We start from the raw sequence: 446635 nt of genomic DNA, 5'->3' as shown, positions 1-446635 counted from the left end.
TCCGCCCTCCGAGAAAGTCGTAGAGATACAGCCCGAGCCGCACGAGCCACCACGGCCGCACCGCATTCTCGTGCGGCAGCACGAAGCGCATCGGGCGGATGATGTGCGGCGCGGCCTTCACCAGCCGCTCGCGCTCCTTCAACGCCTCGCGGACGAGCGCGAAATCGTAATATTCCAGATAGCGGATGCCGCCATGGATCAGCTTCGACGACGCGGACGAGGTGTGGCTGGCGAGGTCGTCGCGCTCGACCAGCAGCACCCGCTTCCCCAGCAGCGCGGCTTCGCGCGCGATCGCGCAGCCGTTGATGCCGCCACCGATGACCAGAAGGTCGTATGTCAACGTTGTCATGGCATCCAGTCTTAACGGGTGACGATAGGCCTAGGAAACCCTATCTCGACATAATGCGAAAACCCAAGGTCGGGCTCCCGACGCGCCAGCAGATCCTCGATTTCATCGCGTCGTCCGCGGACCCGGCGGGCAAGCGCGAGATCGCGCGCGCCTTCGGCCTGACCGCGCAGGAAAAGATCGCGCTCAAGGCGCTGCTCAAGGACATGGGCGACGAGGGACTGATCGACAGCGCCCCCGGCCGCGCCTTCCATGCGATGGGCGGCCTGCCCAAGGTGACCGTGATCCGCGTCGCGGACGTCGACGACGGCGGCAACATCTGGGCGGTGCCCGAACGGTGGGACAGCGACGCGCCGGTCCCGCGGATCCGCGTGCGCGAGCGCAAGCGCGGCTCGCTCGGCGTCGGTGCGCGCGTGCTGGCGCGGACCGAGGAGGCGGGCAGCGGCTGGATCGCGCACCCGATGAAGGTGCTTCCCGCTTCGTCGGAGCAGATCATCGGCGTGCTGCGGCAGGAGGGGGATCGCCTCTGGCTGCAAGGCGTCGACAAGAAGGAGCGGCGCGACTATCTCGTCTCGGACGCGGGCGACGCCGAGGCGGGCGACCTGGTGCTCGCGGAGAAGGCCGGGCGGCCGCCGCGGATCACCGCCAAGGTGGTCGAGCGGCTGGGCGATCCGTTCGCGCCACGCAGTTTCTCGCTGATCGCGATCCACAAGCATGAGATTCCGCACGTGTTCGCGGCGGAGGCGCTGGAGGAAGCGGAGCGGGTCGCGCGCCTGCCGCTGGGTGACGCACGCGAGGACCTTCGCCACCTGCCGATCGTCGCGATCGACCCTGCGGACGCGCGCGACCATGACGACGCGGTCTGGGCCGCGCCCGACGACGATCCCGCCAATCCGGGCGGATGGAAGGCGCTGGTCGCGATCGCGGACGTGTCGTTCTACGTGCGCCCGGGTTCGGAGATCGATCGCGAGGCGCGGCGGCGGGGGAACTCGGTGTATTTCCCCGATCGCGTGGTGCCGATGCTGCCAGAGATCCTGTCTGCGGATGTGTGTTCGCTGAAAGAGGGCGAGGATCGCGCGGCGTTGGTGTGCCATCTCCAGGTGGAGAAGGGCGGCGCGCTCAAGACGTGGCGCTTCACCCGCGCGGTCGTGCGGATCGCGGCGAACATCGCGTACGAGGATGCGCAGGCGGCGATCGACGCGGCGACGTCACCCCGGCGAACGCCGGGGTCGCCCACCGAGAGCGAGCCCCCCGTGGCGGAAGATCCCGGCTTTCGCTGGGATGACGGTCTGGTCGAAACCGCGCTCCGTCCCCTCTGGGACTGCTGGCGCGCCCTCGGCAAGGCGCGCGACACGCGCCAGCCGCTCGAGCTCGACTTGCCTGAACGGCGCGTCGTGCTCGACGAGAAGGGCCGGATCATGTCGGTCGCGCCGCGCGAGCGGCTCGATTCGATGCGGCTGATCGAGGATTACATGATCGCCGCCAACGTCGCCGCCGCCAAGGCGCTGGAGGCGAAGAAGGCGCCGTGCATGTACCGCGTCCACGAACCGCCCAGCCGCGAGAAGCTGGTCGCGCTCAAGGACTATCTCGAGACGTTCGGGGTGAAGTTCGCGCTGGGGCAGGTCGTCACGCCGCAGACGTTCAATCACATCCTCGACCGCGTCGGAGACGCCGATTTCCGTCCGCAGGTGATGGAGCAGGTGCTGCGAACGCAGACCCAGGCCTATTACGCACCGCTCAACCACGGGCATTTCGGGCTGGGGCTCGGCAGCTATGGCCACTTCACCTCGCCGATCCGCCGCTATGCCGATCTGGTCGTCCACCGCGCGCTGGTCGCGGCCTACGGGCTGGGGGAGGGCGGTCTCGCGCCCGAGCCGGCGGAGATGGAACGGATCGGCGAGAGCATCAGCAAGCTCGAACGTCGCGCGATGGAGGCGGAGCGCGACACGATCGATCGCTATGTCGCCGCGTTCCTGGCGGAGCGGACCGGTGAGATCGTCGACGTGCGCATCACCGGCGTCACCAATTTCGGCTTCTTCGCCACCGTCGAGGGGATCGGCGGCGATGGGCTGATGCCGGTGCGCGATCTGGGCGGCGAGTATTTCAAGTTCGACGAGGGCGCGCGCACGCTGACCGGCGAGCATAGCGGCGAACAATATGCACTGGGGATGACGCTCAAGCTGCGGCTGGCGGAGGCGAACCCGGTGTCGGGCGCGCTGCGCTTCGAGATGCCGGAGGGCAAATACGCGGCCGGGGGCGAAACCCGAAAGGCGCCGCGCGTCATCAAGCATCGCGGGCGGCCCGCGAACATCCGCCATCAGGGGAAGAAGCGGCGATGAACGTCGAAACCATGACCGATGCAGAGATCGCGCTGCGCCCGCACCGGGTCCGCGGCGTCGTCGCGCCCGCGCTGCTGGAAGCGCGCGCGATCACGGAAGGGGAGGCGACGCGCTACGTCCCCGCCACGCCCAATGCGATCCGCGAGCTGGAGCGACTGCGCGCCGACGGAATCGTCCGCACGACGACCGACGGGCGCATCTGGTACGACCTGCGGCGGCATTATGCGGTCGCTGCGCAGCGCCGGGCGCGGCGGGTGCCGATCGTGATCGTCGTGTGCGTGATCGTGGCGGTGCTGGTGACGTTCCTGTATCAGGGCTGAAAGAGGAGTCCGCATCCATGTCCGGAGCCGCCATAGCCGTCCTCGTCGCCCGCGCCCGCGCGCGCATCATCGACCATTTCGTCGAGGCCGGCGCCACGTCCGCGCCCAAGGCGATCGCGTTCACCCCGCGCGACCACCGGATCGACCGCCGCATGTTCGCGCGGATGCTCGCGTTCGGCGCGGTGCGCGAGATCGAGAAGGGGCCGGGGAAGGGCACCTACTGGCTCGACGAGAAGCGCGTCGTCGACTTCCGCAAGGAGTCGCTAGCGCGGGTGCTGGGGATCCTTGCGATCGCGGGGTTCGCCGCGGCGGGCGCGATCGCGTTCGGGGGGTAGCTTCCACTTTTCGTCACCCCGGACTTGATCCGGGGTCCCGCTTCTTCTCGACGCCGGCGCAAAAGCGGGACCCCGGGTCAAGCCCGGGGTGACGGGGGGAAGCGAATTCACCCCACCGTAAACGTCAGCCCGGCCTTCGCCACCAGCCGCTCGCGCAACTGCGGGCCCATCAGCGCCCCCGGCGTCCAGATTCCGCCGTCGCCATCCACGTCCTGCACCAGGCACAGCGCGCTTTCCGCGAGCATCTTGGAGGTCGAGCCGTAGCCGGGATCGCGATCCCCGGTCACGACCGCGTCGATCCGCGTGCCGTCGGGCATCAGCCCCGCGAACAGCAGGTCGTAATGGCCCGCGTCGCGCTCTTCCTTCGACGGGCCCTCGCCGGGCTTCGGCCCCTTGTCGCCCGTGAGCGGGTTGAGCCTGGCGAGCGCCTCCGCCGCGGCGCGCCCGATGTCGCCGAGCCCGGCGACGACCATCTCGTCATAGACGAAGTCCGCGCCGTACCGCGCGCCGAGCAGGTGATTGGTACGGTGGACGTTCTTGGTGTTGATCGGCGCCATGATGAACGGTGCGACCCACGCCCCGATCGTCGAGTCGTACTCGGGGATCATCCCCATCGGCTGGTGCGGCCCGGTGAACCCCGGCGTCAGGGCGAACGGGCTGGTCAGCAGCTTGACGAGCGACGGATCGCGCGCCGCGGCGGCCAGCGTCGCCTTCAGGCTGGCGGCGGTCCCGCCTGAGAACCCGCCCTTCATCGTGCGCACCCGGCCTTTCACGCGCGGGCAGGGCACGCCGAACCGCGCGATCGCCGCCTCCTGCAACGTCAGCACGCCGAGGTCGAACGGGATCGAATCGAACCCGCAGCTGAAGACGATCCGCGCCCCGCTCGCCTTCGCCGCGCCCTCGTGCGCGTCGATCATCTGGCGCATCCAGGCAGGCTCGCCGCACAGGTCGACATAGCCGGTGCCGGTCGCCGCGCACGCGGCGACCAGGTCGCTGCCGTAGAGCTGGTATGGCCCCACCGTCGAGATCACGACGGTCGCGCGCTCGCACATCGTTCGCAGGCTCGCGGGATCGTCGGCGTCGGCGGTGACGAGTGGCACCTCGGCGGCGATTCCCATCGCGGCGCGAACCTCCTCCAGCTTCGACAGCGAGCGCCCCGCCATCGCCCCAGTCACCCCGGACGGATAGGTCGCGCCGAGATACTCCGCGACGAGCCGCCCGGTGAAGCCGGTCGCGCCATAGACGATGATGTCGAACTCGCGGGCCATGGGCGCTCTCCTCGTGTTTTGCGGGAGCCTAGCGCGGGGAAGGGAAACCGCCAAACCCTCCGTCATCCCTGCGCGCCCCGTTATCCCCGCGAAGGCGGGGATCCAGCTCTCACGGTTCGGTCACACGATCACGGCTGCGATCATCTGTACGGCAGGGGCTGGATCCCCGCCTTCTCGGGGATGACGGGTAGGACTGATGGACGTCAGGCGTCGTGGAACTGCAACCCCGCCAGCCGCGCGTACAGCCCGCCGGCCGCCATCAGCGTCGCATGCGTTCCCTGTTCGGCGATGCGACCCTGATCCATCACCACGATCCGCCCCGCCGCGCGGACGGTGGCGAGGCGGTGCGCGATGACGAGCGTGGTGCGTCCCGTCATCAGTCGCTCCAGCGCCTGCTGCACCAGCTGCTCGCTCTCCGCGTCGAGTGCGCTGGTCGCCTCGTCGAGCAGCAGGACGGGGGCGTCGCGCAGCAGTGCGCGCGCGATCGCGACGCGCTGGCGCTGCCCGCCCGACAGCCGCGCGCCCCCCTCGCCCAGATAGGTGTCGAGCCCGTCGGGCAGCGCGCGCAGGAAGGTCGCGGCATTGGCGGCTTCGGCTGCTGCCCACAAGTCGTCGTCATGCGCGTCCCACCGACCGTAACGCAGGTTGTCGCGCGCCGAGGCGCCGAAGATCACCGTATCCTGCGGCACCATCGCGATCCGCGCGCGCACCTCGGCCGGGTCCGCGCTGCGCAGGTCGACGCCGTCCATCGTCACGCGCCCGGCATCGGGATCGTAGAAGCGCTGGATCAGCTGGAACAGCGTCGTCTTGCCCGCACCCGACGGGCCGACGACCGCGACCGTCTCGCCCGGCGCGATCGACAGGTCGAAATCGTGGAGCGCGGCGACGTCGCGGCGGGTGGGATAGCGGAACTCGACCCCCTCGAACGCCAGCGCGCCGACCGCGGGTACGGGCAGAGCGGCGGCGCGCGCAGGCGCGGTGATCTCAGGCCGCTCGGCGAGCAGCTCCGCCAGCCGGCCCGCCGCGCCCGCGCCGCGGAGCAGGTCGCCATACACCTCGGTCAGCGATCCCGCCGCGCCCGCGACGATCCCGCCGGTCAGCACGAACGCCGCGATCGATCCGCCGCTGATCCTCCCCGCGGCGACGTCGATCGCGCCCTCCCACAGCACCAGCGTGATCGATCCGAAGACGAGGCCGATGACGATCGCGGTCATGATCGCGCGCAGCGCGATGCGGCGGCGCGCCGCGGCCATCGTCGCCTCGACCGCGCCGGCGAAGCGCTCGCCCTCGCGGCGTTCCTGCCCGAACGCCTGGACGATCTTCATCGCGCCCAGCGTTTCGGTCGCGATCGATCCGACATCGGCGATCCGGTCCTGCGAGGTGCGCGAATGCTGGCGGACGCGCCGTCCCAGCAGCGCGATCGGCAGGATGATCGCGGGGATGCCCAGCGTCAGCATCCCCGCCAGCTTGGGCGAGATCACGAAGAGATAGATCAGCCCGCCCACCGTCGTCAGCAGGCTGCGCAGCGCGACCGACACGGTCGAGCCCACCACCGTCTCGATCTGCGTCGTGTCCGACGTCAGCCGCGAGGCGATTTCGGACGGGCGGTTCTCCTCGAAGAAACGCGGGGTAAGCGTCATCAGGTGGCGCTGGACGCTGGTGCGGATGTCCGCGACGACCCGCTCGCCCAGCCATGAGACGAAGTAGAACCGCACCGCGGTGCCCAGCGCCAGTACGACGACGATCATCAGCATGTAGTGGAACGACGAGGCCACCGATCCCGCCGCGTCGCCGCCGCCCCCGGAGATCCCGCCGGTGAAGCCGCGATCGATCACGCGCTTGAAGCTGTAGGGGATCGCGATCGTCGCTGCGGACGTGACCGCGAGCGCGCTCCAAGCCGCGGCGATCTGCCACGGGTAGCGGCGCGCATGTCGCCAGACGAGCGCGAGGCTGCCAAGCTTGCGCGCGGGGGGCGTTTCCGGCTCGCCGGATACGGATGGGATCGAAACGGAAGCGGCCATGTCCGCGCCGCGTAGCAGCGCTGCGGGCGGCGCTCAACGGCGCGCGGGAAACCTGGGGTACGGGGCGTGCCCAAGCTCGTGCCCAAGCTCGTGCATTGTGCTATGCAGCAAATGCGTTAGAGTGTGTGCAACCTTGGCGTGGTACAGGATACCCGATGCTCTATAACGCATATGAATTCCAGCGCTCGATGCTCGCCAGCGCCAGTGCGATGGCCAATTTCGGCGTGGGCCTGCTGAACAATCCGGCAAACCCGTTCTCCTATTTCGGCGGCGGCAAGGTGATGGCCTCCGCGCTCGACGTGTTCGCGCACGCCGCCGCGCCGCGCGGCAAGCCTGCATTCGGCCTCGACACGACCGTGATCGACGGGCGCGAGGTGGCGGTGCGCGAGGAGATCGTGGTCCGCAAGCCGTTCGGCCAGCTCAAGCGCTTCGTGCGCGAGGGTGTCGAGGGCGGGCCGAAGCTGCTGATCGTCGCGCCGATGTCCGGGCATTACGCGACGCTGCTGCGCGGCACGGTCGAGCGGATGCTGCCGAGCTGCGACGTACACATTACCGACTGGCGCGATGCCAAGCTGGTCCCGACATCGGCCGGCAAGTTCGATCTCGACGACTATGTCGACTATCTGGTCGCGTTTCTGGAGGCGATGGGGCCGGGCAGCCACGTGCTCGCGGTATGCCAGCCCTCGGTGCCCGCCTATGCGATGGCGGCGCTGATGAGCGCGGACAGGCATCCGTGCAGGCCGAAGACGCTGACGATGATGGGCGGCCCGGTCGACACGCGCGAGGCGCCGACCGCGGTGAACCTGCTGGCGACGAAGCGCCCCTATGCGTGGTTCGAGCAGAACGTGATCGCGACCGTCCCGATGGTGCACCCGGGCGCGGGCCGCCGGGTCTATCCCGGCTTCCTCCAGCTTACCGGGTTCATGACGATGAACCTCGGCAACCACATGATGAGCCATTTCGAGATGTTCAAGCATCTCGTCGACGGCGACGGCCAGAGTGCGGACTCGACCAAGGAGTTCTACGACGAGTATCGATCGGTCTGCGACATGACCGCGGAATTCTATCTCCAGACGATCGACGTCGTCTTCCAGGCGCATGCGTTGCCCAACGGCACGATGACGCACCGGGGGCGGCCGGTCGATCCCGCCGCGATCACGGATATCGGCATCCTCGCGATCGAGGGGGAGCGCGACGACATCTCCGGGATCGGCCAGACGAAGGCGGCGCTGACGCTGGCGTCGTCGCTGGCAGAAGGAAAGAAGAAATACCTGATGGCCGAAGGGGTCGGCCATTACGGGATCTTCAACGGCTCGAAGTGGCGCGACCGGATAGCGCCGGTGCTCGAGGACTGGATCGCCGCGAACGCGTAGGCGGCGCGGTCGAACGCGGTTGCGCAGATCGTGATCGTTAATCCGGAGTCCCGCTTCTCGGGCACGCGTGTCTATCAAAGAAGGCAGCGGGATCCCGGATCAAGTCCGGAATGACGAAAAAGGGTGAGCCGGTATCACCGACCCACCCCTTGCACTTCAGGCGTCGTGTCGTCGAAACGATCAGGCCACGCTGTCGACCACCGCATGGCTGCCGGCCTCACTGCCCTTGATCGTCCCGCCGAACAGCATCTTGAGCTTACCCGTCAGCGACACGTCGCTCTCCCACATCTCCGCCGAATCGATGTCGAACCGCAGCAAGGCGAGGTTCGGATCGCTCTTGCCGCCGGGGAACCACGCCTCGACCTGATTGCTCCACAGCTTGTCGATCTGCGCGGGGTCATTGTCCTGGCTCAGTCCGCCCGACAGGCACGCGAAGAAGTCATGCCCCTTCGACACGAACTGGATCATGGCCGCGCCGCCGCCGGCCGCGCGATTGTCCTTGCCCGCGAAGAAATAGAGCGTGTTGGGGCGATCGTCGTCGATCTGCGCGGTCATCGGCTCGGAATGCTCGCCATTACCCTCGAGCCCGACCATCACGAACGGACTCGACTTCAGCTTCGACAGAAAGGTCTCGGCGATTTCCTGCGGGGAATCCTGGGCCATGCGCGCATCTCCTGTTTGCGTTGTCCGGGAGAACGAGTGCGCGGCGGGTTGGTTGCGCGAAGGTTTGAAGGGGGAAGGCATATCTCAACCGTCGGTTGCTTGTTCTTTGGCGTGACGTCGCCATGATCCGCGGTGACGGCAATCCTGCCGTCCTATCAAGGAGTAGAGCATGACACTTGCAAGCCTTTGCTCGATCCTTGGATTGCTCATCGCCTTCGCGATCTTGGTTCTCAAGATCGTCGAGGTGTCGCGGTCCAAATAGGGCAGACGGGAGGGGCTCGGCCTGCCAGCCGGGCCCCGAACGAAAATGGGCTCCGATCGCTGCCACGACCGAAGCCCACATATCAGGAGCGTTTCGCTACTGACACTTGCAGGACGTCATATACGCCGAGACGTCAGAATAATCAATCAACCTTACAGCACCTCGAACAACCCCGCTGCGCCCATGCCGCCGCCGATGCACATCGTGACGACGACATACTTGGCGCCGCGCCGCTTGCCTTCGATCAGCGCGTGGCCGGTCATACGCGCGCCCGACATGCCGTAAGGGTGGCCGATCGAGATCGCGCCGCCGTTGACGTTAAGGAGTTCGTCGGGGATGCCGAGTTTGTCGCGGCAGTACATCACCTGGACCGCGAACGCCTCGTTCAACTCCCACAAGCCGATGTCGTCCATCTTGAGGCCATTGCGCTCAAGCAGCTTGGGGATCGCGAAGACCGGGCCGATGCCCATCTCGTCGGGCGCGGTGCCCGCCACCGCCATGCCGACATAGCGGCCAAGCGGGGTCAGCCCCTTCGCCACCGCGACCTTCTCTTCCATCAGCACGCTCGCCGACGCGCCGTCGGACAGCTGCGAGGCGTTGCCCGCGGTGATCGTCATGTCCGGCCCCATCACGGCCTTCAGCGACTTCAGGCCCTCCAGCGTGGTGTCGGCGCGGTTGCCCTCGTCTTTGGCGAGCGTGACCTCCTTGTAGGAAACCTCCTTGGTTTCCTTGTTCACCACCGCCATCGTCGCGGTGACGGGCACGATCTCGTCGTCGAACTTGCCCGCGGCCTGCGCGGCGGCGGTGCGCATCTGCGACTGGTAGCCATATTCGTCCATCGCATCGCGCCCGATACCATAGCGCTTGGCGACCACCTCTGCGGTCTGGAGCATCGGCATGTAGATGTCCTTGTGCATCGCCAGCAGCTCCTTGTCGGGCGCGACGCGCATCTCGGGGGTCTGGACCAGGCTGATGCTCTCGACGCCGCCGCCGATCGTCACGTCCATCCCGTCGACCACGATCTGCTTGGCCGCGGTGGCGATCGCCATCAGCCCCGATGCGCACTGGCGGTCGAGCGACATGCCCGACACCGTCGTCGGCAGGCCGGCGCGCAGCAGCGACGTCCGCGCGATGTTGCCCGCCTGATGCCCCTGCTGGAGCGCGGATCCGAACACCACGTCGTCGACCGACGCGCCGTCGATCCCTGCGCGCTCGACCGCGGCCTTGATCGCGTGGCTGGCCAGCGTCGGCGAAGGGAGGTTGTTGAAAGCACCGCGATAGGCGCGGCCGATGGGGGTGCGGGCGGTGGAGACGATGACGGCGGAACGCATGGGATTTTTCTCCCCCCTCCCGCTTGCGGGAGGGGCTGGGGTGGGTGCCCGGCTGATTGCGGGCAGGATCCCGGGGCTGAGCGCGAGCCCGCTCCCGGCCCCTCCCGCAAGCGGGAGAGGGAAATTCACGTCAGACGAAGATCTGTGTGATCCATTCCGCGATCATGGCTGGCTTGTCCTGGCCTTCGATCTCGATCGAGAATTCGCTGGTCTGCTGGATCTGGCCGGCGCGCTTCTCGTCGAACTCGATCAGCTTCGAGCGGCCGCGCACCTTCGAGCCCGAGCGGACGGGGGTGAGGAAACGGACCTTGTTGCCTCCGTAATTCACGCCCATCTTCACACCGTCCAGATGCGGCATGTCCTGCATCTTCGACATGAGCACGGGCAGCAGCGACAGCGTCAGGAAGCCGTGCGCGATCGTGCCGCCGAACGGAGTCAGCTTCGCGCGCTCGGGATCGACATGGATGAACTGGTGATCGCCGGTCGCGTCGGCGAACTTGTCGATCATGTCCTGCGACACGACGATCCACTCGCTGACCCATTCCGAGCCCAGCTTGCCCTTCATCTCGTCGATGCTGACGGTGCCCACGCGCGTGCCTCCCGGTTGTTCGCAGCCCCTCTAGGCCGGACGCGGCACTTTACGCAAGGGTCAACCGACCTGAAACAGGAAAGCTCGTTCTTAACGAGGGATGCAAGCGAACCCGAACCTCGAAAACCGCTGGCCGGTCAGGCGAAGGGCCGGTCGTGCGACACGTCGTGCACCGGCTGCACTTCGGGATAGGGCATGATGAGCGTACCATCTGGCGCGGCGGTGTAGGCGGTCTGGATCGGGTAGGGCAGGCTGATCTTCTCGTCCGCGAACCGGCGCAGGATGGCCAGGCCCACCTTGTGGCGCGCGTCGTAGCTGTGCTGGAAATCGGGGTGAGGACTGTCGAACTCCAGCTCGAAATCTAGCGTCGACGCGCCGAAATTGACGAACCCCGCGCGAACATAGACCAGATCGCACCCGTTCACGACGTCGCGCAGCATCGCGGGAACCCGTTCCAGCGTGTCGACCGGCGTCTCGTACGCGATGCCGAGCGTGAACTTGGTCCGCCGCCGGTCGCGCTGCGTGTTGTTCTGGATCTCCTTGTTGAGGAGATTCTTGTTCGAGATGATCCGCTCCTCGCCGTTCACCCCGCGGATGCGCGTCGATTTCAGCCCGATCTCCTCGACCGTGCCCGACGACTGGTCGTACTGGATCGCGTCGCCGCGGCGGAAAGGCCGGTCGAATATGATCGCGAGCGCCGCGAATAGGTCCGCGAAGATCCCCTGTGCGGCGAGACCGATCGCGATGCCGCCGACGCCGAGACCCGCGACCAGACCGGTGACGTTCACCCCCAGATTGTCGAGCACCACGATCAGCGCGATCGCGAACACGACGAAGGTGACGAGAAGGCGGATCAGCCCCATCGCGTTCATCAGCGCCTCGCCGGAGTAATTCTCCGAGGCGGTCCGGTGCTCGATCGCGCCCAGGATCAGCTCGCGCGCCCAGACCGCGGCCTGGAACACCGCGGCGACGGTGAACAGGAAGGTGACGGTCTGGCGCACCGCCTCGGGCGCGCCCGCATAGCCGACGACGAGCTGCGCGGAGAGCATGACGATGAAGAAGCTGCCGGTCCGCTGGATCGCGCGGCCGAGGATCGCGGACCAGCCCTTGCCGCTGCGCGATCGCCGCGCCAGCTTCGGCCCCAGGTTGCGCAGCCAGAACAGCCCGAGCGCCAGCGCGGCGCCGACGCCGATCGCGATCAGGATGTTGAGCCAGTGCGTATGGATCCACACGCCCGAACTGCTCGCCAGCTCCTGCAACTGGTCCTGCACCTTGTCGGGATCGATCGCCGGCGGTTTCGCGGCGGCGCTGTTGTTGGTCGTCATGATACTCTTTTCGAAACGATCAGGCCGCCTTGGCGACCGGCGTCTCTGACTTGGCGACCTTGGCGGTCGCGGGGATGCCGGTGTCGAGGAACGCGATCAACCCGCGCTCGACCCGGCTGAGATACTGCGCCTTGCGCGGCAGGCGAAGCGCTTTTCGGAATGCGGACTGCCCGGTCTTCACCAGTGCGATCAGCATGGGGTGGACATAGGATTTGCGCGCGATCGTCGGTGTGTTGCCCAGCTTGGCGGTGACGGGCTCCAGCATCGCCTTCAGGCTCAGGTCGCGCTCCGCGCTCGCCAGCGCCTCGAACGCGACGACGCTCGCGCCCCAGGTACGGAAATGCTTGGCGGTGAAATCGCCGCCGGTCGCCTCGCGGATATAGGCGTTGACGTCGGTGGAGGTCACCGGCCGCGCCTCGCCGTCGTCGTCGATCCACGCGAACAGGTGCTGCTCGTCCAGCTCCGAACACGCGCGCACGAAGCGGCTGAGCGACCGGTCGGTCATCGTCAGCGTGCACAGCTTGCCCGACTTCGCCTTGAACTGGAGCCGGAGCGTCGAGCCCGCGATCTTCGCGTGCCGCTTGCGCAGCGTCGTCGCGCCGAAGCTCTTGTTCGACTGGGCGTAGGCTTCGTTGCCGACGCGGATGTGCCCGGTGTCGAGCAGTCGGACGACCGCCGCCACCGCACGCTCGCGTCCCATGCCGCGCCTGCGCAGATCCGCCTCGACCTGTTTGCGCAGCTTCGGGAGCGCGAGGCCGAACTCGCCGCACCGCTCGTATTTCGCGGCGTCCTGCGCCTCGCGGAAGCCGGTGTGATAGCGATATTGCTTTCGACCCTTTTCGTCCCAGCCGACCGCCTGGATATGCCCGCTGGCGCTCGGGCAGAACCACGCGTCGGTATAGGCGGGCGGCAGGCCGATCGCATTGAGCCGGTCGATCGCGTCGCGATCGGTGATCCGCTCGCCCCTGGCATCCCAATAGCTCCAGCCGTTTCGCATCTTCCGGCGCGTGATGCCGGGCTTGCTGTCGTCGCAATAGATGATCCTGGCCAAGCGCGACCTCCTTCGAACGCCTGAAAATGCGCAGGGGTATGGCTTCGTTCCGGGAACGTCGCGGCGTCGCGAGGGGTTGAGCGCGCGTAATTCTCCACAGGAGTTTCCGACATGGCCGACCTTTCCCCCGACCTTTCCAAGGCGCGCGTCCTCATCCTCGCGACCGACGGGTTCGAGGATTCGGAGCTGTTCGACCCGCGGCAGGCGCTGCTCGACGCGGGCGCGACCGTCTCGCTCGCCTCGATCGCCACCGATCCGATCCAGGGCGTGAAGAACGACAGCGAGCCTACCCGCACGATCACCCCGGACCTGACGATCGAGGACGTCGATACCGACGATTACGACATGCTGCTGCTGCCCGGCGGCCTGGGCAACCCCGACAAGATGCGGCTCGAGGATCGCGCGATCGACATCGTGCAGGAGTTCATGGAGGACGAGAAGATCGTCGCCGCGATCTGCCACGCGCCGTGGCTGCTGGTCGAGGCGGACGTGGTCGACGGCCGCCGCGTGACGAGCTGGCCCTCGGTCCGCACCGATCTGGAGAATGCGGGGGCCGAGGTGGTCGACGAGGAGGTCGTCGTCGACGAGCACCTCATCACCAGCCGCAAGCCCGACGACATCCCCGCGTTCAACAGGGCGATCCTCGCCGCGCTGGAAGCCGAACTCGCGGACGAGCCGGTCGGCTGATCCGCGACTATCCGTACGCGGCGCCGGTCCGGCGGGCACCCAGCCCGTTGAGCCAGCGCTGCGCCGGACGCTCGACGAGGTGATAGAGTCCGACCGAAGCGACCATCACGAGCGTCAGGTAGGCAGCAACCGCGGGCACGCCCAGCATCGGCGACGGCATCGCCAGCTTGAACGCGAAGAACAGTAGGAAATGCGACAGGTAGGTCGCGTAGCTGACCTCGCCCAGATACTGCACGGCGTGATATCCGAGCGGGCTGCCGCCATCGGTCAGCGTAAGCATCAGCAACAATGCGGCGAACGCGGCCGGCACCGCGAGTGTCTCGGGCAGCACGCCGCCCAGCCAAAGTCCGGCGGACACGGCAGCGAACACCGCGACCGGCAACGCCCGTGCCCGGCCTCCCGGTTCTCGCCACCGCATCCAAAGCGCGCAGACGATCGTCCCCGCGCCGAACTCGAACAGGCACCGTACCAGCCCGAACCGCGCGATCTCATGCCCCAGTGTCGGCGCGCCCCGCATCGCGAGGTGCAATGCCATGAGCAGCATGGCCAGCACCGCGATCAGCACCGGCGTCGCCACGCGTCGCCAGTCGACCGCGACTACCAGCAACGGAAACGCCAGATACGCCGCCAGCTCGCAGCTGATCGACCAGGCCGGGTCGTTCCACGCCAGCCCGTCGGTGAACCCCCAGTTCTGGATCAGCAGAAGGTGAAGCGGCAGTTGCGCGACATCGAACGTCACTGGCAGCGGTCGCCCCGTCGCCGCGAGCAGCCCCGCCAGCGCCACCGCGAACGCCAGCATCACGCCGTGCAGCGGCCAGATCCGCGCGATGCGCCGCCGCAGGAACCCCGGCACCCCGGCCAGCCCCTCGCGCCGCAACCGCGCGTTCCACGCCAGCCAGATCACGAACCCGCTGAGCAGAAAGAAGAAATCGACCGCCAGATACCCCTTGGCCAGCACCCGCTCCGCCCAGCCCGGCAACCCCGCGATGCTCCCGCGGATATGGTAGAGCACGACCAGCCACGCCGCGACGCCGCGCGCGCCGGTCAGCGAGCGCAGCTCGCTCACGCCGCCGCCGGGGCAGGGCGGGGGCGGCGCACGGAGCGGAAGGCCCCCCCCTTGGCGATACGCGCCAGATAGGTGTCGAGCCCGATCTGCGCGCCGATCAGCATGAAGATGAACGGCTGGAACGCGATCGCGATGAACGCGGCGCCGACCAAGTAGGTGAGGTGTCCCATCTGGAGCGCGCTGGCGAGCGGCGCGATCCACGCCTCGCCCGCATCCGCCGACTTGCGGTAGCGGCGGCGCAGCGCCTCCATCCGCCACAGGCCCGCGACGTTGATCCCAAGCCACAGCAGCAGCCCAGGATAGCCCTGTTCGCCCAGCATCTCGAAATAGGCGCTGTGATAGGCGCGCGCGGCGTCCACCTCGCGCGTCTTACCCGCGCCCGCCTTGCCGTCGAGATCGTAGCTGATCTTGTTCTGGCGATACGCCTCGAACCCGCCGCCGAACGGATGCTGCTTCGCATACGCCATCGTCCACTGCCACACCGCCAGCCGGGTCGAGGCGCTCTCGTCCGCCTTGTAGGTCTTGATCGTCGACATCCGGTCGGTGAAGGCGGACGGCAGGAACGGCACCGCCGCCACCCCCATCAGCGCCATCGCGCCCAGATACAGCATCGGCCGCTTCACCTCGCGCAGCATCAGCAGCGCGAGCAGCGCGATGCAGACGAGGCCGGTGCGCGTCGAGGTGCCGACGGGGATCAGCAGGCAGGCCAGCACCAGCGCATAGCCGAACCCCTTCACCTTCCAGTCGGGCACGAAGATCGTGCCGTGCCGCGTGAACCACAGGATCAGCGGGATGATCGCGATCGCGACGGTCGAGATCGTCGAGCCCTCGTACAGCCCGGTGTTCGAGTTCACCATCAGGTCGAGCGAGCCGTATCCGCCTCCCGACAGCGCGGTCTTGATCCCGCCGACGATGATGATCGAACTCGCCGACAGCACGAGGAACAGCAGCAGTGCCTCGATCCTCAGCTTCGTGCGCAGCGTCAGCGGCAGGAAGATCGCGAAGGCCAGCGCCTTCCACACCCAGTCCCACTTCTCCTTCGCCTCGACAGGGAAGTCCGCGGCCATCGTCGTCAGCCCGCAATAGATCAGCAGCACCAGCAGCGCGGCCTGCCGCGGCGCGAACCGGCTGTCCTGCTTCGCATCGAGAAACAGGTATCCGCCGACGCACGCCGCCGCCGCGATCATCGACACGGGCACGCTGTTGAGCAGATAGTAGGACAGCTGCTGCGGCGAGACGTTGTCGATATAGACGTACGTCAGCACCAGCAGGAACGGCCGCTTCAGCCCGCCCGCGAACATCGCGGCGAGGAAGGCGAGGAAGACGAGATCACGCACGGGGGCGCGGCTTTCGTGCCCGGTCGGGCGCCGGCCCCTCGCGGTCGAGATCGGGGCGGCGCAGCAGCAGGAACGCCGCGAGCAGCATCAGCCCGTGGCTGACGACCAGGCCGAACGTGTCGATCATCGTCCGTGCCCCATCACCGTTCGTGCTGAGCTTGTCGAAGCACTGCCCTTCTTCGCAACCGTCGAAAAGAAGGACAGCACCCTTCGACTGCATGCCTGCGGCAGGCGCTCAGGACAGGCTTCGACAAGCTCAGTGCCGACGGATCGGGGGCAGGGCGCATGCGAAGTCATCATCCCCCCGCGCTACACCCGCGCGGTTGACGCCGCGTTAAGCCCTGTCGTGGCAAGCAGCGCGGCAACGATGCGCATCCTCCACATCCTCGATCACGGGCTGCCGCTCCACAGCGGCTACACCTTCCGCACCCGCGCGATCCTCACCGCGCAGATGGCGCTGGGCTGGCAGGTCGCGGCGGTGACGGGGCCGCGGCAGGGCGCGACGGAGAACGCGTTCGAGACGGTCGACGGGATCGACTTCCACCGCACCGTGCCGCCGCGCGCGCTGCCAGCGCCGCTGGGCGAACTCGCCGAGATCCACGCCTTCGCGCGCCGGATCGACGCGGTGGTGGCGCGATTCCGCCCCGATATCCTCCACGCGCACTCGCCGGTGCTGGGTGCGCTCGCCGCGCTCCGGGTGGCGCGTGCGCGCAGGCTGCCGCTGGTCTACGAGATCCGCGCGTTCTGGGAGGATGCCGCGGTCGGCAACGGCACCGGGCGCGAGGGCTCGCTCCGCTACCGCGCCACCCGCGCGCTCGAAACCTGGGCGGTGCGCCGCGCCGATGCGGTCGCGGTGATCTGCGACGGGCTGAAGCGCGACCTCGTCGCACGCGGCATCGCGCCGGCCAAGATCATGGTGTCGCCCAACGGCGTCGACCTCACCCTGTTCGGCGACGCCCCGCCGCGCGACGTCGCGTTCGCCGAATCGCTCGGCGTCGCGGACGCGGACGTCGTCGGGTTCATCGGCAGCTTCTACGATTACGAAGGGCTCGACGATCTGATCGCCGCGATGCCCGCGCTGGTCGCCGCACGTCCGAAGGCGAAGCTGCTGCTGGTCGGCGGCGGCCCGATGGAGGCGGCACTGCGCGCGCAGGCCGCCGCCTCGCCGGTGGCCGGGCATATCGTCTTCGTCGGCCGCGTGCCGCATCACGCGGTCGAGCGCTATTACGGCATCGTCGACATTCTCGCCTATCCCCGCAAGGCGATGCGGCTGACCGATCTGGTCACGCCGCTCAAGCCGCTGGAGGCGATGGCGCAACGCCGGCTGGTCGCCGCGTCGGACGTCGGCGGGCATCGCGAGCTGATCCGCGACGGCGAGACGGGCACGCTCTTCACCCCCGATTCGCCGCCCGCGATCGCCGCCGCGCTGGCCGGACTGTTCGCGGATCGCACGATGTGGGATGCTCGCCGGGTGCGGGCGCGGGCGTTCGTCGAGGCAGAGCGTAACTGGTCGTCAAATGTTTCTCGCTATGCCCCGGTGTATCAACGGCTTGTACATGCCGCGGAAAGGGATCCTGGATGTTTGCGTTTCCCCGTATCCCACGCATGAGTCTGCGTGGCCTCACCCTCGTCTCCGCGGTGGCGGGAGTCGGCATCGGCGCGCTCGTCGCGATGCTGCCTGCGACGACGCTGGGCATGGCGATCGAATCGACCGGCTTGCCCCGTGTCTGGCACGCCGCCACCCCGCCGCTGGGCGATACCGCACGGATGCTGCTCGCGGCCGGCGGCGCGGTGGCGGGCGGGGCGGTGATCTGGGCGCTGCTCGTCCTGCTGATCGGCCCGCGCGAAACGGCGGCGGCGGAGCCCGGCGTCCCCGTCCTGCGCCGCGCGGACGCGCATCCCGATGCACCCGCGCGACGCCCGATCCTCGCCAGCCAGGATCTCGACGCCGCGGTGCCGCTGCCCCGGATCGCGCCCGAGCCCGGCCCGGAGCACCGGATCATCGAGCGCGAGGTGCCGGCCGATCTCGACCAGCCGCTCGCCGCGTTCGACGCATCCGCGATCCCCGAGGTCCCGCTCGCGCCCGTTCCCGCGGTCGAGCCGCTGGCGCGCCGCCCGCAGACGATCGATCCCGGCGAGCGGTTCGAGACGTTCGAGCTGACCCCCGTCATCCGCAAGGGCAATGACGAGGATACGCCGCCCCCGCCCCCTACACCGCCCGCGCCCAGCCTCACCTCGCTGATCGAGCGGCTGGAACGCGGCGCGCAGCGTCGCGAGCCGCCGTCGCGCGGGATGGAGGACATGCTCGGCCGGCTTCGCGGGCTTGCGGTCTGACGTCGGGCCGCTCGATCTTCGGCTATTGTTGCCGGCGACACCTGCCAAACCCGTCACCCCGGACCTGTATATCGGTTGCGGATACGTGGACCCCGGAACAGGTCCGGGGTGACGAACAGGACAGCGTACCATGCTGAATGTCGCTCTGCTCTACGCCACCTCAACCGTAAGCGCCGCGATCACCAGCGTGTCGCCGTCCGCCGCGACGCTGATGTCCGCGACCAGATGCCCCGCCAGCGTGAAGTCGACGCCGGGCAGTCGCCGCGCCCAGTCGGCATGCGCCGTATCGCACGGCATCCGCCATGCATGCCGCGCGCCCACGTACGTCGCGCTCGCCCAGGGCGTCGAGCCCGCTGGCTCCAGCGCCGCCATGATGCCGCAGGCCGCGGCATCGCGCACCAGCGCGCGTTCGAGCAGCGCGCCCGCGTCGCGCCTCACCGCGTCCGCTCGAAGAGCAGTGCCTCGACCCGCCGTCGCGTTGCCTCGCGCAGTTCGCGCCCGCGACGCAGGTCGCCGATCAGTCGCGGATCGTTGACGGCGCGGCGACCGAACGTGGTCGGCGCTTCCCCCGTACGGCGCAGATACCTCTCGATTTCGATCAACAGCGACATCCACGCTACCCTCCGTTCGCAACTCAATGTTCGCGATCTGTTCTCATATTTCCAACTTGTCTAGGAAATTTCCTGCGCGTACGAGGTCGGTCATGGATGCGGCGCGACGGACCCTGGAAGCGCTGGCGCTCGACGCCGGGCAGAGCCTTGCCCAGCTGTCGGTCGCGCTCGGGCGCAACTCCGCCTATCTGCAGCAATATCTTCGCCGCGGATCGCCGCGGACACTCGACGAACGCGACCGTCGCTTCCTCGCCGCGCATTTCGGGGTCGACGAGGCGATGCTGGGGGGCGAGCCGCGCGCACCGGCGGCGACGGTCGCGGTGCCGTGGCTCGATGTGTCCGCCTCTGCGGGCACGGGCACCGCGATCGGGCGCGAGGCGCGGTTGGGCGCGCTGGACCTGTCCGCCGCGCTGCTCCGCGAGGCGGGGGTGGCGCCGCGCGCCGCCTCGATCGTCGCGGCGCGCGGCGAGTCGATGGCGCCGACGGTCCTCGACGGCGACCGGCTGCTGGTCGATTCGGCGGACCGGCGCGTCACGCGCGACGGCGCGATATACGTCGCGCGGCGCGACGACATGGTGGTGGTGAAACGCCTGTCGCTCGCGCCTGCTGGCATCCGGGTCGTCAGCGACAACCCGCTATGGCCCGACGAGGTCCGCACCGACGTGATGGTGATCGGCCGCGTGAAGCTCCTGATCCGCACGCCGCGCTAGCAAGCTACCGTCGCCGGTCGATCGCCCAGATCGCCAGCGCCATCCCGATGCCCGACGCCATCCCGATCAGGAAGCCCGGCGTCGCCTGCCCGACCGCAAACCCGATCCCCGCTCCCACGAGCGGCGACAGGGCGAGGAGGAACCCGCCGGCTGCGGGCGACTTGGACGGCGGGCGGGTAGGGGGAAGCGTCATCGCCCGAAGCCCTGCCATGTCCCGCCGCGGGACGCCAGTGTCCCCCGCCGGGACGCGCGGGACGGTCCGGCGGGCATGGCGGAGGGGGCGTTTACCACCGTCATCGGCACGCATCGGTCGAAACCCGATCGTGGCACGCGATGTGGAAGAGATATCACGTCTTTTTCTCCAGGTCCGGAAACCGCCGCATGCTCCAGATGCCCTATCTCGCCGATCGCGGCGCGATCGCCGACGCCGATGCGCTGATCGCGACCTATGGCGACGATGCGGGGTTCGAGGCGGCGTCGCGCGCGGACCGCAGCCGCGATCTGGGCAACCACATCCATTTCTGCCGCTGGCGCCAGGTCGAGCGGCTGATCGTGCTGCTGTCGGTCGAGGAGGCGATCGGCACGGTGCACTGAGGCGCGGCAGCGCCGGTCTGCGCATTTGCCACTGTCGCTTCGCGCGGGGCGCGGCTAAGCCCTTGGCGATGATGGCGAGGCGGGTGTGGTTTGGCGCGGTGGTCGGCGTCGTCGCTGGCGTCGCCACAGCGCCGCTCGCCCGCGCCCAAAGCGCTCCCGACCAGGCCCAGCCGACGCTCGACCCCAACTCGCCGATGGCGGAGCTGCCGGGCATCGGCGTGGCCTGGCCGGATCTTGCGACCGCGCCCGACGCGCCCACCGCGGCCTCGATACCCCAGGTCGCGACCGAGACGCGCTACACCTACCGCGTCGACGGCATCGATGCGGTCGCGACTCCGCTGCTCCGCCAGCGCTTCGACGACCTGTCGGTCCTGAACCAGCATGACGGCGAACCCTCCAACGCCGCGCAGCTCGACCGGCGCGCCCGCGAGGATTCGGACCTGCTCGTCTCGCTGCTGCGCGGCGAGGGCTATTACGACGCGCAGGTCTCGACCGCGGTCGAGACCGGTACGGCGAAGCGCCCGGTCGTCGTCCTCACCGCGGAGCCCGGCGCGCTCTACCGCTTCGGCAGCGTCACGCTGGCGGGCGTCGCGGCGGCGGGGGACCGTGCGACGCCGCTGACCGAGGCGTTCGCGATCAAGCCCGAGGACGCGGTCAACGCCGATGCGATCGTCGCGGGCGAAGCGGCACTGCGCGCACGGATCGGCGAGGAGGGCTTCCCCTTTGCCAAGGTCGGCGAACCCGAGATCGTCGTAGACCGCGCCGCGCGCACCGCGACACTGACGGTCGCGGTCGATCCCGGCAGCCAGCGCCGCTTCGGCCGGATCACCGCCAATCCGGACAACCATGTTTTCGACGCGCGCCATGTGCAGGAAATCGCGCGCTTCGTCCCCGGGCAGGAGTATGACGCCTCCGCGCTCGACGACCTGCGCCGCGCGCTGATCCAGACCGGGCTCGTCTCGACCGCGGACGTCAAGCCGGTCGAGGGCGCCACCCCCGGCACCGTCGACGTCGCGGTCAATCTCGCGCCCGCGCCGCCGCGCACGATCGCGGGCGAGCTCGGCTACGGCACCGGCGAGGGCGCGCGCGCCGAGGTCAGCTGGACGCACCGCAACTTCCTGCCGCCGGAGGGGGCGCTGACGCTGCGCGGCGTCGCGGGCACGCAGGAACAGCTCGCCGCGATCGTCTTCCGCCGCAACAATTTCCGTGGCCGCGATCGGGTGCTGACGTTCCAGATGGCGGCGGCCAACCTCAACCGCACCGCCTATCAGGCCAAGACCTTCTCGCTGTCCGGCACGCTGGAGCGGCAGACCAACATCTTCTTCCAGAAGGCGTGGACCTGGTCGCTCGGCGCCGAGCTGCTCGCATCCGACGAGCGCGACGTGATCGTGTCGACCGGGGCCCCGCGCGAGCGCACCTTCCTGATCGCCGCGCTGCCGTCGAACCTGATCTACGACGGGTCGGACGACCTGCTCAACCCGACGCGGGGGTTCCGGCTCGGCGGGCGGCTGAGCCCGGAGCTGTCGTTGCAGGGCTCGGCGTTCGGCTATGCGCGGATCCAGGTCGACGCCAGCGGCTATTATCCCGTCAGCGACCGCGTGGTGATCGCGGGGCGCACCCGGCTCGGCACGATCGCGGGTGCGCCGCGAGACCAGATCGCGCCGTCGCGGCGCTTCTACGCGGGCGGCGGCGCGTCGGTGCGCGGCTACAGCTATCAGGCGATCGGCCCGCGCGACGCGAACAACGATCCGATCGGGGGACGCAGCCTTACCGAATTCTCGCTGGAGGCGCGGGTGCGCGCGTTCGGCAGTTTCGGCATCGTGCCGTTCTTCGATGCGGGCAACATCTACACCTCGCCGCTGCCGGGCTTCACCAAGTTCCAGTACGGCGCGGGCGTCGGCGTGCGCTATTACTCCAACTTCGGCCCGATCCGCATCGATGTCGGCACGCCGCTCAACCCTCAGCGGAACGATCCGAGGATCGGCGTCTACGTCTCGCTGGGACAGGCGTTTTGACGCGCGTCGCCCGGTGGATCGCGGCGGGGGTCATTGCGCTGCTGGCGATTTTCGGCGCGGCGATCCTGATCGTCGATACCGATCCCGGGCATCGCTGGGTCGCGGACCGGATCGCGGCGATCCGCACCGCCAACGGGCTGCGCTTCGCGATCGGGCGGATCGACGGCTCGCTCTACGGCAAGGCGGTGCTGGTCGACGTCCGCGTCTACGATCCGCAGGGGCTGGTCTTCTCCACCCCGCGCGCGGATCTCGACTGGTCGCCGATGCGCTGGTTCGCCAACCGGCTCGACATCACCGCGCTCCTCATGGCGCAGGCGACGCTCCATAAACTGCCCGAGACGACGCCGACCGCGACGCAGGGCCCGCTGCTCCCCGATTTCGACATCCGCATCGGTCGCCTTGCGGTCGACCGGTTGATCGTCGCATCGCCCGTTACCGGGACCGCGCGTACCGGCCGCATCGCCGCGCATGCCGACATCCGCAAGGGGCGTGCGCTGGTCGATCTCGCCGCGATCGTCGCTGGCACCGACAGGCTGGCGATGCGGATCGACGCCGAGCCCGATCGCGACCGCTTCGACCTGGGCGTCCGCGCGCACGGGGCCGCGAACGGCGTGCTCGCGAAGCTCACCGGGCTGAGCCGAGCGATCGATCTCGACGTCTCGGGGGACGGCCGCTGGGCGCAGTGGCGCGGGCATGCACGCGCACAGGTCGGCGGCGCGCGCGTCGCCGATCTCGCGCTGGCGGCGCGATCGGGCGCGTATACCCTCGCGGGCACGCTCGTCCCGTCCACGATCGCGCGCGGCAAACTCCAGCGGCTCACCGCCCCGCGCCTTCTCGTCAATGGCGCCGCGACCTATGCGAACCGCCGCGTCGCCGGCACGCTGTCGCTCCGCTCGCCCGCGCTCGCGATCGAGACGACGGGCGCGATCGATCTCGCCACCAGCGCCTACCGCAACGTCCGCATCAAGGCGCGGCTCCTGCGCCCGGGCGCGCTGTTCCCCGACATGAGCGGGCGCAACATCGAGCTCCGCGCGATCCTCGACGGCGCGTTCGCCACCGCACGGTTCGACTATCGCCTGTCCGCCGACCGGGTGGTGTTCGCCGACGATGGTCCCGGCGACGATACCGGGTTCGATCGCGTGCGGATCGCCGGGCGCGGGCGCGTGTCGAGAGGACCGCTGCTGCTGCCGATCCGCGTCACCGCGGACCGCGTCACCGGCGTCGGCGACGTCGCGGGTGGCATCCTGCGCAACCTGTCGGTCGACGGCGTGCTGCGCATCACCCCTGCGCTGCTGACCGGGGACGACCTGCGCGTCCGCTCGGACAAGCTTACGGGGCGCGTCAATCTCACGCTCGATCTCGATACCGGGCGCTACGACATCGGCGTCAACGGCGCGCTTGGGCGGTATCTGATCCCGGGGCTCGGCGTGGTCGACGTCAGGACGATGCTGCGCGTCGTCCCCGGCGCGGGCGGCAAGGGCACGCGCGTGGTGGGGCAGGGCAGCGCGAAGGTGCTGCGGCTAGACAACGCGTTCTTCCGCAGCCTCGCGGGCGGCCTCCCGCGGATCGCGACCGGGCTGGAGCGCGGCGTGGACGGCATCCTCTATTTCCGCAACCTCGTGCTCGTTGCGCCCGACATCCGGCTGGCGGGCAACGGCTTCCGCCGTCGCGACGGCACCTTCCATTTCGAGGGCGCGGGGCGGCAGGCGGATTACGGCGCGCTGACGCTCAGGCTCGACGGCGATATCGAGAGGCCGACGATCGACCTCGTCTTCGCCGCCCCCAACGCCGCGATGGGGCTGAGCGACGTGCGCGCGCATCTCGATCCGACGCCGCAGGGGTTCGCATTCACCGCCGCGGGCGGGTCGCGGCTGGGCGCGTTCTCCGCGGCGGGTGCGATCCTGCTCCCCGATGGCGGCACCGGGCAGGTCCGCATCGACCGCCTCGACGTGTCGGGCACCCGCGCGGCCGGCACGCTCGACATCGTCGATGGCGGGTTCGCGGGGCGGCTGGCGATCGCGGGCGGAGGCCTGGCCGGCGAACTGCTGCTGCGCCCGGTCGGCGAGGTCCAGCGGATCGAGGCGCATATCGACGCACGCGACGCGGCGCTGGCCGGCGCGACGCTGCGGCGCGGCCGCCTCGATCTCGTCGCGCTGCTCGATCCCGCGGGCACGTCGATCGACGCGACCGCGACCGGTGCCGGGCTCAAGCGCGGCGGGCTTATGCTCGCGCGGTTCGCGGGCAATGCGAAGCTGCGCGGCGGCGTGGGCGAGATCCGCGCCTCGATCTCCGGCGCACGCGGCCGCGCGTTCGACATCCAGACCGTCACGCAGGTGACCCCCGACAGCTACCGCATCGTCGCGCAGGGAAGCGTCGATCGCCGCCCGATCCGGCTCGAAACCCCCGCCTTCGTCACGCGCGACGGTGATGGCTGGCGGCTAGCGCCGACGACGCTCACCTTCGCGGGCGGAAGCGCCCGGATCGGCGCGCGCTATTCCAGCGCGGCCACCACGATCGATGCGACGCTGGCACGGATGCCGCTCGCGGTGCTCGATATCGCTTATCCCGGTCTCGGCCTCGCGGGCAGCACCTCGGGCACGGTCGCGTTCCAGACGACGTCGGGCAGCGCGCCGACCGGGCGCGTCGACCTCACGATCCGCGGGCTCTCGCGCTCCGGCCTCGTCCTCAGCTCGCGGCCGATCGACGTCGGCGTCGCAGGCGTGCTGTCCGCGGACAAGGCGGCGGTACGCGCGGTGATGGCCTCGGGCGGGCAGACGATCGGGCGCGCGCAGGCGCTGCTGTCGCCGCTTCCCGCGGGCGATCTCGTCACGCGGCTGTCGACCGCGCCGGTGTTCGGGCAGCTGCGCTATTCCGGCCCGGCGGACACGTTGTGGCGGCTCACCGGGGTCGAGCTGTTCGACCTGTCGGGGCCGGTCGCGATCGGCGCGGACGTCGGCGGACGGGTCAACGATCCCACCATCCGCGGCGTCGTCCAGGCCAATGGCGCGCGGATCGAGAGCGCGACGTCGGGCACCGTGCTGACGAACGTGCAGGCGACCGGGCGGTTCGGCGGCTCGCGGCTGGTGATCGACCGGTTCGGCGCGGACGCCGGCAAGGGCGGGCGGGTCACGGGCATCGGCCGGTTCGATTTCGCCGCGGTGCGCGGGTTCGGAATCGACCTGTCGCTCCAAGCCGCCAACGCCGCGCTCATCAACCGCGACGACATCGCCGCGACCGTCACCGGCCCCCTCACGATCCGCTCCGACGGCGCGGGCGGGACGATCGCGGGCGACGTCGTGCTGGACCGCAGCCGCTATCGCCTCGGCCAGGCGACCGCCGCCTCCGCGGTGCCCCAGCTCAACCTGCGCGAGATCAACGTCCCCGACGGCGGCGTCGAGGACGATGCGCCCGCCACCCCGTGGAAGCTCGACATTCGCGCCCGCGCGCCCGGGCAGCTGATGGTGTCCGGCCTCGGCCTGCGCAGCGAATGGTCGAGCGATCTCCGGATCGGCGGCGCGCCCGACAACCCCGCCATCACCGGCCGCGCGACGCTGATCCGCGGCGACTACGAGTTCGCGGGCCGCCAGTTCGATCTCGCGCGCGGCGTGATCCGCTTCGGCGGCGAGGTGCCCGCCAACCCCGCGCTGGATATCGAGGCGAACGCCAACGTCACCGGGCTGAACGCGACGATCCGCGTGACCGGCGTCGCGCTCAAGCCGGAGATCGCGTTCACCAGCGTCCCCGCGCTGCCGCAGGACGAGCTGCTCTCGCGGCTGCTGTTCGGCACCTCGATCACCAACCTGTCCGCGCCCGAAGCGCTCCAGCTCGCCGCCGCGGTCGCCGCGCTCCAGGGCGGCAAGGGCGGGCTCAACCCGATCAACGCGGTCCGCCGCGCCGCCGGGCTCGATCGCCTGCGCATCCTGCCCGCCGATCCGCAGACCGGGCAGGGCACCTCGGTCGCCGCCGGCAAGTACATCACGCGGCGCTTCTATGCGGAGATCGTCACCGACGGCCAGGGCTACAGCGCGACCCAGGTCGAGTTTCAGGTCACGCGCTGGCTGTCGCTGCTGTCGAGCATCTCGACGCTGGGGCGGCAGAGCGCCAACGTGCGGGTGTCGCGGGATTATTGAGGGGGAAAGCCCTTTGCTCGCTGTCTTTTCGTTCGCCTGGCCCCCGCCGAAGCGCCATCGCTCGTTCCGATACCGGAGCAACGGCAGGCGCTCCCGGACGTCCCGCGCGGTGCCGGTGCGGAAGGCCACGGCCGGACCCGCGGCGCTGCTGCCTTTGCCAGAATGGATCGAGTCGACGGTGCGATGACCGCCGACCATCTAAGGCCCGACCTACGCCGATCCAGCTTTCCCAAAAACGATCCAGAGCGGGAAGGTCGTGACGCTCGTTGCGCTCCGGGCCGTCTGCAACATCCTCTTTCCCGAAATCGTCACGCGGAGATGGAGGAAAGGCAACGATCACGCGGAACCAATGACTGCGTTTCAACGGTCCCGATCGCGCGTCCGCTATAGGGGCTTGGTCGTCGGGTCGATGGTTGGTCCAGCGGCCGTCCGTTGATACCGCAACTGTCCTACATCATACCGGCCGGTGTAGTCCTCAATGATGATGGCCAGAACAGGCACCCCTTCCTCATTGATCGACAGGGGCGATCACGTGCGATCGAATTGCCAACCCGGCGTAGCGGCACCTTTGACAACTTCCGCGCATCGCGCACGCGGAAATGGCGCGGCCTTCGCGACCTTCCGCGCACGAAAAAGGGGCCCGCGACGCCGCGAGCCCCATCCCGAATCACCCCCGGGTTCAGCCCGGCGCGCCGACCACCGTCTTCACTTCCATGAAATCGGTCAGCCCGTATTTCCCGTTCTCGCGCCCGTTGCCCGATTGCTTGTAGCCGCCGAAGGGGGCGGCGATGTCCGGGCTCCACGAATTGATCGTGACGAGCCCGGCGCGCAGCTTCGGCGCGACTTCCGCCGCCTTCGCCGGATCGCCCGAGATCGTCGCGGACAGGCCGTAGGGTGTGTCGTTGGCGATCCGCACTGCGTCTGCCTGGTCGGTGTAGGTGGTGATCGTCGCGACCGGCCCGAACGTCTCCTCCTGTGCGATCCGCATGTCGGGGGTCACGTCGGCGAACAGCGTCGGCTGGATGTAGAAGCCCGCATTGCGCCCGTCCGGCCGCCCGACCCCGCCGGTGACGAGCGTCGCGCCCTCGTCGATCGCGGACTGGATCAGCGCCTGGATCTTCTCGTACTGCGCCTTGTTGACCACGGGGCCGATATGTTGGCCGACCTCGGCGGGATCGCCGACCGTCGTCTGCTCCATCATCGACTTCACGATCGCGGTCGCCTCCGCGACCTGGCTCTCATGGACCAGCAGCCGCGTCGGCGCGATGCAGCTTTGCCCCGAATTCGCGAGCACGCCCGCCACCGTCGGCGGCAGCACCGCCTTCAGGTCCGCGCCCTCCAGCACCAGGTTCGCCGCCTTGCCGCCCAGTTCCTGATGGACGCGCTTGACCGTCGCCGCGGCGGCCTGCGCGATCGCGATCCCCGCGCGGGTCGATCCGGTGAAGCTGACCATGTCGACGTCGCGGTGCGCACTCAACGTCGCGCCGACCCCGGGCCCGTCGCCGTTGACGAGGTTGAAGACGCCTGCAGGCACCCCCGCCTTGTCGAGGATCTCGGCCAGGATCACCGCGCAGCCCGGCGCTTCCTCGCTGGGTTTCAGCACCATCGTGTCGCCCGCTGCCAGCGCGGGCGCGACCTTCGCGCAGATCTGGTTCAGCGGCCAGTTCCACGGCGTAATCATCGCGACGACGCCCAGCGGTTCGTGGACGACCTTGGCGCGGCCCACCGTCTCCTCGAACACGAACGCGTCGAGCGCTTTCAGCGTCGCGGCGAAATGCGCGAGCCCGGTGGGCGCCTGCGCGGCCGAGGCCAGCGCCATCGGTGCGCCCATCTCCACGCTCATCGCCTTGGCGAGATCCGGGATGCGCGTCTTGTACTCCTCGATGATGCGCGCGAGCAGCGCCTTGCGCTCGTCGAGGCTGGTCTGCGACCATGTCTCGAACGCGCGCCGCGCCGCCGCGACCGCCTTGTCGGCATCCGCCTTCGATCCCAGCGTGATCTCGGTGCAGGGCTGCTCGGTCGACGGGTCGATCACCTCGTGGCGCGTGCCGCCCTCGCTCTCGACCCAGGCGCCGTCGATATAGTGTTTCAGGTAGCTCTGCATCGTATCCACTCCGCTGGTTCGCACGCCACGATTCGAAGATCGGGTTCGGCCCGAACCTTGGGCGAGAAGGGGTGTGGGTTGCAAGGCGAAACGGGTCGGCTTGCCGGTGTCCCGCGGCGGGACGGTCGGCGTGCGCGTCAACGTCTGTACGGTGCGAAACCCGCGGTTAACCCCCTTTGCGGGTCGACGCACGCCTCGCGCGAGCGGCAGATGGCGGCATGCACCGCCTGATCCCCCTCGTCGCGCTCGTCGCTACGCTGCCCGCCGCGACCGCGCCCGCCCCGTTCACCGTCGTTGAGACGGGCCGCGGCTATCGCCACCTCCAGGAGGCGGTCGACGCGGTGCGCGACGGCGACGCGACGATCGCGATCGCGCCGGGCACCTACCGCGAATGCGCGGTGCAGGCGGGCGGGCGCATCACCTATCGCGCGGCGACGCCGGGCAGCGCGATCTTCGAACGCGCGGTGTGCGAGGACAAGGCCGCGCTGGTGCTGCGCGGGCGCGGGTCGATCGTCGACGGGCTGGTGTTCCGTGGCTACCGCGTCGCCGACGGCAACGGGGCGGGCATCCGCACCGAGATGGGCGACCTGAGCGTGACGCGCTCGATGTTCCTCGACAGCCAGGAAGGCATCATCGGCGGCGAGCCGAGCGGCCAGCGGATCGCGGTCGATCGCTCGACCTTCGCCGGGCTCGGCCAGTGCGACGAGGCGCCGAACTGCTCGCACGCGATCTACGTCGCCAACAAGGGCGTGGTCACCGTCACGAACTCGCGATTCGAGCGCGGAACGGGCGGCCATTACGTCAAGGTGCGCGCGCCCACTGTCGAGATCGCGGACAACAGCTTTGACGACACCGCGGGCCGCAAGACGAACTACATGATCGACCTGCCCGAAGGCGCGACCGGCACCGTGACCCGCAACACCTTCGTCCAGGGCAACGGCAAGGAGAATGGCGGCGCGCTGATCGTCGTGGGCGCGGAGGCGAAGACGTATCGCTCCGCCGGGCTCCGGATTGAGGGCAACACCGCTTCGCTCGCACCGGGGCAACGCGAAACCCCGGCGTTCGTCGCGGATTATTCGGGCGAGCGGCTGGCGATCGGCGCGAACACGCTGGGCAAGGGGATCAAGGCGTTCGAGGCGCGGTAAGTAGGGACGCTTGCCGGTCACCCCGGGACCTGATCCGGGGTCCGCCAACCTTGGCCTGCCCGCCCGGCAAGAAGCGGGACCCCGGATCGAGTCCGGGTGACGGGGGTGGTTGAGATCTAACGCCTTGACCGACTCACCCGCAGGTGTCGCCCGCGCCCAGATCCAGATCGAGGCATCGCCCGTCGAGCCCCTTGACCGGCAGCTTTAGCGTCGCCGCCAGCGTCGGCACGATGTCGACCGTCTCGATCGACAGCGGCTGTTCGAACCCGGTCATGCCCTTGCGCCAGAACAGGACCGGGACGCGCCGGTCGTAATCCCACGGGCTGCCGTGCGTCTCGACATAACCGATGCCGGGCTTGGCAATCGTCGTGATGCGCGGCTTGAGCAGGACCAGCAGGTCGCCTGATCGCTCGGGGTCGAACGAGGCGCGGGCGCGCTCCAGCAGCGTCCAGCTTTCGGGCGGGGTCGTCGCGAACGGGGTCGCCATGATCTGGTCGCGGGTCAGCGCGGCGGCGACCTGCGGCATCGCGGCATAGCGTTTCTGCGCCTCGGCGAGCACTGCCTTGCGCTTCGCCGCCGGCACCGTGTCGGCGATGTAGACGTCGCTCTCCGGCCCGAGCAGCACCGGCCCCGCGATTCCCAGCGCCGTGCCGATCGCCGCGCCGACCGCCCTGGCCTGTACCGTCGGGTCGACATGCGCCTCCATCGGCATCGCGCGCTGCTGCTGGCGCTCGGTCATGTCGTGCGCGCCGTGGTCCGCGGTCAACACCACCTCGTAATCGACGCCGGTCGCGTCGAGCACGTCGAAGAAGCCGGCGAGCGAGCGGTCGAGCTCGTTCATCTGGATGCACATCTCGGTGCCCTGCGTACCGGTCGCGTGGCCGATATAGTCGGTGGCCGACAGGCCGATCGCGATCAGGTCCGGCGCGGTGCCCTGGCCCAGCTTCATGTCCTGGACGAAGCCCGCGGCCATCGCAAGCACCGCGGCGTCGGCGGCGGGGGACGTGCGGAACGCCTTGGCGTCGCCCGCGGCGCGTTCGAACCGGCCGGTGCCGAGCACCTGTTCACCGATCTGGATCGGGCGGTCGAGCCCCTTGCACCAGCCCGGCAGCGGCATCGCGGCCTGTGGTGCCGCGAGCAGGTCCGTGACCGCCTTGCGGGTCCGCGCGACGACGCCCGGCACCGGGCGGTTGCCGAGCGTGACATAGGTCTTGCCGTCCCAGAACCAGATCTCGTCGGTCCTGTGCCCGCCCATCATGATCGCGGCGCGGTCCTTGCCGGCGACCGAGACGACGCGGGTGGCGGGGTTCGCGGCCTTCATCATCTCGCCCAGCGTCGGGACCTTCAGGTGCAGGTCGGAGGCGGTGTATTTGTCGTGCGTGCTGTCGGGCGCGCTCTCGTCCTCCGCGCAATAGACCAGCTTGTCGGGACGACCGACGCGCTGGTCGAGCCAGGTGTTGGCGACGATTCCGGTATGCGCGGGGCGCATCCCCGTCAGGATCGTCGAGTGGCCGGGGCAGGTCTCGGTCGCGGCGTGGCTTTGATAGCCGGACGGGAAGACCGCGCCGGTCAGCAGTCGCGCCATCCCGCCGGTGAAATGATTGCGATATTGCGCGAACAGGTCCGCGGAGAACTGGTCGACCGAGATCGCGACGACCAGCTTGGGCGGCGTGGCGAGGACGGCCGGGGCGGGCGCTGCGACCGGCGCGGGCGTTGTCTGGGCCATGAGCGGCGCGGCGGCGAGGGCTGCGGTGGCGGCGAGCAGGCGCTTCATGGACGTCCTTCGTGCATATCGGTTGCGCGCCAGCTATGGGACGGCGCGATGAGGCAGGCAAGGTCGGCGATGCGGGTGGTATTTTACTGGGTGATGACGGTGCTGGCGGCGATGTCGCTGGTGCCCGCGGCGTCGGCCGACTCGCTAGCGCCCGGCACGCAACATGTGGCGCTGGCGCTGGTGCCCGAAACCGCGACGCCACGCGCGGGCTCGACGATCGCGCTGGCGATCGCGGCGACACCCGAGGCGAAGTGGCACGGCTACTGGATCAACCCGGGCGATGCGGGGTTCGCCGATAAATTCATCTGGACGCTGCCGAAGGGCGTGGCGACCGGCGCGATCGCCTATCCGGTGCCGCAGCGGCTGCTGATCGCCGGATTGATGAATCATGTGTACGAGAAGCCCTATGCGCGGCTGACGACAGTGACGATTCCAGCGGGGCTGGCGGCGGGGACGATGCTGCCGATCGCGCTGAAGGCGGATTACCTGGTCTGTACCGATACGCTGTGCGTGCCCGAGACCGCGCAAGTGACGACGACGCTGACGATCGGCGACGGTGCTGTGTCGCCCGAGGCGAAGGCGAGGTTCGCCGCGTGGCGCGCGACGTTGCCGTCCGCGCCGGTCGCGGCGCGGTTCGCGCTGGCTGGCGAACGGATACGGATCGCGATCCCGGCGGGCGAGGCGGCGGACGCACATTTCTTCCCGCTGACCACCGGCGCGATCGACAACGCCGCGCCGCAGATCGTCACGCGCGCGGGCAACGACCTGATCGTCGAGACGAAGGCGACCGGCAAGCCCGAGGCGATCGAGGGCGTGCTGGCGACCGGCGACGGTCGCGGCATCGGCGTGCGTGCGACGCCGGGGACGGTGCCTAGCGCGCGGGATGCCGCCACCGGCGGCGCGAGCGCGGGCTGGTGGCCCGCGCTGCTGGCGTTCGCAGGCGCGGTGCTGGGCGGACTGATCCTGAACATCATGCCGTGCGTGTTTCCGATCCTGAGCCTGAAGGCGCTGAGCCTCGCCAAGAGCGGCGGGAGCGAACGTGCGGCGCGGGCGGAGGCGCTGGCGTATACCGCGGGGGTCGTGCTGGTGTGCCTGGCGCTCGGCGGGCTGTTGCTGGCGTTGCGCGCGGCGGGGAGCAGTGCAGGGTGGGCGTTCCAGTTGCAGGATCCGCGCGTCGTCGGCGTGCTGCTGGTGCTCGTCACCGGGATCGCGCTGAACCTCGCGGGACTGTTCGAACTGCCGACTCCGCAGTTCGCGGGGTCGACGGGAACGACGGGTGCGTTCGCGACCGGCGCGCTGGCGGCGTTCGTCGCGACGCCGTGCACGGGGCCGTTCATGGGGGCGGCACTGGGTGCGGCGCTCGTTCTGCCGACGGTCGCGGCGCTGCTGGTGTTCGCGGGACTGGGACTGGGGATCGCGCTGCCGTTCCTGCTGCTGGGATTCGTGCCCGCGCTGCGGCGGCGGTTGCCGAAACCGGGGATGTGGATGGCGACACTGCGCCGCATCCTGTCGCTGCCGATGTTCCTGACCGCGCTGGCGCTGGCGTGGGTGCTCGGGCGGCAGGCCGGGGTCGACGGGATGACGGTGGGGCTGTTCGCGGCGCTGGTCGCGGCGGCGGGGCTGTGGTGGACCGGGCGGCGGCAGCTGGCGGGCAAGGGGCGGGCGTGGTGGCCCGCGCTGGCCGCGATCGTGCTGGCGTGCGTCGCGGTCGTGATGGTCCGGCCCGCGACCGCGGCACCTGCGCAGGTCGCCGGGACCGAGCCGTTCTCCGAGAAGCGTCTCGCGGAGCTGCGTGCGGAGGGGCGGCCGGTGTTTGCCTATTTCACCGCCGACTGGTGCCTGACGTGCAAGGTCAACGAAAAGGCCGCGATCGAGACCGAAGCGGTCGCCGCCGCGTTCAAGGCGAAGAACGCCGCGGTGCTGCTGGGCGACTGGACCGATGGCGATCGCACGCTGGGCCGGTTCATCGAGGCGCACAACCGCGCGGGCGTACCGCTGTACCTGTGGTATCCCAAGGGCGCTGCCAGACCGCAGGTGCTGCCACAGGTGCTGACCAAGGCGACGTTGACCGAATTGCACTGATCCGATTGCGCGAACCCGTCACGCGCCCCTTGTGCAACGCAACAAAGCGTTGCAGCATGGAACCGTCAATGTTTGGGGGGCTTTAACGCTTAGATGGGGAATATGCCGGCGTTCGACGAAATCAGGGGCGCTGGAGGCGAGGCGGATGCCACGCGTCCCGAACTCGCGGCGCTCGGGCGCTGGCTGGAGGAAACCCCCGACGGGGAGCTTCGTCGTCGGCAACAGTCGGCCGAGACGACGTTCCGGCAACTCGGCATCACCTTTGCCGTCTATGGCGATAGCGATGCGAGCGAGCGGATCATTCCGTTCGACATCGTGCCCCGCGTCTTTCTTGCGGATGAATGGGCGCGGCTGTCCGAGGGGCTCGTACAGCGCGTACAAGCGATCAACGCCTTCCTGAACGACATCTATGGCGAGCGCCGGATCCTCGCTGAAGGCGTGCTGCCGCCCGACCTGATCCTGGGCAATGCGCAGTTCCGGCCCGAGATCGCGGGCATCCGCCCCCCGCATGACGTGTGGGCGCATATCTGCGGGATCGATCTGGTGCGCACCGGCCCCGACGAGTTCTTCGTGCTCGAGGACAATGCGCGGACGCCGTCGGGCGTCAGCTACATGCTCGAGAACCGCGAGGCGATGGTGCGGCTGTGCCCGGAGCTGTTCCGCGAGTTCCGCGTGGCGGCGGTCGACAGCTATCCTGATCGGCTGCTGCAAACGATGCAGTCGGTCGCCCCGCATAATTCGGGGCAGAGCCCGATCTGCGTCGTGCTGACGCCGGGGCACTTCAACTCCGCCTATTACGAGCACAGCTTCCTGGCCGATTCGATGGGGGTCGAGCTGGTCGAGGCGGCGGATCTGGTCGTCGATGACGATATCGTCTGGATGCGGACGATCGCGGGGCGGGTGAAGGTCGACGTGATCTATCGCCGGGTGGACGACGATTATCTCGATCCGCTGGTGTTCCGCGCGGATTCGATGCTGGGCGTGCCGGGGCTGATCGCGGCCTATGCCGCGGGCAATGTCGCGATCCTCAACGCGCCCGGGAACGGCATCGCCGACGACAAGGCGATCTACAGCTACATGCCCGAGATCGTGAAATTCTATTCGGGCGGCGAGGCGAAGCTGCCCAACGTCGAGACGTACCGATGTCGCGAGCCCCAAGCGCTGCAATACACGCTCGACAACCTCGAGAAACTCGTCGTGAAGCTGGTCGACGGATCGGGCGGCTATGGGATGCTGGTCGGTCCGACCGCCTCGCGGCAGGAGATCGAGGACTTCCGCGCCGCGCTGATCGCCGAGCCACAACGCTATATCGCGCAGCCGACATTGGCGCTGTCGACCGTGCCGACGCTGGCGGACAGCGGGCTGGCGCCACGGCATGTCGATTTCCGGCCGTTCGTGCTGACCGGATCGAAGGGGGTGCAAGTCGTGCCCGGCGGGTTGACGCGCGTCGCGTTGCGCGAGGGATCGCTGGTGGTGAATTCGTCGCAGGGCGGCGGGACGAAGGACAGTTTCGTGCTGCTCGACGGAGGCATGTCGCAGATGCAGGGATCGGGCGCGCAATCGCAGACGCTCGGCGGGATGACGCAGTCGCAGCGGGTGCCGGGCTGATGCTGTCGCGCACCGCCTCCTCGCTCTACTGGCTCGGCCGCTATGTCGAGCGCGCGGACTTCATCGCACGGCTGGTCGAGGCGACCGTGCGGCTCGACGTGCTGTCGTCCCGGCCGGCCGGGGAGGCCGCGTGGCAGTCCGCGCTGTCGGTGACCGAATCGGAAGAGGCCTATGCCGCGTCCGGTGCGGGAGTGACGCAGCAGGAGGTCGCGCGCTTCCTGACGCTCGACGGGTCGCACCCCGGATCGATCGTCCGGTGCCTGGACATGGCGCGGATGAACGCCAAGGCGGTTCGTACGGCGCTGACCCGCGAGGCATGGACCGCGATCAATCGCGCGTGGCTGATCTTCGACAATCGATCCAGTCCGGGCAACACGATGGCGACGTTGAGCCTTGTCGATTCGGTCAAGACCGAGACTCGCGGTTTCGAGGGTGCGGTGCACCGGATGCTACGCAACCAGACGACATGGTTCATCCGGTTGGGACAGGCGATCGAGCGGGCCGACAACACCGCGCGGCTGATCGACGTGAAATACCATATCCTGCTGCCAGAGGGCGAGACCGTCGGCGGTGTGGTCGATCGCGACCAGTGGACGACGATCCTGGCGACAGTGTCCGCAGTGACTGCGTATCGCTGGCTCTATTCCGAAGGGTTGCAGCCCGCCAACGTGATCGACCTGCTGATGGCGCGTGCGGAATTGCCGCGCAGCCTGGCGGCGTCGTCGGAAGAGGCGGTCGACGTGCTGAACCTGCTGGCCAAGCGCACCGGACATCACGGCGAGGCGGACCGGATGGCGCGGCAGCGGCATGCGCGGACCAGCCGGACCCGTTCGGGCGAAGTCATCGCGCAGGGGCTGCACCAGCATCTGCAAAGCTACATCGCCGAGAACGACCGGCTTCACGCCGCGATCGGCCGGCAGTTCAAGTTCGTCTGATGCGGCTGGTCGTAGAGCATCGCACGACCTACCGTTTCACCGCCCCGCAGGCACGCCTCGTCCAGATGCTCCGGGTGACGCCGGAGAATACGCACGACCAGACGGTAGCGTCATGGCGCGTCGACGTCGATTGCGACGCAAACATGCGCCGGCATCGCGACGGCTTCGGCAACTGCACGACGATGCTGTATGTCGAGGGCCCGATCGATTCGATCGAGATCGCGGTGTCCGGCGAGGTGTTGACCAGCCATTCGGACGGCGTGCTCCACGGCACGCACGAGCCGCTGCCGCCCGCGCTGTTCCTGCGGACAACGTCGCTGACCGAGGCCGACGAGGCGATCGCGACGTTCGCGCGCAAGGTCGGCGGGCCGGGGAGTGCGCTCGACCGGCTCCATCGGCTGAACGATGTGCTGAACACGCGCTTCCGCGTCGACCGCGGCGTGCCGGTGGCGGGGCGTACGGCGGCGGAGGCGTTCGCGCTGGAGAGCGCGACGCCGCGCGATCTGGCGCATGTGTTCGTGGCGGCGGCGCGGGCGCTGGGATCGCCCGCGCGCTATGTCAGCGGTTATTGCGGCGGGCTGTTCGCGGACGAGCATCGGCCGACCGCGCATGGCTGGGCGGACGCATGGGTCGAGGGGATCGGTTGGATCGGGTTCGATCCGAGCTTTGCGCTATGCCCGGAGGAGAATCATGTCCGGGTCGCGGTGGGCCTTGATTCCGCCGGGGCGGCGCCGGTCGCGGGATCGCGGCTGGGCGAAGGGCGCGAGATCATGGACGTCGACCTGACGGTGCAGCGCGAGGATTAACGCGCCGACCGAACCTCGATCCGTTGGCCCCGAGCCTGTCGAAGCCTGTCCTGAGCTTCGCAGAAGCGGGCTGTCTTGTCTTCGAGGCGGCAGAGAAGAAAGACAGTGCTTCGACAAGCTCGGTATAAGCGGTACTGATTATCGCGGCTTTACCCACAACCGGAGCCCGTCCTTGGGACGCAGTGTCAGTCGGCTGATCGGTTCGGGAATGTCGCCCTCGACGGGGGCAAGCGCGAAGGCGCGGACGACGCTGGCGATCACCACCATCGCTTCCTGTGTCGCGAAGCCCGCGCCGACGCAGATGCGCGGGCCTTGGCCGAACGGCAGCCACGCGTCGCGAATCATCGCGCGGTTGGCAGGGTCCTCGAACCGGTCGGGATCGAAGGCGTGGGGGCACACCCAATTGTCCTTGTTGCGCTGGATCAGCCATGGCGACACGACGAGCATCGCACCCTGGGGCAGGTGCTTGTCGCGCATCTGCGTGGGGCACAGCGTCTCGCGGGGCAGGAAGCTGACCGGCGGGTAGAGCCGCAGCGTCTCGCGGACGATGTTGCGGTCGAGCGTCATCTTCTTCAGCGCGTCGGGGGTGAACGGCGCATCGCCCGCCTGTTCGGCGATCTCGGCGAGCAAGTCGCGTTGCGTATCCGCGTCGGCGGCGACGCAGAACAGCGCCCAGCTCATCAGGCTCGCCGACGTCTCGTGGCCGGCGAGGAAGATCAGTGCGACCTGCTCCATCACGCCTTGGAAGGTGAAGGGCTCACCCGTTTCGGGGTGCTTCGCCTCGAGGAAGCCCTGGAGGATGTCGTCGTGGAGCGTCTCGCCCGCGCCGTGCCAGCGATCGTAGCGGTCGCGCACCAGCGGCTCGAACACCGCGTGGATCGCCTTGCCCGCGGTGCGCGCACGCGCCTCGTAGCCCAGCCCGGGGAGGCGGTAGAGCCGCAGCATCGAGGCGGAATGGGCGTAGCGCTGGAACCGGTTGAAGGTGCGGTGGATCACCGCGCTGCCGTCCTCGCTGAGCGGGACGGAGAAGATCGTACGGAAGATGATGTCCGCGGCGACATGCGTGGTCAGCGGATCGACGTCGATCGGCCTCGTCGTGTCCATGCCCGCGATCCGCGCGACGAGATCGTCGGCGGCCTCGCGCATCATCGCGAAGGTGCGGCCCAGCGCAGTGTGCTGGAACACCGGGTTTATCATTGCGCGCTGCGTCTGCCAGTCGTCGCCGTTCGCGTTGAACGTCGAGTGGCCGATCGCGGGTTCCAGCGTGCGGACCATCATCGCGTGCTTGGGGTAGGTCTTGGCGCCGTCCATGATCGTCTTCACGAGGCTGAGCTCGTTGGCGATATACATGTGGAGCCCGGGCGTCTTTATCTCGCCCATCTTCATCGTGTAGCTCTTGTCGAAGAGCACATGGATCCACGAATGCCAGCCGCGCAGGAAGCGAAAGAGCAGCGAAGATTTTTTCGGATACGGATCGGGATAGGGGGGGACGAGGTGGCCTTCCTCGCGCGGCAGATCGAGCATCAGATCGCCTTGAACGCGGCGACCGATGCCTCGATCGGGCGGTCACCCGCGATCAGGCTGGGATAGTCGATCGGGGAGACCCGGTCGCCCACGCGCAGGTAATCGAAGTGGATCTCGTACTTGTTGGCATAGCCCTTGTGATACGTCGCGGGGTCGTAGAACAGGTGGAAGCGCGGAGAGAGCAGCTCGATCCGCGGACGGCTTTCCTCACCGACGAGCAGCATCGGGTTGACGCCGAAAAACGCCGCGCCGTCGGGGGGCGAGCCGATGTCTATCCAGCGGAAATCGTGGCGTGCGACGTCGCGGAGCTGGTCGTGGAACCACGTCGCGTCGCGGCGCTTGCCGAACAGCGGGATGCAGTGGCCGAGCGTCACCAGCGCGAATTTTTCGGGCAGGACCCCGCCGCGCAGTGCGAGCAGCTTCACCATCAGCGGGATCGCAAGGATCGAGCCGTTCGAATGGGTGACGAGCAACACCTCGTCATGATCGCCGTCGAGCGCGGCGGCGATCTCGGCCGCGAACAGGTCGAGCCGCGCTTCGATCTCCTCGCGGCCGACGCCTTCGCTGAGTTCGGAATTGAATACGAAGAAGCGCAGCAGCCACGGCGCATGGATCTTCACCAGCAGCGGGCGCGCGGCGATCGCGGCGACGACGATGCCTGAGATCAAGGCCCCCCACCACGGCAGCAGGATCGCAGTCAGCCCGAACACCGCCAGCGCGATCAAGAGCGGGATCAGGATCGCGAGGATCGGCGGATAGAACAGCGTGATGAGAGGCCCTGTCGCGAGCGTCTTGATCGCGGCGATGTCGAGAAACTTGAGATAGTGGCTGTATGCGCGGGCGGCGCGCTTCGCGAGCGTCACCGGACTCTTGATCCAGGCGCGCTGGACGATGTCTTCCCAGCGCAGGAAGCTGAACTCGGTCGTCGTGCCGTTGCTGGCGTTGTCGATCATCCAGTCCGCGCGGATCGGCGAGACGCTGCGCCGCCGCGTCACCGCGATCGCGTCGCCCGTCTTGTCCGCATAGCGCGCGACCTCGTCGCGCATCATCTGGTGATAGTGCCGCACGCCGCGGGGATCGAACCCGCCGACATAGAACATCCTGCGCTTGAACCCCGCCATGCGGCAACGGGTAGGCGCTGGCGGCGGGCGAGGCAACGCGCGTTGTCAACAATCGGGTTCGTCGGCTAGGGAATCGCGATGCCCCAGCCCGCCCGCGACTATTGCCACTTCCTCGATCCGACGAAGTACAACCGCAACCGCGGATGCCGGCTGCACGACAACGCCTATGGCATCAACGGCGGCGGCGGCGAGCGTGATAGGTGGCGCGCGGATCGCGACTTCTATCGGCACATGCGCGGCGAGGGCGATCCTATGGCGATCCCGTCCTGGCTGGCCTGCACGCTGCTCGGCTGGTTCTTCTGGAACTATCATCCCGGGCGATGGCTGTGGCGCGGGCAACTGGTCCGCCGTTTCGCGAAGGCTCCCGAATGATCGATTCCAAGAGCGTGACCGTCGGTGACGTCACCTTCGCTGCTGACCGTCCGTTCGTGCTCATCAGCGGACCGTGCCAGATCGAATCGCGCGACCACGCCCTGATGATGGCGGAGCGCCTCGCCGCGATCGCGCGGGAGGCAGGCGTGCCGTTCGTGTTCAAGGCCTCGTACGACAAGGCGAACCGGACGTCGCTGGGCGGACGGCGCGGGGTAGGGATCGACGAGGGGTTGCGGGTCCTGTCGGATATTCGAGGCACGCTCGGATGCCCGGTCCTGACCGATATTCACAGCGCGGAGCAGGCGGCGGTGGCGGCGCAGGCGGTCGACATCCTCCAGATCCCCGCGTTCCTGTGCCGACAGACCGACCTGTTGCTGGCGGCAGGCGCGACGGGAGCGGCGATCAACGTGAAGAAGGGGCAGTTCCTGGCACCGTGGGACATGGCAGCGGTCGCCGCCAAGATCGCATCGACCGGCAACGAGCGCGTCATCCTGACCGATCGCGGGACGACGTTCGGCTACAACGCATTGGTCAGCGATTTCCGGGGTTTGCCGATCATGGCGGACACCGGATATCCGGTCGTGTTCGACGCGACGCACTCCACCCAGTCACCCGGCGGGCAGGGCGCCTCGTCCGGCGGGGACCGACGGTTCGGGCCGGTGCTTGCGCGCGCGGCGGTCGCGGTGGGGGTCGCAGGCGTGTTCGCGGAGGCGCACGACGATCCCGACAACGCGCCGTCCGACGGGCCGGTGATGCTGCCGATCGAATGGATGCCGGGGTTGCTGGATACGCTGAAGCGGATCGATGCGGTGGCGAAGGGGGAACGTACGGCTGGCCGTTCGGGCTGAGCTTGTCGAAGCCCTGTCCTTCTTTCCGGCGCCGCAAGAAGAAGAGCAGCACTTCGACAAGCTCAGTGCGAACGGTACTTGGTTCAACCGTACCGAGCCTGCAGCACCGCATAGGCCGCGCGCAGGCCGTATGCGTCGCCGCCCTTGGGACGCCCTGGCTTCGCCACTGGACGCCACGCGAAGGTGTCGAGATGCGCCCAGGCGATGTCGCCGGGCACGAAGCGGCGGAGGAACAGCGCCGCGGTGATCGCGCCTGCGAGGCCGCCCTCGGGCGCGTTGACCATGTCGGCGATGTCGGAGCGGAGCATCTCTTCATAGCCGTCCCACAAGGGCAACCGCCACAGCGGATCGTGCTCGGCGATGCCCGCGGCGAGCAGGTCCGTGGCGAGCGCTTCGTCGTTGGCGAAGGTGGCGGGCAGATCGGGGCCCAGCGCGACGCGCGCCGCGCCGGTCAGGGTCGCGAAATCGAGGATCAGCGCGGGTGCGCCTTCGACGGCCTTGGTCAGCGCATCGCCGAGGATCAGGCGGCCTTCGGCGTCGGTGTTGGTGTTCTCGACGGTCAGCCCCTTGCGCGTCGCCAGCACGTCGCCGGGGCGGAAGGCATTACCGGCGATCGCATTTTCCACCGCCGGCACAAGCAGATGCAGCCGGACCTTGAGACGCGCTGCCATCACCAGCCCGGCCAGCGCCAGCGCGTGCGCCGCGCCGCCCATGTCCTTCTTCATCAGCCGCATCCCCGCCGACGGCTTGATGTCCAGACCACCCGAATCGAAGCAGACGCCCTTGCCGACGATCGCGACGCGCGGGTGGGCGGCATCGCCCCATTCGAGCTCGATCAACCGCGGTGCGCGCTCGCGCGTGGCGGCCTGGCCGACCGCGTGGATCATCGGATAGCCGGTGGCGAGCGGGTCGCCGCGGGTGACCGCGAGCGTCGCGCCATGCGCCCTGGCGAGCGCCTCGGCTTCGGCTTCGAGTTCGGCGGGGCCGAGGTCGCTGGCGCCGGTGTCGACGAGGTCGCGCACCGTCGCGGTGGCGTGGGCGAGGCGCACGGTCTCGTCGATCCGCGCGGGCTCGGCGGTCAGGAGGATGCGGGGGCCGGTCGCGTCGCCCTTGCGGTAGCGGGTGAAGCGGTGCTGCGCGAGCATCCAGCCGAGCCCGGCGGCGCCGACCTCGCCGGACGCCAGTCGATAGGTTCCCTCGGGCAGCGACGCGCCGAGCGAGGCGATCCGCCACGGCGAGGTCGTCGCCTCGTTGCAGACGAGGAGCATCGCCCAGTCGTCCGCGCCGTCGCCGGGAAGGATCGCGCGGTCGCCGGGTTTGCCGGTCAGGCGGTGCGCGGCGACGGTTGTGCGGGTGCGCGCGGGCTGCGCGGCGAGCCAGGCGGGATAGTCGTCGGGGTGGACGACGTGGATCGTGCGCGCGGGCTGGCCGCGATCGGGGGCGAGGAGGGCGCGAAAATCGGTCATCGTGCCGTCAAAGCAGGTGTCGCCGGGCGGCGCAACGCGCGAGGCGGTTCCAAAATCGCGGCGTCACCCCTACATGACGGCTCGATTCCCCATCTCGCGGATATTGTCATGACCACCCACACCACCCGCATGCTCGTCCTCGGTTCCGGCCCGGCGGGGCTGTCCGCCGCGATCTATGGCGCGCGCGCGGGGATGGCGCCGATCGTGGTGCAGGGGATCCAGCCGGGCGGACAGCTGACGACGACGACCGATGTCGAGAATTATCCCGGTTTCGCGGACGTGATCCAGGGCCCTTGGCTGATGGAGCAGATGCAGAAGCAGGCCGAGCATGTCGGCACGCGGATGATGTGGGACACGATCGTCGAGGTCGACCTGTCGCGGCGGCCGTTCCGGCTGACCGGCGACGGCGGCGACGTGTACGAGGGTGAGGTGCTGGTGATCGCGACCGGCGCGCAGGCCAAGTGGCTGGGCATCGACAGCGAGGAGGCGATGAAGGGCAAGGGCGTGAGCGCGTGCGCGACGTGCGACGGATTCTTCTATCGCGGGAAGAAGGTCGCGGTGATCGGCGGGGGGAACACCGCGGTCGAGGAGGCGCTGTACCTGACGAACCATTCGGACGACGTGACGCTGATCCATCGGCGCGATTCGCTGCGTGCGGAGCGTATCCTGCAGGAGCGGCTGTTCGCGCATCCGAACGTCACGGTGCTGTGGAACAAGGAAGTGCGCGAGTTCGTGGATGGCGGCGGGGTGTCGGGATTGGTCGCGCTCGACCTGCTGGATACGGTGACCGGCGAGCATTCGCGACTCGATGTCGATGGCGGGTTCGTCGCGATCGGGCACCATCCGGCGACCGAGCTGTTCCGCGGGCATCTCGATCTCGACGACGACGGGTATCTGAAGGTGGAGGTCGGGTCGACGCGGACGTCGGTGCCCGGCGTGTTCGCGTGCGGGGATGTGCAGGACAAGATCTATCGGCAGGCGGTGACCGCGGCGGGGACGGGGTGCATGGCCGCGCTGGACGCCGAGCGGTTCCTGGCCGAGGCGGAGTTCGCCGAGATGCAGCAGGCGGCGGAGTGACGCGCGGCTAGAGGGCGGCGCGGATCGCGCGTTCGAGGGACTGCTGGTCCTCGGTTCGCGCAAAGCTGTGCGAGCCGGTGTCGATCGTGATCGTGCGGGTGGGAGCGCTGCGGGCGGCGACGGCGTAGGCGATTGCGGTGGCATCGTCGCGCGCGAGGATGACGGTGGCGGCTGCGCCCCATTGCGCGATCCCGGCGAGGGTTCTCGCTGCGAGATCATCGTCGCGTGTCGTGTGAGCGATGCGACGCAAACCTCTGACGAGCTTGAAGAGATCGACACCACCGCGCGCCAGTCGCCACCATGCGCGCGGATCGCGGAGGCGCGACAGGTAGCGTGCGCGGATCGCGGCGGGGGGCGGGAGGTCGTCGGGGGTTTCCACGACCCACGGGTTGGCGAGGATCAGCGCGTCGATCGCGCCGTACGGAGCGAAGAGCGCGAGTGTGGTCGCGGCGTCGCAATTACCGAAGGCGACGAGGCGGGTGAGCCCAGGCGCTGCCGCGCGGAACGCGGCGATCGCGGCGGCGAGATCGGGGGCGGCGCTGGCATAGCCGCGATTGTCGCCGCTCGAATCGCCGACACCGCGGCGGTCGTAGCGGAACACCGGAATGCCATCGGCGGCGAGACGGGCGGCGAGGAGCGCCATGCCGCGGTGCGCGCCGGCGCGGACTTCGTTGCCGCCGGAGACGATCAGCAGCCCGATGGAGCCCACGGCCTCGTCGAGCGTGCCGACCAGCGTCTCGCCCTCGCAGGGGAAGGCGATCAGGCGGCGCATCGGGCGATCCAGTCCGCGATATCGTCGGCGAGGAGCGCGGCGAGCGGGCGGTCGTCGGTCGGCTCGGCGGCGCGCCAGAGGGGGACGCCGGGGGCCTTGCGGTCGGCGGTGCGCGGGTCGCTGTCGAGGCGGACGGTGCGTGTCGGGCCGTTGGCGGGGGGCGCGGTGGCGAGGTCGGCAAGGAGGGCGCGGGAGATGCGGTTGCCCGCGATCTCGACCGGGTCGGTGTCGCCGGGAGCGCCGGAGAGCGCGGCGACGCGCATCAGGTCGCGGACGATCGCTGCGCCATCGGCGGGCGACAGCCGCCAGCTCGGGACGGCATGGCCGTCGAGCAGCGCGCCGCCGCGCAGCGATACGATCGCGACGGGGCTGACGAGGGCGACCACCGCGGCGACCGCGTCACGCCAGGCGGCGAGCGTCGCGCGTTCGGTCGGCCATTCGCTCTCGCCTTGCCCCGGAAGGTCGGGGATCGCGCTGGCGATGCCGTGCCCGGCAAGCGCGCGCGCGATCGAAAGGGTGAAGGCGCGGGTGCGGTTGGCTTCCTCGAACAGCGCGGGGAGGATGACGACGCGGCGATCGCCGTTGCCGACATGAAGCAGAGATTCGCGCCCGCCCGCCCAGTCGTACTGGTCGACGCGGAGCGCGGGGCCTGTCATCCCCGCGCGGCTGCTCAGGCCGCGACCTTGGACGTCGCGAAATCGACGAGCGCGCCGAACGTCTCGAGCATCTCGCCGTCGACCTCGTCGTCCTCGATCAGGATGCCGAGGCGATCCTCGACCTCGGTCAGCACGCCCGCGACCGCCATCGAATCGAGTTCGGGGAGTGCGCCGAACAGCGGCGTCGCGTCGTCGAACCCGGCGACCTGCGCCTCGCTCAACCCCAGCACGTCGCGCAATACCCCCCGTACCGTCGCGTCGATCTCGCTTCGTCCCGCCAAAGGCCTGTCCCCGTTTGGTCTTCCCGTTGGCATCTGCGGTAGAACGAGGGGATGAAATCCGCAACGTCTTGGGGCAAGGCCGTGTCCCGATGACGGATAGCGATCCCGTACCCGCGGCCCAGCCGATCGATCATGTCCTGTGCGGGCATGCGGACGCGGCTGCGTTGATCGACCGGGCGGGGATGATGACCGTCGCCGCGGTCGAGGCGGCGGTGGCGGGCTTGGCGGGGTGGCTTGCCGGGTTCGGGCTGGCGCCGGGATCGCGGGTGGCGTCATGGCTGCCCAAGACGCGCGAGGCGTGCCTGTTGCCGCTGGCGGCACCACGCGCGGGACTGGTGCATGCGCCGATCAACCCGGTGCTCAAGCGCGCGCAGGTCGCCCATATCCTGGCGGACAGCGGTGCGGCGGTGCTCGTCACGCAGCCGGGGCGGGCTGCGACACTGGAGGCGGGGGACGTGCCCGCCGGGTGTGTCGTGCACACGGGCGTCGATGTCGGAAGGCCTTTGCCGCGATCGTCGGCGGACCCCGACGGGCTGGCGGCGATCCTGTACACCTCGGGATCGACGGGGCGGCCCAAGGGAGTGATGCTGAGCCACGCCAATCTGTGGCTGGGGGCGGTATCGGTCGCGCGATATCTGAAGATCGTGCCGGAGGATCGCGTACTGGGCGTGCTGCCGTTGGCGTTCGATTACGGGCAGAACCAGCTGTTCTCGACCTGGATCGCGGGCGCGGCGGTCGCGCCGCTCGACTATCTGACGCCGCGCGACGTCATCAAGGCGGTGGAGCGCGTGGGGGCGACGTCGCTGGCGGGGGTGCCGCCCTTGTGGGTGCAGTTGCTGGAGGCGGAGTGGCCTGAGGAGACCGCGGCGCGGTTGCGGCGGCTGACCAATTCGGGGGGCGCGCTGACGCCGCGGCTGGTGCGGGGATTGCGCGAACGGTTCCCCGCGGCGGACCTGTATCCAATGTACGGGCTGACCGAGGCGTTCCGGTCGACCTACCTGCCGCCCGCGCTGGTCGATGCGAATCCCGAATCGATCGGCCGCGCGATCCCGTTCGCCGAAGTGATGGTGGTGCGCGCGGACGGCAGCGCGGCGGCGGCGGGGGAGGCGGGGGAACTCGTCCATGCGGGGCCGCTCGTCGCGCAGGGCTATTGGCGCGATGCGGAGCGGACCGCGCAGCGGTTTCGCCCGGCGCCGGCGTTCTCGCGTTATGGCGGCATGGCGGTGTGGTCCGGCGATACGGTGGTTGCGGATGCGGAGGGGCTGCTGCGGTTCGTGGGGCGCGACGATGCGATGATGAAGGTGGCGGGCAATCGGGTCAGCCCGACCGAGATCGAGGATGCGGTGACCGCGGGCGGCGAGGCGGCGGAAGCGGTGGCGATCGGGGTGCCCGACGCGCGGCTGGGTCAGGCGATCGTGGTGGTCGCGCGGGGGGATGCGTCGGCCGAGCCCGCGTTGCGCGCGCGGTTGCAGCGGGAACTGCCCAATTTCATGCAGCCTTCTCGGATCGAGTGGCGGGTGGAGCTGCCGCGCAATGCGAACGGGAAGCTGGATCGGGTGGCGGTGGCGCGGGCGCTCGTTTCCAACGGTGGTGGGTTGGTCGAAGCGCCTTCCGGGCTTCCGGAGGCGGGGCGGGCTTCGACAGGCTCAGCCCGAACGGATGAGGGGACTGTGACGCCATGAAGCCGTTCGGGCCGTTGCCTCCCGAGTTCGCCGGTCAGACCGGTGCGCTGACGATTGCAGGCCGCTCCGCTGCGGACTGGATGGCGGGGCGGGACGGGCCGGTCTTCGTCTACGATCCGGCGATCGTCGCGGCGCGGGTGGCGCGGTTCCGGGGGGCGTTTGCGGGCGTGGACCTGCACTATGCGATCAAGGCGAACCCGCTGCCCGCGTTCCTCGCGCGGGTCGCGCCGATGGTCGACGGGCTCGACGTCGCGTCGGGGGGAGAGCTGGCGACCGCGCTGGTCGAGAAGCCGGCTGGGGCGATCAGCTTCGCGGGGCCCGGCAAGCGCGATGCGGAATTGTGCGCGGCGATCGTCGCGGGGGCGACGATCAATGTCGAATCGGCGGGCGAAGCGGCGCGCGCGCTGGCGATCGGCGACGCGACGGGGGTGACGCCGCGGCTGGCGGTGCGGGTCAACCCCGATATCGAGCTGCGCGGATCGGGAATGAAGATGGGCGGGCGCGCCTCGCCGTTCGGCATCGATGCGGAGCATGCGGCGGACGTGGTGCGGACGATCGTGGCGGCGGGCGCGGACTGGCGGGGGTTCCATATCTTCGCAGGCTCGCAGGCGCTGGGCACCGACGCGGTGATCGAGACGCAGGCGGCGACGCTGGCGCTGGCGGCGCGGCTGGCGGATGCGGCGGGAGCGGTGCCGCCGCTGGTCAATCTGGGCGGCGGGTTCGGAATCCCGTATTTCGCGGGCGATACGCCGCTGGACGTGGCGGCGGTGGGAGTGGCGCTCGGCGACGCGCTGGCGGCACGTGCGGACGTGCTGGCGGGGTCGCGGTTCGCGATCGAGCTGGGGCGGTGGCTGGTCGGCGAATGCGGTGTGTATCTGACGCGTGTCGTCGATCGCAAGGCAAGTCGGGGCGAGGTGTTCCTCGTCGTCGATGGCGGGCTTCACCACCAGCTGGCGGCGAGCGGCAATTTCGGAACGGTGGTGAGGCGCAACTATCCGGTTGCGATCGCGCACCGGGTGGGGGCTGCGGCGGAGGAAACGGTGTCGGTGGTGGGGTGCCTGTGCACGCCGCTCGACCGGCTGGCGGACCGGGTGGCGCTGCCGCGTGCGGACGTGGGCGACGTGGTCGCGATCTTCCTGGCGGGGGCCTATGGGGCGAGCGCCAGCCCGACGCGGTTCCTGGGGCACCCGGCGCCGGTAGAGATCGTGGGTTGAGCTAAAATCTTCCGTTCGTGTTGAGCCTGTCGAAGCACCGTCCTTCTTTCGGCGTGCAAAAGAAGGACGGGCTTTCGACAAGCTCAGTGCAAAGGGTTTGAGAGGACGGTGATCGTTTCCGGGTTGCGCGCGCTTGAGGTAGCTGAACGACCACCCCCTTACGACGTTCCTAACGCTATCTTCACCTGTTGCCAGCATAGCCGACCCTGACTCGCGACCACAATTCCGGTCGCGCCGATGGAGGGTTAGCGCATGCGTTTCGGGCACGGATCCAGGGCAGTAGCGACTGCGGCGGTCGCGGCGATGCTCGCGGGGTGCGCCTCGGGCGGGGGTCGGCAGGACCTGCCGCCGGCGTCGTTCGTCGCCAGCAAGGAAGTGCCGGGTGAGGAATATGTGATCGGGCCGCTCGACCAGCTCAACATCTTTGTGTGGCGCAATCCCGAGCTGTCGTCGAAGGTGCAGGTGCGCCCCGACGGCCGGATCACCACGCCGCTCATCAACGACATGCCCGCGGTGGGCAAGACTCCGGCGATGCTGGCGGACGACATGAAGCTGGCGCTTGGGCAGTATATCAAGGACCCGATCGTGTCGGTGATCGTGGAGAATTTCTCCGGCACCTACAGCCAGCAGATCCGCATCGTCGGCGCGACCGCGAAGCCCGCGTCGCTGCCATATCGTGCGAACATGACGCTGCTCGACGCGATGATCGCGGTGGGGGGGCTGAGCGAATATGCCGCAGGCAACAAGGCGCGGCTGATCCGGTTCGACCGCGCGACGGGCAAGCAGCGCGAATACAATCTCCAGATCGGCAGGCTGCTGAAGAGCGGCGATCCGTCGGCGAACGTCCGGCTGGAGCCGGGCGACGTCATCATCATCCCGGAGAGCATGTTCTAGTGGGCAGCCTGTACGAAGAGGCGCGGATCGCGGTGCATGCGGTCTGGACGCGCCGCTGGCTCGCGCTGGCGGTGGCGTGGGGGGTGTGCGTGCTCGGCTGGCTGGTCGTGTCGCAGATCCCCAGCCGCTACGAGTCGCGCGCGCGCGTCTTCGTCCAGATGCAGCAGCTGATCGCGCCGACGCCGAACCAGCTGCCGGTCGACCGCGCGTCGCAGTCCGACACGATCCGGCAGACGCTGACCTCCGCGGTGAACCTCGAGAAGGTGGTCCGCGGGACCGATCTGGCGCAGACGGTGTCGAGCGACCGCGACGTCGCGGACCGGGTCGCGGGGCTCCAGCTGGCGATCAAGGTGACCGCGCAGCAGGATAATCTGTTCGAGATCGTGACGACGGGCGCGAGCCCCAAGCTGGCGCGGACGATCACGCAGAAGCTGATCGACGTGTTCGTCGAGCAGAACCTGTCGAAGGATCGCCGCAGCAGCCGGCAGACGCTGGCGTTCCTCGATGCGCAGCTCGAGACGCGGCAGAAGCAGTTGCAGGATGCCGAGGCGAAGCGCGCGGACTTCCAGAACCGCTATCTCGGCTCGCTGCCGGGAACGGGATCGGTCGCGGACCGGATCGGCGCGGCGCGCACCCAGATGAGCCAGGTCGACGGCGATCTGGCGGCGGCGCAGTCGAGCCTTGCGGCGGTGTCGGGGCAGATGGCGGGAACGCCCGCGACGGTATCGACCGGCGGCGGGGGAATCGCGCCCGGGATGGGGCCGGCGCGTGCGCGCGTCGTCGCGATCCAGGGGCAGCTCGCGGATGCGCGCGGGCGGGGCTATACCGAGGGGCATCCCGACGTGGTCGCGCTCAAGGCGCAGCTGACGCAGGCGATGGCGGCGGCGCGCGGCGAGCCCGCGGGCGCGGCCTCGGCGGCGGGAAGCTCGCCCAACCCGCTCTACCTGTCGCTCCAGTCGATGCAGGCGGACAAGCAGGCGCAGGTCGCCTCGCTCCAGATGCGCAAGCGCCAGCTGCAGGGCGACCTGGACCAGCTGAGCGAGAAGCTGGCGGGCGATCCGACGGTCGCGGCCGAGCAGGGGCAGATCGACCGCGACTATCAGGTGATGAAGGACTCGTACGACCAGCTGCTGGCGCAGCGCGAGCAGGCGAGCCTCCAGAGCCAGGCGCAGACGCAGACCGACGCGATCAAGTTCAGCGTGATCGATCCGCCGACCTCTCCGCGCGCGCCGATCGCGCCGAACCGGCCGCTGCTGCTGACGGGCGTGCTGCTCGTCGGACTGATCTCGGGCATCGGCGCGGCGTTCGCGTTGAGCAAGCTGCAGGGGACGTTCGCGACCGCGCAGCGGCTGGAGAGCGTGTCGGGCATGCCCGTGATCGGGCAGGTCGGCGAGATGCTGACGCAGTTCCAGGACGAACAGCGGCGGCGGCAGTTGAAGTGGCTGGCGGGAGGTGCCGGGGGACTGGTGGTCGCGTGGGTCGCGCTGCTCGGCGTCGAGATGCTCCAGCGGGGGATGGCGGCATGACGATATCGACCCGCAAGCCGGTGGCCGGGCGAGAGCCCTCGCTGATCGAGCGTGCCGCGCTGGTGTATGATTTCGACGCGCATCTGCGCGGGCGGGGGGCGGAGGCGCCGCTGCCGGTGTTCGTGGCGGAGGGGGCTCCGGCTCCGGCCCCGGCTCCGGCGCCGGCACTCGATCCGATCGTCGATGACGAAGCGTATCGCGACCGGCATCCGACGCGCGAGCGGACCGCGCTCGAGAAGCTGATGGATGCGCAACCGCGGATCCTGCCCGAGCCCGCCTTCGTCGCGACGCCCGCTGGCATGGCGGCGATCGACCGGGTGATGCTGGCGCAGAAGGGGATGCTCGTCCCCGGTGCGCCGATCGGGGCGCTGGCGGAGGAGTTCCGGCTCATCAAGCGCGCGCTGCTGTCGACCGCGAAGACGGTGCAGGCGGGGCCGCTGGGCGACCGATCGCGCACGATCCTCGTCGGCTCCGGCAAACCGGGCGACGGCAAGACCTTCTGCGCGATCAACCTCGCCATCTCGCTGGCGGCCGAGCGCGACGTCGAGGTGGTGCTGGTCGACGGCGATTTCGCCAAGCCCGACCTGATGGAGACGCTGGGACTCGAGGATTCGACGGGGATGCTCGACATCCTGGCCGACGACCGAATCGATCCCGAGACGTGCATCGTGCCGACCGACGTGCCGCAGCTGTCGCTGCTGCCCGCGGGCAAGCGCAGCCATTCGGATACCGAACTGCTCGCGAGCGCGCGGACGGGGATGGTGATCGACACGCTGCTGGCGGCGAACCCGAAGCGGCTGATCGTGTTCGACACGCCGCCGACGCTCGCCGCCTCGCCCGCATCGGTGCTGGCGACGCTGGTGGGGCAGGTGATGCTCGTCGTCCGCGCCGACCGCACGACCGAGGCGGACGTCCGCGAGTCGGTCGCGCTGCTCGACGGGTGCGAGCACATCCAGCTCGTGCTGAACGCGGTGTCCTACGAACCCGGTCGCGGCCGGTTCGGCAGCTATTATCGTCAGGAGAATTGACGTGAACCGGGCCCTTTTCGGGACTCTCGCCGCGGCCACGATGCTGGCCAGCCCCGCTGTCGCGCAATCGCGCCGCACATGGGTCGCGCCCTATATCGAGCTGGGGCAGACCGTGACCGCGGACCTGTCGCGCAGCGACGACGTGCTGACCTATTCGTCGGTCGCGGCGGGCATCGATGCGGGCATCAACACCGCACGCGCCGAAGGGCAGATCAGCTATCGCTACGAGCGGCGGATCGCGTGGGACGACCGCGTCGGCGACGACGACGTGCATTCGGGGCTGGCGCGCGGATCGTTCCAGGTCGCGCGCGGGGTGTCGATCGACGGCGGCGCGCTGGCGACGCGGACGCGCTCCGACATTCGCGGCTCCGCGCCGGGCGTGCTGGCGGGCAATGTCGACAACATCACGCAGGTCTACTCGGCCTATGTCGGGCCGAGCGTGTCGACCAATGCGGGCCCGGTGCAGATCAACGCGGGCTACCAGTTCGGCTATACCAAGGTGGAAGTGCCCAACGCGACCGGCGTGCCGGCAGGGCAGCAGCGGCTGGATTATTTCGACAGTTCGACCGGGCATGTCGCGACCGTCTCGGCGGGCGTGGCGGCGGGGACGGTGCTGCCGGTGGGCGTGACCGTCAGCGCGGCGTACGACCGCGAGGATGCGAGCCAGCTGAAGCAGCGCTACGAGGGCAAGTTCGTGCGTGGCGACGTGATGGCGCCGGTGACGCGGACGCTCGCGCTGCGCGGGGGCATCGGCTACGAGAAGATCACGACCAGCCAGAAGGACGCGGTGGTCGACGTGGTGGGCAACCCGGTGCTCGACGGCAATGGCCGCTTCGTCACCAACGAGGCCTCGCCGCGGCGGATCGCGTACAATACCGACGGGCTGATCTATGACGCGGGCGTCGTGTGGCGGCCCAACACGCGGCTGGAGGCGCAGGCGGGCGCGGGCTGGCGCTATGGCGGGCGGACCTATTTCGGATCGCTGGCGTACCGGATGTCGCGCGACGTGGGGCTAAACGTTCAGGTCTATGACGGCGTGCAGACGTTCGGGCGGCAGTTGCGGCAGGGCCTGCAGAACCTGCCGACCGGGTTCGTCGGCACCGCCGATCCGTTCGGGCAGCAGTTCAGCGGGTGCGTGTTCGGCAGCCAGCCGGGCGGATCGGGGACGGGCGCGGCGGGCGGATGCCTGAACGACGCGTTCCAGTCGGTGACGACCGCGAGCTATCGCGCGCGCGGGATCGACGGCGTCGTCACCGCGACGCGCGGGCGCACGACGTTCGGCGCGGGTGCGGGCTATGCCAACCGCAAGTTCTACGCGCCGCAGACGGTGTCCGGCGTGACGCTCTACGGCACCGAGGACGAGAGCTATTACGGCCAGCTCTTCTGGTCTCGCGCGCTGAGCCGGACCGCCAATCTCGACGCGAACGTCTATGCGCAATATTCCGAAAGCGGGGTGGCGAACGTGGCCGGATCGTCGGGCGGGGTGTTCGGCGCGGGGGCGACGACGTCGCTGACGAAGACGTTCGGGCGGCTGGGAACGCTGGCGTCGCTGGGCGTCTACATGTCGGACGTCGAGGGCGCGGACGAGGATTGGGTGGGGCAGGCGCTGATCGGCGCGCGCTACACCTTCTGACGGAACGGGAACGACAGGAATGTACGAGGATCATTTCGGGCTGACCGAGCGGCCGTTCCAGCTGACGCCGGACGCGCGCTACTGGTTCGACACCGTAACGCACAGGAAGGCGATGTCCTATCTGGGCTATGGCCTGGCGCAGGGCGAGGGCTTCATCGTCATCACCGGCGAGATCGGCGCGGGCAAGACGACGCTGGTCGGGCATGTGATGGGCAAGGTCGACCCCGCGCGGCTGCACGCGATCAAGATCGTGTCGAGCGCGATCCACGCCGACGACCTGCTGCGGATCGTCGCGGGCGGGCTGGGCCTCCCTTCCGAAGGGCTGAGCAAGGCCGAACTGCTGACGACGATCGAACGCGGGCTGCACGCGATCGCGCGGACCGGGCGGCGGACGCTGCTGGTGGTCGACGAGGCGCAGGCGTTGCCGATGTCCGCGCTGGAGGAGCTGCGGATGCTCTCCAACTTCCAGGCGGGGGGGCATGCGATGTTGCAGATCTTCCTGCTGGGCCAGCCCGAGTTCCGCGACCGGTTGCAGGGCACCGACGCGCTGGAGCAGCTCCGCCAGCGGGTGATCGCGACGCATCATCTCGATCCGATGGGCGCCGACGAGGTCGAGGCCTATGTTGCGCACCGGCTGTCGCTGGCGGGGTGGCAGGGGCAGCCCGACTTCGCGGATGACGCGTTCCCGTTGCTCCACGCCGCATCGGCGGGGATCCCTCGGCGGCTGAACCAGGTGATGAACCGCGTGATGCTCCACGCCGCCATCGCCGACGTGCGGCTGATCGACGCGGCGACGGTGGCGACCGTGCTGGCCGACGTCGCGAACGAGGGGGTGACGCCGGGGGCTGGCACCGCCGATCCGGTGGTTTTGGCTGCCGACACCGATCCCGCGATCGCGGAGCGATTCGCCGAGCTGGAAGCACGCGTCCAGGAGCAGGACGCCGCCCTGCGCCGCGTGCTGACGCTGCTGGTCGACTGGGTGGAAGGCGACCAGCGCTGGCCCGATGCGGACGACACGCGGGAGGCGGCGCGGAGCGCCGCGGCCTGAGGTGACGCTCAACGGCCTGTCGGTCGATGTCGAGGAATGGTTCCAGGTGGGGGCGTTCGAGACGACGATCGACCGGGGCGACTGGGACGGGCTGGGCAGCCGCGTCGAGGCGAATACCAGCGTGGTACTCGACCTGTTCGCGGAAAGCGGGGTGAAGGCGACGTTCTTTACGCTGGGCTGGGTGGCGCACCGGCATCCGGCGCTGATCCGGCGGATCGTCGACGAAGGCCATGAGATCGCGAGCCATGGCTGGGACCATGCGCGGGTGTTCACGATGGATGCGGCGACGTTTCGCGCCGATCTGGCGAAGACGCGTGCGGCGCTAGAGCATGCGGGCGGCACGGCGGTGACGGGGTATCGCGCGCCGAGCTTCTCGATCGATACGCGGACGCCCTGGGCGCACGCGGTGCTGGCGGAGGCGGGGTATCGCTATTCCTCGTCGGTCGCGCCGGTGCGGCACGATCATTATGGCTGGCGCGAGAGCCCGCGGTTCGCGTGGAAGCCGCTGGGGGACAGCGACCTGATCGAGCTGCCGGTGACGGTGGCGGAGGTCGCGGGGCGGCGGCTGGCGACGGGGGGCGGGTTCTTCCGCCTGCTGCCCGCCGCACTGACCGACTTCGCGGTGCGGCAGGTTAATGGGCAGGACGGGCGGCCGGCGGTGTTCTATTTCCATCCGTGGGAGGTCGATCCGGCGCAGCCGCGGGTTCGCGACGCGCCGTTGCGATCGAAGCTGCGGCATTATTCCAGGCTCGGGGCGATGGCGGGCAAGCTGCGTGGGCTGATCGCGCGTCACGATTGGGGACGCGTCGACGCGGTGGTCGCGAACGAGGCGGCGCGGGCGTGATGCCGCTGATCGCGATGCCGCTCGGGATCCGCGAGGCGGACCTGCGCGACGTACGGGAGGCGGCGCGGATCGACGCGTTCGTGCGCGAGACGGCGGAGGCGACGCCGTTCCACCTGACCGGATGGACGCGCGCGGTGGAGCGCGGGTGTGGGCAACGTGCGCGGTATCTGGTCGCGGAACGCGCAAACGGCGCGCTGGCGGGCGTGCTGCCGCTGACCGAGATGCGATCGCCGCTGTTCGGGGGTGCGCTGGTGTCGGCGGCGTTCGCGGTCGATGGCGGCGTGCTGGGCGAGGGCGTCGAGGCGCTGGCAGCGGGGGCGTGGGCGCTGGCGGAGCGCGTCGGATGCCCAGGCGTCGAACTGCGCGGGGGCGCGGTGCCGGAGGGCTGGGCGGTCGACGACGCGACCTATGTCGGGTTCGCGCGCGCTCTGGCGGCGGACGACGCGGCGGAGCTGGCAGCTGTGCCGCGCAAGCATCGCGCCGAGGTGCGCAAGGCACTGGCGGCGGATCTCTCGATCGAAACCGGGCGCGACGCGGCGATGCTGGCGGCGCACTATCGGCTCTATGGCGAATCGGTGCGCAACCTGGGGACGCCGGTGTTTCCGCGCGCGCTGTTCGCGGCGGCGATCGAGGAGCTCGATGCGGACGTGCTGACGGTGGCGGCCGGGGGGACGCCGGTCGCGGGAGTGTTGAGCTTGTATTTCGGCGGGACGGTCTATCCCTATTGGGGTGGTGGCGGGCGCGCGGCGCGGGGGCTGCGTGCGAACGAGGCGATGTACTTCGCGCTGATGCGGCATGCGCGCGAGCGGGGCTGCGTGCGGTTCGATTTCGGGCGGTCGAAGGCCGGGACCGGGGCGGCGGCGTACAAGAAGAACTGGGGCTTCGTCGCGCGGCCGCTGGTCTATGCGCGGCGGAGCGCGGGGGCGGGGCGCGTCGTCAATCCGCAGAGCGCGAAATATGCCGCGATGGTGGCGGCGTGGAAGCGGCTGCCGCTGCCCGTCGCGAACCTGATCGGGCCGTGGATCGCGCGCGGCGTCGGCTGATGGCGCTGCTGTTCCTGGCGCACCGCGTGCCGTTCCCGCCCGATCGCGGCGACAAGATCCGGAGCTATCACGCGCTGCGGCATCTGGCGGCGAGGATGCCGGTGCACCTGGTGGCGTTCGCGGAGGATCCGGCGGATCGCGATCCGCCCCCGGCGTTCGTCGATGGGCTGGCGAGCTGCACGATCGTGCCGCGGACGAAGTCGCGGGTGCGCGCGGGTGTCGAGGCGCTGGCGACGGGGCGGGCGATCTCACTGGCGGCGTTCGACGACCGGGCGATGCGGGCGGCGGTGGCGGAAACGATCGCGGCGCGCGGGATCACGACGGTGTACGCGTTTTCGGCGCAGATGGCGCAGTATGTCCCCGCGGGCGTGCGGTTCGTGATGGACTTCGTGGACGTCGATTCGGCGAAGTTCGCGCATTACGCCGACGATGCGCGTGGGCCGATGCGCCGGGTGATGCGGCGCGAGGCGCGGCTGTATGCGGCGTGGGAGCGGCAGGTCGCGGCGCGCGCGGACGCGAGCCTTTTCGTCAGCGAGGCGGAAGCGGCGCTGTTTGGCGGGGGCGCGCGGGTGCAGGCGGTGGCGAACGGGATCGATGCGGTGGCGTTCGATCCTACCGCGGGGTTCGCCAAGGTGGATGCGCCGACGCCGCTGATCGTGTTCACCGGGCAGATGGACTATCCGCCCAACATCGCGGCGGTGAGCTGGTTCGTGCGCGACGTGCTGCCGTGCGTGCCGGGCGCCGCGTTCGCGATCGTCGGGCGTGCGCCGACGCGCGAAGTGCGCGCGCTCGCGGGCGAACGGGTGATCGTGACGGGAGCGGTCGACGATGTGCGCGGATGGCTGGCGGCGGCGGATGCGTGCGTCGCGCCGCTGATGCTGGCGCGGGGTATCCAGAACAAGGTGCTGGAGGCGATGGCGATGGCGCGGCCGGTGGTCGCGAGCGCGGCGGCGGCGGAGGGGATCGATCATGGCGGGACGCTGATCGTCGCCGAGGGCGCGGCGGGGTTCGCGGATGCGATCGCGGGCGTGCTGGCGGACCCGATTTCGGCGGCGCGGCTGGGCGCGGCGGCGCGGGCGCGCGTGCTGGCGCGGTACGACTGGGAGGCGCGGCTGGCGCCGCTCGCCGGGCTGGTGGGCGCGTGACGGTCGCGATCCCGCCGGCGCAGTGCGTGCGCGCACGGTCGCGCTGGGCGCTGCATGGCGGCGTGCTGGCAGTGGTCGCGGTGGCGATCCTGCTGCTGTTCCGGCGCGACGTCGGCGACATGACGGCGATCTGGTGGACGAATACGACGTTCGGGCATTGCCTGTTCATCGCGCCCGTCTTGGCCTGGCTGGTGTGGACGCGGCGGGGCGAGCTGGCGCAGCTGACGCCGGTGGCGTGGTGGCCGGGCGTTGCGCTGGTCGCGGCGGGCGGGGCGGGATGGCTGCTCGGCGAGGCGGCAGGGGTGCATTTCGCGCGGCAGCTGGGCGTGGTGATGATGCTGCAGGGTGCGGCGGTAACGTTGCTGGGGCCGATGGTGACGCGGGGACTCGCGTTTCCACTAGGCTATGCGGTGTTCCTGGTGCCGTTCGGCGAGGCGCTGGAGCCGCCGTTGCAGGCGGTGACGGTCGCGCTCGTGATGCCGATGCTGCATGCGGCGGGGATCCATGCGGTGGTCGACGGGGTGCTGATCCACGCCGACCGCTACTGGTTCGAGGTGGCGGAGGCGTGTTCGGGGGCGAAGTTCGTCATCGCGATGCTCGCCTTCTCGGTGCTGGTCGCGAACACCTGCTTCGCATCGTGGCGGCGGCGCATCGCGTTCGTCGCGTTCGCGCTGGTGGTGCCGGTGCTGGCGAACGGCGTGCGCGCGGCGGCGACGATCTGGTACGCGGTGGAGACCAGCGTCGAGCGCGCGACGGGGTTCGACCATATCGTGTTCGGCTGGGTGTTCTTTGCGCTGGTGATGGCGCTGGTGATGGCGGCGGGGTGGCGCTGGTTCGATCGCGCGCCCGACGATGCGGCGTTCGATCCGGCGGGGTTGCAGGCGGTGCCGGGCCGGACGCTGGCGCTGGTGCCCGCGGCGGCGCTGGTGCTGGCGACCGCGGCGGCGTTTCCGTTGTGGAGCGCGGCGGTCGCGGAACGCGCTGCGGCGCTGCCCGGGCGGATCGACCTGCCCGAGGTGCCGGGCTGGCGACGTGCGCCGCTGAGCACGACCGCGGCGTGGACGCCGAACCATCCCGGCGCGGACCATCGGTTGATCGGGCGCTATGTCGATGCGCGGGGCGATGCGGTGGACATGGCGGTGGCGGTGTTCGCCAGCCAGTCCGAGACGCGCGAGCTGGTCGGGTTCGGGCTGGGCGTGCTGCGGGAGAACGACCGCTGGGTTCGGGTGCGCGACGAGGCGGATCTGGCGGGGGGCAGCGTGATGGCGATCGTCGCCCCGGGGCCGGTGGAGCGGACGGTCGCGACATGGTATCGCGTCGGCACCATGACGACAAACGACCCCGCCCGCGTGAAGATCGAAACCGCGCGGGTGCGCCTGCTGGGCGGCGCGCAGCGCGCGGTGGCGGTACACCTGTCGTCCGAGGGACCGCACGCGCGCGCGGCGATCGCGCGGTTTGCAGCGGCGATCGGGCCTGTCGGCGCGCTCGCGGATCGCATGGCCGGCGTACGCTGAGATGTGCGGGATCGCCGGGATCTTCTACCCGGCCACGCCCAAGCCCGTCGATCCCGCGCGCATTCGCGCGATGGCGGACGCGCAGGCGCATCGCGGGCCCGACGGCGCGGGCGTGTGGACCGCGCACGGCGTAGGGCTGGGGCACCGGCGGCTGTCGATCATCGACCTCGCGGGATCGCCGCAGCCGATGGCGGATGCCGAGGGCGAGATCACCGTCACCTACAATGGCGAGATCTATAATTTCGCGGCGTTGCGCGCGGAGCTGTCGGCGCGGGGGGCGGTGTTCCGGACCGCGGGCGATACCGAGGTGCTGGTGCATGGGTGGCGGCACTGGGGCCCGGCGATGCTCGACCGGCTGGTGGGCATGTTCGCGTTCGCGATCCATGATGCGCGGACGCAGACGCTGTTCCTCGCGCGCGACCGGCTGGGGGTGAAGCCGCTTCATTATGCCGAACTGTCGGATGGCGCGCTGGCGTTCGCGTCCGAGCTGAAGGGGCTGCTGGCGCATCCGATGCTGCGGCGTGTGCCCGACATCCGGGCGGTCGAGGATTATCTGGCGTACGGCTATGTTCCCGACGATGCCTGTCTGGTCGCGGGGGTGAGGAAGCTGCCGGCGGGGCATTTCCTGCTGGTCGAGCGCGGTCGGGGTGTCGGCCGGCCGCGCGAGTACTGGGATGTCGACTTCTCCGCGCGCGCGAGCGGGTCCGCGGCGGCGCTGGGCGAGGACCTTGTCGGGCTGATGCGCGAGGGGGTGCGATCGCGGATGGTGGCGGACGTGCCGCTGGGGGCGTTCCTGTCGGGCGGGGTCGACAGCTCGTCGGTGGTCGCGCTGATGGCGGAGGCGAGCCCGGACGCCGTCAGGACCTGCACGATCGGGTTCGACGAGGCGGGGCATGACGAGCGCGCGCATGCCGAGGCGGTGGCGCGGCGGTTCGCGACCGACCACCGGACGCGCGTGGTGCGCGCGGACGATGTGGGCGCGGTCGACACGCTGGTCGCGGCGTTCGACGAGCCGTTCGCGGATGCCTCCGCGCTGGCGACCTATCATGTGTGCGCGCTGGCGCGCGAGCAGGTGACGGTGGCGCTGTCGGGCGACGGCGCGGACGAGGCGCTGGCGGGGTATCGCCGCTATCGTTTCCAGGCGGCGGAGGAGCGGGTGCGCGGGGTGCTGCCCGCCGATCTGCGGCGGCGCGTGTTCGGGCGGCTGGGGGCGCTGTATCCCAAGGCGGACTGGGCGCCGCGGCCGCTGCGCGCGAAGGCGACGTTGCTGTCGCTCGCCGGGGATGGCGACGTCGCCTATGCGCGATCGGTGGGGGTGACGACGCCGGAGTTGCGGTCCACGCTGTTCTCCGAGGCGGCGAAGCGCGCGCTGGCGGGGCATCGCGCGGAGGACCGGTACGTCGCGGCGATGCGCGACGCGCCGGCGCGCGACGCGCTGGGGCGCGCGCAATATGCCGACATGAAGATCTGGCTGCCCGGCGACATCCTGACCAAGTCCGACCGGACGAGCATGGCGGTGGGGCTGGAGGTGCGCGAGCCGCTGCTCGACCACCGGCTGGTTTCGTTCTGCGCCAGCCTGCCGCCGTCGATGCGGCTGCGCGGGGGGGAGGGCAAGTGGCTGATGAAGCGGGCGATGGCGCCCTATCTGCCGGGCGAGATCCTGTACCGGCGCAAGATGGGGTTCGTGACCCCGGTGGGCGCCTGGTTCCGCGGGGCGCTGGCGGGCGAGGCGGCGGCGCTGGCGACCTCGCGCACGCTGGCGGCGACGGGATGGTTCGACATGGCCGCGATCGGGCAGGTGGCGGAGGCGCACCGATCCGGGCGGGCGGAGCATGGGCGGACCTTGTGGCAGTTTCTGATGCTGGAGCGGAGCCTGGTGCGGTTGTTCGGGTAGGGGGGCATTTCGCCTTTCGTTCGTCCCCCCGCCTTGAGCCGGGTCCCGCTTCCTATCGAGCGGCGGCAAAAGCGGGGCCCCGGATCAAGTCCGGGGTGACGGGAGGTGAATGTCCAGCGTGTCGCCGCCCTCCTACCGCAGCTTCGCGATACTCAGCCCGTCGGCCTTGGCGCGATCCTTGGTCGATTCCTCGCTGCGGGTGAGCGCCTTGGCGATCGCTTTCAGCGCCATGCCCTTCTTGGCCAGCGTGTGGAGTTTCTGCACCTCGTCCTGCGTCCAGGGCTGGCGGTGGCGTTCGAAGCCTTCTCCCTTCGCCATCAGAACACCTTCATCGAGGCGTGGAGCGTGAGCGCGATGAGCGCGAACGACGAGGAGAGGAAGAGCATGAGGCGGATCGATACCTTGTTGACGGTGACCTGGACGAGGCTGTGGAGGATGCGCAAGACGACATAGGCCCAGGCGATCGCGGCGTTGACGCCGTCGCCCGTGCCGGTGAACGCGATGACGAGGCAGACCGCGTAGAACAGCGTGGGCTGTTCCATCAGGTGGTTGTAGTTGTGCGCCTTCCACTGGATGTGCGGCGGCAGCGCGCGATCGGCGTCGGCCGCCTTCGAGCCGGTGAGCGTACGCATGTCGACGCCGAGCGCGCGCATTGCGGGGATGCGGGTGGCGAGCATCCAGACAAGCATGACCAGCGTCCATGCGATCAGGACGACGACGGGTCGCAGGATTTCGCTGTGCATCGCTTGGTCTCCCCCCGGTTCGTGGCGAACGTGGACCGGCGCGTGGGCGAAGGCAATGATGCGATGCCCGTTCCGCGGTGGGGGCCGGGGTTCCGGATGCCGACGTCGTGTTTCGATCGCGGGAGATCCCAGCTTTCGCCGGGATGATGGATGGGGCTTATCTTGCGCGTGCCGGCACGAACTGGTGGACCATGCGCACTTCGATCGCGGTGGCACCCTTCGCACGCGCGGCGGGGTCGGCGGGGGTGGTGCGGATGAGGTAGAAGGCCTCGGCCGAGCCGTCGGCGGCGAGCTTTTGTGCGCCGGTCGCCTGCATGCGCAGCCCGTTCATCGTGCGATCGAACGCGGGCATCGGGGCGAAGCCGCCGCCGGCGCGGGCCTTTGCAGCGTCGACCGCGGTAGCGAGGCGAGCGTCGTCGACGAGACCGTTCGAGGTCATGGTGCGCAGCGCGCAGGCGCGGATCGGCGCGGATTCGATCGTGAGCACGTAGGCGGCGGACCCTTTGGGCGAGCGCCAACCGCGGCCGGGATCGTCGCGGAGATAGACCTTCACCTCGTCCGGCGTGAGCGGCGTCCAGCCGGCCTTGCCGAGCGCCGCGGCGGCCTTGGCGTCGTCCGGGAAGATGTGCAGGCAGAGCGTGTCGAAGATCGCGACCATCGCGGGTGTGCGCGCGTCGGGGCGCGGGACGGGAGTGGCCGGGGCGGGCAGCGCCTGGGATGCGAGCGCCAGAATGACGTGGGAAATCATCGGGCTGTCTCCTTTGTAGGAGGGTATCGCATGGTGGCGGACCAAACGCCACCGTACTCCGGCGGAGGGTGGGGTCCAGTCTCGGCGCGCGACGCCGATCGCGCTGTCGCACGAGTCTTTGCGACGGGCTGGACCCCGGCCTCCGCCGGGGTACGGCTAGTCTCAGTCCTTGAACAGCGTCGCCCATTTGCGGACGGGCCGGTCCTTCCAGTGGCCGCGGTGATACGCGTCGCTGGCGAGGAGCGGCATGACCGAGCCGGCCTCCGCGAACACCATCTGCTCGATCCCGGTGTTGACCTTGCCCCAGCTTGCGGCCTCCTGCAGCGTCGAGGACGAGCAGGCGCCGTCGCGGACGTCGGCGACGGTGATCTGGACCGCGTACTTATGCACCTCGACATCCTCGTGGCCGAGGATCTCGGCGCACACGACAGTGTCCTGAATGAAGTTCTTCGGCACGCCGCCGCCGATCATCAGCAGACCGGTGGTGCCCGCCGCGATCTTGATGTCGGTCAGCTCGCGGAAGTCCGCGACCGCGTCGATCATCAGGTAGGGCTTGCCCGCCTTGGCATTGTCGACCTGGTGCTTGACCAGCCCGAACCCGGCCGAGGAGTCGACGAACGCGGGGCAGAAGATCGGCACGTCATGCTCGTAAGCGAGCTTGACGAGGCTGTTCTCCTTCTTGCCGTGCTCGGCGAGGTAGCGGCCCATTTCGCGAATGAAGGCGCGCGACGAATAGGCCTTGGGGGGCAGCTCGTTCGCGATCTTGTTGATCGTGAAGTCGCAGTCCTGCAGCTGCTGCTCGTCGATATAGGTGTCGTAGATGCGGTCGATGTAGAGCGAGCGCAGCGTGTCGTCGTCGGGCACCTCGAGGGCCTGATAATGCTTGTGGCCGAGCCCCTCGAAGAAATCCATGTCGACGATCGTCGCGCCGGTGGCGACGATGCAGTCGACCATGTTGGAGCGGACGAGCTCCGCATACAGGTCCATGCAGCCGCCCGCGCTGGTCGAGCCCGCGATGACGAGGACGACGGTGCAGTCCTTGTCGGCGAGCATGTCGTTGTAGATCTTCGTCGCGCGGCCGAGATCGCGGCTGGTGAAGCTCATGTCGGACATGGCGTCGACGATCGGGCGCGCGTCGAAGCTCTTGATGTCGATGTGCCTGACCTGCTTCGACAGAAGCTCCGCCTTGCGGGTATCGTTGATCGGCGCGTTGGCGCCGGCGGTCTTGGTGAGGGTGTCGGTCATGGGATACTCCGATAATCCCCCTCCCGCCTGCGGGAAGGGTTAGGGGAGGGAATGTCGGGTCGGCGAAGCGTGTGCTCCGACAACAGGCCCTCCCCCGACCCCTCCCGCAAGCGGGAGGGGGGAAGAAGGCGGCTATGCGATCAGGCTGTTACAGCTTGACGACGTTCGACGCGAGTTCCTGCGCGTCGTCGAGGTACAGCGACACCATCGGTTCGTCCGCGACGATGATCGTCTCGTCGGATCCGAAGCCGTTGAACGCGGTGCGCATCGCCGAGCCGTAGGCGCCGAGCATCCCGATCTCGATATAGTCGCCCGCCTGGACGTCGGCGGGCAGCTCGAACGGGCCGGCCATGTGATCCATGTCGTCGCAGGTCGGGCCGTAGAACGAGAAGGGGTGATCGCGGACGGTCGATTCCGGCTCGCGCAGCAGCGTGACGGGGAAGCGCCAGCCGATATGCGCCGCATCGAACAGCGCGCCGTATGCGCCATCGTTGATGTACAGCTCGTTGCCGCGCCGCCGCTCGACGCGCACGACGAGCGAGGCGTATTCGGCGCACAGCGCGCGGCCCGGCTCCGCCCACAGCTCCGCCGAATAGCTGATCGGCAGCGATTCGAACGCGCGGTGGATCGCGTCGAAATAGCGATCGAGCGGGGGCGGCTCCATGCCCGGATAGGACGACGGGAAGCCGCCGCCGACGTCGATGACGTCGACCGTGACTGCCGCTTCGACGATCGCGGCGCGCACGCGCTCCATCGCCTCGGTATAGGCCATCGGCGTCATCGCCTGCGAGCCGACATGGAAGCAGATGCCGAGCGCGTCCGCAGCCTGGCGCGCGGCGAACAGCAGCGGCTTGGCCTCGTGCGGGGCGACGCCGAACTTCGAGGCCAGGCTCAGCTTGGAGTGCTCCGATGACACGCGCATGCGGACGCACAGCGTGAGATCGGTCGCGTCGCCGGTGGCGCGCATGATCTTCTCGAGTTCTTCGAGGCAATCGAGCGAGAACACGCGGACGCCGTGCGTGGCATAGGCCTCGCGGATCGCCTCCTCGGCCTTGACCGGGTGCATGAAGCACAGCGTGGCCTGAGGCAGCGTGCGCGCGACGAGGCGCACCTCGGCGATCGAGGCGACGTCGTAATGCGTGATGCCGCTGTCCCAGAGCGTGCGGAGCAGCTCGGGGGAAGGGTTCGCCTTGACCGCATACATCGAGCGCCCCGGGAACCTCTCGACGAAGTACCGGGCAGCGCGCGCAGCGGCGTGCGGGCGAATCAGCGTCACCGGCTCGACCGGCTGGCGCTTGGCGATGTCGATGCCGCGAACCTCCGGGATGGAGGAGACGGCGGTCGAGAGGGGCGCTAACCCCAACGCGTTATGATGCTGGTGCAACTCAAGGGACCTCCAAGTGGCTTTCGCCGAACGGTTGAAACACTGCCTTGCGGTTGGAAGTCCCATGGGGCAGCGGAGGCGCGAAATATGGGCGGCGGACCGCGATGTAAAGCGGTTTACGCAAGCAGCACGGGTACGGGGGGACGGACTGTGACGATTTTGCGACAGCCGACACGCGCGGGCGTCCGCGACGCTGCCGCCAAGGTGGCGCAGATCCTGCCGCCGACGCCGCTTTTCGTCCACGAAATCAACGGGGTGCGCGTCGCCTTCAAGGCCGAGTCGCTGCAACCGGTGGGCGCGTTCAAGATCCGCGGGGCGTGGCATCGGCTGACCGCGCTGGATACCGAGGCGCGGGCGCGGGGCGTCGTGGCGTTCTCGAGCGGCAACCATGCGCAGGGCGTGGCGTGGGCGGCGAAGCGACTCGGCGTCGCAGCCACGATCGTGATGCCCGCGGACGCGCCGCGTGCGAAGGTGGAGGGGACACTGGCGCTGGGCGCGGAGGTGGTGAGCTACGACCGCGCGACCGAATCGCGCGAGGCGATCGCCGCGCGGCTGGCGGAAGCGCGCGGGGCGACGCTGGTGCCGAGCTTCGACGATGCGTGGGTGATCGAGGGGCAGGGGAGCGCCGGCGTCGAGGCGGCGGTGCAGATGGCGGCGGCGGGGCTGGGCGCGCCGCGGCATGTCGTGGTGCCGTGTGGCGGGGGCGGGCTGGCGGCGGGCCTCGCGCTGGCGCTGCCCGAGGCGCGGGTGACGGTGGTGGAGCCCGAAGGGTGGGACGACATGCGGCGCTCGCTGGAGGCCTCGTGGATCCTGCCGGTGGGCGACTCGCCCCCGGTGACGGCTTGCGATGCGTTGCAGACGAAGCTGGTATCGCCGCTGACGTTCGATGTGCTGTCGCGTCGGGATGCCGTCGGGGTGGCGGTGAGCGAGGCGCAGACCGCGGCGGCGCAGCGCTGGGCGGCGGAGCGGTTGCGGCTGGTGGTGGAGCCGGGCGGGGCGGTGGCGCTGGCGGCTCTGCTTGGCGGGTTGGTGGCGGTGGAGGACGGGATGCTGGTGGTGCTGTCCGGGGGGAATGTGGATCTGGCGGATTATGCGGGGATGTTGGCGGGATAAGTACTCATCCCCGGCACGGGGAGGGGGCAGCTTTGCGGATGGAGGGGGATTGCCGCATATGTCGGCGTCTGTGGAGCCTCCCCCTCCACCACGCTTTGCGCGGTCCCCCTCCCCGTGCCGGGGAGGATCATGTAGGGCTTTCGTATGAACCCCATCCTCGTCTCGATCGGCAATGCCGCGCCTGCGATCGCGATGGTCGCCGCGTTCGCGTGCGCGATCGGGGGCGGCGTGCTGATCGCCAAGCAACGGGACCGGCGCAAGGGCGTGCTGATGCTGGTGATGGCTGTGGTGCTGGTGGGGAATGTGGTGGTGTGGACGATCTGAGGGGATTGGAGGGGCGTGCCCCGTCCGCCCGAACATCCGCGATCGGTCCGGCATTGACAGCACCCTATCGTTCATGAAATGTTCCGATCGACAGGGAGAGTGTCGATGCGGGGAAGCTGCTGTTGTGGTGCCGTTCGGTTCGAACTGACGTCAGCGCCGGAGATGATGGGGACGTGCCATTGTTCGCGATGCCGAAAGGTCGGCGCGAGCACTTTTGTGTTCGTGAAGGCCGAGGATCTGCGGTGGCTGTCGGGGCGCGACCGGGTTCGGCGTTACGAGCCGTCCCCGCCTTACAAATACGCGCGGTGTTTCTGCGACACATGCGGAACCGCGCTGGGCGAGATCCTGTCCGACCAGCCGAGTTTCCCGATCGCGGCGAACGCGCTGGATGACGATCCCGGCGTACGGAATCGCTTTCACGAGTTCGTTGCGGAGAAGCCGGACTGGTACGGGATCTGCGACGGCGCGAAGCAGTTCGAGGGCCACCCGGTTCCGGGATGAGGGCGGAAGGGGCGGCGTTGGCTGGCTTTCGGAAAGGTTGATGGAATGCTGGATCCGGGCATGGGCGAAGCCCATGCCGTCGGCCGGCGCTTTTGGCGCCGCCGGCCGGGCTGGATCCTAAATCACCGTATCGGTGAGTTCGGATCCAGCCGCATATCCAGATACTTGTCCACGCTGCCCATCAGCTCGGGCATTTCATGCTCGAAGAAATGGTTCGCCTTCGGGATCGTGTCGTGGTGGATCGTGATGTGCTTTTGCGTGCGCAGCTTGTCGACCAGCTTCTGAATCGCGAGCGGGGTCGCGACCTCGTCGTTCTCGCCTGCCACGATGATGCCGCTGGCGGGGCAGGGCGCGAGGAAGGTGAAGTCGTACATGTTGGCGGGCGGCGCGACCGAGATGAAGCCGCGGATCTCCGGGCGGCGCATCAAGAGCTGCATGCCGATCCACGCGCCGAAGCTGACGCCCGCGATCCACGTCGTCGACGCCTCGGGATGGAAGCTCTGGACCCAGTCGAGCGCCGAGGCGGCGTCGGAGAGTTCGCCGATGCCGTTGTCGAACGTGCCCTGGCTCTTGCCGACGCCGCGGAAGTTGAAGCGCAGCGTGGCGAAGCCGCGGCGCTGGAACGTCTTGTAGAGATCCTGGACGATGCGGTTGTTCATCGTGCCCCCCGAGGCGGGGTGCGGATGGAGGATCATCGCGACGGGCGCGCGCGGCTTGGGACCGGGGATGAAACGCCCCTCGAGGCGGCCTTCGGGGCCGGGAAAGATGACTTCGGGCATGGCGGCCTGTTCTTGTCTGGTGCACGGGTGATCCGTGGCGGATGGCGCGCTATATAGGCGCTGATGCGGATTATGGAACGATTTTGACCGGACGTATCTATCTGGACCACGCGGCGACCACGCCGATGACCCCCGCGGCGCGCGCGGCGGTGGCGGAAGGGATGGCGCGCTGGGCGAATCCGTCGTCCCCGCATGCCGAGGGTCGTGCGGCGCGCGCGGCGCTGGAAGCGGCGCGCGCGGCGATCGGCGCGGCTTATGGCTGGCGGCACGAGGCGCTGCTGACGGGCGGGGCGAGCGAGTCGCTGGCGATCGCGCTGGGGCGGGCGCAGGTGGTAAACGTGGCGGTGTCGGCGGTCGAGCATGATGCGGCGCTGCGCGTGGCGGGGCCGGCGGCGACCATCCCGGTCGAGGCAGATGGCGTCGTGCGGTTGGGCGCGATCGCGGCGGGGACGCTGGTCGCGGTGCAATGGGCGAACAGCGAGACGGGCGTGCGCCAGCCGATCGCGGCGGTGGCGGAGGCGGTGCATGCGGCGGGCGCGCTGCTGCTGGTCGATGCGGCGCAGATGCCGGCGGGGGCGGATGCCGACGTCGCGGCGCATGCCGATTTCGTCGCGCTCTCGGCGCACAAGCGCGGTGGGCCGCCGGGCATCGGCGCGCTGCTGGTGCGCGATCTGGCGACGCTGATGCCGACGGGCGGGCAGGAGCGCGGCTATCGGCCGGGCACGGAGAATCTGCCCGGCGCGCTGGGCTATGCGGCGGCGCTGGCGGAGGCTGAGCCGGATCATGCGGGGCTGCGCGGGGTGCTCGACGATGCGATCCGGCGGTCTGGCGGTCAGGTGGTGGCGGACGGATCGGTGCGGCACGCGGCGATCGGGGCGTACCGGATGCCCGGCGTCGCGGCGACGACGCAGCTGATCCGGTTCGATATGGCCGGCATCGCGGTGTCGGCGGGGAGCGCGTGCGCGAGCGGGAGCATGAAGCCGAGCCACGTGCTGCGCGCGATGGGCTGGGGCGAGGAGCTGCGCGAAGTGGTGCGGGTGAGCTTCGGGCGGACGACGACCGCGGCGGAGGTGGAGGCGTTCGTCCGGCAGTGGCGCGACATCGGCCGCGCGGCACGGCGACTGACGTGACGGGGGCGACATGACGTATCTGGACTACCAGGCGACGACGCCGCTGGCTTCGCAAGCCTTCGAGGCGATGCTGCCGTGGCTGCGCGATCAACATGCCAATCCGCATTCGGCGCATCGCGCCGGGCGCGCGGCGAAGGCGGCGGTGGAGGTGGCGCGGGAGCAGGTGCTCGACATGATCGTACCGCCGGCATCGGGGCCTGCGCCGTCGACGGTGGGACTGCATCCGACGACGGCGGGATTGCTCGATCGGATCGAGACGGAGATCGCGGGGCGTCGCGATCACGGGCGGGATAGCGGTGCGCTGTATTTCACGAGCGGCGCGACGGAGGCGCTCAACTGGGCGATCCGCGGGACGTTCGAACGGGTCGGCACGACTCGACCGAAGGTCGTGACGATCGCGACCGAGCATGCCTGCGTGCTCGATAGCGTGCGCGATCTTGCGCGGTTCGGCGCGGACGTCGTGGTGCTGCCGGTCGAGGCGAACGGCTTCGTCGATCGAGACGCGGCGCGGTCTGCGATCGACGATCGGACGGCGCTGGTGGCGGCGATGCTGGTGAACAACGAGATCGGGACGATCCAGCGCATCGGTTTTCTGGGCGAACTGGCGCAGGCGAGCGGCGCGACGATGATCTGCGACGCGGTGCAGGGGGCGGGGCGGGTCGGGGTGCCGCTATGGGCCTGCGATCTGGTCGCCGTGTCCGGACACAAGATTCATGGCCCCAAGGGCGTGGGCGCGCTGTGGGTTCGCAAGGGATACGAACCGGCGCCGTTGCTGCTGGGCGGCGGGCAGGAGGGCGGCGTTCGATCGGGTACGCTCAGTCCCGCACTCTGCGCGGGCTTCGGGGTGGCGGCTGCGCTGATGCGAACCGAAGGCAATGGCGATCTCGAGGCCTTGTGGCGGATTGCGCGCGAGCGATTGCGCGGGCCGGACTGGCTTCTGAATGGCGACCGGGTGCAACGGTACAAGGGCAACCTCAACGTGCGGCGGGCGGGGCTCGACGTGAACCGGTTGATGTCGGATTGCCGCGATATCGCGTTCTCGGCGGGGTCGGCGTGCGCGAGCGGGTCGGGGCGGTCGAGCCATGTGCTGCGCGCGATCGGGCTGGGCGAGGCGGAGGCGCGGTCGTCGATCCGGATCGGGTTCGGGCGGTATACGACCGAGGCGGAACTGGCGGCGGCGCTCGACCGGATCATCGCGGCGGCGGATTCTCAGAGGATGACGGCATGAAGGTGCGGTTCGTCGCGCGCGACGGCGGCGTGATCGAGGCGGTGGCGGCGGCTGGTGAGGTGCTGCTGGCGGTGGCGCAGCGCGTCGACCAGCCGCTGGAGGGGACGTGCGAGGGCGAGATGGCGTGCGGGACGTGCCACGTGATCGTCGAGCCGCAAGATTTCGCGCGGCTGCCGCGCGCGGTCGAGGAGGAGGAGGACATGCTCGACCTGGCGTATGGCGCGACGCGGACGAGCCGGCTGGCGTGCCAGATCGTGCTGACCGAGACGCTCGACGGGCTGACTGTACGCTTACCGGGCGGTTCACGGAACATGCAGGGGCGCTGACCCATTATCCCCGACGTCCCGCGTATCGGGGCGAGTATCGGGAGTAGACGTCATGAAACTGATCGCATTGACCGCGGCGGGAATTCTGGCCGCGACCGCCGTGACGCCGGTGCCGGCGGAGGCGCAGCGCCACGGCTGGCATGGGGATCGCGGCTGGCATGGGGATCGCGGCTGGCACGGTGGCGGCCATGGCTGGCGCGGCGACCGGCGCTGGGACCGCGGCCGTGGCTGGCAACGCGGGCCGGGCTGGGACCGGGGCCCGCGCGGGCGCTATTTCCAGGGCGGCTATGGCTATGACCGCGGGCCGCGCTGGGCGGGCCGGACGGTGTGCCGGTGGGATCGCGGCTATTACGGGCGCGTCCGCAACTGTTATCGCGTCCGCTATTGACGGCACGCATGCGACGGGCGCGCGACCGATGGCCGCGCGCCCGCGTGTTGTAACGACGACCAGCGCCGCCGGGATCGTCCGGGGCGATAGAGGAGAATCTGCATGCTCAAGGCCCTGATGGCATTCGCGTTGATCGTCGGATCCGCGGTCGCCCCCGTCGTCGTCGCGCCGGCGGACGCGCAGCGGCGCGAGATCGTGCGCGAGCGGACAGTGGTGCGGACGGTGCCCGACCGGCGCTATCGCGACCGGCGCGTCTATCGGAACGACCGCGGGTTTCGGAACGACCGGCGCTTTCGTGGCGACCGCGGGTATCGCGGCCATCGCGGATGGGCGTCGCGGCGGGTGTGCGATCGCCAGTGGCGGGGTGGCCGGCGCGTCACTGTGTGCCGGACGGTCCGCTATCGGCGCTGAGACCACCCCAAAGCGGGGTTGAACACGCCGCCCGGCTCCGCCATAGGGCGCGCGGGAGTCGGGCGGACGTGGTCGTCGCCAACCTGGTCAGATCCGGAAGGAAGCAGCCACAACGATTCCGCCACGGGTCGTCCCGGCTCCCACCGCGAAGCGAGAAAGAGCGCTGCGACGCAGCCACATTCTCGCGAGCGCGGCCGGCGGTGCGCCAAGCACCGTTCGACGACGCGGCTTTGCCATGGCGCATCTTCGGTGTTTCTTTGATATGAGCGCAGCGCCTTAGCGCGCTGCTTCGATACGAGCCCTCGATACGCCGCTGCGCGGCTACTCGGTCTCTACTCAGCATGAACGGGGGGATGGGGAGCGTGGGCGAAGACAAGCAGGGTTGTCGATACCCCGCGCGTCCCCCTACATGGCGGGCGATGTCCGACTCCTTCGATCTCGGCGACGTGCCCCAGCCAAAGGCGACGGGTGCTGCCTATCGCGTGCTGGCGCGCAAGTACCGGCCGCAGACGTTCAGGGAACTGATCGGGCAGGATGCGATGGTGCAGACGCTGGGGAACGCGATCCGGCGCGACCGGCTGGCGCATGCGTTCCTGCTGACCGGGGTGCGCGGGGTGGGCAAGACCTCGACCGCGCGGCTGATCGCCAAGGCGCTCAACTGCATCGGCGCGGACGGCACCGGCGGGCCGACGATCGATCCGTGCGGGGTGTGCGAGCCGTGCCGCGCGATCGCGGAGGGGCGGCACATCGACGTGATCGAGATGGACGCGGCGAGCCATACCGGCGTCGACGACGTGCGCGAGATCATCGACGCGGCGCGCTATGCCGCCGTCACCGCGCGCTACAAGATCTACATCGTGGACGAGGTCCACATGCTGTCGAAGAACGCGTTCAACGCGTTGCTCAAGACGCTGGAAGAGCCGCCGGGGCATGTGAAGTTCCTGTTCGCGACGACCGAGGTGAACAAGGTGCCGGTGACGGTGCTGTCGCGGTGCCAGCGGTTCGACCTGCGGCGCATCCCGGCGGAGCTGCTTGCGGAGCATTTCGCGCGGGTCACCGAGGCGGAGCAGGTGCAGGCGGAGCCCGAGGCGCTGGCGCTGATCGCGCGCGCGGCGGAAGGGTCCGCACGCGACGGGCTGTCGATCCTCGACCAGGCGATCGCGCATGCCGATCTGGAAGGATCGGGGGTGACCGCGGCGGCGACGCGCGAGATGCTGGGACTGTCCGATCGCGGCGCGATGCGCGACCTGATGGCGCTGGTGCTGGCGGCGGATGCGCCGGGGGCGCTGGCGGCGCTGCGGCGGCAATATGACCATGGCGTCGATCCGCAGGCGGTGCTGCGCGCGCTGCTGGAGACGGTGCACGGGGTGACGCTGACGAAGGTCGGCGCCGCGCCCGATGCGGCGCAGCCGGCGGAGGAGCGCGCGGCCTATGCCGAGTGGGCGGGGGCGCTGTCGTTCCCGGCGCTCCACCGGCTGTGGCAGCTGTTCCTGAAGGGACACGACGAGGTTTCGAAGGCCGCGCTGCCGATCGAGGCGGCGGAGATGGCGCTGCTGCGCGCGATCCACGCGTCGACGCTGCCCGATCCGGGCGAACTGGCGCGGATGATCGCGGGCGGGCAGCCGATGCCGGCGGTCGCGGCGCCGGTTGCGGCGGCGGTCGCTCCGGCTCCGGTGGCGGACGCGCGCGGAGCGCTGCCGGGCGACTTCGCGGCGATGGTCGCGCTGCTAGAGGACAAGGGGCATCATGCGATCGCGGCGCGACTGCGCTATGGTGCGCGCGTCGTCGACTATGCGCCGCCCGAGGTGACCTTCAGCGGCGCGCGGCCGATCGCGGCGGACACGCTGACCGAACTGGCCGCGGCGCTGAAGGGCGCGACGCAGACGGTGTGGAAGATCGCGATGGTCGACGCGCCGGGCGCGCCGACGATGAAGGAGGCGATCGACGCCGCCGACGCGGCAGACCGGCAAGCGGTGCTGGATACGCGGATCGTCCAGGAAATCCTGTCGGCCTTTCCCGGCGCGGAACTGGAATGGCCCATGAAGAGGAACGTGTGATGAAGGACTTGAACGACATTCTGGCGATGGCGCAGAACGTCCAGGCCGAGCTGGAAAAGGCGCAGGCCAATCTCGACACGCTCGAGGTCGAGGGTGTCGCGGGCGGCGGGATCGTCAAGGTGAAGGCGTCGGCCAAGGGGCGCATCATCGGCGTGTCGATCGACGATTCGCTGATGCAGGTTTCCGAGAAGCAGATGCTGGAGGACCTGATCGCGGCGGCGCTGAACGATGCGCGCGCGAAGGCGGATGCGCTGTCGGGGCAGGAAATGGCGAAGATGACGAGCGGGATGCCGCTGCCGCCGGGGTTCAAGCTGCCGTTTTGAAGTATCTGGTTTCATGATAGGGTCGAACCATGAAATACTCGATCAAACACGACGGTCGTTCGGGTCGATACATGGCGGTGAAGATCACCGACAAGGGAACCGTCGTCACGAAGAGTGGCGACATGGACGTCCGTGTGACCAATGAATCTTTCAGTCGCGCCAAACGCGCGGCCAACACGTCGCTAGAAATGCTCGAGCGTAAGTAATAACTCACAACTCGCTGTTCGAGCGGTTTTACGACGACGATGAAGATCAGGTTCGCGGCCTGATCGCCTATGGTCTTTATAAAATCGCCAAGCGCGAGTGGGTTCAGCGGGATTCAAAAGGTGGCCAGCCGTCCACCTCCGACGAATTGGAAGCCTATCACGAAACGTGGACGCCGGCGAACGTCGCGAGCAAGCGAGCGGAAGCAAATGAGGTTCTGCGTGCCTATTCCGAAGCTATCATTGCGCAGGAGCGCCCTCGCATCATTGAGGAAGCGCTCAAAGGCAGTTTCTTGAAATCCGTTGTGACGAATGTCGTATCAGGTTTCATTTATACGTTGATCCTGATCGCGATCGTCGTTGTCCTGCGTTGGTCAGGGGTCGATCTTCTTTCGATCGCCGGGACGCCTTAAAGCAAGCACGCGTCCAGCCCGTCGCGGCGGACGATGCCGACGCGCCTGGCGATCGCGTTGCCGTGGCGGCGGGTGAAGCCGTGGGGAGCGACCGCCTCGCGCTTCTTGGGGAGCGGGAGGACGGCGGCGATGCGGCCGGCCTCGGCGGGGGTCAGATGGTCCGCGTCGTGGTTGAAATAGCGGATCGCGCCGGCCTGTGCGCCGTAGGTGCCGATCCCGGTTTCGGCGACGTTGAGATACACCTCCATGATGCGGCGCTTGCCCCAGATCGCCTCGATCAGGACGGTGAAATAGGCCTCGAACGCCTTGCGGACATAGCCGCCGCCCTGGAACAGGAACGCGTTCTTCGCGGTCTGCTGGCTGATGGTCGAGCCGCCGCGGATCCGGCCGCCCTTGGCGTTGCGTACCGCCGCGCCCGCGATCGCGCGGAAGTCGAAGCCGTGGTGAAGGCAGAAGCGCGAATCCTCGCCCGCGATCGCGGCCCGCGCCATGTTGGGGTCGATGTCGTCGAGCGGGGTCCAGTCCTTGGTGACCGAATGGCCCGAGAGCAGGTCGCCAAGCATCGTGAAGGTGAAGGGCGGGGGGACGAAACGGTAGACGCCGACCCACAGGACCGAGACGAGGACGAACCATGCGGCGACCTTGCCGACGATGCGGAGCGAGCGGAGGAGCATGTCCGTGCCGTAGCGGAGGGCGGGGGGCGCGGGCAATGCCCAGGACGCGCTAGATGCGCAGGGAAGCAGGACCCCGGATCAAGTCCGGGGTGACGGGGAACAGACCTTGGCGTACCCCGGCGCAGGCCGGGGTCCAGTCTCGGCGCGAAGCGCCAAATGCGCTGCCGCGCATGACTATGCCTTGGGCTGGACCCCGGCCTTCGCCGGGGTACGGCACGCGCGTAGTAGCTGCCGTGGCGGCCTAAGCCGTCAGCAACCGCTTTTCGCCGGCGATCTTCATCATCGCCTTTTGCAGCTTCTCGAACGCGCGGACCTCGATCTGGCGGACGCGTTCGCGCGAGACGCCATAGACCTGCGACAATTCCTCGAGCGTCTTCGGGTCATCGGTGAGGCGGCGCTCGGTGAGGATGTGCTTCTCGCGGTCGTTGAGGTCGTCCATCGCGTTGACGAGCATGTCGTGGCGGACGTCCGCCTCCTGCGCGTCGGCAACGACCTTGTCCTGCAAGGGCGCGTCATCCTGCAGCCAGTCCTGCCACTGGCCCTCGCCGTCCTCGCGCATCGGCACGTTGAGCGAGGTGTCGCCGCCCATCGCCATGCGACGGTTCATGCTGGTGACGTCCGCCTCCGACACGCCGAGATCGGTCGCGATCTTGGCAAGGTGCTCGGGGCGCAGATCGCCGTCCTCGAACGCGTCGAGGCGCGCCTTCATCCGGCGCAGGTTGAAGAACAGCTTCTTCTGCGCGGCGGTGGTGCCCATCTTCACGAGCGACCAGCTGCGCAGGATGAATTCCTGGATCGAGGCGCGGATCCACCACATCGCATAGGTGGCGAGACGGAAGCCGCGATCGGGCTCGAACTTCTTCACGCCCTGCATCAGCCCGATATTGCCCTCGCTGATGAGCTCGGACACGGGCAGCCCGTAGCCGCGATAGCCCATCGCGATCTTGGCGACGAGGCGCAGGTGCGAGGTGACGAGCTGTGCCGCCGCCTCGGTGTCGCCATGCTCCTGGAAACGCTTGGCAAGCATATACTCCTGCTCGGGCGCGAGGATCGGAAACTTCTTGATTTCCGACAGGTAGCGATTGAGGCTCTGCTCGCCGCCAAGCGCCGGAATCGTCGCGGGCAGGTTGCTGCGGGCTGCCATGATCCTGAAAACTCCCTTCTGGGACAACCGCGCGGCCCGCGATCGGGCGGTGCATCGGTTCTCCGAACCTATACGTGAAGCTGGCTGAACAGTTCCTGCATGTCCGCAGGCATATCGCTTTCGAACGCCAAAGCGGTGCTTTTCACCGGATGGATGAACCCGAGATGCGCGGCGTGCAAGGCCTGGCGCCGGAAACCGAGCGTTTCGAGCAGCGCCTTCTGCCCGGCCTTCGTCTTGCCGTAGACCGGATCGCCGAGCAGCGAATGCCCGATCGAGGCCATGTGGACGCGGACCTGGTGCGTGCGCCCCGTCTCGAGCCGGCATTCGACGAGCGCGGCGTCGCGCAGCCGCTCGATCGTCGCATAGTGCGTCACCGCGCGCTTGCCGCCCTGGACGATCGCGATCTTCTTGCGGTTCTGCGGGCTGCGCGCAAGCGGAGCGTCGACCTTGCCCGCAGGCGGCATCGGCTGGCCCGACGTGATCGCACGATAGCGGCGGTCGATGCTGTGATCGTGGAACTGGCGTGCGAGGCCTTCGTGCGCGCGATCGGTCTTGGCGGCGACCATCAGTCCGGAGGTGTCCTTGTCGATGCGGTGGACGATGCCGGGGCGCGCGACGCCGCCGATCCCGGAGAGCGAGCCGCGGCAATGGTGGAGCAGCGCGTTGACGAGCGTGCCGTCGAGATTGCCCGCGGCGGGATGGACGACGAGCCCGGCGGGCTTGTCGATCACGATCAGATGCTCGTCCTCGTATGCGATGACGAGGGGGATATCCTGCGCCTCGTTGTGCGGCGAGGTGGGGATCGGGACGGCGACCGCGAAGACGTCGCCGGCTGCGGCGCGCTTGGCGGGATCGCGCGTGAGGAGGCCGTCGCGCGAGACGTTGCCGGCGGCGATCAGCACCTTCAGCCGTTCGCGCGAGAGCGTCGGCACCGCGTCCGCCAAGGCACGATCGAGGCGCCAGCCATCGGCGCTGCCCGCGATCGTCGCTTCGAAGATGGAAACCCCCCGGTCCATGTCGTAGCGATGTGGCGATGGACTGTCGGATTTCAAGCGCGCTGTGCGACCGGATCCTGCGCGAGGCGACTGCGTCGCCGGGGCGGGAAGTCTGCGGGCTGCTGTTCGGCGCGGGGACGAGGGTGACCGAGATCGAGCCGTGCGCGAACGTCGCGGCGGACCCGGCGCAGGCGTTCGAGATCGATCCGGTCGCGCTGATCGCGGCGCACCGGCGTGCGCGGGCGGGCGGGCCGGCAATTATCGGCCATTATCATTCGCATCCGACGGGTGACGCCATGCCGTCGCCCCGCGATGCCGCCGCGTCTGCGGGGGACGGCGCGCTGTGGCTGATCGCGGGCGGCGGCGCGTTGCGCGCATGGCGGGCGGTTCGCGACGGAACGGTCCACGGTCGCTTCGATCCGGTCGCGATCCGCGATGCATCGCCTTGCGCGGATTCGCGCGAATCGCCAGAAGGAAGCGGTTGCGAGTAAGCGTGTTTTGTTTGGGGGAATGCCATGACGACCAGCCCGGTGGATTTCGCGAGCCTGTTGTGCTCGCGGCTGTGCCACGACCTGCTGTCGCCGGTCGGTGCGCTCAACAACGGGCTGGAGCTGCTCGCCGACGAGACCGATCCCGACATGCGCCAGCGCTGCCTCGACCTGCTGAGCGAGAGCGCGCGGACATCGGCCAGCAAGCTGAAATTCTTTCGGCTCGCGTTCGGCGCGGCGGGCGGGTTCGGCGATTCGATCGACACGCGCGAGATCCGCGCGGCGATCGAGGGGCTGATGGCGGAGGCGAAGCGGACGACATTGGGCTGGCACGTCGAAGGCGCGGCGCTGCCCAAGCCCGCGGCCAAGACGCTGCTCAATCTCGCGATGATCGCCAACGACGCGCTGGTGCGCGGCGGGACGCTCGACGTGGGCGCGGAAGAGAATGGCGGGCGGTACGAGATCGTGCTGCGCGCGGAAGGGCCGCGGACGGTGCTGGATCCCGAACTGCGCGCGACTTTGGTCGACGGCGAGCAGGCGGGCGGCGTCTCGGCGCGTGCGGCGGCGGCGTTCCTGGTGCACCAGCTGGTGGCCGACAGCGGCGGATCGGTGATGGTCGACGATGCGGCGGGCGCGGGGACGAACGGCGTGCTGATGTTCGGGGCGGTGTTGAACGCGGCGGATTAGCACCGCCTTAACCTCGTTCCGCGCAGGGTGACGTCAAGTCACTCTCGCTTGCGGAACCTCATGGACGACCTGCTGCAGGAATTCATCGCCGAAACGCGCGAGACGCTCGAGGCGCTCTCGGGCGAGATCGTGGCGTGGGAGGCGAACCCGACCGACCGGGCGCGGCTCGATTCGATCTTCCGCTTCGTCCACACGGTGAAAGGCAGCTGCGGGTTCGTCGACCTGCCGCGGCTGGAGCGGCTGAGCCATGCCGCCGAGGACGTGCTGGCCGCGGTCCGCTCCGGCGAGCGGGTGCCCGATACCGCGCTGGTCAACGCGGTGCTCGCGATCGTGGACCGGATCGGCGAGATCGTCGAGGCGATCGAAGCGGGCGTGGGGCTCGACGACTCGAGCGAGGACCTGCTGATCGCGGCGCTCGAAAAGGATGCCGCGGCCGCGGCCGTCGTCCATGGCGGCGCGGCGCAGCGTACCCCCACGCGCAGCGTCCGGCTGTCGGTGGACCTGCTCGACCGGATGATGAGTGGCATGTCCGACATGGTGTTGGCGCGCAACGAACTGGCGCGGACGATGCGCGACGATGCGATGGTGCCGCAGGTAGAGGCCGCGCTGGAGCGCCTGTCCGCGACGGTCGCGGAGATGCGCGACACGGTCACGCGGACGCGGATGCAGCGGATCGAGGCGCTGTTCTCGGCTGTCCCGCGGCTGGTGCGTGATACCGCGGCGGCGACCGGCAAGGCGGTGAACCTGAAGATCGACGGCGCGGACGTCGAGCTCGATCGCGAGATGATCGAGATGATGCGCGATCCGCTGGTCCACATGATCCGCAATTCGATCGACCACGGCATCGAGACGCCCGCGCAGCGCCGCGCGGCGGGCAAGCGCGAGACGGGGCAACTGACGCTGAGCGCCCGGCAATCGGGCAACCGGATCCTGATCGACATCGCCGACGACGGTCGCGGGATCGACGTCGCACGGCTGGTCGCCAAGGCGATCGCGCAGGCGCCGCACCGAGAGGCCGAGTTCGCCGACGCGACCGAGCGCGCCAAGCTCGACCTGATCTTCGAGGCGGGGCTTTCCGCCAACGATACCGTCACATCGTTGTCCGGCCGCGGCGTCGGGATGGATGTGGTTCGCGCCAATATCGAGCAGATCGGCGGGCGGATCGTGCTGGACAACCGGCCGGGCCGCGGCCTGACGGTGGCGATCCAGGTGCCGCTCACGCTGTCGATCCTGCCCGCGGTGACGGTAACGGTGGGCAAGGACCGGTTCGCGATCCCGCGCCAGGCGATCGAGGAGATCGTGTCGCTGGCGAGCGCGCAGACGCTGCGGATCGACGAGATCGGCGGCGCGCGCGTGCTGACGCTACGCGAGCGGCGGCTGCCGTTCGTCGACCTCGCGACGCTGATGGGAACGCGCTTCCCGGGCGACGAACCGCAGATGGCGATGATCGTCGACGTGCCCGATGGCGCGTTCGCGCTGGGGATCGATGCGGTGCACGATACCGAGGAACTGGTGGTGAAGCCGGCCGCACCCGCGGTGATGGCGGCGGGATTCTATGCAGGGCAGACCTTGCCCGACAGCGGGCTGCCAATGCTGCTGCTCGACTGTTCGGGGGTCGCGGCGCGCGCAGGGCTGCGGTTCGACCGCATGGTCGCGACCGACGAGGCCTGCGTCGCGCAGGCGGAGGCGGCGATCCCGGCGCTGCTGTTCGACGATCTGGACGGCGTGCGCCGCGCGATCGTGCTCGCCGCGATCGACCGGATCGAACAGGTGCCCGCCCATACCGTCCGCGCGAGCGGGGGGCGGCTGCGGCTGACGGTGGGCGACCGCGCGATCCCGCTGCTGGCGAGTGCGGCGGTGCCCGCAGGGGCGACGTGCGCCGTGCTGCGGCTGCACGACGACGACGTGGAACTGGGGTATGTCATCGCGGAGGCGATCAACATCGTCACGCTGCCTGTGGGGCTGGCGCCCGCGGTTGCGACGGGGCTGGTCGCGGGCGTGGCGGTGATCGACGGCGAGCCGGTCGAGCTGCTCGATCCGCTGCGGCTGTACGCCGCGGCGGCGGAGACGGGCGCGGCGTCGACCCAGGGCGCGCCGCTCTGCCTGCTTCAGGGCAGCGACACCGCCTGGATGGAGGCGTTCCTGAAGCCCGTCGTCGAGGCCGCGGGATACCGCGTCGCGACACGGCTGACCGACGGCAGCGTCCCGATGGTGGTGCTGGCGATGGATGACGACGCGCTGGTGCCGCGCGCGGGCGTGCCGACGGTGCGGCTGAGCCGGACGCGCGGGCAGGGGCTTCACCGGCTGGACCGGGTCGCGCTGCTCAAGGCTCTGAAGGATCCCGCCGGACTGGAGAGCGCAGCATGAGCGAACGCCTGTATCTCGTCGCGCACATCATGGGGCACGGCGTTGCGATCGATGCCGAGCAGGTCGCCTCCGTCGTCGACATCGGGCAGGTGGTGCCCGTACCCGGTGCGGGCAAGGCCGTGCGCGGGCTGGCGGCGCTGCGCAGCCGCGTCGTCACCGTGATCGACACCGCGGTGGTGCTGGGGCTGCCGCGCCACCGCGACGTATCGACGCGTGCGGTCATCACGTATCTCGACGGGCAGGCCTATGCGATCATGGTCGATACGCTGGAGGACATCGCGCCGTTCACGATGCAGTCGCTGTCCGCGGGCGTCGCGCTCGACGGTGGCTGGCGGGCGATCGGGCGCGGCGTGGTCGAGCGCGACGGCGAGCCGCTGCTCGTCATCGATCTGGCGGCGCTGCTGCCCGAGCATCAGGCGGCGGCGTGACGGTTCGGGCGATGTCGGCCCGACAAGCAGAAACCCGAGGATTAACCCGGCGCTTACAGGTGCTGGTGCAAAGCGGGTTTTACGAAACGATCCCAACGGGGTGTACCGCGTGATGAAGACCTGCCTGGTAGTCGACGATTCGAAGGTGATCCGAAAGGTCGCCCGCCATATCCTGGAGACGCTGGATTTCGCCGTCGCGGAAGCGGCGGACGGGCGCGAGGCGCTCGATGCGTGTCGCGCGTCGGTGCCCGACGTGATCCTGCTCGACTGGAACATGCCGGTTATGAGCGGGATGGATTTCCTTCGGGCGCTGCGCGAATCGGACGTGGCGCCGCGCCCCAAGGTGGTGTTCTGCACGACCGAGAACGGCATGGCCTATATCCGTGCGGCGATCGAGGCGGGGGCGGACGAATATGTCATGAAGCCGTTCGACCGCGAGACGCTGGAAAGCAAGCTCCAGATCGTCGGCGTGGCCTGAGGCCCAGCCCGTGACGCTCGCTCCCCTGCGCAGCATCGGCGAGAGCGACACCCGCGCAACGCCCACCCGCGTGCTGATCGTCGACGATTCGGCGGTCGCGCGGGCGGTGATCTCGCGGATCGTCGCGGCGGCGGACGGGTTCGTCGTCTCCGGTGCGGTGGCCAACGTCCGCGCCGCGCTGGCGACGCTGGAGCGCGACGCGGTCGACGTGATCCTGCTCGACCTGGAAATGCCCGACATCGACGGACTGACCGCGCTGCCCGACCTGATCGAGGCAGGGCGCGGCGCGCGCATCCTGGTGGTGTCGTCGAGCTGCGACGAGGGGGCCGCGGCGACGATCCAGGCACTGGCGCTGGGCGCCGCCGACACGCTGGTGAAGCCCGAGGCGGGTGCGCTGGCGGGGCGGTTCACCGACATCCTGATCGAGCGCCTTTCGCGGGTCGCGGGACCGCGCGTCGCGAAGTCCGACGTTGCGGCACGCACGATTCCGCCCCGATCCGATTTCGACGTCGTCGCGATCGGCGCGTCGACCGGTGGCATCCACGCGATGGGGCAGGTGCTGCGCGCGCTGCCCGCCGATTTCGACCTGCCGATCCTGGTGACGCAGCACCTGCCGGCGTCGTTCAGCCCCTATTTCGCGGCGCAGATCGCGTTGCTCGCCGGGCGCCCGTGCGACGTCGCGGTCGACCGGATGCGGATTCGTCGCGGTCGCGTGATCGTGGCGCCGGGCGACGCACATATGTCGATCGTCAGCCTCGGCGAAGGGGGCGCGGCGGTCCGGCTGACCCAGGAACCGATGCCCAGCGGCTGCATGCCGTCGGTCGACCCGATGCTGTCATCGCTCGCCACGGTGTACGGCGCGCGGGCGCTGGCCATCGTGCTGAGCGGGATGGGACGCGACGGCTTCGAAGGCGCGCGCGCGCTGTCCGCGGCCGGCGGCACGATCGTCGTGCAGGATCGGGGATCGTCCGTCGTCTGGGGCATGCCCGGCGTGATCGCGTCGGCGGGGCTGGCGAACGCGGTGATGACGCCCGACCGGATCGGCGCGTTCCTGGCGATCCGGCGGCGGGTGGCGGCGTGACCGGGGACCTGGCCGCAAGCGCGGCACCCACCGGCGCGATGGCGGTGATCGCGACCCTGTTCGAGGTCCGTACCGGCCAGCATCTGGCGGCGAACCGCAGCTGGCGGCTCGACACCGCGTTGAAGCCGCTGCTGCGCGATCGCGGACTGGAGACGATCGACGCGCTGGTCGTCCAGCTGCTCGACGGAAAGGATTCGAAGGTGGGCGACCGGATCGTCGAGGTGCTGCTGAACCAGGAAACCAGCTTCTTTCGGGACGGCCCGGTCGTCGATGCCGCAGTCGAGGCGATCGCGGCGCTCGAGCCATATCGTCCGGGGATGCGCCAGCGCATCTGGTCCGCGGGCTGTTCGTTCGGACAGGAGCCCCTGTCGCTCGCAATGGCGTTCGCCGAGCGCGATGGCGCGATGCCGGAAATCCTTGCGACCGACCTGTCCGACGGTGCGATCCAGCGCGCACGCAGCGGGCGGTTCACGCAGTTCGAGATCCAGCGCGGCCTGCCGATCCGCCGCATGATGCGCTGGTTCGACGGCGAGGGCGAGGAATGGACGGCCAAGGCCGAGCTGCTGCGCCACGTCTCGTTCCGACGGCAGAACCTGGTCGCGGATCGGCCGCCGGCCGGGCCGTTCGACGCGGTGTTCTGTCGCAACGTCCTGTTCTACCTGACGCCCACGCATCGGGCGCAGGTGCTGCGATCGATCGCATCGGTGCTGCGGCCCGGCGGTCTGCTGGTGCTGGGTGCGGGCGAGACGGTGCTTGGACAGACCGAGCTGTTCGAACCGAGCCGGCGCTTCCGCGGGTTGTACGAGACGATCGTTCCAGCCGCGGCGGTACGGCGGGCGGGCTGACGCCTGCACGCCGGACCGATGGCGGCATCCGCCGTTTCGAAACCATCACCGTGGCGACATTCGCCGCACCGTGGATCCCCGGACAAGCGCGGGATGACGACGTGTTCGTGGACCTGGTTTTCGAGAAGGCGAGATCGTCGGCCCGAAGCCTGACCGGCGCTGCGCGACGGACCGGCCGAGGTTTACTTTCGGTGCCCGCGCGGCCACGCAGGGCATGATGACGGCGGATGTCCCCAGGTTCGTGCGGTTCGGCGCGGTCGACCTTATGGTCGTGCTCGCGATGAACGTGCTGTGGGGACTCAACATCATCGCGGTGAAGATGGCGGTGACCGAGATCGCACCGCTGACCGCGGCCATGCTGCGGCAGGGGATCGTCTTCGCCGTGTGCGCGACCTGGTTGCGCGTGGTGCCCGGGCGGACGCTGCTGCTCGCCGCGCTGGGCGTGCTGATGGGCGGGCTGTTCTACGTCGCGATCAACCTGTCGCTGGCGGTATCCGACAATGTCGGCGCGCTGGCGATCGCGGGGCAGCTGGGCGTGCCGTTCTCGCTGATGCTCGCGATCCTGGTGTTCAAGGAGAAGATCCATGCGCCGCGGATGATCGGGATCGCGCTGGCGTTCGCGGGGGTCGCGCTGCTGGTGTTCGATCCGGCGGCGGCGCGCGAGGGGCCGGGGATCGCGCTGACCGCGGTGGCGAGCGCGATCTGGGCGATTGCCTCGCTGATCCAGCGCAAGCTGATCGGAACGCCGGTGCTGACGATCTATGCGTGGATCGGGCTGATGGGGACGCTGACGATGGTGCCGCTGGCCTGGGCGTTCGAACCGGCGGCGGTCCGCGCGATCCCGGCGCTGCCGCTGGGGACTCTCGGCTGGGTGGCGTTCTCCGCGATCGGATCGACGGTGCTGGGACAGGGCGCGATGTCGTGGCTGATCCAGCGGCATCCGATCTCCACCGTCACCCCGCTGACTTTGGCGGCGCCCGTGGTATCGGTGTTCGCGGCGTCGTGGTGGTTCGCCACGCCGCTGACGTGGCCGATGCTGGCGGGCGGCGGGGTGGCGATGCTGGGCGTCGCGATCGTGTCGGTCCGCACCGCGCAGGCGCGGGAGGTATCGGCGGGAACCGCGCACGCGCGGCCGGGTGCAGGGGAGGGGATCCGCAAGGCATGAGTTTCGTCGACACGCCATCACCCAATTGCGACGCGCGCACCCAGCCGGTCCAGGCGATCGTGCTCCATTATACCGGCATGGAAACCGCGCAGGCGGCGATCGACCGGCTGTGCGACCCGGCGGCCAAGGTATCGTGCCACTATCTGGTCGACGAGGATGGCACGGTGCACCGGATGGTCCCGGAGGCGCAGCGCGCGTGGCATGCGGGCGTGTCGCACTGGCGCGACTGGGATGCGCTGAACGACGTGAGCATCGGCATCGAGATCGTCAATCCGGGGCACGAGTTCGGCTATCGCCCGTTCCCCGATGCGCAGATCGACGCGGTGATCCGGCTGGTGTCGAAGGTGAAGGACGATCACGAGATCACGCGCGGCAACGTCGTGGGCCATTCGGACATCGCGCCGACGCGCAAGCGCGATCCGGGCGAGCTGTTCCCCTGGCATCGGTTGTCGCGGCTGCGCCTCGCGTTGCCGCGGCCGACCAAGAAGCTCGTAGACCCGTTCTGGAGCGAGGCGGGGTTCTGCCTGGCGCTCGAGCGGTTCGGCTATGACGTCAGCGACCGGATGGCGGCGATCATGGCGTTCCAGCGCCGCTTCCGCCCTGAGCTGATCGACGGCGAGATCGATGCGGAATGCCGGATGATCCTGCTCGCATTGCTGCTTCCCAAACCCCAAGGCGACGAGTAGGACCCCGCCCGCCAGAGGATCGGGCGGCCGCGTCGTGCAGCAATGCGCGCCGAGGAAAGTCCGGGCTCCAAGGAACGACGGTGCCGGGTAACGCCCGGCGGGGGCGACCCCAGGGAAAGTGCCACAGAGAGCAGACGGCGAAGGCTTCGGCCCCGCCACGGTGAAAGGGTGCGGCAAGAGCGCACCGCGCGCCCGGCAACGGGGGCGGCACGGCAAACCCCACCGGGAGCAAGACCAAATAGGGGCGGCGCACGGTGTGTTCCCACCAGTCGCCCGGGTTGGTTGCTAGAGCGCGTCGGCAACGGCGCGCGTAGAGGAATGGTCGCCTATCCTCCGCAAGGGGGTGGACAGAACCCGGCTTACAGATCCTCTGGCGAACTTCTGACGTCATTCCGGCGAAAGCCGGGATCGCGTCGAACGGGCGTCGCGCTTCCGGGCGGAGCGACCCCAGCGTTCGCTGGGGTGACGGGAGCGTTTTACACCAGCACCTTTTCCGGGCGGCCGACCTCGTCGAGCTTCGTCGTCGCGTCGATTTCCATCAGCGGCTTCAGCAGGCCGTCGCGAATGTCATAGACCCAGCCGTGGAGAATCAGCTCCTGCCCGCGCGCGAAGGCGCCCTGGACGGCTTCGGTGCGTGCGAGCTGGAGAAGCTGGTCCCGCACGTTGACCTCGACCAGGCGGTTGACGCGGGCCTCGCCCTCGGGCTGCGCGTCGATCTCTTCGCGGTGGTTCGCCAGCACATCGCGTGCGTTGTCGAGCCACTTGTCGACCGGACCGCTGACCCCGCCCGACAACGTCGCCTTGATCCCGCCACAGCCGTGATGGCCGCACACGACGATGTTGGGCACGCCCAGAACGTCGACCGCATATTGCAGGACCGACATCAGGTTGAGATCCTGCGGGTTCACCAGGTTCGCGATGTTGCGGTGGATGAACATGCCGCCGGGCTGAGACTGAGTCTTCTGTTCCGGGCTGACGCGGCTGTCGGAACAGCCGATCCACAGGAACATCGGCTTCTGGCCGACGACCTGACGGCTGAAGAAATCGGGATTCTCGTCGGTGAGTTCGGTCGCCCACGCCCGGTTGGAGAGCAGGAGCTGCTTGTCTTCCCTCATGCGTAACGGACCTCGGTGGTGGGGGCGTTGATGAGCGGGGTGGTGCGCTGCGCGACGTCCCCGCGGATGATGACGCTGATGTCGCGATACTCGGCGCCCTTGATGAAGGCGTTGATGACGTCGATGTTGTCGAGATCGACATAGTTGGTCGACGACAGGTCGATCATCAGGTTGGCGCCGTCGGGCACCAGCGCCAGATCCTTCTGCAGTTCGTACTTGTGGATGAAGTACAGGTTGCGGCGCGCGCGCAGCAGCCAGTCGTCACCGTCATGCGCCACCGTGATCGCCATGCGGAAGTTGCGCGCAATGACGAAGCCGAAGCCGACGACCATCCCGATCATGATCCCCTCGAGCAGATCGGTGAACAGGATCGCGACGACGGTGACGACGAGCGGCACGAACTGCGTGTAGCCCTGCTTCCACCGTTCGAGGAACATCTTGGGCTTGGCGAGCTTGTAGCCGGTCGCGATCAGGACCGCGGCCAGCGCGGAGAGCGGGATCAGGTTCAGCAGCGTGGGAATCAGCGCGACCGACAGCAGCAGCCACATCCCGTGGAGGATCGTCGACAGCTTGCTGTCCGCGCCCGAATCGACGTTCGCCGAGGAGCGGACGATCACCGACGTGACGGGCAGGCCGCCGATCAGCCCGGAGACGATATTGCCGCCGCCCTGCGCCATCAGTTCCCAGTTCTTGTCGGTGCGGCGACGCTTGGGATCGATCTCGTCGACCGCCTTGACGCTGAGCAGCGATTCGAGGCTGGCGACGATCGCAAGCGTGGCAGCGACCACCCACACCGTGCTGGTGCCGATCGCGGTGAAATCGGGCAAGGTGAACAGGTTGACGAATCCGGTGACGCTGTCCGCGATCGGGACCTGGACGAGGTGCGTGGTGCCGAGCTGCCATGCCGGCGCGACCGCACCGAGGATCATGTTGCCGACCACGCCGATCGCGACGACGACGAGCGGGCCGGGGACGAAGCGCAACGGCCCCGTCTTCGGCCGCGCCGCATCCCACCAGAACAGGAAGGCGAGACTGGCGAGCGCAATCACGACCGCGCCTGGGCGGATGTCGCTGGTGATGCTGGTGAACAGATCGGTGAAGGTGTTCCCGCCGTCGCGACGCGCGAACTCGAAGCTGCCCTCGAAATCGCCGTCATAGCCGACCGCATGCGGGATCTGCTTCAGGATCAGGATCAGGCCGATCGCCGCAAGCATCCCGGTGATGACCGAGGACGGCACGAATTCCGACAGGATGCCCGCCTTGGTGAACGAGAAGGCGAGCTGGAGCACGCCCGCCAGCATGACCGCGAGCGCGAACACCTGGAAGCTGGGCAGCGATTCGATCGCGCCGAGGACGATGACCGTGAGGCCCGCGGCAGGGCCGCTGACCGATAGCGGCGACTTGGACAGCGAACCGACGACGAGGCCGCCGACGATCCCCGCGATGACGCCCGCGAACAGCGGCGCGCCCGAGGCGAGCGCGACGCCGAGGCACAGCGGCAGCGCAACGAGGAAGACGACGATCGACGCCGGCAAATCGGTGCGCCAGCTCTTGAGAAGGGTTTGGGGAGAAAGCACCTCGGCTCCTGCGGTTCGGGGTCGGGGATTTGGATTCGGGGCCGGAACGGACCGAACTGATGTCTGCGTCTAATCGATTTCTAATGCGCGATCCATGCCACCCGCGGGAGAGAAAGCGACGAGCCGTTGTTCTCTTGCGTTATTGCGAGACAGTCTCACTGTCTCATGCGGGGCGGAGTGTTCGAAGCCGTTGCGAACTGCGGCGATCGGCCTATGTCGCACCGATGGCGCGCCCGACTTCCCGCAACAACGACTGGGGCTTTCCCCGCTGGCGCGGCTATGGATCGGGGCGCGCGGCGCAACAGGTACGGATCTGCGACCGCCATGGCTGTGACGAACCCGGCGACTGTCCCGCGCCGAAGTCGCCGAACAGCCCCGATCGCTGGTATTTCTGTCAGCCGCATGCCGCCGAATATAATCGCGGGTGGAACTACTTCGAGGGGCTGGACGCCGAGGAGGCCGCCGCGCGCGAGGCCGACGAGACGCGCGATGCGTCGGGTTTCACCCAGTCGAAGCATCACGCCTGGGCGGGGCCGGGCGACGGCACGCGATCGCGCGACGAGATGCGTGCGCTCGAGGTGCTCGATCTGGAGCCCGATATCGACTTCGACGGCGTGCGCGCGGCGTGGCGGCGGCTGGCCAAGGCGAACCATCCCGACGTGCGCCCCGGCGACAAGGATGCCGCGACGCGGTTCCAGGCGATCCAGGCGGCGTACGAGGTGTTGCGCACCGCCGAAGAGGCGCGCGAGTATCGCCCGAAGTGAAGGTCGCGACGTCGCAGTGGCAGGCCGCGATCCTGGTGTGCGGGAAATGCGGAAAGAAGGCGGGCGGCGGGTTCGACGCGGGCGGCAAGGTTCCGCTCGCCAAGGCGCTGCGCAGGCGCGACGGGTTCGGGAAGGGTCGCAAGGCCGCGATTGGGGTGATCGAGACGAAATGCCTGGGGCTCTGCCCGAAGAACGCGGTCGCGCTGGTGGACACCGCGCGGCCGGGGACGTGGCTGGTCGTGCCGGTGGGGACGGATGTCGATGCGCTGGCGGCGCGGTTGCGGGCGGAGGGCTCCTGATCGTTCGGGCTGAGACTATTCGCCGTCACCCCGGACTTGATCCGGGGCCCCCCTTGTTTCTGCGGTACGAGAAGTAGCGGGACCTGGATCGAGTCCGGGGTGACGAAGCGGGTGCTCGTCCCTCAGGCGTAGCGTGCGGCGGTCTCGCGGATCAGGGCGATCATGTTGGGAATGCCCTGCGTGCGGTTCGAGCTGAGCTGTGCCTTGAGGTCGAAGGGGGCGAGCGCGGCGTCGATCTCGGTCGCGCGGATGTCGGCGGGCTGGCGATCCTGGACCGTCGCGAGGACCAGCGCGATGATCCCCTTGGTGATCGCGGCGTTGCTGTCCGCCAGGAAGTGAAGCGTGCCGTCGTCGCGCCGCGTGGGATAGACCCATACCGAAGCGGAGCAGCCGCGGACGAGCGTGGCGTCGGTCTTGAGCGCGTCGGGCATCGGCTCCAGCGCGCGACCCAGTTCGATCAGCAGGCGATAGCGATCGTCGGCGTCGAGGAACTCGTATTCGTCGCGGATGTCGTCGAGGGTGGCCATGCGCGCGGCTATAGCGGGTCGGGCGGCGGTGTGAACCCGGGGCCTGATCCCGGCCCGCGCCGGGACGACGAGGGTCCTACAGATCGACCCCGGCGGCGATCGCCTCGAGCTTGCGAATGCGTTCCTTGAGATCGGCGATCTCGATCCGCGAGCCGGCGGAGGGCGGGGCGGGGGCCTGGAAATCATGCGCCATCGCCAGCTGCTGCTGCTTGAGCGAGAGCCAGCCGCGAAAGCCGGTGAGCGCGGCGAAGGTGGTCATGCCGAGGCCTGCCAGCGCGGTCGAGGCCATCACGAGGTAAAAATTGGGATCGGACATCGTATCCATCCTTCTCTTAGCGATCGCGCAGCTGTTCGATCTGGCGATCCAGATCGACGCTGCCGTGACTGTCGGTGATGACGCGCTCCAGCACCTGGACGGGCTCCTTGAGCTGGCGGATCTCGTCGCGGGCGCGCATCGTGTCGGCGCTGTCGACGGGGGGATGCGGAGCTTCGCGGCCCAGCGCGCGGTAGCGTTCCTGCAGGACCTTGCCGACCATCGCGATGAACACGATCGCGACGACCATCGAAAACGGACCCATCGATACTCTCCTGAAAACTTTGTGGTGCGCGGATCAGTCGGTGCGGTCGCGCAGCGCTTCGATCTCGGCGGCGGTGCGGGTGGCGGGGTCTGTGGCGATCCGCTCGAGCACCCTCAGGCGCTCCTCGAGCCGGCCGACCTGGCCCGTCAGCTTCTCGTTCTCGTTGCTGAGCAGCATGATCTTGCGCTCGGCTTCCAGCGTGTCTCCGCCATCGGCGGTGCCGGCGTCCCACCCGCTCCACTTGCGCATCCGGCGACGCATCTTGTCGGTGCGGTAGTCGTCGATCGGGTAGCCGTGCTTCGCGCGGACCCAGGTGGAGAAGGCCCAGCTGAGCGGCCCTGCCGTGATGGCCGCGATCGGGATGAGGAGTGCCCAGTTGTTCACGTGTCGTGTCCCCTGTTCGTCTGTCGAGGCGCGGGTCTAGCGCAGGCTCTCGATCTCATTGGCGAGCGCGCTGTTGCGGCTGGTGTAGTGCGTCTCGATATCGGCGAGGCGCCGGTCGAGCTCACGGAACTTGCTGCGGACCTCGGTGGTGGAGCGCTTCGGGTTCGAGCGCACGCCCTGCCAGAATTTGGCGTCCTCGGGCGTCTCGTACAGCCCGATCGGCTTGGCCTCCGCCATCCAGGCGACGAGGCCGTAGGCGATCAGCGTCCAGGGGAAGCCCCCGGCCAGCGTCAGCAGGATCATCGCGATGCGGACCCAGATGACCTCGATCCCCGTGTAGTCGGCGATCCCGGCGCATACGCCCTTCCACTTGGCGTCCTGCTTGTCGAGGTAGAATTTGGTGCGGCTGTCGGACATCAGTTCCTCCGCTCGTTATGGCGCTCACCAGGGGCGTCGAGGCGATAGTCGGGGGTCGAGCGATAGTCGGCCAGACCCGGCTTGAAATCGGGATTGTCGGCGGCGACGATGCGTTCGACGGTGTTGACGCGATCCTCGAGGCGGCGGGCGAGATTGAACATCTCGTCGAGCAGCCGCTCGTCTTCCGCGGTGATCTTGGGCGACTGCTTCCACTTGGTGACGTAGTGGAACACCAGCCAGGGAAGGCCGATGAACAGCATCCCGACGACGAAGATGGGGACCAGGATATCTTCCATCTCAATTGTCCTTTTTCAGGCGCGCTTTCAGCGCTTCGAGTTCGGCGTCGACCCGGTCGTTCGACCGCAGTTCCGAGATCTCCTCGTCGAGCGTCTTGGGGCTGGCGCCGAGGCCCAGCGCCTCCGCCCGGCCCTCGGCTTCGTCGACGCGGCGCTCGAGGATGTCGAACCGGCTGAACGCCTCGTGCGTCTTGGGGCCGTTCCACATCTCGCGCAGGCGGCTGCGGTTGTTCGCGCTTTCGAGCCGGGTGGCGATGTTGTTCTGCTTCGCCCGGGCCTCGCGCAGCTTGCCCTGCAGCTTGGCGATGTCCTCTTCCGACGCGCGGAGCGCATCGTCGAGCACCTTAACCTCGGCGCGGAGCTGATCGGCCATGTCGGTCGCCTTGCGGCGCTCCACCAGCGCGGCCTTGGCGAGATCCTCGCGGTCCTTCGACAGTGCCAACTCGGCCTTCTCCGTCCAATTGGCCTCGAGCCCTTCGAGCTTGGTGACGTGGCGGCGCATTTCCTTGCTGTCCGCGATCGTGCGGGCGGCGGATGCGCGAACCTCGACGAGCGTTTCCTCCATCTCGAGGATAATCATGCGGACCATCTTCGCGGGGTCTTCCGCCTTGTCGAGCAGCTCGGCCATGTTGGCGGCGACGATGTCTCGGGTTCGCGAGAAAATGCCCATTCAATGCACTCCTGAATATCGGGCCCTTTTAGATGGCGCAGCGCGGGGAGGGAATGACCCGCGCTGCGCCTGGCGCTCACGCTACGGTGCGAGCGATCTGCGTCGTGCCCAGCGCCTGGGCCGGACCGACCGCGCCGACGATCATCGTCGTCGAGAACAGGACGGCGCAGACGAGGGCGGCAGCGGTGCGAGCGATCTGGGCGGTGAACATGGAAACCTCCGTTGAAACCTTGTGATCCGCCATTGCAGCGGTATGCAAATAGCATTGCAGGCGTCGTGCCAGTTTAGAAATCTGTTTTATTACAAGGGCATGTGAGATCGTTTCGGGCGTATCGTCGAATCCGGGTTGCGAAGGGTTGGGATTTTCCGCCAAGGATTGGCAATGGAGCGCACGACGCAGGTCATCGGCCAGTCAGGGGCCTTTCTCGATGCGCTCGAACGCGCCAGTCGCGCGGCCCAGCTCGACCGCCCGGTCCTGGTGATCGGCGAGCGCGGGACGGGCAAGGAGCTGGTCGCCGAGCGTCTCCACCGGCTGTCGCAGCGGTGGGACCATGCGCTGGTGGTGATGAACTGCGCGGCGCTTCCCGAGACGCTGATCGAGGCGGAGCTGTTCGGGCACGAGGCGGGCGCATTCACCGGCGCGACCAAGGCGCGGGTGGGACGGTTCGAGGAGGCGGATGGCGGCACGCTGTTCCTCGACGAGCTGGGAACGCTGTCAATGGGCGCGCAGGAACGGCTGCTGCGCGCGGTGGAATATGGCGAGATCACGCGGATCGGCTCGTCGCGCCCGCTGCGCGTCGACGTGCGGATCGTCGCGGCGACCAACGAGCACCTGCCCGACAAGGTCGACCGCAACGAGTTCCGCGCCGACCTGCTCGACCGGCTGTCGTTCGAGGTGGTGACGCTGCCGCCGCTGCGCGCGAGGCGGAGCGACATCATGGTGCTGGCGGACCATTTCGGGCGGCGGATGGCGGCGGAACTGGGGTGGGAGCGCTTTCCTGGGTTCGGCGCGGGGGCGATCGACGCGCTGCGGGAGTATCGCTGGCCAGGCAACGTGCGCGAGCTGCGCAACGTCGTCGAGCGCGCGGTGTATCGCTGGGACGCGGACGACCCGATCGAGAATATCGAGTTCGATCCGTTCCAGTCGCCGTACCGGCCGGGGCGATCCGCGCCGAAGCCCGCGGGGGGGGCGGACGAGGCCGCGCCGGTCGAGCCGGAGGCGGACGACGAGGTGACCGCGTGCGAGGTGGGGCCGTCCGACTTCAAGTCGCGCGTCGCGCGGTTCGAGCGCGAACTGCTGGCCAAGGCGCTGGCTGACCACCGATTCAACCAGCGCGCGACCGCGGAGTCCTTGGGACTGAGCTACGACCAGCTGCGCCATGCGCTGCGGCGGCACGACCTGATCGGAGCGGTTGCGTAACGATCGCGTTGGAGCCATTTGGGCTGCCTGGCGTTAGCCCGACAGATCCAAAGGAGACTTCCCATGGCTTTCGAACTGCCCCCGCTGCCGTACGACTATGATGCGCTCGAGCCCGTGATCTCGAAGGACACGATGCACTTCCATCACGACAAGCATCATGCGGCCTACACCAACAAGCTCAACGAGTTCGTCGCGGCGGACGAAACGCTTCAGGGCAAGACGATCGAGGAGATCCTGGGCGTGATCTCGTCGCAGTCCGCAGGCGTCCGCAACAATGGCGGCGGCTACTGGAACCACGATTTCTTCTGGCAGATCATGGGGCCGAAGGGTTCGACCCAACCGTCGGGCAAGCTGAAGGAGGCGATCGACGCCTATGGCGGGCTCGACAAGCTGAAGGAGGACTTCAACGGCAAGGGCGCCGGGCAGTTCGGGTCGGGCTGGGCATGGGTGATCGCGGATTCGTCGGGCGCACTGAAGGTGACGTCGACGCCTAACCAGGACAACCCGTTGATGGACGACGCCAAGGAGCCGGGCACCCCGGTGCTGGGCAACGACGTGTGGGAGCACGCCTATTACCTGACCTACATGAACGACCGGCCGGGCTATCTGAAGGCGTGGTGGGACGTGGTCAACTGGGACGAGGCGGGCAAGCGCTACGAGGCGGCGTTGGGCTGAGGAACGACGAGCCGATAATCTGATCCGTTCGTCATTTCGGCCGTCATCCCGGCGAAGGCCGGGATCCAGAGGTCCCCAAGCTCGACATGCGTTGTGCGCGGGGAGGAATGGATATCGCCTGCGCCGGGATGACGGTTAGGTGGTGGTTGGCCCTTCTACTCCTCCGGCGGCACGGTCTTCGGCGCATCGGCGCTCTGGAGGCCGTGCCGCATCAGCATCGGCACGTTGGCGACCGCGAAGACGAGCGTCAGCGGGATCGCGCCCCAAAGCTTGAACGCGACCCAGACATCCCACGAGGTCGAGCGCCAGACCGCCTCGTTGAGCACCGCCATGAAGACGAAGAACAGCGCCCAGTTGCGCGTCAGCTTGAGCCACCCTTCCGCGGTCAGCCCCGGATAGGCGGTTTCCAGCAGCGACTGGAGCAGCGGTCGGCCGGTCGCGAGGCCGAAGGCGAGGATCGCGGCGAACATCGCATAGACGATCGTCGGCTTCATCTTCAGGAACGTCTCGTCGTGGAAATAGAGCGTCAGCCCGCCGAAGACGAGGACGAGCGCACCCGACATCCACAGCATCGGCGCGATCCGTCCGAGCTTCCACTTGCTGACGATCATCGCGATCACGGTCGCGACCATGAACGCGCTGGTCGCGGCGAGCACGCGGACGATCGGCACGCCCGGGGTGAGGAAGTTCGCAGCGAAGAACACCGCGAGCGGGCCGAAATCGATGCCGAGGCGGATCGCGGGGGAGGGGGGGGGACTGATAGCGTTCACACCATAACCGTTCGTCTCGAGTAGCCATCGAGCCTGTCGAGATGGCGTATCGAGAGGCCAGTACCTCGATACGAGCTCTCGACAAGCTCGGTCTCTACTCGGCACGAACGGAGTAGCGACCACAAAACAGGAAGCTCTCTACTTCCGCGTCTGTTCCACGCCGGCGATGATCCGGCTGACCTCGTTGGCGTCGAACGGGCGCAGGTCTGTCATGCCCTCGCCGACGCCGATCGCGTGGATCGGCAGGCCGTAGCGTTCGGCCGCCGCGACGAGAACACCGCCGCGCGCGGTGCCGTCCAGCTTGGTCATGACGAGCCCGGTGACGCCCGCGACTTCCTTGAAGACCTCGATCTGCTGAAGCGCGTTCTGCCCGGTCGTCGCGTCGAGGACGAGGACGACGTCGTGCGGGCTCTCCGGGTTGATCCGGCCGAGGACGCGGCGGATCTTGGCGAGCTCGTCCATCAGCTCGCGCTTGTTCTGGAGCCGGCCGGCGGTGTCGACGATGAGGACGTCGATGCCCGTCTCGGTCGCTGTCTTCACCGCGTCCCACACCACGCCCGCCGCGTCGCCGCCTTCGGGGCCGGTGACGATCGGGACGCCGACGCGCTCCGCCCAGGTGCGCAGCTGGCCGATCGCGGCGGCGCGGAAGGTGTCGCCGGCAGCGAGCATGACGCCGTAATCCTGTTCCATGAACAGATGCGCGAGCTTGGCGATCGTGGTGGTCTTGCCGCTGCCGTTGACGCCGATAACGAGGATCACCTGCGGGCGCGGAAAGGCGTCGATCTCGATCGGGCGCGCGACGGTGGCGAGGACCTTTTCGACCTCCTCGGCGACGACGATGCGGATGCCGAGTTCTTCCATGTTGCGCTCGAAGCTGCCGTCGGCGAGGCGGTCGCGGATCTTCCCCGCGGTCTGCGGGCCGAGATCGGACGCGATCAGCGCTTCCTCGATATCGTCGAGCGTCGCGTCGTCGAGCCGCGCGGTGCCGAGCCCGGCGAGGTTGCCGACGAGCCGGTCCGAGGTGCGCTTGAAACCGCCGAGCAGCTTGTCGTGCCAGGATGTGGGGGGATTAGCCATCAATGGACTCCGTCACCCCCGCGACGGCGGGGGTCCCGCTATGCGCAGTGGGTGGAAAGGCGGGATCCCCGCGTTCGCGGGGATGACGGGAAAAGAGGGTCGAGCCGTCGACATCGTTGATGTGGACCGGAGTTATCGATCCAACCTCGACCGGGGCGGGGAGGCGGACTTCGGCGAAGGTGGGGGTGTGGCCGCGGTCGCCGGGCTTCTCGACCAAGATGGATTGCGTGGTGCCAACCAACGTCTTGACCATGCCGCCTTGCGCGTCGCGGCGGCCTCGCGCAGCCGTGCGGCTCGGTCGCGGCGAACCTCGGGCGTGACCTGCGGCATCCGCGCGGCCGGCGTGTTCTCGCGCGGCGAGTAGGGAAAGATGTGCGCGTGGACGATGTCGCAGTCGTCGATCAGCGCGAGCGTGTTGGCGAAGGCGGCGGCGTCTTCGGTCGGGAAGCCTGCGATCAGGTCCGCGCCGATCGCAGTGTCCGGGCGGGCGGTCTTGAGACGTGCGACCATGCGGACCGCGTCGGCGCGCAGGTGCCGGCGCTTCATGCGCTTCAGGATCAGGTCGTCGCCTGCCTGGAACGAGAGGTGGAGGTGCGGCATCACGCGCGGCTCCTGCGTGACGAGCGCGAAGAGATGATCGTCGATCTCGATCGAATCGAGCGAGGACAGGCGGATGCGTTCGATCGCGGTGCGCGCGACGATCGCCTCGACCAGCGCGGCGAGCGAGGGGGTGTAGCTCGTCAGGTCGACCCCAGTCAGCACGATCTCGCGCCGGCCGGCGGCGACCAGCGCCTCGACCTCCGCGACCACCGCTTCGATGCCGGTCGAGCGACTGGCGCCCCGCCCCGCGGGGATCGTGCAGAAGGTGCAGCTATGGTCGCACCCGGTCTGCACCGCGACGAACGTGCGCGATTGGAGCGGGCGGGCGGGGAGCGGGGCGGCGGACCCCCAGTGCGACGGGGCGAGCTTCGTCAGGTTATCGACGACGCGATCAACCTCGGGCATCGCGGCGAAAGCGATGGGGTCGATCTGCAACGCGCAGCCGGTGACGACCAGTTCGGCCGAAGGGCGCAGGCGACGGGCGCGACGGATCGCGGCGCGGGTGTCCTTCACCGCCTGGTTCGTCACCGCGCAGCTGTTGACCACGACCATGTCTCGACCCGCCGCGAGCGCACGGATCGTTTCGCTTTCGGCGATGTTGAGTCGGCAGCCGAGGGTAAAGACCTCGGGCTGAGGAGATGACGACATGACGGGCGATCTAGGCACCGCGGGAGCGGAAGTCCACGCCGAGGCGACCGAGATCCTCGACTTCTGGTTCGCGATGACGACGCACGAGCATTTCGCCAGGGACGAGGCGGTCGATCGCGCAATTGCCGCGCGGTTCGGCGCGATGCGCGATGCGGCGCTGGCGACACGCGCGAAATACTGGCGCGAGTCGCCCGACACGCTGTTGGCGGCGATCATCCTGCTCGACCAGTTCTCGCGCAACATCCATCGCGGCGAGGCGGAGGCGTTCGCGGCGGACGATCTGGCGGCGGCGCTGACGCTCCACGCGATCGAGATGGGGTGGGAAATGCGCTATACGCCCGAGCGGCGAGTGTTCCTGTACATGCCGTTGATGCACGCCGAGGACCTGCCGCTCCAACGGTTGAGCGTCGAGAAGTTCGAGGAACTGGGGATCGCGGAGAACATCGCGTTCGCGCGCGACCATGCGGACGTGATCGCGCGCCATGGCCGGTTTCCGTCGCGCAACGCGGCGCTCGGGCGGACATCGACGCCCGAGGATGAGGCGTATCTCAGCCGGCCCGACGCAGGCTGGTGACGCCTGGGTCCGATGGCCCCGCGCCGCGGCTCGTCGTCAGCAGGCGGCGTTCGGCCAGGAGGCGACGGGCGTTGGCGACGCCGAGCGGCCGTCCGTAAAGATAGCCCTGCCCCTTGCCACAGCCCATCGCGCGGAGCCGGTCCTCGGTCGCGGCGTCCTCGATTCCCTCGGCGGTGACCGGGAGGTTGAGACTCTCGCCGAGGCGGACGATCGCGCCGACGATCGCGGCGCTGTCCGCGCTGTCCGCTATCGACATGACGAAGCTCTTGTCGATCTTGATCCGGTCGAACGGAAGCGCGCGCAGATGCGCGAGGCTGGAGTAGCCGGTGCCGAAATCGTCGAGCGCGAGCCGGACACCCTGATTCTTGAGGCTGCCGACGATCGACTGGGCAAGCGCCAGATTGTCGAACAGCGCGCTTTCGGTGATCTCGATCTCCAGCCGGCTGGCGGGGAAGCCCGTCTCGGTCAGCAGCTTGATGATCTTCTGCGCCAGCCACGGATCCCTGAGCTGGATCGGCGAGATGTTGACCGACAGCGTCAGCGATCCGTCCCAGTCGCGCGCGGCGGCGAACGCCTGGCGCATGATGGACAGCGACAGGTCCCCGATCATCCCGGTTTCCTCCGCCACGGGGATGAAGCGTTCGGGCCCGATCAGCCCGCGCAGCGGGTGTTCCCACCGCGCGAGGACCTCGAACCCGGCGAGGCGACCGGTGGCGAGATCGATCTGCTGTTCGAAATGGGGCACGATCTGTCCTGCGGGAATGGCGGCACGCAGCCCGTTCTCGATCTCGTTGCGCGCCTGCAACTCGCGCTCCATCGACGGATCGAACCAGGCGTGCCGGCCGCGACCGCCGTTCTTGGCGGCGTACATCGCGATGTCCGCGGCGCGGATCAGCGCGTCGATCGAGGCGCACGCGATGTCGGACCGCGCGACGCCGACCGAGGCATTGATGTGGAGCAGGAGCCCCTCGACCTGGAAGGGGGCGGCCATCCGCGCGACGAGGCGCTCCGCGATCCGGTCGACCACGTCGGGCGCGACCGCGTCGAACGGGAAGGCGCACGCGAATTCGTCACCGCCGAGGCGGGCGGTGAGTGCGGACGGGGGCATGATCGCGGCGATTTCGGTGGCGACGCGGCGGAGCAGCGCATCGCCGACGGCGTGGCCGTGCATGTCGTTGACGCTCTTGAAGTGATCGAGATCGAGCATCAGCAACGCCATCGCCTTGCGGCGGCGATGCGCGCCGACGAACATCGCCGCGCCGTCCTCCGCGAGTGCGCGGCGGTTGAGGAAGCCGGTGAGCGGATCGTGCGAGGCGAGCTGGTTCGCGCGCGCCTCCGCGGCGGTGCGCGACTGGACCTCTTCGGCGAGGCGGCGGTGGCGACGCCAGCCGATCAGGATGAGCGCGATGTTGAGCAGCAGCGCGACGAGCAGGATGCGGTCGAACGGCGTCGTCGAATCAAGCGGCGCGCGGACCGCGTTGCCCAGCACGGTCCCCGCGATCGCAACGAACAGCAGGATCGCCGCCGCGGTCACGCCGCCGGTCACCGAGATGCTGGCGACGCCGAAGTGGCGCGGCGTTGCGGGGGCCGTCGCGGCGGATGACTGTCCCGGCACTGGCACTCCTCTCACGCGCTCACAAGAAAGCGAGGATCCGGATCGCACGGCGCGCGTGTAGAAGATGTTAATGCGGGTGACCGGGGCGGGGAGAGGCGGGGTGGCTGCTTGCGTTTCGCCGCGCGCTGCGCTAACCGCCGCGCCACGTTCCGACGAGGAATGCGATCGACACGTACCCGCAGGCACTGTCCGGGGTGCACGCTGGCCGGCGAGGTTTCGCCCGCCGGCGCTTTTGCGTTTGGCGTGTCGGGGCCTTGGAGTGTGTCGATGTTCGAAAGCCTGAGCGATCGTCTTGGCGGTGTGTTCGACCGGTTGCGTGGCCGCGGCGCGCTGACCGAGGCGGACGTGCGCGCGGCGATGCGCGAGGTGCGGATCGCGCTGCTCGAGGCCGACGTCGCGCTGCCCGTTGCGCGCCAGTTCGTCGATGCGGCGACCGAGAAGGCGGTGGGCCAGAACGTGCTGCGCTCGGTCACGCCGGGGCAGCAGGTCGTCAAGATCGTCAACGACGCGCTGGTCGAGATGCTGGGCGGCGAGAATGCCGAAGCGGCGGAGCTGGAGCTGGGCGTCACGCCGCCTGCCGTCATCATGATGGTCGGCCTGCAAGGGTCGGGCAAGACGACGACGACCGCCAAGATCGCGAAGCGGCTGGCGGGCGGGCAGATGGGCCGCGACCGCAAGAAGGTGCTGATGGCGTCGCTCGACGTCAACCGCCCCAACGCGCAGGAACAGCTGGCGACGCTGGGCACGCAGGTCGAGGTGGCGACGCTGCCGATCGTGGCGGGGCAGCAGCCGGTCGACATCGCCCGGCGCGCGATGCAGGCGGCGAAGCTGCAGGGCTTCGACGTGCTGATGCTCGACACCGCGGGCCGGCTGCACGTCGACCAGGCGCTGATGGACGAGATGAAGGCGGTGGCCGAGGTCGCGCGCCCGCAGGAGATCCTGCTCGTCGTCGATGCGCTGACCGGGCAGGACGCGGTCAACGTCGCGGAGAGTTTCTCAGGCCAGGTGCCGCTGACCGGCGTGGTGCTGACGCGGATGGACGGCGATGCGCGCGGCGGCGCGGCGCTGTCGATGCGCGCCGTCACCGGCAAGCCGATCAAGTTCGCAGGGACCGGCGAGAAGCTGGATGCGCTGGAGGCGTTCCATCCGGGCCGCGTCGCGGGGCGGATCCTGGGAATGGGCGACGTCGTCTCGCTGGTCGAGCGCGCGGCGGAGTCGATCCAGCAGGAAGATGCCGAGCGGATGGCGGCGAAGCTGGCCAAGGGCCAGTTCGACATGGACGACCTGCGCGGGCAGCTGGCGCAGATGCGCCGGATGGGTGGTCTCGGCGCGCTGGCGGGCATGATCCCCGGCATGAAGAAGGCGCAGGCCGCGATGGCGACCGGGGCGGTCGACGAGCGCATCCTGCTGCGGATGGACGCGATGATTACGTCGATGACGCAGAAGGAGCGGACCAAGCCCGAGCTCATCAACGCCAAGCGCAAGATCCGCATCGCCAAGGGCTCCGGCACCACGGTGCAGGACGTCAACAAGCTGCTCAAGATGCATCTCGAAATGTCGACCGCGATGAAGAAGATCCGGAAGATGGGCGGCCTGAAGGGCATGATGGCGATGCTCGGCAAGGGCGGCCCCGGCGGCGGCATGGCGGGGCTGGGCAACGCGCTGGGCGGCGCGGACCTGGGCGACATGCTCGGCAAGGTCGGTGGCCCCGGCGGGGCGGGCGGACTGCCGGGATTGCCCGGCGGCGGACTACCCCCCGGGTTCAAGGGTTTCGGTAAGAAGTAATTCGTTTTCAAGCATCTGGAAGGAAGAGTTTACAATGGCACTCAGCATTCGTCTATCGCGTGGCGGCTCCAAGAAGCGTCCTTATTATCGCATCGTCGTCGCCGATGCGCGTAGCCCGCGCGATGGCAAGTTCATCGAGAAGATCGGCAATTACAACCCGCTGCTCGCCAAGGATGACGAGAAGCGCGTCATCCTCGACGGCGAGCGCGCGAAGCACTGGCTGAGCGTGGGTGCGCAGCCGACCGACCGCGTCGCGCGCTTCCTCGACGTCGCGGGCGTCAAGGAGCGTCCCGCACGCAACAACCCGAACAAGGGCAAGCCGGGCGAGAAGGCCGTCGAGCGCGCCGAGGAACGCGCCGCCGCCGCGACGGCCGCCGAGGAGGCCGAGGCCGCCAAGCGCGCAGAGGCCGAGGCCGTCGTCGCGACCGAGGTCGAGGCAGCCACCGAAGAGCCGACCGCGGAGGCCGAGCAGGTCGCCGAGGCGACGTCGGAAGAGACGCCCGCCGCCTGACGGCACTGGCGCGGGTCGTCATGCGTTTCCTTTCCCGCAATCGCAGGAGAGCTTCGCATGACGACCCCCGCTGTTATTTCCACGCCCGATCCGAGGACGGCGCCCGATGACAAGGCCACCGAGGACGCGGGACACACGCCCGCCAACCGCGGCGTCTCTGCAGAAGAGCCCGCCGAAGGCAGCGACGACGCCCCCGCCGGCGCCGAAGGCTCGCCCGCGGGCTGAGCCGGCGGCGGGCACGGTCGTGCTTGCCGCGGTGATCGGCGCGCACGGGATTGCGGGTGAGGTGCGGCTGAAGGTGTTCGCGGAAGACCTTTCGCCGCACACATCGTTCAACGACGGGGCGCTGACGCTGACGTCGCTGCGGGACGGTACGATCGCGCGCTTCGCGGAGGTGAAGGATCGCACCGCTGCGGAGGCGATGCGCGGGACCGCGCTGACCGTGCCGCGCTCGGCCCTGCCGCCGCTCAGCGACGGCGAATATTATCATGCGGACTTGCTGGGCCTGCCGGTGGTGTCGAGCGAGGGCGACGCGCTCGGGCGGGTCGTGGCGATCGACAATTTCGGCGCGGGGGACGTGATCGAGATCGAACGCGCCGCAGGCGAGGACGGGAAACCGGGCAAGCGATTCATGGTGCCGATGACGCCGGCGGCGGTGCCGGAGTGGGATGCGGTTCGAATGGTGGTAGACGCGGCGTTCGTGGAGTAATCACTGTCGTCGCCCCGGCCCTGTGCCGGGGGCTACGTCTGACCGGGCGATCCCGCCCATTACTTCATTGATGCCCGGCCTCGCGGTGGCCCCGGCACAAGGCCGGGGTGACGAGGAGGAAATGCTCCGGTATCGTAAGGCTCGGCTTTCGGAAGGGGGTAGGATGCGCAGGCTCTTTACGGTCGCGGCGGGCGTTTCGCTGCTGACGACTACCGTCGCAATCGGCCAGACCGTATCCGCGCCCACGCAGGCCGCTCCGCAATCGGTCGCCACGCTCACCCCGCAGATCGAGGCGCTGTTCGAAACCTGGGCGCGCGAGCAGCATGTGCCAGGACTAGTCTGGGGAATCGTGCGGGACGGGAAGCTGGCGGTGGTGCGCGGCATCGGGGTGAAGGACCCCGGAAGCGCGGCGACGACGCCGGTCGATGCGGACACGCTGTTCCGGATCGCGTCGATGTCGAAGGCGTTCACTGCGCTCGCGATCCTCTACCTGCGCGACCAGGGCAAGCTGTCGCTCGACGCGCCGGCCGAAACCTATGTGCCCGAGATGCGCGGCTGGACCTATCCAACGAAGGATTCGCCGAAGATCCGGGTGCGCGACCTGCTGAACCACGTGGCCGGGTTCGTCGACGACAATCCGTGGGGGGACCGGCAGCAGCCGATGCCGGAAGCAGAGTTCACCGCGCTGTTGAAGCAGGGCGTGCCGTTTTCGCGCGTGCCGCAGTCGGCGATGGAATATTCGAACTTCGGCTATGCGACGCTCGGGCGGATCGTCGCGAACGTGTCGGGCAAGCCGTATCAGGATTATATCCGCGCGCGCTTCATGGCGCCGCTGGGGATGGCGTCGACCGGATACGACATCGCCGCGGCCCCGGCGGAACGACGCGCGATCGGGTATCGCTGGGAGGGCGAGCGGTTCGTGCGCGAGCCGGACATGGCGGACGGCGCGTTCGGGGCGATGGGCGGGGTGCAGACCAGCGCGAACGACTATGCGAAGTACGTCGCGTGGCTGTTGTCGGCCTGGCCCGCGCGCGACGATGCGGAAGGCGGGCCGCTGAAGCGATCGACGATGCGCGAGATCGTGCAGGGATCGAACTTCACCGTCGTCGGCGCGCGGCGCGCGGGGCTGGGGGCGGCGTGCCCGTCGGCGAACAGCTATGCGATGGGGTGGCAGGTCGTCGCCGACTGCGACCTGTCCTACGTGACGCATACCGGGGGGTATCCGGGATACGGATCGGTGGTGATCCTGATGCCCGAGGCGGGGGTAGGCATCTTCGCGTTCGCGAGCAGGACCTATGCCTCGCCGGTGCCGCCCGCGTACAAGGCGCTGCTGGCGATGAAGGCGGCGGGCGTGCTGGCGCCGCGCGCGGTGCCGGTGAGCGCGCGTGTGCTCGACGGCTATGCCGCGGTGGGTGCGATGTGGAGGGCGGGCGACGTCATGGTGGCGAAGGACCGGCTGGCGATGAACGTCCTGATGGATCGCTCCGCCGAACTCCGCGCGCAGGACATGGCCGCGATGAAGGCGCAGACCGGCGCGTGCGACACCGCCGCGCCGATCGAGGCGACGACCGCGATGGCGGGGCGGTTCCGCTGGCGGTGCGAGAAGGCGGTGGTGGCGGGCAGCCTGCTGCTCGCGCCGACGCAGCGCACGACGCTGCAGGAATGGCGGCTGCGCGTCGAGCCGCCGACGCCGTGACCTTTGCCGCGACGGTCCTCACGCTCTACCCCGATGTGTTTCCGGGGCCGCTGGGGCACAGCCTGGCCGGGCGGGCGATGGCGGAGGGGCGGTGGTCGCTGGGTGCGGTCAACATTCGTGACTTCGCGGAGGACAGGCACCGGACGGTGGACGATACGCCGGCGGGGGGCGGCGCGGGGATGGTACTGCGCGCCGACGTGGTCGCGCGGGCGCTCGATGCGCAAGGTTCGGGACGACCGGTGCTGGCGATGACCCCGCGGGGGCGGCCGTTGACGCAGGCGCGGGTGCGCGGGCTGGCGACGGGGCCGGGCGCGGTGATTCTGTGCGGGCGGTTCGAGGGATTCGACGAGCGGTTGTTCGACGCGCGCGACATCGAGGAGGTGTCGATCGGCGACTATGTGCTGTCGGGCGGGGAGATGGGCGCGCTGGTGCTGCTCGACGCTTGCGTTCGGCTGCTTCCCGGCGTAATGGGCGCGGCTTCCAGCGGGGACGAGGAAAGCTTCGAAAGCGGCCTCCTCGAATATCCGCACTACACCCGCCCCAATGAATGGGAAGGGCGCACGATCCCGCAGGTGCTGCGATCGGGGGATCATGCGAGGATCGCGGCGTGGCGCAAGTCACAGGCCGAGACCGATACACGGCTAAGGCGGCCGGACCTTTGGGAGCGCCATGAGGGCGCTCGGGTCCAGTCGCCCTCTGGCGCGCGGCGCGAAGAAGGTACGAAGACATGAACCTGATCCAGCAGCTCGAAGCCGAGCAGATCGAAAAGCTGACCGCCAAGCGCGAGATCCCCGAATTCCGCCCCGGCGACACGCTGAAGGTGGGCGTGAAGGTGATCGAGGGCGAGCGCACCCGCGTCCAGAACTACGAAGGCGTGTGCATCGCGCGGTCGAACAAGGGCATGGGCTCGTCGTTCACCGTCCGCAAGATCTCGTTCGGCGAGGGCGTCGAGCGCGTCTTCCCGCTCTATTCGCCGAACATCGAGAGCATCGACGTGGTCCGCAAGGGCGCGGTGCGGCGTGCGAAACTGTATTACCTGCGTGGCCGCACCGGCAAGTCGGCGCGTATCGCCGAGCGTCGCGACACGCGTCCGGCGAAGGGCACCGTCGCCGCCGAGTGACCGGCGTTCGGGCCTGAGGCTTGAAAGAGGCCGCGGACGGGATGCCGTCCGCGGCCTTTTTTTCGTGTCTGGAGGATCTGCCTCGAGGTCGTCATCCCAGCGGAGGCCGGGATCTCTCGCGGAGGTGGGTAAGTCGGTTGCTGCGCGGGATCGACATACGGCGATGATGGTGGCCTCTCTCCTCTCCCGTCACCCCGGATCAAGGCCGGGATGACGGCAGTGGGGGCCTGCGAGCCCTATTTCAGCGCTGCCAGCTGCGTGACCAGGCGCGTGTTGGCGAGTGTCGCGGCCTTGATCGCGCCGTCGCGATAGGCGTCCTTCGCGGTGAAGGTGAACGTCTTGCTCTTGCCGAACTTCAGGCCGCCGAGGCCACCGAACGCGCCGATCACGCCGCCCGCGATGTTGCTCGCCTTCTGGAGCCCGGCGTCCTTGGTGGTGTCTTCGCGCGTCGCGAAATCGCCTTCGACCGCGACCGCCTGTTTCAAGGTGATCGTCGCGGTCTTGCCCTCGGCGGAGATCAGGGTGAGCCGGGAATAGTCATCGACCACCGCCATGCCGGAGTTCACCTCCAGCCCGCCGAAGCTGAACGCGCCGGGACGCTTCAACTGCGAGAAATCGATCAGATAGACGACATCGACCACAGCCTGCTTCGCCTGCGCGGCGTATTGCGACACCTTGTACGCGTTCTGCGCGACCGACATGTTCATCCCGATCCCGCCGAAGCCGTCGAGCGTGATGTCGCCCGGCAGGAACACCAGTCCGGGTATCGCGCTGGGCTTGTAGTAGGTCGCCTTGCCGCTGCTCTTCTTGTCCAGCGTCACCTTGGTTTCGTACGGCGCCGGAAAGGTCTTGGCGGCGAAGCCGGTATGGGAGAACATCGTGTCGGCGGGAACGATCGTGAAGCCGCCGGCCGCCATACGGGTGGCGAAATCGGCGTAGGCGGCGTCGGTGATCGCCTGCATCGTCGCGGGCGTGACGCCGGTCAGGACGCTCTTGGCCTTCGTCGTGCCGCCGAACGCGCCGATCATCCCGCCGGTGGCCTTGCCGTTGTCGACCGATTCGAAGATGAAGCCGACCGTGAAAGCGCCAACGACGACGCCCTGCGTGCCCTTGACGGCTTGCCCCGAGGCGACCTTGACCGGCGGATCCTCCGCCAGCGCGGGCGCGGGGATCGCGGCGCCTGCAATCAGCGCGGACAACAGCATGAATCGCATGGAAAATCCTCCCGGTCGTTCGAGACGACACCGAACCGGGGGCGCTACCTGGCTCATGATGGAAAGATCGACCCTCGTTGCCGGCCTGGTTCGCGCCCATGGCCGGCGCTTTTGCTTTACGCGATCGGGCGCGGCGGCGATACCGCGCGTTTGCGGCGCCCGCCGCGACCCTGTCGGAGATGTCGATGCCGAAGTTCTGGCTGCTCGCAAGCGCGGTCGCGCTCCTGTCGGGAGGGCCGTCGATGGCCGCTGATACGCCGGCCCAGGCGCCCCAGACGCTGACGCTGGAGCGGGTCTATGCGAGTCCGGACCTGAGCGGCGCGCAGCCGCAGTCGCTCAAGCTGTCGCCCGACGGCACGCTGCTGACGTCGGTGCGGCCGCGCACGGACGAGCGGACGCGGTTCGATCTGTGGGCGCTCGACACGCGGACCGGCCAGTCGCGGATGCTGGTCGATTCGAAGCGCGTCGGCAGCGGCGCGGACTTGTCCGAGGCCGAGAAGATGCAGCGCGAGCGCGATCGCTCGCTGACGGGCAAGACGGGGATCGTCGGATACGACTGGGCGCCCGACGGGCGGACTTTGCTGGTGCCGATCGACGGCGAGCTGTACCTCGCCAATGTCGATGGGACCACGCGCAGGCTGGAAGGGACGAAGGGTGCACTGAACCCGGTCGTGTCGCCGCGGGGCGGGTTCGTCACCTTCGTGCGCGACCAGAATCTGTGGACGCAGCCCTTGGCTGGTGGCGCTGCGGCGACCGCGGTGACGCGGAACGGCGGCGGAACGGTGCACTGGGGCGAGGCCGAGTTCGTCGCGCAGGAAGAAATGGATCGTCGCACCGGATACTGGTGGTCCCCCGACGAGCGCTACGTCGCGGTCGAGCGGTTCGACGAGGCGCCGGTGCGGGTGTTCACGCGCGCGGCGATCGGCGCGGCGGGGACGAGGACGTTCGAGCAGCGCTATCCCGCCGCGGGCACCCCCAACGTGCTGGTCGAGCTGCATGTGATGCGGCCCGACGGCAGCGGAGCCGTGAAGGTCGACCTGGGCAGCGACCCCGACATCTATCTGGCGCGGGTCAACTGGGCCCCGGACGGCTCCGCGCTGTACGTCCAGCGGCAGAACCGCGCGCAGACCGTGCTGGACCTGCTGCGCGTCGATCCCGCGACGGGCAAGGCGACGGTGGTGTTCACCGAGAAGGCGGCGGCGAAGAGCTGGGTGAACCTCTCCTCGTCGCTGCGCGTGATGCGCGACGGATCGCTGCTGTGGTGGTCCGAGCGCGACGGGCACGGGCATCTCTATCGCTGGGCAAAGGGCCGGTTCACCCAGTTGACGAAAGGCGACTGGGAGGTCGCGCGCATCGCGGGTGTCGACGAGGCGCGCGGGCGCGTCTATTTCGAGGGCAACAAGGACGGCGTGCTCGAACGCCACGTCTACCGCGTCGACCTGGCGAAGCCGGGGGTGGTCGAGCGGCTGACCGAGCCGGGGTGGTGGAACACCGCGTCGATGGACGGATCGGCAACGCGGATGATCGTGACGCGCTCCAACGAGACCCAGCCCGCGCAGGTCTATCTGGCGGACGAGACGGGCAGGCGGCTGTCGTGGATCAACGAGAATGCGGTGACGGGCGCGCACCCGTACGCGCCGTACATGGCCGCGCATCGCCCGACGCAGTTCGGGACGATCAAGGCCGACGACGGTACGCCGCTCCATTACGAGATGATTACGCCGGTGCTGGAACCGGGCAAGCGCTACCCCGTGTTCTTCCAGCATTATGGCGGGCCGCATGCGCAGACCGTCAGCAAGGCGTGGGGTGCGCCGCTCCAGCAATATCTGGCGTCGCGCGGGTGGATCGTGTTCCAGCTCGACAATCGCGGCTCCGCCAATCGCGGCGTCGATTTCGAGCGCGCGATCTGGCACGCGATGGGCAGCGTCGAGGTGAAGGACCAGCTGGCGGGCGCGAAGTATCTGAAGACGCTGCCCTTCGTCGATCCGGCGAAGATCGCGACCTATGGCTGGTCTTACGGCGGATACATGTCGCTCAAGATGCTCGAAGCCGATCCGGGGGTCTATGCCGCCGCGATCGCGGGCGCGCCGGTGACCGACTGGTCGCTGTACGACACGCATTATACCGAGCGGTACATGGGCGATCCGCGGACCGACGCGAAAGCCTATGCCGCGTCGGGTGCGGTGGCGGATGCGGCGAAGATCCACGATCCGCTGCTGCTGATGCACGGAATGGCGGACGACAACGTGTTCCTCGACAACTCGACGAAGGTCGCCGCCGAGATGCAGGCGAAGAACGTGCCGTTCGAGATGATGTTCTACCCCGGCAAGACGCACGGCGCGGTGCGCGACGTGCATGTGTGGACGACGATCGAGCGATTCCTCGACACGCACGTGAAGGCACGTACCGCGAAGTAAAGCATGCTGGCTTTTCGAAAGTTACGACGCTAACCCGCGCCGCGAACATAGCGTGCGCCGGATCGGCGCTTGAAGGGACGTAGCATGGGGTATCGGATCGTGGTCGCGGGCGCGACGGGCAATGTCGGGCGCGAGATGATCAACATCCTCGCCGAGCGCGAATTTCCCGCCGACGAGATCGCGGTGGTCGCCTCTTCGCGCTCGACGGGCGAGCATATCGAGTTCGGCGAGACGGGCCGCAAGCTGACCGTGAAGAACATCGAGCATTTCGATCCGACCGGCTACGACATGGCGCTGTTCGCGATCGGAAGCGAGGCGACCCAGGTCTATGCGCCCAGGTTCGCCGCGGCGGGCTGCACCGTGATCGACAATTCGTCGCTCTACCGGATGGAGCCCGACGTGCCGCTGATCGTGCCCGAGGTGAACCCGGAGGCGATCGACGGCTATCGCGCGCGCAACATCATCGCCAATCCCAATTGCTCGACCGCGCAGATGGTGGTCGCGCTCAAGCCGCTGCACGACGCGTTCGGGATCAGGCGCGTCGTCGTGTCGACCTATCAGTCGGTTTCCGGCGCGGGCAAGCAGGGGATGGACGAGCTGTTCGAGCAGACGCGGGCGATCTTCATGCCCGCGGGCGAGATGAACGACCCGCAAAAGTTCACCAAGCAGATCGCGTTCAACGTGATCCCGCACATCGACAGCTTCCTGGACGACGGATCGACCAAGGAAGAGTGGAAGATGGTGGTCGAGACGAAGAAGATCATGGACCCGAAGATCAAGGTGACCGCGACGTGCGTGCGCGTGCCCGTGTTCGTCGGGCACAGCGAATCGATCAACATCGAGTTCGAGCGCGAGGTGTCCGCCAAGGAGGCGCAGGATATCCTGCGCGAGGCGCCCGGCGTGATGCTCGTCGACAAGCGGGAGAACGGCGGATACGTGACGCCCATCGAATGCGTCGGTGAGTATGCCACCTTCGTCAGCCGCGTGCGTGAGGATTCGACCGTGGAGAACGGGCTGAACCTGTGGTGCGTGAGCGACAATCTGCGGAAAGGTGCGGCGCTGAACGCTGTGCAGATCGCCGAACTGCTCGGGCGGCGGCATCTGAAAAAGGCGGCGTGAGGTGACGATCGCGGGCGGGTGTCGATGCGGGGCGGTGCGTTACACCGTGGCGCGCGACACGCTGCCCGCGGCCTATGCGTGCCACTGCACCGATTGCCAGACCTGGTCGGGCAGCGCGTTCACGACGCAGTTCTTTATGTCGGCGGACGCGCTCTCGGTCGTCGGCGACGTGGTGGAGTATGCCTTCGTCAATCCGATGGGGCGGGTGTCGACGCAACGCTTCTGCCCGGTCTGCCATACCCGGCTGTACAACAGCAACGCGGTGCGGCCCGGGCTGGTGAACATCCGCGCCGGGACGCTCGACGACAGCGCGCGGCTCGACGTGCCGCTGCATATCTGGGTGCGGAGCAAGCAGCCGTGGCTGGCACTTCCCGAGGGGGCGGAGACCTATCCCGAGGCGGCGCCGATGGAGGCACTGGCGCGGCTGGCGGCGATGACCTCGAGCTGACCGCGCCGATCAGTGCGCGATGTAGAAGCCGGGGCGGTGCCAGGCGATCAGCATCAGGCTGATCGCGACGGTGCTGATCGCGGACCAGGCGAGCGCGCTCGCATCGAGCACCGTCGCGGCGACGCCGAGGATGACGACATCGAAGGCGACCTGTGTGAGGCCGGCGTTCCAGCCGCGGGTGCGTTGCAGCCATAGCGTCAGCACGCCGGTGCCGCCGATCCCGGCGTGATGGCGCGCGAGCGCGAGGATGCCCATCCCGATCACCGTGCCCCCGACGATCGCGGCGAAGGCGGGGTTCATCTCCGCGATCCGGATCGAGACGCGGCCGAGCGTCGACAGGGTCGCGATACCGATGTTGACGAGCATCGTCTTGATCGCGAACCGTCGCCCCATCGCGCGCCACGCGAACGCGAAGAACGGAATATTGACGATCGTGAACAACAGCCCCGCGGGCAGCGGCACGACATAGGACAGTAGTAGGGCAACGCCGGCGATCCCGCCGGTCGCCAGCCCCGCGGCCTTCAGGAACATCAGCCCGACGACGATCAGGACGCAGCCGATCGCGAGGCCGTAGGCGTCCTCGATCAGGCTGTGGGGTCGGCCGGTTCGGATCGGATTCTGGACGGTGGCGGTCAATTGGGGCTCCCGGGTGGGTGGCCCTTTCCGCATCCTCGCCGTCTTTCCGCCCGTTCGTGCCAAGCTTGTCGACGCATTGTCCTTCTTTGTGCCGGATGGAAAGAAGAACGGCACTTCGACATGCTCGGTGCGAACGGACCGGGGCTTTCTTGGCCATGCTGCCGGGCGATCCATCGTATTTCTACCCCATCCCGAAGGGCGGGCGTTACGGTGATGCGAGGCGCGGCTCGACACCGGGCCGCTTCCACGGCAACGCGGTCGGGACACCCGACCGGTGTCGATGCGATGGATGGACGCCCGTGGCCAGCACCCCGACCCAGACGAATTTCTTCGAGAGTTTCGACGGCACGCGGATCGCGTGGCGCGAGATGGGCGAGGGGCGCGCAGTAATGCTGATCCACGGCTATTTCTCCGACGCGCAAACCAACTGGATCAAGTACGGCCATGCGGCGGCGATCGCGGCGGCGGGCTTCCGCGTGATCCTGCCGGACCTTCGCGCGCATGGGGAGAGCGCGAAGCCGCACGAGGCGGAGGCCTATCCTCCCGACGCGCTGGCGAAGGACGGGCATGCGCTGATCGCGCATCTGCGGCTCGAGGACTATGATCTGGGCGGGTATTCGCTGGGCGCGCGGACGACGTCGCGGATGCTGGCGACGGGGGCGACGCCGCGGCGGATCGTGTTTTCGGGCATGGGGCTTGACGGGCTGACGCGCGCGGATCGACGCGGCGAGCATTTCCGCAACATCCTGACGAACCTGGGGCATCACGAGCGCGGATCGCCCGAGTGGATGGCGGAGGCGTTCCTGAAGACGACGGGGGGCGATCCGGTCGCGCTGCTGCATGTGATCGACACGTTCGTCAGCACGCCGCTGGAGACGGTGAAGGGGTTTTGCCAGCCTGCGCTGGTCGTCAATGGCGTGGACGATTTCGACAACGGATCGGCGAAGGATCTCGCCGCCGCGCTGCCAGACGCGCAGCTGGTCGAGACGCCGGGCAATCACATGAGCGCGGTCGTCGACAAGGCACTGGGGCAGGCGATCGCGAGGTTTCTGGCGGGTTGACCGGGGCTGGTGGCGCGACCACTCTGGCGGGGTAACTCGTTCAGATTTGAGGTCTCATGTCGCCTACCGCCATTTCGTCCGTCGCGCTCGCCGCGGCAATGGTGTCCATGCCCGTCGCCGCGCAGACCGCGCCGCCGGCCGTCACCGCGACTCAGGCCGATGCGTTCGTCGCGTCGGCGGAGAAAGAGTTGGCGGACAAGTCCGTCGATGTCGCGCGGATCGGCTGGGTCAATGCGACCTATCTGACCGACGACACCAACGCGCTGTCGGCGAAGGCGGGCGGGGCGTTCACCGAATTGCAGGTGCGGCTGGCGACAGAGGCGGCGCGCTATCGCAAGGCGAGCGGTCTGTCCGCGGACACCGCGCGCAAGCTCGATCTGCTGGTCGGATCGATCTCTCTGCCTGCGCCGTCGCGCAGCGGGGCGGCGGAGCAGCTGTCGACGCTGCTGACGAAGATGTCGTCAGCCTATGGCAAGGGGCGCGGGACGCTCGATGGCAAGCCGGTCAACGGATCGGACATTGAGGCGGCGATGGGCGAGGTGCGCGATCCGGCGAAGCTGAAGGAGATGTGGACCAGCTGGCACGACAGTGTCGGCGCACCGCTGCGCGGCGATTTCCAGCGCTCGGTCGGGCTGGAGAACGAGGGTGCGCGAGGGCTGGGGTTCAAGGATACCGGCGCGCTGTGGCGATCGGGCTACGACATGGCGCCCGACAGGTTCGCCGCGCTGACCGACCAGCTGTGGAAGGAGGTGGAGCCGCTCTATCTCTCGCTCCACACCTATGTCCGCTGGAAGCTGAACGAAAAGTATGGCGATGCGGTGCAGGCGAAGACCGGGCCGATCCGTGCGGACCTGCTGGGCAATATGTGGGCGCAGGAGTGGGGCAATATCTATGATGTCGTCGCGCCGAAGGGCGCGGGGGACCTGGGATATGATGTCGGCGCGTTGCTGAAGGCGAAGCAGTATGACGCGGTGAAGATGGTGAAGCAGGGCGAGGGGTTCTATTCGTCGCTGGGCTTCGCGCCGCTGCCATCGACGTTCTGGGAGCGATCGATGATCGTGAAGCCCGCGGATCGCGAAGTGGTGTGCCACGCCAGCGCGTGGGACGTCGACAATGTCGACGACCTGCGGATCAAGATGTGCACCAAGGTGAACGCGACCGACTTCGTGACGATCCATCACGAGCTGGGGCATAATTACTACCAGCGCGCCTATAACCGGCAGCCCTATCTCTACAAGGGCGGCGCGAACGACGGGTTCCACGAGGCGATCGGGGACTTCGTCGCGCTGTCGATCACGCCCGACTATCTGGTGAAGATCGGGCTGCTCGACCAGGCGAAGGTGCCGAGCGCGGACAAGGACATCGGGCTGCTGCTGCGGCAGGCGATGGACAAGGTGGCGTTCCTGCCGTTCGGGCTGATGGTCGATAAATATCGCTGGGGCGTCTATTCGGGCGCGATCCCGGCGAGCGGATACCAGGCGGGGTGGGACGCGCTGCGGTTGCAGTATCAGGGCATCGTCCCGCCGGTGAAGCGCGACGAGACGAAGTTCGATCCGGCGGCGAAATATCACGTCGCGGCGGGCGTGTCGTATACGCGGTATTTCCTCGCGCGGATCCTGCAGTTCCAGTTCTATCAGGCGGCCTGTGCGCAGGCGGGGTGGACGGGGCCGCTTCACCGCTGTTCGTTCTACGACGACAAGGCAGTGGGGGCGAAGCTGGATGCGATGCTGACGATGGGGCAGTCGAAGCCATGGCCCGACGCGCTGGCAGCGTTCACCGGATCGCGCGAGATGTCGGGGAAGGCGATGATCGCCTATTTCGCGCCGTTGAAGGCGTGGCTGGACGAGCAGAACGCGGGGAAGACGAGCGGGTGGTGAGGAGATGAAGCCACGATACGGTGGCCCTGCGTCTTGCATGACCCGCTAATAATGGTGCGCCCTGACCTCAGTCGCCGCCCCCGCCTTAAGCCGGCGTCTCGCGTCCAGCCATAGCCTGAGAAGAAGCAGGACCCCGGATCAAGTCCGGGGTGACGGTCTTCGGGTGCAATCAGCCGTTGTCGGGAATCGTGTTCTCATCCGCGATGCCGGCCGTGAACGACTTCGACGCGTCGGTGCCATCGGCGGTGTGCGCGCTCTTAGCGTCCTTTGGTGTCGAGCCGCGGAGCGACAGGAGGGCGGCGGTGGCGGCGGCGCCGATCGCAGCGAGACTGCCGACGACAGCGGCCTTGCCCCATTTTCCAGACGTCTTGTCGGCAGGCTTCGTCGCCTTGCCGGCGGACTTCGCCGCCGGCTTGCGCGCCGCGGGCTTCGGGGTGGCGCGCTTCGACGAGCGGGGCTTGGGCGTCGCCGCGCGCTTCGGCGCGGGCTTGGCTGCCGGCCTGGCGGCTTCGGGGTTCACCGCTGCCGGCTTCGGTGCCGCGGCCTTGGTGGCGCGTACGGGTGCCTTCGCCGTCGTGGAGGTGGCACGGGGCGCACGGCGCGGGGTGGCTTTCGCCGGCGTCTTGGCGGCGGGCTTGGGCGTTTCGGGCGTGTCGGCCATTCAGGGTTCCTCGACGTGTTCGCCGGATAACGCGCGGCGCGGGGATGGTTTCCTTACCGAAACGGTGGCTCGTTGAAGGCGCGCAGTTTTCGGCTGTGGAGCTTTGCGCCTTCGCGGCGGAGTTCCTCGCAGGTCTCGATACCGATCTTCATATGCTCGGCGATCGCGCGTTCGTAGAAGCGGTTCGCCTGGCCGGGCAGCTTGAGTTCGCCGTGGAGCGGCTTGTCCGACACGCACAGCAAGGTGCCGTACGGGACGCGGAAGCGATAACCCTGCGCTGCGATCGTCGCCGACTCCATGTCGATCCCGACCGCGCGCGAGAGCGAGAAGCGCAGCGCGGACTTCGAATAGCGCAGTTCCCAATTGCGATCGTCCGTGGTGACGATCGTGCCGGTGCGCAGCCGACGCTTGAGCTCGTCGCCATTCTGCCCCGACACCGTCTCGGCGGCGCGGGCCAGCGCCTGCTGGATCTCGGCGATGGCGGGGACCGGAATTTCAGGCGGCAGCACGTCGTCGAGGACATGGTCGTCGCGCAGATAGGCGTGCGCGAGGACATAGTCCCCGATCCGCTGCGAGGGGCGCAGGCCGCCGCAATGGCCGATCATCATCCATGCCTCCGGCCTCAGCACCGCGAGGTGATCGGTGATCGTCTTCGCGTTCGACGGGCCGACCCCGATGTTGACGAGCGTGATCCCGGTGCGGTCCTCCGCCATCAGGTGATAGGCGGGCATCTGGAGCCGGCGCCACGTCGTGTCCTCGAGCATCGCGGGATCGCTGCCAGGCTCGAACAGGATGCCGCCAGGGCCCGACAGCGCGGTGTAGCGCGACGCGGGGTCGCCGACCTGTTCTGCACCCCAGCGGACGAACTCGTCGACATAGCGATGATAGTTGGTGAACAGGACGTAGCGCTGGACATGCTCGGGCGGCGTGCCGGTATAGTGACGCAGCCGCGCCAGGCTGAAATCGGTGCGCAGCCCGTCGAACAGCGCGAGCGGGCGGATCGAATCGACCGAGGCCCAGATCCCGTCCGCAATCTCGTCGCCGATATGCGCCAGCTCTGTCGCGGGGAACCAGCGCGCAAGCTCTGCGGCGGATACCTCGTCGAGGCTGAGGGCGTGACCGGGATCGAGCACGTAGGGGAAGGGAATCTCGGTACGGCCTGGGACCGCCTCCACCTCGACATCGTAATCCTCGATCAGGAGAGTGAGCTGTTCGGTAAGATAGTCGGCGAAGATCGCGGGCTTGGTCACGCTGATCCGGTATTCGCCCGGCGCGGTCAGTCGGCCGAATGACCGGGTGGGCGCGGGACGACTCTCGCCACCACGGAAACGCAGGCGGATCTCGGGATAAGTGAAGAGGCCGTGGCGCCGTTCCTCGCGATCAGGCGTGGTGCCGTCGGAGAGGTAAAGCGTGAGCGCTGCCTGGAGCCGGGCGACAGCGGCGGCATAGAGGCGATCGAGTTCTGCGACGATGTCTGATGCGGTCATCGCAAAGGGGTAAGACGCGATCGTTACGCTGGCAAGACGTCGTTGCCACCCCCGTACTGGCGGGGATGGCGACGCAGGATCATTTCCCGGTTTTCGGCTTCGGCGTATCCTCGCGCAGCTTCGTCGCGGCGTAGGCGCCGCCCGCAACCGCGGCCGCGACTCCTGCCGCGATTCCTGCGGCGGCATAGGGGTGCTCCTTCGCTGCCTCGATCGTCGAGGTCGCCGCGGAAGATACCGCGTCGCGTGTCGTCGTCGCGGCGGAAGCGACCTTGTCCTTCGCGGTGGCGGCTGCGGCCTGGGCGCGTTCACCCAGCGTCTTGTCGGTGTCGGGAAGGGTGCCCAGCTTGGTATCGGTCATGACGCAACTCCTCTTCGAATGCTGCCGGATCAACGCGCCCTGCGCTGGACCGTTCCGCAACCGAACCGGTTCGCGGAACGGTCCACGGAAGCGTTACAGCGTCTCGAGCAGGTGATCCGCCGAGCTGACCTTGAACTCGCCGGGTGCCTCGACGTTGATCGATTCGACGACGCCGTCGTTGACGACCATGGAGTAGCGCTGGCTGCGCTGGCCCATGCCGAACTTCGACCCGTCCATCGTCAGCCCGACCGCCTGCGCGAAATCGCCGTTGCCGTCGGCGAGCATCGTCACCGCGGCTGCGTCGTTTGCCTTCGACCACGCGCCGAGGACGAACGCATCGTTGACCGAGGTGCAGACGATCTCGTCGATTCCCTTAGCCTTCAAGGCGTCGCCCTTTTCGATGAAGCCCGGCAGGTGCTTGGCCGAGCAGGTGGGCGTGAACGCGCCGGGCACTGCGAAGAGCGCGACCTTGCGCCCCGCAAAATAGCTTTCGCTGTCGACCTGCTCGGGGCCGTCCGCGGTGACCTTGACGAGGTTGGCCTGGGGCAGCTTGTCGCCGACGCTGATCGTCATGGAATTCTCCTGATGCATGCCGCGGTGCGCGGTCAGCAGGCTACGTCGCAAGCCCGGTCGCCGATTTCAAGCGTGGCGGCGGACGCGCTGAGCCTCTATCGTGTGACGCTTATGGAGACAGCCGCCTTCCTGACCGGACAATATCTGCTCGCAATGCCCGGCATCGGCGACGCGCGCTTCGACCATGCCGTGATCGCGATGTGCGCGCACGATGCGGACGGCGCGCTGGGCATCGGCATCGGCGCGACGATCGCCGGGCTGACGTTGCACGATGTGCTGGAGCAGTTCGAGATCGCGCCGGGCGACGCGCCCGACGCGCCCGTGCATTTCGGCGGACCGGTGGAGACGCGGCGCGGGTTCGTGCTGCACACGCTCGACTGGCAGGGGCAGGACACGATCGAGGTCGCCGGGCGCTGGGCACTGTCGGGAACGGTCGACATCCTGCGCGCGATCGCCGCGGGGCGGGGGCCGGCGCGGTGGCTGGTGGCGCTGGGCTATGCGGGGTGGTCGGCGGGGCAGCTGGACGGCGAGATGACGCGGCACGGATGGCTCAACGTGACCGACGACGCAGCGATGCTGTTCGATACGCCGGCTGCCGGGCGCTGGACGCGCGGGTTCGCCGCGGCGGGGGTCGACCCACGGTTGCTGGCGAGCGAAAGCGGAACGGCATGAGGATGGGAACGAGCCTCATATAAAGATTTCTTTATATTTGATCCGGAAGCGTCCAGCCGCTAAGGGCCGGAGCATGTCGATCGGCGCGGGTGCGCCTTGGTCGGCCAAACGTTCTGGAGATTGCCCGTGGCGACCGCCCCCGTTCTCGACACCAAAGACCATGTCATCAAGGACATCTCGCTCGCCGATTTCGGCCGCGCCGAGATCCGCATCGCCGAGACGGAGATGCCCGGCCTGATGGCGCTGCGCAGCGAGTTCGGCGCGTCGCAGCCGCTGAAGGGCGCGCGCATCACCGGATCGCTCCACATGACGATCCAGACCGCGGTGCTGATCGAGACGCTGACCGCACTGGGCGCCGATGTCCGCTGGGCGACGTGCAACATCTACTCGACGCAGGACCATGCGGCCGCGGCGATCGCGGCGACGGGCGTGCCGGTGTTCGCGGTGAAGGGCGAGACGCTCGCCGAGTATTGGGACTATGTCGGCGACATCTTCTCGTGGGACCATGACGTGGACGGCCAGACCGCCAACATCATCCTCGACGACGGCGGCGATGCGACGATGTTCGCGCTGTGGGGCGCCAAGCTGGAGGCGGGCGCGACCTTCGGCGAGCCCGAGAATGACGAGGAAGTCGAGTTCCAGCGCTCGGTGAAGGCGTTCATCGCGAAGAAGCCGGGTTACCTGACCGAGACGGTCAAGAACCTGAAGGGCGTCAGCGAAGAGACGACGACGGGCGTGCACCGCCTGTATGAGATCGCGAAGAAGGGCGAGCTGCCCTTCCCCGCGATCAACGTCAACGACTCGGTGACGAAGTCGAAGTTCGACAATCTGTACGGCTGCAAGGAATCGCTGGTCGACGCGATCCGTCGCGCGACCGACGTGATGCTGGCGGGCAAGGTCGCCTGCGTCGCGGGCTTCGGCGACGTCGGCAAGGGCTCGGCGCAGTCGCTGCGCAACGGCGGCGCGCGTGTGATGGTGACCGAGGTCGACCCGATCTGCGCGCTGCAGGCGGCGATGGAGGGCTTCGAGGTCGTGACGATGGAAGAGGCGGTGAAGCGCGCCGACATCTTCTGCACCGCGACCGGCAATGCCGACGTCATCACCGCCGATCACATGAAGGCGATGAAGCCGATGTCGATCGTCTGCAACATCGGGCACTTCGATTCGGAGATCCAGATCGCGGCGCTGAGCAATTATGCGTGGACCGAAGTGAAGCCGGGCACCGACCTGGTCGAGTTCCCGGACGGCAAGCAGATCATCGTGCTGGCCAAGGGGCGGCTGGTGAACCTGGGCTGCGCGACGGGGCATCCCTCGTTCGTGATGTCGGCGAGCTTCACCAACCAGACGCTGGCGCAGATCGAGCTGTGGACCAAGAGCGAGAACTACAAGAACGAGGTCTATGTCCTTCCCAAGCATCTCGACGAGAAGGTGGCGGCGCTGCATCTCGAAAAGCTTGGCGTGCAGCTGTCGACGCTGACGCCGAAGCAGGCGGGCTATATCGGCGTGCCCGTTGAGGGGCCGTTCAAGCCGGATCATTATCGCTACTGACGATCCCGGACGGATCACAAGCGAAAGGGGTGTCCGAGTTTTCGGACGCCCCTTTTTCTGTTTTGCGGCATGTCGTTGTACGCGTGAATGAACGGGACTGTTGCCGGCCCTCATGATCGCTTAGAGATCGGAACGAGCCGCGTTCGGGCTCTGGCGGGGACAGGGTGACGCGCGGATTTCCAGCCATCGATGACGTGGGGCGGCGGCGGTGATCTCGATCGGGACGCTGAGCGCGGTTCTGTGCGGCATCGTGCTGGCGGTGCTTGTCGGCGGCGCGGGCTATGCGCTGTGGAGCGGGCTGCGGATCCGCTTCGCCTCGACCGAATCGGATGTCGCGCGGGGGCGGCTGGAGGCGCTGCTCGCCTCGGCGCCCGCACAGGCGATGGTGGTGCGCGGCGACGGGCGACTGGAGATCACCGAACTGCTCGCGCGCTGGTTCGGGTTGGCGGTGACGCCGGGCTATGTCAGCGAACTGACCGCGCCCGATGGCGGGCTGGCCGCGGAGGACGTGCTGGCGCTGGGCGAGGCGGTGGCGGCGACGCAGCGATCGGGGCGTGGGTTCGCGCTGCCGGTGACGCCCAAGGGGTCCGCACGCGCGCTGATGCTGCGCGGAGAACGTGCGCCGGCGGGGCTGATGGCGCCGAACGGCGTCGTCGTGTGGGCGTTCGACGCGACCGAGGCGCAGGGACAGATCGTCGCGCTGAACGGCGAGGTTGCCGAATTGACCGCGGCGTTCGACGCGCTGACCGGGCTGATCGAGGCGGCGCCGCTGCCGATGTGGTATCGCGGCGCGGACCTGCGGCTGGCGATGGTGAATTCGGCCTATGTCGATGCCGTCGAAGGCGCGGATGCGTCCGATGCCATCCAGCGCGGGCTGGAACTGATCGAGGGCAGCGGCGCGGGCGGGCCGCTGGCGGGCGCGGCGGCGGCGCGCGACGCGAAGCGCCCGCACGACCAGACGGTGCCGGTGACGATCGGCGGCGCGCGACGGATGTTCCGTGTGATCGACGTACCGCTGCCGACCGGAGGCGTCGCGGGGTTCGCCCTCGATATCGAGGATGTCGACCAGGCGCGGGTGGGACTGAAGCGCTTCGGCGAGGCGCAGCGGACGATGCTCGACCGGCTGTCCGCGGGTGTCGCGCAATTCTCGAGCGACCGGGGCCTCGTCTTCTGCAACCAGCCGTTCCGGCGGATGTTCGCGATGCGCACCGAATGGCTCGCGGACCGCCCCGAGTTCGAACGCGTGCTGGAGCGGATGCGCGAGGCCAACCGGCTGCCCGAGGTGCGCGACTTTCCGGGCTGGAAGGCGGAGCGGCGCGACTGGTTCGTCGAGACCGGCGGCGCGGTGGAGGAGAACTGGCACTTGCCCGGCGGCGCGCATATCCGCGTGCTGGCGCAGCCGCTGCCCGACGGCGGGCTGCTGCTGATCTTCGAGGACCGGACCGAGCAGGTGCAGCTGGCGAGCGCGCGCGACACGCTGCTGCGCGTGCGGACCGCGACGTTCGACAATCTGTTCGAGGCGCTGGGGGTCTTCGCGGCGGACGGGCGGCTGCAGCTGTGGAACAACCGGTTCCGCGCGCTGTGGGGGTTTGAGGAGGAGTTCCTGTCGGGGCATCCGCGCGTCGATGTCTTCGGGGCCGAGGCGGCGGCCAAGCTGGCGAACCCGGCGCGCGCGAAGCTGATCGCGGATCTCGTCCGATCGGCGACGCTGGACCGGCAGCAGCGCGGAGGGCGGGTGGCGTTCGCGGACGGGCGGCATTTCGAGTTCGCCGCAGTGCCGCTGCCCGACGGCAACGCGCTGTTCACGATGCTGGACATCACCGACAGCCGGCGCGCGGAGCAGGCGCTGCGTGATCGCAACGAGGCGCTGGAGGCGAGCGACGCGGTGAAGACCGCGTTCGTCGCCAACATGAGCTACGAGTTGCGCACCCCGCTGACCTCGATCAGCGGATTCGCGGAGATGCTGCACGGCGGTTATGCGGGCAAGCTGACGAAGCAGGCGGACGGCTATGTCGAGGCGATCCTCGATTCGGTCGAGCGACTGGGGCTGCTGATCGACGACGTGCTCGACCTGACGCTGGGCGAGGGCGATTCGACGATCGAGCGCGGCGACGTCGATCTGGCGGCGGCGGGACGCGCGGCGGCGGAGACGGTGCTGCCGAGTGCGAAACGCAAGAAGCTCGACTTCGCGGTGGAGATCGATCGATCGGCCGGGCGCGTGAGCGGCGATGCGAAGCGGCTGCGCGAGGTGATGGAGCACCTGCTGCGCCACGCGGTGTCGACGACGGCGGAGGGCGGGCGGATCCTGCTCCACCTCGACGGGAATGCGACGCGCGCGCGGATCGTGGTGTCCGACGATGGCCACGGGATGGACGCGGCGGCCGCGGCGCATGCGTTCGACCGGTTCGCGCAGCCCGGTGCGACCGCGGGCGGGGAGCGTGCGCTGGGGCTGGGCCTGCCGCTCGCGCGCCAGTTCGTCGAGGCGCATGGCGGGACGATCGCGCTGGTGAGCGAGCCCGGGCAGGGGACCCTGGTGACGGTCGAGGTGCCGCGACGGTGAGGGTTTTTGTAGGCTTTCGGGGCTCGATCTGTCCCCTTCCGTTCGCACTGAGCTCGTCGAAGTGCTGCCTTTCTTCTGGCCTGGAAAGACGGGCAGAGCTTCGACGGGCTCACCCCGAACGGGGTGAGGTCTGGCGCTCCGAATATCGAGTGACGGATGCGGCTCGCTGATACCGACGCAACCGAGGCGATCGGGGCCTCGCTGGCCGCGGTCGCGCGGCCGGGCGACGTCATCGCGTTGACGGGCACGCTGGGCGCGGGGAAAACGAGTATCGCGCGCGGGTTCCTTGCCGCGCTGGGGCTCGAGGGGGAGGCGCCGAGCCCGTCCTTCGCGATCGTCCAGCCCTACGACCCGCCCGAGGTGCGCGTGAGCGTCGTGCATGTCGATCTGTATCGGATCGAGGATGCTGCGGAGATCGAGGAGCTGGGCCTCGACGATGCGCGATATGATTCCGTCCTGGTGGTCGAATGGCCCGAGCGTGCGGGAGCGGGCGCGTGGCCCGATGCGCTGCGGCTGCACCTGACGATCGAACCGGACGGCGCGCGCGGCTTGACTTGGGACGCCCCCCCGGCTTGGGAACGGCGATGGCGACCGACATGATTCCGCCCGCCGGGGCCGCGGCCTTCCTCCACCTGCATGGCTGGGGTGCCGCGCAGATCCTGCCGCTGGCGGGGGATGCGTCGTTCCGGCGCTATTTTCGCGTGGTGGACTCGTCGAGGGATGGGGCGGATCGCAGCGCGGTGTTGATGGATGCGCCCCCGCCGCACGAGGATCCGCGACCGTTCGTGTCGGTGGCGACGTGGTTGTCCGAACGCGGGTTCGCGGCACCCCGGATCCATGCGGCGGACCTGACGCAGGGCCTCGTCCTGCTCGAGGATTTCGGCGATGCGCGGATGCGTGAGGCGATCGATGCCGAGCCCGGCGACGCGATGGCGCTGTACGCACGCGCGGTCGACCTGCTGGTCGCGCTGCGGGCGCATCCGGCCGGCGAACTGCGCGCTTACGACCGGCCCGAGCTGCACCGCGAGGCGGACGTGCTGGTCGAATGGTATTGCCCGGCGGTGGGGCTGGCGGTCGACGCGGCGGGGTATCGCGACGCCTGGGCGACGGTGCTCCATTCGGGGCTGGCGGAGCGGCCGGTGACGGTGCTGCGCGACTATCATGCCGAGAACCTGATGCTGGTGGGCGAGGATCGCGCGCAGCTGGGACTGCTCGATTTCCAGGATGCGCTGGCGGGGCACCCCGCGTACGATCTCGTGTCGCTGTTGCAGGATGCGCGGCGCGAGGTCGATCCGTCGGTGGAGCAGGCGATGCTGGCGCGGTATCGCACGGCGACGGGCGAGGGCGAGGCGTTCATGGCGGCGTATCACGTGTTGGGTGCGCAGCGGAACGCCAAGATCCTGGGCGTGTTCGCGCGGCTGTGGCGGCGTGACGGCAAGCCGAAATATGCCGCCTTGTGCCCCCGCGTGTGGGGCTATCTGGAGCGCGACCTGTCGCAGCCCGCGCTGGCGCCGGTGGCGGCGTGGTTCGACGACAATATCCCGCCCGAATTGCGCGGCGACCCGCTGGTGATCGCGGGCGCGAAAGCGTGACGCGCGCGCTGGCGATCCGGCCCGATCCGGGTGGGCGCGTGCCGAAGACTGCGATGGTGATGGCCGCGGGGTTGGGCAAACGGATGCGGCCGCTGACCGCGACCCGGCCCAAGCCGCTGATCGAGGTGGCGGGCCGACCGCTGCTGGATCACGTCTTCACGCGGCTGCGCGCGGCGGGCGTCGAGCGGGTGATCGTCAACGTCCATTATTTCGCGGACGTGATCGAGGCGCATCTGGCGGGGCGCGACTGGGGGATGGAGGTGATCGTCTCCGACGAGCGCGGGGAGCTGCTCGAAACCGGTGGCGGGCTGGTCAAGGCGAAGGCGTTGCTGGGCGACGATCCGGTACTGGTCGTCAATGGCGACAGCCTGTGGATCGACGGGCCGGTCGACGCGATCAAGCTGCTCGCATCGCGCTGGGACGCCGCCGAAATGGACGCGCTTCTGCTGATGGTGCCGTTCGCGCGGGCGCATCATCTGGGCGGCATGGGGGACTTCCATCTGGGGCCCGACGGGCGGATCACGAGCCGGCGCAGGCGCGCGCGGGTGGCGCCGTTCGCGTATATCGGGGTGCAGATCCTGAACCCCGCGATCCTGGTCGACGCGCCGGCGGGGGCGTTCTCGACGAACCTGTTCTGGGACCGCGCGATCCTCGCCGGGCGGGCATACGGTCAGGTGCACCAGGGGCTGTGGTTCGAGATCGGGACGCCGGCCGCGATCCCGCGGACCGAGGCGATGCTGGCGGATGGGTGAGGCGCGCAAGCCACGCGTCTACACGATCCCCGCGCACCGGGCGTTCGCGGATGCGCTGGCGGCGGGGCTGATCCGGCGGTTCGGCGGCGGGGACGGGATGCGGCTGGCGCGCGGGCTGGTGCTGCTGCCCAACCAGCGATCGAAACGCGCGGTGACCGATGCGTTCGTGCGCGCGAGCGGCGGGGCGCTGTTGCTGCCGCGGATCGTCGCGATCGGGGATGCGGATCTTGGCGAAGGGGTGGATGCCGCGCTCGATCCTGCTGACGCGGCAGCGGTGCCGCCTGCGGTCGCCCCGCTTCAGCGGCGGATGATCCTCGCGCGGCTGGTGGGCGAGGCGCGGGCGGCAGCAGGGCGCGCGGTCGATGCGGCGGAGGCGGTGCGGCTGGCGGGGGATCTGGCGCGGACGCTCGACCAGCTGACGGTCGAGGGCATCGATGCCGCGGCGTTGCGCGCGCTGGATCTGGGGGCCGAGCTGTCGACGCATTGGGATCAGGCGCTCGAGCTGTTCGCGATCATGATCGATCGCTGGCCGGGCGCGCTGGCGCGTCTGGGGCGGATCGACGCGACCATGCGGCGGGCGATGCTGCTGGAGCGGCTGGATGCGCGCTGGCGCGTGGCGCCGCCGGGCGGATTCGTGTGCGCGGCGGGGGTGACCGATCCGGCGCCCGCGGTGGCACGGCTGCTGCGGTGCGTGTCGGAGCTGCCCGAGGGGATGATGGTGCTCGCGGGGCTGGCGACGACGATGCCCGACGAGGAGTGGGACGCGCTGGGGCCGCACGAACCCGATGCGGTGACCGGGCGGCGGCGGCGCGCGATCGAGACGCATCCCCAGTTCCACCTGAAGCTGCTGCTCGATCGGATGGGGGTCGCGCGCGGCGAGGTCGATCCGTGGCGCGGGGGGAGCGAGCATGACGCGACCGCCGCACGCGGGCGCGCGATCGCCAATGCGCTGGCACCGGCCGCGTTCACGGGCAAGTGGACGACGTTGGCGGCGGAGGACCGGCGCTTGGCGGGCGTGGCCGCGGCGGAGTTCGCGACGCCGGCGGACGAGGCGCAGGGGATCGCGCTGGCGCTGCGCGAGGCGCTGGAGACTCCGGGGCGGACCGCGGCGCTGGTGACGCCCGACCGCGGGCTGGCGCGGCGGGTGGCGGCGCATCTGGCGCGCTGGGATATCGCGGCGGACGACTCCGCGGGGCGGCCGCTGTCGATCCTGCCGCCCGGAACGCTGCTGCTCGCGATCGTGGAGGCGGCGGCGCAGGGGTTTGCGCCACTGGGGGTGATGACGCTGTTGAAGCATCCGCTGGTGCGGAGCGGTGCGGGGCGGCTGGCGTGGCTCGACGGGGTGCGGCTGCTCGACCGGGCGCTCCGGGGGCCGCGGCCGGCGCCGGGGCTGGCGGGCATCGACGCGCATCTCGCGGAGGGGCCGGAGCGCGAGCGGCGGGTTCGGGCGGCGGCTGCGGATTGGTGGGCCGGGATGCGGGACGTGCTGGAGCCGTTGGCGGACGGGCTGCGCGGCGAGGACCTGTCCGCGATGATCGCGTGCCTGCGCGAGACGGCGACCGCGCTGGCGGGGGATGCGGCGTGGAGCGGGCCGGCGGGACGCGCGGCGGCGGACCTGCTCGGCGAGCTGGAGAGGGAAGCGGGGAACGGGCCGCAGGCGGTGCCGCTCGCCGCGCTCGCGCCGTTGCTGCGGACGCTGATGGACGAGGTGGCGGTGCGGCCGCAGCAGGGCGGGCACCCGCGGGTCGCGATCTATGGGCAGATCGAGGCGCGGTTGCAGTCCGCGGACCTGATGATCCTGGGCGGATTGAACGAAGGGACGTGGCCGGGGACACCCGCGCCCGATCCGTGGCTGGCGCCGCGGATCCGCGCCGAGCTGGGGCTGCCGGGGCTGGAGCGGCGGATCGGCGTGGCGGCGCATGATTTCGGGCAGGCGCTGGGCGCGCCCGCGGCGCTGCTGACGCGGAGCCGGCGCGGGGCGAGTGGCCCGGCGCTGGCGTCGCGCTTCTGGCTGCGCCTGGAGGCGATGGCGGGGGACCGGTTCGAGCGGGCGCACGCGCTGGAGACATGGGTGCGCGCGGTCGACGATCCGGGCGAGCACGCGCCTGCCGACCGGCCCGCGCCGGTGCCGCGCGCGGACCTGCGGCCGACCGCGATCTCCGTGACCGAGGTCGATCGGCTGAAGGCGGATCCTTACGCCTTCTATGCGCGGCGCGTGCTGAAGCTGTCACCGCTCGACCCGGTCGATGCGGATCCGACCGCGGCGTGGCGGGGGACCGCGGTGCACGCGGTGCTGGAGGACTGGTGGAACGATCACCGGTGCGCGCCCGACGCTCTGATGCCGCTCGCGCTGGCGATGCTGGTGGATCCGGGGACGCATCCGCTGCTGCGCGCACTGTGGGAGCCGCGTCTGGTGAAGGCGATCGCGTGGATCGCGGAGACGACCGCGATGCACGCGGCGGCGGGGCGGCACGTGCTGGCGGCGGAGGGGCACGGCGCGATCGCGCTGTCGGGGGTGACACTGTCGGGGCGGTTCGACCGGGTCGACCGGCTGGCGGAGGGGGGGCTGGCGATCATCGACTACAAGACGGGCAAGCCGCCCTCGGTCGCGGCGGTGCGCGACGGGTTCAGCCTGCAGCTGGGGTTGCTGGGGGCGATCGCGGAGGGCGGCGGGTTCGATATTCCGGGGGGGGGACTGGAGGGCGCGGCGCGGGGGTTCGAATATTGGTCGCTGGCGAAGAAGGGCGATGCGTTCGGCCAGGTGGCGACGCCGGTCGCCGACGATGGCGGGCGCGGGCGGATCGTGACGGGGCGGTTCGTCGAACTGGCGCGCGAGAAGTTCGCGGAGGCGGCGGGGCGGTGGCTGACGGGGGACGAGGCGTTCACTGCCAAGCTGGTGCCGGAATATGCGCCGTACGCCGAGTATGACCAGCTGATGCGCAGGGACGAGTGGTATGGGCGCGATCGGTAGTTCGCCGTCATCCCCGCGGAGGCGGGGATCCATCTCCTGGGGTTGGGTTGGTCGCGGCGGTGGCGATCGGGACTGGCGATGGGAGATGGGTCCCCGCCTTCGCGGGGATGACGGCAAGGGGGGGCGTGATGTCGGCTTCTAATATCCTCCGCCCGCTGCCGCCGCTCAAGGATGCGCAGGCGCGCGCGTCCGATCCGTCAACGCATGTGTGGCTGTCCGCATCGGCGGGGACGGGGAAGACGCAGGTGCTGACCGCGCGGGTCTTCCGGCTGCTGTTGCAGGGGACCGATCCGGGGGCGATCCTGTGCCTGACATTCACCAAGGCGGGCGCGGCGGAGATGAATGCGCGGATCGCGCAGCGGCTGGCGGCGTGGGTGCGGATGCCCGATGCGGCGCTGTCCGCGGATCTCGTCGCGTTGGGCGAATTGCCGACGCCGCCCTTGCGTGAGCGGGCGCGGACGCTGTTCGCGCGGGTGCTCGACGCGCCTGGCGGGGGCCTGAGGATCCAGACGATCCACGGCTTCTGCCAGGCGCTGCTGGCGGCGTTCCCGGTCGAGGCGGGGCTGGTGCCGGGGTTCCGCCCGCTTGAGCCGCGCGAGGAGGCGCTGCTGGCCCGCGAGGCGCTGTCGGACCTGCTGGTCGCGGCGGATCGCGAGGGGCGGCGCGGCGTGATCGAGACGATCGGGCGGCTGAGCGTGCGGTTGGGCGAGGGCGGCGCGGAGGCGTTCCTGCGCGAATGCGCGCGCAAGGGCGATGCGCTGGAGGCGGTGCCGGCGGGGGTGCAGCCGTGGCTGCGGCGCGCGCTCGACCTGCCTGCGGGCGACGTCGACGCGGAAATCGCGGCGCGGTGTGCGGCGCTGGACGTGTCGGCGATCCGGCGGATCGGGGCGGCGAACGCGGCATGGGGGACCGCGACGGGGCTGGCGGCGGCGGATGTGGTGGCGGCGTGGCTGGCGGGCTCTCCCGAGGCGCGGGCGGCCGGGCTCGAGGACCTGTCGCTGGTGGTGCTGACGGGCAAGGGCGACGCGCGCAAGGTTTCGAAGAAGCTGGTCGATGCCGAGGCGGATTACGAGGATCTGGCGCGCGAGCTGGGGGCGGCGTGCCTCGATCTGGTGTCGATGCGCGGCCGGGCGGCCTATGCGGACCTGCTGGCGGCGGGTCTCGATGTCGGCCGTGATTATGCGCGCGCGGTGACGGCGGCGAAGCGGCGGGTGGGGGCGGTCGATTTCGACGACCTGATCGCGAAGACGGTCGACCTGCTCGAGCGGCCGGGGATCGGCGAATGGGTGCGCTTCAAGCTCGACCAGACGACCGAGCATGTCCTGATCGACGAGGCGCAGGATACCAACGCGGCGCAGTGGCGGATCGTGCGGGCGCTGGCGGACGAGTTCTTCGTCGGGCGTGGCGTCTATGCGCCGTCGGTGCGGACGCTGTTCACGGTGGGGGACTACAAGCAGGCGATCTTCGGGTTCCAGGGGACCGATCCGATCAACTTCGCGGCGGCCGAGCGCTATTTCTCCAGCCGCGCGGCGGAGGTGGCGGGGGACGACCTGATGCCGCCGGAGGAGCGCGGGCTGCCGTTCGACCGGCTGTCGCTGACGCATTCGTTCCGCTCGACGCGGCCGGTGCTGGAGTTCGTCGACGCGGCGATCGCGGATCTGGGCGCGGAGGGGCTGGGCGTCGTCGAGGAGGTGGGCGCGCATCGTTCGCTGGTGCCGGGGCCGGGGACAGTGATGCTGCTGCCGCCTGTGTGCGCGGGGACCGACGACGCGGACGGCGAAGGCGGCGAGGAAGGCTGGATCGAAGACGAGGTGCGCGAGAATGCGCGCCGGATCGCGGCGCTGGTGCGCGATTGGACCAATGGCGGGATGCGGCTGGAGACGCAGGACCGCGCGCTGGCGCCGGGGGATGTGATGATCCTCGTCAAGCGGCGCGGCGACCTCGCGCGGCTGCTGGTCGCGCGGCTGTATGCGGAAGGGGTGCCGGTCGCGGGGGTGGACCGGTTGCGGCTGAACGCGCCGCTGGCGGTGCAGGACCTGCTGGCGGCGATCCGGTTCGTGTTGCAGCCCGGCGACGACCTGAGCCTTGCCAGCCTGCTGGTGTCGCCGCTGATCGGGTGGACGCAGGACGACCTGCTCGCCGCCGCGGCGCCGCGCGACGGGAGCCTCTGGGCGCATCTCCAGCGGACGCAGCCGCCGGAGCGCCTCGCGCCGCTGGCGGCGATGCTGGCGGGGGCGGACCTGTCGACGCCGTACCGGTTCCTGGAGGACATGCTGTCGGGCGCGCTGGACGGGCGGCGCAAGCTGCTGTGGCGGCTGGGCGAGGAGGCGCGCGATCCGATCGACGAACTGCTCGCGGCCGCACTCGATTTCGAGACGGGGTCGACGCCGTCGCTGCAGCGCTTCCTCGACTGGTTCGATCGCGGCGAGGTGGAGATCGTGCGCGACGCCGCGCAGCCGCAGGATGCGGTGCGGGTAATGACCGCGCACGCCGCCAAGGGCTTGCAGGCGCCGCTGGTGATCCTGGCTGACGCGACGGTCGATCCCGATGCCGCGCCGCGATCGATGCTGGCGTGGACGCCCGAGGGGTTCGAGGGCCCGCTGCCGATCTTTCGCCCGCGCAAGGCCGAGGCGGGCGGCCCGCTCGCCGACGTGCTGGAGCTGGCGGCGGAGCGCGAGAAGGCGGAGCATTGGCGGCTGTTCTACGTCGCGGCGACGCGCGCGGAGGAGCGGCTGGTGATCGCGGGATCGCTGGGGCCGCGCGCGAAGGGCGTGCCGCCGGTGTCGAGCTGGTACGCGCTGGCGGCGCGCGCGCTGACGGCGCTGGGGAGCGAGGCGGTCGAGGGGATGCGGACCTTCGCGGGGACCGAGGTGACGGTCGCGACGAAGCGACGCGCGGTGCCGGCGGTGGCGACCGCGCCGGTCGCGCCGCTGCCGGTATGGGCGCACGCGGCGGCGCCGGTCGAGGCGCGGCCGCCGCGTCCGCTCGCGCCGTCGTCGCTGGGTGAGGATGCGGTGGTCGATCCGCCGCCCACGCCCGCGATGCGCGTCGCCGCGGAGCGCGGGCGGATGATGCATGCGCTGTTCGAGCGGCTGCCCGCGGTTGCGCCCGAGGCTCGCGCGGCGGCGGCGGATCGCTGGCTGGCGGGAGCCGGGGCGGTGACGGATTCGGGCGTCCGGGCGGCGATCGCGGCACCGGTGCTGGCGATCCTGGCGGACCCGCGCTTTGCGGACGTGTTCGCAGGCGACGCACTGACCGAGGCGCCGATCGCGGCGGTGCTGGGCGACGGGATCGTCGTGTCGGGAACGGTCGACCGGCTGCTGGTGACCGACACGCGGGTGCGGCTGGTCGACTTCAAGACGGGGCGAAGGGTGCCGGAGGACGTCGAGAACGTGCCGACCTATCACCTGCGGCAGATCGCGGCCTATGCCGCGGCGCTGGCGGCGATCTTCCCGGACCGGGCGGTGGAGGCGGCGCTGCTGTACACCGAAGGGCCGGTGCTGATCGCGCTGCCGCCCGGAATCCTGGCGCTGCACAAGCCGCGCTACGTCGCGACGGAGCAAAGCTTGCGCGATGGCGGTTGAGTGGGGCGGACCGGCTGCCTAGATTGGCGGTCAACAAGGAGACGACATCATGGCCACCAAGCAGATCACCGACGCCAGCTTCGCTACGGACGTCCTGGGCGCCGACAAGCCGGTTCTGGTCGATTTCTGGGCCGAATGGTGTGGCCCGTGCAAGATGATCGGACCGAGCCTGGAGGAGTTGAGCGAGGAGCTGGGCGAGCAGGTGACGATCGCCAAGCTGAACATCGACGAGAATCCCGATGCGCCGGGCAAGTACGGCGTGCGCGGAATTCCGACGATGATCCTGTTCAAGGGCGGCGCGCCCGCGGCGACCAAGGTGGGTGCGGCGCCGAAGGGGCAGATCAAGGGCTGGCTGGAGGGCGAGCTTGCCTGATCGGGACGTCGCCGGACGATAATCCGGCGCGATTAATCCGCGCTTAGCCATCCGGCTCTATAATGGCGGGATGCGATCGGAAAGACATTCGGCGAACGGGGGGGCGAGGCGGATCGGCGCGGCCGTATCGGCGTCGTCCGTTCATATGTTGCGGCTCGTCGGGTTGGCGCGCGGTGCGGACATGTTGCCCGACGACCTGATCGCCGCGCAATTGAAGGCGGCGCGCGAGGGGGTGCCGGGGACGCTGGTCGCGACCATGCTGGCGACATTCGTGTTGCTCGCGACGATGTACGGCGAGGCGCATTTCGGTGCCACCGTGCTGGCGGCGCTCGTCCTGCTGACCGTATCTTTCGGAAACTTCATGATGTTCTGGCGGCAGCGTGCCTCCGGCTGGCGATTTGCGAAGCCGCGGCGTGCGATCCTGGCCGCGGCGGCGATCGCTTTCGTGACCTCGCTGGCATGGGGGCTGATGCTGGGGACGGCGACGGCGGGGGCGGATACGAGCCGGCAGTTGCTGATCGTGTGCGTAATCCTGGGGGTGACCTGCGTCGGGGTGCTCAACGTCGCGACGGTGCCGCTCGCCAGCCTGGCGTTCCTGAGCGGATCGTTGATGACGGTGACCGTCGACATCGTCGCGCTGACGGACCTGCCGTATGAGGTCTTCGTCCTGATGAGCGTCTTTGTCGCGCTTCTGGCGCGATCGACGCTGCAGCAATCGGGATTGTTCGTTGCTCATTATCGTGCCGGTGCGGACCTGATCGATGCGTCGCGCGAGCGGGAGGTGGCGTCGCGCGAGCGCGACGAGCAGGTGGCGATCGCGGATACGGAGCGTCAGCGCGCGCTGCTGGCCGCGGAAAGCGCGCGGCAGGACGCGCGCGGGCGACTGGTGGAGGCGCGCCGCGCCGAGATGGTGGCGCTCGCGGAGCGCTTCCAGACGAGCGTCGGGGATGCGGTGGCGGCGCTGGCGAATGCGGCGGACACGACGCGGCAGACGGCGCGGACGCTGGCGCAGGTGGGCATCACCAACGCGCGCGACGCCGGGGAGAGCGCGTTGCAGGCGCAGGAAACCAGCGAGGCCGCGGACACGATGCGCGAGACGAGCGCGGCGCTGTCCTGTTCCGCGCGTGCGGTGGCGGCGCAGGTGGCGGAACAGGCGACGCTGACCGCCGCGGTCGAACGCCAGTCGCGCGACAGCGAGATCGCGATCGCGGCGCTGGTCGAGCATGCCGACGATATCGGCAAGGTCGTCGCGGTGATCGACAGCGTGGCGCAACAGACCAACCTGCTGGCGCTGAACGCGACGATCGAGGCGGCCCGCGCGGGGGATGCCGGGCGCGGCTTTGCGGTGGTGGCGGGCGAGGTCAAGTCGCTGGCGCAGCAGACGCAGCGCGCGACGCACGACATCGCGATGCGGATCGATTCGGTCCAGCGTGGCGTGGCCTCCGCGGTGGAGAGCATGCGCGAGGTGACCGTCCAGGTGCGGCAGGTCGCAGGGATCGCAGGCGCGATCAGCGCGGCGATGACCGCGCAGACCGCGATCACCGGATCGATCGGCGCGGATGCGGAGCGTGCCGCGCACGGCACCGCGGGACTGCGCGCGGGTGTCGAGGAAACCGCGCGGATGTCCGACCGGATGCGGGCGCTGACCGCCGAAGTGGCGGGCGCGACCGCGACGATCGACGAGCGGGTGGCGACGCTCGCGGAGGCGACGCTGACGCTGCTGGGGGATCTGCGCGCGGCCTGAGGGCTGGGTCTGCAGGCGAAGGCCGCGATCGCGCGTGCTTTTCAACACGATACAAGCGTCCGCCGGGGTGACGCTTCGACGGATCAGCTGCGATAGTCGGCGTTGATCGAGATGTAGCCGTGGGTGAGGTCGCAGGTCCACACCGTCGCGGTGCCGTCGCCGAGGCCGAGGTCGACGCCGATCTCCACCTCCTGCCCCTTCAGGTGCGCGGCGACGGGGGCCTCGTCATAGCCCTCGACCGCGAGGCCGGCTTCGGCGACCTGCGTGGTGCCGAAGCGGATCGCGAGCCGGTCGCGCTCGGCGGGTTCGCCCGCCTTGCCGACCGCCATGACGACGCGGCCCCAGTTCGCGTCCTCGCCGGCGATCGCGGTCTTGACCAGCGGCGAGTTGGCGATGCTCATCGCGATGCGGTGTGCGCTGTGGTCGCTCTCCGCGCCGGTCACCGCGATCTCGATCAGCTTGGTCGCGCCCTCTCCATCACGGACGACGAGGAGCGCGAGCTGGCGGCACAGGTCCGCGAGTGCGGCGCGGAACGCGTCGGCGCCCGCGCTGTCGTCGTCGGCGAGGACCGCGTTGCCCGCGGCGCCGGTCGCGAAGGCGAGGACGGTGTCGCTCGTCGAGGTGTCGCCGTCGACGGTGATGCACGAGAAGCTGGGCGCGTTGGCAGCGGTCAGCGCGCGTTGCAGGAACTCGGGCGCGACCGCTGCGTCGGTGAAGACGAAGCCGAGCATCGTCGCCATGTCGGGCGCGATCATCCCCGAGCCCTTGATGATCCCGGCGAGCGTGACGCTGCGCCCATCGACGATCGCGGTGGCGACCGCGCCCTTGGCGTAGGTGTCGGTGGTGCCGATCGTTTCGGCGGCGGCTTCCCAGTCGCAAAGGTCTGCGGTGAAGGCGGCGTCGAGCCCGGCTTCCGCCTTGTCGATCGGGAGCGGCACGCCGATCACGCCGGTGGAGGCGACGAAGACGTCGGAGGGGTTGCAGGCCAGCGCGGCGGAGGCGCGCGCGGCGATCGCCTCGACCGCGGCGCGGCCGCGATTGCCGGTGAAGGCGTTGGAATTGCCCGCATTGACGACGAGCGCGCGCGCCTGGCCGAGGACGAGCGCCTTGCGGCACCATTCGACCTCGGGGGAAGGGCATTTGCTGTTCGTCAGCACGCCCGCCACCGTCGTGCCTTCGGCGAAGGTGGCGAAGGTGAGGTCGCAGCGATCCCATGTCTTGTACCGCGCGCGGGCGACGCGCAGCTCGACGCCGGCGATCGGGGGGATGGCGGGGAAGGGGGTGGCGAGGGGGGATGTGGACGTGGTCATGTGACGTTGCCATAACTCCGTCGGGTTCGATCGTCATGGGGGTACGTGGAATGAAGGCCGGCTTGTGGTGGGCGTTTGTCCTGATCGCGGGCGGGGGCGTCGCGCCAGCATCTGCGAAGGATGCCATGCAAGCCATCCCGGTCGGCGATTCCGCATCGTGGTTTTCTTCAAACGATTATCCGGGCGAAGCGATCAGGGCCGGACGGCAGGGCAGGGTTTTAATTAACGTGGGCGTCGATTCGACGGGCAAAGTTGTTTCCTGTACCGTCGCGGAAACGAGCGGGACGACGGTTCTGGATGACGCGGCCTGCAGCTTGGCGATGTCCAAGGGCACATTCAATCCGGCGCGGGATTCGTCGGGTAGGCCGATCGCGAGCGTCGTACCCATGCCTGTCCGCTGGATATTGCCTTCCAGCCCCACGCCGCGCGCGATCGAAGGCTTTAAAGTGGACGAGACTTTAACGGTCGAGGTCCGTGTGAGTGAAGAAGGCCGGACCATCTCTTGTCGCGTCGTCGAGCAGCCGATCGAAAGTCGTAACCTGAACTTTTGCAAGCCGTATCCGGTTGGAGAGATGTTCGGAAATCGATGGACGAAAGCGGGCCAGCCCATCGCCGCCACAGTACGAATAACTCGCGCAACCCGGGTGAGCGTCGAGGAATGATCCGATGTTCGCGGCCTGCCAATGGCGACAGTCGCCCATAGCTGTTTTGATTCGACGATGGACGCTCGCCGCCGCACACCCTATGTCCCGCAGCGCATGAACCTGTTGCTGCTCCTCTCCGCGTTGCTGTCGGCCCTGACCGGGGTCGGGTCGGTGCGTGGGCCGCAGGCGGCGCGGACGGTGGCGGAGCGGGTGCAGGCGGTGTCTGCCGCCGCGACGCGGGTCGCTACAGTCACTACGCGTCCGGTGCAGGCGGTCGCTGCGTTGGCCGTGGTCGCGCCGATCGGTGTGCTAGCCGCCTCGCCCGTCGTGCGCGACGTTCCCGCATGGGCGTCTCGCCGGCGCGAATAGCGTGGCTGCCGGTGCGTCGTGCGCCGGCTATTTCGATCATCCCCGTTTTGGCGTGGCCCCGCGACGAGCGGCGCTGCGCACGCTTCAGTATCAGGAACCTCGCCCATGTTCGGTGGCATCGCCAAGTCGCTCTTCGGATCGTCCAACGACCGGTATGTAAAATCCCTCAACCCCATCATCGCGAAGATCGCGTCGTTCGAGCCGACGCTGCAGGCGATGGACGACCCGACGCTGTCGCACCAGACGGTGCTGTTCCGCGAGCGGCTGGCGGCGGGCGAGACGCTGGATGCGCTGCTGCCCGAGGCGTTCGCGACGGTGCGCGAGGCGGCGCGGCGCGTGCTGGGCCAGCGGCATTACGACGTGCAGATGGTAGGCGGCATCGTGCTCCACCGTGGCGAGATCGCGGAGATGCGGACCGGCGAGGGGAAGACGCTGGTCGCGACGCTGGCGACCTATCTCAACGCGCTGCCGGGCGACGGCGTCCACGTCATCACGGTCAACGACTATCTCGCGGCGCGCGACGCGGCGTGGATGGCGCAGGTCTATGGCTTCCTGGGCCTGACCACCGGCACGATCATCCCGAACCTGACCGACGAGCAGCGCCGCGACGCGTACAATGCCGACATCACCTATGGCACGAACAACGAGTTCGGGTTCGATTACCTGCGCGACAACATGAAGTACGAGCGCACGTCGATGGTGCAGCGCCCGTTCGCGATGGCGATCGTCGACGAGGTCGATTCGGTGCTGATCGACGAGGCGCGCACGCCGCTCATCATCTCGGGCCCGACCGACGACAAGTCCGACCTGTACCTTCAGGTCGATGCGGTGGTGAAGCAGTTCCTTCCCGAGGATTACGAGAAGGACGAGAAGCAGAAGTCGATCATCCTGACCGAGGACGGCACCGAGCGCGCCGAGCGGATGCTGGAGGCGGCGGGGCTGCTGGAGGGCGAGAATCTCTACGATTTCGAGAACACGCAGGTGGTGCATCACCTGAACCAGGCGCTGCGCGCGAACATGATGTTCAAGGCGGACACCGATTACATCGTGAAGGACGGCAAGGTCGTCATCATCGACGAGTTCACCGGGCGCATGATGGACGGGCGGCGCTGGTCCGACGGGCTCCATCAGGCGGTGGAGGCGAAGGAGGGCGTGACGATCGAGCCCGAGAACCAGACGATGGCGTCGATCACCTTCCAGAATTATTTTCGCATGTATCCCAAGCTGGCGGGGATGACCGGCACCGCGGCGACCGAGGCGGCGGAGTTCTTCGACATCTACAAGATGAACGTCGTCACGATCCCGACGAACGTGCCCGTCCAGCGCGTCGACGAGGAGGACGAATTCTACAAGGACACGCAGGACAAGTTCCGCGCGATCGCCAAGCGGATTCGCGAGCATGCCGAAAAGGGCCAGCCGGTGCTGGTCGGCACCGTCTCGATCGAGAAGAGCGAGCTGCTGAGCGAGTTCCTGAACCAGGAGGGGGTCGACCACTCGGTGCTGAATGCGCGGCACCACGAGATGGAGGCGCATATCGTCGCGCAGGCCGGGCGGCTGAGCGCGGTCACGATCGCGACCAACATGGCCGGGCGCGGGACCGACATCCAGCTGGGCGGCAATCTGGAATTCCGCACCAACGACGAGCTGGCGGGGATGCCCGAAGGCCCCGAGCGCGACGCCGCGATCGCGCAGATCAAGGCGGAGATCGCGGCCGAGAAGGCGCGCGTGCTGGAGGCGGGCGGCCTGTTCGTGCTGGGCACCGAACGGCACGAGAGCCGGCGGATCGACAACCAGCTGCGCGGGCGCTCCGGGCGGCAGGGCGATCCGGGGCTGAGCCGGTTCTACCTGTCGCTGGACGACGACCTGCTGCGAATCTTCGGGCCCGACACGCTGTTCGCCAAGATGATGCGCAACAACATCGGCGACGGCGAGGCGATCGGCAGCAAGTGGCTGTCGAAGGCGATCGAGACCGCGCAGAAGAAGGTCGAGGCGCGCAACTACGACATCCGCAAGCAGGTCGTCGAATATGACGACGTGATGAACGACCAGCGCAAGGTGATCTACGAGCAGCGCGCCGACATCATGGATGCCGAGACGGTCGGCGACGTGGTGGTCGACATGCGCGCGGAGACGGTGAACGCGGTGGTGGGCGCGGCGTGCCCGCCCAACAGCTATCCCGAGCAGTGGGATATCGCAGGGATGAAGGAGCAGTTGAACGAGCTGCTGAACCTGGCGCCGCCGATCGACGACTGGCTGACCGAGGAGGCGATCGATCCCGAGCTGGTGACCGAGCGCGTCCAGGCCGAGGCGGACCAGATGGTCGCGGAGAAATCGGGCGAGCTCGATCCCGAGACGTGGACGCAGGTGGAGAAGTCGATCCTGCTCCAGAGCCTCGACCATCACTGGAAGGAGCATCTGTCGACGCTCGATGCGCTGCGGCAGGTGGTGCACCTGCGCGCCTATGCGCAGAAGACGCCGATCAACGAGTACAAGCAGGAGGCGTTCAGCCTGTTCCAGCGGATGCTGGAGACGATCCGCGAGGACGTGACGCGCACGATCGCGCACGCGCAATTCCAGATGCAGGCGCTGCCCGAGCTTCCCGAACTGCCCGACTTCATCACGACGCATTTCGATCCGTTCTCGGGCGAGGACAATTCGAACGACGTGGATGCGGGCACGCTGGGACTGGTGACGAGCCAGCTGCCGCCGATGCAGATCCCGCAGCCCGATCTGGGCGACGATCCCGCGGCGTGGGAGGGCGTGGTGAGTCGCAACGCGCCGTGCCCGTGCGGGTCGGGGCGCAAGTACAAGCATTGCCATGGGGCGCTGGTTTGAAAGCTGGCCCTTCCTTCCGTTCGTGCTGAGCCTGTCGAAGCACTGCCCCTCTTTTTCGACGGTAGAGAAGAAGGGCAGCACTTCGACACGCTCAGTGCAAACGGGTTTGGGAAAGGGCCCTGGATAGAAAAGGCCCCGCCATCGCTGGCGGGGCCTTTTCCTGTCTCGGGTGATGCCGGGCCTTACGGCTTGGGCAGCACCACCGTCGGCCCGATCGAATCGGCGACCGCGCGGGCGTTGAACGCCTTGACGTTGCCGCGCTCGGGCGTGCCCTTGAACATCACGATCTCGGCAGAGGCTTCGTAGCGGTCGACGGTCTGGACGTCGGCGCCGCCGCCGCCCCAGCCCCACGGGCTGCCCCAGAACGGATCCCAGGCGCGATAGCCGAAGCCGCGGCCGTAGAACCCCCAGCGCGGGCCCCAATAGCCGCCACCCCCGAAGCCCAGGCCGCCACCGCCCCAGCCGCCGCCCCACGCGCCCGGCGTCGAATAGGTGCGCGCCTGGCGATCGGTGTCGCGATCCGCCATGACGAAATAGTCGTAGCCGTTCTGCAGCGTCAGTTCGGCCGAACGAAACAGGAGGTAGCGCTCGACCACGTCGCGATCGGTGATCGTGTTGCCCGCGAAGGTGACGCGGTAACGATTGGGCTCGATCCGCGTGTCGGTATAGCCGGTGCGATAGAAGCCCTGTCCGGTGGCGGGGCGATAGGTGGTTGGGGTCGCGCAGCCGGCGACCAGCAGTGTCGCCGATCCCAGCGCTGCCAGCAAGATGCCGCGACCCAGCCTTGGTACTGTCATGTCAGGTCTCCGTGTCCGCCCGGGCGGCGAAACGCTACCGCGTCTAGGCGCATAAGGTGGAACGGTCGATGAACAGCTTGGCTCCCGATCGCATCGGTCTGTCGCAAAGCCGTGGGAAAGGGCGGGCCGTGCCTGCCGCGTCGCTGGTGACCCCTACGAGAATCGAACTCGTGTTTTCGCCGTGAGAGGGCGACGTCCTAACCGCTAGACGAAGGGGCCGTTGAGCGGAAGCGCGCCTCTACGGGGCGGGGGGCTGGGCGTCAAGGGGGGTGTTGGGGTGGCGGACGAGAAGGGGGCTGGGCGCGCCGAAGACGGCGTTGCGCGCGCGCATCATATATTCGAGGAACGGCATGCGCATCGCGTGGACGCGGCGCGGCGTGAGCCCGAGGATCATCTGCGCGTCGCGCAGGAAATGCGACGCGTCGTGATACTCGTCGCCCATCCGCGAATAGTCCGCCGCGCCGCCGCCCGCATAGACGCGCGCAAAGGCGCGCAGGAAACGGGCGCGGATCAGCAGCGTCTTGGGCGGGAAGCCGAGATGGCGGATCGTGGTCCGTCGCAGGCGGGCGCTGTCGATGCCGAGCCGCGCCTCCACATCGGCGACGTCGATCAGATGTTCCTCCGCGGCGAGCGCGATGAAGGCGGCGATGATCGGCTCGTCGGGATGCGGCGGGCCCAGCGCGCGCGCCAGAAACGAATCGAAGATCGCCTTGACGTCATGGACGGTGGACTCGCGCAGCAGCGCGGCGGTCGCATCGATCGCCTCCGCGCCGATCCACATTTCGTCGCGCGCATGCGTGATGTGGTTGCGCAGCGTGTTGGCGGGGCGGCGGACCAATCGCGACCATGCCAGCGGCCCAAAAGTGATGCCGACCGAGTAACCGCCGTTCGACAGGATCTTCGTCGCGACGTTGCTGGGGCCGTACAGTCCGTCGACCGGGATACCGGGATAGCGACGCCGGCCGATCGTCATCGTGACCGGCGCATCGAACATGCGGAACCGCAGAAAGCCATTGTGCGGCAGGCCCCAGGTTTCGAGGCCCATCGCTTCCGGTCCTTCGGAATCGACCATGACATAGTCGCTGGCGACGCCGGCGAATGCCGGATCGGGACGCTCCAGCCGCATCGCGATGCCGGGCGGCATCACGAAGGCGGCCGGATCGACCCCTGGTGTGTCCGTCCCGCTCTCGATCACGCGGCCTTGCGCCGCTCTTTCAGTTCCTGATTGAGCATCTCGGCCAGCAGGAAGGCGAGTTCGAGGCTCTGGCTGGCGTTGAGGCGCGGGTCGCAGTGGGTGTGGTAGCGATCCGCCAGGCTCTGCTCGGTGACGTCGACCGCACCGCCGGTGCATTCCGTCACGTTCTGCCCCGTCATCTCGGCATGGATGCCCCCCGCGAAGCTGCCTTCCGCGCGGTGTACCGCGAAGAAGCCGCGGACCTCCGCGAGGATGCGATCGAACGGTCGCGTCTTGTAGCCGTTGGCGGCCTTGACGACGTTGCCGTGCATCGGATCGCACGACCAGACGACCGGATGCCCCTCGCGCTGCACCGCGCGGACGAGCCTGGGCAGTCCGGCCTCGATCTTGTCGTGGCCGTAGCGGGTGATGAGCGTCATCCGCCCCGGCACGCGCGCGGGGTTGAGCGTGTCGAGCATGCGCAACAGCGCGTCCGGCTCGAGGCTGGGGCCGCACTTCATGCCGATCGGGTTGCCGATGCCGCGCAGATACTCGACGTGCGACGAGCCCTCGAACCGGGTGCGGTCGCCGATCCACAGGAAGTGCGCGGAGGTGTCGTACCAGTCGCCGGTCAGCGAATCCTGGCGCGTCATCGCCTGTTCGTAGCGGAGCAGCAGCGCCTCGTGGCTGGTGTAGAAGCTGGTGCCGTTGAGCTGGGGTACGGTCTCGGGATCGATCCCGCACGCCGCCATGAAATCGAGCGCCTCGCCGATCCGGTCCGCGGTTTCGCTGTACTTCTTGGCCCACGGGCTGCGGCCCATGAAATCGTGCGTCCAGCGATGGACCTGATGGAGGTTCGCATACCCCCCTTGCGCGAACGCGCGGAGCAGGTTGAGCGTCGCCGCCGACTGCGAATAGGCGCGTACCATCCGCTGCGGATCGGGGATCCGCGATTCGGGGGTGAAGGCGATGTCGTTGACGTTGTCGCCGCGGTAGCTGGGCAGTTCGACGCCGTCGATCGTCTCGGTCGGGGTCGAGCGCGGCTTGGCGAACTGGCCCGCCATCCTTCCGAGCTTGACCACCGGCATCTTCGACCCGTGGGTGAGGACGACCGCCATCTGGAGGATGACGCGGAAGGTGTCGCGGATATTGTTCGCGCTGTGTTCGGCAAAGCTTTCCGCGCAGTCGCCGCCCTGGAGCAGGAACGCCTTGCCCTCCGCCACCTGCGCCAGATCGGTCGTCAGGTTGCGCGCCTCGCCCGCGAAGACGAGCGGGGGATAGCTTTCGAGCTGCGTCGTCGCGGCGTCGAGCGCGGCGGCGTCGGGATAATCGGGCATCTGGCGCGCCTCGTGGCGAGTCCAGCTATCGGGGGCCCAGTTGGCGGCCATGGTCACGGTGCTTTCGGTGGTCGGAAATGCGGCTGCCAATGCGCGAAAAGGGCGATGCGCGCAATAAACATCCGCTTTGGGGCGGGGCGGCGGATCGGGTGTGTCGCCGCTACAGGACGCCCGGATAGGCGCCGCCGTCCATCAGCAGGCTCTGGCCGGTGATGTAGCCGGCATGCGCGGAGCACAGGAAGGCGCAGGCGGCGCCGAATTCCTGTGGCTCGCCGAAGCGGCGCGCGGGGATGCGGTCGCGGTTCTTCGCTTCCGCTTCGTCGGGGGTTATCGACTGCGCCCTGGCGGCGAAGGCGTGGACGCCCTCCAATCGGCGCGTCGCGAACAAGCCGGGGAGGAGGAAGTTGATCGTCACGCCCGCATGCGCGACCTGCCGCGCGACCCCTGCGAGGAAGCCGGTGAGCCCGATCCGCGCGCCGCTCGACAGGTCGAGCCCGCCGGTGGGCGACTTCACCGAGGCGGAGGTGATGCAGACGACGCGGCCGAAACCGCGTTCGACCATGCCGTCGATCACGTGCTGCACCATCGCTATGGGCGTGACCATGTTGGCGTCGAGGCCGGCGTGGATCGCCGCCGAATCGAGCTGGCGGAAATCGCGCAGCGGGGGGCCGCCATTGTTGTTGACGAGGATGTCGACGACGCCGTCCGCCGCGTCGACCAGCGCCTGCTGGATCGCTGCGTCGCCGATGTCGCCGGCGACGGTGCGGACGTCGGCGCCGGTTTCCTCACGGATTGCGGCGGCGGTTGCGGCGAGCGCGTCGGCGTCGCGTCCGTTGAGCACGAGGCGGACGCCCGCGCGCGCGAGTTCGGTGGCGCAGGCGCGGCCTAGGCCGTGGCTCGATGCGCAGACGATGGCGGTGCGGCCGCTGAGTCCCAGATCCATGGCGGCGTCATGCACGCTCTGGCGGTGCGTTGCCAAGCGCGGTAGCGCGCGGGGATGTCGATGTTCCTTTTGTCGCTGGCGCTGGTCGCGCCCGATCCGCAGCTCGAGCTGCTGCGTTCGATCGACCTGCGGCTGGCGACGATCGGCGACCGGCTGGCGCGGGGGAACGTCGCGCTGTGTCGCGAACGGGCGCCCGCGGCGGGGATGATCGTGCAGTCGCTCGCGATGTATGCGCCGGAGCAGCGCACGGCGGCGCGCGCGACGTTCGGGTTCCCGGCGCCGGTGGCGGTCGAGGGCGTCGTGCCGGGCAGCGCTGCGGCGCTCGCGGGGGTGCGGGCGGACGATGGGCTCGTCGCAGTGGACGGCGTGGCGGTGGCGGCGACGGATCCGGGGGCGGGGGCGCCGTCCACCGTCGAGCGCGATGCGGCGGTGGCGTTGCTCGCGCGGCAACCTGGCGTGGCGCCGTTGCGGCTGACGCTGGTGCGGGACGGTGTGCGGCGCGAGGTGATGGTGGCGGCGCCGGCGGGATGCCGCGTAGGGTTCGAGACGGTGCTGGGCGAGGCGATGACCGCGCAGGCCGATGCGGGCGCGGTGCAGATCGGGGTGCGGTTCTTCGAGCGCTATCCCGACGAGATGACCGCGGCGGTGGTGGCGCACGAGTTCGCGCATGTGGTGCTGGCGCATCGCGCGCGGCTGGAGGCGGCGGGGGTCAAGGGCGGTCTGCTCGCGGAGATCGGGCGGAACGGGCGGATCGCGCGGACCGTGGAGACGCAGGCGGACCTGCTGTCGGTGCACCTGCTGCGCAATGCCGGGTATGATCCGCGCGTCGCGGTACGGTTCTGGCGCGAGCATGGCGGCGATGTGGACGGCGGCCTGTTCCGCAGCCGGACGCATCCGTCGTCCAGGGCGCGGGCGGCGGCGATAGCGGCGGAGATCGCAGGCATACCGGCGGGGGCGGGGGTGCCTTATGTGCCGGCGGTGCTGGCGACGCGGGATCTGCCGCTGGAGTGAGGCCGCCGATCGGGAGTGGTTTCAGGCTTTCCCGTTCGCTTCGAGCGTAGTCGACAAATGCCGCAGCGTTCGTGACACGTTTCTCGACTACGTTCGAAACGAACGGATTTTTTTGGGGGAGTCGCCCCGGCTTTCGCCGGGTGACGGGGTCGGCTCAGTACCCCGCGTCGAGGTCGGCGACGTTTTCCATCGGGCGGCCGGCGCGGAAGGCGTCGAGGTTGCGGAGGAACAGCGCGGCGCCGCGCTGGAACATCTTCGTCTGGCTGCGGCCCGACAGGTGCATCGAGATCATGCAGTTCGGCGCATCCCACAGCGGGTGATCGGCCGGGAGCGGTTCCGGGCTGGTGGGGTCGAGGAAGGCACCAGCGATCGTGCCCGATCCGAGCGCGGCGATCAGCGCATCGTCGTCGATCATGTCGCCGCGCGCGATATTGACGAGCCACGCGGAGGACTTCATCGCGGCGAGCTCGCGCGCGCCGATCATCGTCTTCGTCGCATCGGTCGAGGGGGCGGCGAGGATGACCCAGTCGAACTCGCCGAGCCGCGATGCCCAGGAATCGGGCGTGATCGTGCCGTCGCGGCCCGAGCGGGTGACGCCGGTGACGTCGACGCCGAACGCTTCCAGACGCTCCCCGATCAGCTTGCCGATCGCGCCATAGCCGATGACGAGCGCCTTGGTGCCGAACAGCTCGATCTTGCCGGGGGCGTCCTTTGGCCATTCATGCGCGTCGTGCGCGCGGACGACATGGTCGAAACGCTTGGCGGCGACGAGCACCGCCATCACCGCATATTCGGCGACCGCATAGGCGTTGATCCCGGCGCCGTTGGTGATCGTCGCCTGCTTCGCGCGGAGGACGTCGAGCGGGAAGGCGTCGAGCCCGGCATAGATGGTCGACACCCATTTCAGGGTCGCCCCGGCGTGGCGGATCGCCTCTGCGACGCGCTCGGTCGGCTGCATGTCGACCCAGGCGATGTCCGCGTCGGCGATCGCGGCGTTGGCCTCGGCAGGGGTCGCGAACCAGGTGACGTCGAGATCGACGGGGAGCTTCGGTTCGAGCAACGCGCGGGCGGCGGCGGGGAGGACGGCCTTCATAGTTTCCAGTCCCATCCCAGCGGATCGCCGTCCATCACCTCGACCCCGACCCCCGCGAGCGCGTCGCGGATCGCGTCGGAGCGGGGAAAGTCCTTCGCCAGCCGGGCCTCGCGGCGCTCGGCGAGCTGCGCGACGATCTCCGAGCCGTCGATCTGCGCGTTCGCCGGGCTGATGCGCAGGTCGGCGCGCTCGAGCGTGGCGAGCTGGAGGCCGAGGACCTCGTCGAAATCCTTGAGCGCGGCGAGGCGATCGGCGGGGGAGACGCGCTTGTCCGCCAGCATCGCGTCGAGCGCGATCAGCGCCTTGGGCGTATTGAGATCCTCGCCCATCGCGGCTTCGAGCTGGTCGCGATACGCCGCGGCGGAGCCGGTAGGGGGGGCCTCGGGACGTTCGCGCAGCGCGACGACGGCCTGGAGCGTGCGCTTCAGGCGGGTCGAGGCGGCGGCGAGCGTCTCCCACGAGAATTCGAGCTCCGACCGGTAATGCGCCTGCAGGCACAGCATCCGGTAGGCGAGCGGATGATAGCCGCGATCGACGACCGCCTGGAGCGTCAGGAACTCGCCCGAAGATTTCGACATCTTTCCCGCGCGTTCGACAAGGAAGTTGTTGTGCATCCACAGGTTCGCGCCGGTATCGGCACACTCGCAATGCGCCTGGTTCTGCGCGATCTCGTTGGGGTGGTGGATCTCGCGGTGATCGATCCCGCCGGTGTGGATGTCGAACTGCGCGCCGAGATATTGCTTGCTCATCACCGAACATTCGAGATGCCAGCCCGGCGCGCCGCGGCCCCACGGCGAATCCCACTCCATCTGGCGATGCTCGCCGGGAGCGGAGGTGCGCCAGATCGCGAAATCCTGCGGATTGCGCTTGCCCGCGACGGGATCGATCCGGCTCTCGCCCGCATCGTCCCGCGCGCGTGCGAGGCGGCCGTAATCGGGGACGGTCGACACGTCGAAATAGAGCCCGCTGTCGAGCCGGTAGCAATGGCGCTCCGCGATCGCCTCGCCAAACGCGATCATGCCCGCGATGTGATCGGTCGCGAGCGGCATGTGCGTGGGCGTGCGGATGCCGAGATCGGCGAGGTTACGCCTGAACGCATCGGTATAGTGGCGCGCGATCGCCCAGATGTCCTGCCCGGCAGCCTTCGCGGCGGCCTCCATCTTGTCGTCGCCCGCGTCGGCGTCGGAGGTCAGGTGGCCGACATCGGTGATGTTGAGGACATGGGTGACGTCATGCCCGGTCCAAGTGAGGGTGCGCGACAGCGTGTCGGTGAAGACATAGGCGCGCAGGTTCCCGACATGGGGGTAGTTGTAGACCGTCGGCCCGCACGAATAGATGCCGACCGCGGGCGGCGCGATCGGGCGGAAGGGTTCGAGCGAGCGGGTCAGGCTGTTGTAGAGCGTCAGCATCGCGGGGGTCTTTAGACCTGCATGCCGGCCGGATCAAAGAAGTTCGCGTGCGGGGAAAGGGTGCCCCGACCGGCCTGGGCAAACCGGCCGGGGCGGCGCGAGCGACAGGGTAGCGCCGCGCCATCTCGGGAAAGGGGTTCGGATCGCAGGAGTCCATCTTTCCGTCGTCGTGCCGGACTCGTTCCGGCATCCATGGCTCCGCAAATTCGAGAGAATTTTTCTCGCGGAACGGTGGGCCCCGGAACACGTCCGGGGTGACGGAGCGGGTTGTACGTCCGTTGCGACCCTAAAAGCGCTAAATGGCGATCATTCCTAGCGCGCCACGCCGATCAGCGCGGTGGCGGTGTAGCCGGCCGCGACGCTGCCGGTGACGGCGGGGGTCTGCTGCGCGATCTGGGCGGAGCTGTTGTCCGCGAAGACATTGTCGCTCGCCAGCGAGATGCGCGCGTAGTTGGTCGCGCTGGAGGGATAGAGCGCGGTCTGCGCGTAGACGGTGCTGTTCGCGGACGTGGGCATCGCGAGCTGCGAGGTGAGGATCGCGTAGCGGCCGCCCAGCGCGTTGGCGAGGCTGGAGAAGACCTCGAAATGCATGTGTGGCCAGCGGCCATCGTAGCAGCCGGGATAGATCGTGGTGAAGGTGACCTGCCCGTTGGCGTCGGTGACCTGGACGCCGCGCAGATAGCTCTCCGCCGATGCGGTGTAGAGCGAATAGTTGCCGAGCCGGTCGCAGTGCCAGAGATAGACCGCATAGCCCGCGAGCGGCGCGCAGGCTGCGTTGACGTTCACCACCGTCAGCGTGATCTTGAGCAACACGCCGGTGGCGACCGTCGTCGAGGCGATGAAGCTGGGGCGGATGTCCGAGCGAAAGATGCCGGTCGCGGTCAGCACGTTCGAGGTCGAGCCGCTGGCGCTGTTCGTGCCGTCGGCGGGGTAGGGGCCTGCGGTTTCGGTCGGGTCGACGAGGCAGCCGGTCGCGGTCGATGTCGCCGCGGGGGTCGGGGTCGCGGTGGCCGTTGGGGTCGGGGTAGGCGTCGCGGTGGCGTTGCTGCCGGTGACGACCGACACGCCCGAGGACGCGCTCTCGCCGCCGCAGCCCGCGATCATCGCGGCTGTGCCGGCCCCGGCGAACCATTTCAGCGCGCGGCGGCGGGCGACGAGGCGCTCCATCGCGACGAGGTCCTCGGCCAGGCTGTGGCCGTGGTTCCCGGCATGGGGATCCTCGGCGTGGGTGTCGTGATGGTGCGGCATGCGGGGCTCCCGGTGGTCTCGGGAGCCTGTCTGGCGGTGGCGAATCACCGGCGTATGTCGCGACGTGAATGCTGTGTGTCGGAATGTTTCAGCGCGCGAGCGGGAGCCGGACGGTGGCGATCGCTCCGGGCTGGTCGCCGCGATTGGCGAGCGTGGCGGTGCCGCCGTGGCGCGTCGCGATCGAGCGGACGATCGCGAGGCCTAGCCCGGTGCCCCCGGTGGCGCGGTTGCGCGAGGGGTCGCCGCGGACGAAGGGCTCGAACAGGCGCTCGGCCTGGGCGGGATCGATGCCGGGACCCGCGTCGCTTATGGTGACGATCGCGTGGGTGCCGTCGGTCGCGCAGCGGACCTGCGCGCGGTCGCCGTAACGAACCGCGTTGCCGACGAGGTTGGCGAACAGGCGGCGCAGCGCGCGTGGATCGCCGCGCACGACGGTGCGTGTGCTCGCCTCGATCGCGATGGCCGCGCCGCCGACCGCCATGTCCTCGACCAGGCTGTCGAGGAGCGACGACAACTCGACCAGCGTGGCGTCGCGCTCGCCCGCCTCGTCGCGCGCGAATCGCAGCGTGTCGGCGATCATCGCGCGCATCTCGTCGATGTCGGCGGCGGCGCGGTCGCGCGCGGGGTCGGGGAGCTGCTCGACCCGGAAGGCGAGGCGCGACAGCGGGGTGCCGAGATCGTGCGCGATCGCAGCGAGCATGCCGGTGCGCGCCTCGGCATGATGCGCCAGCCGGTCGTGCATCGCGCCGACCGCGACGGAGAGTGCGCGGACCTCCGCCGCGCCGCCCCCGGGGAAGCGCGGGCGGGTCGCGCCGGCGCGTGCCTGTTCGGCGGCGCGCGCGAGCTGGCGGAGCGGGCGCGCGATCGCGCGGGCGAGCGCCCAGGCGACGAGCGAGAGCGCGGCGATCGTCGCGAGCATCGCGGCCAGCGTCGTCATGTGCCACGCGGTGAAGAAGGGCAGGCGTGGGCTGGCGACGACTCGCCATGCGGTGCCGTCGCGCCACGCGAACGCGAACCGGCCGATGAAGACGGTTTCGAGATCGGGCCGGCGAAAGTCGGGGGGCGCGTCGAATCCCTGCGGGAGCGGCATCGGTCGCAGGCCGCGGGGGGACAGGCGGCGGTCGGTCAGCGCGACGATGTCGGTAGCGGGTACGCCGAGCCGGGCGGCGAGCGCGGCGGCGGCGGCGGGGTTGGCGCGCAAATCGTCGTCCGCGACCGGCGGTGCCTTCCCGACCGACAGGATCAGCGCGCGGTCGCGCGCGTCGGGCTGGCGGAGCGTACGGAGCGCATAGGCGATGCTCTCGACGCGACGCGGGCGCTCCATCGGCGGCGGGCCGTTGAAGGTGACGAGGAAATACACCGCGGTCGACACCAGCACGGTGCCGACGACGAGCGCGACGATGGAAGCCGCGAGCGGGCGGCCCCGCGAGGCGGCGGAGCGGGGCATGTCAGCGCCGCTGACGGAGCGGGGCATGTCAGCGCCGCTGACGGAGCGGGGCATGTCAGCGCCGCTGACGGAGCGGGGCATGTCAGCGCCGCTCCACATCGGCGGCGAACATATAGCCTTCGTTGCGGACGGTGCGGATCAGCTCCCCCGTTTCGGCCCGACCGTCGTCGCGGGTGAGCTTGCGGCGCAGGCGGCTGATCTGGACGTCGATCGCGCGATCGAAATGCTCCGCGTTGGTGCCGCGCGAAAGGTCGAGCAGCTGGTCGCGCGTCAGCACGCGGCGCGGATGTTCGACGAGCGCCAGGAGCAGGCGGAACTCGCCGTCGGACAGGTTGATGACGACGTCGTCGGGATCGAACAGCTGGCGCCCGGTCGCGTCGAGTCGCCAGCCGACGAAGCGGAGATAGTCGCGGTGGCCGGGACGCGGCGGTGCGCCGGCGGCGGTGTTTCGGCGCAGGACCGAGCGCACGCGGGCGAGCAGCTCGCGCGGGTTGGCGGGCTTTGCGACATAATCGTCCGCACCCATCTCCAGCCCGACGATCCGGTCGACCTCCTCGCCGATCACCGACAGGATGATGACCGCCGGGCTGGTGGCGCGATCGAGCGTGCGCAGGATCGTCAGCCCGTCCTCGCCGGGCATCATCACGTCGAGGACGATCAGCGCATAGTCGTGGCGCGCGAGTGCGGCGCGCATCGTGGCGCCGTCCTGCGCCGTGTCGACGACATAGCCGTGCGCGGCCAGGAACGCGGCGGTCAACTCGCGGATACCGGGATCATCGTCGACGATCAGGAGGCGGGTGGCGAGGTCCACGGATTCGGCGAGCTGAAGCATGTCCCTGATCGTGGTGATCCCACGTATCGCGCAGGTTTCACCGCTGCAACATGCGTCGAATATGGCGCGGTGTGTCACTTCGGCAACGGTGTGGAGGAGGACGGCCGGGGGGTGGCTGTCGGGTTGCAATGGGGTTTGGGCGCTGCTAGGGGCGGCGGGTTCACGGCGCGGACCATCGGTTCGCGGCCGCAATAGCCATTAGACCCAAATCTGGCCGGAGCCATTCGAGTTTATGCAGATCATCGTCCGCGACAACAACGTCGATCAGGCCCTTCGCGCGCTCAAGAAGAAGCTGCAGCGCGAAGGCGTGTACCGCGAGATGAAGCTGCGCCGGCACTACGAGAAGCCGTCGGAGAAGCGCGCGCGCGAGCGTGCTGCGGCGGTTCGTCGTGCCCGCAAGCTCGAGCGCAAGCGCGCCGAGCGCGACGGCGCACGGTAACATTCAAGCGACGCGCCGGTAGCGGGACGTGATCCCGGTGCCGGTGCGCGTGTTTCTCTTGCGCGGCGGTCACGCGTCTGCCGGCGGCCCCGTGCGAACAGGTTCTTGCAAGGGGTTGCCATGTCGACCGTGACCGCCGTTCCGATTCCGCCCACCCGTCGCCGCTATCTCGTCTGGCTGTGGGCCGGGATCGCCGCCGCCTTCGTGGCGGCCGCCGCGCTCGCCTTCCAGGGCGACGACTTCCTGGCGCGCAACGCGCGCGCCAAGGGCGTGGTGACGACGCCGTCGGGGCTGCAGTACAAGGTGATCGCGCCGGGTGCCGGCGCGAAGCCGACCGACACCGACGTGGCGCTGGTGAACTATGAGGGCAGGTTGCTCGACGGCACCACCTTCGACAAATCGCAGCAGCCGACGCCCTTCCCGATTTCCAGCGTGGTCAAGGGCTTCTCCGAAGGCCTGAAGCTGATGCCCAAGGGCGCGAAGTACCGGTTCTGGATCAAGCCCGAGCTCGGCTATGGTGCGAAGGCGGCCGGACCGATCCCCGCGAACTCGATCCTGGTGTTCGATGTCGAACTGCTCGATTTCATTCCGGAGACCGTGCTGCGCCAGATGCAGATGCAGCAGCAGATGATGGGGCAGGGCGCCGGTGGCCCAGGCGGCGCGCCGGGGGCCGGGATTCCGGGCGGTGCGACGAACGGTGGGAACCCATCGCCACGTTGATCGTCATGACCGTAGCGCCCGCCGTAATCGGCGGCAAAACGGGTTGCCTGGCTGATTTCGCTGTGCAATAGGCTTGCAAGCTCTTCGAGTTTCTAAAGGGAGTATTTTTGATGGGCGTTTTCAAGAACGCGGTAGTTTCGGCGATCGCGCTGTCGCTCACGGCGGTCCCCGCCGTGGCGTCGGCCGATGCGGCCAAGCTGTCGCTCGCGAAGTCGGCACGCGTTGCCGCTCCGCAGGCGAAGAAGGAAAAGCTGTCGGGCGGTGGCGTTATCGTCGCGATCCTCGCAGCGGCTGCGGTTGTTGCCGGCATCGTGATCGTCGCCGACAACAACGACAAGCCGAACAGCCCGTAAGTCTCTTTTTCAAGAGCTTGATGTTCAAGACGGGGCGTCTTCCTTCCGGGGAAGGCGCCCCTTCTACGTGTGCGCTGCAGCTGGGTGGATGTTGGCGGGTCGGATTTCCGCACGATCGGCAAGAAGGTTCCATGCCTTGGGGTCGGCCCGGACATGTTTGGATTGGAGTCGAGGTTCGTTTCGGCCGTCCCTTCGATAAGAGGCTGGCCCCGGATCAAGTCGAGGCCTCTGCGACGTGGCGGTGTCTGGGTGTGCACCGTCGAGTGGCCTGTCGGGAGGGGCGGGTGTGTGGCCCTACGGCCGGCACACAGCCTGCACGATGCGGTTTGGCACGTGGGCCTCAGCGCGCGGGCGTGGCTGCGGCGCGGTTGAAATTGTAGGCGATTGAGGCAAGGTCAACGCCGCGATCCGCTCCGGATGCGCATTGCGTCCCAAATCCGCGGGCAAGAACGACTCTCCACCAAACCAAGCTGCTCCGACATCACACGATCCGCTTTCCAACAGAGAATCATATCTCGACTGTCCGAGTACCCACTTTCGCAGAGGCCTCGATCAAGTCCGGGGCGATGACACAGTGGCAGGCCCCGGCGTCGGACGCCCGGCGCTTTTCTCGATCGCGCAGAACGGGTAGGGCGCGTCATCGTCGTTCCGTGCGGCGGTGCACTAGCGAGCTAACCCCCTGTCGGTGAGTAAAATGGCGTTGGCATTCGACCTGTCGCGATCGGGCGGCTTCGCGGCGTTGCGCAGGCAGCCGCTGGTGTTGCTGGCGCTGATCGCGGTGGTGGCACTGGCGGGGGGGAGCGCGCGCGCGGATTCGTTCGGGCAGATCGTCGTCCGCGTGGCGAGCGTGCTGGCGATGGCCGCGTGGCTACTCGATCCGCACGCGGCCGGACCGGCGCGGGCGTTGCGGCCGGGGTTCGTCTTCCTGGGGCTGTGCGCGGCGGTGATCGCGATCCAGCTGGTGCCGTTGCCGCCCGCCATGTGGGGAGCGATGCCGGGGCGCGCGGTGCTTCTCGACAGTGCGACGATCGCCGGCATCGCGCAGCCGTGGCGACCGATCGCGATGGTGCCCGACCGGGCGTACAGCGCGCTGTTCTCGCTGCTGGTGCCGCTCGCGATGCTCGTCGGGATGTCGCGGGTGTCGTCCGCGCGGCGGGCGCAGTTGGTGCCGATCGCGATCGTGCTGGTGTTCGCGAGCGGGTTCGTCGGGCTGGCGCAGGTGTCCGGGGGAACGGACAGCGTGTTGCGGTGGTACGCGTTCACCAACGAGGGATCGGCGACGGGCTTCCTGGCGAACCGCAACCATCAGGCGCTGCTGCTGGCGGCGGGCATGCCGATGCTGGCGGCATGGGCGTCGATGCCGGGGCTGCGGACCGACCAGCGACGGTTCCGCGGCTGGGCGGCACTGGCGCTGGGCGGGTTCCTGATCCTGATGCTGCCCACGACCGGATCGCGCGCGGGGATCGTCCTGGGCATCGTCGGTGCGGCGGCCGCGCTGGCGATCGCGATGCCCGCGCTGCGCGACCGCTATCGCGGGGCGCCGCGGCGCGACCGGTGGCGGATGCTGGGCATCGGCGCGGCGGCGACGGTGGGGCTTGCGGTGGTGCTGGTGCTGTTCGGGCGCAACGAATCGTTCCGCCGGCTCTCGACGCTCGACGCGACGCAGGACCTGCGTGCACAGACGCTGCCGACCGTGGTCGACATGACCGCAAGCGTGTTTCCGGTCGGCTCGGGGTTCGGATCGTTCGACGCGCTGTACCGCCGGTTCGAGCCGTTCGACATGCTGTCGACGCAATATTTCAACCAGGCTCACAACGACCTGCTCCAGCTGGTGCTGGAGGGCGGGGTGTCGGCAGGGCTGCTGCTGGTCGCGTTCGTCGTCTGGTGGGGAATCGCCAGCGTGCGCGCGTGGCGCGCGCCGGTTTCGGCGCAGGCGCTGGCGGCGCGCGCGGGATCGGTCATCCTGTTCATGGTGCTGGGGGCCAGCGCGGTCGACTATCCGGCGCGTACGCCGCTGATCCTGGTGCTCACCACGATCGCGGCGTGCTGGTTGCTGACGCCCGCCTCGTCGGAGGCTCCATCGGAGTCCGGGCGCGACGACTGATCGTCGCTTTACGCTGTTCGCCCATCCCGGTATGCGCGTCGGGGAGGGCATTAGTCATAATCTGGAAGGCTTGGATGATCCGACCGTTGTTGCCGGTCCTGTGCGGCATTCTCCTGCTGGGGGCATGCGGCAAGCGCGAGCCGCTGGTATCCACGCCGACCCTGCAGGTGATCGAGGCCGCCGAGCTGCCGACGCCGTCGCGGACCGATCTCGTTTATCCCGACCGGCCGAGCTATATCGGCCCGCTCGACACGATCAACGTCGAGGTGTTCGGCGTGCCCGAGCTGACGCGCGACGTGACCGTCGACAGCGGCGGGCGCGTGGCGATGCCGCTGGTCGGGACGATCGATGCGAACGGCATGACCGCCACCGAGCTGTCGCAGAAGATCGACGCGACGCTGCGCGGCAAATATGTCCGCAACCCGCAGGTGACGGTGACGATCAAGGGATCCGTCAGCCAGACCGTGACGATCGACGGATCGGTATCGAAGCCCGGCCAGTATCCCGTCACCAACGGCACCACGCTGATGCGCGCGATCGCGGCGAGCGGCGGGCTGGGCGAGTTCGCCAAGCTGGACGACGTCGTCATCCTGCGCACCGTCAACAACAAGAAGATCGCGGGGCTCTACAACCTGGGCCAGATCCGGCGCGGCGCCTATGTCGATCCGATGATCTATCCCAACGACATCGTCGTCGTCGGGGACTCGCCGGCCCGCCGCATGTTCAAGGACTTCGTCTCGGTCGCCCCGGTGCTCGCCGCACCGCTGGTCGCGATCATCCAGTAAGGCGCGCGCACGATCATGACCACCGACACCATCGTCCGCCGCAACCCGGTCCCCGCAGGCGGCGCGCCCCGCCCCGGCGAGGCCGAGCCGACGCCGTTCCTGCGCTATGTCCTGCGCCTCGCCTTCCGCTGGAAGAAGGTGCTGGGCGCGATCATCGGCACGTGCCTGCTGATCGGGCTGGTCATCACGCTGTTGATGACGCCGCAATATACCGCGACGACGACGGTCGAGATCGCGCGCGAGAGCGACAAGATCGTCAATATCCAAGGCGTGCAGGCCGAAGCGAGCGACGCCGACCAGGAATTCTACCAGACGCAGTACGGCCTGCTGAAGTCGCGCTCGCTCGCCGAGCAAGTGGCGACACAGCTCAAGCTGGTCGACGACCCCAAGTTCTTCGAGATGTTCAAGCTGTCGAACGACAGCCCCATCTTCATCCCCGATCGCAGCGGGCGCCTGCCCGCCGCGGGCCGCGACGTGCGGCTGCGGATCGCGGGGGCGACGCTGCTCAAGAATGTCGACGTGTCGCCGTTGCGGTCGTCGCGGCTGGTCGACGTCAGCTTCGAGAGCCCCGATCCGGCGCTGTCGCAGAAGGTGGCCAATTCCTGGTCGCAGAGCTTCATCGAGGTGACGCTGGCGCGGCGCTATCAGGCGAATTCCTATGCGCGCGACTTCCTCGAGAAGCGGCTGGTGCAGCTGCGCCAGCGGCTGGAGACGTCCGAGCGCGACCTCGTCAACTACGCGTCGAGCCAGCGCATCATCAACCTGCCCAATGCGGGCGGGGCGGGTGAGCGATCGATCGTGTCGGACGACCTGAACGCGTTGAACGTCGCGCTGGGACAGGCGACCGCGGACCGGGTGCAGGCGGAGGCGCGGTATCGCGCGACGACCGGGCGCGGCGGGCAGGCGACCGAGGCGCTGGGCAACAGCGCGATCAACTCGCTGCGCGGCAAGCGGGCCGAGCTGGCGGCGGACTATCAAAAGCTGATGACGCAGTTCGAGCCGGATTATCCGCCGGCCAAGGCGCTGAAATCGCAGATCGACCAGATCGACCGCAGCCTGTCGGGCGAGGAAGGCCGGATCTCCGGCGCGCTCGAACTGGCCTATCGCGAGGCGGCGGGGCGCGAGGAAGGGCTGAAGTCGCGCGTCGAGGGGCTGAAGGGCAGCATGCTCGACCTGCGGCGGCGCAACATCCAGTACGCGATCTACCAGCGCGAGGCGGACACGAACCGCCAGCTGTATGACGCGCTGTTGCAGCGCTACAAGGAGATCGGCGTCGCGGGCGGCGTGGGCGTGAACAACGTCGCGATCGTCGATCCGGCGGACATGCCATCGCGCCCGTCGAGCCCGCGGCTGGTGCTCAACATGCTGCTCGCGCTGGTCGCTGGCTGCGCGCTGGGCGGCATCGCGGCGTTCCTGCTGGAACAGGCGGACGAGGCGATCGCGGACCCGACCGAGGTGGAGCGAATGACCGGCCTGCCGCTGCTGGGCAGCGTGCCCAAGCTGCTCAACCGGACGCCGGTGGAGGCGCTGGCGGATCGCAAGTCCGACATGGTCGACGCGTATCTGGCGGTACAGACGAACCTGTCCTTCTCGACTGAGCATGGCGTGCCCGATTCGATCGCGGTGACGTCGACGCGGCCGGCGGAGGGCAAGTCGACGACGTCGCTGGCGCTGGCGACCTCGCTGGCGCGCGCGCAGAAGCGCGTCGTGCTGGTCGACGGCGACATGCGATCGCCTTCGGTCCACCAGCTGATCGGGACGGATCACCAGCGGGGGCTCAGCAACTTCCTGGCGGGCGACGACGAAATCGACGCGCTGTTGCATGTCGTGCCCGAGTTCGGCTTCTCGGCGATCACCTCCGGCCCGATCCCGCCCAATGCAGCGGAGCTGCTGACGAGCGACCGGCTGCGCGTGCTGATCGCGCAGCTGCTGACGCGGTTCGACCATGTCGTGATCGATTCGCCGCCGGTGATGGGTCTGGCCGACGCGCCGCTGATCGGGAGCCAGGTGGAGGGCGTGATCTATGCGGTCGAGTCGCACGGCATTCGGTCGAGCCTGGTGCGGACCGCGCTCAACCGGCTGGGCAGCGCCAATGCGCGCGTGCTGGGCGCGGTGCTGACGAAGTTCGAATCGCGGCGCGGGACGAGCGGCTATGGCTATGAATATGGCTATAGCTACGGGCGCGAGAAAAAGGCGCGGACGTGATCGCGGGCGTCGCGGCGCGCCTGCGCCGGCCCGCGGTGGCGGCGGCGCTGATCGTGCTGCTGGTGACCGGGGTGTGTGCGGCGCGCAACGGCGCGGGGCTCGCGCTGGCGACACGGCAGCCCGACGCGGCGCTGCGCGCGAATGGCGAGAACGCGATCGCGCAGGCGCAGATGGCGCTGGTCAAGGTGCAGGCGGAGGATGCGTCGGGCGCGGCGCGGGGTGAGGCGCTGGCGCTTGCGAAGGCGTCGATCGCGCGCGATGCGCTGAACCCGACAGCGCTTGCCGTCGTCGGGCTCGCGAGCGGGGAGGACCGCGCGGCGTTGCGCGCGTTCACCGCGTCGCAGGCGCTGTCGCGGCGATCGCTGCCCGCGCAGCTGGGTCTGATCGAGTATTCGGTCGCGCGGGGCGATGTCGCGGAGGCGCTGCGGCACTATGACATCGCGCTGAGGACCTCGGGCACCGCACCGTCGCTGCTGTTCCCGGTGCTGGTCGAGGCGGCGACCGATGCGACGCTGCGCCCCGAACTGGCGCGGACGCTGGCGCGGCGACCGGCCTGGGGCGGGCTGTATCTCCAGCAGCTGGCGCAGAGCGGGCGTGATCCGGCGTCGACTGCGGCGCTCTATGTCGACCTGCTGCGCTATGGCGTCGATCCCGGATCGGCGGCGACGGGCGCGCTCTATACGCGGCTGGTGGCGGCGGGGGCGTACGACACCGCGTGGTCGGTCTATGCCGCGGGTAATCCCAAGGCGGTTCGCGGCGGGGTGCGCGACGGCGCGTTCGCGGCGGCGCCCGACGCGCCGACACCGTTCGACTGGGTGCCGAGCGATGCGGCGACCGCCTCGGCGCGGATCGAGCGCGAGGATGGCGGCGGGCGGCTGGTCTTCACCGCGGCGGCGGGCGAGGGAGGCGAGGTGGCGCGGCAGCTGCTGGTGCTGGCGCCGGGCGTGCACCGGGTGGCGGTGGCGAGCGAGCGGGTCGATGCGCCCGCGGAGGCGCGGCCGTATCTGCGGGTGACGTGCGCGGCGGGCGGTGCGGAGCTGGGGCGGGTGACGCTGGCGGGCGATGCGGATCGGGGCGGACGCTCTGCAGGATCGGTGACGGTGCCGTCGGGATGCGGGGCGCAGTGGCTGACGCTGGTGGTGCCGGCGCCGCCTTCGATGGAGGCGATCGGGGGGACGGTGACGCGGGTGACCGTGGGGTAGGGACGGGAACCCGGCGACCATTCGCCCGGAGCTTGTCGAAGGGCGTTCGACTTCATGGCAACGCGTACGGGTCGAGGCGGCGGGCCGCCCTTCGACAAGCTCAGGGCGAACGGATGGGATGTGCCGCTTGCCGCACGATCCGCTCCTCCAAGGCAAGAGGATGCTTCAGTCCGCCCCGCTCTGCAGGAACCAGCGGTCCTCGCCTTCCAGTCCGATCGCGGTGAGGATGCCGTGGACATAGGCGCCGGTGTCGATGCCGATGCGGTTGGGGTGGACATCGACGTCGCGGGTGATGGTGTGGCCGTGGACGATCATCGCGCCGTGATCGGCACGCGACTGGAGGAAGGTCTGGCGGATCCAGCGCAGGTCTTCGGGCTTCTGCGCGTCGAGGGGGATGCCGGGGCGGATGCCCGCGTGTACGAACGCGTAACCGCCGACGCGGTGGCAATCGATGCCGGACGCCATCAATGCGAGGTGCTCCTCGGGCACCGTCTCGCGGATCAGCGCGCCGACCTGGTCGAGCGCGGCGTGATCGTACGCCGCCGCATCGACGCCGTAGCTGAGCAGCGTCTCGCGCCCGCCGACCTTGTCGAACAGCGACAGCGCCTGGCGCTCGCCGCGCGCGGCGGTGAGGAGGATCTCCTCGTGATTGCCCATCAGCAGGACGGTGCCGGGGCGATCGCGCATCATCTCGCCGACGCGCGCGACGACGCCCGCGGAGTCGGGGCCGCGATCGACGAGGTCGCCGAGCAGGACCAGCGAGGTCTCCGCGGGGCCACGCGCGGCATCGTCGGCGTCGATCGCGGCGAGCAGCGCGTCGAGCCGGTCGAGACGGCCGTGCACGTCGCCGATCGCGTAGACGCGTCGCCCGGGCGGAATCATCGGCACTGCGAGAGGCTTCTTGCGGAAAAGGGTTCTGAGCACTGTGTGTTACCGGCGGGAGCGCGGCGCTATATCGTGGGGCGCGCTCCCGCTCAACCGTGGCGAGGGCGCCCCGCGAATTGCCTCGCGCCGCGCGCGCGCCTATGACGCCATCGGCGGCGGGCGTTCCGGCCGCGGCGTACACCGCAACTGGCGATCCACAAGACACGCATCATGGCAACGAGTTCGGGCGACCTCCCGCAGCGTGGGCATCTCCACCGGCTGCGCTTCCAGCTTGGCGGCTGCCTGCTGTTCGCGGCGTTCCTGCCCTATGTGATCCGCGCGGCGACGCTGCCCGATACGATGCAGCTCCAGCCGATGACGAACGGCCTGTACGGCAGCGTGATCGCGATCTTCGTCGGCACGTGGCTGTTCCGCAACGTCAGCACCTATCCGGGGATCGAGAAGACCGCGTACGTCCTGCCCGCGTTCACGCTGTCGTACACGCTGCTGCTGCTGTTCTTCATCGTGAGCCGGCTGGATTACAACCGCACGATCCTGCTCGCGGGATACATGGTGAGCGTGGTGTGGTTCCTGGCGATCCACTCGCGGCTCCAGCGGCGATCCGAGCTGCGCGTCGGGGTGCTGCCGTTCGGCGACGACGCGCCGTTGTTGCAGCTGCCGGGGGTGACGTGGGTCCGGCTGGGCGATGCCTCGGAATGGCCGACGGGGCTCGACGCGGTGGCAGCCGATCTCAGGATCGACCTGCCGAGCGACTGGGACCGGCGGCTCGCCGACTTCGCGCTGGCGGGGCTGCCCGTCTATCATACAAAGCACCTGATCGAATCGCTGACAGGGCGCGTCGCGCTGGAGCATCTGTCGGAGAACAGCTTCGGTTCGCTCGCGCCCGTTTCCGCGTTCATGTCGATCAAGCGCGCGGTCGACTGGGTGACCGCGCTGGCGGCGGGCGTCGTGCTGCTGCCGGTGCTGCTGGGAATCGGGCTGGCGATCCGGCTGACCTCGCCGGGCCCGGCGCTGTTCCGGCAGCAGCGCGTCGGGTACAAGGGCGTGCCCTTCATGGTGTACAAGTTCCGCACGATGACGGTCGCGTCGCACGCGTCCGACGCGGCGCGCGATCATGCGATGACGCAGCCCGACGACGTGCGCGTGACGCGGCTGGGGCGGTTCCTGCGGACGACGCGGATCGACGAGCTGCCGCAGATCGTCAACATCCTGAAGGGCGAGATGAGCTGGATCGGCCCGCGCCCGGAGGCGGAGGTGCTGTCGCGCTGGTACGAGGCGGAGATCCCCTTCTATCGCTATCGCCACATCGTCCGGCCGGGGATCGCGGGATGGGCGCAGGTCTGCCAGGGACACGTCACCGCGATCGAGGACGTGCAGAGCAAGCTCAACTACGACTTCTACTACATCAAGAATTATTCGGCGTGGATCGACCTGCTCATCATCGTGCGGACGGTGCGGACGGTGTTGACGGGATATGGGTCTCGGTAACGAGGGTGGGACGTGTGTCGCCTCAGGCGATGCCTTTTCCTCACCCGTCACCCCGCTCGATCCGGGGTCCAGCTTTTGGCCGGCGCTCAGAGAAAAGAAGAAGCGGGACCCCGGATCAAGTCCGGGGTGACGGGGGGATTTTCTCTTTGAGCAACGCCGCGACCGCCTCGGTGAGGCGGGCGTGGAAGGCGGCGGGGGAGAAGTGGGTGTCGAATGCGCGGCGGGCGGCGGTGCCGATGGCGACGGCGTCGGGCTGGCGGGCGAGGGCGGTTCGGAACAGCGTGGCGATGCCCTCCGCCGACGTGGTGTCCGCGACGAGCGAGTCGGTGTCGGGGGTGAGCCAGGCCTTCGTGCCCACGCTGGGGACGAGGAGAAGCATCCGCCCGAGCCCGAGCGCATCGATCGAGACGATCGGCAGCGTGTCGTCGCGCGAGCTGACGAGGACGGCGTCGGTGGCGCGCATGGCGGCTTCGTAACCGTCGCGGTCGAGCTCGCCCGCGAGCGTGACGCCGAGGGCGGCGGCGTCGCGCGCCACGGTGGCGGCGAAATCGGGGACGAGCGTGCGGCCGTAGAGGGTGAGCGCGATGCGGGCACGGTCTTCGGCGGAGAGCAGCGCGTAGCCGGCGACGGCGAGGTCCTGCCCCTTGCGGGGTTCGATCGAGCCGAAGACGCCGACGCGTAGCGGCGCGGCGGGCGTGGCCGTCGGGGGATCGCCGAGCGGGGTGACGCCGTAGGGGACGATCGTGACGTCGGCGCGGACGGGGGCGAGCAGGTCCGCGCACATCGCGCTGCCGGCCCAGACCTGCGCGACTGCGGCGATCGCGGCGCGGACCACTGGATCGGGCAGGCGGGCCTCGAGCAGCGAGACTTCGTGGAGATACCACAAGGTCGGCACGCGCAGGGCGAGCGCGGCGGCGACCGCGGCGGTCTCGATCGTGTTGCACAGCGCCAGCGTGGCGAGGTCGGCGAGCGTGCGCAGCCAGGCGGGCGCGGTGGCGATGGCGGGGTCGACCAGCACCGGGACGCCGATGGCGCGTAATTCGCCGCCGAACGGGCCTTCCGTCGGGGAGACGACGATGGGGGCATAGCCGTCCTCCCGGAGCAGGCGTGCAATCTCGAAGACGAGGAGCGGCGCGCCGCTGCGGCTGAGATCGTGCGTGGCGAGCAGCGCGATCGGGCGCGTCTCGTGGGCGATGCGGGCGAGCGCGGCGCGCCGGAGCGCGGCGTGGCCGTGGCGTGCGATGCGGCCGGGCAGACGCGAAAGGACGGCGTCGCGGAGCCAGCGGGCGGCGGTGGGTTCGATCGGGGCGGTCATCGCGCCGCCTTGGCGAAGACGGTGCGCGTTTTGAAGCCCGGTCTTCGCCTTGCGGTCATGCGCGACGCCGCCTACCGCCGCGGGTGATGACGACGGGGCCTCACTAGATGTCGGTACGCAGGGCGTTCGCGTGGTCGCTGGCGGGACAGTTGCTGTCGTTCGTCGCGACGTTCGGGACGACGGTGGCGCTGGCGCGGATCCTGTCGCCGCGCGAGGTGGGGATCTATGCCGCCGGCCTTGCGGTGGTCGGGATGCTCCAGGCGATTTCGGCATTCGGGGTGGGCACCTTCATCGTCCGCGACCGCGACCTGCATGCGGGCACGCTGGCGACCGCGTTCACGATCAACGCGGGCGTCTGCGCGCTGCTGGCGGCGATCGTGTTCGCGGCGAGCTGGTCGCCATGGGTGACCGCAGGGGAGCCGGCGGTGGGGCAGGTGCTGCGGCTGCTGGCGCTGATCCCGCTGCTGGGCGCGCTCGAGTTCCGGCCGGCGACGATGCTCCAGCGCGAGATGGGGTTCCGCGCGATCTCGCTGGTGACGATCGCGCGGACCGTGGCGAGCGCGGTCGTCAGCGTCGCCGCCGCGCTGATGGGGGCGAGCGCGCTGAGCGCGGCCTATGGGGGGCTGGCCTATGCGATCGTCGGCGTCGTCGGGTTCGGCGTCGCCGCGCGCGGGCATGTGTCGCTGGCGATGTCGGTGCGCGGGTGGCGGACGATGGTGGCGTTCGGGCTGAAGACGCTGGCGATCGGGGGTGTCTCCGTCCTGACGATGCGGCTGTCGGATTTCCTGCTGGGGCGGATCCTGGGATTCGCGCCGCTGGGCTATTATTCGCGCGCGAGCGGGCTTTCCAACACGGTGTTCCAGAACCTGTACGGCAGCGCGGCGCGGGTGCTGTTCGCCAAGCTGGCGGACGACGACCGGGCGGGCGCGGGGCTGCGGACCGCATATCTGCGCGGGCTGGACGTGATCCTGGCGCTGATGTGGCCCCTGCTCGCCGGGATCGCGGTGCTGGCGGGGCCGGTGACGCTGGTGCTGTTTGGCGAGCGGTGGCTGCCCGCCGCCGCGCCGCTGGCGATCCTGATGGTGGCGCAGATGCTGGCGCTGGCGTTCGCGATGAACCACGAGCTGTTCGTGCTGCGCGACCAGGTGGGGCGGCAGGGCAGGCTGGAGGCGATCCGATCGGTGATCGGGCTGGCGGCGTTCGCCTATGGCTGCACGTACGGACTGGCGGGCGCGGCGGCGGGGCGGGTGATCGATTCGCTCGTCGGGGTAGCGCTATACGTACCGATGCTCTCCGGCCTGTCGGGGGTGCGCAAGCGCGAGCTGCTGGTGGTGTATGCGCGTGCGGGGTTGCTGACGGTCGCGGCGGTGGCGCCTGCGGCGGCGCTGATGCTGCATTTCGACTGGGCGGCGGCGGTGCCGTTTCGCGCGATCGCGGTATCGGTGGCGATGGGCGTCGCGCTGTGGGCGGCGCTGCTGCGGCTGACGCGGCACCCGCTGGTCGATGAGATCGCACGGGTGGTGGGGGCGACGCGGATGCGCGCGCTGTGGACGCCGCTCTCGACACCTCCGTCATGATCGCATAGCCCGCCGCTTATAGGTATCGAGATCCAGTCGCTGAGGCTGTTGTTGCGCGTGCGCCGGACGGGCGTCGATTTTTCGAACACGCTGACGATCGGGCGGCAGGACCTGCTGGTCACGCCCGAGCAGGTTTCCGACGTCTTCGCGCGCTTCGGCGAGACGATCGATCCGGCGGAGGCGGGGACGATCGCGGGCACGGCCGACGGATTCGGCAACGCGCTGTTCGCGCGACTGGGCGCGGCGACGGTCGACGCGATGGACATATCGGACTTCGAAGGCGCGACCGTGATCCACGACCTGAACCAGCCGCTGCCGGCGGGGGCGGGCGGACGCTTCTCGCTGGTGTTCGACGGCGGGACGCTGGAGCATGTGTTCTCGTGCCAGACCGCGCTGGCGACCTATATGGCGCTGCCGAAGGTCGGCGGGCACCTGATCGTCGCGGTGCCGTCGAACAACGAGAACGGTCACGGCTTCTATCAGTTCAGCCCGGAGTTCTTCTTCCGCACGCTGACCCCCGCGAACGGCTATGCGATCGAGGGCGTGTATCTGGTGCCGATGTTCGTCGACGCGGACTGGCTGGCGGTGCGCGATCCGGCGGAGGTGGGCGGCCGCGTGGGGCATAACGCCTCGCGGCGATCGACCTATATCTTCGTCGTGGCGAAGCGGATCTCTGACGTGGTGCCGTTCGCGCGGATGCCGCAGCAGAGCGATTACGTCGTGGACTGGGAAGCGGGCACCGCGCGGCAGACGGGGCCGCACCGGTTGCGTGGCGGGATGGCCGCGCGCGTGGCGCGATTGCTGCCCGCCGGGATCGTCGAGACGCTGCTCCAGCTGCGCGCGGCGCGGGCGCGCCCGGATGCGCGGATGCTGACGCGGTTCGTGCCCGAGCGGGGCTGACGGCTACAGCGCCTTCACCGGATAGTCTCGGGACTCGAGCAGCGCGACGATCTCGTCCCGGTCATATTCCTGCGCGAACTTGCCCAGGAGCGAACGCTTGAGGAACGGGAAGCCGGCGGCGACCATCGGCACCGGAAGCTGGAGCGTGGGATCGACCGCGGCCTTCGCATCGACATAGGCGAGTGCGCCGACCGACATCGTCGCGCTGGCGATGCGGGCGAAGCGCGTTTCCTGGTTCACCACCACCTGCCAGAACCTGTCGTAGGCGAAATCGCGGGGGAGGATCTCGGCGAGCGCCTCCATCCGTGCCTGGGTGACCGCCTTCAGGTGGAAGGCGTAGCTCTGGATGTGGTTTTCAAGGTTCGAGGTGGCGGTGAAGCCGGTGAGGTCCCAGCGCATCCGCCGGAGCCACGACGTCAGGTCGCCGAACGGGCCGTAGATCGAATCGTTGAGGACGAGCGCGTCGCTGCCCGGCGCGTGCTCGGCGAGCGTCCAGAGCCCGGCGGCATAGGCGGAGAAGTCGAAACCGGGCAGATCCTTCCAGACCAGCGCGTCGGCGGCGGCGATGACTTCGGCCGGGATCGCTTCGGGCGAAGGCGCCGCGCAGACGACGAGGAGCGGGCGGCCAAGCGCGCGCAGCCGGGCGAGCGTCTCGCGCTGCGGCGGGGCGAGCGTGCCGTCAGGGCTGAAGGCGAACCAGAGCGTCCAGGCGGCGACCGTCGCGGGGGCCTTCAGCACAAGCTGCGCGGGCGGCGGGGCGCGGCGCAGGAGCCGGTCGCGGATGCGGAACAGACGCGCGGGGAGCGGCGGTGCGCTGGGGCGGTAGGTCCAGTCGTGCTGGATCAGGTCGAGGCCGGGCGTGGCGGGTGTCGGCATGGCGTCCGGTCATAGAGGCCATGCGGGCGGTGTCGAGCCGCGGTGTTTTGCGGGTGGCGCAAACCCGCCCCGGAAGGCATATCGCCGCGGATGGCCGAGATGATTTCCGACGCTGGCACCGGGGCGCCACCGACCATGGCCGTGCGTGCGCGTGCCGACGTGATCGTCGTCAACTGGAACGCGGGCGTGCAACTGGCGGACTGCCTGCGCTCGGTCGCCGCGCATGACGCGGGCGAGGTCGATCGGGTGATCGTGGTCGACAACGGATCGACCGACGGGTCTGCCGACGTGACGGTGCCAGGCATCGCGCTGGAGGTGATCCGGGCGGGGCGCAACCTGGGATTCGGGCGTGCGTGCAACCTGGCGGCGAAGGGCGCGCGGGCGCCCTTCCTGCTGTTCCTCAACCCGGATGCAGAAGTGGGCGAAGGGACGATCGCGCAGGCGCTGGCGGCGATCGCCGCGCCGGGCAACGAACGCGTCGGCGTGGTCGGGATCCGGCTGGCGGGGCGCGACGGCGTGGCGCACCGGCATACCGCGCGGTTCCCGACATGGCGCAGCTTCATCGGCAACTCGCTGGGGCTGACGCGGATCGCGCGGGCGTGGTTTCCGCCGATCCTGATGCTGGAGTTCGACCATGCGACGTCGCGCGAGGTGGCGCATGTGATGGGCGCCTTCTACCTCGTCCGCCGCGCGGTGTTCGAGGCGGTGGGCGGGTTCGACGAGGATTTCTTCGTGTACCTTGAGGATCTGGACCTGTCGCGGCGGATCGTGAAGTCCGGCTGGACGATCCGCTACGAGGCGGGGCCGGTCGCGTATCACGCGCAGGGGGGCACCTCCGATCAGGTGAAGGCGCACCGGCTTTGGTATGCGCTCCAGAGCAACATCATCTACGCGTTCAAGCACCTGCCGCGGGCGCAGGCGTACGGGATCGCGGGGGTGACGCTGCTGGTCGAGCCGGTGTCGCGGATGGGGCGGGCGCTGTTCCGGCGATCGGCGACCGAATTCCGCTTCACCGTCGAGGGGTTCGCGATGCTGTACCGCGCGCTGCCGACGATCCTGGCGACCGTCCGGCGGACGATCGCGACCGGCCGGGGGCACCGCTGACATGGCGTTCGCCCGTCCCGCCCCGGTGATCCGCCATGAGGCTGAGGATGCGCTGGCGTCGCTCGTGCGCTTCTTCCTGTTCGTGTCGCTGGGGTTCGCGGCGGTGCTGCCGCACACCTTCCAGGCGCTGGAGGCGGGGCTGTTCGTCCTCACGTCGCTGTTGTGCCTGACGCTGATCCGGCGCGACCCGTATCTCGACAAGGTGATGGTAACGTACTTCGCAGGCGTGGTGCTGACCGCGATCTATGTGTGGGTCGGCTATGTCAACGGCGCGCCCAAGCCTGCGTCGAACCAGATCCTGTTCGTCTATGTCGTCTCGCCGTTGATGTGGATCGCGATGTCGACCGCGCTGTTCCAGTATGTCGGGTTGGCGAGGGTGACGCAGTGGCTGATCCTGCTGACCGGCGTCTCGGTCGTCTCGGTCGCGCTGTTCTTCTATGCGTTCCTGAGCTTCGGGGCGAGCGCGGTGTCGTTCCTGTCGTCGGACGTGAACGTGAACGTCGCGGACGGCTATGCGGGCGCGAACTTCCTCGTCTACGGATCGATGATCTTCCTCGCGGGCGGGCTGTTCGCGCAGCCGACGCTGGTGCGGAACCGGTGGCTGCGGTTCGCGCTGCCGATCGTCGTCCTGCTGGCGGCGATCACCTCCGGGCGGTCGGCGCTGATCCTGTCGATCCCGATGGGGGTGTTCGTCGGCGCGCTGCTGCGAAGCCGGCTGGGAATCGCGGACCGATCGAGCCGATCGATCCTGCTGCCGACGATCCTGCTGGGGGTGGCGGGGCTGATCGTGATCGTCGTGCTGACGACGGTGTTCTCCACGGTCGACGTCAACGTGATCTACAAACGGTTCATGGAGAAGCTGACGAGCGGGGGCGGATCGGAGCGCAGCGAGCAGACGGTGGCGCTGTGGAACGGGTTCCTCGACAGCTATGGCATCGGCGTGGGCCACGGCGTGGGCGTGCCCTATATCCGCAACATGCTGTTCCCTTGGCGGTACGAGGTGATGCCGCTGGCGACGCTGTTGCGCGTCGGGGTGATCGGCACGCTCGTCTATATGTCGACCTTCTTCCTGTATGGCGGCGCACTGATCTCGCGGCTGTCGCGGCGGGAGATGGCGCCGGAGGACATCTACATGGCCGGCGGGTTCGCCTCGGTCGCGCTGGCGGTGTGGACGAACCCGTATATCGAGTCGTTCGTGTTCCAGTGGATGTATTTCCTGCCGGTGATGAGCATCGGGATCGCGATGCGGCGGCGGGGGGCGTAACCGCGGCTGGCGGATGAATAAGCGGGACCTCGGATCAAGTCCGGGGTGACGGGGATTACTTAGCCGCCGTGCCGAGCACGTCCGCCAGCGTTGGTGCTGGGAAGGCGATGTCGTTCTGTGTCAGGCTGAGCCCGGCGCGGTCGATGCGGGCACCGTCGAATACGGTCGCGGCCTGCGCCATGCGCCCGGTTGGAGAGGCGAAGCGGTTGGCCGTGAGCGTCAGGCGGCGGGCGGTGCCGGCGACGAAGGCGATGGCGGTGCCCTTGCGCTGGCCGGGGGTGCCGATGTCGATGAAGCTGTTGCGCGCGACCGTGAGGCCGACGCTGTCGCGGACCCACAGCGCGAACCATGAGGCGGCGCTGCCGCTGCGGGTGAAGACGTTGTCGGCGAGCGTGACATCGGCGATCGTGGCGGCATAGCCGAGCTCGGCATGCCCCGCGCAGTCGGTGAAGCGATTGCGCGCGATCGTCGTACCGCGGATGCCGTCGATCAACAGCGGCTTGTCGACGCGGGTCAGCGTGTTGCCGCGGATTTCGATATCATAGGGCAGCGCGACGGTGGCAGCGCGATCACCCTTCTGCCCGAACGCCTGTATGCCGCCGACGCGGTCCTCGACGATGTTGTCGAGGATGCGGATGCCGCGGTGCGGGGTGGTGACGCGGCCGTTCTGTCCGAGCATCAGCGCGACCGCATAGCCGCCGCCGCCGGTGAAGCGGTTGCCCCGGATCGTGATGTCGCGGACGATCGCGAAGCCGTCGCCATTGGGCTCGATATCGATCGCGCCGGGCGCGCCGAGCCCGGTGCGCGGGTTCATCGGGTCGCCGGCACCTGCGCTGCCGTCGCCGTAGCGGGTGACGTTCAGGAAGTGGCTGCGCTCGATCACGATGCCGTCGCCGTCGATGATCGAGATCGCGTTGCGGTTGTTGGCGTTCACCCCGTCGAACACGCAGTCACGGACGGTGACGCGCTGGTTGTGGCGCTCGGCGCCGAGCGTGGTGCCGCTGCCCAGGTGGAGCCCGTCGCCACGGAAGCCGCGGAATGCGACGCGTTCGAACAGCGCGTCGGTGACGCCGTTGAGCATCACCAGATAGGCGAACTCCTCGAACCCGCGTTTGGCGACTTCGTCCTCGAAGGTGAGGTCGCGGATGACGAGGCCGGTGAGGTTCTTCGCGACGTCGGCGCTGCCGCTGTCATGGAACAGGATGAAGGGTTTGGGCGCGCGGTACGAGCGGGCGAAGACGGTGCGGCCGATGCCGTCTCCCGTCAGTGTTGCGCGCGGGGGGAGCGAGGCGGTGCCGTCGTTGCCAACGAGGTAGCGGCCCGCAGGCGCGTGGACCGGGCGGCCGGTCGCAAAGGCGCGGGCGAGCGCGGCGGTGTCGTCGAGGTCGCCCGGGCGGCGATAGTCGGGGAGCGACACCGCGCCCGCCGCCTGCGCCGCGCATCCGGGCGCTGCGACCAGCGCGGGGGCGAGGGCCGCGATCCGCAACAGGTCGCGGCGGGAGGGGCGGGGCAGCGTCACCGCTCGCGGAAGGCGGTTTCCGACAGGCGCGAGATCGGGGTGAGGAGGTAGCTCATGATCGTACGCTTGTCGCCGATCAGGTTGACGTCGGCGATCATGCCCGGGCCGATCGGCAGGCGCTGGCCGTTGTTCTGATCGGTCAGCGCATCGCCCTGCGTGCGGACGCGGACGGTATAATAGCTCTCGCCCGTCTTCTCCTCGAGCACCGAATCGGGGGAGATGCCGATCACCTTGCCCTCGAGCCCGCCATAGATCGAATAGTCGTAGGCGGTGATCTTCACGAGCGCGCGCTGGTTCATGCGGACGAAGGCGATGTCGGACGGCTTGACGCGCGTCTCGATCGTCAGCCCGCGTTCGGCGGGGACGATCTCCGCGATCGGCTCGCCGGGGCGGATCGTGCCGCCGACGGTCGAGGTCATCACGCGGTTGATCCGGCCGGCGAGCGGCGCGCGGACGATGGTGCGGTCGACGCGGCTTTCGAGCGCGGGCATCGTGCGCTGCTTGGCGGCGACCTCGGCCTGCGCGGCGGCGAGTTCCTGTGCGGCCTTGGCGCGCCAGTCCTGCCGGATCTGGCTGAGGCTGGAGCGCGCTTCGACCACCGCGGCGCGGGCGCGCGAGATCGCCTCGCTCGCGCCGATCGCCTGGCTGGCGGCGACCGAGGCCTGGCGATCGGCCTGGATCAGCGACACGCGCGGTTCGATGCCGTTGGTGACGAGCGGGCGGAGCATGTCCGCCTGCTGCTTGGCCGAATCGCGCGAAGTGATCGCGGCGGCGCGGTTCGCCTCGGCCTCCGCGACCGCGCGTTCGGCCTGCGACAGGCGTGCGCTGGCGGCGCCGGTGAGCCCGATCAGCTCGGACTGGCGCGAGGCGTAGACCGAGCTTTCGATCGCGATCTGCGAGGCGAGCGCGGCATCGCTGGCGGCGGGAAAGTTCGGCGCGCGACCCGCGAGCTCGGCCTCGAGCCGGGCGATCTTCACCTGGAGGCTGGCGGTGGCGGACTGGCTGCTGCCGAACTCGGCGCCGAGCAGCGTCTGGTCGAGCCGGACGAGCGGATCGCCCGCCTTCACGACGTCGCCGGGGCGGACGAGGATCTGCTTGACGATCCCACCCTCGAGATTGGACACGACCTGCAACTGCGCGGTCGGCACGACGCGGCCCGCGCCGTGGACGGTCCGGTCGAGCTCGGTGAACAGCGCCCAGACCAGGAACAGCGCAAAGAAACCGACGATCGCCCACAGCAGCAGGTTCGATGCGTCGCGTGGCTTCACGCGTCCGGCGAAATCCTCGATCGCGGCGTGCGACATGTCAGGCGGCCTTGGGCTGGTTGGTCATGCGGCGCAGGACCTCGTCGCGCGGGCCGTCGGCGATGATCCGGCCTTCGCGGATCAGGACGATGCGGGTCACGAGCTGGAGCAGCGACATGCGGTGCGTGATGAGGAGCAGCGTGCGATCGGCGAGTTCGGGGGCGAGGCGCTGCATCAGCCCCGCCTCGTTCTCCGAATCCATCGCGCTGGTGGGTTCGTCGAACACGACGAGCTTCGGCTTGCCGGCGAGCGCGCGGGCGAGCGCGATCGTCTGGCGCTGGCCGCCCGACAGGCTTTCGCCGCGATCGGCGAGCGTCAGGTCGTAGCCGTTGGCGATCCGGCCCATGAAATCATGCGCGCCGGTGAGACGGCTTACGCGCAGCATCTCCTCGTCGTCGACGGTGTCGCGCGCGAGCGTGATGTTGTCGCGGACGGTGCCGGTGAGCAGCACGCTGTCCTGCAACGCCACGCCGATCTTGTCGCGGACGGTGGGCAGGTCGACCTGGCGCAGGTCCGTCCCGTCGAGCAGGACGAGGCCGTCGGCGGGCTGGTAGAGCCCGAGCGCAAGGCGCGCGATCGTCGACTTGCCCGAACCGACCTTGCCGAGCAGCGCGACGCGTTCGCCGGGATTGATCGTCAGGTTGATCGCGTGGAGCGCGTTCTCGGTCGCGCCCGGATAGCGGAAGCTGACGTTGCGGAATTCGATATGGCCGTCGACGCGCGCGGGCTTGAGGGGCACGCCCTGCGGCACCTCGCTCGACTGCGTCATGAACCCGTCGAGCTGGCGATAGGCGGTGCGCGTGCTGGTGAGCCGCGACAGCAGCTGCGCGATCTGCGCGAGCGGCGCGACCGCGCGGCCACCGAGCAGCGAGCAGGCGATGAGGCCGCCCATCGTCAACTCGCGCGCCTCGATCATGTATACGCCGAGCACGATCGTGCCCGCGTAGGACAAGGTCTGCGCGGTGTTCGCGATGTTCATGCTGATCGTGCTGATGAGCCGCTGGCGCATCGCACCGTCCGAATGGAGATCGATCGCGTCGAGCCAGCGGCGGCGCAGCAGGTTGCCCGCGCCGGACGTCTTGACCATCTCGATCCCGCCGATCGTCTCGACCAGCACCGACTGCTTCGTCAGGCCGTGCTTCATCGCATCGGTCGAGAGGCGGTCCATCGCGGGATAGGTGAGCACCGCGCCGAGGACGACGACCGGGATCATCGCGAGTGGCACGAGCACCAGCTTGCCGCCGATCGCGGCGATCACCGCGAGGGTCACGAAGATGAACGGAACGTCGATCATCGCGGTGAGCGTGGCGGAGGCGAGGAACTCGCGGATCGTCTCGAGCTCGCGCATGATCGCGGCGAGCGAGCCCGTCGAGCTGCGCTTCATGTCGAGGCGGAGCGCCAGCAACTGCGAGAACGCGCTGCCGCCGATCGCGCGATCGACGTTCGCGCCCGCGATATCGACGAAATAGGCGCGTAACGTCCGCAGGATGAAATCGAAGACGAGGACGATCATCAACCCGATCGTCAGCCCGACGAGCGAGGCGATCGCGTTGTTCGGCAGCACGCGATCATACACCGTCATCGAGAACAGCGACGAGACGAGCCCGAAGACGTTGATGAGCGCGGCGGCGACCGCGACCTTGGTATAGGTCGCGCGGTTGCGGCGCATCGGCTCCATCAGCCATTCGGCGAACCGCGGCTTGGCGCCGTGGATGATATCAGTCATTGGCGGACCCGATCATAGGCGCTCTCGATCCGGAGTGCGGGCAACAGCCGGCCGGTGCGCGCGAGCACGACATAATGCGCGGCATCGCGATCGGCGAGGCTTTCGACATAGGCGGTAGCGGCGCCGAAATAGGCATCGTTGGCGTCGATGACGTCGAACAACGTGCCGCGCGAGACGCGGAAGCGCTCCTCGATCGTGTCGCGCGAGAGGCGCGCGGCGATGTAGCTCTGTTCCAGCGCCTTCGTCTGTTCGTTGAGCGCCTCGAGATCGGTCCAGGCGATCGCGGCGTCGCGCGCGGCCTCCTCGGTCACGCGGGCGGAGCGGGCGCCGGCGCCGGCTGCGCGTGCGCGGACCTGGTCGAGCCGCGCGTCGAGTCCGCCGAAAAGGCGCTTGCGGATCGTGAGGCGCGCGCGGATGTCGTAATCCGGGCGGTCCTGGAGCACGCCGTAACGGCCGGCATCGATCCCGGCGCTGAAATTGGGGAAGGTGTCCGCCTTCGCGGCCTGAGCGTCGCGGCGCGCCGCGTCGGCCTGTTCGGCGACCGCGCGGACGGCCGGAACCGATCCCGCCGCGACGCGGGCGTCGTCGAGCGAGCGCGGCAGGTTGCCCAGATAGGGTGCGCGCGACAGGTTGGCGGGGACCGGACGGCCGGTGAGCTGGACGAACCGCGCCTCCGCATTCGCGACCTCGCGGGTGAAGCGCGCGAGGCGGGTGTTGAGGCTGGCGACGCTGCTGTCGAGCCGCGCGACGTCGACCGAGGCGTTGTACCCCTGGGCCACGCGCTGCGCGAACTCGTCGCGGCGCTGCCCCTGGGCGGCGAGATAGGTGCGGCCGATCGCGATGAGCGTGCGATAGGTGAAGACGTCGTACCACGCGCCGATCGTCCGGAGCGCGACCTGTGCGGCGGTGTCGTCGAGCCCCGCCGAGGCGGCACGCAGGCGTGCGCCGGCGGCGGCGATCCGATCGGTGGTGGCACCGAAATCGAGAAGCGTCTGGCTGACCGAGGCCTGCGCGTCGATGCGCTGGCGCGGGCGCGAGCGCTCGATGATGTTGTCGGGGTCGTTGCCGAACTCGCGCGACACCGTCTTGAAGCCGGTGGCATTGAGATCGACCGTCGGGAACAGCCCGGCGCGCGCCTCGCGCCGCTGGCCCCGGGCCTCGTCCGCCTGCGCTTCCGCCTCGGCGAGCGAGGGATTGCGATCGACGGCGGCGACGATCGCGTCGCGGAACACCGGCCCGGAGCCGGCCTCGCGACCGAGCGCGAGGACCGGGTCATTGCCGATGTCGACCGAGAGCGGGCGTTCGACGGGGGCGGGTAGCGCGCCGGGGCCGGCGGGCGGTGCGCTTCGACGGGTCGACGGCATCGGACCGCCGCGCGCGGTCGAAGGCAGCGGCAGGGGGCGTGCCTCGATCGATGGAATTGCCGGAGCCGATGGCGACCGATCCGCGATCGGACGGTCGAGCGGGTTAACGGCGGTGACCGGACCGGGCTGCGGCGCGAACGCGGAAGAGGGTGCGGACGTGACGGGGCCTGGAACCTGTGCCTGTGGCGGCGTGGCGACGGTCTGCGCCTGCACCGGGATCGCGGGCGCAAGGGATGCGATCGACGCGAGGAGGGTCCGAAAGTGGTTCTGCATCGTATGCGGGGCCTGCCGGGTTGTCGCCCCTGCCTGCGGCGCGGGCTTAATCGACGCCACCATCATCGTCCACTCAATCTTGGTGACAATTTGTTCATCGGTTTCCGGCGGGGCGGGGGTAGCGATCCTGGGAGTGGTGCCGCGATCGGCGGGGTCGGTCGAAGTTCCGGCCAAGGCATCGACGGACCGTCGGGGCATGCGGTGTCCGGGTTCATGCTTGCAATCCCACTCGCACGGTTCCGGGCTGCCTGATGGCGAGGCGGTGGCCGGGGAGGGGGCTCCCCGAGAGCCGCGATGCCTGCGCAAAAGGAAAGGGCCCCCGTCTTGCGACGGAGGCCCCGGCCTTTCGATCCGTGGATCGCGAAGAGCTGCTTACGCAGCTGCGATCGCGGTCGTCGGGGTCGTGTTGATCGTGAAGTCGTTGAACCCGAGCACGGTGCCCGCCCCGACGTTCGCGAAGAGGACCGCCGCACCCGAACCGGTGCCGTCCGCATCGTAGAACACGTTACCGGTCGCCTGGTCGTACAGGACCTGGGCGTTGGCAGCCGTGGCGGTCGTGCCGGCGACGAACTCGTTCGAGTCGAAGGTCGCGCCGAGCGCTGCGAACGGCGTACCGCCGAGCGAGAGACGGTCACCAGCCGCGAAGTCGGTGATCGTATCGACGTTGGTCGTGGCGTTCAGCGCGGTGTCGAAACCGAAGATGTCGTTGCCGCCACCACCGGTCAGCGTGTCGTTGCCTTCGCGGCCGGAGATGATGTTGTCTCCAGCGTTGCCGACGATCGTCTGCGCAAGGTCGTTGCCGGTCAGGCGATGCGGCGCCGTCGAGGTGTTGCCTTCGGCAACCAGGAACTCGACCGAGGTGCCGTTACGCAGCTGGTACGAACCCGGCGTCGCGCTGTTGAACAGCACGGTGTCGGTGCCCTCGCCAGCATTCTCGCGAACGACGTCGGCCTGGCTGTACACGCGGTAGCTGTCGTTGCCGAGCAGACCGATGAGCGTATCGCCAGCGACGGTGCCGCTGAGATTGCCGCCGGTGCGCGTGTCGTTGTCGCCGTCGAGAACGTTGTTGCCGTAGTTGCCGACGATCGTCTGGGCATATCCGTTACCGGTCAGATTCAGGTTCTCGGTGCCCTGGCCATTGGCCGCGGCGAGAACTTCGATCTGGGTGCCGCCGGTGATCGCCGCCGCACCCGGAGCCGCCACGTAGGAAGCCGAAGCCGCCAGGTCGTAGCTTACCGTGGTGAAGACCGAGTCGTTGTTCGTGGCCGTGCCGCTGCCTGCAAGCGCGTCCTCGACGACGACCTGGTTCTGCGCGGTGACGAGGTACGAATCCGAACCCGCGCCGCCGACGAGCGTGTCGGCACCGCCGCCGCCGTTCAGCGTATTGGCTGCCGCGTTGCCCGAGATGAGCTGCGCGAACTCGTTGCCGGTGATGCTGATCGCGTTGTTGCCGGTGGCGTAGATGAACTCGACTTCCGACAGGGCATTGATCCCCCAGAAGCTGTCGCCCGATCCGTCGAGGTTGACGTTCACCTGATCGGTGCCCTCGCCGACATTCTCGTTCACCGTCGTGTTACGCGAGTTGACGTTGTACGTGTCGTTCCCGCGCAGACCGGTCAGCTGGTCGAACTGACCACCCGCCGAGGTGCCGCCACCCGTCAGGATGTTGGCGCCGTAATCGCCGATCAGGATGTTGCCATAGGCGTTGCCCGTGAGGTCGATACCGCGCGCACCGGCGTTCGACGCCTGATCCGCCGCCGAGACGATCTCGATCTGGCTGGCGCCAGTCAGGAAGGTCGCGCCGTTGGTGCCGGTGCCGTTGAGCGTCGCGCCCAAGGCGTTCGTGTCATTGACCGTCAGGTCGTAGCTCGCACTGGTGTAGATGAAGTCGATGCCACCGTTCGAATCCTCAACCACGACGTCGGTCTGGTTGTAGACACGATAGGTGTCATTGCCTGCGCCACCGACCAGCGTGTCGGCATTGGCACCGGTGCCGTCACCATTGACGCCACGGAACCCGTTCAGGATGTTGCCGCCCGCATCGCCGTACAGCGTCTGCGAGAAGTTGTTGCCGACGATGAAGTTCGACGTCGCCGTCGTGTTCAGCGCGTTCAGATCGAACGTGCCGTCACCCTGCTGGGTACGCGTGCCGAGCGCAGCGCCACCGGTCGCAGTGCCCAGAGCGAGAATCTCGATCTCGGCATTCGGCCCGATGTAGAAGCTGGTGCCGACTGCGTTGACGCGATCCACACCCTCGCCAGCGTTCTCGACCACCTGGGTCGAACCGGTCGAGACGTTGTACGTGTCGCCACCAAGGCCGCCGACAAGCGTATCGACGCCGCCGCCACCGGTGATGGTGTTGGCCTGGTCGTTACCGATGATCGTCTGATCGATCGAGCCACCAACAATGTTGATGCCTGCCACGCCAGTCGATGCTGCCGCGGTGATCGTCTCGATCGGCGCGGTGACCGTGTAGGTGCCCGCGGTGCCCGCAGCCGCCGCATAGCCGGGGCCGGCCGCATAGCCGATGTTGACGGTATCGGTGCCGGTCGTGTCGTTGATGACGGCGGTGTTGGCCGTGATGTTGTACACGTCGTTGCCGCCGAGGCCGCTCAGCGTGTCAGCGCCGCCATTGCCGACGAGCACATTCGCGCCCGCGTTGCCGGCGATCGACTGCGCATAGCTGTTGCCGATCAGGGTCAGCGCCTGCGTCGAGGTCGCGTCCGAAGCGAGAAGGTTCTCGACGTCGGCGTTGGCGGCCTGCAGCGCATAGCTGGTGAAGGTCGAGCTCGCGACGACGAGGACGGTGTCGACGCCGAGCGCGGTTCCCTCAGTCACGACGTCCGAAGCGTTGCGCACGATATACGTGTCGTCGCCGCCCAGACCGACCAGCGTGTCGGATGCCGCCGTCGTCTCCACGCCGCCGTCGAGGACGTTGGCGAAGCCATTGCCGTCGATTTCCTGCGCGAACTCGTTGCCGGTAAGGTTGATCGCGCCGCCGCCGAACTGCTGCGTGAAGGCGTTGAAGCTGCCTGCGCCGCCAGCCGCCAGGAACTCGATCTCCGAGCCGCCTGCGAGCGTGTAGGAAATGGTCGAGACGACCTGATCCGCGGTGCCTTCGCCAACACTCTCGATGACCTGGTCACCAGCGTCGTCGACGATGTAATTGTCGTTGCCGGTGCCGCCGATCAGAAGATCCGCGCCCGCCAGGCCGTTGATGGTGTCGTCGCCCGCGAGACCGAAGATCGTGTCCGGCGATGTCGTGCCCGAAAGGCTGTCGTTGCCTGTCGTACCCTGAATTACAGCCATGAATTTACTCCCTTACCGTGCATATCGATCGAGGCCCGGGCGGTGCCGGAGGCCCCAGTTTGTAACCAATTCTAACGGGTGCTGCGTGGACGCAAGCCTTGGCCCCCCGTTTTACGTCCACCCGCTCCAACCTCCCGGGCCTAGAATCCTCCCTCTAGAGCTGCGCTTTTCACTTAGCGCGACCTCCGATCCATTGGCAAGCCTTCGTGGCTGGCGGAATAACCATGTAGGTCGTTATTTTATCCACTGGGCCGGTCGGTTTTCGAAATGCTTGTGTCCTTATGGCCGCAAGTCGTTCCGTTTCGGCCTGAAGTCGGTGTCATCGACGCGTGGCCAGAAGTGTCAGCGCGGGGCCGCTGGGGTGGTCCGGCTGGGCCTCGCCGAGCTCGACCGCGTAGCCGTGGCGTTCGAGGAGCGCGATGACCTCGGCGCTTTCCATCCACACCGCCGCGGACTCTCGCCCGCCACAGAACTTGCCGATGCGGTGCGTGCCCAGATAGCTGCGGACATGGTAGGTCAGCCGCTCGCCGGCGCGCTTTGCGACGCGCACCTCGCCAGTCATCGGGCGGCGTCGCGGATCGCCCGCGGGCATCGCGTCGGCGTCCGCGAAATGGCTCCAGATGAAGATCCGGTCCGACACGCGGATCATGTTGAGCAGCGTAGCGAGCGGATCGGCGAGGTGATAGAGGACGCCGCTTGCTACCAGCAGGTCGTAGCGCGCGTCGGTGGTCGCGAGCACCGCGTCGAAATCGCCGAGGCGGAAATCGACGCGTTCGAGCTTGAGCAGCTGCTGGACGACGAGGCATTTCAGATAGCCCGATTTGTTGCCCTCGATCGCGGTGATCGAGGCGACCCCGGCGCGTTCCAGCATCGCGGTGTGGCCACCCTCGAGCGGCCCGAGTTCCAGCACGTCGAACCCCGCGACCGAGCCGACGCGGTCGAGCAGCCACGCGATGCGGCTGTCCTCGAACAATCCGGCCTCGCCCGATACGACGCCGTCGATCGGCAGCCGCGAGGCCCAGTCGCCCTTGAAGATATCCACGGTCTGTTGCGCCGAGGGGGCGGCGGAGACGTAGGTGTCGTTGGCCTCCCACCGCGCGCCGCGGCCGAGGCCAAGGCGGAGCGCGACCTTGCGCGCGACGGTGGTGGCCTTTTCGGCGAGGGGCATCGGGACTCCGGGGAACAGCTTCGTGGTTGCCGCGCGGTGTGCCGGGCGCTCGCGACAAGTCAAGCCGCGCGCGCATCCGGCCGCCTGGAGATTTGACAAACCGGTCGTGCGCTGGCTGTGAGCGCGACATGCGCATCCTCTTCGTGCACCAGAACTTCCCTGGCCAGTTCAAGCATCTCGCCCCGGCGCTCGCAGCGCGGGGCGACGAGGTGGTCGCCACGTGCATGCGCGAGCCCGTGCAGATGCCCGGCGTCCGCATCGTCCGCGCGAAGGGCGCGTGCAGCACCGCGACCGACGGGCACCCGTGGTCGCGCGACTTCGATTCCAAGGTGATCCGCGGCGAGGCGACGCTGCGCGCGGCGATCGCGCTGCGCGACGAGGGGTTTTTGCCGGACGTGATCGTCGCGCACCCGGCCTGGGGCGAACCGCTGTTCCTGAAGCGGGTCTGGCCGCAGGCGAAGCTCGCGCTGTATTGCGAGATGCTCTATGTCGAGAAGGGCGGCGACGGCGATTTCGATCCGGAGTTCCTGACCCCGGTGGAAGAGGCGACCGAGCGTGCACGGCTGTGGCTGCGGTGCATGCCGCAGGCGCTGCTGTTCGACCAGGCGGCTGCGGGCATCTCGCCGACCGCGTTCCAGGCGGCGACTTTTCCCGAGCCGATGGCATCGAAGATCAGCGTGATCCACGACGGCATCGACACCTCGGTGGTCCATCCGGCGCGCGCGCAGCCGATGAAATCGGGCAACGGCACGATCTTCGCGCCCGGCGACGAGATCATCACCTTCGTCAACCGGAACCTCGAGCCGATGCGCGGCTATCACCGTTTCATGCGCGCGCTGCCCGAACTGCTGCTGCGGCGGCCGAACGCGCAGGTCATCATCATCGGCGGCGACGGGGTGAGCTATGGCGCGGCGCCGCCGTCGGGGGCGTCGTGGAAGCAGGTGTTCCTCGACGAGGTGCAGGACCGGATCGACATGCGCCGCGTCCATTTCGTCGGGCAGGTGCCGTACAATGTCTATCTCAACATTCTGCGGCTCTCGCGGCTGCACGTCTACCTGACCTATCCGTTCGTCGCGTCGTGGAGCCTTGCCGAGGCGATGGGGGTGGGCGCGCCGATCCTGGGCAGCCGCACCCCGCCGGTGACCGAATTCGTCGCGGAGGGCGAGACGGGGCTGACCTTCGACTTCTTCGACGCCGACGAGATGGTCGGGAACGCCTGCAGGTTGCTCGACGATACCGGGCTGGCGGCGCGGCTGGGGGCGAACGCGGCGGCGCTGATCCGCGAACGCTACGACTTGAAGACGGTGTGCCTGCCCGCGCAACTGGCGTGGCTCGACCGGGTGGCGGCGGGTGGCTGAACCTGCAAGGCGAGACCTGGAGGGCAAGCGCATCCTGATGCTCCCGCGCTATACGATGCGCGGACCGAGCAGCCGGGTGCGGATGGGGGCGTTCGTGCCGATGCTGGAGGCGGCGGGCGCGTCGGTGCGGGTGGAGCCGTTCTTCGACGACGCGTATCTCGATGCGTATTTCATGCGGGGCGAGAAGCCGCTGTCGAGCGCGCTGTCGGCATACGCGCGGCGGGCGGGGGTGCTGGCGACAGCGCGCGCCGATCTGGTGTGGGTGGAGAAGGAGCTGTTCCCGTTCCTGCCTGCGCCGATGGAGCGCGTGCTGACGCTGCGGGGGCTGCGGTACGTCGTCGATTACGACGATGCGGTGTTCCATAGCTATGACCGGCATCCGCGCGCCCTGGTGCGCCGGGCGTTGTCGGCGAAGTTCGATCCGTTGCTGCGCGGGTCGGCGGCGGTGACGGCGGGCAATCCGTATCTCGCGGCCTATGCGCGCGAGCATGGTGCGCGGCGGGTGGTGCAGGTGCCGACCGTCGTCGATCCGGCGCGCTATCCGGTGGTGCCGGCGCCGGCGGGCGACCGGCTGCGGATCGGGTGGATCGGGACGCCAGCGAATGCGCGCTATCTGGCGCCGGTGATCGCGGCGCTTCGGAAACTCGGCGACCGGGTGCCGGCGACGCTGGTCACCGTGGGGGCGGACGCGATCGCCGACCTGCCGGTTCCGCAGGAAATCCATGCGTGGAGCGAGGCGAGCGAAGGCGCGCTGATGGCGAGGATCGACGTGGGGGTGATGCCGCTGGTCGACAGCGATTTCGAGCGCGGCAAGTGCGGATACAAGCTGATCCAGTACATGGCGGCGGGGCGACCGGTGATCGCGTCGCCGGTGGGGGTGAACGCCGATATCGTGACGCCCGAGGTGGGGATGCTGGCGTCGTCGGTGGAGGACTGGGCGGCGGCGATCGTGCGGCTCGCGGACGATGCGGGATCGCGCGCGCGGATGGGCGCGGCGGCGCGGGCGCGGGTGGAGGCGGACTATTCGACCGAGAGCGCGGGGCGGACGCTGCTGGCGCTGTTCGCGGAGGTGCTGGCGTGACGCGGGTGGCGATCGTCACCAATGACGGATTCACGGTGGCGAACTTCCGCCGAGATCTGGTGCGCGAACTGGTGGGGCGGGGCGTCGAGGTGGTCGCGCTGGCGCCGAACTGGACTGCGGAGACGCGGGCGCGGGCGGAGGCGATCGGGGCGGGGACGGTCGACATCTCGCTGAGCCGGACGGGGATGAACCCGGTGCGCGATCTGCGCGACGTCGCCGCGCTGATCGCGACGCTGCGGCGGGTGAGGCCGGACGCGGTGCTGACCTATTTCGTCAAACCCAACATCTATGGCAGCATTGCTGCGCGGCTTGCGGGGGTGCCGAGGCGCGTCGCGATGGTCGAGGGGCTGGGGTTCGTGTTCGACGCGGGCGAGGGGGGCTCTTTCAAGGGCCGGGCGCTGCGGGCGGTGACGAAGGCGCTGTATCGCATCGCGTTCGCAGGCGTCGACCGGGTGCTGTTCCTCAACCGCGACGACGAGGCGGTGTTCCGAGACCAGGGGATGGTCGCGGCGGACAAGGCGGTGAACATCGGCGGGATTGGCGTCGACCTCGAGGCCTTCGCGCCCGCGCCGCCGGTGACCGATCCGGTGACCTTCCTGCTGATGGCGCGATTACTGCGCGGCAAGGGGATCGTGGAATATGCCGAGGCTGCGGCGAGGGTGAAGGCGGCGCATCCGCGCGCGCGTTTCGTGTTGCTGGGCGATATCGACGCCAACCCCGAGTCCCTGCGCGCGGCGGATATCGCGCCGTGGGTGGAGCGCGGGGTGATCGAGTGGCCGGGGCATGTCGACGACGTGCGCGGCGCGATCGCGGGGTGCAGCGTGTTCGTCCTTCCTGCCTGGGCGCGCGAGGGGCTGCCGCGGAGCACGCAGGAGGCCTGCGCGATGGCGAAGCCCGTCATCACCACCGACGGCGTGGGATGTCGCGATACCGTCGAGCATGGGGTGAACGGGCTGATGATCCCGCGACGCGACGTGGATGCGCTGGCGGCGGCGATGACGTGGTTCGTCGAGCATCCGGAGGCGATCGCGACGATGGGCGCGGCGAGCCGGCGGATCGCGGAGGCGCGGTATGACGGGGCGGCGAAGAGTCGGGTGGTGGCGGATCTGTTGTTGGGGTGATCCGAGCGCTGGGTTGCCGGTTGGGGGGTGTTCAGCTCGCCAGTCGCAACCCGGTCGCCGGCGTAGTACGCGGCTGGTCGGGCCAGAGGCCGCGGGTGTCGAGGACGGCCTTGCCGGCGCGTTCCTCGAGCGGGATCGAGCGGAAGACGTCGTGGTCGACCAGGACGATCATGATGCCGCACGTCTCGATCGCGGTGTCGACATCGATCAGCGTCGCGCCGGTGCCCGAGAAATCCTGCGGCAGCGCGTGAGCATAGGGCTCGACGATGTTGATCCGGTTGCCGAATTTCGTCGCCAGTTGAGACGCGACCTTAAGAGCGGGGCTTTCGCGGAAATCGTCGATATTCGCCTTGAAGGCGAGCCCCATGCACGCGACCGCGACGCCGGGCATCGCCTCGATCAGCGCGCTCGCCCTGGCGATGACGTGATCGGTCTTGCCGTCGTTCACTTCACGCGCGGTGCGGATCAAGGGGGTCTGGTCGGGTGCGGCGTGGACGAGGAACCAGGGGTCGACGGCGATGCAGTGGCCGCCGACGCCGGGGCCGGGGGACAGGATATTGACGCGCGGATGGCGGTTGGCGAGGCGGATGACCTCCCACACATCGACCCCCATCGTATCCGCGACGAGGCTCAGTTCGTTGGCGAAGGCGATGTTGACGTCGCGGAACGCGTTCTCCGTCAGCTTCGTCATTTCCGCGGCGCGCGCGGTGGTGGTGACGCAGGCCCCGCGCACGAAGCGGCGATAGAAGGCGAGCGCCTTGCGTGCGCAGCGCGGGGTGATGCCGCCGATGACGCGATCATTGTCGATCAACTCGACGAGGATGCGGCCGGGCAGGACTCGCTCCGGGCAATAGGCGATCGCGATATCGGCCTGCTCGCCGGTCCTGCCGGGGACGCGCAGGTCGGGGCGAAGCTTTGCCAGCAGGTCGCGGACCTGTTCGGTGGTGCCGACGGGCGAGGTCGATTCGAGGATGATCGTATCGCCCGCCTTCAGGACGGTCGCGATCGTCGTCGCGGCCTGGAGGACGTAGCCGATATTGGGGGCGTGGCCTTCGGAGAAGGGCGTGGGCACCGCGATCACGAAAACGTCGGCGGTCTCGATCGTGGTGGAGGCGCGCAGCGTGCCGCGTGCGACGACGCCCGAGACGAGGCCGTCGAGATCGACCTCCTCGATATGCACCTTGCCCGAATTGACCGTCTCGACGACCGAGGGCGTGACGTCGACGCCGAGCACGCGTGCGCCCGTCCGCGCGATCACCGCGGCGGTGGGCAGGCCGATATAGCCCAGTCCCAGGACGACGACGCTCAGATCAGTTTCGGAAGCCATCGGCGATTACCTTCGCAATGCGTGTCGAGGCGTGGCCGTCGCCGAACGGATTGTGGGCGCGGGCCATCGCGGCATGCGCGGCCTTGTCGTCGAGAAGCGTGAAGACTTCGGAAACGATGCGGTCTTTGTCCGTCCCGACGAGCCTTGCGGTGCCGGCCTCGACGCCTTCGGGGCGCTCCGTCGTGTCGCGCATCACCAGGACGGGCTTGCCGAGCGAGGGCGCTTCCTCCTGCACGCCGCCCGAATCGGTGAGGACGAGGGTGGAGAGGTCGAGCGCGCGGATGAAGTGGGGATAGTCGAGCGGATCGATGCGCGCGACGTTGGCGCGGTCGCCGAGGATCCGGTCCATCACCGCGCCGACATTGGGGTTGGGGTGGACGGGGAAGAGGACCGCGACGTCCGCGCGCGCGGCGACGCGCGCGATGGCGCGCGCGATCGCTGCCATCCCGTCGCCGAAATTCTCGCGGCGATGGGTGGTGACGAGGATCAGGCGCTTGCCCGCGAAGCGAGCGGCGATTCCGTCGAGGCCCGAGGCGAGCGTTGGGTCGGCGGCGATGCGGTCGCGCGTCCAGTGGAGCGCGTCGATCACGGTGTTGCCGGTGACGTGGACGCCCGTGGTGACGGTTTCGCGCGCGAGTGCGTCGGCGGCGGTCTGCGTCGGGGCGAAGTGGAGATCGGCGATCGGGGCGACGATGCGTCGGTTCACCTCCTCGGGCCAGGGGTGGTAGATGTCGCCCGAGCGCAGCCCCGCCTCGACATGCGCGACGGGGATCCGGCGGTAATAGGCGGCGAGCGCGCCGGCCATCGCGGTGGCGGTGTCCCCCTGGACGACGACGCGGTCGGGACGTTCGGCGTCCATCACCTCGCCGAGCCCGGTGAGCAGGCGCGCGGTGAGCCGGTCGAGCGTCTGGCCCGGCTCCATCAGGTCGAGGTCGATGTCGGGGGCGATGCCTGCGATCGCGAGGACTTGGTCGAGCAGCCCGCGATGCTGCGCGGTGACGCAGGTGCGTACCGTAAGCCCCGGCGCATCGGCGAGCGCGCGGATGACGGGGAAGAGCTTGATCGCCTCGGGCCGGGTGCCGAAGATGACGAGAATCTTTGCCATATCGGATGCGATAGCGCGGGGCATCTTTAGGAGGCGCTAACGCCGGACGGGCGATTGCTCGACCGGGGCGAGGTGGGTAAGCCGCGCTGTCTGTTCAGGAGTAGCTCGATGACGTTCAAGCCGGTGCGCAAGGCCGTGTTCCCCGTGGCAGGCCTCGGCACGCGCTTCCTGCCTGCGACCAAGGCGATGCCCAAGGAGATGCTGACCGTGGTCGACAAGCCGCTGATCCAGTACGCGGTGGAGGAGGCGCTGGAGGCGGGGATCGAGCAGATCATCTTCGTGACCGGCCGCGGCAAGGGCGCGCTCGAGGATCATTTCGACATCTCGTACGAACTGGAGGCGGTGATGACCGCGCGCGGCAAGTCGCTGTCCGCGATCGAGGGGATCCGCCAGCGGCCGGGCAGCCCGGTCTATATCCGCCAGCAGGAGCCGCTGGGGCTGGGCCACGCGGTGTGGTGCGCGCGCGATATCGTCGGGGACGAGCCGTTCGCGGTGCTGCTGCCCGACGAGCTGATGGTGGGGACGCCGGGGTTCCTGACGCAGATGGTCGCGGCGTACGAACGCGTCGGCGGCAACGTGATCGGCGCGCTGGAGATCGACGCGGGCGAGACGGACAAATACGGGATCATCACGCCCGGCAAGGTGGACGGTGCGCTGACGGAGGTGATCGCGGTAACGGAAAAGCCCGCGAAGGGCACCGCTGCGTCCAACCTGATGACGCCGGGGCGCTACATCCTCCAGCCTGAGGTGATGCGGATCCTCGACGCGCCGGTGAAGGGCGCGGGCGGCGAGATCCAGCTGACCGATGCGATGGCACAACTGATCGGGAAGCAGGCGTTCCACGGCTATACCTTCGACGGTCAGCGCTACGATTGCGGCGACAAGGCCGGGTATATCCAGGCGAACCTCGCGCTGGCGCTGGCGCGCGACGATATCGGGCCGCAGGTGCGCGCGTTCGCGGCGGCGTTGCTGGGGTGACGATCCTCGTGACCGGTATCGCCGGGTTCATCGGGCATCATGTCGCGATGCGGCTGGCGGGGCGCGGCGAGCCCGTGATCGGGGTCGACGACCTCAACGCCTATTACCCGCCGGCGCTGAAGCGCGCGCGGCTGGCGGAGCAGGCGCGGGTACATGGCGACCGGGTGCGGTTCGTCGAGTGCGATTTCGCGGACGGGGCGGCGCTGGCGGCGGCGGTCGCGGGGGCGGACGTCGACCGCATCGTCCATCTGGGCGCGCAGGCGGGGGTGCGCTATTCGATCGAGAATCCGCGCGCCTATGTGCGCGCGAACGTGGCGGGGCATCTGGAGATCCTCGAACTCGCCCGCGCACGGGGCGTGGGGCATGTCGTCTATGCCTCGTCGTCGTCGGTCTATGGCGGGAACGATGCGATGCCGTTCGCGGTGGGGGACAGGGTGGATCACCCGGTGTCGCTGTATGCCGCGACCAAGAAGACCGACGAGTTGATGAGCGAGACCTATGCGCATCTCTACCGGACGCCGCTGACGGGGCTGCGTTTCTTTACCGTCTACGGCCCGTGGGGGCGGCCCGACATGGCGGCGTGGCTGTTCGCCAGCGCGATCCTGGAGGGGCGCCCGATCAAGGTGTTCAACGAGGGGCGGATGCGGCGCGACTTCACCTATATCGACGACATCGTCGACGGGGTGGTGGCTGCGCTCGATCGACCGCCTTCCGACGACGGCGCGGAGAAGCCGGGGGGGAGCCGGGCGCCGCACGCGGTCTACAATCTGGGCAACAACCGGCCCGAGGAGCTGGGGCACCTGATCGACGTGATCGAGACGGCATGCGGGCGGCGTGCGATCCGCGAGATGCACCCGATGCAGCCGGGCGACGTGCCCGCGACCTATGCCGACATCGCCGCGACGACGCGCGACCTGGGGTATCGGCCGAAGGTTTCGATCGAGGCGGGGATCCCCCGGTTCGTCGACTGGTATCGGCGCTATACCGGGGCCTGAGCGCCGCAGGACCGGCAGCCGGGATCCTTGGGGAGCGTCAACGTGCGGAAGCGCATCGCGAGCAGGTCCGCGATCATCACCCGCCCGGCCATCGGCTCGCCGAACGGGGTGATGCAACGCAGCGCCTCGAGCGCGGCCATGCTGCCGAGCACGCCGGTGACGGGACCGAGCACGCCGTCCTCCGCGCACGTTCCGCCGTCGCGCGCGGGGGCGTCGCCGACGAAGCAGCGATAGCAGGGCTGGTCCGCCTCCCAGCCGCGGAACACGCCGAGCTGGCCCTCGAACTGGCCGACCGCGGCGGAGACGAGCGGGATGCGGAGCGCGAGCGCGGCGTCGGCGACGGTCAGCCGCGTGGCGAAGCTGTCGCTACCGTCGATCACCACGTCGGCGCCTGCGAGGAGGATCGGGGCATTGGCGGCGTCGAGGCGGACGGGCTGGACGGTGACCGCGACGTGCGGGTTGAGCGCGGCGACGGCCGCGGCGCTGGCATCGACCTTCGCGCGGCCGATATCGGCGGTGGCGAACAGGATCTGGCGCTGGAGGTTCGAGGCGTCGACGGTGTCGTCGTCGATCAGGATCAGGCGGCCGACGCCAGCGCCCGCCAGATACTGGATCGCGGGCGCGCCGATGCCTCCCGCGCCGACGAGCGCGACGGCGGCGCGTGCGATCCGGCGCTGCCCCGCGCCGCCGACATCGCGCAGCACGATCTGCCGCGCATAGCGCGCGAGTTCGTCGGCGGAGAGCGCGGTCATTTCAGCGCGAAGGTGAAGGCGGCGTGATACCAGGCGTCGACCGGGACGGCGGGCGCGATCAGGTTGTCGCGCGCATAGCGCAGGACGAGGCCCGAGGCATATTGCTCGACCGTGGGGCAGCCGATCGCGCGCGGCGCGATGCGGCGGATCGTGCCGGCGCGATCGATGAAGACCGCGAGTTCGATCGGCAGGGTCACGGCCTCGACCGCGACCGCGCAGCGCCCGGCGGCGATCTCCGCGCGAACGAAGACCGACAGCGTATCGGGAGTCGCGAACCGGCGCAGATACGGGACGTCGGGCAGCCCCGCCCAGGCCGCGACGGGGGGCGGAGCGGGCACAGCGGTGGTGACCGTGGCTGGGACGCCCGCCTGTGCCGAGAGCGCAGCGAGGAAGACGGTGACGCTCATCGTCCGGTCGACCCGAACCCGCCCGCGCCGCGAACGGTGTCGTCGAGCGTGTCGACGAGATCGAAGGTCGCGCGAAGGACGGGTGCCGGGACGAGCTGCGCGATGCGCTCGCCACGGACGATCGCGAACGGTTCGGTGCCGAGATTGGCGAGGATCACCTTCACCTCGCCGCGATAGTCGCTGTCGATCGTGCCGGGGGTGTTGAGGCAGGTGACGCCATGCTTGAGCGCGAGGCCCGAGCGCGGACGGACCTGAACCTCGTAGCCGGCGGGAATCGCGATCGTGTAGCCGGTGGCGACCGCGGCGCGCGCGCCGGGGGCGAGCGTCAGCGTCTCTGCGGCGACGACGTCCATGCCGGCGGCGCCTGCGGTGGCATAGGCGGGGAGCGGGAGCCCCTCGCCGTGCGGAAGGCGGCGCAGGCGGATGGCGATGCTGTCGGTCATATACGCTGTCATAACGGGTGGTGCGGCGAGTGCGAAGGGGGGATGGGCCTGGGCGGGGGAAAGCCGGGGTGGAGTGGGCCGGTCCTGCGACCACCGCCGCCTTTCGATCGGCATGGCGATGTACCGGATTGGTAAATGGATACCATGCCCGCTGATTGGATCGTCCGCAGCTGGGACGGGCGTCGATCCGCAAGCGCCATGGACGCATGTGGTGTCGCTGTATTGTTTCGTGCGCGTTGCAACCAGCATTTGGAGCGAAGTTTACTCGGGTGACCCATTTCGGCGACTAGTTGCGTTGTGGCAGGGTAACCGTCGCACTAACCCTTCGGTTCGTCGCCTCGGCGCGCGTGTCCTGCTGGCCCGTTGGCCGGCCGTTTCAAACCAAAAGGGTTCATCCATGCTCAGAGCAGCGGCACGTCTCGGTGCCATCGGTTGTCTTGCGTTCGGCACAACCGTTCCTGCGGTCGCGGCACCGCAGTGGAATCCGTTTGCGGCCAAGCCCGCTCCCGCCCCCGTGGGACCCGAATATCAGGTGCAGCTGAGCCGGATCTACGCGGTCATGCCGTCGCAGGGCGATGTGATGAACGTCAAGGGTGCGATCGCCGCGGCGATCCCGATCCCGGTGGTGGGCTATATCGACGAGCAGCTCGGCAAATCCGTCGCGCTGACGTCCGACCAGGTGGCGGGAAAGCTCAAGACCTACAAGAACGACCCCTCCGCGAATGGCGGTTCGGTGCGCCTGCTGGACTTCATCAAATGGGCGCATCTGGACCGACCGAAGACGCTGGAGCAGGAGCTCTCGTCGCGGCTGAAAAACATGGCACGCGGCGATATCGTCACGAACATGGTCTACGGCGGCAATCGTCCGCCCGACCAAGTGTACCTCAGCTATGACGGCCCCAAGGCGCGGACCTACTGCTCGATGCCGGATCAGAACTGCGGCGACAAATATTACAGCATGAGCGAGGGCACGCTGAAGGATCTGAAGAGCCTGCCGGGCTCGCTCGGGCCGACGAACCGGGCGCTGACCTATTATCTGTGGGATGCGAACCCCTGGCCCATTCCCGACAAGCAGCTCGGCAAGTTCGAGATGGATCCGGCCGCGGAAGCCGGCAAGGGATGGAACGTGGTCGCGATCGACGGCGGCACCGAGACGGGCAGCTCGCTGTATCTGATCGAGTATTGCGTGGTGAAGAAGGGCGATCCGATCCCGCCGCAGTAGTTTACGTCCAGTGATCCCGGTTCAGTGATGGGCTGACCATCGATGGGAGGCGCAGGCCCGGCGATACCATGGCGTATCGTCGGGCCGTGTCGTCGCAGGGCGATGGGGGTCGTCGGTATCGTCGGGGCGTTCGAAGAAGCGGGACCCCGGATCACGTCCGGGGTGACGAAGCGGGGTCGGATCGATCGTCGGCTGGCGAAGCCAGCGCGGCCGCGATCCGGTGCGCGAGGCGTTCGGCGACCGCGTCTTTCGGCAGCGTTTCCCAGCTCTCGACGCCGGCGTCGGTGACGAGGTGGACGGTGTTGGCGGTGCCGCCCATGACGTCGCCCGAGACGTCGTTGGCGACGATCCAGTCGGCGTTCTTGCGAAGGCGCTTGGCGGTGGCGTGCTCGATCACGCGCTCGGTCTCCGCGGCGAAGCCGACGAGGAGCGCGGGGCGGCGGGGGTCGCGGGCGAGGGTGGCGAGGATGTCGGGGTTCTCGACCAGCGCGAGCGCGGGGGCTGCACCGGATTTCTTGATCTTCTGCGCGCCCGAGGACTCGACGCGCCAGTCGGCGACCGCGGCGACCATGATCGCGGCGTCGGCGGGGAGGGCACGGCCGACGGCGTCGGCCATCTGCTGCGCGGTTTCGACGTCGATGCGATCGACGTTCGCGGGGGTGTCGAGCGCGACCGGGCCGGCGATCAGCGTGACGCGGGCGCCGAGCGTCGCGAGCGCGGCGGCGATCGCGAAACCCTGTCTGCCCGACGAGCGGTTGGCGATGTAGCGGACGGGGTCGATCGGTTCGTGGGTGGGGCCGGCGGTGACGAGGATGTGCCTGCCGGTCAAACGGCCCGTTTGCCCTGAGCTTGTCGAAGGGCTGTTCTTCTTGGGTGTTGGAGAAGAGAAGAACGGGGCTTCGACAAGCTCAGCCCGAACGGTGTTGGGGCGGTCCAAAAACGTCTTGATCGCGCGCATGATCGCGGCCGGCTCGGGCAGGCGGCCGGGGCCGTATTCGCCGCAGGCCATCGCACCTTCGTCGGGAGCCATCACGGTGATCCCATCGGCGCGCAACTGTGCGATGTTGCGCTGCGTCGCGGGGTGGAGCCACATGCGGACGTTCATCGCGGGCGCCGCGAGGACAGGGGTGTCGGTGGCGAGCAAGAGCGTCGTCGCGAGATCGTCGGCGAGGCCGGCGGCCATCCTCGCCAGCAGGTCCGCGGTGGCGGGGGCGACGACGATCAGGTCAGCCTCGCGGCTCAGCTGGATATGACCCATCTCGGCCTCGTCCTTCAGGTCCCACAGCGTGGTGTAGACCTTGTCCTCGCTGAGCGCGGCGAGCGTCATCGGGGTGACGAAGTGCGATGCCCCCTCCGTCATCACGCATCGGACATGGTGGCCCGCCTTGCGGATCAGGCGGACGAGCTCGCAGGCCTTGTACGCGGCAATGCCGCCGCCGACGATCAGGAGGACGCGTTTCATCGCGCCACCCTTGTCACGGTGATGCGCCGCCTGTCGAGCGCACGCAGCGTCAGGTCGCGGATGGCGTCGGGCGCGAAGACGAGGCCGATGGGCAGGATCGGCGCGATCAGCAGCGCCCAGTAATAGGTGTCGGTGCGGCAGAAGAGGGCGAGGAGGAGCGCGTAGCCGATCAGTACGGCAAGCGCGCGGGTGGCGAGCGGGTCGTCCCACGCGGCCCAGCCGATCAGCGCGACGCCGACGAGCGGGGCGGCGATCCACAGCGGGATCTGCGAAAGCGCGGTGGCGAGCGTCATCACCTTCACGAAGAAGCCGAAGCCGAGCAGACCGGTCCACCCCTGCGACGCATCGTCGAGCGGGCGGACGACCTGCGCGACCGCGTGCGCGTGGAAGCCGACGACGATGAGGAACAGCGCGAGCGCGGCGGCCCAGCCGACCGTCTCGCGGCGGCGGCCCTCGATCAGCGCGATCGCGGCCATGATCGCGCAGTAGAGCGCGGCGGTTTCGCGGATCAGCATCGCGCTGAGGCCGATCGCGATCGCGGCGGTGGCGTTGCCCGGGCGCCAGAGCGCGAGCGAGAGCGCGATGAGCGGGCCGGCCCACACCTCGTGGAAGGTGACGAGATCGCCGCGGACGAAGGACGACATGCCGCCGACGAGCAGGATCACCGCGACGAGACGCGGCGCCGGGCGGTCGAAGGCGGGGCTCAACCGGCGGAACCAGGCCCAGAGCGTGCCGAGCGCGAGCGCGTAGAGCAGCCCGACGGTGACGAGATCGGGCAATGCCGCCTCGACCATCGCGAGCGTGGGCAGGCGGAAGGTGACGAAGGGCTTGAGCGGGTAGGGCCCCTGGCGCAGCGCGTCGGCGGCGGTGGGATAATAGGCGGCGCCGTGGCGGACGCCCGCGATGATCGTTTCGTAGAGGATCACGTCGGCTCGGTCGCTGGCGCGCTCCGAGGTGTCGTGGGAGGCGGGCGGCGGGCCGGGCGCGGGGAGCGCTGCGAAGCAGGCGACGACCAGAGCGACCGCGAGCGTGACCGCGGCGAGCGCGTTGCGGTGCGAGAGGGTCGCGAAGCGGGTGGGGCTGGTGAGCCAGAGGCGGGACTGCATCAGGAGCTGCCGGCGAGATATACTTCCGTTCGTGTCGAGTAGCCGTCGAGCGAAGTCGGGACGGCGTGTCGAGATACGCGACCGCACGCTGGTCTCTCGATACGGGCTCTCGGCTTCGCTCGATCCCTACTCGAGACGAACGGGGGTGGGGGCGTGGGACAGTTCATGCCCTAGCCCCAGACCACCGCGAGCGTCGCGGCGATACCGCCCGCCGCGGCGAGCAGCGCGACCGCGGCGTAGCGCCAGCCGCCGCCGAGGCGGACGACCTCGATTTCCCTGAGCGGGGGCGCGGGCGGGGCGCCGCCGGGGGCTGGGTAGCGCGCCTCGATGCGGCGGACGAGATCGGGAAGCCGCGCGAGCGTGCGGAAATCGAGGACGAGGCGATCGGCCAGCGCCGCCTCCGGCCCGAGCTCGGTGCGGATCCACTCCTCGACGACGGGTTGCGCGGTGTCCCACAGGTTGATGTCGGGATCGAGCGTGGTCGCGACGCCCTCGACCATCACCATCGTCTTCTGGAGGAGGAGCAGGTGCGGCTGCGTCTGCATCTCGAAATCGCGGGTGATCGTGAAGAGCGAATCGAGCATCATGCCGATCGACATTTCCTTGACGGGCAACCCGCGCATCGGCTCGCCGACCGCGCGCAGGGCGGTCGCGAATTCGGCGACGTCGTGGTGCGCGGGGACGTAGCCCGCCTCGAAATGGATCTCGGCGACGCGTTTGTAGTTGCCGGTGATGAGCCCGTAGAGGATTTCCGCGAGCCAGACGCGCGCGCGGCGATCGATCCGGCCCATGATCCCGAAATCGATCGCGGCGATCTGCCCCTGCCCGTTGGCGCCCGGGAGGACGAAGAGGTTCCCCTGGTGCATGTCGGCGTGGAAAAAGCCTTCCGCGATCGCCTGGCGGAGGAAGGCGTGGACGAGCGTCTGCGCGAGCGCGGGAAGATCGTGGCCCGCGGCAACGAGCGCGTCGCGGTTCGACATCTTGATGCCGTCGATCCATTCGAGCGTCAGCACCTTGCCGGTGGTGCGCGGCCAGTCGATCGCGGGGACCTGGAAATTGGGCTCGGCGGCCATCGATTCGGCGAGTTCGGACGCCGATGCCGCTTCGCGGCGCAGGTCGAGCTCGCGCGCGGTCCAGCGCTTGAAGGTGGCGATGACGAGGCGGGGGCGGAGGCGCGCGAGCTCGCCGCCACGGGCCTCGATCTGCGCGGCGGCCCATTCGTACGTGTCGATCGCGCGCGCGAAATCCTCCTCGACGCCGGGGCGCAGGACCTTGACCGCGACGGGGACGCCCTCGGTCGTGATCGCGCGGTGGACCTGCGCGATCGAGGCGGCGCCGACGGGGACGGGATCGATGCTCGCGAACAGATCGCTGACGGGGCGGCCGTAGCTGGCGGTCATCGCCGCCTCGATCACCGCGAAGGGGACGGGGGGAAGCTGGTCCTGGAGGCGGAGCAGATCGGTCGCGGCGGCGTCGCCGACGATGTCGGGACGGGTGGCGAGCGTCTGGCCGAGCTTGATCGCGGCGGGGCCGATCGCCTGGAACGCGTCGGCATAGCGCGGGATGGCGGGGACGCGCGCGCCGATGCGGGCGATGCGGCAGAGGCGGCGGACCGCGGGCGGCGCGTTGGGATCGCGCTCGATCCCCTTGAGCGCGCCGTGGCGGGCAAGGATGCGGCCCCAGCGCAGGAGCCGCCAGAGATGCGTGGCGGGCTGGGTCACAAGGTCCTCCCCGGCGCGGTGAGGGGGGCCAGCGCAGGCGGCGGAGGGGGCAGGCCACGGGTGAGGCGCTGGCGGCGCTCCCCCTCCACCAGCTGCGCTGGTCCCCCTCCCCGTGCCGGGGAGGATCCGGTCCGGAGCATCAGATCTTCCAGCCCGAGTGGATCGCGACGAGGCCGCCGAGCATCGGCTCGACCTTCGTGCGGACGAAGCCGGCGTCGCCGATCATGCGTTCGAACGTCGGCATGTCGGGGAAGCGGCGGATCGATTCGATCAGGTAGCGATAGCTGTCGGCGTCCTGCGCGAGGAGCTGGCCGAGCTTGGGGACCAGCTTGTGCGAATAGCTGTCGTACACCTCGGCGAAACCGGGCCACAGCGTGGTCGAGAATTCGAGGCAGAAGAAGCGCCCGCCGCGGCGCAGCGTGCGATGCGCCTCGCGGAGCGCCTTGGGGATGTCCGTCACGTTGCGGATGCCGAACGCGATCGTGTACGCGTCGAAGAACCGGTCGGGGAAGGTGAGCGTCTCGGCGTTCGCCTCGGTCCAGACCAGGCCGTCTATCCCGCGCTTGGCGGCGCGTTCGATGCCGACTTCGAGCATCTGCGGATTGATGTCCGCGACCGTCACGCTCGCGCCCGATTCGGCGAGGCGGAACGCGATGTCGCCGGTGCCGCCCGCCATGTCGAGGATCTGCTCGCCCGCGCGCGGCTTCACGCGGCGGACGAAGCGGTCCTTCCAAAGGCGGTGCATGCCCCCCGACATCGCGTCGTTCATGATGTCGTAGCGGGACGCCACGCTGCTGAAGACCCCGCCGACGCGGCGCGTCTTCTCGTCGGGGGCGACCTCTTCGTAGCCGAAGGAAACGGTTTCGCTCATGGTCGCGAGCCCTGCCTTGTGGACGGGGCAAACGCAACCTAGCTCGGTGCGTGCCCGGCCCGAACCGGGTGAGGCACGCCCAACGATAAAGGACCCTTCGTGCCCGAACTCCCCGAAGTCGAGACGACCGTGCGCGGGCTGGCGCCCGTGCTGGAGGGCACGCGGCTGGTGCGGGTGGAGGCGCGGCGGGCGGACCTGCGGCATGCGTTTCCGGTCGACCTGCGGCAGCGGCTGACCGGGGCGGTGGTGACCGGGCTCGGGCGGCGCGCGAAATACGGGCTGATCGACACCGATCGCGGCGACACGATGATCTTCCATCTGGGCATGTCGGGGCGGTGGCGGGTCGATCCGTCCGACGTGATGACGCACGATCACCTGCTGCTGGAGACCGATGCGGGGCGGACGCTGGCGCTGAACGATGCGCGGCGATTCGGGTTCGTCGATCTCGTCGCGACGACTGGACTTGCCGCGTATGCACCGTTCGTCGCGATGGGGCCGGAGCCACTAGGGTCGGAGTTCACCGCGGAGCATCTGTACGCGGCGCTGGCGGGGCGGGCGGCGCCGATCAAGGCGATGCTGCTCGACCAGCGAATCGTCGCGGGGCTGGGCAACATCTATGTGTGCGAGGCGCTGCATCTGGCGCGGATCGCGCCGTCGCGCGTGGCGGGGCGGATCTCGCTGTATCGGCTCGAGCGGCTGATCGCGGCGGTGCGGACGGTGCTGACGGCGGCAATCGCGGCGGGCGGGTCGACGCTGCGCGATTATGCGCGGCCCGATGGCGAGCTGGGCTATTTCTCGAAGCAATGGCGCGTTTATGGGCGCGAGGGCGAGCGTTGCGACTGCGGCGCGATCGTGCGGCGGCGGACCGAGCATGGCCGGTCGACCTTCTGGTGCGCGGCGTGCCAGAGGAGTTGATGGCCAGAGGAGTTGATGGCCAGAGGAGTTGATGACCAGAGGAGTTGACCTGAACCCCCGCCGTCGTTAAGGGGCGCACCTTCGAAAGGACGCACGGGGTGAGCCCGGTGGCCTTTTTCCACAGATCCAGACAAGTTCGAGGGCATACATGGCGAATACGCCTCAGGCAAAGAAGCGCATCCGTCGCAACGCGCGTCGGGCGGAAGTGAATGGCAACCGCGTCGGCCGCATCCGTACCTTCGTCAAGAAGGTCGAGGCCGCGCTGGCTTCGGGCGACAAGACCGCGGCGGCTTCCGCGCTGGCGCAGGTGCAGCCCGAGCTGCAGCGTGGCGTCGCCAAGGGCGTGCTCCACAAGAACACCGCGAGCCGCAAGTTCTCGCGCCTGACCAAGGCCGTGACCGGGCTCGCCTGAGCCCGTCGACGCGGCCCCTGTCGGGGCAGGTCTATGAAAGCCCGTCGGGATTTCCCGGCGGGTTTTTTGCTGTCCGCAGGGGAACCGCGGGGCGGTTTCGGCAAACCCAGCTTTGACCACGATTCGGGATCGCGGGCTCGGATAAGATGAACGGCTCTCTCGAGTAAAAACCATATAATTCAGAGACTTGTAAGTTTTTCGACGCATTTGCGTGGCTGGCTGGGTGTCAACCCGCTTTATTTCAAAAATGCGACACGCACCGGACTTGATCGACTCGCGGGCTTCTTCATAACTGCCCGACGTCGCAGCGGCGTCCGCCGGTTGCGCCCATGATATAGCGTTGGCCGATTTGCGGCGGGGGCCGCATCGGGGGAATGTTTTTGTCGTCGTAAGACTGCGCCCGCGACCGTGTCGCCGGGCATCGGAGAGGTGTGCGTGGCGTTGATGCAGGGTCGGTTCGTGGGGGAGGGGAGCGACGTGGCACGGGCCTGGGCCCGCGTCCGCACCAACCTGCGCGAATCGGCCGGGGCGCGACTGTTCGACCAGTGGCTCAAGCCGATGGAACTGGTGGAGACGGGCGAGGACGAATCCATCCGCCTCGCGCTGCCTTCCGCGTTCATGACCAACTGGGTCCGCAGCCATTATGCCGACCGGCTGGTCCACGAGTTTCGCGCGATCCTGCCGCACACCCGCAGCGTGACGATCGAGACGCGGGTCGCGGGACCCGCACCGGTCGTGCTGAGCGCGGTGCCTGCGCCGGTCGCGGTTCCGGTCACGGCGGCGGCACCGATCGCTCCCGCGCCGGTTGCCGCGGTGCCGGCGTTCGAGGTCGAGCAGCCGGTGCTCGAGGCGCGCTACACCTTCGACCGGTTCGTCGTGGACGCGTCGAACAAGGTCGCGTTCAACGCGGCCAAGGCGCTGGCGGAGCCGGGGCCGGTGCGGTTCAGCCCGCTGTTCCTCCATTCGGGAACGGGACAGGGCAAGACGCACCTGATGCACGCGATCGGGCACGCGTTCCTGGCAGCGGTGCCCGGCGCGCGCGTGCTGTGCATGTCGGCCGAGCGGTTCATGTTCGAGTTCGTGACCGCGCTGCGCGCGCGCGACACGCATGCGTTCAAGGCGCGGCTGCGCTCGGCGGATCTGCTGCTGATCGACGACCTCCAGTTCATCGCGGGCAAGGATTCGACGCAGGAGGAATTCTTCCACACGATCAACGAGGTGATGGCGGCGGGCAAGCGGCTGGTGATCTCGGCGGATCGCTGCCCGCAGGCGCTCGACGGGGTCGATTCGCGGATCCTGGGGCGGATGTCGGTAGGGCTGGTCGCTGACATCAAGGCACCCGACATGGCGCTGCGGCGGACGATCCTCGACCGCAAGCTGGCCGACTTGACTGATACGCGCGTGCCGGCGGATGTGCTCGACCTGCTGGCGGCGCGGATCCATGCGAATATCCGCGAGCTGGAAGGCGCGCTGAACCGCGTCGTCGCCTATGCGCAGCTGACCGGCGACACGCTCGATCTCGACTTCGCGGTGGCGACGCTGGGCGACGTGCTGCGCGGCGGACAGCGGCGGGTGACGATCGACGAGATCCAGAAGCGCGTCTGCGCGCATTTCGAGGTCAAGCCGGTCGATCTCGTCTCCGAACGCCGCGCGCGCGCGATCGCGCGACCGCGGCAGATCGCGATGTATTTGGCCAAGCAGCTGACGACGCGCTCGCTGCCCGAAATCGGCCGCAAGTTCGGCGGGCGGGATCACTCGACGGTGATCCACGCGGTGCGGCGGATCGAGGAGCTGCGCGACACGGACCGCGATGTGGACTCGGCGGTGCGGATGCTGATGCGGGAATTGGAGGGGTAGGGCTGTGGCCCTTGCAAGGTAGCGCTACGCACCAACCTGCTCGTCACCCCGGACTTGATCCGGGGTCCCGCTGACTTTCCGGCCGTTTGTTCAGAAGAAGCTGGACCCCGGATCAAGTCCGGGGTGACGATGATGGTAAGTGCGGTTGAGCGGCCTGTAACGGGGCTATCAGACCTGCAACCCCATCGCCTTTTGCGCTGCCAGCAGCGTCGGGGCGGCCATCTCGCGCGCTTTTTCCGCGCCGCGGTTCAGGATCGCGCCGACTTCGGTACGGTCGTCGAGGAGGCGGGTGAGGCGGTCGCGGATCGGGGAAAGGGTGGCGACCGCGAGATCGGCGAGCGCGGGCTTGAAGTCGCCGAAGCCCTTGCCCGCGAACTCGGTCAGCACGTCCTGCGGGGTGCGATCGGACAGCGCGGCGAAGATGGTGACGAGGTTGCGCGCCTCGGGACGATCCGCCAGCTCCGCGACGGTGGCGGGGAGCGCGTCCGGATCGGTCTTCGCCTTGCGGAACTTGTCCGCGATCGTGTCGTCGCTGTCGATCAGCTTGACGAGCGAGGCCTCGGACGGGTTCGACTTCGACATCTTCGCCGAGGCGTCGCGCAGGCTCATGATCCGCGGCGCGGCGGCGCTGACGAGCGGTTCGGGGAGCGTGAACAACTCCGTGGCATAGTCGGCGTTGAACTTCGTCGCGATGTCGCGCGCGAGCTCCAGATGCTGTTTCTGGTCGTCGCCGACGGGGACGTGGGTGGCGTTGTAGAGCAGCACGTCGGCGGCCATCAGGACGGGATAGTCGTAGAGCCCGACGCTGGCGCCCTCGCGATTCTTGCCCGCCTTGTCCTTGAACTGCGTCATCCGGTTGAGCCAGCCGACGCGCGCGACGTTGTTGAGGAGCCAGGACAGCTCGCTGTGCGCGGGGACGCGCGTCTGGTTGAACAGCGTCGAGCGCGCAGGGTCGATCCCGGCGGCGACGAGCGTCGCGGTCATCTCGATCGTGTTGGCGGCGAGGTCGGCGGGCGCGATCCATTCGGTGAGGCCGTGGAGATCCGCGATGAAATAGAGCGTCTCGCCGCCTGCGCCCAGGACCTGATCCTGCATCGCGACCCACTGCTTCACCGCGCCGAGATAGTTGCCGAGATGGAGGTTGCCGGTGGGCTTGATCCCGGAGACTACCCGCTGAAAGGGGGGGCGCATTCTTGGTTTCCTATCGACGGACGCCTAACGACGAACAAGGGCCTTCACGTCGGACAGGCGGAACGCGCCGAACAGGAAGGTGGCGGCGAGATAGACGACCCCGCCCGCAGCCACCAGCACGAACATCGCGAGCCAGCGGGTGAGGCTGGCGCCGGTCGTGTAGGGGGTGAACAGGTCGTTCGCGAACCATAGCGCGACCCCCATCAGCAGCGCGGCGAGGAGGAGCCGCCACGCGCGACGCTTCAGCCGCGCGTCGGGGACGAAGTGCCCGCGCTTCACCAGCGTGCGCCAAAGCATCGCGACGTTGATCGTCGAGGCGATCGCGGTGGCGAGCGGGGGCCCCATGTGCTTCAGCGGCGCGATCAGCGCGAGGTTGAGGACGAGGTTCACGACGATCGATATCGTTGCGTAGCGCACCGGCGTCTTCGTATCGTGCCGCGCGTAATAGCCGGGCGTCAGGACCTTGACGAGGATGTAGGAGGGCAGCCCGATCGAGAAGGCGGCGAGCGCCTGCGCGGTGGCGACCGTCGCGTCGGCGGTGAACTTGCCGTGCTGGAACAAGGCGGCGACGATCGGGACGCCGCACACCACGAGCGCGACGGTGGCGGGGAGGGTGAGGAACAGCGCGAGCTCGAGCCCGCGGTTCTGCGTCGCCATCGCGTCCGCCTCGTCGCCCCGGCCGAGTTGGGCGGAGATGGTGGGGAGCAGGACGGTGCCGAGGCCGATGCCGATGAGGCCGAGGGGGAGCTGGTTCAGGCGGTCCGCGAAATAGATGTAGCTGACCGAGCCCGCGCTGAGCAGGCTGGCGGCGAGCGCGGTAGAGACGACGAGGTTGATCTGCACCGCGCCCGCGCCCGCGGCGGCGGGCCAGATCAGCGACAGCAGGCGGCGGACGTCGGGGCCGAGCGTCGGGCGCGTGAGCTTCAGCGACACGCCCGCGCGGCGGCAGGCGTACCAGAGCCACGCGAACTGGAGCACGCCCGAGACGGTGACCGCGATCGCCTGGTTGCGCGCGGTGAACAGCGGTTCGTGATCGTGGAACAGCAGGAGCGCGGCGATCAGCGTCGCGTTGAGGAGGATCGGCGCGGCGGCGTTGACCCAGAATTTGTGCATCGAATTGAGGATGCCGCCGAGCAGCGAGACGAGGCTGATGAAGAGCAGGTAGGGGAAGGTGAGCCGCGCGAGGTGGACGGTGAACGCGAACTGGTCCGCGGTCGCCTCCTTGAAACCGAGCGTCATGATCCAGGTGACGGGCCATGCCGCGAGCTCGAGCAGGACGGTCATCCCGATCAGGACGGGCAGGAGCACCGACAGCGCGTCCTGCGCGAAGGACAGGCCGTCGGGCAGGCCCTTGCCTTGCGAGTCCGCGACCTTCCGGTTGAACATCGGGATGAAGGCGGCGCTGAACGCCCCTTCGGCGAACAGCGCGCGGAACATGTTGGGCAGGCGGAACGCGATCAGGAACGCGTCGGAGGCGAACCCCGCGCCGACGAACCGCGCGAACAGCGAATCGCGGACGAGCCCGAGCATGCGGCTGGCGAGCGTCAGCCCGCCGACCGAGCCGAGCGCGCGGGCGAGGTTCATGCGTCGATCGCCGGCGCGCTACGTCGGGTCACGCCTGGCCGAACGTTCCGAAATCCTGCACGCCCTGCTGCGCCGACTGCTGCTGGTAGAGTGCGGTGAAGTCGATCGGATCGAGCAGGAGCGGCGGGAAGCCGCCGTCACGGATCGCGTCCGCCACGACTCGGCGCGCGAACGGGAAGAGGAGGCGCGGCGCTTCGCCGAGCAGGAAGGGTTGGACATGCTCCTCGGGGATGTTGCGGAGGCCGAACAGCCCTGCGAACGACAGCTCGACGGCGAACGCGGTCTGCCCCTCGGCCTGCGCGCGGACCTCGATCTTGAGGACGACCTCATGGACCTCGTCGCCGACCTTGAACGCGCCGATATCGAACTGGACGTTGATTTCCGGTGCGGTCTGGCTCTGGAAGATGCCGGGTGCGTTCGGGTTCTCGAACGACAGGTCCTTCACATATTGCGAGATGAGCCCGGCGGCGGGCGACGTGTCCGCACCGTTGGCGAGCGGCTGGGTCGCGGGGGTGTCGTTCTCGGCCATGATCGAAACATCCTGTCGGCGAAATGGGGCGGGGCGCGTGCCCCGGATCTGAAATTAAGGGCTTGCGCCTAGCAGGGCGAACCGGGGGTTTCAACGCCGAGGCGGCGCGCGCCTCACCCGCATGCATGCTGCGGATTTGTATCCCGGAACCTTAACGCCTATGTCGGGCGTTAAGCGCAGTCGGAGGCAACGTGTTCTATCTGGTCCTACTTGCGATGGTCGCCGGGTTTCTGGCGTTGCGTCTGTATTCGGTGCTCGGCAAGCGGACGGGGCATGAACAGCCCTTGCCGAAGCCGGCGGAGGAGCGTGCGGTCGCGACGCCGATTCAGCGTACGGTCGACACGCCCGCCGAGGCGCGAACGATCGCGCTGCCCGGGCTGGAGCCCAAGGCCGAACAGGGGCTGCGTGCGATCATCGCGGCTGAGCCCGGGTTCGATACCGCGCAGTTCATCGAAGGCGCGAAATCCGCCTATCGGATGACGCTGGAGGCGTTCTGGCGCGGCGACGAGGATGCTCTGGCGTGGCTGGTCGAAGACGATGTGCGCGCGACGTTCGTCGAGGCGATCGAGGCGCGGCGCGAGGCAGGTCATGTGCTGGAGAACCGGCTAGTGACGATCGACCGCGCGTTGATTGCGGATGCGGCTGTGATCGGGCGTGATGCGCGGATTACGGTTCGGTTCGATGCGGATATCGCCGCGGTCACGCGCGATGCGGAGGGTAATCTGGTGGCCGGCTCGACCAGCGATGCTGTAGAGACGCACGATGTCTGGACGTTTGCGCGGACGCTCAAGAGCAGCGATCCCAACTGGAAGCTCTCGGACACCGACGAAGCCTGATGGGTCGCAAGGGGGGAGTTTTCGCCGCAGCGCTCGCGCTGTCCCTGTCGGCCTGCGTCGGAGGCGTGGCGCCACCCGAGCGGCCTGTGGTTTCCGTCGCGCCGAATGGATCGGGTGCGGTGCGTCAGCCGGTCGCGTCGGTGCCGATTGCGCCGGTGGCCGCGGTTGCGCTGACCGGTGCGACGACGGCGGCGACGACCGGGCTGGTCGCGGGGCCGCCGATCCAGTCGTTACCGTTCACGGCTGACGGTGCCGCGCGTGCGCTGGCGGCGTTTCGTACGAGCTGTGCGACGCTGGTGCGGCGGACCGATCTTTCCGGGCTGACGACCGGTGCGGACTGGCAGCCGGCGTGCTCGGCGGCGTCGACCGATGCGCGCGACGCGGTCGGGTTCTTCCGGCGCTGGTTCGAGACGGTGCAGGTTGGCGACGGGCGCGCGTTCGCTACCGGATACTATATTCCCGAGATCGCGGGATCACGCGAGCGGCGCGATGGCGCCGCGCCGATCTATGCACGTCCGGCCGATCTGGTCGAGGTGGACCTGGGGACATTCTCGGCGGAGTTGCAGGGCAAGAAGATCCGCGGGCGCGTCGATGCGGGCAAGCTGGTGCCGTATTTCGATCGCGCGGCGATCGATGCGGGCGCGATCGACGGGCGTGCGCGGGTGCTGGGCTGGGCGGCGGACCCGGTCGAACTGTTCTTCCTCCAGATCCAGGGATCGGGGCTGGTGCGGCTGCGCGACGGATCGATCCTGCGGATCGGCTACGACACGCAGAACGGCCGCGACTATACCGGGATCGGCGCGCTGATGAAGGCGCGCGGACTGCTGGCGCCGGGGCAAACCTCGATGCAGGGTCTCGTCGCGTGGCTGCACGCGCACCCGAAAGAGGGGCGTGCAATCATGCACGAGAACAAGAGCTATGTGTTCTTCCGCGAGCTGTCCGGCCCGCCGCTCGGCGCGCTGGGGCTGCCGGTCGCGGACGGCGCGACGGTGGCGGCGGATCCGAAATTCATTCCGCTGGGTGCGCCCGTCTTCCTGTCGATGGACCGAACCGACGCGACGGGCCTGTGGGTGGCGCAGGACACCGGTGGTGCGATCCGTGGGGCGAACCGCTTCGATACCTTCTGGGGTGCGGGGGACGAGGCACGCGCGATCGCGGGCGGGATGAGCGCGCGCGGGACAGCGTTCCTGTTGCTGCCGATGGGGACGTTGGAGCGAATCACCGGGGCGCGATCCATCGGGGCGCGGGCGAGCGGTGCGGCGCCGCGGCGCTGACGCCGACGCCGAGGGCGCGGCGCTCTGGGCCCGGGTGAAGGCGACCGTCCGGCCGATGATGGGGGGTGGTCCGGTCGCGCCGCTGTCGCGCCAGCCGGTTCGGCTCGGGGCGCCTGCCACCCCAGCCGCACCCGCATTCAAGCCCGGCGCCAGGCCGGGCGATACGCTGGACGGCGGCTGGGACAAGCGGCTGACCCGCGGGGTCGTTCAACCCGACCGGACGATCGACCTTCACGGCCATACACTGCGGACCGCGCACGCCGTGCTCGACCGGATGCTGGGCGAGAGCATTGCGCGAGGCGACCGGGTGATCCTGCTGGTGACGGGCAAGCCGCCGCGTGCGGAGAGCGAGCGGCCCCACGCGCGCGGCGCGATTCGGGCGGCGGTGCCCGACTGGATCGGCGCGTCGCGCCACGCGAGCGCGATCGCGGCGGTGCGGGGCGCGCATCCACGGCACGGGGGCGTGGGGGCACTCTACATCATCCTACGGCGCCCCCGTGGCGAGACCGGACGGGGCGGGGGTTTGTAAGGATAGACCGCCAAGCGGTCGGCAAAGTCTTAACCCATGATGCGGCATGGTTCCGGCTGGATCGCGGCCCTTGGCGCCGCCCATCTGGAGGCTGCTCACGCGATGAACGGTGCGACGCTCAGGAGCCGTGCGATCGCGTTCGCGCTCGCGGCCGGGCTGGTCGCGTTCGTGCTCGCCTTGCTCGTCACCGGGCCGTCGAGCTTCGGTGCGGGCCTCTATGCGCGCGCGCTGATTCCGGCGATCGTGTGCGCCGTTCTGTGCTGGGCATCGGCGCAGCGCGCGCTGGGCGATACCGCAGATGCGATCGACCGTGCGGTCGAGCGGTTGGCGCAGGGCGCCGGGGGCGACCTGTCGAGCCCGATCGCGCGCGAAGTCCATGCGACGGTGCCGCGACTGGCGAACGCGATGGACACGCTGTTCGCGCAGTTGGCGGAGAGTTTCGAGAGCGTCCAGCGGCTGGCGCTGTTCGACCCGGTCACCGGACTGCCCAACCGCACGCATTTCCGCCGCGGGACCGAGGCGATGCTGGCGACGATGCAGGGGGGCGCGAAGGGCGCGCTGTTCTTCGTCGACCTCGACCGGTTCAAGGCGGTGAACGACACCAGGGGCCATGCGATCGGCGACATGCTGCTCGCGATGGTCGCGAACCGGCTTCGCGCGGTCGGGGAGCGGATCGTGGCGCGTACGCGGCTGGCGCCGCCGCTGATCGGGCGGCTGGCGGGCGACGAGTTCACGCTGTTCTTCCCTGAGATCGCTAGCACCGAGGATGCAGCGCAGATCGGCCGCGCGATCCTGTTCGCGCTGGGCGAGCCGTTCGAGCTGGGCGGGGGCGAGATTCAGATCGGCGCGTCGGTGGGCATCGCGCTGCGCCCGGTGCACGGCACGACGCTGACCGACCTGATGCGCGCGGCAGATACCGCGATGTATCACGCCAAGGAGAACGGCCGGGGACGTGCCGAACCGTTCAGCGACCTGCTGGCGGCGCGGATGGCGGAGCGAATCCAGCTGGAGGCGGAACTGCGCGAGGCGATCGACCGCGACCAGTTCGCGCTGGTGTTCCAGCCACAATATCACGTCGGGCGCGGTACGGTGGTCGCGGCCGAGGCCTTACTGCGCTGGAACCATCCGACACGCGGGCTGACGCTGCCCGCGCATTTCCTGGCGCGGGCGGAGGAAAGCGGACTGATCGTCGAGATCGGCGAGTGGGTGGTCGAGCGCGTGGCGGAGACGATCCGGCGCTGGGAAATGCTGGGCGTCGAGCGGCGGCTGGCGATCAACGTGAGCGAGCGGCAGATCAACCAGGCGGGATTTTTCCGCAGGCTGCGTGCGGCGATGCGCGCAGCGGGCGCACCCGCGCGCCTCCTCGAGCTGGAGGTAAGCGAGACGCTGGCGATGCACTGCAGCGACGACGTGCTCGCCGCGATCGAGGACCTGCGCAGCGACGGCGCGACGCTGGCGATCGACGATTTCGGCACGGGCTATTCGAGCCTGCCCCGGTTGCGCGCGTTCCCGGTCGACCGCATCAAGCTCGACCGCAGCATCATCGCGGGCGTTGCCGACAGCAGCGAGACGCGCGCGATCGCGCAGGCGCTGGTCGGGCTGATCCAGGGGCTGGGTTGCGAGGCGGTGGGCGCGGGGATCGAGACCGCGGCGCAGGCCGAAGTGCTGCGCGTGATCGGATGCGACGTGATCCAGGGCTATGCGGTGGCCGAGCCGATGGACGAGGCGGCGTTCCTGGCGTGGGCGTTCGAGCCCCCTGCGGGCAGCGCGCGGGCGATCACGTCCGCATAGATGTCCGTCAGCGCGGTCAGGTCCGCGACCGCGACGGCCTCGTCGAGCTTGTGCATCGTCGCGTTGAGCAGGCCGAACTCGACCACGGGGCACAGCCGCGAGAGGAAGCGCGCGTCGGACGTGCCGCCGGTGGTCGAGAGCTCCGGCGTGATGGCGGTGCGCGCGTGGATCGCGTCCGCGACCAGCGTCGAGAGCGCGCCGGGTTCGGTGAGGAACGCCTCGCCCGAAATTTTCGCGGTGGTGGTCGCGCCGTGGCGTCGGGCCAGGTCCGCGATGCGGGTGGCGAGGCTGGCGCCGGTGTGGCGATCGTTGAAGCGGATGCTGATGCGTGCGGTAGCGCGCGCGGGGATGACGTTGGTCGCGCCGTTGCCGACATGCAGGTCGGTGATCTCGATGTTCGAGGGCTGAAACCAGTCGGTCCCCTCGTCGAGCACGATCGCGTCGATCTCCGCCAGCAGCGCGACGAGGCGGGGGATGGGGTTTTCGGCGAGGTGGGGATAGGCGACATGGCCCTGCCGGCCCGCGACTTCGATCCAGATGTTGACCGAGCCGCGCCGCCCGATTTTGATCGTGTCGCCGAGGCGGGCGGCGGAGGTCGGCTCGCCGACGAGGCAGAGGTCCGGCAGCAGTCCGCGCGCGCGCATCCGTTCGATCAGGACGGGGGTGCCGAAGGTGGCAGGGCCTTCCTCGTCGCCGGTGATGACGAAGCTGAGCGTGCCCGCATGGGGTGCGCGCGACGCGGCGGCGGCGAAGGCGGCGATCGCGCCCTTCATGTCGACCGCGCCGCGACCGTGGAGCAGGCCGCCGCGAACCTCGGGGGCGAACGCGCCGCTCGTCCAGCCGTCGCCGGGGGGGACGACGTCGAGATGACCCGCGAAGGCGAGGTGCGGCGCGCCCGCCCCACGCACCGCGAGCAGGTTCTCGACCGGGCCGTCGGGGGCGTCGCCGGTGACGAAGCGATCGACGGCGAAGCCGATCGAGGACAGGGCTGTGTCAAGAACGTCGAACACGCTCCCGCGCGCCGGGGTGACGCTTTCGCAGGCGAGCAGGTCGTGCGCGAGCTGGACGGGGTCGATCATCGCGTCATCGGGCCTTGGCGGGCTGTTCGAACCGTTCGATGATCCAGTCCTCGCCCTGCGCGCCCGCGATCCAGTCCTGCATGAACGGGTGGGTCAGCACCGCGTCGATATAGGGCGCGGCGAACCGAGCGATCGGGAGCGACCAGGTGACGATTCGGGTGCAGACCGGCGCGAACATGATGTCCGCCGCACCGAACTCGCCGAACAGGAAGTCGCCGCCGCCCCCATAACGCGCGCGGGCCTGCGCCCACAGCTCCATGATGCGCGCCATCTCGATCATCACGTCGTCGTCGGGCTGCGCGGGGGGGAAGATCTGGCGGATGTTCATGCCGTGCTTGCGACGCAGGTTCGGAAAGCCCGCGTGCATCTCGGCCGCCATCGATCGCGCCATCGCGCGTGCACCCTCGTCCGCGGGCCAGAACCGGTCGCGGCCGACGCGGTCGGCGAGGAAATCGACGATGGCGAGACTGTCCCACACGACGACGTCGCCGTCCCACAGGATCGGGACCTTGCCCGAGGAGGGGGCGAACTCGTCGCCCTCGCGTCGCCGGTCCCAGTCGTCGTCATAGAGGGGCACGACGACCTCCTCGAATGCGAGACCGGACTGTTTGCACGCCAGCCAGCCGCGCAGCGACCAGGAGGAATAGGCCTTGTTGCCGATGATGAGCTTCATGCCCGCGGACCTACGCGACGTGCGCGCGCCGGGCAACTCGGGGGGGCCAGTCAGGCGGCCAGGCGATCGCGGCCGGCGGCCTTGGCGCGGTAGAGCATCACGTCGGCGCGGGCGAGCGCCGGGGCGGGCGACGCCTCGCCCGGCTGGACGTGCGCGAGCCCGAGGCTGAGCGTTGCGGGCGGCGTCGCGGCGATGCGCAGCGACTCGGCGATCGCCCGGAGCGCGACGGGATCGGCGAGACCCGGCAGCATCGCGACGAACTCGTCACCGCCGAGACGGACGACGTGCGCGCCATCGGGCAGGCGCTCGCGCGCGATGCGGCACAGCGCCACGAGGATCGCGTCGCCCGCGGCGTGGCCGAACTGGTCGTTGATCCGTTTGAAGTGATCGACGTCGAACAGGATCACGCCGGTGCCGGCGCAGACACGCAGCGCATCGAGCCCGGCGCGATTCCATGCGCCGGTCAGCGGATCGCGCAAGGCGGCGTCGCGCAGCGCGATCTCCGCGCGTTCCCCGGTCATCGCGAGCAACGCGATATTGAGGACGCCGAGCAAAAGCTGGTCGCTGAGCATCGGCACCAGCGCGAGCCAGTCGACCTGCGCTTCGGCAAGCTCGAGCCCGACCGAGGCGACGTAGCTGGGGACGTAGGCCAACTGGACCCAGGCGAGGATCCGGCGGCTGCGCGGTGCGCGTGACCCGCGCGTCCGCAACAGGAGCAAGCCGACCGCCAGCGTGCCGAGGCCGAGCATGACCGAATTGATCGTCCGCGCCGCATCGACCGGTGACCAGCCGGCGACCGGGACGGGCAGGAGCATCACCGCGACGTAGGCCAGCCCGGTCGCGACCGGCGGTGCCACCGTCCATGCATCGAGCAGGCGCTGCCCCTCGAAACTGCGCACCGCGGCGAGGAGGAGGCTGTTGTACATGGCGAGCCCGACGCACAGCAGCGCGCGCATCCCGAGGCCCAACTGCGCATCGAGCGCGCCCAGCCCGAGGAGCGTCGCGGCATAGTTCAGCGCGCCGAGGCTTGCGAGCGCGTAGAAGGCGGAGCGGTCGCGGGCGAACCACAGGACCGCGAACATGATGCCGAACGCGGTGCTCGAAAGCACGCTGCAGAGGTGGACGGTGGCGACATCGGGAAGCGGCACGCGATACAGTCCGGCAACGGGGGCGACCGGAGGAAGACTAGCAGGCGAGGGTTAACGAAAGCGCGTTCAGCCGATCGATTCGATCACCGCGGCGCGCAGTTCGGGAATGCCGAGGCCGGTGTCGCTGGAGGTGACGAGGATGTCGGGATGCGCGGCGGCGCGCTTGCGAGCTTCGTCGGCGGTGCGCTGCGTCACCTCGGCGAGGTCGGTCGCCTTGATCTTGTCGACCTTGGTCAGGACGAGACGGTAGCTGACCGCGGCCTTGTCGAGCATCTCGAGGATCTCGCGGTCGACGTCCTTGATGCCGTGGCGGCTGTCGATCAGGACGAGCGCGCGCTTGAGCGCCTGGCGCCCGCGCAGGAAGTCGTTGACCAGGAAGCGCCACTTGCGGACGATGTCCTTCGGCGCCTTGGCGAAGCCGTAGCCGGGCATGTCGACGAGCCGGAAGACGAGCGGATCGCCGACGTCGAAGAAGTTCAGCTCCTGTGTGCGCCCCGGCGTGACCGAGGTGCGCGCGAGCGCCTTGCGGCCGGCGAGCGCGTTGAGCAGCGACGACTTGCCGACGTTCGAGCGGCCCGCGAACGCCACCTCGTTCACCACCGGATCGGGGATGTATTCGAGCGTTGGCGCGGATTTCAGGAACGCGATCGGCCCGGCGAAGAGCTTGCGCGCCGCCTCGACCTGCTCGCCAGAGAACAGGGGGGTGAAGGCCGCGGTTTCTTCGGTCACTTTACGGGAGCCTCCTTAAGGCCGGGATGGCGCGCGTAGAGCAGCCGCTGCTGGAGGATCGAGATGCAGTTGGTGGTGATCCAGTAGACCTGGAGACCGACCGCGAACGGCGCCATCACGAACATCAGCACCCACGGCATCAGCGCGAAGATCTGTTTCTGCGTATCGTCCATCGGCGCGGGGTTCAGCTTGAACTGGAAGTACATGCTGATGCCCAGCAGGATCGGGACGACGCCGATCGCGATCCAGTGCGGCGGTACGAAATCGAGCAGGCCGAACAGGTTGACGGGCGTGAGCGGATCGGGCGCGGACAGATCCTTGATCCACGCGACGAACGGCTGGTGCCGCATCTCGATCGTCAGCATCAGCACCTTGTAGAGCGCGTAGAAGATCGGGATCTGGATGAAGGTGGGCAGGCAGCCGGCAAGCGGGTTGACCTTCTCCGCCTTGTACAGCGCCATGATCTCCTGCTGCATCCGCGGCTTGTCGTCCTTGTGGCGTTCCTGGAGCGCCTTCATCTTGGGCTGGATCGCGCGCATCGCGGCCATCGACGCGAACTGGCGCTGCGCTACGGGGAAGACGAGGATGCGGATCGTGATCGTCAGCAGGATGATCGCAACGCCGAAATTGCCCACGAGTTTGAACAGCCAGTCGAGATAATAGAAGATCGGCTTCTCTACGATGCGGAACCAGCCCCAGTCGATCGCGTAGTCGAGCTGCGCGATCTTCTCCTTGTCGGTGTAGCGATCGAGCAGGCTGACTTCCTTGGCGCCCGCGAAGAAGCGCGTCGTCTGCGTCACCTGCTTGCCGGGCGGGAGGAGCTGCGCGGTGGTGGAGTAATCGGCTTGGTACGCCTTGTTCGCGCCGGCGCGGAACTGTCCGTCGAACGCGCGCGCCTGGTCGGGGATCAGCGCGGTGAGCCAGTATTTGTCGGTGAAGCCCAGCCAGCCGCCGGTCGTCGTGAATTTCGTCGGCGCGGCGTCGACATCCTTGAAATTGGGGCCGTAATGCGCGGCGCCCGCATTGACCGACATCGGGCCGGTGTGGATCGTCCAGCTGTCCGGGTCCTTCGACACGCCGGTGCGGTTGACGAGGCCGTAGGCGGCGACGGGGACGGGGCGGGTGCCCGCGTTCGCGACCGTCTGGCGGACGGTGAACATGTAGCCGTCGTCGACCGACAGCTGGATCGCGAAGCGCTGGCCGCTGGCGTTGGCGGCGGTGAGCGTCACCGGCTTGCCGGGCGCGAGCAGCGGGGCGGACGCGGTCCACACCGCATCGGCGGCAGGCGGGGCGAGGCCGTCGTCGCGCCAGCCGAACCCGGCGAAATACGCCTCCGGCGCGCCGGCGGGGGAGAGCAGGCGGATCGGCGCGGAGTCCTTCGCGATCGTCTCGTCGTAGCGGGTGAGCACCAGATCGTCGATCCGCGCACCCTTGAGGTTGAGCGAACCCTGGAGCGTCGGCGTCTGGATGCGGACGCGCGGCGTCTCGGCGAGCACCAGCTTGCGATCGCGGATCGCGGCGGGGCCGTCGGCGGTCGGGTCCGCTCCCGGCTTGGGCAGCACGACCTGCTTGCCGTCGACGATCTTCGTCGCGGGCGGGTTGGCGGTGGGGAAGAAGCGGTTCTGGATCAGCGGCCAGCCGAACAGGATCAGCGCCGCGACCACCGCGAACAGCACGAAGTTCTTCGATTCGTCCTTCACCACTTACCCCAGTTCAAATCGATCGCGCTCGGATCGGCATCGAGCGTGTTCACGGTACAGGATCATAGCCGTGCCCACCCCAGGGATGGCACCGCGCGATACGCTTCGCGGCCAGCCAGCCCCCCTTGAGCGCCCCATAGCGGCGAAGCGCGGTGATTGCATAGGCGGAACAGGACGGCGCATAGCGACAGGTGGGCGGCAATACGACCGACGGCCCCAGCTGCCAGCCGCGCGCGAGCAGGATCAGGAGCCGCGCGATCACCGTTTCGGTCGTTCGCGGGGCGGGCGGGGCGGTGCGCCCTTGCCGCTGGCGATTCGCGCCAGCGCCTGGCCGAGTTCGTCGCGGAGGAGCGCGAAATCGCGCTCCACGCCGCCGTCGCGCCCGATCAGGACATGGTCCGCACCCGCGATGCCGCGCTTCGGCAACAGCTCGCGCGCCAACGCGCGCAAGCGCCGCTTCATCCGGTTGCGGACGACGGCGTTGCCGATCTTCTTGGTGACGGTGTAGCCGATGCGGATCGTGGAATCGTCATCGGCGCGGGGGCGGACCAGCAGCACGAAGCCCGGCATCGGCGCGCGGCGCCCATTGTTCGCCGCGAGGAAATCCCGGCGGCGCGTCAAGGTCTGCATACGGTGCGAGACCGGGGTGGCCGGATCGGCCACCCGATCGTCGCCGGCCGTCGTTACGCCGACAGCTTCTTGCGGCCACGCGCGCGACGCGCCCGGATCACCGCACGACCGCCGACCGTCGCCATCCGCGCGCGAAAGCCGTGACGGCGCGCACGCACCAGGTTGCTCGGCTGAAAGGTCCGCTTCATCGTTCATTCCCGTGTCGAAACTGAGAAAGGCCGCCACAGGGACGGCCTCGTTGGGGGCGCGCTTAGCCAAGGGTGGCGCGCAAGTCAACGTGCACGCGCCTTGTTCCGGGCGTGGCGGCGCAGCGCGGAGGGGCGGCGCATCGCGCGATCGACGAAGTGGCCGGTGCGCGGCCAGCGGCGCTTCAGTCGCGCGAACGTCACCTGCGCGCGGCGCGAGTTGCGCAGGATCAGCACCAGCCCACCCGCGAACAGGAACACGCCGCCCGGCCCCGGCAGCGGCGCGACCACCGCCGCGCCCACGATCAGCACGCCGCCCGCGACGAGCTGTACGATTCGCAGCGCCGGGTGGCGGGGGGGATGGCTGGGAGCGACGGACACGGCTGACATGTGGCCTCGGTGTGTTGGGTTGGCAAGACGGCGATCGCGACTGTTCCCAGGGCTTGCAAAGCCGGTATGAATGCGCGCTGACGGGGCGGGGGTGCGGATGGTTTCGATCGTGTCGACGGTGGCGTATCTGGGGCTGGAAGCGCGCGCGGTCGAGGTGCAGGTGCAGCTGATCCCCGGCGTGCCCGCGTTCAACGTCGTAGGGCTGGCGGACAAGGCGGTCGGCGAAAGTCGCGAGCGCGTTCGCGGGGCGATCGCGGCGATGGGGCTGGCGATGCCGCCCAAGCGGATCACCGTGAACCTGTCGCCGGCGGACCTGCCCAAGGAAGGTTCGCATTTCGACCTGCCGATCGCGCTGGGGCTGCTGGCGGCGATGGGGGTCGTCGATGCGGAGACGCTGAGCGATTACGTGGTGGTCGGCGAGCTGAGCCTCGACGGGCGGCTGGCGCCGTCGCCGGGGGTGCTGCTCGCCGCGCTCCACGCGGCGGAGGAGGGGAAGGGGCTGGTGTGCCCCGCTGCGCAAGGGTCCGAAGCGGCGTGGAGCGGATCGATCGAGGTGTTGGCGGCGCCCGATCTGCTGGCGCTCATCAACCATTTCAAGGGGCACGGGCTGCTCGCGCCGCCCGCCGCGGGCGAGGTGGAGGCGGCGGCGCACGGGCCGGACCTCGCCCAGGTGAAGGGGCAGGAAACCGCCAAACGCGCGCTGGAGATCGCCGCGGCGGGCGGGCACAACCTCGTGCGTTTGTATATGGCTACACTTCGCTCGCGAGTTTCAGCCTCGCCTTGGGGTGGACTTGGTCAGTCCGTGCCTGACCGGCCTAAAGTGGATTCCGCGTCATTGCCTTTGCGTGCTTTGTCAGTAGCATAATTGAATGATCGGAGCTGATGGTATGGACGAAGCGATTTCCCCTCTTGAGCTAGCCTGTGAAGCAGTGGTCTCAGGGGGAGCCGTTTGTCTGCTCGGAGCTGGCTTCTCGACAGCGGGTCAGGATTATTCCGGGGAGGGACTTCCCAGCACGACAGATTTGATAAGAGAGATAAAGGTTGCGATTGGGCTGGAGCACGAGGACGTAGGTGGTCTCGCCGACATAACTGATTACTGTGAAGATCGTCCCGAATTGCAGCTGATCTTGCGTAAGCTGCTGCTAGCCAGACTTACTTTGTCTAGACCCAGCCCTGATCAGCAAGAAATGCTGAAGCAGCCGTGGCGGTCAGTGTTCACGACAAACTTCGATGATATTGTCGAGAATGCCTTGCCGAGCGGCATGGCGCAAATTATAACTCCAAACTCCAGTGAAACAATCCGCTCCTCGGGCGAAGTCCCAGTATACTACATGCATGGTCGAGCGAAAGACCTCGTTGATAAGGGGGCCGATCCACGCCTCGTCCTTTCCGAACGAAACTATCTTAGGCTTCATGACGATAATAGGGAGCTATACGCCCAACTGCAGAACGAGTTATTTGCAGCAAAGTTTATTGTCTTGGTCGGGTATTCATTGCGCGATCTCGAAGTGGCTCGGATATTTATCGAGGCGGGTCAGGCATTCCGAAGCAAAACCATCATAATCACGAGCGAGAAAGACTCGTCATATACGATATCTCGCTTGTCGAAATTTGGCAGCGTCTTTCCCATAGGGTTGACTGGGTTTGTCGAAGCACTCGCGCAGGTATCGTTGCAGGTCGCTGGCTCCGAGTCCTTTAACTTTGTTGATGTTCGTCATGGAACTTCACCAGTTACGGAGATTGGCTCTGATGACTTTACCCGCCTTATACTCACCGGGCGTTTCGAACCTGAACAGTATCAGCGTCAGCTAATCGACGGACCCACGTCCGAGAATGTATACTCTATTCGACGTGAATCAACTTTATCGGAGATCGTAGATCGTCCGAAGAGTGGAGCCAATCGATTCATTGTTTCGTCTGATCTTGGCAATGGAAAATCTGTTTTTCTGGGGCAGCTGTCTGCTGAGCTACAGTCAAAGGGCTATACGGTTGTCGACATATCGTCCGGCTTGCAGGACGTTTACGGTGAGCTTGACCGCTTGCTCGGCGATGGACGGCCGACCGCTTACCTCATTGATGATGTAATCCGCTACCGCGCAGTTGCAGAATATATCGGTAAGCGGTTAAATTCTATCTCGTTAATCGTGTGCTGTCTGCGTGGCGATCCTGGAGAAGTAACTTATCGCGATCTAACCAAAAGGCTTGGTGGGGCTGCGAGGCAGATCGACATCAATAAGCTTGGCTTGAGCGAAATAGAGCAATGGGATTCGGCGCTTGAGCGTTGGGGCCTTTGGGAGGAACGAATAGCGTTGTCTCCCGAAGACAGGATCAAGTTCTTAACGGTTCAATGTGGTAGCGAAAACCGCTCTATTATTTTATCTCTATTCAGAGACTCTCGAATCGCAGAAACAATCAACTCAATTGTTTCTTTTTTCCTTAAATCCGGCAATCATCAGCGCACGTTTGCCGCCCTGCTGATTGCAGCCCTGTGTCAGCAACATGTGTCATGGGAATCCCTCGTTGCGTGGCTAGATATCGATGAGCAGAAACTAAAAGAGGATTTGCAAAGGAGCGAGCTCTCCGAGCTGTTTTTTGACGGAAGAGCATGGAACATCATCACGTCAACGCAGCTTGCTGATTATATTTTGCGCGCCAAATACGTGGCTGAGGAAAAGGATGTTCTCGTCGACGTTTACTCGATTGTTGTCCAGCGGACTGCCGATAGTGCGGGGGATGAACGCCTTGGCTACATTTTCCGTGAGAACCTGAAGGAGCTGATGAAGTTCAGATTCCTGACGAGACTATTTGGCGACAATGAAGACGGTGTTCGCCTGATCTCGCGCGTCTACAAAAAGCTGTCTGGTGCCCGATATATTCGGAACAATCCTCAGTTTTGGTTACAGTATGCGATGTCTAGGATGCAGGTAGATGATCTAGAGAACGCTGAGACTTATCTCAACACGGCACTGGGTCATGCTAAATCTCGGGGAATGACCTATTCGCCGTTTCAAATCCTCGATCAGCGAGCTAGGCTTTACTTCCGAAAGAACTCAAGAGAGGGCAGTCGGCTTAGCCTAAATGAGGTCAGGCAAGCGTTGAGAGACCTGGATAGCCTTTTGTCAAACCCAGAAAGCGAAGTAATCTATCTGTATCGATCTGTGCCACTGATTGGGGAATTTCTAGAAACGCGGATAGAGGAGATTGATGATTCCATACGCACCGCCATTCGGGATCTGCTGACTGGTATCAAAGAAGCAGGAGACAATTTCAACAGTCTACCCCGTGCCCAAAAAGGTGAAACAAATGTGTTGAAGAAATCACTATTTTCCGCATTGTTAGTCCTTAACAATGCGTGACGCGTTATAGCGAATTGGTAATTTCGTTTTACTCGTCCGGCGAAGCGTCTGGACGGTAGACCTGCTGGCGAACGGCAAAGGTGCGGTGGGGGCGAGATTTATGCATCGTCTCTGGCGCCAACTTTAGGCCATTTAGCTCAGAGTGCGTCTCAGGTGCGCTCAAATAGCTGCGTTACGATACCCCTACACATGGTGTAGGAACGATAAAATGGATTGTGTCATCTACATCCGCTGGTCGTCGGCGGAACAGTCGCGAGGCAGCTCGCTTGAGCGCCAGCGTTCCGATTGTCGCGCACATGCGGAGCGTCATGGATGGAACGTCGTTAGCGAGCTGATCGACGACGGCGTATCCGCATTCAAAGGGCGGCACGCTTCGGTCGGAATGCTAGGCGGATTCGTCGACGCGGTGGAATGCGGCGAGTATCCGGAGGGCGTCACCCTCCTCGTCGAAAAGCTGGATCGCCTTTCGCGTGAGAAGCCCAAGCGGGTGTTCTCGTGGATGGTCGCCCTTACGGACATGGACGTGACAATCGCTACGGTCGACGGTGATCGACGGTATACCAGCGGCACCCTCGACATGGCAGCGATCATCGAGGTCATAGTCAAAGCGCAGTTGTCGCACGAAGAGTCGGACAAGAAGTCGACGCGGTTGGCGGCAGCCTGGGCGAAGAAGCGTGATAAGGTCATGCAAGGTCAGCGCATCGTGATGACAAAGCGCGCGCCGGGATGGCTGGCCGTCGAAGGCTGGCCCCCGCAATTCGTCCTGATCGAGGATCGCGCGGCGGTCGTCCGGCGCATATATCAAGAGACGGTCGCGGGCATGGGAAAGCACACGATCGCTCGCCGGCTCAACGAGGAGGGTGTGCCGACGTTCGGTCGCGCATCCGGCTGGCATTCCAGCTACATCCAAAAAATTCTGACGACGACCACCGTCCTCGGCGCCATGCAGCCAGGGAGCAAAGCGCGCGGGGAGGCCCGCACGCTCATCGGTGATCCGATCGAGGGATATTACCCGGCGGTCATCGACGCCGATCTGCACGCCAGCGCCGTAGCGGCAATGGCCGGACGGTCACGTCGCGTAGCAGGAAAAGGGCGCAGACTGGTCAATCTGTTCAGCGGCCTCGGACACTGCGGAGGCTGCGGAAGCAAAATGACCTTCCGCGGCAAGGGACTAAAGCAACGTGCAAATGGTGCTTGGGTCCAAGAGGACTATCTCATTTGCGACAGCTATCAGCGGGGGCGCGGCTGCGTCGTAGGTCATCATTTCAACTACGCGGTGTGGCAGAGCGGCATCCTAGATGCGATCCTGCACGACGCCATGCAGGATCGCCACTTTGCGTCCCGGGGCGAGGTCAGGCCGCTGGAGGTCGAACTTGCGGAACGGATGCGCCAACGGGCGGCCTCGGCGGCCAAGCAGGAAACGGCTTTGAAGCTGCTCGTCGAGACGGATAGGCCTGAAGTGAAGGCGATGTGGCTCGGGCTGGTTGGTGAGGTAGACGCGCACGACGCAGCGATCCTCGGCCTGCGCGATAAGCTGGTAGCGGCGCGTGGCACGGTTTCCCCGGAGGAACATCGTAGACGCATTCGTGCGCTGCGCAGCAAGCTGGACGATCCGGACGAACAGGTCCGGTTCGCCACGCGATCGGCGATCATGGCGGCGGTTCACGAGCTGGTGGTCAGCATCGAGTTTTCGGTCGATCCTGTTGGTGTCGAAATCCGAACCAAAGAGGACGTGCTCGTCGTCGTTGGATGGGAGGAACATGCCGATGAGCAGGCCGGCTTGGGGTCGGTGAAGGTGACGCAGCCGCCGGCCTGATGCTCGCTTGGTGGTCAGCGCCCCCAGGTAGCCGGTGGCCCGTCATTCCGGCTCGGGCGGCCCAAACACGGCGCGATAGATCGACGGCTCGTAATGCGCGTCGATGATCGCCTCGCTGCGGTCATAGTCGGAACCCTGGGCCGCATCGATGTTGGTCTTAGTCGTGACGAAGTGGCCGGCGGAGACGAGTTCGAGGCGGAAGCCCTGGGCCTGCATCGCCTCGACGAGCGTCAGCACCTTGTGCAGCTCCACGTCGTGTCGAACCTGCTCCAGCCACAACGGCTTGCAGACGTGCGCGGCGCCCTGGCTCTCGCGGTCGATCAGCACGCGCTCGATGACGATGTTCGACTGGTCACCGTCCGGCTTCAGTTCGTCAGCGAACACGAAGTCCGGGTCGTCCAACACGATCTGATCGTCGGTCCCAATGGACACGTCCAGGGACGCGAGCAGCTCCTTCAGCGGGCGGCTGGTCTGGAACTGCGTGCGGTTCCAAACGGCCTGCGCGTATTCCACGAACAGCGCCACGTCGGCCTCGTTGCCGGCGTAGCAACCGTCGAGAATGTCCCAGGGTGTGCGGCCTCCCTTGTCCGCCTTCTTAACGTGCGCCTTGGTCAACTCGGCCTGCACGCCCCACTCGGGCTTCCCCTTGGCAGCCTCGACCTTCTCGGCCGCGACGGCGGCTTCCGGGGTCTTGGCGATGTAGGGGTTGTTTGACCACACCGCGTCGACCTTGAAGCCGTGCTTGTCGCTCGCCCGCTGCCCGCCGGTGACCTGCATGATGATGCGGTTCCAGAGCTTGAACACGTCCTTCTGCATGTCGGCCGCCCACTGCTCGGCCTCCTCCTTGGTGATCTTCCTGCCGGGTCCCTTGTAGGCCATCAGTTCGTGCGAGTGGACGTGCCAGCCACTGGCACCGTGGGTGATCTCGATCACGCGGATGCGGCCGATGTAGCCCCGCTTCACGAGCTTCGCACGATACGAGCCATCGGAGTCCAGCGCCGCATGCGCCGCCTTCAAGCGATCGAAGACGGCGTCGCACGTCTCGCCGAGCTGATGCGGCACGGTCATGGTCGTCATGACGAGGCGATAGCCCTTGTTCTCCAGCGCGGTGATCGCCTTCTCGACGTAGGTGCCGCGGGTGATGCCGATGTGCTGTGCGCAATCGCTACACGTCCACGCGGAAGCGCAGAACTGGGCGTTGCCCAGGTTCGTCTTGCCGGCGGCGGTGGACTCGACGACGAGGTCGCCGCCCCGGTCCTTCCGGGAGAACTTGCCGCAGATGCAGACGGTGAAGCTCCGGCCGCGCTTGCCGTTGCCAGCGGCGGCCTTCATGCCCCGGAGAACCATGGCCGCCGCCAGCTTGCGCTTGCGATTGCGCTGGCGCGACGAATCCGGCGGCGACAGCATGTCGAGGATGAGGTCGTCGAACAGCGACGCATCGCCCACGAACGACGTTTTGACAGAATCTTCCCTCTGTGCATCTACCAAGGGCGGCTGCGCCGCCTGGATGGAGAGGGAGGGCGTGCAGCAGCCGGCGCTCACAGCCCGGCCCCGACGTGCCACGCGCCGCAACGCGGGCAGCGATACGGCTCGCACAGGCCGCGCGAGAGGTGACGCTGGATGTGGCGACCGGGACGGCGGATCGACTTGTCGGCATCGTGCCGGGTCCTGAACACCTGTTTCGACTGGCGGCCCCAATCGGCGAGCGTCCAGTGAGACATGCCGCCGCCCTTCGGGCCGGGGACGAGATGCGCGGCCATCACGACACCCCCAGCATATCGGCGACGAAATACGCCGCGAGGAGGATGAGCAACCAAGCGAAGAGGACGACGAACTGCGCCTCCCCGTCGATCTTGAACCGCCTGGTGATGAGGATGGGCGGCCCGACAAAAAGGGCCAGCGCCAGGAGGTCGGACAACAAGCCCGGCATCACTGCACCTCCGGCAAATCGTGCGCGGCGCGCATGTGCTCGGCGATGCCGTCGACCATGTTGGTGAGGTCGATGATCGAGGGGTTGAGCTGACGCGCGGCAAGCCGGCGCGTCGCCTGGGCGAGATGGTTGAACGCCTCCAGCATGGCGTCCAGGTCGTCCGCGGAGAGGACGACCTTGCGCTCGTGGAGCAGGGACTTGGGGGTCTTGGTCATGATTGCCTCGCTGGGCGAGGCGGGGGCCTTGGAACCGAAGCGTCGATGGTGTATTATTGGTTCAGCACAGTTCGACGACGCTCGGCAGCAGGTGGCCTCCGCCTGCTGCCGTTTTTTATGCCCGGATGGATGCGAGCGCGGCCCGCTTGGACGGATGCGCGCTGACGATCGCGCCGCTGGGGTCGATGACGACCGCGCCAGCGTTGCGGTTGGCGACGCCTGCGACGATCCAGTGACCGGTCGAGCGGACGAAGTAGGCCGGCACCACATCGCGGTGCTGACAGACGGATTCGAGAATGGTCGAGATAGGCATGGGTCGAACCCCCCCCCAGATTGAGGAAACAAAAGGGGGTTTGATCCCCCGCCGATTTCCTCGGTCTGATGGGTGACGACGGGAGGGTCCTTGTGCCCCGGGCGCTCACCGCGTGTCGGGAGGGTTGTCCTCTATGGCGATCCGCCGTTCCGGTCCTGCCGGTGGCCCCACGCTTTTCGTTCACAGCCGAGATAGCTGTCGTGGCTCAAAGCCTCGAACACGATCAATATACCATTGACATGGCGGGTTGACAACGGGGGAATAGCCGTCGCGACGGCGAATCGTTCGTCACGTGATGGGGTGGAGTGAAGTCGACCCGATTGGGCGCCGAATGGTGCGTCAACGGCGCCGAAGCGTTGCGATCGACCCTCGACGTTCCACTCCCGTTCCGCGATAGTGCATCGCTATGACGGGACGATTCTACGAGTTCTTCGCGGGTGCCGGGATGGCGCGCGCTGGCCTGGGCGACGGTTGGCAGTGCCTGTTCGCCAACGATATCGACCTGAAGAAGGCAGCGACCTACGACGACAACTGGGGCAAAGGGGTGATGAAGCCCGCCGACGTGAAGACGTTGTCACCGGCCGATCTGCCGGACACGGCGGATCTCGTCTGGGCGTCGTTCCCCTGTCAGGACCTGTCACTGGCCGGTGGTGGAGCCGGGTTGCGCGGCGAACGATCCGGCGTCTTCTGGCCCTTCTGGCGCCTGATGGAGCGGCTTGGCGAAGAAGACCGGGCACCGACGATCGTCGCGCTGGAGAACGTGGCGGCGACGCTGACTTCGCATGGCGGCAAGGACTTCGAGGCATTGAGCCTGGCGCTGGTCGATGCCGGCTATCGCGTCGGCGCGCGCGTCATCGACGCCGTGCTGTTCGTTCCGCAGTCGCGACCCCGCATGTTCCTGATTGCGGTTCGGAACGACGTGGAGGTTCCAGCCGCCCTCGTGGAGCCGTCCGGCTCGTTGGCGGGCGTGGACACGCGCGTGTCGGCGACCTTCGACCGGATGGTCGAGCGCGCCGTGGACGAACCCGATCTGCAACGTGTCGTCGACGCATGGATCAACTGGTCGGTGCCACTGCCGACCGCGCCGCGCACGTCGCTCGACGACGTGATCGAGGACGAGCCGGTCGGCGTCGAGTGGCACAGCGAGTTCGAGACGGCGACGCTGATCGACCGGATGAGCGAGCTGAACCGCCAGAAGGTGGCGAAAGCGCGGAAGGCGGGCACCAAGATGTATGGCACCGCCTATCGCCGCACCCGCGTCCAGAAGGGCGTGAAGACGGTGCGCACGGAAGTGCGCTTCGACGGGATCGCCGGCTGCCTCCGCACGCCCTCCGGCGGATCGAGCCGCCAGATCGTCATCGAGGTGAAGGGCCGCCGCACCCGTTCGCGGCTGATGACGCCGCGCGAAGCGGCCCGGCTGATGGGCCTGCCGGAGGAATACCGGCTGCCCGACGCATACAACGAGGCGTATCACCTCATCGGCGATGGCGTGGCGGTCAGCGTCGTCGACCATCTGGCGCGCGCAATTTTCGATCCGCTCTTGGATTCGATGGAGGGTCGGGCGAAGAAGGCTGCATGAGCATCATTCCATGCAGCGCCAATGACGAGCTTCGACAACGCATCCTCGACTTCGCGGAGGTCTTGAAGACGCAGGCGCACCTGCTGGGCGACCACGGACTGGATGAGCAGGAGTTCTACGACTCCGGTCTTTTCAGGGGCGCGGTCGAGCGCATCCGCGGGCAGTTTTCCGCGACGATGCGCGAGAAGCGGGACTTCGCGTCGCGCGTGCTCAACTGGTTGCAGGAGCGCGGCGCGATCCGCGAATGGGAGTCGGCCGGCGAGGCGAACCGACACGACTATTCGGTCGAGCTGCGATCAGGCCGCGTCTGCGCGATCGAACTGAAGGGCTGCCTCGACGGCAACAACACCAACATCTTCGAGCGGCCGCCGCACTGCCACGAATTCGTCATCTGGTCGGTATGCACCAATCCGGGCGCGAACCCGCGGCACAACGTCTGGTCCGGCATCCACACGCGGCTGTCGGCGGAGATCATCTCCCGCAACCAGCGGGTCGACGGACTGATCGTCTGGGACATGGTCTGTGGCACGATCGGCCGCCCCTGTCCGAAGGTCGAGGTCGATCCGACCCGCCTGACGGTGGTCGGTCCCTACCAGCTCCCGCCACCCTGTATCTACGTGATGCCGTCGACGATCCCGTCGCCTCGGAACAATCCAGCTCCGGTCCCGCAGACGATCGATCAGGTCGAGTTCTTGGCGATCCTGCATGGGGCGTTCGGGGGTCATCCGCAGGAAGTGAACCGCGTTGGATTCGAGGTCGGCTACGAGGGTGTCGATACCGTGCGGAAGACGATCGTCGAGCGCGGCGGGGCAACTGTAGCGGAGAGCAATCCTACGGCGATCCGGCGCTCGTAGAAGCCGTCGCAGCATATTGGCTGCTTAGGGCGCTGCGCGCCCGATGAGGACGACCGTTGCGGTGGTGTTGTCAGCGTAGCACGCTGCATCATCGTCATAGCCCGACGTTGATGCCGAAGGTCATGCGGAGGCGGTGCGCTCCTTGAGCCCGCCGTATGCCGCGAGCGCGCCGACGATGACGGCCGGCACCAGATAGACGCCCCAGGCGTGCCACGCATACGGTCCGCCGTCCGCCATGCCGAAGCCGGCGAGCGTGCTGGCGGTCGCCCAGGCCGCGGCGACTGACGCGACGTTCCGCTTCACCGGATCAGCGATCAGCCTGCGCATCAGCGCCCAGCGCCAGAGCAGCGCGACGAGCGCGATGGCAATGGCCCCGCCGATGATCGACCCGAAGCTGAACGCGTATGGATGCACCGTCTTTTCCCCCCTCGAAGCAACTCAACCTATCGCATTTTCGCGAGGGGGCAATTGACGATGGAACCTATTACTAGTAAGATCATCATATCAGGACAGGAGGACGACATGACGAAGATGGAGAAGTTCGAAGCGGAGATGAACGACGGCTCGCTGTGGCTCATCAAGCGGGGTTCGACGACCACCCATCACAGCCCGGCCACGCGCTACGAGGTCCGCGTGCGCGTCGGCGAGAACGGTGAGGAGCACTCGGTCGAAGGGCGCATCCTGCTCACGGTGCGGGCGGGGGAAAAGTGGGCGACGACGACGCACGAGTCGAAGGTGGTCCAATGCTCGACGTTCGCGGACATGGAGAGGGAGGCGATCAGGCTCACGAAATGGGGTCTGAACTGGAAGGACAAGAAGATGAACAAGGCGTTCATGGTGAGGTGGGAACAGGACGGGAAGAACGGGAAGGTGACGACCCTGTGAGCTCGCACCCGAAGAACGCCGATTATCAGGCGGAACTCCGCCGCCGTCGCAAGGAAGCCGGCCTCGTCCAGGTGCAGGTCTACGTCCACGAGAGCCGCCGCGACGACATTCGCGCCGCCGCGGCGACGATGCAGGAGCCAAAGTGATGAACGACGAAGCCATCCTCGCCAACGCAGTCAACGAGGGCCTTGTCGCGTTCCACACGGTGGGAGCTCGGATGCGCCCCGAGAGGATCGGCGAGCTCGCGGCCCGCATGGTGGAGGCGGGTGCGATGAACGGGATGGAGGCGATGCGCTGGACCGCCCGCATGTTGCAGGAGACCGCCGACTCCTGACGCATCCCGACCGGAGACGTCGCCCCGCAAATGGCTGGGCGTCGTAGGTCGGGATGCTCGCGCAACAGCGCGATGGCTGGGGTCGAGGGGGCGCAGCGCCCTTCGCCCGCCTTTTTCACGAAGACCCCAAGAGGGGGGGATTTCGGGAAAAAGAATAGCGGGTTATCCTTTTCCTCCTGACGGTTGAAAAGGGGTTGCCCCGTGTCCCTCTACTGTATGGCCCGAGTAAGACGCCTCACCGCGCTGGAGTTGCGCCACAGCGAGAAGCATGGTCGTCGTGAGGACGATCGCGCCCGCGACCGAAAGGTGCGCGACGAGCCGTCGATCACCTGGGTTCCCGCCGGCGTGGAGGGCGATGCGCTGGCGCTGTCCGATCGACTCGCCGATCACGTGCGCGACGCGTTTGTCCCCAAAGGGACGGGCAAGGCGCTGCACCTGCTGGTCAAGCTGCCCGAGTCCGTGCCCGTCGAGACGCGCGAGGATGCGGAACACGCCCTCGATCTGGTCGTCCGGTTCGCCCAGGCGGAGTTCGGCGGGCGGGCGGTGTTCTCCGCGCGGATGGATCGGGACGAACGCGCGCTCAACAACTGCGACATCTTCCTGGCTCCAATCTACGACAAGGTCACGAAGCGGGCTTCGAAGCCGGCGGTCAGCCTGTCGCGACACCTCAAGCTGATCGCATCGCGGCGCGGCTACAAGGTGGACGGGGCGGACACGCTGCGGATGCAGGGACGCGCCCTGCAGGACGCCTTTTCCGAATGGCTGACGGCGGCCGGATACGAGGCGCTGCGCGGCAAGCCGAAGGAGTCGAAGGGCGACGATTGGGTCCAGTCCGAAGTCGCCGGTGCGCGCCTCGATCGCGAGGCGGCGGAGCGGGTGAGGGCTGAGACGGTGGAGATGGTCGAGGGCGTGCGCGCGGAGCGCCACCGGCTGAACGATGACGCGCGCAAGCTGGGAGTTGCGATCATGGAACAGGACGAGAAGACGAAGAGGGCGGCGGCGGAGGCGGAACGCGTCGTCACGGACGCGAAGCGGCAGGCGGCGTCGATCCTCGAAGCGGCGCAGAAGCGCGCGCGCGAGTTCGCGGAGCTGGAAGCCGTCGCGGAGGTCGAGCGTCGTCGCAAGGCGGACGAGACGGCGGAGCGGTCGCGCCGCGTAGAGGCGGCGGAGCGTGCGATCGAGGATCGGGCGAAGGCCATCGATGCCGAGCGTGCGATCGTCGCCGCGGAGCGGGTCGAGGTCGGGGCGATGCGCGCCGGCCTGGAGAAGCTGATCGGCACGTTCGAGAAGCTGATGAAGCCGATCTGCGCGATGGCGCTGGAGTGGAGCAAGGCGAGCCCCCTGGTGCGGGCGGCGATGGGGACGCAGGGTCCGGCGGCGAAGAAGATCGTCGACAGCTCCGAGGTCGCGACGCTGGCTCACATCGCCCAGCGGATGAGCGGAACGGGACGGTGAGGTTGCGGACCCGCGCCCGGTCCGTGCGTCCGGGCGGTGCGGTCCTCGCTTCGCTGCGGTCCGCTCCGTCCGGGCGCGCGGGCCGTTCGCGGGGGCCGCTACCGCGCCGGGCCTTCGACCCGGTCGCGAGCGGCCTCGATCACGTTGCGTTGCGCTAGGCGCTTGTCGAGGGGCCGGCGGGTGCCACGGTAGCATGACGCCTGCGATCGGTCGCCGGGAGCGAGGACAGATGTGATGTAGGCGGTGCAGTCGGCGCGATCCTCCAGGCGGTCCTCGAAGTTGCGGCGGATCGGTCCAAGCTCGATCTTGCCCATGACGCGCTCGCGCGGACGCGGGCGGTCGACGGCGGGTTCCGTTCGGTCGGCGGCCGGTGCATCCTGTATCTCGATCGACTCCGGGACGGGGCAGATCATCGTCACGCCGTTCTCGACCGTGGCGACGTAGCCCAGGCGCTTGAGGGTCGGCGACAGCGCCATGGCGAAGCCCTTCTTGTTCCGGCCGTTGCGATCCTGATAGTGACGGACGTAGGTCGCGCTCGGATGGACGACGTAATCGTCCGCGGGCTTGTAGAGCGGGCTCTTCGCGTCCACGCGAACGTCGACGATCTCGACGGTTTCGAGGCCACGGCGATCCACCTCGGTGTATCGCGCCGCCCGAATGTAATAGTGATAGTCGTCGCCCTTCACCTCGCGGGCTTCAACGTCCAGAACCTCGATCATCGGTCGCTCGGTGCTGCTTGAACTTGCCTGCGGAACTACGATGGTTCGGATCGCGGTGTTTGGAGAACACCATGAAAATATTGTTTTTTACGGGAATTTTGCGTTATCGAGAGCAACGACTTCGGTCGTGCCGGTGGCTGGCTCGTGACGGCCGTTCCCGGCGAGGACGCGCGTCGCCCAGGCGATCAGCGCGGTGCGCGCCCAGGTCGGCGTCGCCCGGCGGACGAACACGCGGCCGTGCGACACGTTTTCGCACGTCTCGGCGCATGGCAGTGCGACGATAGCGGCGGAGACGATCGATCCGTCCGGCGACAGGATCGCCGCGGCCTTGGTCGGGCAGTCATGCGCGCGGCATCCTGCGACGAAGCGGAAGCCACGTGTCAGAGGCCGGTCCTGCTGGGTGGGGATACTGGCCTCGATCCATTCGCGCGAGAGGGCCAGACGGTCGAAGAAGCGGCGAGCGGTCGCCTCGGAGACGCGCGGCGACGGATCGACGGGCTTGGCATGGGCGGCGAAGGCCGAAGAGGTGGCGAGTATCGTGCAGGAAGAGAGAAGTATCAGGCGGATCATGGTATCAACTCCACAGCATTTTAACACGGTGTAGCTATACACAACCTGCTGATGGTAGGGCCGCCGGGATCGGGCAAATCGCTGATGGCGGCGTGCCTGCCGGGGATATTGCCGCCGCTCGACGCGTCCGAGGCGCTCGAGGTGTCGATGGTCCAGTCGGTCGCGGGGACGCTGACGGGCGGGCGGCTGACGCGGACGCGTCCGTTCAGGGCGCCGCATCATTCGGCGTCGATGGCGGCGCTGACGGGGGGCGGGCTGAAGGTGAAGCCGGGGGAGGTGAGCCTCGCGCATCTGGGGGTGCTTTTCCTCGACGAGCTGCCCGAGTTCCAGCGCGCGGTGCTCGATTCGCTGCGGCAGCCGCTGGAGACGGGGACGGTGAGCGTCGCGCGGGCCAATGCGCATGTGACGTTTCCGGCGCGGGTTCAGCTGGTCGCGGCGATGAACCCGTGCCGGTGCGGGCATCTGGGCGACGCGTCGCTCGCCTGCGCGCGCGCGCCGCGGTGCGCGGCGGACTATCAGGCGAAGGTCTCCGGCCCGCTGCTCGACCGGATCGACCTGCATGTCGAGGTGGCGGCGGTGAGCGCGGCGGACCTCGTGCTGCCGCCGCCTGCCGAAGGATCGCGCGAGGTCGCGGCGCGGGTGGCGGCGGCACGCGCGGTGCAGGCGGCGCGGTACGCGGGCGAGACGGCGCGGACCAATGCGGAGGCGGACGGCGCGCTGCTGGACCGGGTGGCGACGCCCGACGAGGCGGGCCGCGCACTGCTTGCGCAGGCGGCGGAGGCGATGCGGCTGTCGGCGCGCGGCTATACGCGGATCCTGCGCGTGGCGCGGACGATCGCGGACCTAGCGGGGGCGGAGACGGTCGGGCGGGTGCAGGTCGCCGAAGCGCTGAGCTATCGGCGGCGGGCGGCGGTGAGTTGAGGGGGCGAATACGTTACCGTGGAGCGATCATGCCTGATATGTCCCGCCAGCCATACGCGACCTCGATCAGGGTGGCATCGGGTTGTATGTCGGCACGTTCGTCGACGATCGAGCCGCCCAGCCTTTCGTAGAACCCGCGCGCCGACACATTCTCACGCAACACCCATAGAGCGGCGGCGATATGGCCTGCCGATGCGAGCGCTTGCGACATCGCAGCCATGATCGACCGACCTGCACCAGCAGCCTAATGCGAACGGAGGACGTAGAGCGCACCGATTTCGCCGGTGTAGCCTGAGAGGACAAGCGCATCGTCGCGCTGTCGCCCGCAGGATCCGAAGCCGATCATCCGATCGCCGGCCTCCGCGGCGAACACCCCGACACAGCCGTGCGATTGGGGATTGCCGAGGATATCGCTCCACATCGTGGCGCGTGCTTGCGGGGACAAGCCCGCCAGCATCTGATCGGGCACGATGCCATCATAGGTTTCGCGCCATGATGCTACATGCAGGTTCCCCAGCCTGACGGCGTCGTCCTGTATCGCCTTGCGGATCGTTATCGAATCCATGTTGCCTCTCAGGCATCCTCGTCGACCGCGTCCTGGCGGACGAAGCGGAGCTTCTGTTCGGCATGAATCTCCGAGGACATTCCTTAGGTCAAGGGGAGCGATTGACGCGCCTGCCCGTGCTGGTCTAGCGGCATCCGCTGCGCGGGCGTGGTGGAATTGGTAGACGCGCCGGACTCAAAATCCGGTTCCGCAAGGAGTGTGGGTTCGATTCCCACCGCCCGCACCATTTGTTTTTGTCCGGTCGCTGACGAAGAATGAGATTTCTCGTCCGTGATGCCGGGACAAGCGCGGCGTGACGAGGGGCGGGCGTGATGCTATCGTCCGGTTTTCAACACATTATAGAGCGGGAGTTGGGGAAGCGCCGCGGCGAAGCCGCCCTTCGACTATCTGCCAAGGCAGGCGCTCAGGACATGCTAAGTCGGTCTGTGCTTTCCACACCGCCGGCCGGCGCGCCGCGGTTGCTTGCTGTGGCTTTGCCACATCTCGCGCGGCGCGCTTTGGTCGGGGAAAGAGGATTCGAACCTCCGGCCCCTGCCTCCCGAAGGCAGTGCTCTACCAGGCTGAGCTATTCCCCGACCCAAGGTGCATGCGATCCCGTTAGGGACCGGCTGGCAGGCGGCGGCTTATATCAGCGAAAACCGGGCGGGCAAGCGTCCATTCGCGCGTTATTTTCGCGCGCCCAGCATCGCGTCGATCGCGGTGAATTTCTCGCGCGGGGCGCCGTCGCGCGCTGCGGCGACCTCGGCCTGGTCGATCGTCTGCCAGTCGCGGAAGGTGACGACGTCGGTCCCGCGCGATGCCAGCAGCGAATCGAGCGCGGGGCGGCCGGGCTTGCCGCTGTCGGCGGCGGTGTCCGCGGCGATGTGGTCCGCGATCAGGAAGCCGTCGGGACGGTTGGTGCCGATCGTGCCCGTCGGCCCGCGCCGCGCCCAGCCGACCGCATAGAGCCCGGGCATGATCCGCCCCTCGTCATTGGCAAAGCGGCCGAGCTTGGCGTCGTAGGGCACGCCCTCGATCGGCGGGGTGCGATAGCCGATGCAGCTGACGACGAGGCTGGCGGGGACGATGTAGGTTTCGCCGGTCAGGACCGAGCGGCCGGCATGGTCGAGCTTCGTGCGTTCGACCACGACTCGCTGGACGCCTCCGTCACCCTCAATCGCGACGGGGACCGCGAAGAAATCGAAGACGATTTCGATCGGCCTGTCGTGCGCGGCGGCAGCGAACGCGCGGAGGTGCGACACCGCCTTGCGCTGGCCGGGATCCAGCGCGGCATCGTCGGCGACGGGGGGCAGGTCCGACGGCGCGACGATGGTGGAGGCGCGCGTGAGCATGCCGAGTTCGCCGAGTTCCTTCGGGGTCATCGCGATCTGGTGCGGCCCACGACGCGCGAGGATCGTCACGCGCTTGATCCGGTGCGCCGCGAGCGCGCCGAGCGCGTGGCCGGCGATGTCCGACCCGGCGAATTCCTCACCCGTCTTGGCGAGGATCCGCGCGACGTCGAGCGCGACGTTGCCTGCGCCGACGACGACCGCATCGGCGCCGTCGAGCGGCGGCGCAAGGCGCGCGAAATCCGGATGGCCGTTGTACCAGCCGACGAACGCCGCCGAGCCGATCACGCCGGGCAGGTCGTCGCCGGGCACGCCGAGCGCGCGATCGGCGGGGGCGCCGGTTGCGAGGACGACCGCGTCGTAAAGGTCGATCAGCTCGGGGATCGTCACGTCCGTCCCCACCGTCACGTTGCCGACGAAGCGGACATTGTCGCTGAGCGCGGTCGCCTCGTAGCGGCGGCTGACGCCCTTGATCGACTGATGATCGGGTGCGACGCCGCTGCGGATCAGGCCGTAGGGCACCGGCATCCTGTCGATGATGTCGACGCGGACGTCGTCGCCGAACGCCTTCTGGCACCCCTCGGCGGTGTAATAGCCCGCCGGCCCCGATCCGATCACCGCGACGTGACGCATGTCTGGCTCTCCTGTCGTCCCTCCCGATCAACGGGACTGGCGCGTTTTCTTTCCAAGCCGATGCTAGTCGCTTGGCGGGGGAGGGCAAGCGGCGCTAGCGTTCCCGGCCATGTCGTCGATCGAGATCATCGCGTTCCTCCTGGGCATCGTCAACGTCACGTTGGTGGTGCGGCGGAGCGTGTGGAACTACCCTGTCGGTGTCATCATGGTGGTGCTGTACGGCGTGATCTTCACCGAGGCGAAGCTGTACAGCGACGCGCTGCTCCAGATCTTCTTCGTCGTCGTCAACGTCTATGGCTGGGTCCACTGGTCCGGGATCGCGGCGCGGGCGGGCGAGATCGCGGTGGAGCGGATGACGTGGCGCGGGCGGACCGAGTGGGCGCTGGGCGCGATGGCGGCCGCGGTCGCCTGGGGCGCGGTGATGCGCCACGGCACCGATACGAGCTATCCGTGGTGGGACGCGATCAACGTCGCGGGCAGCATCGTCGCGCAGATCCTGATGACGCGTCGAAAGCTGGAGAACTGGGTTGCATGGATCGCAGTCGACATCTCGTCGATCGGCCTTTACGCGATCAAGGGACTTTGGCTGACGGCGATACTCTACGTGATCTTTCTTGCGCTTGCGACCTGGGGGCTGATCGACTGGCGACTGGCGGAACGCCGGGCCGGCGACGACGGCGTTCGCCCGGCGACCGCCTGATGATCCGCACCATCTGTCTCCACGGCCCCGAAAGTACCGGAAAGTCGTCGATGGCGCCGCGGCTGGCCGCGCATTTCGACGGCGTATGGGTGCCCGAGTTCGGGCGCACCTATTGCGAGCGGTTCGGCACAGACCTGACGATGGCGGACCTCATCATGATCGCGCACGGGCACGACGCGAAGACGCGGGCGGCGGTGGCGCATGGCAGCTTCCCCGTGATCGTCGATACCGATCCGCTGATGACCGCAGTGTGGGCCGACATGCTGTACGGCCACCGCGACCCGTGGTTCGACCGGTGGGACAATCTCGCCGACCTGTACCTGCTGTTCGATATCGACCTGCCCTGGGAAGAGGACGGCACGCGGATGTTCGGGACCGAGGCGCTGCGGCAGCGCTTCTTCGAACGATCCAAGGCCGAACTCGACCGGCGCGGCGTTCGCTATGCGCTGATCGGCGGGCAGGGGTCGCGCCGGTATCTCAATGCGCTCGACGCGATCCGCGACGCGGAGCGCGCCAGCGTCGCCGCCTGATACCCTGATACCCTGATGCGTTGCGGGTGACGGGCGCGTGCGCTAGGCGCTCGGGCCATGTCCACGCCGCTCGACCGAATCCGTAATTTCAGCATCATCGCGCATATCGACCACGGGAAGTCGACGCTGGCCGACCGCCTGATCCAGGCGACCGGCGGGCTGACCGACCGCGAGATGTCCGAGCAGGTGCTCGACAACATGGACATCGAGAAAGAGCGCGGGATCACGATCAAGGCGCAGACGGTGCGCCTGGCCTATAAGGCCAAGGACGGACTCGACTATGTCCTGAACCTGATGGACACGCCGGGGCATGTCGACTTCGCCTATGAGGTGTCGCGCAGCCTGGCGGCGTGCGAGGGGGCGCTGCTGGTGGTCGATGCGGCGCAGGGCGTCGAGGCGCAGACGCTGGCCAACGTCTACCAGTCGATCGAGCACGATCACGAGATCGTCCCCGTCATCAACAAGATCGATCTGCCCGCCGCCGAGCCCGAGCAGGTGCGCAAGGAAATCGAGGACGTGATCGGGATCGACGCGTCCGAGGCCGTGCTCGCGTCCGCGAAGTCGGGGATCGGCATCCCCGAGATCCTCGAGGCGATCGTCACCAGGATCCCGCACCCCAGGGGCGACGCGTCCGCGCCGCTCAAGGCGATGCTGGTCGACAGCTGGTACGATCCGTATCTGGGCGTGGTGATCCTGATCCGGGTGATCGACGGGGTGCTCAAGAAGGGCCAGCAGATCAAGTTCATGCAGGCGGGCACGCTGCACCTGGTCGACCGCGTCGGCTGCTTCCGGCCGAAGATCGAGCAACTGAGCGAACTGGGCACCGGCGAGATCGGCTTCATCACCGCGCAGATCAAGGACGTGGCGCAGGCGCGCGTCGGCGATACGCTGACCGATGCGAAGCGGCCCGCGGCGGAGGCGCTGGAGGGGTTCAAGGAAGTCCAGCCGGTGGTGTTCTGCGGGCTGTTCCCGGTCGACGCCGCGGACTTCGAGAAGCTGCGCGAATCGATCTCCAGGCTGCGGCTGAACGATGCGTCGTTCAGTTTCGAGATGGAGACGTCCGCCGCGCTGGGCTTCGGGTTCCGCTGCGGGTTCCTGGGACTGCTGCATCTGGAGATCATCCAGGAGCGTCTGACGCGCGAATACGACCTCGACCTCATCACGACCGCGCCGTCGGTGGTGTACGAGATCGAGCTGTCGCACGGTGCCGGGCAGCTGGAGCTGCACAATCCCGCCGACATGCCCGATCCCAACAAGATCGAAAGCATTTCCGAGCCCTGGATCAACGCCACGATCTATGTGCCCGACGAGTATCTCGGCTCGGTCCTGAAACTGTGCCAGGACCGGCGCGGTATCCAGAAGAACCTGACCTATGTGGGTGGTCGCGCGCAGGCGACGTACGAACTGCCGCTCAACGAGGTGGTGTTCGATTTCTACGACCGGCTGAAGTCGCTGTCGAAGGGCTATGCCAGCTTCGACTATGCGCAGATCGGGTATCGCGACGGCGATCTCGTGAAGATGAGCATCCTCGTCAACGAGGAGCCGGTCGACGCGCTGAGCATGATCGTCCATCGCGGCACCGCCGAAGTGCGCGGGCGCGGGATGGTCGAACGGCTGAAGGAACTGATCCCGCGGCACCTGTTCAAGATCCCGATCCAGGCGGCGATCGGCGGCAAGGTGATCGCGCGCGAGACGATCAGCGCGATGCGCAAGGACGTGACCGCCAAATGCTATGGCGGCGACGCAAGTCGCAAGAAGAAGCTGTTGGAAAAGCAGAAGAAGGGCAAGGCGAAGATGCGCGAGTATGGCTCGGTCAGCATCCCGCAGGAGGCGTTCATCGCGGCGCTTCGGATGGGCGACGAGGGCTGACGCAGCGCCAGCCCCCGGTCTCTGTTCCTTGGCGCGGATCCGCGGGCGCGTTACCGGTCCTGCGCGAAGACGACTCGGCGCATCTTCCACTGCGCCTGCGTCAGGCACTGGCGGTTCTTCGCCCAGTCGCGGTCGAGCCCGACGACGGGACCCATGCAGACGCGGTTCGGGCCGAGCCCGCCGGAGCGCAGCGTCGCGGTCGCGCCGAGCGCGGAGCCCGCGTCGGTCGTCGAAGGCACCGGAGCGGGGGCGGGGGCGGGGGCGTTGGGCGCGAGGAGCATGGCGGCGAGGGGGGTGAGGATGGTGGCGATCATGGTGGGGTCTCCCTTGGTATCGGCGCCAGGCCGGCGCACGTCCGGAGCTTTGCATCTGGCATGCCAGTTTTGGAAAAACCTGTCATATCAACAGTTTGACTGCGGTCCTTTGCAGCTCCAAGTGTGTTGCATGAGTAATACGCGCCAATATCCGGCGGATCACGCCGAACATTCGTGGGGAGCTGCCGCATGACGCGATCAGTGCGTACGATCATGGGACTGTTGGCGACATTGATGTGGGGCGGGGCTGCCTCTGCGCAGCTGCGGGCACCGGTCGTGCTGGCGGCGGCGAGCTTGCAGGGATCGCTCGACGAGGCTGCGACCGCCTGGGCGCGGCGGGGGCACGCACGGCCGGTGGTGTCCTATGCCGCGTCGTCGGCGCTGGCGCGTCAGGCGCTGGCTGGGGCACCGGCGGACCTGTTCGTGTCGGCGGACGAGGACTGGATGGACGCGCTGGCGGCGAAATCGCTGCTGGCTGCGGGCACGCGTGCGGACTTGCTGGGGAACCGGCTGGTGATCGTTGGCGGCATGGGCGCGCGGCCGATCGCGATGCGCGGCGCCGCGCTTGCGAAGGCGTTGACCCGTGGGCCGCTGGCGATGGCGGACCCGTCCGCAGTGCCGGCGGGAAAATACGGACAGGCGGCGTTGACGCGGCTGGGGGCATGGCCGGCGGTCGCGCCGAAGGTGGTGCGCGCGGAGAATGTGCGCGCGGCGCTGGCGCTGGTCGAGCGCGGGGTCGCGCCATACGGGATCGTCTATGCGACCGATGCGAAGGCATCCGGCAAGGTGCGTGTCGTGGGCGTGTTTCCGGCAGCGAGCCACCCCCCGATCGTCTACCCGATCGCGCGACTGGCGGCGTCGCGCAACGCAGAGGGTGAGGGGTTCCGGCGCTTCCTGCTGTCGCGCGCGGGGCGGGTGATCTTCGCGCGCTATGGGTTCAGCGCGCCGTAATGGACGAGGCGGGAAGCTGGGCGGCGATCCTGGGGGTGGTGAAGCTGTCGCTGCTCGTCGGCGGGGTGTCGACCGCGGCGACGCTGCCGGTGGCGTTCGCGCTGGCCTACTGCCTCGCCCGTGCGCGGTTTCCGGGAAAGGTGATCGTCGATGCGATCGTCCACCTGCCGCTGGTGGTGCCGCCGGTGGTGACGGGATGGGTGCTGCTGCTCGCCTTCGCGCCGACGGGGCCGCTGGGCGCGCCGCTGGAGCGATGGCTGGGGGTGAGCGTGCTGTTCCGCTGGACCGGTGCGGCGATCGCGGCCGGCGTCATGGCGCTGCCGCTGATGGTGCGCGCGATGCGACTGTCGATCGAGGGGGTCGACCGGCGGCTGGAACAGGCGGCGCGGACGCTGGGGGCCGGGCGGTGGCGCACCTTCCGCACGATCACGCTGCCGCTCGCCGCGCCGGGGGTGCTGGCGGGCGTCGTGCTGGGGTTCGCGCGGTCGATCGGTGAGTTCGGGGCGACGATCACCTTCGTGTCGAACGTGCCGGGCGAGACCGAGACGCTGCCGCTGGCGATCTATTCCGCGCTCCAGCGGCCGGGAGGCGAGGCGCTGGTGTGGAAGCTGGCGGCGGTGTCGGTGGCGCTGAGCCTCGTCGCGCTGGTCGCATCGGAGATGCTGGCGCGGCGCAGCGGGCGGGGCGTGCATGTCCTTTGAGGTGCCCGCCTTCGATATCGACGTGACCGTCCGGCGCGGGGACGCGATCGTCGCGGCGGCGTTCGCGGGCGGGGATGGCGTGACGGTGCTTTTCGGGCCGTCAGGGGTCGGCAAGACGAGCGTGCTGCTGATGGTCGCGGGGTTGCTGCGGCCCGATCGCGGGGCCGTGCGGGTCGGCGGGCGGACGCTGTTCGATGCGGAGGCGCGGGTGGACGTGGCACCCGAGCGGCGCGGGTGCGGGTTCGTGTTCCAGGAGGCGCGGCTGTTCCCGCATCTGAGCGTGCGCGCGAATCTGCTGTATGGCGCACCGGACGCGGGGCGGCTGGAGGAGATCGCGGGCGTGCTCGATATCGCGCACCTGATGGCGCGCTGGCCGCGGGCGCTGTCGGGCGGCGAGGCGCGGCGGGTGGCGATCGGGCGGGCGTTGCTGCGCGCGCCGGCGTTCCTGCTGCTCGACGAGCCACTGGCGTCGCTCGATCGCGCGCGGCGGGAAGAGGCGATGCGCGCGATCGAGCGGGTGCGCGACGTGGCGCGGGTGCCGATGCTGCTGGTGACGCACGATCCCGAGGAGGCGGAGCGGCTGGGGGATCGGGTGGTGCGGGTTTAGATTGCGGTTGTACCCCGGCGAAGGCCGGGGTCCAGGCTCGGCGCGGCGCGCCGATCGCGCTGCCGCGCGAGTGTTTTGATGGGGCTGGGCCCCGGCTTTCGCCGGGGTACAGTGGTGCCAACTAGACCAGCGTGAACTCGCCTTTCAGGCCACCGACCGAGGACTGGCTGACCCAGACGTCGAACAGGCCGGGTTCGGTGACCCATTTGCCGTCCATCCAGAAGCGCAGGTCGTCACGGGTTATGGTGAAGGTGACGGTCTTCGCCTGACCCGGCGCGAGCGAGACGCGCCGGAAGCCCTTCAGTTCGCGGACCGGACGGGTGAGGCTGGCGACGCGGTCGTGGATGTAGAGCTGGACGACCTCGTCGCCGCGGCGCTTGCCGGTGTTGGTGACGGTCGCCGAGACGGTGATCGGGCCGCTCGCCTGCGCGGGGACCTTGAGGTCGGACAGCGCGAACGTCGTGTAGGACAGGCCGTGGCCGAAGGGGAAGGCGGCCTCGTTCTTCGTCTCGCGGTAACGCGACTTGTATTCCTGCGATCCCGTGTCGGGGGCGGGGCGGCCCGACGAGCGGTGGTTGTAGAAATAGGGTTCCTGCCCGCTTTCGTTGGGAAAGCTGGCGGAGAGCTTGGCGGAAGGGGCGACGTCGCCGAACAGGACGTCGGCGATCGCGTTGCCCGCCTCCGAGCCGAGGAACCACGTCGCGAGGATCGCGGGCGCGGCCTTCACCGCACCGTGGAGGGCTAGCGCGCGGCCGTGGCGGAGCAGGACGACGACGGGCTTGCCGGTCTTCGCGATGGCCTCGGCGAGGTCCATCTGGGCTGCGGGCACGACGATGTCGGTACGCGACTGCGCCTCGCCCGACATGATCTGCGTCTCGCCGATCGCGAGCAGGACGATATCGGCGGCGTTGGCGGCGGCGACCGCGGCCTCGATCCCGCCGGGGATCGCGGCCTCGACGTCGGAACCCTTGACGGTGGTGAAGGTCGCCTTGCGCGCGGCCAACCCTTGCGCGATCGAGACGTTGAGGTCCTTGTCCGACATGAAGGCCCAGGTGCCGACGACATTGTCGCGGTCCTCGCCGAACGGGCCGATCAGCGCGATCTTCGCCGATTTCGCGAGCGGCAGGAGGTCGCCCTCGTTCTTGAGGAGGACGATCGAGCGTGCGCCCGCCTCGCGGCTCAGCGCCTTCATCGCAGGGGTGGAGACGCTGGTACGTTCGGCTTTCTGGCTGACCGAGCGATAGGGATTGTCGAAAAGGCCGACCGCCTCCTTGAGCTGGAGCACGCGGCGGACGGCCTCGTCGAGGCGCGCCATCGGCACTTCGCCCTTCGCGACGAGGTCGGGCAGGTGTTTGTTGAACAGGTCGCTGGCCATGGCCATGTCCATGCCCGCGAGGAACGCCTTCTTCGCGGCGTCGCGGCCATCGGCGGCGTAGCCGTGTGCGACGAGTTCCTCGTCGGCGGTGTAGTCACCCACCACCATTCCCTTGAAGCCCCATTCGGTGTGGAGCAGATCGGTCATCAGCCATTTCGAGCCGCTGGCAGGAACGCCGTTGATGTCGTTGAACGCGCTCATCAATGTCGCGACCCCGGCATCGACGCAGGCCTTGAAGGGGGCGAGGTGGACCTCGTGGAGCGTGCCGGGCGCGATCTCCGTCGTGTTATAGTCCATCCCGCCCATCACCGCGCCATAGGCGGCGAAATGCTTGGCGCAGGCGGCGACGCGGGTGGGATCCTTGAGGTTCGTGCCCTGGAAGCCGCGGACGCGCGCGACGCCCAGCGCGATGCCGAGATACGGATCCTCGCCCGAGCCTTCGGCGACGCGGCCCCAGCGCTGGTCGCGCGCGACGTCGACCATCGGTGCGAAGGTCCAGTGGATACCCAGCGCAGTCGATTCGAGCGCGGCGGCGCGCGCGGTGCGCTCGCACAGATCGGGATCGAAGCTGCACGCCTCCGCGATCGGCAGCGGGTAGGCGGTGCGTAGGCCGTGGATGACGTCGCCCGCGAAGATGAGCGGGATCTTCAGCCGCGTCTGCATCGCGGCGTCCTGCGCGGCCTTGGCGCCCGCATAGCCGACGCCGTTGAAGAGCATGCCGATCGTGCCGGTCCTGATCCGCTCGATCTGCGCGGTGGCGTCGTTGCGCGCGGGGAGGCCGGGGTTGAAGGGCAGGCCGATCGGGCGGATCTGGTCCGAGAAGCAGGAGAGCTGGCCGGCTTTCTCTGCGGGCGTCATCTGCGCGATCAGCGCCTCGATCCGCGCGGAGGCGGGGGCGGCGGATTGCGCGAAGGCAGGGCCGGCGAGCGACAGGCCGGCTAGGGTCGCGCCGCCTTTGAGGAGCTGGCGGCGATCGACGGTGGCGTGCATTTCGGATCCTCGCATATTGTGTTTGCCCGTGGGCTACCCCCCCGGAACACGCGTCGCAAGCGAGGATGTAACCGGTTACTTGTGTGCGGGGTGGTGCGCCGTCTCGACGAAGTGCGCGAGCCACAACAGCGCGGGCACGCCGCCCCGCATCCGGAGGCCGTCCGCGCGGCCGTCCGACATCGCGTGGCGGACCGGGGCGGACGCGGTGTGGCGGCGCAGGTCGGCCAGCGCATCCTGCGCTTCGTGCGTCGCGATCGCGAAGGCGTTGGTGGTGACGCTGACGAAGCCGCTGTCGACGAGCCCGGCGAGGATGTCGTCGCGCTGCTCCTCGATCGGGCGACCGTGGAGGACGCGATCCTCGAGCAGCGATTCGAGCGCACCGAGGATATAGGCGCGCGAGTAGACCGCGCTCCACTGGATCGCGGGCGGGACGGCGAGATGCCGGCTGGCGAATTGCGACTGCGCCGCCAGATGTTCGCGGATGCGCCTGGCGTCGCTCTGGATCGTCGCGATCAGCCGCTGCGTTTCCTTGCGCTTCTTTCCCAACCCCAGCATCGTCCGGCCCCTCGATTGCGTCGCGCCGCAGTGCCGCCCCGCCTTCGCGACCGCAAGGGGGAGCGCACACCCCGTCATGCGGACGTCACGATCGCGTCATGCGGCGATGGGCAGCATCGACCGATGCTCATGCTTCTTCTGGCGCAGGCCGCCACGCCGCCGGCAACATTGCCTCCCGAAACCCGCGCCCAGGCGGAAGCGCACGCCATCGCGCTACATCACCGGCTCGACGCGGATCACGACGGCTTCGTCACGTACGACGAGGTGATGCGCGCGGCGATGGCCTGGGTCACGCCCCGCGGGCGGACGATCGATCCGAAGGCGGCGGACACGGACGCATCGCGCGCTGCGTTCGCCGCGGCGGATCTCGACCATGACGGGCGGATTTCGCTGGCGGAGGCGGTTGCAGGCGCCGATGCGGCGTTCGATGCGCAGGACACCGATCACGACGGTGTGCTGAGCACGGAGGAGCGCGATGCCGCGCTCGGCGCGATGGTGGCGAAGATACAGCGCGACCTGGCCACCCGGGCGAACACGCGCTGAATGTCGCCCACGAAAAAGGGCGGACCGTTGCCGGACCGCCCCTCTCGTATCCCTGGCCGGGCTCCGGACTGTCACGCAATCCAGAGCTGCCGGTACATCAGCGCTTCGAGAACTGGAAGCTGCGGCGTGCCTTGGCGCGGCCGTACTTCTTGCGCTCGACGGTGCGGCTGTCGCGGGTCAGGAAGCCGGCGGCCTTGACGGGCGCGCGCAGCACCGGCTCGAACCGCGTGATCGCCTGGCTGATGCCGTGCTTGACCGCGCCGGCCTGGCCCGAGAGGCCACCGCCCTTGACGGTGCAGACGACGTCGTACTGGCCCTCGCGCTCGGTGATCCCGAACACCTGGTTGATGACGAGACGCAGCGTCGGACGCGCGAAATAGACTTCCTGATCGCGACCGTTGATCGTGATCTTGCCCGAACCCGGCTTCAGCCAGACGCGGGCGACCGCGTCCTTGCGCTTGCCGGTGGCATAGGCGCGGCCCTGCTTGTCGAGGATCTGCTCGCGCAGCGGCATCGTCGAAACGGGCGGCTGCGGGGCGGCGGGAGCCTCACCCTCGGCCCCATCGGTCTGCGGCGCGGGATCCTGGGCGGCCTGCGACGTCAGGTTCGCGAGGTCGGAAAGCGACTGGCGGTTGTCGGTCATGTCTTACGCGCCCACCTTGTTCTTGCGGCTCATGCCGGCGATGTCGAGGACTTCGGGGTTCTGGGCTTCGTGCGGATGCTCGGTGCCGGCGAAGATGCGCAGGTTGCGCATCTGCTCGCGGCCCAGCGGGCCACGCGGGATCATCCGCTCGACGGCCTTCTCGAGCACGCGCTCCGGAAAGCGACCCTCGAGGACCTTGGCGGCGGTGACGCCCTTGATGCCGCCGGCATAGCCGGTGTGCTTGTAATAGATCTTCTTCGACGCCTTGTTCGACGTGAAGCGAATCTTGTCCGCGTTGATGACGATGACGTTGTCACCGCAATCGACGTGCGGGGTGAACGACGTCTTGTGCTTGCCGCGCAGGACGTTGGCGATCACCACCGCGGCGCGACCGACGACGAGGTTCTCCGCGTCGACGATATGCCACTTCTTCTCCACCTCGTGCGGCTTGGCCGACTTGGTGGTCTTCATCAGAGCCTTCATGGCTGTGCAGACCTTATGCTGGTTGCGTAAACGCGCTGCGCCGCCCGATTGGGGGCGGCGCCGTTGGATGGGCCAATGTCGCAAGCCTGCGCGCAAGTCAAGCAAAGCGCGGCTTTGCTGACGGGTAACGGGTTACCGGGTTACGCGCACCACGGTGGAAAGCGCGACGCTCTGGATCGGCGCGGCGCGGTCGGCGCGCTGGATGCGACGTTCGCGCGCGGAGATCAGCAGGCCGGTGACGAGGTCCTGCTCGCGAGTGCGTTCGATCCGGGCGGTGTCCCCCTCCGCATCGACGGTGACGCGGGCGCGGGCGCCGAAGATCGAGACGGTTTCCTGCCCCGCGAGCGACTGCGCCGAACCGGCGGGGAGCGTGACCGCGCGGGTGCCTGCATCGACCGCGGGCGCGATGAGTTGCGTGACGGGGGAGGCGAGGAGCGCGATCTGGCGCGCGGCCGGCGCGGTCGCGATCCGCGTGGCGATCACGGGTGAAAGGCGTGCGGCGGCAGCGACGTAGCGCGCCCAGGCGGCGGTGAGGTCGTCGATCGCGGTCGGGGCGCCGCGGCGATCGAGCCGGATCCGCAGCACCTGCCCGGCGAACGCGGCGGTCGCAGCGGTGAGCATCGCGCCGACGCGGTCGGGTGACGTCGCCGCGACGGGGCCGGTCGCGAGATCCGCGACATAGCCGTCGCCGTCGCGGTGGAAAACGATCGTGCGGGTGACGGTGAAGCGGCGGGTGACGTCGCCGATCGTGCGCTCGTCGGTCTGGCGATAGACGAGGGGGCGATCGAGCGGGGGCGCGAACGTAGCCGCCGCGGCGGCGACCGCGATCGCCGCGATCACGCGCGGCGGCCGAGCGCGTGCGCGCTGCCGACCGCGGCGATCAGCAGCAGCGCGGCATTCGCCTGATGCGCGACCGCGACGACGATTTCGACCCCGGACAGGAGAGTCGCGATGCCGAGGGCGATCTGGAGCGTGACGAGCAGGTGGACCGCCAGCCCCGCGCGGCGGGCGCCGGTGCGCATCGCCCTGACGCCGAGCAGGATCAGCCCGGCGGCGGCTACGAACGCGAACCAGCGGTGGATGAACTGGACGACGACCGGGTTGTCGATCGCGTTGCGCCAGCCGGGATCGACCATCGGAGTGCTTGCGGGGAACCACGCATCGCCCATCAGCGGCCAGCTGGCAAAGGCGTAGCCTGCGTCGAGCCCCGCGGTGAACGCGCCGAACGCGAGCTGGACGAACAGCAGCGCGAGTGCCGTGGCGCCCAGCGGGCGGAGCTTGGCTGGCCGGGCCATCGGGTTCCGGGCGACCGCCTTGAGATCGAGCGCGGTCCAGACGATCCCCGAGAGGATGACGAGCGCGGTAAGGAGATGGACCGCGAGGCGGATATGACTGACGTCGGTACGCACCGACAGCCCGGAGGCGACCATCCACCAGCCGATCGCGCCCTGGAACCCGCCGAGCGCGAGCAGCGCGACAAGGCGGAGCCCGTAACCATGCGGGATCGCCTTGCGGAGCCAGAACCACAGCAGGGGCAGCGCGAAGGCGAGGCCGATGACGCGGCCGAGGAGGCGGTGCGCATATTCCCAGAAGAAGATCGCCTTGAACCCGGCGAGCGTCATGCCCGCGTTGAAGGCGGCATATTCGGGGATGCGTCTGTAGTTGGCGAACTCGGCCTGCCACTGCGCGTCGTTGAGCGGGGGGACGATGCCGCTGACCGGTTTCCACTGGGTGATCGACAGCCCCGATTCGGTCAGCCGCGTGATCCCGCCGACGATCACCATCGCGACGATCAGTGCGGCGACCGCGAACAGCCAGCGGGCGAGGGCGGCGGGGCGGGTGGTGGCGCGGAACGCCGGGCTGGCCTGGAGCATGACGGACGCGATTACGCCGATCGGGGGGCGAGGCCAAGCGTTCGGTGGTATGGGCGGACGATGTTCGTCGAAGACGGCGCCTTCCAGCCCTCCGTCATGCCGGACCTGGTCCGGCACCCACCTTGCCGGGAAACCGGAAACTCTTCGTTGTGCGGCACGGTGGATCCCGGCCTCTGCCGGGATGACGAAAGAGTAAGGCGGGGTCGGACAAAAGCGCGCTTTGCAAACACCGCGATCCCGGTGCTAGGCGGGTGGCTCCATGCCTGCACTCGTCCTCGACAAGTTCCTGCCGTTCCGCCTGTCGATCACCTCCAACCTGGTGAGCGACCGGATCGCGGTGGCGTATGAGGCGCTGTTCGGGCTCTCGATCCCCGAATGGCGGCTGATCGCGGTGATCGCGGAGCATGCGCGCGGGATCACGCAGCAGGCGATCGGCGAGCGGACGCGAATGGACAAGGTGACGGTCAGCCGCGCGGCGATCGCGCTGGTGGGACGCGGGCTGCTCGAGCGTGCGCCCAATCCGGGCGACCGGCGCTCGCACCTGCTGACGCTGAGCGATGCGGGGCGCGCTCTCCACGCCGACGTGGCGCCCAAGGCCCTAGAACTCGAGGCGCGGATCTTCGCGCGTTTCACCCCAGCCGAACTCGAAGGATTCGTCGACATGCTCCACCGGATCGATGCCGCCACGCTGGACGGCGCGGCATGAGCGACATGCAGCAGCCGCCGCTGATCGCGGGCATCGAACTGGGCGGCACCAAGTGCATCGCGATCCTGGCGAGCGGTCCCGATGCGATCCACGACGAGGTGTCGATCCCGACGACGCGCCCCGAGGAGACACTGACCGCGCTGGAGGCGACGCTCGACAGATGGCAGGGGTTCGCCGCGATCGGGATCGCCAGCTTCGGGCCGGTCTCGATCGATCGCGCCTCGGGCGACTATGGCCATATCACCGCGACGCCCAAGCCGCACTGGGCGGGCGTCGATATCGCGGGCCGGATCGGCAAGCGCTACAACGTGCCGACGGGGTTCCATACCGACGTGGTCGGCGCGGCGCTGGCGGAGGCGCGCTGGGGCGCCGGGCGCGGGCTGCAGGACCTGGCGTACATCACCGTGGGCACCGGCGTGGGCGTGGGGATGATCGCGCACGGCGTGCCGGTCGACGGGCTGACGCATGCGGAGCTGGGGCATGTGCGCCCGGTGCGCCTGCCCGGCGACGACTTCGTCGGCGCGTGCCCGTTTCACGGGGCGTGCATCGAGGGGCTGGCGGCGGGGCCCGCGATCGCGGCGCGGACGGGCATCAAGGGGCAGGACCTGCCCGCCGATCACGCGGCGTGGGAACCCATCGCGCACGCGATCGGGCAGCTGCTCGGCACGCTGGTGCTGACAGGGGTGCCGCGGCGGATCGTAATGGGTGGAGGCGTGATGGTGGGGAACCCGCATCTGTTCCCGCGGGTGCGCGGCGTGCTGAAGGCGTCGTTGAACGGCTATGTGCCGATCCCCGCGGTCGAGGAGGTCGATACCTATGTGGTGCCCGCCGCGCTGGGCAACCGGGCGGGGCCGCTGGGCGCAGTGGTGCTGGGCGCGCAGGCGCTGGGCGAGCGGCTGGAAACGTCCTTTACGGCCGGTTAACCCTGCCCGGCGTAGGCGTGCCTCCGACCTCGGGGGAAAGACGACGTGGGACGCTGGATCACTGGCTGGATGGCGTTCGGGACGGCGGTGGCGTTTGCCACGCCTGCCTGCGCGCAGGATAGCGGACTGAGCGTCTCCGCGAACGTCGCCAGCGATTATCGCTTCCGCGGGATCAGCCTGTCGGATCGCGACCCGGTGATCCAGGCCGCGGTCGAATACGAGACGCACGGCATCCGCGTCGGCATCTGGGGATCGACGCTGGGGGGCAATACCCGGCTGAAGGACAGCGAGGTCGATCTCTATGCGGGCTATACGCACCGCAGCGGCGGGTGGCGCTACACCGCGACCGCCTATGCCTATCAATATCCTGGCGCCAGCGGTTTCAGCTATGCCGAGGTGCAGGGCGAGATCGGCTATGCGATCGGCCCCGCCGAGGCCCGCGCCTTCGCTGCCTATTCCCCCGACCAGTTCGGCGTGGGGAGCGACAACCTGTATGTCGGCGCCGGGCTGAACACCGGCGTGCCGGGCACGCCCTTCTCGCTTTCCGCCAAGGGGGGCTACGAGGACGGGTTCTACGAGAAGAAGATCGACTGGCAGGTCGAGCTGGGCTGGACGACCGGGCCGTTCAACGCCGGGCTGGCCTATGTCGACACCAGCAAGCGCACGCACGACCGGTACGGCCGGCTGGGCGCGGCGAGTGTCGTGGCGTCGGCGGGGATCACGTTCTGACCCGCGCTACATCCTTTGATAACCACATCGCGCGCAACGTACCGCGCGAACCACAGGCGACGGCTCCATGCGCATCCTGATAGTCGACGACGAACCCGCGATGCACGAGTCGTATCGCCTGAGCTTCGAGCCAATCGGCGGCGGCAAGGGTGAGGCTGCGCTGTCGGCGATGGCGGCCGAACTGTTCGGCGACGACGAGGCGGACTCCTCGGATGACGCCGCGCCGGTGTTCGAGCGGATGCATTGCGCGCAAGGGCTCGACGCGGTCGCCGCGGTCGAGGCTGCGCTGGCGGCGGGGTTGCCCTATGCGGTGGCGTTCATCGACGTACGGATGCCGCCGGGGATCGACGGCAAGGAGACCGCGCGGCGGATCCGCGCGCTCGACGCCGACATCAACATCGTGATCGTCACGGGCTATTCGGACTTCTCGCCGATCGAGATCACGAAGGTGGCGGGGCCGGCCGACAAGATCTTCTATATCGCCAAGCCGTTCGAGGTCGCCGAGATCGTCCAGGCCGCGACCGCGCTGACGCAACGCTGGGCGAACGACCGCGAACTGGCGCAGGCGCGCGCGCAGCTGCGGATGCAGGTGCTCCAGCTGGAGGAGCAGGGGCTGGAGCTGGCCGCCAACGAAAGCCGCGCGATCCACATCGCGAACCATGATTCGCTGACCGAGGCGCCCAACCGGCTCGCGTTCCTGCGTGCGCTGGCGGAGCGGGCGAAGGCGCCGGGAATGTTCGCGGTCGCGATGGTCGATCTCGACCGGTTCAAGCTGGTGAACGACACGCTGGGCCATCTGGCGGGCGACGAGCTGATCCGCGCGACCTGTGCGATCCTGAACGGCGCGGTGCCTGAGGGCGGGATGGTCGCGCGGCTGGGCGGCGACGAGTTCGGGCTGATGTTCGACACGCCGGGCGACACCGCGGCGGTGATGGCGTGCGACCGCGTGGTGAACGCGGTGAGCGTGACGATGAGCGTGTTCGGCCATTCGGTGCAGGGATCCGCCTCGATCGGCGTGGTCACCGCGGGCGACGAAGGACCGCGCGATCCGATCGACCTGATGCGCCGGTCCGACCTGGCGCTGAACGACGCCAAGCGATCGGGGCGCGGCACCGCGCGGCTGTTCGACGAGAGCATGGACGAGGGCATCCGCGTCCGCCGCCGGATCGAGGACGGGCTGAGCCGCGCGATCGCGAACGGCGAGCTGAGCATCGCATACCAGCCGATCGTGTCGGGCAGCCATATCGAGGTGGTCGGCTTCGAGGCGCTGCTACGCTGGAACACCGAGGAATATGGCCCGATCAGCCCGGCGACGTTCATCCCGATCGCGGAGGAGTCCAACCTGATCCACGAGCTGGGCGACTGGGTGCTCGAACAGTCGCTGGCGGTGCTGGGCGCATGGCCGGGTCAATATGTGTCGGTGAACTTCAGCCCGCGACAGTTCCGGCGGCACAATTTCGTCGGGCATATCATGCAGAGCGTCCAGCGCGCGGGCATCGAACCGCACCGGTTGCAGATCGAGATCACCGAGACCGCGATCTTCGACGATGCCGAGCGCGCCGCCGAGACGCTCTACAAGCTGCGCCAGATGGGGTTCCGCATCGCGCTCGACGATTTCGGGACGGGCTATTCGTCGCTCTACAACATCCGCAAGTTCGCGCTGGATTCGCTGAAGATCGACAAGAGCTTCATCGACGGGATGGGACGCGAGCGCGAGAGCGCGGCGATCGTCCATTCGATCATCCATCTCGGCCGCTCGCTGGGACTGGGGATCATCGCGGAGGGCGTCGAGACCGAGGCGCAGGTGCAGGCGCTGCGGCTGGCGGGGGCGAGCCACCTCCAAGGCTATTTCTTCTCGCGGCCCACCACCGCGGAGCGCGCGCGAGAGATGGCGCACCGGCGGTTCCTCGCCGATGAGGACGAGGGGATCGACCCCGTGGCGGGCGACGGGACGCACGGATGATGCGACGGCGCGTCCGGCGCGGCGTATCCCTGCGCATGGAGGCATGGCGCAACCCGAAGTCGCTGGGCGGGAAGCTGCTGCTGATCCTGACCGGGGTGGGGGTCGCCGGCGCGCTGGCGATCACGCTGTTGCTGGCGGCGATCATCACGCCGAGCTTCAACACGCTGGAGGACAAGTCGGTCGACGCGCAGGTGGAGCGGACGCGGGCGGCGCTGGGCGAGTACGCGTCCAAGGTCGGCAACGCGGTGCGCGACTATGGCGACTGGAACAACAGCTACGACTATATGGAAACCCCGACGCGCGCGTTCGAGGAGGAGAGCTTCTCGACGCTGGCGATGGCCAATCTCGACGTGAACGGCATGGCCTATGTCGGCGACGACCGGCGCGTGGTGATCGCGCGGTGGATCGACGCGCAGGAGCGCGACCGGCCCGCGATGCGCGAGCTGCTGCTGCGAGAGATCGCGCGGACCGACCTGGGAAGCGCGATCGGGACCGGCACGTCGGCGAGCTACTATGCGCGACTGGGCGGCGAGGTGGCGGCGATCGGGGTGGCGCGGGTGCGGCGCAGCGACGGGACGGGCGCCCCGCGCGGCTATGTGATGATGGCGCGGCAGATCACGTCGGACCAGCTCTCCGCGCTGCTGAGCATCCATGCGCGCGTCGATACCGACACGACGCTGGCGGGCAAGGTGCAGCGCAGCGCGACGCGGATGGCGATCGCGGTGCCGATCGCGGGCGTCGACAATCGCCCGGTCGCGACCGCGCGGTTCACGGTGCCGCGCGACGTGTCGGTGCTGGGGCGGCGGATGCTGCTGCTGGCGGTGGCGGGATCGACGCTGCTGCTGCTGATCGTGCTGGCGGTGCTGCGGCGGCAGATCGCGCGGCTGGTGCTGGCCCCGCTCCACCGCGTGGAGACGCACATGCAGGTGGTGCGCGCGTCGGGCTCGCTCGGCGTGCTGGCGGAGGACGGCCGGCAGGACGAGATCGGGTCGTTGGGGCGCAGCTTCAATTCTATGCTGCGCCAGTTGAAGGACCTGCGCGAGCAGATCGAGGTGCAGTCGTTCGCGCTCGGCCGCTCCGAAAGCGCGGTCGCGGTGATGCACAATGTGCGCAACGCGCTGAACCCGATCAGCACGATCCTGAGCCAGGGCGTGGCGCAGCGCCCGCCGGTCGACGGCGCGATGCTGGACCGCGCGATCGGCGAGCTGGCGCGCGAGGATATTCCCGTGGCGCGGCGGCAGAAGCTGGCGGCGTTCGTCGCGGCGGCGCTGGCGGCGGATGCCGAGTCGCGCGACGTGCATCGCAGCCAGCTCCAGATCGGACGCGAGGCGATGGCGCACGTGCTGGAGATCATCGGCCAGCAACAGGCGAACGCGCACGAGCGGCCCGCGCTGGCACGCTGCGACGTGACCGACATCGTCGCGCAGAATGCGACGATCGCGCGGTTCGCAGGCGAGACGTCGATCGCGTTCAGCTTCCCCGCGCATCCCGCGCCCGTGCTGGCGAACCGCGTGATCCTGAGCCAGGTGATCGGCAACCTGTTCGCCAACGCCACCGAATCGATCGCGGCGCGCGGCACGGGGAGCGGATCGATCGCGGTGACCGTCGAGCAGGCGGGCGACGTGGTCGCGGTGCGGATCCGCGACGATGGCGAGGGTTTTTCGGGCGAGGTCGGCGCGACGCTGTTCCAGCGCGGATTCTCGACGCGGGCGCACAAGTCCGGCGGGTTGGGGCTCCACTGGTGCGCGAACTCGATGACCGCGATGGAGGGCGCGTTGCGGCTGGAGAGCGAGGGCGCGGGGATGGGCGCGGTCGCGGTGCTGACGCTGCGCGCGGCGGAGGTGGAGACGCGGGCGGAGGCGGCTTAGGCGCGCGCGCAGCTTTCCTCGTCCATGCTGAGGAGCGGCTGAGCGAAGTCGAAGACGCGTCTCGAAGTATCGGTCCTTCGAGACGGGCCTTCGACTTCGCTCAGTCCCTCCTCAGGATGCGCGGGGAGGGAGTGGTCACCGCGCCTTGCGGCAGCTGTCCGAGCAATAAATCACGCTGTCCCAGTCGCGCGCCCATTTCTTGCGCCACGTGAAGGGGCGACCGCAGGCCGGGCAGGTCTTGGTCGGCAGGTTCTGTTTCGCGACGCCGTTGGGCATGGTGCTCAGCGCGGCTGTTCGTCGAGGAAGCGTTCGACGTCGGCGAGATCGACCGTCCTGTCGAGATAGGTCTGGCCGATGCCGCGGGCGAGGAGGAAGGGCAGCGTGCCCGCCGCCATCTTCTTGTCGTGGCGCATGTGATCGACGAGGACCGCGCCCGACGCGACGATTCCCGAGGCGGCAAGGCCATCGGGAAGGCCCGAGGCGCGCCAGTGCGCGGCGACGCGGTCGGCGTCCTCGGCGGAGCACAGGCCGCGGCGCGCGGAATAGGCGAAGGCAAGCGCGCAGCCCGCCGCGACGCCCTCGCCGTGGAGCAGGCGATCGGAGAAGCCGGCTTCCGCCTCCAGCGCGTGGCCGAAGGTGTGGCCGAGGTTGAGGAGTGCGCGGCGACCCTTCGTCTCGAACTCGTCCTCTCCGACGATGCGCGCCTTGGCGGCGACCGAGTGCGCGATCGCGTATTCGCGCGCGGCGGGGTCGCCGGCGAGGAGCGCGGGGCCGTTCGCCTCGCACCAGTCGAAGAAGGCGGGATCGTCGATCAGTGCGTATTTGATGACCTCGGCATAGCCCGCGCGGACCTGGCGCAAGGGCAGCGTGTCGAGCACCTGCGGATCGATCAGGACGATCGCAGGCTGATGGAACGCGCCGACGAGGTTCTTGCCCGCGCGCGCGTTGATCCCGGTCTTGCCGCCGACCGACGAATCGACCTGCGCGAGCAACGTCGTCGGGATCTGGACGAAGTGGCAGCCGCGCTTGAGGATGCTGCACGCGAACCCGACGAGATCGCCGATCACCCCGCCGCCGAGCGCGATGACGTGGTCGCCGCGCTCGATGCCGAGCGCCAGGAGATCGTCGACGACGCGTTCTAGCGTTGCCCAGTTCTTGCTCTTCTCGCCCGAGGCGACCGCGATCGTCGCGGTGGCGATGCCGGCGGCGTCGAGCGAGGCGACGAGGGTGGCGAGGTGCTGCGCGACGCTTTCGTCGTGGACGATCGCCATGCGGCGGCCGTGGGCGAGCGGGGCGCAATGCTCGGCTGCGCGCGCGAGCAGGCCCGCCTCGATCACGACGGAATAGCTGCGGTCGCCGAGCGCGACGGGGACGGTAGTCATGGGTGGCCGATCGCCTTGAGGATGGTACGGACGGTGGCGTCGTGCGGCGCCTGGTTGCTGGCGATGTGGAGGTGTGCCAGCGCGTAGAGCGGATCGCGCTTCGCGGCGAGATCGGTGAGGACCTCGAGCGGATCGCGGTCGCGCAGCAGCGGGCGGTGGTTGCGACGGCGGACGCGCTCGACCAGCACGTTCGGCGCGGCGTTGAGCCAGATCGCGAGCGCCTGGGCAAGGATCAGCGTGCGCGTGCCCTCGTCGACGAACGCGCCGCCGCCGGTCGCGATCACCTTGGGCGTGCCGTCCATCAGCCGCGCGATCACGCGGCGCTCGCCGTCGCGGAAATGCGCCTCGCCGAATCGTTCGAAGATGTCGGCGATCGCCATGCCGGCCGCGGTCTCGATCTCGTCGTCGGCATCGGCGAAGGGCAGGTTGAGGCGTGCGGCGAGGCGGCGGCCGACGGTGGACTTGCCCACCCCCATCAGTCCGACGAGGACGATCGGCTGGCCCGTCCAGGGGCGTGTCTCGGCTTGGCTTTGCAACATCGGTCCGGGCGCTATACAGCGCGTGTGGCCGCGATGCCTAGCATCGTGCGCCCGAGTTTTCGTTGCAACGTGCAGAGTATTTCGCGATGTCCCGCCTGATCGTATCGCTTGTCGTCATCCTGGTCGTGGTCGTCGGCGGGTTGTTCCTGCTCGCCGGCCGCTCGACCGAGCGCCCGCAGACCCGTGTCGAGAAGGTGGTCGAGCTTGGCAATCTCGCGGGCTAGGCTGGCCGCGGTCGCGGCGGGCGCGATCGCGCTGACCGCCGTCGCGGTGTCCGCACAGCAGCGGCAGGACCGCCCCGAATCGCTGCTGCCCCCCGGGTTCGGCGATGCTCCCGCACCCGCGCCGACGCCCACTGCGGCACCGCGATCAGTGCCGGTTCCGGCTGCGACCGCGACCGGTTCGACCGAAGCGCTGGCGTTGCCGCTGCCGTCGCCATCGGTTTCGCCCAGCGCGTCGCCGACGCCGGTCGATCCCGCGACGCTGGCGCAGTACGAGATGCCGCCGTTCGCGCGGCGCAGCCTCGCGGTGGTCGGCGCGGCGGGGCCGGCGGATGGCGGGGTGCGCCCCGATGCGTTCGGCGCGGCGGACGGGCGGTATCTGGAGACGCTGATGCGGCGGCTGTCCGCCCCGCTGCCCTCGCGCTGGCTGTCGATCGCGCTGCGCCGGACGCTCGCGTCGCGCGTCGCGACCCCGGCGCGGATGAACGGCGCGGACTTCGCGGCCGAGCGCGCATGGCTGCTGCTGCGGATGGGCGAGGCGAACGCCGCGCGCGGCGTCGTCCAGAATGTCGACAATGCGAACTATACGGCCAAGCTGTACCAGGTCGCGATGCAGGTGGCGCTGGCGACGGGCGATCCCGCCGCGCTGTGTCCGATCGCGGATGGCGGCCGGGCGCGAGACTGGGCGACCGCCGGGTGGACGATGGCGCAGGCGATGTGCGCTGGCCTCGGCAACGCGCCCGACACCGGACGCGCGCTGTTCGCGGCGGCGCGGCGGCAGCGCGTGGCGGGCGGCGTCGACCTGCAACTGGCGCAGAAGGTGCTGGGCGCGGGCTCCGGCCGGCAGGCGGTGACGATCGAGTGGGACGGGGTCGACCGGCTGAACGCGTGGCGGTTCGGACTGGCGACCGCGACCGGGGTGGCGATTCCCGAGACACTGTACGCCGGGGTCGGCCCGCAGGTGACCGGATGGCGCGCGCTGGCACCGTCGATCGCGCCCGCCGACCGTGCCGCACCCGCCGAGGCGGCGGCGGCGATGGGGGTGCTTTCCAACCTCGCGCTGGTCGACCTGTACGGGGCGATCGCGGAAAGCGACGATACGCCCGCACCGCTGGCGGCGGTCGCGAGCGACCTGACCGCGGCCTATGTCGGCGCGGACGTGCCGACGCGGCTGGCGGCGTTGAAGCAGCTTTGGGACGGAGGGACGGGCGCGCAGGCGCGCTATGCCCGGCTGGTGCTGACCGCGCGCGCGGCGGCGCGGATCCGCCCGGGCGACGGTGCGGCGGAGGCCGACCGGTTCGTCGCGGCGATGCTGGCGGCCGGGCTCGATCGCAGCGCGCAGCGCTGGCGCGGGACGGCGCCGACCGGGGGCGACGCGTGGGCGATGCTGACGCTGGCGGATCCCGATCTGCGCGGAACGATCCCGTATCGCGATCTGGCGGGCTATGCGGGGACGGGCGATTCGGCGCTGAAGCAGCGATTGCTGTTCGCGGGTCTGGCGGGGCTGGGCCGGCTCGACGCGACCGACATCGAGCGCGCGGCGGAGGCGCTGGACGTCAAGATCGGGACGCGGACGCCGTGGACGGTCGCGATCGACCGCGCGGTGCGCGAGCGCCAGCCCGCGACGGTCGTGCTGCTGGCGGCGACGGGGATGCAGACCAGCGCGTGGAACGGCGTGCCCCCCGCGATGCTCTATCACATCGTCGCGTCGCTGCGCGCCGTCGGGATGGACGGCTATGCGCGGATGATCGCCGCCGAGGCGATCGCACGGGCGTGACGCAGTTATCCGATCGGGGGCTGATCGACCGGTTCCTCGAGATGATGGCGGCGGAGGTGGGCGCGGCGGCGAACACGCTGGCGGCGTATCGCAGCGACCTTGCACTGGCGTCGGTGGAACTGGGCGGCGCGCTGGCGGCGGCGGATGCGGCGGCGCTGGCCCGGCTGGCGGAGAGCTGGCGCGACCTGGCGCGCGGGACGGTAGCGCGCAAGTCCGCGGCGCTGCGGCGGTTCTTCGCCTTCCTGTTCGAAGAGGGGCACCGGGCGGACGATCCGGGTGCCGCGCTGCCGCGGCCGGGGAGCGCGCGGGGGCTGCCGAAGACGCTGGATCACGGCGATGTCGACCGGCTGTTCGCGGCGATCGCGGCGCGGGTGGCGCGCGATCCGCTCGATCCGCGCGACCTGCGGCTGTCCGCGCTGGTCGAGCTGTTGTACGGATCGGGGCTGCGCGCGACCGAGCTGGTGTCGCTGCCGCGAAACGCGGTCGCGCCCGACCGGCCGTTCCTGATCCTGAAGGGCAAGGGCGGGCGCGAGCGGCTGGTGCCGATCTCAGACCGCGCGCGCGCGGCGGTGGCGGCGTGGCGCGCGCATGTCGCGGCGGACCGGGCGTGGCTGTTCCCGTCCGGCAAGAGCGCGCACCTGTCGCGGATTCGGCTGTACCAGCTGGTCAAAGGGCTGGCGGCGGAGGCGGGGATCGCGCCCGATCGGGTCAGCCCGCACGTCCTGCGGCACGCGTTCGCGACGCACCTGCTGGAGGGCGGGGCGGACCTGCGCGCGCTCCAGACGATGCTGGGGCACGCGGATATCGCGACGACCGAGATCTACACGCATGTCGACGCCAGCCGGCTGGTCGCGCTGGTGAACGAGCGGCATCCGCTGGGGGATGCGGGGCGGGGGAATCGGCCCGCGCGTTGACGCGTGGGCGCTGTGGCCGTAACCGCTCTCGTCAATCCGTTTGCCCGATGCCGTGGGCAGCATTTCTTATGGCCGTTGAAAAGAAGGGCAGGGCCCATCGGCGAAGCTCAGGACAGGCTTCGACAGGCTCAACCCGAACGGTGACAGGGATTTCGATCGTATCATGCCGACCTTCCTCGATTTCGAGAAACCGATCGCCGAACTCCAGTCGCGGATCGACGAACTGCGTGAAACCGCGAGCGACGGCAGTGTCGACATCGGCGCCGAGATCGCCAAGCTCCAGGCCAAGTCGGACCGGATGCTCAAGGATACCTTCGCGAGCCTGACGCCGTGGCAGAAGACGCAGGTGGCGCGGCATCCCGAGCGGCCGCATTTCAAGCATTATGTCGCCGCGCTGTTCGACGAGTTCGTGCCGCTGGCGGGCGATCGCGCTTTCGCGGACGACCAGGCGATCATCGGCGGGTTCGCGATGTTTCGCGGGCGGCGCGTGATGGTGCTGGGCCACGAGAAGGGCGACGACACCGCGACGCGGCTCCGGCACAATTTCGGGATGGGCAAGCCCGAGGGGTATCGCAAGGCGATCCGGCTGGTCGAGTTGGCGGACCGGTTCGGGCTGCCCGTCGTCACGCTGGTCGACACCTCGGGCGCGTTCCCGGGCATCCAGGCCGAGGAGCGCGGGCAGGCGGAGGCGATCGCACGGTCGACCGCGGCATGCCTGGCGCTGGGCGTGCCGATGATCGCCTCGGTGGTGGGCGAGGGCGGCTCCGGCGGCGCGGTGGCGCTGGCGGCGGGCAACCGGATCCTGATGTTCGAGCACGCGGTGTATTCGGTGATCTCGCCTGAGGGCTGCGCCTCGATCCTGTGGCGTACCGCGGACAAGGCGGCGGAGGCGGCGGAGGCGATGAAGGTGACCGCGCAGGACCTGAAAAGCCTGGGCGTGATCGATACGATCGTGAAGGAGCCGATGGGTGGCGCGCACCGCGATCCCGCGGCGGCGATGGTCGCGCTGGGCGATGCGATCGAGAAGGCGCTGGCGGGGCTCGACGGGCAGTCGGCGGAGGCGCTGCGCCGGGGGCGGCGGGAGAAGTTCCTGGCGATGGGGCGGATCGGGTAGGCTTGGTGCCACTATTGCTCAGTGCGAACGGAAGCTCCTGGCGGGGCGGCACGTACGAAAAAGGGCGGCGGAACCTGCGTTCCGCCGCCCTCTTCGTAACAGACGTCCAGAAGGCTCAGGTGGCCTTCATGTTGGTCTGCACGTTCGAGAAGGTCGTCTTGAGCTGGTTGCCCAGGCCCTGCATCGCAGCGATCGCGGCGACGGCGATGAGCGCGGCGATGAGGCCGTACTCGATAGCGGTCGCGCCCTTGCTGTTCTTCAGGAAAGTGCGGATCTTCTGCATGTTCCGGTCTCCGATGTATCTAGAGAAGCTTCATATCACCCGGCTGAACCGGGGAACCGGGCCAGCAAGCGAATCACTAGCCATGGGAGGTTGAGAAACGTTTAAGGCGGATCCTTACCCAAAGATGTCAGCGCGCCGCGGCGACCTTGTTGCTGACATTGCCCCACAGCGCGACGCTGGTGTCCGCAACGCCCTGGAATGCGGCGAGCATGGTCAGCGTTACAAGGGCGAGGATCAGGCCATATTCGATTGCGGTGCCTCCCCGCCGGTCGCGGAGCAGGCGCCCGGCCCTGCGGCGCAGGCGGGCGAACGACGATGGCGCGGGATCGCTCATGCTGCCACTCGTTGCACGACGAGGTTAAGGAAAGGCTGACGCGTTGACCGATACGCCCATGATTCGCACGATCCTCGTCGCCGCGGCGGCGTTGATCGACGATGCGGGCCACGTGCTCGTCCAGCGCCGGCCCGAGGGCAAGGCGCATGGCGGGCTTTGGGAATTCCCCGGCGGCAAGGTCGAGCCAGGCGAGACGTGCGAGCAGGCGCTGGTCCGCGAACTGGTGGAGGAACTCGCGATCAGGGTCGACGCGGCGGACGCGGTGCCGGTGACATTCGCGACGACGGGCGCGGACGGCGTCCATCTGATCCTGCTGCTCTACGCGGTGCGGCGCTGGCGGGGCGTACCCGAGGCGCTGGAGGCTAGCGCGCTGGCCTGGCATGCGCCGGATGCGCTGGGGCGCCTCGCGATGCCGCCCGCGGACGAGCCGCTGGTGACGGCGCTTGCGGCTTACATGGGATAGGTTGGAGGCCCGACCGGGAATCGAACCCGGGTGCAAGGATTTGCAGTCCTCTGCGTCACCACTCCGCCATCGGGCCGCCGATGCGAGGGCGCGCCATTGCGGCGGCGGCGCTGGCGTGTCAACCCCGCGGCAGATGTGCGGACGCTTGGCGTGCTTCCCCCGACGCGATAGAGGACGGGGATCGAGCAAAGTGTATTGCATCACTAAAACAGTTGTGCGACAGGATACCCCATGATGACGACCGCGATCCCGATGTCCGCCGGCGAGGCGCCCAGCCTCGAGACTCCGAGCTTCGAGACCCCGAGTTTCGAAACGATGCGCAAGGCGATGGTATCGAGCCAGCTGCGGACCAACGCGGTGAACGATCCGCGCGTCGTGACCGCGATGGCGACGGTGGCGCGCGAGGATTTCCTGCCCGCCGACCTGGCGCCGCTGGCGTATCGCGACGGGATGCTGCCGCTGGCGGGGGGACGTGTCGCCAACCTGCCGATGGCGACGGGACGGTTGCTGACCGAGGCGTATCTGCAGGCGACCGACCGGGTGCTGCTGATCGGTGCGGCGACGGGCTATGCCGCGGCGGTGCTGTCGCGGATCGTCGCGTCGGTGGTCGCGGTGGAGAGCGAGCCCGCGCTGGTCGCGCACGCGCGGACCGCGCTGGCGGGCGTCGGCAATGTCGAGCTGGTCGAGGGCGCGCTGGGCGTCGGGCACGATGCGGGCGGGCCGTACGACGTGCTGATCGTCGACGGCGCGGTCGAGACGTTGCCGCATACGCTGGTGTCGCAGGTGCGCGAGGGCGGGCGGATCGCGACCGGGCTGGTCGACCGCGGCGTCACGCGGCTGGCGGCGGGGCGACGGACCGCGGGCGGCTCCGGCCTGGTGGATTTCGTCGATGTCGACTGTGCGGTGCTGCCCGGGTTCGCGGCGCCGCGCGGGTTCAGTTTCTAGGGACAGTCATGCGCCTTTCGCGATCGATCCTTCTCGCCGGCGCGGTCGCAGCGACGGCGGTGCCGGCTGCTGCCGAGACGCTGCGCGATGCGCTGCTCAAGGCATATGAAAGCAACCCGACGCTGACCGCGAGCCGGGCGCAGCAGCGCGCGACCGACGAGAACGTGCCGATCGCGCGCGCGGCTGGCCGGCCGACCTTCGGGGTGACCAGCACCATCGACGACAACCTGGTCCGCAGCGGCAATTCGTTCACCACCCCCGAGCGCGTGGCGCGGGCGGGCGCGACGGTGTCGGTGCCGATCTATAATGGCGGCGGGGTCCGCAATGCGGTGCGCGCGGCGGAAACGCGGGTCGAGGCGGGACAGGCGAACCTGCGCGGGACCGAGGCGTCGCTGTTCACCGAGGTGGTGTCGGCCTACAACAACGTGATCCGCGACGAGGCGATCGTCGCGTTGAACACGCAGAACGTCCGCGTGCTCGACACCAACCTGAACGCGAGCCGCGACCGCTTCCAGGTCGGCGACCTGACGCGCACCGACGTGGCGCAGTCCGAGGCGCGGCTGAGCCTGGCGCGCGCGCAGTTGCAGACCGCGCAGGCGACGCTGATCGGCAGCCGCGAGAATTACGTGCGGCTGGTCGGCACGGTGCCGGGGGTGCTCGACGCGCCGCCGGTGCTGCCGAACCTGCCCGTATCGCCCGATGCTGCGGTGGAGGTGGCGATCCGCAACAATCCGTCGCTGCTGGCGGCGCAACGGCTGCGCGAGGCGACGCGCTACGACATCAGCGTGGCGCGCGCCGGTCGGTTGCCGCAGCTCGCGGTGAATGCAGGCGCGAACTACGTCAATTACCTCGGCTCGCTGGGGCAGGGCACCGGGCTGGGCGCCGGGCAGAGCGGGACCGCGGCGAGCCTCGGCCTCGGGTTGCGACTGCCGATCCTGCAGGGCGGGCGCGTGTCGGCACAGATCCGGCAGGCGCAGGCGCTGCGCGGGCAGGCGATCGAGCAGGCGACCGCGACCGAGCGGCAGATCGTCGCCTCGACGCGCTCGGCCTATGCCTCGTGGCGCTCGTCACGCGAGGTGATCCAGTCGGCGGAGGCGGCGGTCGCGGCGAACAAGCTGAGCCTGGAGGGCGTGCGCGCCGAGAACAGCGTCGGCAACCGCACGATCCTCGACATCCTGAACGCGGAGCAGGAGCTGCTCAATAGCCAGGTGACGCTGGTGACCGCGCGGCGCGACGCCTATGTCGCAGGCTTCGCGCTGCTGGCGGCGATGGGCGAGGCGGAGGCGCGCGACCTGAACCTGGAGGGCGGCGCGCTCTACAACCCGGTGACGAACTACGAGCGGGTGCGCGGGCGGTTCAACGACTTTTCGAGCGACAAGGACGCGCAGCCCGTCGCGCCGACCACCGCGACGACGCCCGCGCAGACCGCGATCGTGACGCGTCCGCTCGATCCTGCGCTCAAGGACGAGGTTGACAGGAACCCGGCGTTGACGACAGGCTCCAACGCGCCGAACCGGTGACGTCATGATCCGGTTCGCGAGCGAATTGAGGGAAGCGGACGCAATGGGGGATCTGAGCGCCGAGCCGTCGATGGAGGACATTCTTTCGTCGATCAAGCGCATCATCGCGGAGGAAGGCGACACGCCGCAACGGCCGCGCCGTACGCCGTCGCCGCGGTCCGTGGCGGTCGCGCCGGTCGAGGACGACGATGACGGCGACACGATCGACGAGGTGCTGGAATTGAGCGACCCGATGCCGCCGCGCGCGCCCAAGGCGCAGGCGCTCCCTCCGCGCGTGGCGCCGACGCCCCCCGCGCCACCCCCTGCAGTCGAGGAGCCGAGGGCGCGGATCGCGTCGGAGCAGGCGGCGCAAGCGACGCGCGGCGCGTTCGACACGCTGTCGCGGCTGATGGTGAAGCCCGAACCGTCGGGCGACGGGACGCTGGAAGGGCTGGTTCGCGAGATGCTCCGCCCGATGCTGGCGGAGTGGATCGACGCCAACCTGCCCGCGATGGTGGAGACGATGGTGGCGCGCGAGATCGCACGGATCACCGGCGAGGCGGGCTGAGGGCATCGCTTGGGTCATTGTGTCCCCGCGAAGGGTGAGGCAATCTGGACCCCTCCCTTCGAGCGGGTACGAAAGCGCTGTGGTGCACGGTGCCACAACCCGCGGTTCCTGTCGCTCGAGGCGATGGCGTAACGTCGCTGGTTCTTGCCTCCTCCATCGACGGATTGTCGCGCGCGATACGATCTGCTTAATATCGCGGCCATGAAGCATCTGATCTGCGCGAGCCTGCTCGCGATCGCCGCCGCGTCCGCTACGCCTGCGGCCGCACGCCAGTTGACCATCGACGACGTCGTCGGGCTCAGCCGGGTAGCGGGGCCCGTGGTGTCGGCAGACGGACACTGGCTGGTGTGGCAGCAGCGCGAGACCGATCTGGCGGCGGACAAGGGCCGGTTCGACCTGTGGCGGCTCGACCTGTCGAAGCGCGGAGCAAAGCCCGAAAAGCTGGTCGCCGAGGCGGACGTCAACGAAACGAGCCCGCAGATCGTGGGGCAGACGGTCTATTTCCAGTCCGACAAGGGCGGCGACGATGCGGTGTGGTCGATCGCGCTCGACGGGACGGGCGCGCGCAAGCTGACGGGATTCCAGGGCGGGTTCGGCGGGTTCAAGGTCGCGCCGACCGGGGACCGCATCGTCGTGTGGGCGGATCGCAAGCCCGGCGCGCCGACGCTGGCGCCCGCGATGGAAAAGAAGGACCCGGCGGCCGGGCAGGCGCGGACCTATGACCAGCTGTTCGTGCGGCATTGGGATACATGGGCGGACGGGACGCGCTCGCAGCTTTTCGTGCTGCCTTCGGGCGCGGACGGCGCGCCGGGCGACGGGGTGGCGATCGGCGGAAAGCTGATCGGCGACGCGCCGTCGAAGCCGTTCGGCGGGGCGGAGGAAGTGTCGTGGAGCGCGGACGGGAAGACCGTGTACTTCGCGCTGCGCGAGGCGGGGCGGATCGAGGCGACCTCGACCAATCTCGACATATTCTCCGCGCCCGCGGACGGATCGGCACCGCCGATGAACCTGACCGACGCCAACGACGCGACCGACAATCTGCCGACGGTGTCGCCGGACGGGAAATCGCTCGCCTATTTCGCGATGAAGCGGCCGGGGTTCGAAGCCGACCGGCAGGTGCTGATGCTGCGCGATCTCGCGAGCGGGCAGGTGCGCGCGGTGACGGAAAGCTGGGACCGTTCGGTCGGGTCGATCGCGTGGAGCCCCGATTCGAAGCGGATCTACGTGACCGCCGACGACACGCAGGAGACGCCGGTGTTCGCGGTCGATCCCGCGAGCGGGAAGGTGACGCGCCTGACGCAGGAGGGGCATGTCGCGGCGGTCGCGCCGACCGCGAAGGGCGTCGTCGTTGCGATGAGCAGCCTGACCGCGCCCGACGATTTCTATGCGGTGGCCGGCAAGGGCAAGCCCGTCCGACTGACGAGCGTCAATGCGAGCAAGCTGGCGGGCGTCGACATGCCGACCGTCACGCGGTTCAACTTCAAGGGCGCGAACGGCGATACCGTATGGGGCTATGCGGTGAAGCCCTATGGCAGCGCGGGCAAGGTGCCGGTCGCGTACATGGTCCACGGGGGCCCGCAGGGATCGAGCAACAACAGCTGGTCGTATCGCTGGAACCCGGCGGTGTTCGCGGGCGCGGGATACGGGCTGGTCGCGGTCGATTTCCACGGATCGACCGGATACGGGCAGGCGTTCACCGATTCGATCAGCAACAACTGGGGTGGGTGGCCGCTCGAGGACCTGAAGGCCGGGCTGTCGGCGGCGACCGCGAAATTCGCGTGGCTCGACGGTGGCAATGCCTGCGCGCTGGGCGCGTCCTATGGCGGCTACATGATGAACTGGATCGAGGGGCAGTGGCCCGACCGGTTCAAGTGCATCGTCCAGCATGACGGCGTCTTCGACGCACGCGCGATGGCGTACGAAACCGAGGAGCTGTGGTTCGACGAGTGGGAGCATGGCGGCAAGACCTATTACGAAGACCCCGCCGCGTTCGAAAAATGGAACCCGGTCAACTACGTGACCAACTGGAAGACTCCGATGCTCGTCATCACCGGCGAGAAGGATTATCGCATCCCGTACACGCAGGGGCTGGCGACGTTCACCGCGCTCCAGCGGCGCGGGATCCCGTCGCGGCTGGTGGTGAATCCGAACGAGAACCATTGGGTGCTGAAGCCCAACAACTCGCGGCAATGGTATCGCGAGGTGCTCGGCTGGATGGATCGGTGGACCGGGACGCCCGCGGGCTGAGGGCCTAGGCGGCGGAGCGCTGGACTGGGGCGAGGAGCGGGAGGAGGCTCTGTTCCTGCCGGTCGAACAACGTGAGCAATCCGGTCTGGAGGCCACGTACCGCGGCGCAATAGGCGGGCCAGTCTGCGGTGATCTCGCGCGGGGTCCAGTGCTGGAGATGCGCGCTGTAATCGCACAGCAACAGACGTGAGGCCGACGAGAATTCGCGTGCGGCCCGGATGAGCGAAAGCTCGGCGGCGTCGGGCTGCGCCGCCTTCACCAGCGTGTCGAGCGCGGCGAGATAGGCGTGGAACTTGCGCGAGAAATCGATGCGGCGATCCAGCAATTCGGTGCGCTCGTAGGGGACGCCGCTGTCCATCTGTTCCACGAACTGGCGGATCAGTTCGCGCAATACGCGGTTTTGCGTGTGGATGATGGTGTGCATGGATCGTCCCGTTCTAGCCGTAACGGTATGACGCAAGAAGATTAATTACCGGTTCCCGCCGATTCCGGGGTGTGTCCCTGCCGGCTTTGCAGGTGCGGCGCGCATGGCTAAAGGCGGGAGCATGACCGAACTCGCCAAGACCTTCGACCCCGCCGATATTGAACGCCGCTGGTACGCGCATTGGGAGACGACCGGGCAGTTCCGCCCGGAGCGCGCCGGCGCGGAGCCGTGGACGATCGTGAATCCGCCGCCCAACGTGACGGGGTCGCTCCACATCGGCCATGCGCTGGACAACACGCTGCAGGACATCCTGACGCGGCATGCGCGGCTGAAGGGCAAGGACGCGCTGTGGGTGGTCGGCACCGACCATGCCGGAATCGCGACGCAGATGGTGGTCGAGCGCAACATGGCGCTCCAGCAGCAGAAGCGCACCGACTTCACGCGCGACGAGTTCGTCGCGAAGGTGTGGGACTGGAAGGCGGAGAGCGGGGGCGAGATCACGCGCCAGCTGCGCCGGCTGGGTTGCTCGATGGACTGGGCCAACGAGCGGTTCACGATGGACGAGGGCTTCTCGAAGGCGGTCCTCAAGGTGTTCGTCGACCTGCATGCCGAGGGGCTGCTGTACCGCGACAAGAGACTGGTGAACTGGGATCCGGGTCTCGGCACCGCGATCAGCGACCTGGAGGTAGAGACGCGCGAGATCCGGGGGTCGTTCTGGCACCTGCGCTATCCGCTGGAAGACGGCAGCGGGCATATCGAGGTCGCGACGACGCGGCCCGAGACGCTGCTGGCGGACATGGCGGTGGCGGTGAACGCGAGCGACGCGCGCTACACGCATCTGGTGGGAAAGAACGTGCGGTTGCCGATCACGGGGCGGCTGGTGCCGATCGTAACCGACGACCATGCCGACCCCGAACTGGGATCGGGCGCGGTGAAGATCACGCCGGGGCACGACTTCAACGATTTCGAGGTGGGCAAGCGCGCGGGGATCGAGGCGCGCGACATGCTCAACATGCTCGATGCGAAGGCGCGCGTGATCCAGACCGCGGACGGGCTGATCCCGGACGACCTGCTTGGGCTCTCGACCGCGGAGGCGCGCACGGCGGTGGTCGCGCGGCTGAAGGCGGAGGGCCTGCTGATCCCGCATGTCGACAAGGACGGTGTCGAGCATGATGCCGAGCCGCGCACGATCCAGACGCCCTATGGCGACCGGTCGGGCGTGGTGATCGAGCCGTGGCTGACCGACCAATGGTATGTCGACGCCGCGACGCTGGCGAAGCCCGCGATCGAGGCGGTGCGATCGGGCGCGATCCGCATCGTGCCGAAGACGTGGGAGAAGACGTTCTTCAACTGGATGGAGAATATCCAGCCCTGGTGCGTCTCGCGGCAACTGTGGTGGGGGCACCGGATTCCGGCGTGGTTCGGCGCTAAGCGAGATGTTTACGAGACCGAGAATGAACGCGTTGGCTATCACAGCAGTCCGCTATTTACATTTGCAGACGGTCATATCGTCGTTGGTAGCGATGAGTTTAGTGTTAAAAAACAGTTTGCTGAATATTACAACGTTGACCCGAGTGATGTAAATCTTGTCGCCGAAAAGCACGGTGTAGGAAGTACGAGTTACAGCGGTAAGTCGGGGGGCAATCGTCGTAATGTGTATCAAGATCCCGACGTGCTCGATACGTGGTTCTCCTCCGCCTTGTGGCCGTTCGCGACGATGGGGTGGCCGAGCGATCCTCCCCGGGACGGGGAGGGGGACCATGCGCAGCATGGTGGAGGGGGTGCGCCGCACGCGATGCCGCCCGTGGACGCCCCCCTCCACCATCCGGCTTCGCCGGACGGTCCCCCTCCCCGTGCCGGGGAGGATCTGACGCTCGGCGGGCGTTATCCCAACGACGTGTTGATCTCTGGCTTCGACATCCTGTTCTTCTGGAACGCGCGGATGATGATGCAGGGCTTGCATTTCATGGGAGATGTGCCGTTCAAGACGCTGTATCTCCATGGCCTTGTCCGCGCGGCGGATGGCGCGAAGATGTCGAAGTCGAAGGGCAATACGGTCGATCCGCTGGGGCTGATCGACACCTATGGCGCGGATGCGCTGCGCTTCTTCATGGCGGCGATGGAGAGCCAGGGGCGCGACATCAAGATGGATGAGAAGCGCGTCGAGGGGTATCGCAACTTCGCGACGAAGCTGTGGAACGCCAGCCGCTTCTGCCAGGCGAACGGGATCGGCGGCTCGACCACGCAGGACGCGCCCGAGGCGACGCTTGCGGTCAACACGTGGGTGATCGGCGAGACGATCCGCACGGTGCAGGCGGTCGATCTAGCGCTGGGCGAATATCGCTTCGATGCGGCGGCGAACGCGATCTACCAGTTCGTGTGGAGCCAGTTCTGCGACTGGTATCTGGAACTCATCAAGCCGGTGTCGGTGGGCGACGTCCGCGGGACGATCGACGACGAGACGAAGGCGGTGGCGGGCTGGGTGCTCGACCGGATCCTGGTGCTGCTCCATCCCTTCATGCCGTTCATCACCGAGGAGCTTTGGCATGCGCTCGGTGAGCGTGACCACGACCTGATCGTGGCGCAGTGGCCGATGCCCGATGCGCGTTCGATCGATCCGGCGGCGGCGGCGGAGATCGACTGGGTGATCCGGCTGGTCGGCGAGGTGCGCACCGCGCGGACCGAGCTGAACGTGCCGCCGGGCGCGCGGCTGCCGATGCACGTCCGCGACGCGGGCGGGGCGACGATCGAGCGGCTGGAGCGGCAGCGCGCGGTGCTGGCGCGACTGGCGCGGGTCGAGATCGCGGAGGGCGATGCGTCTGGCGGAGCGGCGCAGGTCGTCGTCGACGAGGCGACGTTCGTGCTGCCGCTGGAGGGCGTGATCGACCTCGATGCGGAGCGTGCGCGGCTGGGCAAGGCGATCGCTGCGGCGGAGAAGGAGCGTGATGCGCTGAACGGGCGGTTGTCCAATCCGAGCTTCGTCGAGCGCGCGAAGCCCGAGGCGGTCGAGAAGGCCAAGGCGGATCATGCCGAGAAGGCGACCGAGGCGGCGCGGCTGCACGCGGCGCTGGGGCGGCTGGGGTGAATCGGCGTTTCAGGCGTCATTCCCGCGCAGGCGGGGATCCATCTCCTGCAGGTCTGATCGATGCGACGGATTTGCGGTATCGGAGCGTAGGAGATGGATCCCGGCCTTCGCGTGGATGACGGGGGGCGGGGATGACGGGATTGGGGGCGAACGTGAGCGACCAGAGACAGACCCGTGCGGGGCCCCGCGACCTGACCTCAGGGCCGATCGCGTCGACGCTGTTCGCGTTCGCGCTGCCGACGCTGGGATCGAGCATCCTCCAGTCGCTCAACGGATCGATCAACGCGATCTGGATCGGGCAGTTTCTGGGCGAGCGCGCGCTGGCGGCGACGACCAATGCGAACATCATCATGTTCCTGCTGATCGCCGCGGTCTTCGGGTTCGGGATGGCGGCGACGATCCTGATCGGCCAGCAGATGGGCCGGCGCGACATCGATGCGGTGCGGCGCGTGCTGGGATCGGCGCTGGGGCTGTTCAGCGTGATTTCGGTCGCGACCGTCGTGGTCGGCTGGATCGCGGCGCCCGCGATCCTGCGGGTGCTGGCGACGCCGGCGGAGGTGTATCCGCTGGCACTGGCGTATCTGCGCGTGATCTTCGTGGCGATGCCGCCGGGGTTCGTCGCGGTGCTGCTGACGATGGCGCTGCGCGGCACGGGCGATTCGATGACGCCGCTGAAGTTCATGGCGCTGGGATCGGTGATCGACGTGGCGCTGAACCCGCTGTTCATCCGCGGCTGGGGGCCGATCCCGGCGATGGGGATCGAGGGATCGGCGGTGGCGACGCTGATCGCCAACAGCGTGTCGCTGTTCGCGCTGATCGCGTTCATCCATTTTCGCGACCTGACGATCCGTTTGAAAGGCGCCGAGTTGCGCTATCTGCTGCCGTCGCGGGACCTGTTGAAGACGATCGTCGTCAAGGGCTTCCCGATGGGGTTGCAGATGCTGGTGGTGTCGACGTCGGCGCTGGCGATGGTGGGGCTGGTCAATCGGCACGGCACGTCGACCACCGCGGCGTACGGCGCGACGAACCAGCTGTGGACCTATATCCAGATGCCCGCGATGTCGGTGGGGGCGGCGGTGAGCGCGATGGCGGCGCAGAATATCGGCGCGGGGCACTGGGACCGGGTCGACCGGATCACGCGCGCGGGGCTTGTCATGAACCTCGCGCTGACGGGGGCGCTGGTGCTGCTGCTGACCTTGCTCGATCGGCACGTGCTGTGGCTGTTCCTGGGCGACGATGCGGGGTCGATCGCGATCGCGACGCGCATCAACCTGCTGGTGAGCTGGAGCTTCGTGCTGTTCGGGGTGTCGATGGTGCTATCGGCGACGGTACGCGCGAACGGCGCGGTGATGGGGCCGCTGGCGATCCTGGCGATCGCGATGTTTCCGGTGCGGTTCGGGATGGCGGCGTGGTTTGATCCGGCGTGGGGATCGGATGCGATCTGGTGGAGCTTTCCGGCGGGGTTCCTGGCGTCGATGCTGATGACCATCGCCTATTACCGGCATGGCGGGTGGCGGCGGACGCGGCTGGTCGCGCCGACGGATCCGCGTGAGGCGGGGGAGCAGGCGAAGGCGGAGTGCGAGCCAGCGGGGAAGGCGATGCCGGTGGGGTGATCTTCCGCGTCATCCCCCCTTACGTCATCCCCGCGCGGGCGGGGATCCATCTTCGCAAGTCAACCACATGCGCGCCGGCTCTGCTTGATAGAGCATCGGGAGATCGATCCCCGCCTGCGCGGGGATGACGGGTGTCGGGAACGGAGAGCTAGGGCCGCGGCGCCATCACCTCGATCACGCCGGCCGCGATTTTCGCGGTCACCGGGGTGCGGGCGAGGACCTCTCCGTCGATCGAGATCGGCAGCGGGGGTTCGGTCGAAACCTTCAGCGACTTGCCCGAGAAGCTGACGGTGTCCTCGTGCCGGGCGTCGTGGCGCAGGACGCTGGCGAGCCAGTTCTTGACGAGCGTCCGCTTCACATGGCCGCGCACCGCCTGGACGACGATCTCGCCCGAATCGACCGAGGCCTCGTCCACCAGCTCGGTGCCGCCGTGATAGGGGCCGTTGGAGATGCGGACCTCGACGACGCGCATCCGGTGAACCTGCGTGCCGTCGTCAACGATCAGCGTGAACGGCTCGAACTTCAGGAACTGCACCGCGGCCCAGCCGAGATAGCCGATGCGGCCGAGATATTTCTTGAGACCGTGCGGCACGGTCTCCGCGATCTTGGGGCTGATCCCCATCGCGGCGCAGTTGGCGAAATAGTCCTTGTCGATCATCCCCAGATCGATCCGCCGCGGCGCACCGTGAGCGAGGACGTCGATCGCGCCGTCGAGATCGAGCGGGATGCCCAGCGTGCGCGCGAAGCTGTTCGCGGTGCCGAGCGGCAGGACGCCGAGCAGCACGCCCTTCCCGACGAGCAGGTCCACGAGCCCGCTGACGGTGCCGTCGCCGCCGCCGAGAATGACGAGATCGGGGTTCCTGTCGAGCGCCTTGTGGACGGTCGCCTCGAGCTGCCTGGGGTTCTTCACCGCATAGGGGGTGACCGGATAGGGCAGGTCGCCGAGCCGCTTGCAGGCGCGCTTGAAGAGCTTGCGGCCCTTGCGCGACATGGCGTTGACGATCAGCGCGGCGGTCTTGATCTCGGTCATGGTGCGCGCAACGCACGATCGGCGGTTATGGGCGCGCGGTTTCGCCCCCGTAACGCTTGCGATCATTCGCGCGGGGGATCAGAAGCCGCGGCATGCATGCTTCCTACCCCGCGCTTCGCCTGCGTCGCACCCGCTCCGCCGACTGGACGCGGCGGCTCCATGCCGAAACGGTGCTGACCGCGGCCGACCTGATCTGGCCGATGTTCATCGCCGAGGGGGAGGGCGTGGAGGAGCCGATCGCGTCGCTGCCCGGCGTCTCGCGCTGGTCGGTCGACGGGATCGTCGCGCGTGCGCTGGAGGCGCGCGATCTGGGCATTCCGTGCATCGCGCTGTTCCCCAATACGCCTGCGCACCTGCGCAGCGACGACGGGGCGGAGGCGTTCAATGCGGACAACCTGATGTGCCGCGCGATCCGCGCCGTGAAGGAGGCGGTGCCCGAGGTGGGCGTGCTGACCGACGTCGCGCTCGATCCCTATACCAGCCATGGGCACGACGGGCTGGTCGATGCGGCAGGCTATGTGATGAACGACGCGACCGCCGAGGTGCTGGTGCGGCAGGCGATCGTCCAGGCCGAGGCGGGGGCGGACATCATCGCGCCATCGGACATGATGGACGGGCGCGTCGCATCGATCCGCACCGCGCTGGAGGCGGGCGGGCACCATAACGTGCAGATCATGGCCTATGCGGCGAAGTATGCGTCGGCCTTCTACGGGCCGTTCCGCGATGCGGTGGGCTCGCGCGGGCTGCTCAAGGGCGACAAGCGGACATACCAGATGGACTCGGCCAATGCCGAGGAAGCGCTGCGCGAGGTCGCGCTCGACCTGGCGGAGGGGGCGGACAGCGTGATGGTGAAGCCGGGGCTGCCCTATTTGGACATCGTCGCGCGGGTGAAGGCGCGGTTCGAGGTGCCGGTGTTCGCCTATCAGGTATCCGGCGAGTATGCGATGATCGAGGCGGCGGTCGCGGCGGGCGCGGCGGAGCGCGACGCGATGGTGCTGGAGACGCTGATGGCGTTCAAGCGCGCGGGGTGTTCGGGCGTGCTGACCTATCATGCGGCGCATGCGGCGCGGTTGCTGGGGGCGTGATCGAGACCGAACGCCTGGTTCTGCGCGCATGGCGCGAGGACGATCGCGCGCCGTTCGCGGCGATGAGCCGCGACCCAGAGGTGATGCGCCATCTCGGCGGCGTCGCGGACCGGGCGGCGAGCGACGCGATGATCGATCGGCAGGTCGCGATGCAGCGCGACCACGGCATGGGCTTCTGGGCGATCGAAGCGCGGACGGATGGCGCGCTGCTCGGCTTTTGCGGACTGCGGATCGGCGGGCATGCCGGGACCGGCGTTGCGGACGAACTCGAGATCGGATGGCGGCTGGCGCGCGACGCGTGGGGGCAGGGTTATGCCCGCGACGCCGCGACGGCGAGCATCGCGTGGGGTTGGGCGAACACCCGGCGGGATCGGATCGCGGCGTGGACGGTTCCGGCCAACACTGCTTCCTGGGGGCTGATGCGCCGGCTGGGCATGACCGCGCGGGCCGACCTCGATTTCGATCATCCCGCGTTCGCGAAGGACCACCCGCTCTGCCGGCATATCGTCTACACGATCGACCGTCCCGCCGATGACACCTGACGCCGTGGCCCCGCTGCGCCGCGCCGGGCGGGTGCTGTTCATCGTCACGATCCTGACCGGATCGTTCCTGCTGTTCCTGGTCCAGCCGATGATCGCGCGGATGGCGTTGCCGCGGCTGGGCGGGGCACCGGCGGTGTGGAACTCGGCGATGCTCGTCTATCAGGCGCTGCTGCTGGGCGGGTACGCCTATGCGCATACGTTGGGGCGGTTTGCGCCGCGGGTGCAGGCGGCGATCCACCTGACGGTGCTGGCGGTGGCGGCGCTGTGGTTGCCGATCGGGCTGATCGCGACCGAGCTTCCTGCGTCCGCGACGCCCGCCCTTTGGGTGCCATGGCTGCTGGGGCTGTCGATCGGACCGTTGTTCTTCGCAGTGTCGGCGCAGGCGCCGCTGGTCCAGCGTTGGTTCGCGGCGGCGAGCGGGGGGCAGGATCCGTACCGGCTGTACGCCGCGTCGAACCTGGGCAGCTTCGCCGGGCTGATCGCGTATCCGCTGGTGTTCGAGCCCGCCTTCGCGCTCCACGCCCAGAGCCTGATCTGGAGCGCGGGATACGCGCTTCTCGTGATACTGGTCGCGGCGTGCCTGTGGCGGGTGCCGCCCGGCGCATCCAGGACGCCGGTCGCGGAAGAGGTCGCGGGCGAGGCGCCGTCGATCGGGCGGGTGGCGCACTGGATCGCGCTGGCGTTCGTGCCGTCGGGGCTGATGCTCGCGACGTCGACCTATATCACGACCGACATCGTCGCGATGCCGCTGCTGTGGGTGATCCCGCTCGGGCTCTACCTGTTGAGCTTCTCGGTCGCGTTCGCCGGCGCGCGCGACGCGGCGGACCTGCTGACGCGGATCGCGCCGATCACGATCCTGCTGTTCGGCGGCGTGATGATGAGCGGTCATCAGGAACTGCCCTATACCAACGTCGCGGTGTCGCTGCTGCTGCTTTTCATGACGTCGGTGGCGCTGCACACGCAGATGTACCGGTTGCGGCCCGCGCCCGAGCGGCTGACGGGATTTTATCTCGCGATGTCGGTCGGCGGGGCGCTGGGTGGGGTGTTCGCGGCGCTGGTGGCGCCGGTGGTGTTCGACTGGACGTACGAATATCCGATCCTGATCCTGCTGGCGGGGCTGCTGGTGCCGCAGATCTTCCTGACCCATGGACTGCGCGGAGTCTGGCTGGGTGCGACGCGGCGGGTGGCGCTGGCGGGCGTGGTGCTGGTGGCGGCGGGGCTGATCGTGCTGCGGTTTCATGGGCCTGCGACCTTGTTCGGCGAGGACCGGTACGGGGTGGCGTTCGTCGTGCTGGCCGCGATCGGCGTCGCGTCGGTCGGCGCGCGCGTGCCGTACATGATCGTGCTGGCGACCGCGCTGTTCCTGTTCGGCGGCTATGGATCGCTGGCGCTGTCGCTCGACGGGGAGGCGCGGACGCGGAGCTATTTCGGCGTCTACACCGTGACGCAGCGCGCGGGCGAGCGGATGCTGGCGCACGGCACGACGATCCACGGCGTCCAGCTGACCGGAACGCCGGAACGCGAGCGGATTCCGACGACCTACTACGCCCCCGGCTCGGGCGTCGGCGATGCGATCGGGCAGGCGGACATTCTATACGGCCCGGGCGCGCGGATCGGTGTCGTCGGGCTGGGGACGGGAACGCTCGCCTGCTATGCCAAGCCGGGGCAGGCGTGGCGCTTCTACGAGATCGACCCCGCGATGGTGCGGATCGCGCGGACGCAGTTCAGCTTCCTGCGGCGATGCCTGCCGGACCCGCGGATCGAGATCGGTGATGCGCGGGTGAGCCTGACGGGGGACGCGCCCGACTCGCTCGACATGCTGGCGCTCGACGCGTTCTCGTCCGATGCGGTGCCGATGCACCTGCTCACGCGCGAAGCGTTCGCGACCTATGAGCGGGTGCTGGCGCCGGGCGGCGTGCTGCTGGTGCACATCTCCAACCGGTTCCTCGATCTCCAGCCGGTGGTGTCGGCGGCGGCGCGGGAGGGGGGATGGCACGCGTTGCGGCTGGCCTATCGCCCGTCGACGCTGGAGCCCGGCGCGACGCTGTCGGTGTGGATCGCGCTGTCGCGCGAGAAGGCGCCGCTGGCGGTGCTGCATACGCTCGATCCGGCATGGCGCGCGGTGCCGCGCTATCCCGAGTTCGCGGCGTGGACCGACGATTATTCGACGATCCTGCCATTGTTGCGGTGACGGCGGTGCCTCACCGTGCCCACACCCTGTGATCGCAGGCTACTTCCCCCCCTGAGAGTCACGCGCGCGGCAAGGTGGCCTGGAGGGCGTCGATCCGGACCGTCTGGCGCGTGACTTCGGCGGTGGCGGCGGCGCTGGCGGTTTCGAGCGCGGGGTAGGGGGCAGCGAGCGTGGCGGCGCGGGCGATGGCGAGGTCCTCAAGCGTCGAGAGGACGTCCTGCGTCTGGGCGCGCCAGCCGTCGAGTTCGGCAAGCAGCGTCTGCGCGGCGATCCACGCCTCGGTGCCGACCGCTGCGCCGCGCGCCGCGGCGGTGGCGCGAGCGGCACGGGTGGCGGCTTCCTCGAACCCGGCCTTTGCCTTTGCGAGATCCGCGGTCGCGGTCGCGACCGCCGCGTCGAGCACGGGATCGGGGCGTACGGGTGCCGGGGTGGGCTGATCGGGCTCGCCGAGGCCCTGCGTCTCGACTGCGCGGGGCGCGAGCGAGGGATAGCCGGTGCGGTCGCGCGCCGCGCACCCCGCGACGATCGGTACGAGGGCGAGGAGGACGAGCGGGCGCGGGATGAAGAATTTCATGGTCCATGCGACTAAGTGAGCAATTCGGTGCACGCAACGGGTTGCGCGATCCGAAACACCTGCTATCAGCGCGCCTCCAGTGCACCCATAGCTCAGCTGGATAGAGCATCAGACTACGAATCTGAGGGTCGGGCGTTCGAATCGCTCTGGGTGCACCAACCATCCCCCGCTTGGCCAACGGCCCGGCGGGGGTTGTTTTTTCTGGGGTCGCGCATCCGCCATCCAGCCGATGGCCCCGGACGATATTCGTGTCGCAGCGGCGCCGATCAGGCCTGCGTGGCGGGCAGTCGAGCACGCATCGCGACGACGTTGCCGCTATCTTCTGTCACGCCTGCGCGATCGACGATCCGGTCGCGGCCCGCGCGCTTGGCGAAATAGGCGGCCTGGTCGGCGCGACGCATCATCTCGCCCAGCGACTCGCCATCGATGCGTTCGGCGACCCCTCCCGAGACGGTGACGCACGGCAGGCCCTCCGTCTCCAGTCGCGCGAGCGCCAGCGCGATCGTCTCGCCGTGCAGCCGGGCAGCGTGCGCGCCGGCGCCGGGGAGAAGCAGCGCGAACTCCTCGCCGCCCATCCGTCCGAGGATCGCGCTCGCGGGCGCGACGTCGGCGAGGACGCGGCCGAACGCGGCGATCACCTGATCGCCGGTCGCATGGCCGTATGTGTCGTTGACCGCCTTGAAGTGATCGAGATCGAGCATCAGCGCGGCGATGGGCCTCCCGTGCTGCATGGCGGCTGCAAGCGCGCGTTCGGCGGCGCGATCGAACCCGCGACGGTTGAGCAGCCCCGACAGCGGATCGACCTCGGCCGAGCGACGCGCGTCGGTCATCGCGGCGCCGACCAGCGTCAGCAGCAGGAGCAGCCCGGTCGCGACGAGAAGCACGCCCGACGTCGCCTGCGAATAGAGCGCATAGGCGCTGGTCGCATAGTCGACCGCGTTCGTGCCCGAACCGAAGGCGGCAGCGAACAGCGGCTTCACGACGAAGTGGATGGCGGTGAGCCCGAGGATGGTCGCCAGCGCGAAATCGGTCGGCGCGGGGCGTTCGACGCGGATCGCGGCAATGAACATCGCGGTGCAGGCGAGCGCGTAGGGAAGCTGGTAGGTCAGTTCGTATAGCAGCCCGTTGCGCGGGCCGCCCCAGATCAGCGCGCGGGTGACGACGCCGAGCAGGACGATCGCAGCGGCCACGCGGACATTCGGGTCGCGCCCGCGCATCCTGTCGATGCCGGCGGTCGCGACGACGAAGCTGAGCAGGAACGCCCCGTAGCTGGTCCACATGAAGACGGCGGGCAGGATTCGGGCGTGGACCAGGAGTTCGCTGAACGGGGTGAGCATCCCGATCAGATAGCTCACGCAGAACCAGCGCGCGGCGCGCACCGTCGGCTGCGTCGCGGCGATCATGCCGAAGCTGGTCGCGAACAACAGCGCGATGCAGGCATTGACGATCAATGCAAAGACCGCGCCGTTCACTCGGTTTCCCCCGGAATTGAGCGGGTCGGGATAGCGGAGCGAGTGCGAAGGCGGGGTTAATTCGGGCGCATGCGATGTATCAGTCGCGATCACGCTCCACCGCTTCGAGGATGCGTGCGCCAGCCATGAACACCGCGATCGGGCAGACCGCGAAGAGCATCCAGCCGCCGACGCCGGGATACTGCATCAGATAGTGCGTGCCCCGTTCGACCGCGCCGACCCCCAGGCCATAGATGACCATGAACGCCTCGAACTTCGTCTTGATCGTAAACAGGCGCGCGAGCTTGATCCACATGCCCGCGTCACTAGCAAATTCCGCACCAGTCGCGGACTTGCGGGGGTTTCGGTGCGGCGACTATGGTTGACTGTAAGTTAATTCGACAAGGTCCAGCGTTTCGAGCAGCGCGATGCGCGCGCGTTCGATCCTGGTGACGAGCGCGGGATCGGCGATCGCGGCGGGATCGACCGCATCGGGCCACTCGGCGGCGACCACCGCGGCGATGCTGTCGAGCCGGCGTTCGTCGACAAGAAAGCGGGGATCGACGTCGGCGGGATCGGCGACGACGCGCAGCCGCAGGCAGGCGGGGCCACCGCCATTGGCCATCGATTCACGGACGTCGACCGTCTCCACCCGGCGGATCGGACCGTTGCCGGCAACGTGCGAATCAAGCCAGGCGGACACCGCCGCGTTGGCGCGCGACTCGCTGGGGACGATCAGCGTCGGTTGGCCGTCCGGGGGCGTGACGAGCTGGGCATTGAACAGGTAGGAGGCGATCGCGTCGGCGAGCGAAACCGCGGCGGCGGGAACCTCGACGATCTCCACCTCGGGCATCGCGGCGCTGATCGCGTCATAGGTGGCGTCGCGATCCTCGAAGGCGTGCTCGTGCGCGAACAAGACGCGTTCGTTGGCGACCGCGACGACGTCGTTGTGGAATGCGCCTGCTGCGATCGCACGCTCGGACTGGCGGATGAAGAGCGTGCGGGCGGGATCGAGCGCGTGGCGCCGGGCGATCGCCTCGCTGGCGGTGCGGTGCTGGCGTGCGGGGAAGGGGCCGCCGCGATCGCCGTAGACGAAGAGCTCCAGGCCGGGGGCGTCGTGCGCGGGGGCGAGGCGCATGTGATTGGCGGCGCCCTCGTCGCCGAACGGCGCGGGGACGGGGGCATGGACGCGAAATGCGTCGCTCGCGAAGGCGAGGCGGAGTTGCGCGAGCGTCGCGGGCCATTCGTAGCTGCGATGCGGCATCGTGACGAGATTGGCGACGGTCAGGTGGCAGCGCGCGTCGCGCGTGTCGGGGGCGGGCGAGACGGTCGCGGCGTTGGCGGCCCACATCGCCGACGCGGACAGCGCCTGAGCCTTCAGGTGCGGGGCGGCGCCGGCATAGTCGGTCGCGAGGGTGGCGAGCCAGCCATGGTCGGGGCGTGGATGCGGGACGAAGATTCCCTGCCGCAAGCCGAGCGCGAGGTTCGCGCGCATCTTGGCGATGCCCTGCAACGCGGCGGCGCGCGGGTTGGAGACCGCGCCCGCGTTCTTCGTCGCGGCGAGGTTGCCGGGGGATAGCCCTGCGAAATTGTGGCTGGGGCCGACGATGCCGTCGAAGTTGATCTCGGCGAGCATCTAGAGTCGACCGATCAGGCTGACGGCGGCGTCCTCGCCGATACCGAGCGCGGTGGCGCAGGCGGGATCGATCACGACGACCGCGTCGTCACCGATCGGGCGGACCTGGCCATAGGCGCAGCGGAAGTCGGCGAGGCGACCGGTCGCGACCAGCATCTGCTCGCCGCTGTCACCATCGATCGCGCGGACGGTGGCGTCGCGTGCCTCGCGGATCGAGCGGACCTGATCGGTCTTCGCGGTCATCGTCGGGCCGCCGTCGAAGATGTCGACATAGTTCTCGAACGCGAAACCTTCGTTCTCGAGCATGCGCATCGCGGCGCGGCCGGAGGGGTGGGGCAGGCCGATCGCGGCACGCGCGCCCTCGGTCAGCATCGCGGTGTAGATCGGGTGCTTGGGCATCAGGTCCGCGATGAACTGGTGGCCGTTGATGGCGTTGAACTGGTCCGCATCCTGGAAATTCATCCCGAAGAAGCGCCCCGCCAGCCCGTCCCAGAAGGGCGAGCCGCCGCCCTCGTCGATCACCCCGCGCAATTCGGCGAGGATGCGGTCGGCGAAGCGTTTGCGGTGGGCGCGGATGAAGAGATAGCGCGCGCGGGCGAGGAGGAGGCCCAGCCCGCCGGCGCGCTCGCCGGGATGGAGGAACAGGCCGCCGACTTCGCTCGACCCTTCGAGATCGGTGGCGAGCGACAGCATCTCGGCGCGGAAGGTGCGGCCGAGCTCGCGGCTGTGCTGGGTCAGCGTGCCGATCCGGTAGCTGTAGAAGGGGTGCTGCTGGCCGACATGCGTGAAGAGCTGGCAGGTGCCGCGGACCTCGCGCGTGCGGGTGTTCTCGAGGACGAGGACGAAGGCCTCGTCGCCGAACGCGGTGTCGTCGCGCGCGAACGCGTCCGCGCTGCGCTGGAGCTTGGCGGCGAGCGACTTGCGATCGGGGGGCAGGTTGGTGAAGCCGCCGCCGGTCAGCTTGGCCATTTCGTAGAGGTGCGCGAGGTCGCTTTCGCGCGCGGGGCGGATCACGAAGGGGGACGCGTCGCTCACAGGCCATACTCCGCGATTCGCAGCAAGGTCAGCGCGGAGAGCGCGGCGCGTTCGGGGAGGCTGTCGATGATGCAATACTCCTCGGGGGAATGGATCGCACCGCCGCGCGCTCCCATCGTGTCGACGACGGGGACGCCGCAGGCGGCGATGTTGTTGCCGTCGCACACGCCGCCGGTCGCGCGCCAGGCGATGTCGAGGCCGAGGATGGTGCCGGCGTCCCTGACCAGCGCGAAGAGCTTGGCGGCGCCGGGGTCGATGGGTTTGGGCGGGCGGTTGAAGCTGCCATGGACTTCGATGTGGACGTCGCGGGCGGCGGCAACGGTGGCGACGGTTTCGTCGATATGGGCGCGGGCGCGGGCGATCTCGTCGAGGCTGGCGGGGCGGAAGTTGACGCGCAGGACGGCGAGGTCGGGGACGACGTTGTTGGGGCCGCCGCCGTCGATGCGGGCCGGGTTGACCGACAGCGCGGGCGAGGTGGCCTCCGTCAGGCGGACCGCGATCTCCGCGGCTGCGACGATCGCGTTGCGGCCCTCGTTCGGGTTGCGGCCCGCATGGGCGGCGCGGCCGCGGACGACGATCGAGAAGTTGCCGGTGCCGCCGCGCGCGCCCGCGAGCGTGCCGTCGGGGAGCGCGGGTTCGTAAGTGAACGCGGCGACCTTGCGGCGCGCGGCCTGGGCGATCAGCGCCGCGGAGGAGAAGGAGCCGGTTTCCTCGTCCGAATTGATGACGACGTCGTAGCCGATGCGGGGCGCGAGCGGGGACGCCTCGACCGCTTCGAGCGCGGCGAGCATGATCGCGAGGCCGCCTTTCATGTCCGCGGTGCCGGGGCCGTTGATCGTGCCGTCGTCGCGCATGGCGAGCGTCTGGAACGCGTGGTCGGCGGGGTAGACGGTGTCCATGTGGCCGGTGAGCAGGACGCGGATCGGGGCGTCGGGGCGAACCGAAAGGTGGAGGTGGCGGCCGTGATCGAGCGGCTCGACGGTGCCTGTGGGGGTGACGCGTTCGGCGGGGGCGGGGTCGACGAGGCGGAGGTCGCCGGGGAGTGTGGCGAAGGCGTCGGCGAGGTGCGACGCGACGGTGGCGAGACCGGGCAGGTTGGCGGTGCCGCTGTTGATCTTCGCCCATTCGGTCATGCGGGCCAGGGTGGGGGCGTTGGCGGCTCTCTCTATCGCAGCGTGTTCGGTGGGGGTGGGCATGGCGGGGAGACTAGGCGGAGCGGGTGGGGGTGGGAACCCCCTTGGGATCCGGTGGACTTCCCCCAATTGTGTTTGCGCTGAGCTTGTCGACGGGCTGTTCTTTTTTTGCTGGCGGCGAAAAAGGACGGTGCTTCGACAGGCTCAGCACGAACGGGTTTGGGGCGCGGGACAATAGCGCGAACCGTACCCCGGCGCAGGCCGGGGCCCAGGCTCGGCGCAACGCGCCGAATGCGCTGCCGCGCATATCTTTGTCGGGGACTGGGCCCCGGCCTGCGCCGGGGTACGACGTCGTCAGGCTCTGTTCGCTGCCGACAGGACCGCGCGGACGGAGGCGGTGGCGATGTCGGTGTCGATGCCGACGCCCCAGACGGTGCGGCCGTCGGGGGTGCGGCATTCGAGGTACGTCGCGGCCTGGGCGTCGCTGCCGTGGCCGATCGCGTGTTCGCTATAGTCGACCACGTCGAGGCTCGGCCCGGTTGTGTCGGCGAGCGCGGCGATGATGCCGGAGATCAGGCCGTTGCCGCGGCCCGAGATCGAGCGCTCCTCGCCGTCGATCGCGACGCGGCCGACGAAGACGCGGCTGCCCGAGGCGCCGGTTTCCTCATAGTCGCGCAGTTCGAACCGGTCGCCGACGGCGGGCAGGTAGGCGCGCTCGAACGCGCCCCAGATGTCGGCGGCGTTGAGTTCGCGGCTGCTCTCGTCCGCCAGCGCCTGGACGTGGCGACTGAAATCGGCCTGGAGGCGCTTGGGGAGTTTCAGCCCCTTGTCCTGCTCGATCACCCAGGCGACGCCGCCCTTGCCCGATTGCGAATTGACGCGGATCACCGCTTCGTAGCTGCGGCCGAGATCGGCGGGATCGATCGGGAGATAGGGAACCTCCCACAGCGCGTCGTTCTTCGCTTCCTGCGCGGCGAACCCCTTCTTGATCGCGTCCTGGTGCGAGCCCGAGAAGGCGGTGAAGACGAGATCGCCGGCATAGGGCGTGCGCGGATGGACGGGGATGTTGGTGCAATAGTTCACGGTGTTCACGACGCCGTCGATGTCCGACAGGTCGAGCCCCGGGTTCACCCCTTGCGTGTACATGTTGAGCGCGACCGTCACGAGATCGCAGTTGCCGGTGCGCTCGCCATTGCCGAGCAGGCAACCCTCGACGCGGTCCGCACCCGCCATCATGCCGAGTTCGGCGGCGGCGACGCCCGTACCGCGGTCGTTATGCGTGTGGAGCGAGATCGCGCATGCCTCGCGGTTGCGGATGTGGCGCGCGAACCATTCGATCTGGTCCGCATAGACGTTGGGGGTCGCGCACTCGACGGTGGCGGGCAGGTTGAAGATGATCGGGTTTTCGGGCGTGGGCCGGAGCACGTCCATCACCGCCTCGCAGACCTCGACCGAGAAATCGAGTTCGGCGGTGGAGAAGGTTTCGGGGCTATATTCGAACTGCCACTTCGTGTCCGGCTGCTTCGCCGCCTCGTCGCGCAGGACCTTGGCGCCGGCGACCGCGATCGCCTTCACCTCGGCGCGCGACATGCCGAAGACGATCTTGCGCCACGCCGGGCTGACCGCGTTGTAGAGGTGGACGATCGCCTGCTTCGCGCCCTTGAGGCTCTGGAAGCTCGTCTCGATCAGGTCGCGGCGCGATTGCGTCAAGACCTGGATCCAGACGTCGTCGGGCACCTTGTCGCCGGTGACGAGGCCGGAAATGAAGTCGAACTCGGTCGCGCCCGCGCTGGGGAAGCCGACCTCGATCTCCTTCAGGCCGACCTTGAGCAGCAGCTCGAAGAAGCGCGTCTTCTTCTCCGCGTCCATCGGATCGATCAGCGCCTGGTTGCCGTCGCGCAGGTCGGTCGAGAGCCAGCGGGGGGGGCGGGTGATCGTCTTGGACGGCCAGGTGCGGTCGGGGATGTCGATCTGCGGGAAGGGGCGGTATTTGGTCGAGGGATCGCGCAACATGAGTGAAGCTCCGAGGGGCGGCCACAGGCGGGCCGCGAGGATCGGCAGTGTCGAGGTCAGTCCTCTGGAATCAGCCCTCAGGGGCGCGCAGCCGTTCGATGCACCCCTAAGGGCGGATAAGTCGAAGCAGGGCGGCGGGGTGCGTCATCGTGCGCGGTCTTGGCGCGGCGTCGCGGAAAAGTCCAGCGCGGACGCGGGCCGCCTTGATCGACGTTAATTACAGTTTCAACCAATCCGTCCTAATCGGGCGGTCGATGCGTCAAATCCTCTATATCAGTTCGAGCACGGTGCGGAACGCCGAAGCCGATGTCGACACGATCCTGCGCCAGTCGCGGAACAACAACGCGATCGAGGGCGTGACCGGACTGCTCTACACCGACGGCAAACGGTTCCTGCAGGTGCTGGAAGGCCCCGAGGAGAGCGTGGCGTCGACCTATGCGCGGATCGCGGCGGATCCGCGGCACCGCGCGATCGTGATGCTGAGCGACCGGACGATCGAGGATCGCGAATTCGGCAGCTGGTCGATGGCGCACCGCGTCGCGGGGGAAGAGGACCGCGCGGACGAAACGATCCGGCGCGCGCTGGAGAACGCTGCGCCCGAGGTACGCGGAACGTTCCTGGGGCTGGTCACCGTCCGGCGGTGATTCCGCCCCGGCGCGGGCCGGGGCGGGATATGGCTTACTTCTGGAACGCGGCGGTGATGTCGAGCTTCACCTCATCCGACACGATCGGCACGAGGAAGCCGATACCGAAATCGCTGCGCTTGATGACGCCGGTCGCGGTGAAGCCGACATTCTCCTTGCCGCCCATCATCGCGGGCGCCTTGCCCGCACCGTAGAATTTGGCGTCGAGCGTGACGGGCTTCGTGACGCCGTTGAGCGTCAGGTTGCCGGTGACCTTCGCGGTCTGACCGGTGGCGACGATACGGGTCGAGACGAACTTCGCGTCCGCGGCACCGGCGCCGAAGAAATCGGGCTTGCCACCGTCCTTGCCAGCGCGCGTCAGGTGGCCGGTGAGCCCGGCGCTGGCGGTCGTCACCTTCGAGACGGGGATCGTGATGTCGACCTTGGCATTGGCGGGCGCCTTAGGATCGAGCGTCAGCGTGCCGGTGACATCGCCGAAGATGCCGAAATAAGGCGAGAAGCCGAGATGGTCGACCGTCCAGCTGACCAAGGTGTGGTTCGGATCGGCGGTGTAGGTGCCGCCGGTGACCGCCGCGAGCGACTTCGAGCCGGGCGGGGTGGTGGGCATCTGCGCGACCGCGGCGGTCGAGGCGAGGGCGAGGAGGGCGGCATAGGCTAGAGGCATGGGAGCGATGCGCATGGGTCGGGCTTCCTGTTGTTTGATGTCTATCCAACCACAACGCGCCACCGCGCGGAAGTTCCGATCGCGAAACGACCCGTTTCCGTGTTCGCTACTTCACCGCACCCTGGACGAGATCGAACTTGATCCTGACCCATACGCCGATCTGTGCGGTGCCGTTGATCCGCGGCGGACGGACGAGGAACTGCCACGCGGCCTCCGACACGCCGCGCGCGATGCCCGAGCCAGGGGTCTCGCCCAGCACGCGGCAATCCTCGACGCGGTTGCGCGGTGCGGTGCGGCACGCGATCAGCCCCCAGCCGACCTGCGAACGCTTGGGCATGTAGAACGCCATTTCCGTGCGCGTCGGCTCGCGCACCCATTCGGCGTCGTAGAGGCGCTCGCCGCCCGGCGCGCCGCCTTCGGTGAATTTCGAATCGCTGTTGCCGCCGCCGCTGGATGCGCTCGCGACCTCGCGGCTTTCGCCCTTGTCGTGGCGGGCCCGGCCGACGTCGGAGGCGGCGAACTGTTCGTGGGTGAGGACGATCATGTTGGGGGGCCATTCGACCGGCGGGGTCGGTGGCACGGGCGTCGGTGGCGGCGCGGCGGCGGGGGCGCGGGCGGTTTCCCTGCGCGCGACCGCCTTGCGTGCAGGCGCGCGGGTCTGCTCGGTTTCCGCCTTGCCGCTGGCGAGGACATCGAAGGTGGTGAGCGTGCGGCCGTCGCCGGGCACACCGAACGAGCGCCCGCCCAGGAACCAGAGCGCGAGCACGATCGCGACCATCGCAGCCAGCGCGAGCAGCAGCGAGATCGCGCGCGCGCGGGGGGATGCGCCGCCGCGATACGAGGATTGGTTGGACGCGGGACCCATGGGTGCGGCGCGCCTACTCCCGCGGGGGGACGACGGCAATCGCTGACGGCGTGGGTGGGTCAGAATTCATGAAGCCGTCATGCCCGGCTTGAGGCGGGATGATGGTGCGCGCTTATCGTCACCCCGGCCTAGAGCCGGGATCCCGCTTCTGCTCTGTTGGCGAGGAAGAAGCGGGACCCCGGACCAAGTCCGGGGTGACGGTTATGGTCTGGCCGTCAGTTCTTCGCCTTGTCGACCAGCTTGTTCGCGCCGATCCACGGCATCATCGCGCGCAGTTCCGCACCCGTCTTCTCGATCGGATGGGCCTCGGCCTGCTTGCGCGCGGCCTTCAGCTCGGGCTGGCCGGCGCGGTTGTCGAGGACGAAGTTCTTGACGAAGCGGCCCGACTGGATGTCCGCCAGTACGCGCTTCATCTCCTTCTTGGTTTCCTCGGTGATGATCCGCGGGCCGGTGGTGATGTCGCCATATTCGGCGGTGTTCGAGATCGAGTAGCGCATGTTGGCGATGCCGCCCTCATACAGCAGGTCGACGATCAGCTTCGTCTCGTGGAGGCACTCGAAATACGCCATTTCGGGGGCGTAGCCAGCTTCCGTCAGCGTCTCGAACCCGGCCTGGATCAGGTGGGTGATGCCGCCGCAGAGCACGGCCTGCTCGCCGAACAGGTCGGTTTCGCATTCCTCGCGGAAGTTCGTCTCGATGATCCCCGAGCGGCCGCCGCCGACGCCGGACGCATAGGCGAGTGCGACGTCATGCGCGTTGCCGCTCGCGTCCTGGTGGATCGCGATCAGGCAGGGCACGCCGCCGCCCTTCACATATTCGCTGCGCACGGTGTGGCCGGGGCCCTTGGGCGCGATCATGATGACGTCGATGTCCTTGGGCGGCTCGATCAGGCCGAAATGGACGTTGAGGCCGTGCGCGAAGGCGAGCGCGCTGCCGGGCTTCATGTTGCCCTTGAGGTCGTTTTCCCAGATCGCGGCCTGATGCTCGTCGGGGGCGAGGATCATCAGGATGTCCGCCCACTGTGCGGCCTCCTTGTTCGACAGCACCTTGAAGCCGGCACCTTCCGCCTTCTGCGCGGTGGCCGAGCCTTCGCGCAGCGCGATCGCGACCTCGGCGACGCCCGAGTCGCGCAGGTTTTGCGCATGGGCGTGGCCCTGCGAGCCGTAGCCGACGATGGCGATCTTCTTGTTCGAGATCAGGTTCAGATCGGCGTCGCGATCGTAATAGACACGCATGGTATTCCCCTTCTTGTCGTCACCCCGGGCTTGATCCGGGGTCCCGCTTTCTCCCGCGGCTCGAAAAAGAAGCGGGACCCCGGATCAAGTCCGGGGTAACGGGAGGTGGTTGATTGAAACTGTTACGCCGCCTCGCGGCCGCGGGCGATCGCGACGATGCCGGTGCGGGCGACCTCGATCAGGCCGACCTCCGCCATCAGCTCGACGAACTTGTCGATCTTGGCGATGCCGCCGGTGACCTCGAACACGAAGCTCGACGTGGTCGCGTCGACGACGCGGGCGCGGTAGACCTCGGCGAGGCGGAGCGCTTCGATCCGCTGGTCGCCGACGCCCTTGACCTTGATGAGCGCGAGTTCGCGTTCGACATGATCGCCCTCCGCAGTCAGGTCGCGGACCTTGTGAACGGGGACGAGGCGATCGAGCTGCGCCACGATCTGCTCGAGCGTCGCGGGGCTGGCGCTGGTGACGATCGTGATCCGGCTGACCGACTTGTCCGCGGTGATCTCGCTGACCGTCAGGCTCTCGATATTATAGCCGCGCGCGGTGAACAGGCCGGCGATCCGGGCGAGGATGCCGGGCTCGTTGTCGACGATGACCGCGAGCGTGTGGCGCTCGGCCTTTTCCTGGGTGATGTGCATCTTTAAAAACCGTTCGTTTCGAGCGAAGTCGAGAAACCCTATGTCTGCGCAACGCTTCTCGACTTCGCTCGAAGCGAACGGAGAAGGGGTGCGTCAGTCCGGCGTCAGACCAGTGCTTTCGCCTCGTCGTCCATCGTCCCCGAAACCTCGTTGGCCTGCAGAATCATGTCGGTGTGCGCGGCTCCGCTCGGGATCATCGGGAAGCAGTTCGCCAGCTGTGACACCATGCAGTCGACGATGACCGGGCCGTCATGTGCGAGCATGTCCGCGATGCCGCCGTCGAGCTGGTCGGGCCGCTCGATACGGATGCCCTTCCAGCCATAGGCCTCGCCCAGCTTCACGAAATCGGGAAGGCTGTCCGAATAGCTTTCCGCATAGCGGCTCTCGTAGGTCAGCTCCTGCCACTGGCGGACCATCCCCATATACTGGTTGTTGAGGATGAAGATCTTGACCGGCAGGCGATACTGGGTCGCGGTCGCCAGTTCCTGGATGTTCATCTGGATCGACGCCTCGCCCGCGATGTCGATGACGAGCGCGTTGGGATTGCCCAGCTGCGCGCCGATCGCGGCGGGCAGGCCGTAGCCCATCGTGCCGAGCCCGCCCGACGTCAGCCACTTGTTGGGCAGCTCGAAATCGAAATGCTGCGCGGCCCACATCTGGTGCTGGCCGACCTCGGTCGTGATGATCGGCGAGCGTGCGTGCGTCGCCTCCCACAGCGCGCGGATCGCGCGTTGCGGCATGATCTCGGTCGCGCTCTCGGGGAAGCTCAGGCACTTCTTCGCGCGCCAGCCCTCGATCCGCTTCCACCAGTCGGTGGTATCGGGCTTCGGATGCTGGCGGCTCTTCCAGACGCGGACCATGTCCTCGAGCGCGTGGCCGACGTCCGCCACGATCGGCAGGTCGATCCGCACCGTCTTGTTGATGCTCGACCGGTCGATATCGACATGGACCTTGCGGCTGTTCGGGCTGAACGCGTCGAGCCGGCCGGTGACGCGATCGTCGAACCGGCTGCCGAGCGCGATCACCAGATCGGCCTGGTTCATCGCATAGTTCGCCTCGTAGGTGCCGTGCATCCCGAGCATCCCGAGCCATTGCGGCGAGGAGGCGGGGAACGCGCCGAGGCCCATCAGCGTCGAGGTGACCGGCGCGCCCGAGATCCGCGCGAGCTCGCGGAGCAACTGGCTGGCGCCGGGGCCCGAATTGATGATGCCGCCGCCGGTGTAGAGCACCGGGCGCTCGGCGGCGGCGAGCATGTCGACGACCTGCTCGATCGCGGCCTTGTCCGCCTTCACCTGCGGGCGATAGGTCTTGTGCTGGATCGGGCCGGGCTTCGCGTATTTCGCGGTCGCGACCTGGACGTCCTTGGGAATGTCGACCACGACCGGGCCGGGGCGGCCGTGCGTGGCGATATGGAACGCCTCGTGGATCACCGCGCCGAGACGAGCGGGGTCCTTCACCAGATAATTGTGCTTGGTGCAGTGGCGCGTGATGCCGACGGTGTCGGCTTCCTGGAACGCGTCGGTGCCGATCAGCGCGGTCGGGACCTGCCCGGTGATGACGACCATCGGGATCGAATCCATCAGCGCGTCGGTGATGCCCGTCACCGCGTTGGTCGCGCCGGGGCCCGAGGTAACGAGCACGACGCCGGGCTTGCCGGTGGAGCGCGCATAGCCCTCCGCGGCGTGGGTCGCGGCCTGTTCGTGGCGGACGAGGATGTGCTTGATCCGCGCACCGTTCGCATTGGCGCGGAACAGCGCGTCGTAGATCGGCAGCACCGCACCGCCGGGATAGCCGAAGACCACCTCGACCCCCAGGTCGCACAGCGCTTCGACGAGGATGTCGGCTCCGCTCTTCTCGATCACGTCACTTGGCCTTTTCGCTTCGAACGGCGCGCAGCTACCGCCCGTTGTGCGCTGCGTCAACCGGGAAATAAGAAAATGTCTTTTAGTGGCACATCGTCGTAATTTTGTGTCGTGAGGTGTGGCCAGTCGGCGGGCGGCTGATTTCGGAACCACGTATATTGACGCTTGGCGTACTGGCGCGTCGCGAGGCGGGCGGCGTCGAGCGCGGCGTCGCGGTCGAGTACCCCTGAGAGATACGCTGCGATCTCCGGCACGCCGATCGCGCGGCGGATCGGGGCGTCGGCGGGCAGGTCCGGGCGGGCGAGGAGCGCTTCGACCTCGTCGAGCGCGCCGCCGTCGAACATCGCGGCTAGGCGGGCGTCGCAGCGAGCGAACAATGTGTCGCGATCGGGGAGGAGGATGAGGGGGGCAAGATCGATCTGGTCGCGGATGCCGCCCACGCGCCCGGCCTGCCAATGCGCAAGGGGGCGACCGGTCGAGCGGATCACCTCAAGTGCGCGGGCGACGCGGGTGGTGTCGGCGGGCGCGAGGCGGGCTGCGGCGGTGGGGTCCTCGCGGGTGAGCGCGTCGTGCGCGTCGGCGACCGGGAGCGCGCGGACCTCGGCGCGGATGCCGGGGGCGATCTCGGGGACGGGGGCGATGCCGTCGAGCAGGGTGCGGATGTAGAGCCCGGTGCCGCCGACGAGGATGGGGAGGCGGGCGTCGCTTTGTCCCCCCGCGAGGGCGGGGGTCCAGTCTGGGCCCGCGCCTTCGCGAAGGCACAATAGTTTGCAGAGCTGGTATTTCGCATCGGAGGCCCAACGGGCGGCTGAGCAGGCTTCTGCACCGTTGATATAGCCGAACAGGCGGTGGTCGGCCTGTGCCTCTTCCTCGACCGACGGCCGTGCGGTGACGACGCGCAGGTCGCGGTATACCTGTGCGGAGTCGGCGTTGATTATGACCCCGCCCACCATACGCGCGAGGCGGATCGCCAGCGCGGACTTGCCGCTGGCGGTCGGCCCTGCGATGAGCGCGACCCGCGGACGGTATTCGGGCTTTGGAGACACCATGTTCACGGCGACGCTGATAGCATCGGGGCGGCTGACGCCAACCATCCTGTCGGAGGCGAACGAGCGGCTGGCGGCGGCGGGGTGCGTGCCGACCACGCTGGGCTGGCTCGACGAGGGCGATGCGGCGGACGTGCATTTCGGGCTGGCGCCGGATGCCGCGCGCGCGGCGCTGGAGGGGGCGTTCGATGCGGTCGACGTGGTGGTCCAGCCGATGGCGGGGCGGGAGAAGCGGCTGCTGGTCGCGGACATGGATTCGACGATGATTACCGTCGAGTGCATCGACGAGCTGGCCGACTATGCCGGAATCAAGCCGCAGGTGGCCGCGATCACCGAAGCGGCGATGCGCGGCGAGCTGGATTTCGAAGGCGCGCTCGATGCGCGAGTCGCGTTGCTCAAGGGGCTCGACGCGGCGGTGATCGACACCTGCCTCACCGAGCGCGTGCAGATCATGCCGGGCGCCAGGGCGCTGGTGCGGACGATGCGCGCGCGGGGCGGGACCGCGATCCTCGTGTCGGGCGGGTTCACGCGGTTCGCCGAGCCTGTCGCGGCCGAGATAGGGTTCGATCGCGCGATCGCGAACGTGCTGGAATTCGCGGGCGACGTGTTCTCCGGCACCGTCGCGCGGCCGATCGTCGGTGCCGCGACCAAAGAGGCGACGCTGCTGGAGGCGCGCGCGACGCTGGGGCTGGCGGACTCGGCGACGCTAGCGGTGGGCGACGGCGCGAACGACCTGAGGATGATCGCGGTCGCCGGGCTGGGGGTGGCCTATCACGCCAAGCCCGTCGTCGCGGCGGCGGCGGGCGCGCGCGTCGATCACGGCGACCTGACCGCGCTGCTATGGGCGCAGGGGATCGCGCGGAAGGACTGGGTCATTTCGGCTTGAAGCGCAGGGCATCCGGATGACCTGACCTAGTCCGCCACCTCTCTGCTCCGCCACCTCTCTGCTATCACGCTGAGAAGAAGGAAAGCGGGGCCCCGGATCAAGTCCGGGGTGACGGGCTTCTTGCCTTAGGGCGCCACCACCACGCAGGCCGCACCGCCTGCCTTCGCCGCGCCGCAGGCGCGGGTGGCGTCGGCCTTGGAGGCGAACCCGGTGGCCTGCAGGCGGGTGACCGCCCCGGCCTTCACATAGGCGGGGCTGCCGCCGACGCGCGCGCCGATGCGGCTCCACAGCGCCTGCGCGGCGCCGGGTTCGCGGAACGCGCCAAGCTGGACGCGCCATGCGCCGGCGGTCGTGCGGGCGGGTTTGGGCTCGCGGACTTCGGCTTTCGGTTCGGGGCGCGCGGGTTCGACGCGGACGACCTTGGGAGCGATCGTCTTTGCAGGCGGCGTCTTTTCGGGCGGGGCGCTGCCGAGGCGGGTCGGCGGGACCTTCGCGGGCTCGAGCGCGGTGGCGGGGATCACCTGTTGCGTCTTGGCGGTGCTCGCGATCTGTTGCGCGAGGACGAGGCCCTGCTGGCGCTGCTCGGGGGGAACGTACTGGTCGAGCTGCGCGAGCGTGGTCGAGGCTTGCGCGAGGCCCTGCTGCGACGAGCGGGTGACGAGCGCATAGGCGCGGACCCAGTCCTTGGGCACGCCGTCGCCGTTGAACAGCATCGTGCCCAGGACGAGCTCCGCGCGCTTCTCGTCGCGCGCGACCGACTTTTCGAGCCACGGTGCGGCCTCGCCCTTCTTGCCGTCCTGAAACAGCGAGAGGCCGTAATTGTCGGTGGCCTGCGCATGGCCCCTGGCGGCGGCCTTGGCGAACCAGGACTGCGCCATCGCCGGATCGACGGGGACGCCGCGACCGAGCTTGTAGGCCTGGCCGAGGTTGAACTGCGCATCGGCGTCGCCCGCGATCGCGGGGCCGCGCCATTCGGCGACCGCCCTGGGATAGTCGCCGCGGCTCCACGCATCGACGCCCGCCTTGACGTCCGCCGCGGCGGGGGTCGCCGCCAGCAGCGCGACCAGAGCCAGTCCCGGAAAAACCTTCATCGCCACGTCCCCGCTTCGTTTCGCGCATTCGTCTACTGGCTATCATGCCCCAGATCGCTGCCCGTGGCCAAGCCCGGTCGTTTCGATCCCGCATGTTTACCACTTCTTATGAACCCTCATGCCACTTGCCACACAGGACCAGTGGATTTCGAGGGGCAGCATGCGCGTTCTGGCGATGGCATCGCAGAAGGGAGGATCGGGGAAGACGACCCTGTCCGGGCACCTCGCGGTGCAGGCACAGCTGGCGGGCGCCGGCCCGGTCGTGCTGATCGACATCGATCCGCAGGGGTCGCTGTCCGACTGGTGGAACGAACGATCGGCGGAATATCCGGCTTTCGCGCAGACCACCGTCGCGCGGCTGGCCTCCGATCTGGAGATCCTGCGGCAGCAGGGCTTCAAGCTGGCGATGATCGACACTCCGCCTGCGATCACGATGGCGATCCAGAGCGTGATCCAGGTCGCCGAGCTGATCGTGATCCCGACGCGGCCGAGCCCGCACGACCTGCGCGCCGTGGGCGCCACCGTCGACCTGTGCGACCGCGCGGGCAAGCCGCTGATCTTCGTCGTCAACGCCGCCACGCCCAAGGCGCGGATCACCAGCGAGGCCGCGGTGGCGCTGTCGCAGCACGGCACGGTCGCGCCGATCACGATCCACCAGCGCACCGATTTCGCGGCCTCGATGATCGACGGCCGCACGGTGATGGAGTGCGATCCCAAGGGCAAGTCGGCTGCCGAGGTCGAGGCGCTGTGGACCTATATCTCCGACCGGCTCGAGAAGAATTTCCGCCGCACCGTGTTCGCGGTGCCGCAGGTGAACGGCGCGATCGGCGCGCGGCCGGCTGCGGGCGGCTTCGGCCGCCGCGTGGTGGGGTGAGCGCGATGTTCGGCAAATCGCACAAGAAGGCGCCTGTCGCGGTGAATCAGGGGGGGGCACCGGAGACGGTCAAGCCGCTCGCGTCGCTGTCGTCCGGTCTGCTGGCGCGCAAGGGCGGGGCACGCCCCGCGATGCGGCCGCAGGGCTATGGCAGTCTCGCCTCGCTGGCGACCGCGGGCGACGCGCTGGGCTGGAACGACATGGGTGCGGCCGAAGAGATTACCGCCCCGGTCGAAGCCCCGGTCCAGACTGCGCCGATCCCGCCGGTGCTGATCGAGCGCGAGGCGCTGAAGGAAGAGATCGAGGCCCCGGTGCCCGAGCCTGTCGCCGTACTCGACGATGCACGCTCGGTGTCACTGGCGACCGCGACGCGGCTCCAGCGCGAGACGGCGCTGGTGACCAAGAAGGGGAGCAAGGCGGCGTTCACGCTGCGGCTCGACGCGGATCGCCATCTTCGGCTGCGGCTGGCGAGCGCCACGCGCAACCGTTCCGCACAACACATCGTCACGCAGGCGCTCGACGCCTTTCTCGAATCGCTCCCGGAGGTCGAGGCGCTTGCGCGCCAGCTGCCGCCGGCCAAGCGTCGTTGATTGATCGGGGGATCCATCATGAAGACACAGACCCTTCTCAGCCTCAGCCTGTCGGCGCTGGTTCTCGGTGGCGGCATGGTCGGCTGCACCGCCAACGGCGGCGGCATCGCCTCCGCCTCGTCGAAGGCGGTCGGCGGCAAACAGGCGGCGGCGCAGGCGAACAAGGCGGCGAAGTGGCTCGCCAAGGGCGATGCGCGCGCGGTGGCGCCGGCGGAAGCCGCGGTCGCGGGCGATCCGCAGAACGCGTCGTACCGCGTGCTGCTGGGGCAGGCCTATCTGAAGGCGGGGCGGTTCACCTCGGCGCATGCGGCGTTCGCGGATGCGCTGTCGCTGTCGCCCGCGAACGGCAAGGCGGCGATCAACCTGGTGCTGACGCAGATCGCGGAAGGCCAGTGGGACGCGGCGCGCCGGACGCTCGACGAGCATGCCTCGACGATCCCGGCGAGCGACCGCGGCCTCGCGATGGCGCTGGCGGGCGATCCCGCGGGTGGCGTCGAGGTGCTCGTCGCGGCGACGCGTTCGCCCGATGCGGACATGAAGACCCGGCAGAACCTGGCGCTCGCGATGGCGCTGGCCGGGCGTTGGAAGGAAGCCAAGACGATCGCGGCGACCGACCTGCCGCCCGAGCAGGTCGATGCGCGGATCATGGAATGGGCGGCGTTCGCCAAGCCGAACTCGGCATCGGATCAGGTCGCGTCGCTGCTGGGCGTGGTCCCGGTGAAGGATCCGGGGCAGCCGGTCGCGCTGGCGCTGGTCGCGCCCGCTTCGGTGGGCGTGGCCAAGGCGGAAGCGCCGGTCGAGTCGTTCGCGCCCGGGCCGTCGGCGGCGGAGCAGGTTGCGGTGGCGGAACCGGCGCCCGCGCCTTCGCCGGTCGCCGAGCCCGCACCTGTCGTGATCGCGGCGCAGATGCGCGCGGATGCGCCGGTCGCGAAGGTGCCGGTGACGCTGCGTGCGACGAGCTACAAGACCAAGCTGGCGGCAGGCCCCGTCGCGGCGGCGGCACCGGCGCGGGTGGCGGCGAAGGGCAATTTCTACGTCCAGCTCGGTGCGTTCGACACCGCCGCGGTGGCCAAGGACGCGTGGGGGCGGGCGCAGCGCCGCTATGCCGCGTTCGCGACGCACACGCCGGCCGGGATGGCGTTCCAGTCGAAGGCGGGCAGCTTCTACCGGCTGTCGCTGGGCGGGTTCGCGCGCGGGGACGCGGATGCGATGTGCCGGAGCTATCGGGCGAAGGGCGGGACGTGCTTCGTGCGCGCCGGTGCCGGCGACCGGGTGGCGCAGTGGGTGAAGCCCGGGGTCCAGCTCGCGTTGCGGTGAGGCGGGACGTCATTCCAGCGGAAGCTGGGACCGCTTTGGATTGAGAGCCCGCCCGGAAATCGATCGACCCCGGCTTTCGCTGGGGTGACGGAGATCAGGCGATCTCGCGGCCGCCCTTGAAGACTCGCAGGACCTTGCCCTGGACGGGCAGGCCGTCGAACGGGGTGTTGCCCGCGCGGCCGGGGAGCGCGTCCGCGACGATCTGCCACGGGGCGTCGGGATCGACGAGGATCAGGTCCGCCGGCGCGCCCGGCTCCAGCGTGCCGCCGTCGAGGCCGAGCAGGCGGGCAGGGTTGCGCGCGAGCAGCGCGAACAGCCTGGCAAGATCCATGTCCGCATCGCGGGCGAGGCCGAGTGCGAGCGGCAGCAGCGTCGCCGCGCCTGCCGCGCCCGCGGCCGAATCGACGAAGGGCAGGCGTTTCTCCTCCGCATCGCGCGGATCGTGGCCCGAGCACAGGACGTCGATCGTGCCGTCCGCGAACGCCGCGAGCGCGGCGCGACGGTCCGATTCGCTGCGCAAGGGCGGCGACAGATGCGCGAAGGTGCGGAAGTCGCTGGTGGCGATGTCCGACAGGAGCAGGTGCGCGGGCGTGATGCCGCACGTCACCGCGACGCCGCGGCGCTTCGCGGCGCGGACGAGATCGAAGCCGGTGGCGGTCGTCACCTGGCGCAGGTGGACGCGCGCGCCGATCTCCTCCGCCAGCATCAGGTCGCGCGCGATCGCGAGCGGCTCGGCGATCGCGGGGGCGGAGGGGAGGCCGAGTCGGGTCGCGGTCTCGCCATCGGTCGCGACCGCGCCGGCGGTCAGCCCGCTGTCCTCGGCATGGACGACGACCGTGACGCCGAGGTCGCGCGCATAGGTGAGGACGCGCGCCATGACCCCCGAATCGGCGATCCAGCGCGCGCCGGTGCCGACCGCGCGTGCGCCTGCCGACGCGCAGATCGCCATCTCGGCAAGCTCGCGTCCCTCGAGCCCGCGGGTCGCGGCGGCGATCGGGTGGATCCACAGATCGGGCTTGCCGACGAGGCTGGCGCGCTGGACGATGCCGGGCTCGTCGAGGACGGGGGACTGGTCCGGCAGCAGCGCGACGCGGACGATGCCGCCCGCACGGAATGCGGCGCGATCGATCGCGCGGACGCCGAGATCGACGATGCCGGGGGCGAGCAGCTTCCCGGAGCAATCGATGACGGTCGCGTCGGCGGGAGCGTCCGTGGCGATGACGCCATCGACGACCGCGAGATCGCCGCGATGTTCGCCGTTGGTGGGGCAGACGATCCGGGCGTTTCGGAAGACGATCGCGGTCATGCCCAGCCCTCCACGCCGCGCGCTCGCCTGGTCAGTACGTCCATACAAGCCATGCGAACCGCGACGCCGGTCGCGACCTGTTCGGTGATCGCGGAGCGCTCGACATGGTCGGCGACCGCCGAATCGATCTCGACGCCGCGGTTCATCGGGCCGGGATGCATGACGAGCGCGTCGGGGGCGGCGCGCTTCAGGCGCTCGAGCGTGAGGCCGTAGCGCAGGTGATATTCACGCAGCGAGGGGACGTAGCCGCCCGCCATCCGCTCGGTCTGGAGGCGGAGCATCATGACGACGTCGGCACCCTCCAGCGCGGCGTCGAAATCGGTGAAGGGCCGGACGTACATCGCCTCGATCGCAGGCGGCATCAGCGTGGAAGGCGCGCAGACGCGGACCTCCGCGGCGAGCGAAGTGAGCGCGAGGATGTTGGAACGCGCGACGCGGCTGTGGAGCAGATCCCCGCAGATCACGATACGCTTGCCCGCGACCGATCCGCAGCGGCGGCGGATCGTCAGCGCGTCGAGCAGCGCCTGCGTCGGATGTTCGTGGCGGCCGTCGCCGGCGTTGAGGACGGGGCAGTCGACCTTGTCCGCGATCAGCGCGACCGCTCCGCTCGCCATGTGACGAATCACGATCAGGTCCGCGCGCATCGCGTTCAGCGTCATCGCGGTATCGATCAGCGTCTCGCCCTTCTTCACGCTCGACTGCGCGGCGTGCATGTTGACGACGTCGGCACCAAGGCGTTTTCCGGCGATCTCGAACGACAGCAATGTGCGCGTCGAGTTCTCGAAGAAGGCGTTGATCTGGGTAAGGCCGGCGAGGCGCTTGTCGGGCTCTGCATGGCGGGCGTTGGCGTCGATCCACGCCTCCGCCTCGTCGAGCAGGAACGCGATCTCGTGCGGCTGAAGTCCCTCGATCCCGAGGAGGTGGCGATGCGGGAAGACGGCGCCGCCGTCGATCATCGTGGCGGGGCGGTGGTCCGAGGCATGCATCGAGGGCGCGTGCTAGTCGGGCGGGGGCACAGGCGCAAGGGTAGCGGCGTCAGGCGCTGGCCGGATCGGTGTCGAGCAGCGGATAGAGATCGCGGTTCTCCCGCACGATGCGCTGGCGCAGCAGCGTCATCACCTGCCGCGTATCCTGCGCGAAGCCGGGCCAGTCGGCCGCCATCGCGGCGGCGGACCATTTGCCGACATAGGCGGTATGCGCGGCGGCGAGCCCGCCCATCTCGTCGGCGAACCGCGTGGCTGTTTCGCGGGCGCGTGAAGAGCCGGCGCTCGCAAGCCGGGGGTAGAGATGCTTGTCCTCCTTCGCCAGATGGACGCTGAGGACGTGGTTGAGCCGCCAGCGGGTCGAGGCGAAATCGTCGGGCGGGCCTGCGCCATCGGCGATCGCATCGAGCATGCGCTGCGCGAGCGTATCGAGTTCGTCATGTTCGGCGACGAGCTGCGCAATCAGTGACATGGCGGTTTCCCGACGCCGCGCGTCCGGCAGGTGGTGCAAGGCGTTGAGCCGGGACTATGACGGCCCCCTTTCCGTAGAGTTAAGACGGAACCGGCGCGGGTGGTTGCTTCGACCTTTGTCTGACGATTCGGGCGCTTTGACCTGCTTGCTCTTCGGGACCCCGGATCAAGTCCGGAGTGACGGGAGTGGGATGGGCGGTCCGTCAGACCGAGGTCGATTACGCCTCGTCTTGCGTGGAAACCGGAAGCCCGGCGAGCGCGTCGATCGCGGCCTGGAGGATATGCGCGGCGGCGAGGTTGTCGATCCGCTCGGCGCGTTTCGCGCGGCTCATGTCCTGCTCGATCATCGTGCGTTCGACCGCGACGGTCGACCAGCGCTCGTCCCACAGCAGGATGGGGCCGAGATCGGTGCAGTTGCGCGCGAAGGCCCGGGTCGATTGCGAGCGCGGGCTCTCGGTGCCGTCGAGGTTGAGCGGCAGGCCGAGGACAAGGCCCTGCACCGCCTGCGCCGCGATCAGGTCGACCAGCGCGGCCTTGTCCTTCATGAACTTCGTGCGGCGGACGAGCGTGGCGGGGCTCGCGAAGCTCCAGCCCGCGTCGCACAGCGCGGTGCCGATCGTCTTGGTGCCGAGATCGAGCCCGATCAGGCGACCCCCGGCGGGGAGCGCGGCGCGGAACTCGGCGGCGGCGGTGGTTATCATGGTTCGAAGTTCCAAAGACCGTTGGCCCTGAGCCTGTCGAAGGGCTGCCTCCCTCCTTCGCTGCAGAAGAAGGACCCCGCTTCGACAGGCTCAGCCCGAACGGATGTCAGCGTTGCGTCGTCAGCCGGCGTGCCGCATCGGCGCGGACATTGGCCCAGAACAGGCTGTAGTCGTAGACGTGATAGTTGTTGCCGGGGAGCACATAGCTGCCGACGTCGGGCGCGTCGCCGATCAGCAGGAAGCCGCGGCCTTCGCAGCGCGCGGGAACCTTGCCCGCGGCGATCGTGGCGGAGGCCATGTCGCTGCTGGGGAAGATGGTTCCGAGATTGGCGCTGGCGGGTGCCGAAGCGTCGGCGGTGCCGGTCAGTGGATTGGTGCAGACCATCGGGGTGCCGCGGCGCGGGCGGCCGTCGAACCCGGTGGTGGCGTCGTAGGTGTCGACGATCAGCGCTGGGTCGGCGGGTTCGGCGAAGGTTTCCCATGACAGGATGCAGCCGCGCTGGTCGGCGCGGGTGCATTGGGGCAGGCCGAGCGCGGCGAGATCGGTCGTCTTTGAGATCGGCCAGCCGACGACGTACGCCGCGACGATTCGCCGCGCGATCGGGCGCCCGGCGATGCGGTCCCGTAGCAGGCGGGTCAGGTGGAGCGCGCCCTGGCTGTGGCCGGCGAGGATGATCGGGCGAGTAGGGCCGGCCTGGCGCAGGAACGCGTCGAACGCGGCGAGGACGTCGCCATAGGCGAGATCGAGCGCGCGCTGCGCATCCGCCTCGCTTGTCAGGAACGCGCCGAAGGTGGCCTGGCGATAGCGCGGCGCCCAGACGTCGCCGACGCCGTTGAAGGCGCTCGCCTGCCCGCGCAGGAACAGCGCAGCGCGATCGTTGGCCTCGGCGTCGTCGAGCGGGGCGTTCCAGTGCGCGCGATTGAGGTAGGAGGTCGGGTGGATGAAGAAGACCGCGGCGTTTCCCTTCGTGCCTTCGGCGGTGAAGCCGGTGGGCGTCCACAGCGTCGGGTTGCCGGGGATGTCGGGGCGGGCAAGCCACATCGCCGTGTCGTCGTAGCGGGCATCCACGATTTTCGGCTGCGCGCGGAACGTCTCGCCCGGCACCATCGCGAGGCGGATCAGGTCGGTGCCCCAGATCCGGTACGCGAACGCGCCCGCGATCACGAGCGCGATGAGCGCGGCGAAGACATAGAGGAACTTGCGGGCCAAACGGGAACTCCAGCGGGATCTATGTGCCGCTGTGCCCGGCGCGGTCGGGGCGCGCAACATCTTGCGTCGCGGCGATGCGGGATGGTAGCGGCACCGGCATGTCCGTAGACACAGCCACCGTAAAGCGCGTTGCCGGCCTCGCCCGCATCGCGATCACCGACGACGATGCCGCGCGCATCGCGCCCGAACTCGACAACATCCTCGGCTGGATCGAGATGCTGGGCGAGGTCGACACGTCGCAGGTCGAGCCGATGACCGCGGTCATCCCCAACCATCTGCGGCTGCGCGACGACGTCGTCACCGATGGCGGCATCCGCGATCAGGTACTGGCGAACGCGCCGCAGGGCGAACACGGGTTCTTCACGGTGCCGAAGGTGATCGAATAGTGGTTTCTTCTCTAAGCACGGGCAACCTCACCGACCTGGGCATCCGCGCGATCCGCGACGGCGTGCGCGCGGGAACCTTCTCCGCACGCGAGGTCGCGGATGCGTTCATCGTCGCGGTCAGCAAGGCCAAGGCGCTCAACGCGTTCCTCGTCGAGACGCCCGATCATGCGATCGCAGCCGCCACTGCTGCCGACCAGGCGCGCGCGGCGGGCGAGACGCTGAAACCTATGGCAGGCGTGCCGATCGGGATGAAGGACCTGTTCTGCACGAAGGGCGTCCCGACCACCGCGGCGAGCCACATCCTAGAAGGCTTCACGCCGACGTACGAATCGACGGTCAGCCAGAAATTGTGGGACGCGGGCGCGGGGATGCTGGGCAAGCTGAACCTCGACCAGTTCGCTATGGGATCGTCGAACGAGACGTCCGCGTTCGGCAACGTGATCTCGCCGTGGCGGCGCAGCGACGGCGGGACCGCGCCGCTGGCGCCCGGTGGCTCGTCGGGGGGCTCGTCCGCGGCGGTCGCGGCGCGGATCGCGCCGGGCGCGACGGGCACCGATACCGGCGGGTCGATTCGCCAGCCCGCGGCGTTCGTCGGGATCTCGGGAATCAAGCCGACCTATGGCCGTTGCTCGCGCTGGGGGACGATCGCGTTCGCCTCCTCGCTCGATCAGGCGGGCGCGATGGCGCGCGACGTGCGCGATTGCACGATCATGCTGGAGGCGATGGCGGGGTATGACGCCAAGGACGCGACCTCGCTCAAACTCGACGTGCCGGAGTGGGAGGCGGGGCTCAACGCGTCGATGGCGGGCGTGCGCGTCGGCATCCCGAAGGAATATCGCGTCGACGGGATGCCGCAAGAGATCGAGGCGCTGTGGCAGCGGGGCATCGACTGGATGCGCGATGCGGGTGCGGAGATCGTCGAAGTCTCGCTGCCGCACACCAAGTACGCGCTGCCCGCCTATTACATCATCGCGCCCGCGGAAGCGTCGTCCAACCTCGCGCGCTATGACGGCGTGCGCTATGGCCAGCGCGACCTGCCGGACGGGGCGGGGTTGCAGGACATGTATGCCGCGACACGCGCGGCCGGGTTCGGCGACGAGGTGCGGCGGCGGATCCTGATCGGGACGTACGTGCTGTCGGCGGGCTTCTACGACGCCTATTATACGCAGGCGCAGAAGGTCCGCACGCTGATCGCGCGCGATTTCGAGCGCGCGTTCGAGCGATGCGACGTGCTGCTGACGCCGACCGCGCCGTCGGCGGCGTTCGCGCTGGGCGAGAAGTCCGCGGACCCGATCGCGATGTATCTGAACGACGTGTTCACGGTGCCGTCGTCGCTGGCGGGGCTGCCCGCGATGAGCGTGCCGGGTGGGCTCGACTCGGCGGGGTTGCCGCTGGGGTTGCAGATCATCGGCAAGCCGCTCGACGAGCAGGGCGTGTTGAACGCCGCGCTGGCGATCGAGGAGCGGGCCGGGTTCACGGCGCGGCCCGAGGCCTGGTGGTAACGCCATGGCGATAAGCGACCGCGCGTTCGCGGCGCGCAACGTCGCGGTTCTGCGGGAAGCGCATGGCGCGCTAAACGTGGCGTTCGGCGCGATCCTCAGCGCCTATGTCGGCGTGTCGATGGCCGAGATCGACAACCATCCGTTCGACCAGCAGTTGCTGGCGCGGTTCTTCCTCTCGCTGGCGATCTTCATCCTGTGCCTGTCGGTCGGCAACGGCGTGATCCTGCGTGGGGAGTACAGGCTCGGTGCAATCCTGCTTGCGGCGGGCGGCGTGGTTGCGATCGCGGCGCATCATCAGGCGGTCATGCTGGGCTTTCGCGGCGCGATCCTGCGCATCATCAGCGGATGCTGGGTCGTCGGACTGCTCGGGAGCAACGCGGTGCTGACCGCGATCAACTATCTGCATCATCGGAGCCGGACATGAGCGACTACCGAATCCAGGGCGAAACCGGCGAGTGGGAGGTCGTGATCGGCCTCGAGGTCCATGCGCAGGTGACGTCGAACGCCAAGCTGTTCTCTGGCGCGGCCACCGCATTCGGGGCGGAGCCGAACACGCAGGTGTCGCTGGTCGACGCGGCGATGCCGGGAATGCTGCCGGTGCCCAACCGAGAATGCATCCGGCAGGCGGTGCGCACCGGCATGGCGATCGACGCGCAGATCAATCGCTGGTCGCGGTTCGACCGGAAGAATTATTTCTACGCCGATCTGCCGCAGGGCTACCAGATCAGCCAGCTCTACCATCCGCTGGTCGGCGAGGGTGCGATCGAGATCAGCCTCGACGATAAGAACCCTGACGCCGCGGGAAAGACGATCGGCGTCGAGCGGATCCATGTCGAGCAGGATGCGGGCAAGCTGATGCACGACCAGCATCCGACGCGCTCGTACGTCGATCTCAACCGCTCGGGCGTCGCGCTGATGGAAATCGTGTCGAAGCCGGACATGCGATCGCCGCAGGAAGCGGGCGCGTACTTAAGCAAGTTGCGGTCGATCCTGCGCTATGTCGGGTCGTGCGACGGCAACATGGACCAGGGGTCGATGCGCGCCGACGTCAACGTCAGCGTGCGCAAGCCCGGCGATGAGTACGGCACGCGGACCGAGACGAAGAACGTCAATTCGGTGCGCTTCGTGATGGCGGTCGTCGAGCAGGAGGCGAAACGCCAGGTCGAGGTCATCGAGGGCGGCGGGCGGATCGTGCAGGAGACGCGGCTCTACGACCCCGACCGCAACGAGACGCGGTCGATGCGGTCGAAGGAAGACGCGCATGATTACCGCTACTTCCCCGATCCCGACCTGTTGCCGCTCGAGCTGGACGAGGCGTTCCTCGCGGACTGTCGCGCGAGCCTGCCCGAGCTGCCCGATGCCAAGCGTGCGCGGTACGAGGGGGCGGGGATCACGCGGTACAATGCGGCGGTGATGACCGCCGACGTCGACACCGCGCGCTGGTTCGACGCGCTGCTCGAGGCGGGCGCGGCGCCGGTGGCGGCGGCGAACTGGGTGACGTCGGAGCTGTTCGGCGCGCTCAACCGGCTGGGCAAGGACATCGCGTTGTCGCCGGTGTCGCCGGGGCAGGCGGCCGAACTGCTGGCGCTGGTCGCGGACGGGACGCTGTCGGGGAGTCTCGCCAAGCAGGTGTTCGAGGTGATGCTCGAGACGGGCGACGCACCGGGCCGGATCGTCGAGGACCGCGGGCTCAAGCAGACCAGTGATACCGGCGCGATCGAGGCGGTGATCGCCGAGGTGATGGCGCGCAGCCCGAACCAGCTGGAGCAGTATCGCGGCGGCAAGGAGACGCTGTTCGGCTATTTCGTCGGGCAGACGATGAAGGCGATGGGCGGCAAGGCGAACCCGGCGGTGGTGAACGAACTGCTCAGGAAGGCGCTGGGGTAAACTCGCGTCGAATCCACTTGCGGACCGGTACAGCGACATAATAGCCTTTCGCGAACACCGCCTTCGGGCATCGTGTGACCGGGGGGCTCATGATCCGTTTCGTCGCTGCGCTGGCGTTGGCGCTGCTCGTCGTGCCGATGTCGGCCGACGCGCGGATCAAGCTCGATCGCGACTTCCGTTTTCCGGCGGGCAAGCCGGTGCGGATCGTGGTGCTGCGCCCCGACGTGAAGGTGGGGACTATGGGCGCGGGCGGCGTCGAGGAGGCAAATGCCGACTGGACCGCGACCGCGCGCGGCAAGCTGACCGCGCAGCTGGAGGCGAATCGCAAGGGTAGCGGGCAGGTGGTGGTGTTCCTGCCCGACCAGGACGGCGAGCGGGGGCAGCTAGTCGCGGACTATCAGGCGCTGTTCCGCCTCGTTGCGGGGGCGGTGGTGTCGCACACGATGACGCCGGGGGCGTCGCTGCCGACGAAGAAGGACCGGTTCGACTGGACGCTGGGCGGCGGAGCGACGCGGCTGGAAGAGATCGGCGGGGGTGACTATGCGCTCTTCCTGTCGACGCGCGACGCCTACGGGACTGCGGGGCGCAAGGCGATGCAGGTGTTCGCGGCGCTGATGTTCGGCGCGCCGATGCAGGCCGGGATCCACCAGAGCTATGCCGCGCTGGTCGACCTGAAGACGGGGCGGCTGGTGTGGATCAACGTCGATCCGGGATCGGGCGGCGACGTGCGCACCGACGAGGGCGCGACGAAGCGGATCGGGCAGTTGATGAACGACTTCCCGCTGGTCGAGGGTGCGGTGGAGCCCGCGAAGGTCGCGGCGCAGTGATCGCGCGCCTCGCGCTGGCGATCGGGACGGCGGCGCTCGTCGCGGCGGCGCCGGTCCAGACCGATTTCAGGACGCCGGTCGGGGCCGGCTACCAGCCCGCGGACAAGGACGAGCGCGGACTGTGGATGCAGGTCGAGGAAGCGGAACGGCTGGTGAAGACCAGCGCGTTCACGATCCACGACGCCGCGCTGGAGGGCTATGTCCGCGGGGTGTTCTGCCGGGCCGTCGGCGCCGGGCGATGTGCGGGGGTGCGGATCTATCTAGTGCGCACGCCGGTGTTCAACGCCAGCATGGCGCCGACGGGGATGATGATCTTCAATTCGGGGCTGCTGCTGCGGCTGCGCAACGAGGCCCAGCTGGCGGCGATCCTGGGGCATGAATATACGCATTATGCGAACCGGCATTCGCTCCAGGGGTTTCGTGACGTCAAAACGAAATCGACCGCGATGGCGTGGATCGCGATGATCCCGGTCGGCGGCTATGCGGCCGCGGCGGCGATGACCGCGGTACAGATCGGGATGCTGTCCAGCTTCTACCGCTTCTCGCGGTCGATGGAGGCGGAGGCGGATGCGGGGTCGATTCCGCTGATGGTGCAGGGCGGGTACGACCCCGCGCAGGCGTCGCGGGTGTGGGAGCAGCTCCGCGCCGAGATGGATGCGACCGCTACGGCGCGCGGCAGGCGCAGCCGCAAGGACGACGATCGCGGCCTGCTGGCCACGCACCCGCCGACTGCGGACCGGCTGGCCGCGCTGAAGCTGATGGCGGAAAATGTCCCGGTCGATGCCGCGCGGACCGACGGGCGGGCGGCGTATCGCGCGGCGGTGGCGCCGTGGTGGCCGCGGCTGGTCGACGACCAGATCAAGCTCAACGACTTCGGCGCGACCGACTTCCTGCTCGGCACGCTGGCGGAGGACGGCTGGACCACGGACCTGCTCTATGCGCGCGGCGAACTGTATCGGACGCGCGGGAAGCCCGACGATCTGGTCGCGGCGGCGGGGTTCTACGCCCAGGCGATCGCGTTGCCGGGGGCGGTGGCGGAGTGCTGGCGCGGGCTGGGGCTGGTGCAGGTGCGCGGCGGGGACGAGACGGCGGGACGCGCGGCGCTGGCGCGGTATCTTGAGAAGAAGCCCGAGGCGCCGGACCGGTCGATGATCGCGATGATCGCGGGGGAGGAAAATTGAGGCGCAGGATCGTGGTCATGGCGCTGGCGTTGGTCGCCACGCCGGCACTGGCGTACAAGCTGGTGCCGCACGGGCAGCGGGTGGCGGTGGCGAAGTCGATCCTGACGGTCGAGCCGCCGATCGACTGGAACCGGATGCAGTTCCGGCCGGGCCGCTACGCCGAATCGTGGACGTTGGACGGGATCCCGCTCAACGAGGTGACCTTCTATGGTGGCGTCGAGAGCGGGCGGACGCTGTTTCGCGAGATCGACCGGAAGAACCGGCCGCTGCCGCATTTCTCCACCTCAATGCTCGCGACCGACGTCGTCCAGTATTTCGAGGCGAGCTACCGGATCGCGGGCGGATCGGCGTTGTTCGAGGTCGGCCACGTCGAGCCGGCGACGTTCGCCGGGCTGAAGGGGTTCCGGTTCGAATACAGCTTCACGCTCGAGGGCGAGGAGGTGAAGCGGCGCGGGGAGGGCACCGGTGCGATCGCAGGGAGCCGGTTGTACCTGATTACGTACGAGGCTCCGGCCTTGCATTACTACGAGCGAAACCTGGCGGATTACCGGGCGGTGGTGGCTTCGGCGAAGCTGTCGGTGCCTTCGGTACAGGTACGGTAGGTTTGTCATCCCCGCGGAAGGGGGTATCCATCTCGTACCGTTTAGGCCCGTCGCGGCTTTGATCGTTCGTCCGACGTTCGGGAGATGGATCCCCGGTTTCGCGGGAATGACGCTTTCGCGGGAATGACGGGGTGGGCTTACTGCGCATCTTCGTTCTGGTTGCGCACTTCGCCTTCGGTCAACGCATCGGGCTCGCCGCCAACTTCGCCGCGTTTTACCGCGTCGGCTCGAGCCTCGACCGCCTGCTCGATGTCGGAGCGGGGGTCCTCGTTCGCATCGGGAAGGCTGTCGACGGGGTCGGGATTGCGTGTGTCGGTCATGGCGTCAGATCTCCGCGGGTTGCTGCGTGCCGGGATCGCCGGCGGGCGTGCCGGGGGATGGCTGGTCGAAATCGGGGGCGGGCACGTCGATCTCCGGCGGCGGTGCGTCGGGCTGGACGGGCTGCGAGGCGGGGACGGGGCTTTCGGGGGGGGGCTGGGTAGCCATCGGGCATCTCCTTCGCCGGGCTCAACGCCCCGTGGGCGCAAGCGGTTGCGGCAGACTTGCTCCTTTGCGCCGGGACGTATAGGAGCCCGCGACCGGCGGTGTCCGACGAGCGGGCGTGGCGGAACTGGTAGACGCAGCAGGTTTAGGTCCTGCCATCGCAAGATGTGGGGGTTCGAGTCCCTTCGCCCGCACCAGTCCCCGCGCAAGCGCGAAGCGGGGAACACCACCAAACGACATTCCAGACGAAGGCTGAGCATGCAGACTGTCGAGACGCTGAACGAGGGGCTGAAGCGGGCCTATACTCTCACGATCGCCGCCAAGGACATCGAGAGCCGGGTCGATGCCGAGATCAAGCGCGTCGCGCCGCAGGTCAGCCTGCCCGGCTTCCGCCCCGGCAAGGTGCCCGCGAACTTGGTCCGCAAGCGGTTCGGCGATTCGATCCTTCAGGACGCGTTGAACACCGCGATTCAGGAAAGCATCCAGACGCTGATGGCCGAGCAGCAGCTTCGTCCCGCGACGCAGCCCTCGGTCGAGCTGGCGGACGGCTATGCGCCCGGCAAGGACGCCGAGCTGAAGGTGGCGCTCGAGGTGCTGCCGCAGGTGCCCGCGCCCGCGATCGACGCGTTGAAGCTCGAGCGGCTGACGGTCGCGGTGGACGAGGCGGCGGTCGACGCGCAGCTCCAGAAGTTCGCGGACCAGTCGAAGGCGTGGGACGACGCCGAGGCGGCCTATGAAGCGAAGACGGGCGACCTCGTCACCGTCGACTTCGTCGGCAAGACCGCCGACGGCGTCGCGTTCGAGGGCGGCACCGGCGAGGACATGGCGGTCGAGCTGGGCTCGGGTCGCCTGATCCCGGGGTTCGAGGACCAGCTGGTCGGGATCAAGACCGGCGAGGACCGCGTGCTGAACGTGACCTTCCCCGAGGATTATCCTGCCAAGGAGCTGGCCGGCCAGCCGGCCACGTTCGACATCACCGTCAAGTCGGTGAAGACCGCGGGCGAGAGCAAGATCGACGACCAGCTCGCCAAGAATCTCGGGCTCGAGAGCCTGGAGCAGCTGCGTGGTCTGCTGAAGGGGCAGATCGAGCAGGAGCATAACGGCCTGACGCGCACGCACATGAAGCGCAAGCTGCTCGACCAGCTGGCTGACGGCCACGACTTCGAGGTGCCGCCTTCGATGGTCGAGGCGGAGTTCGCGCAGATCTGGCAGCAGCTGGAGCATGAGGCGACGCACGAGCCCGATCCCAAGGCCGCGATGGAAGAGATGGAGGCCGAGCGCGACGACTATCGCAAGATCGCCGAGCGTCGCGTCCGCCTGGGCCTGTTGCTGTCCGAGATCGGGCAGGCCAACGGCGTCGAGGTGACCGCGCAGGAAATGAACCGGCTGATCGCGCAGGCCGCGCAGCAGTACGGTGCGGACGATCGCCAGCGCTTCATCCAGTATATCCAGCAGGAGCCAATGGCGGCCGCCCAGCTGCGCGCGCCGCTGTACGAGGACAAGGTCGTCGACTTCCTGTTCGACAAGGCCGAGGTGACCGACCGCGAGACGACCCGCGAGGAGCTGGAAGCCGCGATCGAGAGCGAGGACGGTTTCGCAACCGGCACGCACACCCACGATCACGACAATCACAAGCCCAAGGCCGCCAAGAAGGCGTCGACGAAGAAGGCTGCCAAGCCGGTCGCCGAGGGTGACGATGCGGCTGTCGAGGCTCCCGCGGGCGAGGAGGCTCCGGCCAAGAAGCCGCGCGCCAAGAAGGCGGCGGCGCCCGTCGAGGCGGAGACTGCGGTCGTGACGAGTTCGCCCGACGCCGCGGAAGCGGCCGAAGGCACCGAGGCTGCGGATGCGCCGGTGAAGAAGCCGCGCGCGAAGAAGGCGACGGCGAAGACCGAGGCGTAGGCCTTTCCATATCCGGGTTGGCACCTTCGGGATCTGACGAGGGTCGTACCCCGGCGCAGGCCGGGGTCCAGTTGCACGGCAGTGGTGCTTATTCACTGCTGACACCGCAACTGGGCCCCGGCCTGCGCCGGGGTATCTCATGATGGAGGCGATCAGCTATGCGTGAACCGGCTGGCTTGGTCGATGAAGGGGGGATCGTGTTTCGCGCATCGCAGATCGCAGTCCTGCTGCCCTGCTATAACGAGGAAGCCGCGATCGCGCAGACGGTCGCGGGGTTCCGCGCCGCGCTGCCGGGGGCGGCGATCTACGTCTACGACAACAACTCGTCCGACCGGACCGTCGAGGTCGCAGCCGCAGCGGGTGCGATCGTCCGGCGCGAGCGGATCCAGGGCAAGGGCGCGGTAGTGCGGCGGATGTTCGCCGATGTCGACGCCGACATCTATGTGATGGCCGATGGCGACGCGACCTATGACGCGAGCGCCGCGCCTGCGCTGGTCGACCTGTTGACGTCCGAGCAACTCGACATGGTCGTCGGCAGCCGGGTCGCGGATGCGACGCTGGCGTATCGGCGCGGGCATCGGTTCGGCAACGCGCTGCTGACGGGGATGCTCGCGCGGCTGTTCGGGCGGAGTTTCACCGATATCCTGTCGGGTTACCGGGTGTTCTCCAGGCGTTTCGTGAAGAGTTTCCCGTCGCTGAGCGCGGGGTTCGAGATCGAGACCGAGATCAGCGTCCATGCGCTGGAACTCAAGATGCCGATCGCGGAGATCGAGACCGCGTATTTCGCGCGGCCCGAGGGGTCGGCATCGAAGCTGAGCACCTATGGCGACGGGTGGCGGATCCTGCGGACGATCGCGACCCTGTACCGGATCGAGCGGCCCTTGTGGTTCTTCGGCGCGGCGGGCGTGGCGGTCGCGGCGCTGGCGGTGCTGCTGGCGATCCCGCTGGTGCTGACGTATCTCGATACGGGACTGGTGCCGCGGTTCCCGACCGCGATTCTTGCGACGGGCCTGATGATTCTGGCGTTTCTCAACGGTTTCGCAGGGCTTATCCTCGATACCGTCGTGCGCGGGCGGCGCGAGGTGCGGCGACTGGCGTATCTGCAGCACCGGGCGCCGGGTTCGCCCACTTGAAGTCCTATAAAGAAGCGCCGATGTTGTCGGTTCTGAGGGCATAAGAGAGATTTTCATGCACAATCCGTTCGACACCGGGCCGTTCGAGACCGGCGACTTCGCGCAACCGTTGATGAATGCCGGCGTCGGCCTCCGCCGGACCGAGGCGGGTCTGGTGCCGATCGTGATCGAGCAGTCGAATCGCGGCGAGCGCAGCTTCGACATCTTTTCGCGCCTGCTGCGCGAGCGCATCATCTTCGTGACCGGCGGGGTCGAGGACGGCATGGCGTCGCTGATCTGCGCGCAGCTGCTCTTCCTCGAGTCCGAGAACCCGAAGAAGGACATCTTCATGTACATCAACTCGCCGGGCGGTGTCGTCACGGCGGGCATGGCGATCCACGACACGATGCAATATATCCGTCCGCGCGTCGGCACGCTGTGCATCGGGCAGGCGGCGTCGATGGGCAGCTTCCTGCTGTCGGCGGGCGAGCCCGGCATGCGCGTCGCGACGACGAATAGCCGGATCATGATCCACCAGCCTTCGGGCGGTGCGCAGGGCATGGCGGCGGACATCGAGATCCAGGCGCGCGAGATCCTGCGGATGCGGCACGACCTGAACGTGCTGTATTCGAAGTATACCGGCAAGCCGCTGGCGGAAATCGAGCACGCGATGGACCGCGACAAGTTCATGTCGGCGGAGGACGCCAAGGCGTTCGGGCTGATCGACGAGGTGTTCGACAAGCGTCCGCAGCCGTCCGACGATACGGCGCTGGCGGCCTGAGACGGCCCGAACCCGTCTCGCGATATTACGGCATTGCCGTTTCGCGTCCGGCCGGGCTACCATGCCCGGCCAACAACCACGCGCGCCCTTGCCGGTGCGCGAAGAGGTGATTGAATGACCAAGCTCTCCGGCGGTGACTCCAAGAGCACGCTCTACTGCTCGTTCTGCGGCAAGTCGCAGCACGAGGTCCGCAAGCTGATCGCCGGGCCGACGGTGTTCATCTGCGACGAGTGCGTCGAGCTGTGCAACGACATCATCCGCGAGGAAACCAAGTCCGCGCTGGTGAGCAAGAAGGACGGTGGCGTGCCGACGCCGCAGGAAATCTGCGACGTGCTCGACGACTATGTCATCGGCCAGAAGCAGGCCAAGCGCGTGCTGTCGGTGGCGGTTCACAACCATTACAAGCGGCTGAACCATGGCGCGAAGGGCGCCGATGTCGAGCTCGCCAAGTCGAACATCCTGCTCGTCGGGCCGACCGGGTGCGGCAAGACGCTGCTGGCGCAGACTCTGGCGCGCATCCTCGACGTGCCGTTCACGATGGCGGATGCGACGACGCTGACCGAGGCGGGCTATGTCGGCGAGGATGTGGAGAACATCATCCTCAAGCTGCTCCAGGCGTCCGACTACAATGTCGAGCGGGCACAGCGCGGGATCGTCTATATCGACGAGATCGACAAGATCAGCCGCAAGGCGGAGAACCCCTCGATCACGCGCGACGTGTCGGGCGAGGGCGTGCAGCAGGCGCTACTCAAGCTGATGGAGGGCACCACCGCGTCAGTGCCGCCGCAGGGCGGGCGCAAGCATCCGCAGCAGGAGTTCCTGCAGGTCGATACGACGAACATCCTGTTCATCTGCGGCGGTGCGTTTTCGGGCCTCGAGAAGATCATCGGCGACCGATTGCAGGGCAAGTCGATCGGGTTCGGCGCGTATGTCGCCAGCCCCGAGGAGCGCCGCACCGGTGAAGTGCTGCGCTCGACCGAGCCCGAGGATCTGCTGAAGTTCGGGCTGATCCCCGAATTCGTCGGCCGCCTGCCGGTGATCGCGACGCTGGAGGATCTCGATATCCCGGCACTCGTGAAGATCCTGAGCGAGCCGAAGAACGCGCTGGTGAAACAGTATCAGAAGCTGTTCGAGATGGAGCAGGTGGGGCTCGGCTTCACCGACGAGGCGCTGGTGTCGGTCGCCAAGAAGGCGATCGAGCGCAAGACCGGTGCGCGCGGCCTCCGGTCGATCCTGGAGGCGATTCTGCTCGACACGATGTTCGACCTGCCCGGCATGGACGGCGTCGACGAGGTGATGATCGACAAGGACGTGATCGACGGCCGCAAGGAGCCGGTCCGCGTCTATGCCGAAAAGAAGAAGGCGGGCGACGCCGCCTGACCGGCGGGGTCGCGGAGAGATGGGCGGGCGTCGGGAAACCGGCGCCCGTTTTGCGTCGTCGCCGAGTCGTTTCGTTACCGGTTCGGGGCTGGGCGTGCTATAGGATGCCCATCGCGTCCCTCCGTCTGGCACGGACGTGACTGAGAGAGGCTTGTGCTCCCGCTTCACGATGGGGAGCCTGGCGATGATCGTCGAGGATATCAGATATTTCGGCGCGCGGGCGCGGCAGTCCGGCGTGGCGCGTGATGCCGCGAAGAGCAGCGGTGCCCGTCATATCCATGCCGAACTGGCGACGCGATACCAGCGGATGGCGAACGTCCGCCTGGCGACCGGTCGCGGCGACGATGCCGAGATGCGCGTGAACGGGGATCGCGTTTGATGGATGCGACGACGCCCGCGGCCACCGATACGGCCATTTCCACCTCGCGTGCGATCAACATCGATGCGTCGCGCACGCACGTAACCGCGATGTGCGCGAAGCATGATGCGACGATCACCGCGATCGAGGATCTCATCTCGGGCGGCACCCGCGTGGTGCTGATGAACGGCGAGTCGGCGGCACGTGTCCGCGCCGCTTATGGCGCGAAGGTGATGACGGGTGCGGTGGTGCGAACCCGGTGGGTTCGCAACGTCTGAGGGTCCGTCGGATCTTTTGCCCCGGGGATTGAACCTTCGGGAATGCCGTGCATTCGTTGAGGTAACGAAACGTACGGGAAATCCATGGCCAACGACGACGCGATAGTTCCGCAGTCCGCCAAGCGCGCGCTGCTCAACCGGCTGGTCCTGCCATGGTGGACGATCGCGTTCCCGGTACTGGGGCTGGTCGCGGTGATCGCCAACCTCGTGAAGATGGGAACGCCCGGGACGATCGCCGCGGCTGCGATCCTGATCGGCAGCGTGCTGGCCGCGGTCCATCATGCCGAGGTGGTCGCACACAGGGTCGGCGAGCCGTTCGGGACGCTGGTTCTGGCGGTCGCGGTCACGGTGATCGAGGTGTCCCTGATCGTGTCGCTGATGCTGTCCGATTCGGGCGATGCGTCGAGCCTCGCGCGTGACACCGTGTTCGCCGCGATCATGATCATCATCAACGGCATCGTCGGACTGTGCCTGCTGGCGGGGGGCTTGCAGCATGGCGAACAGCGGTTCACGCTCCGTGGCGTGAGCGCGGCGCTGTGCGTGCTGGCGGCGATGGCGGTGCTGTCGCTGGTGCTGCCCAATTACGTGTCGAGCGCGCCCGGGCCGACCTATGCGCCATCGCAGTTGATCTTCGTCGCGGTCGTTTCGTTGATTCTCTACATGACGTTCGTGCTGGTCCAGACGGTGCGGCACCGCGAGTATTTCCTGCCAGACGAAGACATGCCGAAGGACGCGCATGCCGAACCGCCGTCGGACGTGACCGCATGGACCGCGTTCGGGGTGCTGCTGGTGGCGCTGGTATCGGTCGTACTGCTCGCCAAGGACCTGTCGGCGACGGTCGAGCGCGCGATCCTGAACGCGGGGCTGCCGCTGGCGATCGTTGGCGTGGTGATCGCGGCGCTGGTGCTGGCGCCGGAGAGTCTGGCGGCGTATCGCGCGGCCAGGCGCAACCGGTTGCAGACGAGCCTGAACCTCGCGCTCGGCTCGGCGCTGGCGACGATCGGTCTGACTATCCCGTCGGTCGCGATCGTGTCGCTGGTGCTGGACCTGCCGCTGTCGCTGGGGATCGATGCGAAGAGCATTACGTTGCTGGTCCTGTCGCTGTTCACGATCACGCTGTCGCTGGGGACCGGACGCACGACGATCCTTGGGGGTGCGGTGCATCTCGTGATCTTCGCGGCATATCTGTTCATCACGGTCATCCCCTGACCGACATGCGTCTGGCCGTCCGATCGGACCGCAACGCGGTCGCCGCGATGCTGGCTCGGGCGTTCGCGGACGATCCGGCGATGGCCTATATCTTCCCCGACCCTGCCGATCGCGCTCGCCGGTTGCCGCGGTTGTTCGCGCTGCTGTTCGACAGCGACGGGCAGGCGGGGATGCGGCTGTCGAGTGCGGCGGGCGAGGCGGCGACGCTGTGGCGCGGGCCGGGGCAGGCGGATACGGGCATGTGGGAGATGATCGTGCATGCGTGGCCGCTATGGCGGGCGCTGGGGGGATCGGTGCGGCGGGCGCTTGCGGTGTCCGACGCGATCGCGCGCCACATGCCGCGCGAGCCGGTGTGGTATCTGCACGTCGCGGGAGTCGACCCGGCGGCGCAGGGGCGTGGGCTGGGCGGGGACCTGATCCGCGAGGGGTTGCGGCGGGTAGCCGGGAGGATGCCGGCGTATCTGGAAACCGCGACCGAGCGGAATCTGGGCTTCTATCGGTCGCTGGGGTTCGTGCTCGTCGACGAGTGGCAGGTGCCGCGCGGGGGGCCGCGATTCTGGTCGATGCTGCGCGCGGCCGGGTAGGGGGCCTGACGCCGAGGGCTTGCGTGGCTGGAGGGAGATCCCGGCTTTCGCCGGGATGACGGGTGTCGCTAGAACAGTCTTGGAACGAACCGGGCGACGCGGGTGGCGTAGTCGTCATAGGCGGAACCGAACTTCTCGCGCAGTAGGCGTTCTTCCTCTGCGACGCGGAGCCCTGTGCCGAGCGCGTAGAGCGGGATCGCGAGCAGCAGGCGCGGTGCGAGGCCGAGCGCGACCGTGGTGGCGGCCATCAGCAGGAACAGCGCGACGTAGATCGGGTGGCGGACATAAGCGAACGGGCCGCCGGTGACGAGCGCATGATCGTCGCGGGTGCGCGCGACGACGCTCCAGTTGCGGCCCATCGTCCGTGTCGCGGCGGCGAACAGCCAGATCGCGGCGATCATCGCGATCGCCACCCCGACGGCCAGCGCGAGCGCGGGGACGCCGAGGGGATCGAGCGCGACGCGCCCCACGCCGGTGCAGGCGTACGCGAACGCGGCGCCCTGGATCGCGATGCCCGCGATCGAGCCACGCGAGCGGATGGCGCCGGCTTCGGTGGTCCGCCGCGTCCGGGCGACGAGATAAGCGACGAAGAAGCCCAGCAGGCCAAGCGCGGCGACCGCGATCACGGGAAGCGCGGTCATCCGCGAGGACTCTGCGCGGCGGCGAGCGCGAGCCCGGCAGCGATCTGGACGAGCGCGTAGAGGCGGCGGCGGGCGGGGCGGCCGACGAAGGGGGCAACGGTGCGTTCGGCGCCGAGCGCGTCGTCCTTCCACAGATCGACATGGCGCGTCGGCTGGACGAGCGCGACGAGGCCGTCGCCGACCATGAAGATCGCCGCCATCTCGGCGATGCGCGGCGGCAGGTTGGAGCGTGCGGTCATGGCTTCGGCCTCGGGGTGTCGCGCCACGCCTGGAACTGCTCGACCGCGATGCTGCGGCGGAGGATGCGGGCTTGCGGATCGATCACGACATGCGCGTCGGGGGCGAGCGCGATCGTCGCGCGGCCGGCGGGCATCTCGACGCGGCGGACGACGCCGTCGACCGCGATCTCGACGGGCATCGGGAACGCGCCGCCGGCCTTCCATTCGAGCGTCAGCGCGGCGGGGGTGCGGGCCTGGACCAGATCGGGCAGCGGGGCACGGCGCAGATAGGCGTCGAAGAACCAGCGCAGGTCGCTGCCCGTCGCGGCGTCGACGAGGCGCTGGAAGTCCGCGGTCGAGGCATAGCGGGGGGCGAAGTTGCCGGGTTTCGGATCGGGGCGGCCGTAGACGAGGCGGCGGGTGGCATCGAAGAAGGCGGTGTCGCCGATCAGCCAGCGCAACGTGTGGAGCATCCACGACGCCTTGTAGTAGATGTCGGTGCCCGCGCCGCCGAGCGAGGGTTCGTACACCTCCTCCTCGGTCATCATTCTGCCGCGGACGATCGGGGCCTTGTTCGCGATCAGGTTGCGCTCGGTATCGAGCATCACCGCGTAGCGCGCGTCGCCCTCGCGCCAGCGCGCGTAGAGCGGCTGCATGTAGGTCGCGAAGCCCTCGTGGAGCCAGTAATCGTCCCAGTTCGCCGCGGTCAGCTGGTTGCCGAACCATTCGTGGCTGAACTCGTGATGGAACAGCCAGTCGAACCCCTCGGGGGCCTTGGCATAGGCGTTGCCGTAGGCGTTGATCGTCTGGTGCTCCATGCCCTTGTGCGGGGTCTCGACGACGCCGACCTTCTCGTCGCCGAAGGGATAGGGGCCGATCGTGCGTTCGAAAAAGTCGAGCGCGGGGGCGAATTCGGCGAACAGCGCCTCGGCCTTCGCCTTCTCGCCGGGCAGATACCAATAGTGCATCGGGATCGTGTTGCCGAAGCGGCTGCGATAGGTGCCGGCAACCTCCTCGTACGGGCCGACATTGAGCGCGATCGCGTAGGTGTTGGGTTGCCTGGCGCGCCAGTGCCACGTCGTGCGTCCGTCGGGAAACGTGTCGACGCCAAGCAGCGTGCCGTTCGAAGGGGCCTTGAGCCCTTTCGGCACGGTGACGTGGAGCGTGGCGAGCGCTGGCTCGCCGGTCGGGTGATCGAGGCAGGGCCAGAAGAGGTCGCAGCCATAGCCCTCCGCGGTGGTCGCGAACCAGGTGCGGCCGTCGGGGGTCTTCGACCAGACCATGCCGTCGTCCCAGGGCGGGTTGACCGCGACGTGCGGCGTGCCGCCATAGGCGATCCGCGCGGTGACCGTGGCGCCCGCGGGGATGCGCGACGGCAGCGTGATCGTGAGCTTGCCCTCGGGATTGCGCCACGCGGTGCGCGCGAGCGGGGCGCCGTCGATCGCAATCGCGGTGACGGGCAGGTTGCGATCGAGATCGAGGACGAGGCGGTCGAGCGGCGCCTTCGCGGCGAAGGCGAGCGTGGCGATGCCGTTGAGCGTCCGGGTGTCGGGCAGCACCTTGAAGGCGAGGTCTGCCGAATCAAACCGCACGCGCGTCTGGTCGGGGTCGATCGCGCCGCCCGATCGCTGGGTCTGCGCGGTGAGCGGGGGCTCGCCCTTCTTCGGGAGCGTAGCGGCGGCGGCGAGCGCGAGGAGGAGAGACAGCATCGCTGACACTGTCGCCGCCATGGAGGCCGATCGCAAGCGAAGTTGCGGAACGCGGGCGTAACGAGGGGAACCGCTGCACTGCATCATGATTTGGATCAGGGCTTTCCCAAGCGTCCCAGCCATTCTTTCAATCGAAGGACAACCGCCATGAAGACGATCCTCGTTCCCGTGCTCCTCCTTGCCGCAGCGACCTCGATGTCCGCCTGCTCGACGCTGCGCGGGGCGGCGATCGGTGGCGCGGGGGGTGCGGGCGTCGCCGCTGCTACGGGCGGTGACGTCAAGAAGGGTGCCGCGGTGGGCGGCGTCGGCGGTGCGGTGGTGGGCACCGTGGTCGACTGACGTCCGGAGAGCCGGCGGCGCGACCGCGGCGGCGCCCCGCCGGCGATCGTTTCGACGCCCGATTGATGGATGCTCCGAATACCCCATATAAGGGGATGACAGTCCGTCCGATCGAGACGGCGCCGGAGCATCCATGACCCAGACCTATCCCGTTCTTCCGTTGCGCGACATCGTGGTCTTCCCGCACATGATCGTGCCGCTGTTCGTCGGCCGCGACAAATCCGTCGCCGCGCTCGAGGCGGCGATGGCGGCCGACAAGGAGATCTTCCTCGTCGCGCAGCTTGACCCCGCGAACGACGATCCGGTGCGCGACGACCTGTATACCATGGGCGTCACCGCCACCGTGTTGCAGCTTCTCAAGCTGCCCGACGGCACCGTCCGCGTGCTGGTCGAGGGCAAGCAGCGTGCGACGATGGAAACGCTGGAGGAGACGGACGGCTATCTCGTCTCGACGATCGCACCGATCGAGGATCGCGTGGTCGAGGGCCCCGAGGTCGCGGCGCTGATGCGTTCGGTCGTCGACCAGTTCGAGAATTACGCCAAGCTCAACCGCAAGCTGCCCGCCGAGACCGCGGTGCAGCTGTCCGAGATCGTCGAGGCGGCGAAGCTGTCCGACGCGATCATGGCCAACATCTCGGTCAAGGTCGCGGAGAAGCAGGGGCTGCTGATGGAGGCCGATCCGGTCAAGCGGCTGGAGATGGCGTATGCGCTGATGGAGGGCGAGCTGGGCGTCCTGCAGGTCGAGAAGAAGATCAAGTCGCGGGTCAAGCGGCAGATGGAGAAGACCCAGCGCGAATATTATCTCAACGAGCAGTTGAAGGCGATCCAGCGCGAGCTGGGCAACGAGGGCGAGGAAGGGGACGGCGACGAGATCGCCGAGCTGACGCAGAAGATCGCGACGCTCAAGCTGTCGAAAGAGGCGCGGACCAAGGCGACCGCCGAGCTGAAGAAGCTCAAGACGATGGCGCCGATGAGCGCCGAGGCGACCGTCGTGCGCAACTATCTCGACGTGCTGCTGGGGCTGCCCTGGGGCAAGAAGACCAAGGTGAAGAAGGATATCGCCGCCGCGCAGGCGATCCTCGACGAGGATCACTATGCGCTGGAGAAGGTGAAGGACCGGATCATCGAGTATCTGGCGGTGCAGGCGCGGACGAACAAGCTGAAGGGGCCGATCCTGTGCCTCGTCGGTCCGCCGGGCGTCGGCAAGACCTCGCTGGGCAAGAGCATCGCCAAGGCGACGGGGCGCGAGTTCATCCGCCAGTCGCTGGGCGGGGTGCGCGACGAGGCGGAGATCCGCGGGCACAGGCGGACCTATATCGGCTCGCTGCCGGGCAAGATCGTGACGAACCTGAAGAAGGCGGGCGCGAGCAACCCGCTGTTCCTGCTCGACGAGATCGACAAGCTGGGCCAGGATTTCCGCGGTGATCCGGCGTCCGCGCTGCTCGAGGTGCTCGATCCCGAGCAGAACGGGAAGTTCAACGATCACTATCTGGAGATCGACATCGATCTGTCGGACGTGATGTTCGTGACGACCGCGAACACGCTGAACCTGCCGCAGCCGCTGCTCGACCGGATGGAGATCATCCGGCTGGAGGGCTATACCGAGGACGAGAAGGTCGAGATCGCGGAGCGGCACCTGATCGCCAAACAGATCGAGGCGCACGGACTGAAGGACGGCGAGTTCGTGCTGACGAACGCGGGTCTGCGCGCGCTGATCCAGAAATACACGCGCGAGGCCGGCGTGCGCACGCTGGAGCGCGAGATCGCGCGGCTGGCGCGCAAGGCGCTGCGCCAGATCCTGGAGGGCAAGGCGACGAGCGTGACGATCACGCCCGACAACCTGGCCGACTATGCCGGCGTGCAGAAATACCGCCACGGGCTGAGCGAAACCGAGGACCAGATCGGCGCGGTCACCGGGCTCGCCTGGACCGAGGTGGGCGGCGAGCTGCTGACGATCGAGAGCGTGACGGTGCCCGGCAAGGGCGCGGCGAAGGTGACGGGCAAGCTGGGCGACGTGATGAAGGAGTCGATCGAGACCGCGTTCAGCTTCGTCAAGGCGCGCGCGCCGAGCTATGGCATCAAGCCGAGCCTGTTCAACCGCAAGGACGTGCATATCCATCTGCCCGAGGGCGCGGTGCCCAAGGACGGGCCGTCGGCGGGAATCGGGATGGTGACCTCGATCGTGTCGACGCTGACGGGCACGCCGATCCGTCGCGAGATCGCGATGACCGGCGAGGTGACGCTGCGCGGGCGCGTGCTGCCGATCGGCGGGTTGAAGGAGAAGCTGCTGGCGGCGCTGCGCGGGGGCATCGAGACGGTGCTGATCCCGGCGGAGAACGAGAAGGACCTCGCTGAGATTCCGCAGAACATCAAGGACGGGCTGAAGATCGTCCCGGTCAGCCATGTCGACGAGGTGCTGCGGCTGGCGCTGACCGAGCCGCTGGAAGCGATCGAGTGGACCGAGGCGGACGAGCTGGCGGCGCTGCCGCCCGCGCCGATCCCGCCGGTGGGCGCGCAGCTGCACCATTGACGACGATACCGTCCGATCCGATCCGCATCGGATCGGGCGGATTCGTTTGACAGGCACGGGGCAGTCGATCTTATTGGGCGCTTGGGATTCGCCGTGCGAATCCTTCCAATTCGTAGCGTCAGAAGTAAACGGGGGTTTGTACGCATGAACAAGCAGGAGCTGATCGCGACCGTCGCCGATCGTTCGGGCCTGGCCAAGGGCGATGCCGGTCGCGCGGTGGAAGCGGTGTTCGACACCATCTCCGCCTCGCTCAAGAAGGGCGACGAGGTGCGGTTGGTCGGCTTCGGCACGTTCTCGATCTCGAAGCGCAAGGCCTCGACGGGGCGCAACCCGCGCACCGGCGAGCCGATGACGATCAAGGCCTCCACCCAGCCCAAGTTCAAGGCGGGCAAGGGGCTGAAGGATTCGGTGAACTGAGACTGGACAGACGGGAAGGCCGGTTATAGAGGCCGCCTTCCGGTTTTATCCGGCCGGTTTTTCCGGCCAGTTTTTCCGGGGCGCGTAGCTCAGCGGTAGAGCACACCCTTCACACGGGTGGGGTCACAGGTTCAATCCCTGTCGCGCCCACCAGATTCAGGCCCGTCACTCCATCAGGAGCGGCGGGCCTTTCTGGTTTCTGGCGGGCGTCGATCGGGCACTTCCCTCCGTCATCCCGGCCTTGAGCCGGGATCCCGCTTCTGGCGCGACGGTCAAAGAAGCGGGACCCCGGATCAAGTCCGGGGCGACGAGGGGGGACAACGTCCGTCACGAAACCGCAACATCATCGTCACGCAAACGTCTCCCAAATCGCACGCAGCTGTCATCGGGCACCCCTAGCGGGAGCGGCAGAAGCCGACCGGCAGTCCTTGCCGAGTCGGGCCCGGACCGGGGGGTCCGGCACCGCAACCGGGAGTCTCGCATGTCCAGCCTCAAGCGTATCAGCCGCCTCAGCCGTCTCCTCCTCGCAGGGAGCGCGTGCGCCGTCCTAGCGTCGTGCGGCGGCGCCGACGGGGTCGCCTCGCCGGGTGAAGGCGTCCTGGTCGTGCCGTCGACCCCGACTCCGTCGCCGACCCCGTCGACTCCGACGCCGACCCCCGGCACGCCGGCGACCAGCTGCCCGACGGGGACGACCGACGTCGGCGTGATCGGCGCGTTCCGGTCTTGCCGGATCCCGTCGCTCATCACCTCGGCGCTGTCGCTGCCGAAGGTCGCGGGCGTCGCGTACGAGATGAACGGCCGCGTCGACGTGGGCGTCGACATCGGCGGCGCGGGGACGACCGCGGGCGGCGTCTCGACGACGCTGACGATCGCGGCGGGCAGCATCGTCTATGCGAACACGACGAATTCGGACAACGACTTCCTCGTCGTCAACCGCGGCTCGCGGCTTATCGCGGAAGGCACCGAGACCCAGCCGATCATCTTCACCGCGCAGGCGAACCTGACCGGCGGCGTGACCGACGAATCGCAGGGCCTGTGGGGCGGGATCATCCTGGCCGGGCGCGCGCCGATCTCGAACTGCAACGCGACCGTCGCGGGCGGATCGGCGACGTGCGAGAACGTCGTCGAGGGCACCTCGACCGCGCTGTACGGCGGCGCGACGCCGACCGACAATTCGGGCACCGTCCGTTATGTCCAGATCCGCTATTCGGGCACGATCATCAGCCCGAACAACGAGCTGCAGGGCCTGACGCTGGGCGGCACCGGCTCCGGCACCACCGTCGACCACGTCCAGATCCACAATTCGTCGGACGACGGCATCGAGGTGTTCGGCGGGCGCACGAACATGCGGTATCTGGTGATGACCGGCGCGGACGACGACGGGCTGGATACCGATGTGGGCTGGCAGGGCTTCGTCCAGTTCGTGCTGGCGATCCAGAAGCCGACCAATACGCAGACCGACAATTATTCGACCGAGATCGACTCGAACGGCAACGAGGACGCGCTGCCGCGGCAGAAGTACACGCTGGCGAATTTCACCTTCGTGTCCACCTCCTCGGCGACGAACGCCGCGATCCGGCTGCGCGGCGGGGCCGATGCGCGCTTCGTCAACGGCATCGTGACGGGCCCGACCGCCTGCCTCAACATCGTCGCGGGCGATGCGAGCAACGGCGGCAAGTCGACGATCCGCGCCGCCAATGCGGCGATCGACGACAACGGCCCGCCGGTGTTCAACTCGGTGCTGTTCGGCTGCGCGACGCCCTATGCGGAAACCGCGGTGAACGGCGTGACGGTGACGACCGCCGAGCAGCGCGCGATCTTTACCGCAGCGGGCGGCAACAATGTCGAGAGTGCGACCGGGCTGCTGACGGGCACGTACCTGCCCGCCGGCGCAGCGACGACGAACGCTGCGTTCAACGCCTCGACGCTCAACCCCTCGGGCACGTCCTTCCTCGTCAACACCAGCTATGTCGGCGCGGTCAGCGGCCCCAACGACACCTGGTACACGCGCTGGACCTGCAACTCGAACCGCGCGAGCTTCGGCTCGGCGAGCAGCGCCTGCACGACCGTCCCGACCACGTGACGATACGCACCGGGGGGCGGAAGGCCCGCCCCCCGGTCACCTGACGACGTTCCGGGGGGACCCATGAAGACCTACGCTGCCATTCTGCTCGCGAGCACTTCACTCGCCTTTGGCCTCGCACCCGCCGCCGCGCTGGCGCAGGCGAACCCGGCGCCGGCCGCGCCGCCGTCCGGGTCGGTCGTCCAGCCCGGCGCGGGGACGCCGGCCGCCCCGGAGGCGCAGGCCGACGAGGCGCAGGAGCAGGTCGAGGTGTCGACCCCGGGCTCGTCCGCAGTCGAGGGCGATATCGTCGTCGTCGGGCGCAACATTCCCAATGTCGTCCGCGCGACCGCCGCGGTGGTCAACGTGCTGTCGAGCGCCGACATCGCGCGCACCGGCGAGGGCGATATCGCGGGCGCGCTGAGCCGCGTCACCGGCCTGTCGGTCGTCGGCAACGGCTTCGTCTATGTCCGGGGCCTCGGCGATCGCTATTCGTCGTCGCTGCTCAACGGATCGCCGCTGCCGTCGCCGGAGCCGCTGCGCCGCGTCGTGCCGCTCGACATCTTCCCGACCAACGTGATCGCGTCGTCGCTCGTCCAGAAGAGCTATTCGGTCAACTACCCGGCCGAGTTCGGCGGCGGCGTCATCAACCTGACGACGCGCGCGGTGCCCAAGGAGACGTTCCTGCAGGTGGGCGGCAGCGTGGCCGCGGATACCGTCACGACGAGCGAGCTGGGCTATACCTATTATGGCAGCCGGTCCGACTGGACCGGGTTCGACAATGGCGAGCGTACCGTGCCGGGGTTCATCAAGGACGCGGGGCGCAACGGAACGTCGCCGACCTCCGCGCAGATCACCGCGCTGTCGAACGCGCCGACGACCTTGCTCCAGACCAACAACCAGCTGCCGGCCAACTGGTCCGGCGAGTTCAGCGGCGGCACCTCGATCGACATCGGCGCGACGCGCGTCGGCGTGATCGCGAGCGGCGGGATCAGCAATTCGTGGCGCACCCGCGGCATCCGCCAGCAGGTGACCGACGATCCCGGCGGTGTGCTGAGCCGCGATTTTCGCACCGTGCTGACCGACAACCGCTCGATCGTGAACGGACTGCTGGGCTTCGGCGCGGAGTTCGGCGAGAACAAGATCCGCTGGACCAACCTGTACATCCACGACACGTTGAAGCAGGGGCGCCTGTCGCGCGGATCGACCGCCAATATCGGCACGCTGCCGGGCGGGATCGATCCGTTCATCAACCAGAACACCAACTGGTTCGAACGCGAGCTGATCGACACGCAGCTGGTCGGCGAATACAAGCTGTCCGACCAGTTCTCGCTCGACGCGCGCGGCAGCTACGCCAAGACGCGCCGCGACAGCCCGTACGAGCGCGCCTTCACCTATCAGTACAACCAGGCGATCCGCGACTATACGAACAACCTGTCGGGGCTCCAGTCCGCCAGCGTCGCGTTCAGCGCGCTCGAGGAGGACCTGTGGTCGGGCCAGGCGAACCTGACCTGGACCGCGCCGACCGATCGCCAGCTCGCGCTGTCGGTGGGCTATGCCTACAGCGATACCGACCGGACCTCGAGCCGCTATACCTTCCAGTATTCGGGTCCGAACAACGGGCCCGTCAACGACGCGGTGGCGCAGCTGCGGCCGGATTACCTGCTGAGCGACTATACGATCCAGCAATACGGCATCTACCTGCGCAACACGTCGACCGGGCAGGGCGCCGCGGCCTATGACGCGTCGCTCAGGATCCATGCGGGGTACGGGCAGGTCGAGGCGGAGCTGCTCGACGGGCTGCGCGCGACGGCGGGCGTGCGGTACGAGAACGCGAACGAGCGGGTGATCCCGACCGGCGGCGCGCGGACGAGCCTGAAGAACGATTACTGGCTGCCCGCCGTCACGCTGACGTACAATTTCGCGGCGGACATGCAGCTGCGCGGACACTTCTCGAAGACGCTGGCCCGCCCGCAGTTCCGCGAGCTGGCGCCGCAGCTGTACCAGGATTTCGAGAGCGACCGGCTGTTCTTCGGCAACCCGTTCCTGAAGGATTCGAAGCTGACGAACGCCGAGGGGCGGTTCGAATGGTATTTCGCGCGCGACCAGCGGCTGAGCTTCGCTGGCTTCTACAAGAAGATCGACGATCCGATCGAGGCGGTGGCGTTCTTCCCCGCCGGTTCGGACAATCTCCAGACCGGGTTCGCCAACGCGCCGAGCGCGCAGCTGTACGGCGGTGAGGTGGAGATGGTGAAGTATCTGCCGCTCGATGTCCTGGGCGACGGGTTCTTTGCGACCCGGCGCGCGATCGTGATCGCGAACTACACCTATACCAAGTCGAAGCTGAAGGTGGGCGACGAGCTGATCGCGAGCCCGTTGCAGTCGGGCAGCCAAGCGGTGCTGCGCCCGGCCAACGTGTTGTTCCAGGACGGCGGCTCGCTGGTCGGACAGTCCGACCACCTGGTCAACGTGCAGTTGGGCATCGAGGACAAGGAGAGCTTGAGCCAGGTGACCCTGCTGTTCAACTATGCGAGCAACCGCGTGACGAACCGCGGGCCCGTGGCGGGCGGCGGCGGCGTCCGGCTGCCCGACCTGATCGAGAAGCCGGGCCTGCGGCTCGACCTGGTCGCGCGGCAGGGCGTAGAGCTGATGGGGACGAAGCTGGAGGTGAAGGCCGAGGCGCGCAACCTGACCGGCACGGGCTATCGCGAGTTCCAGACGTTTTCGAACGGCGTGCAGGTGGATATCAACCGGTATCGGCTCGGTCGGGTGTTCTCGCTGGGGGTGAGCGCGACGTTCTGACGGGGTTTGCGTCATCCCAGCCGGGGCGGTCACCCCCAGGGTCGCACCCGGAACCACTTGGTGATGACGTACTTCTTGCCAGCTCGCACCTTCATCCCGTGGTGGATCGTCGAGGGGTTGGGCGTGCCGTCGGCGCGCAGGTTGCTCCAGCAGACGAGCTTGCCGGTTTCGGGCTGGACGATCTTGTCGACCGCCTTGAAGCGGGTCGCGCCGCCGGCTTCGGGTTCGTTGAGATAGACCATCGCGGTCCAGGTGCGATTGCCCGCGACGCTGCAGTATCTGGCGAAATCCGTGCCCTGCGGCTCGAAATAGTCGGTGTGCGCCTTGAACTCCTGCCCGACCGCGTAGCGTTGGCCCTGCAACGGTTCGCCGTGCGCGGGGGCGACACCGAGCAGCGCGCAGATCGCGGCATCGACGTCCGCCACGAGCGAATCGGTGCCGTCGAGATCGCAGGTCTCGCTGGTGCGGAACGCGGCGTCGCCATTATAGTCGGAGACGGTGGAGGGGCGGCGCCTCGCGTCGATGCGGTCGACCAGCGCGGCGCAGGTCGATGCGTCGAGGAACGCGCGTCGGAGGAACAGCGTGAGCTTCGGGCTGGGGACGCGCTGGATTCCGGGCTGGGCGGTCAGGTGCGCGACGACGGGTTCGATCGGATAGCCCGACGGGGCGATCGCGGCGGAAGCGGAGGTGGCCATGCGCGCGGGAGTATCAGCCCGAAATGCGTGGCGCCAGCGGGGCAAATGTTTCAGAACGTTGACATGCGGATGTAATATCGCGCCCCTAGCGGGGAATCTTGTGGGCGGGGCCGGATGCGACTGACTTTCGATGCGCGGGCACGCGCGATCCTGCGGCGGATACCCGTCGTCAACGTCTATTCGGTGCTCGAGCTGGTGCTGCTCGCGGGGCTGGCGACGCAGTGCGCCCGGCTGGCCTGGGCGATCGCGACGCCGATCGCGCCGCTGGGCGAATGGCGGCCGGCGGAACCGGTGGTGCCGGGATCGGTGCAGGGGATCTTGAGCGGGTTCGACCCCTTCTATCGGTTGGGCGGCGGTGCGCAGGCGGGGCCGGCGGTGGTCACCTCGCTCCAGCTGACATTGTTCGGCACGCGCGTGAACGAGGCGACGGGCAAGGGATCTGCGATCCTTGCGGGCGCGGACGGCATCCAGAAGAGCATATCGGTGGGGGAAGAGATCATTCCGGGCGTTTCGCTGAAGGCCGTCGCCTTCGACCATGTCACGATCGACCGCAGCGGCGTGGCCGAGGACCTGTTCCTCGACCAGTCGGGGGCCGCCCCTGCGTCCCCGGTTCCGGGCGCGCCGCCGGCATCGGGCGGTGCGGCGCCGACTCCGGCAGGGGCGGTCGACGTGTCGCAGCTCAAGACCGATATCGGCTTCGTGCCGCGGATCGATGGCGGGCGGCTGAGCGGGCTGGTGGTGCGCGCGCAGGGGTCTGGCGCGGCGTTCCGCGCGGCAGGGCTGCGCGACGGCGACGTGGTGACCGCGATCGGCGGGCGACCGGTGACGGGGCAGGGCGACCTGGAGCGGGTCGCGGGCGATTTCGCGCGGGGCGGGTCGCTGCCGCTGACGGTCGAGCGCGGGGGGCAGGCGATGCCTCTGTCGGTGCCGCTGTCGGCGGGGGCGCCGCGATGAGGCGCTTCGTTCTTGCGGGCGTGGCCGCGCTGGCACTGGCCGCGCAGGCGCACGCGCAGCTGACGCTCAACGTCCGCGACGCCGACATTCGTGCGTTCATCGCCGACGCCGCGAAGGTGACCGGGCGGACGTTCATCATCGACGGGCGGGTGCAGGGCAAGGTGACGGTCGTCACCGACCGGCCGCTGTCGCGCTCCGAATATCTCGAGGTGTTCCTCTCCACGCTGCGCGCCAACGGGCTGGTCGCGGTGCCGACCGCGAACGGCGCGTTCCGGGTGCAGCCGATCGACGGCGCGGCGGCGCAGCCGGGGCGGGTGGGCGTCGGCGGGGCGGCGCGCAACAGCTTCGTGACCGAGATCGTCCGGCTGCGATCGATCGACGCGCAGTCGGCGGTCGACACCGTCCGGCCGCTCGTCAGCCAGCAGGGATCGGTGAGCGCGAACCGGGGGGCGAACAGCCTCGTCATCGCCGATTTCGCGGACAATATCCGTCGAATCCGCGAGGTGCTGCGCCAGGTCGACGCCGATACCGCGGCGACGCGCGTGGTGGCGCTGCGCAACGCCAACGCCAAAGAGGTCGCGACCGCGCTGACCGCGCTCATCACGACGGGCGGGCAGGGGCAGGCGGGTGCGGCGGCGACCTCGGTCGTGGCGATCGACAGCTCGAACTCGATCGCGTTGCGCGGCGACGCGCGATCGGTCGCGCGGCTGGCGGCGGTGGCGAGCGAGCTGGACCTGAAGGCGAAGAGCGGGACCGAGATCAAGGTGGTTTTCCTCGAGAATGCGGATGCCGAGCAGCTGCTGCCGGTGCTCCAGCAACTCGTCGGGCAGACGCCGACGCAGCCGCAGGCGACGCAGCTGACGTCGTCGACGTTCGGCCAGACCGGCGGATCGGGCGGCCAGACGCAGCAGGCCCAACCCGTCCAGCAGCAGCAGCAGTCGCAGCCGATGTCGGCTGGATCGAGCGGCGGGCAGGCGGCGCTGACGACGCAGGGCGGGCGCACCGCGGCGGTCGTCACGCGGTTCGCGGGCGCGAACGCGATCGTGATCGCTGCCCCGGCGGAGATCCAGCGGCAGCTGGCGGACGTGGTGCGCCAGCTCGATACGCGGCGCGAACAGGTGATGATCGAGGCGATCGTCGCCGAGGTGTCCGACGCGACCGCGAACCGGCTGGGGTTCCAGTTCCTGCTCGGCAACCTGAAGGGCGGCGCGTTCGGCGCGTCGAGCTTCTCCAACTCCGCGCCCAATCTGCTGACGATCGCAGGCGCGATCGGCGCGCGCAGCCTGGCCACCAGCACGACGACGGTGAACGGCACGACGACCGTCACCACCACCGACAATTCGATCAGCGACACGCTGGCGCAGTCCGCGATCCAGTCGATCCTGGGCGCGGGGGGCGGGTTCGGCGGGTTCGGCGGGACGATCGGCGACACGATCTTCGGCACGATCGTCAACGCGGTGAAGAGCGACACGACGTCGAACCTGTTGCAGGTGCCGCATCTCGTGACGCTCGACAACCAGCCCGCGCGCACGCTGGTGGGGCAGGAGATCCCGATCACGACGGGGCAGGCGCTGTCGAACAATTTCGACAACGCGTTCCGCACCGTCCAGCGCGAGAATGTGGGCATCCAGCTGGAGGCGCGGCCGCAGGTCAATTCGTCGGGCACGATCAAGCTGAACCTGAAGCTGGGCGTCAGCTCGATCGCCGGGCCGGTGTCGAGCGACAATTCGGAGCTGATCCTCAACAAGCGCGAGGTGGAGACGACGCTGACGGTCGACGACGGGCAGATCGCGATCATCGGCGGGCTGCTCGACGACAACGAGCGGCGGACGATCGAGAAGATCCCGTTCCTGGGCGACATCCCGGTGCTGGGCAACCTGTTCAAGTCGCGCGCGAAATCGCGGACGAAGACGAACCTGATGATCTTCATCCGTCCGTCGATCCTGCGCACCTCGGCGGACAGCCGGCGGGTGACCGAGCAGCGTTACGGCTATCTGCGGTTGCAGCAGGGGCTGGCATCGCCGGGACAGGAGCCGTCGATCGACCAGCTGGTGCGCGATTACATGGGCGCTGCGCCGCCGATCCCGTCCGCGCCGGTGCCGGGCAACATCGAGGATCCGCGGATCATGGCGCCGGTGGTGCGCAACTCGTCGACGACGATCAAGCCGGCGAAGGACCGGTGATGGAGGGGCGGCCTTCTCCCCTCCCGCATGCGGGAGGGGTCGGGGGTGGGCTCCCGCTCAATTCCCACGGTCCGCTCGTGGCGGAGCGGGAGCCCACCCCCATCCCCTCCCGCGAGCGGGAGGGGGGCAGTGTTTCGCTCATACCCTATGCCTTCGCGCGCAAGTTCGGGGTCGTGATCGACGGCGAGCGGGTCGCGATGCGGGAGGGGGCGGATCCGAAGGCACTGCTGGAGCTGCGGCGGTTCCTCGGGCGGGCGTTCGATGTGGCGTTCGTCGAGGCGCCCGCGTTCGATCGGTTGCTGAGCGACGCCTATGCGATGGACGGGCAGGCCAACGCGCTTGCCGCGGTCGGGATGGGGAACGATCTCGACCTGCTGGCAGGCGACCTGCCGACCGCGGAGGACCTGCTCGACACCGCGGACGACGCGCCCGCGATCCGGCTCATCAACGGGGTGATCGCGGATGCGGCGCGCAACGGCGTGTCGGACATCCATATCGAGCCTTACGAGAGCGGGCTGGTCGTACGGATGCGGATCGATGGGGTGCTGCGCGAGACGCTGAGAATGCCGCCGCACGTCGCGCCCGTCGTCGTCAGCCGCGTGAAGGTGATGGCGCGGCTCGACATCGCGGAGCGGCGGGTGCCGCAGGACGGGCGGATGGGGCTGACGCTGGGCGGCAAGCTGCTCGACGTGCGCGTCTCGACGCTGCCCAGCCGCGCGGGGGAGCGCGTGGTGCTGCGTATCCTCGATAAGGACAATGCCGGGATCGACCTCGACGCGCTGGGCATGGGGCCGGCGATGTTCGCGCTATTGAAGGGCGCGATCGCGGAGCCCAACGGGATCGTGCTGGTGACCGGGCCGACGGGCAGCGGCAAGACGACGTCGCTCTACGCGGCGCTGCGGCTGCTCAACGACGGATCGCGTAACATCCTGACGGTCGAGGACCCGGTCGAATATGCGGTCGACGGGGTCGGGCAGACGCAGGTGAATCCCAAGGTGGGGCTGACCTTCGCGGCGGGACTGCGCGCGATCCTGCGGCAGGATCCCGACGTGGTGATGGTGGGCGAGATCCGCGACCGCGAGACCGCGGAGATCGCGGTGCAGGCATCGCTGACCGGGCATCTGGTGCTCTCGACGGTCCACACCAACGACGCGGTCGGTGCGATCACGCGGATGCGCGACATGAAGGTGGAGCCGTTCCTGCTCGCCTCGACGCTGCGCGCTGTGATCGCGCAGCGGCTGGTGCGGCGGCTGTGCCCGGTGTGTCGACGCGCGGTGAAGGCGGACGGCGCGGTTGCGGCGATGGTGGGCGCGACGCCGGGCGAGACGGTGTACGAGGCGGCGGGCTGCGACGCGTGCGGGCAGAGCGGGTTCAAGGGGCGCGTCGGCGTGTTCGAAGGGGTGCGGGTCGACGAGACGATCCGTCGGCTCATCAACGACGGCGGTGACGAGGCGGCGATCGCGCGGCACGCGTTCGCGCGCAGCGACACGCTGGCGGACTCGGCGCGCGCGCTGGTGCGGCAGGGGCTGACGACGCCGCAGGAGGCGGTGCGGGTGTCGCGGCAGGATGCGGTGGAGGTGGCGGATGTCTGATCCGCTTCATCTCCGCTCGCTCGAGACAAACGGTTTCTGGTTGTCCGGCGCACGCGCGCATGGCTGATTTCGACTATCTGGCGATCGATGCGCGGGGGCGCGAGGTGCGGGGGCATGTCGCGGCCAACGATACCGACGCGGCGCGCGCCACGCTCGACCGGCGGCGCTTATACGTCGTGCGGATCGAGCCGGGGAGCGCGCCCGCCACGAAGGGCCGCCCGTTGTTCGGCATCAAGCTCGGCGCCCCCAAGATGTCGGGCAAGCAGCTGACGCTGTTCACGCGCCAGCTGGCGACGCTAAACCGGGTGTCGCCGCTGGAGGAATCGCTGCGCACGATCACGCGGCAGACCGAACAGGAAAGCGTGCGCGCGATCGTCGCGGAGGTGCATGCGGGCGTGGTCGAGGGGCGGCGGCTGGCGGATGCGATGGGGCGCGCGCCGAAGAGCTTTCCGCCGCTGTACCGCGCGATGGTGGCCGCGGGCGAGAGTTCGGGATCGCTGCCGACGATCCTCGAGCGTCTGTCGTCGCTGCTCGAGCGGCAGGCGGAGATTCGGGGGAAGCTCATCACCGCGATGGCGTATCCCGCGGTGCTCGCGCTGGTGGCGATGGGGGTCGTGACCGCGCTGATGATGTTCGTGGTGCCGCAGGTGGTGGAGCAGTTCGACACCGTCGGGCAGGAACTGCCGCTGCTGACGCGGATGGTGATCGCGCTGTCGGCGTTCCTGGTCGGATACTGGTGGGCGATCCTGCTGGCGGTGGCGCTGGCCGCGTTCGGCGGGTGGCGCGCGCTGAAGGATCCGGGCTTCCGGCTGGCGTTCGATACATGGCTGCTGAAGGTGCCGCTGCTCGGGCGGCTGCTGCGCGACCTGCATGCGGCGCGGATGGCGCGGACGCTGGGGACGATGGTGGCGAGCCGGCTGCCGCTGCTGGAGGGGCTGACGCTGACGGGGGGGACGATCCACAACCGTCGGCTGCGCGTGGCGTCGGATGCGATCATCGACGACATCCGCGGCGGCGGGAGCCTGTCGACCGCGATGCGGCGCGCGGGCGTCTTCCCGCCGCTGCTGACGTACCTGGCGGCGAGCGGCGAGGCGGCGGGGCGGCTGGACGAGATGCTGGAACGTGCGGCGGACTATCTGGAGAAGGAGTTCGACCGCTTCACCGCGACCGCGCTGTCGCTGCTCGAACCGCTCATCATCGTCGTGATGGGCGGCATCGTCGCGACGATCGTGCTATCGATCCTGTTGCCGATCCTCCAGCTCAACACGCTGGCGGGGGGCTGAGACTCATGAGGTTGCGTATGTCCGAGTGCAGCGTCCGTCATCCCCGCCGTCGCGCGGGCGGTAAGCGAAAGAACGGTTTCACGCTCGTCGAGCTGATGGTCGTCATCGTCATCATCGGGCTGCTGGCGACCATCGTCGCGCTCAACGTGCTGCCGTCGGGCGACCGGGCGCGGACCGAGAAGGCGAAGGCGGACATCGCGACGATCGAGCAGGGGCTGGAGATGTTCAAGCTCCAGAACTTCAACTATCCGACGACCGCGCAGGGGCTGGCTGCGCTGACGTCCGCGCCTGCAGGGCTGGCGGAGCCGTCGCGCTATCAGGCGGGCGGGTATCTCAAGAAGCTGCCCAAGGATCCGTGGGGCCGCGAGTATCTCTACGCGTCGCCCGGGCAGCATGGCGCCGCCGACGTCTGGACCTATGGGGCCGACGGCAAGGAGGGGGGCGAGGGAGTCGATGCCGATATCGGCAGCTGGCAATAGACTCCGGTCGACACGCGAACACGGCTTCACGCCCGTTCGGCGTTTCGCCGAACACGGCTTCACGCCCGTTCGGCGTTTCGCCGAACACGGCTTCACGCTCGTCGAGCTGATGGTCGTCATCACCGTGATCGCGCTGGCGAGTGCGGCGGCGGTGATGGCGATGCCCGATCCGCGCGGGCGGCTGGTCGACGAGGCGACGCGTTTTGCGGGGCGGGTGCGTGCGGCGCAGGCGCAGGCGATCGTCGGCGCGCGGCCGGTGAGCGTGTGGGTGACCGCGGGCGGATACGGGTTCGACGAACGCCGCGCGGGGCGCTGGGTGCCGATGGGCGAGAAGCCGCTGCTGGTGTCGCAGTGGACCGAGGGGACGAGTGTGACCGCGACGGCACGCGAGCGCGTGGTGTTCGACGAGACCGGGCTGGCGGACCAGCCGCTGAGCGTGCCGCTGCGGCGCGGCTCGGCTGCGGTATCGGTGCGGATCGATGGCGACGGGCGCGTCCGTGTCGAGGCGTAGCGCCGGCACCGAGGGGGGCTTCACCCTCATAGAGATCATGGTCGCGCTGGCGGTGTTCAGCCTGGCCGCGCTTGCGCTGATCCGGCTGGAGGGGGAGACGATCCGCGGGACCGGGCGGCTCGACGCGATCTTCCTGGCGCAGACGGTGGCGCGCAACGTCGCGATCGAGGCGATGACCGATGCGCGACCGCCCGCGCTCGGGCAATCGGCCGGCACCGAGCGCAACGGCGGGCGCGACTGGGCGTGGGCGCGCAGCGTGCGGGCGACGGGGGATGCGCGGATCCTGCGGATCGACGTATCGGTGAGCGATGCCTCGGGCGTGGTGCTCGGGCGGATGACGATGGTGCGGCCGCCGCAGGCGGCGACGGCGGTGGCGTCGTGACCCATATGGCTTTGCTCTCCCGCCATGCCGGGCTTGGCCTCGCCTCCACGGCCTTGCGTGAACCACGATCGATGCGTGCGCGCCACGACGGATGCCGGGCCAGGCCCGGCATGACGGCCGACGCCGGCTTCACGCTGATCGAGGTGATGATCGCGCTGCTGATCTTCGGGATGATCGCGGCGGCCGGGGTGGCGCTGCTGTCGTTCAGCGTGCGTGCGCAGGGGGTGACGGCGGCGCGGCTCGACGATGTGTCCGCGCTCCAGCGGCTGTCGTCGGTGATGGCGGCGGATCTCGCGCAGGCGCTCGACCGGACGACGCGCGACGAGGGCGGCGCGCTGGCTCCGGCGTTCGTCGGGGGGGCGGGATCGTCGGTAATGCCGATGCTGCGCGTAGTGCGCGGCGGATGGAGCAACGTCGACGGCGCGCCGCGGCCCAACGCGCAGAAGGTGGCGTATCGCTGGACCGCGGGCGCGATCGAGCGGGTGGCGTATCCCGAGCTCGACGGCGCCGCGCCGCTCGCGCCGGTGGTGCTGGTCGACAAGGTGCGGCAGGCGACTTTGCGCTATCGCATCGGCGGGGCGTGGAGCGACGTCTGGGCCGGGACGGGGCCGGTCGCGCTGCCGCAGGCGGTGGAATTGACGATCGTTCGCGACGACGGCACGACCTTGCGGCAGGTTTTCCTCGTCGCGTCACCCGCATCGAACCCGACGCCCATGCCTTCCCCGAGCCCGACCAATGCTTCCTGAACGCGAGCGCGGGGCGGCGCTTTTGACCGTGCTGATGCTGGTCGCGGTGATCGCGGTGATGGCGGCGACCGCGCTGGAGAAGCTGCGCGTCACCACGACGCTGGCGGCGAATGCGGGGGCGATCGATCAGGCGCGCGCCTATGCCTATGCGGCCGAGACGCTGGCGGTGACGCGGGTGACCGACATCGTCGCGCGCGATCCCGAGCGGATGACGCTGGCGGACGGCTGGAGCGGCCGGCCGTTCGCGCTGCCTGTGCCCGGCGGCGTCGCGACCGCGCGGGTGTATGACGGCGCAAACTGCTTCAATCTCAACGGGCTGGTCCAGCAGACCGGGCCGGAGACCTATGCCGAACGGCCCGCGGCGACCGCGCAGTTCGTGCGGCTGATGCGGCTGGTGGGCGTGCCGGGGCGGTTGCCGGAGACGATCGCGGCGGCGACGGTCGACTGGATCGACACCGACAATGCGCCGTTGAGCGGGGGCGCGGAGGATTCGGTCTATGCGACGAAGCCGGTGCCGTACCGCACCCCCAACGCGATGATGGCGGATGCGAGCGAGCTGCGCGCGGTCGACGGGCTGACCGCGGATGTGTGGGACCGGGTGAAGCCTTGGGTCTGCGCGCTGCCGGTCGCGCAGCCGTCGGTGCTCAACGTCAACACGCTGACGCCCGAGCAGGCGCCGCTGTTCGCGATGCTGCTGCCCGAGACGGTCGGCGTCGATGCGGCGCGCGCGATGCTCTTGCGCCGTCCGCCGCAGGGCTACAAGACGACGGACGCGTTCTGGGCGGCGCCCGCGCTGGCGGGGCAGGTCGCGTCGGGCGAGGCGAAGGCGCAGACCGGGGTCGTCACGCGGTGGTTCGCGCTGAGGGTCGACGTGGCGCTGGGGCGTGCGGAAATCCGCGAGACGGCGCTGATCGATGCGCGCAGGGCGCCGGCACGGCTGGTGTCGCGAAGCTGGGGGGAAGGCGCGTGAGCGCGACGGTGATGTTCCTGCCGGGCGACACGCTCGGCTGGCGATGGCTGCGGATCGATGGCGACGGCGTGGTGGCGCGCGGCGAGGGCGTGCCTGCGCTCGATGCGTCTCCGGTGACCGCGGTGGCGCCGGCGGGGGACGTGACCCTGCACTGGGCGACGCTGCCCGATCGCTCCGCGGCGCAATCGGTGGCGGCGGCGCGGATCCTGGTGGCGGAGGCGAGCGCGTCGCCGCTGGCGGATCTACACGTCGCGGTCGGGCGCGAGGACGCGGCGGCGGAGCGGCCGATCGGGGTGGTGGCGGTGGCGGATGTGGCGCGCTGGCTGGCGATGCTGGCGGAGGCGGGGGTCGATCCGGTCGCGATCGTGCCTGCGCCGATGCTGCTGCCGCGCCCGGACGAGGGCTATGTCCGCGCCGACCTGGCGGGCGAGGGCGTGGTGCGCGGCGGCACGAGCGGGTTCGCGGACGAGGCGCGGCTGACCGAGCTGGTGACCGGCGGCGTGGCGCCCGAGACGCTGGCGCGGGGCGAGAGCGATGCGGCGATCGTCGCGGCGGTGGCGGCGCCCGCGCTCGACTTGCGGCAAGGGGCTTTCGCGCGGCGTCGGCGGCGCGCGATCGACTGGCGGCTTGTGCGCCGGATGGCGGTGCTGGGGCTCGCGATCCTTGGCGTGACGCTGGCGATCGATCTGGTGCGGATCGGGAAGTACAGTTTCGGCGCGGATACGGTCGAGGCGCGCGCGGACGAGCTGGCGCGGCGGGGCCTGCCACGCGGCGAGACGGTGAACGATGCGGGGCGGCAGCTGGAGGCGCGGGTCGCGGGGGTTCGTGGACCCGGGCTGGGGTTCAGCCGGACCGCGGCGGCGGCGTATGCGGCGGTGCGCAGCGTGCCGGGGAGCGAGGTGACCGCGATGACGTTCGAACCCAATGGATCGCTGCGCCTGAGTGTCGCGACGCAGGGCGAGGGGCAGGCGAACGACCTGAAGCGCGCGATGGAGGCGGCCGGGTTCGCGACGACCGCCAGTGTGTTCGCCTCCGCGGGCGGGCGCGTGACCGGCGAGCTGACGGTGTCGCCGCGATGAGATCGCTGGCGGCATGGTTCGAGGGGCGGTCGCTGCGCGAGAAGCGGTTGCTGCTGGTGATGGCGGCGCTGGCCGTCGTCGTGCTGCTGTGGGCGGGCATCGTCCGGCCGGTGAGCGACGGGCTGGCCTCGTCGCGTGAGCGCTATGCGGGCGCGGTGATCCGGCTGGGGCGGACGCAGGCGGCGATCGACGCGATCGAGCGCGCGCGCCGCGATCGCGCGCCGCCGCTGGTCGCGCCGCTGGCGGATACGGTGCGGATGCAGGCGGACCAGGCCGGGTTCACGATCGGGACGCTCGATGCCGAGGGCGCAGACCGCGTGCGGATCGCGATTCCCTCCGCGCGGCCCGGCGTGCTGGTCCAGTGGGTCAACCGGCTGGAGCGTGGCGGCGTGCTGGTCGACCAGTTGGCGATCACGAGCAACAATGATGGCAGCGTTTCGGCGACGATGACGCTGCGGGTGCGCGGCGCATGAGGCGGATACGGTTGCGGACGGGGCCGGCGGCGCTTTTCGGCGCGATGCTGGCGATCGCGATGGTGGTGTTCCTGCCGATGCGGCTGGCGCTGGCCTGGACCGGGCTGGGCGACGCCGGACTGAGCGCGCGGGCGGCGCGGGGAACGGTGTGGTCGGGGTCGCTGGCGGAGGCGCGGTTCGGCGATCTGGCGCTGGGCGATCTGCGCGCGGGGGTGTCGCCGCTGGCGCTGCTGGTCGGGCGCGCGCGGGTCGATCTGGCGACGCGGGTGCCGGGGGCGGCGCCCTCGGTCGATGGGGCGGTGTCGATCGGGCGGCATGTATTCGCGATCGACGACATGACCGCGACGCTTCCGACGGGGGCGATCTTCGCGCCGTTGCCGGTGACGACGGTGGGCCTGGAGGCGTTCAGCGTGCGGTTCCGCGACGATGTGTGCGAGGAGGCGCAGGGGCGCGTACGGCTGACGCTGGCGGGCGACGTCGCGGGGGTGCCGATCGCGCAGGCGATGACGGGCACCGCGCGGTGCGACGCTGGCGCGCTGCTGGTGGCGTTGCAGGGGCAGGCGGGGACCGAGCGCGCGACGCTGCGGGTGACGGGTGCGGGGCGGTATACGGGCGAGCTGTTCGTGACACCGGGGGATCCGGTGTTGGGGCAGAAGCTGGAACTGGCGGGGTTCGTGGCGACCGCGAACGGGTATCGACTGGCGGTGGAGGGGCGGTTCTAGGGCCAATCGACATTCGGCTATGGTGCGCAGATACGTGCCGAAATCCGTCACCCCTGACCCTTCGACAAGCTCAGGAGTGCCCTGTTCCGGGGAGACGCACAGGACGATGCACCAAGCTGAATGTCGATCGACCCTGGGTACGACGACCGTTCGGCGCTCCTCATCCTCCTTGCCGAGGCGGGAGGAAGGCGTCAGGCCAGCAGCGATCCTGCCAGGACGATCATCAGTTTCGTATCGATGACGACGCCTTCGCCGCGTCTCGCCGCGACGAAGGCGGGGATGTCCGCAAGGGCGACGCGGTGGACGGTGATGTCCTCGCCGTCATGGCCGCCGCCGTCTCCGGTGCGGACGAGATCGTGCGCGCGGACGAGAGTGAAGGTTTCGGACGTCATGCCGGGGGATGAGGCGAATTCGCCGAGCGTTTCGATGCGGGCGGGACGGTAGCCGGTTTCCTCTTCCAGCTCGCGGGTGGCCGCGGACTCGACGCTTTCGCCCTCGGTGTCGTCGCCGACGAGGCCGGCGGGGAGTTCGAGGCAGGGCTTTGCGAAGGGGCGGCGATATTGTTCGACGAGGAGGATGTGGCCGTCGTCGATCGCGACGATCACCGCGGCGCCGAGGCTGCCGGTGCGCGCGGCATATTCCCAGGTGCCGGTTTTCAGGACCTTGAGATAGCGGCCCTCCCACATCGTCTGCGTGGCGTCGCTCACAACTCGATCAGCCGATCGGGGAGTTCGTTGACGTCGTCGTCGCGGCGCGGGAAATGCTCCGAGAGGATCGCGCCGATCTGCCCCACGGCATCCGTCATGCCGTCGGCGGGGCGGCCGTCCTTGATCGCGAGGATGAGCGCTGCCATCGCGTCGCCCCAGCGTTCGGGCGGGACCTTCGAATGGATCGCGGCGTCGGCGATGATCTCGGCGCGGTGCTCGGCGATGCTAAGATAGAGCAGGACGCCGGTCGCGCCGGTGGTGCGCTTCTCCGCGCTGGTGCGGAACAGCGCGAGCGCGCGGGCGTGGACGCGGCGCGCCTTGGTGCGCGCAGGCGTCAGGCGCATACGCAACGCCGGCACCGAGAGCAGCCAGCGGACGAGCAGGAACGCGATGCTGGCGACCGCGAGCGCGATCGTGAGCACGGCGGACGGCGGAATCCCCTGTGCCCAAGGATCGAACAGGCGATCATGGACCGCCTCGATCGCGGACGGGAACGCGGCGAGTAGCGCGATCGACAGCAGCATGGCGAGGATGCCCCAGTGCGCGGCGACGTCGTGATACGCGTCCGACCGGCGTGCGATCACCGTGACGATCTCGCCCGAGGTCCGGAGTTCGGCCTGCGTGACGGCGTCGGTCACCTTCGCGCGATCGGCATCGGTCAGGCGCATCACCAGTCTCCCGAGGCGCCACCGCCTCCGAACGAGCCACCGCCGCCGCCGGTGAATCCGCCACCGCCCCAGCCGCCGTCGGAGCCGCCACCACCGCCGCCGCTCCCCCAGCCGCCACCGCCGCCGCCTCCGGCGCTGCGCCCGATCTCGTTGGCGATGCTCCACAGCACGATCGGGAGGACCCCGCCGCCGTCGCCCCGATAGCGCGAGCCGCGCACCCCGCGGCCGATCATCGAGCCGAAGACGACGACCATCACGATACCCCAGAAGACGAGCCCGATCGGGAAGCCGCCGGACTTGCCCGATCGCTTGTGCGTCTTGTCGAACGCGGCGACCGCGGCGTCGGTACGCGCCTTCGCCTCGTCGGGGCTGGCGCGGAGCTGCGCGACCAGCGCGTCGGCGCCCGCGACCATCGCACCGGGGGTGTCGCCGGCGCGCAGTTTCGGGAGCATCTGCTGGTTGATGATGACGCTGGAAAGCGCATCGGTAAGGACGGGTTCGAGGCCGTAGCCGACCTCGATCCGGGGGCCGCGCTGGCCGGCGGGGTTGTTGGGCGCGATGAAGAGGATCGCGCCGTTGTTGACGTCCTTGAGCCCGACGCCCCAGGCGCGGCCGAGGCGGTAGCCGTAATCCTCGATCGGATAGCCTTGCAGGTCCGCGATCGTGGCGACGACGAGCTGGCGGTTGGTATCCTTCTGGAGCGCCTCCAGCTTCGTCTGGAGTTGCGCCTTCACGTCGGCGGGCAGGACGTTCGCGTCGTCGACGACGAGGCCGGTGAATTTGGGGAAGGTCTGCGCGGTCGCGGGGCTGGTGAGGAGTGGGATCGCGCAGAGCAGGGCAAGGACGGCCATCGCCATCCTCCACCCGTTTGTCCTGAGCGTGTCGAAGGACTGCACGTCTTTTCTACCTTGCGAAGAAGGAGGGCAGGGCTTCGACAAGCTCAGCCCGAACGGGACGGGGGGTGTTCAACCCCGAGAACGAACCCGATGGTGAAGCGGGTCCGGCGCTCGATCAGCTCGCATTCCCGAAATTGACGGTCGGAGCGGCTTCCGCGCCCGGCGTCGTAGCCTGGAACGGCACCATCGGCTTCGCGCCGTAGAACACCTTCGCGCCGATCGCGTCGGGGAAGGTGCGGATTTTCGTGTTATAGTCCTGTACGGCGGCGTTGTAGTCGCGGCGCGCGATCGCGATGCGGTTCTCGGTGCCTTCGAGCTGGCTCATCAGCGTGGTGTAGTTGCCCTGCGACTTGAGCTCGGGATAGGCCTCCTGCAGTCGCTGGAGCGACAGGCTGACGCTGTTCTGCGCGCGCTCGAACTGCGCGAGCTTGGCGGGATCGGACAGATCGTCGCCCGAGACGCGGACCGCGTTGGCGCCGGCGCGCGCCTGCGTCACCTCGACGAGGATGCTCTTTTCCTGCGCGCCCGCGGCCTTCACGGTGCTGACGAGATTGGGGATCAGGTCCGCGCGGCGCTGGTAGTCGTTCTGGACGTCGGCCCAGCGCGCCTTGGCGGTTTCCTCGGCAGTCGGCACGCTGTTGAGCCCGCAGCCCGCGAGCAGCACGGGGGCGAGCAGGGCGATAGGGGCAATCCGGCGATACGACATGGGAAGGTGTCTCCGTTGGTCTGTCCTACGCATATAGGACACTCGATGCGCTTGGCGAAGGGGCAATCGACGGATAGGCTGGCGATGGACGGCAAAAGGGGACGGCGATGCTGAAAGAGTTCAAGGCGTTCATCATGCGCGGCAACGTGCTCGACCTGGCGGTGGCGGTCATCATCGGTGCGGCGTTCGGCAAGATCGTGACGTCGCTGACCGAGGACGTATTGATGCCGATCATCGCAAAGATCTTCGGCGGGCTCGATTTCTCGAGCTATTTCGTCACGCTGGGACCGGTGCCCGCAGCGTTGGCGGGATCGACCGACTACGCGGCGCTCAAGAAAGCGGGCGTGCCGCTGCTGGGGTACGGCGCGTTCATCACGCAGGCGGTGAACTTCCTGATCGTGGCGTTCATCATCTTCCTCCTCATCCGAGCGATCAACCGCGCGACCGCGTTGTTCGAGCACAAGGAAGCGGAAGTGGCGGCGGTGCCCGCGCCCGAGCCGGTCGAGATCGCGCTGTTGCGTGAGATTCGGGACGAGCTGAAGGCGCGGCCGTAAGTCGTTACCTCGGCGAGCGCCGGGGTCTTTTCGACGCGGGACGTTCCTGCCGAGGGAGATTCCAGCTTTCGCCGGGATGACGGTTGGGCTTTACGCCGCGACGAGCGCGCGCGCCGTCGCGTCGGCGAGGCTGGTGCCGTCGAGGATGCGTGCGGTTTCGTCGCGGACGCGCATCATCGCGATGCGGATCGCGCAATCCGCTTCGCTCTTGCAGTCGGCGCATTTGCGATAGGCGGTGCGGCTGACGCAGGGGACCAATGCGAGCGGCCCCTCGATCACGCGAATGATCTCGCCCATCGAGATGAGGTGGCTGGGGCGCGACAGGCAATAGCCACCCATCTTGCCGCGGTGGCTGTGGAGGAGCCCCGCGTCGCGCAGGTCCGCGAGGATGAGCTCGAGGAACTTGCGCGGCACGGTCGCGGCGGCAGCGATGCGGTTCATCGGGATCGGTGGGCTGCCGGCGGGCGCCTCTGCCAGGAACAGCATCGAGCGAAGCGCGTAGCGGGAACGCTGGGTCAACATAGGCCGTCTATGCACCCGCTTTATGGCGAGCGAAAGGCGGGCTTTTCACAACGGGATACTATGCCTATATCGGGGTCGCCGATGGGGGATCTTCCCTCGCCGGCTATGGCGATAAACGGTGGTGTCAAATAGACACAACGGACCCGGGGGCGGTACCCGGCGGCTCCACCATCACCCGTCTTGCTCCTTTCAGGAGAATGGGCGGGTGTTGACGGGGCCGAACTAGGATCGACGTGTGTTGAAAAGCGCTGTCTTTCGCCCGGAATGGGACCACCGAAACGGCCCATTACACAAGTGCCAACGATAACGAAGCACTCGCGATTGCAGCGTAACTAAGGGCCTAACGGCCTGAAGTTATTCTAAAAGAGCGCGGTTGGACCGCACCGGGCAACAGAAGCGGATTCCAGCGGTACGGGGGGCACCGGGCAACAGAAGCTCCCCACTTTCCTACAGGCGATGTTCGGCGTACACTCCATTGCAAAGAGCAACTGGAGAGAGCCGATGGCCACGCTGGCATCCGTCGAAACCGAAGCACGCTATGCCCCGGGCGAGTGGGAGGTGCGGGTCGATCTGGCTGCAGCGTACCGGCTGGTCGCGCATTATGGCTGGGACGACCTGATCTTCACGCATCTGTCTGCGCGGGTGCCGGGCCCCGAGCACCATTTCCTCATCAACCCGTACGACATGATGTTCGACGAGATCACCGCATCGTCGCTGGTGAAGATCGACGTCGCGGGCAATCCCGTCGGTACGACGACGCACCCGGTGAACCCGGCGGGGTTCACGATCCACTCCGCGATCCACATGGCGCGTGAGGATGCGGCGGCGGTGATGCATCTGCACACGCCGCACGGGCAGGCGGTGTCCGCGATGGAGTTCGGGTTGCTGCCGCACACCCAGACGTCGATGATCGCGGGCCACGACGTGGCGTATCACGACTATGAAGGCGTCGCGACCGATCTCGACGAGCGCGAGCGGCTGGTGGCGGACATCGGCGACAAGAACGCGATGATCCTGCGCAACCACGGCACGCTGGCGGTGGGCGATTCGGTCGCGTCGTGCTTCCTGCGACTCTATTTTCTCGAGCGCGCGTGCGAGGCGCAGGTGCTGATGCTCTCGGCGGGGCGCGAGAACCTCAACAACCCGCCGCAGGGCGTGGCGGAGAAGGTGAAGGGCCAGTCCAATCCCAAGGGGATGGGCGGGCTGGCGCAGAAGCTGGCGTGGCCGGCGTTGCTGCGGAAGCTGGACCGGATCGATCCGGGATTCCGGGACTGACGGGATCGCGCGGCGCGCGCGTCCGGCACGACGTCGACGCCGGGCCGACACAGGTACGATCGGCGTCTACGATCGGCGTCAGCGCGTCAGCGTGGCGACCATCGCGAGGACGGGCGGGCTGAACCCCAGCGGGCCGATCGACAGCTGGAACGCGGTGATGACGCCGGTGCCCCACCAATAAGCGGGGTGGACGCGACCGCGGGTCAGCACGTCGTACGCGATCGCGACGACGAGATAGAGCATCAGCGCGGCGAACACCGCGAGCGGGGCGAATGCGCCGAGCAGCGGCATCGGCAGCAGCCGGCCGAGCGCGGGCGACATGACGAGGACGTTGGCGCACAGCATCAGCCGCTTGTGCCAGTCGTGCCGCCGCCGCATCGCGATCGACGCCGCGACCAGCCCGCCGAAGACGAGGATGCCGAGCACGTCGAGGACGAGGAACACGCCGGGCGGGAAGAAGGGCGGCACGCCGCCGCGCTGGATCGCCATCAGCGTGGCGGCGATGCCGAGCGGGACCATGATGGTGGCGTGGACCGCGCCCCATATGCCGAGCGAGCGGTGGAGCCGGGTTCGGCCTGCGACGACGAGCCAGGACTGGACGACGTAGAGGACGATCCAAGACGCGAAGACGATCGCATGCGCATGGACCTGCCACGGGAACTCCGCGAAGGTGGCGCGGCCGGCGGCAAGGTCCAGCGTGAACCCGGCGATCGTGGTGGCCGCGATCGCGAGCGCCATGACGAGGAAGACGCGGCGCTCTCGCTGGAGTGCCGAGGGATATCCTGCGATCGTTGCCATGCCCGCCCCCGCGTTGCCTTGGTGAGGAGGATGCGCTTTTCGTTGCGGGAGCGCAATGGGTGGGGGTCGGGTTGTATCGCCATCGCGAGGGGAGATTTGGAAGGTTGGTTCAGGCGGAGGCGCGGAGGCGCGGAGGAGTTGTGCTCGTTGCGCCGGCGGCTTCGCCTGCCGAGCCATGATATGACAGGGCCGCGCCGACCTACGCGATACGCCTCCGCGCCTCCGCATGACTACGAGGTGTCACCCCGGCCTTGAGCCGGGGTCCCGCTTCCTTTTCTGCGTCGGGCAAGAAGCGGGACCCTGGATCAAGGCTCTCCTGAGCTTGTCGAAGGGTCCGGGGTGACGGGAGGGGTGTTGGGCGTCCTGCGCCACCGAAAAGGGCCCCGGCATCGCTGCCGGGGCCCTTTCCGTTCGTCCTTGCGGACCGGTCGATCAGTCGCGGTCGCCGGTCAGGAAGGCGGGAGCGAACTCGGGCGCAGGGCCGTTATCGTCCTTGCGATCCGAGCGCGGGGCGCGATCGCCGCCGCTGCCACCGTCGCGGCGGGGGCCGCGACCACCGTCGCCGTCACGACGCGGACCGCGGGGGCCACGGTCGCCGCCGCCTTCGCCACGGGGGCCACGATCGCCGCCGCGACCGCCGTCGCCGTCACGACGCGGGCCGCGCGGGCCACGGTCGCCGCCTTCACGCGGTTCGCGTGCGGGACGGGTGTCCTCCAGCTCGGCGCCGGTTTCCTGATCGACGACGCGCATCGACAGGCGGACCTTGCCGCGCGGATCGATCTCGAGGACCTTGACCTTCACGGCCTGCCCCTCGGAGACGACGTCCGACACCTTCTCGACGCGCTCGTTGCGCATCTCGGAGACGTGAACGAGCCCGTCCTTGCCGCCCATGAAGTTCACGAACGCACCGAAATCGACGATGTTGACGACCTTGCCGTCATACACCTTGCCGACCTCGGCCTCCTCGACGAGGCCCTTGATCCATGCGATCGCGGCGTCGATCTGCGCGGGGTCGGACGACGACACCTTGATGACGCCCTCGTCGTCGATGTCGACCTTCGCCCCGGTCTGCGCGACGATCTCGCGGATCACCTTGCCGCCGGTGCCGATGACTTCGCGGATCTTCGACTTGTCGATCGAGAAGGTCTCGATCCGCGGCGCGTGCGCCGACAGCTCGTTACGCGTGCTCGAGAGCGCCTTGGCCATCTCGCCCAGGATGTGCGCGCGGCCCTCGTTGGCCTGCGCCAGCGCGACCTTCATGATCTCCTCGGTGATGCCCGCGATCTTGATGTCCATCTGCAAGGACGTGATGCCCTCCGACGTGCCGGCCACCTTGAAGTCCATGTCGCCGAGGTGATCCTCGTCGCCGAGGATGTCCGACAGGACCGCGAAGTCCTTGCCCTCGAGGATCAGGCCCATCGCGATGCCCGAGACGGGGCGCTTGATCGGCACGCCCGCATCCATCAGCGCGAGGCTGCCGCCGCAGACGGTGGCCATCGACGAGGAGCCGTTGCTCTCCGTGATGTCCGAGGTGACGCGGATGGTGTACGGGAACTCCTCCTTCGAGGGGAGCACCGCGTGGAGCGCGCGCCAGGCGAGCTTGCCATGGCCGATGTCGCGACGCGACGGCGCCCCGAAGCGACCGACTTCGCCGACCGAATAGGGCGGGAAGTTATAGTGCAGCATGAAGTGCTGGTAGCTGAGGCCGCCCAGACCGTCGATCATCTGCTCCGCATCGCGGGTGCCGAGCGTGGTGGTGGCGATCGTCTGCGTCTCGCCGCGGGTGAACAGCGCCGAGCCGTGCGCGCGCGGCAGGAAGTGGACTTCCGCCTCGATCGGACGGACCGTCGTGGTGTCGCGGCCGTCGATGCGCTTGCCGGTCTTGAGGATCGCGGTGCGGACGATCTCCGCCTCCAGCTTCTTCACCAGCTTGAGGCTGGCAAGATAGGCCTGCGGATCGCTGTCCTTCAGGTCCGCCATGCCGTCGCGGGCCTTGGTGCGGGCCTCGTTGATCGCGGTCTGGCGCTGCTGCTTGTCGGTGAGCTTGTAGGCCTTCTCCAGGTCCTTGCCGATCAGCTTCTTGAGCGTGGCCTTGACCGCGGAGCTGTCGGCCTGGACCTTGAGCTCCCACGGGTCCTTCGCGGCCTGCTCCGCGAGATCGATGATCGCGTCGATCACCTGCTGCGAGGCGCGGTGCGCGAACATGACGGCGCCGAGCATGACCTCCTCGGACAGCTCCTTGGCTTCCGATTCGACCATCATGACGGCGTCGTGGGTGGCGGCGACCATCAGATCGAGCTCGCCCGCGGCGACCTGCGCGTCCGACGGGTTGAGGATGTACTCGCCATCCTGATAGCCGACGCGCGCGGCGCCGATCGGCCCCATAAAGGGCACGCCCGACAGCGTCATCGCGGCCGAGGCGGCGATCATCGCGAGCAGGTCGGGCTCGTTCTCGCCGTCATAGCTCATCACCTGCGCGATGCAGTTGATCTCGTTGTAGAAGCCTTCGGGGAACAGCGGGCGCAGCGGGCGATCGATCAGCCGGCTGACCAGCGTCTCGCGCTCGGTCGCGCCGCGCTCGCGCTTGAAGAAGCCACCGGGGATGCGACCGCTGGAGGAGAACTTCTCCTGATAATGGACGGTGAGCGGGAAGAAATCCTGCCCTTCCTTGACGCTCTTGGCGGCGGTCACCGCGCAGAGGACGACGGTTTCGCCGAGCGTCGCGATGACGGCGCCATCGGCCTGCCGCGCGACCTTGCCGGTTTCGAGGGTGAGGGTCTGTCCGCCCCACTCGATGCTGACGGTCTTGGTATCGAACATGTGGTTTCCTTCACTCCGGCGGGCCAATCCCGTCGGGGCCTATGAGCGAGCCATCATCGGCTCTTTCGATGCCCTCCCAGCCCGTTCGGGCTGAGCCTGTCGAAGCCCTGTCCTTCTTGTCTTCCTTCGCAAGAAGGAAGTGCAGCCCTTCGACAAGCTCAGGGCGAACGGGAGAGCTTTGGGTCAAACGAAACGCCGAATTGCATTTCGCCCGGATACGACAAGGGCGCCGCTGGGGCGCCCTTGGTGTTACTTGCGCAGGCCGAGCTTCGCGATCAGGGCCAGATACCGGTCGCCGTCCTTGTGGCGGAGATAGTCGAGCAGCGAGCGCCGCTTGTTGACCATCATCAGCAGCCCGCGGCGCGAATGGTTGTCCTTCTTATGGCCCTTGAAATGCTCGGTCAGGTTGCGGATCCGCTCCGTGAGGATCGCGACCTGGACCTCTGGGGATCCGGTGTCGCCCTCGATACGGGCATGTTCCTTGACCAGCTCGGTCTTGCGTTCTGCGGTGATCGTCATGGTTCGTCCTCGAACATCTTACAGGTTGAAGCCGCGGACGACGGCGACGTTTCCGTCGCGGACCTCGACCAGCGCGATGGGCGTATCGCCCAGCGTCGCGAAATGGAGGCCGTCGTCTTCGGCATGTCCCGCCAGTACGCGCCCCTGACGGAGCGCCCCTGCCTGGTCGGGATCGAGATGCAGAGCCGGGATGTCGTCCAGCCCCGCCCTCAGCGGCAGGAGTATGTCTTCAAGGGTGCGCGCCTTAGCGACTTCATCCAGTTTGTCCAGCGATATCGCGCCAGACAGGTCGAACGGGCCGGCCTTCGTGCGGCGGAGCATCGTGACGTGGCCGACCGTGCCGAGCGCCAGCGCGATGTCGCGCGCGAGGCTGCGGATATAGGTGCCCTTCGAGACGTGGGCGGTGAGGGTGACGGCGGTTTCGTCCGCGGCGACGAGGGCGAGCGCGTGGATCGTGACGTCGCGGCTGGCGAGGACGACCTCTTCGCCGGCGCGGGCGAGATCATAGGCGCGTTCGCCGTCGATCTTGAGCGCGCTGTAGGCAGGGGGGACCTGCGCGATCGGGCCGGTGAAGCGGGGCAGGACCGCTGCGACCTGTGCGGGGGTGGGGCGGACGTCGCTCGTCGCGATCGCCGTGCCTTCCGCGTCGAGCGTGTCGGTCTGCTCGCCGAAGCGAATCGTGAAGTCGTAGATCTTGTCGCTGTCGAGCATGCGTCCGGCGAGTTTCGTCGCCTCGCCGATCGCGATCGGCAGGACGCCGGTGGCGAGCGGATCGAGCGTGCCGCCATGGCCGACCTTGGCCTTGCCGTAGCCGCCCTGGCGGAGCGCGCGCTTGATCGCGGAGACGCCCTGCGTCGAGCCGAGCCCGAGGGGTTTGTCGAGGATGATCCAGCCGTGCATGGCGCCGGGCTCTAGCGTGGTCAGGCGGTCAAGGCTTCCACGAAATGGCGGCGGCACAGTGCCACATAGCGATCGTTGCCGCCGATATCGGTCTGCGCGCCGTGCGCGACCGCCGTGCCGTTCGCGTCGACGCGCAGGTTCATCGTCGCCTTGCGCCCGCACTCGCAGACCGACTTGATCTCGACGAGCGTGTCGGCGAGCGCGAGGAGGCGCGCCGATCCCTCGAACAGCGCGCCGACGAAATCGGTGCGCAGGCCGTAGGTGAGCACGGGGATGCCGAGCGTGTCGGCGACGTGCGCGAGCTGGTCGACCTGTCTGGCGGTCAGGAATTGCGCCTCGTCGACGAGGACGCACGATAGCGGCGCGCGGGCGTGGTCGGTGGCGACCAAGGCGGCGATGTCTGTGCTGCCGTCAAACATGGTCGCAGGCGCGGTGAGCCCGATCCGCGAGGCGATCGTGCCCGCCGCGAACCGGTTGTCGATCGCGGCGGTGAACAGCATCGTGCGCATGCCGCGCTCGCGATAGTTGAAATCGGCCTGGAGCAGGTTCGTCGACTTCCCCGCGTTCATCGAGGCATAGTAGAAATAGAGCTTGGCCATCAGGCGAGCGTCTCGATGGGGAGGGGTGCGTCGGGGCCGGCATGGACGGCAAGCTTGCGGTCGAAGGTTGCGAAGGCTTGCGCGGATTTGGCGGAGATCAGATGCACCGCGTCGGCGAAGTCCGCGCCGGCGCCATAGCGTTCGACGGCCCAGCCGATATCCGATGGCGCGCCATCGATGGCGGGAAGGTCAAGCAGGCCCGTGAGCGCGGCCGCGATCGCCAATCGCGGCCAGCGATAGGATGATCGCAAGACCCACTCGACTTCGACCAGCACCGATGCCGACACCGAAAAGCCGCGTGCGAGAGTTTCGCGCGCGATGGTCGCCTGCCGCGGATTATCGCCGACGACTGCGCGCAGGATGACATTGGTATCGACCGCGATACTCAATACTCAGATGCCATCTTTCCCGCGTGCCGCGAACATCTCGTCCACAGCCCGGTTCATGTCCTCGATCGAGACGGGCGGGCCGTGCCAGGGCGGCGCGATTTCGCGAATATGCGCAAAAATCTCCTCCGCAGTCCGTCCGCTCTTCCGGGGGGCAGGCTTGCGCAGCAGAATTCCATCGGGCTGCTCGATCACATCGAGCGCATCCCCGGCACGCAGGTGCAGGCGATCGCGCACATCCTTCGGGATGACGACCTGACCCTTGCCCGACATCTTCGTTTGCGCGCCCATCCCGGTAAGATGCGTCTTACCCGATGGCGAGTCAATCGTCGAACAGCATCACCACTGCGGGGCGCTTGGCGGCACCGGCCACGATGCGCTCGCGCGAAAAGCCGGCGCGGGCGTAGGCCCGCCGCGCGCGGTGGTTGCGGATGTCGGGATCGATCGCGACCTTCGGGACGCCGTGTCGGCGGAGATGTTGCGCCAGCACGCGCAGAAACGCGGTGCCGTGTCCTTGCCCGAGCATCGCAGGCTTGCCGATGAAGGTGTCGATCGCACGGGTGCCGCTGGGCAGGTGCGCGAACTGGGGGGAGGGCCAGGCGTGGACCGGGTAATGCTGCGCATAGGCGAAGGGCTCGCCGGCGTGGCTGACGATCAGCATCGACATCGCGGGTTCGTCGAGATCGTCGCGCAGCAGCGCCTCCTCGCGCGCCGGATCGCCCCACCAGCGCCGCGCGGCGGGCGTATCGAGCCAGCGGCGCACCATCGGCAGATCCGCGCGGGTCATCGCGCGAAAAGCGTACGCCTCAGTCGAGATCGCGTGCGACCTCGGGCGCGCGGAGCAGCGTGTCGATATGGCTGCCCTCGTCGAAGCTCTCGTCCGCGAGGAACTTCAATTTCGCGGCGTATTTCGTCTGAATCCGCGCCGCGACCTCGCGTTGCAGATAGGCGGTGTTGGTGCGCAGCGCCTTGAGCACCGCCGCCTCGTCCTTGCCGAGCAGCGGCTTCACGAAGACGGTGGCGTGGCGCAGATCGGGCGACATGCGGACCTCGGTGATCGAGATGACATGCTTCGAGAGCGTGACGTCGTGGACGTCGCCGCGCTGGAGGATCTCGGACAGGACGTGGCGCACCTGTTCGCCGACACGCAGCGTGCGGACCGACTTTTCCTGGGGCTCTTTGTTCATGACTTCTCCCCTCCCGCTTGCAGGAGGGGCCGGGGGTGAGCACCCGGCCGACAATGTTGCGCCAAGGATCGTACCGGGAGCCCACCCCCCGGCCCCCTCCCGCAGACGGGAGGGGGAGTAGAGCTTAAAGCGTCCGTTCGCGCATCTCGACTTCGAACGTCTCGAGATAGTCGCCCGCCTTGATGTCGGTGAAGTTCTGCGTGAACGTGACACCGCATTCGAGGCCTGCGCGCACCTCGGGAACATCGTCCTTGAAGCGGCGCAGCGAGGCGATCTCGCCCTGATAGATGATGACGTCGTTGCGCGTGATGCGTGCCTTGAGCGCCTTGCGGATGACGCCCTCGACCACGAGCAGGCCGGCGGCCTTGCCGGTCTTGCCCGCCGAGAACACGTCGCGGATTTCCGCGCGGCCGACGACCGTCTCAAACGCCTCCGGCCCGAGCTCGCCCGCCATGCCCGCACGAATCTCGTCCGTCAGCGTGTAGATCACGTCGTAATATTTGAACGCGACCTTCTGGCGCTCCGCGATCTCGCGCGCCTTGGCGTTCGGACGCACGTTGAAGCCGATGATCGGCGCGCCGCTGGCCGCGGCCAGCGTCACGTCGCTCTCGGTGATTCCGCCGACGCCCGAATGGAGCACGCGCGCCTTGATGAGATCGGTGCTGATCTTGTTGATCGCGCCGACGATCGCCTCGACCGTGCCCTGCGTGTCCGCCTTGACGACGAGCGGATACTCGATCGCCTGCTTCTCCTTCAATGCGGAGAACATCGAATCGAGCGACGCGGGCGCCGACGTCGTCCGCTTCTGGTTCAACACGCCCTGGCGATACTCCGCGACTTCGCGTGCACGCGCCTCGTTCTCGACGACCTGAAGCGGATCGCCCGCCGACGGCGTGCCCGAGAGGCCGAGAACCTCAACCGGCATCGAGGGGCCGGCTTCCTTGAGCTGGCGCCCCTTGTCGTCCATCAGCGCGCGCACCTTGCCGCTTTCCGCGCCGACGACGAACACGTCGCCGACCTTGAGCGTGCCGCGATTGACGAGGATCGTCGCGACGGGGCCGCGGCCCTTGTCGAGCTTCGCCTCGATCACGGTGCCTTCGGCCTCGCGATCGGGGTTGGCGCGCAGATCGAGCAGTTCGGCCTGGAGCTGGATCTTCTCGATGAGATCGTCGAGCCCGAGCTTCTTGGTCGCGGAGACCTCGACGTCCTGCGTCTCGCCGCCCATCGCCTCGACCTGGATGTCGTGCTCGAGCAGACGCTCGCGCACGCGCTGGGCGTTGGCCTCCGGCTTGTCGATCTTGTTGATCGCGACGATCATCGGGACGCCGGCGGCCTTGGTGTGATTGATCGCCTCGATCGTCTGCGGCATCAGCCCGTCGTCGGCGGCGACCACCAGCACCACGATGTCGGTGACGTCCGCACCACGCGCGCGCATCTGCGTGAATGCCTCATGGCCCGGCGTGTCGAGGAAGGTGATCCGCGACTTGTCCTTGAGCGTCACCTGATACGCGCCGATATGCTGGGTGATGCCACCCGCCTCGCCGCGGACGACATCGGTGCCGCGCAGTGCGTCGAGCAGCGACGTCTTGCCGTGATCGACATGGCCCATGATCGTGACGACCGGGGGACGCGGCTGGAGCTGCTCTTCGGTGTCCTCGGTCGTGTCGAGCGCGAGATCGATGTCGCTGTCGGACACGCGGACGATGTTGTGGCCGAACTCGGTCACCAGCAGCTCGGCGGTGTCCTGGTCGATCGTCTGCGTCATCGTGACGGGCATGCCCATCTTGAACAGCGTCTTGACGAGATCCGCGCCCTTTTCCGCCATGCGGTTGGCGAGTTCCTGGACGGTGATCGCCTCGGGAACCTGAACGTCGCGGACCTGCTTGGCCTGCTGCTCGCGCGGGCCGCCGAAGTGGCGCTTTTCCTTTTCGCGCGCCCGCTTGAGTGCGGCGAGGCTGCGCGAGCGCGCACCATCGTCGCCAAGCGCGCGGTTGACGGTCAGCTTGCCGCCACGACGCTCGTCGCCTTTGCGGTCGCGCTGCTGCGGGCGGCCCGGGGTGCCGGTGTTGCGCGGTGTCGCCTGACCGCTGGGAAGCGGACGCGAGGCGCCGCCGGCTGCCGCCGGCGCGGACGCCGTCGTCTGCGCGGGTTCGGCCTTCGGCTCGGGCTTTGGCTGCGGCTTCGGGATCTCGGGACGCGCGACCGGCGAGAAACGACGCGGCGCGGGCATCGAGGGATCGCGGCCGAGCTCGAGCGTGGGGGCGGGAGCGGGTGTCGGCGCCGGCGTGGGGGCCGGGGCGGGCGTGGCCGCGACCGGCGCGGGGGTCGGCTCCGGCGCAGGCGCGGGTGCCGGGGCGGCCTCCGCAACCGGCTCGGGTTCGGGCGCGCGCTCGGGCGGCTTGACCGGGCTGAACATGCGCGGCGGGGTCGGCGTGTCGATCACGACCGGGGCCGGGGCCGCTTCGGGCTGTGCGGCGGCCACGGGGGCGGGCTCCGGTGCGGGATCGGCAACGGGGGCGGGCGCTTCCGCCTCGACGCGCTTCTCCTCGGCGCGGCGACGCTCGGCATCGGCCGCGGTCTGGCGACCGGTGTCCTCGCGGCGACGCGCGTCCTCCAGCGCGTGCATGCGCTGCTCCTCGGCCTCGCGGAGCAGCATCGTCTGGCGCTCCTGCGCCGACAGATTGTCACGCGCCGGTGCCGGCGCGGCGCGCGGCGGCTCGGGCGCGCGTGCGACCGGTGCGGCGGGGGCCGGCGTAGGCTCGGGCGTCGTCTCGGGCGCGGCACCTTGCGGACCGAGCACGCGGCGCCGCTTCACCTCGACCACGACCGTGTTCGAACGGCCATGGCTGAAGCTCTGCTTTACCTTGCCGGTCTCGACGGTGCGCTTGAGCCCCAGCGGCGCACGCATCCCGAGCTTCGGCTTGTCGTTGTCGGTCTCGCTCACTCAAATTCCTCGTCGTGGTCTACGGCCGGGTTGCCGTTGGTCGTGCCGGACCCGGATAATCCGGGCGCCGATGCGCCCTGCGAGGCCGTTTCGCAAGGCTCTGATATGGGTTCGGGTCCGATAAAGTGCAGCCACCGGTCGAGCGCTTCGCCCAACCTCGCAGCCGCCATGCGGTCGATGACGCCGATATGTACCACATTCTCGCGGCCCAGCGCCAACGACAATATGGGGCGTGCGATCGGCAGCGCCAACCCCTTGAGATCGGAACCCTCGCGATCCTCGCCGACTCGCCAGGCCTGGGCGAGCTTGCGCGCGCCGTCGTCGCTGGCGTCGGCGGCGTGATAGAGCGCGTGGAGCTGGCCCGAGCGGGCGGCGGCGGCGATCTTGTCGCTGCCCGTCAGGACGGTGCCAGCGCGCGCTTCCAGCCCGAGGCGGTCGAGCGCGTTGCGGCGGAGGGCATCGTCGATCGAATCGGGAAGCGCGGGATCGAGCGTGAACTCGCCGGTCTTGAACGCGCGAGCGAGGGCGCCGCGCAGCTTGCCCTTCGCGAGTGCGGTCTCGAGTTCCGTCTTGGTGACCCCGATCCATGCGCCGCGGCCCGGCGCCTTGGCGCGGACATCGGGGTGGATGCGACCGTCGGGAGCGAGCGCGAGCCGCACGAGCGCCGACGGCGACGCACGGTCGCGGGTGAGGATGCAGGAGCGGATGGGGCCTGTATCGTCCCCGTCCCGGTCCGGATGGCTGGCCGTCAGCGTCTCATTGCGAGAGGTCCGCATGCGCGTCCTCCCCGGAACGAGGGGCGACTGCTGGGGCGGGCGCGTCGCGGTCGACGATCAGCTGGCCCCCGGCGCCGTAGTTTTCGGTGGAGACTTCCTCGATCACGACCTGGACCGCGGCCGGATTCTTGCCCAGCCGCGCCACCAGCGAGGCGGTGACGTCCGCCACCAGCCCCGCCTTCTGGCCCTTCGTGGCGGAGCCCGCCAGCCTGATCGAGACGAACGGCATCAGGCGTTCTCGTCCTTCGACTCGGTATCTTCGGCTTCGGCTTCGGGGGCTTCCGCCTCGGCCGCTGGCGCTTCGTCCTCGAACCAGTGCGCGCGGGCGGCCATGATCATCTCATTGCCCTGCTCTTCGTTCAGGCCGTATTCCGCGAGCACGCCGCCCTTGTGCTCGGGGCGCTTGGGGGCGTCCTCGTTGCGGCGGCGCGGCTCGACGCGCTTCTTCTCGATCAGCTCGTCGGTCGCCAGATCGGCGAGGTCGTCAAGCGTCGTGATCCCGGCCTTGCCGAGCGTGACCAGCATCGCCTCGGTCATGTAGGGCAGCGCGGCCAGCGCATCCTCGACGCCGAGCGCGGTGCGCTCCTCGCGGTTCGCCTGCTCGCGGCGCTCGAGGCCCTCGGCGGCGCGGTTCTGGAGCTCGGCGGCCAGATCCTCGTCGAAGCCCTCGATCCCGGCGAGCTCGTCGAGCTCGACATAGGCGACCTCTTCGAGCGCGCCGAAGCCCTCGGCGACCAGCAGCTGCGCCAGCGTCTCGTCGACGTCCAGCTCGTTCTGGAACATCTCGGACCGCTCGACGAATTCCTTCTGGCGCTTTTCGGACGCGTCCTGCTCGGTCAGGATGTCAATCGCTTTGGCGGTGAGCTGCGAGGCGAGGCGGACGTTCTGGCCGCGACGGCCGATCGCGAGGCTGAGCTGGTCGTCGGGGACGACGACCTCGATCCGGTCCTCCTCCTCGTCGATTACGACGCGGCTGACATTCGCGGGCTGGAGCGCGTTGACGACGAAGGTGGCGGTGTCGGGCGACCAGGGGATGATGTCGATCTTCTCGCCCTGCATCTCCTGCACGACGGCCTGGACGCGGCTGCCCTTCATGCCGACGCAGGCGCCGACGGGGTCGATCGAGCTGTCATGGCTGATGACGCCGATCTTGGCGCGCGAGCCGGGATCGCGCGCGGCCGCCTTGATCTCGATGATGCCGTCGTAGATCTCGGGAACTTCCTGCGCGAACAGCTTCTTCATGAAGTCCGGATGCGCGCGGCTGAGGAAGATCTGGGGCCCGCGGTTCTCGCGACGGACGTTGAGGATCAGCGAGCGGATGCGATCGTTGACGCGCACGACTTCGCGCGGGATCTGCGCGTCGCGGCGGATGACGCCTTCGGCGCGGCCCAGGTCGACGACGACATGGCCGAACTCGACGCGCTTGACGACGCCGGTGATGATCTCGCCCTGGCGATCCTTGAACTCTTCATACTGGCGCTCGCGCTCCGCATCGCGGACCTTCTGGAAGATCACCTGCTTGGCGGCCTGCGCGGCGATGCGGCCGAACTCGATCGGGGGCAGCGGATCGACGATATAGTCGCCGACGGCCGCGCCCTTCTGGAGCTTCTCGGCGCCCTTGAGATCCACCTGCTTGAAATAGTCGTCGACCGCCTCGACCACCTCGACGACGCGCCACAGGCGAAGATCGCCGGTGTTGGGATCGAGCTTCGCGCGGATGTCGTTCTCGGCGCCGTAGCGGGCCTTGGCGGCGCGCTGGATCGCGTCCTCCATCGCCTCGATGACGATGCCCTTGTCGATCATCTTCTCCGACGCGACCGAATTGGCGATCGCGATCAGTTCGGCGCGGTTGGCGGTGGCTACGCTGGCCATCTTACTTCTGTCCTTCCGTCTCGGCATCGTCGTCGGACGCGCCGTGGTCGTTGGTGTCGTCCCCGTCGGCGACTGCCGACTCGTCGTCTTCGAATTCTTCCTCGTCCGCGCCGGCCGTCGAAAGCGGCGCGGTGGCGGCGAGGAGGCGATCGGTGATCGTCAGCTTGGCGTCGGCGATGTCCGCCATTGTGACGGTCATCGGGTGGAACCCGCGCACGTCGATCGAGACATGCTCGCCTTCCGCGCCGATCAGATCGCCGGTCAGGATCTTGCGGCCCTCGATCTTTTCGAGGAGCGTGATCCGCGCCTCGTGCCCGGCCCAGTCGGCGAAATCCTTCGCACGGGTGAGCGGGCGATCGATGCCGGGGCTCGAGACTTCGAGGCGATAGGCTTCCTCGATCGGATCCTTCTCGTCGAACAGGTCCGAGATGCGGCGCGAGAGTTCGGCGCAATCGTCGATCAGGAGCTGGCGGGTTTCGGGGCGCTCCGCCATGATCTGGAGCGTGCGATCCTCGCGACCGCCGAACATCTTCACGCGGACGAGGTCGAAGCCGAGCGCCTTCGCTTCGGGTTCGATCAGGGCGGTGAGGACGGCGATGTCGGCCAAGCGCAGGTGTTCCGGGACATGAGTGAGTGCCGCCGCGGAGCCGGGCCCCGCAGCCTCTTCATCTGACGATGTCGAGAAAGCGCCTGCGATATAGATGAGGTCGGGGCGGGGGGCAATCCCCTTCCGGCAAGCTCTGAAAGGGAACAAGTGGCCAGTGTCCGCGCTATCCGGGCATCATCGTATCCGGGAGTCTCGCATGATCCGTCGCAGCCTGTTCGCAGCCGCCCTTCTTACGTCCGCCGCGTGTTCCGCCGAGCCGCAGGCGGGCGCATCCGCCGGTGCGGGTGCAAAGCCGTTCACCCAGACCGTCGTCGCGGACTTCGCCGCGCCGTGGGCGATGACGTTCCTGCCCGACGGCCGGATGCTCGTGACCGAGAAGGCGGGCGAGATGCTGCTGGTGTCCGCGGACGGCAAGGCGCGGCAGACGGTGGCCACGATTACCGTCGACTCGGCGGGCCAGGGCGGGCTGATGGACGTGGTGCTCGCCCCCGATTTCGCGACGAGCAAGCGCGTGTATTTCAGCTATTCCGCGGCGGGCGAGGGCGGCAAGGGCGTGATCCTCGCGCGCGGGCGGTTGCGGGCCGATGGCGGTGGGTCCGGTGGCGAGCGACTGGGCGAGATCGAGGCGCTGTACCGCGGCACGCCGTTCGTGGAGGGCAACGGGCATTATTCGGGGCGGATCGCCTTCTCGCCCGACGGCAAATATCTGTTCTTCACCAATGGCGACCGCCAGAAGTTCACGCCGGCACAGGATCCCAAAGCGTCGCTCGGCAAGGTCCTGCGACTGACGCCAGAGGGTAAGCCCGCGCCGGGCAATCCGCTCGCAGCGAAGGGGTTCCTGCCCGAGGTGTGGAGCTTTGGTCACCGCAACCTGCTGGGCATCGCGTTCGATGCGCGGGGCAATCTCTGGGAGCAGGAGATGGGGCCGAAGGGGGGCGACGAGGTGAACCTCGTCCTGCCGGGGCGCAACTATGGCTGGCCCAATGCTTCGAATGGATCGCATTATGACGGGCGCGACATTCCCGATCACCAGCCCGGCGACGGGTATGAGGCGCCGAAGGTTTCGTGGAACCCGGTGATCTCGCCGGGCGGGCTGATGATCTATTCGGGCAGCATGTTCCCGCAGTGGAAGGGCGATGCGTTCATCGGCGGGCTGTCGTCGCAGTCGCTGGTGCGGGTGGACCTGAACGGCACCTCTGCGGCGAAGGGCGACCAATGGGACATGGGCGCGAGAATCCGCGAGGTGGAGCAGGGGCCGGACGGCGCGATCTGGGTGCTGGAGGACGGTGCGCAGGGGTCGCAGGGGCGGTTGCTGAAGCTGACCGCGCCGCGGCGATGACCTATCGCACGATCAGGTAATTCATCCGGGCGGCGGCGATCGGCCTGGCGGGATCGTCCTGCCAGGCGGTCGCCTCGACATTGGCGACGCGGGTGCCGAGGCGGGTGACGATGCCGCGCGCGCGGGTGAGCTTGTCGCGGCCGCCGCGCATGAAATCGACGGTGACGTTGATCGGCTTGATCTCGCCGCCGCCCTCGCCCTCCAGCGCATGCATCAGCGCAGCGATCGCGGCGACCTCGAGCAGGCCCGAGATCGCGCCGCCGTGGAGGAAGCCGGGGCGGCCGATCACGTCGGGGCCGAACGGCATCGCGAGCACCGGGGGCGCGCCGTCCTCGCCGGGGTCGATCGTCGCGCCGAGCGTGTCGGCATAGGGGGGCAGCTTCATCGATAGCCCTCCGGCGCCATGTAGGTTCCCGCGACGTGCGCGATCGGATCGTCGGGATCGCCGTCGTGCGCCTGCCCGCGGACGAACGCGATCGAGCGCGTGATCCGGTAACATTCGCCCCGACCGATCACGGTTTTACCGGGGCGCGCTGGGCGCAGATAATCGACGCGCAGATCTAACGTGGCGTGTGCGACGAAGTTGCCGTGCTTTGCCCAGATCGACAGGCTGGTCGCCATGTCCATCAGCGACACGATGGGTCCGGACGCGATCACGCCGCTGCCGATGTTGCCGACGAGGTGCGGGCCGTAGGGGAGCGCGAGTTCGCACCAGTCGTCACCATGCGCGCGATACGCGATGCCGAGCTTGCGGCCATGCCCGTCGAGGCGGCTGCCGACGAACCGGCCGAGATCGAAATCGGGAAACATCGCGCCGGTCTACACGCGAAGTGCCGCAGCGCAACATTGCACCGATGTAACTACGCCGGACCCGGACCGCGCCCTAGCCTGCGGACCTCAACCAACGGGGGGCGACCATGGATATCTTCGGCATCGACATCACGCATATCATCGACCTGACGACGCAGGTCGCGACGACGGGGGCTATGCGCGCGCTCGAATCGGGGGGCGACGAGGTATTCGAATCGCTCATCAACATCGCGATCCTCGTCTACGAACAAAATCCGCGCTGAGCCGGTGACTCTCGATGGAGCGGCGATCCGTGCATCGCGGGTGCGATCGCAGGCGTTCGCGCGCGACTGGCTTTCGGGCGCGAATCATCGGGCTCTGGCGGCGCGGTTCGCCGCGTTGCCGCCGGGTGACGTCGTGGCGGCTACGGAGGCCGCCGCGGCGGTGCTGGCGGACGGACCGGCGATCGAAGCGCTGCTGACGCCGATGATCGACCGGCTTCGCGAGGACGCGTGGTTCGAGCCGCCGCTGCGCGCGAGCCGCGACGCGCTGAAGACCGGGGCGGTGCTGTTCGACGCGTCCGGGGTCTCGATCGCGCTGACCGTCGTGTCGGCGGAGACGCTCCGGGCGCAGGGCGAGGCGGTGTCGGCGATCGTGCCCGGGCGGATGTCGGTGGTGCGCTACGTCCGCAGCGGCGGGGCGCGGGTGCGGCGGTGGACGGTCGAGCCGGCGACCGCGGACTTTTCGGCGGCGACCGCGGGGCGGTGCGTCGCGCTCCCCGATCTAACGATCGCGGACGGCATGGTGGTGCGGATGGACGGGCGGACGCACGCGCATCTGCTCGCCGACGCGCGCGATGACGTGGTGACGGTGACCGCGACGCTGCGCGCGGGGCAGGGGCCGCTGATGCGCGAATACCGGATCACGGACGGGGCGTTGCTGCGCAGCGCGATGCTGGACGAGGACGCCGCGCGCACGACGATGCTGCTGACGCTGTTGCGGACCGGCGCGCGGGCGGACGCGGGCGCGTGCTTCGCCGCGGCGACGCGGGGGGACGCGTTCTTCCTGCGCTGGGCCGCGATGCGCGAATGGCTGGCGACCGACGTGCGCGCCGCACTGCCCCGTCTGGCCGAGATGGCGGCGGAGGATCCGCACAACGAGGTCCGCGTGGCGGCGGGTGCGACGCTGGTGCAGGTCGAAACCATGATGGCGGAAGCGGACTGATGCCGATCGACATCGATGGTGGCGCAGAGAACGCGATCGCGCTGGAGGAACTGATCGACGCGCTGGAGGCGAGCGACGCGGATCTCGGCGACCTCGATGCGTTCGCGGCGTTCGGGCCGGTGTTGGCGCGGCTGGCGCGGAACCGGACGTTCCTGGCGGACCTGGCGGTGCGCGAGCTGGAGCAGCGTTTCGCGGGGCAGGCGCTCAACGCCTATGGTGCGCAGGTGCTGATGCTGCGGCCACCCAACGGGCGCTATATGCTGCGCGCGAACTTCTGGCCCGCGCCGGACGATGCCGTGGTGAAGGCGTCGGGGACCGCGCCGTTCTTCTACGACCTGCCGCACGACCATAATTTCTCGTTCCTGACCGTCGGGTATCTGGGGCCGGGATACTGGAGCGATTATTACCGGTTCGATGGCGCGACCGGGTTGCCCGGCGAGGCGGCAGGGCTGGTGTTCGAGGAGCGGTCGCGGCTCGCGGAGGGGCGGGTGCTGCTGTACCGGGCGCACCGCGACGTCCATGTCCAGCTGCCGCCCGATGCGTTCTCGGTGTCGCTCAACATCCTGGCGTACGAACCCGCGCAGCAATGGCGGACGCAGTACCGGTTCGACACCGGCGCGAATCGGATCGTCGAGGCGCTGACTGTGACCCCGGCGGAGACGCTGGTCGCGCTCGCGGTCCATTTCGGAGGCGATGGCGGGGTGGCGCTGGCCCGCGAGATGGCGGCGCGGCATCCGGTGGCGCGGATGCGCGCGACCGCGATCGGGGCGCTCGCATCCGCGGCGCGCTCGGCCGACGAACGGGTGGCGGTGCTGGCGGCGGCGGTGGACGATGCCGACGCGCTGGTCGCGGGACACGCGCGCGCGGGGCTGGTGGCGATCGATCGATCCGCATCGGCGGGGCCGGGGCGCGGCTGAGCCCGGCCGTCCGTACGTCGCGACCGTGGTGCCCGTCGTCAGCCTTCTCGATCGTCCGGCGCTGGCAGGGTTTCTCGCCGGGCGAGGGATGCGGCTGGCGGAAGCGGGCGCGGCAGTGGTGCTGCGCGCACGGGCGCCGGTGACGATCGAGGCGGTGCGCGCGGAGTATCCGGGCGCGGCGATCCTGGCGCTGGGACGGGGCGACGCGCAGCAGGTCGCGCTGCTCGATGCGGGGGCGGACGATGTCGCGGACGACGCGGCCTGCGACGCGCTGGTCGCGGCGCGGATGGGGGCGCTGGTCCGGCGCGCGGGGTCGCGGGTACAGGTGGGGGACCTGTCGATCGATACCGTCGAGCGCGTCGCGGCACGGGCCGGGCGGCGGCTGACGCTGCGCGCGCGCGAATACGCACTGCTTCTGCACCTGGCGCGGCGCGCGGGGACGACGGTGCCGCGCGCCGCGCTGCTCGCGGATATATGGGGGCTGGGGTTCGACCCGGGGACCAATGTGGTGGAGGTCCATGTCTCGCGGTTGCGCGCCGAGCTCGATGGCGGAGGGCGTCGGCCGATGCTGCACACCCGTAAGGGACGGGGCTATACGCTCGTCCCCGCGGCAGGTAGCGTCGCGGGTATAACGAGAGAGGATCGAGCATGACCGCCGACAGCGCCCCCCGGGTCTCCATCACCGTCGCGGACGGCATCGCCGACGTGCGGCTGACCCGCGCCGACAAGATGAACGCGCTCGATCCCGCGATGTTCGCGGGCATCAACGACGCGATCGCGACGCTCGGCGGGCGGCGCGACGTGCGTGTCGTGGTGCTGTCGGGCGAGGGGCGGGCCTTTTGTGCGGGGCTCGACATGGCGTCGATGGCGGGGGGCGGATCGGGGACCGACCTGGCGACGCGCAGCCACGGCGCGGCGAACGCGGCGCAGAACCTTGCCTGGGGCTGGCGGCAGCTGCCGATGCCGGTGATCGCTGCGGTGCACGGCGTGGCGATGGGGGGCGGGTTCCAGCTGCTGTCGGGCGCGGACATCCGCATCGCGCGCGCGGACACGCGGATGTCGATCCGCGAGACCTTCTGGGGCCTGGTGCCCGACATGGCGGGGGTGGCGCTGTGGCGGACGCTGGCGCGCGACGACGTGCTGCGCGAGCTGACCTATACCGCGCGCGAATTCTCGGGCGAGGAGGCGCTGGGGTTCGGACTGATCACGCGGCTGGCGGAGGATCCGGTCGCCGAGGCGATGACGCTGGCGCGCGCGATCGCGGGGCGCAGCCCGGATGCGGTGCGCGCATCGAAGCGGCTGTTCAACATCGCCGCCGACGCCGACGGCGACACGATCCTGGCAGAGGAAAGCCGCGAACAGATCGCGCTGATGCGATCCCCCAACCAGATCGAGGCGGTGCGCGCGAACATGGAAAAGCGCGCGGCGACGTTCGTCGACTGATTTCGCGGATGCTGCACGGCACAAAAGCGACGCTGGATGGTTTCGCTGCCGTTCCCAGTTCTAGCAAAGGATCCGTATCATGACCGACAAGCTGACCGGCGAGGCCAATTCCGTGACCGGCTCCGTGAAGGAAACCCTGGGCGCGGCGACGGGCGACCGTTCGTTGCAGGCAGACGGCGTGTTCGATCAGGTGAAGGGCGCGGTGCAGAAGCAGCTGGCGCCAGGGGTCGACGGACAGCCCGAGATCGTCGGCAAGGCCAAGGCGTTCGCCAAGGATCGTCCGTGGACGGCGGCGGCGCTGATCGGCGTCGTCGGACTGGCGGTGCTCAACACGCTGCGCGGAAAGCGCTGAAGACTTGCGTCACCCTCGCCGGTGCGGGGGTGACGCATTTCGAGCGTCACTCGCCCCGGACGCGTAGCGCCTCTAGCCGTGCGCGAAAGTCCGGGGGCAGGCGATCGCCGCTCGACGCATTCATCACCAGAACGGTGTCCGAGGTCGCGATCGGACGGCCCGACTGCAGCATCACCTCCAGGATTTCCCAGCTGCGGTTGCCGATATGGCCGACGCCAGAGGCGATCTCTACCGGCTCGGGATAGCTGCCCTCGACCAGATAGTTGATCGTGTTGCTCGCGAGCACGCCCCGGAACCCGCCGTCGGTCCCGTCATATCCCTGCCCGCCGAACCGGCCCGCGCGGGCGTTGAAGCCGACGCGCGCCGTCTCGAACAGCGCAGCGAACGCCACGTTGTTGAGATGACCCAGCGGGTCCAGATCCTGGAAACGGGTCTGGACCGTTTCGGTGACGGGGTAACGGGCGGGATCGAGGCGCCAGGGAGCAGGGCGGGACATCGTCGCCTTTCGGGGTTCCGGACTTGACGCGGTCTTGTCCATCCGCGCCTTCCCTCGTTCCCGTCTTCGCGGGGATGACGGAAGGCGGGGATGACGGAGGAAGGGTGGGGACGACGCTGGAGTCAGCGCGGGGCCATGCGGATCGCGCCGTCGAGGCGGACGTCCTCGCCATTGAAATAGCCGCATTCGATCATCGTCATCGCGAGCTGGGCATATTCCTCCGGCTTGCCGAGGCGCTTGGGGAAGGGGACCGAGGCGGCGAGCGCGTCCTTCACCGGCTGCGGCGCGCCGTTCATCAGCGGCGTCTCGAAAATGCCGGGCAGGATCGTGTTGACGCGGATGCCCTCGCTCATCAAATCGCGCGCGATCGGCAGCGTCATGCCGACGACGCCGCCCTTCGACGCGGAATAGGCGGCCTGGCCCATCTGGCCGTCCTCCGCCGCGACGCTGGCGGTGTTGACGATCGCGCCGCGCTCGCCGTCCTCCTGCGGATCGAGCGTCAGCATGCCCGCGGCCGACTTGGCGATGCAGCGGAAGGTGCCGACGAGGTTGATTTGGATGATCCAGTTGAACGCGTCGAGCGGGAAGTGCTTGATCGAGCCATCGGTCTTGCTGCGGCTTGCGGTCTTGATCGCGTTGCCGGTGCCCGCGCAGTTGACGAGGATGCGCTCCTGACCGTGCGCGGCGCGCGCCTTTTCGAAGCCGGCGTCCACGCTCGCGTCGTCGGTGACGTTCACCTTGCAGAAAGTGCCGCCGATCTCGGCGGCGACGGCCTCGCCCTTCTCCTCCTGGAGATCGAAGATCGCGACCTTGACGCCCTTGGCGGCGAGCGCGCGCGCGGTGGCGGCGCCGAGGCCGGAGGCGCCGCCGGTGACGACGGCGGCGGTGGTGGTGTCGAGTTTCATGGATTCATCTCCTCCCAGATCCGTCATACCGAGAAGCGGCGGAGCGAAGCCGAAGACGCGTCTCGAAGCACGCGCGCGCGGCATGTCCTTCGAGAGGGGCCTTCGACTTCGCTCAGTCCCTCCTCAGGATGAGCGGGGGTTGTTAAGTCTCAGGCGTCGCAATTCTCGATGATGGTCACGTTGGCGATCCCGCCGCCCTCACACATCGTCTGCAGGCCGTAGCGGCCGCCGCGACGGCGCAGTTCGTGGACGAGGGTGGCCATCAGCTTGGTGCCCGATGCGCCGAGCGGGTGGCCGAGCGCGATCGCGCCGCCGTTGACGTTGAGCTTCTCCGGATCCGCGCCGGTATGCTTGAGCCAGGCGAGGGGGACGGGAGCGAACGCCTCGTTCACCTCGTACAGGTCGATCTCGTCGATCGTGAGGCCGGCCTTCTTCAGCGCCTTGTCGGTGGCGTAGAGCGGCTCCTCGAGCATCACGACGGGATCGCCCGCGGTGACGGTAAGCTGCTTGATCCGGGCGAGCGGCTTCAGGCCATACCGCTTGAGCGCCGCCTCGCTGACGATCAGGACCGCGCTGGCGCCGTCGCAGATCTGGCTGGAGGAGGCGGCGGTGATGACGCCGTTCTCGTCGAGCAGCTTCACGCCGCCGATCGACTCGAGCGTCGAATCGGCGCGGATGCCTTCGTCGCGGTCGTGCGCGACGGTGCCCTCCGGCGTCTCGACGTCGAGCACGACGATCTCGTCGGCGAAGGCGCCGCGTTCTGTCGCGGCGGCGGCCTTCTGGTGGCTCTTCAGCGCGAAGGCGTCGAGATCGGCACGGGAGAAGCCGAACTTCTTCGCGATCATCTCCGCGCCGGTGAACTGGCTGAACTGGATGTCGGGATAGCGTTCCTCGACCTGCGGCGACTTCGACTTGCCGAGCCCGGCCTTGGCGAAGAGCACGCCGGTGGAGCCCATCGGCACGCGCGTCATGCTCTCGACCCCGGCGGCGATCACGACGTCCTGCGTGCCCGACATGACCGCCTGCGCGGCGAACTGGATCGCCTGCTGCGAGGAGCCGCACTGGCGATCGATCGTGACCGCGGGGACGCTCTCGGGGAGTTTCGAGGCGAGGACGGCGTTGCGCCCGACCTGGAACGACTGCTCGCCGCCCTGGCTGACGCAGCCCATGATGACGTCCTCGACCGCTTCGGGCGGGATACCCGAGCGTTCGACGACTGCGTCGAGCACCTTGCCCGCCATGTCGGCGGGGTGCCAGCCGGCGAGCCTGCCGCCGCGCCGGCCGCCGGCCGTGCGCACCGCTTCGACGATATAGGCTTCGGGCATCTTTCCGCTCTCCATAACAACTGTTATCCCGCACTCTCTCGCGCAAATTGACGCGCACGGCAAGAGGGTGACGGCATGGATGTGAGCGAGGCAGTCGCGGCGCGGCGATCGGTGCGGGGGTTTCTCGACCGCGCGGTGGAGGTGGAGGTCCTGCGCGACCTTGCGGTGAAGAGCGCGCGCGCGGCGACCGGGGGCAACATCCAGCCCTGGCATGTCGATATCGTCCACGGCGCGGCGATGGACGAGCTGAAGGCGATCATGCGCGGCAAGCTGGAGCGCGGCGAAACCGAAGAGCCGGGCTACCAGATCTATCCGGCCGAGATGACCGCGCAGACGAAGGCGCGGATCTTCGGCGTGGGCGAGGAACTGTACGGACATCTGGGGATCCCGCGCGAGGACAAGGCGGCCCGCAAGCGCTGGTTCGCGCGCAACTTCCAGTTCTTCGGCGCGCCCGCGGCCTATTTCGTGACGGTCGACCGGCGGATGGGGCCGCCGCAATGGGGCGACCTGGGCATGTATCTCCAGACGCTGATGCTGCTGGCGGTGGAAGCCGGGCTGGCGACGTGCCCGCAGGAATGCTGGGCGGTATATCCGGATACGATCGAAGGATTCCTTGGGACGCCGGCGGAGCGGATGCTGTTCTGCGGCGTCGCGATCGGCGTCGAGGACGCTGACGATCCGGCGAACCGGACGCGCGCGGCGCGGGCGCCCGAGGCGGAGTGGCTGACGGTTCTGGGGTGAGGCTTTGTCTTCCCCGTCATCCCGGATCAGGTCCGGGATGACGGTTTGAGCGGGTTGACGCTGCACCGCAGCATGACCATCTTCCCCGCTTCCGTTCACTGCTGGATGATCCTCATGGCCGACGCCGATACCACCGGCGCGCCCGCGCGTGTCGGGCTCGTGCACCTCGCGCTCGCGGTGGGCGGGTTCGCGATCGGGACGACCGAGTTCGCGACGATGAGCCTGCTCCCCGACATGGCGCGCGACCTTGGCGTCGATGCGCCGACCGCGGGGCATGTCATCAGCGCCTATGCGCTGGGCGTCGTCGTCGGTGCGCCGTTGCTGGCGGTGCTGGGCGCGAAGCTGGCGCGGCGGACGCTGCTGATCGCGCTGATGGCGATGTTCGCGGTGGCGAACGCGCTGTCCGCACTGGCGCCGACCTATGGATGGATGCTGGCGTTCCGCTTCCTGAGCGGGTTGCCGCATGGCGCGTATTTCGGGATCGCGACGCTGGTCGCGGCCAGCCTCGTGCCGCATGACCGGCGGACGTCGGCGGTGGCGCGGGTGCTGCTGGGGCTGACGGTGGCGACGATCGTGGGCGTGCCCGTCGCGAACTGGCTGGGGCAGAGCGTGGGGTGGCGGTGGTCGTTCGCGATCGTCGCCGGGCTGGCGATGACGACGGTCGCGCTCGTCGCGTGGCTGGCGCCGCGCGACCGGGCGGATCGCGATGCGAGCCCGCTGCGCGAGCTGAGCGCGCTGGCGCGGCCGCAGGTGTGGCTGACGCTGGGCATCGGCGCGATCGGGTTCGGCGGGCTGTTCGCGGTCTATACCTATCTGGCGGATACGATGGTCGCGGTAACGGGCGTCGCGCCGAAGGCGGTGCCGATCGCGCTGGTGGCGTTCGGCATCGGGATGACTGCGGGCAACCTGATCGTGCCTCGCTTCGCGGACCGTGCGCTGATGCCGACCGCGGCGGGAGTCCTGATCTTTTCCGCGGTCGCGCTGCTATTGTGGCCGCTGGCCGCGCTGCATTTTCCGACCCTGCTGGTCGGCGTGCTGGCGGTCGGTCTGGGCGGGAGCCTGGGGACGGTGTTGCAGACGCGGCTGATGGATGTCGCGGGCGATGCGCAGGGGCTGGCGGCGGCGCTCAATCACTCCGCGTTCAACACCGCCAATGCGCTGGGGCCGTGGCTGGGCGGGCTGGCGATCGCTGGTGGGTACGGGTGGACGTCGACCGGATATGTCGGCGCGGCGCTGGCGATCGGGGGGCTGGTGGTGCTGGTGGTGTCGGTTCTGGTGGAGCGGGGCGGGCGACGGGCGGCGATCGCCTGATGCCGTAGATCGTCATTCCGGCGAAGGCTGGGATCTTTCCGTGCCGAGGGCGGGGCTCGACCGGCGAGAGATCCCAGCTTTCGTTGTGATGCGGCCGCGAATCGAAAGGCCCGCCATCCCGGATGGGATGGCGGGCCTTTTCGGTGCCGGGATCAGCGCGCCGGGATCAGCGCGCCGGGATCAGCGCGCCGGGATCAGCGCGCCGGGATCAGCGCGCCGGGATCAGCGCGCCGGGATCAGCGCGCCGGGATCAGCGCGCCGGGATCAGCGCGCCGGGATCAGCGCGCCGGGATCAGCGCGCCGGGATCAGCGCGCCGGGGCGGGGCCGCCGGGGCGACCGCCGCCGCCGCCGCGACCGCGGCCGCCGCGGTTGCCGCCGCCACCGCCCTGGCCACCGCCACCCTGACCACCGCCGCCGGGACGACGGCTGGCGCCCGCATAGTTGCGGCCGCCGGTGTTGGCGCCGCCGCCGGTCGCGGTGGGGGCGTGGGTGGCGCGGGGACGCGCGGGGCCGCGCTGCTGGCGGGGGCGATCCTCACGCGGGGCGGGATCGGCGCCGATCGCCTTGACGCGGGCGGCCTTCAATTCGTTGGCCTGGCGCATGAAATCGTCGGGCAGCGCGCGGACGGGCACCTTCTGGCGCGTCGTCTTCTCGATGTCCTTCAGGTACGGCTTCTCGTCGTCGGCGCAGAACGAGATCGCGATCCCGCTGGCGCCGGCGCGCGCGGTGCGGCCGATGCGGTGGACATACTGCTCGGGCACGTTGGGCAGCTCGAAGTTGAAGACGTGGCTGACCCCCGACACGTCGATCCCGCGCGCGGCGATGTCGGTCGCGACGAGGATGGGCACGTCACCGGACTTGAACGCGGCGAGCGCACGTTCGCGCTGCGGCTGGCTCTTGTTGCCGTGGATCGCGTTGGCGGCGATGCCGTTGCCCGCGAGCAGCTTCACGACGCGATCCGCGCCATGCTTGGTGCGCGTGAAGACGAGCGATCGATCGACGCCCTCGCCCTTGAGCAGCAGCGTCAGCAGCGCCTGCTTCTCGGATTGGTTGACGAAGACGACCTCCTGGTCGACGCGCTCAGCGGTGGTGGCGGCGGGCTTGACCGTGACGGTGGCGGGATCGTTCAGGAACTGGTTCGACAGCTCGCGGATCGACACGGGCATCGTCGCCGAGAAGAACAGCGTCTGGCGCTTGCGCGGGACCATCCGCACGATCTTCTTGAGCGCGTGGATGAAGCCGAGGTCCATCATCTGGTCCGCCTCGTCGAGGACGAGGATCTCGACCATCGAGAGATTGAGGAAGCCCTGCTCGACGCAGTCGATCAACCGGCCCGGGGTGGCGACGAGGATGTCGACGCCGTTCTTCACGTCGTTGCGGTTCTTGGCGATGCTGGTGCCGCCGAAGATCGTCGCGACGCTGAGTTTCGAGAACTGGCCGTAACCGCGCGCATTGTCCGCGATCTGGCTGACGAGCTCGCGCGTCGGGGCGAGGACGAGCATGCGGCAATGCGTCGGCAGGACGCGCTTCTGCGCCTCCGCCATGCGCTGGATCGAGGGGAGGACGAACGCGGCTGTCTTGCCGGTGCCGGTCTGCGCGATGCCGAGCAGGTCGCGGCCTTCGAGGACGGTCGGGATGCTGTCGCGCTGGATCGGCGTCGGCTCGGTATAGCCCTTGGCTTCGAGCGCGCGGACGAGCGGCTCGGACAGGCCGAGATGCGAAAAGGACATGGGAATACTTTCAATAGCGCCGGGCCCGCGACGCGACGATGGCGTGCGAGGGGCGGGGGGAGAATGACACCCCGCGTGATCTGGGAAGCCCGTTACATCGACCGAGGCGGAGCTTGAGCGCGCGGGGCTGGCCCGATCGCTCCATCACGCTGCATGACGCCTCGATGGCCGTGCAAATGTGCGCATGATGGGAGAAAGTCAAGATCAGGGGCGTTACGGCTTGATACTGCAAAGCAAACCCCCGATTAGCGCACCTCTTCGATATGCCCCACGAAAGCGAAGTGATGGACGAAACGACGGACGGCGGCGACGCCACGCCGCGGACCCCGGGAACTCCGCACCGCATCGGAAGCTGGGACTGGGATATTCCGGCCGACCGGGTGACCGCGGATGCGAATTTCGCGACGTTGTACGGCGTCGATCCCGATGTGGCGACCGGCGGGGCATCGATCGGGACGTTCTTTCACGGGATCGATCCGCGCGACCTTCCCCGCGTGCAGGACGAGATCGACGCCGCGATCCGCACGGGCGAGGATTTCGAGAGCGAGTACCGGATCGTCGGGAACGACGGCAGCGTCCGCTGGGTGATGGCACAGGGGCGCTGCACCTACGCCGCCGACGGCGCGCCGTCGCGCTTTCCCGGCGTCAGCTTCGATATCGATGCGCGCAAGCGGGCGGCGCTGCGGCTGCAGGCGATCATCGCGCTGAACGACCGGTTCCGGGAAGAGGGCGATCCGGGCGACCTGGCGCTGGCGGCGGCGGAGATCCTGGGGGCGACGCTGGACGTCAGCCGTGCGGGCTATGGCATCGTCGATCCGGTTGCGGAGACGATCGTGACCGAGCGCGCCTATTGCGCCGACGGGATCGTGCCGCTGCCGGGCATCCTGCATTTTCGGGACTATGGCAGCTATATCGAGGACCTGAAGCACGGTGTGACCGTGGCGATTCCCGACGTGTACGAAGACGATCGGACGCGCGACACCGCGGACGCGCTGCGCGGGCTGTCGGCCGTGTCGTTCATCAACATGCCCGTCACCGAACAGGGCGGGTTCGTCGCGCTGCTGTACCTCAATCATGCGGCGCCGCGCCGCTGGTCCGACGAGGAGATCGCGTTCGTCCGCGATGTGGCGGAACGGACGCGCGACGCGACCGAGCGGCGGCGCGTGGAGCAGGAACTGGCCACGCTCAACGCCTCGCTCGAGCAGCAGGTGGAGGCGCGCACGCGCGAGCTGATGGTCGCCGAGGAGCATCTGCGGCAGGCGCAGAAGATGGAGGCGGTGGGGCAGCTGACAGGCGGGCTGGCGCACGACTTCAACAACCTGCTGACCGGAATCTCGGGCGCGATCGAGATGATGCAGGTGCGGATCGCGCAGGGGCGGACGGGGGACCTCGACCGCTATATCGGCGCGGCGCAGGGCGCGACGCGGCGCGCGGCGGCGCTGACGCACCGTCTGCTCGCCTTCTCGCGGCGGCAGACGCTCGATCCCAAGCCGACCGACGTCAACCGGCTGATCGCGGGGATCGAGGATCTGGTGCGGCGTACCGTGGGGCCGTCGATCCATGTCGAGGTGGTGGGCGCTGCGGGGCTGTGGGCGGCGATGGTCGATCCCAACCAGCTGGAGAACGCGCTGCTGAACCTTTGCATCAACGCGCGCGACGCGATGCCCGACGGCGGGCGGATCACGATCGAGACCGCGAACAAGTGGCTCGACGAGCGTGCCGGGGCGCATCGCGACCTGGACGCGGGGCAATATCTGTCGCTGTGCGTGACCGACACGGGCACGGGCATGACGCCCGAGGTGCAGGCGCGCGCGTTCGACCCGTTCTACACGACCAAGCCGCTGGGCGAGGGGACTGGCCTCGGGCTGTCGATGATCTACGGCTTCGCGCGGCAGTCTGGCGGGCAGGTGCGGATCTATACCGAGATCGACGTGGGCACGACGGTGTGCGTCTATCTGCCGCGACATTATGGCGAAAGCGGCGAGGTGGAAGCCCCCGAGAGCCCGCTCGACGAGGCGCCCCGTGCGGAGGGTGCGCATACCGTCCTGGTGGTCGACGACGAGCCGACGATCCGCATGCTGGTGATCGAGGTGCTGGAAGGGCTGGGCTATACCGCGCTGGAAGCGGGGGACGGCGCGGCGGCGATGCGCGTGCTGCAGACCGGCGCGCGGATCGACCTGCTCGTCACCGATGTGGGGCTGCCCGGGCAGATGAACGGGCGGCAGGTGGCGGATGCGGCGCTGGTGCGGATTCCCGAGCTGAAGGTGCTGTTCATCACCGGCTATGCCGAAAATGCGGTGATCGGCAACGGCCAGCTGGCGCCCAACATGGCGCTGCTGACGAAGCCGTTCGCGATGGACGCGCTGGCGGGCAAGGTCGCGGGGATGCTGGGAGGCTGAGCGGTGGGAACGAGGGCCGGGGCCCGCTTCCTGCGATCGCTCGGAAGGAATCGGGACCCTGGATCAAGCCCGGGGTGACGGTTCGTGCGAAACCCGCACGCCCTACAGCTTGCGGCCGATCACTTCCTTCATGATCTCGTTCGTGCCGCCATAGATGCGGCTGACTCGGGCGGCGCGCCAGCTGCGGGCGATGGGATATTCGTTCATGTAGCCCGCGCCGCCGTGGAGCTGGAGGCACTTGTCCATCACCTCCCATTGCAGATCGGTGTGCCACAGCTTGGCGGCGGCGCCTTCCTCGTTGGTGAGTTCGCCCGCGAGGTGGCGCTTGATCGCCCAGTCGAGATGCGCCCAGCCGACCTGGAGCTTGGCCTTCAGGTCCGCGAGGACGAAGCGGGTGTTCTGGAAATCGAACACCACGCCCGCGAACGCCTTGCGCTCCTTGGTGAAGGCGACCGTCTCGTCGAAGGCCTTCTGCGCGGAGGCCTGGACCGACACCGCGATCGAAAGGCGTTCCTGCGGGAGCTGGCTCATCAGGTAGATGAAGCCCATGCCCTCCTCGCCGAGGCAGTTGGTGATGGGGACACGGACATCCTCGAAGAACAGCTCGCTGGTGTCGGCGGCGTCCTGCCCGATCTTGTCGAGCTTGCGACCCTTGGCATAGCCCTCGCGGTCCGCCTCCACGAGGATGATCGACATGCCCTTGTACGCGGGCTTCGCGTCGGGATCGGTCTTGGCGACGACCAGCGTCAGGTCGGCGTTCTGGCCGTTGGTGATGTATGTCTTGGAGCCGTTGATGACGTAGTGGTTGCCGTCCTTCTTCGCGGTGGTGCGGATCGACTGGAGGTCGGATCCGGTGCCCGGCTCGGTCATCGCGATCGCAGTGACGATCTCGCCCGACACCATCTTCGGGAGCCATTCGGCCTTCTGCTCGGGGCTGCCGTAATGCTCGATATAGCCAGCCACGATATCCGACTGGAGCGAGAAGCCCGCCGGCACGCCCGCATAGGCCATCTCCTCGTCGACGATCGCGTTGTAGCCGAAATCGAGGCCGAGCCCGCCAAACTCCTCGGGCACCGTCGGGCACAGCATGCCGACCTCGCCCGCCTGCCGCCAGAAGGCTTTCGGGACGAGACGGTTCTTCTCCCACTCGTCGACATGCGGGACGCCATCCTTCGCCAGGAAGCTGCGGACCGTCTGGCGGAACGCCTCGTGATCTTCGTTATAGGCGAAGCGGCCGGGCAAGGTATCGAGCGACATGGCGTTCCTCTCGGGGAGATGGTTTTGCCGCAGTCTCGCGAGGGGCAGGCATCGGGTCAAGTAACTTTTGTTATGGAAGCCGGGGCGGGTTCCCCCATGCGTTCGGGGCGGCTAGTCTCGGACAAAACCACGAGAGGACCCTGCATGAAACTCGCCAGCCTGAAGCACGGACGCGACGGCAAGCTCGTCGTCGTGTCGAACGATCTCGCCTGGTACGCGGACGCCGGGCATATCGTGCCGACGCTGCAGGCCGCGCTCGACGACTGGGACCGGGTCGCGCCGCAGCTCGAACTGCTGGCGACCGACCTGGAGCACGAGACGATCCCGCGCGGCCGCTTCCACGAGCACGATGCCGCGGCGCCACTGCCGCGCGCGTACCAGTGGGCGGACGGCTCCGCCTATGTGAACCATGTCGCGCTGGTGCGGCAGGCGCGCGCGTCGGAGATGCCCGAGACGTTCTGGCACGATCCGCTGATGTACCAGGGCGGCTCCGACGGGTTCCTCGGCGCGCGCGACCCGATCCCGCTCGCCGACGAGGCGTGGGGCTGCGACATGGAGGCCGAAGTGGTCGTCGTCACCGGCGACGTGCCGCTGGGCGCGACGCGCGAGCAGGCGCTGGACGCGATCCGGCTGGTCGGGCTGACCAACGACGTGTCCTTGCGCAACCTGATCCCGGACGAACTGGCCAAGGGGTTCGGCTTCTTCCAGTCGAAGCCCGCCAGCGCGTTCTCGCCGGTGTTCGTGACGCCGGCGGCGCTCGGCGACTGGTGGCAGGACGGCAAGCTGCACCGGATCCTGAGCGTCGACCTGAACGACAAACCGCTGGGCCGCGCGGATGCGGGCGAGGACATGACGTTCGATTTCGGCACGCTGATCGCGCATGCCGCCAAGACGCGCGCGCTGGGCGCGGGGACGATCGTGGGATCGGGCACCGTCTCCAATCGCGGGCCGGACGGCGGGCCGGGCAAGCCGGTGTCGGCGGGGGGCGTCGGCTATTCCTGCCTCGCCGAGGTGCGCACGATCGAGACGATCGAGGGCGGCAAGCCGGTGACGCCGTTCCTGAAGACGGGCGACACCGTGCGGATCTGGGCGGAGGACGAGCGGCACCACCCGATCTTCGGAACGATCGAGCAGGTGGTGGGGTAGGGGGGCCGGGGGCCGGACAGGCTTGAGCCAGCACCGTCATCCCCGGCGAAGGCCGGGATCCACCGGGCCGCATGAGTCGAAGCGTTCGGACTCTTGGTGATGTGGATCCCGGCCTGCGCCGGGATGACGATTGGGGGCGGGAATCCCGCGTCGCGTCAGTGGAAATCGTGGCTCCTGATCGGGATGATGTCGGCCTTCCCGCGGTCGCGATAGTGATAGTCGGTGCGGGGTTTCCAGCCGCTCTCCTTATATCCCGCATCGCCGCGATCGGGGGCGCCGGGATAGGTGGCGCCGTCGCCGCGCGAGACCATGCGCGGGAGGTCGATCTCGCCGACCTGGCGGAGCATCGGCGTCAGGTCGGTGACGCGGTCCGCGATGACGTGGATGACGAGGCCTTCCTTCTGGACGCGGCCCCTGATCGACACCATCGCGGAGGACATCACGGTGCGGCGCTGCGCTTCGAACCGGTCGGGCCAGAGGATGCCGTTCGCGATCCCGGTCTCGTCCTCCAGCGTGATGAACAGCACGCCCTTCGCGCTGCCGGGGCGCTGGCGGACGAGGATGATGCCCGCGACCTCGACCGCGCGGCCGTCCTTCAGCCCGGCGAGGCTGTCGCACGGGACCATGCCCCGGCGGGCCAGTTCGGCGCGCAGGAAGCTCAGGGGATGCGCGCGTAGCGACAGCTGGGTCGCGCGGTAATCCTCGACGACCTCGCGGCCGGCGGTGAGCGCGCGCAGGATCGTCGGCGGCTCGTGCGTCTGCGCGAGCGCCAGGAGCGGGGGGAGCCGTTCGCCCAAGCCCCGAATCGCCCACAGCGCCTGCCGGCGATCGAGGCCGAGCGCGTGGAAGGCATCGGCCTGTGCAAGTGTCTCCAGCGCGGCGGCGGCGACGCCCGAGCGGCGCGACAGGTCCTCGATCGAGGTGAAGGCGCGTTCGGCGCGGGCGACGAAGATGCGGCCGGCGTCGTCGGCGGAGAGGCCGGTGACGAGGCGGAGACCGAGGCGGAGGGGGAACAGGCCCTTTCCGTTCGTTTCGAGCGAAGTCGAGAAACCATCACGCGCGCCCGGTCCACGTTTCTCGACTTCGCTCGAAACGAACGGGGGGGCGAGGATCGTATCCCACTCGCTCTCCATCACGCAGACCGGGCGCATCGTGACGCCGTGCGCGCGCGCGTCGCGGACGATCTGGGCGGGGGCGTAGAAGCCCATCGGTTGCGCGTTGAGCAGCGCGGCGCAGAAGACGTCGGGGTGGTGGCACTTCATCCAGGACGAGGCGTAGGCGATCTTGGCGAAGCTGGCGGCGTGGCTTTCGGGAAAGCCGTAGCTGCCGAACCCCTCGATCTGCTTGACGAGGCGCTCCGCGAACTCCTGCGTGATGCCGTTGGCGAGCATTCCCGCGATCAGCTTGTCGCGGAAGATGCCGACGCCGCCGGTCGCCTTGAAGGTGGCCATCGCGCGGCGCAGATTGTCCGCCTCTCCGGGTGTGAAGCCGGCGCCGATGATCGCGACCTGCATCGCCTGTTCCTGGAACAGCGGAACGCCGAGCGTCTTCTTCAGCACCTTTTCCAGTTCGGGGCTGGGATATTCGACCGCGGCGCGGTTCTCGCGGCGTTTCAGATAGGGGTGGACCATGTCGCCCTGGATCGGGCCGGGGCGGACGATCGCGACCTGGATCGCGATGTCGTAGAAGCAGGTGGGCTTCATCCGCGGGAGCATCGACATCTGCGCGCGGCTCTCGATCTGGAACACGCCGAGCGTATCGGCACGCGCCATCATCGCGAAGGTCGCGTCGTCCTCGGCCTGGAGGATGGGGGCGTCCATCGTGATCGCGAGGCCCTTGTGCGCCTCCAGCAGCTCGAACGCGCGGCGCATGCAGCCGAGCATGCCGAGCCCGAGGATGTCGACCTTCATGAAGCCGAGTTCCTCGATATCGAGCTTCTCCCATTCGACGACGCGGCGGTCGATCATCGCGGCGGGCTCGATGGGCACCAGATCGTGGAGCGCATCGCGCGTCAGGACGAAGCCGCCGGGATGCTGCGACAGATGGCGCGGGGTGCCGTTGAGCTGTGCCGCGAGATCGAGCGTCAGCGCGAGGCGCGGCTCGTCCTTGTCGAGGTTGAGCGCGGCGACGTGCGCGTCGGGGACGCGCTCGCTCGACCAGCCCCAGACCTGGCCCGCGAGCGCGGCGGTAACGTCCTCGCTGAGCCCCATCACCTTGCCGACCTCGCGCACCGCGCCGCGGGTGCGGAAGCGGCTGACGACCGCGGTGAGCGCGGCGTGATCGTGGCCGTAGGTCTCGTAGATCCACTGGATCACTTCCTCGCGGCGCTCATGTTCGAAATCGATGTCGATGTCGGGGGGCTCGTGGCGCTCCTCCGAGACGAAGCGTTCGAACAGCAGCTGGTGCTCGACCGGATCGATCGAGGTGATGCCGAGCACGAAGCAGATCACCGAATTGGCCGCCGATCCGCGCCCCTGGCACAAGATGCCGACCGAGCGCGCGAAGCTGACGATCGAGTTCACGGTGAGGAAATAGGGCGCGTAGTCCATCTTCCCCACAAGCGCGAGTTCGTGCTCGAGCAGCTCGGCATAGGCTGTCGGCACCGGGCCGACGAAGCGGCGGGCGAGCGCGTCGCGGGCGAGCTTTTCGAGCGCCTGCAGGGGCGTGCGACGGTTCATCACGCGCTCGTCGGGATATTGATAGTCGAGGGAGCGCAAGGAGAAGCGGCAGCGCTCGACGATCGCCTCCACCGCCGCGAGCGCGCGCGGGTGGTGGCGGAAGCGGCGCGCCATCTCGTGCGCGGCGTGGAGGTGGCGGCCGGCGTGCCGCTCGCGGCGCAGACCGAGGTCGTCGATCGTGCATTTCTCGCGGATCGCGGTGACGACGTCCTGGAGCATGCGGCGCCCGGGTTCGTGGAACAGCACGTCGCCGGTCGCGAGCGACGTCAGGCCGTGCGCGTCGGCGGCGGCTTCGGTGTCGGCTAGGCGCGCGGCGTCGCCGGGGCGGCGGTGGTGGGTGAGGCAGACATGGCCTCGCCCCGAGCCCTGCCCCGCGAAGACGTCCGCCATCCAGCGCAGCGCGTTCGGGTCCGCACCGTCGCGGTCGGGGACGAGCGCGGCGACGAGGCCGTCGGCATGGGCGGCGACGTCCTCCCAGTGGAGAAAGCACCGGCCCTTCTCGCCGCGTTGCGGATCGGCGCGCGCCTTGCCGAGCGTGAGCAGGCGGGTGAGGCGGCTCCACGCGGCGCGGTCCTCGGGCCAGACGAGGAGGGACGTGCCGCAGGCGAGGTCGAGGCGGCAGCCCGCGATCATGCGGACCGGGCGGATGTCGCGCGTCACCTGCTCCGCGGCGACGAGGCTGCGCACGACGCCTGCGACCGAGTTGCGGTCGCAGATGCCGAGCGCGGGGAGGCCGAGTGCGGCGGCGGCGAGGAACAGGTCCTCGGGCGAGGACGCGCCGCGGAGGAACGAGAAGTGGGTGGTGACCTGGAGTTCGCTGTAGGTCATCGGGCTACCTTGATCCTCCCCTGCAAAGGGAGGTGTCGCGAAGCGACGGAGGGGTATCGCGCGTGGCGATGGTGCGCCCGGACCGGACCGGGGAATACCCCTCCGTCAGGCTTCGCCTGCCACCTCCCCTTGCAGGGGACGAACTGAGATACCTTCATCCGAAGCTTCCGTGGATGAACCATGCCAGGTCGCCCGTCTCGGCGCGGACGCCGTCGCCGCGACGGAAGAGCCAGAAGCGGTGGCCCGCCTCGTCCTCGACCTGGAAATAGTCGCGTACCGCGTGGCGCTCGCTGCCGCGCTTCCACCATTCGCCCTCGATCCGCTCGGGGCCGTCGGCGCGGACCACGACGTGGCGATCGCCGCGCCAGGTGAAGCGGCGCGGGGGCAGGTCGGGCAGTTCGGCGACGACATGGTCGAGCGGCTCGGGACGGCGGAGCAGGCGGACCGGGCGCGGCCAGCGTGGATGCCACGGGTGGTCCGCGCCGCGCCGGTCGAGCCGGCGGATGTCGTCGGGCCGGAGCGTGGGGGCGTCGCGTGCCGGGGGATCGAGCGGGGCGGTGGTGGCGGTGGAGCGTTCGGGGACGTCGCTCTCGACCGGGGTGGCGCGCCAGAGCCGTGCCGTGCCGACGCGGTTGGCGAGCGTGTCGATCAGCGGCGCGAGATCGGCGGTGCGCTCGACAAGGTCGTCGTCGAAGGGTTGCGCGTCGAGCGGATCGGAACGGCGGACGTGGAGCGCGAGCGCCTCGATCCCGAAACCGGGGTCGATCGTGTCGATCCGGCGCACGAGGAGGCGCAGCATGTGCGTCGGATCGCGGGTGGCGCGGGCGAGACCGATGCGCAAAACCTGCCGGTGGTCGTCGACGCGCGTCGCGACGAAGGCGAGCATCCGCGCGCCGAGGCCCGCCTTGGCAAGGTCGATCGCGAGGCGTGCGACGAGCGGGGCGAGCCAGTGCGCGATCGCCTCTGCGGTGGCGATGGGCTCGGCGAAGCGCTGCTCGACCGCGATCCGCTCGGGGGGGATGACCGGGACGAGCGGTTCGGGCGCGCGGCCGAGCGCCTGGTCGAGACGCAGCGCGACCTGCGTGCCGAACCGGCGGATCAGCGGCGCGCGGGGCATCGCGGCGAGATCGCCGATCGTATCGACACCGAGGCGTGCGAGGAGGTCGATCGCGGTCGGATCGAGGCGGAGCGCGGCGGTGGGGAGCGGGGCGAGGGTTTCGGTATTCCGGGTGGGGGGGATGTGAAGGGTGTTGGTGATCGGTCGAGGGCTCCACCCCGGCGAAGGCCGAGGCCCAGTCGCAATGACCGTCGTTTTCAGGTCAGCCCTGTCCTTGCCGTTGTTGCGCGACTGGGCCCCGGCCTTCGCCGGGGTAGTGCGTTGGCGTCGAGCCTGCGTTTCGGGGACGTGGGACACGAACCGCGCGATCGCCCAGGCGGCGCCGGCGGTGTCGGCGATCGCGATACGGGCGGTTATGCCGGCGCGGGCGAGGAGGCGTGTGAGCGCGCGCGCCATGCGGGCCTCGCCGCCGTGGAGGTGGGAGACGCCGGTGAGGTCGATCAGCAGGCCGTCGGTGCCGTCGATCGCGACGATCGGGCTCCAGCGGCGGGCGAGCAGGGTGGCGAGCGCGGCGAGGTCGGCAGCGTCGCCGGCTGGATCGGCGTCGCGGACGACGAGCGCGGGGACGCTGGCGCGTGCCTGCGTCAACGCCATGCCGGGGACGATGCCGAGCGCGCGCGCCTCGGGCGAGGCGCCGACGATCTCGACGCGGCTGCCCGTCTTGTGGACGGTGACGAGCGCCCCGACCGCAGGCGGGGGAAGCGCAGGCGCGACGGTTCGAACGGCGCGGCGGACGGTGCCGGGCGCATCCGGTACGAGGCGTGCGCCCTCGTCGGGCGGCATCGGGCGGAAGGGATGCGCGCGTGCGCCGGTGACGGCACCACCATCGTCGCCGGGGAGGCGGGGATAGGCGGTCGCCTCGTCACGGGCCCAGCGGGCGCCGGGACGCCAGCCGCGGGTGCCGAGCGCGAGATCGGCATGCGTCGGCGCGCGCTCAGGCGGCGGCGCGAGTGTCGGCTCTGCCCGCCGGACGCGGTCGATCGACCAGTCGGGCAGGTAGAGCGAGGCGACCCGTTTCATCGCTGGCCTCCACCGTGAGTTCGAAGGGATCGCCGCCGCGCTGGCGGACGCAGGACAGGTGCCAGCGGGGGCGGCCGACGCCGGCGGTCCGCAAGGCGCGCGAGGGCGCGCTGGCGACGCGCCAGCGGGTGAGCGCGGCGGAGGGGACGCCGAGCGGATCGACGCCGTCGCGGGCGTGGCGCTTCATCAGCAGCGCGATCGTGCGGCCCCCTTCCGCGGCCAGCTGGAGCCGGCGGGTGGCGGGCATCGCGACGCGCTTGGCCTCGCCGATCACCGCGCCGAGCCCACGGTGGCGCAGCCCCTCTTCCATGAGGGCCAGGAGCTCGGCATCGTCGGCGGCTTCGGCATAGATCACGCGTTCGGGGGCGAGACCGGACTGGTAGAGGCCGGGCGCGAACAGGTCGCGGCGGCGCACCACCCACAGCACCGGGCCCCACGCACGCGCGGCGACCCCGGCGACGAACAACGTGGCCGAGGCGTCGTCGCCCATTGCGGGGGTGGCGGCGGCCACCTCGTGAAGCGCGTCGAGCCGGAGACCGGCGGCGGCCAATCGCGAATCGAGTGCGTCGATCCCGAACGGGAGCGCCTCGCGCCGACGGTGTCCGTCGCCCTCGATGGCGCGGAGCGTTTCGCGCAGGGTGATGAGGACGCTCGACTGGGGCACGATGGGCACGACTCGGGTTGCGGCTGATCGTTCTTATTTTGTTCTTTATTCTCAGCGAGTCAATCCGGCTCGAACGCTGTGCCGGTCGGACGAACGGTCTTGAAATTATATTTCAATGGCGCGAAAGGAATACCCGAGCGTTCCAACCGACGCCAAGACACTGGAGAGAGACGTGGGAGAGCCGATGCCGGATCCCGTACGCCCGAATTTGCCGCCCCCGAACCTGCCGGCGTTGTCGCTGCACGTGCCGGAGCCGAAGTTCCGCCCGGGCGATACGGTGGACTTCACCGAAGTGCCGATCCCTCCCGCGGGCGAGACGCGCCGCCCCGACACCGCCGACCGCGCCGATACGTTCACCGACCTGGCCTATGGTCTGGTGCGCGTGCTCGACGATGCGGGGCAGGCGGTGGGGCCGTGGGACCCGCGGCTCGATCCCGATATGCTGCGGCGGATGCTGCGCAGCATGGCGCTGGTCCGCGCGTTCGACGAGCGGATGTTCCGCGCGCAGCGGCAGGGCAAGACGAGCTTCTACATGAAGTGCACCGGCGAGGAGGCGGTGTCCGTCGCGGCGGCGCATGCGCTCGATTACGAGGACATGTGCTTCCCGTCCTATCGCCAGCAGGGGCTGCTGATCGCGCGCGGCTGGTCGATGGTCGACATGATGAACCAGATCTATTCGAACCGCGGCGACCGGTTGCAGGGCAAGCAGCTGCCGATCATGTATTCGGTGAAGGAGGCGGGGTTCTTCTCGATCTCCGGCAACCTGACGACGCAATATCCGCAGGCGGTGGGCTGGGCGATGGCCAGCGCGGCGAAGGGCGATACGCGGATCGCGGCGACGTGGTGCGGGGAAGGGTCGACCGCGGAGGGCGACTTCCACTCCGCGCTGACCTTCGCGACGGTGTACCGCGCACCGGTGATCTTCAACGTGGTCAACAACCAGTGGGCGATTTCGAGCTTTTCCGGGTTCGCGGGTGCGGAGGCGACGACGTTCGCGGCGCGTGCGGTGGGGTATGGGATCGCGGGCCTCAGGGTCGACGGGAATGACGCGCTGGCGGTCTATGCCGCGACGATGTGGGCGGCGGAGCGTGCGCGGACCAATCAGGGCCCGACGCTGATCGAGCACTTCACCTATCGTGCCGAGGGGCATTCGACGTCGGACGATCCGGGGCAGTATCGCTCCGCGGGCGAGCCGACCGCGTGGCCGCTGGGGGACCCGGTGCGGCGGCTGAAGGATCACCTGATCGCGATCGGCGAATGGGACGAGGAGCGCCACGCCGCGCAGGACCGCGAGCTGGCCGAACAGGTGAAGGCCGCGCAGAAGGAGGCCGAGAAGAACGGCATCCTGGGGCATGGCCTCCACCAGCCGCTCGATACGCTGTTCGACGGGGTGTTCGAGGAGATGCCTTGGCACCTGCGCGAGCAGCAGGCGCAGATGATGGCGGAAGAGACGGAAAGCGGGCGGCCATGGGATCGGTGATGGCGTTGCGTCCCGCCCACGGAGGCGGGAATCCCGCTTGCGACCATAGCCTGTGCGGCATCTGCACGAGATGGATCCCCGCCTGCGCGGGGATGACGGAGTGTGTGTGGTGAGTGATGTGATCGAAACTCCGGACACCGGCACCACCGAGGCGGAGTCCGCAGACACCGCGCGGATGAACATGATCCAGGCGATCAACTCCGCGATGGACGTGGTGATGGATCGCGATCCGGACGTGATCGTGATGGGCGAGGATGTCGGCTATTTCGGTGGCGTGTTCCGCGCGACCGCGGGGTTGCAGGCGAAATACGGCAAGCGTCGCGTGTTCGACACGCCGATCACCGAATGCGGGATCATCGGCGTCGCGGTGGGGATGGGAGCCTATGGCCTGCGTCCCGTGCCCGAGATCCAGTTCGCGGATTACATCTATCCTGCGCTCGATCAGCTGGTGAGCGAGGCGGCGCGGTTGCGCTATCGTTCCGACGGCGAGTTCACCGCGCCGATCACGGTGCGCTCGCCGTTCGGCGGCGGGATCTTCGGGGGGCAGACGCATTCGCAGTCGCCGGAGGGGATCTTCACGCATGTGTCGGGGCTGAAGACGGTGATTCCGTCGACGCCGTACGACGCAAAGGGGCTGCTGATCTCCGCGATCGAGGACAATGATCCGACGATCTTCTTCGAGCCCAAGCGGATCTACAACGGCCCGTTCAACGGCCATTGGGATCGCCCCGCGGAGAACTGGTCGAAGCATCCCGCGGGCGACGTGCCGACGGGCTATTACAAGATCCCGCTGGGCAAGGCGAACGTCGTCCGCGCGGGCGAGGCGGTGACGATCCTGGCGTACGGAACGATGGTGCATGTGTGCCTGTCGGTGGTCGCGGATGCGGGGATCGATGCCGAGGTGATCGACCTGCGCACGCTGGTGCCGCTCGACATCGAGACGATCGAGGCGTCGGTGACGAAGACCGGGCGGTGCCTGATCGTCCACGAGGCGACACGGACCGGCGGGTTCGGTGCGGAGTTGTCCGCGCTGGTGCAGGAGCGGTGCTTCCACCATCTGGAGGCGCCGATCGAGCGGGTGACGGGGTTCGACACGCCATATCCGCACAGCCTGGAATGGGCGTATTTCCCGGGACCGGTGCGGATCGGCATGGCCCTCAAGAAAATCCTGAAGGACTAAGGCGATGGCGCGCTTCACGTTCAAACTGCCGGACATCGGCGAGGGCATCTCCGAGGCCGAGATCGTCGCGTGGCACGTGGCGGTCGGCGACCGGGTGGAGGAAGACCAGCAGATCGCGGACATGATGACCGACAAGGCGACGGTCGAGATGGAGTCGCCGGTGTCGGGCACGGTCGTCGAACTGGCGGGCGAGGTGGGCGACCAGGTGTCGATCGGCGCCGCGCTGGTGGTGATCGAGACGGATGCGGCGGACGTGTCCGCGGAGGAAGCGCCCGCGCTTGGGGGCGTGCCGCATGACTTGAAGGCGGCACCGGCCAGTGCTGCGCAGGCAGAGACGGCGGAGCAGTATGAGGCGGAGAATCCCGGGGTGGAGGAGGTGGCCGAAACACCTCTCCCTCTCCCTCTCGCGGAAGGGGCTAGGGGTGAGTCCTCGAGCAACCCGCCCGCACCGCCTGCTGAAAGCGCGAGCTCGCGCTCGGCCCCTCCGGCAAGCGGGAGGGGAGACGAGAAGGTGCTCGCATCCCCCGCCGTGCGGGCGCGCGCGAAGGATCTGGGCGTCGATCTCGCGACCGTGAAGTCGGACAGCGACCGGGTTCGTCATGCCGATCTCGACGCGTATCTGCGCTATGGTTCGGGACAGGGCTATCATGCGCCCGGGGCGAGCCGGGCGCGTGAGGACGAGGCGGTGAAGGTCATCGGGATGCGGCGGCGCATCGCGGAGAACATGGCGGCGTCGAAGCGCAACATCCCGCACTTCACCTATGTCGACGAGATCGACGTGACCGCGCTGGAGGCGATGCGCGGCGACCTGAACGCCAATCGCGGGAGCCGTCCGAAGCTGACGATGCTGCCGCTGATGATCGTCGCGATCTGTCGCACGCTCCCGGAGTTTCCGATGCTCAATGCGCGCTATGACGACGAGGCGGGCGTCGTGACGCGGTCGGGCCGGGTGCATCTGGGCATGGCGACGCAGACCGACGCTGGGCTGACGGTGCCCGTCATCCGCGACGCGCAGGATCGCAACGTCTGGCAGCTGGCGACGGAGATCACCCGGCTGGCCGAGGCGGCGCGCGCGAACAAGCTGGCGCCGTCCGAGATGGGCGGGGGGACGATCACCATCACGTCGCTCGGGCCGCTGGGCGGGATCGCGACGACGCCGGTCATCAACCGGCCCGAGGTGGCGATCATCGGGCCGAACAGGATCGTCGAGCGGCCGGTGTTCGTTGATAATGGCAGGGGGGGCGACGACATCCGGCGTGCCAAGCTGATGAACCTGTCGATCAGTTGCGACCACCGCGTCGTGGATGGCTGGGATGCGGCCAGCTATGTCCAGGCGCTGAAACGCTTGCTGGAGACGCCGGTGCTGCTGTTCGCGGAGTAGCTGCCTTGCAATAACCTGCGCTTGATCGCGGAATAGGTTCCGACGGGTTGCGGTCGGGTGCCACAGCGTCGAGAGGGCGGGGCATGGCATCATCCGACACGACGCGAAACGGCCTGATCCTGGGCGTCGGCGCCTACACGCTGTGGGGCATCCTGCCGCTGTACCTCCGGCTATTGCGCGGCGTGCCGGCGCTGCAGGTGGTGGCGCACCGGGTGGTGTGGTCGCTGTTGCTTCTGCTGGTGATCGTGGTGGTCCTGCGACGGACGCGCGCGATCGCGCAGGCGGCGCGAGGGCGCACGTTGTTGCTGCTGTTCGGCAGCGCCGTGCTGATCGCGATCAACTGGCTGGTCTATATCTGGGCCGTCCAGCACGCGCATGTGCTGGAGGCGAGCCTGGGCTATTTCATCAACCCGCTGGTCAACGTCGCGCTGGGCGCGGCAATACTGGGCGAGCGGGTGCGGCGCGTGCAGCTGGTGGCGGTGGCGATCGCGGCGGCGGGCGTGGCGGTGATGGCGGCGTCCGGCGGCGGGGCGTTGTGGATATCGCTGGCGCTGGCGTCGAGTTTCGGCGTCTACGGGCTGATCCGCAAGGTCGCGGCGATCGACGCGCTGGGCGGGCTGACGGTGGAGACGTTGCTGCTGGCGCCCCTATGCCTGGCGATCATCCTGTTCGCCGGCGCGACCGGCGAGGGCGCGTTCGGGCGGACGGATTCGACCGATGCGCTGCTGGTGCTGGCGGGCGCGGTGACCGCGGCGCCGCTGCTGATGTTCGCCGCAGCGGCGCGCAAGCTGCGCTACGCGACGATGGGATTGCTGCAATATATCGCGCCGACGCTTCAGTTCTTCGAGGCGGTGCTGCTGTTCGGCGAACGGGTGCGCCCGGCGCATGTCGTGACGTTCGTGCTGATCTGGACGGGATGCGCGCTGTATGCGTGGGACAGCCTTCGTGCGACGAGGGCGGAGCGCGGATAGCGGCAACGGTCGTCGCGGCTACTCCCGCGTCTTCTGGAGCGCGCCGACCAGTCGGCGCGCCAGGCCTCGCGTCATGAAGCGGGTCGACGCAGCGGCGACCGCGTTCGTCCTGCCTGAGACGCGGACCGCGCGGTTGGCCTCGAGCGCCGCGATGCCGTCGCGCACCACGGTGTCTGTGTCGCTGGCGAAGCGTTCCAGCACCGCGCTGTTGCCCATGCCCGCGACCTGGGCGAACTCGGTGCGGGTGGGGCCGGGGCACAGCGCGGCAATATGGACGCCGCCAGCTTTCACTTCCTCGTGGAGCGCTTCGGAGAAGCTGAGGACGAACGCCTTGGTGGCGTAATAGGTCGCCATCCACGGGCCGGGTTGAAACGCGGCGGTGGAGGCAATGTTGAGGATGCCGCCCTTGCCCGCCGCGATCATCCCCGGCAGCACCGCATGTGCCAACGCAGCCAGCGCGCGGCAATTGACGTCGATCTGGCCGAGATGGGTCTCGATCGGTGCGTCGGCGAAGGCGCCGCTGGTGCCGAAGCCCGCATTGTTGACAAGCGTGTCGATCGTCATGCCGGCGGCGGCGATCTCCGCGATCAACCGCGCGGGGGCGGCATGGTCGGCGAGATCGGCCGCGACCACATGGATCGCGACGTCGTGCTTCGCCCGCAGTTCAGCGGCGAGCGTTTCGAGGCGACCGGCGCGTCGTGCGGTGAGTATCAGGTCGCGGCCCTCGGCAGCATAGGCGCGCGCAAACCCTTCGCCGAGCCCGGCGGACGCGCCCGTAATCAGTGTCGCCATGATGCGCTCCCGCGAAGGCGTGACCCGGACCGGACCGCAGCCTTCGCCGGGGTACAGGACTCACACGATCTCGAACAGCCCGGCCGCGCCCATGCCGCCCGCGGTGCACATCGAGACGACGACGTAGCGCACGCCGCGCTTGCGGCCCTCGATCAGCGCGTGGCCGACGAGGCGGCTGCCGGTCATGCCGAAGGGATGGCCGACCGCGATCGCGCCGCCGTTGACGTTGTACTTGTCGGGATCGATGCCGAGATGATCGCGGCAATAGAGGCATTGCGACGCGAACGCCTCGTTGAGTTCCCACAGGCCGATGTCCGACACCGACAGTCCGGCGCGGTCGAGCAGCTTGGGGATCGCGAAGACGGGGCCGATCCCCATCTCGTCGGGCTCGCAGCCCGCCGCCTGGAAGCCGCGATAGAGGCCGAGGATGGTCTTGCCCTCCGCCTTCGCCGTCGCGTGGTCCATCACGATCTGCGCCGCGGCGCCGTCGGAGAGCTGGCTGGCGTTGCCCGCGGTGACGTTGCTGCCGGGGCCGGTGAAATCGCCGCCGGCCCAGACGGTCTTGAGGCCCTGCAGCCCTTCGAGCGTGGTGCCCGCGCGGATGCCCTCGTCCTGCGCGATCGTGACGGTTTCGGTGCCGGTCTGGGTGCCCGCCTTGTCGAACAGCGCCTTCTCGACGGTGATGGGGACGATCTCCTCGGCGAACGCGCCGCTTGCGATGCCGGCGGCGGCGCGCTGCTGGCTCTGCGCGGCATAGGCGTCCTGCGCGGCGCGGGTGATGCCGTAGCGATCGGCGACGATCTCCGCCGTCTCGATCATCGGGATATAGGCGGCGGGCACCTTGTCGGTGACGCTGGTGTTGACGTAGCGCGGGGCGTCCTTCGTCACCGTGTAGCTGATCGATTCCATTCCGCCTGCGAGCGCGACGTCGATATCGCCCGCGATGATCGAGCGCGCGGCGAGCGCAACCGCGGTGAGGCCCGAACCGCATTTGCGATCGAGCGTGAAGGCGGGGACGGAGTGCGGCAGCGCGCCCGCGAAGATCGCCATGCGGCCGGCATTGCCGCCCTGCGTGCCCCACTGGTTGCCGATGCCCCAGAACACGTCGTCGATCCGCGCGGCGTCGATCCCGGCACGTTCGACCGCGGCGTTCATGACATGGCCCGCGAGGACCGGCGCCTCGGTCGCGTTGAACGCGCCGCGATAGGCCTTGCCGATGGCGGTGCGGGCGGTGGCGACGATCGCGGCTTCGCGCATTGGGTATCCTCTCCGAGAAATTACCGGGGCGGGATAGCGCGCCTTTGCTCGAGGAACCAGCGATAGAGTATGTCCTCGCCATACGCCTGGTCCCAGCTGTTGTGGTTGGTGGCCGGGTAGACGGTGAGGCGCGGCTGGACGGCGGGGGCGGGGCACTGGCGGATCGCCTCGACCATCGCGAAGCTGCCGACCGGGCGGACGATGTCGTCATTGTCGCCGTGGAACGCCCAGACGGGCAGATCCTTGAGGTTGCACGCGACCGCAGGGTCGCCGCGCCCGGCGACGGGGGCGATCGCGGCGAAGAGGTCGGGGCGTTCGGCAGCCCAGCGCCAGGTCGCATGGCCGCCGCGCGACAGGCCGGTGAGGTAGATTCGGGTAGCGTCGGTCCGGTACGTCTTGCGGAGGCTGGCGACGAGCGCGTTCAGCTTGGCGGTATCCCAATCGCCGTCCGCCTCGAGCAGCGGCGAGGCGAGGAGCATCGGGAAGCCGGGGTGCGTCGCGACCATCTGCGGCGGGCCGTGGGCCTTCACCTTCTCGATATCGGCGCCGCGCTCGCCCGAGCCGTGGAGGAAGATCATCAGCGGCCATTGCTGCCGGCCCGACGCGTCGTAGCCACGGGGGACGAAGAGTTGATAGGAATAGCCGGCGGGGGAGACGGCGGGTTGCGGCGTCTGTTGGCCTTCGGGCGCGCGGGCCTGGGCGAACGCGGGCGTGGAGGCGAGGAGGAGTGCGAGGGCGATGCTCAGGCGTTTCATCGTTTGTCTTCCCTTGAACCGTTCGTTTCGAGCGACGTCGAGAAACGCGATGCGGGTGGCTGGCAACGTGTCTCGACTTCGCTCGACACGAACGGACGTTGGAGGATTCCTTACCCTTACCCCAGCCATCCGCCGGTGAAGCCCGCCACCTTAAGTCCGCGGCGGATCGCGGGGTTGCGGCGCATCACCTGCCAGATCAGGCCGGTCCGCCAGTTTTCGATCATCGCGACGATCGGGCCCTGGTCGATGCCGAGATAGTCGTCGTCGAACCAGCCGAGGCCCTCGACGATCCGCCCCTTGTCGACGACGCCTTCGGTGAGCGTCGGGTTGAACGAATCGAGGAAGCCGTATTTGCCGTACAGCGCGTCGCCGTAGCGCGCGCGCATCGCGGCGATCGCGGGGCGGACGATCTCGGGCGCGAATGCGATCGAGGCGGCGGCGGCGGTGGGGGCGAGCGTGCCGTCGTCGAAGCCGTCGGGCAGGCCGACCGGGCCGCGCGCGGAATAGCCGGTGAAGCCGCGTTCGCGACCGTCATAGGTGCGCTTGATCCCGCCGGGGCCATCGCACGCGGTGAGGCCCCAGATGTCGGGGCCATAGCCTGCGAACCCGCCGGGGTTGGTCGTCGCGTAGCCGCGCTGCCAATGGGTCGCGCGTCGGCTGTTCTCGAAATAGTCGAACCCTTCTGCACGCATCGTCGCATCACGGATGCCGCGGAAATCGACCCAGACATGGCTGTACTGGTGGCCGAAATGCGGGGCGAAGGCGAGGTGGCGGGTGTCGCCCTCGCCGCGCCAGCTTTCGCCATAGGTGCTGGACCAGCCGGCCCAGGCGTCCGCGCCGAGCGCGAAATCGGGGTTCGGTGCGCCCGTCGCGAGGAGGTAGACGAGCATGGCTTCGGTATAGCCGTACCATTTGCGCTTGATGAACCCGCCCTCGGGGTCCCAGCCCATCGAGACGCGTTTGTCACCGGCGTCGCGCTCGTTCTGGAACCAGCGCCAGTCGCAGCGGGCGTAGAGCCTGTCGGCGAGGTCGCGGATTTCAGCCTCGGCAGGGTCGGCTCGGTCGAACCAGCCCGCGGCGAACAGGACGCCGCCAAGCAGCAATGTGGTGTCGACCGATGACAGCTCGGTCTTGCGGAAGCGCAGCCCGGTCTTCGTGTCGAGGAAATGGTAGAAGAACCCCTTGTAGCCGGCGACGCCACTGGCCTGCGGACCCTGCGGCAGGTTCCAGAGGAAACGCAGCGTGGCGAGCGTGCGGTCGCGCGCCTCGGTGCGGGTGATCCAGCCGTTGACGACGCCGACCGGATAGGCGGTGAGCGCGTAGCCGATCGCGGCGATCGAGGAGAAGGAGGGCGTAGGCCAGCGATCGAGCGCGAGCCCGGTCTTCGCATCTGTGGTGTCGAGAAAGAAGCGGAAGGTTCGCTCCTGCAGGTCGCGGAGCAGCGGATCGTTGCGGTCGACCTGCGTCGCACGCGGCGTGGCGCACGCGGTGGCGAGGCCGGCGAGCCCGAGGCCTCCGCTCGCGAGCAGCCGGCGGCGGTCGAGGGCGGGCAGGGGCATGACAGGGCCTTTCGTCTGGATACGCGAAGGTAAAAAAACGGGCGAGCGATGCCGGAGCACCGCCCGCCCGCCAAGGGGGACGTTAGAAGCGGTAGCCGGCGCGCAGCTGGATCCGGCGCGGCAGGGTGATCGTGCTGGTGCCGACGGAGTTGCGGATCAGCGGATCGGTGACCTGCCCGGTGGCGGGGTTGATCGTGCTGTTGAAGAACCCGTCGAAGCCCGAGAAGTTCTTGTTGTTGAACGCGTTGAGCACGTCCACCGCGAATTCGATCTCGTGGTTGCCGAACAGCTTCTGCTTGTTCGCCAGCGTCAGGTTGACCTCGCAGAACGCGAAGACGCCCTTGATGCAGTTCTTGACCGGATAGGCTGCGGTGAAGCGGTTGAAGCCCGAGTTCGCACCATTGGTGCCATCGGTGACCTGATAGGCCTGGCCGCTGCCGAGCGTGGTGATCGACGAGAACTGGAAGCCCAGCGGCAGATCGGCGATACCCGAAAGGACGACGCGGTGGCGCTCGTCGCCCGGGCTGGGGCGCCAGCCATAGGCGTCGGGCGTCAGCGCATCGAGGCTGAACAGGTCGCCGCCATTCTTCTCCGCCTTGCCGTAGGTGTAGGCGAGGTTGAAGCCCCAGCCGCTCGACTGCGTGTAGTTCTTGTCGAGCGTGAAGTAGAGCGCCTTGTAGCGGGTATCGAGCCCGTCGAACCCGACTATGACGTTCGAATAGCCGTTGGCGACCGCGGTGGCGGTGGCGCAGCAGCCGCCGAGCCCGTTGTTCTGGCGGGTGGCGAACAGGTTCGTATAGCCGTTGCGCCCGCGCTGGTACGAGGCGGTGAGTGCGGCCTGGAACACGCCGACCTTCTGGCGGATGCCGAGGCTGACCTGGTCGTTGACCGGCGGCTTCGCGTCGTTCTTCACCGCGAACAGCTCGGGCAGGCCCTGCGTCGACGTGCGGGCAAGCGCGAGCAGGCCGTCGCGCGTCAGGTAGGAGTTGTTCCACTGCACCGTCGGCAGGCCGTTGCGCGGCTGACCGTTGGCGGAGAAGCGGAACACGCCGATCGGGTTGATCGTGCGGCTGAGCTCATCGACCGTGTTGTTGAAGTTGTTGCGATCGTAATAGCGCCCGAGCCCGCCGAAGATCACCGTCCGCTGATCGTCGTTCACGTCGTAGGAGAAGCCGAAGCGCGGCGCGAACGCATAGGCGAACGGCTTACGCTGTGTGCCGTTGGTGATGTAGTCGTTGGGGTTGTAGTAGGACGTCGTCGGCAATGAACGCAACGCGCGCTCCGCGGCGGGCGGCGTGACATAATAGTTGTTGAAGCCGTTGAACTCGTAATCGTAGCGCAGGCCGATGTTGAGCTGCAGCTTGTCGGTGACGTCCCAGTCGTCCTGCGCATAGAAGCCGAGCTGCGTGTTCGAGCCAAAGATGCGGCCATTGCCGAGGCCGAGGCGCGCCTCCGCCGGGAAGGCGATCGTCAGGGCGTTCTGCGGCTCGGTGCGGAAGGTGTAGCGCGGCTGGATGAACGACTGGTTGTTGAACTCGATGTCGGTCACCTCGACGCGCGCACCCACCTTGATCGCGTGACGGTCGATCGCGGTCCACGTCACGTCGTCGCGGATCGTCCAGCCCTGCTGCTCCTCGCGCCGCGTCGAGTCCTTGCCGCCGAAGGTGATGATCCCCTCATATTGGAACTGCGGCAGGTTGGGGTTGAGCGACGAGGGATTGAACTTGTAGTTCAGGTAGTTGGCGTTGAATTCGTTGATGAACCCCTCGCCGGTGTAGGTCCATTTGAAGAGATAGGTGTCAACCGTGTTGATCTTGTTCTCGGCCGCCGAGAACGCCGTCTCGCCGCCGAAGCCCTGGATGTCCGTCTCGGTGCGCTTGCTGTACGACAGATCGAACACCTGGTTCGAATCGGGCGTGAACGTCAGCTTGCCGAAGTAGAAGTCGCCGCGGAACGGGCTGACGAACGATCCTTCGAACTCGCCGACCTGACGGCCGGTGACTGCGGCGAAGTTCGCGCGCTGCGCCGCCGAGGCGTTCGAGGCGACGTTGAACGCGCGATCCTGATCGTTGCCCTCATAGGTGCCGAAGAAGAACAGCTTGTCCTTGATGATCGGGCCGCCCAGCGCGATGCCGTACTGCTTGCGCTCGAATGCGGGCTCCGGCCGGTTGTTGACCTTGTCGAGATACGCCTTCTGCGTCAGGCTCTTGTCGGTATACTGTCCGAAGACCTCGCCATGGAACTCGTTGGTGCCCGACTTCGTCACCGAGGTGATGATGGCGGAACCGGCCTGCTCGTACTCGGCCTTGTAGTTCTGCGTCAGGACGCGGAATTCCTGCACCGCGAGCTGGCCGAACGGGTTGCCGCGGCTGTTCTGCTGGCCGGCGACGCCGCCCTCGCGCAGCTTGTTCTTCAGGCTGACACCGTCGACGAAGACATTGACCTGGCTGGCGGACGAGGCGCCGGCGGAGAAGCCCTTGTCGGTCTCGCTGTCGTTGTAGCGGACGCCGGGGGCAAGCGCTGCAAACGACAGGAAGTTGCGGTCGGTCTGCGGCAGCGTACGGATCTGCTGCTGGCTGACGTTGGTCGCGGTCTCGCTGGTCTTGGTCTCGACCAGGCGGCTGCCGGTGACGACAATGTCGTCGCCCGAGGCGGCGACGGTTTCGCCCGCGGCCGGCTCGGGGGCCGCGGCCTCCAGCGTGGCGTCGAGCGAGGCGGCCTGGCCGATCGAGGCGATGATCTCGCGCGCGAAGACGGTGCCGTCGGTGCCGGTGATCGTGATCGAATACGTCGCGGGACGCAGGCCGTTGAGCGAATAGCGGCCCTGCGCGTCGGTGACGGTGCGCAGCGTCTGGTTGGTGCCGGCGTTGACCGCGACGACGGTCGCGCCCGCGGCGGGCGCACCGGCGGCGCTGCGCACGGTGCCGCGCAGCGAGGCGGTGGTGGTCTGCGCCGTGGCAGGCGCGACGAGGACCGCGGCGGTGCCGAGGATCGTCGTGGTGGCGAGCGTGGCGCGGAGCGCGGACGTCATCAGTCTGGTCATGCTGGAGTTCCCCTGCTGCCCGTCGTTGCGGGCGGTTCGTTGTCGTGGTGGCGAAGGCTGGAAGCGCGGACGACGAGTGTCGGCGTCACGCGTTCGGGTGGCGGTGCGGGCAGATCGGGCGCGGCGATCGCGGCGACGAGCCGGTCGAGTGCGCGCTCCCCCATCGCGGAGATGCCGGCGCCGATCGTGCTGAGCGCAGGGCTGATGTAGCGGGCGAGCGGGACGTCGTCGAAGCCGACGATCGCGACGTCCTGCGGCACGGCGCGGCCACCCGCGACGAGCGCGCCCATGCAGGCGAGTGCCATCATGTCGTTGGCGGCGAACACGCCGTCGACGTCGCCCATGGCGAGGACCGCGGCACCGGCGGCGGCGCCGCTTTCCTCGTGGAAGTCACCGGGCAGGATGGCGGGATCGACGCCGGGGAGGAGACGGGCCATCGCGGCGCGATAGCCTTCGGCACGTTCCGCGGCGTCGGCATTTCCGGTCGGGCCGGCGATATGGACGATGCGGCGGCAGCCCTGCGCGACGAGGTGCGCGACCGCGGCGTCGGCGCCCGCGCGATTGTCGATCCCGATCGCGGCGTGCCGCGCATCGGGGCTTCGGCCGTTGAGCAGCACCGCGGGGATGCCCTTGGGCAGGCTGTCGACGACCAGCGCACCGTCGATCTCGGGCGCCATCACGACGATGCCGTCGACCCGGCCGCGCATCGCGCGGAGCGCGTCGGCAGTCTCGGTCGCGTCGCCGTGCATGTTGGTGAGCAGCAGCTGGAGCCCGCGACGGTGCGCGGCGAAATCGATCCCGCGGATCAGCTCGGAAAAGAACTCGCCGAACAGGTCGGGCAGGACGACGCCGATCGTGTTGGAGCGGCGCGTAGACAGGCTGCGCGCGCCGAGATGCGGCGAATAATCGAGCTTGCGCGCGGCGGCGATGACTCGATCGCGGGTGCCGGGGGTGACGTTGGCATGGCCGTTCAGCGCGCGCGACGCCGACGCGATCGAGACCGCGGCCTCGCGGGCGACATCCCTGATCGTGGCGCTTGCCATCGCGTGCGTTCCCGGATCCTCTGCCTTGGGTATCGATGCGTTCTTGGGCGCATGTAACCGCTTCCACGCCTGTGTAACCGCTTACATCCGGGTGCAAGAGGTTTGTTGGGGCGGGGGTGGATTGGGCGGGGGGCGTTGCATCGATGCAACGGGAGTGCGCTCACAACCGAGGGCGGCATGCAAAATCCCGGCGTCGTGCCCGGACGAGAGATGGATCCCGGATCAAGTCCGGGATGACGGAAGGTGAAGACGGGCTTCAGCCGAGCGCGGCTTCGGCCTGGGCGAAGGCGGTGGCGTCGTCGACGTCGAGCCACCAGCGGGCGCCGATGTCGATCACGCGCGCGCCGCCGGTCGCGGCGAGCGCCTCGACGCCGGCGGAGATCGAGCCGGTGCCGCCCGCGGCAACCGACGCGGCGAGCGCGTCGTGGAAGCGGCCGTCGACCGCGAATACGCCGCAATCGAACGCGTCGTAATCGGGCAGGTGCTTGCCGATCGCGACGATCGTGCCGTCGCGGGTGCGGACGCGGGTGACGTCGTCGAGGTCGACGAAGGGATTGTCTAGACGGCGGTCGACCGCGAGGGTCAGCGCCGCGTCGGGCGCGGCGATGACGGTGGCGACGATCGCGGGATCGAACAGGTGGTCCGCCATCATCAGCAGATGACGGTCGCGGCCGATCACCGCCGCGCCGGTGAGCACCGAATGGCCGTTGGCAAGGTTCCAGTCCGCAGTGCGGACGCAGCGGATCGCAGGGTCGAGCGCGGCGAGATGCGCTTCGACGCGCGCGCCCTCATGCCCGGTGACGACGACGAACCCCGTCGCGCCGCCGGCGCGTGCCGCAGCGATGACGCGATCGATGATCGCGATGCCGGCGACCGGGGTCAGCGGCTTGGACGGGGAAATCGATCGCAGCCGGCTGCCATAGCCGGCTGCGACGATCAGGGCCTGCATACGCGGCTTATTCGGCGGCGAGTCGTGCGTCGGCGTGGATGAACTCGTCTGTCATCTGCGCGGCGATGTCGTCGGTGAACTGCTCGGGCGGATGCTTGCAGAAGAACGCCGACGGGCCGGTGAGCGCGCCGGAGACGCCGCGATCGAGCGCGACCTTCACGCAGCGGATCGCATCGACGACGACGGCGGCCGAGTTCGGGCTGTCCTCGACCGACAGGCGCAGTTCGAGGTTCATCGGTACGTCGCCGAACAGGTTGCCTTCGAGTCGCAGGAAGCACAGCTTGTTGTCGTGCAGCCACGGGATGTAGTCCGACGGGCCGACATGGATGTTCTCGTCGGCGAGGCGCTCGGCGATCACTGCCTGCACCGCCTCGGTCTTCGACTCCTTCTTGCTCGCCAGCCGCTTGCGGTCGAGCATGTTCATGAAGTCGGTGTTGCCGCCGGTATTGAGCTGATAGGTGTGATCGATCGTCACGCCGCGCTGGCCGAACAGGTTCGACAGCACGCGGTGGACGATCGTCGCGCCGACCTGAGCCTTCACGTCGTCACCGACAATCGGGAGCCCTGCGTCCGCGAATCGCTTTTCCCACTCCGGACGGCTGGCAATGAACACCGGCATGCAGTTGACGACGCCGACGCCCGCCTCGAGCGCGCACTCCATGTAGAACTCGGTCGCCTCCTGGCTGCCGACGGGCAGGAAGTTGACGAGGATCTCGGCGCCCGAATCCTTGATGGCGGCGATGATCTCCGCCTTCGTCGCGTCGCGCGTGTCGTCGATCTCGAACCCGCGATCGTTGGCTGCGGTCAGCATGTGCTCCGCGACGCCATCGAGCTTGGCGCCCATCTTCACGATCGTGCCGGTCTTCGGCACGTCCGCGTGGAACACCTTCGTGCAGTTCGGCTTGGCGAAGATCGCCTCGCCCAGATCGAGCCCGACCTTGCGCGAATCGACGTCGAACGCCGCGACAAACTCGAGATCCGATACCTTGTAACCGCCGATATCCTCATGGATGAGGCCCTGCGCCGTATTGCTTCCAGTATAATGATACTTGCCCTGAACCAGGCTGCTCGCGCAGTTTCCGATTCCGATTACCGCTACCTTGATCGTCGTCATTCGACCCCCGTGCGCGGGGTACAATGCGCCCGCGATGACAAAGTGATGACGGACAGGTGACAGATGCGGGTCATCTGTTCAAGCGAAGGGCGACGGATCGAGCGCGAATATTGCGCTTGGCCGGCAGGGGCGGGGAATGCGACAAGCATCGCCGCAAAGGGGTAAGGCAAAGTGGCGACGACGTTTTCCGTGCTGGAGCGCCCGACGGGCAAGCCGCGCGAGCTTCAGGGATTTTCGAATCGCGCGATCTTCCATCCCGCCGCGCGGCGGCTGGCGATGGCGCTGGTGCCGACCGGGGTGACGCCCAACGCCGTATCGGTGACGGGCGCGGCGATGGTGGTGGCGACCGCGTTCCTCTACACCGACGGCGGCTGGCCGCTGGCCGCGATCGTCGGGCTGGCGTTGCATCTGGCGTGGCACGTCGTCGACGGCGCGGACGGCGATCTGGCGCGGCTGACGGGCAAGGCCTCGGCGAACGGCGAACTGATCGACGGGCTGTGCGACTATGGCGGGCATATCGTGCTGTACCTGATGCTGGGTGCGATGCTGGACGACGTTATCGGGGGGTGGGCGTGGGTCTGGGCGGTGGCCGCGGGGCTGTCTCGGGTGGCGCAGTCGATCTATGCGGAAAGCCAGCGGCGGACGTATCTGTGGTGGGCTTACGGCGTGCCGTGGATGCAGACCGCGAAGCCGAGCGCGGGCGGCGCGATGGGCGCGGCCGGCCGGCTGTACCTGTGGCTGTCCGATGCACTGACCGGGCCGACGCGTTCGGTGGGCGCACTCGTCGCGGCAGCGGAGGCGGATCCGGCTGAGCGGCAGCGTATCGCGGGGCTGGCGCGTCAGGCCGGCCGGCGAACGCTGCCCTGGCAGATCGCGCTGGGTGCCAATCCCCGGACGGTGTTGCTGGGGATGAGCATGATCGCGACGCGCTCGCCCCTCTGGTTCTTCGTGATCGAGGCGACGGTGCTCAATGTGTTGCTGGTAGCCTCGTGGGTGCAGCAGTCGCGGAGCTGCCGGCGTCTGGTCGACCTGATCGCGCGCGGACGCCATTAGGAACCGCGGCGCGACCCCGGGGGTTGCGGGTCGGTATCAACATGGGAGACAGGCGATGCGGTTGGCGATGATGACGATAACGGCGGGGGCCATGCTGCTCGCGGGCTGCAACGAGGGCAAGGTCGAGACGGGGTTGCCGGTGGCAGGCGGCGCGACCGCGGTGGCGATGCTGCGGACCGCGACCGGGGCGGACGTGGGCAAGGTAACCGCGACCGAGGTGGCCGGCGGGCTGCGCGTTGCGCTCGACGGGATGGCGATGCCGCCGGGGACGCACGGGGTCCACATCCACACCACCGGTCGCTGCGATGCGCCGGACTTCACGACCGCGGGCGGCCACTGGAACCCGACGATGAAGAAGCACGGAACGATGAACCCGCAGGGGCCGCACGAGGGCGACCTGCCCAATTTGACGGTCGGTGCGGACGGGCGCGGGACGCTGGCTGCGACGATCGCGGGCGCGACGATGGCGGGTCTGATGGACGCCGACGGATCGGCGTTCGTGGTGCATGCGGGGCCGGACGACCTGATGACCGACCCTGCCGGGAATAGCGGCGGACGGATCGCGTGCGGGGTGTTCGTGGCAAGTTAGGCGGTCGCCACCCGACGTCACCCCGGCGAAAGCTGGGGTGACGTGCTGGGGCTGGGGAAATCTAGATCGCCTCCCCCGCAGCCCGGGCGCGTGCTTCGCGAGAGGCTTCGACGGCGGGGACGAGCCGGTAGGCGGCGATCGCCGCCGCCAGCGTGATCGGCACCGACAGCAGCAGCGACAGCATCCCGAACGACAGGCTGCCCGACAGCGTCGACACGCGCCCTGCGAGATATGGCCCGAGCGCAAGGCCGAGCAGCGTGGTCCCGATGAAGAACGTCGCGGTCGCGGTGCCGCGCATTCGTGGCAGGACGAGATCCTGCGTCGTCGCGGCGGCTGCGGCGAGGCCGCAGGCCGCCGTGACCTGCGCGAGGAATAACCCGGCATAGAGCACCGGCAGTGACGAGGCGGTGAAGGCCATCGCGAGGAACGGCGCGGGGACGATCGCGGCGAAGATCACGACGCGCAAGCGCCCGTCGGGATGCTTCGCGCGCAACCGGTCCGCGATCACGCCGCCCAGCGTGACCCCCAGAAACCCCGAGATCGCGCCGAAGCTGCCGATGAAGAACCCGGCATCGGCGGGCGCGGCGCCCAGCACGCGCAGTGCATAGGGTGCGGCCCAGAAGCCGGCGGCGTAGCTGAGGAACGCGTTGAGGCCATAGGCGACGACGGTGCACAGGAACGCCGGGGTGCCGACGATCAGCGCGAAGGTGGGATAGTCGCGCCGCTTGAGCGCATTCGCCCAGGAGAAAACCGCGTAGACGCCGATCCCGATCGCGACCCATTGCGGCCAGGGCTCGCCCGCCGCGACCAGCGCGACGACGGTCGCGACGACGATCGCGAGCGCGACCACGTTGACGACGAACGCGCGCACGCCGCCGGCCGCGGCGCCGATCAGCGTGAGCGGGGGCAGGATCGTAACGAGTTCGGCAGCGAAGGCGCGGAACGGCGCGGGGTGTTTCTCGGGCTCGGGCAGGCCCTCGACCGCGCCGCGGATCGGCTCGCGCAGCGTCGCGATCCACAGCGCGACGAGGAGGCCGGGAATGCCGACACCAAGGAAGGCGGCCTGCCAGCCGACGAGGCCGAGCGGGCCGCCGCCAGGGAAGGCCGTGTTCCAGCCCTGGACGATCAGCCCGCCGAGGAACAGCGAGATACCGCCGCCGACGTAGAGCCCGGCGGAATAGATGGCGAGCGCGGTGGCGCGCAGTCGCTTCGGGAAATAATCCGAGATCAGCGAATAGGCGGCAGGACTGGCGGTCGCCTCGCCGACGCCGACGCCGATCCGCGCGGCGGCGAGGTGTCCGCCGGTCTTCGACAGGCCCGACAGCGCGGTCATCGTCGACCAGAGCGCGAGGCCGACCGTCATCAGCCGGACGCGGTGCCAGTTGTCCGCCAGCCGGCCGAGCGGGATGCCGAACAGTGAGTAGAAAACGCCGAACGCGGTGCCGTAGAGGAAGCCGAGATCTTCGTCCTTCAGATGGAGATCGCGCTTGATGTCCTCCGCCAGGATCGAGATGATCTGGCGATCGACGAAATTGAGGATGTAGACGAGAAAAAGGATGCCGAGGACGTACCAGGCATAGGGTTTCGCCTGCTGCTGGACGTCTGGGGTGGTGGCCATCCGGTGCTCTCCCTTTGCCCCGTGCTTCGGGGCGCTTTTGTCGGGGCGTAACAGACGCTCATGCCAGGGGCCAGCGGGCTATGGCCTCGTATTGCGCACCATCGGGGGCGAGGTGGCTTTCGAACAGTGTGAGGTGGGGCAGCGCGAACGGGGCGCTTGCGAGCGCGGCGTGGGTGGCGAGCCAGCGCTCGATCTCTGGCGCGGCGCCCGCACTGCGGGGCAGGCGGGCGAGCGTGACGTGGGGGCGGTAGCCGCCGCGATCGGCGGCGATGCCGACGCGTGCGAGCGCCTGGTCGACCTTGCGGTGGAGTGCGGAAAGCGCGTCTTGCGGCGCGACGGCGGCCCAGAGCGTATCGGTGCGCCCGCGGGTCTCGAACCGGCCGACGCCGGCGAGCGCGACGACGGGTGCGGGGGCATGGACCGAGGCGAGCGCGGCGGCGATATCCTCCGCGACCGGACGCTCGACCGGTCCCACGAAACGCACGGTGAGGTGGAGCTGTCCGTCGTCCTGCCACCGCGCATGCGGCACATCCTCCATCGTTGCGGACAGGCGGCGTCGTATCTCCGGCGGGGGACGCAGGGCTACAAAGATACGATGCATGACGAACCGACTATTAACCGTTGCTGAGCGTGCCTGGATATAATGATGCAACCGGATTTGCTTGAAAAGCGTAGTGTTCGGGACGATATTCACCGTATCCGGCACGGGGCATTCGGCACCGGTCCGGGCAAAGGAGCGATTTTCGAGATGGCAAACTGGTCTGACCCCCGCGCGAATGCCGCGCCGTTCGGCAACACCGCCGCCGGTGCGCGCGATACCGCGACCGATGCGGGTCTGCGGTCGTACATGCTGTCGGTCTACAACTACATGACCTCGGGCATCCTGCTGACGGGCATCGTCGCGCTGGGCTTCGCGCTGTCGGGCATGGCGGCGCAGGTGTTCACGCAGGGCGGTCCGCTCAAGTGGATCATCACGCTGGCGCCGCTGGGCTTCGTGTTCGGCATGAGCTTCGGACAGGGCAAGATGTCCACCACGACGCTCAAGGCGATGTTCTGGGGCTTCGCGCTGACGATGGGGCTGTCGCTGTCGACGATCTTCCTCGTCTATTCGCCGATCGCGATCGCGCAGGCGTTCTTCGCGACGGCGGCGGGGTTCGCGGCGCTGAGCCTCTATGGGTACACCACCAAGCGTGACCTGTCGGCGTTCGGCACCTTCCTCATCATCGGCGTCGTCGGGCTGCTGGTGGCGAGCGTCATCAATATCTTCGTCCAGTCGGGTCCGCTCGGCATGGTGATTTCGGGCGTCGGCGTGCTGCTGTTCGCGGGACTGACCGCGTACGACACGCAGCGTACGAAGAGCCTGTATTTCCAGGTCGCGGGCTATCCCGAACTGGTGTCGAAGGCGGTCGTGATGTCGGCGCTGAGCCTGTACCTCGACTTCATCAACATGTTCCTGTTCATTCTCCGCCTGTTCGGCTCCAGCCGCAACTAAGCGCGACGATAACGGTTCAAGGCGAAGGCCCGGCGGGACATCCTGCCGGGCCTTTTCTTTTGGGAGATGACGGGCGCCATGCAGCTTTCGATCGACGTACGGCTCGATTATGCGTTTCCCGAGCCCGCCGACACGCTGCTGCAGATCGAGGTCGCGCGCCTGCCCGACCAGCGGCTGATCAAGCAGGGGCTGACGGTGTGGTCCGACAACCCGATCGCCGCGGTAACGGGCGAGGAAGGGGTCGGCCAACGCTGCTGGGCACGCGGGCAGGGGCGACTGGTGGCGGAGTATCGCGCGATCGTCGCGATCGAACGCGCGACGATCGACCTGGCGGCGCTGCCCGCGACACCGGTGCGCGCGTTGCCGGGGCATGTCGTGCAGTATCTGCTGCCCAGCCGCTATTGCCAGAGCGATCGGTTCGAGCCGTTCGTGCGGCGGCAGTTCGCGGGACTGGAAGGCGGCGCGCTGGCGACCGCACTGGTGCGCTGGGTCCACGAGAACCTCGTCTACGATATGGCCGCGAGCACGGGGGATACGACCGCGCTGGATACCTTCGCGAGCCGGTGGGGGGTGTGCCGCGACTATGCGCACCTGCTGGTCGCGCTGGCGCGGGCGGCGGAGATTCCCGCGCGGTGCGTGTCGGCCTATGCGCCGGGCGTCGAGCCGGCCGATTTCCATGCGGTGGCGGAGTTATGGATCGACGGGAGCTGGCATCTGGTCGACGCGACGGGGATGGCGTCGTGTGCGGACATTGCGCGGGTGTGCGTTGGGCGCGACGCGACCGATATCGCGTTCATGACGGTGTTCGGGCGCGCGGACCTGATCGAACAGCGCGTCTCGGTGACCCGGATCGACTGACCGGGTCGGAACGGGGCGGCAACGAAACCGTTGAGCATTCACGCTATCCTTGGAGAGAGATCATGTCCGACGACACCCCGATCGACGACCGCGCGCTCGACAGCCTCTCGGTCGCGCCCGCCGACGATGCGCGCAAGACCGGTGATGCGGGCGGCGACGCGTCGATTGCCAAGCGCCTTGCGCGGGATCCGGAAAATTCGGACGCGCGGCTGGACGCGGGGCTCGACGAATCGATGGACGCGTCCGACCCGCCGTCGTCGACGCAGCCGGTGCACAACCACAAGCTGCCGGACTCGTCGGGGTACGATGCCGAGGCGGAAGCCGAGCGTGCGAAGGCGAAGTAGAGCGTCGATCCCGAAATGTTGCAGGAAGGCCGCAGTTTTGCGGCCTTTTTGTTACTTGGTCGCTCGGTTCGTCGCATCTGATGTTGCGGTGCGGAATCATTCATGGTCGTTTCCTGAATACGGGACGACGGCACGGTAAGGGCGGCGTTAACCATCCTGGGTGCATGATCGGGCTTGCGGTCCAACACTTGCGGTGGGGTGACGACATGGGTGCCAGGATGAAGCCGGCGGAAGGGGCGATGACCCTTGCTGAGATGAAGGAATTCGCCGGGTTCGCATCGTCGACGCAGCGCTATATCCGCCGCAGTCTCGACATCGGGCTGGACCGTGACGACGCGATGCAGCGCTGGTCGCGCGATATCGTCGAGGCGGCGAGCATCCGCGCGCAGGCGCGGCACTATGCACGGCTGGCGGACATTCGCGCGATCGTCCCCGACGACAGTGGGCTCGACGCGATCGAGCCGTTCCTGGCGCCGCTGGTCACCGTCAGCGCATTCGACCTGGGGCAGGGGCGGCTGACGCACTTCTCCGCCTACCGGTTCCTGTACGAGCGGCTGATCGGCGCATCGGTGCGGCCGTGGCTGCCGGGGGCGTTCTGTGCGGCGGCGGCCTTGCCGCATCTGCACCCGGAATTGCGGCGCAAGTTGCTCCAGTCGATCAGCGAGGCGGCGGCGACGGCGTCGGGCTGGTCGTCGCGGCAGCCGAGCTTCTATCCCTATTGGGTCGAGAAGGTGGAAGGGGCGGCGCTGCCGAACTGAGGAGCGCTGTCGCGCGCGATCTTGTTCAGGACTGGACCTCGGCCCCTTCGACTGCCTGCCAAGGCAGGCGCTCGGGACAGGCTTCGCCGGGGTACGGTTCGCCCGGGATCAGCGGCAGGCGCGCCAGCCCATCGGGCCGCGGTTCGCCTGGTCGAGGTGGAAGTGGTCGCGGTGGGCGGCGTTATAGTCGGGAGACAGGGTCGTCGCGAAGAGGCGGCAGGCGCCGTCCCGGGCCCTGCGGAGGAACGCGGCCTTCTTGCTGCCCTCGTCCCAGTCGTTCACCACGCTGATGCGAGTGCCGCCGGACAGACGGAAGGCGGCAATGTCGAGCGCGTCGGCGGTGGCGTGCTCGCTCCAGCTGCCGCCGTCGCGCCCGTACATGCGGCGGCAATTGTAGCTGCCGAAATGCTCGATCTGCACGACACGTGCGCCGTAGAGCGATTGCGCGGCGGGCTGGAGGACATCCCATTCCCACATCGCGAGCGCGGCGGCGACGGGGCAGGCCATGCCGACGTCCCGTGGCGCAAGCGTGACGCGGCGCGCGCCGCCGGGGGTGAGGCGGACGCCATCCGGATAGCCGCAGGTCCCCGGCCCCTCGACCGGGGCGAGCGCGGTGTAGCGGATGCCGGCGCGGTCCATCAGCGCGCGGCACTGTGCGAAGTCTTCGGTGAGCGCGGTCAGCTTGCGGCCGGTAAACAGGCCGATCGGCTGGCCGAGATCGAGCGGCGTCCAGGGAAGATCCTGCGGGCGACCGCGCAGCATCGCGAAGGCGACGAGTGCCAGCGCCGCGACCAGCGCGAGCGCCGCGATCCACGCGATCGTGCGGCGCAGGCACCTCACCCGCGCATCGCGCTCGCCAGCACCTCCGAGGTGACCGGGTAGCCCACGTCCGTGGGGATACACAGGTGCGCCGCACCGTCGCGGATTTCCTGCCACGGCGTGATCGTCGTCACCGGAATGCTCGCTGCGTGCGCGGCCGCTTCGTCATGGCTGCCGAACTGCGCGAGGCGTTCGAGGTTGCGCCGGGTGGGAAAAATGATCTGCATCCGGCCCGCATCGGCCTCTTCGAGCACATGTTGCGCGGTGGCCCAGACGAGACGGACATTCTCGGTCTGGTCGACCTCGGCACAGGGAGCGCCGACGGGCAGGCGGGCGAGGTAGAAGCGCGTGTCGAAGATCCGCATGTGACGGTGCGCGGGGCGCCAGCGGGCGAAGGGGACGAGCGCGTCGAGATCGAGCGCGAGGTTGGCCTCGGCGAGCGCCACCCCGAACGCAGTTCCGGCGTGGAGCGCGGCGCGCAGCCGTGCCAGCGTCGCGAAATCGGGGAGCGGCGTTACCCCGATGGGCAGGCCGGCTTCCTCGATCGTCTCGCGGATCGCACCAATCCGGGCGGCGGTTTCGTCCGGTTCGCCGGGGAACGTCGCGGCGAGGACATGGTCGCCCGGGTCGATCCGGCCACCCGGGAACACCATCGCGCCGCCCGCGAACACCATGGCCTTCGCACGCTCGACCAGCAGAAGCTCGGGTGGCCCGGCTTCGCTGTCGCGCAGCACGACGAGCGTGGCGGCGGGGATGGCTTCGGGGAGGGCGTCGTCGGTCATGGCGACCGATGTAGCGCGGCGATGCGCGCGCGCCACCCCATTGCGACCCGCCGAGCTTGACAGCATCGCCATGACCGTGTTGGTAGCGCTATCAGCGGCGAATTGCGACCGAGGGGAGAGCGATGACGGGGGTGCACGACGGGGCGGCCATGCTGCCGGCCGATTGGCGGACGGGGCGATTTGTCGGCCGGATCATGACCGACGAGGGTCCCAGCCCGATCCTGATCGTCGCGGGCGAACTTTACGACATGGCACGGGTGACCCCGACGGTCGCGGACCTTGTGGCGCGAGGCGACTTTTCCGGCGCGGGCGGGCGCTCGCTCGGTGCGTTCGATCCGGCGACGGTGACCCTGCTGACGCCGGTCGACCTGCAATGCGTGAAGGCGTGCGGGGTGACCTTCGCGGTCTCCGCGCTGGAGCGGGTGATCGAGGAGCGGGCGCGGGGGGACTGGTCCGCGGCAGCGGCGATTCGTGAGGGGCTCGAGGCGCGGATGGGGGGATCGATCCGATCGATCGTGCCGGGTACGCCCGAGGCGGCGGCGCTGAAGGCGGCGTTGATCGAGGACGGGCTGTGGTCGCAGTATCTGGAGGTCGCGATCGGCCCCGATGCAGAGGTGTTCACCAAGGCGCCGGTATTGGCGACGGTGGGCGCGGGCGCGGAGATCGGCGTGCGATCCGACTCGACGTGGAACAACCCGGAGCCCGAGATCGCGCTGCTGGTGAATGCGGAGGGCAACGCGGTCGGCGCGACGCTGGGCAACGACGTGAACCTGCGCGATTTCGAGGGTCGCTCGGCGCTGCTGCTCGGCAAGGCGAAGGACAACAACGCGTCGTGCTCGCTGGGGCCTCTCGTGCGGCTGTTCGACGAGGGCTTCACGATCGACGACGTCCGGGGCGCCGACGTGTCGCTGCGCGTCGAGGGTGCGGACGGCTATGTGCTGGAAGGTGCGAGCACCATGCGCGAGATCAGCCGCGATCCGCTCGACCTGGTCAGGCAGACGCTGAGCGAGCATCAGTACCCGGACGGATTCGTGCTGTTCCTGGGGACGCTGTTCGCGCCGGTACAGGATCGCGACGAGGTGGGGCGCGGCTTCACGCACAAGGTGGGCGACACGGTGACGATCGCGAGTGCGCGGCTAGGCCAACTGGTCAACCCGGTGGTGACGTCGAGGGACGCGGCGCCGTGGACGGTCGGGATCGGCGCGTTCATGGCCAATCTGGCGCAGCGCGGCCTGCTCGGGGGCGCAAAGTGACCGACATGACCGCGGTGAAGGGAGCCTCTCAGGGGGCGATCTATCCGAGCCTTGCGGGCAAGCGCGTGCTGGTGACCGGCGGTGCGAGCGGGATCGGCGCGGGGATGGTCGAGGCGTTCGTCGCGCAGGGCGCGCGTGTGGCGTTCGTCGATCTCGATGCGACGGCGGGTGCGGCGCTGGCGGCACGGCTCGATCCCGCGCCGGCATTCCGTGCGTGCGACCTGCGCGATCTCGATGCGCTGGCGGGCGCGATCGCGGGGTTCGTCGAGGACTTGGGCGGGATCGACGTGCTCATCAACAACGCCGCCAACGACGACCGGCACACGATCGCGGAGGTCACGCCCGCCTATTGGGACGACCGGATGGCGACGAACCTGCGCCACCTGTTCTTCGCCGCGCAGGCGGTGATCCCGGGGATGCGCAAGGCCGGGGGCGGCGCGATCATCAACTTCGGATCGATCAGCTGGCATCTGGGGCTGCCCGACCTGATCCTGTACCAGACCGCGAAGGCCGCGATCGAGGGTATGACGCGCAGCATGGCGCGCGACCTGGGCCGCGACAACATCCGCGTGACGACGATCGTGCCGGGCAACGTTCAGACCCCGCGGCAGGAGAAATGGTACACCCCCGAGGGCGAGGCGGAGATCGTCTCCGCGCAATGCCTCGACGGGCGGATCCAGCCGGTCGACGTCGCCGCGCTGGCGATGTTCCTCGCGTCCGACGATGCGCGGATGTGCACGGGGCATGATTATTTCGTCGATGCGGGCTGGCGCTGAGATGGCGGACGCGGTGCGATCGGTCGTTTCGGTCGGCGCGATGCTGGGCGAGGGGCCGGTGTGGGTCGGCGCGCAGCAGGCGCTGTGGTTCGTCGATATCAAGAGGAAGCGGATCTATCGGTTTCGCCCCGCGACGCGCGCGCTCGACCACTGGGATGCCCCCGAGCAGGTCGGGTGGGTGCTGCCGTCGGCCGACGGGCGGATGGTCGCCGGGCTGAAGACGGGGCTGCACCGGTTCGATCCGGTCAGCGGGACGTTCGGGCTGCTCCACGATCCCGAGCGCGCACTGCCCGGCAACCGGCTGAACGACGCCGCGACCGACGCCGCGGGGCGCGTCTGGTTCGGGAGCATGGACGATGGCGAAAAGGCCGCGACCGGGCGGCTGTACCGGCTGGCGGACGGACATTGCGCGGACAGCGGCCTGCCGCCGGTGGTCATCACCAACGGTCCTGCGATCACCGGCGACGGGCGGACGCTGTATCACACCGACACGCTGGGGCGGACGCTGTGGCGCGCGGACATCGGCGCGGACGGGACGCTGGGCGCGCCGACGCGGTTCGTGACGATCGAGGACGGCGCGGGCTATCCCGACGGATCGGTCGTCGATGCCGAGGGCTGCGTATGGGTGTCGCTCTATGGCGGCTGGGGCGTGCGGCGCTATGATCCGGCGGGCGTGCTGATGCGGACGGTGGCGTTTCCCGTCGCCAACGTGACGAAGATCGCGTTCGGCGGCGCGGATCTGCGCACCGCCTATGCGACGACCGCGCGCAAGGGGCTCGACGCGGCGGCGCTGGTGGCGCAACCCCTGGCGGGGAACCTGTTCGCGTTCGACGCGGGCGTGGCCGGCGTGCCGGTGGTGCCCGCAAAGGTTTGAGATAGAAAAAATCGGGTGAGGGAAGGATCGAGGATGGCGACACGAGCGGAGGGCGGCGACCAGACCGTCAACATGAAGTTCATCGCTGCGATCGTCGCGGTGGCGACGATCGGCGGCTTCATGTTCGGCTATGATTCGGGGGTCATCAACGGCACCCAGAAGGGGCTGGAGGCGGCGTTCGACCTGGGCAAGCTGGGGATCGGCGTCAACGTGGGTGCCATCCTCGTCGGCTCGGCGATCGGTGCGTTCGGTGCGGGGCGGCTGGCCGACGCGATGGGGCGGCGCGGCGTGATGCTGCTGGCGGCGGCGCTGTTCCTGTTCAGCGCGCTGCTGGCGGGCGCGGCGGATTCGTCGATCGTGTTCATCTTCGCGCGCATCATCGGCGGACTGGGCGTCGGCGCGGCGAGCGTGACGTCCCCGGTCTATATCTCCGAGGTGACGCCCGCGAACATCCGCGGGCGGCTGTCGAGCGTGCAGCAGGTGATGATCATCACCGGGCTGACCGGCGCATTCGTCGCGAATTTCGCGCTGGCGCGCTATGCCGGCGGATCGACCGCGGAGTTCTGGATGGGCTATCCGGCGTGGCGCTGGATGTTCTGGCTGCAGGCGATCCCCGCGGCGATCTACCTCGTCGCGCTGCTCTTCATCCCGGAGAGCCCGCGCTACCTGGTGGTGAAGGGACATGACGAGCGCGCGCGCGCGGTGCTGACGCGGCTGTTCGGATCGAACGAGGCGGACCGCAAGGTCGCGGAGATCCGCGCGAGCCTGGCCGCCGACCACCACAAGCCCAAGCTGTCCGACCTGATCGACAAGACCACCGGCAAGATCCGCCCGATCCTGTGGGCGGGTATCGGCCTGGCGATCTTCCAGCAGCTCGTCGGGATCAACGTGGTGTTCTATTACGGCGCGACCTTGTGGGAGGCGGTGGGCTTCTCCGAGGATTATGCGCTCCAGACCAACATCCTGTCGGGCGTGCTGTCGATCGGCGCGTGCCTGGGCGCGATCGCGCTGGTCGACCGCATCGGGCGCAAGCCGCTGCTGCTGATCGGATCGGCGGGGATGGCGGTGACGCTGGCGGTGGTCGCCTATGCGTTCTCCACCGCGGTGACCGATGCGGCGGGCGCGGTCTCGCTGCCGGGCAGCAACGGGATCGTCGCGCTGGTCGCGGCGAACCTGTATGTCATCTTCTTCAACATGAGCTGGGGCCCCGTGATGTGGGTGATGCTCGGCGAGATGTTCCCCAACCAGATCCGCGGATCGGGGCTGGCGGTGTCGGGGTTCGCGCAGTGGATCGCGAACGCGGCGATCTCGGTGAGCTTCCCCGCGCTCGTCGTGTCGCCGGGGCTTGCGATCACCTATACCGGCTATGCGGTGTTCGCGGCGATCTCGTTCTTCTTCGTGAAGGCGATGGTCAACGAGACGCGCGGTCGCGAGCTGGAGGATATGGAGGGGTGAGACGCTCTTCCCTCCCGCGTACGGGAGGGACGTTTCAGCGTTGTACCCGGTCCCGCCGCGCGGTCGGGCGTTGCCGGGGGGCGGCGTCGGACTGGCGGCGGATCAGGGTATAGTCGGCGATCATGTGCTGGACGATCGGCGGCGCATCGGTACGCCCGGCCTTGCGGGCGCGGATCGCGCGGACGAGCAGGTCGACCGCGGTGCGCGACATGTCGGTGACGGGCTGGCGGATCGTCGTCAGCTCGGGCCAGATCGTCGTCGCGAGCGCGGTATCGTCGAACCCGCAGACGGTGATGTCCCCCGGCACGTCGAGCCCGCGGCGGTGCGCGATCGCGACGGTGGCGGCGGCCATGTCGTCGTTCGACGCGAAGATCGCCGTGGGCGGCTCGTCGAGATCGAGCAGCTGGTCCGCCGCGTCGAGGCCCGAGCGGTAGGTGAACAGCCCCTCCACCACCAGTTCGGCGACGTCGGGCAGCTTCAGGTCGGCGAGCGCGGCGCGATAGCCGTCGAGGCGTTCTGCGCTGGCGGTCTGGTTGGGGTTGCCGGTGATGAAGCCGATCCGGCGATGGCCCAGTGCGCCCAGGTGGCGCGTCATGTCGTAGGCGGCGCGGCGATCGTCGATGCTGACCGCGAGCGCCCAGTCCGGCGCGCGCCCGGTCGCGACCGCGACGGTCAGGATCCCGCGCTTTTCCAGCGCGGCGAGGATCGCGGGCGAATCGGACAGCGGCGGCGGCAGGACGACGCCATCGATCCGGCCGCGGATCAGATGCTCGATCGCGCTTTCGTCGACACCCGCATCGTCGCACTTCTCGACGATCAGCTGGACGTTGCTGCGGCTGGCCTGGTCGAGGCTGCCGACGAGGAACTCGCTGAGATAGGCGAAGCTGGGGTTCGAGTGGAGCAGGCCGATGCGGATCTCCTCGCCGCCCGCCAGCGCGCGCGCGGCGGCGCTGGGCGCGTAGTTGAGCGCGGCGATCGCCGCGCGGACGAGATCGCGCGTCTCCTCGCGGACATTGCCTTCGCCGTTGATGACGCGCGAGACCGTCATCGGCGAGACGCCCGCCTTCGTCGCGACGTCGCTGATCGTGGGCGCATTGCGCTGACGGCGCGAAGCGCGGGGTTCCTTCATGATGGTCCTTCCCTGTGTTATGCGATGGTAACGCTCGCGCAGGCGACGGCAAGGGTGGGAGAGCGACGATGCGGCTGATGATGGCGATGACGGCACTCGCGATGGCCGCGTCCGCGCCGGCCCAGCAGCCGCCCCCGGCGCCCGCGCCTTATGTGAAGAATCCGCTCTACTGGCCCGTGCCGGTGATCGACCGGGTCGCGCCGACGCTGCCGAGGCTGCGCCGCGGCGCGGTGCTCATCCTGTCGAAGACCAACGGCTATCGCGATTCGCCGCAGATCGCGGCGGCGACCGCGGCGTTGCAGCGTATCGTTCGCGCGCAGGGGCGCGACGCGTTCGCGACCGAGAATGCCGCGGTGATGAACCCGCGCGACCTGGCGCGATTCCGCGTGGTGGTGCTCAACAGCATCAGCGGCGACGTGTTCGCGCCCGACCAGCGCGCCGCGTTCCGCGACTGGATCGAGCGCGGGGGCGGGGTCGTCCTTCTCCATGGATCGGGGGGCGACCATCATTACGACTGGAACTGGTATCGCGATGCGCTGCTGGGCGTGACGTTCATCGGGCACACGTCGAAGCCCGAGCAGTTTCAGCAGGGGACGATCCGGGTGGTCGACCGCACGCACCCCGCGATGCGCGGACTGCCCGAAGCGTGGTCGCGGGTCGAGGAGTGGTATGCGTTCGACCAGGTGCCGGCGGGGGCGGGGACGCGCATCCTCGCGACGCTCGACGAGGCGACGTACCGCCCGGCGGCGGAGCAGCGGATGGGGGCGGTGCATCCGATCGTGTGGACGCGCTGCGTCGGCAAGGGGCGCGCGATCTTCTCCGCGCTGGGGCATCGGGCGGAGAGTTATGCGGAGCCGTTGCATCTTGGGCTGATCGACGGGGCGATCCGGTGGGCCGGAGGGCGGGGGTGCTGACCGCTCAGGGCCGATCGACATTTAGCAAAAGCGACCTGCTTTACCCTTGCCCGTTCGTCTCGCGTAGGGATCGAGCGAAGTCGAGAGCCCGTATCGAGAGACTTGGCCGCCGGGCATCGCCGCTCGATACGCCGTCGCGACTTCGCTCGACGGCTACTCGAGACGAACGGCAAAAGGCGGAATGTCGATCGGCGCTACCGCGTCATCCCGGCGGAGGCCGGGATGACAGGTCAGGTGGGGGCAAGGCGTAATCGGTCTATTGCGGGTTGCCGGGCGCGTACGGGAAGCGCTGCGCCTTGTACCAGGCGAGGTCGTGCTCGGGCGCGGCGGCGCCGACGGGCAGAGGCAGGCCGTTGACCGACATCCAGTAGGCGAGGCTGGCGTCACGCCACCAGCGGGCCTCGCGTTCCTGCACGGCGAGCATTTCGGCGGTCTTCGTCCAGCGTTCGGCATCGATGCGCGGCTTGAGCGCGTCCCAGGTCGCGCGCATGCCCGCGACATAGGCGACGCCCGCGTCGTAATCATGGACCATCTCGGCCCAGAGCGTGCGGCCCGAGGCCATCTTGCGGTCCCACGCGACGTGCTGGAACCAGAGGAGATCGCGTTCGGGGATGCGCTTCGGGTCGGCGAACGTGCGCGCGACGGGTGGGGCGTATTGCGCGATGGCGTTGCTGCCGGTCCTGGTGCGGTCGAAGCCGATGCCGGCCTTGTCGGCGCGGTGATAATAGACCGGGTTCCATTCGGGGCGCTTGAGGTCCGCGACCCACGGGCCGGGGCCATAATGGTGGCCGGTCGCCATGACGTGCGCCAGGCCGAGCGGGGTCATGTAATCGACCACCGCTTCGCGCGAGCCCATCATCATCCGCACGACGGGGTCGACGATCGCGGGGTCCGCGCCGAAGGTCTGCGCGGCCCATTCGCGCGCGATCGCCTGCGGGTCGGCCTCGGGATCCCAGGCGAGGCGGCCGAACGCGTACCAGTTGGCCTGGTTGAACGGCGAGCCCGCCCAGTCGCGGTCGCGGCCGATATTGGCGACGCCCGCGATGCCGGTGAGGCGGTGGCCCTCGAGCGAGCCGTCGACGACCTTCGCGACGGTTGAGCCCTTGCCCTTTGCGAACGTGTCGGCATCGAGCGTCTCGGCGAAGAGCGTGCCGAGATAGGCGAGGTGGGTCGCGAAGCCGAGATATTCCTTGGTGATCTGGAACTCGATCATCAGCGGGGTCTTGGGCATCGCGCCGAACAGGGGGTGGAAGGGCTCGCGCGGCTGGAAGTCGATCGCGCCGTTCTTGACCTGGACGATGACGTTGTCCGCGAACGTGCCGTCGAGCGGCTTGAACTCGCTATAGGCCTGTTTCGCGCGATCGTCGGGATCGGTGTCCGCATAGACGAAGGCGCGCCACATCACGATGCCGCCATGCGGCCTGACCGCGGCGGCGAGCATGTTGGCGCCATCGGCGTGGGTGCGGTGGTAGTCGCGGGGGCCGGGCTGGCCCTCGCTGTTGGCCTTGACGAGGAAGCCGCCGAAATCGGGGATCGCACGGTAGATCTCGTCGGCCTTCGCCTTCCACCAGGCCGCGACCTCGGGGTCGAGCGGATCGGCGGTCTTCAATCCGCCGATCTCGATCGGGGCGGAGAAGCGCGCGGAGAGATAGACCTTGATGCCGTAGGGGCGGAACACGTCGGCGAGCGCAGCCGCCTTGGCGATGTAGCGCGGCGTCAGGCTATCGGCCTTGGCGTTGACGTTATTGAGGACGGTTCCGTTGATGCCGATCGAGGCATTGGCGCGCGCGTAGTCCGCGTAGCGCGGGTCCTTCACGTCGGGGAGCGTCCACCAGTCCCACAGCGACGCGCCGGCATAGCCGCGCTCGACGACGCCATCGAGATTGTCCCAGTGGTTGAGGACGCGCAAGCGCACCTTGGGCGCGGAGGTGAGATCGGTGCGGTCGAGCGTGCCGCCGGTGTCGACGTGTCGGATCAGCGCGAACGCGCCGTAGAGGACGCCGCGATCGGTGTTGGCGCTGACGAGCACGGTGCGGCGGCCGTCGAGCGTGACGGTGCGGATCGCATAGCCTTCGTCGCCGAGCGCGGCGGTGGGGACCGCGACGCCGGCGTCCCGCGCGGTGGCGAGGACGATCGGGAGCGTGGTGCCCGACAGGTCGCGGCGGAGTTCGGCGGCGGCGATCGCGAGCGTGGGGGAGGCGCCGCGTACGATAACCTCGGGCGCGGCGGCGCGCGGTGCGGCGGGGCGGAGCCATAGGTCGTAGCCGTCCTCGGCGAAGGCGGGAGCGGCGCAGGTAACCGCGAGGGTGGTGCAGGCCAGCAGCAGACGCGTAGTCACTTTCATCATTCTCTCCCGGGGCGCGGCGTGTCGCGCTGGCCGCGCGGCATTGACAAGCCGCTGCGGTGCCGTGCATGTTAGCGGTATCACGGCGACGACATCAACAGCAATGTCGCGTCCGGTTGCGGATTTGCACGGGAGAGGCGCGATCATGGCCAACGCTAGAGGAAAAGTCGGGACGACGACGCGTCGCGACCTGCTGCGCTGGGGCGGATCGGCCTCCATGCTCGCCTTCCTGCCCGTCACTGCGCGCGCCGCGGCGGCGACCCCGGTCTACAAGGATTCGCGCGCGCCCGTCGACCTGCGCGTGCGCGACCTGATGGCGCGCATGACCCTGGACGAAAAGGTGGCGCAGCTCATCACGCTGTCGACGAGCAAGAAGGACGTGATGGACGCCGAGCGGCGGTTCGACCCCGCCAAGGCGAGCGGTGCCTATCCCAACGGCATCGGCCAGATCGCGCGCCCGTCCGATCGCGGCGGGGCGGCGACCGCGAACAATACCGGCGCCGACGTGACCGGGCGGTGGCGCGCGCCCGCGGACACGATCGCGTTCGTCAACGCGGCGCAGGGCTGGGCGCGGACCACGCGGCTGGGGATACCGGTGCTGTTCCACGAGGAATCGCTCCACGGCTACATGGCGCCCGAGGCGACGAGCTTTCCGCAGGCGATCGCGATGGCGGGCAGCTTCGACCGCGGGCTGGTCGAGCGCGTGCAGTCGGTGATCGCGCGCGAGGTGCGCGCGCACGGCACCGTGCTGGCGCTGAGCCCCGTGGTCGACATCGCGCGCGATCCGCGCTGGGGGCGGATCGAGGAGACGTTCGGCGAGGACGCGTATCTGTGCGGCGAGATGGGGGTCGCCTCCGTGCTGGGGCTGCAGGGGCCGGGCAAGGCGCTGGCGCCGGGCAAGGTCTTCGCGACGCTGAAGCACATGACCGGGCACGGCCAGCCCGAGAGCGGCGAGAATGTCGCGCCCGCGCCGATCGCGGAGCGCGAGCTGCGCGAACGCTTCTTCCCGCCGTTCCGCAAGGTGGTGGCGAAGACCGGGATCGGCGCGGTGATGCCGTCGTACAACGAGATCGACGGCGTGCCGAGCCACGCGAACCGCTGGCTGCTCCACGACGTGCTGCGCGGCGAATGGCATTTCGACGGCGCGATCGTGAGCGACTATGCCGCGATCCAGGAGCTGGCGACGCTGCACCATGTCGCGCCCGATCTGGACGGCGCGGCGCGGCTGGCGCTGCGCGCGGGCGTCGATAGCGACCTGCCCGACGGGAAGGCGTATCGATCGCTGGCGGACCAGGTCCGCGCGGGCACGGTGGCGCTGGCAGACGTCGATGCCGCGTGCGCGCGGATGCTGACGATGAAGTTTCGCGCGGGGCTGTTCGAGGCGGGGCCGGTCGATGTGCGCGCGGCGGCGAAGCTGACCGCGAACGCGGAGGCGCGCGCGCTGGCGCTGGAGGCGGCGCGCAGAGGCGTGACGCTGCTGACCAACGACGGGACGCTGCCCTTGTCGGCGGGCGCGCACCGGCGGGTGGCGGTGATCGGGCCGAACGCGGCGGTGGCGCGGCTGGGCGGCTATTCCTCGATCCCGAAGACGACGGTGTCGCTGCTGGAAGGCGTGACCGCGCGGTTGAAGGGCAAGGCGGCGGTGGTCCATGCACAGGGCGTGTTCATCACGCAAAGCGAGGACCGCTCCGCGAACGAGGTGCTGCTGGCGGACCCGGCGAAGAACCGCGCGCTGATCGCCGAGGCGGTCGAGGTCGCGAAGACCGCGGACGTGATCCTGCTGGCGATCGGCGATACCGAGCAGACCAGCCGCGAGGGCTATGCGAAGGGGCATCTGGGCGACCGCACGACGCTGGACCTGCTGGGCGAGCAGAATGCTCTGTTTGAAGCGATGAAGGCGACGGGCAAGCCGGTCGTGGTGGTCGCGATCAACGGGCGGCCGCCGTCGTGGCCGACCGTGGCGGCGGGCGCTAATGCAATGCTGGAATGCTGGTATGCGGGGCAGGAGGGCGGCACCGCGATCGCGGAGGCGCTGTTCGGCGACGTCAATCCGGGCGGCAAGCTGCCGGTGACGGTGGCGCGGCATGTCGGGCAGCTGCCGGTGTTCTACGACGCCAAGCCCTCGGCACGGCGCGGCTATCTGTTCGATACCACCGACCCGCTGTTCCCGTTCGGGTTCGGGCTCAGCTACACGAAGTTCGAGGTCGGTGCGCCGCAGCTGTCGGCGCCGAAGATCGGGGTGGCGGGGCGCGTGACCGTCTCGGTCGATGTCGCCAATGTCGGCGACCGGGCGGGGGACGAGGTCGTCCAGCTCTATGTCCACGACAAGGTCGCGTCGGTGACGCAGCCGATCAAGGCGCTGAAAGGCTTCGAGCGGGTGACGCTGGCGGCAGGCGAGCGCCGGACCGTGACGTTCGAGCTGGGGCCGGACGCGTTCGCGCTGTGGAACCTCGAGATGGAGGAAGTGGTCGAGCCCGGCCAGTTCGACATCATGGCAGGCGCCAACAGCCGCGACCTGAAGACCGTCACTCTCGAAATCGCCTGAGGTCATCATGCCGAAGATCGTCGATGCGCGCGTCATCATCACGTCGCCGGGGCGCAATTTCGTCACGCTCAAGATCACCTGCGACGATGGGAGTTCGGGGGGCACGACCGGCGTCGGCGACGCGACGCTCAACGGGCGCGAGCTTTCGGTGGCGAGCTATCTGGCGGACCATGTCGTGCCGTGCCTGATCGGGCGCGACGCGCACCGGATCGAAGATATCTGGCAGTATCTCTACAAGGGCGCGTACTGGCGGCGCGGGCCGGTGACGATGACCGCGATCGCCGCGGTCGACATGGCGCTGTGGGATATCAAGGGGAAGATCGCGGGGCTGCCGGTCTACCAGCTGCTGGGCGGGGCGAGCCGGGAGGCGTGCATGGTCTATTGCCACGCCAACGGCACGACGATCGAGGACACGATCGAGGTCGCGCTGGCGGAACAGCGCAAGGGCTACAAGGCGATCCGGCTGCAATGCGGCGTGCCGGGGCTGGCCAGCACTTACGGCGTCGCCAAGCATGGCGCGCGCTACGAACCCGCGGACGGCGACCTGCCGACCGAGGCGGTGTGGTCGACCGAGAAGTACCTGCGCGTCGTGCCCGAGCTGTTCAAGGCGGCGCGCGAGGCGCTGGGGTGGGACGTCCACCTGCTCCACGACGTCCACCACCGGCTGACGCCGATCGAGGCGGGGCGGCTGGGCAAGTCGCTCGAGCCGTACAATCTCTTCTGGATCGAGGACCCGACCCCGGCGGAAAACCAGGAGGCGTTCCGGCTGATCCGCCAGCACACCACGACACCGATCGCGGTGGGCGAGGTGTTCAACTCGATCTGGGACTGCAAGGACCTGATCCAGAACCAGTTGATCGACTATATCCGCGCGACCGTGGTGCATGCGGGCGGGATCACGCACCTGCGCCGTGTCGCCGCGCTGGCGGACCTGTATCAGATCCGCACCGGCTGCCATGGCGCGACCGACCTGTCGCCGGTGGCGATGGCGGCGGCGCTGCACTTCGGCCTGTCGGTGCCCAATTTCGGGGTGCAGGAGCATATGCCGCACACCGACGAGACCGACGCGGTGTTCCCGCATGCCTATCGGTTCGAGGACGGGATGATGCACCCGGGCGACGCGCCGGGGCTGGGGGTGGAGATCGACGAGGATCTGGCCGCCGGATATGATTACAAGCGGGCGTTCCTGCCGGTCAACCGGCTGGAAGACGGTACGTTGGTGAGCTGGTAGGGGTGAGCCGGTGAGCCTCTTCACGACGGCAGCCGCCGAGGCTCCGGCCGCCGCCGCGGTCGCGGTGGCCAAGCCGCGCGGCCGCGTCCGGTGGGTGATCTGCGGGCTGCTGTTCGCGGCGGTGGTGCTGTCGTACATCGACCGGCTGGTGCTGGGCGTGCTCAAGCCGCAGCTGACCGCGCTCTATGGATGGAGCAATACCGGTTACGGGGATATCGCGGGGTATTTCCAGGTCTTCTACGGTTTCGGGTTCCTTGCGTTCGGGTGGCTGATCGACCGGATCGGCGCGCGCAAGGGATACCTGCTCGCGATGGGGACGTGGACCGTCGGGCATTTCGCGCAGGTGTTCGCGACGACGACGAGCGGGTTCGTGATCGCGCGCATCCCGCTCGCACTGGGCGAGGCGGGGACCTATCCGTCTGCGCTGGCGGCGGTGTCGCAGTGGTTTCCCAAGACCGAGCGCGCGCTGGCGATCGGGATCTTCAACGCGGGCGCGAACGTCGGCGCGATCGTGACGCCGGTGCTGGTGTCGTTCCTTGTGGCGACGATGCTGCTCGACTGGCGCTGGGCGTTCATCGCGACGGGGCTGCTCAACCTCGTCTGGCTGGTGGTGTGGTTCCGTGTCTACCGCGCGCCAGCGGATCACCCGAAGGTGACGGTGGAGGAGCGCGCCTATATCGAGGCGGAGCCAGCGGACGACAGCGGCCGCGCGGGTTTCGCGAAGGTGCTGCGACACCGGCAGACCTGGGCGTACATGGCGGGGCGGTTCCTGATCGATCCGGTGTGGTGGACGTTCCTGTTCTGGCTGCCGGACTTCTTCAGCAAGCAATATGGCTATGACCTCAAGAGCTTCGGTCCGCCGCTGGTCGCGATCTATATCCTCGCGGATTTCGGCGCGATCGCGGGCGGGTGGTATTCGTCGAAGCTGCTGAAGCGGGGCGTGGCGCCGGGTGCGGCGCGCAAGCGGGCGATGTTCGCGTGCGCCGTGTTCGCGCTGCCCGTCATGTTCGCGGCGAATGCGGCGAACATCTGGATCGCGGTGCTGTTCATCGGGCTGGCCTGTGCGGCGCACCAGGGATTCTCGACCAACCTGTTCGCGCTGCCCGGCGACCTGTTCCCGCGCTATGCGCAGGGGACGCTGATCGGGCTGGGCGGGTTCGCGGGCGCGGCGGGGGGCTTCATCGCGTCCAAGTCGCTCGGCTGGCTGCTCGATACCGTGGGCAGCTATCGCCCCTTCTTCATCGCGTGCGGGCTCGCGTATCTGATCGCACTCCTCGTCACCCACCTCATCAATCCGCGCTATGCGCAAGTCCGGATACAGACCACGCCATGAGCAAGCCGCTTCGCCTCCACGCCGACCGCCTGTTGCCGGCAGACCACCGCACCCGCGACATCGCGCGCGCGCTGTATTTCGAGATCCGCGATCTACCGATCGTCAGCCCGCACGGGCACACCGATCCGGCGTGGTTCGCGTACGACCAGCCGTTCAGCGACCCGGCGAACCTGCTGATCGTCCCCGACCATTACGTGTTCCGCATGCTCTATTCGCAGGGCGTGCCGCTCGAGACGCTGGGCGTGCCGACGATCGACGGCGCGCCGGTAGAGCAGGATCCGCGCAAGATCTGGCGGACGTTCGCGGACAACTATCACCTGTTCCGCGGCACGCCGTCGCGGATGTGGCTCGACTGGGTGTTCGAGAAGGCGTTCAAGCTGGACGTTCGGCTGGAGAGCGCGACGGCGGATCATTATTACGACACGATCGACGCGGCGCTGAAGACCGACGCGTTCCGCCCGCGTGCGCTGTTCGAGCGGTTCGGGATCGAACTGATCGCGACCACGGAGAGCCCGCTCGACCCGCTGGTCCACCACAAGGCGATCCGCGAGAGTGGGTGGGGCGGGCGCGTCGTCACCGCCTATCGCCCCGATCCGGTCGTCGATCCCGACACGCCGGGGTTCGCGGACAATGTCCGTGCGTTCGGGGCGAGTGCGGGGGAGGACGTGTCGACCTTCGCGGGCTATCTGCGCGCGCATGTGTTCCACCGCGCGCGGTTCCGCGCGGCGGGCGCGACCTCGACCGATCACGGCCATCCGACCGCGGCGACCGCGGACCTGGCGCCCGCCGATGCGGAGGCGCTGTATGCGCGTGTACTGGGGCAACCCGGCGCGGCGGACGCGGAGCTGTTCCGCGCGCAGATGCTGACCGAGATGGCGCGGATGAGCATCGACGACGGCATGGTGATGCAGCTGCATCCGGGCGCGAGCCGCGGGCACAACGCGCAGGTGAAGGCGCGCTTCGGCAACGACAAGGGCGCCGACATCCCGACGCAGACCGAATATGTCCGCGCGCTCAAGCCGCTGCTCGACCGGTATGGGAACGACACCCGGCTGACGCTGATCCTCTTCACGCTCGACGAGGATGTCTACAGCCGCGAGCTGGCGCCGCTGGCGGGGCATTATCCGGTGCTGCGGCTGGGCCCGCCCTGGTGGTTCCACGACAGCCCGGAAGGGATGCGCCGGTTCCGCGAGGCGGCGACCGAGACGGGCGGGTTCTACAACACCGTCGGGTTCAACGACGACACGCGGGCGTTCCTGTCGATCCCGGCGCGGCACGACGTCGCGCGGCGGATGGACTGCGGCTTCCTCGCCCGGCTGGTCGCGGAACACCGGATGGAAGAGGACGAGGCGCACGAGGTGGCGCACGCGCTGACCTATGGCCTCGTCAAGGCGGCGTACAAGCTGTGAACGCGATGGGGAGGCTGTCGGACGCCACGCTCGCGACGCTGCCTGTCGAGGTGGCGCGGCCGGATTACGACCGTGCGCAGGTGACGGGTGGCGTGGTCCATCTGGGGATCGGCGCGTTCCATCGGGCGCATCAGGCAGCGGTGTTCGAGGCGGCGCTGGCGGCGGGGGACCTGCGCTGGGGCATCACCGGCGTGTCGCTGCGATCGGCGGGCGTGCGCGACCAGATGGCGCCGCAGGACGGATTGTACACACTCGTCGTGCGCGAGGGCGCGGAGGAGCGCTTGCAGGTGATCGGCGCGGTCCAGCGCGTGCTGGTCGCGCCCGAGGACCCGGCGGCGGTGGTGGACGCGATCGCGTCGCCGGACGCGCATCTGGTGACGCTGACGATCACCGAGAAGGGCTACAAGCTCGACCGCGCCACCGGACGGCTTCACGGCGACGATGCCGACGTGACGGCGGATCTGGCGTCGCTGGAGGCCCCGCGGACCGCGCCGGGGTTCCTCGCGGCGGGGCTGGCGAAGCGCCGCGCGGCGGGGCTTGGCGGGCTGAGCGTGATCTCGTGCGACAATCTGCCGCACAATGGTGCATTGCTGCGTGCGTCGGTGCTGGCGATGGCGGGTGCGCACGACGCGGGATTGCGCGACTGGATCGCCGAAGCCTGTGCTTTTCCGCAGACGATGGTCGACCGGATCGTGCCGGCGACGACCGACGCGGACATCGCGGCGCTGGCCGCGCGGCTGGGCGTCGAGGACCGGGCGATGGTGAAGGCCGAGCCGTTCCTGCAATGGGTGATCGAGGATTCGTTCGCGGGTGCGCGGCCGGACTTCGCGAGGCTGGGCGTACAGCTGACCGACGCGGTCGCGCCATGGGAGGACGCCAAGCTGCGGCTGCTGAACGGCGCGCATTCGGGGATCGCGTATCTGGGCGGACTGGCGGGACTGGACTTCGTGCACGACGTCGTCGCGCTGCCCGAGGGGCGCGCGTTCGTCGCGGCGCTGTGGGACGAGGCGGCGGCGACGCTCGATCCGCCCGCTGGGCTCGACGTGCCGGCGTATCGCGAGGAGTTGATGGCGCGGTTCGCGAACTCCGCGCTCCAGCACCGGACGCGGCAGATCGCGATGGACGGGTCCCAGAAGCTGCCGCAGCGACTGCTCGCACCGATCGCGGAGCGCCGCGCGAAGGGGCTGGAGGTCGAGGCGCTGGCGCTGGCGGTGGCGGCGTGGATCCGGTGGCAGGGCGGGCGCGACGATGCGGGCGCGACGTTCGCGGTCGACGATCCGCTGGCGGCGGTGACCGCGGCGGCCGTTCGCGACGACCCGGCGGACACGGTTACGGCGATGCTGGCGATCGCGGCGATCGTGCCGCCCGCGCTGGCGGCGGATACGGGGTTTGCCGCGGTGCTGACGCGGCATCTGACGGTGCTGGAGCAAGGCGGCGCTCGCGCGGCGCTGGCGACGTGCCGGTGACGTCGATGCCTCTCGTGGCCGCCGATCCCCCCGCCTGTGCGGACCGTATGGCGCTTCGACAGGCGGAGCGCGAACGGGGTCTCAAGGCGACGATTTTCGTGACTTTCGAACGAGGATGCAATTCATGATCCGCAAGACCATCGCCGCCATGGCGCTTCTGGGAACCGCCAGCGCCGCGCTTGCCGATGCGCCGTCGTTGCGCCGGCAGGGCGACGCGACGCAGCTGATCGTCAACGGCAGGCCGATGCTGCTGATCGCGGGCGAGCTGAGCAACTCGGCTGCGTCGAGCGCGACCTACATGGCCCCGCACTGGGCGAAGCTGCGCGCGATGCACCTGAACACGGTGCTGGCGCCGGTGGCGTGGGAACTGATCGAACCCGAGGAGGGGCGATTCGACTGGTCGTCGGTCGACAGCATGATCCGGGCGGCGCGGGCGAACGATCTGAAGATCGTGATCCTGTGGTTCGGCGCGTGGAAGAACTCGATGTCGACCTATGTGCCGGCGTGGGTGAAACGGGACCAGGCGCGGTTCCCGCGCGCGCAGACGCCGAACGGGCAATCGGTGGAGATCCTGTCGACCTTCGGCGGGGACACGCTGAAGGCGGACCAGCGCGCCTATGCGGCGCTGATGGCGCACATCAAGGCCATCGACGACGCGCAGAACACCGTCGTGATGATGCAGGTGGAGAACGAGATCGGCATGCTGCCGGTCGCGCGCGACTACAGCCCCGCGGCGACGGCGGCGTTCCGCCAGCCGGTGCCCGCCGAACTGGTGTCGTACCTCACCGCGCACAAGGCCGACCTGGTGCCCGAGATGCAGCGGATGTGGGTGGCGCGCGGCGCGAAGACGGCGGGCACGTGGGAGGATCTGTTCGGCCCCGGCGACGCTTCCGCGGAGGTGTTCACCGCGTGGCATTATGCGCGGTTCGCGAACGACCTGACCGCGGCGGGCAAAGCGGCGTATCCGATGCCGATGTACGTCAACGTCGCGCTCAACCGCCCCGGCCGCGCGCCGGGCGAATATCCGAGCGGGGGGCCGCTGCCACACCTGATCGACGTGTGGAAGGCGGGCGCGCCGACGATCGACTTCCTGGCACCAGACATCTATTTTCCGAACTATGTCGATCTGGTGAACCGCTACAAGCGCAGCGACAACCTGCTGTTCATCCCCGAGGCGAACAACGCGGACAACCCGACGGTGCCGGCCAACGCCTTCTATGCGTTCGGCGAACTCGATGCGCTGGGCTTCGGACCGTTCTCGATCGATTCGGTCGACGACAAGCCCGGCAAGCTGGGCGAGGCCTATGCGGTGCTGTCGCAGATGGCGCCGCACATCCTGGCGGCGCAGGGCAGCGACCGGATGGCGGGGTTCAAGCCGCGCCAGCTGTACGACGAGACGGTGGTGTACGAGCCGCAGGTGCGCGACATCGGCGACTATCGCTTCACCGTGGCGTACAGCGACATCCAGCGGCCCACCGCGACGCCCGAGACCGCAGGCTATGGCGGGATGATCGTCCAGATCGGGCCGGAGGAGTATCTGATCGCGGGGCAGGGAACCACGGTGACCTTCGCGGGCAAGGGCGACGGCCCGCCGCTTGCCGGAATCGACAGCGCGTATGAGGGGGAGTTCGACCCGGCCGGGCGATGGGTGCCGGGGCGGCTGCTCAACGGCGACCAGACGCATCAGGGGCGGCACATCCGGTTGCCCGCCGGCGCGTGGCAGATCCAGCGCGTAAAGCTGTACCGCTATCGCTGATCGGCGTGACACGATTGTCACACCCCGTCTGACATCGCTGACAATGCCCTTGACGATCAAAACTCAGACAAGTAGTTCTCGGTTGATAGCGCTATCATGCGCGTCGGCTGCCTGCCGAGAGAAGCGGGCGCCTTGCACTGGAGGAGGGGATCAAAATGGCTTTCGCACGTACCCGCTGGACTCGCGTCGCCCTGATGGGCGCAACCGGACTCGGCCTCGTCACCGCCGCGACCGCATCCGCACAGACCACGCCCGCGACCGGACAGGTTTCGCCCGCGCAGGGCGGCATCACCGGCACCACCGCGCAGCCCGACACGAGCGCGACGCCGCAGGAGGCGCCCTCGACCGTGCCGGGGAACGCGAATGACGCGGCCGGCGGGGTCGGCGACGCCGATATCGTCGTCACCGGCATCCGCGGCTCGCTCCAGAGCGCGACCAACGCCAAGCGCGATTCGGTCGCGTTCGGCGACTCCATCTTCGCCGAGGACATCGGCAAGCTGCCCGCGACCAACCTGGCGGAAACGCTGAACCGCATCCCCGGCGTGAAGCTGAACCGCGACATCAGCGGCGAGGGCGTTCAGGTCGCGATTCGCGGCCTTGGCCCCAGTTTCTCGAAGGTGCTGCTCAACAACACGCAGATCGCGATCGCATCCGACGGCGGCACCAACGGCAATGGCGGCGGCAACCGCGAGGTCGATCTCGACTTCTTCCCGTCGGAGCTGTTCACCCGGCTGGACGTGCTGAAGTCGCCGGTCGCGTCGACGCTGGAAGGCGGGATCGCGGGCACCGTGAACCTGCGCAACGCGCGCCCGTTCGACAACCCCGGCACCCACGTCACCGTCGTCGGGCAGGGCCAGTATACCGACAGCAACAACCGGTTCGGCCCGCGCGGCGCGCTGGTGATGAGCAAGACCTGGGACAAGTTCGGCATCCTCGTCGGCTTGCAGGGCGTCGACCAGAAGACGCGGATCGACGGGTTCGAGACGGTGGGCTGGACCGACGGCAACCTGGGCGCGGGCGATCCGGGCGGTAACGGCTTCGCCTATGCCAGTGTCGTGCCGCGCAACACCGGCTTCGGGCTGGTTGCGGGCGCACCGGTGAACCTGGCGGCGACGTCCGGGCTGACGACCGCGCAGGTCGGCACCGCGCTGATCCCGCGTCTGGGCCGCAACAACGTGACACAGGGCACCCGCTCGCGTTATTCGGGCCTGCTGTCGCTCGAGTTCCGGCCGAGCGACAAGCTGAGCTTCGCGTTCGACGGGATCTACGCCAAGTCCAAGCGCGACTACGTCAAGTCGAACATGAACTGGTACGTCCGCAACTCGGGCCCGGGGACCGCGCCGACCGCGACGGGCGGGATGGTGCCGATCGGCCTGACGGTCGATTCGAACAACGTCGTCACCAAGGGCACGTTCGCGAACTCGGTGTTCTTCCTGGAGGAGAGCATCTTCCGCCAGACGACCGAGTTCTACAACCTGAACCCCAGCCTGACCTGGCAGCCGAGCGAGACCTTCAAGGTCGAGGCGCAGGCCAATTACGGCAAGAGCACCTTCTTCCGCGAGCAGCCCAGCTTCCTGGTGCAGTCGACGCGCGAGACCGGGGTCAACGCATTCTTTGACAATACCGTCGGCAACCCGCAGCCGATCATCACCTCCAACATCGATCTGGGCGATCCCAATGCCGGATGGAAATGGTATCGCCTGAACGTCCAGAGCGTGCGCCGCGAAACCGAGACCAAGGGCGCGCATATCGACGCGACGCTGGGCGACAAGCTGAACAACCTCAAGTTCGGCGCGGCCTATGACAGCGCGCTGCGCAACGTGCGCGCATTCGACAACTCGACCGCGTACCAGACCGCGGTGTGCGGCGCGACGTGCGACGGGCTGACGGGCAGCGTACCGAACACGCAGCTGGCGCAGTATCTCCAGCGTCTGAACGTGACCGACATGGGCAAGCTGTCCGGCGCGAACGTGGGTTACACCAGCATCATCTCGACGCGACTGGCAGCGCTGCAGCAGGCGACCAACTACCAGTCGTTCCTGGACAGCGCGCCCGAGGCACGCGGATCGGTGACCGGCGGGACGACGGGCGACATCCTCGAGAAGACCTATGGCTTCTATGCCGAGGGCAACGGCACGACCGAGATCTTCGGGCGCGAGCTGCGCGCGAATGCGGGCGTGCGCTACGTCCACACCGACCAGCGCGTGGCAGGACCGGTGCAGGTCGCGGCGGGGCTGACCGATGTGGTGCTCGATTCGAGCTACGAAAAGGTGCTGCCGTCGGCCAACTTCTCGTACGACCTCGCAAACCGGCTGAAGATCCGTGCCGCCGTCTCGATCAGCATGACGCGTGCCGATGCGGGCTCGCTGCTGCCGGGGCTGACCTTCTCGGACCAGGGCGCACAGGTGGCCACCGCCGGCAATCCGAACCTGAAGCCGTACACCTCGGAGAACCTGGACCTGGGCGGTGAATATTACACCGGCGGGATCGGCTATGTCGGCGTGTCGTATTTCCGCAAGAACATCGACGGCTTCACCGCGAACATCCAGAACACGGTGCCGTTCACGTCGCTGGGCATCGACTTCTCGACGCTGACGACCACGCAGCAGCAGGCGCTGAACCTGCGCGGCGGGCCGAACGCGGCGCTGATCGTGGTGACGCAGCCGGTGAACCTGAACCAGCTGCTGGTGCAGGGCGTCGAGGCGACCTGGGTGCAGCCGCTCGACTTCGTCGTGAAGGGGCTGGGCTTCTCAGCCAACGGCACGCACATCACGCAGAAGTCCGAGAGCGGGCTCGTGGCGACCGGCATCTCGCCGTACAGCTATAACGTGCAGGGCTTCTATGAGGGCTACGGCCTCTCGCTGAGCCTGAACTATGTGTGGAACGACAAGTCGATCGCGGCGAACGCGCCGCAGAACAACGTCAACGTGCCGCTGCGCGCCGATGCGCGTGGGCAGTTCGACCTTTCGGCAGGCTATCAGCTGCCGTTCCTGAACAATGCGCTCCGCCTGACGCTCGACGTGCTGAACATCACGAACGAGCCGATCCGCACCACCTTCGGTTACGACAATGCGGCGTACTCGGTCTATTATCCGGGCCGGCAGTATCTCGCCGGGATTCGCGCCAAGTTCTAAGGTTCCTCGTCCCCGAGGTACACCTGTCGGCCGGCTCTTCCTTTGGAAGGGCCGGCCTTTTTTTGCGTTCCGAGCTTTATCTGGACGTTTTGGGAGAAGGGCGTTGCTTCGGCCTGCTCCAGCACGGACGGGTGCGCCTATTTGCAGATGTCGCCAGTCGGCAGCGGCGCGCCGGGAGGCACCGCCATACCCCGGGCGCGTGCGGCGGCGGGCAGGGTCGGGGAGGGGCCGGGCGTCGTCAGGTCGGTTGCACGCGCATAGAACGGGTCGCGCTGGGCGGCGTCGAGCGTGGTGAACGCGAAGCCCATGTCGCGATATTGCGCGAGCAGGCGCGGGAGCATCCGGGCGTCGAACGCGCCCAGGTGCATCAGGAGGACATAGGGGATGTCGCGACCATAGAGCGCCCGCGAGAGCGCGCGCATCCGCGTGGCCTCTACGCGCGCGGCGTCGAGATAGCTGCGTTCGAGGCCGGCGATCGCGACCGTGTCGCCCTTCGCCATGCAGCGGGCATAGGGGGCATTCCACGCATAGTCGCCGAACGACATGGTGACCGCGGCGACCTTGTAGCGGTTGGTGGCCAGCATGGCGCGGACGGTGTCGCGCGTTGCGGCATCGCGGCCCTCGGCGAGGAAGGGATAGCGGAACCAGCGCGCGGTGCCAGGCGCGGTCAGCGGGGCGAGCGTCGCTTCGTTCTTCGCGACGTCGGCGGCGAACGCCTGCGTACCAAGCGTGTCCAGTCCGGCGTGGGAGAAACTGTGGTTGCCGACGGGCAGGCCTGCCGTGCGCCAATGGGCAAGGACCTGCGGCGAGGTCGGATCGTCCGCGCCGAACCCGCCGTTGACGAAGCCGGTCGCGGGGGAATTCTCCGCCTTCAGCGCGGCGATCGTCCTGTCGACTATGGCGAGGCGCGTGGTGCCCGTCGGCAGGGGGCCGTGCGCGGGGAGATCGTCGAAGGTAAGCGCCAGCAGCGGCTTTGCGGGCGGTGCGGTAGCGGCGTGCGCGGCGAACAGCGTCAGTGGCACTGCCTCGCCCATCGCGCGATAGCCGGCGAGCGAGGGGTGGAGATGGTCGCCCGAATCATACGCGGGCGCGAGGCGATCGGGGTGGGCGGGATCGCGCATGAGCGCATCGAAATCGATCACCGAATCGAAGTTTCCGGGCGCGCGGATGAAGGCGTTTATCGCCTGTCGGTCGGCTTCGGTTTCCGGGCCGGGATGGTAATAGTCGTTGCCGCCGAAGGGCATGATCGTGCCGCCGGTGACGCGGATTCCCTTCGCGTGCGCCCTTGCGACGAGCGTACGGTAGGCGGCCAGGATGTCGGCGACGAGCGCGGCATGCGCTGCGCGAGGCTGCGCGCTCTCGCGGGTGAAGACGCCGAGATCGTTGATGCCCTCGAGCAGGACGACGTGGCGGACGCCGCTGCGTAACAGCACGTCGCGCTCGAACCGGGTGACGAGGCTGGGGCCGAGGCCGTCGCGCAGGATACGATTGCCCCCGATCCCGGCGTTCACGATGCCAAGCGCGCGGGTAGCGGGATCCGCGGCGAGGCGCTGCGCAAGGACGTCCGGCCAGCGCGCGTTGGTGTCGGGGGGGACGCCATAGCCATCGGTGATCGAATCGCCGATCGCGACGATCGCGGCGCCGCCGGGTGCGGCTTCCACGTCGATGTCGGCGATCTGATACCAGTGCTCGACGACGGTGGAGGCGGCGAGATCGGGCGCGGCGACGTGGTTGCCGGTGAGGACGAAGCTGCGTGCGCGGGCACCGGGATGGCTGGTCTGGGGCGTGGGGGCATCTGGGAGATGGAGCGTGACCGCGACGTCGGCACGCGAATCGATCGCGAGGTCGACGGGATCGGACCAGCGCTCCTCGCCGGCGGGGATGCTGACGGTCGGGCGGCCGGCGAAGCGAAGCGGGCGGGGGTCGGCGATCGCGGCGGGGGCGGTCGCACGCGCGACGGTGGCGGCGTCGACGACGAGCGGGGTCTTGCCGAAAGCGTTGCTGAGGCGGATGCGCAGGCGCCTGCTGCCTGCGGAGACGCGGACGACCTGGCGAAGCGTGACGTCGCGGGCGAGCGCGGGCGGCAGCGCGTTCTTGTCCTCAGGCACCATCTGCGCCGAGCCCCAGGTCGCGATCCAGCGGCGGTCGGCGGCATCGGCGGCAAGCGTCTGGAACGCGGCGATCGTCGCGATGGCGGTCAGTGTCCGGCGCAAGGCCATGCCCCTCTGATTGCTGACGGCGCTGCCAGCGGATGCGCTCTATCGACCCGGGGCCTACCGCGGAAGGCGCCCCTTCGCGGCCCGTGCACGCCGACTTGCATCGGGAGAGCGGACCGCGAAGGGGGGAGGTCAGATGAAGCGGTTGACGATGTTCTCGATCCGCTCCTGGCGGCCCGAACGCGGCTTGGGATCGAACGCCTTCTCGACGGCGAGGTCGGCGATGCCGGCGAGGTCGAGGCCGCCGATCTGCTGGCCGAGCGCCGCATCCCAGCCCGCATAGCGCTCTGCCTTGATCGCATCGAGGCGGCCGTCCTCGATCAGCGCGGCGGCGTTGAGCAGGCCCTTGGCGACGACGTCGATCCCGCCGACATGGCCGTGGAACAGGTCGACCGCGTCCATCGACTGGCGACGGACCTTGGCGTCGAAGTTGAACCCGCCGGTGGTGAAGCCGCCCGCGCGGACGATCTCCAGCACCGCCAGCGTCAGCTCCTCGACCGAGTTGGGGAATTGATCGGTGTCCCAGCCATTCTGGTGATCGCCGCGATTGGCGTCGATCGACCCGAAGAGGCCGAGCGCACCGGCGGTGGCGATCTCGTGTTCGAAGGTGTGGCCCGCCAGCGTCGCGTGGTTCGCCTCGATGTTGACCTTCACGTCGTTCTCGAGGCCGTACGTCTTGAGGAAGCCGTACACCGTGGCGGTGTCGAAATCATACTGATGCTTGGTCGGCTCGTGCGGCTTCGGCTCGATCAGGATCGTGCCGTCGAAGCCGATCTTGTGCTTGTGCTCGACGACGAGGCTCAGGAAGCGGCCGAAATTGTCGAGTTCGCGCTTCATGTCGGTGTTCTGGAGCGTCTCGTAACCCTCGCGACCGCCCCACAGGACGTAGTTCGCGCCGCCGAGACGATGCGTCGCCTCGAGCGCGTCGCGGACCTGCATCGCGGCGAAGGCATAGACCTCGGGATCGGGGTTGGTCGCGGCGCCGGCAGCGAAGCGCGGGTGGCTGAACGCGTTGGCGGTGCCCCACAGCAGCTTGCGGCCCGACGACGCCTGGAGCTTTTCGAGATGATCGACGGCCTCCGCGAAATACTTGCGATGCTCGGCGACGCTGGTGGCGTCGGCCATCACGTCGACGTCGTGGAAGCAGTAATAGGGGATGTCGAGCTTCGTGAAGAAGTCGAACGCGACCTCGCGCTTGGTCGCGGCGGCGGCGCTGTCGTTGGCGCCGGCGTGCCACGGGCGGTTGAAGGTGCCGCCGCCGAACACGTCGCTGCCCGGCCAGCAGAAGGTGTGCCAGAAGCATGCGGCGAAGCGGAGGTGCTCCTCCATCGTCTTGCCGAGAACGACGCGGGTCTTGTCGTAATAGCGGTAGGCGAGTTCGTTCGTGGTTTCGGGACCCTCGAACTGGATCGTGGGAATGTCGGCGAAGAAGTCGTTGGCCATCATGCGTTTCCTGCTGAGCGAGTGTGTGGCGTGATCTTGGGATAGGCGGCGCGGAAGGCGGCGCGCTTGGGAGCGAGACGGTCGACCAGCGCGGCGTCGGGCGTGACGACGTGCGCGACCGGGGGGGCGACGCACACCTCGGCCGGGGTGCCGCCGTCGACCGCGAGCTGCGCGAGGCGCGCGGCGCCGAGCGCGGGGCCGACCTCGCCGCCGTGGAGATAGACGAGCTCCGCACCGAGCGCGGCGGCGAGCGTCTGGCCCCAGTAACGCGAGCGCGCACCGCCGCCGATCACCGACAGGCGGTCGACCGTCGTGCCCGCGTCGCGCAGCGCATCGACGCCGTCGGCAAGCGCGAAGGCGACGCCCTCGAGCACCGCCTGCGCGAGGCGCTCGGGGGTGGTGTCGTTGTCGAGATGCAGGAAGCCGGCGCGAACCTGCGCGTCGTTGTGCGGAGTGCGCTCACCCGAGAGATAGGGAAGGAAAATCTCCGGGCCATTGCCGGGGCCGGCTGCCTCGGCGCGCGCGAACAGGTCGGCTGCACCGGCCGCGCCGGTGAGGCGCGCGACCCAGTCGATGCACGATGCGGCGGACAGGTGGACCGCCATCTGGTGCCACAGGCCGGGCAGCGCGTGGCAGAAGGCATGGACCGCGCCCGCGACATTGGGGCGAAACGCGTCGGTCGCGACGAAGATGACGCCCGAGGTGCCGAGCGAGAGCAACGCGTCGCCGTCCTGCACCACGCCGACGCCGACCGCGCCCGCGGCATTGTCGCCGCCGCCGCCCGCGACGGGAACTTCGCCCATGCCCCAGAGTTCGGCGACCTCGGCACGCAGCCGGCCGGTGATCTCGGTGCCCTCGACGAGGCGGGGCATCTGCTCGGTGGTCAGGCCGGTGGCGGCGAGGAGCCGGTCGCTCCAGCGGCGGCCGGCGACGTCGAGCCAGAGCGTGCCTGCGCTGTCGGACAGGTCGGACGCCTTGTCGCCGGTCATGCGCAGGCGGACATGGTCCTTGGGGAGCAGGACGGTGCGGATCTTCGCGAAGGTTTCCGGCTCGTGCCGGCGCACCCAGGCGAGCTTGGGTGCGGTGAAGCCGGGCATGACGAGGTTGCCGCCGAGCGTGTGGAACGCGGGTTCGGCGGCCTCCAGCTCGGCGCATTCGGCCTCGCTGCGGCCGTCGTTCCAAAGGATCGCGGGGCGCAGGGGCTTGTCGTCCGCGCCGAGCAAGGTCGCGCCGTGCATCTGACCGGCGAGGCCGACGCCGCGGACCGCGCGGCGAACGGCGGGGTCGATCGCCTGCACTGCGGCGGTGGTCGCGGCCCACCAGTCGTCCGGGTCCTGTTCGGACCAGAGCGCGTGCGGGCGCTGGACGGTGAGCGCTGCGGTGCCCTGTGCGACGACCGCGCCGTGCGTGTCGAGGACGACGGCCTTTACGCCCGAGGTGCCGATATCGATGCCGAGGAACATGGTGACTTAGCCTAGCTTCTACCCCGGCGGAGGCCGGGACCCGGTTGCGAGCGGCCCGATGCTGGGCCCCGGCCTCCGCCGGGGTAGCAAAGGGCAGGAGGTGCTACTTCACGAACGGATCGATCGTCCTGATCGTGCCGTCTGGGTTGTAGAACAATTCGGTCACCTTGACGTTGCGCAGGCGGGTGTTGCCCTTCGACAGCTGGCTGTCGGCGTAGAACAGCCACCAGCGGCCCTGATGCTCGACGATCGAGTGGTGCGACGTCCAGCCCTGCACGGGCAACAGGATGTGGCCCTGATAGGTGAAGGGGCCGTAGGGCGTGGTGCCCGTCGCGTAGTTCAGGAAATGCGTGTCGCCGGTCGAATAGGAGAAATAGTATTTCCCCTTGTACTTGTGCATCCACGACGCCTCGAAGAAGCGGCGATCATGGTCGCCGCCGAGCAACGGCTTGCCCGTCTTGTCGAGGATGACGACGTCGCGCGGCTTTTCCGCGAACTCGGTCATGCCCGGGGTGAGCATCGCGACCTTCGCGGTCAGCGCGGGCTTGTCGTCGGCGCCCAGATCGGTCTTCGAGCCATTGGGGTCATACACGCCCGTCGTATTGCGCTGGAGCTGGCCGCCCCAGATGCCGCCGAAATACATGTACGCCTTGCCATCGGTGTCGGTGAAGACGGCGGGGTCGATCGAGAAGCTGCCCTTGATCGGCTGCGGCAGCGCCTTGAACGGGCCGACCGGCGACTTCGAGGTGGCGACGCCGATCCGGAACGCGCCTGCCTTGTCCTTGGCGGGGAAGTACAGATAGTAAGTGCCGTTCTTGTACGCGGCATCGGGCGCCCACATCTGCTTGTCCGCCCAGGGGACGTCCTTCACGTCGAGCGCGACGGGGTGGACCGTCACCTTCGCACCGACCTTGTCCATGCTGAGGATGCGATAGTCGCGCATCTCGAAATGCGCGCCGAGATCGTCCTCGGGCGTCGGGCCGTCGATGTCGTGGCTGGGATAGACGTAGATGCGGCCGCCGAAGACGTGCGCGGACGGGTCCGCGGTGTAGATCTCCGTCACCAGCGGCTGCGAGAGGTAGCGGCGGCCGTCGGGCGCACGGGGCTCGGCTCTGGGCGTGGTCTGCGCGAGGAGCGGGGCGGCGCCGAGGAGCAGTGCGCAACCGGCCAGCAGGCCCGTGGAAAGCCGGGATACCATCATCGTCCTGCTCCTGTATGCGGGCCTTCTGATGAGGCCGTCCAATGCGTGCGGTAGCGCTAACACGAACGGGCCGACAGGTGCAAAGACTTTCCGTCGTCGACATGCCTGTCATCCCGGCGCAGGCCGGGATCCATCGTGCCGCAGGCGATGCCTTTCGATCGTCGGGCGAAGGCGCAGGGTGAGGCGTGGATCCCGGCCTTCACCGGGATGACAGGGGTTGGGGATGACGGCCGGTTGCGGCTGGTCAGTCCGCTCCGAAAACCCGTGCGAAGATCGTGTCGACGTGTTTCAGGTGATAGTCGAGATCGAATTTCGCCTCGATTTCCGCGACCGGCAAGGCGGCGGTGACCTCGGGATCGGCCTTGAGCAGCTCGAGCAGCGACAGCTCGCCGTCCGACTCCCAGACCTTCATCGCGTTGCGCTGGACGAGGCGGTAGGAATCCTCGCGGCTGACTCCGGCCTGCGTGAGCGCGAGGAGGACGCGCTGCGAATGGACGAGGCCGCCCATCTTGTTGAGGTTCTTCTCCATCCGCGCCGGGTAGACGACGAGCTTGTCCATCACGCCCGTCAGCCGCGCGAGCGCGAAATCGAGCGTGATCGTCGCATCGGGGCCGATGTAGCGCTCGACCGAGGAGTGCGAGATGTCGCGCTCGTGCCACAGTGCGACGTTCTCGAGCGCGGGGGTGACGTAGCCGCGGACCATGCGCGCGAGACCGGTCAGGTTCTCGGTCAGCACCGGGTTGCGCTTGTGCGGCATCGCCGACGAGCCCTTCTGGCCGGGGGCGAAATACTCCTCCGCCTCGAGCACTTCGGTGCGCTGGAGATGGCGGACCTCGGTCGCGAGGCGCTCGACCGAGCTGGCGATGACGCCGAGCGTGGCGAAGAACATCGCGTGGCGATCGCGCGGGATGACCTGCGTCGAGACGGGCTCGACGGTGAGCCCCATCTTCGCGGCGACATGCGCCTCGACCGCGGGATCGATATTGGCGAAGGTGCCGACCGCCCCCGAGATCGCGCAGGTGGCGACGTCCGCGCGCGCGGCGACGAGGCGCGCGCGGTTGCGATCGAACTCGGCATAGGCCTGCGCGAGCTTGAGGCCGAAGGTGACGGGTTCGGCGTGAATGCCGTGGCTGCGGCCGATCGTGGGGGTGAGCCTGTGCTCGAGCGCGCGGCGCTTGAGGACGGCGAGCAGCGCGTCGATGTCCGCGATCAGGATGTCGCTGGCGCGCGCGAGCTGGACCGCGAGCGCGGTGTCGAGCACGTCGGACGAGGTCATGCCCTGGTGCAGGAAACGCGCCTCCGGGCCGGTGCGTTCGGAGACGTGGGTGAGGAAGGCGATGACGTCGTGCTTCGTCTCCGCCTCGATCGCGTCGATGCGGGCGACGTCGAAATCGCCCGCCGCGGCATCCGCCTCCCAGATGCGTGCGGCGGCCTCCTTCGGAACGACGCCCAGTTCGGCCAGCGCATCCGTCGCGTGCGCCTCGATCTCGAACCAGATGCGGAAGCGCGCCTCGGGGGTCCACAGCGCGGCCATGGCGGGGCGGGAATATCGAGGGATCATCGCGAGGCATCCTTGGTGGCGACAGGGTGTCGCGGGCTTTGTGGCGACATTTTCGTCGCAGGCGAAACGGTTCGTCGCCGAATCGTGTCCGAACGAAGACGAGCCGGGCGGTAGCAGGGGTGAGCCGAACCTTCAAATCCAAGATCAGGAACCTATATCGACAGTCACGGGTTAAGCCTGTCAAGTTTCTTGCCGGCATCGCGTTCCTGATGTCGCGCTTCACACCAGAGATACCAACGGAGAGAAAACATGCTGAAATATGTTCTTCTTGCGACTGCAATGACCGTTTCTGCCCCGCTGCTTGCGCAGCAGGCTCAGACGGCGCCGCAGACAGCGCCAGCGCAGCCTTCGACCACCCCGGTCGAGCCATCGACTGCGGCACCGACGGATACGACTGTCGATCCGACGCCGCAGGCCGATTCGGCGGCACCAGCGACGACCGCGCAGGCCACGACCACGCAGCCGGCAACCCCGGCGGATCCGGCTGCACCCGCGCAGACCGCGAGCCAGCCGACCGCGGGCGGCGATCAGGTCGCACAGGTCGTGGAGAGCGAGTTCCCGACCTATGACAAGGATTCGAGCGGCTCGCTGAACAAGACCGAGTTCGCCTCGTGGATGGACAAGCTCAAGGCGAGTGATCCGGCCGCGCCGACCAAGGCGGCAGACGCGAAGAAGTGGAATAACGCGGCCTTCGCTCAGGCCGATTCCGACAAGTCGAAGTCGGTGACGAAGGACGAACTGACGACCTTCCTGAGCGCCGGCACCAAGGCGTCGTAACGACGCCGACCCCGTAACGGGTAGCGAGACGGCCGCGGGAGCGATCCCGCGGCCGTTTTCGTGTTCGGGCAATGCCGCTATTTTGTGTGGTAGAAGTCGTGCACCTGCTGCGCGACCGCTGCCGAGACGCCGGGGGCCTTCTGGAGATCCTCCAGGCTGGCGTTGCGCACCGCGCGGCCGGTGCCGAAGTGCATCAGCAGCGCCTTCTTTCGCGCGGGGCCAATGCCGGGGACGTCGTCGAGCGGGCTCGCGCCGATCGCCTTGGCACGCTTCGCCCGGTGAGCGCCGATCGCGAAACGGTGCACCTCGTCGCGAAGCCGCTGCAGGTAGAACAGCACCGGCGCGTTGACGGGCAACTGGAACTCGCGGCCGTCGAGCATGTGGAATACCTCTCGCCCGTCCCGACCATGGTGGGGGCCCTTGGCGATGCCTACGAGGCAGACGTCCTCGATCCCGAGATCTTCCAGGATCGTCTTCGCGGCATTGAGCTGGCCGCGGCCGCCGTCGATCAGGACCAGATCGGGCCATGTCTCGTCGTCGCGGTCGGGCGCTTCCTCGAGCTGGCGCGCGAAGCGGCGGCGGAACACCTCGCGCATCATCCCGAAATCGTCGTTCGTCGCGGCCTCGTTGCCCTTGATATTGAACTTGCGATACTGGCCCTTGCGGAATCCCTCCGGCCCCGCGACGACCATCGCCCCGAGTGCGTTGGTGCCCTGGATATGGCTGTTGTCGTAGACTTCGATCCGGTCGGGGGGCTCGGGCAGGTCAAACAGGTCGGCCACTTCGCGCAACAGTTTCGCCTGCGTCGTCGATTCGGCGAGGCGGCGTTCCAGCGCCTCGGTCGCGTTGCGCGTCGCCTGGTCGAGAAGGCGACGACGGGTGCCGCGCTGCGGGACCGACAGCTCGACCTTGCGGCCGGCCTGCTGCGCGAACGCCTCGGCGAGCAGCGCGGCCTCGGGCAGCTCGCGATCGACGAAGACGGTGCGCGCAGGCGGCACCTCCTCGTAGAACTGCATTAGGAATTGCGACAGGACCTCATCCTCCGGCACGTCGGCGGTGTGCTGCGGGAAGAAGCTGCGATGGCCCCAGTTCTGGCCGCCGCGGATGAAGAAGGCCTGGATGCCGATCACGCCCTCATGGCTGGCCATCGCGAAGATATCCGCATCGCCGACGCCTTCCGCATTGATGAACTGCGTGCCCTGGATGAAGGTGAGCGCCTTCAGCCGGTCGCGGATCACCGCTGCCAGCTCGAAGTCCATAGCCTCCGCCGCCGCCTCCATCTGCGCGCCGAGCTTGGCCTGGACGTCGGTCGCCTTGCCGGCGAGGAACTTCTTCGAATCGTCGACCAGCTCGGCATAGCCCGCGGCGTCGATCCGGTCGACGCAGGGCGCGGAGCAGCGCTTGATCTGGTAGAGCAGGCACGGGCGGTCGCGCGCCTTGAAGAAGCCATCGGTGCAGCTGCGGAGCAGAAACAGCTTCTGGAGTGCGTTGAGCGTGTTGTTGACGCTGCCCGCGCTGGCGAAGGGGCCGTAATAGTCGCCCTTGGCCCGCCTAGCGCCGCGATGCTTCTGGATGCGCGGGAACGCGTGATCGGCGCGGATCAGGATGAAGGGGAAGCTCTTGTCGTCGCGCAGCAGCACATTGTAGGCGGGGCGATAGCGCTTGATGAGCTGCGCCTCGAGCAGCAGCGCCTCCGCCTCGTTGTTGGTCGTGACGATCGTCATCGAGCGGGTCTGCGCGACCATCCGCTGGAGCCGGCGGGAGAGGCGTTCGACCTGGGTGTAGTTGCTCACGCGGTTCTTGAGCGCGCGCGCCTTGCCGACATAGAGGACGTCGCCCTTCGCGTCGTGCATCCGGTACACGCCGGGCTTGAGCGGAAGCGTCTGGACGACGTTGCGGATCGCGGCGACGCCTGCCTCCAGATCGGGCACGTCGCTGCCGCGGACGGTGTAGGTCGATTTCTCTTCGTTGAACCGGTCGGGGGTGTTGGGCGACGACATCGGGGCCGATGTAGGCGCGGGGGCATTTCGGGGCTAGGGCCGGATGACATCGGGTCGGCAGGAAGCCCGCTTTTCCGTTCGTTTCGAGCGGATAACATCGACGGCATCCGGCTTTTTGGCCTTAGGCGGTGGCAAAGACCTTCGTGCCGATCACGCCGATGATGGTCAGCGCCATGAAGGCGCCCTGCGCAGGCGGTACGCGCTCGCCGAACAAAATGACGCCGCCGACGATCACGCCCACCGCGCCGAGCCCGCTCCAAATCGCATAAGCGGTGCCGGCGGGAAGCCCGCGCATCGCGAGCGCGAGCATGCCCATCGTCGCGAAGCTGAGGACGATCGGAACCGCGGACGCCTGCCATGTGCCGATCGTGGTCGCCCATTTGAGGCTGAGCGCCCAGCAGATCTCGGTCAGGACGGCGGCGGCGAGGATCAGCCAGGGCATTGGGTGTGCTCTCTTTGGTTCGGTGTCGTATCCACCCGACGGCAGGGATCGAGGCTCGGCGCGTTGCGCCGAATGCGCTGTCGCGCATGTTCTTGTTGGGGGGCTGGGCCCCGGCCTTCGCCGGGGTACGAAGGGGAATACCGGGCAGAAACGAAAGCGGCCGCGGTCGCCTTTCAGCGATCGCGGCCGTTCCTGAAACGCTTCGATCTCAGTTCGGGCGGCCAAGCCCCGCGATCGTGCGGTCGATCAGGGCGCGGTCGGCGTCGGCGCCGTGGCGCTGGCCGATCAACGTCGCGGCGGCGGCGGCGGCGGCCTGTGCGGTCCTGGCGCGGACCTCGGCGATCGCGGCGCGCTCGGCGGCGGCGATCTTGTCCTCGGCCATCTTGCCGCGACGCTCGACGAGTTCGGCGGCGTCGACATGCGCCTGCGCGACGATCGCCTCGGCCTCGGCCTGCGCGTGCGTGGCCATGTCGGCGGCGCTCTTCTCGGCGTCCGCGATCTTGCGGGCATATTCGTCGCGCAGCGCTTCGGCTTCGGCACGGAGCGCCTTCGCCTCGTCGAGCTGACGGCGGATGCCTGCGATCTGGCGATCGAGACCGCCGACGATCGCCTTCACGCCGCCCTTCCAGATGACGATCGCGAGGAACACGATCATCGCGATCGACACCCAGACGGTGCCGTTAAGCACGCCGAACAGCGCGGGATCGGCATGGTTGGTCTCGCCGACGCCGCCCGCGGCGGTGGTCAGCGCGTGACCGCCCTCATGCGGGACGCCCTCGAGCTTGTCGGCGTTGGCGAGGTTGTGCGCCACGTCGGCGGAGCCGGGAGCGACCGCGGTCAGGATAGAGAGATCAGCCATGCGCCATCGCCGCCTGGACGGCGCTCCTTGCGTCTTCGGTCGAAACCTGGGTGCCGGAGACGCGTGCGACGATCTCCTGCGTCGCTTCGGCGGCGACCGTCTCGATCTCGCCGAGCGCGCGGGTGGTCGCCTCGCGGATCGCGGCCTCGCCCGCGGCGATCTTCGCCGACTGCTCGGCATTGGCGGCGGCGAGCGTCGCCTCGGACGCCTTGGTCGCACGCGCGCGCGCTTCTGCGACGAGCGCCTGCGCGTTCTCGCGGTTGGTCTGGTCGCGGAGGCGCCAGGCCTCCTCGGCCGTGTCCGCCGCGTCGCGCGCGCGGCTGGCCGCGGCGAGATCGGCGGCGATCGACTGATCGCGCGAGTCTATCGTCTTCTGCACCTTGGGCATCATGCCCCGGCCGACGACGAGGAAGACGATGCCGAACGTCAGCAGCAGCCAGAAGATCTGGGATGCGTACGTCGCGGCGAGCTGGGAAATCTGAGGCATCTTTGTCCCCGAACCTCGCGCCGCCCGCCCCAGACCGTTACAGGAACGGAACCGGGGCGGGCGGGCAAGGGGTGTCGTGGTTACGCGACGAAGATCAGGATCATCGCGACGACGAAGGCCAGCAGGCCCAGAAGCTCGGCGGCGGCGAAGCCGATGAACAGGCGGCCCTGCTGGCCGTCCGCGGCGCCCGGATTGCGGAGCGCGCCTTCGAGGAACGAGCCGAACACGTTACCCACGCCGATCGCGGCCATGCCCGCGCCGATCGCTGCCAGGCCGGCGCCGACGAGCTTTGCTGCTTCTGCGTCCATTATCGTAACTCCCTAGTTCAAATCGTTGGAAATGTTGAGAAAACTTAGTGCAAATTGACCGCGTCGTTGATGTACAGCGAGGTCAACAGCGCGAAGACATAGGCCTGGATCCCGGCCACCAGCAGCTCGAGCGCGGAGATGCCGATCATCAGGATGAAGCTGGGGCCGCCGACGAGTACGCCGGTCAGCGCGCCGGCGTGGCCGGCGTTGATGACGAACCCGGCAAGCACCTTGAGCAAGACGTGCCCCGCGGTCATCGCGACAAACAGTCGCAGGCCGAGCGAGAAGGGGCGGACCATGAACGATACCAGCTCGATCACCGGGATCAGCCACATCAGCCACAGCGGCGTACCATGCGGCACGAACAGCGAGAAGAAGTGGAAGCCGTGACGCCAGAAGCCGACGACCAGCACGATCGAGAACGACATGATCGCGAGCACGCCGGTGATCGTGAAGTGGCTGGTGAAGGTGAACGGATGGACGCCGAAGATGCCGAGCGGCAGCAGGCCCAGGATGTTGGCGAACAGGATGAACATGAACAGCGAGAAGACGTAGGGGACGTAGCGCTTGCCCTCCGGCCCCACATTCGCGCTGAGCATGTTGTCGATGAAGCGGACCATGCTCTCGACCATCATCTGGCCGCGATTGGGGATCAGCTTCCCCTTGGTGCCCATCGCCATGAACGCGATCAGCGCGACGACGGTCACCACCATCCACGCCGCCGAATTGGTGAAGGCGATCTGATGCCCACCGATGGTGAAGCCGTCCCAGATCGTCTGCACCTCGAACTGGTGCATCGGATCGATCTTGCCGCCGCCTGCCGCCACTGTTCATCAACCCCTGGAAAGACCGTGTTCGAAGGTCTTCGAAACACGCCATTTTGACAAACGCCCGAATCACTTCGGGCGTTGAGAAATCCGTATGATGTTCCTGAACGCGACGATGATCCCGAGGAACAGCATCACGAGCAGGGCCCAGGGGGACGTGCCGGCGAATCGGTCGATGACCCAGCCGATCAGCGCGCCGCCCACCATGCCGCCGATGAGTTCGGCAAGAACGCGGTTGCCGAGACGATAGCCGTCGTCGGTTCCCGCCTTGCCCGCTCCCGTGCGGTTCGCCTCGTCGCTGTGTGCGGCTTTCAGTCGCGCATCAAGCGACGTCAGGCGTGCATCCTCGCCGAGGGTGTCTGGTCCAGGCTCGTTTCCGGCCATCTTCGCGCTCTCCCAGCCGTAAGGCGGGCAAGCGCAACGATTGCCAAGTGGCGAGCCCGCCAAGGCACCGGCCGTTTAGGAACAGGGGTGGGGGGTGTCAACCGTCGTGACGGGCGGGCAGTTCGCTAGCTTGCACACAGCCCCCCGCCGTTCGTGCTGAGCTTTTGGAAGCACCGTACTTCTTCATGCTAGGCTTCAAGAAAGGCAGCACTTCGACAAGCTCAGTGCAAACGGGTCAATATCTGGCGCCCAGACACTAAACGCAGCGCGGATCGCGGTCCGGCGTGCCGGCGGTCCGGGTCTTCCAGACGCCGTCGGGGCCTTTGTACTTCTCTCCCGCAGCGGTCTGCGCGATCAGGTTGCAGCCGCTGGTGAACGCCATCTGCTCGACGGTCGCGCCGCTGGCCTGCGCCTTTTGCGTGTAAGCGGACTTGCGCTGGATGTTGATGTTGCTGACCAGCGCGCGCAGGTCCGCGGAGCCCGCGCCGACGATGCCGAGATAGCCATCCGGCTGCTCGCCGACCTGCCCCGAGGAGCGCGCGGCGGCGTAGGCGGGATCGCGCTGCGCATAGCCGGCGGCGGACAGGCTCCCGATCAGCGCGGCTCCGGCGATCATCATCACGACCCTGGTCGTCTTGGCGGTCTTCATGGCTTAGAAAATCCCCGGATTCTGCTGGATCAGCGACTTGGCGTCGCCGTCGAGGCGATAGACCACTTCCTGCGTGACGTTGATGTTCAGGTTGATCTGGATCGGCTTGTCGGGCGCGGTGATGTTGATGCATCCCGCGAGCGTCCCCGCCAGCACGATCGCCGTCGTCCATCTCATCCGCGCCAAGGTCGTGGCTGCTGTCCTCTTCGTCAATCCTGTTACGGTCATGGCACGGTCTCGCTTGCGGGAGGCTGAACGGGAGGGGCGGGCTGGCCCGCGCGCCGCTGTTGCTCGCGCAGCAGCGGCTGGAGGTTGCGCTGGATGAGCAGCGTCGGGTCGTAGAAGGAGCGCGCCGAATCGAGGAGCCCGCGGAAGGGCGCACGGATCGTGACGTTGAACACGAAGGGCAGCCGCTGGAGCCGGCGGACCAGGAAGTTGGATTTCGCGCCCGCGCCCTGGTTGATCCCGGCGAAGCGGACGCCCGTCACCATCTCGCCCGCGAGCGGCCCGTTCATCTCGATGCCGAGGCTGCGATAGCGCAGAGACTTGAGCGCCTGGAATGCGAGATTGCCCCAGATGCCGAGGTCTTTTTGCGTCAGGTCGCCGACATAGGCGAGCGTGCCGCCGCCGTCCCGGACGGTGAGCGTGCCGCCCTCGATCCGCCCGCCGCTCTCGTCGAACAGCATCGGGAGGACGCCATCGAAGGTGCCGGTGGCGGTGAGATTGTCGAAATCGAACTGTTGCAGGAACTTGCCGGCGTCCATGCCCTCGACGCGGAAGGTCATGCGGCGGACCTTGGGGGAAGAGAAGTCGAGCAGCGTCGGGTCGAGCGTCAGCGCGCCGCCCGCGAACGGCCAGCGTCCGCCGTTCACCAGGACGCGGGCGCCGGCATAGGTCTGGTAGACGATGCGGCCGTCGCTGACCGGGATGCCCGGGTTGAGCGTACGGATCGTCGCGACCTGCGCGGGCGCGCTTTCCAGCGCAAGGAGATCGGTGAACGCGATCTCGCCCGCGATGCCGGTGACCGGGCCGAACGCTGCGGCGAGATCGGTGCCCGCCGTCGCGAACCGGCCGGTGCTGGTGACGCCCCGCGGCGTCCAGTCGATCCGGCCGCGGCCGTGGACCTCGCCCTTCACGTCGGCGATCACGCCGAAGGTGACGGGGGTGAGCGCATCGGGTTGGAGCGTGTCGTCGAAGGTGATGCCGGGGACGACGAGGTCGGCCGAGCCGGTGCCCGTCGACAGGCGGTGCGCGATCGCGATGTCGGCGACCTTGCGGGTGCTTTTGGGCTCGACCAGCGTGCCGGTCGCGGCGATCTGGCCGTTCTCGAGCGTGAGCGCGACGTCGCGCGCGGCGAGCGAACGGAAGCGCGGGGCATCGGTCTGCGCGTCGGACACGCCGAGCGTGCCGGTGAGCGCCAGCCGGCCATCGACGAAGCCCCATGTGCCGGTCGCGTCTGCGAGGAGGAGAGGCACCGCGCCGATCCGGCCGGCGGCGTTCGCGAAGGTTCCCGTCATGCCGGCAGCGTCGAGCCGCCCGGCGAGGGTCGTGACATCGAGGCGGGTCTGGCGGTCTTCGGGGCCCAGACGGACGGCGAGGCCCTCGATCGTGAAGCCGCGCGCGCCCAGCCTCAGCGTCGCACCGGTGGCGGCGAGCGTGACCGGGCTGCCGCCAAGCGTCCCCGCCATCCGGGGCGCGGCGATGCGCGTGCCGCCGGCGATCGTGCCGTTCGCGAGCCGGACGAGTGCGCCGTCGACCGGGCAGAGGGCGAGACGGGTGTCGCGCAGGTCGAGCCCCGAGATCGCGAGGCGGTCGAACGCCAGCGGGGCGCAGGCCGGGTTGATCGTGAGGGCACCGCCGCGTGCGAGCCGGGCGTCGATCGGGAGCGACAGGGCGTCGACGCGGCCGTCGCCGAGAGGGCCGGAAAGTGTCGCGGTCGTCACGATCCGGGTCGTCGCGCCATCGCCGATCGTGAAGCGGACGGGGGTCAGCGCAAGGCGCGCACCGTTTGCTGCGTAGGGGTCCACGATCGCGGTGCCGCTGAGCGGCGCGCCGGAGCGGGGTTGGGTCAGCGTGACGCGCGCGCTCGGGAGACCGCCGCCTCCGAGCGTGGCGGTCGTATCGAGGCGGAGGCCATCGTCGGCGAGCGTCAGGCCGGTGCCGCCAGCGAGTGCCGCCCTGGCGCCGCTGGTCGAGGCCAGCGTCGCGCGCGGGATCGTGAGCGTTCCGGCCTGCCACGCGAGGTCGGCATCGAAACCGAACCGGCGAGCGGCGGTGGCCAGCGCCGTGGTGGCGCGGGCTGCGAGCGGGGCGATCGGGGTGCCGACGCCGGTGTCGCGCAGTCGGGCGGCATAGGCTGCGAGCGTGGGAGTGGTCGCGCCGGTCGCGCGGACATGGCCGGCGAAGGCGGTCTGCTTGCCGATCCGGTAGTCGCCGGCGATCGCGACGCGGTCGGCATGGCCCTGCGCGGCGCGGGCTTCGCTGGCGCTGAGATTGACGCTACCCCGCGTGTCGCCGGTCGATCCAGCGAAGGTCAGCGTGCCGGCGAGCGCGCGTGCGCTGGCCGCGGCGGTGCGCGCGCGCGAGATGCCGAGGCGGGCGGAGCCGCGCCACCGGTCGAGCGCTTCCCCGAGCGTCGCGTCGATCGTCGCGGTGGCGTCCGCGAGCGTCGTCCCGCCGCACCGGGCAGTGTTGACGTGAAGCGGTCCGGCGAGCGTGGGGCGCTTCGCGTCGATCGCGATTCGCAGCGTCGCGGTGGTGCCCGACAGCGTGCAGCCGCCTGCCGCGAGTGTCGGCGCGACCGCGGCGAGGCGGCCGCGAAAGCCGCCGTCGAGCTTGCCGTTGCCGGCCAGCTTGATGCCGACGATGCCGGCCGGGGTCTCGAGCCGGATCCGCGCATCCGCGACCGACGCGAACAGCGCGGGGAGCGCGAAGGGCTTGCCCGAGGGCGGCGGGAGCAGCCGGTCGATCGCGCCCAGCGATACGCGCCCGTCGATCAGTCGCGCGCGCAGGCGGACATGACCGGCACGGACCCCTGCGAGCGAGGCGCCCGACAGGCCGAGATCGGTCTGCGTCTCGACCCAGTCCGCGACCACATCGGGGTCCTTCGGGTCGCCCAGCACGACGTTCGTCAGCCGCTGCCGGCCGAAGCCCAGGTCCGCGACGGTGTAGCGCGCGGCGACGCCCCTCGCGGCCAGTTCGCGATCGATGAACCCGGTCGCGATCGGGACGCGGGCCAGCCAGGTGCCGACGAGCGCCGCCGCGCCGAGCCCGCCGAACGCGATCGCGACGCGCCGCCGCGCGCTGCGGCGGCGGGAGGAGGGGGCTGCCCCGTCGGTGTCTGGCGCCGCGCTCACCGCGCCGTCCTAACCGCGGCGACCGCATCGTGGCAATTGCGCAACGCCCGGCGATGCGGTTAGCGTCGCGCGCATCATGGCCGACAGCGACCCGCCCGCCGACCACGGCAACCACGGCCACCGCGCGCGGTTGCGCGGGCGGCTGCTGGACGGCGGGGGCGACGCGCTGCTCGATCACGAGCTGATCGAGTATCTGCTGATGCTGGCGATCCCGCGAAAGGATACCAAGCCGCTCGCCAAGGCGCTGCTGAAGGAGTTTGGGGGGATCGGCGGCCTGCTGACCGCAGATGCCGAAGCGCTGCGGCGCGTCGACGGGATGGGCGAAACCTCGGCCGCGGCGATCCGCATCGCGCACGCCGCGGCGATCCGGCTGCTCAAGAGCCAGGTGGCGGAGCGTCCGGTGCTGGCGAACTGGCAGGCGCTGGCGGACTATCTGCGTGCGGACATGGCGCACCATGCGATCGAGCGGTTCCGGGTGCTCCACCTCAATACCCGCAACATGCTCGTGCGCGACGAGGTGATGAGCCAGGGATCGATCGACCAGGCGAGCGTCCATGTCCGCGAGGTGATCCGGCGCGCGATCGACATCGGATCGGCGGCGATCATTCTGGTCCACAACCATCCCTCTGGCGATCCGTCGCCGAGCCATGCCGATATCGAGGTAACGCGCTCGATCATCGAGGCGGGCAAGCGGCTGGGGATCGCGGTGCACGATCATATCATCGTGGGGCTGAACGGGCAGGTGAGTTTGCGGGCGAAGGGGTTGATCTAGGTCCGATCGGCATTCCGCCTGGTACGCTATCATGTTCGTCACCCCGGAACAGGTCCGGGGTGACGGTTTTGGCGAGCGGCGCCGGCAATAATAACTGAATGCCGATTGGACCTAGGGTGGGCAGGAGCCTCCGTATTCCGGCAGGCGCCGGGATCCAGTCTCGGCGCGATGCGCCGATCACGCTACCGCGCGAGTCTTTGATCGGGGCTGGGCCCCGGCCTGCACCGGGATACGGTCGGTAGTGAAGCCGTGGGCGTTACCCGAATCTTCACCGGCGCTGGCTTATCCGCGAAGCATGCCGGCCGTGTTCCTGACCATCGATACCGAGTTCGCCTGGCGGCACCATGCCGCGGGGCATGATCGTGCGACGATCCATGCGCTGTCGCTCGAGCCAGCGGGCGTCGGGCTCGCGTGGCAACTCGACGTGCTCGCGCGGCATGGACTGAAGGCGACGTTCTTCGTCGATCCGATGCCCGCGCTCGTCTATGGGCTGGAGCCGTTCAAGCGCATCGTGGGCGCGATCCTCGACGCCGGACAGGAGGTGCAGCTCCACCTCCATCCCAACTGGACGGGGGCGGTCGCGGGGGATCGTGGGGCGTCCCATGCGCGATTCGAGATGATCGAATATTCCCGAAGCGAGCAGCGCGACCTGATCGAGGGCGCGACCGGTTTGCTGGTCGCGGCGGGCGCGCCCGCGCCGGTCGCGTTCCGGGCGGGGAGCTATGCCGCCAACGACGACACGCTCGCGGCGCTGGCGTCGCTGGGGTTCGCGTATGACAGCAGCCATAACGGGGCGGAGCATCCCTGGCCGAGCGGGGTCGGGCTGCCGCCGCGGCAAATCGCGCCGGTCGCGCACCATGGCGTCGTCGAGGTGCCGGTGACGGTGATCGAGGACCAGCCCGGAAACCTGCGCACCTTCCAGATCTGCGCGCTGTCGGCGGGCGAGATGCGCGCGGCGATCGAGCACGCGATCGCGTTCGATCATGTCGCGACGACGATCGTCGGGCACAGCTTCGAGCTGGCGAACCGATTGGGGACGCGCGCGAACGGCGTCCATGTCCGCCGGTTCGAGGCGCTGGCGGCGATGCTCGAGGTGATGCGCGACGTCGCGCCGACGACGCATTTCGCGGACGCGCCCGTACTGGCGCTCGACCGCGACGACGCGCCGCTGGCGCCGAGTGCGCTGCGGTTGCGATGGCGGCAGGCGGAACAGCTCTGGTCCAACCTGGTCGAGGAACGCGCGGCGTGACGGCTGTTGCGCTGAAGTTCCAGATCGGCGCGCGGACGCTGGCGGCGATCCCGAAGCGGCTCAACAGGGTCGGGTTTTCGCTGGCGGATGCGCTGGCGGGCAGGGCACCAGCGTTGCCGCCGCTGGGGGCGGCGGACGACGGACATCTGGTGACGTCGCTGCCCGAGGGCATCGCGCTCGACTGGAGCGGGATCGTGTTCGAGCGGCAGCGCTACACGCGGTGGTTCGTCGATCTGGCGGCGGGGGAGGCGGCGTGGCTGGCGGGACTGTCCGGGCAGGCGCGGTCGGGGTTGAAGCGCAAGGCGAAGAGGCTGGCGCAGGCGGATGGCGGTACGCTCGACGTGCGGCGTTACCGGACCGCGGGGGAGTTGGCCGCGTTCCATCCGCTGGCGCGCGCGGTGTCGGCGACGACGTATCAGGAGCGGCTGATGCAGTCCGGCCTGCCCGGCGATGCGGGGTTCGTGCGGCATATGGTGGCGCTGGCGGGCGAGGACCGGGTGCGGGCGTGGCTGTTGTGCCTCGCCGGCGTGCCGATCGCGTATCTGTGGTGCTCGGCGGACGGCGACACGCTGCGCTACGATTATGTCGGGCATGATCCGGCGCACGCCGTGCTGTCGCCGGGATCGGTGCTGATGGGCGTCGCGCTTGCAGACCTGTTTGGCGACCGGTTCGCGAAGTTCGACTTCACCGAGGGCGAGGGGCAGCACAAGCGCGGGCTGGCATCGAACGGGGTCGCGTGTCGCGATGTGCTGCTGCTGCGCGCGACGATGGCGAACCGCGCGACGGTGGCGGCGTTGCGCGGATTCGACGGCGCGATGCGGGTGGCGAAACGGTGGGCGGCTTCGCCTGCGCTGTCGGCGTTGGCGAAGCGGGTGCGGCGGGCGTAGCGGGCGCTATCCGATGCCGAGATCGGCCGGGCCGAACGCGGCGGGCAACAGCTCCGACAGGCGATAGCTGGCGATCGCGTCCCCCTCCGCCGCGCCGCAATGCACCGGCAGGTCACGACCGCCCATCTGCGCGGCTTCGTTGATGACCTGCCGGCAGCGGCCGCACGGGCTGACCGGGGTGAGCCCCGTTGCGCGGCCGGCGGCGTTCATCGCGCCGCCGATGACGCCGATCGCGACGATCTCGCGCAGGCGGCCCTGCGCGCTGGCGGTGGCGATCGCGACCGTTTCCGCGCACAGCGACAGGCCGTAGCTGGCATTCTCGACATTGGCGCCGGTGACGATCGAACCGTCCGTCATCAGCAGCGCGGCGCCGACCGCGAAGCGCGAATAGGGGGCGTGCGCATGCAGCGCGGCCTCTCGCGCGGCGGCGATCAGGCGGGCGGCGGTATCGACCGCTGTATCGGTCCCGGTATCAGTCATGGTGCGGCAACGTCCCAGTTCACGGGTCCTTCGATCCCTTCGATCCGGCGCATGTCGCTGGCCTGCCACATCCGCCATCCCCGCGCGGTGTAATCGGGCGGGAAGACGTTGCCGATCGCCCAGATCGATCGCGGCAGCGCCTCGCCGAGGCGATAGTCGCGTTCCACACCGCGCGAAACCTTGACGAGCATCGGCTTGCCCAGATGCGTCTCGACCCCGGTGAGGAAGCGCTTGAGCTCGCCGACCAGTACCTCGCGGTCGGGGCGGGCGTCGCAATCGGGCTGGTAGGCGACGAGGACGGCGGCGGGCAGCGCGGCGGGATCCCTGGGGACGATCGTGTTGAACGCATCGGCTTGGTCGGTCGCGAGGCGGCACAGCGAGTAGACGTGGATCGCGCCGCGGCGGAGCCCGGCCGCCTCGATCTCACGCCAGTTGGCCTCGAACCGCTGGTCGCGCCCGCTGGCGCCGTGCGTCGCGACCGCATAGGCGAAATCGGCGCCCGCGCCCGCAACGGTGTTCCAGTCGACCGCGCCGTTCGCCTCCGACACGTCGATGCCCTGGACCGGGTAGGTCTTCGTCGCCGGATGCCAGCGGATCGCGGCGATCCATGCCGCGGCGACCGCGACGATGACGACGATCAGGATGACGAGCGCGCGCCCGAGGCCCCACATCGCGCGTCAGGCCTTGATGTGAAGCACGCAGATCAGCGTGAACAGCCGGCGTGCGGTGTCGAAATCGATGTCGATCTTGCCCTCCAGCCGCTCCTTGAGCAGCGTGGCGGCATCGTTGTGAACGCCGCGGCGGGCCATGTCGACGGTCTCGATCTGCGCGGGCGTCGACTGGCGGATCGCCTGGTAATAGCTGTCGCAGATCGCGAAATAGTCGCGGATCGGGCGGCGGAAGCGTCCGAGGCCGAGCACGTAGGTTTCGAGATCGGAGCCATCCTCGCGCCGGATCATGATCGCGAGGCGGCCTTCCTCGACCGACAGCGCGATCCGGTAGGGGCCGGCATAGCCGTCGGCATGGTCGCGCTGCGGCGCGAAATGATTGCCTTCGATCAGGTCGAAGATCGCGATCCGGCGTTCCTGCTCGATGTCCGCGGAGCGCCACAGGATGGTGCGCTCGTCGAGCTCGACATCGATGATCCGCGGATCGGCCATTCCTTGCCGATAGCGTCAAGCCGGGCGCGTGTCACTTGTCCGACGTACGCACTTATCCACGGCATTCTCGCTGCACCGTTGTTGGAGCCGCGGGGCAGGCGGGGTAATGGCACGCCCATGGCAACGCTCGCATTCCCCGCCCCGGCCTCCCCCCCCGAGGCGGTCCAGCTACCGCGCAACGTCGAGGCGGAGGCCGCGATGCTGGGCGCGATGATGATCGACAACCGGCTGGCCGACGACATCGTCGACCGGCTGGAACCCGATCATTTCTACGAACCCGTCCACGGCCGCGTGTTCGCCGCGATCAAGACGCTGCGCTCCAACGACATGCTCGCGACCCCGGTGACGCTGCGCCCGATGTTCGAGGCGGACGAGGGGATGCGCGAGCTGGGCGGGCCGGCGTATCTGGCGGGGCTGACAGGCTCCGGCGCGGGCCTGATCGGCGCGCGGCAGTTCGCCACGCAGATCTATGATCTCGCGATGCTGCGCGCGCTGGTGAGCGTGGGGCGGACGCTGGTGGAGCGCGCGGTCGATACGTCCGAGGAGGTCAACCCGCGCGCGCAGATCGAGCTGGCGGAGGAGGAGCTGTTCCGCGTCGCGGGTGACGGCGGCGCGGAGAATTCGGTCAAGTCGTTCGCGCAGGCGACGACCGCGGCGGTGCGGATGGCGGAGCGCGCGCTCAATTCCGGCGGCAATTTGTCGGGCGTGACGACCGGGATCGACAGCATCAACGCCAAGATCGGCGGCATGCATCATTCGGACCTGATGATCCTGGCGGGTCGTCCGGGCATGGGCAAGACGTCGCTCGCCACCAACATCGCGTTCAACGCCGCGCGACGCTGGATGCAGGACATGCGCGACGGGATCGCGCCGAAGGATTCGGTGGGCGCGAAGGTGGCGTTCTTCAGCCTGGAAATGTCCGCGGACCAGCTGGCGACGCGTATCCTTGCGGAACAGTCGGGCATCTCGTCCGAGAGCCTGCGCATGGGCAAGATCAGCCGTGCCGAGTTCGGGCAGCTCGCCGCCGCCGCGGCGGAGCTGGAGAGCCTGCCGCTGTTCATCGACGATACCGGCGGGCTTTCGATCGGTGCGCTGCACACGCGCGTGCGGCGGCTCCAGCGGCGGCACAATAACGAGATCGGGCTGGTGGTGGTCGACTATCTCCAGCTGCTGACGGGCTCGGGCAAGAGCAAGGACGGCAACCGCGTGCAGGAAATCTCCGAGATCAGCCGCGGATTGAAGACGCTGGCCAAGGATCTCGACGTGCCGGTGCTGGCGCTGTCGCAGCTGAGCCGCGCGGTGGAGACGCGCGAGGACAAGACGCCGATGCTGTCGGACCTGCGCGAATCGGGATCGATCGAGCAGGACGCGGACATGGTGTGGTTCGTGTACCGCGAGGATTACTACGTCGCGGCGAAGGAGCCCAAGCGCCCGACCGAGGGCGACAGCGCGAAGATCCATGAGGACCACGCATTGTGGATGACCGAGATGGAGCGGTGCTTCGGGCTGGCCGAGCTGATCGTGGCGAAGCAACGGCACGGTGCCACGGGCAAGGTGCGGATGAAGTTCGATCCGACGATCACGAAGTTCAGCGACTACGCGGGGTATTGAGATGCGGGTTATGACACGGGGTTCGGCGAAGGTGCGCGTCATGGGCGCGATTCTCACGATCGGCACGATCGGTTGCGGGGGATGCGTGGAGGCGACGAAGCGAAGCGCGGTCGCGACCGCCGAGAAGGAATGCCGCAAGGACGGCGGCACGTTCGTGATGACGGGCGAGCCGCAGGTCCGGGGCGGGCTGATGGGCAACGTGGTGGTACGCGGCCAGTGCCACCAGCCGGGCGATCCGGGATATGTGGCGCCGAAACCCGGCGGCTGAGAACGATCAGAAGACCGGATCTTCCCCCGGCGCGGTGGGCACGTGGATGCCGCATTCGACCTTGTCCCAGCCGCGCCAGCGGCCCGCGCGCGGGTCTTCGCCGGGCTTGACCTTCGAGGTGCACGGCGCGCAGCCGATCGAGAGATAGCCCTCGGCCTCGAGCGGATGGCGGGGCAGTTCGTGCTCGGCGAAATAGGCGTCGAGCTTTGCCTTGTCCCAGTCGGCGAGCGGGTTGATCTTGAGGCGGCCCTCGTCCTCCTCGAAGCGGGGAAGTGCGGTTCGGGTGCCCGACTGGAACCCCTTGCGGCCCGAGATCCACGCGTCGAACGGCGCGAGTGCGCGGCGCAGCGGCTCGACCTTGCGCAGGTCGCAGCAGCCATCGGGATCGTAGGACCAGCGCAGCCCGGTCGCGTCCTTCGCGGCGAGCAGGCGCGGATCGGGGCGGTAGACGCGCAGGTCGGTGAAACCGAGGCGTTCGGACAGCTCGTCGCGATAGGCAAGCGTTGCGCCGAACATCTTCTGGGTGTTGGTGAAGATGACCGGCACGTCGCGGTCGACCGCGGCGATCATGTGCAGCAGCACCGCGGACTCCGCCCCGAACGACGACACCGCGGCGATGCGCCCGCGCAGTTCGCCTTCGAGAAGCTCGGCGAGCATGTCCTGCGCGGACACGCCGGCGAAACGCGCCTGGTATGCGGCGGCGTCGGCGGGGGTGAAGGCGGGGGCGACGTCGATCGTGTCGAGCACGCGGGCGGCGTTACCCATGACGCAGCTTCCATACCGGGACCCCGCCGTCGGCGGCTTTCTGGTAGGGCGTGTCGTAGCGATCGAGGCTGCGCTGGAGCGTGGCGGGATCGATCGGGGCTTCGGGAGCGAAGCTGTCGAACCCGCAGCGGCGCATCAGCGGGACCTGATCGACGAGCACGTCGCCAGCAGCACGCAGTTCGCCTGCATAGCCCGCCTCGCGGAGCACGCGCGCAGAGGAATAGCCGCGGCCGTCGCGAAAGGTAGGGAAGCTGACCTCGACCAGTGCGAGCTGGCCTAGATGCGGGAGCAGCGCGCGCGCGTCGTCGCCCGCCTCGAGCCGGACCGCGCCCGCGTTGGTCTGGCCCGCGAGGAAGGAATCGAGCGTGACCGCTGGCTCGTCATGCGCATCGTCCTCGCGAAAACGGAGCAGGCTGTCGGCAGTGTCGCGAAGGTCACCCATAGATCGCCTCCTTGAACGTGTCGAAGCCGACACGGCGATAGGTGTCGAGGAAACGCTCGCCGGGTTCGCGGACCTGGACGTAGCGATCGGTGACGCGCTCGATCGCGTCGACGACACCGTCCTCGGAAAAGCCGGGGCCGGTGATCTTGCCGAGCGACACATCCTCCGCGCCCGATCCGCCGAGCAGGAGCTGGTAGTTCTCGGTGCCCTTCTTGTCCACGCCGAGGATGCCGATATGGCCGGCATGGTGGTGGCCGCACGCGTTGATGCAGCCGCTGATCTTGAGCTTGAGTTCGCCGAGATCGCGCTGGCGTTCGGCATCGGCGAAGCGCGTCGCGATCTTCTGCGCGAGCGGGATCGAGCGCGCGTTGGCGAGCGAGCAATAGTCGAGCCCGGGGCAGGCGATGATGTCGCTGATGAGATCGAGGTTGGCCTCCGCCAGCCCGGCTTCCGCCAAAGCCTGCCAGACGGCGTGGAGATCGGCCTTGCGGACGTGCGGCAGCACGATGTTCTGCGCGTGGGTGACGCGCAGTTCGTCGAACGCATAGCGCTCGGCGAGATCGGCCATGACGTCGATCTGGTCGGCCGACGCATCGCCGGGGATGCCGCCGATCGGCTTCAGGCTGATGTTGACGATTGCGTAGCCCGCGCGCTTGTGCGGCTTGACGTTCTGGTCGAGCCAGACCGCGAAGTCCGGATCGGTGCGATCGAGCGTGTCAGGTGCATCGGTGGCGAAGGCGGGCTCGCCGAAAAAGGCGGTGATCCGCGCGAGCTCGGCCGCGGGGGGATCGATCCCCTGCAGCTTCACCTGCGCCCATTCCTCCTCGACCTGGCGGGCATAGTCTGCCGCGCCGATCTCGTGGATCAGGATCTTGATCCGCGCCTTGTAGATATTGTCGCGGCGGCCGTAGCGATTGTAGACGCGCAGGCACGCCTCGAGATAGCTCATCAGTTCGTCCGCGGTGACGAAGTCCTTGATCTTGGGCGCGATCATCGGGGTGCGGCCCATGCCGCCGCCGACGAAGATCTTCGCACCGAGAACGCCGTCCCGCTCAAGCAGCTGGATGCCGATGTCGTGGAGGCGCATCGCGGCGCGATCCTCGTCCGCGGCGATCACCGCGATCTTGAACTTGCGCGGCAGATAGGTGAATTCGGGATGGAAGGTGCTCCACTGGCGGATCAGTTCGGCCCAGGGGCGCGGATCCGTCACCTCGTCCGCGGCGGCACCCGCATACTGGTCCGACGAGATGTTGCGGATGCAGTTGCCGCTGGTCTGGATCGCATGCATCTCGACCGTCGCCAGCTCGGCGAGGATGTCCGGCGCGTCATCGAGCTTGATCCAGTTGTACTGGATGTTCTGGCGCGTGGTGAAGTGGCCGTAGCCGCGATCGTACTTGCGCGCGATGTGCCCGAGCATCCGCATCTGGCGCGCGTCGAGCGTGCCATAGGGCACCGCGACGCGCAGCATATACGCGTGGAGCTGGAGATACAGGCCGTTCATCAGCCGGAGCGGCTTGAACTGGTCCTCGGTGATCTGGCCAGCAAGGCGGCGCTTCACCTGATCGCGGAACTCGTCGACGCGGGCGTCGACGATCGCCTGGTCGTACTGGTCGTATTTGTACATCAGATCACCCAGTTGCCGGCGGCGGGGTCGGCGGGTTTCAAGGTCAGGTCGGGGCGCACCGTGGGGCCCAGGGCACGGATGCGGTCCTTGATGTGGGCGGGGCGGGGGCCGTCGGGGGTCGCGGTCGCGTCGATGACATAGGGGCCGTTGACGCGGCGCGCGCCCTCTTCGGCGCGCGCGATCGAGTCGCCCTGATCGGCGGCATCGGCGGCGTCCTCGACGCGGCGCGACCAGCCGTTGCCGGTCCACCAGATCACATCACCGGTCGGCAGATCGTTGCCCGTCAGCAGCTTCATGCGCTCATGCTCTCCACCGCGCGCGCCCAGCGGGCGAGCTTGTCCTCAGCGTCCGACAGCTCGACGACTTCGCCGACGACGATGATCGCGGGGCTCTGGACCGCCTCGCGTGTCACCATCGCGCCCAAGTCCGCGAGCAGGGTCTTGAGCGCACGATGCCCGACGAGCGTGCCCTTTTCCAGTACCGCGACGGGCATGTCGGGGGCGACGCCATCCGCCATCAGCTTGTCCGCGATGTCGGCGGCGGTCGCGACGCCCATGTAGATCACGAGCGTGCGGCCCTGCCCGGCGAGCCCGGACCAGTCCTGATCGGCGAGCCCCTTGCACTGGCCCGCGACGAAGCTGACCGCGCTGCTGTGGTCGCGGTGGGTGAGCGGGAGCATCGCCTCCGCCGCGCAGCCGAGCGCCGCGGAGACGCCGGGAATGACCTCGACGGGGAGGCCGGCAGCGCGGACCGCCTCGACCTCCTCGCCGCCGCGGCCGAAGATGAAGGGGTCGCCACCCTTGAGCCGGACGACGATCGCGCCGGTGCGGACGTGCGCGACGATCAGCGCGTTGATCGCTTCCTGCGGCAGGGTGTGGCGCGCGCGCTGCTTGGCGACCGAAATACGCTGCGCCGACGCAGGGGCGAGATCGAGGACGCGCGGGTCGATCAGCCCGTCATGGACGACGACGTCGGCCGCGGCGAGCGCCTCGACGGCACGGACGGTCAGGAGGCCGGGGTCGCCCGGGCCTGCGCCGACGAGGATCACGCGGCCACGCGCGGACGGATCGAGTAGGGTCGCCATGGGACGGGAAATGGTGCGGCTGGCGGGACTTGGCAATCGAGCGATGCTTGGCCGCGGCCTAGCTGGGCTTTGGGGTTGCTCTTCCCAAGACCGCTCGTGCCGAGCCTGTCGAAGCACTGCCCTTCTTTTCCGACGTTGAGTAAGAAGGGCAGCACTTCGACAAGCTCAGTGCCGGCGGAGTTGGGAAGGGGGGCTTACGGCCGGATCTGGAACGTCAGCGCGGCGATGTGGCGAACGCGCGCGCGGCCTTGCGTCTGGTTGACGATCTGCGCCTGGTAGCCCGCCTCGAGCGTCGACTTGCCGAACAGCGGGATTTCGGCGCCGCCGAATAGGCGAACCTGATCGACGCCCGCGACGGCGCCCCAATCGGTGTCGTCGAGCGCGAGGAACCCCTCGACCGACGTCAATGCCGCGATCGCGCGGTCGCGTTTCTGCAAGGGGAGTTCCCAGCGGGCCATCTGGCGGACGCGAAGCCCCAAGTCGCCGCTACCGACCATCCAGCGCTGTTCGAGGCGGGTGCGCGACTGGAGCTCGCCGAGGCGGCCCTTGGCGACGTTCCACGTCACCTGCTGGAAGCTGCGATTCTCGATGCCGTCGCGGACCGCGGCATA

At 68.8% G+C, this 446635-nt stretch carries 426 protein-coding genes, 7 tRNA genes, 3 other RNA genes and 4 pseudogenes (2 of these 440 cut by a window edge); 229 read left to right on the top strand and 211 right to left on the bottom strand.

The annotated features are described in order from the left end of the window. Positions 1–349 carry the beginning of a glycerol-3-phosphate dehydrogenase gene (glpD, locus tag ACV7NO_RS14365; RefSeq protein WP_463406646.1) on the bottom strand. 1112 nt of this gene lie to the left of the window's left edge, so 349 of the gene's 1461 nt are visible here — the first part of the coding sequence; the start codon lies at positions 347–349; its stop codon lies beyond the left edge, outside the window. Between the two features lie 53 nt (positions 350–402). Between glpD and ACV7NO_RS14360 the strand changes: the two genes are divergently transcribed. The 3 genes from ACV7NO_RS14360 to ACV7NO_RS14350 are packed head-to-tail and all read left to right on the top strand — an operon-like array spanning position 403 to position 3340. Then, a complete protein-coding gene (locus tag ACV7NO_RS14360; RefSeq protein ID WP_463406645.1) occupies positions 403–2685 on the top strand; it encodes a ribonuclease R family protein in 2283 nt (760 codons plus the stop codon). Further along, positions 2682–3005, top strand: coding sequence for a hypothetical protein (locus ACV7NO_RS14355; RefSeq protein ID WP_463406644.1), 324 nt, complete (start codon positions 2682–2684; stop codon positions 3003–3005). Before ACV7NO_RS14360 ends, ACV7NO_RS14355 begins: the two co-directional genes overlap by 4 nt. 17 nt (positions 3006–3022) lie before the next feature. Next, on the top strand, positions 3023–3340 hold the full coding sequence (locus tag ACV7NO_RS14350; RefSeq protein ID WP_463406643.1) for a hypothetical protein: 318 nt from the start codon (positions 3023–3025) through the stop codon (positions 3338–3340). A gap of 107 nt (positions 3341–3447) precedes the next feature. Here the strand turns inward: ACV7NO_RS14350 and ACV7NO_RS14345 are convergent, their stop codons facing one another. Together ACV7NO_RS14345 and ACV7NO_RS14340 are read right to left on the bottom strand one after the other, a co-directional pair. Continuing rightward, positions 3448–4608: a saccharopine dehydrogenase family protein gene (locus tag ACV7NO_RS14345; RefSeq protein WP_463406642.1), complete on the bottom strand. Its 1161-nt coding sequence runs from the start codon at positions 4606–4608 to the stop codon at positions 3448–3450. A 203-nt stretch (positions 4609–4811) separates the two neighbouring features. Further along, on the bottom strand, positions 4812–6629 hold the full coding sequence (locus tag ACV7NO_RS14340) for an ABC transporter transmembrane domain-containing protein (protein ID WP_463406641.1): 1818 nt from the start codon (positions 6627–6629) through the stop codon (positions 4812–4814). A gap of 155 nt (positions 6630–6784) precedes the next feature. Between ACV7NO_RS14340 and ACV7NO_RS14335 the strand changes: the two genes are divergently transcribed. Further along, positions 6785–8002: a polyhydroxyalkanoate depolymerase gene (locus ACV7NO_RS14335; RefSeq protein ID WP_463406640.1), complete on the top strand. Its 1218-nt coding sequence runs from the start codon at positions 6785–6787 to the stop codon at positions 8000–8002. Positions 8003–8182: 180 nt separating this feature from the next. On the opposite strand, the gene ACV7NO_RS14330 is transcribed toward ACV7NO_RS14335, so the two are convergent. From ACV7NO_RS14330 to ACV7NO_RS14310, 5 genes are all read right to left on the bottom strand, one after another. Next, positions 8183–8665 (bottom strand): pyridoxamine 5'-phosphate oxidase family protein, encoded by a 483-nt coding sequence (locus tag ACV7NO_RS14330; protein WP_463406639.1) that lies wholly within the window; start codon positions 8663–8665, stop codon positions 8183–8185. A 414-nt stretch (positions 8666–9079) separates the two neighbouring features. Next, a complete protein-coding gene (locus tag ACV7NO_RS14325) occupies positions 9080–10258 on the bottom strand; it encodes an acetyl-CoA C-acyltransferase (RefSeq protein ID WP_463406638.1) in 1179 nt (392 codons plus the stop codon). 130 nt (positions 10259–10388) lie between these two features. Beyond that, positions 10389–10847: a MaoC family dehydratase gene (locus tag ACV7NO_RS14320; protein ID WP_463406637.1), complete on the bottom strand. Its 459-nt coding sequence runs from the start codon at positions 10845–10847 to the stop codon at positions 10389–10391. Positions 10848–10984: 137 nt separating this feature from the next. Continuing rightward, positions 10985–12172 (bottom strand): mechanosensitive ion channel family protein, encoded by a 1188-nt coding sequence (locus ACV7NO_RS14315; RefSeq protein ID WP_463406636.1) that lies wholly within the window; start codon positions 12170–12172, stop codon positions 10985–10987. A gap of 19 nt (positions 12173–12191) precedes the next feature. Next, positions 12192–13169, bottom strand: a complete 978-nt coding sequence (locus ACV7NO_RS14310) for a DNA topoisomerase IB (protein ID WP_463407363.1) — start codon at positions 13167–13169, stop codon at positions 12192–12194. Positions 13170–13334: 165 nt separating this feature from the next. Here ACV7NO_RS14310 and ACV7NO_RS14305 point away from each other — a divergent pair, with 165 nt between their 5' ends. Beyond that, positions 13335–13910, top strand: a complete 576-nt coding sequence (locus ACV7NO_RS14305; RefSeq protein ID WP_463406635.1) for a type 1 glutamine amidotransferase domain-containing protein — start codon at positions 13335–13337, stop codon at positions 13908–13910. A gap of 7 nt (positions 13911–13917) precedes the next feature. On the opposite strand, the gene ACV7NO_RS14300 is transcribed toward ACV7NO_RS14305, so the two are convergent. From ACV7NO_RS14300 to ACV7NO_RS14290, 3 genes are read right to left on the bottom strand one after another with little or no spacing between them, the layout of a single operon-like run. Continuing rightward, positions 13918–14976: an acyltransferase family protein gene (locus ACV7NO_RS14300; protein ID WP_463406634.1), complete on the bottom strand. Its 1059-nt coding sequence runs from the start codon at positions 14974–14976 to the stop codon at positions 13918–13920. Continuing rightward, entirely contained in the window at positions 14973–16313 is a 1341-nt protein-coding gene (locus tag ACV7NO_RS14295) for a putative O-glycosylation ligase, exosortase A system-associated (RefSeq protein ID WP_463406633.1), read from the bottom strand. Before ACV7NO_RS14295 ends, ACV7NO_RS14300 begins: the two co-directional genes overlap by 4 nt. Beyond that, on the bottom strand, positions 16306–16440 hold the full coding sequence (locus tag ACV7NO_RS14290; RefSeq protein ID WP_463406632.1) for a hypothetical protein: 135 nt from the start codon (positions 16438–16440) through the stop codon (positions 16306–16308). The genes ACV7NO_RS14295 and ACV7NO_RS14290 overlap by 8 nt, the downstream gene beginning before the upstream one ends. Positions 16441–16680: 240 nt before the next feature. On the opposite strand from ACV7NO_RS14290, the gene ACV7NO_RS14285 reads away from it, so the two are divergent. Together ACV7NO_RS14285 and ACV7NO_RS14280 are read left to right on the top strand one after the other, a co-directional pair. Next, the gene (locus ACV7NO_RS14285) at positions 16681–17922 is read left to right on the top strand and encodes a TIGR04063 family PEP-CTERM/XrtA system glycosyltransferase (RefSeq protein WP_463407362.1); all 1242 of its coding nucleotides are present in this window, start codon (positions 16681–16683) and stop codon (positions 17920–17922) included. Further along, on the top strand, positions 17919–18647 hold the full coding sequence (locus ACV7NO_RS14280; protein WP_463406631.1) for a hypothetical protein: 729 nt from the start codon (positions 17919–17921) through the stop codon (positions 18645–18647). The genes ACV7NO_RS14285 and ACV7NO_RS14280 overlap by 4 nt, the downstream gene beginning before the upstream one ends. A gap of 150 nt (positions 18648–18797) precedes the next feature. On the opposite strand, the gene ACV7NO_RS14275 is transcribed toward ACV7NO_RS14280, so the two are convergent. Further along, positions 18798–19085, bottom strand: coding sequence for a hypothetical protein (locus ACV7NO_RS14275; protein WP_463406630.1), 288 nt, complete (start codon positions 19083–19085; stop codon positions 18798–18800). Further along, a complete protein-coding gene (locus tag ACV7NO_RS14270) occupies positions 19082–19258 on the bottom strand; it encodes a hypothetical protein (protein WP_463406629.1) in 177 nt (58 codons plus the stop codon). Before ACV7NO_RS14270 ends, ACV7NO_RS14275 begins: the two co-directional genes overlap by 4 nt. Before the next feature lie 92 nt (positions 19259–19350). Between ACV7NO_RS14270 and ACV7NO_RS14265 the strand changes: the two genes are divergently transcribed. Beyond that, positions 19351–19968 carry a S24 family peptidase gene (locus tag ACV7NO_RS14265; RefSeq protein ID WP_463406628.1) on the top strand — a complete coding sequence of 206 codons (618 nt, stop codon included), beginning with the start codon at positions 19351–19353 and terminating at the stop codon, positions 19966–19968. A gap of 4 nt (positions 19969–19972) precedes the next feature. Here ACV7NO_RS14265 and ACV7NO_RS14260 read toward each other — a convergent pair whose 3' ends face one another. Beyond that, positions 19973–20161, bottom strand: a complete 189-nt coding sequence (locus ACV7NO_RS14260; protein WP_463406627.1) for a hypothetical protein — start codon at positions 20159–20161, stop codon at positions 19973–19975. Positions 20162–20358: 197 nt separating this feature from the next. Here ACV7NO_RS14260 and ACV7NO_RS14255 point away from each other — a divergent pair, with 197 nt between their 5' ends. The 3 genes from ACV7NO_RS14255 (at position 20359) to ACV7NO_RS14245 (ending at position 26707) form a co-directional block, all read left to right on the top strand. Then, positions 20359–20562 (top strand): hypothetical protein, encoded by a 204-nt coding sequence (locus ACV7NO_RS14255; protein WP_463407361.1) that lies wholly within the window; start codon positions 20359–20361, stop codon positions 20560–20562. A 68-nt stretch (positions 20563–20630) separates the two neighbouring features. After that, entirely contained in the window at positions 20631–22577 is a 1947-nt protein-coding gene (locus tag ACV7NO_RS14250) for an autotransporter assembly complex protein TamA (protein WP_463407360.1), read from the top strand. After that, positions 22574–26707: a translocation/assembly module TamB domain-containing protein gene (locus ACV7NO_RS14245; RefSeq protein WP_463406626.1), complete on the top strand. Its 4134-nt coding sequence runs from the start codon at positions 22574–22576 to the stop codon at positions 26705–26707. The genes ACV7NO_RS14250 and ACV7NO_RS14245 overlap by 4 nt, the downstream gene beginning before the upstream one ends. Before the next feature lie 679 nt (positions 26708–27386). Here the strand turns inward: ACV7NO_RS14245 and ACV7NO_RS14240 are convergent. Continuing rightward, entirely contained in the window at positions 27387–28811 is a 1425-nt protein-coding gene (locus tag ACV7NO_RS14240; protein WP_463406625.1) for an aldehyde dehydrogenase family protein, read from the bottom strand. A 218-nt stretch (positions 28812–29029) separates the two neighbouring features. Between ACV7NO_RS14240 and ACV7NO_RS14235 the strand changes: the two genes are divergently transcribed. Continuing rightward, a complete protein-coding gene (locus tag ACV7NO_RS14235; protein WP_463406624.1) occupies positions 29030–29956 on the top strand; it encodes a right-handed parallel beta-helix repeat-containing protein in 927 nt (308 codons plus the stop codon). A gap of 133 nt (positions 29957–30089) precedes the next feature. On the opposite strand, the gene ACV7NO_RS14230 is transcribed toward ACV7NO_RS14235, so the two are convergent. Next, positions 30090–31730: an alkaline phosphatase family protein gene (locus ACV7NO_RS14230; protein ID WP_463406623.1), complete on the bottom strand. Its 1641-nt coding sequence runs from the start codon at positions 31728–31730 to the stop codon at positions 30090–30092. Between the two features lie 48 nt (positions 31731–31778). On the opposite strand from ACV7NO_RS14230, the gene ACV7NO_RS14225 reads away from it, so the two are divergent. The 4 genes from ACV7NO_RS14225 to ACV7NO_RS14210 all read left to right on the top strand — a co-directional run bounded on the left by ACV7NO_RS14225 (position 31779) and on the right by ACV7NO_RS14210 (position 37161). Then, complete coding sequence (locus tag ACV7NO_RS14225) at positions 31779–33812, top strand: protein-disulfide reductase DsbD family protein (RefSeq protein WP_463406622.1); 2034 nt, start codon at positions 31779–31781, stop codon at positions 33810–33812. Positions 33813–33905: 93 nt separating this feature from the next. Beyond that, entirely contained in the window at positions 33906–35420 is a 1515-nt protein-coding gene (locus ACV7NO_RS14220; protein ID WP_463406621.1) for a circularly permuted type 2 ATP-grasp protein, read from the top strand. After that, positions 35420–36355 (top strand): alpha-E domain-containing protein, encoded by a 936-nt coding sequence (locus ACV7NO_RS14215; protein ID WP_463406620.1) that lies wholly within the window; start codon positions 35420–35422, stop codon positions 36353–36355. The genes ACV7NO_RS14220 and ACV7NO_RS14215 overlap by 1 nt, the downstream gene beginning before the upstream one ends. Further along, positions 36355–37161, top strand: coding sequence for a transglutaminase family protein (locus ACV7NO_RS14210; protein ID WP_463406619.1), 807 nt, complete (start codon positions 36355–36357; stop codon positions 37159–37161). The genes ACV7NO_RS14215 and ACV7NO_RS14210 overlap by 1 nt, the downstream gene beginning before the upstream one ends. A gap of 138 nt (positions 37162–37299) precedes the next feature. Here the strand turns inward: ACV7NO_RS14210 and ACV7NO_RS14205 are convergent, their stop codons facing one another. Together ACV7NO_RS14205 and ACV7NO_RS14200 are read right to left on the bottom strand one after the other, a co-directional pair. Then, entirely contained in the window at positions 37300–38685 is a 1386-nt protein-coding gene (locus ACV7NO_RS14205; RefSeq protein ID WP_463406618.1) for a cytochrome P450, read from the bottom strand. Further along, positions 38685–39806 (bottom strand): hypothetical protein, encoded by a 1122-nt coding sequence (locus ACV7NO_RS14200; protein ID WP_463406617.1) that lies wholly within the window; start codon positions 39804–39806, stop codon positions 38685–38687. The genes ACV7NO_RS14205 and ACV7NO_RS14200 overlap by 1 nt, the downstream gene beginning before the upstream one ends. A 78-nt stretch (positions 39807–39884) precedes the next feature. Here ACV7NO_RS14200 and ACV7NO_RS14195 point away from each other — a divergent pair, with 78 nt between their 5' ends. Both ACV7NO_RS14195 and kdsA read left to right on the top strand, forming a co-directional pair. Further along, positions 39885–40178, top strand: a complete 294-nt coding sequence (locus tag ACV7NO_RS14195; protein ID WP_463406616.1) for a hypothetical protein — start codon at positions 39885–39887, stop codon at positions 40176–40178. After that, positions 40175–41026, top strand: coding sequence for a 3-deoxy-8-phosphooctulonate synthase (gene kdsA / locus ACV7NO_RS14190; RefSeq protein ID WP_463406615.1), 852 nt, complete (start codon positions 40175–40177; stop codon positions 41024–41026). The genes ACV7NO_RS14195 and kdsA overlap by 4 nt, the downstream gene beginning before the upstream one ends. 83 nt (positions 41027–41109) lie before the next feature. On the opposite strand, the gene ACV7NO_RS14185 is transcribed toward kdsA, so the two are convergent. After that, positions 41110–42492: a leucyl aminopeptidase family protein gene (locus ACV7NO_RS14185; protein ID WP_463406614.1), complete on the bottom strand. Its 1383-nt coding sequence runs from the start codon at positions 42490–42492 to the stop codon at positions 41110–41112. A gap of 108 nt (positions 42493–42600) precedes the next feature. Here ACV7NO_RS14185 and trxB point away from each other — a divergent pair, with 108 nt between their 5' ends. After that, the gene (gene trxB, locus ACV7NO_RS14180; protein ID WP_463406613.1) at positions 42601–43569 is read left to right on the top strand and encodes a thioredoxin-disulfide reductase; all 969 of its coding nucleotides are present in this window, start codon (positions 42601–42603) and stop codon (positions 43567–43569) included. 7 nt (positions 43570–43576) lie between these two features. Here trxB and ACV7NO_RS14175 read toward each other — a convergent pair whose 3' ends face one another. From ACV7NO_RS14175 to ACV7NO_RS14165, 3 genes are read right to left on the bottom strand one after another with little or no spacing between them, the layout of a single operon-like run. Further along, entirely contained in the window at positions 43577–44341 is a 765-nt protein-coding gene (locus tag ACV7NO_RS14175; RefSeq protein WP_463406612.1) for a hydrolase 1, exosortase A system-associated, read from the bottom strand. Further along, complete coding sequence (locus tag ACV7NO_RS14170; RefSeq protein WP_463406611.1) at positions 44329–44997, bottom strand: hypothetical protein; 669 nt, start codon at positions 44995–44997, stop codon at positions 44329–44331. Before ACV7NO_RS14170 ends, ACV7NO_RS14175 begins: the two co-directional genes overlap by 13 nt. 14 nt (positions 44998–45011) lie before the next feature. Continuing rightward, positions 45012–45278 (bottom strand): acyl carrier protein, encoded by a 267-nt coding sequence (locus tag ACV7NO_RS14165; protein WP_463406610.1) that lies wholly within the window; start codon positions 45276–45278, stop codon positions 45012–45014. 89 nt (positions 45279–45367) lie between these two features. Here ACV7NO_RS14165 and ACV7NO_RS14160 point away from each other — a divergent pair, with 89 nt between their 5' ends. From ACV7NO_RS14160 to ACV7NO_RS14105, 12 genes are all read left to right on the top strand, one after another. Then, a complete protein-coding gene (locus tag ACV7NO_RS14160; protein ID WP_463406609.1) occupies positions 45368–46960 on the top strand; it encodes an AMP-binding protein in 1593 nt (530 codons plus the stop codon). Continuing rightward, the gene (locus tag ACV7NO_RS14155) at positions 46957–48174 is read left to right on the top strand and encodes a pyridoxal-dependent decarboxylase, exosortase A system-associated (RefSeq protein WP_463406608.1); all 1218 of its coding nucleotides are present in this window, start codon (positions 46957–46959) and stop codon (positions 48172–48174) included. Before ACV7NO_RS14160 ends, ACV7NO_RS14155 begins: the two co-directional genes overlap by 4 nt. Before the next feature lie 252 nt (positions 48175–48426). Next, positions 48427–49068, top strand: a complete 642-nt coding sequence (locus ACV7NO_RS14150) for an XrtA/PEP-CTERM system exopolysaccharide export protein (protein ID WP_463406607.1) — start codon at positions 48427–48429, stop codon at positions 49066–49068. Next, the gene (locus ACV7NO_RS14145) at positions 49068–50594 is read left to right on the top strand and encodes an XrtA system polysaccharide chain length determinant (protein WP_463406606.1); all 1527 of its coding nucleotides are present in this window, start codon (positions 49068–49070) and stop codon (positions 50592–50594) included. Before ACV7NO_RS14150 ends, ACV7NO_RS14145 begins: the two co-directional genes overlap by 1 nt. Further along, complete coding sequence (locus ACV7NO_RS14140) at positions 50591–51622, top strand: P-loop NTPase (protein WP_463406605.1); 1032 nt, start codon at positions 50591–50593, stop codon at positions 51620–51622. Before ACV7NO_RS14145 ends, ACV7NO_RS14140 begins: the two co-directional genes overlap by 4 nt. Position 51623: 1 nt before the next feature. Then, on the top strand, positions 51624–53255 hold the full coding sequence (locus ACV7NO_RS14135; protein ID WP_463406604.1) for a hypothetical protein: 1632 nt from the start codon (positions 51624–51626) through the stop codon (positions 53253–53255). A gap of 19 nt (positions 53256–53274) precedes the next feature. After that, the gene (locus ACV7NO_RS14130; protein WP_463406603.1) at positions 53275–54303 is read left to right on the top strand and encodes an AAA family ATPase; all 1029 of its coding nucleotides are present in this window, start codon (positions 53275–53277) and stop codon (positions 54301–54303) included. Then, positions 54260–55147, top strand: a complete 888-nt coding sequence (locus tag ACV7NO_RS14125; protein ID WP_463406602.1) for an XrtA system polysaccharide deacetylase — start codon at positions 54260–54262, stop codon at positions 55145–55147. The genes ACV7NO_RS14130 and ACV7NO_RS14125 overlap by 44 nt, the downstream gene beginning before the upstream one ends. Further along, complete coding sequence (locus ACV7NO_RS14120) at positions 55147–56190, top strand: FemAB family XrtA/PEP-CTERM system-associated protein (RefSeq protein ID WP_463407359.1); 1044 nt, start codon at positions 55147–55149, stop codon at positions 56188–56190. Before ACV7NO_RS14125 ends, ACV7NO_RS14120 begins: the two co-directional genes overlap by 1 nt. After that, positions 56190–57335 carry a TIGR03087 family PEP-CTERM/XrtA system glycosyltransferase gene (locus tag ACV7NO_RS14115; RefSeq protein WP_463406601.1) on the top strand — a complete coding sequence of 382 codons (1146 nt, stop codon included), beginning with the start codon at positions 56190–56192 and terminating at the stop codon, positions 57333–57335. Before ACV7NO_RS14120 ends, ACV7NO_RS14115 begins: the two co-directional genes overlap by 1 nt. Further along, a complete protein-coding gene (xrtA, locus tag ACV7NO_RS14110) occupies positions 57332–58849 on the top strand; it encodes an exosortase A (RefSeq protein ID WP_463406600.1) in 1518 nt (505 codons plus the stop codon). Before ACV7NO_RS14115 ends, xrtA begins: the two co-directional genes overlap by 4 nt. 1 nt (position 58850) lies before the next feature. Then, entirely contained in the window at positions 58851–60743 is a 1893-nt protein-coding gene (locus ACV7NO_RS14105) for an XrtA/PEP-CTERM system amidotransferase (protein ID WP_463406599.1), read from the top strand. 132 nt (positions 60744–60875) lie between these two features. Here ACV7NO_RS14105 and ACV7NO_RS14100 read toward each other — a convergent pair whose 3' ends face one another. From ACV7NO_RS14100 to ACV7NO_RS14080, 5 genes are all read right to left on the bottom strand, one after another. Next, the gene (locus ACV7NO_RS14100; protein WP_463406598.1) at positions 60876–61061 is read right to left on the bottom strand and encodes a hypothetical protein; all 186 of its coding nucleotides are present in this window, start codon (positions 61059–61061) and stop codon (positions 60876–60878) included. Then, positions 61061–61486, bottom strand: a complete 426-nt coding sequence (locus tag ACV7NO_RS14095; protein WP_463406597.1) for an MAPEG family protein — start codon at positions 61484–61486, stop codon at positions 61061–61063. Before ACV7NO_RS14095 ends, ACV7NO_RS14100 begins: the two co-directional genes overlap by 1 nt. Before the next feature lie 157 nt (positions 61487–61643). Then, complete coding sequence (locus tag ACV7NO_RS14090; protein ID WP_463406596.1) at positions 61644–62234, bottom strand: NMCC_0638 family (lipo)protein; 591 nt, start codon at positions 62232–62234, stop codon at positions 61644–61646. 162 nt (positions 62235–62396) lie between these two features. Next, positions 62397–63479, bottom strand: a complete 1083-nt coding sequence (locus ACV7NO_RS14085) for a 1,9-bis(guanidino)-5-aza-nonane synthase (RefSeq protein ID WP_463406595.1) — start codon at positions 63477–63479, stop codon at positions 62397–62399. A gap of 148 nt (positions 63480–63627) precedes the next feature. Next, on the bottom strand, positions 63628–64863 hold the full coding sequence (locus tag ACV7NO_RS14080; RefSeq protein ID WP_463406594.1) for a type III PLP-dependent enzyme: 1236 nt from the start codon (positions 64861–64863) through the stop codon (positions 63628–63630). 150 nt (positions 64864–65013) lie between these two features. Between ACV7NO_RS14080 and ACV7NO_RS14075 the strand changes: the two genes are divergently transcribed. The 3 genes from ACV7NO_RS14075 (at position 65014) to ACV7NO_RS14065 (ending at position 66801) form a co-directional block, all read left to right on the top strand. Then, positions 65014–65976: a threonine ammonia-lyase gene (locus ACV7NO_RS14075; RefSeq protein ID WP_463406593.1), complete on the top strand. Its 963-nt coding sequence runs from the start codon at positions 65014–65016 to the stop codon at positions 65974–65976. A 144-nt stretch (positions 65977–66120) separates the two neighbouring features. Then, entirely contained in the window at positions 66121–66300 is a 180-nt protein-coding gene (locus tag ACV7NO_RS14070; protein WP_463406592.1) for a hypothetical protein, read from the top strand. A 78-nt stretch (positions 66301–66378) separates the two neighbouring features. Beyond that, positions 66379–66801, top strand: coding sequence for a GFA family protein (locus ACV7NO_RS14065; RefSeq protein WP_463406591.1), 423 nt, complete (start codon positions 66379–66381; stop codon positions 66799–66801). Between the two features lie 122 nt (positions 66802–66923). Here ACV7NO_RS14065 and ACV7NO_RS14060 read toward each other — a convergent pair whose 3' ends face one another. Continuing rightward, positions 66924–67580: an alpha/beta hydrolase gene (locus ACV7NO_RS14060; RefSeq protein ID WP_463406590.1), complete on the bottom strand. Its 657-nt coding sequence runs from the start codon at positions 67578–67580 to the stop codon at positions 66924–66926. An 83-nt stretch (positions 67581–67663) separates the two neighbouring features. Here ACV7NO_RS14060 and ACV7NO_RS14055 point away from each other — a divergent pair, with 83 nt between their 5' ends. From ACV7NO_RS14055 to ACV7NO_RS14010, 10 genes are all read left to right on the top strand, one after another. Then, positions 67664–68710, top strand: coding sequence for a cysteine desulfurase family protein (locus ACV7NO_RS14055; RefSeq protein WP_463406589.1), 1047 nt, complete (start codon positions 67664–67666; stop codon positions 68708–68710). A 10-nt stretch (positions 68711–68720) separates the two neighbouring features. Then, complete coding sequence (locus ACV7NO_RS14050) at positions 68721–69938, top strand: cysteine desulfurase family protein (protein WP_463406588.1); 1218 nt, start codon at positions 68721–68723, stop codon at positions 69936–69938. After that, positions 69935–70264, top strand: a complete 330-nt coding sequence (locus ACV7NO_RS14045) for a 2Fe-2S iron-sulfur cluster-binding protein (protein WP_463406587.1) — start codon at positions 69935–69937, stop codon at positions 70262–70264. The genes ACV7NO_RS14050 and ACV7NO_RS14045 overlap by 4 nt, the downstream gene beginning before the upstream one ends. Positions 70265–70316: 52 nt before the next feature. Then, entirely contained in the window at positions 70317–70652 is a 336-nt protein-coding gene (locus ACV7NO_RS14040; RefSeq protein WP_463406586.1) for a hypothetical protein, read from the top strand. 102 nt (positions 70653–70754) lie between these two features. After that, a complete protein-coding gene (locus tag ACV7NO_RS14035; protein WP_463406585.1) occupies positions 70755–71063 on the top strand; it encodes a hypothetical protein in 309 nt (102 codons plus the stop codon). Between the two features lie 51 nt (positions 71064–71114). After that, positions 71115–71210: signal recognition particle sRNA small type (ffs, locus tag ACV7NO_RS14030), an RNA gene on the top strand. Between the two features lie 272 nt (positions 71211–71482). Then, entirely contained in the window at positions 71483–73120 is a 1638-nt protein-coding gene (locus ACV7NO_RS14025) for a DNA polymerase III subunit gamma/tau (RefSeq protein ID WP_463406584.1), read from the top strand. After that, entirely contained in the window at positions 73120–73443 is a 324-nt protein-coding gene (locus ACV7NO_RS14020) for a YbaB/EbfC family nucleoid-associated protein (RefSeq protein WP_463406583.1), read from the top strand. The genes ACV7NO_RS14025 and ACV7NO_RS14020 overlap by 1 nt, the downstream gene beginning before the upstream one ends. Positions 73444–73472: 29 nt before the next feature. Further along, the gene (locus tag ACV7NO_RS14015) at positions 73473–73649 is read left to right on the top strand and encodes a hypothetical protein (RefSeq protein ID WP_463406582.1); all 177 of its coding nucleotides are present in this window, start codon (positions 73473–73475) and stop codon (positions 73647–73649) included. Positions 73650–73795: 146 nt separating this feature from the next. Further along, positions 73796–74059, top strand: coding sequence for a hypothetical protein (locus ACV7NO_RS14010; protein ID WP_463406581.1), 264 nt, complete (start codon positions 73796–73798; stop codon positions 74057–74059). Here ACV7NO_RS14010 and mtgA read toward each other — a convergent pair. The 3 genes from mtgA to ACV7NO_RS13995 form a co-directional block, all read right to left on the bottom strand. Next, positions 74056–74733, bottom strand: a complete 678-nt coding sequence (gene mtgA / locus ACV7NO_RS14005; protein WP_463406580.1) for a monofunctional biosynthetic peptidoglycan transglycosylase — start codon at positions 74731–74733, stop codon at positions 74056–74058. The two genes, ACV7NO_RS14010 and mtgA, sit on opposite strands and share 4 nt — an antisense overlap. A gap of 241 nt (positions 74734–74974) precedes the next feature. Further along, the gene (gene rpoH, locus ACV7NO_RS14000; RefSeq protein WP_463406579.1) at positions 74975–75877 is read right to left on the bottom strand and encodes an RNA polymerase sigma factor RpoH; all 903 of its coding nucleotides are present in this window, start codon (positions 75875–75877) and stop codon (positions 74975–74977) included. A 68-nt stretch (positions 75878–75945) separates the two neighbouring features. Then, positions 75946–76893 (bottom strand): RluA family pseudouridine synthase, encoded by a 948-nt coding sequence (locus tag ACV7NO_RS13995; RefSeq protein WP_463406578.1) that lies wholly within the window; start codon positions 76891–76893, stop codon positions 75946–75948. A gap of 17 nt (positions 76894–76910) precedes the next feature. Between ACV7NO_RS13995 and ACV7NO_RS13990 the strand changes: the two genes are divergently transcribed. From ACV7NO_RS13990 to rnpB, 10 genes are all read left to right on the top strand, one after another. Next, positions 76911–77363 (top strand): M67 family metallopeptidase, encoded by a 453-nt coding sequence (locus tag ACV7NO_RS13990; protein WP_463406577.1) that lies wholly within the window; start codon positions 76911–76913, stop codon positions 77361–77363. 24 nt (positions 77364–77387) lie between these two features. Then, positions 77388–78047 (top strand): histidine phosphotransferase family protein, encoded by a 660-nt coding sequence (locus ACV7NO_RS13985; protein WP_463406576.1) that lies wholly within the window; start codon positions 77388–77390, stop codon positions 78045–78047. Positions 78048–78107: 60 nt separating this feature from the next. Further along, a complete protein-coding gene (locus ACV7NO_RS13980; protein ID WP_463406575.1) occupies positions 78108–80414 on the top strand; it encodes a chemotaxis protein CheA in 2307 nt (768 codons plus the stop codon). After that, entirely contained in the window at positions 80411–80842 is a 432-nt protein-coding gene (locus tag ACV7NO_RS13975; protein ID WP_463406574.1) for a chemotaxis protein CheW, read from the top strand. Before ACV7NO_RS13980 ends, ACV7NO_RS13975 begins: the two co-directional genes overlap by 4 nt. Positions 80843–80954: 112 nt before the next feature. After that, the gene (locus ACV7NO_RS13970; RefSeq protein WP_463406573.1) at positions 80955–81320 is read left to right on the top strand and encodes a response regulator; all 366 of its coding nucleotides are present in this window, start codon (positions 80955–80957) and stop codon (positions 81318–81320) included. 10 nt (positions 81321–81330) lie between these two features. Beyond that, entirely contained in the window at positions 81331–82401 is a 1071-nt protein-coding gene (locus ACV7NO_RS13965) for a chemotaxis protein CheB (RefSeq protein ID WP_463406572.1), read from the top strand. A 38-nt stretch (positions 82402–82439) separates the two neighbouring features. Continuing rightward, positions 82440–83246 carry a CheR family methyltransferase gene (locus ACV7NO_RS13960; protein WP_463407358.1) on the top strand — a complete coding sequence of 269 codons (807 nt, stop codon included), beginning with the start codon at positions 82440–82442 and terminating at the stop codon, positions 83244–83246. A 217-nt stretch (positions 83247–83463) separates the two neighbouring features. Continuing rightward, entirely contained in the window at positions 83464–84411 is a 948-nt protein-coding gene (locus ACV7NO_RS13955; RefSeq protein ID WP_463406571.1) for a DMT family transporter, read from the top strand. After that, positions 84408–85097, top strand: coding sequence for an N-acetylmuramoyl-L-alanine amidase (locus ACV7NO_RS13950; protein ID WP_463406570.1), 690 nt, complete (start codon positions 84408–84410; stop codon positions 85095–85097). The genes ACV7NO_RS13955 and ACV7NO_RS13950 overlap by 4 nt, the downstream gene beginning before the upstream one ends. A gap of 11 nt (positions 85098–85108) precedes the next feature. Continuing rightward, positions 85109–85475: RNase P RNA component class A (gene rnpB / locus ACV7NO_RS13945), an RNA gene on the top strand. A 98-nt stretch (positions 85476–85573) separates the two neighbouring features. Here the strand turns inward: rnpB and ACV7NO_RS13940 are convergent. Together ACV7NO_RS13940 and ACV7NO_RS13935 are read right to left on the bottom strand one after the other, a co-directional pair. After that, on the bottom strand, positions 85574–86212 hold the full coding sequence (locus ACV7NO_RS13940; RefSeq protein WP_463406569.1) for a carbonic anhydrase: 639 nt from the start codon (positions 86210–86212) through the stop codon (positions 85574–85576). Then, on the bottom strand, positions 86209–87789 hold the full coding sequence (locus ACV7NO_RS13935) for a SulP family inorganic anion transporter (protein WP_463406568.1): 1581 nt from the start codon (positions 87787–87789) through the stop codon (positions 86209–86211). The genes ACV7NO_RS13940 and ACV7NO_RS13935 overlap by 4 nt, the downstream gene beginning before the upstream one ends. A gap of 224 nt (positions 87790–88013) precedes the next feature. On the opposite strand from ACV7NO_RS13935, the gene ACV7NO_RS13930 reads away from it, so the two are divergent. Together ACV7NO_RS13930 and ACV7NO_RS13925 are read left to right on the top strand one after the other, a co-directional pair. Further along, positions 88014–88553, top strand: coding sequence for a J domain-containing protein (locus ACV7NO_RS13930; protein ID WP_463406567.1), 540 nt, complete (start codon positions 88014–88016; stop codon positions 88551–88553). Then, complete coding sequence (locus ACV7NO_RS13925) at positions 88550–88852, top strand: (2Fe-2S) ferredoxin domain-containing protein (RefSeq protein ID WP_463406566.1); 303 nt, start codon at positions 88550–88552, stop codon at positions 88850–88852. Before ACV7NO_RS13930 ends, ACV7NO_RS13925 begins: the two co-directional genes overlap by 4 nt. A 122-nt stretch (positions 88853–88974) precedes the next feature. Here ACV7NO_RS13925 and ACV7NO_RS13920 read toward each other — a convergent pair whose 3' ends face one another. The 8 genes from ACV7NO_RS13920 to ACV7NO_RS13885 all read right to left on the bottom strand — a co-directional run bounded on the left by ACV7NO_RS13920 (position 88975) and on the right by ACV7NO_RS13885 (position 92097). Beyond that, on the bottom strand, positions 88975–89379 hold the full coding sequence (locus ACV7NO_RS13920; RefSeq protein WP_463406565.1) for a SufE family protein: 405 nt from the start codon (positions 89377–89379) through the stop codon (positions 88975–88977). 76 nt (positions 89380–89455) lie between these two features. After that, complete coding sequence (locus ACV7NO_RS13915) at positions 89456–89695, bottom strand: hypothetical protein (protein ID WP_463406564.1); 240 nt, start codon at positions 89693–89695, stop codon at positions 89456–89458. A gap of 16 nt (positions 89696–89711) precedes the next feature. After that, a complete protein-coding gene (locus ACV7NO_RS13910) occupies positions 89712–89957 on the bottom strand; it encodes a hypothetical protein (protein WP_463406563.1) in 246 nt (81 codons plus the stop codon). A gap of 33 nt (positions 89958–89990) precedes the next feature. After that, entirely contained in the window at positions 89991–90341 is a 351-nt protein-coding gene (locus ACV7NO_RS13905; protein ID WP_463406562.1) for a hypothetical protein, read from the bottom strand. Between the two features lie 36 nt (positions 90342–90377). Continuing rightward, a complete protein-coding gene (gene pspC, locus ACV7NO_RS13900; protein ID WP_463406561.1) occupies positions 90378–90758 on the bottom strand; it encodes an envelope stress response membrane protein PspC in 381 nt (126 codons plus the stop codon). Then, a complete protein-coding gene (pspB, locus tag ACV7NO_RS13895) occupies positions 90758–91054 on the bottom strand; it encodes an envelope stress response membrane protein PspB (protein ID WP_463406560.1) in 297 nt (98 codons plus the stop codon). The genes pspC and pspB overlap by 1 nt, the downstream gene beginning before the upstream one ends. Position 91055: 1 nt before the next feature. After that, positions 91056–91724 carry a phage shock protein PspA gene (gene pspA / locus ACV7NO_RS13890; RefSeq protein ID WP_463406559.1) on the bottom strand — a complete coding sequence of 223 codons (669 nt, stop codon included), beginning with the start codon at positions 91722–91724 and terminating at the stop codon, positions 91056–91058. A 76-nt stretch (positions 91725–91800) separates the two neighbouring features. Next, a complete protein-coding gene (locus ACV7NO_RS13885) occupies positions 91801–92097 on the bottom strand; it encodes a hypothetical protein (RefSeq protein WP_463406558.1) in 297 nt (98 codons plus the stop codon). 9 nt (positions 92098–92106) lie between these two features. On the opposite strand from ACV7NO_RS13885, the gene pspF reads away from it, so the two are divergent. Together pspF and ACV7NO_RS13875 are read left to right on the top strand one after the other, a co-directional pair. Continuing rightward, positions 92107–93144, top strand: coding sequence for a phage shock protein operon transcriptional activator (gene pspF, locus ACV7NO_RS13880; protein WP_463406557.1), 1038 nt, complete (start codon positions 92107–92109; stop codon positions 93142–93144). Positions 93145–93207: 63 nt separating this feature from the next. Then, positions 93208–93819, top strand: a complete 612-nt coding sequence (locus ACV7NO_RS13875; RefSeq protein ID WP_463406556.1) for a superoxide dismutase — start codon at positions 93208–93210, stop codon at positions 93817–93819. A 155-nt stretch (positions 93820–93974) separates the two neighbouring features. Here the strand turns inward: ACV7NO_RS13875 and ACV7NO_RS13870 are convergent, their stop codons facing one another. The 3 genes and pseudogenes from ACV7NO_RS13870 to ACV7NO_RS13860 form a co-directional block, all read right to left on the bottom strand. Next, the gene (locus ACV7NO_RS13870) at positions 93975–94589 is read right to left on the bottom strand and encodes a septation protein A (RefSeq protein ID WP_463406555.1); all 615 of its coding nucleotides are present in this window, start codon (positions 94587–94589) and stop codon (positions 93975–93977) included. Positions 94590–94727: 138 nt separating this feature from the next. Beyond that, a complete protein-coding gene (gene ftsY, locus ACV7NO_RS13865; protein WP_463406554.1) occupies positions 94728–95666 on the bottom strand; it encodes a signal recognition particle-docking protein FtsY in 939 nt (312 codons plus the stop codon). After that, positions 95659–96914, bottom strand: a pseudogene (locus ACV7NO_RS13860) (MiaB/RimO family radical SAM methylthiotransferase). The gene ftsY and the pseudogene ACV7NO_RS13860 overlap by 8 nt, the downstream one beginning before the upstream one ends. Here ACV7NO_RS13860 and ACV7NO_RS13855 point away from each other — a divergent pair. Next, on the top strand, positions 96913–97488 hold the full coding sequence (locus ACV7NO_RS13855) for a DUF924 family protein (RefSeq protein ID WP_463406553.1): 576 nt from the start codon (positions 96913–96915) through the stop codon (positions 97486–97488). The pseudogene ACV7NO_RS13860 and the gene ACV7NO_RS13855 sit on opposite strands and share 2 nt — an antisense overlap. Here the strand turns inward: ACV7NO_RS13855 and ACV7NO_RS13850 are convergent. After that, positions 97463–99034, bottom strand: a complete 1572-nt coding sequence (locus ACV7NO_RS13850; RefSeq protein WP_463407357.1) for a putative bifunctional diguanylate cyclase/phosphodiesterase — start codon at positions 99032–99034, stop codon at positions 97463–97465. The genes ACV7NO_RS13855 and ACV7NO_RS13850 overlap by 26 nt on opposite strands. Before the next feature lie 336 nt (positions 99035–99370). Here ACV7NO_RS13850 and ffh point away from each other — a divergent pair, with 336 nt between their 5' ends. The 7 genes from ffh to rplS all read left to right on the top strand — a co-directional run bounded on the left by ffh (position 99371) and on the right by rplS (position 104924). After that, positions 99371–100888: a signal recognition particle protein gene (gene ffh, locus ACV7NO_RS13845; protein ID WP_463406552.1), complete on the top strand. Its 1518-nt coding sequence runs from the start codon at positions 99371–99373 to the stop codon at positions 100886–100888. A gap of 34 nt (positions 100889–100922) precedes the next feature. Further along, a complete protein-coding gene (rpsP, locus tag ACV7NO_RS13840) occupies positions 100923–101399 on the top strand; it encodes a 30S ribosomal protein S16 (RefSeq protein ID WP_463406551.1) in 477 nt (158 codons plus the stop codon). Positions 101400–101456: 57 nt separating this feature from the next. Beyond that, positions 101457–101624 carry a hypothetical protein gene (locus ACV7NO_RS13835; RefSeq protein WP_463406550.1) on the top strand — a complete coding sequence of 56 codons (168 nt, stop codon included), beginning with the start codon at positions 101457–101459 and terminating at the stop codon, positions 101622–101624. A gap of 19 nt (positions 101625–101643) precedes the next feature. Beyond that, the gene (gene rimM, locus ACV7NO_RS13830) at positions 101644–102108 is read left to right on the top strand and encodes a ribosome maturation factor RimM (protein WP_463406549.1); all 465 of its coding nucleotides are present in this window, start codon (positions 101644–101646) and stop codon (positions 102106–102108) included. A gap of 163 nt (positions 102109–102271) precedes the next feature. After that, positions 102272–103804, top strand: a complete 1533-nt coding sequence (locus tag ACV7NO_RS13825) for a serine hydrolase domain-containing protein (RefSeq protein WP_463406548.1) — start codon at positions 102272–102274, stop codon at positions 103802–103804. Then, positions 103801–104535 (top strand): tRNA (guanosine(37)-N1)-methyltransferase TrmD, encoded by a 735-nt coding sequence (gene trmD / locus ACV7NO_RS13820; RefSeq protein WP_463406547.1) that lies wholly within the window; start codon positions 103801–103803, stop codon positions 104533–104535. The genes ACV7NO_RS13825 and trmD overlap by 4 nt, the downstream gene beginning before the upstream one ends. Beyond that, a complete protein-coding gene (rplS, locus tag ACV7NO_RS13815) occupies positions 104532–104924 on the top strand; it encodes a 50S ribosomal protein L19 (protein WP_463406546.1) in 393 nt (130 codons plus the stop codon). The genes trmD and rplS overlap by 4 nt, the downstream gene beginning before the upstream one ends. A gap of 236 nt (positions 104925–105160) precedes the next feature. On the opposite strand, the gene ACV7NO_RS13810 is transcribed toward rplS, so the two are convergent. Next, positions 105161–106138: a hypothetical protein gene (locus ACV7NO_RS13810; RefSeq protein ID WP_463406545.1), complete on the bottom strand. Its 978-nt coding sequence runs from the start codon at positions 106136–106138 to the stop codon at positions 105161–105163. 185 nt (positions 106139–106323) lie between these two features. Between ACV7NO_RS13810 and ACV7NO_RS13805 the strand changes: the two genes are divergently transcribed. The 3 genes from ACV7NO_RS13805 to ACV7NO_RS13795 all read left to right on the top strand — a co-directional run bounded on the left by ACV7NO_RS13805 (position 106324) and on the right by ACV7NO_RS13795 (position 110122). Beyond that, on the top strand, positions 106324–108555 hold the full coding sequence (locus ACV7NO_RS13805; protein ID WP_463406544.1) for a S9 family peptidase: 2232 nt from the start codon (positions 106324–106326) through the stop codon (positions 108553–108555). A gap of 84 nt (positions 108556–108639) precedes the next feature. Then, a complete protein-coding gene (locus tag ACV7NO_RS13800; RefSeq protein ID WP_463406543.1) occupies positions 108640–109674 on the top strand; it encodes an aspartate-semialdehyde dehydrogenase in 1035 nt (344 codons plus the stop codon). A 1-nt stretch (position 109675) separates the two neighbouring features. Continuing rightward, positions 109676–110122 carry a GFA family protein gene (locus tag ACV7NO_RS13795; protein WP_463406542.1) on the top strand — a complete coding sequence of 149 codons (447 nt, stop codon included), beginning with the start codon at positions 109676–109678 and terminating at the stop codon, positions 110120–110122. Between the two features lie 9 nt (positions 110123–110131). Here ACV7NO_RS13795 and ACV7NO_RS13790 read toward each other — a convergent pair whose 3' ends face one another. Next, positions 110132–110758 (bottom strand): YitT family protein, encoded by a 627-nt coding sequence (locus ACV7NO_RS13790; RefSeq protein ID WP_463406541.1) that lies wholly within the window; start codon positions 110756–110758, stop codon positions 110132–110134. A 299-nt stretch (positions 110759–111057) separates the two neighbouring features. On the opposite strand from ACV7NO_RS13790, the gene ACV7NO_RS13785 reads away from it, so the two are divergent. Together ACV7NO_RS13785 and ACV7NO_RS13780 are read left to right on the top strand one after the other, a co-directional pair. Beyond that, a complete protein-coding gene (locus tag ACV7NO_RS13785) occupies positions 111058–111819 on the top strand; it encodes an alpha/beta fold hydrolase (protein WP_463406540.1) in 762 nt (253 codons plus the stop codon). A gap of 56 nt (positions 111820–111875) precedes the next feature. Beyond that, complete coding sequence (locus tag ACV7NO_RS13780; RefSeq protein WP_463406539.1) at positions 111876–113696, top strand: M2 family metallopeptidase; 1821 nt, start codon at positions 111876–111878, stop codon at positions 113694–113696. A gap of 169 nt (positions 113697–113865) precedes the next feature. Here ACV7NO_RS13780 and ACV7NO_RS13775 read toward each other — a convergent pair whose 3' ends face one another. The 4 genes from ACV7NO_RS13775 to ACV7NO_RS13760 form a co-directional block, all read right to left on the bottom strand. Beyond that, a complete protein-coding gene (locus ACV7NO_RS13775) occupies positions 113866–114357 on the bottom strand; it encodes a hypothetical protein (protein WP_463406538.1) in 492 nt (163 codons plus the stop codon). Between the two features lie 53 nt (positions 114358–114410). Continuing rightward, positions 114411–115844, bottom strand: a complete 1434-nt coding sequence (locus tag ACV7NO_RS13770; protein ID WP_463406537.1) for an AMP nucleosidase — start codon at positions 115842–115844, stop codon at positions 114411–114413. Between the two features lie 79 nt (positions 115845–115923). Continuing rightward, a complete protein-coding gene (locus ACV7NO_RS13765) occupies positions 115924–116202 on the bottom strand; it encodes a hypothetical protein (RefSeq protein WP_463406536.1) in 279 nt (92 codons plus the stop codon). A gap of 93 nt (positions 116203–116295) precedes the next feature. Continuing rightward, positions 116296–116775 carry a redoxin family protein gene (locus tag ACV7NO_RS13760; protein WP_463406535.1) on the bottom strand — a complete coding sequence of 160 codons (480 nt, stop codon included), beginning with the start codon at positions 116773–116775 and terminating at the stop codon, positions 116296–116298. Positions 116776–116886: 111 nt separating this feature from the next. Here ACV7NO_RS13760 and ACV7NO_RS13755 point away from each other — a divergent pair, with 111 nt between their 5' ends. The 10 genes from ACV7NO_RS13755 to ACV7NO_RS13710 all read left to right on the top strand — a co-directional run bounded on the left by ACV7NO_RS13755 (position 116887) and on the right by ACV7NO_RS13710 (position 132571). Next, complete coding sequence (locus ACV7NO_RS13755) at positions 116887–117447, top strand: YqgE/AlgH family protein (protein WP_463406534.1); 561 nt, start codon at positions 116887–116889, stop codon at positions 117445–117447. Between the two features lie 126 nt (positions 117448–117573). Beyond that, positions 117574–118995: an adenosylhomocysteinase gene (gene ahcY / locus ACV7NO_RS13750; RefSeq protein WP_463406533.1), complete on the top strand. Its 1422-nt coding sequence runs from the start codon at positions 117574–117576 to the stop codon at positions 118993–118995. 208 nt (positions 118996–119203) lie between these two features. Further along, complete coding sequence (locus ACV7NO_RS13745; protein ID WP_463406532.1) at positions 119204–121555, top strand: sensor histidine kinase; 2352 nt, start codon at positions 119204–119206, stop codon at positions 121553–121555. A gap of 156 nt (positions 121556–121711) precedes the next feature. Beyond that, entirely contained in the window at positions 121712–122155 is a 444-nt protein-coding gene (tsaE, locus tag ACV7NO_RS13740) for a tRNA (adenosine(37)-N6)-threonylcarbamoyltransferase complex ATPase subunit type 1 TsaE (protein WP_463406531.1), read from the top strand. Beyond that, positions 122140–123147: an aminoglycoside phosphotransferase family protein gene (locus ACV7NO_RS13735; RefSeq protein WP_463406530.1), complete on the top strand. Its 1008-nt coding sequence runs from the start codon at positions 122140–122142 to the stop codon at positions 123145–123147. The genes tsaE and ACV7NO_RS13735 overlap by 16 nt, the downstream gene beginning before the upstream one ends. 53 nt (positions 123148–123200) lie before the next feature. After that, the gene (locus tag ACV7NO_RS13730; RefSeq protein ID WP_463407356.1) at positions 123201–123899 is read left to right on the top strand and encodes a nucleotidyltransferase family protein; all 699 of its coding nucleotides are present in this window, start codon (positions 123201–123203) and stop codon (positions 123897–123899) included. After that, complete coding sequence (gene addB, locus ACV7NO_RS13725) at positions 123892–126870, top strand: double-strand break repair protein AddB (protein ID WP_463406529.1); 2979 nt, start codon at positions 123892–123894, stop codon at positions 126868–126870. Before ACV7NO_RS13730 ends, addB begins: the two co-directional genes overlap by 8 nt. Before the next feature lie 128 nt (positions 126871–126998). After that, a complete protein-coding gene (addA, locus tag ACV7NO_RS13720; protein ID WP_463406528.1) occupies positions 126999–130454 on the top strand; it encodes a double-strand break repair helicase AddA in 3456 nt (1151 codons plus the stop codon). A gap of 49 nt (positions 130455–130503) precedes the next feature. After that, positions 130504–130827 (top strand): thioredoxin TrxA, encoded by a 324-nt coding sequence (gene trxA, locus ACV7NO_RS13715; protein WP_463406527.1) that lies wholly within the window; start codon positions 130504–130506, stop codon positions 130825–130827. Positions 130828–131008: 181 nt separating this feature from the next. After that, on the top strand, positions 131009–132571 hold the full coding sequence (locus ACV7NO_RS13710) for a methyl-accepting chemotaxis protein (RefSeq protein WP_463406526.1): 1563 nt from the start codon (positions 131009–131011) through the stop codon (positions 132569–132571). Between the two features lie 83 nt (positions 132572–132654). Here ACV7NO_RS13710 and argJ read toward each other — a convergent pair whose 3' ends face one another. After that, positions 132655–133881: a bifunctional glutamate N-acetyltransferase/amino-acid acetyltransferase ArgJ gene (argJ, locus tag ACV7NO_RS13705; protein ID WP_463406525.1), complete on the bottom strand. Its 1227-nt coding sequence runs from the start codon at positions 133879–133881 to the stop codon at positions 132655–132657. A 35-nt stretch (positions 133882–133916) separates the two neighbouring features. On the opposite strand from argJ, the gene ACV7NO_RS13700 reads away from it, so the two are divergent. The 3 genes from ACV7NO_RS13700 to secA all read left to right on the top strand — a co-directional run bounded on the left by ACV7NO_RS13700 (position 133917) and on the right by secA (position 137729). Then, positions 133917–134543, top strand: coding sequence for an energy transducer TonB (locus ACV7NO_RS13700; RefSeq protein WP_463406524.1), 627 nt, complete (start codon positions 133917–133919; stop codon positions 134541–134543). Between the two features lie 57 nt (positions 134544–134600). Further along, positions 134601–134894, top strand: a complete 294-nt coding sequence (locus tag ACV7NO_RS13695) for a hypothetical protein (protein ID WP_463406523.1) — start codon at positions 134601–134603, stop codon at positions 134892–134894. Positions 134895–134999: 105 nt separating this feature from the next. Further along, entirely contained in the window at positions 135000–137729 is a 2730-nt protein-coding gene (secA, locus tag ACV7NO_RS13690) for a preprotein translocase subunit SecA (protein WP_463406522.1), read from the top strand. Positions 137730–137911: 182 nt separating this feature from the next. Here secA and ACV7NO_RS13685 read toward each other — a convergent pair whose 3' ends face one another. The 5 genes from ACV7NO_RS13685 to ACV7NO_RS13665 form a co-directional block, all read right to left on the bottom strand. Further along, positions 137912–138526, bottom strand: a complete 615-nt coding sequence (locus ACV7NO_RS13685) for a CC0125/CC1285 family lipoprotein (RefSeq protein ID WP_463406521.1) — start codon at positions 138524–138526, stop codon at positions 137912–137914. Positions 138527–138670: 144 nt separating this feature from the next. Next, positions 138671–138745, bottom strand: a tRNA-Glu gene (locus ACV7NO_RS13680). 19 nt (positions 138746–138764) lie between these two features. Continuing rightward, on the bottom strand, positions 138765–139721 hold the full coding sequence (locus tag ACV7NO_RS13675; RefSeq protein WP_463406520.1) for a hypothetical protein: 957 nt from the start codon (positions 139719–139721) through the stop codon (positions 138765–138767). Continuing rightward, a complete protein-coding gene (locus ACV7NO_RS13670; protein WP_463407355.1) occupies positions 139718–141088 on the bottom strand; it encodes a class II 3-deoxy-7-phosphoheptulonate synthase in 1371 nt (456 codons plus the stop codon). Before ACV7NO_RS13670 ends, ACV7NO_RS13675 begins: the two co-directional genes overlap by 4 nt. A 109-nt stretch (positions 141089–141197) precedes the next feature. Next, the gene (locus tag ACV7NO_RS13665) at positions 141198–141980 is read right to left on the bottom strand and encodes an SDR family oxidoreductase (protein WP_463406519.1); all 783 of its coding nucleotides are present in this window, start codon (positions 141978–141980) and stop codon (positions 141198–141200) included. Positions 141981–142040: 60 nt separating this feature from the next. On the opposite strand from ACV7NO_RS13665, the gene ACV7NO_RS13660 reads away from it, so the two are divergent. Continuing rightward, the gene (locus ACV7NO_RS13660; protein ID WP_463406518.1) at positions 142041–142991 is read left to right on the top strand and encodes a M48 family metalloprotease; all 951 of its coding nucleotides are present in this window, start codon (positions 142041–142043) and stop codon (positions 142989–142991) included. A gap of 154 nt (positions 142992–143145) precedes the next feature. On the opposite strand, the gene ACV7NO_RS13655 is transcribed toward ACV7NO_RS13660, so the two are convergent. The 5 genes from ACV7NO_RS13655 to ACV7NO_RS13635 form a co-directional block, all read right to left on the bottom strand. Beyond that, positions 143146–144084 (bottom strand): D-2-hydroxyacid dehydrogenase, encoded by a 939-nt coding sequence (locus ACV7NO_RS13655; protein ID WP_463406517.1) that lies wholly within the window; start codon positions 144082–144084, stop codon positions 143146–143148. Continuing rightward, positions 144081–145493, bottom strand: a complete 1413-nt coding sequence (gene cysS / locus ACV7NO_RS13650) for a cysteine--tRNA ligase (protein ID WP_463406516.1) — start codon at positions 145491–145493, stop codon at positions 144081–144083. The genes ACV7NO_RS13655 and cysS overlap by 4 nt, the downstream gene beginning before the upstream one ends. Before the next feature lie 312 nt (positions 145494–145805). Further along, the gene (locus ACV7NO_RS13645; RefSeq protein ID WP_463406515.1) at positions 145806–146741 is read right to left on the bottom strand and encodes an intradiol ring-cleavage dioxygenase; all 936 of its coding nucleotides are present in this window, start codon (positions 146739–146741) and stop codon (positions 145806–145808) included. Between the two features lie 88 nt (positions 146742–146829). Continuing rightward, the gene (locus ACV7NO_RS13640; RefSeq protein WP_463406514.1) at positions 146830–148188 is read right to left on the bottom strand and encodes a sensor histidine kinase; all 1359 of its coding nucleotides are present in this window, start codon (positions 148186–148188) and stop codon (positions 146830–146832) included. Positions 148189–148270: 82 nt separating this feature from the next. Then, positions 148271–149020 (bottom strand): response regulator, encoded by a 750-nt coding sequence (locus tag ACV7NO_RS13635; protein ID WP_463406513.1) that lies wholly within the window; start codon positions 149018–149020, stop codon positions 148271–148273. Positions 149021–149252: 232 nt separating this feature from the next. Between ACV7NO_RS13635 and rpsU the strand changes: the two genes are divergently transcribed. From rpsU to ACV7NO_RS13600, 7 genes are all read left to right on the top strand, one after another. Further along, positions 149253–149459 (top strand): 30S ribosomal protein S21, encoded by a 207-nt coding sequence (gene rpsU, locus ACV7NO_RS13630; RefSeq protein WP_007404630.1) that lies wholly within the window; start codon positions 149253–149255, stop codon positions 149457–149459. Positions 149460–149579: 120 nt separating this feature from the next. Beyond that, positions 149580–150179 (top strand): FKBP-type peptidyl-prolyl cis-trans isomerase, encoded by a 600-nt coding sequence (locus ACV7NO_RS13625; protein ID WP_463406512.1) that lies wholly within the window; start codon positions 149580–149582, stop codon positions 150177–150179. 110 nt (positions 150180–150289) lie between these two features. Next, positions 150290–150532 carry a hypothetical protein gene (locus ACV7NO_RS13620; RefSeq protein WP_463406511.1) on the top strand — a complete coding sequence of 81 codons (243 nt, stop codon included), beginning with the start codon at positions 150290–150292 and terminating at the stop codon, positions 150530–150532. 694 nt (positions 150533–151226) lie between these two features. After that, positions 151227–152636, top strand: coding sequence for an O-antigen ligase family protein (locus ACV7NO_RS13615; RefSeq protein WP_463406510.1), 1410 nt, complete (start codon positions 151227–151229; stop codon positions 152634–152636). Between the two features lie 74 nt (positions 152637–152710). Further along, on the top strand, positions 152711–153421 hold the full coding sequence (locus ACV7NO_RS13610; protein ID WP_463406509.1) for a polysaccharide biosynthesis/export family protein: 711 nt from the start codon (positions 152711–152713) through the stop codon (positions 153419–153421). 15 nt (positions 153422–153436) lie between these two features. Further along, on the top strand, positions 153437–155626 hold the full coding sequence (locus ACV7NO_RS13605) for a GumC family protein (RefSeq protein WP_463406508.1): 2190 nt from the start codon (positions 153437–153439) through the stop codon (positions 155624–155626). After that, the gene (locus ACV7NO_RS13600) at positions 155623–156828 is read left to right on the top strand and encodes a hypothetical protein (RefSeq protein ID WP_463406507.1); all 1206 of its coding nucleotides are present in this window, start codon (positions 155623–155625) and stop codon (positions 156826–156828) included. Before ACV7NO_RS13605 ends, ACV7NO_RS13600 begins: the two co-directional genes overlap by 4 nt. A 165-nt stretch (positions 156829–156993) precedes the next feature. Here ACV7NO_RS13600 and ACV7NO_RS13595 read toward each other — a convergent pair whose 3' ends face one another. Next, on the bottom strand, positions 156994–157710 hold the full coding sequence (locus ACV7NO_RS13595; protein ID WP_463407354.1) for a metallophosphoesterase: 717 nt from the start codon (positions 157708–157710) through the stop codon (positions 156994–156996). 213 nt (positions 157711–157923) lie between these two features. Between ACV7NO_RS13595 and ACV7NO_RS13590 the strand changes: the two genes are divergently transcribed. Beyond that, positions 157924–159201, top strand: a complete 1278-nt coding sequence (locus tag ACV7NO_RS13590) for a sugar transferase (RefSeq protein ID WP_463406506.1) — start codon at positions 157924–157926, stop codon at positions 159199–159201. A gap of 115 nt (positions 159202–159316) precedes the next feature. Here the strand turns inward: ACV7NO_RS13590 and ACV7NO_RS13585 are convergent, their stop codons facing one another. After that, positions 159317–160516, bottom strand: coding sequence for a glycosyltransferase (locus ACV7NO_RS13585; RefSeq protein WP_463406505.1), 1200 nt, complete (start codon positions 160514–160516; stop codon positions 159317–159319). 107 nt (positions 160517–160623) lie between these two features. Between ACV7NO_RS13585 and ACV7NO_RS13580 the strand changes: the two genes are divergently transcribed. Beyond that, positions 160624–162093 (top strand): oligosaccharide flippase family protein, encoded by a 1470-nt coding sequence (locus ACV7NO_RS13580; RefSeq protein ID WP_463406504.1) that lies wholly within the window; start codon positions 160624–160626, stop codon positions 162091–162093. Between the two features lie 57 nt (positions 162094–162150). Next, positions 162151–162993: a methyltransferase domain-containing protein gene (locus tag ACV7NO_RS13575; protein WP_463406503.1), complete on the top strand. Its 843-nt coding sequence runs from the start codon at positions 162151–162153 to the stop codon at positions 162991–162993. Between the two features lie 3 nt (positions 162994–162996). On the opposite strand, the gene ACV7NO_RS13570 is transcribed toward ACV7NO_RS13575, so the two are convergent. After that, positions 162997–163869, bottom strand: a complete 873-nt coding sequence (locus ACV7NO_RS13570; RefSeq protein WP_463406502.1) for a hypothetical protein — start codon at positions 163867–163869, stop codon at positions 162997–162999. A gap of 90 nt (positions 163870–163959) precedes the next feature. On the opposite strand from ACV7NO_RS13570, the gene ACV7NO_RS13565 reads away from it, so the two are divergent. Both ACV7NO_RS13565 and ACV7NO_RS13560 read left to right on the top strand, forming a co-directional pair. Continuing rightward, a complete protein-coding gene (locus ACV7NO_RS13565; protein ID WP_463406501.1) occupies positions 163960–164973 on the top strand; it encodes a glycosyltransferase family 2 protein in 1014 nt (337 codons plus the stop codon). A gap of 1 nt (position 164974) precedes the next feature. Continuing rightward, positions 164975–166237: a hypothetical protein gene (locus ACV7NO_RS13560; RefSeq protein ID WP_463406500.1), complete on the top strand. Its 1263-nt coding sequence runs from the start codon at positions 164975–164977 to the stop codon at positions 166235–166237. Between the two features lie 55 nt (positions 166238–166292). Here ACV7NO_RS13560 and ACV7NO_RS13555 read toward each other — a convergent pair whose 3' ends face one another. The 6 genes from ACV7NO_RS13555 to ACV7NO_RS13530 form a co-directional block, all read right to left on the bottom strand. Continuing rightward, positions 166293–167756: a right-handed parallel beta-helix repeat-containing protein gene (locus ACV7NO_RS13555; RefSeq protein WP_463406499.1), complete on the bottom strand. Its 1464-nt coding sequence runs from the start codon at positions 167754–167756 to the stop codon at positions 166293–166295. Continuing rightward, positions 167753–169060 carry an HlyD family type I secretion periplasmic adaptor subunit gene (locus ACV7NO_RS13550; protein WP_463406498.1) on the bottom strand — a complete coding sequence of 436 codons (1308 nt, stop codon included), beginning with the start codon at positions 169058–169060 and terminating at the stop codon, positions 167753–167755. Before ACV7NO_RS13550 ends, ACV7NO_RS13555 begins: the two co-directional genes overlap by 4 nt. A 1-nt stretch (position 169061) precedes the next feature. Then, entirely contained in the window at positions 169062–170786 is a 1725-nt protein-coding gene (locus tag ACV7NO_RS13545) for a type I secretion system permease/ATPase (protein WP_463406497.1), read from the bottom strand. Beyond that, a complete protein-coding gene (locus tag ACV7NO_RS13540; RefSeq protein ID WP_463406496.1) occupies positions 170783–172423 on the bottom strand; it encodes a TolC family protein in 1641 nt (546 codons plus the stop codon). The genes ACV7NO_RS13545 and ACV7NO_RS13540 overlap by 4 nt, the downstream gene beginning before the upstream one ends. 372 nt (positions 172424–172795) lie before the next feature. Continuing rightward, entirely contained in the window at positions 172796–175732 is a 2937-nt protein-coding gene (locus ACV7NO_RS13535; protein ID WP_463406495.1) for a beta strand repeat-containing protein, read from the bottom strand. Between the two features lie 319 nt (positions 175733–176051). Beyond that, positions 176052–176900, bottom strand: coding sequence for a class I SAM-dependent methyltransferase (locus ACV7NO_RS13530; protein WP_463406494.1), 849 nt, complete (start codon positions 176898–176900; stop codon positions 176052–176054). Between the two features lie 128 nt (positions 176901–177028). Here ACV7NO_RS13530 and ACV7NO_RS13525 point away from each other — a divergent pair, with 128 nt between their 5' ends. The 3 genes from ACV7NO_RS13525 to ACV7NO_RS13515 are packed head-to-tail and all read left to right on the top strand — an operon-like array spanning position 177029 to position 180460. Next, a complete protein-coding gene (locus ACV7NO_RS13525) occupies positions 177029–178258 on the top strand; it encodes a glycosyltransferase (protein ID WP_463406493.1) in 1230 nt (409 codons plus the stop codon). Continuing rightward, on the top strand, positions 178251–179339 hold the full coding sequence (locus ACV7NO_RS13520; protein ID WP_463406492.1) for a glycosyltransferase family 4 protein: 1089 nt from the start codon (positions 178251–178253) through the stop codon (positions 179337–179339). Before ACV7NO_RS13525 ends, ACV7NO_RS13520 begins: the two co-directional genes overlap by 8 nt. After that, positions 179336–180460 carry a glycosyltransferase family 4 protein gene (locus ACV7NO_RS13515; protein WP_463406491.1) on the top strand — a complete coding sequence of 375 codons (1125 nt, stop codon included), beginning with the start codon at positions 179336–179338 and terminating at the stop codon, positions 180458–180460. The genes ACV7NO_RS13520 and ACV7NO_RS13515 overlap by 4 nt, the downstream gene beginning before the upstream one ends. 31 nt (positions 180461–180491) lie before the next feature. On the opposite strand, the gene wecC is transcribed toward ACV7NO_RS13515, so the two are convergent. Then, positions 180492–181787: a UDP-N-acetyl-D-mannosamine dehydrogenase gene (gene wecC, locus ACV7NO_RS13510; protein ID WP_463406490.1), complete on the bottom strand. Its 1296-nt coding sequence runs from the start codon at positions 181785–181787 to the stop codon at positions 180492–180494. Next, positions 181771–182892: a non-hydrolyzing UDP-N-acetylglucosamine 2-epimerase gene (gene wecB, locus ACV7NO_RS13505; RefSeq protein ID WP_463406489.1), complete on the bottom strand. Its 1122-nt coding sequence runs from the start codon at positions 182890–182892 to the stop codon at positions 181771–181773. Before wecB ends, wecC begins: the two co-directional genes overlap by 17 nt. 108 nt (positions 182893–183000) lie before the next feature. Here wecB and galU point away from each other — a divergent pair, with 108 nt between their 5' ends. Both galU and ACV7NO_RS13495 read left to right on the top strand, forming a co-directional pair. Beyond that, positions 183001–183870, top strand: a complete 870-nt coding sequence (galU, locus tag ACV7NO_RS13500; protein ID WP_463406488.1) for a UTP--glucose-1-phosphate uridylyltransferase GalU — start codon at positions 183001–183003, stop codon at positions 183868–183870. After that, positions 183867–184865, top strand: coding sequence for an NAD-dependent epimerase/dehydratase family protein (locus ACV7NO_RS13495; RefSeq protein WP_463406487.1), 999 nt, complete (start codon positions 183867–183869; stop codon positions 184863–184865). The genes galU and ACV7NO_RS13495 overlap by 4 nt, the downstream gene beginning before the upstream one ends. Here ACV7NO_RS13495 and ACV7NO_RS13490 read toward each other — a convergent pair. The 3 genes from ACV7NO_RS13490 to dut are packed head-to-tail and all read right to left on the bottom strand — an operon-like array spanning position 184850 to position 186467. After that, a complete protein-coding gene (locus ACV7NO_RS13490; protein WP_463406486.1) occupies positions 184850–185617 on the bottom strand; it encodes a HesA/MoeB/ThiF family protein in 768 nt (255 codons plus the stop codon). The genes ACV7NO_RS13495 and ACV7NO_RS13490 overlap by 16 nt on opposite strands. Next, entirely contained in the window at positions 185614–186024 is a 411-nt protein-coding gene (locus ACV7NO_RS13485) for a hypothetical protein (protein ID WP_463406485.1), read from the bottom strand. The genes ACV7NO_RS13490 and ACV7NO_RS13485 overlap by 4 nt, the downstream gene beginning before the upstream one ends. After that, a complete protein-coding gene (dut, locus tag ACV7NO_RS13480) occupies positions 186021–186467 on the bottom strand; it encodes a dUTP diphosphatase (RefSeq protein ID WP_463406484.1) in 447 nt (148 codons plus the stop codon). Before dut ends, ACV7NO_RS13485 begins: the two co-directional genes overlap by 4 nt. Between dut and ACV7NO_RS13475 the strand changes: the two genes are divergently transcribed. Next, on the top strand, positions 186448–187689 hold the full coding sequence (locus ACV7NO_RS13475; RefSeq protein ID WP_463406483.1) for a hypothetical protein: 1242 nt from the start codon (positions 186448–186450) through the stop codon (positions 187687–187689). The two genes, dut and ACV7NO_RS13475, sit on opposite strands and share 20 nt — an antisense overlap. A gap of 151 nt (positions 187690–187840) precedes the next feature. Here the strand turns inward: ACV7NO_RS13475 and ACV7NO_RS13470 are convergent, their stop codons facing one another. The 4 genes from ACV7NO_RS13470 to ACV7NO_RS13455 all read right to left on the bottom strand — a co-directional run bounded on the left by ACV7NO_RS13470 (position 187841) and on the right by ACV7NO_RS13455 (position 192849). Further along, on the bottom strand, positions 187841–189151 hold the full coding sequence (locus ACV7NO_RS13470; RefSeq protein ID WP_463406482.1) for a bifunctional phosphopantothenoylcysteine decarboxylase/phosphopantothenate synthase: 1311 nt from the start codon (positions 189149–189151) through the stop codon (positions 187841–187843). Beyond that, entirely contained in the window at positions 189148–190257 is a 1110-nt protein-coding gene (locus tag ACV7NO_RS13465) for a hypothetical protein (RefSeq protein WP_463406481.1), read from the bottom strand. Before ACV7NO_RS13465 ends, ACV7NO_RS13470 begins: the two co-directional genes overlap by 4 nt. A gap of 170 nt (positions 190258–190427) precedes the next feature. Continuing rightward, a complete protein-coding gene (gene ubiB / locus ACV7NO_RS13460; RefSeq protein ID WP_463406480.1) occupies positions 190428–191978 on the bottom strand; it encodes a 2-polyprenylphenol 6-hydroxylase in 1551 nt (516 codons plus the stop codon). A gap of 139 nt (positions 191979–192117) precedes the next feature. Beyond that, on the bottom strand, positions 192118–192849 hold the full coding sequence (locus ACV7NO_RS13455) for a class I SAM-dependent methyltransferase (RefSeq protein WP_463406479.1): 732 nt from the start codon (positions 192847–192849) through the stop codon (positions 192118–192120). 99 nt (positions 192850–192948) lie between these two features. Between ACV7NO_RS13455 and mutM the strand changes: the two genes are divergently transcribed. From mutM to dnaA, 3 genes are all read left to right on the top strand, one after another. After that, complete coding sequence (gene mutM, locus ACV7NO_RS13450; protein WP_463406478.1) at positions 192949–193764, top strand: bifunctional DNA-formamidopyrimidine glycosylase/DNA-(apurinic or apyrimidinic site) lyase; 816 nt, start codon at positions 192949–192951, stop codon at positions 193762–193764. A gap of 148 nt (positions 193765–193912) precedes the next feature. Beyond that, complete coding sequence (gene rpsT, locus ACV7NO_RS13445) at positions 193913–194176, top strand: 30S ribosomal protein S20 (protein WP_463406477.1); 264 nt, start codon at positions 193913–193915, stop codon at positions 194174–194176. 444 nt (positions 194177–194620) lie between these two features. After that, entirely contained in the window at positions 194621–196033 is a 1413-nt protein-coding gene (gene dnaA, locus ACV7NO_RS13440; protein WP_463406476.1) for a chromosomal replication initiator protein DnaA, read from the top strand. Positions 196034–196201: 168 nt separating this feature from the next. On the opposite strand, the gene trpS is transcribed toward dnaA, so the two are convergent. Genes trpS through secB form a run of 3 tightly spaced genes read right to left on the bottom strand, consistent with a single transcriptional unit; the run spans position 196202 to position 199337 of the window. Then, positions 196202–197224 (bottom strand): tryptophan--tRNA ligase, encoded by a 1023-nt coding sequence (gene trpS / locus ACV7NO_RS13435; protein ID WP_463406475.1) that lies wholly within the window; start codon positions 197222–197224, stop codon positions 196202–196204. 24 nt (positions 197225–197248) lie between these two features. After that, positions 197249–198808 carry a murein biosynthesis integral membrane protein MurJ gene (gene murJ, locus ACV7NO_RS13430; RefSeq protein ID WP_463406474.1) on the bottom strand — a complete coding sequence of 520 codons (1560 nt, stop codon included), beginning with the start codon at positions 198806–198808 and terminating at the stop codon, positions 197249–197251. Between the two features lie 28 nt (positions 198809–198836). After that, a complete protein-coding gene (gene secB, locus ACV7NO_RS13425; RefSeq protein WP_463406473.1) occupies positions 198837–199337 on the bottom strand; it encodes a protein-export chaperone SecB in 501 nt (166 codons plus the stop codon). 215 nt (positions 199338–199552) lie between these two features. On the opposite strand from secB, the gene ACV7NO_RS13420 reads away from it, so the two are divergent. From ACV7NO_RS13420 to ACV7NO_RS13405, 4 genes are all read left to right on the top strand, one after another. After that, positions 199553–200173, top strand: a complete 621-nt coding sequence (locus tag ACV7NO_RS13420) for a Tim44/TimA family putative adaptor protein (RefSeq protein ID WP_463407353.1) — start codon at positions 199553–199555, stop codon at positions 200171–200173. Between the two features lie 119 nt (positions 200174–200292). After that, positions 200293–201447 carry a murein transglycosylase A gene (gene mltA / locus ACV7NO_RS13415; RefSeq protein ID WP_463406472.1) on the top strand — a complete coding sequence of 385 codons (1155 nt, stop codon included), beginning with the start codon at positions 200293–200295 and terminating at the stop codon, positions 201445–201447. A gap of 55 nt (positions 201448–201502) precedes the next feature. Beyond that, entirely contained in the window at positions 201503–201976 is a 474-nt protein-coding gene (locus ACV7NO_RS13410; protein ID WP_463407352.1) for a Smr/MutS family protein, read from the top strand. Between the two features lie 102 nt (positions 201977–202078). After that, a complete protein-coding gene (locus ACV7NO_RS13405) occupies positions 202079–203767 on the top strand; it encodes a putative bifunctional diguanylate cyclase/phosphodiesterase (protein ID WP_463407351.1) in 1689 nt (562 codons plus the stop codon). On the opposite strand, the gene dapE is transcribed toward ACV7NO_RS13405, so the two are convergent. The 9 genes from dapE to ACV7NO_RS13360 form a co-directional block, all read right to left on the bottom strand. Further along, entirely contained in the window at positions 203674–204846 is a 1173-nt protein-coding gene (dapE, locus tag ACV7NO_RS13400) for a succinyl-diaminopimelate desuccinylase (protein ID WP_463406471.1), read from the bottom strand. The two genes, ACV7NO_RS13405 and dapE, sit on opposite strands and share 94 nt — an antisense overlap. Before the next feature lie 4 nt (positions 204847–204850). Then, positions 204851–205519, bottom strand: coding sequence for a glutathione S-transferase family protein (locus tag ACV7NO_RS13395; RefSeq protein WP_463406470.1), 669 nt, complete (start codon positions 205517–205519; stop codon positions 204851–204853). Between the two features lie 50 nt (positions 205520–205569). Next, positions 205570–206667, bottom strand: coding sequence for a GGDEF domain-containing protein (locus ACV7NO_RS13390; RefSeq protein ID WP_463406469.1), 1098 nt, complete (start codon positions 206665–206667; stop codon positions 205570–205572). Between the two features lie 66 nt (positions 206668–206733). Further along, entirely contained in the window at positions 206734–207396 is a 663-nt protein-coding gene (gene yihA / locus ACV7NO_RS13385) for a ribosome biogenesis GTP-binding protein YihA/YsxC (protein WP_463406468.1), read from the bottom strand. Continuing rightward, a complete protein-coding gene (gene yidC, locus ACV7NO_RS13380) occupies positions 207393–209096 on the bottom strand; it encodes a membrane protein insertase YidC (RefSeq protein WP_463406467.1) in 1704 nt (567 codons plus the stop codon). The genes yihA and yidC overlap by 4 nt, the downstream gene beginning before the upstream one ends. Before the next feature lie 49 nt (positions 209097–209145). Continuing rightward, positions 209146–209358: a membrane protein insertion efficiency factor YidD gene (gene yidD, locus ACV7NO_RS13375; protein ID WP_463406466.1), complete on the bottom strand. Its 213-nt coding sequence runs from the start codon at positions 209356–209358 to the stop codon at positions 209146–209148. Next, a complete protein-coding gene (rnpA, locus tag ACV7NO_RS13370) occupies positions 209355–209726 on the bottom strand; it encodes a ribonuclease P protein component (RefSeq protein ID WP_463407350.1) in 372 nt (123 codons plus the stop codon). The genes yidD and rnpA overlap by 4 nt, the downstream gene beginning before the upstream one ends. A 53-nt stretch (positions 209727–209779) precedes the next feature. After that, on the bottom strand, positions 209780–209914 hold the full coding sequence (rpmH, locus tag ACV7NO_RS13365; RefSeq protein ID WP_028056723.1) for a 50S ribosomal protein L34: 135 nt from the start codon (positions 209912–209914) through the stop codon (positions 209780–209782). An 84-nt stretch (positions 209915–209998) separates the two neighbouring features. Further along, positions 209999–210292: a hypothetical protein gene (locus tag ACV7NO_RS13360; RefSeq protein ID WP_463406465.1), complete on the bottom strand. Its 294-nt coding sequence runs from the start codon at positions 210290–210292 to the stop codon at positions 209999–210001. Between the two features lie 106 nt (positions 210293–210398). On the opposite strand from ACV7NO_RS13360, the pseudogene ACV7NO_RS13355 reads away from it, so the two are divergent. The 3 genes and pseudogenes from ACV7NO_RS13355 to ACV7NO_RS13345 form a co-directional block, all read left to right on the top strand. Further along, positions 210399–211037, top strand: a pseudogene (locus ACV7NO_RS13355) (magnesium chelatase domain-containing protein); the annotation flags it as partial. A 151-nt stretch (positions 211038–211188) separates the two neighbouring features. Continuing rightward, positions 211189–213657: an SIR2 family protein gene (locus ACV7NO_RS13350; RefSeq protein WP_463406464.1), complete on the top strand. Its 2469-nt coding sequence runs from the start codon at positions 211189–211191 to the stop codon at positions 213655–213657. Between the two features lie 208 nt (positions 213658–213865). After that, complete coding sequence (locus tag ACV7NO_RS13345; RefSeq protein ID WP_463406463.1) at positions 213866–215473, top strand: recombinase family protein; 1608 nt, start codon at positions 213866–213868, stop codon at positions 215471–215473. 42 nt (positions 215474–215515) lie between these two features. On the opposite strand, the gene ACV7NO_RS13340 is transcribed toward ACV7NO_RS13345, so the two are convergent. The 5 genes from ACV7NO_RS13340 to ACV7NO_RS13320 all read right to left on the bottom strand — a co-directional run bounded on the left by ACV7NO_RS13340 (position 215516) and on the right by ACV7NO_RS13320 (position 217931). After that, positions 215516–216919 carry a hypothetical protein gene (locus tag ACV7NO_RS13340; protein WP_463406462.1) on the bottom strand — a complete coding sequence of 468 codons (1404 nt, stop codon included), beginning with the start codon at positions 216917–216919 and terminating at the stop codon, positions 215516–215518. Between the two features lie 92 nt (positions 216920–217011). Then, positions 217012–217233 (bottom strand): hypothetical protein, encoded by a 222-nt coding sequence (locus ACV7NO_RS13335; protein ID WP_463406461.1) that lies wholly within the window; start codon positions 217231–217233, stop codon positions 217012–217014. Further along, positions 217233–217391, bottom strand: a complete 159-nt coding sequence (locus ACV7NO_RS13330) for a hypothetical protein (RefSeq protein WP_463406460.1) — start codon at positions 217389–217391, stop codon at positions 217233–217235. Before ACV7NO_RS13330 ends, ACV7NO_RS13335 begins: the two co-directional genes overlap by 1 nt. An 11-nt stretch (positions 217392–217402) precedes the next feature. Next, positions 217403–217618 (bottom strand): hypothetical protein, encoded by a 216-nt coding sequence (locus tag ACV7NO_RS13325; RefSeq protein ID WP_463406459.1) that lies wholly within the window; start codon positions 217616–217618, stop codon positions 217403–217405. A 115-nt stretch (positions 217619–217733) separates the two neighbouring features. Beyond that, the gene (locus ACV7NO_RS13320; RefSeq protein ID WP_463406458.1) at positions 217734–217931 is read right to left on the bottom strand and encodes a hypothetical protein; all 198 of its coding nucleotides are present in this window, start codon (positions 217929–217931) and stop codon (positions 217734–217736) included. Between the two features lie 406 nt (positions 217932–218337). Here ACV7NO_RS13320 and ACV7NO_RS13315 point away from each other — a divergent pair, with 406 nt between their 5' ends. Both ACV7NO_RS13315 and ACV7NO_RS13310 read left to right on the top strand, forming a co-directional pair. Further along, positions 218338–219510, top strand: a complete 1173-nt coding sequence (locus ACV7NO_RS13315; protein ID WP_463406457.1) for a DNA cytosine methyltransferase — start codon at positions 218338–218340, stop codon at positions 219508–219510. Between the two features lie 62 nt (positions 219511–219572). Beyond that, on the top strand, positions 219573–220364 hold the full coding sequence (locus ACV7NO_RS13310; protein ID WP_463406456.1) for a hypothetical protein: 792 nt from the start codon (positions 219573–219575) through the stop codon (positions 220362–220364). Between the two features lie 120 nt (positions 220365–220484). Here the strand turns inward: ACV7NO_RS13310 and ACV7NO_RS13305 are convergent, their stop codons facing one another. Further along, the gene (locus ACV7NO_RS13305; protein ID WP_463406455.1) at positions 220485–220778 is read right to left on the bottom strand and encodes a hypothetical protein; all 294 of its coding nucleotides are present in this window, start codon (positions 220776–220778) and stop codon (positions 220485–220487) included. A gap of 108 nt (positions 220779–220886) precedes the next feature. Between ACV7NO_RS13305 and ACV7NO_RS13300 the strand changes: the two genes are divergently transcribed. The 4 genes from ACV7NO_RS13300 to ACV7NO_RS13285 all read left to right on the top strand — a co-directional run bounded on the left by ACV7NO_RS13300 (position 220887) and on the right by ACV7NO_RS13285 (position 223038). Continuing rightward, the gene (locus ACV7NO_RS13300; RefSeq protein ID WP_463406454.1) at positions 220887–221249 is read left to right on the top strand and encodes a hypothetical protein; all 363 of its coding nucleotides are present in this window, start codon (positions 220887–220889) and stop codon (positions 221247–221249) included. Continuing rightward, positions 221246–221395, top strand: coding sequence for a hypothetical protein (locus ACV7NO_RS13295; protein WP_463406453.1), 150 nt, complete (start codon positions 221246–221248; stop codon positions 221393–221395). The genes ACV7NO_RS13300 and ACV7NO_RS13295 overlap by 4 nt, the downstream gene beginning before the upstream one ends. Beyond that, complete coding sequence (locus ACV7NO_RS13290; RefSeq protein WP_463406452.1) at positions 221395–221583, top strand: hypothetical protein; 189 nt, start codon at positions 221395–221397, stop codon at positions 221581–221583. Before ACV7NO_RS13295 ends, ACV7NO_RS13290 begins: the two co-directional genes overlap by 1 nt. A 216-nt stretch (positions 221584–221799) precedes the next feature. Next, entirely contained in the window at positions 221800–223038 is a 1239-nt protein-coding gene (locus tag ACV7NO_RS13285) for a hypothetical protein (protein WP_463406451.1), read from the top strand. Positions 223039–223136: 98 nt separating this feature from the next. On the opposite strand, the gene ACV7NO_RS13280 is transcribed toward ACV7NO_RS13285, so the two are convergent. Further along, complete coding sequence (locus ACV7NO_RS13280) at positions 223137–223724, bottom strand: hypothetical protein (RefSeq protein ID WP_463406450.1); 588 nt, start codon at positions 223722–223724, stop codon at positions 223137–223139. Positions 223725–223844: 120 nt separating this feature from the next. Continuing rightward, positions 223845–224327, bottom strand: coding sequence for a hypothetical protein (locus ACV7NO_RS13275; protein ID WP_463406449.1), 483 nt, complete (start codon positions 224325–224327; stop codon positions 223845–223847). Between the two features lie 39 nt (positions 224328–224366). Here ACV7NO_RS13275 and ACV7NO_RS13270 point away from each other — a divergent pair. After that, a pseudogene (locus ACV7NO_RS13270) lies at positions 224367–225248 on the top strand (YifB family Mg chelatase-like AAA ATPase); the annotation flags it as partial. Between the two features lie 13 nt (positions 225249–225261). Here ACV7NO_RS13270 and ACV7NO_RS13265 read toward each other — a convergent pair. Both ACV7NO_RS13265 and ACV7NO_RS13260 read right to left on the bottom strand, forming a co-directional pair. Beyond that, positions 225262–225474: pseudogene (locus ACV7NO_RS13265) on the bottom strand (GNAT family N-acetyltransferase); the annotation flags it as partial. Positions 225475–225492: 18 nt separating this feature from the next. Then, entirely contained in the window at positions 225493–225813 is a 321-nt protein-coding gene (locus tag ACV7NO_RS13260; RefSeq protein ID WP_463406448.1) for a GNAT family N-acetyltransferase, read from the bottom strand. A gap of 141 nt (positions 225814–225954) precedes the next feature. On the opposite strand from ACV7NO_RS13260, the gene ACV7NO_RS13255 reads away from it, so the two are divergent. Beyond that, a tRNA-Leu gene (locus tag ACV7NO_RS13255) sits at positions 225955–226039 on the top strand. 272 nt (positions 226040–226311) lie between these two features. Here ACV7NO_RS13255 and ACV7NO_RS13250 read toward each other — a convergent pair. Both ACV7NO_RS13250 and ACV7NO_RS13245 read right to left on the bottom strand, forming a co-directional pair. Then, a tRNA-Pro gene (locus tag ACV7NO_RS13250) sits at positions 226312–226388 on the bottom strand. 90 nt (positions 226389–226478) lie between these two features. Continuing rightward, positions 226479–227774 carry an FAD-dependent oxidoreductase gene (locus ACV7NO_RS13245; protein ID WP_463406447.1) on the bottom strand — a complete coding sequence of 432 codons (1296 nt, stop codon included), beginning with the start codon at positions 227772–227774 and terminating at the stop codon, positions 226479–226481. Between the two features lie 109 nt (positions 227775–227883). On the opposite strand from ACV7NO_RS13245, the gene pnuC reads away from it, so the two are divergent. From pnuC to lepA, 3 genes are read left to right on the top strand one after another with little or no spacing between them, the layout of a single operon-like run. After that, positions 227884–228474 carry a nicotinamide riboside transporter PnuC gene (gene pnuC / locus ACV7NO_RS13240; protein WP_463406446.1) on the top strand — a complete coding sequence of 197 codons (591 nt, stop codon included), beginning with the start codon at positions 227884–227886 and terminating at the stop codon, positions 228472–228474. Then, positions 228474–229004 (top strand): AAA family ATPase, encoded by a 531-nt coding sequence (locus tag ACV7NO_RS13235; RefSeq protein ID WP_463406445.1) that lies wholly within the window; start codon positions 228474–228476, stop codon positions 229002–229004. Before pnuC ends, ACV7NO_RS13235 begins: the two co-directional genes overlap by 1 nt. A 57-nt stretch (positions 229005–229061) precedes the next feature. Continuing rightward, positions 229062–230873: a translation elongation factor 4 gene (lepA, locus tag ACV7NO_RS13230; protein ID WP_463406444.1), complete on the top strand. Its 1812-nt coding sequence runs from the start codon at positions 229062–229064 to the stop codon at positions 230871–230873. Between the two features lie 50 nt (positions 230874–230923). On the opposite strand, the gene ACV7NO_RS13225 is transcribed toward lepA, so the two are convergent. Then, positions 230924–231187: a hypothetical protein gene (locus ACV7NO_RS13225; protein ID WP_463406443.1), complete on the bottom strand. Its 264-nt coding sequence runs from the start codon at positions 231185–231187 to the stop codon at positions 230924–230926. Between the two features lie 189 nt (positions 231188–231376). On the opposite strand from ACV7NO_RS13225, the gene modA reads away from it, so the two are divergent. The 3 genes from modA to ACV7NO_RS13210 are packed head-to-tail and all read left to right on the top strand — an operon-like array spanning position 231377 to position 233446. Next, complete coding sequence (gene modA / locus ACV7NO_RS13220; protein ID WP_463406442.1) at positions 231377–232138, top strand: molybdate ABC transporter substrate-binding protein; 762 nt, start codon at positions 231377–231379, stop codon at positions 232136–232138. Beyond that, a complete protein-coding gene (gene modB, locus ACV7NO_RS13215; RefSeq protein WP_463406441.1) occupies positions 232138–232839 on the top strand; it encodes a molybdate ABC transporter permease subunit in 702 nt (233 codons plus the stop codon). Before modA ends, modB begins: the two co-directional genes overlap by 1 nt. Beyond that, positions 232829–233446, top strand: coding sequence for an ATP-binding cassette domain-containing protein (locus ACV7NO_RS13210; RefSeq protein ID WP_463406440.1), 618 nt, complete (start codon positions 232829–232831; stop codon positions 233444–233446). The genes modB and ACV7NO_RS13210 overlap by 11 nt, the downstream gene beginning before the upstream one ends. Before the next feature lie 121 nt (positions 233447–233567). Here the strand turns inward: ACV7NO_RS13210 and ACV7NO_RS13205 are convergent, their stop codons facing one another. Together ACV7NO_RS13205 and ACV7NO_RS13200 are read right to left on the bottom strand one after the other, a co-directional pair. Beyond that, the gene (locus ACV7NO_RS13205) at positions 233568–235811 is read right to left on the bottom strand and encodes a glycoside hydrolase family 3 N-terminal domain-containing protein (protein ID WP_463406439.1); all 2244 of its coding nucleotides are present in this window, start codon (positions 235809–235811) and stop codon (positions 233568–233570) included. Positions 235812–235886: 75 nt separating this feature from the next. Further along, complete coding sequence (locus ACV7NO_RS13200; protein ID WP_463406438.1) at positions 235887–236444, bottom strand: hypothetical protein; 558 nt, start codon at positions 236442–236444, stop codon at positions 235887–235889. A 45-nt stretch (positions 236445–236489) separates the two neighbouring features. On the opposite strand from ACV7NO_RS13200, the gene ACV7NO_RS13195 reads away from it, so the two are divergent. Then, the gene (locus ACV7NO_RS13195) at positions 236490–236909 is read left to right on the top strand and encodes an EF-hand domain-containing protein (RefSeq protein ID WP_463406437.1); all 420 of its coding nucleotides are present in this window, start codon (positions 236490–236492) and stop codon (positions 236907–236909) included. A 97-nt stretch (positions 236910–237006) separates the two neighbouring features. Here ACV7NO_RS13195 and rpsI read toward each other — a convergent pair whose 3' ends face one another. From rpsI to ACV7NO_RS13175, 4 genes are all read right to left on the bottom strand, one after another. After that, positions 237007–237552, bottom strand: a complete 546-nt coding sequence (rpsI, locus tag ACV7NO_RS13190; RefSeq protein ID WP_463406436.1) for a 30S ribosomal protein S9 — start codon at positions 237550–237552, stop codon at positions 237007–237009. A gap of 3 nt (positions 237553–237555) precedes the next feature. Next, the gene (rplM, locus tag ACV7NO_RS13185; RefSeq protein WP_463406435.1) at positions 237556–238035 is read right to left on the bottom strand and encodes a 50S ribosomal protein L13; all 480 of its coding nucleotides are present in this window, start codon (positions 238033–238035) and stop codon (positions 237556–237558) included. Positions 238036–238167: 132 nt separating this feature from the next. Next, the gene (locus tag ACV7NO_RS13180) at positions 238168–238875 is read right to left on the bottom strand and encodes a hypothetical protein (protein WP_463406434.1); all 708 of its coding nucleotides are present in this window, start codon (positions 238873–238875) and stop codon (positions 238168–238170) included. Then, on the bottom strand, positions 238872–239909 hold the full coding sequence (locus tag ACV7NO_RS13175) for a COX15/CtaA family protein (protein WP_463406433.1): 1038 nt from the start codon (positions 239907–239909) through the stop codon (positions 238872–238874). The genes ACV7NO_RS13180 and ACV7NO_RS13175 overlap by 4 nt, the downstream gene beginning before the upstream one ends. Positions 239910–240168: 259 nt before the next feature. On the opposite strand from ACV7NO_RS13175, the gene ACV7NO_RS13170 reads away from it, so the two are divergent. The 5 genes from ACV7NO_RS13170 to ACV7NO_RS13150 all read left to right on the top strand — a co-directional run bounded on the left by ACV7NO_RS13170 (position 240169) and on the right by ACV7NO_RS13150 (position 246098). Then, entirely contained in the window at positions 240169–240615 is a 447-nt protein-coding gene (locus ACV7NO_RS13170; protein ID WP_463406432.1) for a MarR family winged helix-turn-helix transcriptional regulator, read from the top strand. A 5-nt stretch (positions 240616–240620) separates the two neighbouring features. Beyond that, positions 240621–241538: an ROK family protein gene (locus tag ACV7NO_RS13165; protein WP_463407349.1), complete on the top strand. Its 918-nt coding sequence runs from the start codon at positions 240621–240623 to the stop codon at positions 241536–241538. Between the two features lie 45 nt (positions 241539–241583). Further along, positions 241584–242267: a TorF family putative porin gene (locus ACV7NO_RS13160; RefSeq protein WP_463406431.1), complete on the top strand. Its 684-nt coding sequence runs from the start codon at positions 241584–241586 to the stop codon at positions 242265–242267. A 67-nt stretch (positions 242268–242334) separates the two neighbouring features. Next, positions 242335–244230, top strand: a complete 1896-nt coding sequence (locus ACV7NO_RS13155; RefSeq protein WP_463406430.1) for an EAL domain-containing response regulator — start codon at positions 242335–242337, stop codon at positions 244228–244230. After that, positions 244230–246098 carry a sensor histidine kinase gene (locus ACV7NO_RS13150; protein WP_463406429.1) on the top strand — a complete coding sequence of 623 codons (1869 nt, stop codon included), beginning with the start codon at positions 244230–244232 and terminating at the stop codon, positions 246096–246098. Before ACV7NO_RS13155 ends, ACV7NO_RS13150 begins: the two co-directional genes overlap by 1 nt. Positions 246099–246233: 135 nt before the next feature. Here ACV7NO_RS13150 and ACV7NO_RS13145 read toward each other — a convergent pair whose 3' ends face one another. The 3 genes from ACV7NO_RS13145 to ACV7NO_RS13135 are packed head-to-tail and all read right to left on the bottom strand — an operon-like array spanning position 246234 to position 248019. Then, the gene (locus ACV7NO_RS13145) at positions 246234–246374 is read right to left on the bottom strand and encodes a DUF2256 domain-containing protein (protein ID WP_463406428.1); all 141 of its coding nucleotides are present in this window, start codon (positions 246372–246374) and stop codon (positions 246234–246236) included. Between the two features lie 5 nt (positions 246375–246379). Further along, positions 246380–247480 (bottom strand): 3-dehydroquinate synthase, encoded by a 1101-nt coding sequence (gene aroB, locus ACV7NO_RS13140; RefSeq protein WP_463406427.1) that lies wholly within the window; start codon positions 247478–247480, stop codon positions 246380–246382. After that, positions 247477–248019, bottom strand: a complete 543-nt coding sequence (locus ACV7NO_RS13135) for a shikimate kinase (protein WP_463406426.1) — start codon at positions 248017–248019, stop codon at positions 247477–247479. The genes aroB and ACV7NO_RS13135 overlap by 4 nt, the downstream gene beginning before the upstream one ends. Positions 248020–248105: 86 nt before the next feature. On the opposite strand from ACV7NO_RS13135, the gene ACV7NO_RS13130 reads away from it, so the two are divergent. From ACV7NO_RS13130 to ACV7NO_RS13115, 4 genes are all read left to right on the top strand, one after another. Further along, positions 248106–248243 carry a hypothetical protein gene (locus tag ACV7NO_RS13130; protein WP_463406425.1) on the top strand — a complete coding sequence of 46 codons (138 nt, stop codon included), beginning with the start codon at positions 248106–248108 and terminating at the stop codon, positions 248241–248243. Further along, positions 248224–250017, top strand: a complete 1794-nt coding sequence (locus ACV7NO_RS13125; RefSeq protein WP_463406424.1) for a hypothetical protein — start codon at positions 248224–248226, stop codon at positions 250015–250017. The genes ACV7NO_RS13130 and ACV7NO_RS13125 overlap by 20 nt, the downstream gene beginning before the upstream one ends. Then, entirely contained in the window at positions 250014–250931 is a 918-nt protein-coding gene (locus ACV7NO_RS13120; RefSeq protein ID WP_463406423.1) for a tyrosine recombinase, read from the top strand. The genes ACV7NO_RS13125 and ACV7NO_RS13120 overlap by 4 nt, the downstream gene beginning before the upstream one ends. Before the next feature lie 163 nt (positions 250932–251094). Further along, positions 251095–252045 carry an acetyl-CoA carboxylase carboxyltransferase subunit alpha gene (locus tag ACV7NO_RS13115; RefSeq protein ID WP_463406422.1) on the top strand — a complete coding sequence of 317 codons (951 nt, stop codon included), beginning with the start codon at positions 251095–251097 and terminating at the stop codon, positions 252043–252045. 115 nt (positions 252046–252160) lie between these two features. Here the strand turns inward: ACV7NO_RS13115 and ACV7NO_RS13110 are convergent, their stop codons facing one another. Both ACV7NO_RS13110 and ACV7NO_RS13105 read right to left on the bottom strand, forming a co-directional pair. Next, positions 252161–252328 carry a Flp family type IVb pilin gene (locus tag ACV7NO_RS13110; RefSeq protein ID WP_463406421.1) on the bottom strand — a complete coding sequence of 56 codons (168 nt, stop codon included), beginning with the start codon at positions 252326–252328 and terminating at the stop codon, positions 252161–252163. A gap of 127 nt (positions 252329–252455) precedes the next feature. Beyond that, positions 252456–252662 carry a Flp family type IVb pilin gene (locus ACV7NO_RS13105; protein WP_463406420.1) on the bottom strand — a complete coding sequence of 69 codons (207 nt, stop codon included), beginning with the start codon at positions 252660–252662 and terminating at the stop codon, positions 252456–252458. A gap of 58 nt (positions 252663–252720) precedes the next feature. Here ACV7NO_RS13105 and ACV7NO_RS13100 point away from each other — a divergent pair, with 58 nt between their 5' ends. After that, positions 252721–253125, top strand: a complete 405-nt coding sequence (locus ACV7NO_RS13100; RefSeq protein ID WP_463407348.1) for a (deoxy)nucleoside triphosphate pyrophosphohydrolase — start codon at positions 252721–252723, stop codon at positions 253123–253125. 2 nt (positions 253126–253127) lie between these two features. Here the strand turns inward: ACV7NO_RS13100 and ACV7NO_RS13095 are convergent. Further along, positions 253128–253201, bottom strand: a tRNA-Cys gene (locus ACV7NO_RS13095). 239 nt (positions 253202–253440) lie between these two features. On the opposite strand from ACV7NO_RS13095, the gene ACV7NO_RS13090 reads away from it, so the two are divergent. The 4 genes from ACV7NO_RS13090 (at position 253441) to ACV7NO_RS13075 (ending at position 258384) form a co-directional block, all read left to right on the top strand. Continuing rightward, positions 253441–254070: a protein-L-isoaspartate O-methyltransferase family protein gene (locus tag ACV7NO_RS13090; RefSeq protein WP_463407347.1), complete on the top strand. Its 630-nt coding sequence runs from the start codon at positions 253441–253443 to the stop codon at positions 254068–254070. Between the two features lie 8 nt (positions 254071–254078). Beyond that, positions 254079–255590: a TolC family outer membrane protein gene (locus ACV7NO_RS13085; protein ID WP_463406419.1), complete on the top strand. Its 1512-nt coding sequence runs from the start codon at positions 254079–254081 to the stop codon at positions 255588–255590. Positions 255591–255633: 43 nt separating this feature from the next. Beyond that, entirely contained in the window at positions 255634–256137 is a 504-nt protein-coding gene (locus ACV7NO_RS13080; protein WP_463407346.1) for a DUF2497 domain-containing protein, read from the top strand. A 201-nt stretch (positions 256138–256338) separates the two neighbouring features. Beyond that, a complete protein-coding gene (locus ACV7NO_RS13075; RefSeq protein WP_463406418.1) occupies positions 256339–258384 on the top strand; it encodes a prolyl oligopeptidase family serine peptidase in 2046 nt (681 codons plus the stop codon). A gap of 4 nt (positions 258385–258388) precedes the next feature. Here ACV7NO_RS13075 and ACV7NO_RS13070 read toward each other — a convergent pair whose 3' ends face one another. Continuing rightward, positions 258389–258808, bottom strand: a complete 420-nt coding sequence (locus tag ACV7NO_RS13070; protein ID WP_463406417.1) for a hypothetical protein — start codon at positions 258806–258808, stop codon at positions 258389–258391. 121 nt (positions 258809–258929) lie between these two features. On the opposite strand from ACV7NO_RS13070, the gene ACV7NO_RS13065 reads away from it, so the two are divergent. After that, the gene (locus tag ACV7NO_RS13065; RefSeq protein WP_463406416.1) at positions 258930–261893 is read left to right on the top strand and encodes a valine--tRNA ligase; all 2964 of its coding nucleotides are present in this window, start codon (positions 258930–258932) and stop codon (positions 261891–261893) included. A 152-nt stretch (positions 261894–262045) separates the two neighbouring features. Then, positions 262046–263506, top strand: a complete 1461-nt coding sequence (locus ACV7NO_RS13060) for an MATE family efflux transporter (RefSeq protein WP_463406415.1) — start codon at positions 262046–262048, stop codon at positions 263504–263506. A gap of 148 nt (positions 263507–263654) precedes the next feature. Here the strand turns inward: ACV7NO_RS13060 and ACV7NO_RS13055 are convergent, their stop codons facing one another. Beyond that, positions 263655–264536: a diacylglycerol/lipid kinase family protein gene (locus tag ACV7NO_RS13055; protein WP_463406414.1), complete on the bottom strand. Its 882-nt coding sequence runs from the start codon at positions 264534–264536 to the stop codon at positions 263655–263657. Positions 264537–264628: 92 nt separating this feature from the next. On the opposite strand from ACV7NO_RS13055, the gene hemB reads away from it, so the two are divergent. The 3 genes from hemB to ACV7NO_RS13040 are packed head-to-tail and all read left to right on the top strand — an operon-like array spanning position 264629 to position 268354. Continuing rightward, positions 264629–265621, top strand: a complete 993-nt coding sequence (gene hemB, locus ACV7NO_RS13050; RefSeq protein ID WP_463406413.1) for a porphobilinogen synthase — start codon at positions 264629–264631, stop codon at positions 265619–265621. Further along, positions 265618–266163 (top strand): GNAT family N-acetyltransferase, encoded by a 546-nt coding sequence (locus ACV7NO_RS13045; protein WP_463406412.1) that lies wholly within the window; start codon positions 265618–265620, stop codon positions 266161–266163. The genes hemB and ACV7NO_RS13045 overlap by 4 nt, the downstream gene beginning before the upstream one ends. Further along, on the top strand, positions 266153–268354 hold the full coding sequence (locus tag ACV7NO_RS13040; protein WP_463406411.1) for a fused MFS/spermidine synthase: 2202 nt from the start codon (positions 266153–266155) through the stop codon (positions 268352–268354). Before ACV7NO_RS13045 ends, ACV7NO_RS13040 begins: the two co-directional genes overlap by 11 nt. Positions 268355–268412: 58 nt before the next feature. Here ACV7NO_RS13040 and ACV7NO_RS13035 read toward each other — a convergent pair whose 3' ends face one another. Continuing rightward, positions 268413–268928: a hypothetical protein gene (locus ACV7NO_RS13035; protein WP_463406410.1), complete on the bottom strand. Its 516-nt coding sequence runs from the start codon at positions 268926–268928 to the stop codon at positions 268413–268415. 81 nt (positions 268929–269009) lie between these two features. Between ACV7NO_RS13035 and ACV7NO_RS13030 the strand changes: the two genes are divergently transcribed. Next, positions 269010–269086: transfer RNA gene (locus ACV7NO_RS13030), tRNA-Arg, on the top strand. Between the two features lie 108 nt (positions 269087–269194). Here the strand turns inward: ACV7NO_RS13030 and ACV7NO_RS13025 are convergent. The 6 genes from ACV7NO_RS13025 to leuA all read right to left on the bottom strand — a co-directional run bounded on the left by ACV7NO_RS13025 (position 269195) and on the right by leuA (position 276196). Then, positions 269195–270400, bottom strand: coding sequence for a GGDEF domain-containing protein (locus tag ACV7NO_RS13025; protein WP_463406409.1), 1206 nt, complete (start codon positions 270398–270400; stop codon positions 269195–269197). Positions 270401–270479: 79 nt separating this feature from the next. Next, on the bottom strand, positions 270480–270695 hold the full coding sequence (locus ACV7NO_RS13020) for a hypothetical protein (RefSeq protein ID WP_463406408.1): 216 nt from the start codon (positions 270693–270695) through the stop codon (positions 270480–270482). Positions 270696–270755: 60 nt separating this feature from the next. Continuing rightward, entirely contained in the window at positions 270756–272015 is a 1260-nt protein-coding gene (locus ACV7NO_RS13015; RefSeq protein ID WP_463406407.1) for an N-succinylarginine dihydrolase, read from the bottom strand. Then, on the bottom strand, positions 272016–272984 hold the full coding sequence (locus ACV7NO_RS13010) for an arginine N-succinyltransferase (protein ID WP_463407345.1): 969 nt from the start codon (positions 272982–272984) through the stop codon (positions 272016–272018). Between the two features lie 62 nt (positions 272985–273046). Continuing rightward, positions 273047–274246 carry a hydrolase gene (locus ACV7NO_RS13005; RefSeq protein ID WP_463406406.1) on the bottom strand — a complete coding sequence of 400 codons (1200 nt, stop codon included), beginning with the start codon at positions 274244–274246 and terminating at the stop codon, positions 273047–273049. 291 nt (positions 274247–274537) lie between these two features. Next, positions 274538–276196, bottom strand: coding sequence for a 2-isopropylmalate synthase (gene leuA, locus ACV7NO_RS13000; protein ID WP_463406405.1), 1659 nt, complete (start codon positions 276194–276196; stop codon positions 274538–274540). Positions 276197–276450: 254 nt separating this feature from the next. Here leuA and ACV7NO_RS12995 point away from each other — a divergent pair, with 254 nt between their 5' ends. Next, positions 276451–276840, top strand: a complete 390-nt coding sequence (locus ACV7NO_RS12995; RefSeq protein WP_463406404.1) for a BLUF domain-containing protein — start codon at positions 276451–276453, stop codon at positions 276838–276840. Between the two features lie 34 nt (positions 276841–276874). Here ACV7NO_RS12995 and ACV7NO_RS12990 read toward each other — a convergent pair whose 3' ends face one another. From ACV7NO_RS12990 to ACV7NO_RS12965, 6 genes are all read right to left on the bottom strand, one after another. Then, entirely contained in the window at positions 276875–277519 is a 645-nt protein-coding gene (locus ACV7NO_RS12990; protein WP_463406403.1) for a YceI family protein, read from the bottom strand. A gap of 91 nt (positions 277520–277610) precedes the next feature. Beyond that, positions 277611–278369, bottom strand: a complete 759-nt coding sequence (locus ACV7NO_RS12985) for a hypothetical protein (RefSeq protein WP_463406402.1) — start codon at positions 278367–278369, stop codon at positions 277611–277613. Positions 278370–278584: 215 nt separating this feature from the next. Then, the gene (gene ilvC / locus ACV7NO_RS12980; RefSeq protein WP_463406401.1) at positions 278585–279604 is read right to left on the bottom strand and encodes a ketol-acid reductoisomerase; all 1020 of its coding nucleotides are present in this window, start codon (positions 279602–279604) and stop codon (positions 278585–278587) included. 122 nt (positions 279605–279726) lie between these two features. Then, positions 279727–280242 (bottom strand): acetolactate synthase small subunit, encoded by a 516-nt coding sequence (ilvN, locus tag ACV7NO_RS12975; protein ID WP_463406400.1) that lies wholly within the window; start codon positions 280240–280242, stop codon positions 279727–279729. 104 nt (positions 280243–280346) lie between these two features. Next, positions 280347–282104 (bottom strand): acetolactate synthase 3 large subunit, encoded by a 1758-nt coding sequence (locus ACV7NO_RS12970; RefSeq protein WP_463406399.1) that lies wholly within the window; start codon positions 282102–282104, stop codon positions 280347–280349. A gap of 56 nt (positions 282105–282160) precedes the next feature. Then, positions 282161–283153 carry a tRNA (adenosine(37)-N6)-dimethylallyltransferase gene (locus tag ACV7NO_RS12965; protein ID WP_463407344.1) on the bottom strand — a complete coding sequence of 331 codons (993 nt, stop codon included), beginning with the start codon at positions 283151–283153 and terminating at the stop codon, positions 282161–282163. Here ACV7NO_RS12965 and serB point away from each other — a divergent pair. Continuing rightward, a complete protein-coding gene (serB, locus tag ACV7NO_RS12960; protein ID WP_463406398.1) occupies positions 283152–284036 on the top strand; it encodes a phosphoserine phosphatase SerB in 885 nt (294 codons plus the stop codon). The genes ACV7NO_RS12965 and serB overlap by 2 nt on opposite strands. A gap of 125 nt (positions 284037–284161) precedes the next feature. Here the strand turns inward: serB and ACV7NO_RS12955 are convergent, their stop codons facing one another. Further along, positions 284162–285127, bottom strand: a complete 966-nt coding sequence (locus ACV7NO_RS12955; protein ID WP_463406397.1) for an SPOR domain-containing protein — start codon at positions 285125–285127, stop codon at positions 284162–284164. 160 nt (positions 285128–285287) lie between these two features. Here ACV7NO_RS12955 and ACV7NO_RS12950 point away from each other — a divergent pair, with 160 nt between their 5' ends. The 3 genes from ACV7NO_RS12950 to ACV7NO_RS12940 are packed head-to-tail and all read left to right on the top strand — an operon-like array spanning position 285288 to position 287908. After that, positions 285288–286001: an AAA family ATPase gene (locus ACV7NO_RS12950; RefSeq protein WP_463406396.1), complete on the top strand. Its 714-nt coding sequence runs from the start codon at positions 285288–285290 to the stop codon at positions 285999–286001. Between the two features lie 5 nt (positions 286002–286006). Continuing rightward, positions 286007–286591 (top strand): hypothetical protein, encoded by a 585-nt coding sequence (locus ACV7NO_RS12945; protein WP_463406395.1) that lies wholly within the window; start codon positions 286007–286009, stop codon positions 286589–286591. A gap of 18 nt (positions 286592–286609) precedes the next feature. After that, positions 286610–287908, top strand: coding sequence for an SPOR domain-containing protein (locus tag ACV7NO_RS12940; RefSeq protein ID WP_463406394.1), 1299 nt, complete (start codon positions 286610–286612; stop codon positions 287906–287908). A gap of 94 nt (positions 287909–288002) precedes the next feature. Here ACV7NO_RS12940 and ACV7NO_RS12935 read toward each other — a convergent pair whose 3' ends face one another. From ACV7NO_RS12935 to ACV7NO_RS12915, 5 genes are all read right to left on the bottom strand, one after another. Further along, positions 288003–289214, bottom strand: a complete 1212-nt coding sequence (locus ACV7NO_RS12935) for a dihydroorotase (RefSeq protein ID WP_463406393.1) — start codon at positions 289212–289214, stop codon at positions 288003–288005. Beyond that, positions 289211–290200, bottom strand: coding sequence for an aspartate carbamoyltransferase catalytic subunit (locus ACV7NO_RS12930; protein WP_463406392.1), 990 nt, complete (start codon positions 290198–290200; stop codon positions 289211–289213). Before ACV7NO_RS12930 ends, ACV7NO_RS12935 begins: the two co-directional genes overlap by 4 nt. A 49-nt stretch (positions 290201–290249) precedes the next feature. Beyond that, positions 290250–290669: a hemerythrin domain-containing protein gene (locus tag ACV7NO_RS12925; protein ID WP_463406391.1), complete on the bottom strand. Its 420-nt coding sequence runs from the start codon at positions 290667–290669 to the stop codon at positions 290250–290252. Positions 290670–290886: 217 nt separating this feature from the next. Beyond that, positions 290887–291369, bottom strand: a complete 483-nt coding sequence (ruvX, locus tag ACV7NO_RS12920; protein WP_463406390.1) for a Holliday junction resolvase RuvX — start codon at positions 291367–291369, stop codon at positions 290887–290889. A 106-nt stretch (positions 291370–291475) separates the two neighbouring features. Continuing rightward, entirely contained in the window at positions 291476–292579 is a 1104-nt protein-coding gene (locus tag ACV7NO_RS12915) for a DUF3089 domain-containing protein (RefSeq protein ID WP_463406389.1), read from the bottom strand. A 98-nt stretch (positions 292580–292677) separates the two neighbouring features. Here ACV7NO_RS12915 and gatC point away from each other — a divergent pair, with 98 nt between their 5' ends. The 7 genes from gatC (at position 292678) to ACV7NO_RS12880 (ending at position 298964) form a co-directional block, all read left to right on the top strand. Beyond that, on the top strand, positions 292678–292965 hold the full coding sequence (gatC, locus tag ACV7NO_RS12910; protein ID WP_463406388.1) for an Asp-tRNA(Asn)/Glu-tRNA(Gln) amidotransferase subunit GatC: 288 nt from the start codon (positions 292678–292680) through the stop codon (positions 292963–292965). Further along, the gene (gene gatA / locus ACV7NO_RS12905) at positions 292965–294467 is read left to right on the top strand and encodes an Asp-tRNA(Asn)/Glu-tRNA(Gln) amidotransferase subunit GatA (RefSeq protein ID WP_463406387.1); all 1503 of its coding nucleotides are present in this window, start codon (positions 292965–292967) and stop codon (positions 294465–294467) included. Before gatC ends, gatA begins: the two co-directional genes overlap by 1 nt. A 4-nt stretch (positions 294468–294471) precedes the next feature. Continuing rightward, positions 294472–294891, top strand: a complete 420-nt coding sequence (locus ACV7NO_RS12900; RefSeq protein WP_463406386.1) for a hypothetical protein — start codon at positions 294472–294474, stop codon at positions 294889–294891. Continuing rightward, on the top strand, positions 294888–296354 hold the full coding sequence (gene gatB / locus ACV7NO_RS12895) for an Asp-tRNA(Asn)/Glu-tRNA(Gln) amidotransferase subunit GatB (RefSeq protein WP_463406385.1): 1467 nt from the start codon (positions 294888–294890) through the stop codon (positions 296352–296354). Before ACV7NO_RS12900 ends, gatB begins: the two co-directional genes overlap by 4 nt. A gap of 89 nt (positions 296355–296443) precedes the next feature. Further along, complete coding sequence (locus tag ACV7NO_RS12890) at positions 296444–297181, top strand: hypothetical protein (protein WP_463406384.1); 738 nt, start codon at positions 296444–296446, stop codon at positions 297179–297181. Further along, positions 297178–298362 (top strand): M48 family metallopeptidase, encoded by a 1185-nt coding sequence (locus tag ACV7NO_RS12885; protein WP_463406383.1) that lies wholly within the window; start codon positions 297178–297180, stop codon positions 298360–298362. Before ACV7NO_RS12890 ends, ACV7NO_RS12885 begins: the two co-directional genes overlap by 4 nt. After that, positions 298359–298964: a hypothetical protein gene (locus ACV7NO_RS12880; protein ID WP_463406382.1), complete on the top strand. Its 606-nt coding sequence runs from the start codon at positions 298359–298361 to the stop codon at positions 298962–298964. The genes ACV7NO_RS12885 and ACV7NO_RS12880 overlap by 4 nt, the downstream gene beginning before the upstream one ends. A gap of 137 nt (positions 298965–299101) precedes the next feature. Here the strand turns inward: ACV7NO_RS12880 and ACV7NO_RS12875 are convergent, their stop codons facing one another. After that, on the bottom strand, positions 299102–299284 hold the full coding sequence (locus ACV7NO_RS12875) for a hypothetical protein (protein ID WP_463406381.1): 183 nt from the start codon (positions 299282–299284) through the stop codon (positions 299102–299104). Between the two features lie 4 nt (positions 299285–299288). Continuing rightward, positions 299289–299450 (bottom strand): hypothetical protein, encoded by a 162-nt coding sequence (locus tag ACV7NO_RS12870; protein ID WP_463406380.1) that lies wholly within the window; start codon positions 299448–299450, stop codon positions 299289–299291. Positions 299451–299559: 109 nt separating this feature from the next. On the opposite strand from ACV7NO_RS12870, the gene ACV7NO_RS12865 reads away from it, so the two are divergent. The 9 genes from ACV7NO_RS12865 (at position 299560) to ACV7NO_RS12825 (ending at position 307048) form a co-directional block, all read left to right on the top strand. Then, positions 299560–299644 (top strand) — tRNA-Leu (locus ACV7NO_RS12865). Positions 299645–299705: 61 nt separating this feature from the next. After that, entirely contained in the window at positions 299706–301346 is a 1641-nt protein-coding gene (gene tig, locus ACV7NO_RS12860; protein ID WP_463406379.1) for a trigger factor, read from the top strand. A gap of 197 nt (positions 301347–301543) precedes the next feature. Next, entirely contained in the window at positions 301544–302479 is a 936-nt protein-coding gene (locus ACV7NO_RS12855; RefSeq protein WP_463406378.1) for a glycosyltransferase family 2 protein, read from the top strand. A 112-nt stretch (positions 302480–302591) separates the two neighbouring features. After that, on the top strand, positions 302592–303239 hold the full coding sequence (locus ACV7NO_RS12850) for an ATP-dependent Clp protease proteolytic subunit (protein ID WP_463407343.1): 648 nt from the start codon (positions 302592–302594) through the stop codon (positions 303237–303239). A gap of 114 nt (positions 303240–303353) precedes the next feature. Continuing rightward, positions 303354–304619 carry an ATP-dependent Clp protease ATP-binding subunit ClpX gene (gene clpX, locus ACV7NO_RS12845; protein WP_463406377.1) on the top strand — a complete coding sequence of 422 codons (1266 nt, stop codon included), beginning with the start codon at positions 303354–303356 and terminating at the stop codon, positions 304617–304619. Between the two features lie 184 nt (positions 304620–304803). Further along, positions 304804–304998 (top strand): hypothetical protein, encoded by a 195-nt coding sequence (locus tag ACV7NO_RS12840; RefSeq protein ID WP_463406376.1) that lies wholly within the window; start codon positions 304804–304806, stop codon positions 304996–304998. Then, a complete protein-coding gene (locus ACV7NO_RS12835; RefSeq protein ID WP_463406375.1) occupies positions 304998–305255 on the top strand; it encodes a hypothetical protein in 258 nt (85 codons plus the stop codon). Before ACV7NO_RS12840 ends, ACV7NO_RS12835 begins: the two co-directional genes overlap by 1 nt. Positions 305256–305339: 84 nt before the next feature. After that, the gene (locus ACV7NO_RS12830; protein ID WP_463406374.1) at positions 305340–306464 is read left to right on the top strand and encodes a calcium:cation antiporter; all 1125 of its coding nucleotides are present in this window, start codon (positions 305340–305342) and stop codon (positions 306462–306464) included. A 5-nt stretch (positions 306465–306469) separates the two neighbouring features. Continuing rightward, the gene (locus ACV7NO_RS12825) at positions 306470–307048 is read left to right on the top strand and encodes a GNAT family N-acetyltransferase (RefSeq protein WP_463406373.1); all 579 of its coding nucleotides are present in this window, start codon (positions 306470–306472) and stop codon (positions 307046–307048) included. Positions 307049–307116: 68 nt separating this feature from the next. On the opposite strand, the gene ACV7NO_RS12820 is transcribed toward ACV7NO_RS12825, so the two are convergent. The 3 genes from ACV7NO_RS12820 to ACV7NO_RS12810 are packed head-to-tail and all read right to left on the bottom strand — an operon-like array spanning position 307117 to position 309616. Next, positions 307117–307689 (bottom strand): methyltransferase family protein, encoded by a 573-nt coding sequence (locus ACV7NO_RS12820; protein ID WP_463406372.1) that lies wholly within the window; start codon positions 307687–307689, stop codon positions 307117–307119. Further along, positions 307686–307928 (bottom strand): hypothetical protein, encoded by a 243-nt coding sequence (locus tag ACV7NO_RS12815; protein WP_463406371.1) that lies wholly within the window; start codon positions 307926–307928, stop codon positions 307686–307688. Before ACV7NO_RS12815 ends, ACV7NO_RS12820 begins: the two co-directional genes overlap by 4 nt. Next, positions 307925–309616 carry a M1 family metallopeptidase gene (locus ACV7NO_RS12810; RefSeq protein WP_463406370.1) on the bottom strand — a complete coding sequence of 564 codons (1692 nt, stop codon included), beginning with the start codon at positions 309614–309616 and terminating at the stop codon, positions 307925–307927. The genes ACV7NO_RS12815 and ACV7NO_RS12810 overlap by 4 nt, the downstream gene beginning before the upstream one ends. Before the next feature lie 147 nt (positions 309617–309763). Here ACV7NO_RS12810 and ACV7NO_RS12805 point away from each other — a divergent pair, with 147 nt between their 5' ends. From ACV7NO_RS12805 to ACV7NO_RS12780, 6 genes are all read left to right on the top strand, one after another. Next, positions 309764–309955 carry a hypothetical protein gene (locus ACV7NO_RS12805; protein ID WP_463406369.1) on the top strand — a complete coding sequence of 64 codons (192 nt, stop codon included), beginning with the start codon at positions 309764–309766 and terminating at the stop codon, positions 309953–309955. Between the two features lie 133 nt (positions 309956–310088). Next, complete coding sequence (gene lon / locus ACV7NO_RS12800; protein WP_463406368.1) at positions 310089–312485, top strand: endopeptidase La; 2397 nt, start codon at positions 310089–310091, stop codon at positions 312483–312485. A 144-nt stretch (positions 312486–312629) separates the two neighbouring features. Next, positions 312630–312902: an HU family DNA-binding protein gene (locus tag ACV7NO_RS12795; RefSeq protein ID WP_463406367.1), complete on the top strand. Its 273-nt coding sequence runs from the start codon at positions 312630–312632 to the stop codon at positions 312900–312902. A 78-nt stretch (positions 312903–312980) separates the two neighbouring features. Continuing rightward, a tRNA-Val gene (locus ACV7NO_RS12790) sits at positions 312981–313055 on the top strand. A gap of 328 nt (positions 313056–313383) precedes the next feature. Beyond that, positions 313384–314985 (top strand): hypothetical protein, encoded by a 1602-nt coding sequence (locus ACV7NO_RS12785; protein WP_463406366.1) that lies wholly within the window; start codon positions 313384–313386, stop codon positions 314983–314985. Positions 314986–315048: 63 nt separating this feature from the next. Further along, a complete protein-coding gene (locus tag ACV7NO_RS12780; RefSeq protein WP_463406365.1) occupies positions 315049–317766 on the top strand; it encodes a TonB-dependent receptor domain-containing protein in 2718 nt (905 codons plus the stop codon). A gap of 29 nt (positions 317767–317795) precedes the next feature. On the opposite strand, the gene ACV7NO_RS12775 is transcribed toward ACV7NO_RS12780, so the two are convergent. Further along, complete coding sequence (locus tag ACV7NO_RS12775; protein ID WP_463406364.1) at positions 317796–318461, bottom strand: prolyl hydroxylase family protein; 666 nt, start codon at positions 318459–318461, stop codon at positions 317796–317798. Positions 318462–318575: 114 nt separating this feature from the next. Here ACV7NO_RS12775 and ACV7NO_RS12770 point away from each other — a divergent pair, with 114 nt between their 5' ends. From ACV7NO_RS12770 to gspN, 12 genes are all read left to right on the top strand, one after another. Continuing rightward, positions 318576–319415: a type II secretion system protein N gene (locus ACV7NO_RS12770; protein WP_463406363.1), complete on the top strand. Its 840-nt coding sequence runs from the start codon at positions 318576–318578 to the stop codon at positions 319413–319415. Continuing rightward, on the top strand, positions 319412–321598 hold the full coding sequence (gene gspD / locus ACV7NO_RS12765) for a type II secretion system secretin GspD (protein WP_463406362.1): 2187 nt from the start codon (positions 319412–319414) through the stop codon (positions 321596–321598). The genes ACV7NO_RS12770 and gspD overlap by 4 nt, the downstream gene beginning before the upstream one ends. A gap of 101 nt (positions 321599–321699) precedes the next feature. Continuing rightward, the gene (locus ACV7NO_RS12760) at positions 321700–323190 is read left to right on the top strand and encodes a GspE/PulE family protein (RefSeq protein WP_463407342.1); all 1491 of its coding nucleotides are present in this window, start codon (positions 321700–321702) and stop codon (positions 323188–323190) included. 59 nt (positions 323191–323249) lie between these two features. Further along, complete coding sequence (gspF, locus tag ACV7NO_RS12755) at positions 323250–324473, top strand: type II secretion system inner membrane protein GspF (RefSeq protein WP_463406361.1); 1224 nt, start codon at positions 323250–323252, stop codon at positions 324471–324473. Positions 324474–324478: 5 nt separating this feature from the next. Further along, positions 324479–324952 carry a type II secretion system major pseudopilin GspG gene (gene gspG, locus ACV7NO_RS12750; protein WP_463406360.1) on the top strand — a complete coding sequence of 158 codons (474 nt, stop codon included), beginning with the start codon at positions 324479–324481 and terminating at the stop codon, positions 324950–324952. After that, positions 324927–325463, top strand: a complete 537-nt coding sequence (locus tag ACV7NO_RS12745; RefSeq protein WP_463406359.1) for a GspH/FimT family pseudopilin — start codon at positions 324927–324929, stop codon at positions 325461–325463. Before gspG ends, ACV7NO_RS12745 begins: the two co-directional genes overlap by 26 nt. After that, entirely contained in the window at positions 325450–325845 is a 396-nt protein-coding gene (gspI, locus tag ACV7NO_RS12740; protein WP_463406358.1) for a type II secretion system minor pseudopilin GspI, read from the top strand. Before ACV7NO_RS12745 ends, gspI begins: the two co-directional genes overlap by 14 nt. 110 nt (positions 325846–325955) lie before the next feature. Then, on the top strand, positions 325956–326591 hold the full coding sequence (gspJ, locus tag ACV7NO_RS12735; protein ID WP_463406357.1) for a type II secretion system minor pseudopilin GspJ: 636 nt from the start codon (positions 325956–325958) through the stop codon (positions 326589–326591). Beyond that, on the top strand, positions 326581–327561 hold the full coding sequence (gene gspK, locus ACV7NO_RS12730) for a type II secretion system minor pseudopilin GspK (protein ID WP_463406356.1): 981 nt from the start codon (positions 326581–326583) through the stop codon (positions 327559–327561). The genes gspJ and gspK overlap by 11 nt, the downstream gene beginning before the upstream one ends. Next, complete coding sequence (gspL, locus tag ACV7NO_RS12725; protein ID WP_463406355.1) at positions 327558–328640, top strand: type II secretion system protein GspL; 1083 nt, start codon at positions 327558–327560, stop codon at positions 328638–328640. The genes gspK and gspL overlap by 4 nt, the downstream gene beginning before the upstream one ends. Further along, entirely contained in the window at positions 328637–329113 is a 477-nt protein-coding gene (gspM, locus tag ACV7NO_RS12720) for a type II secretion system protein GspM (RefSeq protein ID WP_463406354.1), read from the top strand. Before gspL ends, gspM begins: the two co-directional genes overlap by 4 nt. Beyond that, positions 329110–329835: a type II secretion system protein N gene (gspN, locus tag ACV7NO_RS12715; RefSeq protein WP_463406353.1), complete on the top strand. Its 726-nt coding sequence runs from the start codon at positions 329110–329112 to the stop codon at positions 329833–329835. Before gspM ends, gspN begins: the two co-directional genes overlap by 4 nt. Before the next feature lie 191 nt (positions 329836–330026). Here gspN and ACV7NO_RS12710 read toward each other — a convergent pair whose 3' ends face one another. The 4 genes from ACV7NO_RS12710 to ACV7NO_RS12695 all read right to left on the bottom strand — a co-directional run bounded on the left by ACV7NO_RS12710 (position 330027) and on the right by ACV7NO_RS12695 (position 332812). Beyond that, positions 330027–330521, bottom strand: a complete 495-nt coding sequence (locus ACV7NO_RS12710) for an NUDIX hydrolase (RefSeq protein WP_463407341.1) — start codon at positions 330519–330521, stop codon at positions 330027–330029. 17 nt (positions 330522–330538) lie between these two features. Then, positions 330539–331210 (bottom strand): TPM domain-containing protein, encoded by a 672-nt coding sequence (locus tag ACV7NO_RS12705; RefSeq protein ID WP_463406352.1) that lies wholly within the window; start codon positions 331208–331210, stop codon positions 330539–330541. Further along, positions 331210–332061 (bottom strand): TPM domain-containing protein, encoded by an 852-nt coding sequence (locus ACV7NO_RS12700; RefSeq protein ID WP_463406351.1) that lies wholly within the window; start codon positions 332059–332061, stop codon positions 331210–331212. Before ACV7NO_RS12700 ends, ACV7NO_RS12705 begins: the two co-directional genes overlap by 1 nt. Positions 332062–332221: 160 nt before the next feature. Then, positions 332222–332812, bottom strand: coding sequence for a LemA family protein (locus ACV7NO_RS12695; protein WP_463406350.1), 591 nt, complete (start codon positions 332810–332812; stop codon positions 332222–332224). Between the two features lie 107 nt (positions 332813–332919). Here ACV7NO_RS12695 and mscL point away from each other — a divergent pair, with 107 nt between their 5' ends. After that, on the top strand, positions 332920–333366 hold the full coding sequence (gene mscL, locus ACV7NO_RS12690) for a large conductance mechanosensitive channel protein MscL (protein ID WP_463406349.1): 447 nt from the start codon (positions 332920–332922) through the stop codon (positions 333364–333366). A gap of 90 nt (positions 333367–333456) precedes the next feature. Here mscL and ACV7NO_RS12685 read toward each other — a convergent pair whose 3' ends face one another. Beyond that, positions 333457–333888 (bottom strand): RrF2 family transcriptional regulator, encoded by a 432-nt coding sequence (locus ACV7NO_RS12685; RefSeq protein WP_463406348.1) that lies wholly within the window; start codon positions 333886–333888, stop codon positions 333457–333459. A 38-nt stretch (positions 333889–333926) separates the two neighbouring features. Here ACV7NO_RS12685 and ssrA point away from each other — a divergent pair. Together ssrA and ACV7NO_RS12675 are read left to right on the top strand one after the other, a co-directional pair. Continuing rightward, positions 333927–334293: a transfer-messenger RNA gene (ssrA, locus tag ACV7NO_RS12680) on the top strand. 96 nt (positions 334294–334389) lie between these two features. Then, positions 334390–335163, top strand: a complete 774-nt coding sequence (locus ACV7NO_RS12675; protein WP_463406347.1) for a class II aldolase/adducin family protein — start codon at positions 334390–334392, stop codon at positions 335161–335163. Positions 335164–335241: 78 nt separating this feature from the next. Here the strand turns inward: ACV7NO_RS12675 and ACV7NO_RS12670 are convergent, their stop codons facing one another. The 14 genes from ACV7NO_RS12670 to rimP form a co-directional block, all read right to left on the bottom strand. Then, positions 335242–335961, bottom strand: coding sequence for a hypothetical protein (locus ACV7NO_RS12670; RefSeq protein WP_463406346.1), 720 nt, complete (start codon positions 335959–335961; stop codon positions 335242–335244). A gap of 432 nt (positions 335962–336393) precedes the next feature. Continuing rightward, positions 336394–338781, bottom strand: coding sequence for a polyribonucleotide nucleotidyltransferase (gene pnp, locus ACV7NO_RS12665; protein WP_463406345.1), 2388 nt, complete (start codon positions 338779–338781; stop codon positions 336394–336396). A 249-nt stretch (positions 338782–339030) separates the two neighbouring features. Continuing rightward, complete coding sequence (gene rpsO / locus ACV7NO_RS12660; RefSeq protein WP_463406344.1) at positions 339031–339300, bottom strand: 30S ribosomal protein S15; 270 nt, start codon at positions 339298–339300, stop codon at positions 339031–339033. 18 nt (positions 339301–339318) lie between these two features. Continuing rightward, positions 339319–340200, bottom strand: a complete 882-nt coding sequence (gene truB, locus ACV7NO_RS12655) for a tRNA pseudouridine(55) synthase TruB (RefSeq protein ID WP_463406343.1) — start codon at positions 340198–340200, stop codon at positions 339319–339321. 20 nt (positions 340201–340220) lie between these two features. Continuing rightward, entirely contained in the window at positions 340221–340799 is a 579-nt protein-coding gene (locus ACV7NO_RS12650; RefSeq protein ID WP_463406342.1) for a thymidine kinase, read from the bottom strand. After that, complete coding sequence (locus tag ACV7NO_RS12645; RefSeq protein WP_463406341.1) at positions 340799–341188, bottom strand: type II toxin-antitoxin system VapC family toxin; 390 nt, start codon at positions 341186–341188, stop codon at positions 340799–340801. The genes ACV7NO_RS12650 and ACV7NO_RS12645 overlap by 1 nt, the downstream gene beginning before the upstream one ends. Positions 341189–341191: 3 nt before the next feature. After that, a complete protein-coding gene (locus ACV7NO_RS12640) occupies positions 341192–341476 on the bottom strand; it encodes an AbrB/MazE/SpoVT family DNA-binding domain-containing protein (protein WP_463406340.1) in 285 nt (94 codons plus the stop codon). A gap of 31 nt (positions 341477–341507) precedes the next feature. Continuing rightward, entirely contained in the window at positions 341508–341972 is a 465-nt protein-coding gene (locus ACV7NO_RS12635) for a GNAT family N-acetyltransferase (RefSeq protein WP_463406339.1), read from the bottom strand. 19 nt (positions 341973–341991) lie between these two features. Next, positions 341992–342372: a 30S ribosome-binding factor RbfA gene (gene rbfA / locus ACV7NO_RS12630; protein ID WP_463406338.1), complete on the bottom strand. Its 381-nt coding sequence runs from the start codon at positions 342370–342372 to the stop codon at positions 341992–341994. Positions 342373–342496: 124 nt separating this feature from the next. Continuing rightward, positions 342497–345316 (bottom strand): translation initiation factor IF-2, encoded by a 2820-nt coding sequence (infB, locus tag ACV7NO_RS12625; protein ID WP_463406337.1) that lies wholly within the window; start codon positions 345314–345316, stop codon positions 342497–342499. Continuing rightward, on the bottom strand, positions 345313–346092 hold the full coding sequence (locus tag ACV7NO_RS12620; protein WP_463406336.1) for a DUF448 domain-containing protein: 780 nt from the start codon (positions 346090–346092) through the stop codon (positions 345313–345315). The genes infB and ACV7NO_RS12620 overlap by 4 nt, the downstream gene beginning before the upstream one ends. Next, complete coding sequence (locus ACV7NO_RS12615) at positions 346073–346321, bottom strand: tautomerase family protein (RefSeq protein ID WP_463406335.1); 249 nt, start codon at positions 346319–346321, stop codon at positions 346073–346075. Before ACV7NO_RS12615 ends, ACV7NO_RS12620 begins: the two co-directional genes overlap by 20 nt. Then, positions 346321–347964: a transcription termination factor NusA gene (gene nusA, locus ACV7NO_RS12610; RefSeq protein ID WP_463406334.1), complete on the bottom strand. Its 1644-nt coding sequence runs from the start codon at positions 347962–347964 to the stop codon at positions 346321–346323. Before nusA ends, ACV7NO_RS12615 begins: the two co-directional genes overlap by 1 nt. Position 347965: 1 nt before the next feature. Then, positions 347966–348571 carry a ribosome maturation protein RimP gene (gene rimP / locus ACV7NO_RS12605; protein WP_463406333.1) on the bottom strand — a complete coding sequence of 202 codons (606 nt, stop codon included), beginning with the start codon at positions 348569–348571 and terminating at the stop codon, positions 347966–347968. A 196-nt stretch (positions 348572–348767) separates the two neighbouring features. Here rimP and ACV7NO_RS12600 point away from each other — a divergent pair, with 196 nt between their 5' ends. Continuing rightward, positions 348768–349910, top strand: a complete 1143-nt coding sequence (locus ACV7NO_RS12600; protein WP_463406332.1) for a PQQ-dependent sugar dehydrogenase — start codon at positions 348768–348770, stop codon at positions 349908–349910. Between the two features lies 1 nt (position 349911). On the opposite strand, the gene ACV7NO_RS12595 is transcribed toward ACV7NO_RS12600, so the two are convergent. Together ACV7NO_RS12595 and ACV7NO_RS12590 are read right to left on the bottom strand one after the other, a co-directional pair. Further along, a complete protein-coding gene (locus ACV7NO_RS12595) occupies positions 349912–350295 on the bottom strand; it encodes a PaaI family thioesterase (RefSeq protein WP_463406331.1) in 384 nt (127 codons plus the stop codon). Further along, on the bottom strand, positions 350292–350720 hold the full coding sequence (locus ACV7NO_RS12590; protein ID WP_463406330.1) for a PaaI family thioesterase: 429 nt from the start codon (positions 350718–350720) through the stop codon (positions 350292–350294). The genes ACV7NO_RS12595 and ACV7NO_RS12590 overlap by 4 nt, the downstream gene beginning before the upstream one ends. Positions 350721–350827: 107 nt before the next feature. Between ACV7NO_RS12590 and ACV7NO_RS12585 the strand changes: the two genes are divergently transcribed. The 6 genes from ACV7NO_RS12585 to ACV7NO_RS12560 all read left to right on the top strand — a co-directional run bounded on the left by ACV7NO_RS12585 (position 350828) and on the right by ACV7NO_RS12560 (position 354635). After that, positions 350828–350983, top strand: coding sequence for a hypothetical protein (locus ACV7NO_RS12585; protein ID WP_463406329.1), 156 nt, complete (start codon positions 350828–350830; stop codon positions 350981–350983). Positions 350984–350987: 4 nt separating this feature from the next. After that, positions 350988–351923 (top strand): hypothetical protein, encoded by a 936-nt coding sequence (locus tag ACV7NO_RS12580; protein WP_463406328.1) that lies wholly within the window; start codon positions 350988–350990, stop codon positions 351921–351923. Beyond that, positions 351923–352840, top strand: coding sequence for a transposase (locus tag ACV7NO_RS12575; protein WP_463406327.1), 918 nt, complete (start codon positions 351923–351925; stop codon positions 352838–352840). Before ACV7NO_RS12580 ends, ACV7NO_RS12575 begins: the two co-directional genes overlap by 1 nt. Continuing rightward, a complete protein-coding gene (locus ACV7NO_RS12570) occupies positions 352755–353492 on the top strand; it encodes a winged helix-turn-helix domain-containing protein (RefSeq protein ID WP_463406326.1) in 738 nt (245 codons plus the stop codon). Before ACV7NO_RS12575 ends, ACV7NO_RS12570 begins: the two co-directional genes overlap by 86 nt. Then, the gene (locus tag ACV7NO_RS12565) at positions 353489–354283 is read left to right on the top strand and encodes a crotonase/enoyl-CoA hydratase family protein (protein WP_463406325.1); all 795 of its coding nucleotides are present in this window, start codon (positions 353489–353491) and stop codon (positions 354281–354283) included. The genes ACV7NO_RS12570 and ACV7NO_RS12565 overlap by 4 nt, the downstream gene beginning before the upstream one ends. A 79-nt stretch (positions 354284–354362) precedes the next feature. Then, positions 354363–354635 (top strand): CsbD family protein, encoded by a 273-nt coding sequence (locus tag ACV7NO_RS12560; protein WP_463406324.1) that lies wholly within the window; start codon positions 354363–354365, stop codon positions 354633–354635. A gap of 46 nt (positions 354636–354681) precedes the next feature. Here the strand turns inward: ACV7NO_RS12560 and ACV7NO_RS12555 are convergent, their stop codons facing one another. The 3 genes from ACV7NO_RS12555 to ACV7NO_RS12545 all read right to left on the bottom strand — a co-directional run bounded on the left by ACV7NO_RS12555 (position 354682) and on the right by ACV7NO_RS12545 (position 357361). Next, the gene (locus ACV7NO_RS12555; protein ID WP_463406323.1) at positions 354682–355131 is read right to left on the bottom strand and encodes an acyl-CoA thioesterase; all 450 of its coding nucleotides are present in this window, start codon (positions 355129–355131) and stop codon (positions 354682–354684) included. A gap of 122 nt (positions 355132–355253) precedes the next feature. After that, complete coding sequence (locus ACV7NO_RS12550; RefSeq protein WP_463406322.1) at positions 355254–356036, bottom strand: SDR family NAD(P)-dependent oxidoreductase; 783 nt, start codon at positions 356034–356036, stop codon at positions 355254–355256. A 149-nt stretch (positions 356037–356185) separates the two neighbouring features. Beyond that, on the bottom strand, positions 356186–357361 hold the full coding sequence (locus ACV7NO_RS12545; protein ID WP_463406321.1) for an acetyl-CoA C-acetyltransferase: 1176 nt from the start codon (positions 357359–357361) through the stop codon (positions 356186–356188). A 75-nt stretch (positions 357362–357436) separates the two neighbouring features. Between ACV7NO_RS12545 and ACV7NO_RS12540 the strand changes: the two genes are divergently transcribed. Together ACV7NO_RS12540 and ACV7NO_RS12535 are read left to right on the top strand one after the other, a co-directional pair. Continuing rightward, complete coding sequence (locus tag ACV7NO_RS12540; RefSeq protein ID WP_463406320.1) at positions 357437–358102, top strand: nitroreductase; 666 nt, start codon at positions 357437–357439, stop codon at positions 358100–358102. 114 nt (positions 358103–358216) lie between these two features. Then, the gene (locus tag ACV7NO_RS12535; protein WP_463406319.1) at positions 358217–359413 is read left to right on the top strand and encodes an MFS transporter; all 1197 of its coding nucleotides are present in this window, start codon (positions 358217–358219) and stop codon (positions 359411–359413) included. A gap of 306 nt (positions 359414–359719) precedes the next feature. Here the strand turns inward: ACV7NO_RS12535 and ACV7NO_RS12530 are convergent, their stop codons facing one another. Beyond that, positions 359720–361144 (bottom strand): DEAD/DEAH box helicase, encoded by a 1425-nt coding sequence (locus tag ACV7NO_RS12530; protein ID WP_463406318.1) that lies wholly within the window; start codon positions 361142–361144, stop codon positions 359720–359722. Positions 361145–361407: 263 nt separating this feature from the next. On the opposite strand from ACV7NO_RS12530, the gene ACV7NO_RS12525 reads away from it, so the two are divergent. Continuing rightward, positions 361408–363543 carry an ATP-binding protein gene (locus ACV7NO_RS12525; RefSeq protein WP_463406317.1) on the top strand — a complete coding sequence of 712 codons (2136 nt, stop codon included), beginning with the start codon at positions 361408–361410 and terminating at the stop codon, positions 363541–363543. Positions 363544–363645: 102 nt separating this feature from the next. Here ACV7NO_RS12525 and ACV7NO_RS12520 read toward each other — a convergent pair whose 3' ends face one another. After that, positions 363646–364800 (bottom strand): acyl-CoA dehydrogenase family protein, encoded by a 1155-nt coding sequence (locus tag ACV7NO_RS12520; protein WP_463406316.1) that lies wholly within the window; start codon positions 364798–364800, stop codon positions 363646–363648. Positions 364801–364944: 144 nt separating this feature from the next. Here ACV7NO_RS12520 and ACV7NO_RS12515 point away from each other — a divergent pair, with 144 nt between their 5' ends. Next, the gene (locus ACV7NO_RS12515) at positions 364945–365946 is read left to right on the top strand and encodes a fumarylacetoacetate hydrolase family protein (protein WP_463406315.1); all 1002 of its coding nucleotides are present in this window, start codon (positions 364945–364947) and stop codon (positions 365944–365946) included. A 155-nt stretch (positions 365947–366101) separates the two neighbouring features. Here the strand turns inward: ACV7NO_RS12515 and ACV7NO_RS12510 are convergent, their stop codons facing one another. The 3 genes from ACV7NO_RS12510 to ACV7NO_RS12500 form a co-directional block, all read right to left on the bottom strand. Then, positions 366102–369452, bottom strand: coding sequence for an error-prone DNA polymerase (locus ACV7NO_RS12510; protein WP_463406314.1), 3351 nt, complete (start codon positions 369450–369452; stop codon positions 366102–366104). Positions 369453–369606: 154 nt separating this feature from the next. Then, positions 369607–371589 carry a Y-family DNA polymerase gene (locus ACV7NO_RS12505; protein ID WP_463406313.1) on the bottom strand — a complete coding sequence of 661 codons (1983 nt, stop codon included), beginning with the start codon at positions 371587–371589 and terminating at the stop codon, positions 369607–369609. Continuing rightward, entirely contained in the window at positions 371504–372262 is a 759-nt protein-coding gene (locus ACV7NO_RS12500) for an ImuA family protein (protein WP_463406312.1), read from the bottom strand. Before ACV7NO_RS12500 ends, ACV7NO_RS12505 begins: the two co-directional genes overlap by 86 nt. A 175-nt stretch (positions 372263–372437) precedes the next feature. On the opposite strand from ACV7NO_RS12500, the gene ACV7NO_RS12495 reads away from it, so the two are divergent. The 4 genes from ACV7NO_RS12495 to rarD all read left to right on the top strand — a co-directional run bounded on the left by ACV7NO_RS12495 (position 372438) and on the right by rarD (position 377265). Continuing rightward, entirely contained in the window at positions 372438–373733 is a 1296-nt protein-coding gene (locus ACV7NO_RS12495; protein ID WP_463406311.1) for a thiamine pyrophosphate-dependent enzyme, read from the top strand. 175 nt (positions 373734–373908) lie between these two features. Beyond that, complete coding sequence (locus ACV7NO_RS12490; protein WP_463407340.1) at positions 373909–374913, top strand: alpha-ketoacid dehydrogenase subunit beta; 1005 nt, start codon at positions 373909–373911, stop codon at positions 374911–374913. 4 nt (positions 374914–374917) lie between these two features. Further along, entirely contained in the window at positions 374918–376294 is a 1377-nt protein-coding gene (locus tag ACV7NO_RS12485) for a dihydrolipoamide acetyltransferase family protein (protein WP_463406310.1), read from the top strand. Between the two features lie 83 nt (positions 376295–376377). After that, positions 376378–377265 carry an EamA family transporter RarD gene (gene rarD / locus ACV7NO_RS12480; RefSeq protein WP_463406309.1) on the top strand — a complete coding sequence of 296 codons (888 nt, stop codon included), beginning with the start codon at positions 376378–376380 and terminating at the stop codon, positions 377263–377265. 18 nt (positions 377266–377283) lie between these two features. Here rarD and ACV7NO_RS12475 read toward each other — a convergent pair whose 3' ends face one another. From ACV7NO_RS12475 to ACV7NO_RS12440, 8 genes are all read right to left on the bottom strand, one after another. Next, positions 377284–378057 carry an SDR family NAD(P)-dependent oxidoreductase gene (locus ACV7NO_RS12475; RefSeq protein ID WP_463406308.1) on the bottom strand — a complete coding sequence of 258 codons (774 nt, stop codon included), beginning with the start codon at positions 378055–378057 and terminating at the stop codon, positions 377284–377286. Between the two features lie 60 nt (positions 378058–378117). Beyond that, complete coding sequence (locus ACV7NO_RS12470) at positions 378118–379314, bottom strand: acetyl-CoA C-acyltransferase (RefSeq protein ID WP_463406307.1); 1197 nt, start codon at positions 379312–379314, stop codon at positions 378118–378120. Between the two features lie 20 nt (positions 379315–379334). Beyond that, entirely contained in the window at positions 379335–380069 is a 735-nt protein-coding gene (locus tag ACV7NO_RS12465) for a carboxylesterase family protein (RefSeq protein WP_463406306.1), read from the bottom strand. Positions 380070–380185: 116 nt separating this feature from the next. Next, a complete protein-coding gene (locus ACV7NO_RS12460; protein WP_463406305.1) occupies positions 380186–381628 on the bottom strand; it encodes a glucoamylase family protein in 1443 nt (480 codons plus the stop codon). Between the two features lie 82 nt (positions 381629–381710). Next, positions 381711–384671, bottom strand: a complete 2961-nt coding sequence (locus ACV7NO_RS12455; RefSeq protein WP_463406304.1) for a TonB-dependent receptor — start codon at positions 384669–384671, stop codon at positions 381711–381713. After that, the gene (locus ACV7NO_RS12450; protein ID WP_463406303.1) at positions 384668–385714 is read right to left on the bottom strand and encodes a LacI family DNA-binding transcriptional regulator; all 1047 of its coding nucleotides are present in this window, start codon (positions 385712–385714) and stop codon (positions 384668–384670) included. The genes ACV7NO_RS12455 and ACV7NO_RS12450 overlap by 4 nt, the downstream gene beginning before the upstream one ends. 256 nt (positions 385715–385970) lie before the next feature. Then, entirely contained in the window at positions 385971–386663 is a 693-nt protein-coding gene (locus ACV7NO_RS12445) for a phosphocholine cytidylyltransferase family protein (protein ID WP_463406302.1), read from the bottom strand. 7 nt (positions 386664–386670) lie between these two features. After that, the gene (locus ACV7NO_RS12440; RefSeq protein WP_463406301.1) at positions 386671–387777 is read right to left on the bottom strand and encodes an inositol-3-phosphate synthase; all 1107 of its coding nucleotides are present in this window, start codon (positions 387775–387777) and stop codon (positions 386671–386673) included. Between the two features lie 171 nt (positions 387778–387948). Between ACV7NO_RS12440 and ACV7NO_RS12435 the strand changes: the two genes are divergently transcribed. After that, the gene (locus tag ACV7NO_RS12435; RefSeq protein WP_463406300.1) at positions 387949–388830 is read left to right on the top strand and encodes a CDP-alcohol phosphatidyltransferase family protein; all 882 of its coding nucleotides are present in this window, start codon (positions 387949–387951) and stop codon (positions 388828–388830) included. A 67-nt stretch (positions 388831–388897) separates the two neighbouring features. Beyond that, positions 388898–389419, top strand: a complete 522-nt coding sequence (locus tag ACV7NO_RS12430; RefSeq protein WP_463407339.1) for a superoxide dismutase family protein — start codon at positions 388898–388900, stop codon at positions 389417–389419. 61 nt (positions 389420–389480) lie between these two features. Here ACV7NO_RS12430 and ACV7NO_RS12425 read toward each other — a convergent pair whose 3' ends face one another. Then, complete coding sequence (locus ACV7NO_RS12425) at positions 389481–391037, bottom strand: spinster family MFS transporter (protein WP_463406299.1); 1557 nt, start codon at positions 391035–391037, stop codon at positions 389481–389483. A gap of 58 nt (positions 391038–391095) precedes the next feature. Then, entirely contained in the window at positions 391096–391638 is a 543-nt protein-coding gene (gene thpR / locus ACV7NO_RS12420; RefSeq protein ID WP_463406298.1) for an RNA 2',3'-cyclic phosphodiesterase, read from the bottom strand. A 147-nt stretch (positions 391639–391785) separates the two neighbouring features. Here thpR and ACV7NO_RS12415 point away from each other — a divergent pair, with 147 nt between their 5' ends. From ACV7NO_RS12415 to ACV7NO_RS12400, 4 genes are all read left to right on the top strand, one after another. Next, positions 391786–392529, top strand: coding sequence for a Bax inhibitor-1/YccA family protein (locus tag ACV7NO_RS12415; protein ID WP_463406297.1), 744 nt, complete (start codon positions 391786–391788; stop codon positions 392527–392529). Between the two features lie 78 nt (positions 392530–392607). After that, positions 392608–393387 carry a transglutaminase-like domain-containing protein gene (locus tag ACV7NO_RS12410; RefSeq protein WP_463406296.1) on the top strand — a complete coding sequence of 260 codons (780 nt, stop codon included), beginning with the start codon at positions 392608–392610 and terminating at the stop codon, positions 393385–393387. A 62-nt stretch (positions 393388–393449) separates the two neighbouring features. Then, positions 393450–393731, top strand: a complete 282-nt coding sequence (locus tag ACV7NO_RS12405; RefSeq protein WP_463406295.1) for a hypothetical protein — start codon at positions 393450–393452, stop codon at positions 393729–393731. A gap of 206 nt (positions 393732–393937) precedes the next feature. Then, entirely contained in the window at positions 393938–394489 is a 552-nt protein-coding gene (locus ACV7NO_RS12400) for a hypothetical protein (protein ID WP_463406294.1), read from the top strand. 108 nt (positions 394490–394597) lie between these two features. Here ACV7NO_RS12400 and ACV7NO_RS12395 read toward each other — a convergent pair whose 3' ends face one another. Together ACV7NO_RS12395 and ACV7NO_RS12390 are read right to left on the bottom strand one after the other, a co-directional pair. Then, positions 394598–395329, bottom strand: a complete 732-nt coding sequence (locus ACV7NO_RS12395) for an extensin-like domain-containing protein (RefSeq protein WP_463406293.1) — start codon at positions 395327–395329, stop codon at positions 394598–394600. After that, positions 395326–396090 (bottom strand): NUDIX hydrolase, encoded by a 765-nt coding sequence (locus ACV7NO_RS12390; protein ID WP_463406292.1) that lies wholly within the window; start codon positions 396088–396090, stop codon positions 395326–395328. Before ACV7NO_RS12390 ends, ACV7NO_RS12395 begins: the two co-directional genes overlap by 4 nt. 122 nt (positions 396091–396212) lie before the next feature. Here ACV7NO_RS12390 and ACV7NO_RS12385 point away from each other — a divergent pair, with 122 nt between their 5' ends. Genes ACV7NO_RS12385 through ACV7NO_RS12370 form a run of 4 tightly spaced genes read left to right on the top strand, consistent with a single transcriptional unit; the run spans position 396213 to position 400448 of the window. Continuing rightward, complete coding sequence (locus ACV7NO_RS12385) at positions 396213–397343, top strand: fumarylacetoacetate hydrolase family protein (protein WP_463406291.1); 1131 nt, start codon at positions 396213–396215, stop codon at positions 397341–397343. A gap of 5 nt (positions 397344–397348) precedes the next feature. After that, positions 397349–398119, top strand: a complete 771-nt coding sequence (locus tag ACV7NO_RS12380; RefSeq protein ID WP_463407338.1) for an SDR family NAD(P)-dependent oxidoreductase — start codon at positions 397349–397351, stop codon at positions 398117–398119. Position 398120: 1 nt separating this feature from the next. Continuing rightward, positions 398121–398993: an SMP-30/gluconolactonase/LRE family protein gene (locus ACV7NO_RS12375; RefSeq protein WP_463407337.1), complete on the top strand. Its 873-nt coding sequence runs from the start codon at positions 398121–398123 to the stop codon at positions 398991–398993. A 33-nt stretch (positions 398994–399026) separates the two neighbouring features. Next, a complete protein-coding gene (locus ACV7NO_RS12370; RefSeq protein WP_463406290.1) occupies positions 399027–400448 on the top strand; it encodes a sugar porter family MFS transporter in 1422 nt (473 codons plus the stop codon). A gap of 34 nt (positions 400449–400482) precedes the next feature. Here the strand turns inward: ACV7NO_RS12370 and ACV7NO_RS12365 are convergent, their stop codons facing one another. Next, on the bottom strand, positions 400483–401577 hold the full coding sequence (locus ACV7NO_RS12365) for a LacI family DNA-binding transcriptional regulator (protein WP_463406289.1): 1095 nt from the start codon (positions 401575–401577) through the stop codon (positions 400483–400485). A gap of 68 nt (positions 401578–401645) precedes the next feature. Here ACV7NO_RS12365 and ACV7NO_RS12360 point away from each other — a divergent pair, with 68 nt between their 5' ends. Continuing rightward, positions 401646–402491, top strand: coding sequence for a ThuA domain-containing protein (locus ACV7NO_RS12360; protein WP_463406288.1), 846 nt, complete (start codon positions 401646–401648; stop codon positions 402489–402491). A 256-nt stretch (positions 402492–402747) separates the two neighbouring features. Here ACV7NO_RS12360 and ACV7NO_RS12355 read toward each other — a convergent pair whose 3' ends face one another. Next, the gene (locus ACV7NO_RS12355; protein WP_463406287.1) at positions 402748–404838 is read right to left on the bottom strand and encodes an alpha-glucuronidase family glycosyl hydrolase; all 2091 of its coding nucleotides are present in this window, start codon (positions 404836–404838) and stop codon (positions 402748–402750) included. Between the two features lie 142 nt (positions 404839–404980). Between ACV7NO_RS12355 and ACV7NO_RS12350 the strand changes: the two genes are divergently transcribed. The 7 genes from ACV7NO_RS12350 (at position 404981) to ACV7NO_RS12320 (ending at position 417709) form a co-directional block, all read left to right on the top strand. Further along, complete coding sequence (locus tag ACV7NO_RS12350) at positions 404981–407380, top strand: glycoside hydrolase family 3 N-terminal domain-containing protein (RefSeq protein ID WP_463406286.1); 2400 nt, start codon at positions 404981–404983, stop codon at positions 407378–407380. A gap of 7 nt (positions 407381–407387) precedes the next feature. Continuing rightward, on the top strand, positions 407388–408611 hold the full coding sequence (gene manD / locus ACV7NO_RS12345; RefSeq protein ID WP_463406285.1) for a D-mannonate dehydratase ManD: 1224 nt from the start codon (positions 407388–407390) through the stop codon (positions 408609–408611). 10 nt (positions 408612–408621) lie between these two features. Next, a complete protein-coding gene (locus ACV7NO_RS12340; protein ID WP_463406284.1) occupies positions 408622–409944 on the top strand; it encodes an MFS transporter in 1323 nt (440 codons plus the stop codon). Then, positions 409941–411353 (top strand): glucuronate isomerase, encoded by a 1413-nt coding sequence (uxaC, locus tag ACV7NO_RS12335; protein ID WP_463406283.1) that lies wholly within the window; start codon positions 409941–409943, stop codon positions 411351–411353. The genes ACV7NO_RS12340 and uxaC overlap by 4 nt, the downstream gene beginning before the upstream one ends. 5 nt (positions 411354–411358) lie before the next feature. Further along, the gene (locus ACV7NO_RS12330) at positions 411359–412819 is read left to right on the top strand and encodes a mannitol dehydrogenase family protein (RefSeq protein WP_463406282.1); all 1461 of its coding nucleotides are present in this window, start codon (positions 411359–411361) and stop codon (positions 412817–412819) included. 124 nt (positions 412820–412943) lie between these two features. Continuing rightward, positions 412944–414575 (top strand): GH35 family beta-galactosidase, encoded by a 1632-nt coding sequence (locus ACV7NO_RS12325; protein ID WP_463406281.1) that lies wholly within the window; start codon positions 412944–412946, stop codon positions 414573–414575. A 155-nt stretch (positions 414576–414730) separates the two neighbouring features. After that, complete coding sequence (locus ACV7NO_RS12320; protein ID WP_463406280.1) at positions 414731–417709, top strand: TonB-dependent receptor; 2979 nt, start codon at positions 414731–414733, stop codon at positions 417707–417709. A 137-nt stretch (positions 417710–417846) separates the two neighbouring features. Here ACV7NO_RS12320 and ACV7NO_RS12315 read toward each other — a convergent pair whose 3' ends face one another. From ACV7NO_RS12315 to purB, 5 genes are all read right to left on the bottom strand, one after another. Continuing rightward, on the bottom strand, positions 417847–419922 hold the full coding sequence (locus ACV7NO_RS12315) for a GDSL-type esterase/lipase family protein (RefSeq protein ID WP_463406279.1): 2076 nt from the start codon (positions 419920–419922) through the stop codon (positions 417847–417849). Between the two features lie 135 nt (positions 419923–420057). Continuing rightward, positions 420058–421368: a xylose isomerase gene (gene xylA, locus ACV7NO_RS12310; RefSeq protein ID WP_463406278.1), complete on the bottom strand. Its 1311-nt coding sequence runs from the start codon at positions 421366–421368 to the stop codon at positions 420058–420060. After that, positions 421368–422831 (bottom strand): xylulokinase, encoded by a 1464-nt coding sequence (gene xylB / locus ACV7NO_RS12305; protein ID WP_463406277.1) that lies wholly within the window; start codon positions 422829–422831, stop codon positions 421368–421370. Before xylB ends, xylA begins: the two co-directional genes overlap by 1 nt. Before the next feature lie 103 nt (positions 422832–422934). After that, entirely contained in the window at positions 422935–424029 is a 1095-nt protein-coding gene (locus ACV7NO_RS12300) for a glycoside hydrolase family 43 protein (protein ID WP_463407336.1), read from the bottom strand. A 247-nt stretch (positions 424030–424276) separates the two neighbouring features. Then, the gene (gene purB, locus ACV7NO_RS12295; protein WP_463406276.1) at positions 424277–425593 is read right to left on the bottom strand and encodes an adenylosuccinate lyase; all 1317 of its coding nucleotides are present in this window, start codon (positions 425591–425593) and stop codon (positions 424277–424279) included. A 249-nt stretch (positions 425594–425842) separates the two neighbouring features. On the opposite strand from purB, the gene ACV7NO_RS12290 reads away from it, so the two are divergent. Continuing rightward, positions 425843–426370 carry an EF-hand domain-containing protein gene (locus tag ACV7NO_RS12290; protein WP_463406275.1) on the top strand — a complete coding sequence of 176 codons (528 nt, stop codon included), beginning with the start codon at positions 425843–425845 and terminating at the stop codon, positions 426368–426370. A gap of 77 nt (positions 426371–426447) precedes the next feature. Here the strand turns inward: ACV7NO_RS12290 and uvrC are convergent, their stop codons facing one another. The 10 genes from uvrC to ACV7NO_RS12240 form a co-directional block, all read right to left on the bottom strand. Then, positions 426448–428370 (bottom strand): excinuclease ABC subunit UvrC, encoded by a 1923-nt coding sequence (uvrC, locus tag ACV7NO_RS12285; RefSeq protein WP_463406274.1) that lies wholly within the window; start codon positions 428368–428370, stop codon positions 426448–426450. A 121-nt stretch (positions 428371–428491) separates the two neighbouring features. Continuing rightward, on the bottom strand, positions 428492–428812 hold the full coding sequence (locus ACV7NO_RS12280) for a DMT family transporter (protein WP_463406273.1): 321 nt from the start codon (positions 428810–428812) through the stop codon (positions 428492–428494). 208 nt (positions 428813–429020) lie between these two features. Next, positions 429021–429671 (bottom strand): F0F1 ATP synthase subunit B family protein, encoded by a 651-nt coding sequence (locus ACV7NO_RS12275; RefSeq protein WP_463406272.1) that lies wholly within the window; start codon positions 429669–429671, stop codon positions 429021–429023. After that, positions 429664–430158 carry a F0F1 ATP synthase subunit B family protein gene (locus ACV7NO_RS12270; RefSeq protein WP_463406271.1) on the bottom strand — a complete coding sequence of 165 codons (495 nt, stop codon included), beginning with the start codon at positions 430156–430158 and terminating at the stop codon, positions 429664–429666. The genes ACV7NO_RS12275 and ACV7NO_RS12270 overlap by 8 nt, the downstream gene beginning before the upstream one ends. Positions 430159–430238: 80 nt before the next feature. Next, positions 430239–430466 carry a F0F1 ATP synthase subunit C gene (locus ACV7NO_RS12265; protein WP_055984318.1) on the bottom strand — a complete coding sequence of 76 codons (228 nt, stop codon included), beginning with the start codon at positions 430464–430466 and terminating at the stop codon, positions 430239–430241. Positions 430467–430510: 44 nt separating this feature from the next. Beyond that, the gene (locus ACV7NO_RS12260) at positions 430511–431293 is read right to left on the bottom strand and encodes a F0F1 ATP synthase subunit A (protein WP_463406270.1); all 783 of its coding nucleotides are present in this window, start codon (positions 431291–431293) and stop codon (positions 430511–430513) included. 69 nt (positions 431294–431362) lie between these two features. Further along, entirely contained in the window at positions 431363–431677 is a 315-nt protein-coding gene (locus tag ACV7NO_RS12255) for an AtpZ/AtpI family protein (RefSeq protein ID WP_463406269.1), read from the bottom strand. 256 nt (positions 431678–431933) lie between these two features. Continuing rightward, positions 431934–432296 carry a YdbL family probable chaperone protein gene (locus ACV7NO_RS12250; protein ID WP_463407335.1) on the bottom strand — a complete coding sequence of 121 codons (363 nt, stop codon included), beginning with the start codon at positions 432294–432296 and terminating at the stop codon, positions 431934–431936. A gap of 33 nt (positions 432297–432329) precedes the next feature. Further along, a complete protein-coding gene (locus tag ACV7NO_RS12245; protein WP_463406268.1) occupies positions 432330–432503 on the bottom strand; it encodes a YnbE family lipoprotein in 174 nt (57 codons plus the stop codon). A 47-nt stretch (positions 432504–432550) separates the two neighbouring features. Beyond that, on the bottom strand, positions 432551–435682 hold the full coding sequence (locus ACV7NO_RS12240) for an intermembrane phospholipid transport YdbH family protein (RefSeq protein ID WP_463406267.1): 3132 nt from the start codon (positions 435680–435682) through the stop codon (positions 432551–432553). A gap of 76 nt (positions 435683–435758) precedes the next feature. On the opposite strand from ACV7NO_RS12240, the gene radC reads away from it, so the two are divergent. The 3 genes from radC (at position 435759) to ACV7NO_RS12225 (ending at position 438590) form a co-directional block, all read left to right on the top strand. Then, positions 435759–436454, top strand: a complete 696-nt coding sequence (radC, locus tag ACV7NO_RS12235; protein WP_463406266.1) for a RadC family protein — start codon at positions 435759–435761, stop codon at positions 436452–436454. Positions 436455–436749: 295 nt separating this feature from the next. Next, complete coding sequence (locus ACV7NO_RS12230) at positions 436750–437703, top strand: polysaccharide deacetylase family protein (RefSeq protein WP_463406265.1); 954 nt, start codon at positions 436750–436752, stop codon at positions 437701–437703. Further along, positions 437700–438590: a GNAT family N-acetyltransferase gene (locus tag ACV7NO_RS12225; protein WP_463406264.1), complete on the top strand. Its 891-nt coding sequence runs from the start codon at positions 437700–437702 to the stop codon at positions 438588–438590. The genes ACV7NO_RS12230 and ACV7NO_RS12225 overlap by 4 nt, the downstream gene beginning before the upstream one ends. Before the next feature lie 6 nt (positions 438591–438596). Here ACV7NO_RS12225 and ACV7NO_RS12220 read toward each other — a convergent pair whose 3' ends face one another. From ACV7NO_RS12220 to ACV7NO_RS12210, 3 genes are read right to left on the bottom strand one after another with little or no spacing between them, the layout of a single operon-like run. Beyond that, on the bottom strand, positions 438597–439070 hold the full coding sequence (locus ACV7NO_RS12220; protein ID WP_463406263.1) for a cytidine deaminase: 474 nt from the start codon (positions 439068–439070) through the stop codon (positions 438597–438599). Next, positions 439067–439741 (bottom strand): glycoside hydrolase family 25 protein, encoded by a 675-nt coding sequence (locus ACV7NO_RS12215; RefSeq protein WP_463406262.1) that lies wholly within the window; start codon positions 439739–439741, stop codon positions 439067–439069. The genes ACV7NO_RS12220 and ACV7NO_RS12215 overlap by 4 nt, the downstream gene beginning before the upstream one ends. A gap of 6 nt (positions 439742–439747) precedes the next feature. After that, positions 439748–440230 (bottom strand): UPF0262 family protein, encoded by a 483-nt coding sequence (locus ACV7NO_RS12210; protein WP_463406261.1) that lies wholly within the window; start codon positions 440228–440230, stop codon positions 439748–439750. 117 nt (positions 440231–440347) lie between these two features. Between ACV7NO_RS12210 and ACV7NO_RS12205 the strand changes: the two genes are divergently transcribed. Both ACV7NO_RS12205 and ACV7NO_RS12200 read left to right on the top strand, forming a co-directional pair. Next, the gene (locus tag ACV7NO_RS12205) at positions 440348–441841 is read left to right on the top strand and encodes a replicative DNA helicase (RefSeq protein ID WP_463406260.1); all 1494 of its coding nucleotides are present in this window, start codon (positions 440348–440350) and stop codon (positions 441839–441841) included. Positions 441842–441881: 40 nt separating this feature from the next. Then, a complete protein-coding gene (locus ACV7NO_RS12200; RefSeq protein WP_463406259.1) occupies positions 441882–442109 on the top strand; it encodes a hypothetical protein in 228 nt (75 codons plus the stop codon). 6 nt (positions 442110–442115) lie between these two features. Here ACV7NO_RS12200 and ACV7NO_RS12195 read toward each other — a convergent pair whose 3' ends face one another. The 6 genes from ACV7NO_RS12195 to ACV7NO_RS12170 form a co-directional block, all read right to left on the bottom strand. Then, positions 442116–442874 carry a phosphoadenylyl-sulfate reductase gene (locus ACV7NO_RS12195; protein ID WP_463406258.1) on the bottom strand — a complete coding sequence of 253 codons (759 nt, stop codon included), beginning with the start codon at positions 442872–442874 and terminating at the stop codon, positions 442116–442118. Next, positions 442867–443316, bottom strand: a complete 450-nt coding sequence (locus ACV7NO_RS12190) for a DUF934 domain-containing protein (protein ID WP_463406257.1) — start codon at positions 443314–443316, stop codon at positions 442867–442869. The genes ACV7NO_RS12195 and ACV7NO_RS12190 overlap by 8 nt, the downstream gene beginning before the upstream one ends. Then, complete coding sequence (locus ACV7NO_RS12185) at positions 443309–444940, bottom strand: nitrite/sulfite reductase (protein WP_463406256.1); 1632 nt, start codon at positions 444938–444940, stop codon at positions 443309–443311. Before ACV7NO_RS12185 ends, ACV7NO_RS12190 begins: the two co-directional genes overlap by 8 nt. Next, positions 444940–445236 (bottom strand): DUF2849 domain-containing protein, encoded by a 297-nt coding sequence (locus tag ACV7NO_RS12180; RefSeq protein ID WP_463406255.1) that lies wholly within the window; start codon positions 445234–445236, stop codon positions 444940–444942. Before ACV7NO_RS12180 ends, ACV7NO_RS12185 begins: the two co-directional genes overlap by 1 nt. Next, complete coding sequence (gene cobA, locus ACV7NO_RS12175; RefSeq protein ID WP_463406254.1) at positions 445233–446024, bottom strand: uroporphyrinogen-III C-methyltransferase; 792 nt, start codon at positions 446022–446024, stop codon at positions 445233–445235. The genes ACV7NO_RS12180 and cobA overlap by 4 nt, the downstream gene beginning before the upstream one ends. Positions 446025–446218: 194 nt before the next feature. Beyond that, positions 446219–446635, bottom strand: partial view of a DUF2490 domain-containing protein gene (locus ACV7NO_RS12170; protein WP_463406253.1) — the 3' portion only. The gene runs 252 nt beyond the window's last position; the window shows 417 of its 669 coding nt (coding positions 253–669); its start codon lies off the right edge, out of view; its stop codon occupies positions 446219–446221.

The organism is Sphingomonas sp. Ell38C01 (genome assembly GCF_055231975.1).
The sequence above is the reverse complement of the archived record's forward strand: the minus strand, read 5'-3'. Positions and strand labels throughout refer to the sequence as shown.

Excerpts from the sequence above, each read along its gene's own strand:
- ACV7NO_RS14360 (WP_463406645.1), top strand. The coding sequence starts at position 403 with ATGCGAAAACCCAAGGTCGGGCTCCCGACGCGCCAGCAGATCCTCGAT.
- ACV7NO_RS14355 (WP_463406644.1), top strand. The coding sequence starts at position 2,682 with ATGAACGTCGAAACCATGACCGATGCAGAGATCGCGCTGCGCCCGCAC.
- ACV7NO_RS14350 (WP_463406643.1), top strand. The coding sequence starts at position 3,023 with ATGTCCGGAGCCGCCATAGCCGTCCTCGTCGCCCGCGCCCGCGCGCGC.
- ACV7NO_RS14345 (WP_463406642.1), bottom strand. The coding sequence starts at position 4,608 with ATGGCCCGCGAGTTCGACATCATCGTCTATGGCGCGACCGGCTTCACC.
- ACV7NO_RS14340 (WP_463406641.1), bottom strand. The coding sequence starts at position 6,629 with ATGGCCGCTTCCGTTTCGATCCCATCCGTATCCGGCGAGCCGGAAACG.
- ACV7NO_RS14335 (WP_463406640.1), top strand. The coding sequence starts at position 6,785 with ATGCTCTATAACGCATATGAATTCCAGCGCTCGATGCTCGCCAGCGCC.
- ACV7NO_RS14330 (WP_463406639.1), bottom strand. The coding sequence starts at position 8,665 with ATGGCCCAGGATTCCCCGCAGGAAATCGCCGAGACCTTTCTGTCGAAG.
- ACV7NO_RS14325 (WP_463406638.1), bottom strand. The coding sequence starts at position 10,258 with ATGCGTTCCGCCGTCATCGTCTCCACCGCCCGCACCCCCATCGGCCGC.
- ACV7NO_RS14315 (WP_463406636.1), bottom strand. The coding sequence starts at position 12,172 with ATGACGACCAACAACAGCGCCGCCGCGAAACCGCCGGCGATCGATCCC.
- ACV7NO_RS14310 (WP_463407363.1), bottom strand. The coding sequence starts at position 13,169 with ATGCGAAACGGCTGGAGCTATTGGGATGCCAGGGGCGAGCGGATCACC.
- ACV7NO_RS14305 (WP_463406635.1), top strand. The coding sequence starts at position 13,335 with ATGGCCGACCTTTCCCCCGACCTTTCCAAGGCGCGCGTCCTCATCCTC.
- ACV7NO_RS14290 (WP_463406632.1), bottom strand. The coding sequence starts at position 16,440 with ATGATCGACACGTTCGGCCTGGTCGTCAGCCACGGGCTGATGCTGCTC.
- ACV7NO_RS14285 (WP_463407362.1), top strand. The coding sequence starts at position 16,681 with ATGCGCATCCTCCACATCCTCGATCACGGGCTGCCGCTCCACAGCGGC.
- ACV7NO_RS14280 (WP_463406631.1), top strand. The coding sequence starts at position 17,919 with ATGAGTCTGCGTGGCCTCACCCTCGTCTCCGCGGTGGCGGGAGTCGGC.
- ACV7NO_RS14270 (WP_463406629.1), bottom strand. The coding sequence starts at position 19,258 with ATGTCGCTGTTGATCGAAATCGAGAGGTATCTGCGCCGTACGGGGGAA.
- ACV7NO_RS14265 (WP_463406628.1), top strand. The coding sequence starts at position 19,351 with ATGGATGCGGCGCGACGGACCCTGGAAGCGCTGGCGCTCGACGCCGGG.
- ACV7NO_RS14260 (WP_463406627.1), bottom strand. The coding sequence starts at position 20,161 with ATGACGCTTCCCCCTACCCGCCCGCCGTCCAAGTCGCCCGCAGCCGGC.
- ACV7NO_RS14255 (WP_463407361.1), top strand. The coding sequence starts at position 20,359 with ATGCCCTATCTCGCCGATCGCGGCGCGATCGCCGACGCCGATGCGCTG.
- ACV7NO_RS14250 (WP_463407360.1), top strand. The coding sequence starts at position 20,631 with ATGATGGCGAGGCGGGTGTGGTTTGGCGCGGTGGTCGGCGTCGTCGCT.
- ACV7NO_RS14240 (WP_463406625.1), bottom strand. The coding sequence starts at position 28,811 with ATGCAGAGCTACCTGAAACACTATATCGACGGCGCCTGGGTCGAGAGC.
- ACV7NO_RS14235 (WP_463406624.1), top strand. The coding sequence starts at position 29,030 with ATGCACCGCCTGATCCCCCTCGTCGCGCTCGTCGCTACGCTGCCCGCC.
- ACV7NO_RS14230 (WP_463406623.1), bottom strand. The coding sequence starts at position 31,730 with ATGAAGCGCCTGCTCGCCGCCACCGCAGCCCTCGCCGCCGCGCCGCTC.
- ACV7NO_RS14225 (WP_463406622.1), top strand. The coding sequence starts at position 31,779 with ATGAGGCAGGCAAGGTCGGCGATGCGGGTGGTATTTTACTGGGTGATG.
- ACV7NO_RS14220 (WP_463406621.1), top strand. The coding sequence starts at position 33,906 with ATGGGGAATATGCCGGCGTTCGACGAAATCAGGGGCGCTGGAGGCGAG.
- ACV7NO_RS14215 (WP_463406620.1), top strand. The coding sequence starts at position 35,420 with ATGCTGTCGCGCACCGCCTCCTCGCTCTACTGGCTCGGCCGCTATGTC.
- ACV7NO_RS14210 (WP_463406619.1), top strand. The coding sequence starts at position 36,355 with ATGCGGCTGGTCGTAGAGCATCGCACGACCTACCGTTTCACCGCCCCG.
- ACV7NO_RS14205 (WP_463406618.1), bottom strand. The coding sequence starts at position 38,685 with ATGCTCGATCTGCCGCGCGAGGAAGGCCACCTCGTCCCCCCCTATCCC.
- ACV7NO_RS14200 (WP_463406617.1), bottom strand. The coding sequence starts at position 39,806 with ATGGCGGGGTTCAAGCGCAGGATGTTCTATGTCGGCGGGTTCGATCCC.
- ACV7NO_RS14195 (WP_463406616.1), top strand. The coding sequence starts at position 39,885 with ATGCCCCAGCCCGCCCGCGACTATTGCCACTTCCTCGATCCGACGAAG.
- kdsA (WP_463406615.1), top strand. The coding sequence starts at position 40,175 with ATGATCGATTCCAAGAGCGTGACCGTCGGTGACGTCACCTTCGCTGCT.
- ACV7NO_RS14185 (WP_463406614.1), bottom strand. The coding sequence starts at position 42,492 with ATGACCGATTTTCGCGCCCTCCTCGCCCCCGATCGCGGCCAGCCCGCG.
- trxB (WP_463406613.1), top strand. The coding sequence starts at position 42,601 with ATGACCACCCACACCACCCGCATGCTCGTCCTCGGTTCCGGCCCGGCG.
- ACV7NO_RS14175 (WP_463406612.1), bottom strand. The coding sequence starts at position 44,341 with ATGCGCCGCCTGATCGCCTTCCCCTGCGAGGGCGAGACGCTGGTCGGC.
- ACV7NO_RS14170 (WP_463406611.1), bottom strand. The coding sequence starts at position 44,997 with ATGACAGGCCCCGCGCTCCGCGTCGACCAGTACGACTGGGCGGGCGGG.
- ACV7NO_RS14160 (WP_463406609.1), top strand. The coding sequence starts at position 45,368 with ATGACGGATAGCGATCCCGTACCCGCGGCCCAGCCGATCGATCATGTC.
- ACV7NO_RS14155 (WP_463406608.1), top strand. The coding sequence starts at position 46,957 with ATGAAGCCGTTCGGGCCGTTGCCTCCCGAGTTCGCCGGTCAGACCGGT.
- ACV7NO_RS14150 (WP_463406607.1), top strand. The coding sequence starts at position 48,427 with ATGCGTTTCGGGCACGGATCCAGGGCAGTAGCGACTGCGGCGGTCGCG.
- ACV7NO_RS14140 (WP_463406605.1), top strand. The coding sequence starts at position 50,591 with ATGACGATATCGACCCGCAAGCCGGTGGCCGGGCGAGAGCCCTCGCTG.
- ACV7NO_RS14130 (WP_463406603.1), top strand. The coding sequence starts at position 53,275 with ATGTACGAGGATCATTTCGGGCTGACCGAGCGGCCGTTCCAGCTGACG.
- ACV7NO_RS14125 (WP_463406602.1), top strand. The coding sequence starts at position 54,260 with ATGCGGACGACACGCGGGAGGCGGCGCGGAGCGCCGCGGCCTGAGGTG.
- ACV7NO_RS14120 (WP_463407359.1), top strand. The coding sequence starts at position 55,147 with ATGCCGCTGATCGCGATGCCGCTCGGGATCCGCGAGGCGGACCTGCGC.
- ACV7NO_RS14115 (WP_463406601.1), top strand. The coding sequence starts at position 56,190 with ATGGCGCTGCTGTTCCTGGCGCACCGCGTGCCGTTCCCGCCCGATCGC.
- ACV7NO_RS14105 (WP_463406599.1), top strand. The coding sequence starts at position 58,851 with ATGTGCGGGATCGCCGGGATCTTCTACCCGGCCACGCCCAAGCCCGTC.
- ACV7NO_RS14100 (WP_463406598.1), bottom strand. The coding sequence starts at position 61,061 with ATGGCGAAGGGAGAAGGCTTCGAACGCCACCGCCAGCCCTGGACGCAG.
- ACV7NO_RS14095 (WP_463406597.1), bottom strand. The coding sequence starts at position 61,486 with ATGCACAGCGAAATCCTGCGACCCGTCGTCGTCCTGATCGCATGGACG.
- ACV7NO_RS14090 (WP_463406596.1), bottom strand. The coding sequence starts at position 62,234 with ATGATTTCCCACGTCATTCTGGCGCTCGCATCCCAGGCGCTGCCCGCC.
- ACV7NO_RS14085 (WP_463406595.1), bottom strand. The coding sequence starts at position 63,479 with ATGACCGACACCCTCACCAAGACCGCCGGCGCCAACGCGCCGATCAAC.
- ACV7NO_RS14070 (WP_463406592.1), top strand. The coding sequence starts at position 66,121 with ATGAACCCCATCCTCGTCTCGATCGGCAATGCCGCGCCTGCGATCGCG.
- ACV7NO_RS14065 (WP_463406591.1), top strand. The coding sequence starts at position 66,379 with ATGTTCCGATCGACAGGGAGAGTGTCGATGCGGGGAAGCTGCTGTTGT.
- ACV7NO_RS14060 (WP_463406590.1), bottom strand. The coding sequence starts at position 67,580 with ATGCCCGAAGTCATCTTTCCCGGCCCCGAAGGCCGCCTCGAGGGGCGT.
- ACV7NO_RS14050 (WP_463406588.1), top strand. The coding sequence starts at position 68,721 with ATGACGTATCTGGACTACCAGGCGACGACGCCGCTGGCTTCGCAAGCC.
- ACV7NO_RS14045 (WP_463406587.1), top strand. The coding sequence starts at position 69,935 with ATGAAGGTGCGGTTCGTCGCGCGCGACGGCGGCGTGATCGAGGCGGTG.
- ACV7NO_RS14040 (WP_463406586.1), top strand. The coding sequence starts at position 70,317 with ATGAAACTGATCGCATTGACCGCGGCGGGAATTCTGGCCGCGACCGCC.
- ACV7NO_RS14035 (WP_463406585.1), top strand. The coding sequence starts at position 70,755 with ATGCTCAAGGCCCTGATGGCATTCGCGTTGATCGTCGGATCCGCGGTC.
- ACV7NO_RS14025 (WP_463406584.1), top strand. The coding sequence starts at position 71,483 with ATGTCCGACTCCTTCGATCTCGGCGACGTGCCCCAGCCAAAGGCGACG.
- ACV7NO_RS14020 (WP_463406583.1), top strand. The coding sequence starts at position 73,120 with ATGAAGGACTTGAACGACATTCTGGCGATGGCGCAGAACGTCCAGGCC.
- ACV7NO_RS14015 (WP_463406582.1), top strand. The coding sequence starts at position 73,473 with ATGAAATACTCGATCAAACACGACGGTCGTTCGGGTCGATACATGGCG.
- mtgA (WP_463406580.1), bottom strand. The coding sequence starts at position 74,733 with ATGCTCCTCCGCTCGCTCCGCATCGTCGGCAAGGTCGCCGCATGGTTC.
- rpoH (WP_463406579.1), bottom strand. The coding sequence starts at position 75,877 with ATGGCAGCCCGCAGCAACCTGCCCGCGACGATTCCGGCGCTTGGCGGC.
- ACV7NO_RS13995 (WP_463406578.1), bottom strand. The coding sequence starts at position 76,893 with ATGGACCGGGGGGTTTCCATCTTCGAAGCGACGATCGCGGGCAGCGCC.
- ACV7NO_RS13990 (WP_463406577.1), top strand. The coding sequence starts at position 76,911 with ATGGACTGTCGGATTTCAAGCGCGCTGTGCGACCGGATCCTGCGCGAG.
- ACV7NO_RS13985 (WP_463406576.1), top strand. The coding sequence starts at position 77,388 with ATGACGACCAGCCCGGTGGATTTCGCGAGCCTGTTGTGCTCGCGGCTG.
- ACV7NO_RS13980 (WP_463406575.1), top strand. The coding sequence starts at position 78,108 with ATGGACGACCTGCTGCAGGAATTCATCGCCGAAACGCGCGAGACGCTC.
- ACV7NO_RS13975 (WP_463406574.1), top strand. The coding sequence starts at position 80,411 with ATGAGCGAACGCCTGTATCTCGTCGCGCACATCATGGGGCACGGCGTT.
- ACV7NO_RS13970 (WP_463406573.1), top strand. The coding sequence starts at position 80,955 with ATGAAGACCTGCCTGGTAGTCGACGATTCGAAGGTGATCCGAAAGGTC.
- ACV7NO_RS13960 (WP_463407358.1), top strand. The coding sequence starts at position 82,440 with ATGGCGGTGATCGCGACCCTGTTCGAGGTCCGTACCGGCCAGCATCTG.
- ACV7NO_RS13955 (WP_463406571.1), top strand. The coding sequence starts at position 83,464 with ATGACGGCGGATGTCCCCAGGTTCGTGCGGTTCGGCGCGGTCGACCTT.
- ACV7NO_RS13950 (WP_463406570.1), top strand. The coding sequence starts at position 84,408 with ATGAGTTTCGTCGACACGCCATCACCCAATTGCGACGCGCGCACCCAG.
- ACV7NO_RS13940 (WP_463406569.1), bottom strand. The coding sequence starts at position 86,212 with ATGAGGGAAGACAAGCAGCTCCTGCTCTCCAACCGGGCGTGGGCGACC.
- ACV7NO_RS13930 (WP_463406567.1), top strand. The coding sequence starts at position 88,014 with ATGGCGCGCCCGACTTCCCGCAACAACGACTGGGGCTTTCCCCGCTGG.
- ACV7NO_RS13920 (WP_463406565.1), bottom strand. The coding sequence starts at position 89,379 with ATGGCCACCCTCGACGACATCCGCGACGAATACGAGTTCCTCGACGCC.
- ACV7NO_RS13915 (WP_463406564.1), bottom strand. The coding sequence starts at position 89,695 with ATGTCCGATCCCAATTTTTACCTCGTGATGGCCTCGACCGCGCTGGCA.
- ACV7NO_RS13910 (WP_463406563.1), bottom strand. The coding sequence starts at position 89,957 with ATGGGTCCGTTTTCGATGGTCGTCGCGATCGTGTTCATCGCGATGGTC.
- pspC (WP_463406561.1), bottom strand. The coding sequence starts at position 90,758 with ATGTCCGACAGCCGCACCAAATTCTACCTCGACAAGCAGGACGCCAAG.
- pspB (WP_463406560.1), bottom strand. The coding sequence starts at position 91,054 with ATGGAAGATATCCTGGTCCCCATCTTCGTCGTCGGGATGCTGTTCATC.
- pspA (WP_463406559.1), bottom strand. The coding sequence starts at position 91,724 with ATGGGCATTTTCTCGCGAACCCGAGACATCGTCGCCGCCAACATGGCC.
- pspF (WP_463406557.1), top strand. The coding sequence starts at position 92,107 with ATGGAGCGCACGACGCAGGTCATCGGCCAGTCAGGGGCCTTTCTCGAT.
- ACV7NO_RS13875 (WP_463406556.1), top strand. The coding sequence starts at position 93,208 with ATGGCTTTCGAACTGCCCCCGCTGCCGTACGACTATGATGCGCTCGAG.
- ftsY (WP_463406554.1), bottom strand. The coding sequence starts at position 95,666 with ATGGCTAATCCCCCCACATCCTGGCACGACAAGCTGCTCGGCGGTTTC.
- ACV7NO_RS13855 (WP_463406553.1), top strand. The coding sequence starts at position 96,913 with ATGACGGGCGATCTAGGCACCGCGGGAGCGGAAGTCCACGCCGAGGCG.
- ffh (WP_463406552.1), top strand. The coding sequence starts at position 99,371 with ATGTTCGAAAGCCTGAGCGATCGTCTTGGCGGTGTGTTCGACCGGTTG.
- rpsP (WP_463406551.1), top strand. The coding sequence starts at position 100,923 with ATGGCACTCAGCATTCGTCTATCGCGTGGCGGCTCCAAGAAGCGTCCT.
- ACV7NO_RS13835 (WP_463406550.1), top strand. The coding sequence starts at position 101,457 with ATGACGACCCCCGCTGTTATTTCCACGCCCGATCCGAGGACGGCGCCC.
- ACV7NO_RS13825 (WP_463406548.1), top strand. The coding sequence starts at position 102,272 with ATGCGCAGGCTCTTTACGGTCGCGGCGGGCGTTTCGCTGCTGACGACT.
- rplS (WP_463406546.1), top strand. The coding sequence starts at position 104,532 with ATGAACCTGATCCAGCAGCTCGAAGCCGAGCAGATCGAAAAGCTGACC.
- ACV7NO_RS13810 (WP_463406545.1), bottom strand. The coding sequence starts at position 106,138 with ATGCGATTCATGCTGTTGTCCGCGCTGATTGCAGGCGCCGCGATCCCC.
- ACV7NO_RS13805 (WP_463406544.1), top strand. The coding sequence starts at position 106,324 with ATGCCGAAGTTCTGGCTGCTCGCAAGCGCGGTCGCGCTCCTGTCGGGA.
- ACV7NO_RS13800 (WP_463406543.1), top strand. The coding sequence starts at position 108,640 with ATGGGGTATCGGATCGTGGTCGCGGGCGCGACGGGCAATGTCGGGCGC.
- ACV7NO_RS13780 (WP_463406539.1), top strand. The coding sequence starts at position 111,876 with ATGTCGCCTACCGCCATTTCGTCCGTCGCGCTCGCCGCGGCAATGGTG.
- ACV7NO_RS13775 (WP_463406538.1), bottom strand. The coding sequence starts at position 114,357 with ATGGCCGACACGCCCGAAACGCCCAAGCCCGCCGCCAAGACGCCGGCG.
- ACV7NO_RS13770 (WP_463406537.1), bottom strand. The coding sequence starts at position 115,844 with ATGACCGCATCAGACATCGTCGCAGAACTCGATCGCCTCTATGCCGCC.
- ACV7NO_RS13765 (WP_463406536.1), bottom strand. The coding sequence starts at position 116,202 with ATGACCGATACCAAGCTGGGCACCCTTCCCGACACCGACAAGACGCTG.
- ACV7NO_RS13760 (WP_463406535.1), bottom strand. The coding sequence starts at position 116,775 with ATGACGATCAGCGTCGGCGACAAGCTGCCCCAGGCCAACCTCGTCAAG.
- ACV7NO_RS13755 (WP_463406534.1), top strand. The coding sequence starts at position 116,887 with ATGGAGACAGCCGCCTTCCTGACCGGACAATATCTGCTCGCAATGCCC.
- tsaE (WP_463406531.1), top strand. The coding sequence starts at position 121,712 with ATGCGGCTCGCTGATACCGACGCAACCGAGGCGATCGGGGCCTCGCTG.
- ACV7NO_RS13735 (WP_463406530.1), top strand. The coding sequence starts at position 122,140 with ATGGCGACCGACATGATTCCGCCCGCCGGGGCCGCGGCCTTCCTCCAC.
- ACV7NO_RS13730 (WP_463407356.1), top strand. The coding sequence starts at position 123,201 with ATGGTGATGGCCGCGGGGTTGGGCAAACGGATGCGGCCGCTGACCGCG.
- addB (WP_463406529.1), top strand. The coding sequence starts at position 123,892 with ATGGGTGAGGCGCGCAAGCCACGCGTCTACACGATCCCCGCGCACCGG.
- addA (WP_463406528.1), top strand. The coding sequence starts at position 126,999 with ATGTCGGCTTCTAATATCCTCCGCCCGCTGCCGCCGCTCAAGGATGCG.
- trxA (WP_463406527.1), top strand. The coding sequence starts at position 130,504 with ATGGCCACCAAGCAGATCACCGACGCCAGCTTCGCTACGGACGTCCTG.
- ACV7NO_RS13710 (WP_463406526.1), top strand. The coding sequence starts at position 131,009 with ATGTTGCCCGACGACCTGATCGCCGCGCAATTGAAGGCGGCGCGCGAG.
- argJ (WP_463406525.1), bottom strand. The coding sequence starts at position 133,881 with ATGACCACGTCCACATCCCCCCTCGCCACCCCCTTCCCCGCCATCCCC.
- ACV7NO_RS13700 (WP_463406524.1), top strand. The coding sequence starts at position 133,917 with ATGGGGGTACGTGGAATGAAGGCCGGCTTGTGGTGGGCGTTTGTCCTG.
- ACV7NO_RS13695 (WP_463406523.1), top strand. The coding sequence starts at position 134,601 with ATGGACGCTCGCCGCCGCACACCCTATGTCCCGCAGCGCATGAACCTG.
- secA (WP_463406522.1), top strand. The coding sequence starts at position 135,000 with ATGTTCGGTGGCATCGCCAAGTCGCTCTTCGGATCGTCCAACGACCGG.
- ACV7NO_RS13685 (WP_463406521.1), bottom strand. The coding sequence starts at position 138,526 with ATGACAGTACCAAGGCTGGGTCGCGGCATCTTGCTGGCAGCGCTGGGA.
- ACV7NO_RS13670 (WP_463407355.1), bottom strand. The coding sequence starts at position 141,088 with ATGGCCGCCAACTGGGCCCCCGATAGCTGGACTCGCCACGAGGCGCGC.
- ACV7NO_RS13665 (WP_463406519.1), bottom strand. The coding sequence starts at position 141,980 with ATGGATCTGGGACTCAGCGGCCGCACCGCCATCGTCTGCGCATCGAGC.
- ACV7NO_RS13660 (WP_463406518.1), top strand. The coding sequence starts at position 142,041 with ATGTTCCTTTTGTCGCTGGCGCTGGTCGCGCCCGATCCGCAGCTCGAG.
- ACV7NO_RS13655 (WP_463406517.1), bottom strand. The coding sequence starts at position 144,084 with ATGAAGGCCGTCCTCCCCGCCGCCGCCCGCGCGTTGCTCGAACCGAAG.
- cysS (WP_463406516.1), bottom strand. The coding sequence starts at position 145,493 with ATGCTGACGCTCTACAACAGCCTGACCCGCTCGCTCGAACCCTTCCGC.
- ACV7NO_RS13645 (WP_463406515.1), bottom strand. The coding sequence starts at position 146,741 with ATGCCGCACCATCACGACACCCACGCCGAGGATCCCCATGCCGGGAAC.
- ACV7NO_RS13640 (WP_463406514.1), bottom strand. The coding sequence starts at position 148,188 with ATGCCCCGCTCCGCCGCCTCGCGGGGCCGCCCGCTCGCGGCTTCCATC.
- ACV7NO_RS13635 (WP_463406513.1), bottom strand. The coding sequence starts at position 149,020 with ATGCTTCAGCTCGCCGAATCCGTGGACCTCGCCACCCGCCTCCTGATC.
- rpsU (WP_007404630.1), top strand. The coding sequence starts at position 149,253 with ATGCAGATCATCGTCCGCGACAACAACGTCGATCAGGCCCTTCGCGCG.
- ACV7NO_RS13625 (WP_463406512.1), top strand. The coding sequence starts at position 149,580 with ATGTCGACCGTGACCGCCGTTCCGATTCCGCCCACCCGTCGCCGCTAT.
- ACV7NO_RS13620 (WP_463406511.1), top strand. The coding sequence starts at position 150,290 with ATGGGCGTTTTCAAGAACGCGGTAGTTTCGGCGATCGCGCTGTCGCTC.
- ACV7NO_RS13615 (WP_463406510.1), top strand. The coding sequence starts at position 151,227 with ATGGCGTTGGCATTCGACCTGTCGCGATCGGGCGGCTTCGCGGCGTTG.
- ACV7NO_RS13610 (WP_463406509.1), top strand. The coding sequence starts at position 152,711 with ATGATCCGACCGTTGTTGCCGGTCCTGTGCGGCATTCTCCTGCTGGGG.
- ACV7NO_RS13605 (WP_463406508.1), top strand. The coding sequence starts at position 153,437 with ATGACCACCGACACCATCGTCCGCCGCAACCCGGTCCCCGCAGGCGGC.
- ACV7NO_RS13595 (WP_463407354.1), bottom strand. The coding sequence starts at position 157,710 with ATGATTCCGCCCGGGCGACGCGTCTACGCGATCGGCGACGTGCACGGC.
- ACV7NO_RS13590 (WP_463406506.1), top strand. The coding sequence starts at position 157,924 with ATGGCAACGAGTTCGGGCGACCTCCCGCAGCGTGGGCATCTCCACCGG.
- ACV7NO_RS13585 (WP_463406505.1), bottom strand. The coding sequence starts at position 160,516 with ATGACCGCCCCGATCGAACCCACCGCCGCCCGCTGGCTCCGCGACGCC.
- ACV7NO_RS13580 (WP_463406504.1), top strand. The coding sequence starts at position 160,624 with ATGTCGGTACGCAGGGCGTTCGCGTGGTCGCTGGCGGGACAGTTGCTG.
- ACV7NO_RS13570 (WP_463406502.1), bottom strand. The coding sequence starts at position 163,869 with ATGCCGACACCCGCCACGCCCGGCCTCGACCTGATCCAGCACGACTGG.
- ACV7NO_RS13565 (WP_463406501.1), top strand. The coding sequence starts at position 163,960 with ATGGCCGAGATGATTTCCGACGCTGGCACCGGGGCGCCACCGACCATG.
- ACV7NO_RS13560 (WP_463406500.1), top strand. The coding sequence starts at position 164,975 with ATGGCGTTCGCCCGTCCCGCCCCGGTGATCCGCCATGAGGCTGAGGAT.
- ACV7NO_RS13550 (WP_463406498.1), bottom strand. The coding sequence starts at position 169,060 with ATGTCGCACGCCGCGATCGAGGATTTCGCCGGACGCGTGAAGCCACGC.
- ACV7NO_RS13545 (WP_463406497.1), bottom strand. The coding sequence starts at position 170,786 with ATGACTGATATCATCCACGGCGCCAAGCCGCGGTTCGCCGAATGGCTG.
- ACV7NO_RS13540 (WP_463406496.1), bottom strand. The coding sequence starts at position 172,423 with ATGCAGAACCACTTTCGGACCCTCCTCGCGTCGATCGCATCCCTTGCG.
- ACV7NO_RS13535 (WP_463406495.1), bottom strand. The coding sequence starts at position 175,732 with ATGGCTGTAATTCAGGGTACGACAGGCAACGACAGCCTTTCGGGCACG.
- ACV7NO_RS13530 (WP_463406494.1), bottom strand. The coding sequence starts at position 176,900 with ATGCCCCTCGCCGAAAAGGCCACCACCGTCGCGCGCAAGGTCGCGCTC.
- ACV7NO_RS13525 (WP_463406493.1), top strand. The coding sequence starts at position 177,029 with ATGCGCATCCTCTTCGTGCACCAGAACTTCCCTGGCCAGTTCAAGCAT.
- wecC (WP_463406490.1), bottom strand. The coding sequence starts at position 181,787 with ATGGCTTCCGAAACTGATCTGAGCGTCGTCGTCCTGGGACTGGGCTAT.
- wecB (WP_463406489.1), bottom strand. The coding sequence starts at position 182,892 with ATGGCAAAGATTCTCGTCATCTTCGGCACCCGGCCCGAGGCGATCAAG.
- galU (WP_463406488.1), top strand. The coding sequence starts at position 183,001 with ATGACGTTCAAGCCGGTGCGCAAGGCCGTGTTCCCCGTGGCAGGCCTC.
- ACV7NO_RS13490 (WP_463406486.1), bottom strand. The coding sequence starts at position 185,617 with ATGACCGCGCTCTCCGCCGACGAACTCGCGCGCTATGCGCGGCAGATC.
- ACV7NO_RS13485 (WP_463406485.1), bottom strand. The coding sequence starts at position 186,024 with ATGAGCGTCACCGTCTTCCTCGCTGCGCTCTCGGCACAGGCGGGCGTC.
- ACV7NO_RS13475 (WP_463406483.1), top strand. The coding sequence starts at position 186,448 with ATGGCGATGCTGTCGGTCATATACGCTGTCATAACGGGTGGTGCGGCG.
- dut (WP_463406484.1), bottom strand. The coding sequence starts at position 186,467 with ATGACCGACAGCATCGCCATCCGCCTGCGCCGCCTTCCGCACGGCGAG.
- ACV7NO_RS13470 (WP_463406482.1), bottom strand. The coding sequence starts at position 189,151 with ATGAAACGCGTCCTCCTGATCGTCGGCGGCGGCATTGCCGCGTACAAG.
- ACV7NO_RS13465 (WP_463406481.1), bottom strand. The coding sequence starts at position 190,257 with ATGCAGTCCCGCCTCTGGCTCACCAGCCCCACCCGCTTCGCGACCCTC.
- ACV7NO_RS13455 (WP_463406479.1), bottom strand. The coding sequence starts at position 192,849 with ATGAGCGAAACCGTTTCCTTCGGCTACGAAGAGGTCGCCCCCGACGAG.
- rpsT (WP_463406477.1), top strand. The coding sequence starts at position 193,913 with ATGGCGAATACGCCTCAGGCAAAGAAGCGCATCCGTCGCAACGCGCGT.
- dnaA (WP_463406476.1), top strand. The coding sequence starts at position 194,621 with ATGCAGGGTCGGTTCGTGGGGGAGGGGAGCGACGTGGCACGGGCCTGG.
- trpS (WP_463406475.1), bottom strand. The coding sequence starts at position 197,224 with ATGCGCCCCCCCTTTCAGCGGGTAGTCTCCGGGATCAAGCCCACCGGC.
- murJ (WP_463406474.1), bottom strand. The coding sequence starts at position 198,808 with ATGAACCTCGCCCGCGCGCTCGGCTCGGTCGGCGGGCTGACGCTCGCC.
- secB (WP_463406473.1), bottom strand. The coding sequence starts at position 199,337 with ATGGCCGAGAACGACACCCCCGCGACCCAGCCGCTCGCCAACGGTGCG.
- ACV7NO_RS13420 (WP_463407353.1), top strand. The coding sequence starts at position 199,553 with ATGGTCGCCGGGTTTCTGGCGTTGCGTCTGTATTCGGTGCTCGGCAAG.
- ACV7NO_RS13410 (WP_463407352.1), top strand. The coding sequence starts at position 201,503 with ATGATGGGGGGTGGTCCGGTCGCGCCGCTGTCGCGCCAGCCGGTTCGG.
- ACV7NO_RS13405 (WP_463407351.1), top strand. The coding sequence starts at position 202,079 with ATGAACGGTGCGACGCTCAGGAGCCGTGCGATCGCGTTCGCGCTCGCG.
- dapE (WP_463406471.1), bottom strand. The coding sequence starts at position 204,846 with ATGATCGACCCCGTCCAGCTCGCGCACGACCTGCTCGCCTGCGAAAGC.
- ACV7NO_RS13395 (WP_463406470.1), bottom strand. The coding sequence starts at position 205,519 with ATGAAGCTCATCATCGGCAACAAGGCCTATTCCTCCTGGTCGCTGCGC.
- rnpA (WP_463407350.1), bottom strand. The coding sequence starts at position 209,726 with ATGCAGACCTTGACGCGCCGCCGGGATTTCCTCGCGGCGAACAATGGG.
- rpmH (WP_028056723.1), bottom strand. The coding sequence starts at position 209,914 with ATGAAGCGGACCTTTCAGCCGAGCAACCTGGTGCGTGCGCGCCGTCAC.
- ACV7NO_RS13350 (WP_463406464.1), top strand. The coding sequence starts at position 211,189 with ATGGACGAAGCGATTTCCCCTCTTGAGCTAGCCTGTGAAGCAGTGGTC.
- ACV7NO_RS13345 (WP_463406463.1), top strand. The coding sequence starts at position 213,866 with ATGGATTGTGTCATCTACATCCGCTGGTCGTCGGCGGAACAGTCGCGA.
- ACV7NO_RS13335 (WP_463406461.1), bottom strand. The coding sequence starts at position 217,233 with ATGGCCGCGCATCTCGTCCCCGGCCCGAAGGGCGGCGGCATGTCTCAC.
- ACV7NO_RS13325 (WP_463406459.1), bottom strand. The coding sequence starts at position 217,618 with ATGACCAAGACCCCCAAGTCCCTGCTCCACGAGCGCAAGGTCGTCCTC.
- ACV7NO_RS13320 (WP_463406458.1), bottom strand. The coding sequence starts at position 217,931 with ATGCCTATCTCGACCATTCTCGAATCCGTCTGTCAGCACCGCGATGTG.
- ACV7NO_RS13315 (WP_463406457.1), top strand. The coding sequence starts at position 218,338 with ATGACGGGACGATTCTACGAGTTCTTCGCGGGTGCCGGGATGGCGCGC.
- ACV7NO_RS13300 (WP_463406454.1), top strand. The coding sequence starts at position 220,887 with ATGACGAAGATGGAGAAGTTCGAAGCGGAGATGAACGACGGCTCGCTG.
- ACV7NO_RS13290 (WP_463406452.1), top strand. The coding sequence starts at position 221,395 with ATGAACGACGAAGCCATCCTCGCCAACGCAGTCAACGAGGGCCTTGTC.
- ACV7NO_RS13285 (WP_463406451.1), top strand. The coding sequence starts at position 221,800 with ATGGCCCGAGTAAGACGCCTCACCGCGCTGGAGTTGCGCCACAGCGAG.
- ACV7NO_RS13275 (WP_463406449.1), bottom strand. The coding sequence starts at position 224,327 with ATGATCCGCCTGATACTTCTCTCTTCCTGCACGATACTCGCCACCTCT.
- ACV7NO_RS13260 (WP_463406448.1), bottom strand. The coding sequence starts at position 225,813 with ATGGATTCGATAACGATCCGCAAGGCGATACAGGACGACGCCGTCAGG.
- ACV7NO_RS13245 (WP_463406447.1), bottom strand. The coding sequence starts at position 227,774 with ATGCGTCACGTCGCGGTGATCGGATCGGGGCCGGCGGGCTATTACACC.
- pnuC (WP_463406446.1), top strand. The coding sequence starts at position 227,884 with ATGTCGTCGATCGAGATCATCGCGTTCCTCCTGGGCATCGTCAACGTC.
- ACV7NO_RS13235 (WP_463406445.1), top strand. The coding sequence starts at position 228,474 with ATGATCCGCACCATCTGTCTCCACGGCCCCGAAAGTACCGGAAAGTCG.
- lepA (WP_463406444.1), top strand. The coding sequence starts at position 229,062 with ATGTCCACGCCGCTCGACCGAATCCGTAATTTCAGCATCATCGCGCAT.
- ACV7NO_RS13225 (WP_463406443.1), bottom strand. The coding sequence starts at position 231,187 with ATGATCGCCACCATCCTCACCCCCCTCGCCGCCATGCTCCTCGCGCCC.
- modA (WP_463406442.1), top strand. The coding sequence starts at position 231,377 with ATGACGCGATCAGTGCGTACGATCATGGGACTGTTGGCGACATTGATG.
- modB (WP_463406441.1), top strand. The coding sequence starts at position 232,138 with ATGGACGAGGCGGGAAGCTGGGCGGCGATCCTGGGGGTGGTGAAGCTG.
- ACV7NO_RS13210 (WP_463406440.1), top strand. The coding sequence starts at position 232,829 with ATGTCCTTTGAGGTGCCCGCCTTCGATATCGACGTGACCGTCCGGCGC.
- ACV7NO_RS13205 (WP_463406439.1), bottom strand. The coding sequence starts at position 235,811 with ATGCACGCCACCGTCGATCGCCGCCAGCTCCTCAAAGGCGGCGCGACC.
- ACV7NO_RS13200 (WP_463406438.1), bottom strand. The coding sequence starts at position 236,444 with ATGACGGGGTGTGCGCTCCCCCTTGCGGTCGCGAAGGCGGGGCGGCAC.
- ACV7NO_RS13195 (WP_463406437.1), top strand. The coding sequence starts at position 236,490 with ATGCTCATGCTTCTTCTGGCGCAGGCCGCCACGCCGCCGGCAACATTG.
- rpsI (WP_463406436.1), bottom strand. The coding sequence starts at position 237,552 with ATGACCGACAACCGCCAGTCGCTTTCCGACCTCGCGAACCTGACGTCG.
- rplM (WP_463406435.1), bottom strand. The coding sequence starts at position 238,035 with ATGAAGGCTCTGATGAAGACCACCAAGTCGGCCAAGCCGCACGAGGTG.
- ACV7NO_RS13175 (WP_463406433.1), bottom strand. The coding sequence starts at position 239,909 with ATGCTCCAGGCCAGCCCGGCGTTCCGCGCCACCACCCGCCCCGCCGCC.
- ACV7NO_RS13170 (WP_463406432.1), top strand. The coding sequence starts at position 240,169 with ATGCCTGCACTCGTCCTCGACAAGTTCCTGCCGTTCCGCCTGTCGATC.
- ACV7NO_RS13165 (WP_463407349.1), top strand. The coding sequence starts at position 240,621 with ATGCAGCAGCCGCCGCTGATCGCGGGCATCGAACTGGGCGGCACCAAG.
- ACV7NO_RS13155 (WP_463406430.1), top strand. The coding sequence starts at position 242,335 with ATGCGCATCCTGATAGTCGACGACGAACCCGCGATGCACGAGTCGTAT.
- ACV7NO_RS13150 (WP_463406429.1), top strand. The coding sequence starts at position 244,230 with ATGCGACGGCGCGTCCGGCGCGGCGTATCCCTGCGCATGGAGGCATGG.
- ACV7NO_RS13145 (WP_463406428.1), bottom strand. The coding sequence starts at position 246,374 with ATGCCCAACGGCGTCGCGAAACAGAACCTGCCGACCAAGACCTGCCCG.
- aroB (WP_463406427.1), bottom strand. The coding sequence starts at position 247,480 with ATGACTACCGTCCCCGTCGCGCTCGGCGACCGCAGCTATTCCGTCGTG.
- ACV7NO_RS13135 (WP_463406426.1), bottom strand. The coding sequence starts at position 248,019 with ATGTTGCAAAGCCAAGCCGAGACACGCCCCTGGACGGGCCAGCCGATC.
- ACV7NO_RS13130 (WP_463406425.1), top strand. The coding sequence starts at position 248,106 with ATGTCCCGCCTGATCGTATCGCTTGTCGTCATCCTGGTCGTGGTCGTC.
- ACV7NO_RS13115 (WP_463406422.1), top strand. The coding sequence starts at position 251,095 with ATGCCGACCTTCCTCGATTTCGAGAAACCGATCGCCGAACTCCAGTCG.
- ACV7NO_RS13110 (WP_463406421.1), bottom strand. The coding sequence starts at position 252,328 with ATGCAGAAGATCCGCACTTTCCTGAAGAACAGCAAGGGCGCGACCGCT.
- ACV7NO_RS13105 (WP_463406420.1), bottom strand. The coding sequence starts at position 252,662 with ATGAGCGATCCCGCGCCATCGTCGTTCGCCCGCCTGCGCCGCAGGGCC.
- ACV7NO_RS13100 (WP_463407348.1), top strand. The coding sequence starts at position 252,721 with ATGATTCGCACGATCCTCGTCGCCGCGGCGGCGTTGATCGACGATGCG.
- ACV7NO_RS13090 (WP_463407347.1), top strand. The coding sequence starts at position 253,441 with ATGCGCAAGGCGATGGTATCGAGCCAGCTGCGGACCAACGCGGTGAAC.
- ACV7NO_RS13085 (WP_463406419.1), top strand. The coding sequence starts at position 254,079 with ATGCGCCTTTCGCGATCGATCCTTCTCGCCGGCGCGGTCGCAGCGACG.
- ACV7NO_RS13080 (WP_463407346.1), top strand. The coding sequence starts at position 255,634 with ATGGGGGATCTGAGCGCCGAGCCGTCGATGGAGGACATTCTTTCGTCG.
- ACV7NO_RS13075 (WP_463406418.1), top strand. The coding sequence starts at position 256,339 with ATGAAGCATCTGATCTGCGCGAGCCTGCTCGCGATCGCCGCCGCGTCC.
- ACV7NO_RS13070 (WP_463406417.1), bottom strand. The coding sequence starts at position 258,808 with ATGCACACCATCATCCACACGCAAAACCGCGTATTGCGCGAACTGATC.
- ACV7NO_RS13065 (WP_463406416.1), top strand. The coding sequence starts at position 258,930 with ATGACCGAACTCGCCAAGACCTTCGACCCCGCCGATATTGAACGCCGC.
- ACV7NO_RS13055 (WP_463406414.1), bottom strand. The coding sequence starts at position 264,536 with ATGACCGAGATCAAGACCGCCGCGCTGATCGTCAACGCCATGTCGCGC.
- hemB (WP_463406413.1), top strand. The coding sequence starts at position 264,629 with ATGCATGCTTCCTACCCCGCGCTTCGCCTGCGTCGCACCCGCTCCGCC.
- ACV7NO_RS13040 (WP_463406411.1), top strand. The coding sequence starts at position 266,153 with ATGACACCTGACGCCGTGGCCCCGCTGCGCCGCGCCGGGCGGGTGCTG.
- ACV7NO_RS13035 (WP_463406410.1), bottom strand. The coding sequence starts at position 268,928 with ATGAAATTCTTCATCCCGCGCCCGCTCGTCCTCCTCGCCCTCGTACCG.
- ACV7NO_RS13020 (WP_463406408.1), bottom strand. The coding sequence starts at position 270,695 with ATGTGGATCAAGCTCGCGCGCCTGTTTACGATCAAGACGAAGTTCGAG.
- ACV7NO_RS13015 (WP_463406407.1), bottom strand. The coding sequence starts at position 272,015 with ATGCTCGCCGAGATCAACTTCGACGGCATCGTCGGCCCCAGCCACAAT.
- ACV7NO_RS13010 (WP_463407345.1), bottom strand. The coding sequence starts at position 272,984 with ATGGCCAAGCTGACCGGCGGCGGCTTCACCAACCTGCCCCCCGATCGC.
- ACV7NO_RS13005 (WP_463406406.1), bottom strand. The coding sequence starts at position 274,246 with ATGCCCACCCCCACCGAACACGCTGCGATAGAGAGAGCCGCCAACGCC.
- leuA (WP_463406405.1), bottom strand. The coding sequence starts at position 276,196 with ATGTTGCGCGATCCCTCGACCAAATACCGCCCCTTCCCGCAGATCGAC.
- ACV7NO_RS12995 (WP_463406404.1), top strand. The coding sequence starts at position 276,451 with ATGCGTCAAATCCTCTATATCAGTTCGAGCACGGTGCGGAACGCCGAA.
- ACV7NO_RS12990 (WP_463406403.1), bottom strand. The coding sequence starts at position 277,519 with ATGCGCATCGCTCCCATGCCTCTAGCCTATGCCGCCCTCCTCGCCCTC.
- ACV7NO_RS12985 (WP_463406402.1), bottom strand. The coding sequence starts at position 278,369 with ATGGGTCCCGCGTCCAACCAATCCTCGTATCGCGGCGGCGCATCCCCC.
- ilvC (WP_463406401.1), bottom strand. The coding sequence starts at position 279,604 with ATGCGTGTCTATTACGATCGCGACGCCGATCTGAACCTGATCTCGAAC.
- ilvN (WP_463406400.1), bottom strand. The coding sequence starts at position 280,242 with ATGCACATCACCCAGGAAAAGGCCGAGCGCCACACGCTCGCGGTCATC.
- serB (WP_463406398.1), top strand. The coding sequence starts at position 283,152 with ATGTTCACGGCGACGCTGATAGCATCGGGGCGGCTGACGCCAACCATC.
- ACV7NO_RS12965 (WP_463407344.1), bottom strand. The coding sequence starts at position 283,153 with ATGGTGTCTCCAAAGCCCGAATACCGTCCGCGGGTCGCGCTCATCGCA.
- ACV7NO_RS12955 (WP_463406397.1), bottom strand. The coding sequence starts at position 285,127 with ATGAAGGTTTTTCCGGGACTGGCTCTGGTCGCGCTGCTGGCGGCGACC.
- ACV7NO_RS12950 (WP_463406396.1), top strand. The coding sequence starts at position 285,288 with ATGCGCGTTCTGGCGATGGCATCGCAGAAGGGAGGATCGGGGAAGACG.
- ACV7NO_RS12945 (WP_463406395.1), top strand. The coding sequence starts at position 286,007 with ATGTTCGGCAAATCGCACAAGAAGGCGCCTGTCGCGGTGAATCAGGGG.
- ACV7NO_RS12940 (WP_463406394.1), top strand. The coding sequence starts at position 286,610 with ATGAAGACACAGACCCTTCTCAGCCTCAGCCTGTCGGCGCTGGTTCTC.
- ACV7NO_RS12935 (WP_463406393.1), bottom strand. The coding sequence starts at position 289,214 with ATGACCGCGATCGTCTTCCGAAACGCCCGGATCGTCTGCCCCACCAAC.
- ACV7NO_RS12930 (WP_463406392.1), bottom strand. The coding sequence starts at position 290,200 with ATGCATGCCTCGGACCACCGCCCCGCCACGATGATCGACGGCGGCGCC.
- ACV7NO_RS12925 (WP_463406391.1), bottom strand. The coding sequence starts at position 290,669 with ATGTCACTGATTGCGCAGCTCGTCGCCGAACATGACGAACTCGATACG.
- ruvX (WP_463406390.1), bottom strand. The coding sequence starts at position 291,369 with ATGATAACCACCGCCGCCGCCGAGTTCCGCGCCGCGCTCCCCGCCGGG.
- gatC (WP_463406388.1), top strand. The coding sequence starts at position 292,678 with ATGTCCGTAGACACAGCCACCGTAAAGCGCGTTGCCGGCCTCGCCCGC.
- ACV7NO_RS12900 (WP_463406386.1), top strand. The coding sequence starts at position 294,472 with ATGGCGATAAGCGACCGCGCGTTCGCGGCGCGCAACGTCGCGGTTCTG.
- gatB (WP_463406385.1), top strand. The coding sequence starts at position 294,888 with ATGAGCGACTACCGAATCCAGGGCGAAACCGGCGAGTGGGAGGTCGTG.
- ACV7NO_RS12890 (WP_463406384.1), top strand. The coding sequence starts at position 296,444 with ATGATCCGTTTCGTCGCTGCGCTGGCGTTGGCGCTGCTCGTCGTGCCG.
- ACV7NO_RS12875 (WP_463406381.1), bottom strand. The coding sequence starts at position 299,284 with ATGACCGACACACGCAATCCCGACCCCGTCGACAGCCTTCCCGATGCG.
- ACV7NO_RS12870 (WP_463406380.1), bottom strand. The coding sequence starts at position 299,450 with ATGGCTACCCAGCCCCCCCCCGAAAGCCCCGTCCCCGCCTCGCAGCCC.
- tig (WP_463406379.1), top strand. The coding sequence starts at position 299,706 with ATGCAGACTGTCGAGACGCTGAACGAGGGGCTGAAGCGGGCCTATACT.
- ACV7NO_RS12850 (WP_463407343.1), top strand. The coding sequence starts at position 302,592 with ATGAATGCCGGCGTCGGCCTCCGCCGGACCGAGGCGGGTCTGGTGCCG.
- clpX (WP_463406377.1), top strand. The coding sequence starts at position 303,354 with ATGACCAAGCTCTCCGGCGGTGACTCCAAGAGCACGCTCTACTGCTCG.
- ACV7NO_RS12840 (WP_463406376.1), top strand. The coding sequence starts at position 304,804 with ATGATCGTCGAGGATATCAGATATTTCGGCGCGCGGGCGCGGCAGTCC.
- ACV7NO_RS12835 (WP_463406375.1), top strand. The coding sequence starts at position 304,998 with ATGGATGCGACGACGCCCGCGGCCACCGATACGGCCATTTCCACCTCG.
- ACV7NO_RS12830 (WP_463406374.1), top strand. The coding sequence starts at position 305,340 with ATGGCCAACGACGACGCGATAGTTCCGCAGTCCGCCAAGCGCGCGCTG.
- ACV7NO_RS12825 (WP_463406373.1), top strand. The coding sequence starts at position 306,470 with ATGCGTCTGGCCGTCCGATCGGACCGCAACGCGGTCGCCGCGATGCTG.
- ACV7NO_RS12820 (WP_463406372.1), bottom strand. The coding sequence starts at position 307,689 with ATGACCGCGCTTCCCGTGATCGCGGTCGCCGCGCTTGGCCTGCTGGGC.
- ACV7NO_RS12815 (WP_463406371.1), bottom strand. The coding sequence starts at position 307,928 with ATGACCGCACGCTCCAACCTGCCGCCGCGCATCGCCGAGATGGCGGCG.
- ACV7NO_RS12810 (WP_463406370.1), bottom strand. The coding sequence starts at position 309,616 with ATGCTGTCTCTCCTCCTCGCGCTCGCCGCCGCCGCTACGCTCCCGAAG.
- ACV7NO_RS12805 (WP_463406369.1), top strand. The coding sequence starts at position 309,764 with ATGAAGACGATCCTCGTTCCCGTGCTCCTCCTTGCCGCAGCGACCTCG.
- lon (WP_463406368.1), top strand. The coding sequence starts at position 310,089 with ATGACCCAGACCTATCCCGTTCTTCCGTTGCGCGACATCGTGGTCTTC.
- ACV7NO_RS12795 (WP_463406367.1), top strand. The coding sequence starts at position 312,630 with ATGAACAAGCAGGAGCTGATCGCGACCGTCGCCGATCGTTCGGGCCTG.
- ACV7NO_RS12785 (WP_463406366.1), top strand. The coding sequence starts at position 313,384 with ATGTCCAGCCTCAAGCGTATCAGCCGCCTCAGCCGTCTCCTCCTCGCA.
- ACV7NO_RS12780 (WP_463406365.1), top strand. The coding sequence starts at position 315,049 with ATGAAGACCTACGCTGCCATTCTGCTCGCGAGCACTTCACTCGCCTTT.
- ACV7NO_RS12775 (WP_463406364.1), bottom strand. The coding sequence starts at position 318,461 with ATGGCCACCTCCGCTTCCGCCGCGATCGCCCCGTCGGGCTATCCGATC.
- ACV7NO_RS12770 (WP_463406363.1), top strand. The coding sequence starts at position 318,576 with ATGCGACTGACTTTCGATGCGCGGGCACGCGCGATCCTGCGGCGGATA.
- gspD (WP_463406362.1), top strand. The coding sequence starts at position 319,412 with ATGAGGCGCTTCGTTCTTGCGGGCGTGGCCGCGCTGGCACTGGCCGCG.
- gspF (WP_463406361.1), top strand. The coding sequence starts at position 323,250 with ATGGCTGATTTCGACTATCTGGCGATCGATGCGCGGGGGCGCGAGGTG.
- gspG (WP_463406360.1), top strand. The coding sequence starts at position 324,479 with ATGAGGTTGCGTATGTCCGAGTGCAGCGTCCGTCATCCCCGCCGTCGC.
- ACV7NO_RS12745 (WP_463406359.1), top strand. The coding sequence starts at position 324,927 with ATGCCGATATCGGCAGCTGGCAATAGACTCCGGTCGACACGCGAACAC.
- gspJ (WP_463406357.1), top strand. The coding sequence starts at position 325,956 with ATGACGGCCGACGCCGGCTTCACGCTGATCGAGGTGATGATCGCGCTG.
- gspK (WP_463406356.1), top strand. The coding sequence starts at position 326,581 with ATGCTTCCTGAACGCGAGCGCGGGGCGGCGCTTTTGACCGTGCTGATG.
- gspM (WP_463406354.1), top strand. The coding sequence starts at position 328,637 with ATGAGATCGCTGGCGGCATGGTTCGAGGGGCGGTCGCTGCGCGAGAAG.
- gspN (WP_463406353.1), top strand. The coding sequence starts at position 329,110 with ATGAGGCGGATACGGTTGCGGACGGGGCCGGCGGCGCTTTTCGGCGCG.
- ACV7NO_RS12710 (WP_463407341.1), bottom strand. The coding sequence starts at position 330,521 with ATGTGGGAGGGCCGCTATCTCAAGGTCCTGAAAACCGGCACCTGGGAA.
- ACV7NO_RS12705 (WP_463406352.1), bottom strand. The coding sequence starts at position 331,210 with ATGCGCCTGACCGATGCCGATCGCGCGAAGGTGACCGACGCCGTCACG.
- ACV7NO_RS12700 (WP_463406351.1), bottom strand. The coding sequence starts at position 332,061 with ATGGCCGTCCTTGCCCTGCTCTGCGCGATCCCACTCCTCACCAGCCCC.
- ACV7NO_RS12695 (WP_463406350.1), bottom strand. The coding sequence starts at position 332,812 with ATGTCGTATCGCCGGATTGCCCCTATCGCCCTGCTCGCCCCCGTGCTG.
- mscL (WP_463406349.1), top strand. The coding sequence starts at position 332,920 with ATGCTGAAAGAGTTCAAGGCGTTCATCATGCGCGGCAACGTGCTCGAC.
- ACV7NO_RS12685 (WP_463406348.1), bottom strand. The coding sequence starts at position 333,888 with ATGTTGACCCAGCGTTCCCGCTACGCGCTTCGCTCGATGCTGTTCCTG.
- ACV7NO_RS12675 (WP_463406347.1), top strand. The coding sequence starts at position 334,390 with ATGGCCACGCTGGCATCCGTCGAAACCGAAGCACGCTATGCCCCGGGC.
- ACV7NO_RS12670 (WP_463406346.1), bottom strand. The coding sequence starts at position 335,961 with ATGGCAACGATCGCAGGATATCCCTCGGCACTCCAGCGAGAGCGCCGC.
- pnp (WP_463406345.1), bottom strand. The coding sequence starts at position 338,781 with ATGTTCGATACCAAGACCGTCAGCATCGAGTGGGGCGGACAGACCCTC.
- rpsO (WP_463406344.1), bottom strand. The coding sequence starts at position 339,300 with ATGACGATCACCGCAGAACGCAAGACCGAGCTGGTCAAGGAACATGCC.
- truB (WP_463406343.1), bottom strand. The coding sequence starts at position 340,200 with ATGCACGGCTGGATCATCCTCGACAAACCCCTCGGGCTCGGCTCGACG.
- ACV7NO_RS12650 (WP_463406342.1), bottom strand. The coding sequence starts at position 340,799 with ATGGCCAAGCTCTATTTCTACTATGCCTCGATGAACGCGGGGAAGTCG.
- ACV7NO_RS12640 (WP_463406340.1), bottom strand. The coding sequence starts at position 341,476 with ATGGGCGCGCAAACGAAGATGTCGGGCAAGGGTCAGGTCGTCATCCCG.
- ACV7NO_RS12635 (WP_463406339.1), bottom strand. The coding sequence starts at position 341,972 with ATGACCCGCGCGGATCTGCCGATGGTGCGCCGCTGGCTCGATACGCCC.
- rbfA (WP_463406338.1), bottom strand. The coding sequence starts at position 342,372 with ATGAACAAAGAGCCCCAGGAAAAGTCGGTCCGCACGCTGCGTGTCGGC.
- ACV7NO_RS12620 (WP_463406336.1), bottom strand. The coding sequence starts at position 346,092 with ATGCGGACCTCTCGCAATGAGACGCTGACGGCCAGCCATCCGGACCGG.
- ACV7NO_RS12615 (WP_463406335.1), bottom strand. The coding sequence starts at position 346,321 with ATGCCGTTCGTCTCGATCAGGCTGGCGGGCTCCGCCACGAAGGGCCAG.
- nusA (WP_463406334.1), bottom strand. The coding sequence starts at position 347,964 with ATGGCCAGCGTAGCCACCGCCAACCGCGCCGAACTGATCGCGATCGCC.
- ACV7NO_RS12600 (WP_463406332.1), top strand. The coding sequence starts at position 348,768 with ATGATCCGTCGCAGCCTGTTCGCAGCCGCCCTTCTTACGTCCGCCGCG.
- ACV7NO_RS12595 (WP_463406331.1), bottom strand. The coding sequence starts at position 350,295 with ATGAAGCTGCCCCCCTATGCCGACACGCTCGGCGCGACGATCGACCCC.
- ACV7NO_RS12590 (WP_463406330.1), bottom strand. The coding sequence starts at position 350,720 with ATGTTTCCCGATTTCGATCTCGGCCGGTTCGTCGGCAGCCGCCTCGAC.
- ACV7NO_RS12585 (WP_463406329.1), top strand. The coding sequence starts at position 350,828 with ATGGATATCTTCGGCATCGACATCACGCATATCATCGACCTGACGACG.
- ACV7NO_RS12575 (WP_463406327.1), top strand. The coding sequence starts at position 351,923 with ATGCCGATCGACATCGATGGTGGCGCAGAGAACGCGATCGCGCTGGAG.
- ACV7NO_RS12570 (WP_463406326.1), top strand. The coding sequence starts at position 352,755 with ATGCCGACGCGCTGGTCGCGGGACACGCGCGCGCGGGGCTGGTGGCGA.
- ACV7NO_RS12565 (WP_463406325.1), top strand. The coding sequence starts at position 353,489 with ATGACCGCCGACAGCGCCCCCCGGGTCTCCATCACCGTCGCGGACGGC.
- ACV7NO_RS12560 (WP_463406324.1), top strand. The coding sequence starts at position 354,363 with ATGACCGACAAGCTGACCGGCGAGGCCAATTCCGTGACCGGCTCCGTG.
- ACV7NO_RS12555 (WP_463406323.1), bottom strand. The coding sequence starts at position 355,131 with ATGTCCCGCCCTGCTCCCTGGCGCCTCGATCCCGCCCGTTACCCCGTC.
- ACV7NO_RS12550 (WP_463406322.1), bottom strand. The coding sequence starts at position 356,036 with ATGAAACTCGACACCACCACCGCCGCCGTCGTCACCGGCGGCGCCTCC.
- ACV7NO_RS12545 (WP_463406321.1), bottom strand. The coding sequence starts at position 357,361 with ATGCCCGAAGCCTATATCGTCGAAGCGGTGCGCACGGCCGGCGGCCGG.
- ACV7NO_RS12540 (WP_463406320.1), top strand. The coding sequence starts at position 357,437 with ATGGATGTGAGCGAGGCAGTCGCGGCGCGGCGATCGGTGCGGGGGTTT.
- ACV7NO_RS12535 (WP_463406319.1), top strand. The coding sequence starts at position 358,217 with ATGGCCGACGCCGATACCACCGGCGCGCCCGCGCGTGTCGGGCTCGTG.
- ACV7NO_RS12530 (WP_463406318.1), bottom strand. The coding sequence starts at position 361,144 with ATGTCCTTTTCGCATCTCGGCCTGTCCGAGCCGCTCGTCCGCGCGCTC.
- ACV7NO_RS12525 (WP_463406317.1), top strand. The coding sequence starts at position 361,408 with ATGCCCCACGAAAGCGAAGTGATGGACGAAACGACGGACGGCGGCGAC.
- ACV7NO_RS12520 (WP_463406316.1), bottom strand. The coding sequence starts at position 364,800 with ATGTCGCTCGATACCTTGCCCGGCCGCTTCGCCTATAACGAAGATCAC.
- ACV7NO_RS12515 (WP_463406315.1), top strand. The coding sequence starts at position 364,945 with ATGAAACTCGCCAGCCTGAAGCACGGACGCGACGGCAAGCTCGTCGTC.
- ACV7NO_RS12510 (WP_463406314.1), bottom strand. The coding sequence starts at position 369,452 with ATGACCTACAGCGAACTCCAGGTCACCACCCACTTCTCGTTCCTCCGC.
- ACV7NO_RS12505 (WP_463406313.1), bottom strand. The coding sequence starts at position 371,589 with ATGAAACGGGTCGCCTCGCTCTACCTGCCCGACTGGTCGATCGACCGC.
- ACV7NO_RS12495 (WP_463406311.1), top strand. The coding sequence starts at position 372,438 with ATGCCGGATCCCGTACGCCCGAATTTGCCGCCCCCGAACCTGCCGGCG.
- ACV7NO_RS12490 (WP_463407340.1), top strand. The coding sequence starts at position 373,909 with ATGAACATGATCCAGGCGATCAACTCCGCGATGGACGTGGTGATGGAT.
- ACV7NO_RS12485 (WP_463406310.1), top strand. The coding sequence starts at position 374,918 with ATGGCGCGCTTCACGTTCAAACTGCCGGACATCGGCGAGGGCATCTCC.
- rarD (WP_463406309.1), top strand. The coding sequence starts at position 376,378 with ATGGCATCATCCGACACGACGCGAAACGGCCTGATCCTGGGCGTCGGC.
- ACV7NO_RS12475 (WP_463406308.1), bottom strand. The coding sequence starts at position 378,057 with ATGGCGACACTGATTACGGGCGCGTCCGCCGGGCTCGGCGAAGGGTTT.
- ACV7NO_RS12470 (WP_463406307.1), bottom strand. The coding sequence starts at position 379,314 with ATGCGCGAAGCCGCGATCGTCGCCACCGCCCGCACCGCCATCGGCAAG.
- ACV7NO_RS12465 (WP_463406306.1), bottom strand. The coding sequence starts at position 380,069 with ATGAAACGCCTGAGCATCGCCCTCGCACTCCTCCTCGCCTCCACGCCC.
- ACV7NO_RS12460 (WP_463406305.1), bottom strand. The coding sequence starts at position 381,628 with ATGCCCCTGCCCGCCCTCGACCGCCGCCGGCTGCTCGCGAGCGGAGGC.
- ACV7NO_RS12455 (WP_463406304.1), bottom strand. The coding sequence starts at position 384,671 with ATGACCAGACTGATGACGTCCGCGCTCCGCGCCACGCTCGCCACCACG.
- ACV7NO_RS12450 (WP_463406303.1), bottom strand. The coding sequence starts at position 385,714 with ATGGCAAGCGCCACGATCAGGGATGTCGCCCGCGAGGCCGCGGTCTCG.
- ACV7NO_RS12445 (WP_463406302.1), bottom strand. The coding sequence starts at position 386,663 with ATGCAGGCCCTGATCGTCGCAGCCGGCTATGGCAGCCGGCTGCGATCG.
- ACV7NO_RS12440 (WP_463406301.1), bottom strand. The coding sequence starts at position 387,777 with ATGACGACGATCAAGGTAGCGGTAATCGGAATCGGAAACTGCGCGAGC.
- ACV7NO_RS12430 (WP_463407339.1), top strand. The coding sequence starts at position 388,898 with ATGATGACGATAACGGCGGGGGCCATGCTGCTCGCGGGCTGCAACGAG.
- ACV7NO_RS12425 (WP_463406299.1), bottom strand. The coding sequence starts at position 391,037 with ATGGCCACCACCCCAGACGTCCAGCAGCAGGCGAAACCCTATGCCTGG.
- thpR (WP_463406298.1), bottom strand. The coding sequence starts at position 391,638 with ATGCATCGTATCTTTGTAGCCCTGCGTCCCCCGCCGGAGATACGACGC.
- ACV7NO_RS12415 (WP_463406297.1), top strand. The coding sequence starts at position 391,786 with ATGGCAAACTGGTCTGACCCCCGCGCGAATGCCGCGCCGTTCGGCAAC.
- ACV7NO_RS12410 (WP_463406296.1), top strand. The coding sequence starts at position 392,608 with ATGCAGCTTTCGATCGACGTACGGCTCGATTATGCGTTTCCCGAGCCC.
- ACV7NO_RS12405 (WP_463406295.1), top strand. The coding sequence starts at position 393,450 with ATGTCCGACGACACCCCGATCGACGACCGCGCGCTCGACAGCCTCTCG.
- ACV7NO_RS12400 (WP_463406294.1), top strand. The coding sequence starts at position 393,938 with ATGGGTGCCAGGATGAAGCCGGCGGAAGGGGCGATGACCCTTGCTGAG.
- ACV7NO_RS12390 (WP_463406292.1), bottom strand. The coding sequence starts at position 396,090 with ATGACCGACGACGCCCTCCCCGAAGCCATCCCCGCCGCCACGCTCGTC.
- ACV7NO_RS12385 (WP_463406291.1), top strand. The coding sequence starts at position 396,213 with ATGACGGGGGTGCACGACGGGGCGGCCATGCTGCCGGCCGATTGGCGG.
- ACV7NO_RS12380 (WP_463407338.1), top strand. The coding sequence starts at position 397,349 with ATGACCGCGGTGAAGGGAGCCTCTCAGGGGGCGATCTATCCGAGCCTT.
- ACV7NO_RS12375 (WP_463407337.1), top strand. The coding sequence starts at position 398,121 with ATGGCGGACGCGGTGCGATCGGTCGTTTCGGTCGGCGCGATGCTGGGC.
- ACV7NO_RS12370 (WP_463406290.1), top strand. The coding sequence starts at position 399,027 with ATGGCGACACGAGCGGAGGGCGGCGACCAGACCGTCAACATGAAGTTC.
- ACV7NO_RS12365 (WP_463406289.1), bottom strand. The coding sequence starts at position 401,577 with ATGAAGGAACCCCGCGCTTCGCGCCGTCAGCGCAATGCGCCCACGATC.
- ACV7NO_RS12360 (WP_463406288.1), top strand. The coding sequence starts at position 401,646 with ATGCGGCTGATGATGGCGATGACGGCACTCGCGATGGCCGCGTCCGCG.
- ACV7NO_RS12355 (WP_463406287.1), bottom strand. The coding sequence starts at position 404,838 with ATGATGAAAGTGACTACGCGTCTGCTGCTGGCCTGCACCACCCTCGCG.
- ACV7NO_RS12350 (WP_463406286.1), top strand. The coding sequence starts at position 404,981 with ATGGCCAACGCTAGAGGAAAAGTCGGGACGACGACGCGTCGCGACCTG.
- manD (WP_463406285.1), top strand. The coding sequence starts at position 407,388 with ATGCCGAAGATCGTCGATGCGCGCGTCATCATCACGTCGCCGGGGCGC.
- uxaC (WP_463406283.1), top strand. The coding sequence starts at position 409,941 with ATGAGCAAGCCGCTTCGCCTCCACGCCGACCGCCTGTTGCCGGCAGAC.
- ACV7NO_RS12330 (WP_463406282.1), top strand. The coding sequence starts at position 411,359 with ATGGGGAGGCTGTCGGACGCCACGCTCGCGACGCTGCCTGTCGAGGTG.
- ACV7NO_RS12325 (WP_463406281.1), top strand. The coding sequence starts at position 412,944 with ATGATCCGCAAGACCATCGCCGCCATGGCGCTTCTGGGAACCGCCAGC.
- ACV7NO_RS12320 (WP_463406280.1), top strand. The coding sequence starts at position 414,731 with ATGGCTTTCGCACGTACCCGCTGGACTCGCGTCGCCCTGATGGGCGCA.
- xylA (WP_463406278.1), bottom strand. The coding sequence starts at position 421,368 with ATGGCCAACGACTTCTTCGCCGACATTCCCACGATCCAGTTCGAGGGT.
- xylB (WP_463406277.1), bottom strand. The coding sequence starts at position 422,831 with ATGTTCCTCGGCATCGATATCGGCACCTCGGGCGTAAAGGCCGTCGTC.
- ACV7NO_RS12300 (WP_463407336.1), bottom strand. The coding sequence starts at position 424,029 with ATGGTATCCCGGCTTTCCACGGGCCTGCTGGCCGGTTGCGCACTGCTC.
- purB (WP_463406276.1), bottom strand. The coding sequence starts at position 425,593 with ATGATCCCTCGATATTCCCGCCCCGCCATGGCCGCGCTGTGGACCCCC.
- ACV7NO_RS12290 (WP_463406275.1), top strand. The coding sequence starts at position 425,843 with ATGCTGAAATATGTTCTTCTTGCGACTGCAATGACCGTTTCTGCCCCG.
- uvrC (WP_463406274.1), bottom strand. The coding sequence starts at position 428,370 with ATGTCGTCGCCCAACACCCCCGACCGGTTCAACGAAGAGAAATCGACC.
- ACV7NO_RS12280 (WP_463406273.1), bottom strand. The coding sequence starts at position 428,812 with ATGCCCTGGCTGATCCTCGCCGCCGCCGTCCTGACCGAGATCTGCTGG.
- ACV7NO_RS12275 (WP_463406272.1), bottom strand. The coding sequence starts at position 429,671 with ATGGCTGATCTCTCTATCCTGACCGCGGTCGCTCCCGGCTCCGCCGAC.
- ACV7NO_RS12270 (WP_463406271.1), bottom strand. The coding sequence starts at position 430,158 with ATGCCTCAGATTTCCCAGCTCGCCGCGACGTACGCATCCCAGATCTTC.
- ACV7NO_RS12265 (WP_055984318.1), bottom strand. The coding sequence starts at position 430,466 with ATGGACGCAGAAGCAGCAAAGCTCGTCGGCGCCGGCCTGGCAGCGATC.
- ACV7NO_RS12255 (WP_463406269.1), bottom strand. The coding sequence starts at position 431,677 with ATGGCCGGAAACGAGCCTGGACCAGACACCCTCGGCGAGGATGCACGC.
- ACV7NO_RS12250 (WP_463407335.1), bottom strand. The coding sequence starts at position 432,296 with ATGATGATCGCCGGAGCCGCGCTGATCGGGAGCCTGTCCGCCGCCGGC.
- ACV7NO_RS12245 (WP_463406268.1), bottom strand. The coding sequence starts at position 432,503 with ATGAGATGGACGACGGCGATCGTGCTGGCGGGGACGCTCGCGGGATGC.
- radC (WP_463406266.1), top strand. The coding sequence starts at position 435,759 with ATGGCCGACAGCGACCCGCCCGCCGACCACGGCAACCACGGCCACCGC.
- ACV7NO_RS12230 (WP_463406265.1), top strand. The coding sequence starts at position 436,750 with ATGCCGGCCGTGTTCCTGACCATCGATACCGAGTTCGCCTGGCGGCAC.
- ACV7NO_RS12220 (WP_463406263.1), bottom strand. The coding sequence starts at position 439,070 with ATGACTGATACCGGGACCGATACAGCGGTCGATACCGCCGCCCGCCTG.
- ACV7NO_RS12215 (WP_463406262.1), bottom strand. The coding sequence starts at position 439,741 with ATGTGGGGCCTCGGGCGCGCGCTCGTCATCCTGATCGTCGTCATCGTC.
- ACV7NO_RS12210 (WP_463406261.1), bottom strand. The coding sequence starts at position 440,230 with ATGGCCGATCCGCGGATCATCGATGTCGAGCTCGACGAGCGCACCATC.
- ACV7NO_RS12205 (WP_463406260.1), top strand. The coding sequence starts at position 440,348 with ATGGCAACGCTCGCATTCCCCGCCCCGGCCTCCCCCCCCGAGGCGGTC.
- ACV7NO_RS12200 (WP_463406259.1), top strand. The coding sequence starts at position 441,882 with ATGGGCGCGATTCTCACGATCGGCACGATCGGTTGCGGGGGATGCGTG.
- ACV7NO_RS12195 (WP_463406258.1), bottom strand. The coding sequence starts at position 442,874 with ATGGGTAACGCCGCCCGCGTGCTCGACACGATCGACGTCGCCCCCGCC.
- ACV7NO_RS12190 (WP_463406257.1), bottom strand. The coding sequence starts at position 443,316 with ATGGGTGACCTTCGCGACACTGCCGACAGCCTGCTCCGTTTTCGCGAG.
- ACV7NO_RS12185 (WP_463406256.1), bottom strand. The coding sequence starts at position 444,940 with ATGTACAAATACGACCAGTACGACCAGGCGATCGTCGACGCCCGCGTC.
- ACV7NO_RS12180 (WP_463406255.1), bottom strand. The coding sequence starts at position 445,236 with ATGAAGCTGCTGACGGGCAACGATCTGCCGACCGGTGATGTGATCTGG.
- cobA (WP_463406254.1), bottom strand. The coding sequence starts at position 446,024 with ATGGCGACCCTACTCGATCCGTCCGCGCGTGGCCGCGTGATCCTCGTC.